At 69.2% G+C, this 461,373-nt stretch carries 418 protein-coding genes, 1 tRNA gene, 5 pseudogenes and 1 riboswitch (1 of these 425 only partly in view); of the genes and pseudogenes, 236 read left to right on the top strand and 188 right to left on the bottom strand.

The window, feature by feature from the left end:
* The 4 genes from OG205_RS15735 to OG205_RS15720 form a co-directional block, all read left to right on the top strand.
* Window positions 1-339, top strand: the 3' portion of a protein-coding gene (locus tag OG205_RS15735; protein ID WP_330276987.1) for an FxsA family protein. It extends 126 nt beyond the left edge of the window; only the last 339 of its 465 coding nucleotides appear in the window; the start codon falls outside the window, past its left edge; it ends in the stop codon at window positions 337-339.
* Window positions 336-896: a GNAT family N-acetyltransferase gene (locus OG205_RS15730; protein ID WP_330276986.1), complete on the top strand. Its 561-nt coding sequence runs from the start codon at window positions 336-338 to the stop codon at window positions 894-896. The genes OG205_RS15735 and OG205_RS15730 overlap by 4 nt, the downstream gene beginning before the upstream one ends.
* 206 nt (window positions 897-1,102) lie before the next feature.
* On the top strand, window positions 1,103-2,191 hold the full coding sequence (locus tag OG205_RS15725; protein ID WP_442916586.1) for an IS630 family transposase: 1,089 nt from the start codon (window positions 1,103-1,105) through the stop codon (window positions 2,189-2,191).
* Entirely contained in the window at window positions 2,192-3,457 is a 1,266-nt protein-coding gene (locus OG205_RS15720) for a tetratricopeptide repeat protein (protein ID WP_330276985.1), read from the top strand.
* On the opposite strand, the gene OG205_RS15715 is transcribed toward OG205_RS15720, so the two are convergent.
* Both OG205_RS15715 and OG205_RS15710 read right to left on the bottom strand, forming a co-directional pair.
* The gene (locus OG205_RS15715; RefSeq protein ID WP_330276984.1) at window positions 3,454-3,924 is read right to left on the bottom strand and encodes a hypothetical protein; all 471 of its coding nucleotides are present in this window, start codon (window positions 3,922-3,924) and stop codon (window positions 3,454-3,456) included. The two genes, OG205_RS15720 and OG205_RS15715, sit on opposite strands and share 4 nt — an antisense overlap.
* Window positions 3,925-4,036: 112 nt before the next feature.
* Window positions 4,037-4,432: an SsgA family sporulation/cell division regulator gene (locus OG205_RS15710; protein WP_330276983.1), complete on the bottom strand. Its 396-nt coding sequence runs from the start codon at window positions 4,430-4,432 to the stop codon at window positions 4,037-4,039.
* A 102-nt stretch (window positions 4,433-4,534) separates the two neighbouring features.
* On the opposite strand from OG205_RS15710, the gene OG205_RS15705 reads away from it, so the two are divergent.
* The 12 genes from OG205_RS15705 (at window position 4,535) to OG205_RS15650 (ending at window position 16,931) form a co-directional block, all read left to right on the top strand.
* The gene (locus OG205_RS15705) at window positions 4,535-5,494 is read left to right on the top strand and encodes a TIGR03885 family FMN-dependent LLM class oxidoreductase (RefSeq protein WP_330276982.1); all 960 of its coding nucleotides are present in this window, start codon (window positions 4,535-4,537) and stop codon (window positions 5,492-5,494) included.
* The gene (locus OG205_RS15700) at window positions 5,491-6,999 is read left to right on the top strand and encodes an alpha-amylase family protein (protein WP_330276981.1); all 1,509 of its coding nucleotides are present in this window, start codon (window positions 5,491-5,493) and stop codon (window positions 6,997-6,999) included. The genes OG205_RS15705 and OG205_RS15700 overlap by 4 nt, the downstream gene beginning before the upstream one ends.
* A gap of 70 nt (window positions 7,000-7,069) precedes the next feature.
* Complete coding sequence (locus OG205_RS15695) at window positions 7,070-8,080, top strand: L-erythro-3,5-diaminohexanoate dehydrogenase (protein ID WP_330276980.1); 1,011 nt, start codon at window positions 7,070-7,072, stop codon at window positions 8,078-8,080.
* Window positions 8,073-9,620, top strand: coding sequence for an amidohydrolase (locus OG205_RS15690; protein WP_330278168.1), 1,548 nt, complete (start codon window positions 8,073-8,075; stop codon window positions 9,618-9,620). Before OG205_RS15695 ends, OG205_RS15690 begins: the two co-directional genes overlap by 8 nt.
* A gap of 3 nt (window positions 9,621-9,623) precedes the next feature.
* Window positions 9,624-11,195 (top strand): lysine 5,6-aminomutase subunit alpha, encoded by a 1,572-nt coding sequence (locus tag OG205_RS15685; protein WP_330276979.1) that lies wholly within the window; start codon window positions 9,624-9,626, stop codon window positions 11,193-11,195.
* Entirely contained in the window at window positions 11,188-11,940 is a 753-nt protein-coding gene (locus tag OG205_RS15680) for an OAM dimerization domain-containing protein (protein ID WP_330276978.1), read from the top strand. The genes OG205_RS15685 and OG205_RS15680 overlap by 8 nt, the downstream gene beginning before the upstream one ends.
* A complete protein-coding gene (locus OG205_RS15675; RefSeq protein WP_191297440.1) occupies window positions 11,937-12,335 on the top strand; it encodes a hotdog fold domain-containing protein in 399 nt (132 codons plus the stop codon). Before OG205_RS15680 ends, OG205_RS15675 begins: the two co-directional genes overlap by 4 nt.
* A gap of 68 nt (window positions 12,336-12,403) precedes the next feature.
* A complete protein-coding gene (locus OG205_RS15670; RefSeq protein ID WP_330276977.1) occupies window positions 12,404-13,816 on the top strand; it encodes a DUF4331 domain-containing protein in 1,413 nt (470 codons plus the stop codon).
* 15 nt (window positions 13,817-13,831) lie between these two features.
* On the top strand, window positions 13,832-14,860 hold the full coding sequence (locus OG205_RS15665; RefSeq protein ID WP_330276976.1) for a tetratricopeptide repeat protein: 1,029 nt from the start codon (window positions 13,832-13,834) through the stop codon (window positions 14,858-14,860).
* Complete coding sequence (locus OG205_RS15660; RefSeq protein ID WP_330276975.1) at window positions 14,857-16,182, top strand: nickel/cobalt transporter; 1,326 nt, start codon at window positions 14,857-14,859, stop codon at window positions 16,180-16,182. The genes OG205_RS15665 and OG205_RS15660 overlap by 4 nt, the downstream gene beginning before the upstream one ends.
* A gap of 12 nt (window positions 16,183-16,194) precedes the next feature.
* Window positions 16,195-16,506 carry a hypothetical protein gene (locus tag OG205_RS15655; RefSeq protein ID WP_330276974.1) on the top strand — a complete coding sequence of 104 codons (312 nt, stop codon included), beginning with the start codon at window positions 16,195-16,197 and terminating at the stop codon, window positions 16,504-16,506.
* 53 nt (window positions 16,507-16,559) lie between these two features.
* The gene (locus tag OG205_RS15650; RefSeq protein WP_442916782.1) at window positions 16,560-16,931 is read left to right on the top strand and encodes a GntR family transcriptional regulator; all 372 of its coding nucleotides are present in this window, start codon (window positions 16,560-16,562) and stop codon (window positions 16,929-16,931) included.
* Here OG205_RS15650 and OG205_RS15645 read toward each other — a convergent pair.
* Window positions 16,928-17,320, bottom strand: a complete 393-nt coding sequence (locus OG205_RS15645) for a DUF6228 family protein (protein ID WP_330276972.1) — start codon at window positions 17,318-17,320, stop codon at window positions 16,928-16,930. The two genes, OG205_RS15650 and OG205_RS15645, sit on opposite strands and share 4 nt — an antisense overlap.
* A 240-nt stretch (window positions 17,321-17,560) precedes the next feature.
* Here OG205_RS15645 and OG205_RS15640 point away from each other — a divergent pair, with 240 nt between their 5' ends.
* The 4 genes from OG205_RS15640 to rho all read left to right on the top strand — a co-directional run bounded on the left by OG205_RS15640 (window position 17,561) and on the right by rho (window position 22,783).
* Complete coding sequence (locus tag OG205_RS15640; protein WP_330276971.1) at window positions 17,561-18,724, top strand: acyl-CoA dehydrogenase family protein; 1,164 nt, start codon at window positions 17,561-17,563, stop codon at window positions 18,722-18,724.
* A complete protein-coding gene (locus tag OG205_RS15635) occupies window positions 18,721-20,838 on the top strand; it encodes an acetate--CoA ligase family protein (protein ID WP_330276970.1) in 2,118 nt (705 codons plus the stop codon). Before OG205_RS15640 ends, OG205_RS15635 begins: the two co-directional genes overlap by 4 nt.
* A 107-nt stretch (window positions 20,839-20,945) precedes the next feature.
* On the top strand, window positions 20,946-21,506 hold the full coding sequence (locus OG205_RS15630) for a DUF4360 domain-containing protein (RefSeq protein WP_330276969.1): 561 nt from the start codon (window positions 20,946-20,948) through the stop codon (window positions 21,504-21,506).
* A 251-nt stretch (window positions 21,507-21,757) separates the two neighbouring features.
* Window positions 21,758-22,783: a transcription termination factor Rho gene (rho, locus tag OG205_RS15625; RefSeq protein WP_330276968.1), complete on the top strand. Its 1,026-nt coding sequence runs from the start codon at window positions 21,758-21,760 to the stop codon at window positions 22,781-22,783.
* On the opposite strand, the gene OG205_RS15620 is transcribed toward rho, so the two are convergent.
* Window positions 22,764-24,242 carry an APC family permease gene (locus tag OG205_RS15620; protein ID WP_330276967.1) on the bottom strand — a complete coding sequence of 493 codons (1,479 nt, stop codon included), beginning with the start codon at window positions 24,240-24,242 and terminating at the stop codon, window positions 22,764-22,766. The genes rho and OG205_RS15620 overlap by 20 nt on opposite strands.
* Window positions 24,243-24,323: 81 nt before the next feature.
* Here OG205_RS15620 and OG205_RS15615 point away from each other — a divergent pair, with 81 nt between their 5' ends.
* Both OG205_RS15615 and OG205_RS15610 read left to right on the top strand, forming a co-directional pair.
* On the top strand, window positions 24,324-25,463 hold the full coding sequence (locus OG205_RS15615; RefSeq protein WP_330276966.1) for a Glu/Leu/Phe/Val dehydrogenase dimerization domain-containing protein: 1,140 nt from the start codon (window positions 24,324-24,326) through the stop codon (window positions 25,461-25,463).
* 9 nt (window positions 25,464-25,472) lie between these two features.
* Entirely contained in the window at window positions 25,473-25,898 is a 426-nt protein-coding gene (locus OG205_RS15610) for an SRPBCC family protein (protein ID WP_330276965.1), read from the top strand.
* On the opposite strand, the gene OG205_RS15605 is transcribed toward OG205_RS15610, so the two are convergent.
* From OG205_RS15605 to OG205_RS15585, 5 genes are all read right to left on the bottom strand, one after another.
* On the bottom strand, window positions 25,895-26,455 hold the full coding sequence (locus OG205_RS15605) for an EF-hand domain-containing protein (RefSeq protein ID WP_330276964.1): 561 nt from the start codon (window positions 26,453-26,455) through the stop codon (window positions 25,895-25,897). The two genes, OG205_RS15610 and OG205_RS15605, sit on opposite strands and share 4 nt — an antisense overlap.
* A 17-nt stretch (window positions 26,456-26,472) precedes the next feature.
* A complete protein-coding gene (locus tag OG205_RS15600; protein ID WP_330276963.1) occupies window positions 26,473-28,869 on the bottom strand; it encodes an excinuclease ABC subunit UvrA in 2,397 nt (798 codons plus the stop codon).
* A 52-nt stretch (window positions 28,870-28,921) separates the two neighbouring features.
* Entirely contained in the window at window positions 28,922-29,638 is a 717-nt protein-coding gene (locus tag OG205_RS15595) for a GNAT family N-acetyltransferase (RefSeq protein ID WP_330276962.1), read from the bottom strand.
* A gap of 1 nt (window position 29,639) precedes the next feature.
* A complete protein-coding gene (locus tag OG205_RS15590) occupies window positions 29,640-30,194 on the bottom strand; it encodes an EF-hand domain-containing protein (RefSeq protein ID WP_330276961.1) in 555 nt (184 codons plus the stop codon).
* Between the two features lie 74 nt (window positions 30,195-30,268).
* Entirely contained in the window at window positions 30,269-32,329 is a 2,061-nt protein-coding gene (locus OG205_RS15585; protein ID WP_330276960.1) for a hypothetical protein, read from the bottom strand.
* A gap of 263 nt (window positions 32,330-32,592) precedes the next feature.
* On the opposite strand from OG205_RS15585, the gene OG205_RS15580 reads away from it, so the two are divergent.
* Window positions 32,593-33,372 carry a bestrophin-like domain gene (locus tag OG205_RS15580; RefSeq protein WP_330276959.1) on the top strand — a complete coding sequence of 260 codons (780 nt, stop codon included), beginning with the start codon at window positions 32,593-32,595 and terminating at the stop codon, window positions 33,370-33,372.
* 92 nt (window positions 33,373-33,464) lie between these two features.
* A pseudogene (locus OG205_RS15575) lies at window positions 33,465-34,297 on the top strand (helix-turn-helix domain-containing protein).
* Here OG205_RS15575 and OG205_RS15570 read toward each other — a convergent pair.
* The 4 genes from OG205_RS15570 to OG205_RS15555 form a co-directional block, all read right to left on the bottom strand.
* Complete coding sequence (locus OG205_RS15570) at window positions 34,291-34,485, bottom strand: PspC domain-containing protein (protein ID WP_093588499.1); 195 nt, start codon at window positions 34,483-34,485, stop codon at window positions 34,291-34,293. The pseudogene OG205_RS15575 and the gene OG205_RS15570 overlap by 7 nt on opposite strands.
* Before the next feature lie 166 nt (window positions 34,486-34,651).
* Window positions 34,652-34,852 carry a hypothetical protein gene (locus OG205_RS15565; RefSeq protein WP_330276958.1) on the bottom strand — a complete coding sequence of 67 codons (201 nt, stop codon included), beginning with the start codon at window positions 34,850-34,852 and terminating at the stop codon, window positions 34,652-34,654.
* Between the two features lie 49 nt (window positions 34,853-34,901).
* The gene (locus OG205_RS15560) at window positions 34,902-35,507 is read right to left on the bottom strand and encodes a TetR/AcrR family transcriptional regulator (protein ID WP_330276957.1); all 606 of its coding nucleotides are present in this window, start codon (window positions 35,505-35,507) and stop codon (window positions 34,902-34,904) included.
* A 27-nt stretch (window positions 35,508-35,534) separates the two neighbouring features.
* The gene (locus OG205_RS15555; protein ID WP_330276956.1) at window positions 35,535-36,911 is read right to left on the bottom strand and encodes a class I adenylate-forming enzyme family protein; all 1,377 of its coding nucleotides are present in this window, start codon (window positions 36,909-36,911) and stop codon (window positions 35,535-35,537) included.
* Between the two features lie 36 nt (window positions 36,912-36,947).
* On the opposite strand from OG205_RS15555, the gene lnt reads away from it, so the two are divergent.
* From lnt to OG205_RS15535, 4 genes are all read left to right on the top strand, one after another.
* Window positions 36,948-38,495, top strand: coding sequence for an apolipoprotein N-acyltransferase (gene lnt / locus OG205_RS15550; protein ID WP_330276955.1), 1,548 nt, complete (start codon window positions 36,948-36,950; stop codon window positions 38,493-38,495).
* A complete protein-coding gene (locus OG205_RS15545; RefSeq protein WP_330276954.1) occupies window positions 38,479-39,246 on the top strand; it encodes a polyprenol monophosphomannose synthase in 768 nt (255 codons plus the stop codon). Before lnt ends, OG205_RS15545 begins: the two co-directional genes overlap by 17 nt.
* Before the next feature lie 218 nt (window positions 39,247-39,464).
* On the top strand, window positions 39,465-39,752 hold the full coding sequence (locus OG205_RS15540; RefSeq protein WP_330276953.1) for a hypothetical protein: 288 nt from the start codon (window positions 39,465-39,467) through the stop codon (window positions 39,750-39,752).
* A 17-nt stretch (window positions 39,753-39,769) separates the two neighbouring features.
* Window positions 39,770-40,243, top strand: coding sequence for a TspO/MBR family protein (locus OG205_RS15535; protein ID WP_330276952.1), 474 nt, complete (start codon window positions 39,770-39,772; stop codon window positions 40,241-40,243).
* Here OG205_RS15535 and OG205_RS15530 read toward each other — a convergent pair.
* Both OG205_RS15530 and OG205_RS15525 read right to left on the bottom strand, forming a co-directional pair.
* On the bottom strand, window positions 40,240-40,515 hold the full coding sequence (locus OG205_RS15530; protein WP_330276951.1) for a hypothetical protein: 276 nt from the start codon (window positions 40,513-40,515) through the stop codon (window positions 40,240-40,242). The two genes, OG205_RS15535 and OG205_RS15530, sit on opposite strands and share 4 nt — an antisense overlap.
* 48 nt (window positions 40,516-40,563) lie before the next feature.
* Window positions 40,564-43,128, bottom strand: coding sequence for an ATP-binding protein (locus OG205_RS15525; RefSeq protein ID WP_330276950.1), 2,565 nt, complete (start codon window positions 43,126-43,128; stop codon window positions 40,564-40,566).
* A 223-nt stretch (window positions 43,129-43,351) separates the two neighbouring features.
* Here OG205_RS15525 and OG205_RS15520 point away from each other — a divergent pair.
* From OG205_RS15520 to OG205_RS15500, 5 genes are all read left to right on the top strand, one after another.
* Window positions 43,352-43,435, top strand: a tRNA-Tyr gene (locus tag OG205_RS15520).
* A 77-nt stretch (window positions 43,436-43,512) separates the two neighbouring features.
* Window positions 43,513-44,004, top strand: a complete 492-nt coding sequence (locus OG205_RS15515) for a Gmad2 immunoglobulin-like domain-containing protein (RefSeq protein ID WP_330276949.1) — start codon at window positions 43,513-43,515, stop codon at window positions 44,002-44,004.
* Between the two features lies 1 nt (window position 44,005).
* The gene (locus OG205_RS15510) at window positions 44,006-45,229 is read left to right on the top strand and encodes an MFS transporter (protein WP_330276948.1); all 1,224 of its coding nucleotides are present in this window, start codon (window positions 44,006-44,008) and stop codon (window positions 45,227-45,229) included.
* Window positions 45,230-45,389: 160 nt separating this feature from the next.
* Entirely contained in the window at window positions 45,390-50,855 is a 5,466-nt protein-coding gene (locus OG205_RS15505) for an ATP-binding protein (RefSeq protein ID WP_330276947.1), read from the top strand.
* A gap of 35 nt (window positions 50,856-50,890) precedes the next feature.
* On the top strand, window positions 50,891-51,604 hold the full coding sequence (locus OG205_RS15500) for a DUF2625 family protein (protein WP_330276946.1): 714 nt from the start codon (window positions 50,891-50,893) through the stop codon (window positions 51,602-51,604).
* Here OG205_RS15500 and OG205_RS15495 read toward each other — a convergent pair whose 3' ends face one another.
* Complete coding sequence (locus OG205_RS15495) at window positions 51,605-52,477, bottom strand: 5'-nucleotidase (RefSeq protein ID WP_330276945.1); 873 nt, start codon at window positions 52,475-52,477, stop codon at window positions 51,605-51,607.
* A gap of 51 nt (window positions 52,478-52,528) precedes the next feature.
* Between OG205_RS15495 and OG205_RS15490 the strand changes: the two genes are divergently transcribed.
* Window positions 52,529-52,843 (top strand): DMT family transporter, encoded by a 315-nt coding sequence (locus tag OG205_RS15490; RefSeq protein WP_319979992.1) that lies wholly within the window; start codon window positions 52,529-52,531, stop codon window positions 52,841-52,843.
* On the top strand, window positions 52,843-53,250 hold the full coding sequence (locus tag OG205_RS15485) for a DMT family transporter (protein ID WP_330276944.1): 408 nt from the start codon (window positions 52,843-52,845) through the stop codon (window positions 53,248-53,250). The genes OG205_RS15490 and OG205_RS15485 overlap by 1 nt, the downstream gene beginning before the upstream one ends.
* Here the strand turns inward: OG205_RS15485 and OG205_RS15480 are convergent.
* From OG205_RS15480 to OG205_RS15470, 3 genes are all read right to left on the bottom strand, one after another.
* Window positions 53,143-54,480 carry a glycosyl hydrolase family 18 protein gene (locus tag OG205_RS15480; protein WP_330276943.1) on the bottom strand — a complete coding sequence of 446 codons (1,338 nt, stop codon included), beginning with the start codon at window positions 54,478-54,480 and terminating at the stop codon, window positions 53,143-53,145. The genes OG205_RS15485 and OG205_RS15480 overlap by 108 nt on opposite strands.
* Window positions 54,481-54,591: 111 nt before the next feature.
* A complete protein-coding gene (locus OG205_RS15475; protein WP_330276942.1) occupies window positions 54,592-55,329 on the bottom strand; it encodes an SDR family NAD(P)-dependent oxidoreductase in 738 nt (245 codons plus the stop codon).
* A 7-nt stretch (window positions 55,330-55,336) separates the two neighbouring features.
* On the bottom strand, window positions 55,337-57,136 hold the full coding sequence (locus OG205_RS15470; RefSeq protein WP_330276941.1) for a serine/threonine protein kinase: 1,800 nt from the start codon (window positions 57,134-57,136) through the stop codon (window positions 55,337-55,339).
* Window positions 57,137-57,229: 93 nt separating this feature from the next.
* Here OG205_RS15470 and OG205_RS15465 point away from each other — a divergent pair, with 93 nt between their 5' ends.
* On the top strand, window positions 57,230-57,895 hold the full coding sequence (locus OG205_RS15465) for a Clp protease N-terminal domain-containing protein (protein ID WP_330276940.1): 666 nt from the start codon (window positions 57,230-57,232) through the stop codon (window positions 57,893-57,895).
* Here the strand turns inward: OG205_RS15465 and OG205_RS15460 are convergent.
* On the bottom strand, window positions 57,849-58,814 hold the full coding sequence (locus tag OG205_RS15460) for a helix-turn-helix transcriptional regulator (protein WP_330276939.1): 966 nt from the start codon (window positions 58,812-58,814) through the stop codon (window positions 57,849-57,851). The genes OG205_RS15465 and OG205_RS15460 overlap by 47 nt on opposite strands.
* Before the next feature lie 109 nt (window positions 58,815-58,923).
* Here OG205_RS15460 and OG205_RS15455 point away from each other — a divergent pair, with 109 nt between their 5' ends.
* Window positions 58,924-59,328, top strand: a complete 405-nt coding sequence (locus tag OG205_RS15455; protein ID WP_330276938.1) for a VOC family protein — start codon at window positions 58,924-58,926, stop codon at window positions 59,326-59,328.
* 30 nt (window positions 59,329-59,358) lie between these two features.
* Window positions 59,359-59,832 (top strand): hypothetical protein, encoded by a 474-nt coding sequence (locus tag OG205_RS15450; protein ID WP_330276937.1) that lies wholly within the window; start codon window positions 59,359-59,361, stop codon window positions 59,830-59,832.
* On the opposite strand, the gene OG205_RS15445 is transcribed toward OG205_RS15450, so the two are convergent.
* Window positions 59,798-61,132 carry an FAD-dependent oxidoreductase gene (locus tag OG205_RS15445; protein ID WP_330276936.1) on the bottom strand — a complete coding sequence of 445 codons (1,335 nt, stop codon included), beginning with the start codon at window positions 61,130-61,132 and terminating at the stop codon, window positions 59,798-59,800. The two genes, OG205_RS15450 and OG205_RS15445, sit on opposite strands and share 35 nt — an antisense overlap.
* Window positions 61,133-61,229: 97 nt before the next feature.
* Here OG205_RS15445 and OG205_RS15440 point away from each other — a divergent pair, with 97 nt between their 5' ends.
* Window positions 61,230-61,652: a protein-tyrosine phosphatase family protein gene (locus OG205_RS15440; RefSeq protein ID WP_442916781.1), complete on the top strand. Its 423-nt coding sequence runs from the start codon at window positions 61,230-61,232 to the stop codon at window positions 61,650-61,652.
* On the opposite strand, the gene OG205_RS15435 is transcribed toward OG205_RS15440, so the two are convergent.
* From OG205_RS15435 to OG205_RS15425, 3 genes are read right to left on the bottom strand one after another with little or no spacing between them, the layout of a single operon-like run.
* Complete coding sequence (locus OG205_RS15435; protein ID WP_330276934.1) at window positions 61,649-62,317, bottom strand: MOSC domain-containing protein; 669 nt, start codon at window positions 62,315-62,317, stop codon at window positions 61,649-61,651. The two genes, OG205_RS15440 and OG205_RS15435, sit on opposite strands and share 4 nt — an antisense overlap.
* A 10-nt stretch (window positions 62,318-62,327) precedes the next feature.
* Window positions 62,328-62,717, bottom strand: coding sequence for a MerR family transcriptional regulator (locus OG205_RS15430; RefSeq protein ID WP_319979977.1), 390 nt, complete (start codon window positions 62,715-62,717; stop codon window positions 62,328-62,330).
* A gap of 21 nt (window positions 62,718-62,738) precedes the next feature.
* A complete protein-coding gene (locus OG205_RS15425; RefSeq protein ID WP_330276933.1) occupies window positions 62,739-63,269 on the bottom strand; it encodes a hypothetical protein in 531 nt (176 codons plus the stop codon).
* A 68-nt stretch (window positions 63,270-63,337) separates the two neighbouring features.
* On the opposite strand from OG205_RS15425, the gene OG205_RS15420 reads away from it, so the two are divergent.
* On the top strand, window positions 63,338-64,372 hold the full coding sequence (locus tag OG205_RS15420; RefSeq protein WP_330278167.1) for an aldo/keto reductase: 1,035 nt from the start codon (window positions 63,338-63,340) through the stop codon (window positions 64,370-64,372).
* Between the two features lies 1 nt (window position 64,373).
* On the opposite strand, the gene OG205_RS15415 is transcribed toward OG205_RS15420, so the two are convergent.
* The 3 genes from OG205_RS15415 to OG205_RS15405 are packed head-to-tail and all read right to left on the bottom strand — an operon-like array spanning window position 64,374 to window position 67,536.
* Window positions 64,374-65,495, bottom strand: a complete 1,122-nt coding sequence (locus tag OG205_RS15415; RefSeq protein WP_330276932.1) for a hypothetical protein — start codon at window positions 65,493-65,495, stop codon at window positions 64,374-64,376.
* Window positions 65,492-67,006, bottom strand: a complete 1,515-nt coding sequence (locus OG205_RS15410) for an alkaline phosphatase D family protein (RefSeq protein ID WP_330276931.1) — start codon at window positions 67,004-67,006, stop codon at window positions 65,492-65,494. Before OG205_RS15410 ends, OG205_RS15415 begins: the two co-directional genes overlap by 4 nt.
* Window positions 67,007-67,017: 11 nt before the next feature.
* On the bottom strand, window positions 67,018-67,536 hold the full coding sequence (locus OG205_RS15405) for an FAD-dependent oxidoreductase (protein WP_330276930.1): 519 nt from the start codon (window positions 67,534-67,536) through the stop codon (window positions 67,018-67,020).
* 65 nt (window positions 67,537-67,601) lie between these two features.
* On the opposite strand from OG205_RS15405, the gene OG205_RS15400 reads away from it, so the two are divergent.
* Complete coding sequence (locus OG205_RS15400) at window positions 67,602-68,072, top strand: GbsR/MarR family transcriptional regulator (RefSeq protein ID WP_330276929.1); 471 nt, start codon at window positions 67,602-67,604, stop codon at window positions 68,070-68,072.
* Here the strand turns inward: OG205_RS15400 and OG205_RS15395 are convergent.
* Window positions 68,008-68,559 (bottom strand): TetR/AcrR family transcriptional regulator, encoded by a 552-nt coding sequence (locus OG205_RS15395; RefSeq protein WP_330276928.1) that lies wholly within the window; start codon window positions 68,557-68,559, stop codon window positions 68,008-68,010. The two genes, OG205_RS15400 and OG205_RS15395, sit on opposite strands and share 65 nt — an antisense overlap.
* A 113-nt stretch (window positions 68,560-68,672) precedes the next feature.
* Between OG205_RS15395 and OG205_RS15390 the strand changes: the two genes are divergently transcribed.
* The 4 genes from OG205_RS15390 (at window position 68,673) to OG205_RS15375 (ending at window position 72,078) form a co-directional block, all read left to right on the top strand.
* Window positions 68,673-69,617, top strand: coding sequence for an SDR family NAD(P)-dependent oxidoreductase (locus OG205_RS15390; RefSeq protein WP_330276927.1), 945 nt, complete (start codon window positions 68,673-68,675; stop codon window positions 69,615-69,617).
* On the top strand, window positions 69,614-70,558 hold the full coding sequence (locus OG205_RS15385) for an SDR family NAD(P)-dependent oxidoreductase (RefSeq protein ID WP_330276926.1): 945 nt from the start codon (window positions 69,614-69,616) through the stop codon (window positions 70,556-70,558). The genes OG205_RS15390 and OG205_RS15385 overlap by 4 nt, the downstream gene beginning before the upstream one ends.
* 94 nt (window positions 70,559-70,652) lie before the next feature.
* Window positions 70,653-71,048 carry a MerR family transcriptional regulator gene (locus OG205_RS15380; RefSeq protein WP_330276925.1) on the top strand — a complete coding sequence of 132 codons (396 nt, stop codon included), beginning with the start codon at window positions 70,653-70,655 and terminating at the stop codon, window positions 71,046-71,048.
* 106 nt (window positions 71,049-71,154) lie between these two features.
* Complete coding sequence (locus tag OG205_RS15375; RefSeq protein ID WP_330276924.1) at window positions 71,155-72,078, top strand: quinone oxidoreductase family protein; 924 nt, start codon at window positions 71,155-71,157, stop codon at window positions 72,076-72,078.
* A gap of 9 nt (window positions 72,079-72,087) precedes the next feature.
* Here OG205_RS15375 and OG205_RS15370 read toward each other — a convergent pair whose 3' ends face one another.
* Window positions 72,088-72,597, bottom strand: a complete 510-nt coding sequence (locus OG205_RS15370; protein WP_330276923.1) for a hypothetical protein — start codon at window positions 72,595-72,597, stop codon at window positions 72,088-72,090.
* A 150-nt stretch (window positions 72,598-72,747) separates the two neighbouring features.
* Here OG205_RS15370 and OG205_RS15365 point away from each other — a divergent pair, with 150 nt between their 5' ends.
* Entirely contained in the window at window positions 72,748-73,791 is a 1,044-nt protein-coding gene (locus OG205_RS15365; RefSeq protein WP_330276922.1) for a chitinase, read from the top strand.
* Here OG205_RS15365 and OG205_RS15360 read toward each other — a convergent pair.
* The 6 genes from OG205_RS15360 to adh all read right to left on the bottom strand — a co-directional run bounded on the left by OG205_RS15360 (window position 73,788) and on the right by adh (window position 79,213).
* Window positions 73,788-74,174: an SgcJ/EcaC family oxidoreductase gene (locus tag OG205_RS15360; RefSeq protein ID WP_330276921.1), complete on the bottom strand. Its 387-nt coding sequence runs from the start codon at window positions 74,172-74,174 to the stop codon at window positions 73,788-73,790. The two genes, OG205_RS15365 and OG205_RS15360, sit on opposite strands and share 4 nt — an antisense overlap.
* Window positions 74,175-74,284: 110 nt before the next feature.
* Window positions 74,285-75,556 (bottom strand): alpha/beta hydrolase family protein, encoded by a 1,272-nt coding sequence (locus OG205_RS15355; protein ID WP_330276920.1) that lies wholly within the window; start codon window positions 75,554-75,556, stop codon window positions 74,285-74,287.
* A gap of 69 nt (window positions 75,557-75,625) precedes the next feature.
* The gene (locus OG205_RS15350) at window positions 75,626-76,477 is read right to left on the bottom strand and encodes a hypothetical protein (protein WP_330276919.1); all 852 of its coding nucleotides are present in this window, start codon (window positions 76,475-76,477) and stop codon (window positions 75,626-75,628) included.
* Window positions 76,474-77,328, bottom strand: a complete 855-nt coding sequence (locus tag OG205_RS15345) for a hypothetical protein (RefSeq protein WP_330276918.1) — start codon at window positions 77,326-77,328, stop codon at window positions 76,474-76,476. The genes OG205_RS15350 and OG205_RS15345 overlap by 4 nt, the downstream gene beginning before the upstream one ends.
* A gap of 11 nt (window positions 77,329-77,339) precedes the next feature.
* Window positions 77,340-77,690, bottom strand: a complete 351-nt coding sequence (locus OG205_RS15340; RefSeq protein ID WP_330276917.1) for a DUF779 domain-containing protein — start codon at window positions 77,688-77,690, stop codon at window positions 77,340-77,342.
* On the bottom strand, window positions 77,690-79,213 hold the full coding sequence (adh, locus tag OG205_RS15335) for an aldehyde dehydrogenase (RefSeq protein WP_330276916.1): 1,524 nt from the start codon (window positions 79,211-79,213) through the stop codon (window positions 77,690-77,692). Before adh ends, OG205_RS15340 begins: the two co-directional genes overlap by 1 nt.
* 128 nt (window positions 79,214-79,341) lie before the next feature.
* Here adh and OG205_RS15330 point away from each other — a divergent pair, with 128 nt between their 5' ends.
* Genes OG205_RS15330 through OG205_RS15310 form a run of 5 tightly spaced genes read left to right on the top strand, consistent with a single transcriptional unit; the run spans window position 79,342 to window position 83,445 of the window.
* A complete protein-coding gene (locus tag OG205_RS15330) occupies window positions 79,342-80,466 on the top strand; it encodes a GAF domain-containing protein (RefSeq protein WP_330276915.1) in 1,125 nt (374 codons plus the stop codon).
* Window positions 80,467-80,491: 25 nt separating this feature from the next.
* On the top strand, window positions 80,492-81,241 hold the full coding sequence (locus tag OG205_RS15325; protein WP_330276914.1) for a hypothetical protein: 750 nt from the start codon (window positions 80,492-80,494) through the stop codon (window positions 81,239-81,241).
* Window positions 81,242-81,274: 33 nt separating this feature from the next.
* Window positions 81,275-82,132 carry a PfkB family carbohydrate kinase gene (locus OG205_RS15320; RefSeq protein WP_330276913.1) on the top strand — a complete coding sequence of 286 codons (858 nt, stop codon included), beginning with the start codon at window positions 81,275-81,277 and terminating at the stop codon, window positions 82,130-82,132.
* Between the two features lie 45 nt (window positions 82,133-82,177).
* Window positions 82,178-82,921, top strand: coding sequence for a DUF4397 domain-containing protein (locus OG205_RS15315; protein WP_330276912.1), 744 nt, complete (start codon window positions 82,178-82,180; stop codon window positions 82,919-82,921).
* A complete protein-coding gene (locus OG205_RS15310) occupies window positions 82,921-83,445 on the top strand; it encodes a class F sortase (protein WP_330276911.1) in 525 nt (174 codons plus the stop codon). Before OG205_RS15315 ends, OG205_RS15310 begins: the two co-directional genes overlap by 1 nt.
* On the opposite strand, the gene OG205_RS15305 is transcribed toward OG205_RS15310, so the two are convergent.
* The 7 genes from OG205_RS15305 to OG205_RS15275 form a co-directional block, all read right to left on the bottom strand.
* Window positions 83,417-84,055 (bottom strand): ABC transporter ATP-binding protein, encoded by a 639-nt coding sequence (locus OG205_RS15305; protein WP_330276910.1) that lies wholly within the window; start codon window positions 84,053-84,055, stop codon window positions 83,417-83,419. The genes OG205_RS15310 and OG205_RS15305 overlap by 29 nt on opposite strands.
* On the bottom strand, window positions 84,037-84,939 hold the full coding sequence (locus tag OG205_RS15300; RefSeq protein WP_330276909.1) for an ABC transporter ATP-binding protein: 903 nt from the start codon (window positions 84,937-84,939) through the stop codon (window positions 84,037-84,039). The genes OG205_RS15305 and OG205_RS15300 overlap by 19 nt, the downstream gene beginning before the upstream one ends.
* Window positions 84,933-85,817 (bottom strand): ABC transporter permease, encoded by an 885-nt coding sequence (locus tag OG205_RS15295; RefSeq protein WP_330276908.1) that lies wholly within the window; start codon window positions 85,815-85,817, stop codon window positions 84,933-84,935. The genes OG205_RS15300 and OG205_RS15295 overlap by 7 nt, the downstream gene beginning before the upstream one ends.
* Window positions 85,810-86,838, bottom strand: a complete 1,029-nt coding sequence (locus OG205_RS15290; RefSeq protein WP_330276907.1) for an ABC transporter permease — start codon at window positions 86,836-86,838, stop codon at window positions 85,810-85,812. The genes OG205_RS15295 and OG205_RS15290 overlap by 8 nt, the downstream gene beginning before the upstream one ends.
* Complete coding sequence (locus tag OG205_RS15285) at window positions 86,805-88,370, bottom strand: ABC transporter substrate-binding protein (RefSeq protein ID WP_330276906.1); 1,566 nt, start codon at window positions 88,368-88,370, stop codon at window positions 86,805-86,807. The genes OG205_RS15290 and OG205_RS15285 overlap by 34 nt, the downstream gene beginning before the upstream one ends.
* A 297-nt stretch (window positions 88,371-88,667) precedes the next feature.
* On the bottom strand, window positions 88,668-90,371 hold the full coding sequence (locus tag OG205_RS15280) for an IlvD/Edd family dehydratase (protein WP_330276905.1): 1,704 nt from the start codon (window positions 90,369-90,371) through the stop codon (window positions 88,668-88,670).
* Between the two features lie 33 nt (window positions 90,372-90,404).
* Window positions 90,405-90,800 (bottom strand): helix-turn-helix domain-containing protein, encoded by a 396-nt coding sequence (locus tag OG205_RS15275; RefSeq protein ID WP_330276904.1) that lies wholly within the window; start codon window positions 90,798-90,800, stop codon window positions 90,405-90,407.
* Window positions 90,801-90,909: 109 nt separating this feature from the next.
* Between OG205_RS15275 and OG205_RS15270 the strand changes: the two genes are divergently transcribed.
* The 8 genes from OG205_RS15270 (at window position 90,910) to OG205_RS15235 (ending at window position 98,901) form a co-directional block, all read left to right on the top strand.
* A complete protein-coding gene (locus OG205_RS15270; protein WP_330276903.1) occupies window positions 90,910-92,151 on the top strand; it encodes a hemolysin family protein in 1,242 nt (413 codons plus the stop codon).
* On the top strand, window positions 92,148-93,179 hold the full coding sequence (locus tag OG205_RS15265; protein ID WP_330276902.1) for a hemolysin family protein: 1,032 nt from the start codon (window positions 92,148-92,150) through the stop codon (window positions 93,177-93,179). The genes OG205_RS15270 and OG205_RS15265 overlap by 4 nt, the downstream gene beginning before the upstream one ends.
* Before the next feature lie 28 nt (window positions 93,180-93,207).
* A complete protein-coding gene (locus OG205_RS15260; RefSeq protein WP_330276901.1) occupies window positions 93,208-94,155 on the top strand; it encodes a sporulation protein in 948 nt (315 codons plus the stop codon).
* A gap of 87 nt (window positions 94,156-94,242) precedes the next feature.
* Window positions 94,243-94,578: a DUF6292 family protein gene (locus OG205_RS15255; protein ID WP_330276900.1), complete on the top strand. Its 336-nt coding sequence runs from the start codon at window positions 94,243-94,245 to the stop codon at window positions 94,576-94,578.
* 235 nt (window positions 94,579-94,813) lie between these two features.
* Window positions 94,814-95,986 (top strand): ROK family transcriptional regulator, encoded by a 1,173-nt coding sequence (locus OG205_RS15250; protein WP_330276899.1) that lies wholly within the window; start codon window positions 94,814-94,816, stop codon window positions 95,984-95,986.
* 220 nt (window positions 95,987-96,206) lie between these two features.
* Window positions 96,207-96,395 carry a lasso RiPP family leader peptide-containing protein gene (locus OG205_RS15245; RefSeq protein ID WP_330276898.1) on the top strand — a complete coding sequence of 63 codons (189 nt, stop codon included), beginning with the start codon at window positions 96,207-96,209 and terminating at the stop codon, window positions 96,393-96,395.
* Between the two features lie 20 nt (window positions 96,396-96,415).
* Window positions 96,416-98,188, top strand: coding sequence for an asparagine synthase-related protein (locus OG205_RS15240; protein WP_330276897.1), 1,773 nt, complete (start codon window positions 96,416-96,418; stop codon window positions 98,186-98,188).
* Window positions 98,185-98,901, top strand: a complete 717-nt coding sequence (locus OG205_RS15235) for a lasso peptide biosynthesis B2 protein (protein WP_330276896.1) — start codon at window positions 98,185-98,187, stop codon at window positions 98,899-98,901. The genes OG205_RS15240 and OG205_RS15235 overlap by 4 nt, the downstream gene beginning before the upstream one ends.
* Window positions 98,902-98,941: 40 nt before the next feature.
* On the opposite strand, the gene OG205_RS15230 is transcribed toward OG205_RS15235, so the two are convergent.
* The 3 genes from OG205_RS15230 to OG205_RS15220 form a co-directional block, all read right to left on the bottom strand.
* Window positions 98,942-99,085, bottom strand: coding sequence for a hypothetical protein (locus tag OG205_RS15230; protein ID WP_330276895.1), 144 nt, complete (start codon window positions 99,083-99,085; stop codon window positions 98,942-98,944).
* A 496-nt stretch (window positions 99,086-99,581) separates the two neighbouring features.
* Window positions 99,582-101,747 (bottom strand): MMPL family transporter, encoded by a 2,166-nt coding sequence (locus OG205_RS15225; protein WP_330276894.1) that lies wholly within the window; start codon window positions 101,745-101,747, stop codon window positions 99,582-99,584.
* A 5-nt stretch (window positions 101,748-101,752) separates the two neighbouring features.
* Entirely contained in the window at window positions 101,753-102,304 is a 552-nt protein-coding gene (locus OG205_RS15220) for a TetR/AcrR family transcriptional regulator (protein ID WP_330276893.1), read from the bottom strand.
* 85 nt (window positions 102,305-102,389) lie between these two features.
* On the opposite strand from OG205_RS15220, the gene OG205_RS15215 reads away from it, so the two are divergent.
* Together OG205_RS15215 and OG205_RS15210 are read left to right on the top strand one after the other, a co-directional pair.
* A complete protein-coding gene (locus OG205_RS15215; RefSeq protein WP_330276892.1) occupies window positions 102,390-102,935 on the top strand; it encodes a hypothetical protein in 546 nt (181 codons plus the stop codon).
* 25 nt (window positions 102,936-102,960) lie between these two features.
* Window positions 102,961-103,251, top strand: a complete 291-nt coding sequence (locus OG205_RS15210) for a DUF1905 domain-containing protein (protein WP_330276891.1) — start codon at window positions 102,961-102,963, stop codon at window positions 103,249-103,251.
* On the opposite strand, the gene OG205_RS15205 is transcribed toward OG205_RS15210, so the two are convergent.
* Window positions 103,248-104,381: an endonuclease/exonuclease/phosphatase family protein gene (locus tag OG205_RS15205; RefSeq protein ID WP_330276890.1), complete on the bottom strand. Its 1,134-nt coding sequence runs from the start codon at window positions 104,379-104,381 to the stop codon at window positions 103,248-103,250. The two genes, OG205_RS15210 and OG205_RS15205, sit on opposite strands and share 4 nt — an antisense overlap.
* A 190-nt stretch (window positions 104,382-104,571) precedes the next feature.
* On the opposite strand from OG205_RS15205, the gene OG205_RS15200 reads away from it, so the two are divergent.
* The gene (locus tag OG205_RS15200) at window positions 104,572-107,190 is read left to right on the top strand and encodes an AfsR/SARP family transcriptional regulator (RefSeq protein WP_330276889.1); all 2,619 of its coding nucleotides are present in this window, start codon (window positions 104,572-104,574) and stop codon (window positions 107,188-107,190) included.
* A gap of 10 nt (window positions 107,191-107,200) precedes the next feature.
* Here the strand turns inward: OG205_RS15200 and OG205_RS15195 are convergent, their stop codons facing one another.
* Window positions 107,201-109,165: an MDR family MFS transporter gene (locus OG205_RS15195; RefSeq protein WP_330278166.1), complete on the bottom strand. Its 1,965-nt coding sequence runs from the start codon at window positions 109,163-109,165 to the stop codon at window positions 107,201-107,203.
* 58 nt (window positions 109,166-109,223) lie between these two features.
* Between OG205_RS15195 and OG205_RS15190 the strand changes: the two genes are divergently transcribed.
* From OG205_RS15190 to OG205_RS15175, 4 genes are read left to right on the top strand one after another with little or no spacing between them, the layout of a single operon-like run.
* Window positions 109,224-109,772, top strand: a complete 549-nt coding sequence (locus tag OG205_RS15190) for a DUF6928 family protein (RefSeq protein ID WP_330276888.1) — start codon at window positions 109,224-109,226, stop codon at window positions 109,770-109,772.
* 31 nt (window positions 109,773-109,803) lie between these two features.
* The gene (locus tag OG205_RS15185) at window positions 109,804-110,136 is read left to right on the top strand and encodes a putative quinol monooxygenase (protein ID WP_319979923.1); all 333 of its coding nucleotides are present in this window, start codon (window positions 109,804-109,806) and stop codon (window positions 110,134-110,136) included.
* A gap of 52 nt (window positions 110,137-110,188) precedes the next feature.
* Window positions 110,189-110,467 carry a hypothetical protein gene (locus OG205_RS15180; RefSeq protein WP_330276887.1) on the top strand — a complete coding sequence of 93 codons (279 nt, stop codon included), beginning with the start codon at window positions 110,189-110,191 and terminating at the stop codon, window positions 110,465-110,467.
* Window positions 110,464-112,143 (top strand): GMC family oxidoreductase, encoded by a 1,680-nt coding sequence (locus tag OG205_RS15175; protein WP_330276886.1) that lies wholly within the window; start codon window positions 110,464-110,466, stop codon window positions 112,141-112,143. Before OG205_RS15180 ends, OG205_RS15175 begins: the two co-directional genes overlap by 4 nt.
* Here OG205_RS15175 and OG205_RS15170 read toward each other — a convergent pair.
* The 3 genes from OG205_RS15170 to OG205_RS15160 are packed head-to-tail and all read right to left on the bottom strand — an operon-like array spanning window position 112,093 to window position 114,074.
* Entirely contained in the window at window positions 112,093-113,178 is a 1,086-nt protein-coding gene (locus OG205_RS15170; protein ID WP_330276885.1) for an MAB_1171c family putative transporter, read from the bottom strand. The genes OG205_RS15175 and OG205_RS15170 overlap by 51 nt on opposite strands.
* The gene (locus OG205_RS15165) at window positions 113,175-113,648 is read right to left on the bottom strand and encodes a hypothetical protein (protein ID WP_330276884.1); all 474 of its coding nucleotides are present in this window, start codon (window positions 113,646-113,648) and stop codon (window positions 113,175-113,177) included. Before OG205_RS15165 ends, OG205_RS15170 begins: the two co-directional genes overlap by 4 nt.
* A gap of 3 nt (window positions 113,649-113,651) precedes the next feature.
* Entirely contained in the window at window positions 113,652-114,074 is a 423-nt protein-coding gene (locus OG205_RS15160; protein ID WP_330276883.1) for an XRE family transcriptional regulator, read from the bottom strand.
* A gap of 155 nt (window positions 114,075-114,229) precedes the next feature.
* Here OG205_RS15160 and OG205_RS15155 point away from each other — a divergent pair, with 155 nt between their 5' ends.
* Window positions 114,230-114,508 (top strand): hypothetical protein, encoded by a 279-nt coding sequence (locus tag OG205_RS15155; RefSeq protein WP_330276882.1) that lies wholly within the window; start codon window positions 114,230-114,232, stop codon window positions 114,506-114,508.
* Here the strand turns inward: OG205_RS15155 and OG205_RS15150 are convergent.
* Entirely contained in the window at window positions 114,472-114,891 is a 420-nt protein-coding gene (locus tag OG205_RS15150) for a hypothetical protein (protein ID WP_330276881.1), read from the bottom strand. The two genes, OG205_RS15155 and OG205_RS15150, sit on opposite strands and share 37 nt — an antisense overlap.
* Window positions 114,892-114,987: 96 nt before the next feature.
* Between OG205_RS15150 and OG205_RS15145 the strand changes: the two genes are divergently transcribed.
* On the top strand, window positions 114,988-115,362 hold the full coding sequence (locus OG205_RS15145) for a YciI family protein (RefSeq protein ID WP_330276880.1): 375 nt from the start codon (window positions 114,988-114,990) through the stop codon (window positions 115,360-115,362).
* Here OG205_RS15145 and OG205_RS15140 read toward each other — a convergent pair.
* The gene (locus OG205_RS15140; protein ID WP_330276879.1) at window positions 115,347-115,877 is read right to left on the bottom strand and encodes a hypothetical protein; all 531 of its coding nucleotides are present in this window, start codon (window positions 115,875-115,877) and stop codon (window positions 115,347-115,349) included. The two genes, OG205_RS15145 and OG205_RS15140, sit on opposite strands and share 16 nt — an antisense overlap.
* The gene (locus OG205_RS15135; RefSeq protein WP_330276878.1) at window positions 115,867-117,387 is read right to left on the bottom strand and encodes an FAD-dependent monooxygenase; all 1,521 of its coding nucleotides are present in this window, start codon (window positions 117,385-117,387) and stop codon (window positions 115,867-115,869) included. The genes OG205_RS15140 and OG205_RS15135 overlap by 11 nt, the downstream gene beginning before the upstream one ends.
* A 54-nt stretch (window positions 117,388-117,441) precedes the next feature.
* On the opposite strand from OG205_RS15135, the gene OG205_RS15130 reads away from it, so the two are divergent.
* The 3 genes from OG205_RS15130 to OG205_RS15120 are packed head-to-tail and all read left to right on the top strand — an operon-like array spanning window position 117,442 to window position 119,896.
* Entirely contained in the window at window positions 117,442-118,431 is a 990-nt protein-coding gene (locus OG205_RS15130) for an ABC transporter substrate-binding protein (protein ID WP_330276877.1), read from the top strand.
* On the top strand, window positions 118,428-119,150 hold the full coding sequence (locus OG205_RS15125; protein WP_330276876.1) for an ABC transporter ATP-binding protein: 723 nt from the start codon (window positions 118,428-118,430) through the stop codon (window positions 119,148-119,150). Before OG205_RS15130 ends, OG205_RS15125 begins: the two co-directional genes overlap by 4 nt.
* Window positions 119,147-119,896, top strand: coding sequence for an ABC transporter permease (locus OG205_RS15120; protein ID WP_330276875.1), 750 nt, complete (start codon window positions 119,147-119,149; stop codon window positions 119,894-119,896). Before OG205_RS15125 ends, OG205_RS15120 begins: the two co-directional genes overlap by 4 nt.
* On the opposite strand, the gene OG205_RS15115 is transcribed toward OG205_RS15120, so the two are convergent.
* On the bottom strand, window positions 119,893-120,549 hold the full coding sequence (locus OG205_RS15115; RefSeq protein ID WP_330276874.1) for a TetR/AcrR family transcriptional regulator: 657 nt from the start codon (window positions 120,547-120,549) through the stop codon (window positions 119,893-119,895). The two genes, OG205_RS15120 and OG205_RS15115, sit on opposite strands and share 4 nt — an antisense overlap.
* Window positions 120,550-120,627: 78 nt before the next feature.
* Here OG205_RS15115 and OG205_RS15110 point away from each other — a divergent pair, with 78 nt between their 5' ends.
* Complete coding sequence (locus OG205_RS15110; protein WP_330276873.1) at window positions 120,628-121,458, top strand: SDR family NAD(P)-dependent oxidoreductase; 831 nt, start codon at window positions 120,628-120,630, stop codon at window positions 121,456-121,458.
* Between the two features lie 159 nt (window positions 121,459-121,617).
* Here the strand turns inward: OG205_RS15110 and OG205_RS15105 are convergent, their stop codons facing one another.
* From OG205_RS15105 to OG205_RS15095, 3 genes are read right to left on the bottom strand one after another with little or no spacing between them, the layout of a single operon-like run.
* The gene (locus OG205_RS15105) at window positions 121,618-122,286 is read right to left on the bottom strand and encodes a CE1759 family FMN reductase (RefSeq protein WP_330276872.1); all 669 of its coding nucleotides are present in this window, start codon (window positions 122,284-122,286) and stop codon (window positions 121,618-121,620) included.
* Entirely contained in the window at window positions 122,286-122,708 is a 423-nt protein-coding gene (locus OG205_RS15100; RefSeq protein ID WP_330276871.1) for a MarR family winged helix-turn-helix transcriptional regulator, read from the bottom strand. The genes OG205_RS15105 and OG205_RS15100 overlap by 1 nt, the downstream gene beginning before the upstream one ends.
* On the bottom strand, window positions 122,705-123,862 hold the full coding sequence (locus OG205_RS15095) for an LLM class flavin-dependent oxidoreductase (RefSeq protein WP_330276870.1): 1,158 nt from the start codon (window positions 123,860-123,862) through the stop codon (window positions 122,705-122,707). The genes OG205_RS15100 and OG205_RS15095 overlap by 4 nt, the downstream gene beginning before the upstream one ends.
* A gap of 98 nt (window positions 123,863-123,960) precedes the next feature.
* Here OG205_RS15095 and OG205_RS15090 point away from each other — a divergent pair, with 98 nt between their 5' ends.
* Window positions 123,961-124,566 carry an ABC transporter ATP-binding protein gene (locus tag OG205_RS15090; RefSeq protein WP_330276869.1) on the top strand — a complete coding sequence of 202 codons (606 nt, stop codon included), beginning with the start codon at window positions 123,961-123,963 and terminating at the stop codon, window positions 124,564-124,566.
* Window positions 124,563-125,942, top strand: a complete 1,380-nt coding sequence (locus OG205_RS15085; RefSeq protein ID WP_330276868.1) for a DUF6297 family protein — start codon at window positions 124,563-124,565, stop codon at window positions 125,940-125,942. Before OG205_RS15090 ends, OG205_RS15085 begins: the two co-directional genes overlap by 4 nt.
* An 87-nt stretch (window positions 125,943-126,029) precedes the next feature.
* Here OG205_RS15085 and OG205_RS15080 read toward each other — a convergent pair whose 3' ends face one another.
* Window positions 126,030-126,689, bottom strand: coding sequence for a type 1 glutamine amidotransferase domain-containing protein (locus OG205_RS15080; RefSeq protein WP_330276867.1), 660 nt, complete (start codon window positions 126,687-126,689; stop codon window positions 126,030-126,032).
* Window positions 126,690-126,745: 56 nt separating this feature from the next.
* On the opposite strand from OG205_RS15080, the gene OG205_RS15075 reads away from it, so the two are divergent.
* Window positions 126,746-127,639 carry a LysR family transcriptional regulator gene (locus OG205_RS15075; protein ID WP_330276866.1) on the top strand — a complete coding sequence of 298 codons (894 nt, stop codon included), beginning with the start codon at window positions 126,746-126,748 and terminating at the stop codon, window positions 127,637-127,639.
* On the opposite strand, the gene lexA is transcribed toward OG205_RS15075, so the two are convergent.
* Complete coding sequence (lexA, locus tag OG205_RS15070; protein WP_330276865.1) at window positions 127,636-128,295, bottom strand: transcriptional repressor LexA; 660 nt, start codon at window positions 128,293-128,295, stop codon at window positions 127,636-127,638. The two genes, OG205_RS15075 and lexA, sit on opposite strands and share 4 nt — an antisense overlap.
* A 57-nt stretch (window positions 128,296-128,352) precedes the next feature.
* Between lexA and OG205_RS15065 the strand changes: the two genes are divergently transcribed.
* The 5 genes from OG205_RS15065 to OG205_RS15045 all read left to right on the top strand — a co-directional run bounded on the left by OG205_RS15065 (window position 128,353) and on the right by OG205_RS15045 (window position 131,745).
* Window positions 128,353-128,919 (top strand): GNAT family N-acetyltransferase, encoded by a 567-nt coding sequence (locus OG205_RS15065; protein WP_330276864.1) that lies wholly within the window; start codon window positions 128,353-128,355, stop codon window positions 128,917-128,919.
* A 91-nt stretch (window positions 128,920-129,010) separates the two neighbouring features.
* On the top strand, window positions 129,011-129,580 hold the full coding sequence (locus tag OG205_RS15060; protein ID WP_330276863.1) for an RNA polymerase sigma factor: 570 nt from the start codon (window positions 129,011-129,013) through the stop codon (window positions 129,578-129,580).
* On the top strand, window positions 129,573-130,640 hold the full coding sequence (locus tag OG205_RS15055) for a CU044_5270 family protein (RefSeq protein WP_330276862.1): 1,068 nt from the start codon (window positions 129,573-129,575) through the stop codon (window positions 130,638-130,640). The genes OG205_RS15060 and OG205_RS15055 overlap by 8 nt, the downstream gene beginning before the upstream one ends.
* A 109-nt stretch (window positions 130,641-130,749) precedes the next feature.
* Complete coding sequence (locus OG205_RS15050) at window positions 130,750-131,178, top strand: SRPBCC domain-containing protein (protein ID WP_330276861.1); 429 nt, start codon at window positions 130,750-130,752, stop codon at window positions 131,176-131,178.
* Between the two features lie 9 nt (window positions 131,179-131,187).
* Complete coding sequence (locus tag OG205_RS15045) at window positions 131,188-131,745, top strand: TetR/AcrR family transcriptional regulator (RefSeq protein ID WP_330276860.1); 558 nt, start codon at window positions 131,188-131,190, stop codon at window positions 131,743-131,745.
* On the opposite strand, the gene OG205_RS15040 is transcribed toward OG205_RS15045, so the two are convergent.
* Window positions 131,692-132,180, bottom strand: a complete 489-nt coding sequence (locus tag OG205_RS15040) for a MarR family winged helix-turn-helix transcriptional regulator (RefSeq protein ID WP_330276859.1) — start codon at window positions 132,178-132,180, stop codon at window positions 131,692-131,694. The two genes, OG205_RS15045 and OG205_RS15040, sit on opposite strands and share 54 nt — an antisense overlap.
* A gap of 53 nt (window positions 132,181-132,233) precedes the next feature.
* Here OG205_RS15040 and OG205_RS15035 point away from each other — a divergent pair, with 53 nt between their 5' ends.
* Window positions 132,234-133,040, top strand: coding sequence for a DUF4142 domain-containing protein (locus OG205_RS15035; protein WP_330276858.1), 807 nt, complete (start codon window positions 132,234-132,236; stop codon window positions 133,038-133,040).
* 15 nt (window positions 133,041-133,055) lie between these two features.
* Window positions 133,056-134,228: an FAD-dependent oxidoreductase gene (locus tag OG205_RS15030; protein ID WP_330276857.1), complete on the top strand. Its 1,173-nt coding sequence runs from the start codon at window positions 133,056-133,058 to the stop codon at window positions 134,226-134,228.
* Here the strand turns inward: OG205_RS15030 and OG205_RS15025 are convergent.
* Window positions 134,194-134,739: a TetR/AcrR family transcriptional regulator gene (locus tag OG205_RS15025; RefSeq protein WP_330276856.1), complete on the bottom strand. Its 546-nt coding sequence runs from the start codon at window positions 134,737-134,739 to the stop codon at window positions 134,194-134,196. The two genes, OG205_RS15030 and OG205_RS15025, sit on opposite strands and share 35 nt — an antisense overlap.
* A gap of 59 nt (window positions 134,740-134,798) precedes the next feature.
* Between OG205_RS15025 and OG205_RS15020 the strand changes: the two genes are divergently transcribed.
* Window positions 134,799-135,707 carry an NAD-dependent epimerase/dehydratase family protein gene (locus OG205_RS15020; protein WP_330276855.1) on the top strand — a complete coding sequence of 303 codons (909 nt, stop codon included), beginning with the start codon at window positions 134,799-134,801 and terminating at the stop codon, window positions 135,705-135,707.
* On the opposite strand, the gene OG205_RS15015 is transcribed toward OG205_RS15020, so the two are convergent.
* On the bottom strand, window positions 135,704-136,072 hold the full coding sequence (locus OG205_RS15015; protein ID WP_330276854.1) for a winged helix-turn-helix transcriptional regulator: 369 nt from the start codon (window positions 136,070-136,072) through the stop codon (window positions 135,704-135,706). The two genes, OG205_RS15020 and OG205_RS15015, sit on opposite strands and share 4 nt — an antisense overlap.
* Window positions 136,073-136,154: 82 nt before the next feature.
* On the opposite strand from OG205_RS15015, the gene OG205_RS15010 reads away from it, so the two are divergent.
* The 6 genes from OG205_RS15010 to OG205_RS14985 are packed head-to-tail and all read left to right on the top strand — an operon-like array spanning window position 136,155 to window position 140,587.
* Window positions 136,155-136,550, top strand: a complete 396-nt coding sequence (locus tag OG205_RS15010) for a nuclear transport factor 2 family protein (protein ID WP_330276853.1) — start codon at window positions 136,155-136,157, stop codon at window positions 136,548-136,550.
* Between the two features lie 51 nt (window positions 136,551-136,601).
* Window positions 136,602-137,741, top strand: a complete 1,140-nt coding sequence (locus OG205_RS15005; RefSeq protein WP_330276852.1) for an AI-2E family transporter — start codon at window positions 136,602-136,604, stop codon at window positions 137,739-137,741.
* A gap of 22 nt (window positions 137,742-137,763) precedes the next feature.
* Window positions 137,764-138,261 carry a peptide-methionine (S)-S-oxide reductase MsrA gene (gene msrA / locus OG205_RS15000; protein WP_330276851.1) on the top strand — a complete coding sequence of 166 codons (498 nt, stop codon included), beginning with the start codon at window positions 137,764-137,766 and terminating at the stop codon, window positions 138,259-138,261.
* Window positions 138,240-138,740, top strand: a complete 501-nt coding sequence (locus OG205_RS14995; protein ID WP_330276850.1) for an MOSC domain-containing protein — start codon at window positions 138,240-138,242, stop codon at window positions 138,738-138,740. Before msrA ends, OG205_RS14995 begins: the two co-directional genes overlap by 22 nt.
* A complete protein-coding gene (locus OG205_RS14990; protein ID WP_330276849.1) occupies window positions 138,737-139,456 on the top strand; it encodes a polysaccharide deacetylase family protein in 720 nt (239 codons plus the stop codon). Before OG205_RS14995 ends, OG205_RS14990 begins: the two co-directional genes overlap by 4 nt.
* A 42-nt stretch (window positions 139,457-139,498) precedes the next feature.
* Entirely contained in the window at window positions 139,499-140,587 is a 1,089-nt protein-coding gene (locus tag OG205_RS14985) for an IS630 family transposase (protein ID WP_442916586.1), read from the top strand.
* On the opposite strand, the gene OG205_RS14980 is transcribed toward OG205_RS14985, so the two are convergent.
* Window positions 140,584-141,456, bottom strand: coding sequence for an SDR family NAD(P)-dependent oxidoreductase (locus OG205_RS14980; RefSeq protein ID WP_330276848.1), 873 nt, complete (start codon window positions 141,454-141,456; stop codon window positions 140,584-140,586). The genes OG205_RS14985 and OG205_RS14980 overlap by 4 nt on opposite strands.
* Window positions 141,456-142,181: an SDR family oxidoreductase gene (locus OG205_RS14975; RefSeq protein WP_330276847.1), complete on the bottom strand. Its 726-nt coding sequence runs from the start codon at window positions 142,179-142,181 to the stop codon at window positions 141,456-141,458. The genes OG205_RS14980 and OG205_RS14975 overlap by 1 nt, the downstream gene beginning before the upstream one ends.
* Window positions 142,182-142,274: 93 nt before the next feature.
* Between OG205_RS14975 and OG205_RS14970 the strand changes: the two genes are divergently transcribed.
* Window positions 142,275-142,946 carry a TetR/AcrR family transcriptional regulator gene (locus OG205_RS14970; protein ID WP_330276846.1) on the top strand — a complete coding sequence of 224 codons (672 nt, stop codon included), beginning with the start codon at window positions 142,275-142,277 and terminating at the stop codon, window positions 142,944-142,946.
* Here the strand turns inward: OG205_RS14970 and OG205_RS14965 are convergent, their stop codons facing one another.
* From OG205_RS14965 to OG205_RS14955, 3 genes are all read right to left on the bottom strand, one after another.
* Window positions 142,947-143,696 carry an NPP1 family protein gene (locus OG205_RS14965; protein ID WP_330276845.1) on the bottom strand — a complete coding sequence of 250 codons (750 nt, stop codon included), beginning with the start codon at window positions 143,694-143,696 and terminating at the stop codon, window positions 142,947-142,949. It abuts the gene before it with no gap.
* A gap of 153 nt (window positions 143,697-143,849) precedes the next feature.
* On the bottom strand, window positions 143,850-146,075 hold the full coding sequence (gene metE, locus OG205_RS14960; protein WP_330276844.1) for a 5-methyltetrahydropteroyltriglutamate--homocysteine S-methyltransferase: 2,226 nt from the start codon (window positions 146,073-146,075) through the stop codon (window positions 143,850-143,852).
* Window positions 146,076-146,183: 108 nt separating this feature from the next.
* A riboswitch (cobalamin riboswitch) is annotated at window positions 146,184-146,402 on the bottom strand.
* Window positions 146,401-146,961 (bottom strand): TetR/AcrR family transcriptional regulator, encoded by a 561-nt coding sequence (locus tag OG205_RS14955; protein WP_330276843.1) that lies wholly within the window; start codon window positions 146,959-146,961, stop codon window positions 146,401-146,403. It overlaps the preceding riboswitch by 2 nt.
* Window positions 146,962-147,037: 76 nt before the next feature.
* Between OG205_RS14955 and OG205_RS14950 the strand changes: the two genes are divergently transcribed.
* Genes OG205_RS14950 through OG205_RS14930 form a run of 5 tightly spaced genes read left to right on the top strand, consistent with a single transcriptional unit; the run spans window position 147,038 to window position 151,685 of the window.
* Window positions 147,038-147,778 (top strand): enoyl-CoA hydratase/isomerase family protein, encoded by a 741-nt coding sequence (locus tag OG205_RS14950; protein WP_330276842.1) that lies wholly within the window; start codon window positions 147,038-147,040, stop codon window positions 147,776-147,778.
* Entirely contained in the window at window positions 147,771-149,147 is a 1,377-nt protein-coding gene (locus OG205_RS14945) for an AMP-binding protein (RefSeq protein WP_330276841.1), read from the top strand. The genes OG205_RS14950 and OG205_RS14945 overlap by 8 nt, the downstream gene beginning before the upstream one ends.
* Complete coding sequence (locus tag OG205_RS14940; protein WP_330276840.1) at window positions 149,144-149,533, top strand: acyl-CoA thioesterase; 390 nt, start codon at window positions 149,144-149,146, stop codon at window positions 149,531-149,533. Before OG205_RS14945 ends, OG205_RS14940 begins: the two co-directional genes overlap by 4 nt.
* Entirely contained in the window at window positions 149,530-151,083 is a 1,554-nt protein-coding gene (locus OG205_RS14935) for an amidohydrolase (protein ID WP_330276839.1), read from the top strand. The genes OG205_RS14940 and OG205_RS14935 overlap by 4 nt, the downstream gene beginning before the upstream one ends.
* Window positions 151,080-151,685 (top strand): hypothetical protein, encoded by a 606-nt coding sequence (locus OG205_RS14930; RefSeq protein WP_330276838.1) that lies wholly within the window; start codon window positions 151,080-151,082, stop codon window positions 151,683-151,685. Before OG205_RS14935 ends, OG205_RS14930 begins: the two co-directional genes overlap by 4 nt.
* Here OG205_RS14930 and OG205_RS14925 read toward each other — a convergent pair.
* Window positions 151,671-152,492, bottom strand: a complete 822-nt coding sequence (locus OG205_RS14925) for a siderophore-interacting protein (RefSeq protein ID WP_330276837.1) — start codon at window positions 152,490-152,492, stop codon at window positions 151,671-151,673. The two genes, OG205_RS14930 and OG205_RS14925, sit on opposite strands and share 15 nt — an antisense overlap.
* Window positions 152,493-152,568: 76 nt before the next feature.
* On the opposite strand from OG205_RS14925, the gene OG205_RS14920 reads away from it, so the two are divergent.
* Complete coding sequence (locus OG205_RS14920) at window positions 152,569-153,048, top strand: hypothetical protein (protein ID WP_330276836.1); 480 nt, start codon at window positions 152,569-152,571, stop codon at window positions 153,046-153,048.
* 92 nt (window positions 153,049-153,140) lie between these two features.
* Complete coding sequence (gene argG, locus OG205_RS14915) at window positions 153,141-154,586, top strand: argininosuccinate synthase (protein ID WP_319979878.1); 1,446 nt, start codon at window positions 153,141-153,143, stop codon at window positions 154,584-154,586.
* A 58-nt stretch (window positions 154,587-154,644) separates the two neighbouring features.
* On the opposite strand, the gene OG205_RS14910 is transcribed toward argG, so the two are convergent.
* Window positions 154,645-155,100, bottom strand: coding sequence for a hypothetical protein (locus tag OG205_RS14910; RefSeq protein ID WP_330276835.1), 456 nt, complete (start codon window positions 155,098-155,100; stop codon window positions 154,645-154,647).
* A gap of 40 nt (window positions 155,101-155,140) precedes the next feature.
* Here OG205_RS14910 and OG205_RS14905 point away from each other — a divergent pair, with 40 nt between their 5' ends.
* Window positions 155,141-155,797, top strand: a complete 657-nt coding sequence (locus OG205_RS14905) for a hypothetical protein (protein ID WP_330276834.1) — start codon at window positions 155,141-155,143, stop codon at window positions 155,795-155,797.
* Here the strand turns inward: OG205_RS14905 and OG205_RS14900 are convergent.
* Complete coding sequence (locus OG205_RS14900) at window positions 155,748-156,995, bottom strand: MFS transporter (protein ID WP_330276833.1); 1,248 nt, start codon at window positions 156,993-156,995, stop codon at window positions 155,748-155,750. The two genes, OG205_RS14905 and OG205_RS14900, sit on opposite strands and share 50 nt — an antisense overlap.
* Before the next feature lie 82 nt (window positions 156,996-157,077).
* Here OG205_RS14900 and OG205_RS14895 point away from each other — a divergent pair, with 82 nt between their 5' ends.
* A complete protein-coding gene (locus OG205_RS14895; RefSeq protein ID WP_330276832.1) occupies window positions 157,078-157,965 on the top strand; it encodes a LysR family transcriptional regulator in 888 nt (295 codons plus the stop codon).
* A gap of 4 nt (window positions 157,966-157,969) precedes the next feature.
* Here the strand turns inward: OG205_RS14895 and OG205_RS14890 are convergent, their stop codons facing one another.
* Both OG205_RS14890 and OG205_RS14885 read right to left on the bottom strand, forming a co-directional pair.
* Entirely contained in the window at window positions 157,970-159,541 is a 1,572-nt protein-coding gene (locus OG205_RS14890) for a tannase/feruloyl esterase family alpha/beta hydrolase (protein ID WP_442916822.1), read from the bottom strand.
* A gap of 55 nt (window positions 159,542-159,596) precedes the next feature.
* The gene (locus tag OG205_RS14885; RefSeq protein ID WP_330276830.1) at window positions 159,597-160,961 is read right to left on the bottom strand and encodes an MFS transporter; all 1,365 of its coding nucleotides are present in this window, start codon (window positions 160,959-160,961) and stop codon (window positions 159,597-159,599) included.
* A 144-nt stretch (window positions 160,962-161,105) separates the two neighbouring features.
* Here OG205_RS14885 and OG205_RS14880 point away from each other — a divergent pair, with 144 nt between their 5' ends.
* Entirely contained in the window at window positions 161,106-162,773 is a 1,668-nt protein-coding gene (locus OG205_RS14880) for a helix-turn-helix domain-containing protein (protein WP_330276829.1), read from the top strand.
* A 61-nt stretch (window positions 162,774-162,834) separates the two neighbouring features.
* Window positions 162,835-163,512, top strand: a complete 678-nt coding sequence (locus tag OG205_RS14875; RefSeq protein WP_330276828.1) for a response regulator transcription factor — start codon at window positions 162,835-162,837, stop codon at window positions 163,510-163,512.
* Window positions 163,513-163,518: 6 nt separating this feature from the next.
* Here OG205_RS14875 and OG205_RS14870 read toward each other — a convergent pair whose 3' ends face one another.
* The 4 genes from OG205_RS14870 to OG205_RS14855 form a co-directional block, all read right to left on the bottom strand.
* A complete protein-coding gene (locus tag OG205_RS14870; RefSeq protein WP_330276827.1) occupies window positions 163,519-164,442 on the bottom strand; it encodes a CPBP family intramembrane glutamic endopeptidase in 924 nt (307 codons plus the stop codon).
* A 134-nt stretch (window positions 164,443-164,576) separates the two neighbouring features.
* A complete protein-coding gene (locus OG205_RS14865) occupies window positions 164,577-165,848 on the bottom strand; it encodes a sensor histidine kinase (RefSeq protein WP_330276826.1) in 1,272 nt (423 codons plus the stop codon).
* Between the two features lie 201 nt (window positions 165,849-166,049).
* Window positions 166,050-167,654 carry a long-chain fatty acid--CoA ligase gene (locus tag OG205_RS14860; RefSeq protein ID WP_330276825.1) on the bottom strand — a complete coding sequence of 535 codons (1,605 nt, stop codon included), beginning with the start codon at window positions 167,652-167,654 and terminating at the stop codon, window positions 166,050-166,052.
* Window positions 167,655-167,734: 80 nt separating this feature from the next.
* Window positions 167,735-168,586 (bottom strand): LysR family transcriptional regulator, encoded by an 852-nt coding sequence (locus tag OG205_RS14855; protein ID WP_330276824.1) that lies wholly within the window; start codon window positions 168,584-168,586, stop codon window positions 167,735-167,737.
* A 68-nt stretch (window positions 168,587-168,654) separates the two neighbouring features.
* Between OG205_RS14855 and OG205_RS14850 the strand changes: the two genes are divergently transcribed.
* On the top strand, window positions 168,655-169,515 hold the full coding sequence (locus OG205_RS14850; RefSeq protein WP_330276823.1) for an EamA family transporter: 861 nt from the start codon (window positions 168,655-168,657) through the stop codon (window positions 169,513-169,515).
* Window positions 169,516-169,540: 25 nt separating this feature from the next.
* Entirely contained in the window at window positions 169,541-171,541 is a 2,001-nt protein-coding gene (locus OG205_RS14845) for a neutral/alkaline ceramidase (RefSeq protein ID WP_330276822.1), read from the top strand.
* On the opposite strand, the gene OG205_RS14840 is transcribed toward OG205_RS14845, so the two are convergent.
* Window positions 171,534-172,583 carry a saccharopine dehydrogenase NADP-binding domain-containing protein gene (locus OG205_RS14840; RefSeq protein WP_330276821.1) on the bottom strand — a complete coding sequence of 350 codons (1,050 nt, stop codon included), beginning with the start codon at window positions 172,581-172,583 and terminating at the stop codon, window positions 171,534-171,536. The genes OG205_RS14845 and OG205_RS14840 overlap by 8 nt on opposite strands.
* 88 nt (window positions 172,584-172,671) lie before the next feature.
* Between OG205_RS14840 and OG205_RS14835 the strand changes: the two genes are divergently transcribed.
* The gene (locus tag OG205_RS14835) at window positions 172,672-173,247 is read left to right on the top strand and encodes a TetR/AcrR family transcriptional regulator (RefSeq protein ID WP_330276820.1); all 576 of its coding nucleotides are present in this window, start codon (window positions 172,672-172,674) and stop codon (window positions 173,245-173,247) included.
* A gap of 61 nt (window positions 173,248-173,308) precedes the next feature.
* Window positions 173,309-174,244 carry an alpha/beta hydrolase gene (locus tag OG205_RS14830; RefSeq protein WP_330276819.1) on the top strand — a complete coding sequence of 312 codons (936 nt, stop codon included), beginning with the start codon at window positions 173,309-173,311 and terminating at the stop codon, window positions 174,242-174,244.
* Here the strand turns inward: OG205_RS14830 and OG205_RS14825 are convergent.
* From OG205_RS14825 to OG205_RS14805, 5 genes are all read right to left on the bottom strand, one after another.
* Complete coding sequence (locus OG205_RS14825; protein WP_330276818.1) at window positions 174,241-174,660, bottom strand: hypothetical protein; 420 nt, start codon at window positions 174,658-174,660, stop codon at window positions 174,241-174,243. The two genes, OG205_RS14830 and OG205_RS14825, sit on opposite strands and share 4 nt — an antisense overlap.
* Window positions 174,661-174,666: 6 nt before the next feature.
* On the bottom strand, window positions 174,667-175,518 hold the full coding sequence (locus tag OG205_RS14820; RefSeq protein WP_330276817.1) for a universal stress protein: 852 nt from the start codon (window positions 175,516-175,518) through the stop codon (window positions 174,667-174,669).
* A 77-nt stretch (window positions 175,519-175,595) separates the two neighbouring features.
* Window positions 175,596-178,898 (bottom strand): CARDB domain-containing protein, encoded by a 3,303-nt coding sequence (locus OG205_RS14815; protein WP_330276816.1) that lies wholly within the window; start codon window positions 178,896-178,898, stop codon window positions 175,596-175,598.
* Window positions 178,899-178,950: 52 nt separating this feature from the next.
* Window positions 178,951-182,712: a discoidin domain-containing protein gene (locus tag OG205_RS14810; RefSeq protein WP_330276815.1), complete on the bottom strand. Its 3,762-nt coding sequence runs from the start codon at window positions 182,710-182,712 to the stop codon at window positions 178,951-178,953.
* A 365-nt stretch (window positions 182,713-183,077) separates the two neighbouring features.
* On the bottom strand, window positions 183,078-184,334 hold the full coding sequence (locus tag OG205_RS14805; RefSeq protein WP_330276814.1) for an alpha/beta hydrolase family protein: 1,257 nt from the start codon (window positions 184,332-184,334) through the stop codon (window positions 183,078-183,080).
* 68 nt (window positions 184,335-184,402) lie between these two features.
* Between OG205_RS14805 and OG205_RS14800 the strand changes: the two genes are divergently transcribed.
* A complete protein-coding gene (locus tag OG205_RS14800; protein WP_330276813.1) occupies window positions 184,403-185,215 on the top strand; it encodes an NmrA family NAD(P)-binding protein in 813 nt (270 codons plus the stop codon).
* Here the strand turns inward: OG205_RS14800 and OG205_RS14795 are convergent.
* Window positions 185,212-188,289 carry a S8 family peptidase gene (locus OG205_RS14795; RefSeq protein WP_330276812.1) on the bottom strand — a complete coding sequence of 1,026 codons (3,078 nt, stop codon included), beginning with the start codon at window positions 188,287-188,289 and terminating at the stop codon, window positions 185,212-185,214. The genes OG205_RS14800 and OG205_RS14795 overlap by 4 nt on opposite strands.
* 106 nt (window positions 188,290-188,395) lie before the next feature.
* On the opposite strand from OG205_RS14795, the gene OG205_RS14790 reads away from it, so the two are divergent.
* Complete coding sequence (locus OG205_RS14790; RefSeq protein WP_330276811.1) at window positions 188,396-188,986, top strand: TetR/AcrR family transcriptional regulator; 591 nt, start codon at window positions 188,396-188,398, stop codon at window positions 188,984-188,986.
* Here the strand turns inward: OG205_RS14790 and OG205_RS14785 are convergent.
* Together OG205_RS14785 and OG205_RS14780 are read right to left on the bottom strand one after the other, a co-directional pair.
* Entirely contained in the window at window positions 188,976-190,217 is a 1,242-nt protein-coding gene (locus OG205_RS14785) for a cytochrome P450 (RefSeq protein ID WP_330276810.1), read from the bottom strand. The two genes, OG205_RS14790 and OG205_RS14785, sit on opposite strands and share 11 nt — an antisense overlap.
* Window positions 190,218-190,314: 97 nt before the next feature.
* The gene (locus OG205_RS14780) at window positions 190,315-190,731 is read right to left on the bottom strand and encodes a VOC family protein (RefSeq protein WP_330276809.1); all 417 of its coding nucleotides are present in this window, start codon (window positions 190,729-190,731) and stop codon (window positions 190,315-190,317) included.
* 50 nt (window positions 190,732-190,781) lie between these two features.
* Here OG205_RS14780 and OG205_RS14775 point away from each other — a divergent pair, with 50 nt between their 5' ends.
* On the top strand, window positions 190,782-191,423 hold the full coding sequence (locus OG205_RS14775) for a GntR family transcriptional regulator (RefSeq protein ID WP_330276808.1): 642 nt from the start codon (window positions 190,782-190,784) through the stop codon (window positions 191,421-191,423).
* A 19-nt stretch (window positions 191,424-191,442) separates the two neighbouring features.
* Here OG205_RS14775 and OG205_RS14770 read toward each other — a convergent pair whose 3' ends face one another.
* On the bottom strand, window positions 191,443-191,826 hold the full coding sequence (locus OG205_RS14770) for a VOC family protein (RefSeq protein WP_330276807.1): 384 nt from the start codon (window positions 191,824-191,826) through the stop codon (window positions 191,443-191,445).
* A 103-nt stretch (window positions 191,827-191,929) separates the two neighbouring features.
* Between OG205_RS14770 and OG205_RS14765 the strand changes: the two genes are divergently transcribed.
* Window positions 191,930-193,012, top strand: coding sequence for an oxygenase MpaB family protein (locus OG205_RS14765; protein ID WP_330276806.1), 1,083 nt, complete (start codon window positions 191,930-191,932; stop codon window positions 193,010-193,012).
* On the opposite strand, the gene OG205_RS14760 is transcribed toward OG205_RS14765, so the two are convergent.
* From OG205_RS14760 to OG205_RS14745, 4 genes are all read right to left on the bottom strand, one after another.
* The gene (locus OG205_RS14760) at window positions 193,009-193,614 is read right to left on the bottom strand and encodes a response regulator transcription factor (RefSeq protein ID WP_330276805.1); all 606 of its coding nucleotides are present in this window, start codon (window positions 193,612-193,614) and stop codon (window positions 193,009-193,011) included. The genes OG205_RS14765 and OG205_RS14760 overlap by 4 nt on opposite strands.
* Window positions 193,611-194,672, bottom strand: coding sequence for a sensor histidine kinase (locus OG205_RS14755; protein WP_330276804.1), 1,062 nt, complete (start codon window positions 194,670-194,672; stop codon window positions 193,611-193,613). Before OG205_RS14755 ends, OG205_RS14760 begins: the two co-directional genes overlap by 4 nt.
* Window positions 194,673-194,682: 10 nt before the next feature.
* On the bottom strand, window positions 194,683-195,387 hold the full coding sequence (locus OG205_RS14750) for a hypothetical protein (protein WP_330276803.1): 705 nt from the start codon (window positions 195,385-195,387) through the stop codon (window positions 194,683-194,685).
* A 115-nt stretch (window positions 195,388-195,502) separates the two neighbouring features.
* Window positions 195,503-195,898, bottom strand: coding sequence for an ATP-binding protein (locus OG205_RS14745; protein ID WP_330276802.1), 396 nt, complete (start codon window positions 195,896-195,898; stop codon window positions 195,503-195,505).
* 90 nt (window positions 195,899-195,988) lie between these two features.
* On the opposite strand from OG205_RS14745, the gene OG205_RS14740 reads away from it, so the two are divergent.
* From OG205_RS14740 to OG205_RS14730, 3 genes are all read left to right on the top strand, one after another.
* The gene (locus OG205_RS14740) at window positions 195,989-197,272 is read left to right on the top strand and encodes a hemolysin family protein (RefSeq protein WP_330276801.1); all 1,284 of its coding nucleotides are present in this window, start codon (window positions 195,989-195,991) and stop codon (window positions 197,270-197,272) included.
* A 193-nt stretch (window positions 197,273-197,465) separates the two neighbouring features.
* Entirely contained in the window at window positions 197,466-198,404 is a 939-nt protein-coding gene (locus OG205_RS14735) for a sigma-70 family RNA polymerase sigma factor (RefSeq protein ID WP_330276800.1), read from the top strand.
* A 163-nt stretch (window positions 198,405-198,567) separates the two neighbouring features.
* Entirely contained in the window at window positions 198,568-200,385 is a 1,818-nt protein-coding gene (locus OG205_RS14730) for a S8 family peptidase (RefSeq protein WP_330276799.1), read from the top strand.
* Here OG205_RS14730 and OG205_RS14725 read toward each other — a convergent pair.
* Window positions 200,382-200,531, bottom strand: coding sequence for a hypothetical protein (locus OG205_RS14725; protein WP_330276798.1), 150 nt, complete (start codon window positions 200,529-200,531; stop codon window positions 200,382-200,384). The genes OG205_RS14730 and OG205_RS14725 overlap by 4 nt on opposite strands.
* Window positions 200,518-200,712 (bottom strand): hypothetical protein, encoded by a 195-nt coding sequence (locus OG205_RS14720; protein ID WP_330276797.1) that lies wholly within the window; start codon window positions 200,710-200,712, stop codon window positions 200,518-200,520. Before OG205_RS14720 ends, OG205_RS14725 begins: the two co-directional genes overlap by 14 nt.
* 40 nt (window positions 200,713-200,752) lie before the next feature.
* Between OG205_RS14720 and OG205_RS14715 the strand changes: the two genes are divergently transcribed.
* Window positions 200,753-203,536 (top strand): AAA domain-containing protein, encoded by a 2,784-nt coding sequence (locus OG205_RS14715; protein ID WP_330276796.1) that lies wholly within the window; start codon window positions 200,753-200,755, stop codon window positions 203,534-203,536.
* Here the strand turns inward: OG205_RS14715 and OG205_RS14710 are convergent.
* Both OG205_RS14710 and OG205_RS14705 read right to left on the bottom strand, forming a co-directional pair.
* Window positions 203,501-205,009 carry an alpha/beta hydrolase gene (locus OG205_RS14710; RefSeq protein ID WP_330276795.1) on the bottom strand — a complete coding sequence of 503 codons (1,509 nt, stop codon included), beginning with the start codon at window positions 205,007-205,009 and terminating at the stop codon, window positions 203,501-203,503. The two genes, OG205_RS14715 and OG205_RS14710, sit on opposite strands and share 36 nt — an antisense overlap.
* A 36-nt stretch (window positions 205,010-205,045) precedes the next feature.
* Entirely contained in the window at window positions 205,046-206,539 is a 1,494-nt protein-coding gene (locus OG205_RS14705) for an alpha/beta hydrolase (RefSeq protein ID WP_330276794.1), read from the bottom strand.
* Between the two features lie 424 nt (window positions 206,540-206,963).
* Here OG205_RS14705 and OG205_RS14700 point away from each other — a divergent pair, with 424 nt between their 5' ends.
* From OG205_RS14700 to OG205_RS14670, 7 genes are all read left to right on the top strand, one after another.
* The gene (locus OG205_RS14700) at window positions 206,964-207,947 is read left to right on the top strand and encodes a ribose-phosphate diphosphokinase (RefSeq protein WP_330276793.1); all 984 of its coding nucleotides are present in this window, start codon (window positions 206,964-206,966) and stop codon (window positions 207,945-207,947) included.
* Window positions 207,948-207,989: 42 nt separating this feature from the next.
* A complete protein-coding gene (locus OG205_RS14695) occupies window positions 207,990-208,706 on the top strand; it encodes a DUF427 domain-containing protein (RefSeq protein WP_330276792.1) in 717 nt (238 codons plus the stop codon).
* 73 nt (window positions 208,707-208,779) lie between these two features.
* Entirely contained in the window at window positions 208,780-209,403 is a 624-nt protein-coding gene (locus tag OG205_RS14690) for a TetR/AcrR family transcriptional regulator (RefSeq protein ID WP_330276791.1), read from the top strand.
* A complete protein-coding gene (locus tag OG205_RS14685) occupies window positions 209,400-210,950 on the top strand; it encodes an MDR family MFS transporter (protein ID WP_330276790.1) in 1,551 nt (516 codons plus the stop codon). Before OG205_RS14690 ends, OG205_RS14685 begins: the two co-directional genes overlap by 4 nt.
* Window positions 210,951-211,264: 314 nt before the next feature.
* The gene (locus OG205_RS14680; protein WP_330276789.1) at window positions 211,265-212,476 is read left to right on the top strand and encodes a serine hydrolase domain-containing protein; all 1,212 of its coding nucleotides are present in this window, start codon (window positions 211,265-211,267) and stop codon (window positions 212,474-212,476) included.
* On the top strand, window positions 212,473-213,336 hold the full coding sequence (locus OG205_RS14675; RefSeq protein WP_330276788.1) for a sensor histidine kinase: 864 nt from the start codon (window positions 212,473-212,475) through the stop codon (window positions 213,334-213,336). The genes OG205_RS14680 and OG205_RS14675 overlap by 4 nt, the downstream gene beginning before the upstream one ends.
* Window positions 213,333-213,989: a response regulator transcription factor gene (locus tag OG205_RS14670; RefSeq protein WP_330276787.1), complete on the top strand. Its 657-nt coding sequence runs from the start codon at window positions 213,333-213,335 to the stop codon at window positions 213,987-213,989. Before OG205_RS14675 ends, OG205_RS14670 begins: the two co-directional genes overlap by 4 nt.
* Window positions 213,990-214,120: 131 nt before the next feature.
* Here OG205_RS14670 and OG205_RS14665 read toward each other — a convergent pair whose 3' ends face one another.
* Window positions 214,121-215,566, bottom strand: coding sequence for an aldehyde dehydrogenase family protein (locus OG205_RS14665; RefSeq protein ID WP_330276786.1), 1,446 nt, complete (start codon window positions 215,564-215,566; stop codon window positions 214,121-214,123).
* A 30-nt stretch (window positions 215,567-215,596) separates the two neighbouring features.
* Window positions 215,597-216,358 carry an IclR family transcriptional regulator gene (locus OG205_RS14660; protein WP_330276785.1) on the bottom strand — a complete coding sequence of 254 codons (762 nt, stop codon included), beginning with the start codon at window positions 216,356-216,358 and terminating at the stop codon, window positions 215,597-215,599.
* Between the two features lie 35 nt (window positions 216,359-216,393).
* On the opposite strand from OG205_RS14660, the gene OG205_RS14655 reads away from it, so the two are divergent.
* The 4 genes from OG205_RS14655 to OG205_RS14640 are packed head-to-tail and all read left to right on the top strand — an operon-like array spanning window position 216,394 to window position 218,508.
* On the top strand, window positions 216,394-217,119 hold the full coding sequence (locus OG205_RS14655) for an aminoglycoside phosphotransferase family protein (RefSeq protein WP_330276784.1): 726 nt from the start codon (window positions 216,394-216,396) through the stop codon (window positions 217,117-217,119).
* Between the two features lie 34 nt (window positions 217,120-217,153).
* Window positions 217,154-217,306: a hypothetical protein gene (locus tag OG205_RS14650; protein ID WP_330276783.1), complete on the top strand. Its 153-nt coding sequence runs from the start codon at window positions 217,154-217,156 to the stop codon at window positions 217,304-217,306.
* Window positions 217,307-217,322: 16 nt separating this feature from the next.
* Window positions 217,323-217,490 carry a hypothetical protein gene (locus OG205_RS14645; RefSeq protein ID WP_177320962.1) on the top strand — a complete coding sequence of 56 codons (168 nt, stop codon included), beginning with the start codon at window positions 217,323-217,325 and terminating at the stop codon, window positions 217,488-217,490.
* A gap of 22 nt (window positions 217,491-217,512) precedes the next feature.
* Window positions 217,513-218,508: a YdcF family protein gene (locus OG205_RS14640; protein WP_330276782.1), complete on the top strand. Its 996-nt coding sequence runs from the start codon at window positions 217,513-217,515 to the stop codon at window positions 218,506-218,508.
* Here OG205_RS14640 and OG205_RS14635 read toward each other — a convergent pair.
* On the bottom strand, window positions 218,505-219,011 hold the full coding sequence (locus tag OG205_RS14635) for a DUF305 domain-containing protein (protein ID WP_330276781.1): 507 nt from the start codon (window positions 219,009-219,011) through the stop codon (window positions 218,505-218,507). The two genes, OG205_RS14640 and OG205_RS14635, sit on opposite strands and share 4 nt — an antisense overlap.
* Window positions 219,012-219,063: 52 nt before the next feature.
* The gene (locus OG205_RS14630; RefSeq protein ID WP_330276780.1) at window positions 219,064-219,390 is read right to left on the bottom strand and encodes a hypothetical protein; all 327 of its coding nucleotides are present in this window, start codon (window positions 219,388-219,390) and stop codon (window positions 219,064-219,066) included.
* An 80-nt stretch (window positions 219,391-219,470) separates the two neighbouring features.
* Here OG205_RS14630 and OG205_RS14625 point away from each other — a divergent pair, with 80 nt between their 5' ends.
* A complete protein-coding gene (locus tag OG205_RS14625) occupies window positions 219,471-219,923 on the top strand; it encodes a DUF4396 domain-containing protein (RefSeq protein ID WP_330276779.1) in 453 nt (150 codons plus the stop codon).
* 41 nt (window positions 219,924-219,964) lie between these two features.
* On the opposite strand, the gene OG205_RS14620 is transcribed toward OG205_RS14625, so the two are convergent.
* Complete coding sequence (locus OG205_RS14620; RefSeq protein ID WP_330276778.1) at window positions 219,965-220,411, bottom strand: hypothetical protein; 447 nt, start codon at window positions 220,409-220,411, stop codon at window positions 219,965-219,967.
* 181 nt (window positions 220,412-220,592) lie between these two features.
* Between OG205_RS14620 and OG205_RS14615 the strand changes: the two genes are divergently transcribed.
* Genes OG205_RS14615 through OG205_RS14605 form a run of 3 tightly spaced genes read left to right on the top strand, consistent with a single transcriptional unit; the run spans window position 220,593 to window position 223,767 of the window.
* Window positions 220,593-222,851, top strand: a complete 2,259-nt coding sequence (locus OG205_RS14615) for a glycosyl hydrolase family 18 protein (RefSeq protein ID WP_330276777.1) — start codon at window positions 220,593-220,595, stop codon at window positions 222,849-222,851.
* A 39-nt stretch (window positions 222,852-222,890) separates the two neighbouring features.
* Window positions 222,891-223,334, top strand: coding sequence for a helix-turn-helix transcriptional regulator (locus tag OG205_RS14610; protein ID WP_442916821.1), 444 nt, complete (start codon window positions 222,891-222,893; stop codon window positions 223,332-223,334).
* A gap of 10 nt (window positions 223,335-223,344) precedes the next feature.
* Window positions 223,345-223,767, top strand: a complete 423-nt coding sequence (locus OG205_RS14605; protein ID WP_330276776.1) for a VOC family protein — start codon at window positions 223,345-223,347, stop codon at window positions 223,765-223,767.
* Here OG205_RS14605 and OG205_RS14600 read toward each other — a convergent pair.
* A complete protein-coding gene (locus OG205_RS14600) occupies window positions 223,754-224,506 on the bottom strand; it encodes an MBL fold metallo-hydrolase (protein WP_330276775.1) in 753 nt (250 codons plus the stop codon). The two genes, OG205_RS14605 and OG205_RS14600, sit on opposite strands and share 14 nt — an antisense overlap.
* 14 nt (window positions 224,507-224,520) lie before the next feature.
* Window positions 224,521-225,681 (bottom strand): ABC transporter substrate-binding protein, encoded by a 1,161-nt coding sequence (locus OG205_RS14595; protein ID WP_330278165.1) that lies wholly within the window; start codon window positions 225,679-225,681, stop codon window positions 224,521-224,523.
* A 227-nt stretch (window positions 225,682-225,908) separates the two neighbouring features.
* Between OG205_RS14595 and OG205_RS14590 the strand changes: the two genes are divergently transcribed.
* From OG205_RS14590 to OG205_RS14575, 4 genes are all read left to right on the top strand, one after another.
* A complete protein-coding gene (locus OG205_RS14590; RefSeq protein ID WP_330276774.1) occupies window positions 225,909-227,171 on the top strand; it encodes a sensor histidine kinase in 1,263 nt (420 codons plus the stop codon).
* A complete protein-coding gene (locus OG205_RS14585) occupies window positions 227,168-227,815 on the top strand; it encodes a response regulator transcription factor (RefSeq protein ID WP_330276773.1) in 648 nt (215 codons plus the stop codon). The genes OG205_RS14590 and OG205_RS14585 overlap by 4 nt, the downstream gene beginning before the upstream one ends.
* A gap of 57 nt (window positions 227,816-227,872) precedes the next feature.
* Window positions 227,873-229,207, top strand: coding sequence for a ferredoxin reductase family protein (locus tag OG205_RS14580; protein ID WP_330276772.1), 1,335 nt, complete (start codon window positions 227,873-227,875; stop codon window positions 229,205-229,207).
* 123 nt (window positions 229,208-229,330) lie between these two features.
* On the top strand, window positions 229,331-229,876 hold the full coding sequence (locus tag OG205_RS14575; RefSeq protein WP_330276771.1) for a hypothetical protein: 546 nt from the start codon (window positions 229,331-229,333) through the stop codon (window positions 229,874-229,876).
* 36 nt (window positions 229,877-229,912) lie between these two features.
* Here OG205_RS14575 and OG205_RS14570 read toward each other — a convergent pair whose 3' ends face one another.
* From OG205_RS14570 to OG205_RS14555, 4 genes are read right to left on the bottom strand one after another with little or no spacing between them, the layout of a single operon-like run.
* Window positions 229,913-230,479 carry a GNAT family N-acetyltransferase gene (locus OG205_RS14570; RefSeq protein WP_330276770.1) on the bottom strand — a complete coding sequence of 189 codons (567 nt, stop codon included), beginning with the start codon at window positions 230,477-230,479 and terminating at the stop codon, window positions 229,913-229,915.
* 9 nt (window positions 230,480-230,488) lie between these two features.
* Window positions 230,489-230,842: a VOC family protein gene (locus OG205_RS14565; RefSeq protein ID WP_330276769.1), complete on the bottom strand. Its 354-nt coding sequence runs from the start codon at window positions 230,840-230,842 to the stop codon at window positions 230,489-230,491.
* 9 nt (window positions 230,843-230,851) lie between these two features.
* Window positions 230,852-231,790 carry an RNA polymerase subunit sigma-70 gene (locus tag OG205_RS14560; protein ID WP_330276768.1) on the bottom strand — a complete coding sequence of 313 codons (939 nt, stop codon included), beginning with the start codon at window positions 231,788-231,790 and terminating at the stop codon, window positions 230,852-230,854.
* Complete coding sequence (locus OG205_RS14555; RefSeq protein WP_330276767.1) at window positions 231,787-233,838, bottom strand: HelD family protein; 2,052 nt, start codon at window positions 233,836-233,838, stop codon at window positions 231,787-231,789. Before OG205_RS14555 ends, OG205_RS14560 begins: the two co-directional genes overlap by 4 nt.
* A gap of 133 nt (window positions 233,839-233,971) precedes the next feature.
* Here OG205_RS14555 and OG205_RS14550 point away from each other — a divergent pair, with 133 nt between their 5' ends.
* Window positions 233,972-234,565, top strand: a complete 594-nt coding sequence (locus tag OG205_RS14550; RefSeq protein WP_330276766.1) for a maleylpyruvate isomerase family mycothiol-dependent enzyme — start codon at window positions 233,972-233,974, stop codon at window positions 234,563-234,565.
* Here the strand turns inward: OG205_RS14550 and OG205_RS14545 are convergent.
* Complete coding sequence (locus OG205_RS14545; RefSeq protein WP_330276765.1) at window positions 234,558-235,001, bottom strand: MarR family winged helix-turn-helix transcriptional regulator; 444 nt, start codon at window positions 234,999-235,001, stop codon at window positions 234,558-234,560. The genes OG205_RS14550 and OG205_RS14545 overlap by 8 nt on opposite strands.
* 55 nt (window positions 235,002-235,056) lie before the next feature.
* Between OG205_RS14545 and OG205_RS14540 the strand changes: the two genes are divergently transcribed.
* From OG205_RS14540 to OG205_RS14530, 3 genes are all read left to right on the top strand, one after another.
* Window positions 235,057-237,033, top strand: coding sequence for an MMPL family transporter (locus tag OG205_RS14540; RefSeq protein ID WP_330276764.1), 1,977 nt, complete (start codon window positions 235,057-235,059; stop codon window positions 237,031-237,033).
* 15 nt (window positions 237,034-237,048) lie between these two features.
* Entirely contained in the window at window positions 237,049-238,152 is a 1,104-nt protein-coding gene (locus OG205_RS14535) for a winged helix DNA-binding domain-containing protein (protein WP_330276763.1), read from the top strand.
* Between the two features lie 68 nt (window positions 238,153-238,220).
* Window positions 238,221-239,180 carry a zinc metalloprotease gene (locus tag OG205_RS14530; RefSeq protein WP_330276762.1) on the top strand — a complete coding sequence of 320 codons (960 nt, stop codon included), beginning with the start codon at window positions 238,221-238,223 and terminating at the stop codon, window positions 239,178-239,180.
* Here the strand turns inward: OG205_RS14530 and OG205_RS14525 are convergent.
* Complete coding sequence (locus OG205_RS14525) at window positions 239,162-240,004, bottom strand: helix-turn-helix domain-containing protein (protein WP_330276761.1); 843 nt, start codon at window positions 240,002-240,004, stop codon at window positions 239,162-239,164. The two genes, OG205_RS14530 and OG205_RS14525, sit on opposite strands and share 19 nt — an antisense overlap.
* A gap of 101 nt (window positions 240,005-240,105) precedes the next feature.
* On the opposite strand from OG205_RS14525, the gene OG205_RS14520 reads away from it, so the two are divergent.
* Window positions 240,106-240,951 carry an alpha/beta hydrolase gene (locus OG205_RS14520; protein ID WP_330276760.1) on the top strand — a complete coding sequence of 282 codons (846 nt, stop codon included), beginning with the start codon at window positions 240,106-240,108 and terminating at the stop codon, window positions 240,949-240,951.
* Here the strand turns inward: OG205_RS14520 and OG205_RS14515 are convergent.
* Window positions 240,948-242,462: a hypothetical protein gene (locus OG205_RS14515; RefSeq protein WP_330276759.1), complete on the bottom strand. Its 1,515-nt coding sequence runs from the start codon at window positions 242,460-242,462 to the stop codon at window positions 240,948-240,950. The genes OG205_RS14520 and OG205_RS14515 overlap by 4 nt on opposite strands.
* A complete protein-coding gene (locus OG205_RS14510; RefSeq protein WP_330276758.1) occupies window positions 242,459-242,644 on the bottom strand; it encodes a hypothetical protein in 186 nt (61 codons plus the stop codon). The genes OG205_RS14515 and OG205_RS14510 overlap by 4 nt, the downstream gene beginning before the upstream one ends.
* Window positions 242,645-243,072: 428 nt before the next feature.
* On the opposite strand from OG205_RS14510, the gene kdpF reads away from it, so the two are divergent.
* From kdpF to OG205_RS14440, 14 genes are all read left to right on the top strand, one after another.
* The gene (kdpF, locus tag OG205_RS14505; RefSeq protein ID WP_319979798.1) at window positions 243,073-243,171 is read left to right on the top strand and encodes a K(+)-transporting ATPase subunit F; all 99 of its coding nucleotides are present in this window, start codon (window positions 243,073-243,075) and stop codon (window positions 243,169-243,171) included.
* Window positions 243,171-244,793 (top strand): potassium-transporting ATPase subunit KdpA, encoded by a 1,623-nt coding sequence (kdpA, locus tag OG205_RS14500; protein WP_330276757.1) that lies wholly within the window; start codon window positions 243,171-243,173, stop codon window positions 244,791-244,793. Before kdpF ends, kdpA begins: the two co-directional genes overlap by 1 nt.
* 23 nt (window positions 244,794-244,816) lie before the next feature.
* The gene (gene kdpB / locus OG205_RS14495; protein WP_330278164.1) at window positions 244,817-246,781 is read left to right on the top strand and encodes a potassium-transporting ATPase subunit KdpB; all 1,965 of its coding nucleotides are present in this window, start codon (window positions 244,817-244,819) and stop codon (window positions 246,779-246,781) included.
* 4 nt (window positions 246,782-246,785) lie between these two features.
* Window positions 246,786-247,313 carry a potassium-transporting ATPase subunit C gene (locus OG205_RS14490; protein WP_330276756.1) on the top strand — a complete coding sequence of 176 codons (528 nt, stop codon included), beginning with the start codon at window positions 246,786-246,788 and terminating at the stop codon, window positions 247,311-247,313.
* Window positions 247,291-249,801 carry a sensor histidine kinase KdpD gene (locus tag OG205_RS14485; RefSeq protein ID WP_330276755.1) on the top strand — a complete coding sequence of 837 codons (2,511 nt, stop codon included), beginning with the start codon at window positions 247,291-247,293 and terminating at the stop codon, window positions 249,799-249,801. Before OG205_RS14490 ends, OG205_RS14485 begins: the two co-directional genes overlap by 23 nt.
* A complete protein-coding gene (locus OG205_RS14480; protein WP_319979794.1) occupies window positions 249,798-250,487 on the top strand; it encodes a response regulator in 690 nt (229 codons plus the stop codon). Before OG205_RS14485 ends, OG205_RS14480 begins: the two co-directional genes overlap by 4 nt.
* A 54-nt stretch (window positions 250,488-250,541) precedes the next feature.
* Window positions 250,542-251,456 carry a glycoside hydrolase family 16 protein gene (locus OG205_RS14475; protein WP_330276754.1) on the top strand — a complete coding sequence of 305 codons (915 nt, stop codon included), beginning with the start codon at window positions 250,542-250,544 and terminating at the stop codon, window positions 251,454-251,456.
* 81 nt (window positions 251,457-251,537) lie between these two features.
* Window positions 251,538-253,025 carry an amidohydrolase family protein gene (locus tag OG205_RS14470; protein WP_330276753.1) on the top strand — a complete coding sequence of 496 codons (1,488 nt, stop codon included), beginning with the start codon at window positions 251,538-251,540 and terminating at the stop codon, window positions 253,023-253,025.
* Between the two features lie 110 nt (window positions 253,026-253,135).
* Window positions 253,136-254,446 carry a diaminopimelate decarboxylase gene (gene lysA / locus OG205_RS14465; protein WP_330276752.1) on the top strand — a complete coding sequence of 437 codons (1,311 nt, stop codon included), beginning with the start codon at window positions 253,136-253,138 and terminating at the stop codon, window positions 254,444-254,446.
* Window positions 254,447-254,490: 44 nt separating this feature from the next.
* Window positions 254,491-254,616 (top strand): hypothetical protein, encoded by a 126-nt coding sequence (locus OG205_RS14460; RefSeq protein WP_330276751.1) that lies wholly within the window; start codon window positions 254,491-254,493, stop codon window positions 254,614-254,616.
* Window positions 254,617-254,650: 34 nt separating this feature from the next.
* The gene (locus OG205_RS14455) at window positions 254,651-255,886 is read left to right on the top strand and encodes an RNA-guided endonuclease InsQ/TnpB family protein (RefSeq protein WP_330276750.1); all 1,236 of its coding nucleotides are present in this window, start codon (window positions 254,651-254,653) and stop codon (window positions 255,884-255,886) included.
* 35 nt (window positions 255,887-255,921) lie between these two features.
* Window positions 255,922-256,350, top strand: a complete 429-nt coding sequence (locus OG205_RS14450) for a hypothetical protein (protein WP_330276749.1) — start codon at window positions 255,922-255,924, stop codon at window positions 256,348-256,350.
* Window positions 256,347-256,652 carry a hypothetical protein gene (locus OG205_RS14445; protein WP_330276748.1) on the top strand — a complete coding sequence of 102 codons (306 nt, stop codon included), beginning with the start codon at window positions 256,347-256,349 and terminating at the stop codon, window positions 256,650-256,652. The genes OG205_RS14450 and OG205_RS14445 overlap by 4 nt, the downstream gene beginning before the upstream one ends.
* Window positions 256,653-256,796: 144 nt before the next feature.
* Window positions 256,797-257,132 (top strand): DUF6968 family protein, encoded by a 336-nt coding sequence (locus OG205_RS14440; RefSeq protein WP_330276747.1) that lies wholly within the window; start codon window positions 256,797-256,799, stop codon window positions 257,130-257,132.
* On the opposite strand, the gene sph is transcribed toward OG205_RS14440, so the two are convergent.
* The 3 genes from sph to OG205_RS14425 all read right to left on the bottom strand — a co-directional run bounded on the left by sph (window position 257,092) and on the right by OG205_RS14425 (window position 260,266).
* Window positions 257,092-258,018 carry a sphingomyelin phosphodiesterase gene (gene sph / locus OG205_RS14435; protein WP_330276746.1) on the bottom strand — a complete coding sequence of 309 codons (927 nt, stop codon included), beginning with the start codon at window positions 258,016-258,018 and terminating at the stop codon, window positions 257,092-257,094. The genes OG205_RS14440 and sph overlap by 41 nt on opposite strands.
* A 140-nt stretch (window positions 258,019-258,158) precedes the next feature.
* On the bottom strand, window positions 258,159-259,472 hold the full coding sequence (locus OG205_RS14430) for an alpha-lytic protease prodomain-containing protein (protein WP_330276745.1): 1,314 nt from the start codon (window positions 259,470-259,472) through the stop codon (window positions 258,159-258,161).
* Between the two features lie 104 nt (window positions 259,473-259,576).
* Window positions 259,577-260,266, bottom strand: a complete 690-nt coding sequence (locus OG205_RS14425; protein ID WP_330276744.1) for a FadR/GntR family transcriptional regulator — start codon at window positions 260,264-260,266, stop codon at window positions 259,577-259,579.
* A gap of 77 nt (window positions 260,267-260,343) precedes the next feature.
* On the opposite strand from OG205_RS14425, the gene OG205_RS14420 reads away from it, so the two are divergent.
* From OG205_RS14420 to OG205_RS14405, 4 genes are read left to right on the top strand one after another with little or no spacing between them, the layout of a single operon-like run.
* Window positions 260,344-261,606, top strand: coding sequence for an ABC transporter substrate-binding protein (locus OG205_RS14420; RefSeq protein WP_319979783.1), 1,263 nt, complete (start codon window positions 260,344-260,346; stop codon window positions 261,604-261,606).
* Window positions 261,607-261,616: 10 nt separating this feature from the next.
* Window positions 261,617-262,453 carry a carbohydrate ABC transporter permease gene (locus tag OG205_RS14415; RefSeq protein WP_330276743.1) on the top strand — a complete coding sequence of 279 codons (837 nt, stop codon included), beginning with the start codon at window positions 261,617-261,619 and terminating at the stop codon, window positions 262,451-262,453.
* Window position 262,454: 1 nt separating this feature from the next.
* Window positions 262,455-263,279: a carbohydrate ABC transporter permease gene (locus OG205_RS14410; protein WP_330276742.1), complete on the top strand. Its 825-nt coding sequence runs from the start codon at window positions 262,455-262,457 to the stop codon at window positions 263,277-263,279.
* The gene (locus OG205_RS14405; RefSeq protein ID WP_330276741.1) at window positions 263,276-265,219 is read left to right on the top strand and encodes an alpha-galactosidase; all 1,944 of its coding nucleotides are present in this window, start codon (window positions 263,276-263,278) and stop codon (window positions 265,217-265,219) included. Before OG205_RS14410 ends, OG205_RS14405 begins: the two co-directional genes overlap by 4 nt.
* Here OG205_RS14405 and OG205_RS14400 read toward each other — a convergent pair.
* Complete coding sequence (locus OG205_RS14400; RefSeq protein WP_330276740.1) at window positions 265,206-265,799, bottom strand: bifunctional 4-hydroxy-2-oxoglutarate aldolase/2-dehydro-3-deoxy-phosphogluconate aldolase; 594 nt, start codon at window positions 265,797-265,799, stop codon at window positions 265,206-265,208. The two genes, OG205_RS14405 and OG205_RS14400, sit on opposite strands and share 14 nt — an antisense overlap.
* Before the next feature lie 74 nt (window positions 265,800-265,873).
* Between OG205_RS14400 and OG205_RS14395 the strand changes: the two genes are divergently transcribed.
* The 4 genes from OG205_RS14395 to OG205_RS14380 all read left to right on the top strand — a co-directional run bounded on the left by OG205_RS14395 (window position 265,874) and on the right by OG205_RS14380 (window position 270,894).
* The gene (locus tag OG205_RS14395) at window positions 265,874-267,886 is read left to right on the top strand and encodes a hypothetical protein (RefSeq protein ID WP_330276739.1); all 2,013 of its coding nucleotides are present in this window, start codon (window positions 265,874-265,876) and stop codon (window positions 267,884-267,886) included.
* Window positions 267,887-267,896: 10 nt separating this feature from the next.
* Window positions 267,897-268,577 carry an SDR family NAD(P)-dependent oxidoreductase gene (locus tag OG205_RS14390; protein WP_330276738.1) on the top strand — a complete coding sequence of 227 codons (681 nt, stop codon included), beginning with the start codon at window positions 267,897-267,899 and terminating at the stop codon, window positions 268,575-268,577.
* The gene (gene dgoD / locus OG205_RS14385; protein WP_330276737.1) at window positions 268,574-269,716 is read left to right on the top strand and encodes a galactonate dehydratase; all 1,143 of its coding nucleotides are present in this window, start codon (window positions 268,574-268,576) and stop codon (window positions 269,714-269,716) included. Before OG205_RS14390 ends, dgoD begins: the two co-directional genes overlap by 4 nt.
* 107 nt (window positions 269,717-269,823) lie before the next feature.
* On the top strand, window positions 269,824-270,894 hold the full coding sequence (locus tag OG205_RS14380; RefSeq protein ID WP_330276736.1) for an FAD-dependent oxidoreductase: 1,071 nt from the start codon (window positions 269,824-269,826) through the stop codon (window positions 270,892-270,894).
* Here OG205_RS14380 and OG205_RS14375 read toward each other — a convergent pair.
* Entirely contained in the window at window positions 270,830-272,182 is a 1,353-nt protein-coding gene (locus OG205_RS14375) for an MFS transporter (protein ID WP_330276735.1), read from the bottom strand. The genes OG205_RS14380 and OG205_RS14375 overlap by 65 nt on opposite strands.
* A gap of 48 nt (window positions 272,183-272,230) precedes the next feature.
* Here OG205_RS14375 and OG205_RS14370 point away from each other — a divergent pair, with 48 nt between their 5' ends.
* The 3 genes from OG205_RS14370 (at window position 272,231) to OG205_RS14360 (ending at window position 274,237) form a co-directional block, all read left to right on the top strand.
* Window positions 272,231-272,800 (top strand): XRE family transcriptional regulator, encoded by a 570-nt coding sequence (locus OG205_RS14370; protein ID WP_330276734.1) that lies wholly within the window; start codon window positions 272,231-272,233, stop codon window positions 272,798-272,800.
* Between the two features lie 90 nt (window positions 272,801-272,890).
* Window positions 272,891-273,670, top strand: coding sequence for a class I SAM-dependent methyltransferase (locus OG205_RS14365; RefSeq protein WP_330276733.1), 780 nt, complete (start codon window positions 272,891-272,893; stop codon window positions 273,668-273,670).
* A gap of 24 nt (window positions 273,671-273,694) precedes the next feature.
* Window positions 273,695-274,237, top strand: coding sequence for a DUF402 domain-containing protein (locus OG205_RS14360; protein ID WP_330276732.1), 543 nt, complete (start codon window positions 273,695-273,697; stop codon window positions 274,235-274,237).
* Here OG205_RS14360 and OG205_RS14355 read toward each other — a convergent pair.
* The gene (locus OG205_RS14355) at window positions 274,224-275,297 is read right to left on the bottom strand and encodes an ROK family transcriptional regulator (protein ID WP_330276731.1); all 1,074 of its coding nucleotides are present in this window, start codon (window positions 275,295-275,297) and stop codon (window positions 274,224-274,226) included. The genes OG205_RS14360 and OG205_RS14355 overlap by 14 nt on opposite strands.
* An 87-nt stretch (window positions 275,298-275,384) precedes the next feature.
* Here OG205_RS14355 and OG205_RS14350 point away from each other — a divergent pair, with 87 nt between their 5' ends.
* Complete coding sequence (locus OG205_RS14350; protein ID WP_330276730.1) at window positions 275,385-276,569, top strand: YbiU family protein; 1,185 nt, start codon at window positions 275,385-275,387, stop codon at window positions 276,567-276,569.
* Here the strand turns inward: OG205_RS14350 and OG205_RS14345 are convergent.
* Genes OG205_RS14345 through OG205_RS14320 form a run of 6 tightly spaced genes read right to left on the bottom strand, consistent with a single transcriptional unit; the run spans window position 276,555 to window position 281,998 of the window.
* Window positions 276,555-277,805 (bottom strand): sensor histidine kinase, encoded by a 1,251-nt coding sequence (locus OG205_RS14345; protein ID WP_330276729.1) that lies wholly within the window; start codon window positions 277,803-277,805, stop codon window positions 276,555-276,557. The genes OG205_RS14350 and OG205_RS14345 overlap by 15 nt on opposite strands.
* Window positions 277,802-278,494, bottom strand: a complete 693-nt coding sequence (locus OG205_RS14340; RefSeq protein WP_442916780.1) for a response regulator transcription factor — start codon at window positions 278,492-278,494, stop codon at window positions 277,802-277,804. Before OG205_RS14340 ends, OG205_RS14345 begins: the two co-directional genes overlap by 4 nt.
* Window positions 278,494-278,991 carry a hypothetical protein gene (locus OG205_RS14335; RefSeq protein WP_330276727.1) on the bottom strand — a complete coding sequence of 166 codons (498 nt, stop codon included), beginning with the start codon at window positions 278,989-278,991 and terminating at the stop codon, window positions 278,494-278,496. The genes OG205_RS14340 and OG205_RS14335 overlap by 1 nt, the downstream gene beginning before the upstream one ends.
* 12 nt (window positions 278,992-279,003) lie before the next feature.
* Complete coding sequence (locus OG205_RS14330) at window positions 279,004-280,194, bottom strand: ABC transporter permease (protein WP_330276726.1); 1,191 nt, start codon at window positions 280,192-280,194, stop codon at window positions 279,004-279,006.
* Complete coding sequence (locus OG205_RS14325) at window positions 280,191-280,871, bottom strand: ABC transporter ATP-binding protein (RefSeq protein ID WP_330276725.1); 681 nt, start codon at window positions 280,869-280,871, stop codon at window positions 280,191-280,193. The genes OG205_RS14330 and OG205_RS14325 overlap by 4 nt, the downstream gene beginning before the upstream one ends.
* Window positions 280,868-281,998 carry an efflux RND transporter periplasmic adaptor subunit gene (locus OG205_RS14320; RefSeq protein ID WP_330276724.1) on the bottom strand — a complete coding sequence of 377 codons (1,131 nt, stop codon included), beginning with the start codon at window positions 281,996-281,998 and terminating at the stop codon, window positions 280,868-280,870. The genes OG205_RS14325 and OG205_RS14320 overlap by 4 nt, the downstream gene beginning before the upstream one ends.
* A gap of 130 nt (window positions 281,999-282,128) precedes the next feature.
* Between OG205_RS14320 and OG205_RS14315 the strand changes: the two genes are divergently transcribed.
* The 4 genes from OG205_RS14315 to OG205_RS14300 all read left to right on the top strand — a co-directional run bounded on the left by OG205_RS14315 (window position 282,129) and on the right by OG205_RS14300 (window position 287,074).
* Window positions 282,129-282,977, top strand: coding sequence for a helix-turn-helix domain-containing protein (locus OG205_RS14315; RefSeq protein ID WP_330276723.1), 849 nt, complete (start codon window positions 282,129-282,131; stop codon window positions 282,975-282,977).
* Window positions 282,892-283,125 (top strand): DUF397 domain-containing protein, encoded by a 234-nt coding sequence (locus tag OG205_RS14310; protein ID WP_442916779.1) that lies wholly within the window; start codon window positions 282,892-282,894, stop codon window positions 283,123-283,125. The genes OG205_RS14315 and OG205_RS14310 overlap by 86 nt, the downstream gene beginning before the upstream one ends.
* 58 nt (window positions 283,126-283,183) lie before the next feature.
* Entirely contained in the window at window positions 283,184-284,755 is a 1,572-nt protein-coding gene (locus tag OG205_RS14305) for a hypothetical protein (protein WP_330276721.1), read from the top strand.
* A 699-nt stretch (window positions 284,756-285,454) separates the two neighbouring features.
* Window positions 285,455-287,074, top strand: coding sequence for a VWA domain-containing protein (locus OG205_RS14300; RefSeq protein WP_330276720.1), 1,620 nt, complete (start codon window positions 285,455-285,457; stop codon window positions 287,072-287,074).
* On the opposite strand, the gene OG205_RS14295 is transcribed toward OG205_RS14300, so the two are convergent.
* Genes OG205_RS14295 through OG205_RS14270 form a run of 6 tightly spaced genes read right to left on the bottom strand, consistent with a single transcriptional unit; the run spans window position 287,067 to window position 291,831 of the window.
* A complete protein-coding gene (locus tag OG205_RS14295; protein ID WP_330276719.1) occupies window positions 287,067-288,074 on the bottom strand; it encodes a gamma-glutamylcyclotransferase in 1,008 nt (335 codons plus the stop codon). The two genes, OG205_RS14300 and OG205_RS14295, sit on opposite strands and share 8 nt — an antisense overlap.
* An 18-nt stretch (window positions 288,075-288,092) precedes the next feature.
* Window positions 288,093-289,676: a Na+/H+ antiporter gene (locus OG205_RS14290; RefSeq protein ID WP_330276718.1), complete on the bottom strand. Its 1,584-nt coding sequence runs from the start codon at window positions 289,674-289,676 to the stop codon at window positions 288,093-288,095.
* Between the two features lie 19 nt (window positions 289,677-289,695).
* A complete protein-coding gene (trxA, locus tag OG205_RS14285) occupies window positions 289,696-290,004 on the bottom strand; it encodes a thioredoxin (protein WP_319979757.1) in 309 nt (102 codons plus the stop codon).
* Entirely contained in the window at window positions 289,995-290,375 is a 381-nt protein-coding gene (locus OG205_RS14280) for a MerR family transcriptional regulator (protein ID WP_093602030.1), read from the bottom strand. Before OG205_RS14280 ends, trxA begins: the two co-directional genes overlap by 10 nt.
* Before the next feature lie 45 nt (window positions 290,376-290,420).
* The gene (locus OG205_RS14275) at window positions 290,421-290,813 is read right to left on the bottom strand and encodes a hypothetical protein (protein WP_330276717.1); all 393 of its coding nucleotides are present in this window, start codon (window positions 290,811-290,813) and stop codon (window positions 290,421-290,423) included.
* 7 nt (window positions 290,814-290,820) lie between these two features.
* Window positions 290,821-291,831: a DUF6745 domain-containing protein gene (locus OG205_RS14270; protein WP_330276716.1), complete on the bottom strand. Its 1,011-nt coding sequence runs from the start codon at window positions 291,829-291,831 to the stop codon at window positions 290,821-290,823.
* Window positions 291,832-292,009: 178 nt separating this feature from the next.
* Here OG205_RS14270 and OG205_RS14265 point away from each other — a divergent pair, with 178 nt between their 5' ends.
* The 7 genes from OG205_RS14265 to OG205_RS14235 all read left to right on the top strand — a co-directional run bounded on the left by OG205_RS14265 (window position 292,010) and on the right by OG205_RS14235 (window position 297,831).
* The gene (locus tag OG205_RS14265; RefSeq protein WP_330276715.1) at window positions 292,010-292,861 is read left to right on the top strand and encodes an LLM class flavin-dependent oxidoreductase; all 852 of its coding nucleotides are present in this window, start codon (window positions 292,010-292,012) and stop codon (window positions 292,859-292,861) included.
* 12 nt (window positions 292,862-292,873) lie between these two features.
* Window positions 292,874-294,145: an LLM class flavin-dependent oxidoreductase gene (locus OG205_RS14260; protein WP_330276714.1), complete on the top strand. Its 1,272-nt coding sequence runs from the start codon at window positions 292,874-292,876 to the stop codon at window positions 294,143-294,145.
* A gap of 211 nt (window positions 294,146-294,356) precedes the next feature.
* Complete coding sequence (locus tag OG205_RS14255; protein ID WP_330276713.1) at window positions 294,357-295,232, top strand: amino acid ABC transporter permease; 876 nt, start codon at window positions 294,357-294,359, stop codon at window positions 295,230-295,232.
* Window positions 295,229-295,951 carry an amino acid ABC transporter ATP-binding protein gene (locus OG205_RS14250; RefSeq protein ID WP_330276712.1) on the top strand — a complete coding sequence of 241 codons (723 nt, stop codon included), beginning with the start codon at window positions 295,229-295,231 and terminating at the stop codon, window positions 295,949-295,951. Before OG205_RS14255 ends, OG205_RS14250 begins: the two co-directional genes overlap by 4 nt.
* Before the next feature lie 12 nt (window positions 295,952-295,963).
* Window positions 295,964-296,896, top strand: a complete 933-nt coding sequence (locus tag OG205_RS14245; protein ID WP_330276711.1) for an ABC transporter substrate-binding protein — start codon at window positions 295,964-295,966, stop codon at window positions 296,894-296,896.
* A gap of 15 nt (window positions 296,897-296,911) precedes the next feature.
* The gene (locus tag OG205_RS14240; RefSeq protein WP_330276710.1) at window positions 296,912-297,364 is read left to right on the top strand and encodes a winged helix-turn-helix domain-containing protein; all 453 of its coding nucleotides are present in this window, start codon (window positions 296,912-296,914) and stop codon (window positions 297,362-297,364) included.
* Complete coding sequence (locus OG205_RS14235; RefSeq protein ID WP_330276709.1) at window positions 297,361-297,831, top strand: GNAT family N-acetyltransferase; 471 nt, start codon at window positions 297,361-297,363, stop codon at window positions 297,829-297,831. Before OG205_RS14240 ends, OG205_RS14235 begins: the two co-directional genes overlap by 4 nt.
* Here OG205_RS14235 and OG205_RS14230 read toward each other — a convergent pair.
* From OG205_RS14230 to OG205_RS14220, 3 genes and pseudogenes are all read right to left on the bottom strand, one after another.
* A pseudogene (locus tag OG205_RS14230) lies at window positions 297,821-302,953 on the bottom strand (type I polyketide synthase); the annotation flags it as partial. The gene OG205_RS14235 and the pseudogene OG205_RS14230 overlap by 11 nt on opposite strands.
* Before the next feature lie 28 nt (window positions 302,954-302,981).
* Window positions 302,982-321,605 carry a type I polyketide synthase gene (locus tag OG205_RS14225; protein WP_330276707.1) on the bottom strand — a complete coding sequence of 6,208 codons (18,624 nt, stop codon included), beginning with the start codon at window positions 321,603-321,605 and terminating at the stop codon, window positions 302,982-302,984.
* A 321-nt stretch (window positions 321,606-321,926) separates the two neighbouring features.
* Window positions 321,927-322,265: a hypothetical protein gene (locus tag OG205_RS14220; RefSeq protein WP_330276706.1), complete on the bottom strand. Its 339-nt coding sequence runs from the start codon at window positions 322,263-322,265 to the stop codon at window positions 321,927-321,929.
* On the opposite strand from OG205_RS14220, the gene OG205_RS14215 reads away from it, so the two are divergent.
* The 4 genes and pseudogenes from OG205_RS14215 to OG205_RS46775 all read left to right on the top strand — a co-directional run.
* Window positions 322,254-323,690: a ThiF family adenylyltransferase gene (locus tag OG205_RS14215; protein ID WP_330276705.1), complete on the top strand. Its 1,437-nt coding sequence runs from the start codon at window positions 322,254-322,256 to the stop codon at window positions 323,688-323,690. The genes OG205_RS14220 and OG205_RS14215 overlap by 12 nt on opposite strands.
* Entirely contained in the window at window positions 323,687-324,658 is a 972-nt protein-coding gene (locus tag OG205_RS14210; RefSeq protein WP_330276704.1) for a 3-oxoacyl-ACP synthase III family protein, read from the top strand. Before OG205_RS14215 ends, OG205_RS14210 begins: the two co-directional genes overlap by 4 nt.
* Window positions 324,659-324,727: 69 nt before the next feature.
* Window positions 324,728-325,600 (top strand): aminoglycoside phosphotransferase family protein, encoded by an 873-nt coding sequence (locus tag OG205_RS14205; RefSeq protein ID WP_330276703.1) that lies wholly within the window; start codon window positions 324,728-324,730, stop codon window positions 325,598-325,600.
* 37 nt (window positions 325,601-325,637) lie between these two features.
* Window positions 325,638-325,769: pseudogene (locus OG205_RS46775) on the top strand (phosphotransferase); the annotation flags it as partial.
* 98 nt (window positions 325,770-325,867) lie between these two features.
* On the opposite strand, the gene OG205_RS14200 reads toward OG205_RS46775, so the two are convergent.
* The gene (locus OG205_RS14200) at window positions 325,868-326,686 is read right to left on the bottom strand and encodes a helix-turn-helix domain-containing protein (RefSeq protein ID WP_330276702.1); all 819 of its coding nucleotides are present in this window, start codon (window positions 326,684-326,686) and stop codon (window positions 325,868-325,870) included.
* A gap of 55 nt (window positions 326,687-326,741) precedes the next feature.
* Between OG205_RS14200 and OG205_RS14195 the strand changes: the two genes are divergently transcribed.
* From OG205_RS14195 to OG205_RS14150, 10 genes are all read left to right on the top strand, one after another.
* Complete coding sequence (locus OG205_RS14195) at window positions 326,742-327,494, top strand: nuclear transport factor 2 family protein (protein WP_330276701.1); 753 nt, start codon at window positions 326,742-326,744, stop codon at window positions 327,492-327,494.
* A gap of 197 nt (window positions 327,495-327,691) precedes the next feature.
* Window positions 327,692-328,342 (top strand): macro domain-containing protein, encoded by a 651-nt coding sequence (locus OG205_RS14190; protein ID WP_330276700.1) that lies wholly within the window; start codon window positions 327,692-327,694, stop codon window positions 328,340-328,342.
* On the top strand, window positions 328,339-329,133 hold the full coding sequence (locus tag OG205_RS14185; RefSeq protein ID WP_330276699.1) for a hypothetical protein: 795 nt from the start codon (window positions 328,339-328,341) through the stop codon (window positions 329,131-329,133). The genes OG205_RS14190 and OG205_RS14185 overlap by 4 nt, the downstream gene beginning before the upstream one ends.
* Window positions 329,134-329,343: 210 nt before the next feature.
* Window positions 329,344-335,838 (top strand): SDR family oxidoreductase, encoded by a 6,495-nt coding sequence (locus OG205_RS14180; RefSeq protein WP_442916820.1) that lies wholly within the window; start codon window positions 329,344-329,346, stop codon window positions 335,836-335,838.
* Window positions 335,826-339,491 (top strand): beta-ketoacyl synthase N-terminal-like domain-containing protein, encoded by a 3,666-nt coding sequence (locus OG205_RS14175; RefSeq protein WP_330276697.1) that lies wholly within the window; start codon window positions 335,826-335,828, stop codon window positions 339,489-339,491. The genes OG205_RS14180 and OG205_RS14175 overlap by 13 nt, the downstream gene beginning before the upstream one ends.
* The gene (locus OG205_RS14170; protein WP_036014077.1) at window positions 339,491-339,751 is read left to right on the top strand and encodes an acyl carrier protein; all 261 of its coding nucleotides are present in this window, start codon (window positions 339,491-339,493) and stop codon (window positions 339,749-339,751) included. The genes OG205_RS14175 and OG205_RS14170 overlap by 1 nt, the downstream gene beginning before the upstream one ends.
* Window positions 339,744-340,511, top strand: a complete 768-nt coding sequence (locus tag OG205_RS14165; protein ID WP_330276696.1) for an alpha/beta fold hydrolase — start codon at window positions 339,744-339,746, stop codon at window positions 340,509-340,511. The genes OG205_RS14170 and OG205_RS14165 overlap by 8 nt, the downstream gene beginning before the upstream one ends.
* Entirely contained in the window at window positions 340,508-341,644 is a 1,137-nt protein-coding gene (locus OG205_RS14160; protein WP_330276695.1) for a glycosyltransferase, read from the top strand. Before OG205_RS14165 ends, OG205_RS14160 begins: the two co-directional genes overlap by 4 nt.
* Window positions 341,641-343,389 (top strand): class I SAM-dependent methyltransferase, encoded by a 1,749-nt coding sequence (locus OG205_RS14155; RefSeq protein ID WP_330276694.1) that lies wholly within the window; start codon window positions 341,641-341,643, stop codon window positions 343,387-343,389. The genes OG205_RS14160 and OG205_RS14155 overlap by 4 nt, the downstream gene beginning before the upstream one ends.
* Window positions 343,386-344,162 carry a hypothetical protein gene (locus OG205_RS14150; RefSeq protein ID WP_330276693.1) on the top strand — a complete coding sequence of 259 codons (777 nt, stop codon included), beginning with the start codon at window positions 343,386-343,388 and terminating at the stop codon, window positions 344,160-344,162. The genes OG205_RS14155 and OG205_RS14150 overlap by 4 nt, the downstream gene beginning before the upstream one ends.
* Here the strand turns inward: OG205_RS14150 and OG205_RS14145 are convergent.
* The 4 genes from OG205_RS14145 to OG205_RS14130 form a co-directional block, all read right to left on the bottom strand.
* Window positions 344,140-346,380, bottom strand: coding sequence for a glycoside hydrolase family 3 N-terminal domain-containing protein (locus OG205_RS14145; RefSeq protein ID WP_330276692.1), 2,241 nt, complete (start codon window positions 346,378-346,380; stop codon window positions 344,140-344,142). The two genes, OG205_RS14150 and OG205_RS14145, sit on opposite strands and share 23 nt — an antisense overlap.
* A 225-nt stretch (window positions 346,381-346,605) precedes the next feature.
* Window positions 346,606-347,103 carry a COG4315 family predicted lipoprotein gene (locus OG205_RS14140; protein ID WP_330276691.1) on the bottom strand — a complete coding sequence of 166 codons (498 nt, stop codon included), beginning with the start codon at window positions 347,101-347,103 and terminating at the stop codon, window positions 346,606-346,608.
* 33 nt (window positions 347,104-347,136) lie between these two features.
* Complete coding sequence (locus tag OG205_RS14135; RefSeq protein ID WP_330276690.1) at window positions 347,137-347,757, bottom strand: TetR/AcrR family transcriptional regulator; 621 nt, start codon at window positions 347,755-347,757, stop codon at window positions 347,137-347,139.
* A 90-nt stretch (window positions 347,758-347,847) separates the two neighbouring features.
* Window positions 347,848-348,534 (bottom strand): D-alanyl-D-alanine carboxypeptidase family protein, encoded by a 687-nt coding sequence (locus OG205_RS14130; protein WP_330276689.1) that lies wholly within the window; start codon window positions 348,532-348,534, stop codon window positions 347,848-347,850.
* Between the two features lie 145 nt (window positions 348,535-348,679).
* On the opposite strand from OG205_RS14130, the gene OG205_RS14125 reads away from it, so the two are divergent.
* From OG205_RS14125 to OG205_RS14045, 17 genes are all read left to right on the top strand, one after another.
* Window positions 348,680-349,090: an SSI family serine proteinase inhibitor gene (locus OG205_RS14125; RefSeq protein ID WP_330276688.1), complete on the top strand. Its 411-nt coding sequence runs from the start codon at window positions 348,680-348,682 to the stop codon at window positions 349,088-349,090.
* A 133-nt stretch (window positions 349,091-349,223) separates the two neighbouring features.
* Window positions 349,224-350,321, top strand: coding sequence for a calcium:proton antiporter (locus tag OG205_RS14120; protein ID WP_330276687.1), 1,098 nt, complete (start codon window positions 349,224-349,226; stop codon window positions 350,319-350,321).
* A gap of 125 nt (window positions 350,322-350,446) precedes the next feature.
* Entirely contained in the window at window positions 350,447-351,808 is a 1,362-nt protein-coding gene (locus OG205_RS14115) for an FAD-binding oxidoreductase (RefSeq protein WP_330276686.1), read from the top strand.
* An 86-nt stretch (window positions 351,809-351,894) separates the two neighbouring features.
* Window positions 351,895-353,025 carry a lipase family protein gene (locus OG205_RS14110; RefSeq protein ID WP_330276685.1) on the top strand — a complete coding sequence of 377 codons (1,131 nt, stop codon included), beginning with the start codon at window positions 351,895-351,897 and terminating at the stop codon, window positions 353,023-353,025.
* Between the two features lie 116 nt (window positions 353,026-353,141).
* On the top strand, window positions 353,142-354,071 hold the full coding sequence (locus tag OG205_RS14105) for a D-2-hydroxyacid dehydrogenase family protein (protein WP_330276684.1): 930 nt from the start codon (window positions 353,142-353,144) through the stop codon (window positions 354,069-354,071).
* 34 nt (window positions 354,072-354,105) lie between these two features.
* Window positions 354,106-354,561 (top strand): SRPBCC family protein, encoded by a 456-nt coding sequence (locus OG205_RS14100; RefSeq protein WP_330276683.1) that lies wholly within the window; start codon window positions 354,106-354,108, stop codon window positions 354,559-354,561.
* 254 nt (window positions 354,562-354,815) lie between these two features.
* A complete protein-coding gene (locus OG205_RS14095) occupies window positions 354,816-355,904 on the top strand; it encodes a mandelate racemase/muconate lactonizing enzyme family protein (protein ID WP_330276682.1) in 1,089 nt (362 codons plus the stop codon).
* Between the two features lie 46 nt (window positions 355,905-355,950).
* Entirely contained in the window at window positions 355,951-357,909 is a 1,959-nt protein-coding gene (locus OG205_RS14090) for an alpha-galactosidase D (protein ID WP_330276681.1), read from the top strand.
* 26 nt (window positions 357,910-357,935) lie between these two features.
* Window positions 357,936-358,889, top strand: a complete 954-nt coding sequence (locus OG205_RS14085) for a carbohydrate ABC transporter permease (protein WP_330276680.1) — start codon at window positions 357,936-357,938, stop codon at window positions 358,887-358,889.
* Window positions 358,890-358,898: 9 nt separating this feature from the next.
* Window positions 358,899-359,780: a carbohydrate ABC transporter permease gene (locus OG205_RS14080; RefSeq protein ID WP_330276679.1), complete on the top strand. Its 882-nt coding sequence runs from the start codon at window positions 358,899-358,901 to the stop codon at window positions 359,778-359,780.
* Window positions 359,777-361,936 (top strand): glycosyl hydrolase family 95 catalytic domain-containing protein, encoded by a 2,160-nt coding sequence (locus OG205_RS14075; protein WP_330276678.1) that lies wholly within the window; start codon window positions 359,777-359,779, stop codon window positions 361,934-361,936. The genes OG205_RS14080 and OG205_RS14075 overlap by 4 nt, the downstream gene beginning before the upstream one ends.
* Entirely contained in the window at window positions 361,930-362,835 is a 906-nt protein-coding gene (locus OG205_RS14070) for an acetylxylan esterase (RefSeq protein ID WP_330276677.1), read from the top strand. Before OG205_RS14075 ends, OG205_RS14070 begins: the two co-directional genes overlap by 7 nt.
* The gene (locus OG205_RS14065; RefSeq protein WP_330276676.1) at window positions 362,832-364,175 is read left to right on the top strand and encodes an ABC transporter substrate-binding protein; all 1,344 of its coding nucleotides are present in this window, start codon (window positions 362,832-362,834) and stop codon (window positions 364,173-364,175) included. The genes OG205_RS14070 and OG205_RS14065 overlap by 4 nt, the downstream gene beginning before the upstream one ends.
* Before the next feature lie 20 nt (window positions 364,176-364,195).
* Window positions 364,196-364,846, top strand: a complete 651-nt coding sequence (locus OG205_RS14060; protein ID WP_330276675.1) for a GntR family transcriptional regulator — start codon at window positions 364,196-364,198, stop codon at window positions 364,844-364,846.
* A 277-nt stretch (window positions 364,847-365,123) separates the two neighbouring features.
* Window positions 365,124-366,251: an MFS transporter gene (locus OG205_RS14055; protein WP_330276674.1), complete on the top strand. Its 1,128-nt coding sequence runs from the start codon at window positions 365,124-365,126 to the stop codon at window positions 366,249-366,251.
* Window positions 366,251-366,670 carry a Dabb family protein gene (locus tag OG205_RS14050; RefSeq protein ID WP_330276673.1) on the top strand — a complete coding sequence of 140 codons (420 nt, stop codon included), beginning with the start codon at window positions 366,251-366,253 and terminating at the stop codon, window positions 366,668-366,670. Before OG205_RS14055 ends, OG205_RS14050 begins: the two co-directional genes overlap by 1 nt.
* On the top strand, window positions 366,670-367,050 hold the full coding sequence (locus tag OG205_RS14045) for an ester cyclase (RefSeq protein ID WP_330276672.1): 381 nt from the start codon (window positions 366,670-366,672) through the stop codon (window positions 367,048-367,050). The genes OG205_RS14050 and OG205_RS14045 overlap by 1 nt, the downstream gene beginning before the upstream one ends.
* Here the strand turns inward: OG205_RS14045 and OG205_RS14040 are convergent.
* Window positions 367,031-369,661, bottom strand: a complete 2,631-nt coding sequence (locus OG205_RS14040) for a helix-turn-helix transcriptional regulator (protein WP_330276671.1) — start codon at window positions 369,659-369,661, stop codon at window positions 367,031-367,033. The genes OG205_RS14045 and OG205_RS14040 overlap by 20 nt on opposite strands.
* A gap of 147 nt (window positions 369,662-369,808) precedes the next feature.
* On the opposite strand from OG205_RS14040, the gene OG205_RS14035 reads away from it, so the two are divergent.
* Both OG205_RS14035 and OG205_RS14030 read left to right on the top strand, forming a co-directional pair.
* On the top strand, window positions 369,809-371,659 hold the full coding sequence (locus tag OG205_RS14035) for a protein-arginine deiminase family protein (protein ID WP_330276670.1): 1,851 nt from the start codon (window positions 369,809-369,811) through the stop codon (window positions 371,657-371,659).
* A gap of 82 nt (window positions 371,660-371,741) precedes the next feature.
* Window positions 371,742-372,149, top strand: coding sequence for a DUF6292 family protein (locus OG205_RS14030; protein ID WP_330276669.1), 408 nt, complete (start codon window positions 371,742-371,744; stop codon window positions 372,147-372,149).
* A 9-nt stretch (window positions 372,150-372,158) separates the two neighbouring features.
* Here OG205_RS14030 and OG205_RS14025 read toward each other — a convergent pair whose 3' ends face one another.
* Genes OG205_RS14025 through OG205_RS14015 form a run of 3 tightly spaced genes read right to left on the bottom strand, consistent with a single transcriptional unit; the run spans window position 372,159 to window position 376,039 of the window.
* Window positions 372,159-372,284: a hypothetical protein gene (locus tag OG205_RS14025; RefSeq protein ID WP_319979702.1), complete on the bottom strand. Its 126-nt coding sequence runs from the start codon at window positions 372,282-372,284 to the stop codon at window positions 372,159-372,161.
* A gap of 42 nt (window positions 372,285-372,326) precedes the next feature.
* Window positions 372,327-374,141 (bottom strand): ricin-type beta-trefoil lectin domain protein, encoded by a 1,815-nt coding sequence (locus OG205_RS14020; RefSeq protein WP_330276668.1) that lies wholly within the window; start codon window positions 374,139-374,141, stop codon window positions 372,327-372,329.
* Window positions 374,142-374,182: 41 nt separating this feature from the next.
* Entirely contained in the window at window positions 374,183-376,039 is a 1,857-nt protein-coding gene (locus OG205_RS14015) for a discoidin domain-containing protein (protein WP_330276667.1), read from the bottom strand.
* 99 nt (window positions 376,040-376,138) lie between these two features.
* On the opposite strand from OG205_RS14015, the gene OG205_RS14010 reads away from it, so the two are divergent.
* Window positions 376,139-377,146: a LacI family DNA-binding transcriptional regulator gene (locus OG205_RS14010; protein ID WP_330276666.1), complete on the top strand. Its 1,008-nt coding sequence runs from the start codon at window positions 376,139-376,141 to the stop codon at window positions 377,144-377,146.
* Here the strand turns inward: OG205_RS14010 and OG205_RS14005 are convergent.
* The 7 genes from OG205_RS14005 to OG205_RS13975 form a co-directional block, all read right to left on the bottom strand.
* A complete protein-coding gene (locus tag OG205_RS14005; RefSeq protein WP_330276665.1) occupies window positions 377,143-377,583 on the bottom strand; it encodes a hypothetical protein in 441 nt (146 codons plus the stop codon). The genes OG205_RS14010 and OG205_RS14005 overlap by 4 nt on opposite strands.
* Before the next feature lie 41 nt (window positions 377,584-377,624).
* Complete coding sequence (locus OG205_RS14000) at window positions 377,625-379,925, bottom strand: glycoside hydrolase family 95 protein (protein ID WP_330276664.1); 2,301 nt, start codon at window positions 379,923-379,925, stop codon at window positions 377,625-377,627.
* Window positions 379,926-379,949: 24 nt separating this feature from the next.
* The gene (locus OG205_RS13995) at window positions 379,950-382,079 is read right to left on the bottom strand and encodes a hypothetical protein (RefSeq protein ID WP_330276663.1); all 2,130 of its coding nucleotides are present in this window, start codon (window positions 382,077-382,079) and stop codon (window positions 379,950-379,952) included.
* 208 nt (window positions 382,080-382,287) lie between these two features.
* A complete protein-coding gene (locus OG205_RS13990; protein WP_330276662.1) occupies window positions 382,288-384,975 on the bottom strand; it encodes an AfsR/SARP family transcriptional regulator in 2,688 nt (895 codons plus the stop codon).
* A 50-nt stretch (window positions 384,976-385,025) separates the two neighbouring features.
* Window positions 385,026-385,457 (bottom strand): hypothetical protein, encoded by a 432-nt coding sequence (locus OG205_RS13985; protein ID WP_330276661.1) that lies wholly within the window; start codon window positions 385,455-385,457, stop codon window positions 385,026-385,028.
* A 95-nt stretch (window positions 385,458-385,552) separates the two neighbouring features.
* Window positions 385,553-386,038: a universal stress protein gene (locus OG205_RS13980; protein ID WP_330276660.1), complete on the bottom strand. Its 486-nt coding sequence runs from the start codon at window positions 386,036-386,038 to the stop codon at window positions 385,553-385,555.
* A gap of 13 nt (window positions 386,039-386,051) precedes the next feature.
* Window positions 386,052-387,575 (bottom strand): MDR family MFS transporter, encoded by a 1,524-nt coding sequence (locus OG205_RS13975; protein ID WP_330278163.1) that lies wholly within the window; start codon window positions 387,573-387,575, stop codon window positions 386,052-386,054.
* Window positions 387,576-387,678: 103 nt separating this feature from the next.
* Here OG205_RS13975 and OG205_RS13970 point away from each other — a divergent pair, with 103 nt between their 5' ends.
* On the top strand, window positions 387,679-388,260 hold the full coding sequence (locus OG205_RS13970; RefSeq protein WP_330276659.1) for a TetR/AcrR family transcriptional regulator: 582 nt from the start codon (window positions 387,679-387,681) through the stop codon (window positions 388,258-388,260).
* 3 nt (window positions 388,261-388,263) lie between these two features.
* On the opposite strand, the gene OG205_RS13965 is transcribed toward OG205_RS13970, so the two are convergent.
* Entirely contained in the window at window positions 388,264-388,854 is a 591-nt protein-coding gene (locus OG205_RS13965) for a short chain dehydrogenase (protein ID WP_330276658.1), read from the bottom strand.
* A 69-nt stretch (window positions 388,855-388,923) separates the two neighbouring features.
* On the opposite strand from OG205_RS13965, the pseudogene OG205_RS13960 reads away from it, so the two are divergent.
* Window positions 388,924-389,703: pseudogene (locus OG205_RS13960) on the top strand (LysR family transcriptional regulator); the annotation flags it as partial.
* Here OG205_RS13960 and OG205_RS13955 read toward each other — a convergent pair.
* Window positions 389,684-391,339 carry a PucR family transcriptional regulator gene (locus OG205_RS13955; RefSeq protein WP_330276657.1) on the bottom strand — a complete coding sequence of 552 codons (1,656 nt, stop codon included), beginning with the start codon at window positions 391,337-391,339 and terminating at the stop codon, window positions 389,684-389,686. The pseudogene OG205_RS13960 and the gene OG205_RS13955 sit on opposite strands and share 20 nt — an antisense overlap.
* 454 nt (window positions 391,340-391,793) lie before the next feature.
* Between OG205_RS13955 and OG205_RS13950 the strand changes: the two genes are divergently transcribed.
* A complete protein-coding gene (locus OG205_RS13950; RefSeq protein ID WP_330276656.1) occupies window positions 391,794-392,432 on the top strand; it encodes an AAA family ATPase in 639 nt (212 codons plus the stop codon).
* Between the two features lie 125 nt (window positions 392,433-392,557).
* On the opposite strand, the gene OG205_RS13945 is transcribed toward OG205_RS13950, so the two are convergent.
* The 6 genes from OG205_RS13945 to OG205_RS13920 form a co-directional block, all read right to left on the bottom strand.
* Complete coding sequence (locus OG205_RS13945) at window positions 392,558-392,872, bottom strand: winged helix-turn-helix domain-containing protein (protein ID WP_330276655.1); 315 nt, start codon at window positions 392,870-392,872, stop codon at window positions 392,558-392,560.
* Entirely contained in the window at window positions 392,859-393,344 is a 486-nt protein-coding gene (locus OG205_RS13940; RefSeq protein ID WP_330276654.1) for a hypothetical protein, read from the bottom strand. Before OG205_RS13940 ends, OG205_RS13945 begins: the two co-directional genes overlap by 14 nt.
* A complete protein-coding gene (locus tag OG205_RS13935; protein WP_330276653.1) occupies window positions 393,341-393,799 on the bottom strand; it encodes a hypothetical protein in 459 nt (152 codons plus the stop codon). The genes OG205_RS13940 and OG205_RS13935 overlap by 4 nt, the downstream gene beginning before the upstream one ends.
* Window positions 393,800-394,128: 329 nt before the next feature.
* Entirely contained in the window at window positions 394,129-394,965 is an 837-nt protein-coding gene (locus OG205_RS13930; RefSeq protein WP_330276652.1) for an SDR family oxidoreductase, read from the bottom strand.
* Window positions 394,966-395,001: 36 nt separating this feature from the next.
* Window positions 395,002-395,463 (bottom strand): cupin domain-containing protein, encoded by a 462-nt coding sequence (locus OG205_RS13925; RefSeq protein WP_330276651.1) that lies wholly within the window; start codon window positions 395,461-395,463, stop codon window positions 395,002-395,004.
* 11 nt (window positions 395,464-395,474) lie between these two features.
* Window positions 395,475-396,365 carry an alpha/beta hydrolase gene (locus OG205_RS13920; protein WP_330276650.1) on the bottom strand — a complete coding sequence of 297 codons (891 nt, stop codon included), beginning with the start codon at window positions 396,363-396,365 and terminating at the stop codon, window positions 395,475-395,477.
* Window positions 396,366-396,579: 214 nt separating this feature from the next.
* Here OG205_RS13920 and OG205_RS13915 point away from each other — a divergent pair, with 214 nt between their 5' ends.
* Both OG205_RS13915 and OG205_RS13910 read left to right on the top strand, forming a co-directional pair.
* Window positions 396,580-397,173, top strand: coding sequence for a TetR/AcrR family transcriptional regulator (locus OG205_RS13915; RefSeq protein WP_330276649.1), 594 nt, complete (start codon window positions 396,580-396,582; stop codon window positions 397,171-397,173).
* A gap of 240 nt (window positions 397,174-397,413) precedes the next feature.
* Window positions 397,414-398,427 (top strand): TolB family protein, encoded by a 1,014-nt coding sequence (locus OG205_RS13910; RefSeq protein ID WP_330276648.1) that lies wholly within the window; start codon window positions 397,414-397,416, stop codon window positions 398,425-398,427.
* Between the two features lie 323 nt (window positions 398,428-398,750).
* On the opposite strand, the gene OG205_RS13905 is transcribed toward OG205_RS13910, so the two are convergent.
* The 6 genes from OG205_RS13905 to OG205_RS13880 form a co-directional block, all read right to left on the bottom strand.
* Window positions 398,751-399,197, bottom strand: a complete 447-nt coding sequence (locus OG205_RS13905) for a hypothetical protein (RefSeq protein ID WP_330276647.1) — start codon at window positions 399,195-399,197, stop codon at window positions 398,751-398,753.
* Window positions 399,194-399,694 carry a hypothetical protein gene (locus OG205_RS13900; RefSeq protein ID WP_330276646.1) on the bottom strand — a complete coding sequence of 167 codons (501 nt, stop codon included), beginning with the start codon at window positions 399,692-399,694 and terminating at the stop codon, window positions 399,194-399,196. Before OG205_RS13900 ends, OG205_RS13905 begins: the two co-directional genes overlap by 4 nt.
* Window positions 399,687-400,187 (bottom strand): WXG100-like domain-containing protein, encoded by a 501-nt coding sequence (locus OG205_RS13895; protein ID WP_330276645.1) that lies wholly within the window; start codon window positions 400,185-400,187, stop codon window positions 399,687-399,689. Before OG205_RS13895 ends, OG205_RS13900 begins: the two co-directional genes overlap by 8 nt.
* Window positions 400,184-400,507, bottom strand: a complete 324-nt coding sequence (locus tag OG205_RS13890; RefSeq protein WP_330276644.1) for a WXG100 family type VII secretion target — start codon at window positions 400,505-400,507, stop codon at window positions 400,184-400,186. The genes OG205_RS13895 and OG205_RS13890 overlap by 4 nt, the downstream gene beginning before the upstream one ends.
* A gap of 12 nt (window positions 400,508-400,519) precedes the next feature.
* Entirely contained in the window at window positions 400,520-401,353 is an 834-nt protein-coding gene (locus tag OG205_RS13885) for a hypothetical protein (protein WP_330276643.1), read from the bottom strand.
* A 364-nt stretch (window positions 401,354-401,717) separates the two neighbouring features.
* Window positions 401,718-402,497, bottom strand: a complete 780-nt coding sequence (locus OG205_RS13880; RefSeq protein ID WP_330276642.1) for an NAD(P)H-dependent oxidoreductase — start codon at window positions 402,495-402,497, stop codon at window positions 401,718-401,720.
* A 138-nt stretch (window positions 402,498-402,635) separates the two neighbouring features.
* On the opposite strand from OG205_RS13880, the gene OG205_RS13875 reads away from it, so the two are divergent.
* The 4 genes from OG205_RS13875 to OG205_RS13860 all read left to right on the top strand — a co-directional run bounded on the left by OG205_RS13875 (window position 402,636) and on the right by OG205_RS13860 (window position 407,813).
* The gene (locus tag OG205_RS13875; RefSeq protein WP_330276641.1) at window positions 402,636-403,544 is read left to right on the top strand and encodes a helix-turn-helix transcriptional regulator; all 909 of its coding nucleotides are present in this window, start codon (window positions 402,636-402,638) and stop codon (window positions 403,542-403,544) included.
* 84 nt (window positions 403,545-403,628) lie between these two features.
* A complete protein-coding gene (locus tag OG205_RS13870) occupies window positions 403,629-404,342 on the top strand; it encodes a class I SAM-dependent methyltransferase (RefSeq protein WP_330276640.1) in 714 nt (237 codons plus the stop codon).
* Between the two features lie 376 nt (window positions 404,343-404,718).
* Window positions 404,719-404,856 (top strand): hypothetical protein, encoded by a 138-nt coding sequence (locus OG205_RS13865; protein ID WP_330276639.1) that lies wholly within the window; start codon window positions 404,719-404,721, stop codon window positions 404,854-404,856.
* Window positions 404,857-405,272: 416 nt separating this feature from the next.
* On the top strand, window positions 405,273-407,813 hold the full coding sequence (locus OG205_RS13860; protein ID WP_330276638.1) for a hypothetical protein: 2,541 nt from the start codon (window positions 405,273-405,275) through the stop codon (window positions 407,811-407,813).
* Window positions 407,814-407,904: 91 nt separating this feature from the next.
* Here OG205_RS13860 and OG205_RS13855 read toward each other — a convergent pair whose 3' ends face one another.
* Window positions 407,905-408,816, bottom strand: a complete 912-nt coding sequence (locus OG205_RS13855) for a DMT family transporter (protein WP_330276637.1) — start codon at window positions 408,814-408,816, stop codon at window positions 407,905-407,907.
* A 69-nt stretch (window positions 408,817-408,885) separates the two neighbouring features.
* Between OG205_RS13855 and OG205_RS13850 the strand changes: the two genes are divergently transcribed.
* Window positions 408,886-409,470 carry a TetR/AcrR family transcriptional regulator gene (locus OG205_RS13850; RefSeq protein ID WP_330278162.1) on the top strand — a complete coding sequence of 195 codons (585 nt, stop codon included), beginning with the start codon at window positions 408,886-408,888 and terminating at the stop codon, window positions 409,468-409,470.
* A gap of 74 nt (window positions 409,471-409,544) precedes the next feature.
* Here OG205_RS13850 and menC read toward each other — a convergent pair whose 3' ends face one another.
* The 11 genes and pseudogenes from menC to OG205_RS13795 all read right to left on the bottom strand — a co-directional run bounded on the left by menC (window position 409,545) and on the right by OG205_RS13795 (window position 424,045).
* Complete coding sequence (gene menC / locus OG205_RS13845; protein WP_330276636.1) at window positions 409,545-410,648, bottom strand: o-succinylbenzoate synthase; 1,104 nt, start codon at window positions 410,646-410,648, stop codon at window positions 409,545-409,547.
* Window positions 410,645-411,454 carry a GNAT family N-acetyltransferase gene (locus OG205_RS13840; protein WP_330276635.1) on the bottom strand — a complete coding sequence of 270 codons (810 nt, stop codon included), beginning with the start codon at window positions 411,452-411,454 and terminating at the stop codon, window positions 410,645-410,647. Before OG205_RS13840 ends, menC begins: the two co-directional genes overlap by 4 nt.
* Window positions 411,451-412,515, bottom strand: a complete 1,065-nt coding sequence (locus OG205_RS13835) for a M20 family metallopeptidase (RefSeq protein WP_330276634.1) — start codon at window positions 412,513-412,515, stop codon at window positions 411,451-411,453. The genes OG205_RS13840 and OG205_RS13835 overlap by 4 nt, the downstream gene beginning before the upstream one ends.
* The gene (locus tag OG205_RS13830; protein WP_330276633.1) at window positions 412,512-415,736 is read right to left on the bottom strand and encodes a serine hydrolase; all 3,225 of its coding nucleotides are present in this window, start codon (window positions 415,734-415,736) and stop codon (window positions 412,512-412,514) included. Before OG205_RS13830 ends, OG205_RS13835 begins: the two co-directional genes overlap by 4 nt.
* Window positions 415,733-416,764, bottom strand: coding sequence for a dipeptidase (locus tag OG205_RS13825; protein WP_330276632.1), 1,032 nt, complete (start codon window positions 416,762-416,764; stop codon window positions 415,733-415,735). Before OG205_RS13825 ends, OG205_RS13830 begins: the two co-directional genes overlap by 4 nt.
* A gap of 26 nt (window positions 416,765-416,790) precedes the next feature.
* Window positions 416,791-417,468, bottom strand: a pseudogene (locus OG205_RS13820) (ABC transporter ATP-binding protein); the annotation flags it as partial.
* Window positions 417,465-419,294, bottom strand: coding sequence for a dipeptide/oligopeptide/nickel ABC transporter permease/ATP-binding protein (locus tag OG205_RS13815; protein WP_330276631.1), 1,830 nt, complete (start codon window positions 419,292-419,294; stop codon window positions 417,465-417,467). The pseudogene OG205_RS13820 and the gene OG205_RS13815, both read right to left, overlap by 4 nt.
* Window positions 419,294-420,247 carry an ABC transporter permease gene (locus OG205_RS13810; RefSeq protein ID WP_330276630.1) on the bottom strand — a complete coding sequence of 318 codons (954 nt, stop codon included), beginning with the start codon at window positions 420,245-420,247 and terminating at the stop codon, window positions 419,294-419,296. The genes OG205_RS13815 and OG205_RS13810 overlap by 1 nt, the downstream gene beginning before the upstream one ends.
* On the bottom strand, window positions 420,244-421,812 hold the full coding sequence (locus tag OG205_RS13805; protein ID WP_330276629.1) for an ABC transporter substrate-binding protein: 1,569 nt from the start codon (window positions 421,810-421,812) through the stop codon (window positions 420,244-420,246). The genes OG205_RS13810 and OG205_RS13805 overlap by 4 nt, the downstream gene beginning before the upstream one ends.
* Window positions 421,809-422,672, bottom strand: coding sequence for a serine hydrolase (locus OG205_RS13800; protein ID WP_330276628.1), 864 nt, complete (start codon window positions 422,670-422,672; stop codon window positions 421,809-421,811). Before OG205_RS13800 ends, OG205_RS13805 begins: the two co-directional genes overlap by 4 nt.
* Window positions 422,669-424,045, bottom strand: coding sequence for a serine hydrolase domain-containing protein (locus OG205_RS13795; protein ID WP_330276627.1), 1,377 nt, complete (start codon window positions 424,043-424,045; stop codon window positions 422,669-422,671). The genes OG205_RS13800 and OG205_RS13795 overlap by 4 nt, the downstream gene beginning before the upstream one ends.
* Window positions 424,046-424,281: 236 nt before the next feature.
* Here OG205_RS13795 and OG205_RS13790 point away from each other — a divergent pair, with 236 nt between their 5' ends.
* Complete coding sequence (locus tag OG205_RS13790; RefSeq protein ID WP_330276626.1) at window positions 424,282-425,013, top strand: ABC transporter ATP-binding protein; 732 nt, start codon at window positions 424,282-424,284, stop codon at window positions 425,011-425,013.
* 2 nt (window positions 425,014-425,015) lie between these two features.
* Window positions 425,016-427,505: an ABC transporter permease gene (locus OG205_RS13785; RefSeq protein ID WP_330276625.1), complete on the top strand. Its 2,490-nt coding sequence runs from the start codon at window positions 425,016-425,018 to the stop codon at window positions 427,503-427,505.
* A gap of 46 nt (window positions 427,506-427,551) precedes the next feature.
* On the opposite strand, the gene OG205_RS13780 is transcribed toward OG205_RS13785, so the two are convergent.
* Together OG205_RS13780 and OG205_RS13775 are read right to left on the bottom strand one after the other, a co-directional pair.
* Entirely contained in the window at window positions 427,552-428,868 is a 1,317-nt protein-coding gene (locus OG205_RS13780; RefSeq protein ID WP_330276624.1) for a cytochrome P450, read from the bottom strand.
* Between the two features lie 132 nt (window positions 428,869-429,000).
* Entirely contained in the window at window positions 429,001-430,188 is a 1,188-nt protein-coding gene (locus OG205_RS13775) for a GNAT family N-acetyltransferase (protein ID WP_330276623.1), read from the bottom strand.
* A gap of 61 nt (window positions 430,189-430,249) precedes the next feature.
* On the opposite strand from OG205_RS13775, the gene OG205_RS13770 reads away from it, so the two are divergent.
* Entirely contained in the window at window positions 430,250-430,984 is a 735-nt protein-coding gene (locus OG205_RS13770) for a class I SAM-dependent methyltransferase (RefSeq protein WP_330276622.1), read from the top strand.
* On the opposite strand, the gene OG205_RS13765 is transcribed toward OG205_RS13770, so the two are convergent.
* From OG205_RS13765 to OG205_RS13750, 4 genes are read right to left on the bottom strand one after another with little or no spacing between them, the layout of a single operon-like run.
* Window positions 430,985-431,734 carry a DUF899 family protein gene (locus OG205_RS13765; RefSeq protein WP_330276621.1) on the bottom strand — a complete coding sequence of 250 codons (750 nt, stop codon included), beginning with the start codon at window positions 431,732-431,734 and terminating at the stop codon, window positions 430,985-430,987. It abuts the gene before it with no gap.
* 52 nt (window positions 431,735-431,786) lie between these two features.
* Entirely contained in the window at window positions 431,787-432,635 is an 849-nt protein-coding gene (locus OG205_RS13760; protein WP_330276620.1) for a hypothetical protein, read from the bottom strand.
* 43 nt (window positions 432,636-432,678) lie between these two features.
* A complete protein-coding gene (locus OG205_RS13755) occupies window positions 432,679-434,250 on the bottom strand; it encodes an ABC-F family ATP-binding cassette domain-containing protein (RefSeq protein ID WP_330276619.1) in 1,572 nt (523 codons plus the stop codon).
* The gene (locus tag OG205_RS13750; protein WP_330276618.1) at window positions 434,243-435,853 is read right to left on the bottom strand and encodes an ABC-F family ATP-binding cassette domain-containing protein; all 1,611 of its coding nucleotides are present in this window, start codon (window positions 435,851-435,853) and stop codon (window positions 434,243-434,245) included. The genes OG205_RS13755 and OG205_RS13750 overlap by 8 nt, the downstream gene beginning before the upstream one ends.
* Before the next feature lie 228 nt (window positions 435,854-436,081).
* Between OG205_RS13750 and OG205_RS13745 the strand changes: the two genes are divergently transcribed.
* The 5 genes from OG205_RS13745 to OG205_RS13725 are packed head-to-tail and all read left to right on the top strand — an operon-like array spanning window position 436,082 to window position 441,376.
* The gene (locus tag OG205_RS13745; protein WP_330276617.1) at window positions 436,082-437,008 is read left to right on the top strand and encodes a patatin-like phospholipase family protein; all 927 of its coding nucleotides are present in this window, start codon (window positions 436,082-436,084) and stop codon (window positions 437,006-437,008) included.
* A 58-nt stretch (window positions 437,009-437,066) separates the two neighbouring features.
* Window positions 437,067-437,642 carry a TetR/AcrR family transcriptional regulator gene (locus OG205_RS13740; RefSeq protein WP_330276616.1) on the top strand — a complete coding sequence of 192 codons (576 nt, stop codon included), beginning with the start codon at window positions 437,067-437,069 and terminating at the stop codon, window positions 437,640-437,642.
* On the top strand, window positions 437,639-439,036 hold the full coding sequence (locus OG205_RS13735; protein ID WP_330276615.1) for an amidase: 1,398 nt from the start codon (window positions 437,639-437,641) through the stop codon (window positions 439,034-439,036). The genes OG205_RS13740 and OG205_RS13735 overlap by 4 nt, the downstream gene beginning before the upstream one ends.
* Entirely contained in the window at window positions 439,033-439,899 is an 867-nt protein-coding gene (locus OG205_RS13730; RefSeq protein ID WP_330276614.1) for an alpha/beta fold hydrolase, read from the top strand. The genes OG205_RS13735 and OG205_RS13730 overlap by 4 nt, the downstream gene beginning before the upstream one ends.
* A gap of 4 nt (window positions 439,900-439,903) precedes the next feature.
* On the top strand, window positions 439,904-441,376 hold the full coding sequence (locus OG205_RS13725; RefSeq protein WP_330276613.1) for an amidase: 1,473 nt from the start codon (window positions 439,904-439,906) through the stop codon (window positions 441,374-441,376).
* On the opposite strand, the gene OG205_RS13720 is transcribed toward OG205_RS13725, so the two are convergent.
* Window positions 441,366-442,319, bottom strand: a complete 954-nt coding sequence (locus tag OG205_RS13720) for an alpha/beta fold hydrolase (RefSeq protein WP_330276612.1) — start codon at window positions 442,317-442,319, stop codon at window positions 441,366-441,368. The genes OG205_RS13725 and OG205_RS13720 overlap by 11 nt on opposite strands.
* Window positions 442,320-442,386: 67 nt before the next feature.
* Between OG205_RS13720 and OG205_RS13715 the strand changes: the two genes are divergently transcribed.
* Window positions 442,387-442,974 (top strand): XRE family transcriptional regulator, encoded by a 588-nt coding sequence (locus tag OG205_RS13715; RefSeq protein ID WP_319979653.1) that lies wholly within the window; start codon window positions 442,387-442,389, stop codon window positions 442,972-442,974.
* Here OG205_RS13715 and OG205_RS13710 read toward each other — a convergent pair.
* On the bottom strand, window positions 442,961-444,178 hold the full coding sequence (locus tag OG205_RS13710; RefSeq protein ID WP_330276611.1) for an MFS transporter: 1,218 nt from the start codon (window positions 444,176-444,178) through the stop codon (window positions 442,961-442,963). The two genes, OG205_RS13715 and OG205_RS13710, sit on opposite strands and share 14 nt — an antisense overlap.
* 121 nt (window positions 444,179-444,299) lie before the next feature.
* Between OG205_RS13710 and OG205_RS13705 the strand changes: the two genes are divergently transcribed.
* Entirely contained in the window at window positions 444,300-444,953 is a 654-nt protein-coding gene (locus tag OG205_RS13705) for a winged helix-turn-helix transcriptional regulator (protein WP_330276610.1), read from the top strand.
* Here OG205_RS13705 and OG205_RS13700 read toward each other — a convergent pair.
* Entirely contained in the window at window positions 444,931-445,077 is a 147-nt protein-coding gene (locus OG205_RS13700) for a hypothetical protein (protein WP_330276609.1), read from the bottom strand. The two genes, OG205_RS13705 and OG205_RS13700, sit on opposite strands and share 23 nt — an antisense overlap.
* 288 nt (window positions 445,078-445,365) lie before the next feature.
* Here OG205_RS13700 and OG205_RS13695 point away from each other — a divergent pair, with 288 nt between their 5' ends.
* From OG205_RS13695 to OG205_RS13670, 6 genes are read left to right on the top strand one after another with little or no spacing between them, the layout of a single operon-like run.
* Entirely contained in the window at window positions 445,366-446,349 is a 984-nt protein-coding gene (locus tag OG205_RS13695) for a HAMP domain-containing sensor histidine kinase (RefSeq protein ID WP_330276608.1), read from the top strand.
* Complete coding sequence (locus tag OG205_RS13690) at window positions 446,346-446,993, top strand: response regulator transcription factor (protein WP_330276607.1); 648 nt, start codon at window positions 446,346-446,348, stop codon at window positions 446,991-446,993. The genes OG205_RS13695 and OG205_RS13690 overlap by 4 nt, the downstream gene beginning before the upstream one ends.
* Before the next feature lie 8 nt (window positions 446,994-447,001).
* Window positions 447,002-447,475, top strand: a complete 474-nt coding sequence (locus OG205_RS13685; RefSeq protein ID WP_330276606.1) for a cation:proton antiporter regulatory subunit — start codon at window positions 447,002-447,004, stop codon at window positions 447,473-447,475.
* A 4-nt stretch (window positions 447,476-447,479) separates the two neighbouring features.
* Entirely contained in the window at window positions 447,480-448,655 is a 1,176-nt protein-coding gene (locus OG205_RS13680; protein WP_330276605.1) for a cation:proton antiporter, read from the top strand.
* Window positions 448,652-448,954 carry a hypothetical protein gene (locus OG205_RS13675; protein ID WP_330276604.1) on the top strand — a complete coding sequence of 101 codons (303 nt, stop codon included), beginning with the start codon at window positions 448,652-448,654 and terminating at the stop codon, window positions 448,952-448,954. Before OG205_RS13680 ends, OG205_RS13675 begins: the two co-directional genes overlap by 4 nt.
* A gap of 16 nt (window positions 448,955-448,970) precedes the next feature.
* Complete coding sequence (locus tag OG205_RS13670) at window positions 448,971-449,135, top strand: hypothetical protein (protein ID WP_330276603.1); 165 nt, start codon at window positions 448,971-448,973, stop codon at window positions 449,133-449,135.
* Here the strand turns inward: OG205_RS13670 and OG205_RS13665 are convergent.
* Genes OG205_RS13665 through OG205_RS13655 form a run of 3 tightly spaced genes read right to left on the bottom strand, consistent with a single transcriptional unit; the run spans window position 449,117 to window position 453,204 of the window.
* Window positions 449,117-450,502 carry a carboxyl transferase domain-containing protein gene (locus tag OG205_RS13665; protein ID WP_330276602.1) on the bottom strand — a complete coding sequence of 462 codons (1,386 nt, stop codon included), beginning with the start codon at window positions 450,500-450,502 and terminating at the stop codon, window positions 449,117-449,119. The genes OG205_RS13670 and OG205_RS13665 overlap by 19 nt on opposite strands.
* On the bottom strand, window positions 450,486-451,892 hold the full coding sequence (locus OG205_RS13660; protein WP_330276601.1) for an acyl-CoA synthetase: 1,407 nt from the start codon (window positions 451,890-451,892) through the stop codon (window positions 450,486-450,488). The genes OG205_RS13665 and OG205_RS13660 overlap by 17 nt, the downstream gene beginning before the upstream one ends.
* 4 nt (window positions 451,893-451,896) lie before the next feature.
* Complete coding sequence (locus tag OG205_RS13655; protein WP_330276600.1) at window positions 451,897-453,204, bottom strand: SLC13 family permease; 1,308 nt, start codon at window positions 453,202-453,204, stop codon at window positions 451,897-451,899.
* A gap of 145 nt (window positions 453,205-453,349) precedes the next feature.
* Between OG205_RS13655 and OG205_RS13650 the strand changes: the two genes are divergently transcribed.
* Window positions 453,350-454,051 (top strand): FadR/GntR family transcriptional regulator, encoded by a 702-nt coding sequence (locus OG205_RS13650; RefSeq protein ID WP_330276599.1) that lies wholly within the window; start codon window positions 453,350-453,352, stop codon window positions 454,049-454,051.
* Here the strand turns inward: OG205_RS13650 and OG205_RS13645 are convergent.
* Entirely contained in the window at window positions 454,029-457,013 is a 2,985-nt protein-coding gene (locus tag OG205_RS13645; RefSeq protein WP_330276598.1) for a TIM-barrel domain-containing protein, read from the bottom strand. The genes OG205_RS13650 and OG205_RS13645 overlap by 23 nt on opposite strands.
* A 96-nt stretch (window positions 457,014-457,109) precedes the next feature.
* A complete protein-coding gene (locus OG205_RS13640) occupies window positions 457,110-457,715 on the bottom strand; it encodes a dihydrofolate reductase family protein (RefSeq protein ID WP_330276597.1) in 606 nt (201 codons plus the stop codon).
* Window positions 457,716-457,789: 74 nt separating this feature from the next.
* On the opposite strand from OG205_RS13640, the gene OG205_RS13635 reads away from it, so the two are divergent.
* Window positions 457,790-458,653: a LysR family transcriptional regulator gene (locus OG205_RS13635; protein WP_330276596.1), complete on the top strand. Its 864-nt coding sequence runs from the start codon at window positions 457,790-457,792 to the stop codon at window positions 458,651-458,653.
* On the opposite strand, the gene OG205_RS13630 is transcribed toward OG205_RS13635, so the two are convergent.
* Window positions 458,643-459,131 (bottom strand): DUF1062 domain-containing protein, encoded by a 489-nt coding sequence (locus OG205_RS13630; protein ID WP_330276595.1) that lies wholly within the window; start codon window positions 459,129-459,131, stop codon window positions 458,643-458,645. The genes OG205_RS13635 and OG205_RS13630 overlap by 11 nt on opposite strands.
* A 190-nt stretch (window positions 459,132-459,321) precedes the next feature.
* Window positions 459,322-461,253 carry an FAD-dependent oxidoreductase gene (locus OG205_RS13625; RefSeq protein WP_330276594.1) on the bottom strand — a complete coding sequence of 644 codons (1,932 nt, stop codon included), beginning with the start codon at window positions 461,251-461,253 and terminating at the stop codon, window positions 459,322-459,324.
* Window positions 461,254-461,373: the final 120 nt, after the last annotated feature.

The raw sequence follows: 461,373 nt of genomic DNA, 5'->3' as shown, positions 1-461,373 counted from the left end.
TCGCTGGTGCGCCGTCAGGGCGCGCAGACGATGGCCGCGTTCCGCGAGTCGGTGTTCCAGCGCCAGCAGCCGCACCAGGAGATGGCGGACGGCGTGCTGATCGCGGCAGCCGGCGCGTTGATCATGGTGCCGGGCTTCATCAGCGACGTGGCCGCGTTGTTCCTGCTCTTCCCGCCCACGCGCAAGCTCGTGAGCCGGCGGATCGCGCGCCAGGCGGAGGCGGCGGCGCTCAAGTTCGAGCACGAACGCCGCTTCGGCGCAGGCCAGGTCGTCGAGGGTGAAGTGATCGACGTCGAAGCCGAGCCCGTCGTCATCACCGAACGGCGCGAGCTCAGGTGATCCGCGCGTACCGGCCCTCTGACCTGGACGCGCTGTACGACATCTGCCTCGACACCGGCAACGGTGGCCAGGGCGCGCGCCATCTGTTCGACGACGCACGCCTGATGGGTCACGCCTACGTCGGCCCGTACGTGGCGTTCGAGCCCGACCTGGTGTTCGTGGCGGAGGACGACGAAGGGGTCTGCGGGTACGCGCTCGCGGCGTCCGACACGGAGGCCTTCGAGGACCGCTGCGACCGCGACTGGTGGCCTGACCTGCGCGTCCGCTATCCGCTGACACCGAACGCGAACCGGATCGTGCAGCAGATCCATCACCCGGCCCGCGCCGACCTGATGATGATCCGGGACTATCCGGCGCACATGCACGCGAACCTGCTGCCCCGCGCGAAGGGCAAGGGGTTCGGTGGCACGCTCGTTCGCAGCGTGCTCGAACGTCTGGAGAAGGGCGTCCATGTGCACGTGCGGCACCACAACACACACGCGATCGGCTTCTGGGAGCACATCGGCTTCCGGGTGGTCGACTCCGCGGACAAGCTCGTCCTGGGGCTGCGTCTCTAGTGGTGTGGCTCGGAACGTTGCCGGGGGAATTCGCGGTCAGACGGGTGCATCGTGGTGTCGCCCCCACGTCCTCGTACTGGTTGTACGGGGGGCGTGGGGGCGGCGCCGCGAGGTGCCCTGCTGAGCGTGCATTACCTCGCCAACGTTCCGAGACGCGCCACTAGTGTCCTGAGTCGTTAATTCGGCATCAGCACTAGATTGTGTCGGTGCCGAACCCGAAACTGGTGCCGCTGACCCTGTCCGATGACGAACGCCGAGTCCTGGAGAGCTGGACGCGTCGGCGGACAACTGCGCAGGCGTTGGCGTTGCGAGCCCGGATCGTGCTGGCATGTGCCGAGACTGGTGAGTCGAACACCGTTGTGGCGCAACAGTTGAGCCTGGGCCGTCAGACGGTGGCGACCTGGCGGGCACGGTTCCTGCGCGACCGGCTGGACGGGTTGTCGGACGAGCCTCGCCCAGGCCGGCCGCGCACGATCACCGACGATCAGGTCGAGCAGATCGTGGTCACGACACTGGAGACCAAGCCGGTCGGCGCGACGCACTGGTCGACCCGGTCACTGGCCACGCAGGTCGGGATGTCGCAGTCGGCGGTCTCGCGGATCTGGCGGGCGTTCGGCCTCAAGCCGCACAAGGTCGACACCTTCAAGATCAGCAAGGATCCGTTGTTCGTGGACAAGGTCCGCGATGTCGTCGGCCTCTATCTCGACCCGCCCGCGAAAGCCGTGGTGTTGTGCGTGGACGAGAAGACCGGAATTCAGGCACTGGACCGCTCGGCGCCGGTGTTGCCGATGCTGCCCGGCGTGCCCGAGCGACAGAGTTTCGACTACATCCGGCACGGCACCACGAGCCTGTTCGCAGCGCTGGAGATCGCCACCGGACAGGTGATCAGCGCGGTGAAACGCCGTCACCGGCACCAGGAGTTCCTGGCGTTTCTGCGCACTATCGACAAGAACGTGCCCACCGGCCTGGATGTCCACGTCATCCTCGACAACCTCAGTACCCACAAGACACCCGCGGTGAAGACGTGGCTGCTCAAGCACCCACGCTTCCACTTGCACTTCACCCCGACCAGCTCAAGCTGGCTCAACCTGGTCGAACGCTTCTTCGCCGAGATCACCGTCAAGCTTCTTCGCCGGGGCGTCCACCGCTCGGTCACCGCACTGGAGAAAGACATCCGCGGCTGGATCGAGCAGTGGAACACCAACCCCAAGCCCTACGTCTGGACCCGCACAGCAGACCAGATCCTCGAGTCCCTAGCCGCCTACTGTCAGAGAATTAACGACTCAGGACACTAGATGATGGACGGCGTCGAGGACGTGACGACGACCGAGCAACTCGCGGTTCTGCTGCGTGCGCTGCGCCGAAGACACGCGAGGTCGCAGAACGACAAGGAGCTCACGGTCCGCGAGATCGCGGCGAAGTCGGGCTATGCCGTGGGCAGGGTGTCCGAGTACCTCAGCGGCGTCACCCTCCCGCCGACGGACCGGTTCGACGTGCTGATCGGGATCCTGGGTGCGACCGCGAAGGAACAGGCCGCGCTCGCCACCGCCCGCGACCGCGTCGAGGAGACCCGCCGAAGGCCCAGGACCACGGCGCCCATGCAACTCCCGCCGGACGTGCACGGCTTCGTCGGCAGGGAGGACGTGCTGGCGGCGATCAACGGGCAGATCGTCGTGGTGTCGGGACCGGCGGGCATCGGCAAGACCGTGCTCGCCGTCCGATGGGCGCACCGGGTGGCCGACCGGTTCCCCGACGGTGTGCTGTACCTCGATCTTCAGGACGCGGAACGGCCGGCGGCGGCACTCCTGCGCGGCCTGGACGTGAACGTGCCCGACGAACCGGACGAACTCGTCTCGTCGCTGCGCACCACTCTGGCGCGGCGGCGTGTGCTGGTGGTGCTGGACAACGCCCGTGACGCCGCCCAGGTCGTGCCACTGCTACCGGGCGCGGGCAGGTCCGCGGTCATCGTGACGAGCAGAGACGCCATGAACGATCTGGTCGTGAAGTATGGCGCGCAACGGTTCGTACTCGACGTCTTGCCGTTGGACGACGTCCTGCAACTGTTGAAGAACCTCACCGAAGCGCCTGAAGACCTGCTGCGCGCCTTCCGCACGATGTGGCCACACAACGCCCACGTCGAGCACGACTGCGTGGAGGTGTTCGAAGCCCTCCTGGCAGCAGCGGAACGGGAGGGCGACCACGCGATCCAGGTCCAGGCTCTAGCTCAACTGGGCGCGGCCCACAACCACGCCCTGCGCTTCGTCAAAGCCCTTGACCTGCTGGAACGGGCGCGAGACCAGTACGCGGAGGTCGAGGACCACGCGGGCCGCGGTGCCGTGATGGCGAGCCTGGGCATCAGCTACGCGGGACTGGGCCGCCACGACGAAGCACTCGCGATCACCTACAAGGCTCTGGCGCTGCACCGTTCGATCGAGGAGAGAACCGCACTGCGCCGGACCTTGCTCCAACTCGGCAACCTGCACCTCCGCCAAGGACGAACGGCCGAGGCCGCCCCGTTCCTCCAGGAGGCACGGGACGTCCTCGGCCGGGAAACGTCCTAGAGGACCAGCATGCCCAGCAGGACGACCTCGTCGGACCACGCCGACGGGTGCGGCGCCGCGGTCACCTTGATCGTCGATCCGGCCCGGTTGACCGGGAAGGCGTGAATGCTGCCGCCGGCGAGGACGTCGGCGGAGCCCACCAGCACGTCGTCGACGAACACGAACACCGTGCCCTGGTGCTTGTTGCTGACGTTGTCGTGCACGTTCACGTGCACCGAGCTGATGTACGCCGAGGGCGTCCTGACGATGACGTTGCTGCCGGAACCGCCGCAGTGACCGCCGCCGAAGCAGATGTTCGTGGAGTTCGTCCACGGCTGGCTCGGGCTCGTGGACGTGCTCCACGGAATGCTGGGCGCGTAGAACTCGGCCGAGGCCGCCGACGCCGTGCCGGACAGGCCGAGAACCAGCGCGAGCGCCCCGAACAGCGCCACGAGTGCCGGGAACCCCCGGCGGAGGGTGGTCCGCATCCATCTCCCCTTACGTTCCGCGGTCCCGGCGACTTCCGGAACCGGGCGGAACCCTGCCCGAGCAGGTGGGGTGAAACGGCTGTTCCGGAACGTCGCGGAACGCGCCGGAACGTCAGCCGAGCAGGTCCTTCATCAGCAGTTCGAAGTCGAGGACCTCACGACCGGCCGGCACCGCCGCGTAGGTGGAGTCCAGGAACCGCTGCAACTCGGTCGCCGACAGCTGGAACACCGCGTGCGAGTCCTCGGTGAGCAGCTCCAGGAACAGCACGTCCCCGTCACCCGGCCGCAGCCGCACGTCCCCGAGTCCGGCGGGAGACAGGATCCCGTCCGCGAGCAGTTCGCGTCCGACGAGCCAGACCGACTCCTGGTCGCGCGCGTGAAAACGCATGGTCACGGCGTGCGGATCGTCTGAGCGGTAGTGGAGGTCGACGTTCATCGGCTCGACCGAGCCGTCCGGCCGAACGAACTCAACGACGGTCGCCGTGCCGACCCGGGTCTCGTTGAACATCGCCGTTCCTCCTCCGCGGTGAGGGTGCTGCACTCAACACGGACCCCGTTCGGGATCGGTTCAAAGCTTTTCCAGAACTTCTTCTGTGGGTACCTGAGGCGCATGACGGTCTACGGCATACACGCCTCACACGAGCAGATACATCCCGCCGACCTCCTCACCGCCGTGCGCAGGGCGGAGGAGGCGGGGTTCGGCGCGGCGATGAGCTCGGACCACTTCTCGCCCTGGAGCGCGCGCCAGGGGCAGTCCGGGTTCGCCTGGTCCTGGCTCGGTGCGGCACTGCAGGCCACCGACCTCCCGTTCGGCGTGGTCACGGCCCCGGGACAGCGTTACCACCCGGCGATCACCGCCCAGGCGATCGGCACCCTCGCCGCGATGAACCCCGGCCGGTTCTGGGCGGCGCTCGGCACCGGCGAGGCCAGCAACGAGCACATCACCGGCGACGGATGGCCCCGCAAGGACGTCCGCACGGCCCGGCTGCGCGAGTGCGTCGACGTGATCCGTGCGCTGCTCTCGGGCGAGGAGGTCAGCCACGACGGCCTGGTCACGGTCGACCGCGCGAAGCTGTGGACGTTGCCGGACGAGGTGCCCCTGCTGATCGGCGCCGCCGTGAGCACGGAGACGGCCCGCTGGTGTGCCGAGTGGGCGGACGGGCTGATCACCGTCAACGCCTCCCCGGAGCGGCTGCGCGAGGTCGCGGACGCCTACCGGGACGCCGGCGGCAGGGGCAAGCTCCACCTGCAGGTGCATCTGAGCTGGGCCGATGACGACGACACGGCTCTCGCGATCGCGCACGAACAGTGGCGCAGCAACGTGTTCCGCCCACCCGTGTGCTGGGACCTCGAACTGGCCGAGCACTTCGACGTGGTCGCCGAGCACGTCACGCCGGAGCAGGTCGCCGAGGTCGTCAACGTGTCCGCGGACCTGAAGTGGCACGCCGAACAGCTGCGGACGTACGCGGACCTCGGCTTTGAAGAGATCTACCTGCACCACGTCGGCCAGGACCTGATCCCGTTCGTCGACGCGTTCGGCGAGCACGTGTTACCGGAGGTGACCGCGTGATCCGCACGTCCGACGTCTGGTGGAAGAACGCCGTTCTGTACTGCCTGGACGTGGAGACGTTCTCCAGCGACGGCTTCCGCGGCGCCACCGAACGCATCGACCACCTCCACGCCTTGGGCGTCACGTGTGTGTGGCTGATGCCGTTCTACCCGACCCCTGAACGAGACGACGGCTACGACATCACCGACTTCTACGGCGTCGACCCACGGCTGGGTTCGCTGGGCGACTTCGTGGAGTTCGTACGCGCCGCACGGGACCGTGGCATGCGCGTGATCGCCGACCTCGTCGTGAACCACACGTCCGACGAGCACCCGTGGTTCCACGACCCGTCGAAACGCGACTGGTACGTCTGGGCCGACGAGCCCCAGAGCGACGGACCGCAGGGAATCACGTTCCCCGACAAGGAGAACAGCCTCTGGGAGTACTCGGAGGAGGTCGGCAGGTACTACCTGCACCGCTTCTACAAGCACCAGCCCGACCTCAACGTCTCCAACCCCGAGGTGCGCGACGAGATCGCCCGCATCATGGGCTTCTGGATGGAACTGGGCCTGAGCGGCTTCCGCGTGGACGCCGTCCCGTTCCTGCTGGAGCACAACGACCCGCTCGACGCCGTCTCGCTGCCCGATCCGCACGACTACCTGACCGACCTGCGGGCGTTCCTCAACCGCCGCAACGGCGAGGCCGTCCTGCTGGGCGAGGTCAACCTGCCGTACAAGGACACGATGGCCTTCTACGGCCAGGGCGTCGGCGACGAGCTGACGATGTGCTTCGACTTCGTCGGCATGCAGGCGATGTACCTGGCACTGGCACGGCAGTCGACCGGCCCGATGACCAAGGCCCTGCAGGAACGTCCACAACCGCCGCGCGACGGCCACTGGGCGACGTTCGTCCGCAACCACGACGAACTGACCCTGGACAAGCTGCCGATGGACGAACGCCAGGAGGTCTTCGACGCCTTCGGTCCTGACCCGAAGATGCAGCTCTACGGCCGCGGTCTGCGCCGGCGGCTGCCCGGCATGCTCGACGGCGACCAGCGCCGCATCCGCATGGTCTACAGCCTGCTCTTCACGCTGCCGGGGACGCCGGTGCTGTTCTACGGCGAGGAGATCGGGCTGGAGGAGGACCTGTCGCTCGAGGGCAGGCTGGCGGTGCGCGTGCCGATGGACTGGGAGGCCGCGGGGGAGCAGCGCCACGACCCCGACTCGTTGCTGACGTGGATGCGGCTCCTGATCGAGCGCTATCGGGAGTGCCCGGAGCTGGCGTGGGGCGAGGTGAAGGTGCTCGACGTCGGTGATCCGACCGTGTTCGCGCACCGCGCGGACTGCGACGGCGGCTCGGTGATCGCCGTGCACAACTTCACGGACCAGGAGGTCACCGTGCGGGTTCCGGCCGAAGGGGTGCTCACGGACCTGTTCACCGGCGGTTCCGTGAAGCCCGCGAAGATCGGCGCCAAGGTCGACCTCGCACCGTACGACTGCCGTTGGTTCCGCCTGGTTACCGAGTGATGCTTGCGTAATCTTTACGCTTCACGTGAAGATATCTTCGAGACAGCGTCGTCGACCGAAGGATTTTCGCGTGAGCGCGTACGGACTGCACCGCGTCCTCGAACCTGCCGGTGTCCTGCCGCAGCAGGCGTGGCGGCTCGACGCGGAACCCGTGCCCGCCCCCGACGAGGTGATCGTCGCGGTCGAGCGGCTCAACCTGGACGCGGCGTCGTTCCGGCAGCTCAGGGAGCAGCATGGCAGCGGTGCGGCGGTCAAGCAGGCCGTGCTCGACATCGTCGGCGAGCGCGGCAAGATGCAGAACCCCGTCACCGGCTCGGGCGGCATGCTGCTCGGCACCGTCCTCGAGGTGGGGCCGGAGTCGCCGCTCGGGCTCAAGGCCGGCGACCGGATCGCGACGCTGGTCAGCCTCACGCTCACGCCGCTGCGGATCAACGACGGCCTGCAGGACTGGGACGGCGAGGACGAGCAGGTGCCGTGCCGGGGGACCGCGGTGCTGTTCGGGCGGTCCATCGCGGCCGTGCTGCCGGACGACATGCCTGCTGAGCTGGCGCTGTCTGTGCTCGACGTGTGCGGTGCACCGGCACTGACCGACCGTGTGGTGCGCAAGCATCCTGGTGGGTCGGTGCTGGTGCTCGGCGGTGGCGGCAAGTCCGGGTCGCTCTCTCTTGCGGCCGCGCGTCAGGCCGGTGCGTCGCGCCTCGTCGCGTTGGTGCCGACCGAACGTGAGGCCGCGCAGGTGCGTGAGTCGGGCCTCGCGGACGAGGTCGTGATCGCGGACGCACGCAACCCTGTGGCCGTGGCGGAGGCCGTGGGCAAGAAGGTCGACGTCACGGTCGTGTGTGTGGACGTGCCGGGGTGCGAGCACGGCGCCATCCTCGCGACCGCGGACGGCGGGACGGTGATCTTCTTCTCGATGGCGACCTCGTTCAGTGCCGCCGCTTTGGGAGCGGAGGGTCTGGCCGCGGACGTGGAGATGATCGTCGGCAACGGATATGTGCCTGGTCACGCCCAGTTCGCGTTGGACCTGGTCCGGACGCGGGCGGGTGTGCGGGCCCTGTTCGAGCAACGGCAGACTGCGTGACGTGAGTACGCAACTTTTGGTCGGCGGCCGCATCTACGCACCGGATGCGACGGCGATGGCCGTCACGGACGGTGTCGTCGTGTGGATCGGACAGGACTCGGTCGGGCGTGCGCTGCACCCGGACGCCGAGGTCATCGAGCTCGACGGCGCCTTCGTCGCGCCCGCGTTCGTCGACGCGCACGTGCACGCCACGTCCGCCGGCCTGCTCCTGACCGGCCTCGACCTGACGAAGACGTCCTCTGTGGACGAACTGCTGGAGAAGGTGCGCGCCGCCGAGGGCCCCCTCGTGTGGGGTCACGGGTGGGACGAGACGCGCTGGCAGGAGAACCGCCCGCCGACGCGTGCCGAGATCGACGAGGCCGCCCAGGACAAGACGGTGTACCTGTCGCGCATCGACGTGCACTCGGCGTTGGTCTCCTCGGACCTGATCACCGACGAAGCCCGCACCGCCGATGGCTTCTCCGCGGACGGCCCTCTCTCGCGTGCCGCGCACCACCTTGTGCGAGGCACGGCGAAGGCCGCCATCACGCCCGAACAGCGCGCCGCCGCACAACTGACGTTCCTGCGTCACGCGGCGTCGAAAGGCATCGCGTCCGTGCACGAGTGCGCCGGACCGGACATCTCCGGCGAGGACGACCTGCGCGAACTGCTCGCCCACACCGAGGGCCCCGAGGTGGTGGCCTACTGGGGTGCCCACGACCTGCCTTCCGTTCCCGTGCGCGGACTCGCCGGCGATCACTTCGTCGACGGCGCGATCGGCTCCCGCACCGCCGCGTTGACGGAGCCCTACACCGACGCCGCCACGTCGGGAGCCCTCTACCTGGACGGACCGCAGATCGCCGATCACCTGGTCAAGTGCACCGAACTGGGGGTGCAGGCGGGGTTCCACGTCATTGGCGACGCGGGCATGGCCGCCGTGATTGAAGGTTTCGAGATCGCGGAGAAGGCACTCGGCACCCCCGAACTCGCCTCCGCCCGACACCGCCTCGAACACGTCGAGATGGTCTCGAAGGAGCAGGCGGAGAAACTCGCCGGGTGGGGCGTTGTCGCCTCCGTCCAGCCGCTGTTCGACGCCGAATGGGGCGGTCCGACTGGGATGTACGTCCAGCGACTCGGCGCCGAGCGCGGTGTGGGGCTGAATCCCTTTTCACGTCTGGCGGCGGCGGGTGTCGCGCTTGCGTTCGGCTCGGACACCCCGGTGACCGCCATCGACCCGTGGGCTGCGGTGAAAGCTGCCGTCCACCACAGGACCGAAGGCCACGGCGTCTCCCCGCGTGCCGCCTTCACCGCCCACACCCGTGGCGGCTGGCGTGCGGCGGGCGTGAACGACGGCCTGACCGGCACGCTTCAGCCCGGCGCGCCCGCGACGTACGCGGTGTGGGAGACCGGTGACCTCGTCGTCGCCGGCTCGGACGCACGGGTGCAGCGCTGGTCGACCGACCCGCGTTCCGGCGTGCCCGGACTGCCCGATCTCACCGGTCCCGCGCCCGTCTGCGTGCGGACCGTTCTCAACGGCCGGACGATTTACGAGAGGAAGTGACTCATGGCGTTGCTCGACCTCGATCCCAAGGTCGTCGCCACCGCGCGCAAGCTCGCGGCGCGGGCGGCCGAACCGGTGGTGTCCCTCGCGAAGGCGCACACCACCGTCGCCGTCGAGCGCGCCACACTTCGCCTGGCAGGCATCACCGGTGCGGACTCCACGCACCGCGCCGGTGACGTCCCGTGGGTCAACCGCGTGATCGACACGGTCCGCGAGCAGTGCGGGCTGGAGCACGGCGTGGTGCTGCCCGCGTTCCACGCGCTGCGTGAACACAACCTCGGCACCCTCACCGAACTCGCCGAGGCCACCGCCGCGGGCCAGATCCAGTTCAAGATCCCCACCGGCAAGGACCTGACGGCAGCGCGCAAGGCGTCCACGTCCGCGGTGTCCAAGGGGCTCAAGGCGGTCGACCGCAACCGGGCCCAGCGCGACAAGCTGATCACCAAGTGGGGTGATCCCGCGCAACGGCCGTGGATCTACCTGATCGTCGCGACCGGTGACATCGACGAGGACGTCATCCAGGCTCAGAACGCGGCCCGCGCGGGCGCCGACATCATCGCGGTGATCCGTTCGACCGGTCAGTCGCTCCTCGACTACGTGCCGGAAGGCGCCACGCACCACGGGTTCGCGGGCACGTACGCCACGCAGGAGAACTTCCGGATCATGCGCGCGGCGCTCGACGACGTGTCGAAGGAGGTCGGCCGGTACGTGCGGCTGACCAACTACGCGTCCGGTCTGTGCATGCCGGAGATCGCTGTCCTGGCAGGACTTCAGCGCCTGGACATGATGCTGAACGACTCGATGTACGGCATCCTGTTCCGCGACATCAACCCGATCCGCACGTTCGTCGACCAGCGCTTCTCGCGTCAGGTGCACGCGCGCGCCGGCATCATCATCAACACCGGCGAGGACAACTACCTCACCACCGCGGACGCCGTCGACGCCGCGCACACCGTCACGGTCTCCCAGCTCCTCAACGAGCACTTCGCCCACGAGGCGGGACTGCCCGACCACCTGCTGGGCCTCGGCCACGCGTTCGAGATCAACCCGAAGGTGCCCGACTCGTTCCGGCTCGAACTCGCGCACGCGTTGCTGGCCCGCGAACTGTTCCCGGACGCGCCGTTGAAGTGGATGCCGCCGACCAAGCACATGACCGGCGATGTCTTCGACGGCTATCTGCTGGACGGGTTCTTCAACCTCGCGGGTGTCCTGACAGGACAGTCCATTCTGCTCGTCGGCATGATGACCGAGGCCGTCGTGACACCGTTCCTGTCGGACCGCGACCTTGCTCTGAAGAACGTCCGGTACGTGCTGAACGCGGCGGGCAGCCTGGCAGAGGACTTCCGGCCCTCCCCGGACGGCCTGATCGTCAAGCGCGCGCACCAGGTGCTCGGCGAGGCCGTCGATCTCCTCGAACGCATCGTCGACGACGGCCTGCTCAACGCCATCGCGGACGGCACGTTCGGCCTGATGAAGCGTCCTGCGGACAAGGGCAAGGGCGCGGACGGCGTGGTCGAGAAGGCGCCTGAGTACTTCAACCCGGCTTCGGAGATGCTGGAGGCCCACGATGTCTGACGCCAAGAGGTACGTGCGGCCGTACGGTGACACCACCGGTGACGGCATGATCCAGACGTCGTTCACGCTGCCGATTCCCTTCGGCCCCAGGGCGGACGGCGCGGCGCTGCAGCTCGCGAACAAGATGGGCATGGACCCCGCGATGGTGGTCCACTCGAACCCCATCGGCGCCGACTTCACGTTCTTCGTCGTCTACGGCTCGGTGAAGCACCTGGTGGACCTGGACGACGTCAAGGTCGTCGAGCGCGAGTACCCGTTGCTCAGCCCTTCCGAAGTCAACTCGGCTTTGAAGAAGGTGTTGCGGCGCAAGCTGGTCGTCGTCGGCGGGTGCATCGGCACCGACGCGCACACGGTCGGCATCGACGCGATCCTCAACATCAAGGGCTTCGCGGGCGAGAAGGGCTTGGAGTACTACCGGGAGCTGAAGGTCGTGAACCTCGGCGCCCAGGTCTCCGTGCCCGAACTGGTGCGGTCCGCGCGCACCGAGAAGGCCGACGCGGTGCTGATCTCCCAGGTCGTGACCCAGCGGGACGCGCACATCCTGAACACGCAGGAGATGTCGGCGGCGTTCCGCGAGGCGATGGGGGACCGGCGGCCGCTGCTGGTGGCCGGCGGTCCGCGGTTCGACCCGTTGATGGCGGGCGAACTGGGGGTTGATCGAGTGTTCTCCCGGGGTACCACGCCGGGCGAGGTCGCGAGCTATCTGGTGCACGCGATGCAGGAGAAAAAGGGGGTCGCCGCGTGAGCGGAGCTTTGGTCGAGGGATTTTCGGTGACGCACCGCCGGTACGTCCCGCACTCGCACGCGCACTACGGCGGCAATCTCGTCGACGGCGCGTACGGACTCGGCATGTTCGGTGACGTCGCCACCGAGTTGCTCATCCACACGGACTCCGACGAGGGATTGTTCGCGGGGTACAGCTCCGTCGAGTTCGCGGCGCCGATCCAGGCCGGCGACGTCGTCGAGGCCTCGGCGACGTTGGTGCGCATCGGGAAGCGGTCGCGTGAGATCGAGTTCGAGGCACGTGTGGTGTGCCGTTCGGCGCCCGAACGCGGACCTTCGGCAGCAGACGTACTGGCTGAGCCGATCGTCGTAACGCGGGCCCGCGGCACGGTCGTCGCGCCGAAAGCCGCCGAATAACTCCAAAAATTAGTCCGAACCGGATGGCGTCCTGCTCCGAATCCCCGCCGTGGGAAGGGAGCAGGACAATGCCAAGTAGCAACAGACAGCGATTACGCCGGGGTGCGATCGCCGCGGCGGTGGTCGCGGTGGCGGCGGCGATACCGGCGGCGCAGGCCTCCAGTCACCGCGAGGCACCACTGATCGCGGCGGACCCGGCTGTCGACAACACCGACGTGTACGCCTTCACGAGCCCCGACAAGCCCGACACGGTCACGCTCATCGCGAACTGGTTCGGGTTGCAGGAACCCAACGGCGGGCCCAACTTCTACCCGTGGGCCACCGACGCCCGGTACGACATCAACGTCGACGCGGACGGCGACGCGGTGCCGGACAAGACGTTCCGGATCACGTTCAGCACGGACGACCGGCGGGGCAAGGCGAACACCTTCCTCTACAACAACGGGCCGGTCACGTCGATCAACGACGACAACCTGTTGTTCCGCCAGAACTACTCCATGGAACTCGTCGAGCAGGGTAAGACGACCCAGCTCGTGAAGGACGGCCGTGCGGCGCCGTCGAACACCGGACCGGCGTCGTTCCCGAACTTCGGCGCGATCAGGGACCAGGCCACGGCGAAGATCCCCGGTGGCGGCCAGGTCTACATCGGACCGTCCGAGGACTCGTTCTTCCTGGACCTGCGGGTGTTCGACCTCCTGTACGGCGGAAACCTGAAGGAGGTCAACCAGGACACCCTGATGGGCTACAACGTCAACACCATCGCCATCCAGGTGCCCAAGACCATGCTCGCGCTGAAGGGCGACCCGAAGCGCAACCCGGTGATCGGCGTGTGGAGCGACACCGAGCGCCGCACGTTGAAGCTCGACCCCGGCAGGGCAACTCCGCAGGGCAACTTCGTGCAGGTGTCGAGGCTCGGCAACCCGCTGGTCAACGAGGTGGTGTCGTCCGCGCCGTTGAAGGACGCGTTCAACGGGCTCGAACCCGTCGGTGACGCGAAGGTCCAGGCGTTGCTGGACCGGGTGAACGACCCGGAGCTGGCCCGGCTGATCCAGGCGATCTACGGCATCCCCGCGCCGAAGACGCCGCGCGCCGACCTGGTGGAGATCTTCCTGACCGGCATCACCACGAAGGCGGGCGGCCCGATCAAGGCCGATCTCAACTCCCAGCTGAACAACGCCGACGTGAACCCGAAGAGGTTCCAGCCGTCGGAGATGTTGCGGCTCAACATGTCCACGCCGGTGACGCGCGACCCCAACCGGCTCGGCGTGCTCGGCGGGGACCTGCAGGGGTTCCCGAACGGGCGCAGGCTCACCGACGACGTCGTGGACATCGAGATCCAGGCGGTGGTCGGCGCGGCGCTGACCGGCAAGCTCGTGCCGGCGCTCGCGAAGGGTGACCGGGTGAACGGCAACGACGTTCGCTTCGGAGATCGGTTCCCGTACGTCGGACTGCCCAGCAACCAGGCGGTCAACTCCCGCTGAACGAGGGTGCCTCCCATGTGGAAAACACTTCCGCTGCTGGCTGCCCTTTTAGCTGTCGCCGCCTGCGCTCCCCCGCAGGCGGCGGCACCCGCCGCCACGCAGACCTCTTCTTTGCAGCGCAACGCCGAGTCGTTGCAGGCCAAGCTCCGCCGAACTCCGCAGGACGCCGCTGCCTGGGCCCAGCTCGGGGCCACGCACGTGGAGCTCGCCCGCGTCACCTTCGACCCCCAGCACTATCCCCGTGCCGAGAAGGCGCTGACCGAGTCGTTGCGGCTCAAGCCGGACGGCAACGGCGAGGCGTTCATCGGGCGTGGTGCGCTCGCCAACGCTCAGCACGACTTCGCTGCCGCTCGTGACTGGGGTCAGCGCGCTGTGTCGGCGTTGCCGGACTCTGCTGCCGCGCAGGGCGTGCTGGTCGACGCTTTGACCCAGCTCGGTGACTCTGAGGGTGAATCCGTTGCGCTGCAACGGATGCTGGACCTCCGGCCAGGGGTCGCGTCGTTCACTCGCGCGGCCTACCACTTCGAGTTGCGCGGCCGTCTGGACGAGGCGCGCGGGGCTCTGGAACGGGCGCTGGAGTCGGCTTCGTCGCCGGACGAGGTCGCGTTCTGCCGGCTCCACCTGGACAAGCTGGACGGGCGGACCGATGAGTCCGTCCAGGCCACGCGTGAGCTGGCGTCGAAGGTGCCATCGCCGGAACACCTGGTGAGGTACGGCGAGGCCTTGGACAAGGCGGGCAAGCCTGCCGAGGCTCGGGCGCAGTACGACCTCGCGCTGCAGCAGCTACGCGCGTTGGGTGGTGACGACCTGACGGCGGCTTTGATCTCCGCTGATCACGGCGACCCCGCCGAGGCGTTGCGGTTCGCGGAGAAGGAGTGGGCGAAGCGGCAGAGTGTCTTCACGGCTGATGCTCTCGCCTGGGCTCTGCACGTGAACAAGCGGTCCGCGGAAGCGCTGCCGTACTCGGACAGAGCCGTCGCTCTGGGCTGGCGAGACCCTTCCGTGCTGCGGCACCGTGAGGCGATTCTGGGGAGCCTGCGATGAGAGTGTTCCTGTTGGTGCTGTTCGGAATGCTGCTGATGGGCGGCGTGGCGCAGGCCCACCCGCTGAGCAACCTCAGCGTGAACCACTACGACGGGCTGCGGGTGTTCGCGGACCGGATCGAGCTGCGGTCCGTTGTGGACAGTGCGGAGATCCCCACGCTGCAGGACCGGGAGTTCGTCGACGCCCGCAAGCGCTGCACGGAACGCGCGAAGTCGTTGAACGCGATGGCCGACGAGCAGGAACTGCGGTTCGAGGTGCGCGACGCCGACGTCGTGCGCCCGCCCGGTGAGGCCGGTCTGCCCACGATGCGCCTGACCTGCGAGTACGCCGCGCCGCTGCCGGTGCGCGGGGAGGTCGAGGTGACGTTCAGCGACTCCTACCTCAAGGACAAGCCCGGCTGGCGCGAGATCACCGTCGTCGGCGTCGACATCGCTGTGTCCGGCGCGCCGGCCGAGACGATCAGCAACGAACTGCGCACGTACCCGGACGACCTGCTCTCGTCGCCGCTGGACGTGCGGGCGGTGCGGTTCCTCGCACAACCAGGCGAGGGGTCAGTCGTAACCCCACCTGGTGTTCTGGGTGAAGCCACGAAGGCGGCTGTCGGAGTGGTGGGTGATCTCACCCCGGTGGTCGGGATCGGTGCGGTCCTGCTGTCTCTGGTGCTGGGCGCGTCCCATGCGGCGCTGCCCGGTCACGGCAAGACCGTGATGGCCGCCTATCTGGCGGGTTCGAGGGGAACCCGCCGCGACGCACTCCTCGTCGGCGCCACCGTCACCATCACCCACACAGCGGGTGTCCTGGTGCTGGGGCTGCTGATCAGTGCGTCCAGCGCGATCGCGGGCGAGTCGGTGTTGCGCTGGCTCGGCGTCGCGAGCGGTCTGCTGGTCGCGGTGATCGGAGGGGTGCTGCTCCGCTCGGCGGTGCTGTCCCGTGGACGTGAGCGTGCCCAAGAAAGGCATGAACGCGGTCACGGGCATGGACATGGGCACGGACACGGCCATGGTCATGGGCGCCGCCGGGCGGGGCTCGTCGGAATGGGGGTGGCGGGAGGGTTGGTGCCGTCCCCCTCGGCCCTGGTGGTGCTGCTGGGCGCCATCGCGCTCGGCCGCACCTGGTTCGGAGTCGTCCTGGTGCTCGCCTACGGCCTGGGCATGGCGGCGATGCTCACCGCCGCCGGGCTGCTGCTGGTCTCGTTGCGGGACCGCCTCGGGCCGCGTCTGGCCCGCTTCCGCGGGTTCGCGGACTTCACGCCGCTGGGCACCGCGGCGCTGGTGATGCTCGTCGGAGTCGGTCTGGCCACGCGTGCGCTGGCCGGTCAGTAAAGGAGAAGGATCATGAAGAAGCTCATCGTGCTGGCCGCCCTGGCCCTGGGCCTGGCCGCGTGCGGCACCGAAGGCGCCCCCACCGCGCAGTTCGACGACGAACGGCAGTCCGACATCTCCTGCATGAAGCACCAGGAGCAGACGCCGGGGGAGGAGTACTTCGACGAAGGTAATTGGGACACCGTCGTCTCGTTATCCCTGCTGCGTTACTACACGTCGAACGGCGCAAAACCGTACTGCGACGGCAAAACCGCCACCGACGCCGACCAGGGCTGGCGCAAGCTCTACGTGCAGATGGGAGCCGAGAAGAACAATCTGCGCTGAATCGACCGCAACCTCCGCCGCTTTCTCCCGTTGGTCAATACAGAAGTAGCTACATGCGGGGAGGATGGGGCGCAGTGAAGATCGACCACCAGGGGGAGACACCTCCCTATGAGCAGGTGCGCGTGCACTACGCGCACGCCATCTCGAACCGAGAACTGCCGGTGGGCGCGAAGCTGCCAACGGTGCGTGCCCTGGCGAAAGACCTGGGCCTGGCCGTGAACACGGTGGCACGCGCCTACCGTGAGCTGGAGGAGGCCGGCCTCGTGGAGACGCGGGGCCGTGCCGGCACCGTGGTCAGCGCGAACGGTGACAGCAACCGCGAACGCGTTCGTGCGGCGGCGGCCCAGTACGCGGCGATGTCCGCGGAGCTGGGCCTCTCGCGGCAGGAGGCCCTGGAGATCGTCGGTGCTGCCCTGCGGACCTAGGCCGGCAGGAGCGCGCGGATCTCGGCTGCCACGTTCCTCACGTCGTCGAGGGAGTCCAGCCAGATGTCGACCGACGCGGTCGAGTGTCCGTGATGGCCGTCCGTCTCCCGGAGGGCCCATTGCAGCCGGACCGCTCCGTCATCGCTCACCTCTGCCGTCACGACCAGTTCCGGCAGTGCCGACACCGGCTGGCTGCCTCCGGCCGTGGTGAGCGATTCCAGGAAGTCCGGCAGTTCGGGCCGCACGTCCGTGCACTCGATCAGCGCCACGACGCGGGAGCTGCGCAACTCGATGGTGGCCGCGACGCTGGAAAGGCCTTCCTCGTACACGCAGTCGAAGAAGCGGACTCGAGAGTCCCCGTAGTCCTTGCAGGTGATGGTTACCTCCACGGGAACACCCTGGCACGGGCGACGTCATCGGTTCCCGTAGGTGGTGGTTTGCTCCAAGCAGGTGATCAGCACCTCGGCAGGGCCACCGTAGGTCGGTCTCGCCGTCGCGGAGGGGCCGTTCTCCGTTCCCCATATGCCCTGGTAGTCACCCGTTCGCGACCCTGCTGACCCGTCTCGACAGAGCTAGGCTGCCCGATGGATCGAGAATAACTGATTCGTCAGTCAACTTAGGGGTGCGAGATGGGGCGGACCGTCCGCGACGGCCTGCGGCTCACGGCCGAACAGGAGCAGTTCGTAGAACTGGCCAGGGAGTTCGCGGCCAAGGAGATCCGTCCACGCGGGCGTGCCGTCGACGAGGCGGACACCGAGTCACCGCTCGACGTGTGGCAGAAGGCGTCCGCGCTCGGGCTGACCTCGTTCATGCTCCCCGAGAAGTTCGGCGGCGGTGGCGCCGACCTGCTGACCCAGGTGCTGATCCAGCAGGAGCTGTGCCACGGCGACATCGGCATCGGCAACCTGATCACGTCCAACGGCTTCTTCAGCGCGCCGATCGAGCACCTCGGCACCCCCGAGCAGCAGGAGCGGTTCCTCGCTCCACTCGGCTCCGCGGAGCCACCGCTCACCGCCGTCGCCGTGACCGAGCCCGGCAGCGGGTCGGACGCGGCGAGCATCCAGACTTCGGCGCGGCGCGAGGGTGACGAGTACGTCCTCAAAGGACAGAAGACCTGGATCTCCAACGCCCCCTACGCCGAGATGTTCGTGATCTTCGCGACGGTCGATCCGTCGCTGAGGTCGCGTGGTGTCACGGCTTTCGTCGTGCCGCGCGACACGCCGGGGCTGACGGTCGGGCCGCCGTTCCAGAAGATGGGGCAGCGCGCGATCGTCAACGCCGAGGTGTTCCTCAGTGACGTGCGCGTGCCCGCGGAGAACCGGCTCGGCGAGGAGGGGCAGGCGTTCGCCGGCCTGATGCGGACGTTCGACGCGTCACGCATCCTCATCGGCGCGGCCACTACGGGACTCGCCCGTGCCGCACTGGACTTCGCTTCCGCCTACGCCGTTGACCGCGAGCAGTTCGGGGTGCCGATCATCCGGCACCAGGCGGTGGCGTTCCGGCTCGCGGACATGGCCACGCGCGTCGACACCTCGCACCTGCTGACCGTGCGTGCGGCTGCCCTGTACGACGATGGCCACGCGGTGGCGCAGGAGTCGGCGATGGCGAAACTGGTCGGGTCGGAGAACGCCATGTGGTGCACGCATGCGGCCGTGCAAACGTTGGGGGGCTACGGATACTCCCGTGAGTACCCCGTCGAGCGCTGGATGCGCGACGCCAAGCTGGAAGAGATCGAAGAAGGCACCTCGGACATCCAGCGCCTGATCATCTCCCGCGGCCTCGGTGAGAGATGATCTTCTCCGATCCCGCGTCCGTCGCCGTGGTAGGTGCGAGCGACGACCCCTCCAAGTGGGGTCACTGGCTCGCCCGAGGCGCCCTCGTAGGCCACGACCGCCGCGCCGTGCACCTCGTGAACCGCGGTGGCGGCGCCGTTCTGGGGCAGCCCACCGTCCGCTCGCTCTCCGAACTGGCCGAGGCCCCCGAACTGGTCGTCCTCGCCGTACCCGCGGCCCATGTGCCGGCGGTGGTGGACGAGGCTTTGGCGGTCGGCGTACGCGGTTTCGTCGGCATCACCTCGGGAATCGACGATCGCGTCATCCGCCGGATCCGGGACGCGGGCGCGCGGCTGCTCGGCCCGAACTGCCTTGGAGTGTTCGACGCGGCAACGTCTTTGCACCTCGCCTGGGGCCGATTCCAGGCAGGCTCGCTCGGCGTGGTGTCGCAGAGCGGGCAGGTCGGGCTGGAGATCGCCGGGCTCGCGGCGTCGTCGGACATCGGGATCTCGAGGTTCGTCTCGGTCGGCAACCAGGCGGACGTGACGGCGACGGAAGCGTTGCTGGACCTGGTCTCCCACGACCTGACCACCGTCGTGGGGCTCTATCTGGAGAGCTTCGGCTCGGGGATCGTGGCGGCGATGTCGGAACTGCGCGCGGCCGGCAAGCCCGTGGTGCTGCTGACCGTCGGATCCTCCGTCGCCGCGCAGGAAGCCGCCCGCACGCACACAGGTGCTCTGACGTCCTCTTTGGACGTCGTGGACGCGGCCTGTCGCCTCGCGGGAGCGGTCCGGGTGGCGACGCCGGCGGCTCTGGTCGACCTGGCGGCGGTGCTGACGTCTGGGTTGCCCCGCGGGGGCAGGGTCGGGGTCATCTCCGACTCGGGCGGGCAGGGTGCGATCGCGGCGGATCTCGCGGCGGCGGCAGGGCTGACGGTGCCGACGTTGTCCGCGGTCGACGGGCTGCCGCTGGGGGCCTCGAAACGCAACCCGATCGACCTCGCCGGGGCGGGGGAGCAGGACCTCGCGAACTACTCCCGCGCGGTCGAGGTGCTGGTGCGCGGAGGCGAAGTCGACACTGTCGTGTTGTCCGGCTACTTCGGCAGCTACGGAGAGGACACGCCCTCCCTGGAGTCTCCCGAGGTGGCCGTCGCTGTCCAGATCTGTTCACTGGCAAGGGAAACCGGCGTTCCCGTGGTCGTGCACAGCATGCGCGAGGACTCCGCCGCGGTACGCACGTTGCGAGCAGGCGGCGTGCCCGTGCAGCACACGATCGAGCGCGCGGTGGCCGCACTCGGTGACGCGGCACGGCTCGGGGCCCTTGATCAACGGTCCACTCGCACATCGGACGGCCTGGAACTGTCGGTGCAGGCTGGAAGAATTGAATTTGGGGGACCCCCTGGAGGGGACGCCTGCGTGAGCCTGTCCGAAGCCCAGTCGGCCTCGACCGCGCCTTCTGCCTCAGGCCACCCAGGAGCTGCGGTCGCCCCCTTCACGCCGGGCTACCTGGCGGCTCGCGACCTGCTCGGCTTCGTCCGGTTCCCCAGGGCACACGCCGTCACATCTGCGGCCGAAGTGAGGGCGACACCCCTCAACGGCCCGTTCGCTCTCAAGGTCGACTGGCTGGCCCACAAGAGCGAACACGGCGCCGTGAAGATCAACCTCACCGACCCCGCGCCGGCGTTCGACGAGATGCGAGCGCGGCTAGGTCCGGGCCAGTACGTCCTCGAAGAGATGGACACGCGCGAGCACACCGTCGAACTGATCATCGGCGCGAAGCGGGACCACTCGTTCGGCCCGGTGATCCTCGTCGGCGCGGGTGGCATCCACGCGGAGTTGTTCAGGGACACCGCGATCGAACTCGCGCCCGTGACTCCCGCCACCGCGCGGGACATGCTGGCACGCCTCGTCTCCGCCCCGCTCCTGGCCGGCGCGCGTGGCGCGCCGCCGGTCGACGTGGCCTCGTTGTCCGAGGTGATCGCGAAGATCTCCGAGACGCTCGTGGCCAGACCGGACCTCGCCGAGATCGAGCTCAACCCCGTGCGCGTGGGGCCCGACGGCGTGCTGGCCGTCGACGCGCTGATCATCCCGTCGGGGGAGCCGTTGGACGACAAAGGCGGACAACGCGTGGCATGAGCCCACCTCGCCTCGACGGGGATGACGCGCAGGTACGTGAGCCTCTGCGCCGTTCGCCGGATTGCGGGCCTCGATAGGTTCTTCCGCAGTGACGTGAGGAGGCCTCGATGCTGGTCGTGCTGGCACTGCTGGCAGCGCTCGTGCCACCGCCCGGCCCGGTGACGATCGACGTGGTCAGCGTCGGCGGGTCCGGGTGCCCGGCCGGCACGACGAACGTCGCCATGTCCCAGGACAACGAGGCGTTCACGGTCACGTACAGCGACTTCCTGGTGCAGGGCAACGGCAACGAGGCCAAGAGCAGCTGCACGATCGCTCTCAGGATCAACCACACGGCCGGGTACACCTACGGCATCGCGGCGACGGACTACCGCGGCTTCGCGCACCTCACGGACAAGGCGAAGGGCGTCGTGCGCAACGACTACTGGTTCCCAGGGTTTCCGACGCGGCACACCAGCCACACCTATCAGGCGCCGATGAGTGACAACTGGCAGGTCACCGACACGCCGAGCGGGGTCGCGCACGGGCCGTGCAAGGATCGCAAGCCGTTGACCGTCGAGACCGAACTGAAGCTCACCGGCAAGGGGAGCGGCAGTTTCATGACCATGGACTCGACCGACTCGAGTGTGAGCACGACGTTCCGGCTCTCGTGGAAGAAGTGCGCGGAATAACAAGCGGACGGTTGACGTTCTCTGCTACAGTCCGTTTGTACCCGGCGGTGCGCAGGTAAGCGCACGTAAGTTCCGATCAGCTGCTGGACGATCACAACGCCGCAGCCAACACCCCCGGCTTCTCACGCCGGTGGACCCACACATCAGATGCAGTCGGATCGACGGCATCTGCAGCGCTCTCCTCCCGTCGCACCCTGTGCGCGGAGTCGATGAAGCGCGTCTCGAACAACCCTCCTGAAAGGACAGACCCGATGCACATCGGTGTACTCGACGTACGTAACCACAAGGCGTTTCTCGTTGACGGGCCGCAGGTTCCGCAGAGTCTCGTGCGGCAGCACGACCTGCGGCGCGGCGACCAGATCAGCGGTGAAGCCGAGAACGACAAGCTCATCAGCGTTGACACGGTCAACGGGCGCAAGCCGCACAAGCGGCCACGGTTCGAGGACCTCACGCCGCTCTATCCCAACGAGCGGCTGCGGTTGGAGCACGATCCCAACGAGCTCACCAGTCGCACGATCGACCTGGTCATGCCGGTCGGCAAGGGGCAGCGTGCGCTGATCGTCGCGCCGCCCAAGGCCGGCAAGACCATTGTGTTGCAACAGATCGCGGCGGCGATCGCCAAGAACTACCCGGACGTCCACCTGATCGTGGCGCTCGTCGGCGAACGGCCGGAAGAGGTCACCGACATGCGCAAGACGATTCCCGGTGAGATGTTCACCTCGACCTTCGACGAGCACCCCAACGAGCACATTCGTGTTGCCGAGCTCGCGGTCGAGCGGGCCAAGCGGCTCGTCGAGGACGGGCAGGACGTCGTGATCCTGCTCGACTCGTTGACGCGGCTTGGGCGTGCCTACAACCTCGCGCAGCCCAACGGTGGCCGCATTCTCAGCGGTGGCATCGACGCCAGGGCGCTGACGCCGCCGAAGCAGTTCCTCGGTGCTGCTCGCAACATCGAGGACGGTGGCAGTCTCACGATCTTCGCCACCTCGCTCGTCGAGACCGGGTCGCTGGCCGACACGGCGATCTTCGAGGAGCTCAAGAGCACCGGCAACGCCGAGCTGAAGCTCGACCGCAAGGCCGCGCAGAAGCGGATCTACCCCGCGGTGGATCTTCACCAGTCCAGCACCCGCAAGGCGGACCTGCTGGTCGGGCCGCAGGAGCTCGCCATCACGGACACGATGCGCCGCGCCATGTCCGAACGCGACATCGACGTGCTGCTCGAAGGGTTGCGCAAGACCCAGAGCAACGCGGAGTTCCTCATGCAGATGTCGAGGTGACGTCGCGAGCACGGGTCGGGGAACCCAGTGCGTAGAACAAGAAGCCGAGGCCGATCACGATCAGCAGCGGAACCACCTGCGACAGCGTGTACTGCGTCCGTTCGCCCGCGAACGCCGTGGGCAGGTCCGGCGGCCAGATCAGCACCACGACGGTGAACCCGACCAGGCCGGTCGTCAGAATCGTTGTCAGCACGGCGAAAGGCGCGCGGAACGGGCGTTCAACGTCCGGCATCCGGCGGCGCAGCACCAGCATCGACGGGAACGTCAGCAGGTAGCTGATGAACGTCGTCGAGATCACCAGCGCCAGCCCGGCGGTGAAGTACTTCTCGGAGTCGCCGCCGGACAAGTTCAGTGCCGTCACCAGGACTACGGACGCCAGCAGTCCGGACAGGACGTTCACTCGCAACGGAGTGCCGTGACGCGGGGACAATCGGCCCAGATAGGCGGGCCCGGCGCCGTCCGCACACGCCACGGCCTGTGCCCGATGCGCGCCGATCGCCCACGAGACACCGGAAGTCAGCACGCCGATGATCAAGCCGGCCGCGCACACGCTTCCCAGTACCGCACCCGCGCCGGTCAAGGTGACGGTTCCGTCGGAGGAAACCGATCCGCCGTAGACGGTCAGCACCTGTTTGGCGGCGTCGATGAACCCGCCCAGGCCCTGGATCCGCGAGGCCGGCACCACCAGCAGAATCCCGAGAATCGGCCCTCCGTAGAGAAGAAACGCCGCGATGCCCGCGCGCAGGATCGCGAACGGTACGGTGCGCTGCGGGTCGGTCATCTCCTCGGTGGCGGTCGACGGGAGTTCGAAGCCGACGTAGTTGAAGATCAGCACCGGCACCAGCGCGACGAAACCCGTCCAGGTCGGCACGAAATCGCCTTCGGACAACGGTTGTACGCCGTTCTTCAGCGCGTAGACGACGACCGAGACCATGAAGAACCCCAGCAGCACGATCCGCGCGAACGCACCCGCGATGGGTACCCACTTGCCGATCCGCAACGACGCCGCGACGGCGAGAACGCCGGTCCAGATGAACGCCAGACCCGCGATGTGCTTGCCCGCCATGCCCAGCGGCAGGAAGAACGTCTCGAACGTCGTCACGGCGATGATCGCCAGCGTGCCGCCCATCCACAGCGGGTTGGACAGCCAGTAGAGGACCTGGTTCACCCCGGCCGCGAGCCGTCCGAACGCGAGCTTGGTCCACACGTAGGGACCTCCCTCGACGGGGAACGCCGTGCCTAGCTCGGTGGTCAGGAACCCGTACGGCAGGAAGAACACCACCGCCAGGATCACCATCCAGACGAGCCCCTGAGGGCCGTGCGCGGCGACGCTGCCGATCGTGTCCAGGCCGACGAGGGTGCAGAGCAGGTAGAACGTCACGTCGACGCGGCGCAGCGACTTGCGCAGGTGGGTGCGTTCGCCCAGCCAGTTTCCGCTGAGAGGCTGTACCTCGCTCACGGGCCCTCCAAGTGGTTGACTGATTCGTCAGTCAGTTATTCGGACCGCCGGTCACACGCTCGAGTCAAGGGGACGCGTTCGATGAGTTATCTCCAGGTCACGTGGATCGACCCGGCGACGGGAGCGCGTGGCTACCTCGTCATCGACCGGCTGGTGCGCGGGGTCAGCAGCGGGGGTCTGCGCATGCGTGCCGGTTGCACGCTCGACGAGGTCCGCGGCCTGGCGGAGGGGATGACCGCCAAGGAGGCCCTCAACTACGACCCCGGCGCGCGTTACGTTCCGCTCGGCGGCGCGAAGGGCGGCATCGACTTCGACCCCTACGACCCACGGGCGCAAGAGGTCCTCACGTCGTACCTGTACGCCATGTCGCCCTACATCGAACGCTTCTGGACGATGGGGGAGGACCTCGGGCTGCGGCAACAGGCCATCGACGTGGCGATCGAGAAGATCGGCCTCCAGTCGTCCATCCAGGCGGTCTACCCGCTGCTGGACGACGAGCAGAAGGCCAGGGAACGCCTCGCGAACGCCTTCGCGGTCACCGTCGACGGCGTCAGCCTGGATGAACTGGTCGGCGGCTACGGCGTCGCCGAGGCCGCGCTCGCGGGGATCGAGCATCTCCACCTGAGCAACCCCACCGCGTTCGTGCAGGGCTTCGGCTCGATGGGCGGCGCCACGGCCCGCTACCTCGCCAAGGCCGGCGTCAAGATCGTCGGGCTCGCGGACGTCCACGGTGTCATAGCAAACCCTGATGGGCTCGATGTGGAAACCCTTTTGCTGTCCCGGGATTCCCACGGCGCCATCGACCGGACGACACTGCGCTCCGAAGATCGAGAACTCGACCGCGACAGCTGGCTCGGCGTCGAGGCGGACGTCCTGGTCCCGGCCGCCACCAGCTACGCGATCGACAAGGACAACGCGCACCAGGTCAACGCCAAGCTGATCGTCGAAGCCGCCAACATGCCGGTGACGGCAGAGGCCGAGGCGAAGATCGACGCGTTGGTCATCCCGGACGTCGTCGCGAACTCCGCCACGAACTCCTGGTGGTGGTGGACCCTGTTCGGCGACATCGACGCCACGGCCGAGTCGGCGTTCGCGAAGATCGGCACGACCATGCGCCGGCTCGTCGCCAAGATCGTCGACAAGCCCTCACCGCGAGCGGCCGCGGCAGAACTCGCGGCTACCGCGGTGAAGGAGATCGAACAACGGTTCCGGCAGTCGTAGACTCGGCCGATGCCTGGCCTGCAGCACGCCATCACGATCGCGGCCCCGCCGGAACGCGTCTGGGAGGTGCTCATCGACGTCGAGCGCTGGCCGGAACGGATCTCGACAGTCGACTCCGTGGAACGCCTCGACGACGGTCCGTTCACCGTCGGCTCCAGCGCCCGCCTCAGGCAACCGAAGCTGCCGGAGGCGGTGTGGACGGTGACCGAACTGACCCGCGGGATGTCCTACACCTGGGAGTCGAAGCAGCCCGGCGCTCTCAGCGTCGCCTCGCACGTCGTCGAACCGCACCCGGACGGGACCCGGCTCACTCTCGCCGTGAGCGTGTCCGGGCCGCTGTCCGGGCCCGGCTGGCTGTTCACCAAGCGGCTGGCCAGGCGATACGTCGAGACCGAGGCCGCCTCGATCAAGAGCGTCGCCGAGACCCAGGACTAGTCGTCGAGCGGGCCGAGCAGCCACGCTCCCGGCCCGTCCAGGTCCTCCGAGAAGTAGTACGCCCGGATCGCCGCCAGCAGGTCCTCCGTGCCGATCAGCCCGTCGCCGTCGTGATCGAGCCGCGCGTGCACGGCCCGTGCGGCGTCCTCGGGCAGGTCGATCCACGCCGTGGTCCACCGCATGTACTCGTCCACGCCGAGCTGGCCGTCGCCGTCATGATCGGCGACGGCCATCAGCGCGTCGAGGTACGGCACGTAGATGTCGTCGAACGCCTCCGGCCGCTCCAGCAGCCCCTTCGCGAACGCGGCCTTGTACTCGTCCACGCTGATGCGGCCGTCGTCGTTGGTGTCCGTCATGGCGGAGAGGTGGTCCCACACACCCAGCAGGTGCTCCTGGAACCGCCTCGCCCGCCGGTCGTCCGGGCTCAGGCCGAACGCGGCGGTCGTCCGTGACGCCGCCAGTTCGAAGTCCGCTCGGTTGACGTACCCGTCCTGGTCACTGTCGTAGGTCTCGAACCTGCGACTGAGCTTGCGGTCCAGGAACGTGGTGATGTGCATGCCCCCTTGGTACCCGGTCAACGCTTCTTGCGACGCGCCGGGGCACCAACGTAATCAGCCAGGTGCTCGCCGGTCAGCGTGGAGCGGTCGGCCACGAGGTCGGCGGGCGTGCCCTCGAACACGATCTTGCCGCCGTCGTGGCCCGCACCGGGGCCGAGGTCGATGATCCAGTCGGCGTGCGCCATCACGGCCTGGTGGTGCTCGATCACGATCACCGACTTGCCGGATTCCACGAGCCGGTCCAGCAGCCCGAGGAGCTGTTCGACGTCGGCGAGGTGCAGGCCGGTCGTGGGCTCGTCCAGGACGTAGAGGCCGCCCTTGTCGGCCATGTGCGTGGCCAGCTTCAGGCGCTGGCGCTCGCCGCCGGACAGGGTCGTCAGGGGCTGGCCCAGCGACAGGTAGCCGAGACCGACGTCGTTGAGCCGCTCCAGAATCGCGTGCGCGGCAGGCGTGCGGGCCTCACCGGCGCCGAAGAACTCCACGGCCTCGGCGACGGGCATCGCGAGCACCTCGGAGATGTCGCGGCCGCCGAACTTGAACTCCAGCACGGCCTGGTCGAACCGCTTGCCCTCGCAGACGTCGCAGGGGGACTCGATCGTCGCCATGATGCCGAGGTCGGTGAACACGACGCCGGCGCCGTTGCAGTTCGGGCAGGCGCCCTCGGAGTTCGCGCTGAACAGGGCGGGCTTCACGCCGTTGGCCTTGGCGAACGCCTTGCGGATCGGTTCCAGCAGACCGGTGTAGGTCGCGGGGTTCGAGCGCCGGGAGCCCTTGATCGGGGTCTGGTCGACCACGATCGCACCGGAGTCGCGCGGCAGCGACTTGTGGATCAACGAGCTCTTGCCGGAGCCCGCCACGCCGGTGACCACCGTCAGCACCCCGAGGGGGACGTCGACGTCGACGTCACGCAGGTTGTTCGTGGACGCGCCGCGGATCTCCAGCACGCCGGTCTTCTTCCGCACCTCAGGCTTCAGCGACGCGCGGTCGTCGAGGTGGCGGCCCGTCACGGTGTCGCTCTTGCGCAACCCCTCCAGCGACCCCTCGAAGCAGATCGTGCCGCCGCCCCGCCCGGCGCCGGGACCGAGGTCGACGATGTGGTCTGCGATCGCGATCGTCTCGGGCTTGTGCTCCACGACGAGAACGGTGTTTCCCTTGTCCCGCAGGCGGAGCAGCAGGTTGTTCATCCGCTCGATGTCGTGCGGGTGCAGCCCGATCGTCGGCTCGTCGAACACGTACGTCACGTCGGTCAGCGCGGACCCGAGGTGCCGGATCATCTTGACGCGCTGCGCCTCACCGCCGGACAACGTGCCCGCGGGCCGGTTCAGCGACAGGTAGCCGAGGCCGATCTCCACGAACGAGTCCAGCGCGTGCGCGAGCTTGTCCACCAGCGGCGCGACGGACTTGTCCTTCACACCGCGGATCCAGTCCGCCAGGTCCGTGATCTGCATGTCGCACAGGTCCGCGATCGAGACGCCCTTGATCTTCGACGACCGGGCCGCCTCCGTCAGCCGGGTGCCGCCGCAGTCCGGGCAGGTGCCGAACGTCGCCGCGCGGTCCACGAACGCGCGGATGTGCGGCTGCAGCGCCTCGCGGTCCTTGGACAGCATGGACTTCTGCAGCTTCGGGATCAGGCCCTCGTAGGTCAGGTTGATGCCGTTGACCTTGATCTTGATCGGGTCCCGGTAGAGGAAGTCGTGCAGTTCCTTCTTGGTGTACTTGCGGATCGGCTTGGCCGGGTCGATGAAACCGGACTGCGCGAACGTCTGCACGGTCCACTGGTTGTCGACGTTGTAGCCGGGCACCTTGATCGCGCCCTCGAGGATCGACTTCGACTCGTCGTAGACCTCGGTCAGGTCGATGTCGGAGATCTGCCCGCGGCCCTCGCAGCGCGGGCACATGCCGCCGGTGATGGAGAACTCGCGGCGCTCCTTGACCTTCTGGCCACCCTTCTCGATCGTCACGGCGCCCGCGCCGGAGATCGAGGCGACGTTGAACGAGAACGCCTGCGGGCCGCCGATGTGCGGTGCGCCGAGACGGCTGAACAGGATGCGCAGCATCGCGTTCACGTCGGTCGCGGTGCCGACGGTCGAGCGCGGGTCGGCGCCCATCCGCTGCTGGTCGACCAGGATCGCCGTGGTGATGCCCTCCAGCAGGTACACCTCGGGGCGCGGCAGCGTCGGCATGAAGCCCTGGATGAACGCGCTGTAGGTCTCGTTGATCAGCCGCTGCGACTCCGCGGCGATGGTGCCGAACACCAGCGAGCTCTTGCCGGACCCGGAGACACCGGTGAAGACCGTCAACCGGCGCTTCGGGATCTCGACGTCGACGTCGCGCAGGTTGTTGACCCGCGCGCCCTGCACGCGGATCAGGTCGTGGGTGTCGGCATCATGCGCCGTCGGAGCTGTCCTGGTCATGGCGCAAAACTAACTCGCGCACCTCAGCTCTGCCTTCTTGATTCCTGATTGGTTAGACACGAATCCGGTAGTGGTACGTGCACACCTCGCGGAACCCCGTCCGTTCGTACAGCCGGAACGCCTTGGTGTTCGCCTTCTCCATCTGCAGGTACAGGTGGTTCGCCTCGCGCGCGGCTGCCCATGAGGCCAGTGCGGCCAGCACGGACCGTGCGGCGCCCTGACCACGTGCGTGCGGGAGTGTCGCCATGCCGAACACCCCGGCCCACCCCTCCTCGGCCACCGCGCGTCCCACGGCCACCACCTGGCCGTCCACCTCGGCGTACGCGTACGCGCTGGGGTGCTCGACGCGGCTGAGCAGGTCGCGTTCCGCGCTGACGTCCCGCTTGGTCACCTTCTGCCACGCCGCCAGCCACTGGTCGGTGGGTCTGGGCGTCACCTCGCCGGCGTCGGCATCGGCGTGGCGCAGCACCTCGGCGGTCGAGGCGATCTGCAGGGACATGTCATGACCCCGCGCATAACCCCTGTCCTCCAGTCGCAGGTCGAGGTCGTCCGCGCACACGCCCGGCGTGATCTGGAACCGCACCCCGGACCCGTGTTCGGCGCAGAACTCCTCGGCCATCTCGACCCTGTCCTCGCGGTCGTGCGGCAGCACCGCGCTGACCCACCAGGCGTCGTCGGGGGAGTGCCGCAGCCACCAGCCGCCCGCCTCTTCGACGTGTTCGGCGGGCTGGGCCCTGGCCGCGTACTCCTGCAGCGTCTTTAAGAGCACGTCAGTCCAACGACCCGAGCAGCCAGTTGCCGGCCTCGGCGGGATCCTCGGAGAAGTAGAACTCCCGGATCGCCGCCAGCAAGGCCTGAGTGGACAGCAGTCCGTCCTCGTCGGACAGCAGGTCGTGAATTCCGCGTGCGTTCGCCTCCGAGAGGTTCATCAACGCGCCGGTCCACGTCACGTGCTCTTCCAGAGTCAGTTTGCCGTCGTCGTCCTCGTCCGCTATCGCCATCAGCGCGTCGAGGAACGGCACATAACCCTCGTCGAACGACTCCAGCGTCTCCAGCAACCCGTTCGCGAACGCCTTCTTGTACTCCTCGACGCTGATCCGCCCGTCGCGGTCCTGGTCGGTGACCGCCGAGAGCTGCTCCCACAGCCCGATCAGCATGTCGTGGAACCGCACGGCTTTCGGATCGTCGTGACCTAAGCCGAATGCCTTCGTGGTGCGCTCGCCCGCCTGTGCGAAGTCCTCCCGCTCGATGAACCCGTCGCCGTCGGAGTCGTACGTCCGGAACCGGCGGGCCAGCTTGCGTTCCAGGAAGGCGGTGATCTCCATATTGCCCTTCTACCGCATTCCGCTCCGAAGTAAAACGCCTCTGTTAGTGCCGTGAATGCGAATTCTGCCGGTTTTCAACGGCGCCCCAACCCGGAGAACGCACTCGCGACGACCACCATGCCGATCATCCCGATTACCGCCGCGATGCCACCGACCGCCGGTTTCGACACCTGTTCGACATGCGCGACCGGGCGCGGAGGTGCTGGTTCGTCAGGTGCCGACACGCGAGGCTCGAGAGCGGGCGGCAGCGGGGCGCTCAGGGACTCGATCCGCACGACCGCGCTTTCGCTGATGGCCCCGGCGGCACCGGCGCCGGACACGGTCAGCCGCGAGTTGATCGGGGCGGTGGCCAGACAGGTGTAGGTGACGCGCTCGCGCGGTTGAAGCACCGGGAACTCCCGCTGGCACGCGGCGGGCTCGCCCTCCACGCGGACGTCGGCGATCGGCAGGTCCGACGGGTTGCCGACCGTGACGGTGACCGTGACGTCCTCGCCGTCGAGCGCACGGTCCTTCGACCAGGCCGCGCTGATCGTCAGCCGTGGGTAGACCACCTTGACCTGCACGGACGCCGACGCCTCGACCTTGCCGCCGATCTTGTCCGCCGCCGTGACGGTGGAGGTCAGCGCGCCGCTCTCGTCGCCGGCGGGAGCTGTGCAGTCCACCGTGGACGTCGCGCCGGGGTCGAGCTGTCCCTGCATGGGGTCACAACCCCGGGTCGCGCGGGCGGCGAGGCCGAAGAGCGGTGTGTCGCCGGTGTTCGTGACCGTCGTCGTGAACTTGACGGCCTGGCCGGGGAGCGAGGTCATCTCGTCTGACGTGGTGGTCGCTTTCAGCGCGGGGTGCAGCACGTCGACCGTTGTCGCCTTCTGCGTCGCGAGTGGATCGCCCGCCAGGCTGGTGCCGCTCACCGCGATCGTCGCGGGGTAGTCGTCGTCGGCCGCTGTGGACGAGCAGGTGCGTGTTTCGGTGGCGCGTGCGGCGATCGTGCCGATCTGCTGGCCGCACACGGTCACGTCGGCGGCGGGCGCGTCACCGACGTTGGTGATCGTCGCGGTCTGGGCGACGGTGTCCTCGGGATGCGCGGCGGGCGTCTCCGGGGCGACCGTCAGCGTGAGTTCCGGCAGTGGGAACGACCACGCGATGCTCTGGACGAGGAACGCGTCGTCCGCCCTCTTGAAGCTGAGTTCGGCGCTCTTGGTGCCGGGCTTGAGGGCGTCCTCGCTGATGGTCACCGTGCGCGCGTCGACGCTCATGTTGTTGGGGTACGCAGCACCCTGTGCGGACGACACGAACGCGTTGCGGTCGCCGATCGACGCGCCGTTGACCAGCATCTGGTCGCCGTCCGTGGCCCAGTCGCCCTCGTACGCGGTGATGCCCAGACGGATGACCCCACCTGCGGGGTGCGTCGGCGCGATCGGCGTGCTCAGCACGGGCTTCCTGGTGGGGAGGCGGACGTGTCCGCCGTGCACCGCGATGTGGCGCTTCGCGGGTACCGTCGCCGTGGCGTTCGCGAACTTCCACACGACCGTGAGCGACCATCCGCCGAAGCAGTCGAACCCTTGCGGCGCCCAGACGTTGCCGACCGTCACGGTGCCACTCGTCAGCGCGCGGGTGACGTCGGCTTCGGCGCTGTAGAAGGCGTTGTCGGTGTGGGAGAGCTCGTCCGGCGCGTCGATGACGAACTTGTCGGGGGCGACTTTGGTGCCGTTGAAGGTGACCGGGTCGCTTGGCGTTCCTGGCGGGTCGAGTGCGTCGCGGCAGGTCGCACTGCCTGCCCAGCCGAGCTTGGCGTACGCGATGGTCGCGCCGGCCGGGATGCTGAGTTCGGCGCTGGACGAGTTGACGGTCGCCGGGTCGGCGTCGACGTCGGTCCACGACATGCGGTGGCCGTTGTTCAGCGCGGAAGGCCCGTGCCCCTTGCGGTTCAGGGCGTCCACACAGGACTGCGGCGGGTACTTCGGATGGGGTCCGGCCTGCTCGGGCGTCGGGCAGGTGAGGACGGAGTTGCCGACGACCGTGACGTCTCCGTACACCGCCTCGTCGAACTGGGTGCGCCACACCTCGGCCGCGGCGACCGGCCCCGGCGTGAGCAGTGGGATCAGCAGCACGACGGCGATGAGGATCGGTACACGCATGCCACGCCTTCCGGTCGGGTCGGGGCACAGGTTGGCACGCTTCCCGGTGGTTGTCACCGCCCGTTGATCACGCCGTCCTCACTCTCCGTCGCGGTTGGCGGGGTGCGGTTCTCCTTTTCGTGTCAAAGGGTTGCGGTCTCGCGCTCCGATGTGGACTTGCTGTGTGCTTGATCAACGCCTCGTTGCTCTTGACGGGCGCACAACAGTGCCGGGAAGCGTGGTGTTGGTGGTCAAACGGTGTCCGCTGTGGGGAGATGGACCCCATGTGGACCGCGCTAGTCATCGTTCTCGCGTCGGTGGTCGTGACCGCCATCGCCTGCATCCTGTTCGGGCGCTCCCGTGCCCACGAGCAGGCCGACGACCGGGACGCCGACTCGCGTGGCTTCCTGGGCGCGGTGATCAGCGGCCTGTTCATCGTCGCGCTGGCGTTCTACGTGGTGATCGTCTGGGAGGAGAGCGGCGCCGCCGAGGACAACGCCTCCCGTGAGGCAGCCGCCGTGGCCGACGTCTACTGGCAGACCGCCGTCATGCCGCAACCGCAACGCGACCACATCCGCTCGCTGCTCACCGAGTACCCGAAACTGGTGGCGGACAAGGAATGGCCGCGACTGGCCGTCGGCGAGTCCGACGACACGACGACCGAGACGCTGAACTCGCTGCACTCCGAGATCCTGTCGCTGCCCGCGACGCCGGACCAGGTGAAGAGCGCGCGGGAACGGTCACTGGAACGGATGCGGGAGATCACCGACCTGCGGCGCGACCGGATCGACTCGGCCGGCGGGCTCGACAACACCGGTGTGCTGATGTTGATCGGCACGATCGCCGGAGCCGTGGGGATGATCGTGTTCCCGTTGTTGATCGGCTTCACGGCACGGAGGCGGCACGTGCTGCAGATGAGCCTGACGGCTGCGGTGCTGGCGTTCGTGTGCGTGTTGTGCGTGGGGATGACGCAGCCGTTCAACGGGGTGTTGCGGGTGGAGCCGGAGTCGTTCACGGGCCTGTCGGAGGAACTGGCCGGGATACCGGTGGAGGAGAACCGCTGAAAGTCTTAGAACCCTTCTACGTCTGCTTCTTTCAGGTCAATTTGGGCCCGAAATGATGGAGTGCGGAGGAGTGGCGAGGCTAATTTCGTCGCATGCCAAAGAGAGTGTCCACAGTGCTGGGACGGGAGTTCGGCGAATGCCTGCGTGAGGCGATCGCCCGAACCGGGATGCTGGAGAGCGAGTTGGCGCGGCGGCTCAAGTGGGAACACGCCAAGCTCTCGGATCTGATCAACGGCAAGTCCGGAGTGTCCCTCGACGACTTCACCTACCTGCTGGGCATGTGCCAGACCGCGCCGGATGAGTTCAAGTATCTGAAGGAGCTCTACCTGGAATCCAGGGAGAGAGGCTGGCTGCAGCTCTACGACTCGCCGGTGCCACCACGCTTTCGAGCGCTCAACCGCCACCAGAAGATCGCCAAGACAGTGGTGACGTGGAGCTCGATGTTCCTGCCAGGCCTGACGCAGGTGGAGTCGTACACCCGCGTTCTGGCCGAAGACTCACCCTTCGTGGAAGCGAGGGACGTGGAGGCTCTGGTCGCCGCTCGGATGGAGCGGCGAGACTCGGAAGCATCGATGTGCTGGCGGAGCAACTCCACGAGATCCTGCGCCTATTGATCCGTCCGTACATCAGCCTTCGCGTTGTGCCGGCTGGAAGAGCTTTGACCGGCGACTTCACGATGTTGTCGTTCGCGAAGTACGAGCCGATGGCCTATGTCGAAGGCTTGAACTCGGCGCTCTTCCTCGATGACAAGTCGTCGATCTCGCTCTATTCGAAGGTGTTGACGAAGCTGGACCGCGTCGCACTGAGCGAAGAAGCCTCGCGTCGAATGATCGATCGCGTCCTGACGCGCGGCTTCGACCCGAACGACCCGCCGTTCGCCGGAACTCCGGCGAACGGCGGCAGCGTTCCTGCGGTCGATCAGTAACCGCGGTCGGGCATGATCACCCAAAGCACGATGTAGACGACGAACTGCGGTCCCGGCAGAAGGCAGGACAGCAGGAACAGAAGGCGCACGGTGCCCGCCTTCATTCCCCAGCGCTGGGCGAGCCCCGCGCAGACACCCGCGATCATCCGGTTGGTCCTGGGCCTGCTCAAAGCAACTGTCGTGGTCATATACCCAGGATGCCCACTTTCGTCCATCTGTTGCATCGGGGATGAACCCTGATTTCACCCGGATGAGCTACATCACGTAACTCCAGGGCTGTGACCTGCGACAGCACGGTTGTCCCGAACGTTGGGGGAGCCGAAACGCGCGTTGACTTCCTGATCGACACGGTGTTCATCGCGGTCTACGCGCCGCCGTCGCCGTGCGGAGCCTGACGGTGGTGTCGCTCGTCTCGGCGGTGGCGATGGGCGCGAGCGTGTGGTTCGTGATGCGACGGCTGGTGCTGACGTCGTGGCCGCAGAAGACGTGGCGCAGTGCGCGGCCGGAGACCGTGCCGGTCCCGAAGGGGTTGCTGTTCCTGGGTTTTACGCGCACGCCAGTGGCACTGCTGCTCGTGCTGTGCGCGGGTGACGAGCGGGCAGAGCTATCCGACGGACGCCGTGGAGAGCTGGTCGACGAACCTCAGACACGTGGTGCGCATCGCGTCGACCGTCATGGCCCTCGATCCCGCGAGCACCTGAAGCGCGAGGCCGTCGAGCATGCTGACCATCATGTTCGCGAGTTCGAGCGGGTCGCCGGACGTGTGGATGTCGCCGGAGGCCTGGCCGTCGCGGAAGATGCTCGCCACGATGTCGCGCCACTCGCCGTAGAAGCGCTCGTTGAGCTCCTGCAGTTCGGGGCTGCGGATCGCCTCGACCCAGAGCTCCGCCCAGACCTTCCACGCCTCGACGGTCTCGGCCCCCTCGGGGAGGTACGACTCGACCACCATGCGCAGGCGCGACAACGGGGGCTCGTCGGACTCGAGGATCCAGCGGCGCCGGCGGACCGAGAGCTCGAAGCAGTGTTCGAAGGCCGCGTCGGTGAGTTCGCGCTTGGTCTCGAAGTAGTAGTGGACCGTGCCACCCGACACGCCGGCGTCCTTGGCCACGTCGGACACCCGGAGGTGGCGGAAGCCCTCTGCCGCGATCACCTTGCAGGTGGACGCGAGGATCTGCGCCTTGCGTTCTGCTTCCACGCTTGGACGGGGCATCCGTCACCTCCTGATTTAGCCCGAACCTTACCGAAACTGGGAACGAAGCTTGCGCTTGTCGACCTTTCCCACCTTGGTCAGGGGCAGTCGAGGCACAATCGTGACCCCTCTGGGCTGGTAAAGCTCACCCAGTTCGGCAACGACCGAATCGCGAATTCTGTCGACATCGACATCCGGTCCTTCGGTGACCAGGAAAAGATGCACGACCTCGCCCAGTGCCTCGTCCGGCCGGGCGACCGCCGCCGCCTGCCGGATACCGGGAAGCGTGACGAGAAAGTCGTCAAGCAGGCGTGAGTAGACGTTGTCGGACGTTCTACCAGTGACGATGACGTCCTTGCTGCGGTCGTTGAGGTAGAGGTAACCGTCCGAATCGAAATAACCCATGTCGCCGGTGTTGAACCAGCCATCGGCCGTTTCGCTCAACGGTGGTTCATTCCAATAGCCCTCCATCACGAACGGTCCGCGCACCCACACGTCACCGTCGCGGGTCTCGACCTCCATGACGGGATTGGCCTTGCCGACCGTGCGCAACGTGTCCGGCCGCGAGAGGTCGACGGACGTCGCGGGCATCATCGTGATCGCCATGGCCTCCGTCATGCCGTAGCCCTGGTTGACGACCGGGCCCCACTTCTCGATCGCCTGACGCAGCCGCTTCGGGGCGACCGGGGACCCGCCGAGGATGACGACGCCGAACTGCGGGCCGGGGCAGTCCGGGTGGTCGAGCACCTCGTACATCATCGGCGGCACGAACATCGTCGCGTTGATCTCCTCGTCGCGGGCGAGGCGCACGAACGTGTCCGCGTCGAACGTCGACGGGCCCAGCACCAGCTTCGACCCCGTCATCAGGGCGAGCCGCGCCGCGCCGGAGCCGCTGCCGTGGGTGATGAGCGTGTTGCAGAGCAGGTTCATGGGCGGTGTCTGCGCGGACGCCGCCCAGCGGTCGTCGGAGCGGTGGACGGCGAGCTTGGGCAGGCCGGTCGTGCCGCCGGTGTACATGACGGTGGTGAAGTCGGACGCCGGAACGCGTTCGACGGGGTCGCCAGGGAGGTCGGCGAGGTGCCAGCCGTCGAGCCGGGTGCTGAAGGCGGGGTCGACCACCACCCCGGACACGTCGGCTCGCTCGATCAACGCCCTGAGTTCGCTCGGGCCTGGCTCCGGCGGCACGTAGACGAGCCGGCCGCCGAGCAGATGGACGGCCACGGCCAGCAGGACCGCCTCCGGCGTGTTGCCGACGTACGCGGCCACGCCGTCACCGGGACCGATGCCGCGCTGGGCGAGACCGTCGGCGAGACGGAACAGCAGGTCACGGGCTTGCGCGCGGGTGAGTCTGGTGTCGCCGCCGATCACGGACTCACGGTCGTCGTCTGTGGACAGCCGCTCCAACACAAGATCGACGTAGCTCATACGTCCTGTGTACTCCGGGGCTCGTACTCTGATCGGGTGGTCGCACCCCCCATCGCGCCGGAATCGCCGGAATTGCCCGCGCGCAGGCGAAAAGTGAGCACTCCGGTGCTGTCGCGCGTCGCACTCGCCGTCGCCGGCGGCGTGCTGGTCTACCTGAGCTTTCCGCCGCGTCCGCTGTGGTTCCTGGCGCCGGTCGGGTTCGCGTTGCTCGCGCATGTGATCTACGACAGGCGTGCGCGGGCCGGGTTCGGGTACGGGCTGCTGTTCGGGCTCGGGTTCATGGTGCCGCTGCTGCGGTGGACCGGTGAGTTCGTCGGGCTGATCGCGTGGCTGCCGCTGGCGCTCGCGTGCGCGCTGATGATGTCGATCGGCACGGCCGCGATGGCGTTCGCGTCGCGCGTGCCGGGCTGGCCGTTGTGGGCGGCGTGCCTGTGGGTGGCGGACGAGGCGCTGCGCGGCGTGTTCCCGTTCGGTGGCTTCACCTGGGGAAAGATCGCCTTCGGACAGCCGGAGGGCTGGTTCCTGCCGCTCGCGTCGCTCGGCGGGGCGCCGCTGGTGACGTTCGCGGTGGCGCTGACCGGGTTCGGGCTGTTCTGGCTCGTGAAGAACTGGAAGCTCGGCCTGCCGCTGGTCGTGGTGCCGCTGGCGGTGGGCCTGGTGGTACCGGTGGGGGTGGACGCGTCCGCGGGGACGGTCACCGTCGCCGCGATCCAGGGCAACGTGCCGCGCGCCGGGCTCGACTTCAACTCGCAGCGCCGGGCCGTGCTCGACAACCACGTGAAGAAGACGATGGAACTCGCCGCCGACGTGGCCGCGGGCAAGGTCAAGCAGCCGGACGTGGTGATCTGGCCGGAGAACTCCTCCGACATCGACCCCTTCCGCAACACCGACGCCGCCGCGCTCATCGACAGGGCGGCGAAGACGATCAAGGCGCCGATCGCGGTGGGCGCCGTGGTGGTCGACAAGAGCGACGGGCTGCCGCGCAACCAGGTGGTGCTGTGGGACCCAGAGAAGGGGGCCACGGACACCTACACCAAGCGCAAGCTGCAGCCGTTCGGCGAGACGATGCCGATGCGCTCGTTCTTCCGGCTGTTCGCGTCCGAGGTCGATCGCGCGGGTGTCTTCCAGCCCGGCACGGACCCGGAAGGTTTCGTCATGGGACCGGCGAAGGTCGCGATTGACACATGTTACGAAGTGGCGTTCGACTCAGTTGTCCGCGACTCCGTGACGGCCGGCGCGACGATCATCGCGATCCCGACGAACAACGCCACGTTCGGGTACACGGAGATGACCTACCAGCAGCTTTCCATGTCCAGACTGCGTGCGGTGGAGCACGGCCGGGCCGTGGTCGTGGCGGCCACCTCAGGGGTCAGCGGGATCGTCGAACCTGACGGTTCCGTCACTCAGAAGACTGGGCTTTTCGAGCCGGGTGCCCTGGTCGCGACACTGCCGCTGCGGTCACAGACTACGCTGGCGACTTGGCTAGGAGCCTGGCCCGAGTGGGTGATTGCCGCTGCGGGCCTTGTGGCGTTGGCGCTGGGCTTCACCCGACGACGGAAGGACTCGAATGGCGCGGCAGCCTGACCAGGAACTCGGGCAGGTGCTGGTGGTGATCCCGACGTACAACGAGCGGGACAACATCGGAAAGATCGTCAAGCGACTGCACACGGCACTGCCCGACGTGCACGTGCTGGTGGTCGACGACGGCAGCCCCGATGGCACCGGCCAGCTCGCCGACGAGATGGCGGCCGCGGACGACCGGGTCCACGTGATGCACCGCACCGAGAAGGCCGGTCTGGGCGCCGCGTACGTCGCGGGCTTCCAGTGGGCGCTGGAGCGGGACTACGGCGTCATCTGCGAGATGGACGCCGACGGCTCGCACGCACCGGAGCAGCTGCACCGGCTGCTCGACGCGCTGCCGAAGGCCGACCTGGTCCTGGGCTCGCGCTGGGTGCCGGGCGGCGAGGTCGTGAACTGGCCTGCGCAGCGCAAGTTCCTGTCGCTGGGCGGCTCGCTGTACTCGCGGCTCGCGCTGGGCGCGAACATCCGCGACATGACGGGTGGCTACCGGGCGTTCCGCGCGGACACCCTGCGCAAGCTGAACCTCGCCTCGGTCGCGTCGGCCGGCTACTGCTTCCAGATCGACCTGCTGTGGCGGACGCTGGAGCTGGGCTTCCGGGTCCGCGAGGTGCCGATCACGTTCCTGGAACGCGAGTTCGGCGAGTCGAAGATGAGCGGCAACATCGTGCGCGAGGCGCTGATCCGCGTGACGAAGTGGGGCCTGCGCCGCCGCGGGAACCAGGTCAAGAGCCTGTTCACCGGCAAGAAGAAGTAGACCGCCCTGCCACTTCGGACCGTTCTTCGCGGACGGTCCGAAGTGGCGCCGGTCATCTCCGGAGCTTTCCGTCCGACGGGCACACGTGTCGCAGCGGATCGTGGCACCGCCTGCACGCTGAATCGGGCGATCGGAATGGCTTGTAGGTGTGCGGAACTGGCCAAATGGTGGTCGAAGGAGATCTGCGACCGGCTGTTGCGCGCATTACCGTTGTTCCCATGGGCCTCGCCGACCGGATGATCCGCCTGCTCTGGGCGGTCGGCGGCGAGGACGTGGCGGCGCGAATCCTGCGTGCGCACTGGCGCCTGCTGCCGGCCGACGACCCGCTGGGCCGTGCGTTGCGGTCGCGGCTGGTGGAGGCCTTGCGGGCCGAGCTGCCGGGGCACGACGCGCAGATCCGCGAGGCCGTCCTGGTCGACGAGCTCACCCTGCTCAACGCCGCCGAGCGGGTGCGGCCGAGCAGGGCGGCGGTGCTCGGGATCGTTCGTGCTTTGGCCGGCTCGTGAACGGGTATCACCGTGGCATGACGCTGGTATCCGAACGCCATCCGGTTCGCGCTCTCGGGCTCTTCGCGGGGGCCGTGCTGGTGACCGCCGTGGTGGGGTCGCTGTTCTCCGTGTCGGCCGGATCGACGTACATGGATCTGGAGCAGCCTTCCTGGGCGCCGCCCTCATGGCTGTTCGGTCCTGTGTGGACGACGCTGTACGTGATGATCGCGGTCGCGGGCTGGCTTGCGTGGCGCGCGGGAGCGACCCGGAACGAGTTGGCGTTGTTCGGCGTGCAGCTGGTGCTGAACGCGGCCTGGACGCCGTTGTTCTTCGGGCTCGGGTGGTTCTGGGTGGCGTTCGCCGAGATCCTGGTGCTGTGGCTGGCGATCGTCGCGCTGATCGTGGCGTTCTGGCGGCGGAGCAGGGCCGCCGGGGTGCTCCTGGTGCCCTACCTGGCGTGGGTGAGCTTCGCGGCGGCCCTGAACGTGTCGATCGCGGTCCTGAACTAGCTGACGGGGACGTACTCCCGCAGCACCTCCATGCCCATCATCGCGGGCGCGCCGGACGGCTCCGGGCCGAGCACGCGGGCCAGGATCGGGCCGAGCACCTCGCGGAAGAAGCGGTCGGCGTGGTCCTTCGACTCCCACACGGCGATGACCCGGAACTCGCCCTCGGCCCGGCAGGCGTAGCGGGCGCGCAGGCCGTCGGGGGTGGCCGCGCCCATCACCTGGTCGAGCTGGTCGAGGGACTGGATGGGCGGGGTCGCGATGGTGAGCCACATGGGGTCCTCCTCGGTCGGTGTGCTCCCAAGGTAGGAAGTTCGCGCTGGTCAGCCATCCGCCGAAGTACTCGGTGCGGTACTCATCCACGCCGCGATCTGGCTGCGGGTGCTGAAGCCGAGCTTGGTGAGGATGTGCTGGACGTGGTTCTGGGCGGTCCGTTCGGAGATCACCAGCCGGCGCGCGATCTGCCGGTTCGTCATGCCCTCGGTGACCAGTGACGCGACCTCGTGCTCGCGGCCGCTCAGTTCGGTCGTGGTGAACGCGGTCATGCCCAGCGTGCGGATCGCACGGTCGGCGGCGCGGTGCACGGCGTCGGCGTCACGGCCTGCCGCGCGCAACGCGGCCGCGAGGTGCCAGCGGGCCTCGGCGGCGAACGCGGGCGCGCCGGCGCGGGAGGCCTCGTCGACGGCGGCGGTGAGGTCGGTGATGGCCTGCTCGTGGTCGCCGAGTGCCAGGTGGCCGCGTCCCAGGGCGAGGGTGACCGGGCCCATGTACGCGACGCCGTTGCCGGCCGCGTGCTCGCCGCGGAACTCCGCGAGGCGGGGCAGGATCAGCCGCAGGTCCTCGGTCAGACCCAGGCCTGACGTCACCAGGACGGCGTCGACCAGGCCGGGCAGCACGAAGAACGCGGGCAGGTCCCACTCGGCGATCGGGCCGGAACGGCGGTAGAAGTCCAGGGCCTCGTCGCGGAAACCCGCACGCAGCAACAGGAACGCCCGCGTGAGCTTCGACATCAGCCGGAACCGGGGCGGCGGGTCGTGGAAGTGGCGGGCCAGCGCGAGGCCGTCCTCGGTGACGCCGAGATGACAGGAAAGCCCGCACTGCAAAGCGAAGTAGGCGCCCGACGCCGGTTCGCGCTCGATCACCCGCATCCGGTCGTAGGCCCTGCGGCCGACTTCCTGGGCCTCGGCGAAACGGCCCTGTGCCTGGGCGAGACACGCCGTCACGACGTCCAGGTGCCACAACGGGACCTGGCCACCGACCCGTTCGCAGGCCAGCTTCAAAGCCGGGAGTTCTTCTTGTGCCGCAGCGAGTTCACCGCTCTCGACCAACGCGTGGATGCGCCACAACGAGCCCCACATCGCACCGCGTGGGCTGTGCGTGCGGTGGGCGAGGTCGATCATCTCGGTCGCCAGGTCGAGGCGTTCGGCACGTCCTGCCGGGCCGGGACACGCCTCCTGCCTGGCGTGCAACGCCTCGGCGAGCGCACGATCGTCGCCGCGGGCCAGCCTCAGCGCCTCCCGGCTGAGCTCGTCGAGCCGGTGCTGCTCGCCGCGGTAGAACGCGAGGTGGCTGCGCTGGGCCAGCAGGCGGGCGCGGGTGGCCGGGCGGACGTCCTGGCGGAGGGCGTTGTCGCACAACGGGGTCGCGACCGCGTTGACGCCCGCGCCGGGTGCGGCTTCGAGGACCAGGGCGGCCTCCGCGATCTGCTCGGGCGACGAGGCCAGCTCGGCGGCGCGCTGCGCGGCCTGGACGCACCCCGCGAGGTCCCCGGCGAAGTAGGCGGCTCTGCCCAGCGCCACCTGGATCTCGTGGCTGTCGTCCAGTTCGGCGGCGGCACGGTAGAGGCGGACGCCTTCCTCGTAGGCGAGCCGGACCACCGCGTCCTGCGCCGCACGGATCGTCCACGTGCGGGCCTCTTCTGTTTCGCCGCAGGCGTTCCAGTGCCGGGCCACGTCGGCGTAGCGCGTGCTGCTCGTCATCGCCTCGGCGATCCGGCGGTGCAGCGCGCGGCGTTCGGCGGGGGTGAGCGCGGCCTCGACGGCGTCGCGGGTCAGCGCGTGCACGAACCGGTGCCCGGTCGCGTCGATCAGCGTCGTGGCCTCGTCCAGTGCGCTGATCGGCAGGCCGGAGGCCCTGGCGGCCAGGTCGAGGTCGAAGTCGCGGCCGATCAGCGCGGCCGTCTTGACCAGCTCGCGGGCGTCGGGACAGAGCCGGCTCAGGCGAGCGGTGACGATGTCGCGGACGCTGCGCGGTGGCTGGTCCGCGCGCCACGTGCCGTCGCCGACCGCGCGGGCGATCTCCGTGACGAACAACGGGTTCCCGCTGGTCAGCTCCGTGATCGTGGCCGCGTGCTCGGTCCCGACCAGCTCCGCGACCTCGTCGGGGGACAGCCCGTGCAGGTCGATCCGGTCGGCCGAGCGCATCAGGTCCGCGACCGCGGGGCACGGGTCGCGGAAGGTCGCGAACAGCAGCACGTTCCGCAGTTGCGTGGCGAGATGAGCGAGCACGAGCAGTGACGCCTCATCGGCCCAGTGGACGTCCTCGACGACGATCACCAGCCCGTCGCGGTCCAGCACGGCCGCGATCGCGTCGAAGACCCGGAACCTGTCCTGCGGCACCTCGGCGTCGTGCGCGAGCACGAGATCAGGATCCGCGCCGGCCGCCTTCAGGACCTGCCGCCACGGCCAGAACGCCGGCGCACCGGCGGTTTCGACGCAGTGCCCCCACACGACCTCCCGGCCGATCGCGAGCGCGTGCCCGGCCAGTTCCTGGGCCAGCCGGGTCTTGCCGATGCCCGGCTCGCCGGCGCACAGCACCAACCGCCCGGTCTCCGCCGCCAGCCACGACCGCGCCGCGGCAAGCTCACGACCACGCCCCACAACCCTCACGCCTGGATATCGCTCGGGTGCGGAACCGCGTTTCCTCTCAACAAATGGCTGGCGGCGTCGCGGACAGTCCGGCAAGGTGGTCCGCATGCGCCGCTATCGCAGCTATCCGCCCAGCTCAGGCTCTCCGTCGTGATGCCGTAAGGCCTCGCCGACGTCGAGAGCCGCCCGCCCGTGCGAACGGGTCAGGGCGGCTTTTTCGTGCGCGGAAAACGCGCACCACATTGGTGGAGATGGGGCTGTGGAGCCCCGCCCGTCTGTAAAACGGGAGCCTCGCGCAGAGTCGGTTCGACTCCGACCTCCACCACCAGCCGTTGCGCCACCGGGGTGAACCCCGGCAACGACCCCCGCTCCGCTCACGACCTACTAGCGGAGGAAGGGGACACCATGTCCATCGAAGTTCAGCAACCTCGCCCGCTCGGCCTCGTCGGGAGCCGCGTCCACATCGCCGGCACCGCGGGCGGGGCGTTCGAGGCCCAGTTCGGCTACCGGATCCACGAAGGGCACGACGAGGTCGTCGGCGGGTTCACCGCGGGGGACGGGGTCGGCGGCCACGGCCAGTTCCAGGTACAGGTCGACGTGTCGGGGGCGTCGTTCGCGCTCGACCGGCTCTTCGTCGAGGTGTTCTGGGTGTCGCCGCAGGACGGCGCCGAGCTCGACAAGGTCATCGTGCCGGTGGTGTACGGGCCGCGGATCGTGCCCGGTTACCGGGTGTACCAGGAGTACAAGATCAAGGCCGGTGACACGCTGTGGTCGATCGCCACGCAGTTCTACGGCTCCGGCAACACCTACACGCGGCTGGTGCGGGCCAACCCGCACGTCATCACGGACCCCAACGTGATCACCCCGGGGAGCGTGATCCGGATTCCGCAGTCCTGATGTGACTCTCTGGGACGATCGGGAGTTCAGGAAGTTCTGGCTCGCCAGGCTGGTCTCGACGGCCGGGTCCGCGGTGTCGGGCGTCGCGTTGCCCGTCCTCATGTACTCGCTCACCGGCAGCGCCGCGTACACGGGAGCGCTCGCGGCGCTGACCGCGGCGCCGTACCTCGCGTTCGGGCTCGTCGCGGGCGCGTTCGTCGACCGCACGCACCGGCGCACGGTCATGGTCGTCACCGACCTGGTCAGCGCCGGGCTGCTCGCCAGCGTGCCGGTGGCGTCGGCTTTGCACGCGTTGACGCCGCTGCACCTCCTGCTGGTCGCGGCAGGGGTCGCGAGCGTCGGTGTCTGGTTCGACGCCGCCACCTTCGGCGCCGTGCCCGCGCTCGTCGGCAGCGAGAACCTCGTCCGCGCCAACAGCGCCATCTGGAGCACCGCCACCGCCGTGCACGTCGCGGCGCCGTCGGTCGTGGGAGTGCTGTTCGCGATCCACGGGCCGGCCGGGACGATGGCGCTCGACGCGGTGAGCTTCGCCGTGTCCGCGGCGCTGCTCCGCACGATCCTGCGACCGCTGCACCTGACCCGGCCTCCGCGCACCTCCCTCAAAGCGGACGTCCGGGAAGGACTCGACTTCCTGTGGAGGGAACCCACAGTCCGGCTCTTCCTCGCCTTGGGTCTCGGTCAGGCGGTCGCGGGCGGCGCCGTGTCCGGGCTTCTCGTGGTCTACGCCTTCCGGGTGTTCGAGGTGCCGCAGAACGACGTGCGGATCGGCGTGCTGTTCAGCGCGCTGGCCGCCGGGTCGTTCGTCGCCACGGTCCTCATGCCCGCGATCAGCGACACCTGCGAACCCCGCCGCACCACCACTATCGGACTGACCGCCGGGGTGGGGGTGATGGGGTTGCTAGTGGGGGTGCAGCTGTGGTGGCTCGCCGTGCTGAGCACCGCGCTGTGGGGTCTGACCTCGACGATCGTGATCGTCAACGGCATCACGGTGCGCCAGCTGATCTCCCCTGATCATCTTCAGGGGAGAGTCAACCTGGTGGGGCGCATGATGACGTTCGGGGTGGGGCAGCCCGTCGGGGCGCTGGCCGGGGGAGTCCTGGCCGACGCGCTGTCGGTGCGCTCCGCCCTGGTGATCACGGCGTTACCGCTCGTGTTCGCCGCGGGGCTCGCGTGGTCCCGGGTGAACGCCGAGCGTGGTGGTGAGTTGGGACACGGGCTCAAGTGAAGCTGAACCGAGGACCTGGTGCCTTGTTGGTTTCATACAAAGCACGCTGCTCAACTCGCTTCGATCTAGCGGTTTTCCTACCGGGTAGTAGACGAGAGTGTGTACATCGATTGGGCGGCGTTTGCCGCTGAGGTCGTAATGTCCGCGAGGAGCCAAGTCGTTGTTCAGTCGTGTAGCGATCGTCAACCGCGGGGAAGCCGCTATGCGGCTGATCCACGCCGTCCGTGAGCTCGCCGCCGAGTCAGGGGAACGGATCGAGACCGTCGCCCTGTACACCGATGTCGACAAGTCCGCGCCCTTCGTCAGGGAAGCGGACCTCGCCTACAACCTCGGCCTGGCGGCTGACCGTCCGTACCTCAATCTCGAGGTCCTGGAGAGGGCACTCGTCGAGACGAAGGCCGACGCCGCGTGGGTCGGCTGGGGCTTCGTCGCCGAGATCCCCGAGTTCGCCGAACTGTGCGAGAAGGTCGGCGTCACGTTCGTCGGCCCGTCCGCCGAGGCCATGCGCAAGCTCGGCGACAAGATCGGCTCGAAGCTGATCGCCGAGGAGGTCGGTGTCCCGGTCGCGCCGTGGTCGCGCGGTGCGGTCACGGACCTGGAGCACGCCCTCAAGGTGGCCGAGGAGGTCACCTACCCGTTGATGCTCAAGGCGACCGCCGGTGGTGGTGGCCGGGGCATCCGCAAGATCACCTCCCCCGCGGAGATGGAAGAGAACTTCGAGCGCACCAGCCTGGAGGCCGCGCGCGCGTTCGGCTCCGGCGTGATGTTCCTGGAGCGCCTGGTCACCGGCGCCCGGCACGTCGAGGTGCAGGTCATCGCCGACGGCCAGGGCACGGCGTGGGCGCTCGGCGTCCGCGACTGCTCGGTGCAGCGGCGCAACCAGAAGATCATCGAGGAGTCCGCGTCCTGCGTGCTGGAGCAGCACCAGGTCGACGAGCTCAAGACCTCGGCCGAGCGGCTCGCGAACGCCGTGGGCTACCGCGGCGCGTGCACCGTCGAGTTCCTCTACCACCCCGGTGAGAAGCTCTTCGCGTTCCTCGAGGTCAACACCCGCCTGCAGGTCGAGCACCCGATCACCGAGATCACCACCAGCTTCGACCTGGTCAAGGCGCAGCTGCACGTGGCGGGTGGCGGCAAGCTCGAAGGCGACAAGCCGGTCGAGCTCGGCCACGCCGTCGAGGCCCGCCTGAACGCCGAGGACCCGGACCGCGACTTCGCGCCGTGCCCCGGCACGATCGTTCGGCTGGAGCTGCCGGCCGGCCCCGGCATCCGCGTCGACACCGGCGTGGCCGAGGGCTCGCAGATCCCCGCCGACTTCGACTCGATGATCGCGAAGATCATCGCGTACGGCCGCACCCGTGACGAGGCGCTGGGCAAGCTGCGCCGCGCCATGGCCGAGACGACCGTCATCATCGAGGGCGGCACGACCAACAAGAGCTTCGTGCTCGACCTGCTGGACGAGCCCGCCGTGATCGACGGCTCTGCCGACACCTCGTGGATCGACCGCGTCCGCGCCGAGGGCGGCCTGATCTCGCACCGCCACTCCGCCATCGCGCTCGCCGCGGCCGGCATCGAGGTGTACGAGGACGAGGAGCAGATCAACCGCTCCGAGCTGCTGGCGTCCTCGCGTGGCGGCCAGCCGCGCACGAACCACGAGGGCGCGGTCAAGCTGGAGTTCGTCCTGCGCGGCCAGCCCTACCTCGTCAACGTCGCCCGCATCGGTGCCGCGAAGTACCGCGTCGGTGTGTCCGCCGTGGACTCCGAGACCGTGCTGACCGGTGACGTCGACGTCGAGCGGTTCGACCATCACGTCGGCCAGATCACCGTGAACGGCGAGCGGTTCCGCGTCGTCACCGGCACGCACGGCGTGGTCCACCAGGTGGAGGTCGACGGGGTCACCCACCGCGTCACCCGCGACGAGGGCGGCGTCCTGCGCTCGCCGATGCCCGCGCTCGTCGTCGCCACGCCGCTCGCGGTCGGTGCCGAGGTCGAGGCCGGCGCCCCGGTGCTCGTGCTCGAGGCGATGAAGATGGAGACGGTGCTGCGCGCGCCGTTCCGCGCACGCCTCAAGGAGCTCAACGTCGTCGTCGGCACCCAGGTGCCCGCCGGTGGCGCGCTGCTCAAGCTGGAGGAGATCGAGGACGAGGCCGGCGCTGTCGAGGAGCAGAAGTCCGAGTCGGCTGTCGAGCTGGAACTGCCCGCGCCGCGCACGGACGTCCGGCCGGAGGAGCTCGTCGCCCGTGGCCTCGACGACCTGCGCAACCTGCTGCTGGGCTTCGACACCACCGCCGCCGACACCGAGCGGGTGCTGACGGACTACATGGGCGCGCGGCACGACCTGCTGGAACGGCCGCTCGTGCAGGAGGCCCAGCTGCTCGGCATCTTCGCCGACCTCTGCGACCTCTCGCGCAACCGTCCCGCCGGTGAGGAGACCAAGCCGGAGAACCACATCCATTCTCCGCGCGAGCACCTCCACACGTACCTGAAGACTCTGGACGCCGACCGTGCGGCGCTGCCGGAGGGCTTCCGCGCCCGCCTGCAGAACGTGATGGGCCACTACGGCATCACCGAGCTCGACCGCACGCCGGAGCTGGAGCGGGCCGTCTTCCGGATCTTCGTGGCGTCGCGCCGGGGCGTGTTCGACGCGGCCGTCGCGACGACCCTGCTGCGCCAGTGGGTGCAGGAGGCGCCGCCGGTCGAGTCCGAGCAGGTCCAGATCGGCCTGGTGCTGGAGCACATCGTCGCCGCGACGCAGGTCCGCTACCCGGCGGTGGCCGACCTGGCCCGCAGCGTCGTGTTCACCTGGTTCGCGCAGCCGCTGGTGCGCCGCAACCGCGCCCGCGTGCACAGCGAGGTCCGCAAGCACCTGATCCACCTCGACGCGCAGCCACAGGCGGCGGACCGCGAGGAGCGGATCGTGGCGATGGTGGCGTCGGCCGAACCGCTGGTGCGCCTGCTCGGCCAGCGCATCGGCAAGCCCGGCGCGGACAACACCCCGTTGCTGGAGGTGCTGGCCCGCCGCTACTACACGAAGAAGGCGCTGGAGAACCCGCGCGTGAACGGGGCGTTCTTCATCGCGGAGAACGAGCCGGAGCAGACGCGGCTCATCTCGACCGCGGTGGAGTTCCCGTCGCTCACCGACGCCGTCGGCGACGTCGTCAAGCACGGCACCGGCAGCGCGGTCGTCGCGGACCTCTACGTCAACTGGGTCGACGGCCCGTCCGACCAGGACGAGATGGCCGCCGGTCTGGGCGCCGCACTGGCCGCGCACCAGCTTCCGCCGACGATCACCCGCATCACCACCACGGTCGCGGGCCGTCGCGGCGAGTCGATGCACCACCACTTCACGTTCCGCCCGTCGTCCAACGGGTTCGCGGAGGAGAGGCTGGTGCGCGGGCTGCACCCGCGCATCGCCGAACGCATGCAGCTCGAACGGCTGCGCGAGTTCGACCTCACCCGGCTGTCCTCTGTGGACGAGGACGTCTACCTGTTCCGCGCCGTGGCCAAGGCGAACAAGTCCGACGAGCGGCTCGTGGCGCTCGGCCAGGTCCGCGACCTGACGCCGTTGCGCGACGACGAGGGCCGGATCGTGGCCCTGCCCGCCGCCGAGGACGTGCTCGCCACGTGCCTGGACGGCATCCGCAGGGCCCGCGCGCAGTCCGGTGGCCGCACCCGGCTGGCCACCAACCGCGTGGTGCTCTACGCGTGGCCGCCCACCGAGCTCGGGTCGAAGGACCTGGACGCGATCGGTCAGCGCGTGCTGCCGACGACCGCGGGCCTGGACCTGGAAGAGGTCCTGTTCCTGGCGCGCCGCAGGGATCCGGTGTCCGGTGACATCACCGACATCGGCGTGCGGATCGCGAACGACGCCGGTTCCGGCGTGCGGTTCTCGTTCGTGCAGCCGCCGACCGCCCCGATCCAGCCGCTCGACGACTACCGCCAGAACGTCCTGCGCGCCCAGTCGCGCGGCACGATCTACCCGTACGAGCTGGTCGACATGCTCGTCGGCGACGGCGGGTCCTTCGTGGAGCACGACCTGGTCGAGGGCGCACTCGTGCCCGTCGACCGCCCGCGCGGTGGCAACAAGGCCGGCATCGTCGTCGGTGTGGTGACCACGCCGACCCCGGCGTACCCCGAGGGCATGAAGCGCGTCGTGCTGCTGGGCGACCCGACCAAGTCCCTGGGCGCGCTGGCCGAGCCCGAGTGCTCGCGGGTCATCCACGCCATCGACCTGGCCGAGGAGCTCTCCGTTCCGCTGGAGTGGTTCTCGCTCTCGTCCGGCGCGAAGATCTCGATGAACTCCGGTGTCGAGAACATGGACTGGGTGGCCGCGGCTCTCAAGCGGATCGTCGAGTTCACGCAGGACGGTGGCGAGATCAACGTCGTCGTCAACGGCATCAACGTCGGCGCCCAGCCGTACTGGAACGCCGAGGCCACGATGCTCATGCACACCAAGGGCATCCTGGTCATGACCCCGGACTCGGCGATGGTGCTGACCGGCAAGCAGGCGCTCGACTTCTCCGGTGGCGTCTCGGCCGAGGACAACTACGGCATCGGCGGCTACGACCGCGTCATGGGCCCGAACGGCCAGGCGCAGTACTGGGCCCCGAACCTGCGGGCGGCGTTCGACGTGCTGCTGGGCCACTACGAGCACAGCTACATCGCGCCGGGCGAGTCCGGACCGCGCCGGGTGTCCACTTCGGACCCTGTCGGTCGTGACGTCTCGTCGTATCCGCACGTGGTGGGGGACAGCCCGTTCAACACGGTCGGCGAGATCTTCTCGATCGAGTCGAACCCGGACCGCAAGAAGCCGTTCGACATCCGCACCGTCATGCGCGCGCTTTCGGACCAGGACCACGACGTGCTGGAGCGCTGGGCGGGCATGGCCGACGCCGACACCGCCGTCGTCCAGGACGTGCACCTCGGCGGCATCCCGGTGACGCTGCTCGGCGTCGAGTCGCGCGGTGTGTCCCGCACCGGCTTCCCGCCCACCGACGGCCCGGACACCTACACCGCAGGCACGTTGTTCCCGAAGTCGTCGAAGAAGGCGGCCCGCGCGATCAACGCGGCCTCGGGCAACCGCCCGCTGGTCGTGCTGGCGAACCTGTCCGGCTTCGACGGCTCGCCGGAGTCGATGCGGGAACTGCAGCTGGAGTACGGCGCCGAGATCGGCCGCGCGATCGTCAACTTCCGCGGCCCGATCGTCTTCACGGTGATCTCGCGGTACCACGGCGGCGCGTTCGTGGTCTTCTCCAAGGCCCTGAACCCGTCCATGACGGTGCTCGCCGTCGAGGGCTCCTTCGCCTCGGTCATCGGCGGCGCGCCCGCCGCGGCCGTGGTGTTCGCCCGCGAGGTCGACGGCCGCACGGCCAACGACCCGCGCGTGAAGAAGCTGGAGTCCGCGGTGGCCGAGGCGTCCGGCGCCGAGCGCGCGGCGTTGACCGGCGAGCTGGTGACGACGAGGCAGTCGGTGCGGACCGAGAAGCTGAACGAGATGGCCGCCGAGTTCGACCGGGTGCACAGCGTGCAGCGCGCGGTCGAGGTCGGGGCGGTCGACGCGATCATCTCGGCCGCGCAGTTGCGGCCGGCGATCATCAAGGCGATCGAGGACGGTCTGGCGAAGTAGCAGGCTCTATGATCAGGCCCGGTCATCCGCTTCGGATGACCGGGCTTTTCCTTTGGGGGAACGTGCGGGACATCGCCGAACTGACCGATGTGGACGATCCGGGGTGGCCGGCCGTGCTGGAGGCCGTCGCCGCCGGCCCGACCGAATGTGTCGTGTTGCCGCCCGATCCGGGGGTGTGCCGGGCAACTTTGTCGCAGCTGCAGGTGACCGCGCGGTCGTTGCTGGGAGCGGTCGTGCTCAACAGCGGCGGGATGTTGCTGCACCACGGCTGGCTGCGGGTGTACGGCGGGTCCGGTGATTCGATCGCGGGTCTGGCCGAGGTGAACGGTTTTCCCTCCGAGGCCGATCCCTCGTGGGCACCACCGGCAGGGCTGGTCGTCGCGCACGACGTGCTGGGTGGCGAGTTCGCGTTGAACGGCATGGATCCCGCGCGGTCCGGCCGGCCGGGTGAGCCGGGGCAGATCGTCTACTTCGCGCCGGACACCCTGGAGTGGGAGACCTTCGACGGCGGTTACAGCCACTGGCTGATGTGGATGCTGGGCGGCGGGCTGGCGGAGTACTACTCGACCGTGTTCTGGCCGTCCTGGCAGACGGAGGTGGCGTCGCTCGGCCTGCGGGAGGGGATCACGATGTACCCGCCGCTGTGGTCGGCCGAGGGAGCGTCGGACATCGCGGGCACCAGCCGCAAGTCTGTGCCGATGCCCGAGCTCGTGGCCTTCCACGTCGACACGGCCAGGCAACTCGGCTGATCACTCGTTCGTCACGCCGAACGGGACGTGCACGCACGGCACCGTCTGGATCAGGTGCCCGCGCTGGTCGTCGAAGAAGATGTGCGGCTTGAGCACGTCCAGGATCGGCGCCTTCTTCAACCCTCCCAGGAAGAACGCGTCGTTCACCGTCAGTCCCCATGCCTTGAGGCTGTTGATCGCACGCTCGTGTGCCGGGGCGGATCGCGCGGTCACCACCGAGACCCGGATGCGGTCCTCAGCCTGGCGCTGGATGCGGTTCACGCCCGCGAGGAAGTTCCTCAGCGGACCGGGATCCAGTGGCGTGACGACATTCGTGGCCTCGTGCTGCTGGAACTCGTCGAGGCCGCCACTTTGGTAGATCCGCTCGGACGCGTCGTCGGCGAGCACGCCGTCGAAGTCGAACGCGATGCGCAGCGCCGGATCGTCGTCGTCCTGGAACGACGACTTGAGCACCTGGCCGGCCGGCATTCCCGCCAGCGTCGCCTTGCGGACGTCCTTTTCGTTGGCGGACAAGAACAACGACATGTTGAGTGCGGGCATGTACTCGTGCGGCGCGCGGCCCTCGGTGAAGATCGCGCGGGTGATCGTGAGGCCGTGGTGTGCGGCGGAGCGGAGGATGCGCAGGCCCGTGTCGGGGGAGTTGCGCGACAGCACGATCACCTCGACCAGCGGTGCCAGCGCGTTGAGTCGCAGCAGGCGGCGGATGAACGGGAACGCGACGCCCGCCGCGAACGGTTCGGTGAGGTGGGCTTCCTGGTAGGCGCGGTAGGCCTGTTCGCCCTCGGTCGAGAAGACGGCGTCGGACGCGGTCAGGTCGAACAGAGCGCTCGACGCGACGCCTACGACCAGCAGGTTTTCCAGGCTGGGAGCCACATCTCGAGATCGTAGCCGCCCGGTTCGCGCTTTTCTGGTACGGTCGTACTAATGTACTGGGTGGTGCTGATCGCGTCGGGAGTGCTGGAGGCCGTGTGGGCCACGGCGCTCTCGGCGTCGAAGGGTTTCCGCCGGCCGTGGCCGGTGGTGGTGTTCGCCGTGTCGATGACGCTGAGCGTCGTCGGGCTCGCGTGGGCGATGCGCGGGATCCCGGTCGGCACGGCGTACGCGGTGTGGGTCGGCGTGGGGGCCGTGCTCACGGTGCTCGTCGCGGTGCTGCGCGGTGAGGAGAAGCTCGGGGTGGCCAGGGCGTTGCTGCTCGTCGCGTTGATCGGCTGCGTCGCGGGCCTGAAGGTGGTGAGCTGATGTACTGGGCCGTGTTGCTGGGAAGCGCCGTGCTCGAAGCGGTGTGGGCGACGGCGTTGTCCCAGGGGGCCTACGTGCTCTTCCTGGTCGCCGCGACGCTGAGCATGGTCGGGCTTTCCTTCGGCATGAAGCGGATTCCGGTCGGGACCGCCTACGCCGTGTGGGTCGGCATCGGTGCGGCCCTGACGGTGACGTGGGCGATGATCACCGGCGAGGAGACGGTCTCCGTGTGGAAGATCGTGTTCCTCACCGGGATCATCGCCTGCGTCATCGGGCTGAAGTTCCTGAAGTCAGGAGCCTCAGGCGTTGATGGTCCACCGCTGGTTGGCGGTGGCGGCGCAGTCCCAGAGCTGAAGCCTGGTGCCGTCGGCGGAGCTGTTGCCGGTGGCGTCGAGACACCTTCCTGACGCCGTGTTGCGCAGCTGGCCGTTGGACTCGGAGGTCCACTGCTGGTTGCCGCCGCCCGTGCAGTCCCACAACCTGGTCACCGAGCCGTTCGCGGTGCCGGACGCGTCGAGGCACTTGCCCAAGGCGCGCAACGTGTTTCCGTTGCGAGTCCACTGCTGGGCGTTGGTGCCGTTGCACGCGTAGAGCTGCACCGCGGTGCCGTTGGCCGAGTTCGCCGCGGCCACGTCGACGCACTTACCGCCGAAACCGGTGATGGTGCCGCCGGTCGGAGGCTGGGGGTTGCCGTTGCCGGCGGTCTCCCAGATGGCGTTGAGCAGGCTGGTGGCACCGGTCGTGTCCTGGGAGAGCTCCCAGTTCATGATGCCGCCCGCGTTCGACAACGCCCACGTCGTCTTGCGCTTGATCGTCGGGATGCCGTTGTACTGGTTGCCGTTGTAGCTGTCGCGGTTGGCGTTGGCCGGGTCCTGCGCGACGAGGTCGCGGTAGGAGATGTAGGTCGGCCGGCTGTAGAACGGCACACCGAGAACGGCCTTGCTCGCAGGCAGTCCGCGGTTCTTCCAGAAGTTGACGGAAGCGATCGACCAGTCGTAGTTCGCGTGCGGGCTGCCACCGTCGTAGGCCATGATGTTGAGCCAGTCGACGATGCCGAACACCGCGGGCTGCACGCCGTTCGCCGTGCCGCCCTCACTCACGACCGCGGCCGTGAGCAGCTTGCCGCGGCTGTGCAACTGGTCGCCGAGCTGACGCATCAGCAGGGTGTAGTTGTCGCCCTCCGCGCCCGGATCCGGGTACTCCCAGTCGATGTCGACACCGTCGAGGTTGTACTGGCTGACCAGGTTGATCAGTGCGTTGACGAACGTCGTGCGACCGTTCGCGCTGGCAGCCAGGATCTCGAAGTTGTCGTCGTTGCCGTCGTTCCAGCCACCGACCGCGATCGAGACCTTGACGCCGTTCTGGTGGCCGAGGCTCACCAGCTGCTGCAGCTTGCCGGGGTCCGGCAGGCCCTGGAGCGTGCCGTTGGAGTTCGGCAGCACGAACGAGTAGTTGATGTGCGTGAGCTTGCTGTACTGGATCGAGCTGACGTTGCCGGCCCACGACGGCATGTAGCCGACGCTCTTGAACCCGGCGGGGTAGGCGGCCTGCGCGGCAGGCGCCATGACTGTCAATGTCGCCGCGGCGGCGGCCAGCGCGAGGCCGGCGGCACCGAGGCGTGAACGGAATGAACGCATTGCAGGGGAGGCCTTCCACTTCGTCGAGCGCCCACCGCGACGTTAGTGGTCTAGACCGGTTGCTGGAAGATCAACTCGGTACCGGAACTGGTTCCGGTCGGTTTCGGCGAATCATCGGAGGTATGAGGCGCCGTTGACGTCGATGATCGTGCCGCTGGCCCACAGCGCGTTCTCCGTGGTCAGCCACGCGACGGCGGCGGCGACCTCGTCGGGCTCGGCGACGCGGCCGAACGGGCTCTGCGCCCGGATCTGCTCACCCTCGGGACTGGCGAGGAGGTCGGTGACCATGTCGGTCCGCACGAACCCCGGTGCGACGCCCGCGACCGCGATGCCCCGCGGCGCCAGGGACTGGGCGAGCGACTGGGTCATCGCGTGCAGACCGGCCTTCGCCGCGCCGTACGCGGGGGCGTCGGGCTCACCCCGGTAGGCACCCCGCGAACCGACGTTGATGATGCGGCCGCCCGTGCTCATGTGCCGGACCGCGTGCCAGGCGAGGTCGGCGGGGCCGTACAGGTTGAGTTCGATCGTGCGGCGCCAGGCGTCCTGCCACTCCTCGAAGCTCGTGGTGGCGATGGGGTGGTGGAAGTAGGTCCCCGCGTTGTTGACCAGGACGTCGAGACCACCGAGTTGCTCGGCGGCCTCGCTGACGACCTGCTCGGCCTGGTTCGCACCGAGGTCGCCCTGGACGGTGACGTGGCCGTCGCCGGGCAGGTTCGCCGCCACGGCCTTGGCCTCGTCCGCGCCGGAGCGGTAGTGGACGGCGACCTGGTGGCCGCCCGTCGCGAGGGCGTGGGCGATGGCGGCGCCGATGCCGCGGGAGGCTCCGGTGACGAGTGCGCGTCGAGTCATGCCGCCATCATCCCTGGCTGTTGATCAGCCACTTGCCGTTCTGCTGCACGAAGGTGAAGGTGGGCGTCTCGGTCATGGCGACGTTCTCACCCTGCATGTACTGCAACGTCACGGTCACGGCGTTGTCGCCCTGCGGCACGAAGTTCGACAGCCGCACCGAGGTGTAGTCGCGCCAGAACACCTGGTAGCCGTCGTAGGTCAGCCCTCGTCCGGCCTTGAAGCTGTCGGTGAGCAGGGTCCAGCCGGTCTGCAGGTCGCCCGGGATGAGCGCGTAGTAGGCGGTGATCGCCTCCTGGGCGTTCTTCGGCCCCGCGGGTGCCTCCGGCTGACCCTGGCTCGGCGTGCCGGCCGGAGGGTTCGTCTGGGAGTTCTCCGGTGGCGTGGTCTGGCTGTTCGCCGGTTCCTGCGGCTGGGTCTGACCCGACGTCGGCTGGTTCGACGGGGTGCTCGCGCCGGTCTGGCCGCTGCTCGGCGGCTGGGCGTTGTTCTGGTTGCCGTTGCCCTTGGGCCACAGCAGGAACGAGCCCACGCCCACGGCCAGCACGAGAAGGACGATCGCGATGGGGACCAGCGGGAACTTGCGGCGGTTCTCGTCGGGTTCCGCGGGGGGCGCGGGGGGAGGGCTGACGGGAAGCACCGGCGTGGGTGGCTGCGCCACGGTCTCGCGGACCGGCGGCGGGGTCACGATCGGGGCTGCCTCCGGCGCCTTCTCCTCGGCGGGAGCAGGTGCCTCCGTCTTCACCTCGGCGACCGGTGTCGTCACCTCAGGTTCCGGCGTCGCTACGGGCTCGGGGGCCGCTTCCGGCTCGGGTTCGGGCTCTGCCTTGGGCGGAGCCGTCAGACCGGCGGCCTCCACGGCAGCGGCTCCCGCGACCAGGCCCGCCGCAGCGGCCGCGGCCTCTTGCTTCGCCTTCTCCTCCGGCTGGGCCTCGGCCGGGAGTTTGACCGTCGCCGGGATGACCACGGTCGCCTGGGAGGCCTGCGGCGTCTCGTTCACGACGGCGGCCAGCAGGTGGACGGCCTCCTGCATGCTCGGACGGCGCTCGGGGTCGTTCGCGAGCAACCGGAACAGCACGGGGGACAGCAGGGGGCCCGCGTTGGCGGGCGGCATGATCGAGCCGCCGGCTACGCGGTGCAGCATCACGAGGTTGTTGTCCGCCGTGCCGAACGGCGGGCCGCCCTCGACGGCGTTGTAGAGCGTGGCGCCGAGCGAGAAGACGTCGGAGGGGAGACCGGCGTCCTCGCCGCGGGCGACCTCGGGGGAGAAGAAGGCGGGGGTGCCGACGGTGCCGGTCGCGGTGGCGGTGCCGTCGTCGTCGGTGGCCCTGGAGATGCCGAAGTCGGTGATCTTGACTTCCTGGTCGCCGATCAGGACGTTGCCGGGCTTCACGTCGCGGTGCTGGATGCCGTGGCGGTGCGCGGCGGCCAGTGCGGCGGCGGTGTAGCACCCGATGCGGGCCACCTCACGGGGTGGCAGCGTGCCCTGCTCCGTGATCACGGCCGCGAGACTGCGGGAGGGGAGGTACTCCATGATCAGCCACGGCCGGCCGTCCTCCTCCACCACGTCGTAGACGCGGATGGCGTTCGGATGCTCCAGGCGCGCGGCGAGGCGGGCCTCGCGCATGGCCCTGGCCTTCGCACGGTCCACCCTGGCGTCGTCGAGGCCGTCCAGCGCGAGCAGTTCCTTGGCGGCGACCACGCGGTGAAGCTGCTCGTCGTAGGCCTGCCAGACGACTCCCATCGCGCCCTGGCCGACCTTCTGCTTCAACTGGTAGCGGCTTCCGATGAGCCTGCTGCTGTCCTCCACGCGGGTGCTCCCGTCCCCTCTGATCACTCACAAGTGTGACGGTTGCCGCGTTGGTGGTTGACTGTAACCCCATCTGGGGGTAGATATGGGGTTATGCCAAAAATCAACGTGTACCTGCCCGACGAGCTCGCCGACTCCGTGAAGGACATGAACATTCCCGTCTCGGCGATCTGTCAGCGGGCGCTCGAAGGCTCGGTCAAGCGGATCGCCGCGATCCGGGCGCTCGACATCAGGGGTCTCCAACGGGACAAACCCCCGCAGTTCACCGACCGCGCGTGGAAGGCCGTCCAGATCGCCGCAGAGGTCTCCCAGGGCACCAAGCTCGGTACCTCGCACCTGCTGGCCGGCATCATCGGGGAGGGCGAGAACCTGGCGATGGACGTCCTGCGTGCGCTCGACGTCGAACCGAAGGGCCTGCCCTCCTCCACCCCCGCGGCCATGGGCAAGAAGCCAGGGTTCGCCGACGACGGGGCGGCCGCGCTGGAGCTCGCGGTCATCGAGTCCATCGCCCTGGGCCACAACTACGTGGGCTGCGAGCACCTGCTGCTCGGCATCGTCGCCGAACCGAACGGCGCGGGCGGCGAGGAGTTGCGCGAGCTGGGCATCGAGATCAAGGGCGCGCGCCGCGCGGTCCAGACGGCGCTCGCGGGCATCGTCCACCTCAAGAAGCAGCAGCAGGCCACCCCGGACGCGGCGAAGATCCTGGAGATGATCATGGCCCGGCTGGCCCGGCTGGAGCAGCACGCCGGTATCGGCTGACCAGTTCGGCGCCGATGCGGGCCAGGTGCTCCTCGACCTCGGGCGACTCGACGGTGATCAGGCCGCCCCAGCCGGCGACGTTGCGGGCGATGTCGAGCGGCCGTGGCGCCGTCAGTTCGACCAACGTGAACTCGCCCCGGTCCTCGGCGACCGTGCAGTGGCGTCCGTGCTGGTGCTGGAAGACCTTCAGGAACCGCGTGGGCACGAGCACCGACGCCGACGTCTCCGAACGCCGCTCCTCCATGGCCGTGACGACCTCGCCCCAGGCTCCGGCCAGCTCGAAGTCGGCGGGCCGGGAGGACAGGACGTCGGTGGGGATCAGACCTGTGATGCGGTCGAGCCGGAACGTGCGCCGGCCCTCGTCGGTGCCGGCGATGAAGTACCAGGTGCCGTCCTTGTCGACGAGTCCCCACGGGTCGACCAGGCGTTCTTTCGGTGCTTCACCGCGTTTCTGGTAGCTCAGCCGCACCCGCATCTGCTTGACGACGGCCTGCTGCAGCGCGGTGACCAGGCCCGGCCTGTCCTTGACGTCCTCGCCCCACCCGGCGGTGTCGACGATCGTCGACTCGGCGGCGGCCTCCGCCTCTGCCCGGAACGTCTGCGGCAGCGCGCGGACCAGCTTCCGCAACGCCGACTTGATCTGCGGGGCGACGGACGCGGCCGGTCCGGCGACCAGGAACAACGCCTGGGCCTCCGCCGAGGTCAGGCCGCTCAGATCGGTGCGGGCCCCGCCGATCAGCGACCAGCCCCCGCCTCTGCCCGGTTGGGGGTACACGGGTACCCCCGCCGCGGAGAGGGCTTCGAGGTCGCGCCGGGCGGTGGCGTTCGAGACTTCGAGCTCCGCGGCCAGTTCGGCGGCGGTCACCCGGCCGCGAGCCTGCATCAGCAACAACGTGGCGACTAGACGGTCTGCGCGCATGTCTCCAGATTCCCGCTAAAAGTGCTCACTCGATGAGCACTTTACGGCGGAAGCTTGGCTCTACACAGACCGAAGCGAAGTTCCACTGGAGGCAGTTGTGTTGCGAGGAATGTCGACCGTGTCCTACTACGCCGACGACCTGACCGAGGCCCGTGTCTGGTACGCGCAGTTCCTCGGGGTCGACGCCTACTTCGAGCGGAGCACCCCGGACGGCATGCTCGCGTACGTCGAGTTCCGGATCGGCGACTACCAGGCCGAACTCGGACTCGTGAACCGCCGGTTCGAGGTGACGCCGTCCGACGGCCCGGCGGGGCAGATCCTCTACTGGGCGGTCGACGACCTGGACGCGACGTTCGCGCGGCTGCAGGAGCTGGGGGCCAAGATCCACGACGAACCTCAGGTGCGCGGCCCGGGCTTCGTGACGGCGTCGGTGGTCGACCCGTTCGGCAACATCCTCGGGATCATGACGAACACGCACTACATGGCCATCGCGGAGCAGAACCGCCGCGACTGAGTGCCGCCGACCGCCGCATATCCTGCTGCAATGACGACGCGCCTCGCCATCACGGGACATCGCGGACTCTCCGCCGAACTGGAGGCGCGGATCGACGAGATGATCCGCGCCTCGGTGGCGGAGCACGGCGACGTGGCCGGGGTGTCGTGCCTCGCGGACGGTGCGGACGCGGTGTTCGCGCAGGCCGTGCTGGACGTGGGCGGCGCGCTCGTCGCCGTGCTGCCGGCCTCGAAGTACCGCGAGACGTTGCCCGAGGACTACCGGCCCGTCTACGACGCGTTGCTCGCGCGGGCGGCCAAGGTAGTCCAACTGGAGTACGTCACGCCGGATCCGCACGCCTACATGGAGGCGGGCAAGCGGATGGTCGACGAGTCCGACTCGCTGCTCGCCGTGTGGGACGGGCTCCCAGGACGTGGACCCGGCGGGACGGCCGACGTGGTGGCCTACGCGCGGTCACGGGGCGTGCCGGTCACGGTTCTGTGGCCCGAGGGCGCCGTCCGCTGAACGCTTTTCCCAGCAGCACCCGGAAGAGCACGGCCGGCCGGAACAGCGTGGCCGGGTGAGCGACCAGGTGCGAGACGCGGATGAACGTGCGGTAGACCTGCCGGTTTCCCGGAGCGGCCTCGAACGCGCGATCGGTGTACCAGCGCAGCAGCCGGGTGCTCAGCGGGAGTTTCCGGGCGCTCCAGCGGAGATCGGTGGTCGTCGCGGACCTCCACGGGATCTTGGCGGTCCTGGCGACCGCGCGCTGGAAGACGAGCGGTTCGTGGGCGAGGTCGTGTTCCTGCAGCAGTGTGCGCAGATCCAGGCAGTACAGGGCGGCGAGCGTCAGGCCGTGGCCGTGCATGGGGTTGAGCGAGACCACGGAGTCGCCGAGCGCGAGCAGGCCGCGCGGCCAGTCCGGGACCAGGTGAAAGCGGTTCCACCGGCTGCGCAGGTTGCCTGCCTGGTAGATCTTCGAGGCCGGGGTGGCCGTTTTGATGATCTCGGCGATGTCCTGGCAGTGCAGGGTCGTGGCGTAGTCGAGGAAACCGTCGTCGTCGGTCGGTGCGGAGTCGCCGTCCGCGCCGAACAACGTCACGAACCACTGATCACCATCCACTGTGGACACCGAACCGCCGCGTCGCGCGCCGGGGGCGTGGGTGACCTCGAAGGCGGTCTTCCAGTCGAGCTTCAGGTCGCGGTTCACCTCGTAGAGACGCGAGGTGAAGCTGACGTGGCCGTTGACGATCATCGGTGCCGGGCAGTGCACGCCGAGTTCCGCGAGCCACGACACGAGCTTGCCGTCACGCCCGGAGGCTTCGACCACGAGATCGGCGTAGTCGGTGAACGGCCTGTCGCCGCGCCGGCCGTGCACCCCGGTGACCGTGCCCCGGTCGTGCAGCAGGCCGTCGACCGTCACACCGTCCACAAGGGACACGTTCGGGAGGCTCAGCACCCGGCGGCGGACGATCTGTTCGATCAGCACCCGCGTCATCGAGAGCACGCTGAGGCCCAGGTAGTCGCGCGGTGCCCAGCCGGACGGGGTGCGGATCAGGAAGTCGCTGCCGAGGTCCGCGCGGACCGCGCCCGCGTCCTCCAGCTCCGCACCGAGTCTCGGGAACAGCGTTTCCAGCGCGTCCGCCCCGCGCGCCAGCAGCGCGTGCGGGTGGCTGGCCTGCGGGGTGCCCGCGCGGTGCCCCGTGTCGGGGGTGATCGGGTCCCGTTCGACCAGCACGACGTCGCCGTACGACTCGGACAACACCCTCGCCGCCAGCAGTCCCGCGAAGCCGGCACCGATGACGAGGGCGCGGTCGGAGTACATGGCGGCCATGCTGGCAGAACGATCCGCCAGGCGGATCCTCCGAGAGTCCTGTGTTCGGTCTCAGTACTGTTGGTCGCCTAGCATCCGCTTGGTACTCATGGGGGAACGTTTCTTGAAGACGATTGAGCTACCCGACGGCGCCGTGATCAGAGGGCGTGGCCTGCGCGACGGAAAGATCGTGGAGCCGCACCCGGGATACGGCGTGTACCTGCAACCGCGCCCGGTCGACGTGCCGTGGCCGCACGACTGGATCGACTGGCCGGACTTCCGCCTTCCGCGTGACCACGACGCCGCGATCAGGGTGATCCGCTCGCTGCACGCGCGGGCGCTGTCCGGCGAACTGGTCGAGGTGGCGTGCAGCGGCGGCATCGGCCGGACCGGCACGGTGATCTCGTGCCTGGCCGTCCTGGCGGGCGTCCCGGCGGCCGAGGCCGTGGCGTGGACGCGCGCGAACTACCACAAGCGTGCCGTCGAAACGCCGTGGCAGAAGCGCTGGGTCAGGAACTTCCCGCCCAACTAGGAATCGAGCTCGACCACCGACCGCTTGTGCACCAGCTCGACGACCTCCGGCGGCACCGAGTCGCCGGCCGCGAGCAACCTGGGCAGCAACGCGGCCTCCGTGGTCACGGCGCGGAAGAACAACTCGACCGTCACGTCGTGGTCGGGCCGGTGCACGACGGTGATCTCGTCGCCCGGCCCGACCAGGCCTTCCTCCAGCACACGGAAGTAGGCGCCGGGCCGGGCGACCTGTGTGAACCGCTTGACCCAGCCGCGCAGGCCGAGGAACTCGGCGAACGTGCGGCACGGGATGCGCGGGCCGGTGACCTCGAGCAGTGCCGTGCCGATCCGCCAGTGCTCGCCGACCAGCGCGGTCGTGTGGTCGATGCCCTGCGTGGTCAGGTTCTCGCCGAACTGGCCTGCGTGGAACTCGGCGCCCAGCTCCGACTGCCACCAGTCGAGGTCCTCGCGGGCGTAGCCGTACACGGCCTGGTACTCGCCGCCGTGCGCGGACCAGTCGGCGATCGAGTCACCCGCGACGCCACTGCCCGCCGAGCCCTTGGCGCCGGGCGGACTGATCCGCAGCGGTCCGTCCGCCGGGCGCTTGTCGATGCCGGTGGCACCGACGCGGGCGTAGTCGGCCGGAGCCGTCTTCTGGGCGACGTTCAGCGAGAGCACGACAGGCATGGGGCCGAGACTATTGGCCGACCGCCCTGGCGGCGATCGAATTGACGTAGTCCTGGTAGATGCCCACCTTGCGCGTGATCAGGTCCATGCACTCCTGCAGTTGCACCATCTGCTGGGCCACGCGTTCCTGGTGCTCCTTCAGGATGTCCAGGCGCTGCAGCTCGTTGCCGTCGCCCTGGCGGACCAGGTCGGTGTAGCGGCGGATCTCCGGCACCGGCATCCCCGACATGCGCAGCATGATGCACATCTTCAGCCAGTCGATGTCCTGCTGCGTGTACACCCGGCGGCCACCCGGTCCTCTGTGGACCTGGTGCGCGAGGATGCCTTCCTTCTCGTAGAACCGCAGCGCGTGCACGCTCAGCCCGGTGCGTTCGGCCACCTGTCCGATGCTCAGCCCCATGGTCCGAGCATAGGTGCCGGGCTACCCGGCCGAACGCACCTCGACCCGCTCGCGCAGCTGCTGGTAGCGCTCGCGCAGATCGCTGGACTCCTCCCATTCCGCGAGGCTCTCCGGCGTGGGCGTCTTGGATCCGGGCTCGTACGCCATCTGGACCTCGGTCCCGTGCCAGGCGCGGGTGGCGCCCGCGACGTCGGCCGCGGTGCCCGTGTCGAGGTAGGCGAGAAGAGCGAGCTGGACGCGGCGCCGGCCGAACGCCGTGATGGCGGGCTTGACGAGCTCCCGGCTGAAGCCGGAGTCCGGTTCGAGGACGGCGGCCCGCATCAGCGGTTCGAACCACTCGTCGGGAGCCGCCTCGGAGGCCGCCACCGCCTTGCCGACGGCACGCCGGGCCCGATGGCGCCACGAGGGCTTGACGTCGGGCTGGTCCGCAGCCGGAATTTCGGCCCCTACCAGCGGCAACAGGTCTCGCAGCACGGCTTCGCAGGCGGTCGAACTGGGGGTCGTGCGACCGGGCAGGGGCTTGAACGCCTGTCGATCGCTCTCGGATGTCATGATCCCGAGAGTAACAACGTGCTTCTTGACCTAGAGACGGCTCTAGTTCGTAGGTTCTCGCCATGAACATGCGCTATCGCGTTCTCGGGGGAACCGGCATCGAGGTCAGCCACCACTGCCTCGGTGCCATGATGTTCGGATCCGTGGCCAACAACGACCACGAAGAGGGCGTGCGGATCATCCACCGCGCCCTCGACGCGGGCATCAACTTCGTCGACACCGCCGACATGTACTCGGCGGGAGAGTCCGAGGAGATCGTCGGAAAGGCCTTGAAGGACCGGCGCGACGACGTCGTCCTGGCCACGAAGGTGCACTTCCCGCTGGGGGAGGGCCGCAACCGCAGCGGCAACTCGCGGCGTCACGTCCTCAACGCCGTCGAGGACAGTCTGCGGCGGCTCGACACCGACTGGATCGACCTGTACCAGGTGCACCGGCCGGACTACCGCACCGACATCGACGAGACGCTGTCGGTGCTGACGGACCTGGTGAGGGACGGGAAGATCCGGGCGTTCGGGTGCTCGACGTACCCGGCGGAGGAGATCGTCGAGGCCCACCACGTGGCGATGAACCGGGGCTACCTGCGGTTCAGGACCGAGCAGCCGCCGTACTCGCTGCTGGCGCGCGGGGTCGAGCGGTCGGTGCTGCCGACGGCGCAACGGCTCGGCATGGGTGTGCTGGTGTGGAGCCCGCTGGCCAGCGGTTTCCTGTCGGGCAAGCACCGCAGGGGCGCGTCGGCCGAGGCGTTCCGGGCGACGCTGACCCCCGAACGGTTCGACGAGTCGCTGCCGGGCAACGCGGCGAAGTTCGAGGCCGTGGAGCAGTTCGCGAAGCTCGCCGACGAGATGGGGGTCTCGCTGCCCGCGCTGGCGGTCGCGTTCGTGACGACGCATCCCGGCGTGACCTCGGCGATCACCGGGCCGCGCACGATGGAGCAGCTGGAGTCGTTGCTGGAGGGGGCCTCGCTGGTGCTGACCGACGACGTCCTGGACCGGATCGACGAGATCGTGCCGCCCGGTGTCGACACCTACGACGTGCACGGCTTCTGGAAGCCCGCGGCGCTGCTGGACGTCCACCAGCGCCGCAGGCCGTCGGATCAGCGGTAGGTCACCACTGCTGGGTGGTCAAGCCGGTGCCCAGGTAGATCTGGTCGAACCCGTTGCCGTCGTTGTCGTCGGTGTAGACGACGGTGACGCGGCCCCACGGGTCGACGCCCACGGCGGGTTCGTCCTGCCTGCCGGTGGCGTTCGAGACCGTGAGCTGCCGTTCGGGACGGCCCGTGGTGGTGCCGTCGGGGTTGTAGAGGCTGGTGTGGACGTCCTGCGCCTCCGTCGTGGTCACCGCGACGCCGAGCTGGTCGTCGATGCCGATCTGCGGGTCGGTGCCGGTGGTCTGCGCGACGGCGCCACGTGACGTTCCGGCCGCCGTGAACGACTGGGTGCGGACTCCGGACTGCTCCCAGGCGATGGCGAAGTCGCCGTTGAAGTTGGCCGCCACGGCGGGGCGTTTCCCCTGCCCCGTCGTGGTCTGCGCCTGCTTCACGCCACCGGCCGCGGTGACGATCTTGCGGGCGACGTTCGCGTCGGCCTCCCAGGCGATGATCGCGTTGCCCGCCGCACTCATCGCGACCTGGGGCTTCGCGTGGGTACCGCCGGCGTTGTTGACCTGGGCCTCGTAGGTCTTGGAGCTCAGGGACGCGAACACGCTCACCCGCACGGTGGGCGCGGCGGTGCCCTGCTGGTCCTCCCACGTGACCGCGAAGCCACCGGAGTCCGGATCCGCCGCCACGCTGGGGAAGTACTGCTGGCCGTCGGCGCTGGCGTTGGCCGTGCCGGAGCCCGACACGGTCCCGGACGCGCTGACCGAGCGGACCGCGATGTTGTAGTAGCCGTTGCCGTCCGGGTCCTCCGACCAGACGACGACCGCGCTGCCGTCCTCGTGCAGCGAGACGTCCGGCTGCCAGTGCCGCCAGTTGCCGGTGCCGCCGGTGGAGAGCTTCTTCTCGTAGACCGCCGCTCCCTCCTTGAAGAGGCGGATCCAGACGTCGGAGTGGATCGGGTCGGTGGGTTCGGTGGTGTCCCGGTCGTCCTCCCACACGACGGCCGTGTAGCCGTTGCGGGTGGCGCTCACGGACGCGTTGTCCTGGTCACCGGTCGAGTCGCTGTTGACCGTGGACCACGTCATCGGGGCCGGTGCCAGCAGGAGGCTCGCGATCAGCAGTGTCTTCACGGTGCCTGCAATCCGGGGTTGGTGGCCTCGACGACGTAGCTGCCGACGGTCTTGACCGGGTAGTCGCGCACGCTGACCTTGTCGACGGCCCGGTAGTCGACCCGCATCTCCGTCGGCGTGGTCTGCGTTTTCACGTAGCCGCGCAGGTTCTTGAAGTACTTCACGTGCGGGTTCAGCGTCGGGTTGAGGCTGTTGTCGGCCGCGTTGCCGTCACCACCGGACGTGATCGACGTCGTGACGAGCTCGGTGCCGATGATCCGGTTCTGGGTTCCGTAGTTCTGCATGATGTTCGCGCCCCAGCTGCGGTGCACGTCGCCGGTGAGCACGACCGTGCCCTTGTTGCCGTTGGTGTCCCACGCGTTCTGGATGCGCGTGCGGTTGGCGGTGTAGCCGTCCCACGCGTCCATGCTCTTGGAACCGTCCGCCGCGGCGAGCCGTTGCGCGAAGAACACCTGCTGGCCCAGGAAGTCCCAGGTGCCGAGCTTCTGCCTGAGGCCGTCGATCAGCCACGTCTCCTGCGACGTGCCGGTGAGGGTGCGGGCGGGATCGTCGGCGGCGGGGCAGACCTTCGTGCCGTCGCCGCACGCCTGGTCGTTGCGGTACTGGCGGGTGTCAAGCATGTGGAACGTGGCGAGGCTGCCCCAGCGGACCCTGCGGTGCAACAACATGTTCGCGGCGGTCGGCGCCTGGGCGGATCGCAGCGGCATGTGTTCGTAGTACGCCTTGTACGCGGCGGCGCGGCGAGCCGTGAAGTCACCGGCGGGACTGCTGTCGTTGCGGACGAGGTTGGCGTAGTTGTTCTCGACCTCGTGGTCGTCCCACACGACCAGCCACGGTGCGGTGGCGTGCGCGGCCTGCAGGTCCGGGTCGGCCTTGTACTGGGCGTGGCGGACCCGGTAGTTCGCGAGCGTGCTGATCTCGGTGGCGGGGGCGAACTTGCGGATCTTCGTGGTGGTGGCGGCGCCTTCGTAGATGTAGTCGCCGAGGTGCAGGATCAGGTCGGGCTGTTCCTCGGCCATCCGGCGGTAGCCCGTGAAGTAGCCCTCCTCGTAGTGCGCGCACGAGGCGAAGAGCATGGTCAGTGCGGGCGAGGTGCCGACGGCCGGTGCGGTGAGGGCGCGGCCGGTGGGGGAGATGTGACCGCTGGTGCGGAAGCGGTACCAGTACTCACGTCCCGGCTCCAGGCCGGTGAGGGTGACGTGCACGGCGTGAGCGCTTGCCTGGGTGGTGGTGAACGTGCCGGTGCGGACGATGGCGGTGAAGCGTTCGTCGGTGGCGACCTGCCATTCGACGGCGGTGTTGGTGTTCGGCATGCCGCCGAGACCGTCGGCGTTCAGCGGGCTGGGGGCGAGGCGGGTCCAGATCACGAACCCGTCGGCCGCCGGTTCGCCGGACGCGACTCCGAGGGTGAACGGGTAGCCGATCGCGTTGGCCAGTGCGGGAAGTAGAACCCCGGCGCTCGCTCCCGCGAGGCCGCCCACGATGAAGGTACGTCTCCGTAACGTGGTCATGACCCGCAGGCTTACCGAACGCGGGTAAAGGTCCGCCTAACGGCGTGTGGCTTCAGAGTGGTTTCCCACCAAGCAAAAGCGGCGATGTCGTCGTTGTGGATGTCGAACGCGTCGGCGAGCAGTTCGGCGGCGCTGAGCGGGAGGCCGGTGTCGCGGACGGCGCGGTAGAGCAGGGCCACGTGGTCGCGGGACCAGGTTTCGAGGCACAGGCCGGGTAATCGCTCCGCCTCGCAGCACGGCTGGGCGCACACGACGATGTCGAACCACTCGTCGTCGTGGTCGTTGAACGCGACCGTGACGCCGAACCGGTCGGGGTGCAGCGCGGTGACCTTGCTGTGGCGGGTCTCGTAGTGCAGCGGATGGGGCAGCGCGGCGAGCCGTTTCGCGGCGTGGCGGTCCGGGCCGGTGAGCACGATCGGTTCGTGGTGGGTGCCGTGGTCGAGCACGACCACGTCCCACGTGCTGCGGGCGAGTCTGAGTGCGGTGGCGAGACCGGAGACCCCGGCCCCGACGACGAGTGCTGTGGCCATGACCAGCCCCTTCCCCTAGGATTGAGGCTAGCGAACGTTCAGAAATTTCTGAAGACAGGACGACTGTGACGGGCGAGACAGAGCGCAGGGATGCCGCCGAGCAGTTGGCGCTCGCGCTGGTCGGTGCCGGGATGCAGCGGATGGGAGCGCGGACCCTCGCCGCGTTCATGTTCACCGAGAAGGACTCGCTGACCGCGGGCGATCTCGCCGAGGAACTGGGCGTGAGCGCGGGGTCGGTGTCCGGCGCGGTCAGGATGGTCGCGCAGATGGGCCTGATCGAGCGGATCTACGTCGCGGGCAGCCGGCGCGAGCACTTCCGGATGCTGGACAACGCCTGGACGACGCTCTACTCGCGCCAGCACTCCGTGGTCGACGACGTGCTGCGTGCCGTGGAGAAGGGCGTCGAGGCGGTCGGGCCCGGTCGTGCGCACGACCGGCTGGAGTACATGCGGGACTTCTACACGTTCCTGATCAACGAGGCGCCGGTGCTGGTGGAGCGGTTCGAGCGGCAGCGTCGTGGAGAACCCCGTTCATGATCAGGTCCAGCATCCGCTTCGCCTGAGCCGGGTCGCCGTTCTGCGCGACGCCGATCAGCAGCGCCATCAGGTCCATCGGTTCGGTCTGCGCGCCGAGGGGTGCGAGCAGGCTCGACACGGCCTCGGTCATCTTCGCGCGACTGTGTTCGAACGGGTTGAGGCCCAGGGCGATCACGGCCTGCAGCGCGTCCTTGAGGTCGCGTTTCGTCGCGGCGTAGGCGATGAAGCGGTCCATCCACTCCCGTAGCGCGGCTTCGGGTTCGTGGGTCTCGAGCAGTTCGGGCGCGGCGTCGCAGAGCTTCTCCAACTCGGTGCGGTAGACCGCCTCGATCAACGCTTCGCGGGTGGGGAAGTGGCGGTACAGCGTGCCGATCCCGACGCCCGCCTTCTTCGCGATGGCACCGAGCGTCGCGTCCTTCTCGTGGGTGAACGCGTCGAGCGCCACCTCGATCAGCAGCCCCCGGTTCCGGACCGCGTCTGCACGCACTTCATCACTCCTATGGGGTACGTCACTTGCTAAACGGAGGTTCCTCCGCTTACGGTGGAACCCGAACCGGAGGAACCTCCGTTTCAGTGTACGACACAGGTTGGGGAAACAGGATGAGTGAGCGCATCACCACCCCGTTCGGGTTCGGGAGCACCGCTCTCGAGGTCGTCGAGGGCGTCGACCTCTCCGGCCGCCGCGCCGTGGTCACCGGTGGGGCGTCGGGCATCGGCGTCGAGACCGTGCGGGCTCTCGCCGCCGCGGGCGCCGAGGTCACCATCGCGGCGCGCGACGTCGAGGCCGGCCGGAAGGTCGCCGCCGAGGTGTCCGCTTCCACCGGCAACAAAACCGTTCTGGTCGCTCCGCTGGAGCTGACCTCGCAGGAGTCGGTCAAAGCCTTCGCCGCGGCGTGGGACGGCCCGCTGCACCTGCTGATCAACAACGCGGGTGTCATGGCCTCGCCGCTCACCCGCACGCCGGAGGGCTGGGAGCTCCAGTTCGCCACGAACCACTTCGGCCACTTCACGCTGACGCTGGGCCTGTTCGACGCACTGCGCGCCGAGGGCGCCCGCGTGGTCAACGTCAGCTCGGCGGGCCACCTGACGAGCCCGGTGGTGTTCGAGGACATCCACTTCGAGCGCCGCGAGTACGACCGCTGGAAGGCGTACGGCCAGTCCAAGACCGCGAACGTGCTGTTCGGCGTCGAGGCGGGCAAGCGCTGGGCCTCCGACGGCATCACGATGAACGCCCTGATGCCGGGCGGCATCCTGACGGCGCTGCAGCGCCACATCTCGCAGGAGGAACTGCAGGCGCGGATCAAGCTGCGCGGCGGCGACAACCCGTTGCGGCTCAAGACGCCGGAGCAGGGCGCGGCCACCACGTTGGTGCTCGCCGTGTCCCCCTTGGTGGAGGGCTGTTCGGGCCTCTACTTCGAAGACTGCGACGAGGCTCTCCCCAACGCCGAGGGCATGACCAACGGTGTCGCCGCCTACGCGGCCGACCCCGAGGCCGCCGCCCAGCTGTGGAAGGTCTCCGAGGAAACGTTGAAGGTGCAGGCATGATCACCACAGGATTCGGATTCGACACGACGGCCCAGGAAGTCGCGGCCGTCGCCGACCTCGCCGGCCGCCGCGCCGTCGTCACCGGCGGTGCCTCGGGCATCGGCGTGGAAACGGTGCGCGCCCTCGCCACGGCCGGCGCCGAGGTCACCATCGCGGCCAGGGACATCGACGCGGGCCAGCGCGTGGCCACGTCGCTCTGCAGGTCGACAGGCAACAAGCGGATCTCCGTGGCCCGCCTCGACCTCTCCTCGCAGGAGTCGGTGAAGGCGTTCGCCCGCAACTGGGACGGCCCGCTGCACCTGCTGATCAACAACGCGGGCGTCATGGCCACCCCGTTCACCCGCACCCCGGAGGGCTGGGAACTCCAGTTCGCCACGAACCACTTCGGCCACTTCGCCCTCACCCTGGGGCTGTTCAACTCGCTGCGGGCCGAAGGCGCCCGAGTGGTGAACGTCAGCTCGTCCGCGCACCTCATGAGCGAGGTCGTGTTCGACGACATCCACTACGCCCACCGCGAGTACGAACGCTGGCAGGCCTACGGCCAGTCCAAGACCGCGAACATCCTGTTCGGCGTGGAGGCAGGCGCCCGCTGGGCTTCCGAGGGCATCACGATGAACGCCCTCATGCCCGGCAGCATCGCCACGAACCTCCAGCGCCACCTCACGCCGGAGGAACTGCAGGAGCGCATCCGCCAAAGCGGCGCCGCGGCCACCCGCCGCATGAAGACCCCGGAACAGGGCGCCGCGACCACGCTCGTCGTGGCCACCACGCCGCTGCTGGACGGCATCTCGGGCAGGTACTTCGAGGACTGCGACGAGGCCGCGCCGGTCTCGGGCGGCAGCCACATGCGTGGCGTCGCACCGTACGCGCAGGACCCGGAGGCGGCGGCCCAGCTGTGGAAGGTCTCCGAGGAGACCCTCTGGTCGCTGAAGGCGGCCTGAGCCTCCGGCGAGCCGAGGCGGACCGCCGACGGTGGCGGTGTCCACGACTCGCCGACGGCCTGAACCTGGAGCACGCCGGGAGTAGGTTTCAGACATGCGGATCGGCGAGCTGTCCAGGCGCACGGGCGTGAGTCCGCGCTCACTGCGGTACTACGAAGAGCAAGGACTGCTGTCCAGTTCGCGCTCCGACGCGGGGCAGCGGCACTATTCCGACGCCGAGGTCAACCGCGTGGCGCTCATCCGGCAACTGTTCGACGCGGGTATGTCCAGCCGGGTGATCGCGACTGTGCTGCCGTGCGTGGATCTTCCCGGTGACCTGGGCGTCGCCGAGGAGACGTACACGGCGATGATGCGCGAGCGCGACCGGATCGACGCGGACATCGCGCAGTTGATCGAGGAACGGGACGCGCTCGATGCGCTGATGCAGATCAACAGTCGCCACCGGGCGGAGTTGTCCAGGACCTCGGACCAGGTGGCGCAGCCGGCCTGATGGTGTGACCCGCGCCTCAGCTGCTTGCCCTTCACATCCATGTCAGGGGTGAGGGTGGTGACAGGGCCCGGAATCACCGGGCCGGTCACCTGGAAGGCGGCAGAAAATGGGACAGGCATGGGGTTTCGGCAAGCACGGCGGGCCCGAGGTGCAGGAGTTCTTCGATCGTCCCGATCCTGTCCCCGGTCGCGGTGAAGTGCTGATCAGGGTCGACGTCGCCGGCGTGAACCCCCTCGACCACCTCGTGCGCTCGGGTCAGGTCCCCGGGCTCGACGGCGGGCGTCCGTTTCCCCGCGTGCTGGGCATGGAAGCAGCGGGAACCGTCCTCGCCCTGGGTGGGGACGTCGACGGGCTCGAGGTGGGTGACGCGGTCTTCGGCTTCGCGCTCACCGGTGGCGGCACCTACGCCGAGACGACGGTGCTGTCCGCGCCGAACACCGCGCGCATCCCGGCCGGTCTGTCCGCGATCGTGGCGGCAACGCTGCCGGTGGCCGGGACGACCGCGGTGGACGCACTCGACCAGCTCGGCCTCCCGGCCGGTGCCACGGTCCTGGTCAACGGCGTCGGCGGCGGGGTCGGTCTCGCCGTCGCCCGGCTGGCGATCAGCCGCGAGCTGCGGGTGATCGGTACCGGGAGCACCGCCAAGCGCGAGCAGGCCGAAGCCGTCGGGGTGCGGTTCATCGACTACGCCGCCGAGGACGTCGTCGCCGCGCCGCGCGAGCTGGTTCCGGACGGCTTCGACGGGATCGTCGACCTGGTCGGGGGCGCTTCGCTGCGGACGGTCGCGCCGCTGGCCAGGGATCCCCGCAACGTCATCGCCGTGGGGGATGCGTCGGTGGCCGATCTCGGTGGACGTTTCGTCGAACGTCGCCTCGACCGCGAGAACCTGGAACGGTCAGCCCGGCTGGCCCTCGACGGAGTCCTCGCACCCGTGATCACCGCGGTCCACTCACTCTCCGACGCCCCGGCTGCCCTCGCCACCGTCGAGAACGGTCACACCTCGGGCAAGGTCGTCATCAAAGTTGCATGAGAGCGAGAGCTAGCGGGACGGCTCACCCGAGGACGGCTCGTCGACCAGACGGAAGAGGTCGCGCGTCGGGTGCACGTCGACCGGGAAGCTCGTCCCGACCTCGACGATCTTCTCGCCGTGGACGAGGTGGCTCGTGGTGAACGGCGCCCGGCCCGGCACGGTGACCAGCATCCCGACCCTGGTGCAGCGGTCCTCGCCGCACCACACGCGTTCGGCGGACGTGACCTGACCCAGGACGCGCACGCCGGCCGTGTCCAGGTCGCGCCACACGCGCCGGTCCCGAGCGGTGCCGACGACGGCCACGATCGTGACGACCACGGTGACGGCGGTCAGGACGAGGCCGGTCACGACGACGGCGGGCTTGTCGTCGTCAGGGACGTAACCGCCCCAGACGGCAACCAGGGCCAGGGGACCGGCAAGCATGACGGCGAGCCCCAGTGCGGTCCAGAACGGCTGCTGGAAGAAGGCCGGCGGGCGACTCACCGGGCCTTCGGCCTCAGGTGCTCCGACGTTCGTCACAGGCGGAACATAGCCGAGCAGCCGAACCTCGAGGTTTCGAACGACGGTCCTGGTCCGTTGCCGGGCGCCCAGGATCCTCCTGAGTAGAGGTCTGGACCATTTCGTGCTTCAATGACAGCGGGTCGCCGCCTGTAAGCGAAAGGTGAGCGAATGTCTGCCCGCTTGTTGCTGAGGGCACTGACCGCCCTGCTTCTGCTCATGAGCACCGTGCTCGTCCCGTCCGCTGCCCAGGCGGCCGACACCTGCGCGCTCAAGCCCCGTCCGGCAGGCAAGGTCCTGCACGGGTACTGGGAGAACTGGGACGGCGCGTCGAACGGGGTGCACCCGCCGTTCGGCTGGACGCCGATCACCGACAGCCGCATCAAGCAGCACGGCTACAACGTGATCAACGCGGCGTTCCCCGTGATCCGCTCCGACGGCACGGTGCTGTGGGAGGACGGCATGGACGCCGGGGTGAAGGTCGCCACGCCCGCCGAGATGTGCGCGGCGAAGGCGGCCGGGTCCACGATCCTGCTGTCGATCGGCGGCGCGGCGGCGGGCATCGATCTGAGCTCGGCCGCCGTGGCCAACCGGTTCGTCGCGACGGTGGTGCCGATTCTGAAGAAGTACAACTTCGACGGGATCGACATCGACATCGAGACGGGGCTGGTCGGCAGCGGCAACATCAACTCGTTGTCGGCCTCGCAGGCCAACCTGATCCGCATCATCGACGGCGTGCTGGCGGCGATGCCCGCCGGGTTCGGGCTCACCATGGCGCCGGAGACCGCGTACGTGACGGGCGGCAGCGTCGTGTACGGGTCGATCTGGGGCGCGTACCTGCCGATCATCAAGAAGTACGCGGACAACGGCCGCCTGTGGTGGCTGAACATGCAGTACTACAACGGTTCCATGTACGGCTGTGCCGGTGACAGCTACTCGGCCGGGACCGTGCAGGGGTTCGTGGCGCAGACGCAGTGCCTGAACAAGGGACTGGTCGTGCAGGGCACCACGATCAAGGTGCCCTACGACAAGCAGGTTCCCGGCCTGCCCGCGCAGCCCGGTGCCGGCGGCGGCTACATGAACCCCACGCTGGTGGGGCAGGCGTGGAACAGCTTCGGCGGCCAGCTCAAGGGCCTCATGACCTGGTCGATCAACTGGGACGGCTCGAAGAACTGGACCTTCGGCGACAAGGTGAAGTCGCTGCAGGGCCGCTAAAGCACGATGGTGTTCTGCCCGGCGGCGATCTTCCACGTGCCGTCCTCTTTGGACAGGACGTAGAGCGGTGAGCCCTCGTTCTGGTCGGGGATCACTGTGCCGTCGGGCTTCACCGGGCGCTGGCGGATCTTGACCGCCGCCACGTCCGGGCGGATGAACACGACGTGCGCCACCTCGTACGTGGCGGTCGACTCCTTCGTCGCGCCGGGCAGGACCTGGCGGGTGAAGGAGGCGATCTCGTCGCGGCCGGTGAGGCGTTTGCCGTGTGCGGTCGTCCAGATCGCGTCGGCGCGGAAGAGGCCGATGAACTCCTCCGCGAGCTCGTTCTGCTGCGAGTGCTGGACTGTGGCGACGAGCTCTTCGATTTCCGCGATGTCGGTCATGGTGAAGATCGTCGTACCTCGACTAATGTAGAGGTCAAGCGCGAGACTAGGGCCCGGCCGTGCGCAGCGTGATGGAGGCGGTGCGCACGGCCGGGCCCTTCTTCAGCGGGTCACTTGCGGGGCGCGACCCGGGACTCGTAGGACTTCGGCTTGTACCAGGGGTTGTAGAAGCACCCCGTGCCGTACTTCTTGTCGTGGCTGGAGCAGGCCGCCGCGACCAGGAAGGCGTTGGAGCGGACGCCCCACTTCTCCCAGGCCTCCAGCGACTGCATGGCCGCGGCGTACTCGGAGTCGCTGAACGCGCTGTGCGTGGCCTCGGTCGTGAAGGTCTGCACGAGGTTGTACCAGCGCCCTGCCTTCGTCACGACGTCCCGGTAGGCCGACTCGTGCTCCACGAACGCGGTCGGATCGCCGATCGCGTGCACGGACAGCACCGGGATGTCGATCTTGCCGGTGAGGTCGCTGTCGTAGGCGAGCTCAGCACGGGCCGCGGGGTCTGCGGCGAAGCGTTCGACGCCCGCGTTCAGCGCCTTGTCGTCGTGCGAACCCTTGTACACCACGCCAGCGTTGCTCCAAGGATTCCGGTCGCCCAGCCGGAGATGCACGATGTCGCGGAACGTGAACGTCGCGAAGTTCAGGTGCGAGTTCAGCGTCTCCTCGGGGATCTTCGTGACCGCGAGGATGTCGTCGAGCTTCTGCTGCTGCTCGGGCGTGCGGCTCCCGGCCACGCCGAGGCATTCCTCGATCCGGCCGCGCAGCCCGGCGGTCGTCATCGTGGAGCCGGGACGCAGGCCCTGCCACAGCGGGTACTGCGCCTCGGACGGCCGCGGGTGGTTGCCGCAGTAGTACTGGTAGACCACGCGCAGGTCGACGCGGTAGTCGTATCCGCGCGAACCACCGGCCATGACACCGCTCGTGAGCAGCGCCGCGTCATAACCCTTGTACAGCTCGATGGTCTTTGCCGCGACGTTGCCGCCCCACGACTGCCCGTGGATGTACACCTTGTGCGGCTTGAGCATCGCGCTGACCATCTTGCGCAGGTTGTCGGTGTCCTCGGCCGCCATCCGCGTCCCGTAGCCGCCGCGCCGGTACGAGGTGCCCGCCCACGCGTAGCCCTCCTTGACCATCACGGACCAGCGGTTCAGGTCGTCACGCGTGCGCTCCGGCGTGGGCTCGCCCAGGTCGGGACCGCCGTGCGAGTGCACGACCAGCGTCTTGTTCCACTTCTTCGGCACGGCGATCGTGTAGTACGCGCCGTTGGGGTCCCGGCCCTCGTAGCAGGTGGTGCCGGCGGGGACGTTCTCCGGGCACGGCGCGGTCGGAGGCAGGTGCACCGGCGACGTGAGACTCGCGGTGAGTGCGAATGCCAGCAGGACGTTCATGGCGGGAATCGTGAGTCCAGCTCGGCAAGTGGTCCAGCTCACTCACCCAAACTTGGGATTTCCCTGACGTTACGAGCGAGTCACGCGGCGGAAGCGAGCGCTGTTCAGCACGTGCCGCGCCCACGCGTGGTCGGCCGGGTCGTCGTGCACGCACGTCACGACGAGCATCTCGCCGAACCGCGCGACGTGGCCGTGGAACTCGTGCCGCGTCACGCCCTCCGAAGTGGTCGTGAGCCACAACGCGTGCCGTAGCTCGACGCCGTCGCGCACGAGGAACTGCTGGTCCTCAGGCACGGTAGGCGCGCCCTCCAGCGCGAGGTCCAGGAACTTCTCGGCCGACGTTCCGATGGCCCTGCGGACGTCCACGAACACCGCGCGGCCGGGACCGGCGAAGCGCAGGCCCTCTTCGAGCACGTGCGGGGTGAGGCCCGCGGTCCGTTCGATGCTCCACTGGCCGGGCAGCTTCTGCCGGATCGAGACCGGCAGCTCGACCAGGTAGCCGCTGAGCACCTGGTCGCGGTCCCAGGTCGTGCCGAGCAACGGGTGCTGGACGTATTCGGGCAGGTCATCGGGCTCGCGGACCTCGGCGACCACCTCGGCGCCGCGCAGGCCGTCCCACGGCTTGACGTCGTGCGCGAACGTGCCGGTCAGCTTCAGCGAGGCGTAACCGGGGCCGTCCCACGAGTCGGCCGCGTGCAGGGCGTCGCCGAGGTCGACGCGCATCCAGGCGCCGAACCACAGTTCGAGGTCGCCGGTCAGCTCGACGGGCAGTACGGCACGGACGAACGCGTCGTCGTCGGCCAGCAGCACGTTGCCACCGGCCAGGAGCTTCGGGTTCCGCACTCCGGCCGGCAGGCCGAGGTCCAGGTCGATGGCGCCGGAGTCGTCGGTCTCGGTGCCGCAGCACGCGCAGGCCGTCACCCGATGTACCGGACGCTGTTGAGCACGTGCTGCGCCCACGCCTTGTCTGCCGGATACCGGTACACGCAACGCACGGAGATCATCGTGCCGGGACGGACGACGTGCCCGTGGAATACCTGCTCCTCGTGGCCGTCGATCACCTCGCTGAGCCAGAACGCGTGACGCAACTCGGGGCCGTCGTGCGACACGGAGTGCTCGGCGCTCGCGGGGTAGCCGTCGAGGACCGCGCCCAGGAAGTCGCTCACGCTGCCGCCGGTGAGGTCGGCGTAGACGTCGAGCGCCACCCGGCGGTCCGGGCTCGTGAACCTGACCGTGCGGCCGTCGACCACGCAGCGCATGCCGTCGGTGCGTTCGATGGTCCAGACCTCGCCGAGCGTCTCGCGGACGGGGATCGGCAACGGGTGCCGGATGCGGCACAGCACCTCGTCGCGGTCCCATTCCCGCTCCAGCACCGGGTGCGAGGTGAAGTACGGCAGCTCGTCGATGTTGAGCACCGCGGCCTCGACCGGGACACCGAGCAGGTCCCACGGCTTGATCACGTTCGCGAACGTGCCGGAGATCCGCAGGTTCGCGTACTGGTCGTCGTTGTCCCACACGGCGTGCGCGTACATCGCGTCGACTTTGCTGATCTGCGTCCACGCGCCGAACACGAGCTCGGTTCCGCCGGTCAGCCGAACCGGGAGCAGGCAACGGATGTAGGAGTCGCCGTCCGGTCCGACGAGCAGCCCGCCCGTGGGGGCACCGAGTTGCTCGCCGGGCACCCCGAGCAGTTGCTCCGGACGGTTGAGCCTGTAGTCGATGCGGTCCGTAGAGGTGATCTCGGCTCCGCAGCATCCGCATTGGACGGTCATGCGGCCACATGCTAGAGCTCGTCGTCCGCCAGCAGTCGAGAGCGCACCAGAAAACGTATTCCAAGCGGTGCCTCCAACGAGAAACCGCTCCCACGACCGGGCACGACGTCGATCGTCAGGTGCGTGTGGCTCCAGTACTCGAACTGCGCCGCGGACATCCACACAGGAATGACGAACTCGTCGACCGCCAGGTCTCCGAGGTGCACGTCGGACCCACCCGTGCGGAACTCCCCGGCCAGGTAGCACATCGGGGCAGAGCCGTCGCAGCAGCCGCCGGACTGGTGGAACATCAGGTCGCCGTGCTCGGCCCTGAGGCCGCGGAGAACGTCCGCGGCCTCAGGGGTCAGTGCGACGCGGGGCATCAGAAGAAGCCCAGGGCGTTCGGGGAGTAGCTGACGAGCAGGTTCTTGGTCTGCTGGTAGTGGTCGAGCATCATCTTGTGGTTCTCGCGGCCGATGCCGGACTGCTTGTAGCCGCCGAACGCCGCGTGCGCCGGGTAGGCGTGGTAGTTGTTCACCCACACGCGGCCCGCCTGGATGTCACGGCCTGCGCGGTAGGCGACGGAACCGTCGCGGGACCAGACGCCGGCGCCCAGGCCGTAGAGGGTGTCGTTGGCGGTCTTCATGGCGTCGTCGTAGTCGGAGAACTGGGTGACCGAGACGACCGGGCCGAAGATCTCCTCCTGGAAGATCCGCATCTTGTTGTCGCCCTCGAAGATCGTCGGCGTCACGTAGTAGCCGCCGGACAGTTCGCCACCGAGGTCGGCGCGCTCGCCGCCGGTGAGGACGCGAGCGCCTTCCTGCTTGCCGATGTCGATGTAGGACAGGATCTTCTCGAGCTGGTCGTTGGACGCCTGCGCGCCGATCATCGTCTCGGTGTCGAGCGGGTGGCCCTGCTTGATCGCGCGGGTCCGTTCCACGGCGTCGCCCATGAAGCCGTCGTAGATGTCGCTCTGGATCAACGCCCGCGACGGGCACGTGCAGACCTCGCCCTGGTTCAGCGCGAACATCGTGAAGCCTTCGAGTGCCTTGTCGTAGAAGGCATCCCGCTGCGAGGCGACGTCGGAGAAGAACACGTTCGGCGACTTGCCGCCGAGCTCCAGCGTGACGGGGATGATGTTCTCGCTGGCGTACTGCATGATCAACCGGCCGGTGGTCGTCTCGCCGGTGAACGCCACCTTGGCCACGCGGCGCGAGGACGCGAGCGGCTTGCCCGCCTCGACGCCGAACCCGTTGACGATGTTCAGCACGCCCGGCGGGATGAGGTCGGCGATCAGTTCCATCAGGACGTGGATCGACGCCGGCGTCTGCTCGGCCGGCTTGAGCACGATCGCGTTGCCCGCGGCCAGGGCGGGCGCGAGCTTCCAGACCGCCATCAGGATCGGGAAGTTCCACGGGATGATCTGCGCGACCACGCCGAGTGGTTCGTGCAGGTGGTAGGCGACCAGGTCCTCGTCGATCTGCGAGATGCCGCCCTCCTGGGCACGCAGCGCGCCCGCGAAGTAGCGGAAGTGGTCGACGGCGAGCGGCAGGTCGGCGGCGAGCGTCTCGCGGACCGCCTTGCCGTTGTCCCACGTCTCCGCGACCGCGAGCATCTCCAGGTTGGCCTCGATGCGGTCGGCGATCTTGTTGAGCACGTTGGCGCGCTCCGCGACCGACGTCCTGCCCCACGCGCGGGAGGCGCCGTGGGCCGCGTCCAGCGCGCGTTCGACGTCCTCGGCGGTGCCGCGGGCGATCTCGGTGAAGTCCTCCCCGGTGACCGGGGTGGGGTTGGCGAAGTACTGGCCCCTGGCGGGCGGCACGTACTCGCCTCCGATGAAGTGGTCGTACCGGTCGCGATAGGTGATCACGCTGTCCGGTTGTCCTGGAGCCGCGTACTTCGACATGGGGCCTGCCTTCCGCGTCGTTGCGAACAGGCGGCGAACGTAGAACCGGCAACGTTTCACCCACGTTGCATCCGATCGGAGCAACGGCAGGCTTGCCGGTACGGCGGTACGAGCTGCATCCTGGACCAATGGACCCAGTCGAGCTGGGTGCCGCGCGTCCGGTGATCTTCGAGTCGTGGCGGCGCTCCCTTGCCGCGCGCGTCGACCCGGACAGGCACGAGGCGCCGGTCGTCTACGCGCCGGACGAGGTCGCCGACCTGCGTGGCGCGCATCCGCTCGCGGCGACGGTCCCGCTGCTCACGCACACGCTGTCGATGGACGACACGATCATGATCGTCACCGACACCCGCGGCCACATCCTGTGGTGCGAGGGCGACAACGGGGTCCGTCACAAGGCCGAACGCGTCCGCCTCACCGAGGGGTCGCGCTGGAGCGAGGACGTCATCGGCACGAACGCGATGGGCACGGCGCTGGCGACCGGCAGATCCGTCACCGTGCATTCCCGCGAACACCTCGTGCGCACCTATCACGGCTGGACGTGCGCGGCGAGCCCGATCCACGACCCCCACACCGGGCTGCTGCTGGGGGTGGTGGACGTCAGCGGGCCGCTGAAGACCATGCACCCGGCCGTCGCGCAGCTCGTGTCCGCGGCCGCCCGGCTGGCCGAGCACCACCTGGGGCAGTTCGCGCCGCGGCAGCACGTGCTCACGCTGAACTTCCTGGGCGGGCTGCACGCCGATCTCGACGGACGGCCGCTGGGGCTGACGCTGCGCAACGCGGAGGTGCTGACGGCGCTCGCGCTGCACCCCAAGGGACTCACGGCCGAGCAACTCGCGTTGTTGCTCTATGGTGAACGTGGGAACCCGACCACGGTCCGCGCGGAGCTGCATCGGCTGCGTGCGCAGCTCGGTGATGTCCTGTTGACGAGGCCATATCGGCTCGATGCGGTGGTGCGCGGCGACTTCCTCGACGTGCGGACGGCGTTGCGATCAGGCGACGCGGGCAAGGCCACCCGGCACTACAGCGGTGATCTGCTACCCCGTTCGGACGCTCCGGTGGTCCGCGAGGAACGCGTCGATCTCGCCGCCGCGGTGCGCAAGGGCGTGCTGGAGCGGGGAGATCTCGACGCGCTGCTGTCGTTCGCGGACAGCGGGGAGGACGCCGAGGTGCTCGAACGCCTGAACCTGCTGCTCCCAGCCACCGATCCTCGTCACGCTCTCGTCTCCTCGCGCCTGCGAAGGGCGCTGGAATAGGCTTTCCCGCAAGGGGAGGGCAAAAGTGAAGCAGTGCATCAACTGCATGACCCGGTTGCCGCGCAAGGAGGTCACCGAGGTCGCGTGGTGCGCTTTGTGCGCGCCGTGCCTGCAGGTTGTGTCCGACCAGATGAAAGTGGTGCACGACCGGCCAGGTGGTGCGCCCGTGCAGATCCAGCAGTGCGGCTGGTGCGGTGTCGCGCGCTCGTGCGGTGTCGGCTGGCGCACGAGGTGCCTGGTGTGCCTGGACGACAGGTCGGTGCCGGATCCGGCGGTGCAGAAGATCGCGCACCGGCTGGAGCTCGACGGCACCTGGCGGGAGAACTCGGAGTTCATCGCCGCGACGACCGTGAAGGTCCGCCTGGCCAAGTACTTCCGGCCCGGCTGGACCGTGCTCGCGACGGACGTGCACGGGTTGCCGTGGACCGGATTCCGCTGGCTCACGAAGTCGCACGGCACGTGGGGCCGCGACGACGAGAGCGGGGAAGTGCGGCAGCTCAAGCGATTGCGCGGCGAGGAGACCCTGCTCTACCTGATGCGGTACGGGAAGGTGCTCAAGTTCGGGCGCGGGACCGCCGACCGGGTGGGCGCGCACGTCGCGCAGGGCGCGGTGCCGGTCCTCGTGCTGTCCGCGCCGAGCCAGCAGGTCGTCGTCGCCAGGGACCGGCTCAAGCGTGCGCACCGCAGCGAGATGGTGTCGCAGCGGACGCCGGTGGACCTGTTCGCGGTGCTGCCGGACGGTGACGACGTCACCGATCAGTTCCCGCGGAGCTGACATCAACCGATCCGCGGCGGGTAACCCATCGCCGTGGACGAGATCGTGGTGGTCGGACAGGTGGCGCGGGACCTGGTGCTCGTCGTGGACGAGGTGCCGGGTCCCGGCGGCACGGCGCCCGTGCGGGAACGCCGGGAGATGCTCGGCGGCAAGGGCGCGAACATCGCGGTCGGTCTCGCGCAGCTGGGCGCGCCCGTCGCGCTCGTGGGCGTGGTCGGGGACGACGACGTCGGCGCACGCCTGATCGCGCGGGCGGGGGCGGACGGGATCGCCACCGATGCCGTGGTCAGGCGGCCTGGGTGTCGCACGGCGCTGTTCGTGGACGTGGTGGCGGACGGCTGGCGGTACCTGGAGGACGTTCCGGACGAGGTGCTGCTGCGCGAGGAGGATCTGCCCGTCGACCTCATCGCCCGTGCCGCGACCGCGGTGGTGCAGCTTCAGCAACCGCCTGAGGTCGCGCTCAAGGCCGCACGGGCGGCATCCGGGCGGGTGGTGCTCGACGGCGCGCCCGAACGGCTGCGAGACGAACTGCTGGCGTGCGCCGACGTGGTGCGCGCCGATCACCGCGAAGCCGAGCTGCTGACCGGCCGGAAGATCACGAGCGCCGACGACGCCGTGCGCGCGGCCCGCGAGCTGATGCCGAAGGAGCTCGTGGCGTTCGCCGTGGACGGTGTGGGCAATGTGTTCGTGTGGGACGGGGGAGAACTGGTGTTACCCCTGGGGGACGCCGACGTGGTCGACACGACCGGTGGCGGGGACGCGTTCGTGGCGGGTCTGACGTTCGCTCTCACGCGTGGAGACGGCCCGGCGGACGCGGCGAGGCTCGCCGTCGACGCCTCCGGGGCCACCGTGACGCACCCCGGCGGCCGGCCGAAGCTCACCGCACCCTGATCAGGCGCGTTATCGTTGACACGTCCAGTGAGGGGAGGGGTCCGCGTGCGAGTGCTCGCTGTTGTGCTGTTGCTGCTGCTCTCGGCCACGCCCGCGCATGCCGCGACAGGCACGTACGTGCGCCTCGGGCACTTCTCGATGGACCAGGCGCGGGTCGACGCCACGCTCGACGGCGTCAAGCTCGGCACCCTCGACTACGCCGAGCTCTACGAGTACCGCCGGGTCGAGGCGGGGGAGCACGTCGTCGAGTTCCGCACGGCCGGGGCCGATCCCGGGAGCCCGGTGCTGCGGTCGGTGCTCGTGCAGGCAGGCGCAGGGAAGGCGTACACGGTCATCGACATCGCGTCCTCGATGAAGGTCCTCGAGGACGACGTCAGCCTGCCGCCGAACGGGCAGGCGCGGCTGCGGGTGATCAACGCCGGTGACGCCGAGATGGACCTGCTGCGCGGCAGCGTGTTCGTGCACCGCAACGTGCAGGCGAACTCCACGACCGGCTACGTCGTGATGCTGCCCGGCAAAGACGGGTTGCAGGTGCTGCCGCGCGGGAAGGACTCCACGACGCTGGAGGCCACGCTCGAACCCGGCGGCGTCTACTCGATGCTGGTCAGCGCCCGGCGGATCGAGCTGCGCACCGACGCCAAGGGCGCCGAGGTCGTGCCCGGTGGCGGGCAGGAGACCGGGTTCGGCGGCATGGCCGGCGGCTGGGACTGGCTCACGGCGCTCGTGATCGCGCTCATCGTGGGCGTCGCGATGTACTCGGTGCGCGGCCGGCTGTTCCGGTTCGGCTGATGGCCAAGGGCAAGCTCCTGATGGGAGCGGCCGTGCTGGTCACGCTGATCTACGTGGTCAAGGGGCCCGGCGCGGACGAGGTGCCGGAACCGGTGACGGTGCTGATCCCGTCGATCGGGGTCGACACGTCGCTGGAGGCGTTGAAGATCGACTCCGCCGGGGTGCTGGAGCCGCCGACGCGTGCGGACAAGGCCGGGTGGTACGCCAAGGGCGTCGCGCCGGGGGACGCCGGTCCGGCGGTGATCGCGGGGCACGTCGACTCGAAGACAGGGCCCGGTGTGTTCTTTCGGCTGCCCGAGCTGCAGCCCGGCGCCGAGGTGCTGGTCGAACGCGAGGACGGCAGCAAGCTCACGTTCGTCGTGAGCAGCACTCACACGACGGAGAAGACTGCGTTCCCGACGGACGCCGTGTACGGGCCGACGCCGTTGTCGGAGTTGCGGCTGGTGACGTGCGGGGGCGAGTTCGACCGGGTCGCGGGCAGCTACCGCAACAACGTCATAGTGGACGCGGTGCTGAAAGTCTGACGGTCTCGTCGGCCCACCTCGTCAGCAGCGTGGTGTCGTGCGAGATCGCGAGAACACCCGCGTTCGATTCACGTTGGTAGGCGCGGATCACGCCGACCAGCGCGGCCGTCGTGGAGGCGTCCAGCATCGTCGTCATCTCGTCGCAGATCAGGTAGCGCGGGTTCAGCGCGAGCGCGCGGGCCAGGCAGGCGCGTTGCAACTGGCCGTCGCTGACCTCGTGCGGGCGGCGGCCCAGCAGGTCGTCGGTGAGCATCACCAGCGAGGCCAGTTCGTCGACCCGGTCCTGGTTCTTCAACGGCTCCGCGATCGCCTGACGGAGGGTGAACCGCGGGTCGACGGACAGCCTGGGCTGCTGGAACAGCACGCCGATCTTCGTGCGCTGGACGGCCTGGAACCGGAACCCGGTGACGGTCTCGCCGTCGATCTCCACGGTGCCGGCGAACGGCTTGTGCAGCAACGCGAGCACACGGGCCAAAGTGGACTTCCCGGACCCGCTCGGTCCGGCCAGGCCGACGGTCTGTCCTGGCTGGACGGTGAGGCTGACGTCGGTGATCACCGGGTCGCGGTAGCCGGCGGTGATGCCGTTCGCGGTCAGCACGGGCGGTGGCACGCGACGGCGTGCGGGTCGTCGGTGAGCACGGGGCGGTCCTCGCAGATCGCGGTGGCCTGCTCGCAGCGCGGGGCGAACGCGCACCCCGCGGGCAGGTCGGTGAGCAGGGGCGGCTGGCCGGGAATCGGCAGGAAGTCCCGTTCCGGCAGGGCGTTGGCGAGTCCGCGGCTGTACGGGTGCTTCGCGTTGTCGAGCACCTCGTGGGCCGGGCCGACCTCCACGATCCGTCCCGCGTACATCACCGCGATCCGGTCGGCGATCTTGTGCGCCGCGGCGAGGTCGTGCGTGATCAGCAGGACGGCGTGGCCGTCGTCGACGAGCCTGCGGAACTCGTCCAGCAGCCCGTCCACGAGGTCGCGGTCGAGGCCGGTCGTCGGTTCGTCGGCGATCAGCAGCCACGGGTCGCCTACCAGCGCCAGCGCGTTCGCGACGCGCTGCGCCATGCCGCCGGACAGCTCGTGCGGGTAGCGGTCGAGGTGCTCGGGGAGCAGCCCCGCACGGTCGGCGGCCTGAAGAGCGTCGCCGCCCAGGACCCGTGCGGCCTCTTCGAGCTGGGAACGCGCGGTGCGAACCGGCGTCAGGTGGCTCGCCGGGCTCTGCGGGATGAGGCCGATCTGCCGGCCGCGGATCGTGGTCGCCAGCTCGTGGTCGGTCGCCGCGAGCAGATCCACGTCGCCGAGCCGCGCGCTGCCGCTGGTCTCCGCGTTGCCGGGCAGGAACCCGAGCAACGCCGACGCCAGCACCGTCTTGCCGCAGCCGCTCTCGCCGACCAGCGCCACGCACTCGCCGGGCCGGATGAGCAGCGACACGTCGTTCACAGCCTCCACGGTCGCGCCCTTGAGCGCGAACCGCACCGACACCCGGTCGATCTCCAGGTTCACCACGTCAACTCCGTGCGCCGCTTGGGGTTCAGCCGATCCCGCCACACACCGCTCACCCCGGACACCGCCAGCGTCGTGATGATCAGCAGCAGTCCGGGTGCCAGCGACATCCACCAGCCGCCGATCAGCAACGAGCGCTGGGCGTCGTTGATCATGTTGCCGATGCTGGCCGCGTGGGGCGGCAGACCGAGGCCCAGGAACGACAACGCCGTCTCGTGCCACACGGCGTGCGGCACCATCAGCGTGGTCGCGAGCAGGACCTGCGGGGCGACGTTCGGCAGCAGATGACGGGTCATCACCTGAAGTCTCGACGCGCCACCGACGATCGCCGCGTCGATGAACGGCCGGGTCCGCAGCGACAGCACCTCCGACCGCACGATCCGGGCGGCGGTGAGCCAGTGCGTCAGCGCGATCGAGATGATCACCGCGGACAGGCTCGGCCGCAGGATCGCGACGATCACGATGCCCAGCAACAGATGCGGCACCGACGCGATGGCGTCGACCACGCGCATCATGATCCGGTCGAACCAGCCGCCGATCGACCCCGCCAGCGCGCCGACCGCCGTGCCGACCAGCGCCGAGATCAGGGCGGCGACCACGCCGACGGTGAGGGACACCCTCAGCGCGTAAACGCAGCGCAGCAACACATCGCGCCCCAGCTCGTCGGTGCCGAACAGGTGCCCGGCCGACGGTGGCTGGTTCGCGATCGCGAGGTCGACGTACTGCTCGTTGAGCTCCACGAACAGCGGCACGACCAGAACGGTCAGCGCGACGACCCCGAGGATGATCGCGGAGGGCAGCAGCCGCCACTTCGGTGAGCGTGGCGGGCTCGCGGCGGTGAGGCGGCTGCGCGGGGCAGGACGCCAGAGCAGGTCAGCCATCGAGCGCCACCCTCGGGTCGGCCAGCGCGTACAGGACGTCGGCCAGCAGGTTGCCCACCAGCACCACACCCGTCGCCATCACGGTCAGCGCGCCCAGCAACGCGAAGTCGACGTTCAGCGCCGCCTCCACCGTCGCCCGCGCGATGCCCGGCCACGAGAACACCGTCTCCACCAGCAACGCCCCGGTGATCAGCTCGGGCAGTCGTGCGCCGAGGAGGGTCAGGAACGGCAGCAGCGAGGTGCGCAACGCGTGCCCCGACACCACCAGGTGGTCGGGCAGCCCACGAGCCCGCGCGCCGATCACGTGGTCCTGCGTGAACGACTCGAGGAGGTTCTGCCGCACGAACAACACGAACCACGGCGCCTGCGAGATCGCCAGCACCGCCACCGGCAGCACCATGTGGACAGCGACCCCGCCGACGGACGGCGGTTCGGAGCCCGTGGTCACGCCACCACCGGGAAGCCACCGCAGCTGCAAAGCGAACACGTACAGCACCGCCAGGCCGAGCCAGAAGACCGGCGCCGCCTCGAGCGCGTAGCAGCTGCCCGTGATCGAACGGTCGAGCCACGAGCCCTGCCGCCACGCCGCGAGCGTGCCCAGCAGCAGTCCGAGCACCAGGGCCAGCGTGAAGCCGACCGACACGAGCAGGACCGTCCACCCGAGACGGTCGCCGATCACCGCCGACACGGGTTGCTGCAACGACAGCGAGTCGCCGAGGTCGCCCGCCAGAGCGTGCCGCAGCCACGCCCAGTACTGGGTGACGACGGGTTCGTCCACGCCCCAGTTCTCGCGCAGCTGCGCGACGCGTTCCGGGGAGGCGCCGATGATCCGGACGCCGAAGTAGCGTTCGACCGGGTCGAACGGGCTGGCCTTGGCCAGCACGAACAGCGCGAAGCTGACCACGAGCAGCACCGGGACCGCGAAGGCCAGGCGCCGCAACGCGAACAGGCCGATCGACCTGGCGGTACCGCGAGTGCCGGCCCGGATCACGACTTCGGTGTCCAGCGCTCGAGGTTCCACCACACCGCGTGCACGAGGCCGTGGTCGTGCGGCTCGACCTGGGTCTCCTGGCCGTTCCACTTGTCGCGCAGCACGTAGGTGTGGTCGAGGAACACCAGGAACGCCCAGGCGGGATCGGCCGTGTAAGCCGTCTGGAACTCGTCGTAGGCCTTCTTGCGCGCGGCCGGGTCGAGGCTGCGGCGCGCCGTGTCGAGCGCGGCGTCCACGGTGGAGTTCTTGTACAGCGTCATGTTGACGTAGCCCGACTGCCCCGCGTAACGGGAGTGCAGCAACGTGTACGCGGCCGTGTCCGGGTCGTACGGGTCGCCGCCGCCCCACACCGCCGCCGCTTCCTTCTGGCGTTGCAGCATGATCTCGAACGTCGTGGCCTCGACGGGCGCGTCGATGCCGAGCTTCGCGATGTCGGAGGCCGTGGCGAGCGCCAGTTCCTTGCGCAGCACGTCCGGCGCGGGGTAGAGCACCGGCAGTTTCGCCGGTTGGCCGTCCTTCGCGCGCTTGCCGTCCGCGCCCTTGCGCCACCCGGCCTCGTCCAGCAGCTTCTCGGCCTCGGCGACGTTGTAGCCGAACGCGGAACTGTCGTTGTACCAGTCCTTCAGGTACGGCGAGATCGGTGTGCTGGCGGGCTTGCCGGAGCCCGCCAGCACGGCGTCGATCATGGCCTGGCGGTTGATGCCGAGGTTGATCGCGCGCCGGACCTGCGGCGACGAGGTGAGCGGCAGTTCGGACGGGATGCCCAGACCGCGGTAGTCGGCGGACGGGTTCTGCACGATCTTGTAGCCGGACCGGTCGCGGTAGGTCTGGGCGAGCTTGGGCGGCAGCACCGTCCCGTCGAACTCGCCGGCGGCCATGCGGGTCGCGCGGGCGTTGTCGTCCGGCACGAAGACGACGGTCACGGACTTGATCGCGGGCGCGCCGCCCCAGTACTTCTCGTTGGCCTTCAACACCATCCGGTCGCCCTTGCGCCACGACTCGACCGTGTACGGGCCGGTGCCGACCGGGGCGGTGTTGAACGGCGCGCTGTTGATGTCCGTGCCCGTGAGCTTCGCGGCGGGCACGATGCCGAGTGCGAGTTGCTGCGCGAACGGGGCGTACGGGTAGGAGAGCTTGAACTCGACGGTGCCCGCGTCGACCGCGTTCACCTCGGTCAGCGCGTCGAACCGGGAGGCGATCGTGGAGTTCACCTTCTTGTCCAGCACGGACCTGTAGGTGAACGCGACGTCGTCGGCGGACACCGGCGTGCCGTCCGAGAACGTGATGTCCTTGCGCAGCTTGGCCGTCCACGTCAGGCCGTCCGCCGACGCGGTCGGCAGTTCCGCGGCCAGCGCCGGTTTCAGCGCCAGCGAGGCATCCCGGGTCACGAGCCCGTCGAAGATCTTCGCGGCGCCGTCCGGGGCGTAGCCGAGCACGGGGTTGAGGTTCTCCGGCTCGCTGCCCGCGCCGATGACGATCGACGTGGCCTGCCCGGTCGTCGCGCCGTCGGGAGATGAACACCCCGCCACCAGAACGAGGGCCACCAGAACAGCTCGCCGCATGCAGATCCTCCCCAGAAGTCCGTGTTGCCGGGAGCAGCTAACAGCAAAGGACTTGCAATAGGCAAGATCTTGCATCTGTGCGCTCAAGCCGGACTCATGCCAGCATCGAGTCATGACCAACGGAGTGCATACCCACGAGCACAGTCACGGCGACACGACTCACACGCATCCGCATGGGGAACACGCGCACGATCACGTCGAGCATGAGCACACCCACACGCACGACGGAGAAACGCACTCACACGCGCACGTGCATGACGCGGGTCACGTCGAGGAACACTCGCACGCGCACTGAGCTCAGTGTGATTCGCGGGTGACGTCGCTACCGCTGGAGCCGACCAGGAAGTCCAGGTCGGCTCCGGTGTCGGCGCCCAGGACGTGGTCGATGTAGAGCCGTTCCCAGCCGCGCTTCGGAGCCGCGAAAGCCGACGTGGTCGCGACGTTCGGCGTGCGGGACAGGAAGTCCGGCGCCTCCACGTCGATGCTGCGGTTCTCCACGTCCAGCACGATGATGTCGCCCGTGCGGACCAGTCCGAGTGGTCCGCCCGCCGCGGCCTCTGGCGCCACGTGCAGGACGACGGTGCCGTACGCGGTGCCGCTCATGCGTCCGTCGCAGATCCGGACCATGTCGCGCACGCCCTGTTCCAGCAGCTTCTTCGGCAACGGCATGTTCGACACCTCGGGCATCCCCGGATAGCCACGCGGGCCACAGCCCCGCAGCACCAGCACGGAGTCCGCGTCCACGTCGAGATCCGGATCGTCGATGCGGGCGTGGAAGTCCTCGATGCTGTCGAACACCACGGCCCTGCCCCGGTGCTGCAGCAGATGCGCCGACGCGGCCGCCGGTTTGATCAAACATCCTGATGGCGCCAAATTGCCGCGCAGGACCGCGATCCCGCCCTCGGCGATGATCGGCTCCTGGCGACTCCTGATCACCTCCGGCTCCCAGATCGGCGCGTCGTCCAGGTAGTCGACCAGCGGGTTGCCGGTGACGGACAAGGCCAACGGATCGAGCAGGTCGCGGACTTCCCGCAGCACGGCCAGAAGCCCGCCCGCACGGTGGAAGTCCTCCATCAGGAACCGGCCCGCAGGCTGGAGGTCGACCAGCAATGGCACGCCGGAGCCGATGCGGTCGAAGTCGTCCAGCGTCAGGTCGACGCCGAGCCGTCCGGCGATGGCGAGCAGGTGCACCACGGCGTTGGTCGAGCCGCCGATCGCGGCCAGCGCCACGATCGCGTTGTGGAAGTTCGCCTTGGTCAGGAACGTGCTGGGCCGCCGGTCCTTCTCGATCATCTCCACGATCAGCCGTCCGGTGCCGTGTGAGGCCTCGAGCAGCCTGCTGTCCGGCGCCGGGGTGCCCGCCACGCCGGGGACGGTGGTGCCCAGGGCCTCCGCGACCAACGCCATCGTCGACGCCGTGCCCATGGTGTTGCAGTGACCGCGGCTGCGGATCATCGACGACTCGGAGCGGGCGAACGCCTCCTGCGACAACGTGCCGGCGCGCACCTCCTCCGACAGCCGCCAGACGTCCGTGCCGCAGCCCAGGGGAGTGCCGCGGAACGTGCCGGTCAGCATCGGCCCGCCGGGCACCACGACCGCAGGGATGTCGACGGACGCGGCGGCCATCAGCAGCGCCGGGATCGTCTTGTCGCACCCGCCGAGCAGCACCACGCCGTCGACGGGGTTGGCGCGCAGCATCTCCTCCGTCGCCATCGCGGCCATGTTGCGCCACAGCATCGCGGTGGGGCGGACGTTGGTCTCGCCCAGCGACACCACGGGCAGGTTCAGCGGGATGCCGCCGGCCTCGTACACGCCGTTGGAGACAGATTGCGCGACCTCGTTCAGGTGCGCGTTGCACGGCGTCAGATCAGACGCGCTGTTGGCGATCGCGATCTGGGGCCGGGAGAAGGCGTCGTCCGGGACGCCGCGGCGCATCCAGGCGCGGTGGATGTAGGCGTTGCGGTCCTGACCTGCGTACCAGTGCTCGCTGCGTAGTCCCACTGTGCGCCTCCCGTGCCGTCTCTCCGACCTTAGCTACATCGGGAGGTCTGGCGGGAGTTGCAGCGCGATGGTGATCAGCGAGTGGACGCGGTTCGCGATCACCGACAGCAGGCCGTGCATCGCGGGTGACGCGGCGTCGGCGGCTTCCTGGAGGGTGCGCAGGTCCGTGTCGATCTGCCCGAGGACGGCCGCGGTGTCGGCGGGGGCGGCGGTGAACGCGCGGGCTATGTCCTCCAGGGGAAGACCGTGGACCTCCAGGCGTTGTACGAGGTGGATGCGCTCCACGTCGTCGCCGCGGTAGAGGCGGTAGTTGCTCGCGGTGCGCTGGGCGGGGCTGATCAGGCCCAGCGTCGTGTAGTAGTCGACGGTGCGGATGCTCACGCCGGCGCGGGCGGCGAGTTCGCCGATCTTCAGCAGTGCCTCGGCCACAGCGGTCACCTCCCCGTCACCCGAAACCATACAGTGCTACGTGCTACTGTTGGAACATGCCTGATGAAGCCGGTGTAGACGGCTGTAGTACTGGGCCGGGTGCGTCTTGTTGATCGCATCCGGCTTGCTCGCCATCGTGGTCCTGACCGTGGCCACGGGGTATTTCGTGGCTCAGGAGTTCGCGTACATGGCGGTCGATCGCGGCCGCCTGCAGCAGATGGCCGAGAGCGGCTCGAAGGCCGCCGAGCGTGCCTACCGCGTGACCCAGAAGCTCTCCTTCATGCTGTCCGGCGCCCAGTTCGGCATCACGGTGACGGCGTTGCTCGTCGGGTACGTGGCCGAGCCGCTGCTCGGCACCGGGCTCGGCGTGCCGGGCGCGATGGTGATCGCGCTGGCCTTCGCCACCTTCGTGCAGATGGTGCTCGGTGAGCTGCTGCCGAAGAACCTCGCGATCGCGCGACCCGAACAGCTCGCGCTGGCGCTGAGCTCGTCGACCCTGGTGTACCTGAAGATCGCGGGCCCCGTGATCCGGTTGTTCGACGCGGCCGCGAACCGGCTGCTGCGCGCGATCGGCATCGAGCCCGTCGAGGAACTGCCGCAGGGTGCGACGCCGGAGGACTTCCGGCAGATCGTCGAGGAGGCGGGGGAACAGGGGCACCTCGACGCCGAGTTGACCCGGCTGCTGGAGCACGGCATCGGCTTCCGCGAACTGGTCGCGGAGCAGGCCATGACGCCGCGCGTCAACGTCCACACGGTGCGGTTCGACGAGCCTGCGAGTCGCGTGGTCTCGTTGCTGGACACCGGGAACTCGCGTTTCCCCGTGACCGGTGACGACCTCGACGACCTGCGCGGTGTCGTGGGCCTGGCCGAGGTGCTGACCCTGCCGCCCGAGGAACGCTCGGCCGTCGCGATCGGGAAGATCGCCTCGCCCGCGCTGGTCGTCCCGGCGACGCTGCCGTTGCCCGCGGTGCTGGAAAGGCTGCGCACCGAACGCCGTCAGCTCGCCTGCGTGGTCGACGAGTTCGGCGGGTTCGCCGGCGTCATCTCCCTGGAGGACCTGGCGGAGGAGCTCGTCGGTGAGATCCACGACGAGGACGACCGGGTGGCCGAGATGATCGAGAAGGTCGGCGACGACTGGCGCGTGCCCGGCCGCATGAGGCTGGACGAGGTCGAGGACGTCACCGGCGTGGAACTTCCTGCCGACGACTCGTACGACACGGTGTCCGGTCTGGTGCTGCACCAGCTGGGCCGCGTGGCCGAGGCCGGCGACGAGATCGAGATGAACGGAGTGCGCCTGGTGGTCACCACGGTGGCGCGCAACGTGCCCGACTCGGTGGTGTTGTCCCGATGAGCATCGTCATCTCCCTTGTGCTGCTTGCTTTGAACGGCTTCTTCGTGGCCGCCGAGTTCGCGTTGATCGCGTCCAAGCGGCACCGCCTGGAGCAGGCCGCCGAGACGTCCAGGGCTGCCCGCGCCGCCGTGGCGGGCGTTCGTGAGCTGTCGCTGATGCTCGCGGGCGCGCAGCTCGGCATCACGCTGTGCACGCTGGGTCTGGGCGCGCTGGCCAAACCGGCCGTCGCGGACCTGCTGGAACCCGCACTGCGGCTGACCGGCCTGCCGGAGGCGTTCGCATACGGCATCGCGTTCGCGATCAGCCTGGTGCTGGTGGTGTTCCTGCACATGGTCGTCGGCGAGATGGCGCCGAAGTCGTGGGCCATCGCGCACCCCGAACGGTCCGCGCTGATCCTGGCGCTGCCGTTCCGCGCGTTCGCCCGCTCGGTCCGCTGGCTCCTCAGCGGACTGAACGCGGTGTCGAACGGCCTGCTGCGCCTGCTGAAGGTCGAGCCGCAGGACGAGCTGGCGCAGGCGCACCGGCCGGACGACCTGCGGATGCTGCTGCGCCAGTCCGCCGAGCACGGCCTGATTCCCGAGGCCCAGCAACGGTTGCTGACCAGGATGCTGCAGGTCCAGCGCACCACCGTGAGCGAGGTGATGGTGCCGGTCGCGGAGACGTCGACGGTCACCGAGCACACCACCGCGCGGGAGATCGAGCAGCGCAGCCTCCGGTGTGGACGGTCGCGCTTCCCGGTCACCGGCCTGGACGGCCGGTACGTCGGACTCGTGCACATCCGCGAGGCCATGCGTGCCACGGCCCGCGGCGAGGACCCGACGGCGCGCGAGCTGATGGGCCCGGTGCTGACGCTGCCGGCGTCGATGCCGGTGGCCCAGGCCGTGACCGCGATGCGTGCCGAACGCTCGCAGCTCGCATTGGTCGGCGAAGGCGAAATTCTCGGCATCGCCGCATTGGAAGACCTCCTCGAAGAGCTGATCGGTGACTTCGAGGACGAAACCGACACCCGTCCGGTCAGCATCCGCTGACCGGAGTTTCCTAGAGAGGGAAACACAAATGTTCAAGCGGATGCTCAGCGCCTTCGGCGTCGGTGGCCCGTCGGTCGACACCGTGCTGGACTCGCCGCACGCCACGCCCGGCCAGGTCGTCACCGGGCAGGTGCGCATCCAGGGTGGCAGCGCGGACGCCGAGATCGGCCAGGTCGTGCTGTCGCTCGTCACCCGCGTCGAGGTCGAGCGCGGTGACCACGAGTACGGCGGCGTGTCCGAGTTCCTGCGGGTAGTCGTGCAGCAGGGCGTGCGGGTCGGGGCCGGCCAGCTGGTCGCGATCCCGTTCCAGCTGCCGATCCCGTGGGAGACCCCGATCACCGCGGTCGGCGGCGGCCAGCTGCCCGGCATGACCGTGGGCGTGCGGACCGAGCTCGTGATCGCGGGCGCGCCGGACAAGGGCGACCTCGACCCCGTGCTGGTCCACCCGCTGCCGTCGCAGGACGCGGTGCTCAACGCGTTCGGGCAGCTCGGCTTCTCGTTCCGCAGCGCGGACGTCGAGGCCGGGCGCCTGCACGGCGTGCCGCAGGAGCTCGGTTTCTACCAGGAGATCGAGTTCTTCCCGCCCGCCCAGTTCGCCGGCGCCGTCCAGCAGGTCGAGCTGACGTTCGTGGCGAACCCGCACGAGCTGTTCGTGATCCTGGAGGCCGACAAGCGCGGCGGGATGTTCTCCTCGGGCGGTGACGCGTTCGGGCACTTCCACCTGTCGCACCAGGAGGCCGAGGTCGCCGACTGGGCCTCGTCCATCAACGGCTGGCTGTCCCAGGTCGCGCAGCGCGGCGGCGGCATGCACGGCTACGGCCAGCACGGTGGCCACCACGGCGGTCACCACGGTCGCGGCGGGATGGGCATGGGCACGGTCGTCGCGGCCGGTGCCGCGGGTCTCGTCGGCGGCATGGTGGTCGGCGAGATGATGGACGACGCGTTCGAGGACTTCGGCGACTTCGGCGGCGAGTAGGTGTTTGCACTCCGTCCACCGGGGTAACCGCGCCGTGCGTCAAGCAGTCGGCGTTGCTACCCCGGTGAGACGGAGAGCGGTGACGGCTTGAAAGCGCTCGATTACGCACTGAGAGTCACGCGGGAACTCGGCTTGAGCGGTGAGTCCTCGTGCATCGACCGGCAGAAACCGCTGCGGGTGTACATCGCGGTGGACGGCCGGTTGCCCGGCCGCCCCGATCACGACGTCGCCCTGCTGTGGACCGAACGTCACGGGTGGGCCATCGCCGTCGAGGACGGCGCCGAGCTGACCGTGGTCGCGCACCTCGGCGGTGCGGTCGAACCCCCGCCACGCACCGTCGCCCGCTGGGTAGAGCGGCTGTTGGATCAGAGCAGCTCGGCGGACACCACGAGCCCGGCGTCGCAGGCCGGACAGGTCGCCTGACGGACGCCACGTATCTGGAGCCACCTGCAGCAAGAGCGATGAGTGATCGCGAAAGTGGCCACTAATTGGCCATTTTGCAGTGCTATTTCGAGTAATAACCGAGAAGTCGTAGGGTTTCCACGTTGGGTGGCATGAAGGCGTCATTGCTCCATGAAGTCGACATTTCATTCAGATTGAAGATCCGATGCTAGTCTGAGGCGCTTCGACAATCGATTTCCTCAGAAGGACGCCGCCCATGCGCCATGCACGCGAGCTGCTCGACCAGGCAGGAACGGGGCGCGGGGGAAGTCAGAAGAAAGTCATGATCGAGGTCATGGTCAAACCTGGTACGCAGGCCCAGTTATCCAGGCGTGCGGGCTACTCTCCGGGGCTGGTGTCCGACGCGATCAAGGAACTGGCCCGTGACGGCGTTGTGGACCGGTCGCGCGGTGACAAGGTCCGGCTCGCCTCGATGAGAGGTGTCGCAGTGGGGATCGACATCGGGTTCAACCACACGTCGGTGGTGGCACGTCCTCTCGAACGGTCTGTCGGTGAGGCTGCGACTCGGCGTGGAGAGCCCGGAATCAACGTCGGACTCGCCGATCTGCGGTCCGATCTGCTCCGGATGGTTCAGGAGGTGGTCGAGGAGACCGGCCAAGCCATGACCGACGTCGTGTCCGCGGGGGTCGCTGTGCCACGCATGATCGACTCGCGCACCGGCCGGTTCACTCTGCCGGTGCTGCCGCCGTGGGAGGCGGACGACGATCCGGCGCAGATGCTTTCCGGCGAACTTAGGGTGCCGGTCGCCATCGACAACGACGCGAACCTCGGCGTGGTGGCGGAGCAGATTTACGGCTCCGACGATCCCGTCGAGCACATCGTGTACGTGAAGGCGTCCACTGGGGTGGGCGTTGGAATCATGCTGGGGCCGAACCTGGTCCGCGGACAGCGTGGCATGGCGGGCGAGATCGGCCACCTGATCGTGGAACGCGGTGGCCGGATGTGCCTGTGCGGTGGGCGAGGGTGCCTCGACACCGTCATCGGCTCGGCAGCGCTGATCGCCAAGGTGGAGGAGTCGCACCGGGGTACCGACCGGGAGAACCCGGTGACGCTGGCCGAGCTGGTCGCGAAGGCGAGTCGCGACGACGCCGTGTGCCGCCGTGTGCTGAACGACGCGGGTCGCGTCCTCGGGTTCGCGCTCGCGCAACTGTGCAACCTCATCAACCCGCACCGCATCGTCATAGGCGGTGAGCTCTCCTCGGCGGGTGACATCGTGTTGGAGCCGTGTGGCAGCGAGTTGCGTCGCCACGCTCTCTACGCCGCGACCTGCAGCTCGTCTGATTTCGAGCTGGGGCTGAGCGCGTTGAGTCCCTTCGCGGAGGCACATGGAGCGCTGGTGCTAGGCCTCCGGACCTGGTCTTCAAAATGAAGTCGTTTCATGGAGTTCTGTCGAGGAATCGTTCAGAAAGTTTTTCTCTCGCTTTGTAACGATTCCCCCGAGAGAGTGTATATCGAAAGTGTGAATGGGGTATTCGAGTGTCGCGGCACGCCGCCCCTAGAGTGGCTCGATTTCGATGGTCTAGGCTGCGTGCCTGTCGCGCACCGTTTCCGGGGCGACACTCTCCGCTGTCCTGCGACCATGAGGCAACATGATGCGCTTCTTCTCGTTTGTACGCCTGCTCTCTACCGCGACCCCCGAAAAAGTGGTCGCGCCATTTCCCGCAGCGGTCGACAGTTATGAGCCGCCACTTGTCGTCGTGCCCGGTGGTGTACGGCGGATCACGCTGGGCAGTTCGCCGAGTGGCAACGCCGACGCCAATTCCCAGTACTACTGGTGACCTCACAACCTCGCTGACCCATGCGGCTCACTGCTGAACGACCTCGCCTCGTCGGCACCTTCCCATGCGACTCGGAGAGCCTGGTCCTCTCCGGTGCCTGGCATCCGGGCGAACTGCGTTCGGTCGAGTGCGAAGACGGCGAGCTGGTGTTGATCGGGCAATGCCCGGTCGACGACGACCAGGCACGCCGCGTTCTGACCGCGTCGATTCGTGCCGATGACTTCACCGCGCTGACGCGATGGCGGGGAAGCTATCTGGCGATCGTCCAGACCCGCGCAAAGGTTGTTGTGCTCGGCGACCTCGCCGGCCAGTACCCGCTTTACTACCACCATGACGGCCGTCGGCTGGTGTTCGGCACCGAACTGCTCGCGACCGCGGGGGCGGCGCGACTGCGGCACGAGCCGGATGCCGAGGTCGTGCTGGCGGAGATATTCTGCGGGAACATTCCAGGGCTGACGGCGTGCCGGACACCGGTCGCGGGCCTGCGCGTGCTCGAACCCGGTCGCGCCTTGTGCGTCACTGCAACGGGGAAGCTGCACACCTGGACCTACGAACACCTCGTCGCGGACGAAGACCAGACCATGGACGACTGCGCGTCGCGGCTGGCCTCGGACCTCGAGGACGCGGTCGCCTGGAGGATGCGAGCACATTCGCGGGTGAGCGCGGACTTCAGCGGGGGTCTCGACTCGACGACCATCGCCTTCCTCGCCGTACGGCATCACGAGGGCCGGATGCCGGTCTTCGTCTACAACCATCCCGACGCGGACGCGGGCGATCTTCCGCACGCGGTGCGCAACGCTGGGCTTAGCCCGTTGCTGGATCTCGAAGTCGTCCGCGGCGGCGACGACTCGCTGGCGTACCAGGACCTCGCTGCGGTGGCGCCGACCGACTTACCTGATTTCGCGGTGGCCGTGCACGGGCGCAACCAGCTCAGGCTGCGGCAGGCCGCTGCATCGGGCAGTTTCCTGCACCTGGGCGGGGAGGGTGCTGACGCGTTGCTCGTGGCACCGCCCGCGTATCTCGGTGAACTGGCGGCTGGACGTCGGCTCCGGCAGTTGATGGCCGATGCCCGAGCTTGGAGTGTCGTTCGGGACGAGTCGCAGACCGCGATCGTCCGGCGAGCCGTGCATCTTGCCAGAACGTCGATGGACACGGCACTGCAGACTTACGCGACGCAGCTCGCCCGCTCGAGTGCGCATCATCCGAAGTGGATTGATGCGATCTCGTGGTGGCCCGGTCCAGGATTGGAGACGAACTGGCTCACACCGAGTGCCCGGACGAAGTTGGTCGACCTGTTGCGGCAGTATGCCGACGCGGTTCGTGGCGACAACCGGCGCGAGGTCGGGAGCCTCTTGGCGGCGCATGACCTGCGGCGGTCGGCAGAAGTGCAGCACAGGCTGGGCCAGCTCGCCCGCGAGCACGGCATCTGGACGCAGGCGCCGTTTCTGGACAACAACTTGGTCCGTGCATGCATGCGCATGCCCGTCCGGCTGCGGGCACGAGGGACGACGTTGAAACCGTTGTTGCGTGCGGCGATGCGGGAACGAGTGCCCGCCGAGGCGATCGAGCGCGGGTCAAAGGGGAACTACGGCACCGAGGACTACCTGGGGGTGCGGCGGGCGGCGCGCGATCTTCTTCCGCGCTTGTCGACTTCACCGCTGGTGGAACTCGGCCTGGTCGACCCGGACGCGGTGATCTCTTCGTTGCGCTTGGCCATGATGGGGCAGGCCATGCCCTTCTCCGCGCTCAACCGGCTGATCGCCTACGACGTGTGGCTGAGGCAGGTGCGATGAGCAGCCGGATCCAGGTCCCAGCGCACCTGCACTCGGTGGACGGGCAGAGCGGTGCGACGTACGTGCTCGACGTTCGTTCGGGGCAGTGGCTGGTGCTCAACTCCCCGGCCGCACGGTTGTGGCGCGTCGTGGTGGAGACGGGCGACGTCGATCAGGGCATCGACGTGCTCGCTGCCGGCTACGCCTCGTCCGTGGTGGAGCGGTTCCGCGCGGACGCACACGAGACGGTCCGCGACATGTTTGTCAAGCGCCTGCTGATCACCGGTGCGCCCGCTGCTCCGCGAGGTGCCACCAGTGGCCGACCTTCAGGCGCCGTGCGGGTGACGACGCCGCCGCGTGCACGAACGGCAGTGCTGGGGCTCTGCAGCCTCCTGCTCGCGTTGGTGTTGCTGCGTCTGCCTTTTCGGCACACCGTGCGGTTCGTGAACATCCTGACGGGCAAGTGGTGCACGCGGCCGGTCAAGCGCTCAGAGGCGCTGGACGTTGTCGCCGCGGTGGAAGCCGCCGCTGACCACTATCCCGGTCGAGCCGCTTGTCTGGAACGTTCGCTGGGAGCCGTGATCGCTGCGGCGATCCAGCGACGCCGGTTGCAGTGGGTGCTCGGTGTCGCCGAGGACCCGAGCCGGTTTCACGCCTGGGTCGAGGTCGAGGGCAAGATCGTCACCCGGTCCGCTGAGTCACAACCTGCTTTCCTGCGGGTGTTCTCCGTCTGAGAGACGGGACGCCAGGAGAGGGCTTGGCGTCCCGCTCTGTTTACCTGACCAGCGTGTCGAGCAGGAGGCGACCGTCCAGCACGAGCACGATCACCACGACGACGATCACTGACAGGACTCGTCGTGCGGCCCGCACGACATCAGGCCACGTACAACACGCAGTGAACTTCACACGCAGTTCCATGTGGTCTCTCCTTAGGGTTGCCACCACTCTGCAACGGGTGAGGCGTGGTGGCGAACCCGACGGTGATCATGGAAGCCGGTGCTGTCGTTCAGAATGGACGCGTGCCTTCAGACCCGTTGAACGTCAACATGAATCGCCAGGGGTACCGGTTTCCGGTCCGCTGATTCAGTCCGAACCGATCTGGCTGTCCGGTCGCCGGGACAGGCGGGTGATCGCTGAGGTGGACACGGCAGTGGACACGACGAGCGGATCAGCCGGCTTCACGGGATCAAAACGATCGATTCGAACTCGGCGCCGCAGACGCCGGCTGGGCTTGATTCCGTTCTGAACCGTGGTCTCGCTCCCACGGACCCCGGTCGCATCGCGGGGCCACTGCGCGAAACTTTTCGAAACCCAGGCAGAAGTTAGCTCGAACGGAGCAACGTGGTCGCCTGCAAACAGATCCGTCGTGTCCGCGATCAGATCGCGGACACGACGGACCGATGAGCGGAATCGGTCAGACGGAGACCGTCTCCTGCTTCTTCTTCTCGGCCGGCAGCTCGTCGAGCGCGGTGCCCTCGACGTCGAGCTCCGGCAGCCAGCGCAGGAACTTCGGCAGCCACCAGGCGCGCTCACCGAGCAGCGCGAGCGCCGCGGGCACGAGCACCATGCGGACCACGAACGCGTCCACGAAGATGCCGACGGCCAGGGCGAACGCGATCGACTTCACGGTCGCCTCGCCGGCGGGCACGAAGCCCGCGAACACCGAGAACATGATCAGCGCGGCGGCCACGACGACCGGGGCTGCCTGGCGGAAGCCCGTGGTGATGGCCTCCAGCGGCTTGGCGCCGCGGTGGTGCGCCTCGTGCATCCGGGACACCAGGAAGATCTGGTAGTCCATGGCGAGTCCGAACAGGATGCCGATCACCAGGATCGGGGTGAGGCTGATCAGCGGGCCGGTGCTCTCGAGGTTGACCGCACTGGACAGCCAGCCCCACTGGAACACCGCGACCGTGGCGCCGAGCGACGCGCCGATGGTCAGCAGGAAGCCGAGCACACCGACCAGCGGCACCAGCAGCGAGCGGAACACCAGGACCAGCAGCACGAGCGCGAGGCCCACGACGACGGCCAGGTAGATCGGCAGCGCCTTGTCCAAGGAGGTAGCCACGTCGACGCTCACCGCGGTGGCGCCGGTGACGTAGGCCTTGCCGCCCTCCACATCGGACAGTTCGGCGCGCAGGTCGGCGACGAGCTTCTCGGTCTCGGTGCTGTCCGGGCCGGACTTCGGGATCACGGTGACCAGCGCGGCGTTGCCGTCCTGGCTCGGCTGCGCCGGCGTCACGAGAGCGACGTCGGAGAGCTTGGCGAGCGGCTCGGACGCCTTGGTGGCCGTCGCGGCGGCACCCTGGCCCTCGAACAGGACGATGATCGGGCCGTTGAAGCCCTCGCCGAAGCCCTTCGCGAGGATCTGGTCGGCACGCTCCTGCGTGGAACCGGCCGGCGGCTTCTGGATCAGCGTGGTGTCCATGGACGCCACCGGGATCGCGACGATGCCGAGCACCACGACCGACAGCAGCAGTGCGACGACGCGGTTGCGGGTGATCGCGCTGGCCCAACCGCGGATGACACCGCGGTCCTTGGGCTCGACGGGGTTCTCGACGGTGGCGGAGCGTTCCTTGCGGGTCAGCACGCGGCGGCCGAGCAGGCTCAGCACTGCGGGCACCAGCGTGATGGCGATCAGGACCGACACGACGATCGTGGCGGCGGCCGAGACACCCATCTGCGTGAGGAACGGGATGCCCGCGATCGCGAGGCCCACCAGCGCGATCACCACGGTCAGACCGGCGGTGACGACGGCGGAACCGGCGGTGCCGACCGCGGTCGCGACGGCGTGCCCGACGTCGGAGCCCCGTCGCAGTTCCTGGCGGTAGCGGTTGATGATGAACAACGAGTAGTCGATGCCGACCGCGAGACCCAGCATCGAGGCGAGGATCGGCGTGGTCGACTGCAGGTCCATGAACCCGGTGGTGATCGTGATGCCGAGCGTGCCGATGCCGACGCCGATACCGGCGCTGAGCAGGTTCATGCCCGCGGTCACGAGCGAGCCGTAGGTCAGCGCGAGCACGACCAGCGCCAGCACCACACCGATGGCCTCGGTCGGGCCGCCGACGTGCGGCGTCTCCTGCATCGCGGTGCCGGTGACCTCGACGGTCAGCCCCGCCGCGCGCGCCTTGTCGACGGCCTTGGTCAGCTCGGCGCGCTGCTCGTCGGTGACCTCACCGGGCTTCACGTCGTAGGTGACGGTGCTGTAGCCGACGTTGACGTCGCGGTTGACGCTCGGCGCCGCCGGGTCGAGCGGGTTCGTCGCCGACCGCACGCCCTTGAGCGCGGTCTCGTCGGCCACCAGGTCGGTGATCGCCTTGACGTGCTGCGGCAGCTTCTGGCCGTCCGGGGCCTGCACGACGACCTTGGCCGACGCGGTCTCACCGGAGCCGAACTTCTCCTGGATGCGCTCCAGGGCGGTGGTCGACTCCTGGCCGGGGATGGACATCGAGTTGGACGTCTCACCGCCGAGCGTGAACGCGCCGACGCCGGAGCCGATCAGCACGAGCAGCCAGATCAGGACGACCGGAAGGCGGTGCCGGTACGCACCGAACCCCAGTTTGTAGAGCAGTTTCGCCATGATGGTCAGGCCTCCTGGTGCCCGAGTGCGTCGAAGCAGGTAGCGAGGATCAAGGGACGCCATGTCGTCTTGTCACCCTGTTGGTTGGCCAGCAGGGTGAGCACGGCCATGGAGCTCAGCGCGCCGACGATGCGGATCGCGCGGGGCAGTTCTTTCTCGGGGTCGATGACGAACATCTCGTTGAGGAGCAGCTCGTCCTGCGCCTGCTGCGGGTCCTCACCCGGCGCCGTCATCGTCCGGAACAGCAGCGAGACCAGTCCTGGCCGGTCCAGCGCGTGGTCGGTCAGCAGTTCCAGCGACCGGCGATCCCGCTCAGGCCCGGCGGGCAGCGGCGAGACCTGGTCAAGTACGTGCATCGTGAGCACACGGCTCTGCTCCCACGCCGCTTCGAAGAGAGCGTCCTTGCTCGGGAAGTGGTGCAGCAGGCCGGCCTTGGACAGGCCGACAGCGTCCGCGAGCGACTTCAACGAGGTCTGCTCGAAGCCGTGGCGCGCGAAGAGCGCGGCGGCGGCGTCGAGGATCCTCTCGTCGACTCCGACCTTGGGCTGTCGTGGCATGCGACCGACTTTACGACGTTTACCGACCGGTTCGGTAGGTTTACCGACCGAAATGGTCGGTGGCGTTCGTCACCACAATGGGTGAGTGATCGAGTGTCGAGCTGTCGTCGAGGTGACCGGTGGTGACACCGTCGCGCTGTCCGCGCGGATGAGTCGTGAGGAGTTCGACGCCGCGCTCGTCGCTATCGCCGACTACGGGGCGGACGACGACGCGGTGTTCGGTCCCGAGCTGCTGCGCGCCCTGCTGGACGAGGAAATGATCATCATGGCGGGCGGGGTGCGGGTGTCGGACACCGCGACCGGCGTGCGGATCGAGCCGGGCTGCTGCGTCGGCCTGGAGAACTGGCGGGACTGGGCCGATCTGCTCGACGGCAAGGAGCCGTGGCTCGGGCACTCTCGCCCTCCCGGGGTGGAGTTCGCCCAGGACGTGGTGAGGCTGTGGCCGCAGGACGAGCACAGGTACGGGCCTGCGTGCGAGATCCCGGCCGCGGATCTGCGGGAGCACCTGGAGGGCGTGCGGCAGGACCTGATCGGGTTCCTGGGGCTGGTGCGGGAGTGGGCGCCTTACGAACTGGGCGAGCCGCTCGCGGCGGCGTTCGACGAGCACTTCCACATCAGCGCGCCGCTGTGAAGTCCGCTGCTGTGAGAATGGCGCGATGTTCGTCTTCGACGCGGAGCTCTGGATCTGGGACGCCCGCCGCACGGAAACCTGGACCTTCGTGACGCTGCCGGAGGACGTCTCGGACCAGATCCGCGACGTCGCCACCCCCGGCCCCGGCTTCGGCGCCGTGAAGGTCCGGGCCGGGGTGGGAGCCAGCAACTGGTCGACGTCGGTGTTCCCGGACAAGCAGTCCGGCTGTTACGTGCTGCCGATCAAGGCGGCGGTGCGCAAGAAGAACGACGTCGGGCCGGGCGACGTCATCGAGGTGACCGTCGAACTGGTCTAGGCGCTCCAGTCGATGTCGGCGTAGATCGCGGCGTGGTCGCTGGCCGCGTGCACCTCGTTCGTCATGGTTTCGTAGACGTCCCAACGGTTCTTGGTCCGCGGGCCGCGCCACACGCCCTTGCGGAAGACGCCGCCGCCGGTGGCCTTCGCGAACAGTTCCGGGGTGAGCAGGACGTAGTCGATCTTGCCCTTCTCGTTGACGCCGCGATAGGTGCCGAGCCGGTGGTCCCAGTCGAAGTTCTCGTGCTCGCTGATGTCCCGCAGGCCCGTGCGCTGGAACAACGGTCGCAACGCCTCGCTGTCCGCGGTGTCGTTGAGGTCGCCGACGACGGCGATGTGCTCGTGGCCCTCGTCGCGCAACCGGTTCACGATGCGGGCGATGCGCACTGCCTGGCGGAAGCGGCGGCGGGCGCCGAGAGGGTCGCCGGGGGTGCTGTAGCCCTTGGACTTCAGGTGGTTCACGAGCACGACGACCTCGGGGCCGGACGGCGTGCGGACGTGGTATTCGGCGCAGTCGCGGGAGAAGATCGTGCCCGAGCTGTCCCGCGCGTACACGTGCGTGCGGATGGTGATGACCTGATGTTCTTCTCGCGTCAGCAATCCGACGTTGATGCCGCGTTCGTCGTTGCCGTCGATGAGGTGGACCTCCTCGTACGGGGTCCAGCCGACGTGCTTGAGCATGCTGGCGGAGAACATGTGCAGCAGTTCGCGCGACTCGGCCTCGACCACGCCGAGGACGTCCGCGCCGACGTCGCGCATCACCTGTGCGGTGTGCCGCGTGGCGAGTTCGCTGATGGGTTCGGTGGTGAGCTCCACCCAGCCGACCCAGGACTCGCGTCCGCTTGCCACGACCGAGGTTTCGCCGGTGCGGTGGCGCGCGAGGAAACGGCCGCGGATGCGCCGCAGGATCGCGTACTTGCTCCGGTCGCTCCTGAGCAACTCCAGCGTCGTCAGGTGTTCCTTGAGCTCTTCCTTGACTTCCGGCGTGTAGGTCTCGGCGGCGATGAGTTCGTTGAACCGGGCGTGGGCGGCCAGAGTCGGGGCCGCGTGTTTGGTGGCGTTGCGGCCCATCACTTTGGGACGTTCGAACATGTTCTCCACGTTGAACGACCCGATCCGCGTGGTGCTCACGACTTCAGGGTCGCATGTGGAGGAACGTGTTCGCCCTGGTCCGCTCGGGTGATCTTTCGCTGCGCCGATGGTGGAGGGCCCCGGTGGCTGGGCTGCCGGATGTGGTGGGGCCCTCCGCGAGAACGACCTTGCCCGTTTGGTCGAGGACGAACCTAGGATGAACCTTGAATCCACTGCCTGAGGGGTGATCTTGGAGTTCGGGCTGCTCGGCGCCGTCGAGGTGCGCGACCGGGGTGAGCCGGTCGAGATCGGCCACGTCCGGCAACGGTCGGTGCTGGTCGCGCTGCTGATGGAGGAGGGACGGCCGGTTCCGGTCGACCGGCTGCTCGACCGCGTCTGGGGCGAGCGGGCGCCGCTGCGGGCGCGCGAGACGCTCTACGGCTACGTGTCAAAGCTCCGCAAGCTCCTCGAACTGGACATCGAGCGCTCACCGGCCGGATATCACCTCACGGTCGATCCGGCGCAGGTCGACCTGTTCCGCTTCCGGGCCTTCGTGCGCGACCGCGACTTCGACGCGGCACTCGGGCTGTGGCGAGGGCAGGCGCTCGACGGGCTCGAGTCGCCGTGGTTCGACGCGTTGCGCGAGAGCCTGCACGCCGAACGCGTCGCCGCCGAGCTGGATCGCAACGACGTGGCGCTCGCGGCCGGTCGGCACGCCGCGCTGCTGCCCTCGTTGCGGCAGCTGGCCGGCGAACGCCAGCTCGACGAACGCCTTGCCGCGCAACTGATGCTGGCGCTGCACCGGTCGGGCAACGACGCGGAGGCGTTGCGGCACTACGAGATCGTGCGCCACCGGCTCGCCGACGAGCTCGGCGCCGATCCGAGCAAACCGTTGCAGGACATGCATCAGCGGATTCTCAACGGCAGTGTGGAGGAACGCGCTGCCGGACCTAGGCAGCTGCCCGCGCCGCACCCGTGGTTCACCGGCCGCACCGGCGAACTGGCCGCGCTGGGCTCGGCGGGCACCGTCGTGATCACCGCGATCGGCGGGACGGGCGGCATCGGCAAGACGGCGCTGGCGTTGCACTGGGCGCACCGGCACCTCGCCGAGTTCCCGGACGGCCAGCTCTACGTGAACCTGCGCGGCTTCGACCCGTCCGCCGGGCCGACGCCGCCGGAGACGGTGCTGCGCGAGTTCCTGGAGGCGCTGGGGGAGGAGACGATCCCGGCGGGCCTGGACGCACGGGCCGCGCGCTACCGCGGCGTGGTCGCGGGCCGGCGGATGCTGGTGCTGCTCGACAACGCCCGCTCCACCGAGCAGGTCGTGCCGCTGCTGCCGGGTCCGGACGCGACGGTGCTGGTCACGAGCCGCCTCAAGCTGGCAGGACTGGTGGCCGCACACGGCGCACGCTCGGTGTCGTTGGACGTGCTGAACCCGGCCGACGCCCGCGAGTTCCTCGTCGCCAGGCTGGGCGCCGAGCGGGTGGCGGCCGAACCCGAGGTGGTCGCGGATCTGGTGAGCTGGTGCGGAGGACTGCCGCTGGCGTTGTCGATCGTCGCCGCGCGGGCCGCGATGGAACCGGACTTCCCGCTGGCCGCGTTCGCGGGGGAACTGCGCGAGCAGCCGCTCGACGCGCTGGACGCGGGCGAGATCGGCACGAACCTGCGGACGGTGTTCTCGTGGTCCGTGGCGGCGCTGTCGGAGGAGGCGGCGCGTGCGTTCGGACTGCTCGGCACCGTCGGCACGGCGGACGTGAGCCTCGCGGCGGCCGCGGCGTTGCTGGACCGCACGGTCGCGCGGACGCGGATGGTGTTGCGGGAGCTGGAGAACGCGCACCTCGTGCACCAGCACGTGCCGGGCCGGTACCGGATGCACGACCTGGTCGGCCTGTACGCGGCCGACCTTCCCGCCGACGCCGGCACGCGGCTGGCCGACTTCTACGCCGCCACCGCACGCGCCGCCGCGCTCGCTCAGGAGCCGCACAAACCTTTGCCAGAGCACGAAAGCAGCCACACGCTCGCGTTCGAGAGCAACGCCGCCGTGATGGCGTGGTTCGACGCCGAGCACGCCTGCCTGGTCACCGAGCAACGGCAAGCCCTGCAACGCGGCGCTTTCGACGTGGCCTGGATGATCGGCCGCACGCTGAACAACTACCACCTGAGGCGCGGGCGCACGTTCGACGACGTGGAGGCCTGGCTGGCGGCGCTGCGGGCAGCCGAGGCCATGGGGGACGAGACCAAGCAGGCGACCGCGCACATGTGCCTCGGTGCGGACTACGTCGAGCTGGGCCAGTCCGCGTTGGGACACCAGCACTTCGAACGCAGCCTGAAGTTGTTCGCGCGCAACGACGACCCCGTGGCGCACGGGGCCGCGCACCGGTCGATCGCGTGGGCGGCCGAGTTCGAGGGCGACCTGGAGAAGGCGCTGGAACACTCGGTGCTCGGGCTGGAGAAGTTCCGCGTCGCCGGGTCGGAGGTCCGCGAGGCCGAGGCGCTGAACGAGGTCGGCTGGCGGTACGCGTGCCTGGGCCGCTACGCCGAAGCCCGGACGTTCTGCGAGGAGGCCATGCTGCTCAACACCAAGCTCGGTCACGTGGAGGGGATCGCCGCGACGCTGGACAGCCTGGCGCACATCGCCCGCCACGACGACCGTCACGCCGACGCGATCACGCACTACGGCGAGGCGCTGGCGCTGTACCGGGAACTGGACAACTCCGCCGAGCTGGCCACGGTGCTGGAGCACCTCGGTGACGTGCACGCCGAGGCCGGCGAGGACGTGCGGGCGCGAGAGCATCGGGAACGCGCTCTGGAGCTCTACCGGGAGCAGGGCCGCGACGCGGAGGCCGCGGCCCTGGAGGCAAGGATCTAGAAGCCAGGACCTAGACGCGGCTCATCTGCCGGCCGCTCTCGATCAGCTCGTCGGTGAACGAGTCGAGCGCCTGGGCGAAGTCGCGCTGGTCAGGCTCGTGCCAGTCCTGCAACTGGTCGAGCAGCCAGCGCCGCCACGCCCGCACGAGCTGCGTGAACACGTCCACGCCCTGGTCGGTGAACCGGTAGCCGTCGTCACCGAACGCCAGGTGCCCGGACCGCACGAGCGCCTGCGCGGTCGGTTCGAAGATGCCGCCGGGCACCTTCGTCATCTCGGCGATCTCGTCGAGCGTGGCGACGCCGTCGTCCGTCGACGCCCGGTACACGCGGCCGAGCAGCCAGGCCTGTTCCAGCGGCAGGTCGACGCCGGACCGCCGGAGCACGGCCAGGCCGGGGTCCTCGTCGGACTTCGAGACGACGGTCGAGACGAGCTTGCGCAGTTCGTCGTAGGAGTTCGACGGCGGCGCGGCGAAGCTCTCGCCCACACCGCTGTTGCCCGCCGCGGCGGCGCGGGACGTGTCGCGCAGTTGGACCTGCGGCAGGAAGAACGCCACCGCGAGTGCGACCAGACCGATCGGCGCCGCGATCAGGAACATCATCTGCACCGTCTCGGCGTACCCGGCGACGATCGGGGCCCTGATCGCGTCCGGCAACGCGTGGACCGCCGCCGGGCTGGCGATGGCGCGCGGGTCGACGCCCTGCGGGACCACCAGGTGCTTGGGCAGCTGGTTGGCGTAGATCGTGCCGAAGATCGCGACGCCGAACGAGCTGCCCATCGTGCGCAGGAAGCTGATTCCGGACGTGGCGACGCCGAGGTCGGTGTAGTTCGTGGTGCTCTGCACGACGATCACCGGCACCTGCATCACCAGGCCGATGCCCGCGCCCAGCACCATCATGAACGCGCCCATCTCCCAGTAGCTCGTGTTCGCGTCCAGGAGGGACAGCAGGAACAGGCCGATGGTGAGCCCGACCGAACCGATGATCGGGAAGATCCGGTACTGGCCGGTGCGGCTGATCGTGTTGCCGGTGAGCAGGGCCGTCGACATCAGACCGACGATCAGCGGCAGCATCCACAGCCCGGACGCCGTGGCCGACTCGCCGCGCACGTACTGCAGGTAGATCGGCAGGTACGTGATGCCGCCGAGCATCGCGAACCCGACGACGAAGCTCAGGATGCCCGACACCGTGAACACCCTGCTGCGGAACAACCTCATCGGCAGCATCGGCTCGGCCGCGCGTTGTTCCACGAGCACGAACGCGACCAGCAGCACGATCGATCCGGCCGCCATCCACAGGATCGTCGGCGACGTCCACGCGTACTCGGTGCCGCCCCAGCTCGTGACCAGCGTCAACCCGGTGGCGGCGAGGGCGATCAGCGCGATGCCGGCGTAGTCGATCTTCGGGCGGCCCGCCGCCTTGATCGTGGGCAGCGCGGCGATCGCCACCAGCACCACCGCGATGCCGAGCGGGATGTTCACGTAGAACGCCCAGCGCCAGCTCAGGTGGTCGACGAACAGCCCGCCGAGCAACGGCCCTGCCACGGTCGCGATGCCGAACACCGCGCCCGCGAAGCCCTGGAACTTGCCGCGTTCCTTGAGCGGCACGACGTCCGCGATGATCGCCGTCGAGGTGACCATCAACCCGCCGGCGCCCAGGCCCTGGACCGCGCGGAACGCGATGAGCATGCCCATCGACTCCGACCAGCCCGCGAAGAACGAGCCGATCAGGAACAGCGCGACGCTGACGACGAACGTCTTCTTGCGCCCGTAGAGGTCGCCGAACTTGCCGATCAGCACGGTCATGATCGTCTCGGCGAGCAGGTACGACGTCACCACCCACGACAGGTGCGCGCCGCCGCCCAGGTCCGCCACCATCGTGGGCAGCGCGGTGGACACGATGGTCTGGTCGAGAGCGGCCAGCAGCATGGCGAGGAGGACGGCCGCGACGACCAGGTTCCGCCTGCGAGTGTCGATCATCTCGGGCACGCAGGGGATGATCGCGCAGGTTGGACGACCTCGCAGGGGGAGGAACACGATGGGGGCCAAGGCCGCTCTGGTGGCGTTCGGCGACGTGCCGGCGGCGTTGCGCGGCGGTGGTGTGCCGGACCGTCCGGCGGCGGAGGCCGTGGTCCGGGCGTTGCGGCCGGGCTGCGCGGTCGAGCCGGTCGGGGACAGCGAACTGGTGGACGAGATCTACCCCGGTGACGGGTTCACGTACGTCGCGGTGTTCCCGGATGCCACGATCGTGTGCGATCAGGAGCTGGCGACCGTGCCCGTGCCCGAGCACGTCCTGGAGTTCGCAGGAGATCGTCCGCTGAAGGTGTTCGCCCGGCACTCCGGTTGGCTGGCGTTCGCCGAATGGGCCGCGGACGGCACGCTGCTCCGGTCGCACCATGCCGAGTCGCACGACCAGTACGAACTCGCGGACTCGGTGGCGTTGGGGATGTTCGGCTTCACGGCGGAGAGTCCGCCGGACGACGTGGTGCTGCACGGTTTCCGCGTGACGCGTTCGGACCAGCCTGAACGGGAGGCCGCTCGCAGTGCCGTGGCGGCCGAGATGGTCCCGATCACCGAGCCGTCCTAGGCTCGGGAGCGATCACCAGAAGGAGGCCGTCTTGATCTTCATCACCGCCAAGTTCCGCGTCCTGCCCGAGCACGCCGAGGCCTGGCCCGAGATCAGCAGGAGCTTCACCGAGGCCACCCGCGCCGAGCCCGGCTGCCTGTGGTTCGACTGGTCGCGCAGCCTCGACGACCCGACCGAGTACGTGCTGGTCGAGGCGTTCCGGGACGGCGACGCGGGCGGCGCGCACGTGCAGTCCGAGCACTTCCGCAACGCCCAGAAGGAACTGCCGCCGCACCTCGCCGAGACGCCGCGGATCGTCAGCCAGTCGGTGGAGCAGGACGACTGGTCGCTGCTCGGGGAGATGGAGGTTGCGCCACGCGGGTGAGCCTTGCCCGGATCGTTTGGTGCAGAGGGTTCGTCCGCCCAGGATGGGCGCCATGGACGCCTTCCTGGAGTTGTCCGCCGAGCTGACCGGATTCTCGGCGGACGAGCTGAGGTCGACCGGACTGGTCGAGCAGTACCGCGCGCTGGCCGACGGCGCGCCGGAGAACGAGATCATCCAGCTCTGGTACACCGGGGTCTGGCGCGGGGTGATCCCGAGCGAGCGCGCCTACGCCGAAGGCCTGGCGTGGAAGGCGGTCGGGGTCGCCGCGCCGGGGACCCGCGCGGCCGGGTTCGGCAGCTGGGAGCAGAGACCCAGAAGCAGCGCCCGGTGAGGGCCGTGGTCGTCGGCGCGGGGTTCGCCGGCTCGCTCGTCGCCAAAGTGCTGGGGGACAACGGGTTCCGCGTGCTCGTGCTGGAGGCCGGTGCCGAACCGAACGACGACGCCGTGCACCGGTTCCGCCGAGCTCTCGTCAAGTCGCCGCTCGCGCCGTACCGGACGACCGCCGCCGCGCCGTCCAGTCGCTACCTGATCAACACCGGGCCGCACGCCTACTCGAGCCCGTACCTGCGGATGAACGGCGGCACGGGCACCGCCTGGACCGGGATCACACCCCGGATGCGCCCCGACGACTTCCGCACCGCCGATCTGGGCCGTGGCCGCGACTGGCCGTTGACCTACACCGACCTGGAACCCTTCTACCGCGCGGCGGAGTGGGAGATCGGGATCGCGGCCGACGCCGACGAGCAGCGGCAGCACCTTCCCGTCGCCGACGGCTACCGCTATCCCATGCACGCCTTGCCTCGCACGTATCTCGACCACGCCATCGCGTCCGTTGTGGACGGTGAGTGGATCGACGGACGCGAACTGCTCGTCGTCGGCACCCCGCAGGCGCGCAACGGGATCCCGATCCAGGGGTATCGCCCGGACGGGCATCAGTGCACCGGCTACGCGAGCTGTGTGCCGATCTGCCCGGAGAACGCCAAGTACACCCCGCACCGGACGCAGAAGCAGTGGTCCGCCGACGTCGAACTGCGCACGAGATGCGTGGTGAACCGGGTGCACGCCGACGAGTCCGGGCGCATCACCAAGGTCGGCTACCAACGCTACGAGGACGACACGTCCGGCAGGCACACGCGGCACGAGGAAGAAGCGGACGTGGTCGTCCTCGCCGCGCACGCCATCGAGAACGCCAAGCTGCTGCTCATGTCCGGGCTCGCGAACAGCAGCGACCAGGTCGGCCGCAACCTGATGGACCACCCCGCGCTGCTGACGTGGGCGCTGATGCCGCAGGCGGTCGGCCCGTTCCGCGGACCAGGCTCGACGACGGGCATCGAGGCGTTCCGCAGTGGCCCGCAACGTCGGGTGAGAGCACCGTTCCGCATCGAGATCGGCAACTGGGGCTGGGGCTGGGCGGCCGGGAGCCCTGACTCCGACACGGCCGAGTTCGTCGCGGCAGGACTCAGGGGCAAGGCGCTGCGAGAAGCGGTGGCGGATCGGGTCGGCCGCCAGTTCGCGTTGCAGATCGAGGTCGAGCAGGAGGCGGATCCGGCGAACCGCGTCACGCTGGCCGACGACCTCGACGCGCTGGGCAACCCGCGCCCGTCGATCCACTATGGACTCTCGGACTACGTGAAGGACGGCCTGCTGGCCGCGAAACGGGTCTCCGGCCGGATCTTCGAGCTGCTCGGCGCCGACGACCACACCTCGTACAAGCCGGACGACGAACGGTACTTCGAGCACGACGGCGAACCGATGCGCTGGTGGGGTGCCGGTCATGGCGGCGGCACGCACGTCATGGGCGCCTCGCCGCGCGACTCCGTGGTCGACCAGTGGCAACGCTGCTGGGACCACCCGAACCTGTACGCGGTGGGGTGCGGCAGCATGCCGTCGCTCGGCACGTCCAACCCGTCGCTGACGATGGCCGCGCTGGCCCTGCGCACAGCGGGCCATCTCGTGTCACGCCGCGTCGAGCTGGGCCAGGCGGCGCACCTCGCGCACGACCGGTGACCGGGTGAAAGCCGAGGACACGGCGCCCAGCCAGGCGGTTTCGGCCTCCACGCTGGGCGCCTCAGAGGCGTGCCCGGAAGGCTGCTGCGGCCAGCTTCGACCGGCGTCGCGCATCACCATCGCGGCCGCGAGTTCGGCGGCGGCGCGCGTCGGGCCGTCGACAGGGGAGTGCAGCCAGTCCTGGACCTGCGGCGGAACGTGCGTGCGCAACGCCAGCAGCCCGTCGCGGATCTCGATCAACCGCCGGTAGAGCGTGAACTCCAGGTCGTGCCGCGCGGGCAGTTCGATCTGCGGCTGCGCGGCGACCAGGGCCTTCCACAACGGCGTCACCGCACGGATTCCGCGCCACGTCCGCACCGTCCTGGCAGCGCCGTCCCACGCGGTGAGCAGCGCGCCGACCACCCACAGCGTCATCGCCACCAGGCCGATGTTCCGCGACACCGGCAGGAACTCCGCCACGCCGAACCCGGTGACCGCGAACGTGAACGACGGCAGCCCGGAGAACAGACCCCAGCCGATCGTCGCCGCCGCGGCCACCACGATCACGTGCAGCCCGGTCCGGAACGTGCCGGCGGGGCGCGTCGAAGCGTTGCGCGCCAACGACACCATGAAGACGGCGAGACAGCCGATCGGATAGCCGGTCAGCGCCAGTTGGTAGAGCAGGACGCTCGGCCGCCACTGGAACACCGTCAGCTCCTGCACGCCGTAGAGCGGCGCGAAGTCCAGGCAGGCCAAGGCCATGACCGCCCAGCACAGCACGAGCGGCCACCAGGGCGTGCGAGGTTCGGGGGAGCGGGTGCTGCGGGCCAGCTTCATCAACTCGTGCACGGCGAGCATCTGCAGCATGTTCGTGACGAGCCGGCAAGCCATCTCGTACTCGGCGCCGATCAGCGCGACCGTCGGCTCCGCCGAGATGGTGAGGCTCAGCGCCATGCTGAGGAAGAACGCGACCAGGTGCCGTGGCCTGCGGCGGGCGGTGGTGAGCCGGGTCAGGCCGATCGCCGCCAGCAGCGCCGCGGTGAGGTAGCTGATCACGACCCGAACGCCGATCGCAGCGGGTCGGCGCCGCCCGCGAGCCGCCGCACGATCAGCGACGCCACCAGCTCGGCCTCCTGCTCGTGTTCCCACAGGTAGGTCGTGCGGCCGAGCACCCGCCGAACGAGCTCGACCGGCAGGTTCGGCGTGAGGTTCGCGGCGACCTTGTCCGAGAGCTCCTGGCCCTCCGCGTGCCCGCACAGCAGGTGACCCAGTTCGTGCAACAGGATGTGCTGCTGGTGCAACGGCGACGTGTTCCGCGTGTAGAACACGTAGTCCGCCCGATCGGTCGCCGCCAGCACCCCGCACGGCGCCCCCGGCCTGGCCTGCAGCGGGATCAGCTCGATCGGCCGCCCCCGCTGCTCGGCGATCCTGCCGAACAGCGCGTGCACGTCGAACGGATCAGGTAAGTCCACAGTGGACGCGATCAGCTCGCAACGCCGCCACAGCGCGTTTCTCCTGCCCAGCACCGCCTAGTCCCCCTTGCCGCGCTGCGCCTCTCGACGTCCGATGGCCTCCACGATGTCGGCGACCGTGCCGAGCCCCTCCTCCGACAACGTCACCGCCCGCAGCGCCAGGTCCCGCACCGCGCTGTTGCGCAGCGCTCCCAGCAACTCCAGCTCCGCGGCGATGATCCTGCCCTGTTCATCGTCGAAGAAGTAGGCCGCCGGCACCTGGAAGAAGCCCGCGAGCGCCTCCAGATGACGCTTCGTCGGGTTGTCCCGGCGCCCGGTCCGCAGTTGCCACAGGTACGCGGCCGAGAACGTCTCCCCGGTGGTCTCCCGGCAGGCCCGCGCCACCTCCTCGTGGCTGTGCTGTTCCCCGTTCGGCCTGCGCACCACCTGGAACAGGCGGTCGATGCGGTCGGCGAGCGTGGTCGCCTGTGCCTCGGTCATCATCGCCTTCCGTGTGCTCAGATGAACGCCCTTGAGATTCTCATTCATCTTGGATTGACACGCTCCGCCCGTGCAACTTACGGTCGTTCACGTTAGCTGAGATGAATGACCGAGGGGAGCCGGTCACTCGTCGCCGACCAGAGGGGGAGCTGGACATGACGAAGGTGGTCCCGGGAGCCGGACTCGCCGCAGGTGCGCTGACCGTCGCGGCCAACCCGCCGGTGACAGCTGAGGTGAACGAGTCGCAGGCGTTCACGGGCTGGTCCTACGAGCACACGCCCGAGGAGGCCGTGCGTGAAGCGCTGGACATGGCACGGCGGCGGGCGATGATCGCCGGGTTCGACAGCGACGAGTGCGTGCTGCTGTTCGTGAACGCGACCAGGCTCGGGCCGGGCTGCTACGCGGGGGACGCGGGCCTGCGCTGCGCGCGCTGAACCAGCAGGATCGCGGCGGCGACCGCGAGGACGACGACCCCGTTGCCGAACGCCCAGAGCACGGCGTGGTGGTGCACGACGTCGCGGGAGACGGCCGGGTCGCGGAACACCGGGTTGACCTGCGTGATCAGCAGGATCTTCATCGCGACCGAGACCGCGAGACAGCCCAGCGCGGGCCGCGGCGCACGCGTGACGACGGCCAGGACCACACCGAGCGGTCCCCACGGCAGGTAGTAGTAGAGCGGGCTGCCTGCCGCGAACACGCCCACGAGCGAGCCGGGCCGCGGGTCCGCCAGCAGCTGCGGATTCCACACGATCTGCTCGTAGAGGTTGCCGAACAACCACATGCTGAGCAGGGGCACGACCAGCCGCGAAAATCTCACCTGGCCATCATGGCGAAAATGTCGAAAGCTCCGTGACGTCGATCGACGCAGGGGTGGCGGCCGGAACAGACCGCCAGTCGACAACGAGGAGAGAACATGCGGTTCATGCTCATGCACCGGGTCCACGAGGACGACCCCACTTCATGGGAGCCGAACCCCGAGCTGATCGAGCGGATGAACACGTTCATCGGGAAGCTCAACGCGGACGGGGTCATGCTCGGCGCGGAGGGCGTGCTGAAGCCGGGCGCGGTGGTGCGCAGGCGTGGCGCGGCGATCAAGTCGACCGACGGCCCGTTCGCCGAGGCCAAGGAGGTCGTCGGCGGGTTCCTGCTGGTCAACGCGAAGGACCTCGCCGAGGCCACGGCCATCGCCGAGGAGTACATCACGTGCTTCGCGGGCGTCGAGGAGATGTCGATCGAGGTCCGGCGGGTCACCGAGTTCGAGGACATCGAGCCCTACCTGACCAAGTAGCTCAGCTCGACGACGAACCACTCGCCGTCCAGCTGACACGGTCCGCCTGGGTGGAGCCGCACGTCCTCGCTGTCCAACGCCACGAGAACGTGCGGCCCCTCCAGGTCCAGAGCCGTGTCCGAGACCGTGCGCACGGTGACGTCGTCGGGCTGGACGTCCAACGGTTCCGGCAGGTTCTCGCCCAGGTCCTTCAGCTCGACCAGCCGGTTGCGGTAGAAGGTCGTGCCGATGTTCGTGAGCCGGTGCACTGGCGACACGGGCCGGTACACGAAACCGCCGCGGTGCTCGGAGATGAACCGCGGCTCGCTGCCGTCGAGCCAGTCCATCCGGCCCTCCGAGCCGTCGATGCTGAGCACGACGTACGGGTTGTGGTGCAGGTGCCACGGGTGGGTCTCGCCCGGTTCGAGCGTCACCTCCCACACCCTGATCACCGGATCGTCGTGCAGCACGCGCCGGCCGATGTCGACGAGCACGATCTCCTCACCGGACGGCGAGATCACGACGTCACCCCGCAAGGCGCACCTCCTGCAGATAGCGGTCCTGGACCGACTGCCACGACGTGGCGGTCCACGGTTCGATGTGGGCGATGTGTCCGTCCGGACGTAGAAGGACCACGACGTCACCGAAGCGTTCCCGCACCGTGTCGCCCGGATCGAAGTAGGAACGGGAACGCAGGTCCGAGTGCGGAGCGTCCCACCGGCTCACGACGACCTGTCTGAGCCCGGCAGGCCCGTCAGCCGGGATGAACGGCCGTCGGCGCGCGTCGGTGAGGTGCAGCGCGACGAACGAGTCGCGGCACAGCTCGTGCAGGTGGACCGGACCGCGCAGGCCGAAGACCCGCAGGTCCGGGGCTCGGTCGCCGACGCGCAACGGCCCGGTGCGCGTCATCGACCAGTCCGCGCCCAGCCGCACACCGAGCAACGTCCGCGTCATCGCGTCCTGCCACCCCGCGACGGAGTCCGAGCGCCGGTCCATCACGGCACGGGCCGCCTCCGCCAGCGCACCCGAACCGTGCACGGCCACCGGTTTCTGCTCGGCCTCGTAGCCGTCGAGCAGGGCCTCCGCAGCCCATCCGCGCAGCACCCACGCCAGCCGCCACGGCAGGTTGGACGCGTCGAGCACGCCGGTGTTCAGGCCCAGCGCCCACATCGGCGTGATCAGGTGCGCCGCGTCGCCCAGCAGGAACACGCGGCCGTCCCGCCACGACGACGCGACGCGGTGGTGCACGGTGTAGACGTTGCTGCCCAGCACCTCCAGCGAGTCGACGTCGCCGATGAAGTGCCGCGCCTTGTCCCGCAGCTCGTCCGGCCCAGGCTCGTCGCGGCCGGGCGCCAGCGGGAACACGAACCGCCAGCAGTGCGGCTGCCGCACGAGGACCATCCACTCCTCGCGGTCGCCGAAGTAGGCCAGGTACGGGTAGTCGCGCGGGTGGGCGATGTCGAGGTCGCACACCAGGTCGACCAGCATGTACCGCTGCTCCAGGGTGTGCCCGGTGACCTCGACGCCGAGCCGTTCCCGCACGGTCGAGCGCCCGCCGTCGCAGCCCAGCACGTACGCGGCCTCGAAGCTCACGACTCCATCCGAAGTGGACAGTCGCAGCGTCACGCCGTCGTCGTGCTGCGTGAAGTCCACCAGCCGGTGTCCCATCCGCACGGTGCCGGGCGCCAGCACCGACGCGAGCACCGGCTCCAGTTCGTGCTGCGGAACGTTGACGACGAACGGGAACCGCGTCTCGCCGGCCAGTGCCGAGGTGAGCACGCTCCCGGTCGACTTCCCGGTCGCCCGGTCCACCTCGCCGATCTCGTCGAGCCGCAGCGACGCCTCCAGCACCGGTCCCAGCGCGTCGTACCGGTCCAGCACCTCCAGCGTGCGCGTCAGGATCGTGCCCGCTCTCGTCTCCGCCGACAACTCGTTCCCGGCCTCGAAGACGACGACCGGCACACCATGCGCGACCAGCCCCAACGCGGTGATCAACCCGATCGGACCCGCGCCGATCACGGCCACCGGACTATCGGACGTGTTCATCGGTCCTCCCCGACCTCTATGTTCGACCATGAGGGAGCCTTCGGGGGAGGGAACATGAGGAAAGCGTTTTCAGTCGTACTCGCCGTTCTGCTGGCCGTCACGGCCTGCGCGGCGCCGGCCGGGCAGAAAGCTCTGCAGAAGGTCGACTACCTGACGTCGTTCGGCACGTTCGGCCGGGACGCGTACGTCTACGTGGCGAAGGAGAAGGGGTTCTTCGAGGAGGCGGGCCTGGACGTCACGATCACGCCGGGCACCGGCAGCGTCGACGTGCTGAAGCTGGTCTCGGCCGGGCGCGCCGACTTCGGCATCGCCGACTTCACCGCCACCGCGATCACCACGGCGAAGGAGAAGCTGCCGGTCACCGTGCTGGCGGCGATCCAGCAACGGTCGCTGGCCGCGATCGTCGCGCTGGAGGGCAACGGGATCTCGACACCCGCCGACCTGGTCGGCAAGAAGATCGGTGACCAGCCCGGGTCGACGAACCAGGTGATGTTCCCGGTCTACGCGAAGGCGGCGGGCATCGATCCGGCGAAGGTCCAGTTCGTGCCGTCCGCTCCGCCCGCGTTGCCGCAGTTGCTGGCCGCCGGGCAGGTCGACGGGATCGGGCAGTTCGTCGTCGGCAAGCCGCTGATCGAGGCCGCGGCGAAGGGGAGGAAGGCGGTCGTGCTGCCCTACGGCGACCTGGTTCCCGATCTCTACGGCAACGCGCTGGTGTCGTCGAAGGACGTCGTGCAGAACAAGCCGGAGCTGGCGCGCACCTTCATGACGGCGCTGCTCAAGGGCCTCGAGTACTCGATCGAGCACCCGGCAGAGGTCGGCCCGATCCTCAAGAAGTACCAGCCGACCCAGGACTCGGACGTGGCCAGTGCCGAGGTCGGGCTGATGGCGACGTACGTCAAGCCCCTGAACTACAGCGGTCGCGTGGGCGGGGTGACCGAGGCGAGGGTTGAGAAGATCGTCAGCACCCTCGTGGAGGCCGGTGCGATTCCGGCGGGATCGTTGGCGCCCGACGACTTCGTGTCCTTCGGGAGTTCGCCCAAGTGATCAGCCTGACCGGGGTCTCGCACTCCTTCGGCGGTGTGCACGCGCTCGACGGCATCGACCTGGAGGTGGGCGAGCACGAGTTCGTCGCGGTGATCGGGCGGTCGGGCTGCGGCAAGTCGACGTTGCTGCGGCTCGTCGCCGGGCTGCTCACGGCTGCGCGAGGCCGGATCCTGATGGCCGGTTCGCCGGTCACCAGGCCGCGCAGGGACGTCTCGGTGATGTTCCAGCGGCCGGCGTTGCTGCCGTGGCGGACGGTGCTGGCCAACGTCCTGCTGCCGACCGAGATCTTCGGCCTGGGTGATCAGCGGGACCGCGCGTACGAACTGCTGGAACTGGCCGGGCTCGGCGGGTTCGAGAAACGGCTGCCGCACGAACTGTCCGGCGGCATGCAGCAGCGGGTGTCGCTGTGCCGGTCGCTGATCCAGAGCCCGCGGGTGATGCTGATGGACGAGCCGTTCTCCGCACTGGACGCGATCACCCGCACCGAGCTTTCCGAGGAGCTGCAACGGGTTCAGCTCGCCCGGCCGCGCGCCGTCGTGTTCGTGACGCACTCCATCGACGAGGCCGTGCTGCTCGCCGACCGGATCGTGGTGCTCAGCCCGCGGCCGGGCCGGATCCACCGGATCGTCGACGTGGGTCTGCCGAGGCCGCGTGCGCTCGGCCAGGTCGAACTGGACGAGGTGAGCCGCGAGTTGCGCGGGCTCCTGGTGACCGCGTGAAGGCCGCGCTGCCGGTGCTCGGACTGCTGGCGATCATCGGGCTGTGGTGGCTCGCGACGATCGTGTTCGGGATCGAGCCGCTCCTCGTGCCGTCACCGGCCGACGTCGTGGCGTCGTTCCTGGAACTGCCCGGCTACCTGCTCGAACAGGCGCTGATCACGTTGTGGGAGGCCGTGTCCGGCTTCGGACTGTCCATCGTGATCGGTGTGCCGCTAGCGCTGCTGATCGTCGGGTCGAGCGTGCTGGAGCGGATGTTCTACCCGCTGCTGGTCGCGCTCAACGCCGTGCCGAAGGTCGCCATCGCGCCGATCGTGGTGGTGTGGTTCGGGTTCGGCATCTCCTCGAAGGTGCTCATGGTCGTGCTGGTGTGCATCTTCCCGATCGTCATCTCGACGGCGTCCGGCATGAGGTCGACGCCGAGTGAGCTGGTCGAGCTGTTCCGGTCGCTCGACGCCACCCGCACGCACGAGTTCTTCAAGCTGCGCCTGTGGCACGCGTTGCCGCAGATCTTCGTCGGCCTGAAGGTGTCGATCACTTTGGCGGTCATCGGGGCGGTGATCGGTGAGTTCGTGGGCGCCGACGCCGGACTGGGTTACGTGATCACCGTGTCCGGCGGCAGCGCCGACACCTCGCTGGCGTTCGCGGCGATGGCGCTGCTCGCGATCATCAGCGTCGCGCTCTTCTACGGCCTGACCTGGGCCGAGCGCAAGCTGGTGCCCTGGTCCGAGGAACACCGGGTGCTCTAGCGGGCCAGGCGGTCCAGCAGTTCGCCGAGCAGTGCCCGTTCGCCCGGCGTGAGGTCGGCCGGATCGTCGGCGACCAGGGCGCGCAGGGTGAGCGCGGTGCTGGCGCGGGTCGCGGCGCCGTCGGTCGTGGGAGCGTGCAGCACGCCGGCCAGCGCGGCCTCGCGAACGCGTTCGGACAGCAGGAAGTCCGGTTCCGGCTGCGAGATCAGGGTCAGCGTGACGCCGACGTTCGCGGCGAGCACCTGTTCGGCGGCGTCGTCCGCGGGCACCTTCAGCAGGCCGATCGTCGCGGCCTCGGTGAACCTGTCCCGCAACGCGGCGTGCGCGGGAGCGGTGACGGCACAAGGCTTTCCCGGTTCGGCGCGGCCGTAGAGCAGCCCGTAGAACGACGGGTGCTCCAGCCCGAACCGCACGTGCTTGTCCCAGCCCTCGCGCAGGTCTCCGAGGGGATCGCCGGAGCTCTCGACCGCCGTGTACTGGGTGAAGCCGTGGTTCACCACGGCGTCGATCAGGCCCTGCTTGCTGCCGAAGTGGTGGTACAGCGTCGGGGCCTGCACCCCGGCGCGTTCGCACACCGCTCTCGTGGACACCGTGCCGCCGCTCTCCAGCAACTCCGCCGCGGCGAGCAGGAGCCGATCCCGTGCGTTCTGCATGCTTGCTATAGTAGCGCATGTAGCGCTACATTGGCCGCTATATCGATACATGAAGCGCTATAGCGGTAGGAGAAGTCCATGAGGACCTGGTTCATCACTGGCGGGACGCCCGGAGGGTTCGGCCTGGTCTATGCCGAGGCTGCGCTGGAACAGGGCGATCAGGTGGTGCTGACCGCGCGTCGGCCGTCTGAACTGCGGGAATGGGCTGAGGAATATGGTGACCGCGTGCTGGTTCTCCAGCTCGACGTCACCGACGCCGCGCAGGTGCGGGCGGCGGTCAAGACCGCGGAGGAGCGGTTCGGCGGGATCGACGTGCTCGTCAACAACGCGGGTCGCGGCTGGTTCGGCTCGGTCGAGGGGTCCCCTGACGAGACGGTCCGCCGCACGTTCGACCTCAACCTGTTCGCCGTGGTCGAGGTGATTCGCGCGGTCCTGCCAGGTATGCGGTCGCGCGGCGACGGCTGGATCGTGAACATGTCGTCGGTGGCGGGCCTCGTCGGCGCGCCGGGGTTCGGCTACTACTCGGCGGCGAAGTTCGCTCTCGAAGGGCTGTCGGAGACACTGCGTGAGGAGGTTGAGCCGTTCGGGGTGCGCGTGCTCCTCGTGGAGCCGGGAGGGTTCCGCACCAAGGCCTATGCCAGCTTCCAGGCCGAGCCCGTCGACGAGACCGTCGACGCCTACCTGCCGCTGGTCGAGGGCGTCAAGGCGGCGTTCGTGGATCAGAACGGCAAGCAGGCGGGTGACCCCGTGCGCGGAGTGCGGGCCGTGATCAGTGCGATGAACGCACCCGTTCCGCCACGGCGGATCGTGCTCGGCAATTTCGGGTACGACACTGTTGTCGCCATGCACGAGAACGCGCTGGTGGAGCTGCGCGAGAACGAGAAGCTCTCGCGCAGCGCGGACTTCTAGTGGTGTGGCCCAGAAGGTTGCCGGGCGAATTCGCGGTCAGACGGGTGCATCGCGGCGCCGCCCCCACGTCCTCGTGCTGGATGTACGTGGGCGTGGGGGCGGTGCCGCGAGGTGCCCTGCTGAGCGTGAATTACCCAGCCAACTTTCTGGGTCGCGCCACTAGTTCGACCCGCCACCGGCGGCGAGGCGCATCAGGTCCGAGTCGAGGTCGATCGTCAGCTCCGTGCCGCCCGCACTGCCGTACTCGTGCTGGTAGCTGCCCCACGACTCGTCGCGCACGGTCTTCTCGAAGCCGGAGGTCATGAGTGCCACCAGTTCGAGGGCCGCGCGGTCGATGCGCTTGTTGAGGCCGTTGTCCTGCCAGTCCTCGGTCGAGGCGAACAGCGCCGTCGGCACCACGACCGTGCGCAGGTAGGCGAACAGTCCGCGCATCTGGTCGTCGACGACGAGCGCGTGCCGGGCGGTACCGGCGGTCGCGGCGAGCACGACGGGCTTCGCGATCAGCAGGTCGTTGTCGAGGATCTGGAAGAACGACGTGAACAGCCCGCTCGCGCCCGCCTTGTAGACGGGGGTGCTCGCGACGATGCCGTCGGCGTGCTGCAGGGTCGCGATGGCGGTCTGCAGCTTCGGCCCGATGTGGTTGGACACCAGGGCGTTCGCGATCTCGGAGGCGAGCTCGCGCAGTTCGATCACCGTCGTGCCGACGGTCTGCGCGCGCTTGCCGGCGAGCGTCGTGACCCGTCCGGCGACGCGGTCGGCGAGCAGCCGCGTGGACGACGGGTCGCTCGTGCCGGCGGACACCACCACCAGCTGGAAGTTCTGGCCCATTACTCCTCGCTCTGGCTGAGCTTGCCGGTGATCACGGCGAGCTGTTCGAGTTCTTCCGGCGTCAGCACGTTCAGTGCGCGCGTGACGCTGCGTGCGTGCGGGCTGCCGATCTGCTTCTGGGTCTCCCGGCCCGCGGGGGTGAGCGACAGGCGCACACCCCTGCGGTCGCCGGGGTCGGGGCAGCGGTCGACGTAGCCGCGTTCGACCAGGCGGTCGACCATGCGGGACAGGGCGGGCTGGCTCAGCAGCACGTGGCGGTTCAGCTCACTCATCCTGAGTGGACTGTCGTACTTGGACAGCTGGTACAGCACGTCGTACTCCCGCATGGTCAGGTCGCCCCAGATGTCCTCCGCGTTGAACTGCTTCATCAACACGGAGTACGCCTTCATCAGGGACTCCCACGCCTCGTTGGCTCTGGTCACTGAGAGTCCTGGTACGGCGAGCCACCCGTGACGTTGTCACCCCGGTTGGCGTTCGGCTTGGGCTGGCGGACCGGACCGTCGCCGTACTTGTCCTCGACGCGCCCGGCGTGCGTCGGCGGCTTGGCGGTCTCGGGGTCCTGCCGCGCCTCCATCTCCTTGCGCAGCACCGGAACCACCTCCTCGCCCAGCAGGTCGAGCTGGTTGAGCACCATCTTGAGCGGCAGGCCGGCGTGGTCCATCAGGAACATCTGGCGCTGGTAGTCGCCGAAGTGCTCGCGGAACGTCAGCGTCTTGTCGATGACCTCCTGCGGGCTGCCGACCGACAGCGGCGTCTGGTCCATGAAGTCCTCCATCCGCGGGCCGTGGCCGTAGACGGGAGCCTCGTTGAAGTACGGGCGGAACTCCTTGAGCGCGTCCTGCGACCGCTTCGCGATGTACGCCTGACCGCCCAGGCCGACGATGGCCTGCTTCTCCGTGCCGTGGCCGTAGTGCGCGTACCGCTGGCGGTAGAACTTGATCAGCCGCATGTAGTGCTCTTTCGGCCAGAAGATGTTGTTCGCGAAGAACCCGTCACCGTAGAACGCGGCCTGCTCGGCGATCTCCGGCGTGCGGATCGACCCGTGCCACACGAACGGCGGCAGGTCGTCCAGCGGCCGCGGCGTGGAGGTGAAGCCCTGCAACGGGGTGCGGAACTTCCCTTCCCAGTCCACGACGTCCTCGCGCCACAACCGGTGCAGCAGGTTGTAGTTCTCGAGCGCCATCGGCAGGCTCTGCCGGATGTCGGCGCCGAACCACGGGTAGACCGGCGCGGTGTTGCCGCGGCCCAGCATCAGGTCCATGCGACCCTTCGACAGGTGCTGCAGCATCGCGTACTCCTCGGCGATGCGCACCGGGTCGTTCGTGGTGATGAGCGTCGTCGCGGTGCTGACGATCAGCTTCTCGGTCTTCGCCGCGATGTGGCTGAGCAGCACGGCCGGCGCGGACGAGAAGAACGGCGGGTTGTGGTGCTCGCCGATCGCGAACACGTCGAGCCCGACCTCTTCGGCCTTCTCCGCGATCTGCACGATCGCGTCGATGCGCTCGGCCTCGCTGGGGGTATCGCCGCTCACCGGGTCCCTGGTGATGTCGCTCACCGAGAAGATTCCGAACTGCACGGCACCCGCCTCCTTCTGATCTGTACTGCCTCGTGACTAATGCGTTTGCATCTACTCTAACGCGTGGGGGCCCGATCCATTCCCATTACCCTGATCACATGTCACTGGGCGTGGGGGACGCCTGCTTCAGTTACGGCGGAGTCCCCGTTTTCGCAGGTCTGTCCCTTGTCGTTGCTCCCGGTGAGGCCGTCGCCGTCGTGGGGCCGAACGGCTCGGGCAAGTCGACGTTGCTGAAGTGCCTGGTCGGAGCGGAGGTGCTGGACTCGGGCAGCGTGCTGTTCGAGGGAGATCCGGTGGACGAGTCGTCGGGCGCGTTCCGTGCCGCCGTCGCGTCACTGCTGGACGACGCCGACTACTTCCCGGACGTGTCCGTCGTGGAGCACCTGCGGCTGCTGGCGTGGCTGCACGCGTCCACCGCGGACGTCTCGGCGGTGCTGGCAGAGGTCGGGCTGACGTCGGCGGCCGACCAGCTGCCGCCGACGTTGTCCTCGGGACAACGGCACCGGCTGGGGCTGGCGTCGTGCTTCGTGCGCCCGCGCTCGGTGCTCGTGCTGGACGAACCGGAACAGCGCCTCGACACGGCCGGCCGCGCCTGGCTGCGCTCCCGTTTGCTGGCGGAGAAGGCGGCCGGGGTCGCTGTGGTGTTCGCGTCGCACGATCAGGAGCTGGTGGAGGCGGTGGCGTGCCGGACCGTCACGCTGTGACCGCCGCTGCCGTCCGGCGCCGGTCGCGGACTCCTGAACCGTGGAGGTTTCTGGTCGCCCGGCTCTACTCGCGGATTGTTCTGTTGTCGATCACCGGGGCGGTCGGCTACGGCTGGGCGTACGCCGGGCTGACGAAGGCACCTCAGGCGGGGAGCGCCTGGACCGCGCTCTGGCTGTCGGTGCTGGGCGCTACCGTGCTGATGAAGGTGTCGCTGGCGTTCGGGCCGGTCTTCGTCGGTGCGGACCGGATGTTCTGGGTGCTGAGCTCGCCGGTGCCGCGTGGGACCTTGGTGCGGCCTCGGCTCTTCGGGCTGCTCGGTGCCGGTGCCGCGGTGGGTGCGGTGTGGCCCGCTGTCGTGTTCGGGATCGTGGGGGCTGTTGCGCCGCCGCCGGTCGCCGGAGTTCTCGGGGCTGCCTGTGGGCTGGTCGTGGTGGCCGGGGCCGTGGTGCTGCAACGGGCTCGGGTGCGGCCGCAGGGGTGGTTGAGCGGGCTGGCCGGGCTCGCGGTGGTGGCGCTGCTGGCGCCTGCCGGGTGGTTCGGGGTGCCGGTGCCTTGGACGGGTTCGGAGCCGAGTGCCGCCGGCGAGCCGGCCTCGTTCGGCAGCGGCGTGATGTGGACTGCCTGGGTCGTGGCGATCGGTCTGGCGCTGGTGGCCGTGGCCTCCGTACGGCACCTGCGGCGGTCCGACCTCGCGGATGGGGCGGCCCTGGCCGGTGTGACGCGGGTGTCGGTGAGCTGGTTCGACCTCGCCCTTCTCGGCGCGGTCCTCGCCGAACGCCGTGCACGCACCCTTGGCCGCGTGAAGTCGTCCCGGCTGGGCGGGAGCGAGCCTCGCAGAGCAGGAGGGCCGCGCTCCCACGTCGCCGCTCTCGCCTGGACCGACGCGCTTCGCTTGCGCCGCAGCCCCAACGCCGTCCTGGTCTGGGTCGCGCTGCTCCCGGTGCCGGCTCTCGTGGCACTGGGAGGCGAGCCCGACGTCGCGCCCGCTGTCCACCTCGTCGCCGCGTTCCTGGCCACCGACCGGCTCGCCGCCGGCTTGAAGTTCGTGTGCCGTTCCCCGGCGATGCGCCGGGCCCTGGGGCTCCCGGATCGGGAATTGCGGCTGGCGCACCTCGTGTTCCCCGCGGCGGGTGCCGTGCTGTGGTGCGCCATCACCACGGCCTTCACTCCACACGTGTCCGTGGTGAACGGGATCGTCTCGGTGGTGGGCGCGGTGGCGGTCGTGCATCGGATCGCCACGCGGCCGCCGATCGACTACGGTGCCGCGATCGTCAGCTTCGGGATGTACGGGCCGACACCGGCCGGTCTGATCGTCCAGCTGAGTCGTGGACCGGCCCTGCTGACAGCCCTCGCCGTGCTGCAGACGTTGTTGTAGGGCCGACTGGGACAACGCCCCGACCGAGCTGCCCGTCACCAGGGAGGACGAACCCGTTCTTCTGCAACGGATCGCGGCTGCCCTGCGCTAGCCGAGCAACGCCGCCACGCGTTCCGCGGTGGCCACACTGGACTGCGGGTTCTGGCCCGTCACGAGCTTGCCGTCCACGATCACCGTGCTCGACCACGGCGCACCCGGCGCCAGCCGCGCGCCGAGTTCGGCCAGCCTGCCCGCGACCGAGTAGGGGACGTTCAGGCCGCCCTGGAGTTCCTCCTCGTCGCTGAACACCGCGATCTCCTTGCCCGCGAACACGAACGTGCCGTCCGTGCGGACCGCGCTGAGCAGCCCGGCCGGTCCGTGGCACAGCGCCGCGACGAGCTTGCCGCCGTCGTGGAACTCCGCCAGCAGCGTGCCCAAAGACGCGTCGAACGCCAGGTCCGCCATCGGCCCGTGCCCGCCGGGCAGGTAGATCGCGTCGAAGTCGGCCGCGTTCATCGACGCCAGCACGGCCGGAGCGCGCAGGTCCTCCAGCGCCGCGACGGCGTCGTCGAACTTGCCGTCGAGGCTCGCCTTGTCCACGGTCGGCACGACGCCGCCCGGTGTGGCCAGCGTGACCTCGACGCCGGCCTCCCGCAGCACGCGCACGGACTCCACGACCTCCTCGGCCCAGTACCCCGTGGGGTGGCTCGACCCGTCCGCCAGCGTCAGCGAGTCGGCGCCGGTCACGACCATCAGTAGCTTCTTCATGTGTCCCAGGACATCACAGATCAGCAGAACGCGACGGCTGAGCCATAAGATGGCTTATGGCTGCGAGGTTGACGTACCTGGATCTGCTGGCGACGTTCCTGGAGATCTACCGGGGCGGCTCGCTGACCAGCGCGGCCACCAGGCGGGGGCTCACCCAGCCGGCGGTGAGCGGGCAGCTCGCCAAGCTGGAGAAGGAGCTCGGCGCGCCGCTGTTCGTGCGGGGCAGCCGCGGGGTCACACCCACACCCCGAGCCGACGACCTGGCCCGGCGCGTCGGCACCCACCTCGACCAGCTCACCGCCGCCCTCGACCCCGCACCAGCCCTCGAAGGCACGGTGCGGCTCGGTGGAGCGGCCGAGTTCATGACGACCCGGGGCATGCCCGCGCTCACCCCGCTGACCCGGCGCGGCCTGCGGCTGGAGATCACGCTCGGCCTGGCGAACGACCTCCTCACCGGGGTGAAGGCCGGGCAGCTCGACCTCGTGCTGTCCTCGGTCCGTCCCGGCGCGGGACTCACCGCGACGCCGTTGACCGACGAGGAGTTCCTGCTGGTCGGACCACCTTTGCTGGCCAGGACCGTGGACCAGCGGCTGCTCGCGCGGGACCCGGCGCGCGCCCTCGAACACCTGCCGCTCGTCGCCTACTCCGGCGAACTGCCGATCATCCGGCGGTACTGGCGCAGCGAGTTCGGCGTACGACCGAAGAACGCCACCGCCGTCACCGTGCCGGACCTGCGTGCCGTGCTGGCCGCCGTGATCGCCGGTGCGGGCGTGTCGGCCCTACCGCGCTACCTCGCCGAACCCGCGCTCGCCGCCGGATCCGTCGAACAGCTGCACCACCCGGAGGTACCCCCGCTCAACACCCTCTACGTGGTCACGCGCGGCACGACGACCCCGGCCACCGACGCGGTCGTGGAGCACCTGATGTCACGCGACTGGGGCGCCCTTTAGACGCTGCGGAGAACCGAGACCACGATGCCGAGGATCACGGCCTTGTCGCCGTCGATGACGGGGTAGGCCTCGTTGCGCGGTTCGAGGAACACGTGGCCGTTGCGGCGCTGGTACACCTTCACCGTCGCCTCCTCCTCGATCATCGCGGCGACGATCTGCCCGCTGTAGGCCTCGTGCGTCTGCCGCACCACGACGGTGTCACCGTCGCAGATCGAGGCGTCGATCATCGAGTCACCGCGCACGCGCAGCGCGAACATGTTGCTGCCCCGGCCGACGAGCCCGCGCGGCAGGTGCAGCACCTCGTCCACGTGCTCGATGGCGGAGATCGGCGTACCGGCGGCGATGTCACCGACGACGGGCACGGAGATCGAGTCCTCCGAGATCATTCCCGGCGCCAGCGGCGCGCCGCTCAGGAAGACCCGCACGTCCATCGGACGCGTCACGGAGCCGCCGCGCTTGAGGAAACCCTTGTCCTCCAACGAGGAGAGGTGCCTGGACACGCTGGAGGACGACTTCAGGCCGACCGCCTCGCCGAGCTCGCGGGTGCTGGGGGAGTAGCCGTGCTCGACGACCCAGTCGCGAATGGCGACCAGGATCCTCTGCTGGCGCTCCGGCAGCTCCGTCGTGTCGAGCTCAAGATCGTCGTAGGCGGTCATCGGCCAGATACTAGTAATGGGGTTGCGGACACGATCGGGTGGCCGTTCGATCATGTGATGACCTCTGTCTGGGTAGGAGAACTCGTTCGGCTGCGCGGCGTCGAACCGGAGGACTGGGAGAGCTTCCAGCGGTTCGACGAGAACACCGGAGACATGCGCAGGGCGGACCGCGTCCACCCGCCGCGATCCGGAGCCCGGCAGAGGGAGTGGACGCAGAAGACCGCGCTCGAGAAACCCGAGAACGACACGATGATGCTCGGGATCGAGTCGCTGGCCGAGACCGCGCTCGTCGGGATGATGGCGACCGACGCGGTCGACTACCGCGCGGGCCGGTTCACGTACGGGATCTCGATCGGCACCGAGCACAAAGGACGCGGCTACGCGACGGAAGCCGTGCGGCTGCTGCTGAACTTCATGTTCGGCGAGCGGCGGTTCCACAAGTGCGAGGCGAGTGTCTGGGCGTTCAACGACGCCTCGATCTCGTTGCACCGCAAGCTCGGCTTCACCGAGGAGGGCAGGCTGCGCGACCACGAGTTCTTCGCCGGCCGCCACCACGACGTGGTGCTGTTCGGGATGACGGCCGCCGAGTTCGCGGCCCGGCACCCTTACCCGAGCGAGATCTGATCGGCTCCTCCACGATGTGGCGGTGAGCACACGTCGGGAACGCTCCTGGGGCCTGCGACCAGGTAGGTCTGTGCGAACCCAGGTGGCGCCCGTGGCGCTGACACCAGAAGTGGCGCCGGCCGTGCTGGACGAGGCCGCGCTGCTGGAGCTGTACGAGTCGACGGCCGAGCGGTTGCACCGCTACGTGGCCAGGCGGGTCGGCGCCGACACCGCGCAGGACGTGGTGTCCGAGGCGTTCCTGGTGCTGTGGGACCAGCGCGCCGGGCAGACCTACGAGGCCGACGCGATCCGTGCCTGGCTCTACGGCGTGGCGACGAACCTGCTGCGCGGCCACGTCCGTGCCGAGGAACGCAAGCTGCGGGCGTGGAGCAAGGAGTACGCGGCCCGCACCGACGAGGCGGACATCGGCGACAGGGTGAGCGCCGCGGCGGACGCCGACGTGCTCGCCGGCCCGCTCACCGCCTGGCTCGCCGAACTGCGCGTCGAGGAACGCGAGGTGCTGCTGCTGCACGCGTGGGCGGAGTTCACACCCACCGAGATCGCCTTGGCACTCGACGTCCCGGTAGCCACCGTGCGCACCCGTCTGCACCGTGGCCGCGCACGGCTGCGCACCCGTCTCGCCGCGACCGACCACGACTTCACCGAGGACAGCCATGTCTGAGCCCACCAAGCCCGAGACCCTCGACCGACTGCTCGACGCCGCTCTGTCGCGTGCCGGCGACGAGCCCGTCCAGTTCGACGTGGCGGCAGGCAAGAACGCTTTGGCCGCCGCCCTGAAGTCACGCGCTGAAGTGGCCGAGCCGATCGCGGTCGGCGCGGAGCACCCGCCGCGCCGCCGCGTTCGCTGGCTCGCCGCCGCGGCCGCCGTGGTCGTGCTGACCGGTGGTGGCCTGGCCGCGTCGACCGTCGACCTCACCGGCGTCGGCAGCAACTCCGCGACCGCCGCCGAGGAGCTGATCAAGGCCGCGGACCTCGCCTCCCGCGTCGCCGAACGCCCGCTCGCGCCTGGCCAGTTCCGGTACGTGCGCAGCCGCTACGAGGGCATCACCGTCGAGTACGGCTCCACGAAGGCCTGGACCACCGAGTCGGGTAGCGAGCAGTGGATCCCCGCCGATCGCCGGGACGAGTGGAAGATCAGGTTCTCGATCAGCTCGGTCGAGTGGCTGGAGGACCACGAGGGCGAGGGCAAGCCGGATCCGGGGCCGTTCAAGGACGGCTCCGAGTTCACCGGGAAGTGCGGCAAGTACTCCTACTACGCCGCGGACCAGCCGGACCGGTGCACCAACGGCACGTTCTCCAACCCCACGCCGGAGTTCATCGCGGCACTGCCGAAAGACCCGGCGGAGATGCTGGCCAGGCTCAAGGACGACGGTCACGCCGGTGACTCGGGCGCGCTCATGTCGGCTGGTGAGGCGCTGAACTCTGGCCAGTACCCGGCCGAGGTGCGCGCGACCGTCTTCCGCGCGCTCGCCCTGCTGCCCGGCCTGGTCGTGACGGACAAGAAGGCGAACCTCGACGGCAAGGAGGGCGTCGCGCTCGGCATGAAGTACTTCGACGACTTCACCGAGATCATCATCGACCCGGAGAACGGTGACTACATCGGTCGCCGGGCGACCGTCGCCGAGGACCAGCCGGAGGAGAAGGGCGGCCTGGAGAAGGGCACCGTCCGCAGTTCCTCCGCGGTGACCACCAAGATCGTGGACTCGCTGGGCGCCAAGTAGCTTCTCCCGCCGTTCGGGGCGCGGGAGAGACATGCAACCCTGGGGTTGCGCATCCTCGGGGGGATGTGCAACTCTGGGGTTGCACTTATTGGCGGAGTTGGGAGTTGTCGTGAGCGTGGACCGGATCGAACGCGAGACCGTGATCGAGGCACCGCTGGCGCGGGTCTGGCAGCTGGTGACCGAACCGGGGTTCTGGGTGGCCTCGCAGCCGTCCGGCACCGCGGTCGAGGGCGAGACGACCCTCTGCAAGAACGAGCAGTACGGCGACTTCCCCGTGCGGGTCGAGACCGTGACGCCGCAGAGCTACGTGTCCTACCGCTGGGCCAGCGCCTTCCAGGGGAAGGAACTGGGCGCGGACAACACGACCCTGGTCGAGTTCACCCTCACGCCCGAGGGCGCGGCGACCAGGCTGAAGGTCGTGGAGAGCGGGTTCTCGCAGCTCGCGGGCTCGGAGGAGCTGCGCGCGAAGGCGCTCCGCGACAACACGGGCGGCTGGCCCGAGGTGCTCGACGCGTTCGCGAAGAAGGCCGAAAGCTAAGTTGAGCGCGTGCCCAAATCAGCCGACCGAGGCCGCCGCACCCGTGAACAACTGATCGACGCCGCCGCTGGGCTGGTCGGCGAGGTCGGCTGGGGTGCGGTGACCACGCGGCTGGTCGCGGAACGGGCGGGCGTCAACGCCGCGCTCGTGCACTACCACTTCTCGTCGGTGCAGGAACTGCTGTCGACGGCCGCGCTGCAGTTCGCGGAGAAGGCTCTGGCCGAGTCTGCGGTGGCGCTGCGATCGGTGTCGCCGGCCGAGGGCGTCGAACGGATCTTCGCGGACCTGACGCGCTTCACCGGCACGGATCCCGAGTCGTTGCTGCTGGCCGAGGCGTTCCTGGCCGCGCACCGGCTGCCCGGACTGCGGGCAGGGCTGTCGGCGCTGGTCGCGGAGTTCCGGACGCGGGTCGCCGAGTGGTTGCGGGAGTCGGGCGTGCGGGACGCCGACGCGGTGGCGTTGTTGCTGGGTGCGGCCATCGACGGGTTGGTGCTGCACCGCGCGCTGGACTCGTCAGTCGACTTCCGCGTGGTCGCGGGCCCGTTCCGGCGCCTCGTCGCGGGCTGACCAGCGGGGCTCGCCACCGGCCTCGGCGAACGCGGTCAGCGCCTCGACCAGGCCGTGCCGCAGGTGCTCTGGCATGCGCGCGACGATTCTGCTGATCTCGGCACGACGGCGGGCCATCATCTCGGTCACGACCCGGCTGCCCTCCTCGCTCGCCACGACCACGACCTCGCGTCTCGTCGCGGGGTTCGGTGCGCGGTCGACCATGCCGGACGTGATCAGGCGGTCGATCATGCGCTTGGCCGTGGACGGGTTGACCTCCAGGAGGTCGGCGAGCGCGGTGAGGCTCATCGGCCCGCGGCTGTCGAGCAGGACGACCATCCTGAGCTGCGGCAGCGTGAGCGTCTCCTCGACGGCCGCGAGCGACCGCGCCGACACGGCTACCAGCAGGCGGGACGCGGTGAGGACCGCGTCGGTCAGGTCATCGGCATCGCTCACCCGCCTAGTTCTACAGGGCTCGCGTTCGGTAACGAAACGATAAACTTTGCACTGTGCAACGGTCGGTGGGTCGTGGTCTGTCCGTACCTCTCGGCATGCGGATACTCCTCGTCGCTTTGCTGGCGTTGTTGGTGGGAGCGCAGCCCGCGTTCGCGCAGCAGGATCTGGGACCTGACTACGTGCAGACCCAATTCGGGCCGATGGGTCCGGCCGGGCGCGACCTGCTGCAGAAGGTCGCGCTCGCGGGGTTGTGGGAAGGACCCGCCGGGCGGATGGGGCTCGACAAGTCGTCCAACCCGAAGGTGCAGGAGGCCGGCCGGCACCTGATCGAGGGGCACGCCGACCTGGACCGGCGCACGGTCGAGCTCGCCCGCGCGTTCGGTGTGCAGCTGCCCACGCGGCCCAACGAGTCGCAGCAGGGCTGGCTCGACGAGATGACGGCCGCGCCCGCGCGCACTCCTGAGTTCGACCGCGTGTTCGCGAACCGGCTGCGGGCGGCTCACGGCGTGGTCTACAAGTTCCTGGCCACCGTGCGCACCGGCACGCGCAACACGGCGATCCGTGACTACGCCAAGGTCTGCATGGACACCGTGCTCGATCACATGACGGTGCTCGAGGCCACCGGGATGGTCGACTTCAACGACACCGAGGCGATCCCGCTGGCACTGGTCGCGCAGCCGTCCTCGATCGCGCCTCCCGCGCCTTCTCTGGCGCCGCGGCCGGTCACGCAGAACTCCCTGCAGCAACAACAGGACGACGACATCCCCGACGGCGCGCTCGGGCTGGGTGTGCTGGCGCTGGTCGTGGCCGGTCTCTGGTTCTGGACGAGCGGGCGGAGCAGTCGGAGGCCACACCCGTAGTGCTAGATTGGGCATATGCCCAAGTCGAATGCCCAACAGCGCGCGTTGATCGTCGGAGCGGGGATCGCCGGGCTCACCTCCGCGTGGTGGCTGGAGCGCGCGGGGTGGGAAGTCCTGGTGGTGGAGAAGGCGCCGTCGTTCCGCGTGGGCGGCTACATGATCGATTTCTTCGGGCCGGGTCACGAGGTGGCGCGGCGGATGGGGCTGCTGTCGGCGTTGGAGCGGCGGCGGGCGCCGATCTCGTCGGTGACCAGCGTGGACGCGACCGGTCGCCGGCGCAGTGAGATCTCCACGGCTGCTTACGAGGCGGTCGCGGACGGAGTGATCAGCCTGTTGCGCGGTGATCTGGCCTCGGTGATCCGTGACGACGTGCGGGCTTCGATTCGGTACGGCACCACGGTTTCCGCCGTCGGCGACGGGCGAGTGACGTTCTCGGACGGTTCTTCCGGTGAGTTCGACCTGGTCGTGGGTGCGGACGGCGTGCACTCACGGGTCCGGGAACTGGTGTTCGGGCCTTCGTTCGTGCGCTACCTGGGGCATCACACGGCGGCGTTCTCGTTCCGGGATCCCGAGCTGAGCGCCCGGATCGGCTACCGCTACCAGATGCTGACCGTGCCGCACCGGATGATCGGCTGCTACGCCGTGCGGGACGGTTCGATGGCCGCGCTGATGCTCTACCGCTCCTCGTCACCGGAGTTGCCCGCTGATCCGGTGGAGGAGTTGCGGTCGCGGTTCGGTGACCTCGGCTGGGTCACGCCCTCGCTGCTTTCCGTTGTGCCGGAGGACGTCTACTACGACGAAGCGTCCCAAGTGGACATGCCGGTGTGGCATCGCGGCAAGGTCGTGCTCGTCGGTGACGCGTGCGGGGCCGTCTCCCTGTTCGCCGGCCACGGGGCGTCGCTCGCGATGACCGGCGCCTGCGTGCTGGCGGAGGAGTTGTCTTCCGGCTTCGATGGCGCTTTCGGCCGCTATCAGGCGCGGATGAAGCCCGCGGTGGAGCACACCCAGGCGTTCGGGCGGCGGTTCATCGGCTGGATGGCGCCCGCGTCGGCGTGGCGGATCACGTTGCGGGACATGGCTTTCCGGCTGTCTGGTCTGCCCGTCGTGCGGAACCTGATCCGCGGCTCGGTCATGCCGGACGTCGACGGGGTGCTCACACCCGCAGCACCCGCAGGCACAGCCGCCTGAGCACCTCGCGCAGCTCGTCGTCGGTCAGGTGGGGGAACGCCGCGATCACCGGGCCGACGTCGCTCGTGAGGAACCACGCGGCCCTCTGGTCGTCGGTCGGCTCGTCACCGAACAGCAGCTGCATGGCCTTCTCGGCCAGCCGCGCCAGCTCGGCGTTGATCCTCTCGTTGCGCCGCACGCTCGGGTCGGTCTGGCCGAGCGGCGACAACGCCCTGTTCGCGACGACCTGATCCACGAACCCCGCGACCACGTGCTCGGCGCGCGCCCGTTTGCCCCTGATCTTCGCGGTCTCGTCCAGCATCGTCTCGAAGAACGCGATGCTGTTGTCCAGCAACGCTTCCAGGATCGCCGACTTCGTGCGGAAGTAGTAGTAGACGTTCGCCTTCGTCACGTCCATCTCGTCCGCGATCGTCTGCAACGACGTCGCGTCGTACCCGTGGGCGGCGAACAGCTTGCGTGCGGTGACGAGGATCGTCGCACGGGTGCGTTCGGCTTGCGCTGCACGAGTCATGCGGGCGATGGTACAGTCCGTTTCATTAGCCGATTGGCTAATGAAACAGGAGGTAAGTCGTGACTGTCCTGGTGACCGGTGGCACGGGGTTCGTGGCCGGCTGGACCATCGCCGCGTTGCTGGAACGCGGCTACGACGTGCGGACGACCACCCGTGGTCGCCGCCCGGCGGTGCACGGCCGCTACGAGGTCGTGCAGGCCGACCTGACGTCGGACGCCGGTTGGGCCGAGGCGATGAAGGACGTGCGGTACGTGCTGCACGTCGCGTCACCCATGTCCGGCAGCGCCGACCTGGTCGGCCCCGCGCGCGACGGAACGTTGCGGGTGCTGCGGTTCGCGGTGGAAGCGGGCGTGGAGCGGGTCGTGATGACGTCGTCCTGCGCGGCGGCGACGCCACCGGAAGGCTCGACCGGGTCGTTCGACGAGACCGTGTGGACGGACCCGTCGGGCGTGGGGATCGACGAGTACCGGCGCTCCAAGCTGCTGGCCGAGCAGGCGGCGTGGGAGTTCATGCGCGACAAGGACACCTCGCTCGTGACGGTCCTGCCCGGTGCGGTCTTCGGCCCGGTCCAGTCGCGCGACAACTGGGGTTCGGTGCGGGTGATCGAACGCATCATGGGCGGCATGCCGGGCGTGCCGCGCGTCGGCCTCAACATCGTCGACGTCCGCGACGTGGCCGACCTGCACCTCAGGGCCATGACCGCGCCGGACGCGGCGGGGGAGAGGTTCATCGCGGTCAGTGAGTTCATGTGGATGGCCGACGTGGCGCGTTCGCTGGACGCGCCGTCCCGTGAACTGCCCAACTTCGTGGTGCGCGCGGCCGCCTTGGTGGCCAAGGACATGCGGCCTCTCGTGCCGATGCTCGGCCGCAGCTATTCCTATTCGCACGCCAAGGCGTCGTCGATGCTCGGCTGGGCACCTCGCCCGGCGCGTGACACCGTCGTGGAGTGCGCGGCGTCACTGCGCTAACGAGCGTCATAGGCCTCGCGGTTGGTGAGCACTTCGGCGATGTGCTCCTCGGCCCACCGACACAAAGCGAGCAACGGCGCGTGCAGTGTGAACCCGAGCTCCGTCAGTTCGTACTCGACGCGTGGTGGCACCTCGGCGTGCACGTGCCGCGTGACGAGCCCATCGCGTTCGAGGTCTCGCAGGGTCTCGGTGAGCACCTTGCCGCTGATGCCGTCGAGCCGCGTCCTCAGGTCGCCGAACCGCATGCGTCCGTTGCCCAGCGCCGACACCGCCATCGCCGTCCACTTGTTCGCGATGCGTGCCAGGCTCGAGCGCGACGGACAGGTGGCCAGGAGGACGTTCCAGTCCGGCATGGTCTGTGACATGGCGCACATCCGTCCATTAGTTACGTTGAGGTAATTGGTTACCTTTGGTGAGCATAGGTCAACCGCAACGAAAGGAAGACCCATGACCACCCCGCTCGCCGTCGCAACCACCTACTTCGAGGCCCTCGAGTCCGGTGACTTCGCCACCGTCGCCGCCCAGTTCGCCGACGACGTCGTGTGGCACCAGCCCGGTGACAACCGCTTCTCGGGCACGCACCGCGGTGGCGAGGCCGTCGGAGCCATGATCGGCGGCATGATGTCCGTGTCCGAGGGCACGTTCTCGTTGAAGCGCAACGCCCCGCTGATGGTGAACGGCGACACGGTGGCCGCGACCGTGCGCTGGACGGCCAAGCGATCCGGTGCGGAGATGGACGGCGTCGGCGTCGACCTGATGCGCGTGGCCGGCGGCAAGGTCGTCGAGGTGTGGCTGTTCACGGCCGACCCGGCGGAGGAGGACGCGTTCTGGGGCCAGGGGTGATTTCGGCGCGTCCCGCCACCCGTTCGGGCTAGATCACGACAGACTGTGGGCGTGGAACGGGATCGCAGGTGGACGGACAAGGGTGAGGCCATCGGGCACGGCGTGAGCTGGCTCGCGCGGTGGAGTCTGCGGACGGCACTGGCCGCGCTCGGCTTCTGGATGGTGTTCTGGCTGATCGGGACGCTCTGGGTGGTCGTCATGCCTGTGCTGCTCGGGCTGCTGATCACGACGGTGCTGTGGCCGCCGGCGCGCTGGATGATGTCGAAGGGGCTGAACTCGGCGCTGGCGGCGACGATCGTGCTGATCGTCGGGCTCGGTGTGCTGGGCGGGGTCATCGCGGCCATCTCGTCGTCGATCGCGTCCGGTGTGCCGGAGATCGCGCAGAGTGCGCAGAAGGCCGTCACGCAGCTGCAGGACTGGGCGAGCGGGCCGCCGTTCAACCTGCGCGACACGGACCTCGACCGGCTCATCTCGCAGGGCGTCGAGCAGATCAAGTCCAGCATCGGGTCGATCGCGGGCGGGCTGCTGACCGGGGCGGGCGCGGTGACGTCCGGCGTCGTGACCGGGCTGGTGGCGCTGCTGCTGGCGTTCTTCTTCGTCAAGGACGGCATGCGGTTCACGCCGTGGGTGCGCGGCGTGATCGGCGAGCGCGCCGGCGGCCACGTGACGACGGTGCTGGAGCGGGTCTGGGTGACGCTCGGCAGCTTCATCCGCAGCCAGGCGATCGTGTCGCTGATCGACGCCATCTTCATCGGGGCGGGCCTGCTCATCCTCGGCGTGCCGCTGGCGATCCCGCTGGCCGCGCTGACGTTCCTCGGCGGCTTCATCCCGATCATCGGCGCGTTCATCGCCGGAGCGCTGGCCGTGCTGGTCGCTTTGGTGAGCAACGGCCTGACCACGGCCATCATCATGCTGATCATCGTCATCGTGGTGCAGCAGGTCGAGGGCAACGTGCTGCAGCCCATCCTGCAGTCGCGCAGCCTGCGCCTGCACGCGGCGGTCGTGCTGCTGGTCGTCACGGCGGGTACGTCGCTGTACGGCATCGCGGGCGCGTTCTTCTCCGTCCCGGTCGCCGCCGCGGTGGCCGTCGTGATGCGCTACCTGAGCGAAGTGATCGAGGCTCGCTCCGTAATGGTTACGTCACAACCTGACGGGGATGAACCAGGCAAGACCGAACGTTCTCCTGAGTGAACCCGAGAAGAGGAGTGACACTGTGACGGAGAAGGCTGTTCTCGCGGGCGGCTGTTTCTGGGGCATGCAGGACCTGTTCCGCCGCCACCCCGGCGTCGTCTCCACGCGCGTCGGCTACACCGGTGACCCCAGCACGCCGAACGCCACCTACCGCCGCCACGGCAACCACGCCGAGGCCATCGAGATCACGTTCGACCCCTCGCTGCTGAGCTACCGGCAGATCCTGGAGTTCTTCTTCCAGATCCACGACCCGTCGACTCGCAACCGCCAGGGCAACGACATCGGCGCCGGCTACCGCTCGGCGATCTTCTACACCGACGACAGCCAGAAGCAGGTCGCGGAGGAGACGATCGCCGCGGTCGACGCCTCCGGCAAGTGGCCGGGCAAGGTCGTCACCGAGGTCACCCAGGAGTCGGACTTCTGGCTGGCCGAGCCCGAGCACCAGGACTACCTGGAGCGCTACCCGAACGGCTACACGTGCCACTACGTGCGGCCGGAGTGGCAGCTCGGCGAGCGTTGATCGAGATCGTCGCGCTGCACGTCTCACCCGTGCACGCTTTCGAGGGCCGTCCGCTGGACGGCCCTCGTCCCGATCCCGGGCCTGTTTCGCGCTCTCGCGTGGAGGTCCGGGCCCGGCTGGGCATCGTTGGTGACAGGTACTTCAACCACCCAGCGCACCGCAACGCCTCCGTCACGTTCATCGCGGCCGAGTCGCTCGACCCGTGGCCGGTGGACCCGCTGGTGGCGCGCCGGAACGTCGTCGTGCGCGGGTTCGACGTGGACTCGTTGCCGCGTGGTGCGGTGTTCAGCCTGGACAGCGGGGACGGGCCGGTGCGGTTCGAGGTGCATCGGCCGGCGAACCCCTGCGCCTGGATGGACCAGGTCATCGCTCCGGGCGCGTTCAGGGCGCTGCGGGGGAAGGGCGGGATCCGGTGCGTGCCGTTGGACGACGGGGTGCTGCGGACCGGGAAATCCACCGTGGTCATAGTGAGCCCATGAAGTGGTTGCGCCGCAAGCCGACGATCATCACGGCGGTCGGCCTCACCTTGGTGCTCGTCGTCGCCGCGGCGCTGTGGAACGTCGCCAGCGCCCGGACGTTCCAGTTCTTCGGTGACCTGGTCGACCGCGTCGAGACCAACGAGAAGCTCGTGGCCCTGACCTTCGACGACGGCCCCGATCCGGCCGGCGCCCAGCAGGTCCTGGACCTGCTGAAGGCGGAGGACGTGCCGGCGACGTTCTTCCTGATGGGACGCGACCTGGAGAAGCACCCGGAGCTCGGCAGGCAGATCGCGGACGCGAAGCACGAGATCGGCAACCACACCTTCCACCACCAACGAATGATCGGCGTCCTGCCGAGCACGGTGGCGAAGGAGATCGAGGACACCGACGCGCAGATCCGCAGGACCGGGTACAGCGGCGAGATCCACTTCCGCCCGCCCAACGGCAAGAAGCTCTTCGCCCTGCCGCACTACCTGAAGGAACACGACCGCACGACGGTCATGTGGGACGTGGAACCGGACTCCGCAGGCACGCCCACCGCGCACCAGATCGCCGAGCAGACGCTCAAGGAGACCAAGCCGGGCTCGATCATCCTGCTCCACCCCATGTACGCGAGCCGCGAGCAGACCCGGCAGGCGCTCAGGCCCGTCATCACCGGGCTGAAGGAGCGCGGTTACCGGTTCCTCACCGTGTCCGCGCTCCTCAACAGCCGCTAGTGTCCTGAGTCGTTAATTCGGCATCAGCACTAGATTGTGTCGGTGCCGAACCCGAAACTGGTGCCGCTGACCCTGTCCGATGACGAACGTCGAGTCCTGGAGAGCTGGACGCGTCGGCGGACAACTGCGCAGGCGTTGGCGTTGCGAGCCCGGATCGTGCTGGCATGTGCCGAGACTGGTGAGTCGAACACCGTTGTGGCGCAACAGTTGAGCCTGGGCCGTCAGACGGTGGCGACCTGGCGGGCACGGTTCCTGCGCGACCGGCTGGACGGGTTGTCGGACGAGCCTCGCCCAGGCCGGCCGCGCACGATCACCGACGATCAGGTCGAGCAGATCGTGGTCACGACACTGGAGACCAAGCCGGTCGGCGCGACGCACTGGTCGACCCGGTCACTGGCCACGCAGGTCGGGATGTCGCAGTCGGCGGTCTCGCGGATCTGGCGGGCGTTCGGCCTCAAGCCGCACAAGGTCGACACCTTCAAGATCAGCAAGGATCCGTTGTTCGTGGACAAGGTCCGCGATGTCGTCGGCCTCTATCTCGACCCGCCCGCGAAAGCCGTGGTGTTGTGCGTGGACGAGAAGACCGGAATTCAGGCACTGGACCGCTCGGCGCCGGTGTTGCCGATGCTGCCCGGCGTGCCCGAGCGACAGAGTTTCGACTACATCCGGCACGGCACCACGAGCCTGTTCGCAGCGCTGGAGATCGCCACCGGACAGGTGATCAGCGCGGTGAAACGCCGTCACCGGCACCAGGAGTTCCTGGCGTTTCTGCGCACTATCGACAAGAACGTGCCCACCGGCCTGGATGTCCACGTCATCCTCGACAACCTCAGTACCCACAAGACACCCGCGGTGAAGACGTGGCTGCTCAAGCACCCACGCTTCCACTTGCACTTCACCCCGACCAGCTCAAGCTGGCTCAACCTGGTCGAACGCTTCTTCGCCGAGATCACCGTCAAGCTTCTTCGCCGGGGCGTCCACCGCTCGGTCACCGCACTGGAGAAAGACATCCGCGGCTGGATCGAGCAGTGGAACACCAACCCCAAGCCCTACGTCTGGACCCGCACAGCAGACCAGATCCTCGAGTCCCTAGCCGCCTACTGTCAGAGAATTAACGACTCAGGACACTAGATGAGATCGGCCAGTTCCACCCGGCGCAGGAACTCGCCGCGCACCCGGTCCGCCACCGCGTTCACGACCTCGGCACCGTCGGCGGACGGGTCGATGTGCACCCGGAACGGCGGCTTCGACGCCCCGACCACGTCCACGATCGCCTCGGCCACGGCGCCGACGTCCGCCCACGACGGCTCCAGTTCTGCGAGACGGCCGCCCACCTGGTCCATCAGACCGGGGTAGAACTCCTCGTACTCCGCGGCACGCGAGGTGTCGGCGGGGGTGCCGCTGTGCGCGAAGTGGTTGGTGCCGTGGGTGAAGGCGCCCGGCACGACGATCGTGGTCTCGATGCCGAACCGCAGCAGTTCGGCGCGGTAGGAGACGGCGACCGCGTCCATCGCCGCCTTGGCCGCGAAGTACGGGGCCAGGTACGGGGGAGTGCCGCCGCGCGTCGAGCTGGAGCCCACCCACACGACGTGGCCGGAGTGCTGACCGCGCAGGTGCGGCAGGGCGGCGCGGTTCACGCGCTGGGTGCCCAGGACGTTGACGTCGTAGAGGGCCGCGTATTGCTCCGGCGTGAAGGCCTCGGCCGGGCCGGTGACCATGTGGCCGGCGTTGTGCACGACGACGTCCAGATGCCCCTGGTCCGCGATGATCGACGCGATCGCGGCGTCCGCGGACTCCTGTGACTGCACGTCGAGCTCGACGGCGTGCACGTCGGCCTTGTTCTCGGCCCCGAACGCCCGAAGCTCCGTCACAGCAGCCGAGTTGCGGCCCGAGGTCTCCCGCATGCCCGCGTAGACGGTGTGTCCGGCGAGGGCCAGCCTGCGGACCGCCAGTGCGCCGAAACCGCTGGACGCTCCCGTGACGACGATGACCTTGCCCATCAGATGATGCCTCCGTTCGCACGAATGGTCTGGCCGTTGATCCAGCGGGCCGGGCCCGCCAGGAAGGAGATGACCTCCGCGATGTCGCCGGTCGAGCCGAGTCGCTCCAGCGGCGGCTGCTTCGCGAGGGTGTCGATGGTCGCCTGGTCCTTGCCGTCGAGGAACAGGTCCGTGGCGGTGGGGCCGGGGGCGACGGTGTTCACGGTGATGTCGCGGCCGCGCAGCTCACGGGCCAGGATCAGGGTCAGCGCCTCGACGCCGCCCTTCGACATGGCGTAGGCGCCGTACTGGGGGAAGCGCAGGCCCACCACGGACGACGAGACGTTGATGATCGCGCCGCCGTCGCGCAGGCGGCGTGCGGCCTGCTGGGACACGATGAACGTGCCGCGGGCGTTGGTGCGCATGATGCGGTCGAACGTGTCGAGGTCCATGTCCGCGACGGTGCCGAGCGGCATGATGCCCGCCGAGTTCACGACGACGTCCACGCCGCCGAAGGTCTCCCCGGCCAGTTCGAACGCGGCGGTGACGGCTTCCTCGTCGCCGACGTCGGCCTGCACGGCGACGGCCTGACCCCCGTCGGACTTGATCTTCTCCACGGCCTCGTCGGCCGCGGCCTTGTTACCGGCGTACACGATGACGACGGCGGTTCCGTCGGCGGCGAGACGCTCGGCGGCTGCCCGCCCGATGCCCCTCGATCCGCCGGTGACGATCGCAACGCGAGTCATAGCAACACTCCTAGCTGGTGTTTCCGTCGTTACCTAAAGCAACGTAGCACTGATATCGAATCAGCGCTACCACTGATGTGTTATCGTCGTTACATGGACACGAGAGAGCGTCTGGTGAAGGCCGCGGCCGACCTGCTCATCGAGGGCGGCAAGGAAGCGGTGTCCACGCGCGCGGTCGCCTCGGCGGCCGGGGTGCAGGCGCCGACGCTGTACCGGCTGTTCGGCGACAAGGACGGGCTGCTCGACGCCGTGGCGGCGTTCGGCTTCTCCGACTACCTCGCGACCAAGCACGCGATGGGCGCCAGCGACAACCCCGTCGACGACCTGCGTCGGGGCTGGGAACTGCACATCGGCTTCGGCCTGGCGCGGCCCGCGTTCTACCTGCTGATGTACGGCGAGCCGCGCAAGCGGGCGGCGCGGCTGGAGGCGGACGCGATGCTCCGCGAGATCATCAGCCGCATCGCGTCGGCGGGCCGGTTGACGGTCCCCGTCGAGCAGGCGGCGCAGTTCGTGCACGCGGCGGGCATGGGCGTGGTGCTGGCGTTGATCGCGACGCCGGAGGAGGACCGCGACCTGGAGATCATCACGTTCTCACGGGAGCAGGTGATCAGGGCGATCACGACGGACGCCGCGCCGGACGAGCCGACGGACATCCCGAGCCGGGCGATCGCGCTGAGGGTGGCACTGGAGGAGGACCCGCCCCTGATGCTGTCTCCAGCGGAACGGGCCCTCCTGGCCGAGTGGCTCAACCGTGTTGCGAAATGACTAGGCGTTCGGGTCGAACGCGATCCCGGAGGGCTTGGCCTGACCGAGGTTGTAGTTGAACGCGCTGTCCTTGATCGCCAGGGAAGCGCTGCCGAAGTTCGCGTTCACGAGCTTGTCGCGCACGCCGGCGGGGAAGCGGTCCCAGCTGACCAGAGCGGGGTACTGGTAGACCCCGTAGTGGTTCTCCGCCTGCTCGCCCGAACCCGCGAGCCGGAAGCAGTGCGTGCTGGCGCCGTCCTTGTGGTAGATGATCTTCGGGTGGGTGCCTTCCCACTGCACGTTGGCACGCGGGTGGGTCTTGTACTTGCCGTGCTCCGAGGTCGAGACGAACTGGGCCACGTCGTTCTGCACCCAGACGATCACGTGCTCGATGTCGTGGCGGTGGCCGCAGCAGTCGATCAGCGGCACGGCCTGGTCCTTCTCGAAGTACAGGTCGTACAGGTAGGCGCACCAGCCGTTGTTGCACTTGGAACGGCTGTAGGAGTTGGTGTTGTCCAGGTCGGACCTGTCGTGGCAACTGCCGTTCAGCGCGCCGGAGTTCTTCAGGCCGGGCGCGATGTCACCGGTCGGCGAGATCGCCGGGGTGGGGTAACAGCCGTCGCCGTCGTAGTCGAACGCCGGCTGCCACTTGCCGTCGGCCGCCTCGTAGTTGGCGGGGATGGCCCGGGGCGGGTCAGCGAGCGCGATGCCGGGGAACAGTGCCGTGATCAGCAGTGCGCCGGCGAGCGCGGTCAGGAGCTTTTTCCTCAACAGAGGCCTCCGGGGTGCAGGGGAGCGAGGCTTGCGAGGCCGAAGGTGGTACATGAACCACGTTCACGTCTAGGTACTTCGCCAAATCTTTGCCATACCGGGAAATTAACAACCCCGGAACGGAATCGATCACGTCCCGGGGTCGCGCTCTCATCAGTGCAGCTCTGACCTCATGCGACGGGTCGCCGCGACCAGGTTTCGCAACGCCGGCTCCACCTCGGCGTAACCGCGCGTTTTGAGCCCGCAGTCGGGGTTGATCCACAAACGTTCACCCGGCACCGCGCGCACCGCTTCGGTGATCAGCGAGACGATGTCGTCCTCGCTCGGCACCAGCGGTGAGTGGATGTCGTAGACGCCGGGGCCGATGCCCCGCGGGAACTCCAGGCCCTCCAGGATCTCCATCTTGGACCGCGCGGCCTCGATGGTCGTGACGTCGGCGTCGAGGTCGGAGATCGCGCCGATCACCTCGCCGAACTCCGAGTAGCACAGGTGGGTGTGGATCTGGGTGCCCGGCGTCGCACCCGCGGTGGCGAGCCGGAACGCGCCCACCGACCACTCCAGGTAGGCCGGTTGGTCCTTCCGGCGCAACGGGAGCAGCTCGCGCAACGCCGGTTCGTCGACCTGCACCACCCGGATCCCGGCGGCCTCCAGGTCGCGGATCTCGTCGCGCAACGCCAGCGCCACCTGGTTCACCGTGTCGGCCAGCGGCTGGTCGTCGCGGACGAACGACCACGCGAGGATCGTCACCGGACCGGTCAGCATTCCCTTGACCGGCTTGGACGTCAGCGACTGCGCGTAGGTGCTCCACGGCACCGTCATCGCCTTCGGGCGCGAGACGTCGCCGTGGATGATCGGCGGCCGCACGCACCGCGACCCGTACGACTGCACCCACGCGAACTGCGTGCTGGCGAAGCCTTCCAGGTGCTCGGCGAAGTACTGGACCATGTCGTTGCGCTCGGGTTCGCCGTGCACCAGCACGTCCAGGCCGATGTCCTCCTGCAGATCGATCACGCGACCGATCTCGTCCCGCATCCGCTGCCCGTACTCGTCCTCGGTGATCTCACCGCTGCGCACGGCCGCGCGCGCCTTGCGGATGTCACCTGTCTGCGGGAACGAGCCGATCGTCGTGGTCGCGAGCGGCGGCAACCCGAGCCGTGCCTGCTGGGCGGCGGCACGGTCCTCGTACGGCGCGCGGAGGCTGTGCTCCGGCCGCAACGACGCGATGCGCGCCCGGACGTGGTCGTCGCGGCGCGGGCTGGGCACCTGGCGCTTCGCCTCGTCCGCCCACGCACCGTCGGCCCCGTCGCGCAAAGCCTTGCCCAGCACCACGATCTCGCGCACCTTCTGCCGCGCGAACGCGAGCCGCGCCTGCACGTCCGGCTCCAGGTCCTCGGCCTCCAGGTCGTACGGCACGTGCAGCAGCGTGGAGGACGACGACACGACGACCTCGCTCGCGAAACCCAGCAGCGTCGCGGCCTTCGCCAGCGCGGCGTGCAGGTCGGTGCGCCACACGTTGCGGCCGTCGACCAGGCCGGCCACCAGGATCTTGTCGCGCAACGCGGGGATCGCGACCGACGTGTCCGGCGCGCTCACGAGGTCGATGCCGATCGCCTCGACCTGCGAGGAGGCCAGGATCGGCAGCGCCTCGCCCAGGTCACCGTAGTAGCCGGTGACCAGCAGCTTCGGCCTGCCGGGCAGCCCGCTGAGCGTCCGGTACGTGCGGCGCAACGCGTTCAGTTCGGCCGGTGTGCGGTCGGCGGCGAACGCCGGTTCGTCGATCTGCACCCACTCCACGCCCTCGACGCGCAGGCGGCCGAGCAGTTCGACGTACGCCTCCAGCAGGCGGTCGAGCAGCGTCAGCGGTTCGAAACCGGGGACCGTGCTCTTGGCCAGCAACAGGTACGTGACCGGGCCGAGCAGTACCGGCCGGGTCGTGATGCCGAGTTCGAGCGCCTCGCGGTACTCGGCGATCGGCTTGTCGCCGGCCAGCCGGAACTCGGTGTCCGGGCCCAGTTCCGGCACCAGGTAGTGGTAGTTCGTGTCGAACCACTTCGTGAGTTCCAGGGCCGCGGCGCCGTCCCGGCCGCGTGCCGCCGCGAAGTAGGTGTCCAGTTCGGACAGTCCGAGGTCGCGGAACCGCTGCGGGATCGCGTCGAACAGCAACGACGTGTCGAGCACCTGGTCGTAGAACGAGAACGTGTTCGACGGCACGGAGTCCAGTTCGGACAGTTCGGCCCAGGTCTGGGCCCGCAGGTTCCTGGCGGTCTCCCGCAGTGCGGCTTCGTCGATCTTCCCGGCCCAGTACTGCTCGACCGCGCGCTTCAGCTCGCGCTTCGGTCCGATCCGGGGGTAGCCGAAAACAGTGCTGCCAATGGTCACAGGCTCTCTCCTCGCGAGCGTGCGGAAGCACCGGAGACACGCGAGCAGGGCGGCACGGAGCCGTGCCCGTCAGCCCGCCCGAGAGGCTCCGGAGCACCGCGCACCGGGTCGGCGCGCGGACCGGCGGCAGGTCTTCGGACTCGTGGGCGCCGTTCTCGAACCCTGGGGTTCGCTCCTACCGGCCGTCGCTTCCCAGATCTGGCAGACCCAGTGCTTCTGACGGCTTTCGTTCCCACTCACCGCTGCGGGGCAGTCCCGGACTCGCACCGGGTTCCCTTTTGCTCCACCCGGAACGAGCCCAGGTGAACCGCTGGCAGGACCGACACTAGCGGGCGGCGCCGAGCATGCCCAGCGCCATGGCGGCGTATTGAATGGTGAGATCACTCAAGTTGACCGGCCCGGCAGGGGAGTACCACCGGGAGACGCCGCTGCACATCTCCAGCAACGCCAGCCGGGCGACACTCGGATCGGCCACCTTGAGCTTGCGCGCCTTCACGCCGTCGTCGATCGCGTCCTGCCAGAAGCGTTCGTAGCGGTCGCGCAACGCCACGATCTCCTCGCGGCGCTCGCCGGTCAGCGCACGCATCTCGCCGTCCACCACCGCTGTCTCGCGCGGCTTCTCGGCGTGCGCCCGCACGTGCATCTTGACCAGCGAGACGAGACGGTCGGTCTCGTCCCCGGTGATCTGCTCGGCCTTGCCGATCAACTCGGTGAGGCTCGTGCGCATGATCTCGACCAGCAGGTCTTCCTTGGTGCCCATGTAGTGGTAGAGCGTCGCCGACGAGAGCCCCGCGGCCTGCGCGAGGTCGCGGATGCCGGTGCCGTGGAAGCCGCGTTCGGCGAACAACCGCACGGCGGCCTCGCGGACCCGTTCCTCCGTCGTCATCTGCTGCCTCCCTTGACCGCCTGGACGCCGTCACTCTAGCGTCAGGCCCGATCGATCGATCGATCGAAGGGGAGAGATGACCGTCGACTACTCCTGTGCCGAGGGCATCGCGCAGGTGCACCTGAACCGTCCGGAACGGCTCAACGCCGTCGTCCCGGCGCTGGTCGAGGACCTGCTGGCCGCGTTCGCGCGGGCACGGGAGGACCAGGCGCGGGTGATCGTGCTGGCCGGGCGCGGCAAGGCGTTCTGCGCCGGCCACGACCTGAAGGAGCCGGTCCCGGTCGAGACCGAGGAGCAGACGCGGGCACGGCTGGAGCGCATCCAGGACGTGACCCGCGCGATCCGCGACTTCCCCGGCATCGTGATCGCCGCGGTCCACGGCTACGCGCTGGGCGCGGGCGCGGAGTTCGCGCTGGGGTGCGACCTGGTGGTGGCGCAGACCAGCGCGGAGTTCGGGTTTCCCGAGGTCGGCGTGGGGCTCAGCGTGACGGGCGGGATCTCCAGCCTGTTGCCGAAGCTCGTCGGCCTGGCGCGCGCCAAGGAGATGCTCCTGCTCGGCGAACGGATCCACGCTCCCCGCGCGCACCAGCTGGGGCTGATCAACTCCTACGTCCTGAACCACGAGAAGCACGCGATGAAGCTCGCGCGCCGCATCGCCGACCAGCCACCGGTCGCCGCCGGGCTCGCGAAAAAGGCGATCGACCTGGGCCTGGACTCGACGCTGGAGCAGGCGATGGCGACCGAGGTCGACCACGCGATCGTCACGAGCCTGTCCGGCGAGGGGGACGAGCCACGGGAGGAGTTCGGCCGTGGCTGACCTCGTCTTCGCGCTGCGGACGGCCGTCACGCGGTGGCCGGACAAGACCGCGTGGACGTTCGATCCGGGTGGCTCGTTCACGTTCGCCCAGATCGACGCGCTGTCCGACGGGTACGCGCAGGCGTTGCGGGGCAAGGGGATCCGCGCGGGTGACCGGGTCGGGATCATGCTGCGGAACGTGCCGGAGTTCCCGCTGGTGTGGTTCGCGCTGATCAAGCTCGGTGCCACGGCCGTGCCGCTCAACGTCAGGTACCGCTCGGTCGACGCCGATCACGTGCTGCGGACCGCCGAGGTGGTCGCCGTGGTCAGCACCGAGGAGTTCCGGCCACTGCTCGCCGATCACGTGGTGCACTACGTCGAGAAGTTGGAGCCCGTCGACGGGTTCGTGCAGGCCGAGGTGTCCGCGCCGGTCGGCCTGCAGTTCACCTCGGGCACGACGGGAAAGCCGAAGGCGTGCGTGCTGTCACACTCCTACTGGCTGACGCTCGGCGGCAGCCTGGTCGAGCACTTCCCGCACCTGAACTCCGACGACGTGATGCTGACGGCGCAACCGTTTCACTACATCGATCCACAGTGGAACGTCGTCGCGGCACTGCTCTCCGGCGCGCGTCTGGTTGTGCTGGACGGCTTTCACCCGTCCACGTTCTGGGCGAAGGTCCGCGAGCACGGCGTCACCTACTTCTACTGCCTCGGCGCGATGCCGGCGTTGCTGCTGCGCATGCCGCCCGACCCGTTGGACCGAAAGCATTCCGTGCGAGTCGTGCAGGCCTCGGCGATCCCGCCCGCCCTGCACGCCGAACTGGAAGAGCGGTGGGGCGTCGGCTGGTTCGAGGCGTTCGGCATGACCGAGACCGGCGCCGACCTCCGCATCACCGCCGAGGACCACGACCGGTTCGTCGGCACGGGCTGTCTCGGCCTGCCCGCGCCGCACCGCGAGGCCAAGATCGTGGACGGCGAACTGTGGTTGCGCGGTCCCGGCATGATGGACGGCTACCTGGGCCTGCCCTCGCCGTTCGCGGACGGCTGGTTCCGGACCGGCGACCTGGCGCGGATCGAGGACGGCCGCGTCTACCACCTCGGCCGCAGCAAGGACATGATCCGGCGCAGCGGCGAGAACGTGGCCGCGCACGAGGTCGAGGAAGTGCTGATGTCACACCCCTCTGTGCGGCTCGCGGCCGTGATCGGTGTTCCGGACGACATTCGCGGTGAGGAGGTGAAAGCGTTCGTCGTCGGGAAAGTCACTGATCAGGAGCTCGCCGAGTTCTGCGCGGAAAGACTGGCGTCGTTCAAGGTTCCGCGTTTCTGGGAGTTCCGCGAGGATCTACCGCGCACCCCGTCCGAACGCGTCGCCAAGGAGCTGCTGCGGTGAGCTTTCACTGGGAGAGCCCGGTCTTCTTCGATGAGCTGGACCTGAACGGCACCTTGCACAACTCGCGGTTCGCACTGCACGTCGAACGAGCCCAGTCCGCGCTGTTCGAGTCGATGGGTCTCGGCTGGTCGTCCTACGCCGACCGCGATCCCGACCTGAACTACGTGGTCAAGGAACTGCACATCGAGTTCAACGCGGCCTTCACCGCGCCCGGCGTGCTCCCGGTCGAGATCACCGCCGACCGCATCGGCACCACCAGCGCCCGCTACGGCTTTCGTTGCGGCCGTTACGCCTCCGGCTACCGGGTGATCGTCAAGGTCGGCCAGGACGGCCGTCCCGCGCCGTGGAGCGACTGGTACCGCATGGCTTTCGAAGGGCTCTCATGATCAGGGCGGACCTGCTGCTGACGAACGCCGAGTTCGTGACGCTGGACGGCCCGGCGTCCGCGCTCGCCGTGCTGGGCGACCGGATCGTGGCACTGGAGGAGGTCCCGGCCCGCGAGGTCGTCGACCTTCAGGGTGCGACTGTCACGCCGGGCTTCCACGACGCCCACAACCACATGGCGTGGTTCGGCCTCACTCTGTCCGAAGTGGACTGCCGGGTCACGAGCCTCGACGCGCTCTACGCCGCCGTCGAGGCCGCACCGGACGGCGAGTGGGTCGTCGGCCACGGCTACGACCAGAACAAGTGCGGCGGCCACCCGACCCGCGACGGCCTGGACCGCGTCGCGCGCGGCCGCAAGGTGTGGATCAAGCACACCTCCGGCCACATGTGCGTGGTGAACACGCCCGTGCTGGAAGCGCTGGGGATCTCGGAGAGCGCGGTCGAGGTCTCCGGCGGCCTCGTCGTCACGGAGAACGGCCGCCCGACGGGCTTGTTGCAGGAACAGGCCCAGCAGTTGGTCAATCCGCTGGTGCTGCCCTATCCGGTGGACACCCTGGTCGACGCGATCGACCGCGCCGGCCGCGTGTACCTGAGCGAGGGCATCACGAGCTGTGTCGAGGCGGGCATCGGCGGAGGCTGGATCGGCAAGTCCCCGGTCGAGCTGGAGGCCTACCACCGCGCCCGCGACCAGGGAAAGCTGCACGTCCGCGTCGAACTCATGATCGCCGCCGACGCCCTGCACCCCGTCACCGAACTGGGCCTGGGCCTCGATCTCGGCGTCCGCACCGGCTTCGGCGACGACTGGCTGCGCATCGGCCCGACCAAGATCTTCTCCGACGGCTCGCTGATCGGCCACACCGCCGCGATGTGCCACGACTTCGCCGACACCCCGGGCAACCACGGCTACCTGCAAGACTCCTCGGACGCGTTGAGGGAGCGGATCATCGCCGCCCACCGAGGCGGTTGGCGGGTCGCCACGCACGCGATCGGCGGCGCGGCCATCGACCTGGTCCTGGACGCCTACGAAGAAGCGCACCGCCTCGACCCGCGCCCAGACGTCCGCCACCGCGTCGAACACTTCGGCGTGGCCCGCCCCGACCAGGTCGGGCGCGCGGTCGCGTTGGGCGTGATCGCCGTGCCCCAGGGCCGTTTCGTCAACGAGATCGGCGACGGCATGCTGAAAGCGCTCGGCCCTGATCGTGCTGCCTGGGCCTACCGCCAACGCTCGTTGCTCGACGCGGGCATGATCGTCCCCGGCAGCTCGGACCGCCCGGTGGTGAACGGCGCCCCGTTGCTCGGCATGCACGACATGGTCGAGCAGGTGACGTCGTCCGGAACGCCGTTCAGCCCGGCCGAGGCGGTGACGGGCCTGGAAGCGTTGCGCGCCTACACCTACGGCTCCGCCTACGCCTGCAAACAGGAACACCTCAAAGGCACGCTGTCCGTGGGCAAGCTCGCGGACCTCGTCGTGCTCTCGGACAACCCGGTCACCGCTGACCGGATCAAGGACATCCAGGTGCTGCGCACGATGGTGGGAGGACAGTTCCGGTGAGGCTCGTCGCCGCTTCTTCGCTGACGCCAGAGGAACTCGCGCACGTCGAGCAGATCTACTTCGACGGCTTCGAGCCACACCTGCGCGCGCCGTTCGACAACTTGCTCGCCGACACCGCCCTGGTCCTGACGGACGACAGGCCGCTCGGCCTCGCTGTCCTGCGCACCCTCGGCGACACCGGCTGGGTCTACCTGCGCTACTTCACCGTGGGGGAGAAGGGCCGCGGCCTAGGCGAACACCTGTGGACTCACCTGCGCGTCGCCATGACCGCCGCGGGCCACACCCGGATCATCTACGACGTCGAGGACCCGGCCCAGCACGGCATCGACCCGGCGGAGGAACGCGTCCGCCACCGCCGCATCGCGTTCTACCGCCGCCTCGGCGCCGTGCTGCTGCCCGTCAACGGCTACCTGCCGCCGCAGGGCAGCGCCGGCTACCCGATGCTGCTGATGGCCGCGGACCACGTCGCCCAGACCCCGGCCGCCGCCGACGACCTGGCCCGCATCACGGTCGCCGTGTACGAGCACCGGTACGGCATCGCGGCGTCCGATCCGGTGGTGACGCGGACGTTGCGGCTGAGCGGCGTCTCACATGCGGGCTGAGCCGGCCTTCCAGTACCCGCTGAACATGATCGCCTTGCGGTCCACCCCGCGGTCCTTGGTCAGGTGCCGCCGCACCCCGGTCGCGAGCGCCGACTCCCCGCACGCCCACGCGTAGTCCACAGCGGACAGCACCTTGCCCTGGATCGCCTTCAGCACGGCGGAACCGGGTTCGGCGTCACCGCGGAACACCCACTCCGCCTCGAGGTCGATCCGGTACGACTCGTCCGGTACCTCGACGAACACGTGCACCGGCCGCGTCTCGACCTCCAGGATCGCCGCGAGGGCGGGCAACGCGGTCTCGTCGGCAGCCAGCAGCACCGTGCCTTCCGTCGGCGGCAGGTAGGCCGAACCGCCCGCGCGGAACCCGGCTTTGTCGCCCGCGATCGCGCGGCGGGCCCAGCGCGTGCCGGGGCCCGCGTCGCCGTGCACCACGAAGTCGACGTCGATCTCGGCGACGTCGGGCCGGTGCGCGCGGACCGTGTACCAGCGCAGGTCCGGCCGCGTGTCCTCGGGCATCGCGCGCAGCGACGAGCGGACGTTGATCCGGTCGTCGGCCGGCATGACGAGCTCGCGGCCGGTCGCCATCAGCAGGCCGAAGTACTCGTCCGGGCCGGTCACCTCGAACGAGGCGAGCTCCGGCGCGTGGAAGGTGATCCGGCGCATGTGTTCGCTGAGCTCGGTCACCGCCGTGACGGTCAGGACGAACTGGTCGAAGACCTCGCGGCGGTTCGCGGGGGCCATCAGCAGCTCGGCGGCCTTGGTGGCGGCCTTGAGCGTGAACCTGTCGAAGGCGGAGTAGCGCGACATGCCAGCAACGTACACCTTTGGTTAGGCTTACCTAAACCCTCAGGCGAAATCAGGGCTGGTACCGCAGACTGCGAACATGTTCCCGAGGACCGCGCAACAGCAATGGTGGTTCGAAGAGCCTGCCAGCAAGAACCGGAGTCAGGCGCTCGGCCTGCGGCTTGCCGTCGCTTACCGCCAACGTGACGCCGAGGCCGTCGCGCGAATGCTGCCCGACGACGAGGGTGAGATCTGGCTGGTCATGGGTGCGCTGGAGAACGGCCTGCTCGGGCTCAATCAGCTGTACCCGCCCGGCCTGCCGGACGAGGTGTGGGAACGTGTCACGCCGATCATCGACGCCTCCGCTCCCAAGGGTGTCGCTCCGCGCGCACGTGCGTTGCTCGCGGCGATGACGGACGCCATGTACAACGCCACTCTCGGCGAGGTCAACGAACGCAAGGAGCAGGATCCGTACGTGGGCGCGCACCTGTACGCGGCCATCACGGCGATGCGCTCCATGGAGCACGAGGGCAGCATCCAACGTATGCAGGCCAAGGCCGACGAGCTCGACCCGGCCTGATTCACGCCCCTGAACTGGGGCGATAGGGCTGAGGTGTAGCTAACAGACACCCCAACGTGCATGCCCATACATCGTCGTGCATAATTCTCAACGTGTCCAAGGTGCTCACTTCACTTCCCGCCGGCGAACGCGTCGGCATCGCCTTCTCCGGTGGTCTCGACACCTCCGTCGCGGTCGCGTGGATGCGTGAGAAGGGCGCTGTGCCCTGCACGTACACCGCGGACATCGGGCAGTACGACGAGCCCGAGATCGAGACGGTCCCGGGTCGCGCCGGCACGTACGGCGCCGAGATCGCGCGTCTCGTCGACTGCCGCGCGGCGCTGGTCGAGGAAGGTCTCGCGGCGCTCGCCTGCGGCGCGTTCCACATCCGCTCCGGTGGCCGTGCCTACTTCAACACGACCCCGCTCGGGCGGGCCGTCACGGGCACCATGCTCGTGCGCGCCATGCTCGACGACGACGTGCAGATCTGGGGCGACGGCTCCACCTACAAGGGCAACGACATCGAGCGGTTCTACCGCTACGGCCTGCTCGCGAACCCTTCGCTGCGGATCTACAAGCCGTGGCTCGACGCCGCGTTCGTGAACGAGCTCGGCGGCCGCAAGGAGATGTCCGAGTGGCTCCTCGAGCGTGACCTGCCCTACCGTTCGTCCGTCGAGAAGGCGTACTCGACCGACGCGAACATCTGGGGCGCGACGCACGAGGCCAAGTCGCTCGAGCTGCTCAACGAGGGCATCGAGATCGTCGAGCCGATCATGGGCGTCAAGTTCTGGGACCCGTCGGTCGAGATCGCGACCGAGGACGTCACCATCGGCTTCGACCAGGGCCGCCCGGTCACGATCAACGGCAAGGAGTTCCACGACGCCGTCGACCTCGTGCTGGAGGCGAACGCCATCGGCGGCCGCCACGGTCTCGGCATGTCCGACCAGATCGAGAACCGCATCATCGAGGCCAAGAGCCGCGGCATCTACGAGGCGCCCGGCATGGCGTTGCTCTACATCGCCTACGACCGCCTCGTGAACGCGATCCACAACGAGGACACCGTCGCGGCGTACCACAACGAGGGCCGCAAGCTCGGCCGTCTGCTGTACGAGGGCCGCTGGCTCGACCCGCAGTCGCTGATGGTGCGCGAGTCGCTGCAGCGCTGGGTCGGTTCCGCGATCACCGGCGAGGTCACGCTGCGGCTGCGCAGGGGCGACGACTACTCGATCCTCGACACGTCCGGCCCGGCGTTCAGCTACCACCCGGACAAGCTGTCGATGGAACGCACCGAGGACTCGGCGTTCGGCCCGGTCGACCGCATCGGCCAGCTGACCATGCGCAACCTCGACATCGCTGACTCGCGCGCCAAGCTGGAGCTCTTCGCGGGCCTCGGCATGGTCGGCACCCGGCAGTCGGCGCTCATCCCGGCACTGCCCGAGCCGACGCAGCTGATCGGCGACGTGCCGGACGGCGGCGCGGAGGCCATCGCCTCGCGCGGTGAGGTCTCGGCGGCCGACGAACTGCTCGACGCGGCGGCCATGGAGTTCGGCACGGACTGACACGGACCAACACGAGAACACGGGGCCGGTGGGGATCACCCCGCCGGCCCCGTTCTCGTCAGGTCTGGGGCCACATCGAGTAGATGACGTTCTCCTCGTCGGCGCACACGACCTGGGGCAGGATGCCTTCGGCGACCTGGTTGCACGACATCGATCCGACCTTGATCGGGGGCAGTCCCGTCTTCGGCTCCAGGCGTTCTGCGTAGTAGTCGAACAGCACCGCGCCGGCCTGGTCGCAGTTCAGCCTGCCCTTCGGGGTCTCCATCACGACGGCCAGCATCGGCTTGCTGAGGGCTCCGAGGAACACCCGGTCGCAGTACTGCGAGGGCAGGCTCTCGTACTGCTCGGGCGGCACGCCGTTGAGGGCGGTGACGCCACTGGACGTGGTGGTGGCGCTCGACGTCTGCGACTCGGTCGGCGGCGGAGCCGTCTCCTGCCGGCCGGACCCGGTGACCTCAGAGGTGCAGCCCGCCGCGAGGACGGCGAGGAGCACAGGTGTGATCAAGAACCTCATGCCTGCGGGGTCGGCGCCGGCCTCACTATCGTTACGGCTCGTGTCGATCGAGGATGAACGGGCTCGGCCCGCCGTGCTGCTCAACCCGCTGGAAGGCGACCCGACGGACGCCGACAGCCACATCGGTGGCCCCGTGTTGTGGCCGATCGACGAGCCGTGGCCGCACTGCGACGGCGCCACACACGATCCCGCCAGCGGCGGCGAACCGTTCGTCGGCGCCGTGCAGCTCTACCGGCGCGACTTCCCGGAACTGCCGTTCCCGGACGGCACCGATCTCCTGCAGGTCTTCCTCTGCACGCTGCACCACGACCTTCCGGACGTCTACGGCCCGGACGTGCGGCTCGTGTGGCGTGACTCCACGACGGTGTTCGAGCTGATCGAGGAGGAGCCAGAACCGTCCGTGCAGGAAGAGCTCTACGTTCCGACGGTCAACGTGCTCGAACCGATCCGCTTCACCGAGCACGAGACGAAGACGTCCGGTGGCACGAAGATCGGTGGCTGGACCGCGTGGTGGCAGTCCGGCCCGTTCGAGTTCGAATGCCCGGAGTGCGGTGCGGCGCAACGCCAGACGCTCTCGCTCGCCACCCACGAGCCGTCCGGTGACGACGTGGAGTGGGAGTTCGGCCGCGAGGGGAACCTGAACATCCTCACGTGCGAGAAGGACGTCCGGCACCCGATCCGGCTGCACGTCGACTGAGCGCCGCCACCCCGGCCAGCAGCACGAGCAGGACCCCGGCGAACCACGCCATCACCGCGGTGGGCGCGAGGTAGCGGGTGGCGAGCCCGATCGACAGCGACGGCACGCTCAACCCGAGGTAGGCGATGAAGAACAGCGTCGCCAGCGCCTCGCCGCGCTTCTCCGGCGCCGCCATCGCGGACACCGCACCGATCGACGCCTTGAACTGCACGCCCGCCCCGATTCCGGCGAGCGCGCCGCCGACCAGGAACAACGGGAAGCTCGTCGCGTACATCCCGGCCACGACCAGCGGCACGCCGATCGCCTGCCCGCCCAGCCCCACCGCACGCCGGACGGACGGGGAAAGGCCGCCGGTCACGGTCTGGGCGAGCGCCGCTCCACCGAACACGAGGAAGACCACGAGCCCGGCCAGCAGACGGGACGGGTGGTGAAGCTGGCCCGCCACGAAGCCCGGCGAGACGGACGTGAACACGCCGAACACCGCGAACGCCGAGAAGGCTCCGGCTGCCGCCGCGAAGTAGCCCGTGCGGTCGCCGTGGTCGGCGCTGATCCGTTGTGGACGGTACGAGACCCGCTTGCGGACCACGGTTTCCGGCGTGAGGGCGACGGCGGCGATGCTCACCACGAGCAGCACGGCCAGCACGACGTACGGGGTGCTCAGCGGTGACGGCGCGTACTGCGCGAGGGCGCCCGCGACCAGTGCGCCGACACCGAGGCCGCCGATGTTCGCCGCGGTCGACACGATCTCGAAGCGACGCGGCGACGCACCGGGGCGGTGCCGGGAGTGCAGGTCGTAGAGGTACGCGGTGGCGGTCGCGGCGATCATGCCGACGCCCAGGCCGTTGACCACCCGCGCGACGATCAGGACCGGCAGCGACGTGCTGGTCAGGAAGAGCAGAGCGGAGACGATCTCGAGGCTCAGCGCGGGGATGAGGATCGCCTTGCGGCCGGCCCAGTCCGAGACGTGGCCCGCGAGCACCAGGCTGATCACCACGCCGACCGCGAAGGCCGCGAACACGACGGTGATCGCGAACGTCGAGAAGCCCTCGCGCGCGACGTAGAGCGGGAACAGCGGCGCGGGGACGGTCGAGTAGGCCATCGCGATCAGGAACGTGCCGGCGACGGCCCAGAAACCCCTGCCGTGGCGTGAGCTGGAGGCAGGTCGTTCGGCGACCGGTGAATCGAGGACCAAGGACATGCCTCCACCCTGCGTGCCTCGATGCATCACGTCCAACGAAAGTTGAAGCTGGCGATCATCACTTTCTGAGATACTCGCTGGTGTGGACCTTCGGCAGCTCGAATACTTCGTCGCGGTCGCGGAAGAGGGCAGCTTTACGCGTGCCGCCGCCCGCGTGCACGTCGTGCAGTCCGCCGTCTCGGCCGCGATCAAGACACTCGAACGCGAGCTCGGCGCCGTCCTGCTCGACCGCAACTCCAAGCGCGTCCTGCTGACCGACGCGGGGGAGGCGCTGCTGCCGAAGGCCCAGGCCGTGCTGGACGCCGCCACCGAGGCCAGGGACGCCGTCGCGCAGGTCCAGGGCGGACTGACCGGCACGGTCCGGCTCGGCACGCTGACCTCGGTGAACCTGATCAACCTGCCCGCGCTGCTCGGCGAGTTCCACCGGCGCCATCCCGGGGTGCTGGTGCGCACGAACGCGTCGACGACGGGGTCGCTGGGGCTCGTCGAGCAGCTGCTGGACCACCGGCTCGACCTCTCCTTCGTGTCGCTGCCCGGCGACGTGCCGGCCGGGCTCGTCCTCGACGAGCTGTCCCACTCGGTGATGGACCTGGTCGTGCCCCTGGACCACCCGCTGGCAGGCAGGGACGAGGTCTCCATCGGAGACCTCGCCGGACTGGACTTCATCGACTCACCGCTGGGCTACGGCAACCGGGCCGTGGCCGACCGGGCGTTCGCCGCCGGCGCCGTGCCGCGCCGGGTGACGGTGGAGATGTCGGACATCTACACCGGCGTCGACTTCGTCCGGCACGGCCTCGGCGTCGTGCTGCTGCCCGACTACGTCATCGGCACCGCGGCAGGCGTCAAGACCCTGACCGTGACCGGCGCGGACCTGCGCTGGCCGCTGGGACTCGCCTGGCCGGCCGGGCGCAGGCCCAGCGCCGCGACCAGGGCGTTGATCGCGGTGGTGCACGAGTTCTTCACCCGCTGAACGGTCACCGGACGCAGGCGAAGCTCGACGCTCGATCCGGATCTCCGCCGCGATACCGGGGCCAGCCCGGGTACTCGCACAACGGACGGGTGCGGTCGTGAGTCACGTCGGCCACGACCGGGTTCCTCGGCGACTGTCCTTTCTGGACCCAGCGTTCTAGTGCGGTGAGCGAGTCCCACCCGGCTGCGAACGCGGGCGTGCCGAAGTTCGCGTGGTTCGCCCCTGGCACGAGGTAGTAGCGCGAGAACTTCTCAGTGGTGTCAGGACCCAGGAGGTCACGCACGCGCTGGTAGTAGTCGTTCGTCGAGCGGTGGGACACCAACTCGTCCGCGGAGCCGTGCAGCAGGAGCAGTTTGCCGCCGGAGCGCGCGAACGGGCGCAGGTCCACGTTGTTGCGGTCCTGGATCGTGGAGAGCTCACTGATCCGGCTGAGCCACTTGCCGGGACGCGACGGATCCAGGTCGAGTGAGTTGAAGCCGGGGTCGCGGGTCAGGAAGTACTTCACCCACTGGTCCCAGTACTGCATGCCGTAGCCGCTGGTCACCGGCATGGGGTTCGCGGGCGCGGTCGTGCCGAACCCGAGGAACGGCGTTCGCATGTCCGCTCCCGAGAGGAACGGGAAACCGGGGTACTGGGTCTCGCCGCTGGCGACCCGGTACGGCCACCGGAACGCCGTGGACATGGCGGTCACGGCCCCGATCTGCGGATCGGACAGGCAGGCCGGCCCGGTGTCGGCGCCGTCAGGGCAGCGCAGGACGCGAGGGTCGAACTGGCAGCGCGGGTTCGACACGACCCGGTCCAGCACGCCGTCCGCGCCGTCGCAGGCGTTGATCACGCTGTCGTACAACAACGTCTGCTTCGCGGGGCCGGGGAACGCGCCGGGACGGGACAGGACCTGCGTCAGATGTCCCAGGTACAGGCCCTCGGCGAGGTTGTTCCACGCGGGAAAGCCGGAGATCACGCCGTCGAACGCCCGCGGCCAGCGCTGAGCGACGATGAGTGCCTCGCGGCCACCCGTCGAGCCGCCCGCGAAGTACGTCTCGGCGGGGTTCTTCCCGGCGGCGCGCCGGATCAGGAACAGGCTCGCGTCGTGCGTCTTCTTCAGCGCGTCACCGGCGGCGAAGTTCCGCACCGCCTCGTCGTTCACGCCGAACGAGCCGTCCAGCGACGGAACCGCCGCCGGACCCTGCTGGTGGCCGGAGTCGCTCGCGAACGTCGCGTACCGCCGGGCCAAGGGTGCCAAGGCGTCCGGGGCGGCGAACGGCACGTTCCCCGTCAGCGCGGGAATCGTCCCGTTGTAGCCGCCGCCACCGAACATCAACGCCTTGCCGTTCCAGCCGTGCGGCAGGGCGACGCGCGTCTTGATGGCGGGCGCTGACCGGTCGACGGGGTACAGGTCGGCGTCGACCTGGCAGTACTCGATCGTCTGTCCACTCACGACACTGGAGGTGACGGCGGCCGCGGTGACGCGACCGCCGGTGGTCGGCAGGCTGATGACCGAGGCGGGGATCTTCACCTGGAACAGGTCTGCGCACGCGGTCGTCGCGCCGGCCGGTGCGGTGCCGAGGAAAGCCATTCCTGGCAACAGAAGCGCGGTCGAAAGCAGGGCGAGCTTCACGCCGGACTCCTTCTCAGCGGTAGAGGTGCGTGCCGGGAACGGCGAGCGGGTCCTCGCGGACCTCGGCGGGGTTCGTCTCGGGGAGGAACCACGCGCTGACGAACGTGATCAGCCCCATGGCCGTGATGTAGGCGGCGACCGGGATCGTGCTGCCGGTCTGGGCGATGAGCGCGGTCATCAGGAACGGCGTGCCACCGCTGATGATGATCGCGGAGAGCTGGTAGGACAGTGACGCGCCGGAGTAGCGGACGTTGGGCGCGAACAGCTCACCGAGGAAGCTCGCGATCGGGCCGTACGTGAGGCTCTGGAAGATGAATCCCACCACCACGGCGACGAAGATCAGCGGCAGCGACGCGGTGTTGACGAGCCCGAAGTACGGGAAGCCCCACAGCGCGACGCCCAGGCCGCCGATGAGGATCAGCGGACGGCGCCCGATCCGGTCCGAGACGTGCCCGGCCCAGGGCAGGACCGCGAGCATCGCCACGGAACTGAGCAGCACGACCGTCAGCAACGGAACGCGGTCGAGCTTGAGGGACGTGGTGCCGTAGTTCAGCAGTCCGGCGATGCTGACGTAGAAGAGGCTGTTGGTGGCCGAGAGGATCCCGCAGGCGAGCAGGATCGTGCCCCACCTGCTCCGGATGACCTGCGCCAGCGGGGCGCGGACTACAGCGCGTTCCGGCCGGGAGACCTCCTTCTGCAGGTCGCGGAACTCCGGTGTGTCCTCCACTTTGGACTGGATGTACATGACCACCGCGAACATCAGGACGCTGAGCAGGAACGGGATCCGCCAGCCCCAGCTGAGGAACGCGTCGTTCGGCATCAGGCCGCTGGCCGCCAGGAAGATCAGGTTCGAGATGATCACGGCGACGGGAACGCTGGTCTGCCCGAAGGTTCCAGCGAACCCGCGCCGTTTCGGACTCGCCGACTCAGTGAGCAGCAGCATGATGCCGCCCCACTGGCCGCCTGCCGCGAGTCCTTGGAGGAAGCGCAACGTCACCAACAGGATCGGTGCCAGTGCGCCCACGGCCGACGCGCTGGGCAGACAGCCGATCAGGAACGTCGCGGCGCCCATCAGCGCGAGACAGGCGACGACGACCGGCTTGCGCCCGTACTTGTCCCCGAAGTGCCCGGCGAGCACCCCGCCGATCGGGCGTGCCACGAAACCGGCCCAGAACGTGCTGAACGCGAGCAGCGTCCCGGTCAGTGCCGAGGACTCCGGGAAGAACACCTTGGGGAACACCAGCGCGGCCGCGGTGCCGTAGAGGAAGAAGTCGTACCACTCGATCGAACTGCCGATCAGCCCCGCGGTCAGCAGCTTGCGGAAGCCTCGGCGCCGGGTCGCGGACTGTTCTTCGGGCTGGGCCAGAGGGGTTGCCATGCATGCCGCCTTCGTCGATGAACCGGCAGGTGATGACGGCCAATGCTAGGGCGGCGACACCCGGTGGCTGAGGTCTGGATCACACACCCCTGACCTTCGTCCGGTGGGACTTTCCACCACCGGCGGCTGGGTGACAATGGCGTCGTGACCATCGACCCGAGTGAGTCGCACGAACTCGTGCGCCGTCAGCGCGAACTGGCGTCGTTGTACGCGACGGCGAAGTCGCTCACGGCCCTCGGCGAGCTCGACGCCGTGCTGCAGTCGATCGTCCGCCACGCCCACGACCTGATGGGCACGGACTTCACGTACCTGTCGCTGGTAGCGGACGGCAGGCTGTCGGCCAAGGCCGCGGAGGGAACGATCTCCGCCGTGTTCCTGAGCGCCACGATCCCGGCCGGTGTCGGCCTCGGCGGCAAGGTGCTGGCCACCCGGCGCCCGCAGTGGGTGCGCAACTACGCCGCCTCGACCCTCATCGACCACGACGCCGGCTTCGACGTGCTGGTCGGCACGGAGGACCTGGTCGCTCTTCTCGGTGTGCCACTGGTGATCCGGGACGAGGTGGTGGGCGCGCTGTTCGCCGCGTACCGCTCCGAGCGGTCGTTCCACGCGGGCGAGATCGCGTTGCTGAGCGCGTTCGCCGACCACGCCGCCGTGGCGCTGGACAACGCCCGTCTCTACGAGAAGAGCCGGAAAGCGTTGCAGGACCTGCAGGAGCACATGACCGTCGTCGAACGGGCGCAGGCCATCCACGAGACCCTGACGGGCGTGGTGCTGGAGGGCGGCACGCCGGACGACGTCGCGCAGGTCCTCGCCGGTCAGCTCGGCGGGAGCGTGGTCGTGCTCGACAGGGCCGCCGGACATCACTCCGGCCGCGTCACGACCTCGGTCGACGCCGAGGGGGTCGCGCACAGCGTGGCCCCGATCAGGGCGGGTGACAGCTACCTCGGCGCGCTGTCGTGGAGCCGCGAAGCGTTGCAGGGACACGGTGTCTCGGACGACATGGACCTGCGCACGCTCGAACGGGCCACGCACATCCTCGGCCTGTTGATCCTCAAGGAACGCGCCGTCGCCGACGCGAGCGAACGGCTCAGCGGCGAACTGCTGACCGAGCTGATGGTCGGCGGCCCCGGGATCAGCCCCTCCCAGCGCTCGCGCGCCCAGGCCCGTCACATCAACGCCGACCGGCTGAACCTGGTCCTCGTCGCGGACTCGCCGGAGTCCTCCGCCGACCTCGTGCGCCACCTGCACGACATCGCCAGGGACCGTTCCGGGCTGGCGGGCGAACACCTCGGCCGGGCGACGCTGATCGTGCCGAGCGCGGACGACGACCGCACCGTCGAGGAGGTCCACCGACGGCTGCGGCGCGCGTCAGGCGCTCCCGTCGTCGTCGTGGGGGAGCGGGCGGTCAACCACGACTGGTCGCGCGCGTTCTCCCTGGCCGGCCGGTGCGGCGCGGTCATGCGGGCGCTGGGGCACACCGACCGCGGCGCCACGACCGGCCGGTACTCCCTCTACGCGTTGATCTTCGACGTGGACCGGGCCGGCGAGCTCGACCGCTTCCTCGCCGAGTCCGTGGGCCCCCTCGCCGACTACGACGCGCGACGCGGAACCGATCTCGTCGGAACCCTCTGCGCCTACTACGACCACCGTGCGAACGTCGCGGCGACCGCGCGCGCGTTGCACGTGCACGTCAACACGCTCCTTAAACGACTGGACCGGGTCAGCGACGTCCTCGGTGCCGACTGGCGCACCGAGAACGACCTGGAACTGCAGCTGGGACTGCAGCTCCACCGGTTGAGGTCGGCGGTCTGACCGCACCCGGTGAGGTGATCAGTAGGGTGGGCGCCCCCGTGCGACTCCCGGAGGAGATCACATGATCCGCGTGCTCATCGCCGACGACCAGCCGCTGGTGCGGGCCGGTCTTGCGGCGCTGCTCGCCGCCGAGCCCGGCATCGAGGTGGCCGGTGTGGCCGCGGACGGCGCCGAGGCGCTCGCGATGGCGCTCGACCTCGTGCCGGACGTGGCCTGCCTCGACATCCGGATGCCCGGCCGCAGCGGCATCGAGGTCGCGCGGGAGCTGTGCGCACCGGACGCGGACCCGCAGGTGCCGGTGCTCGTGCTCACGACCTTCGACCTCGACGACTACGTGTTCGGGGCGCTGGAGGCGGGCGTGTCGGGGTTCCTGCTCAAGGACTCCGAACCGGACGACATCATCCACGCGGTGCGGCAGGTGGCCGCCGGCCTGGGCACGATCGACCAGACGCTGACCCGCCGCATCCTGCGCGAGTTCGTGCACCGCCGCCGGCTGCAGCCGGTGACCGGGCGGCGGGCCGAGGACTTGCTCACGCCCCGCGAGCACGAGATCCTGCTGCTGCTCGCCCAGGGCATGTCCAACGACGACATCGCCCGCAGTCTGGTCGTGGAGGTGTCGACGGTGAAGTCGCACCTGGCCCGGATCCTGCCCAAGCTGGGGGTGACCTCCCGGCTGCAGGCCGTCGTCTGGGCCTACCAGAACCACGTCGTCACCGTCCCCGGTCCTGCGACGCCCTGACCGGGTTCAGCCGGCCGGTGGGCGGTAGCCGAGCCGTCCGCGGGTGCCGAGCAGGACCAGGACCGCGACGACGACGGAGCCGGTCGCCATGGCCTGCATCGCCCGGTCGCCGTCGATCGCCGGGAACATCTCCAACCACATGATCGAGGCGAAGTTGTTCACGCTGACGTGCAGCAGCATCGCCAGCGGGAGGCTCTCCCCGGTGCTGTTGAACATCCACGTCATGACCACGTTGAACGCGAGGCAGAACACCACGAACGCGACCAGGCGGGTCCAGTCCGCGTCCGGCCAGCCGCCCCACTCGGTCAGGAACAGCGGCAGGTGCCACGAGGCCCAGATCGGGCCGAGGATCATCGTTCCGGCCAGCGGCCCGAACCGGCGCTGCATCCGGGGCAGCGCGAAGTCCCGCCAGCCCGGTTCCTCCGCGAGCCCCGTGGTGACCATCTGCAGCAGGAGAGCCGGGACGTAGGCGGCCACCGCCATCATCGAGGGCGCCACGATCCGCCCGCCCGAGATCGCCAGCCCCGTCAGCAGCATCGCGACCGGCACCCCCAGCAGCGCGACCGCGTACCAGTGCCACCGGACCCGCCAGCGCCACATCCGGCCCGCCCAGCGCCGCAGCCCGGCCCGCCCGTCCGCGATCGCGGTGACCACGAGGGCCGAGACGATCGGGCCGAGGTAGGCGCCGGGCAGGACTCCGGTGAACTGGCTGGTCCCGAGCACCTCCGGGAACCGGTAGTCCCACCAGCCGAGTCCGTTGCCGGACAGGATGTAGGGGGTCCAGGCCAGCCAGCTCAGCAGGTTGGCGAGCACGAAGAAGCTCAGCAGCGGATGCCGGCGCACCGGTCCGAGCAGTCCGCCGGAACCGCGTGGATCCGCTGTCCGGGTGTCGGGTGCGGCCGGCGACGGGGTGTGGTCCGAGATCGTCATGCCGCAATCCTTCGGGCGTGGCGGGCCGGTGCCGAGATGCGAAGGATCGAAGCCGTGCGATGCCATCGAAAGGTGTAACGGACTTGCTCGCGCACGTCGGTTCAGGTGCAACGAACTTGCTTGCGCAGGTCGGTTCAGGCGCGACGGGCACCCGCGTCACGGGGCTTCGCGGGCCCGTCCACCGCGCCGACCGTCTCCCCGAGCGGCAGCCTCAGCCGCACCTCCCACCCGCCCTCCGAGGTGGGGCCGTAGTCCAGTTCGGCCCCGACCAGTTGGGCCCGTTCCGCCATGCCGACCAGACCGAAACCGCTGCCGGGACCGGGATCCGGGCCGCGGGGCACGCCGTTGCGCACGCTGATCGCGAGCCATCCCCCGCCGGGCTCGCCGACCTCGACGGCGCAGGGCGCACCCGGTGCGTGCACCGCCGCGTTCGCCAGCGACTCCTGCACCATCCGGTAGGCGACGAGCTGGGTCAGCGGACCGGCCTCGACCTGGTGTGCGGGCAGCACGAGGCTGATCTCGGCGCCCGCCGCGCGGCGGGCCCGCACGAGCGCGGACACCGCGTCGAGGGTCTCCACCGGGCGGTCCGCGTCGGTGTCCTCGCGCAGCAGTCCGACGAGTCGTCGCAGGTCGGTCAGCACGGCACGGCTCTGCTGGCGTATCTGACCCACGGAGTGCTTGGCCGTGGCGGGGTCGGTGTCGATCTGACGAGCGACCGCCGCGGCCATCATCGCGATACCGGACAGGTGGTGGGCGGCGATGTCGTGCAGTTCCCGTGACATCGCCGTGCGCTGCCGCGAGATCGTCGCCTGCAACAGCGCTTCCTGTTCCCGGCGCAGGGCTTCCAGCTCCAGCCGTCGTGCCTCGTGCGCGTCCCGCCGTGCCGAGACCACCGAGCCGGCCAGCAGCGGCAGCCCGATCACCAGCAACGCCTGCGGCACCGCGCCGATGAGGGCCGCGACCGTGCCGGTGGCACCGCGGGCGCCCGCGGTGACGAACTGTCCTGTGGCCAGCAGCACCCCCGCGACGAGCAGCGGTCCCCGCAACGGTCGTACGGCGCGGGCGGCGACGGCGAGGAACACCGCGACCATGACGGCGACGGCGGTGAGCGTGAACGCGGGCCCCGGCGACATCGGGACCAGCACGAGCGCCATCCCCGCCACCCCGGGCACCACCACCTCCGGCGCGCGACCGGTCCACGTGACCGCGGCGGCCTGCGCCAGCAGGACTACCGCGACCGTCCACCACGCGGCGTCCCCGAGTGCGGGCACCGGGCCCAGGCCGGAGCCGGGGCCTGCCGCGGCCGGGAGCACCAGCAGCATGCAGATCGCCACCGCACCGCTGCTGAGTGCGGCCCACGGGTGAAGCGGCCGGAACCGGCCCGGTGACTGCGGGAGAGGGGACATGTCGGCCTCCGCGGATCCGACCGGCACGATCCGCGCTCCCAGGCCCGTGCTGGAGAGCCGTCGTCGGTGCCCGGTGACCGGCTCATCATCGGCCACGGCGAGGCGCGGACCGCGGTCGGCGGCCAGGTTTGCATCGAAAGCACGAGCTGGCCGGCTCCCCACTTTTCGCCGATGTGCCGGCGTCCGGGAGACGCGCACCCGCTAGGCGATGCGCAACGACTCCCGCAGCGCGCTCTTCGACAGCTTGCCGGTGCCCGTCTTGGGCAGCGCCGCCACGAAGACGACCTCGTCGGGCAGCCACCACTTGGCGACCGTGGGAGTGATGTGCCGCAGCAGTTCGTCGCCGGTGGTGGCGCTGCCGTCGCGCAGGACGACGTAGGCGACCGGGCGTTCGCCCCACCTCGGGTCCGGGCGGGCGACCACGGCGACCTCGACCACGTCGGAGTGCGAGGTGAGGGCGCTCTCCAGCTCGACGGACGAGATCCACTCGCCACCGGACTTGATCAGGTCCTTCATCCGGTCCACGAGCCGCACGTAGCCGTCGGCGTCGATCGTGGCGAGGTCACCGGTCCGCAGCCAGCCGTCGCTCGTGAAGCTTTCCGGTGTGTCCACCTGGAAGTAGCCGCCCGCGACCCACGGGCCCGCCACCTGAAGCTCGCCGATGGCCTTGCCGTCGCGCGGCAGTTCCTCGCTCGTCTCGACGTCGGCGATCCGCAGGTTCACGAGCGGCAGCGGCTGGCCCTGCGCGGCCCGCACCGCCACCTGCTCGGCGGCGTCCCGGTGCTGGGTGCGGGTGCCGCCGATCGTCCCGACCGGACTGATCTCCGTCATGCCCCAGGAGTGCGTGATGGGCACGCCGATCGCGGCGCGGTAGGTCTCGGACAGCGCCGGGGCGATCACCGAGCCGCCGCCGAGCAGGAACCGCGTGGCGCTCAGCTCGTGGTAGCCCAGCTGGGGAACCAGGCTCGTCCACACCGTCGGCACGGCGCCGGCGACGGTGACCCGTTCGGTCTCCATCAGGCGCAGCAGATGGGTCGGCTCCGAGGACGGCCCTGGGAGGACCAGCGAGGCGCCCGTCATCATCGCGCCGTAGGGCAGACCCCAGGCGTTGGCGTGGAACATGGGCACGATCGGCATCACGACATCGCTCTCGCACAGGCCGATGAAACCGGCGGCGAGTGTGCCGAGGCAGTGCAGGATCGTCGAGCGGTGGCTGTACAGCACGCCTTTGGGCGGCCCGGTCGTGCCGGACGTGTAGCAGAGTCCTGAGGCCAGGTTCTCGTCCGCGAGCGTGAACGAGTCCTCGAACGAGCCCGCGAACGGCTCGGCTCCCGCGACCAGTTCGTCGTAGTGCACGACGCGGGGATCGGCCGGGATCGGCGCTTTGCTGTCGTCAGGCAGTACGACCCAGTGCCGGACCGTCCGCATTCGGGCGGCACTGGGCCATATTCGGGAGAGCAGGGCACGATCGACGAACACCACGTCGTCCTGGGCGTGGTTGACGATGTACTCCAGATGCTCCGCCGAAAGCCGGATGTTGATGGAGTGCAGCACCCGCTTGGTGATCGGCACCGCGAGGTAGAGCTCCAGGTGACGCCGTGTGTTGGTCGCGAACGTGGCGACGCGGGCGCCGGCCGGGACGCCGAGCGAGTCGAGCGCGGTGGCGAGGCGCCGGGTCTGCTCGGCCACCTCGGCGTAGGTGACCCGCTCCCCGGCCGTCACGACCTGCTTGTGTGCGTACAGCCGCTCGGCTCGCTCCAGAACGTGCGCGATGGTGAGCGGCCGGGGTTGCATCAGCCCGTCCATGGAAGATCACCCTAAGTGAGCTCCTGGACGGGCAAGAGGGCAGAATCTTCCACTCATTCTCTTGTGTCGGCGGCGATTCCTCACACCGCGCGGTAGGCGTCGCACGCCAGCGTGATCAGGTCGGTGAGGTGCTGCGGAGGCTGGTCCTTCCACCACGCGAGCCACACCGCGATCGGCGGCGCGTCCACCACGGCCCGATAGGCCACGCCGGGACGCGGGTTCAGGCTCGCGGTGGCCTCCGACGTCATGCCGACGGCCTGACCGGCGGCGATCAGCGTCAGCCACTCGTCGACGCTGTGGGTGTTGCGGACGACGGCGGGCGCCTTGCCCGGTTGCCACAGGTCCAGAGTGGTCGTTCCGGTCCGGTCGTCCACCGCGATCCCGTAGCGGGCGAGGTCGGCCAGCTTCAGCGAACGCTTGCGCGCCAACGGATTGTCCGTCGCGACGACGCCGTAGCGCCGTTCGGTGCCGAGCAACGCCGTCTCGAACCGCGAGTCCTCGACGGCTTTGCGCACGACCGCGACGTCGGCGGTGCCCTCGGTGAGACCGGCGGTCAGCGAGTTCGACTGGACGAACACCAGCGGCAATCCGGGATGCCTTGAGGCCCAGGACTTCTGCACGCGCCGGGTGTGCTTGCCCAGTGCCGACCAGGCGTAGCCGATCCGCAGTTCGGTCAGCGAGTGCGACGCGATCCGGTGCAGGTGCGCGACCTCGTCCAGCACCCTGCGCGCCCCGTCGAGCACCTGCGTGCCCACGGCCGTGAGTGCGACGTGCCGTGTGGAGCGTTGCAGCAGGCGCACACCGAGCGAGGCCTCCAGTGCGGCGACCGATCGGGACACCGACGCCTGGGTCAGGTCGAGTTCCCTTGCCGCGTCGGTGAACGTGCCCGAGTCGACCACCGCCACGAACGCCCGCAGATGCCGCAGATCCATGCGTCCAGCGTATAGGTGACGCGGCCGATGCATTTCCCGTATCAAAGCCGGGGCCGCAGGCTGGTGGCATGAAGAGCATCGGTGGATTCGCGACGATGACCGCGAGCGCGGCCAGCAACCAGATCGGTGCCGCCGTGGGCGCCCACGCGTTCGCCGCCATCGGCCCGGCCGGTGTCGTGGCGGTGCGCCAGTTCGTGGCCGCCGCGGTGCTGCTCCCGATGGCCCGGCCGAACCTCCGAAGATTCACCTGGGCGCAGTGGTGGCCGACGATCGCGCTCGGCCTCGTGTTCGCCACCATGAACCTCAGCCTCTACATGGCGATCGACCGCATCGGCCTCGGCCTCGCCGTCACGCTGGAGGTGCTCGGACCGCTCGGCATCGCGCTGGCCGGGTCGCGGACCCGCCGGGACTTCCTGTTCGTGCTGATCGCGGCCGTCGGCGTGTACGTGCTGGTCCTGCCCGGCCCGAGCAGCGACTACCTCGGCGTCGGGCTCGGCCTGCTCGCGGCGGGCTGCTGGGCCGCGTACATCCTGCTCAACCGCCTGGTCGGGGCCAGGCTGCCCGGCCTGCAGGCGCCCGCCGTCGCGACCGCCATGTCGGCGACGCTCTACGTTCCGGTCGCGGTGCTGCTCGTCCTGCACGGGAAGCTGACCGGGACGGCGATCCTCTACGCGGTCGGCGCGGGCGTGTTCTGCAGCGTCGTGCCCTACGCCGTCGACGTGATCGCGCTGCGCAAGGTGCCCGCACGCCTGTTCGGACTGGCGATGAGCGTGCACCCGGTGCTGGCGGCACTGGCGGGGCTCGTGGTGCTGGGGGAGACGCTCGAACTCCACCATTGGGCTGGAATCTTGCTCGTGGTCACCGCCAACGCACTGGCCGTGACTTGCTCGAAGTGGTCTGGATCACCTACCGTCAAACCCGAAATGTGAATCCAATTCACTTAGCGGGGTGTTCATGCGGACGAAAGTCTTGACGGTGGTCGCCGCACTCGTCGGTGCGGCGCTGGTCAGCGGCCCGTTCGCGTGGGCGGAACCCGAGCCGTACCTGGTGGGCCGCGGCATCTCCGACGTCACCGGCCCGGCCGCCGAGAACGGCATGATGGGCTACTCGAAGTTCGACCAGAAGACGACGGGCATCCATCAGCGGCTGCGGTCGCGGGCCTACGTCGTGGTCGACCGCGCCACGAACAAGCGCGTCGCGTACGTCAACGCCGACCTCGCGATGATCTTCCGCGCGGTCCAGGAGGGCGTCCTCGCGAAGCTCCAGGCCAAGTACGGCACCACCTACACCCGCGAGAACCTGCTGCTGTCCGCCACGCACACGCACAGCGGTCCCGGCGGCCAGTCGCACAACCTCGCCTACAACCTGTCGATCCTCGGCATGCAGCCGCAGGCGCTCGCGGCCGTGGTCGACGGCATCACCGAGTCGGTCGTCGAGGCGCACGAGGACGTGAAGCCCGGCTCGATCAGCCTCGGCATCGGCGAGCTCACCACCGCGTCGGTCAACCGGTCGCGCGTCGCGTTCGACCGCAACCCAGACAAGGGCGCCTTCCCGGCCGGCATCGACCCGCAGATGACCGTGCTGAAGTTCAGGCAGGGCGCGAACAACGTCGGCGCGATCAGCTGGTTCGCCACGCACAACACGTCGATCACCAACGCCAACACGCTGATCAGCCCCGACAACAAGGGGTACGCGGCGTACCAGTGGGAGCACGACGACGAAGGCGTGCGGTACCTGGACAACACCGCTGCCTTCGTGGCGGCGTTCCCGAACACCAACGCGGGCGACATGTCGCCGAACCTCAACCTGAAGCCCGGTTCCGGTCCCACCGAGAACGAGTGGGAGAACGCCCGCATCATCGGCGAGCGCCAGAACCGCAAGGCGCAGGAGATCTACAACGGACCGCAGACCTCGGTCTCCGGCGGCGTCGACTCGCGCATGCGGTTCGTGGACATGTCGGCCGTGCAGGTCGATGGTCGCTATACGGCTGATGGCAAGGCGGGTACGACGTGTTCCGGTGTCGTCGGTGCGTCGACGATCGCGGGCAGTGTCGAGGACGGCCCGGCGATCCCCGGTTTCTCCGAGGGCATGCAGTCGCCGTGGAAGAAGCTGTTCGAGCCGTTGCAGATGGAGGTCCCGCAGTGGCTGCGGGACTGCCAGTTCCCCAAGGCCTCCCTGGTGCCGACGGGTCTGATCGGTGCGACGCCGAACATCGTGCCGCTGCAGATCGTCCGAATCGGACAGTTGCACCTCGTCGCTGTGCCCGGCGAGGTCACGATCACCGCGGGCCTGCGCATCCGCAAGGCCGTCGCCGCCGAGCTCTCGGTGCCCGTGCAGAACGTGCTGATCCAGGGCTACGCCAACGACTACAGCCAGTACGTCACCACGCCGGAGGAGTACGACTCGCAGCAGTACGAGGGCGGCTCCACCCTGTTCGGCCGCAACACCACTCCCGCCTACCAGCAGGAGTTCGGCAAGCTCGCCGCCTCGATGAAGGCCGGTTCCGCCCTGCCTGCCGGTCCGAACCCCGGCAAGCCGCCGTTCACCGAGATCAACCTGCAGACCGGTGTTGTGCTCGACGACAAGCCGTTGGACAAGAAGTACGGCGACGTGTTGATCGCGCCCAAGGCGTCCTACGGCCGCGGCGAGACCGTGACGTCCGTGTTCGTCACCGGCCACCCGAAGAACAACCTGCACCGCAACGGGACTTTCCTCGAAGTGCAGCGGCAGGTGAACGGCCAGTGGACCCGCGTCGCCGACGACGGGGACTGGTCCACTCGCTACAAGTGGGAACGCGTCGGCATCGCCAACTCCAACGCCACGATCACCTGGCAGATCCCGGCGGACACCCCCGCAGGCACCTACCGGATCGTGCACAACGGCGACGAGAAGTCCGGCTGGACCGGCAAGATCTCCGGCTTCACCGGCGCCACGGCGGGCTTCACCGTCAGCTGATGATCTCGCCACCCGCGGCGGTGACGAGATCAGGGCCGAAGGCGGCCGCGGGCGTGTACGCGCCGGGCTTGCCTTCGCCCCTGGCGAGCCGTGCCGCGACCTCCGCGGACACGCCCGCCGTGAAGTCCATGGCGTCGTCCGCCCGCAGCCACCCTTCACGGGTGGTGCCGTCGGGCCACGTGACCACCGCGTGGCCCCAGGAGTGCATGCGGGGCCTCGGCGCGGCTTTGCCCCTGACCCCGGCCAGTTGACGGATGGCGAAGCGGCGCAACGGTTCCAGCCCGAGCAGTCGTCCCGCGAACGGGAGTACGGCACGGGCCACGGGTGAGCTCGGCATCATCGCGGTGGCGGCCGAGACCTCCGGTGCGGCGCTCGCACGTTGAGCGGCCAGCAGTTCGGCGGACGGCGCCTCGGAGACCGCGGCGTGCTCGCCGTCGGGCAGGAGCAGCCGCTGCGCTCGTGCGCCGATGCGTGACCTGGTCAGCTCGCCATCGCGGTAGCGGCGTCCGCCTGTCGTCAGCACGTCGAGGATCGAGGCGGCCAGAGCGGCGCCCAGCAGGCCGTCCTCCACGGCCACCGAGGCGACCGCGTCGACCCGCACCCCGGCCGGGACCGGGCGGCCCTCGCACAGCGCCGCCACGACGGCTTCCGTTGCCAGAACGCCGAAACCCGCGCCGGTGACGAGAGTGCTGCCCGCCGCCGCGGCCTCGTCGTGCAAGGCGAGCAGCCGGGGGACGGCGGTCAGGTCGGCCGCCTGGTCGAGGTAGTGCCCGCCGGGCAGACAGGCGCGGGCGATGGCGGCGGCCGACTCGGCGTAGTTGCCGATGGTGTTGACGACGACAGCCGGTCGCTCCTCCTTGATGGCCGCCGCGATGCGGTCGGCCGTGTCCGCGATGACGACCCGCAGACCGGTCTTCGCGGCCATCTCACGCAGTCGTTCGCTCTCCCTGCCCACCAGCACCACGCTTTCGCCCCGGTCGAGCAGGCGAGTGGTGACGGCGCGGCCGACGCGTCCGGTGGCGCCCAGAACCCAGATGCTCATGACGACTCCCGCAAGTGATGTCTCAGTGTGCCATCACCGAGGCTAGCACGGTGACGGCACACTGAGACATCACTTGCTAGGGTGTGCTGTGGCCAGGTGGGATCCCGGAACCGAAGATCGTCTCAGGCAGGCGGCGCTCGACCTGTTCGCCGAGCACGGGTACGACGACGTGACCGTCACGCAGATCGCCGAACGCGCGGGCATCACGCGCCGCTCGTACTTCCGCTACTTCCCGGACAAGCGCGAGGTGCTCTTCGCCGGCGCGGAGCAGCTGCCTCTCGCGATCGCCGAGGCGGTGCTCGCCTCGGCGGAGAAGTCCGCGCCGGCCATCGCGCTCGACGCCGCCCGCCAGGTCGGTGCCCTGCTCGTGGGACGCGTGGACCGGACAGCCGAGCGTCGTGCCGTGATCGCGTCGAGTCCCGAGTTGCAGGAGCGCGAACGCACCAAGGCCGCCGCGATCACGACCGCCCTCTGCGACGCACTTGTGGAGCGCGGAGCGGCGGTCGACGAGGCGAGGCTCGTGGCGCGCCTCGTCGCGGTCTGCTTCCAGGAGGCGCTGGAACGCTGGATCGACACGGGTGAGGCCTTCGAGTCCTGCCTCGACCTGGTCGCCGCGTCGGTTCGCTCGGCGGCGGAAGTATTCCCGCCTCAGGTGAGTTCGTGATTACGTTGTGCACGATTTAATCGCGCAATAGCTTTATGGCAACCGACCCGAAGGAGCAGCCATGAAGCGCCCAGTCCTCGAGCCCGCCGCCGCCGAGTTCGCCGCCGCCACCGCCCAGCCGCCGTTCCTGTTCGAGATCGCCCCCGAAGAGGGCCGCAAGGCCGTCGACGAGGTGCAGTCGGGCGCGGTCGCCAAGCCCGAGGTCGACGAGCAGTGGGTCGAACTCGACGGCTTCAAGGTCCGCGTGATCAAGCCCGCCGGTCTGGAGGGCCCGCTCCCCGTCGTCCTCTACATCCACGGCGCGGGCTGGGTGTTCGGCAACGCCCACACCCACGACCGTCTGGTCCGCGAACTCGCCGTCGGTACCGGCGCGGCCGTCGTCTTCCCCGACTACTCGCTCTCGCCCGAGGCCCGCTACCCGGTGGCGATCAACCAGAACTACGCCACCGCGCAGTGGATCCAGTCCGAAGGTGCCTCGTACGGTCTCGACACCTCGCGCGTCGCGGTCGCCGGTGACTCGGTCGGCGGCAACATGGCGGCGGCGCTGACGTTGCAGGCCAAGGAACGCGGCGACGTGGCCCTGAAGGCCCAGGTGCTGTTCTACCCGGTGACCGACGCGTCGTTCGACACCGACTCGTACCTGCAGTTCGCCGAGGGCTACTTCCTGCGCCGTGACGGCATGCAGTGGTTCTGGGACCAGTACACGACGAACCCGCTGGAGCGCGCCGAGATCACCGCGTCCCCGTTGCGCGCCACCAGGGACCAGCTCGCGGGCCTGCCCCAGGCACTCGTGATCACCGCCGAGGCCGACGTGCTGCGCGACGAGGGCGAGGCCTACGCCGACAAGCTGCGCGAGGCCGGCGTGCCCGTCACCGCCGTCCGGTACGCGGGCGTGATCCACGACTTCGTGATGTTGAACGCGTTGCGCGGCACGCACGCGGCCGAGGGTGCGATCACCCAGGCCATCGCGTTCCTGCGCAAGGTTTTGGAGAGCTAACCCCGTTTGGTGCTGCTGACGTGGAACGGCGTGCCCTGCTGGCACGTGGTCATCGCACCGGGATCGGCCTTCCCGCTCACCTCCACCACGGCGCCGGCCACCGCGATCGCGGGGTCGGCGCCGAGCAGCAGGTACTGCTCACCAGGTGCGGTGAGGATCGTGCAGCCGGACTCGACACCGGCCGACACGGTGCCCCTGACCGTCTTCACGCTCGGGTCGAGGGCTCGCGAGGGTGTGGGCAGCGTGGGTGGCAGTGGAGCCGACGACGGGGGCAGCGGCGCCGGGATGCTCGGCGTGGTGGTGGCCGTGGTGACCGAGTCGCTGGTGGGTGTGCTCGAACCGGGAACCTGCGCCGGCGGCACTTGGCCGCACGACGCGATCATCAGACAGAGCAACACGGCCGCTAACCCGCGCATCTCGCGTCACCTCCGATGGACCACGGCGACCGGGCACGGCGCGTGGTGGAGCACAGCGTGGCTCACTGAACCCAGAATTGCACGCGTTACCGCTCCACGGCCGTGACTGCCGACGGCGATGAGAGACGCGCCATCGGCCGCCTGGAGCAACGCGCGTGCCGGTGCGTCGAACGCGACCTCCCGTGCCACGTGCACCTCGGGGTGACGAGCCGCGTGCGGGGCGAGCTGTTCGTCCAGCACCTTGGAGAGGTCGGCGCGGACGTGGTCGAAGTCCTGCTCGGGCAGCTCTGCCCAGCCGACGTCGTTCCACGCGTAGATGGCGAGCAGGTCGCGGCCGTGGCGGGCGGCGTGCTCGAAGGCGAACGCGATCGCGTCCGTGGAGGTGTCGGAGCCGTCGACGCCGACGACCACGCGGCCGTCGACGGGGCCGGACCGCGTCACGATCACGGGGCGTCCGCCGGTCGACACGAGTTCGACGGCGGTGGAACCCAGGAACATCTCCGCGATGCCGGTGCGACCGGACGAGCCGAGCACGAGCAGGTCGCCGGGTTCGGCGGCGAGAACGTCGACCGGACGGCCGATGCGCACGTGCGTGGCTACCTGGAGGTCGGGCCAGCCCTCCTTGAGCTCGGCCGCGAGCTCGGCGAGATGGTCTTCAGCCGCGCGAGACATCGTCTCCTCGGTGACGAACTCCGGCACCGGGATGGACATCGGCGTGAACACGGGCTCCGGCAGGGGAGCGCGCACGGCGTGCACGACCTGCAAGGCAGCGCCACAAAGGGAAGCTTCTTCGGCACCGAAGAGCACCGCGCGCCTGGCCAGGTCGGAACCGTCGAACCCCACAACGACCGTAGACATGAAAAACCACCTCCGACCGGGGCATACCCGGCCGGAGGTGGTTCTAAAGGTGATCTAGATCTAGCAGCGTGTCGCTACTAGTTGATGACGAACTGCGAACCCGGCTCGATGGTGATGTCACCGTCCCGCGAGTTGGTGATCGTCACGTTCGTCAGCTTCGCCGAACCGCGCGCCTGGGCCATCGCGAGGATGCCCGAGCCGTTGTTCGACTTGTCGATGCGGACGTTGGTGATCTGCACGTCCGGCATGCCGCTGCCGCCGCCCTTGAACTGGATTCCGTCGTACGTGGAGTCCAGGATCTCGGTGTCGCGGATGACGACGCCGGGGATCGGCAGGTTCTGCGAGAACAGCGTGATGGCGCCGAACTCCTGCGCCTCACCCCAGAACGCGCCGCCCGTGCGGTGCAGGGCGTTGTTGGCGAGCGTCGTCGTCCCGCCGAACGGCAGCGGGTCGTGGTCGGTCGCCAGCATGATGCCCGGGTAGTTCGCCGTGTCGGAGATGATGTTGTTCTCCGCGCGGTTGTTCGAACCACCGTAGATCGCGATTCCGTTGGCACGCCACGGGAGTGCGATCGTGTTGTTGAGGAACGCGTTGCCGCTGCCGACATCCACGTTCTGGTCCTTCACGTACTTCGACGCCCACACCGCCAGCGCGTCGTCACCCGTGGTGCGGAACGACGAGTTGAACACCGTGGAGTTGCGCGTGCCGTTGGCGAAGTTGATGCCGTCGGCGTAGGTGTTGCGGATGCGCATACCGGTGAACTGCAGGCCGTCACCGGGGTTCCAGCGGTCGGGCAGGTTGGTGTAGTCGCGGCCGACCCAGGCACCGACGTTGGCGTGCTCGATCCACACGTTGGTGATCTTGGTGTTCTTGCCGAACCGGCCGGTCAGGCCGACGCCGCCCTCCGCGTTGCCGTCACCGCCGCGGATCCGGCCGGAGCCGAAGATCGCGAAGTCGGACAACTGCGTGTTGTCGTCGATGTCGAACCCGAAGTTGCCCTCGTGCGGGTGGTTGATCGTGCCGGCGTCCTGCGGCTGTGTGAGCGAGAACAGCTGCGAGTGCCACATGCCGGCGCCGCGGACGGTGACGTTGCGAATGCCGACCTGGTTGTACTGACCGGAGTTGAACAGCGTCAGGATCTTCTTCTCCTGGCGGAACCTGCCCTCCGGGATCCAGACGCAGGGGATCTCCCCGTTCTGGTCGGCCGTCACGGCGCGCTGCAACGCGTCCGCGTCGTCCGTCTGGTCGTTCGCGGTGGCACCGTACTGCGTGATCGAGACGCAGTCCGCGGGCTTCTGCGCGGCCGGCGCGACCTGCTCCAGGTCGATCAGGTCGATGACGTAGAACTGGGCGTTGTCACCGGAGTCGCGCTGGAGCTTGAACTTCGTGCCCGCCGGGTAGGAGCTCGCGAGCAGCTGCGAGGTCTCGTCGAACAGCCTGCGGGCGTCGCCACCCGGACGGTTCGTGAGGCCCTCGGGGTCGTCCGTCGTGCCGTAGAGCCAGCTGTGCCGCGACGACAGGGTCAGCTTCTGCACGAACTGGTCGTTCGCGTACAGGCTGATCGTCGCCTCCTGGCCACCGCCCGCGGCGGCGTCCGGGATCGAGTTGCGCACGACGATCGAGTTCGTGCTGACCGTCGAGGTGACCTCCACGAACTGCCCCTGCGCGTCCAGCCGCACCGACTTGCGGCCAGAGGACTCGGAGCCGAAGTTGGTGTGTCCGAACGTGCGCTCCGCGTCGGCCTGCACCAGCGTGCCCTGATAGCGGCCCGCCTCCGCCTCGTACGAGGTGAACGGCGTCGAGGCGCCGCGTCCGACCACAATGGACTGGGCCGCGGTGTTGTTGGTCTCGTTGGTCTCCGCGACCACGTTGGTCGCGTCCGCCGTCGCGGTGGCCGTGGCGCCGCCGTTGGTGGCGGTCCAGGTGCCGATGTTGACCGTGACGGTCTGACCGGCGTTGATCGCACCGGTGTTGGCGTTCAACGTGCTGCCGCCGACGGCCACGCGGGTCACCGAAGCGCCCGCCGCCGACGTGCCGCGGTTGTTGACCTGCACGGCGAACGTCACCTGCTGGCCCGCGGCCGGAGACGACGGGTTCGGCGTGACGCCGGTGATCTGCAGGTCCGGTCCCGGTGCCTGGCCGACGACCAGGGGAGAGCCGGAGGTGAAGGTGTTGTTGCCCTCGTTGGTCTCCGCGACCTGGTTGGCCGGGTCCACCGTGGCCGCGGCCGCGTAGGACCCGGCACCCCGCCGGCCCGCGTCGACGCTGACGCTGGCCGTGGCTCCAGGAGCGAGCGCGCCGACCTGCGCGGTGCCCGCGACGGTGCCGCCGAGCGTGACGTTCAGCGTGGTCGCGCCGGACGCCACGGTGCCGCCGTTGCGCACGGTGGCGGTGAGCCTGATCGCGTCGGCCTCGCTCGGGCTGGCCGGCGTCCACGTCAGGTTCGTGACTGTCAGGTCAGGAGCCGGAGCGGAGGCGCCGAACACCTGGAACTCGGCGACCTGGCCGCCGGGCGCGCCGGTGTTCGAGTAGAAGTGCAGCCGCACGTCCGACGCCCGGCCGGAGACCGGGATGGTGACGGTGTTGCCGGTGGCCGGGTCGAACCGGTAGTCGGCGCGGGCCTTCAGGGTGCCGAACGCGGAAGCGCTTGCCTCACGGCCCAGCACCTCGAAGTTCTGCGTGCGCGCACCCCAGTCACCGCCGGGGTTGAGCTTGACGACGACCGACGTGACGTCGGCGTTCGAGCCCAGCTTCACGGTCAGGTTGCCGGGCAGGCCGCTGGACTCCCAGTACGTGCCGGTGTTGCCGTCGACGGCGTTGCCCGGCACGAAGTTGTGCACGTGCCCGGACTCCTCGACCGGCTTGCCGGCGGCCAGGTTGTCGCCAGGGGGCGGCGGGTCGACCGGTCCGGACTCGCCGTGCACCTCGAACTCGCTGAGCTGCGCGGCGGGCCAGCCGCTGTTCGCGGTGACCGTCACGCGGACGTACCGCGTGCTGGTCGCCGTGAAGTCCAGCGTCACCGTGTTGTTCGAGCCGGGAGCGAACACCCGCGCACCGGATCCGACGATGTCGCTGAACTGCGAGCCGTTGGAACTTCCCTGCACAGCAAGCGTTTGCGAGCGCTGCTCCCAGTTCGAGGGCAGGCGCAGCACGACCTTGCTGACGCTCTTCGCGGCACCCAGGTCGGCCTGGAGCCACTGCGGGAACGAGTTGTTCGTGCTCTCCCAGTAGCTGCCCTGGTTGCCGTCGCCGGTGTTTCCGGGGCCGTACGGGCCGTTGCTGCTGGACGCGGTCAGGTTCGCGGACAGCCTGACGACCGCTGCTCCTGCCGTGGGTGTCAATCCGAACAGTGCGAGGGCGCTGACAAGGGCAGCACTCACCGCACGCCTCAATAGCGTGTTTTTCATTGAATTGTCCTTCGCGGCAGGGATATCAGTTGTTGATATTGATCTTGAAGGTGGACGTGGTGTTCTTGATGTCCTGGAAGTTGTTGCTGAACCTGAGGCCGTTGAACGTGACCTCACCGACCGGCGGACCCTGTCCGGTCTCCGGCATCTCGTTGGCCCACAACCCGAACCCGGACTTGGCGTCGAACGCGTCGCCGCTCTTGCGCGCACCCGAGATGCTCACGTTGGACAGCACCGTGTCCTGGAAGATGTTCTCGGCCGCACCGTTGTACTTGGTCTGGAACATGATTCCGCTGTACGTCGGATCGATGATCTCGACGTCGCTCACCCGGATCCCCGTGTACTTCTTGGAAGCGGAGAACATCCAGATCGCGCCGAACGTCTGCGCGCCCCAGAAGTGGCCGCCGGAGCGCACCAGGGTGAGGCCGCTGAACGTCGTCGGCTCGGGCCCGAAGTCCTCCATCGGGTAACCGAAGTCGAGCGAGCTGATCGTCACGGCGGAGTAGGTGAGCGTGTCCGCGACGTAGATGTTGCGGAACGTGTTGAGCTTGCCGCCGTAGACCGCGAGACCGGCCGCACGCCACGGGGTCGTCACCGAGAGGTTCTCGAAGACGTTGTTCTGCTGGCCGCTGCCACCGCCGTCGGTGGCGGCGAACAACGCGAACGCGTCGTCACCGGTCGAGCGGGCCTCGATGTTCGCGATCCGGTTGCCCGCCGAACCGTTGGTCAGGTTGAGGCCGTCGGCGTACATGTCGCGGATGCGGCTGTCCTTGATGACGTTGTTGTCGACGTTGTTGCCCCAGAACAGGCACATCATGTGCTCGACCCAGATGTTCTCGATGGTCATGTTCTGGACACCGGCGAAGTCGAACACCTTGCCCGGCCCGTTGATGCGCGCGGTGTAGTTGCCGAACACCGCGAACCCGCTGAACGTCGACCCGCTCGCGGACGACTGCGCGCTGAAGCCGATGTCGGTGTTCTCCTGCGCGAGCGGAGCCTGGAACCGGGTGAACCAGGGGCCGGCGCCGACGACTCGGATCGCCTTGCCGTAGACGGTGAACTTCTGCGCCGTCTGGTAGGTGCCCGCGGGCAGGTAGACGCCGATCAGGGTGCCGGTCGTGTCCATCCGGACGCGGTCGAGCGCGTTCTGCACGTCCTGGTGGGTGAACCCGGCGGGCACGGCATAGCGCGCCGCGTCAGGGTTTCCGGCAGCCGTCACCTGTTCGAAGTTCACGAAGTCGATCGCGTAGTTCGTGGTGTTGGCCGCGTCCTTCTGCAGCTTGATCTTCGTGCCCGCCGGGAACGTCGAGTTGAGCATCACGTTCGCCTCGTCGTAGATGTGGCGCGGCCCGCCCGCTCCCGGCGAGTTGCCGGGCTCGGCCTCGTTGCCGTACTGCCACATGTACTTCGACGTCAGGTCGATGGCCTTGTGGAACTGGCCGTTGACGTAGACGTTGAGGTTCGAGGTGATGCCGCCGCCACCGGAGCTGTCCGGGATCGAGAATCGGGTGACGAGGGTGTTGGTCGGACCGGCCGTGGTGAACTCGACGGACTGGCCGTTGCCGTTGAGCGTGACGGCACGACGGCCGGACGCCTCACCGGCGAGGTCGCCGATCGTCCTGTTCGGACTGAGGACCTGCGCGCCGCCGCCGACGGTGGCGTCCTCGGCCTCGACGTGCTGCCACGGAACGCTCGCGCCGCGGCCGATGAACAGCGACTGCTCGCTGGTGTTGTTGCCCTGCTTGGCAGGGATCTCGTTGCCGTCGCCTGCGATCACCGTGCGGACGGTGTACCGGCCGTCGGCGGCGGGCCACGTGCCGAGGCTGACCGCGGCGGTGGTCGCACCGGCGTTGATCGTGCCGTTGTGGCTGCCGGTCAGCGTGCGGACGGTCTGGCCGCTGCTGTTCAGGATCGTGACCGTGATGCCGTGTGCTCCGGCCGCGGACGCGATGGTGCCCTGGTTCTTGATCGCGACGGAGAACGTGGTGCTCTGGCCGTTGCTCGGATTGCTCGGCGACCAGCTCGGCACCGCGACCAGGTCCGAGCTCGGGACCGGGGTCACGACCAGCGGGTCCGGGTGCACGCGGGCGTTGTTGGTCTCGTTCTGCTCCGCCACCTTCTTGGTCTCGTCGACCTTGGCGGTGTACTCGTAGCTGCCCGACGGGCGGGCGGCGATCGTCGTGCCGACGTTCGCCTGCGCACCGGCCGCGAGGGCGCCGACCTGGGCCGTGCCGACGCTGGTGGTGCCGAGGAAGAACGTCACGTCGGTGGCGATGGACGCCGCGGTTCCGGCGTTGCGGACGGTCGCGTTCAGCGTGACCTGGTCGGTCTCGACGGGGCTCGCCGGCGTGAACGACGTCGCGGTGACGGTGAGATCGGGATTCGGGGCAGGGGTGCCGAACACCTGGATCTCCGCCACCTGGGCGCCGGGCGCACCGGTGTTGGACGTGACGCGCAGCTGGAGGTCTGCGACCCTGGCGGCCGCGTTGATCGTGACGGCGTTGCCGGTCGCCGGGTCGAAGCGGTAGTCGCGGCCGGCGACGAGGCTGGTGAAGCCGGTGGCGTTCTGCTCGCGGCCGAGGACCTCGACGTTCTGCGTGCGGGCGCCCCAGGCCGAGTCGGGGTTGAGCTTGACCGCGACCGAGCCGACGTCCGCGTTCGATCCCAGTTGGACGGTCAGCGTGCCGGGGAACCCGTTGGACTCCCAGTAGGTGGCCAGGTTCGAGTCGTTGGCGTTGGCGGCGACGAAGTTGTGCACGTTGTTGTTCGCCGTGACGGGCTTGCCCTGCGCCAGGTTCGTTCCGGTGGCGCCTTCGCGCGTCACGGTGTTGCTGGCGGGGGACTGGTTGCCGGCCGCGTCCTTCGCGATCACGTGGTAGGTCACGCGCAGGCCGTCGGGCTGGCTGTCGGTGTGGTTCGTGCCGGTGACCGTGGTGCGCAGGCTGCCGTTGGCGTAGACGTCGTAGCCGGTGACGCCGACGTTGTCCGTGCTCGCGTTCCAGGTCAGCCGGATCTGCCCGGCCTGCGGCTGGGTGAGGGCGAGGTTCGACGGTGCCGCCGGAGCCTGCGTGTCACCGCTCGTCGGGCCCTGGACCTCGAACTCGCTGAGCTGGGCCGCCGGCCAGCCGGTGTTCCCGGTGATTCGCAGCCGCACGTACCGCGTGGTGGCCGCGGTGAAGTCGATGGTGACGGTGTTGGCCGAGGCGGGGGTGAAGTCGTATCCCCTGGACGCCACGAGATCGGTGAAGTTGCCGCCGTCCGTGCTGCCCTGGATCGCGAGGGTCTGGGTGCGGGCGCCCCAGCCGTCCGCCGGGAGCTTCAGCACGACCCGGTCGGCCTTCAGCGCGGCGCCGAGATCGGCCTGGATCCACTGCGGGAACGCGTTGTTCGCGCTCTCCCAGTACGTCCCCTGGTTGCCGTCGCCGGCGTTGCCCGGTCCGTAGCTCTGGTTCGTGCTGCTCGCGCTGTAGGTGGCCTGCAGCTGGGTGCTGACCGCCGCCTCGTGGACTTCGAGCTTGGCCGTGGTCTTGGTGGCGCGCACGTGCTTGACCAGCGTCGGGTCGACCTGGAACGTCACTTTGCCGTTCTTGAAGTCGTGCGGTCGTTCCGCGACCAGCGTCGACCAGCCTCTGCCGTCGAGGCTCGTCTGCACGGCGAAGGTTTCGGTGCTGTTCCTGGAGGACGTGAGGGTGACCTGGTCGATGCGGGTCTGCTTGGCGAGGTCCAGGCTGACCGGCGTGGCCTGCGCGGCGGGGGAGATCGTCAGGGTGGCCGCGGCGGTGATCACTGCGATTAGCGGGGCTAGCAGGGAGCGAGCGCGTGTCGTCGATGACATGGCGTGCTTGGCCCTTCTCGGTGGGGACGCGAGGGGGTGTGGCGCGCCTCACCGTAGAAGTGTCCAGCAGATTACCGCAATATCTCGACGTGATTGCGCAAATTTGCGACATAGCGCTCTGAACAGGAAAGACGGGTGCTCGTTCCAGTATCCGACCGGTGTCTCAGCGTGCGCAAGGGCGATCACCAGCGGCAGGATGAACAGCGGTGCGGGAGTTTTGGGTCCGAACCTGCCCGAAAAATTGATTTGATCGCGATGTGCCGGCTTGCGGTGACTTGCTCACAGCTTGCCGATCTTGCGTAAGGTTTGCGCAAGTTTCAGAGCTTCGCGAACAACCTTCTGGTTCGGTTCAGCAGATCCAGCCTGTGCTCACGCTGCCGGAGCGAGTGCCCCTCGCCGGGATAGACGACGAGTTCCGAGTGCTTCACCGCACGGTGCAGGAGCTCTGCTTGCTCCACCGGCACGTTGGTGTCCTCAGCGCCGTGCACGATCAACATCTCCGTGCGGATCCGATCCGCGTAGGTGAGAGGGCTGTGCTCCGCGCTGTCGCCCAGTGCTGCCTCGAACGCGCCCCACTCGCCGGTGGCGATCAACTTCGGCCAGTCGGAGATGCCCGCGCCGACCAGTGCCGCCTTGAACCGGTCGGTCCTGGTCGTGGCCCAGGCGGCCATGAACCCGCCGTGGCTCCAGCCCGCGATGCCGAGCCGGTCGGGGTCCGCGATTTTCTGCGCGACGAGGAGATCGATGCCGGTCTCGATGTCGTACCACTCCTCCTGGCCGACCTTCTTCGCCACGGCCGCCGCGAACTCGTGGCCGTGCCCCTGCCCGCCCCTGGGGTTGGGCAGGAAGGTCGCGATCCCCTGGTGCGCGAACCACTGCGCCGACGGCACCCAGTGCAGTTGCAGGTCGTCGGTCCAGCGGTCGTAGGGACCGCCGTGGACGATCGTGACGAGAGGAAACGGCCCGTCCCGCCTGGTCCTGCCAACCGGGAGGATGAGAAGGCCGTCGAGTTCCAGGCCGTCCCGGGCTGGATGGTGGAGGCGTTCCTGGACGCCCCAGGGGATGCCGTCGAGGTCTCGGTACCGGGGTGGCAGGTGCGACCCCGTGACACGGGCGAGGAAGGCGCCGTCGAGGCGGCGGAACTCGGTGTCGAGGCCGGTCGCGACGACCATGATCGGCGCGTCGCCGTCGTCCTGCACGAGATCGATCGGGCAGGCGCGCATGCCTTCGGTGAGGTTGCGGTGCCGCTGGTCGAAGACGGCGTTGCCGCCCTGCAGGTGCGGCGGCGTCAGCGCCAGGTAGCAGACCTCGTCGCCCCACCACACCGGCGAACCGGCGTCCGCGGGTGTCGCACCCAGGTCCGTGACGGTGCCGTTGGTCTCCACGACGTGCAGCGCGGGGTTGAGCAGGCCGGGGTCGATCTTCGGCGACGACCACGTGATGACCGCGAGCCGGCCGTCCGGGTGCCGCGCGACCTCGGCGACGTGGCGGCCGGGGATGCTCACCCCGGTGGGCACGTCCTTGGCAGGCGGCGGGCTGTGGCCGGCAGCGATCTCGTCAGTCAGTTCCCGCACGGTCTCCAACCTACGCGACGAGGCGTGGGCTTGATCTCCAGATAACTGGAGGTTTTACGGTCGAGCCCATGACGATTCTCGTGACGGGTGCGACCGGGAACGCCGGACGCCAGGTGGTGAACGAGCTGCTCGCGCTGGGACAACAGGTCCGTGCTGTCACCAGGGACGCGGACAGGGCGCGGTTTCCGGCGGGAGTCGAGGTCGTGAAAGGAGACCTGACCCGGCCGGAGACGATTCCGTTCGACGGTGTCACCGGGGTCCACCTGCTGACGAACGCGGGCGCGAACTACGCCGAACTGCTCACCGGGCCGGACCTGGTGGAACGGGCCGAGAAGGCCGGCGTCCGCAGGATCACGGTGCTGTGGAGCGGGTACCGGAGCCCGCTGGAGGAGGCGGTCACCGCCAGTTCGCTGGAATGGACCGTGTTGCGGCCGGTGGACTTCATGTCGAACTCGCTGGTCTGGGCCGAGCCGGTGCGCCGTGAGGGGGTGGTGCGCGAGCCGTTCGCGTACGCGCGGAGTGCGCTCGTGCACGAAGGCGACATCGGCGCGGTGGCGGCCGCCGTGCTCGCGAGGGGTGGGCACGGCGGCCGCACGTACACGTTGACGGGGCCGGAGTCGTTGTCCGTGCCGGAGCAGGTGGCGGTGATCGGCGCGGCGATCGGGCGGGAGATCAGGTACGTCGAGCAGTCGGAGGAGGAGGCGCGGCGGGAGATGCTCGGGGCGGGGCGGCCCGCCGAGGTCGTCGACTTCCTGATCGAGTGGAAGCGCGACATGCCTGCCGAGGGGTACACGGTGGTCAGCGGCGTCGAGGACGTGCTGGGAAGGCCCGCGCGCTCGTTCGCCCTGTGGGCTCGCGAGCACGCGGGCGCGTTCCGTTAGCGGAGCAGGTACGCGTCGACGATGGTCTGCTCGACGGTCTGGCCGCTGCCGGACGCCTTGGCGCGCAAGGAGACCGACTTGGCGTCCTTCGGGTGTGCCAGCAGGACGCGGCCGGACGTGATCTGCTGGCGCTTCCACGTGGTGCCGCCGTCGTAGGAGACCTCGACGGACGTCACGCGCACCGAACCCACCTGCGACTGGGTCGAGATCGGCACCGAGAGCATCTGACCGGCGCGGCCGTAGCCGTTGTCGTCCAGCTGCGGGGTGAAGCGGACGACCGACAGAGGTAGCGCGGTCTGCTTCGCCGTGGTGTCGCTGCGGAACGTCCACACGCCGGACACCTTGGAGCTCAGTGCGGTGTCGCGAACGGCGGAGGTTTCCACGCGGTAGTTCGCGGCGCCCGGCTGGACGTCCAGCATCGCCCAGCCCGCCTCGGCGGTCTCGATCGCCTTGACGTTGTCGCGGTACACGGTCGTCTTGGCCTCGGTCACGGGGCCGTAGCCCTCGTTGCCCGCGTTGTCGCCGTAGAGCGGGATCGTGACGCGGACGAAGTCACCGGTGCGGAACGAGTGCGGGACGCCCCGCGTCTCGGGCAGCGCCGGGCCGAACACCGCGCGGTTGAACGGTTCCACGTAGGAGCAGCCCGCGCGGTAGTGCCGCAGCGGGGTGACGAGCGCGCCGATGTTCCCGGTCTCGTCGAACAGGTTGAACCTGCGCGACCAGTCGCCGCCTTCGCCGCCGTAGTACTCGGTGCGCGGGCCGGAGGTGAAGTTGTCCAGCGAGCCGTAGGTCCAGTCGGCGCGGCCCTCGGGTGAGGAGGTGTGGCCGATCGAGGCGCTCTGGCCCGGCTTGAGCGCGGGCATGTCGACCTTGACCGTCGCGAGGTCCTTCTTGGCGATCGTCTTGGTCAGGCCGTTGGGAGCGTGTCCCTTCTGGTACCAGGCGAGTCCGTAGAAGTCCGTGCCCGCGTTCCAGAACGTGGCGATCTTGCCGGTGACCTCGTTCGAGTCCGGGCCGAGGCTCGCGACGCCGAGGTGCTCGATGGAACCACCGACCGAGAAGTTGCCGATGGTGTAGGCGGTGCCGTTGACGACCCGCTCGAAACCGGTCTGCAGCAACGAGAGCTGCGCGGTGACGGGCAGCGTCACCTTGACCGGCTTGGCCTGGCGGGCGTCGAGGTTGATCGTCGTGGCGCCGGAGACGGTCAGGTTCGGGTAGTTGATGACGTCGTGGGTCCAGGCGCCGGTGGACGACAACACGCTGCCGGACAGGACGTAGCGGCCCTTGGCGACGCGCGCGACGCCGGTCGTGCTGTTCGGCCAGACGCGGGCGCCGGTGTCGACGTTGATCAGGAACGCGAAGGTCGACGCCGTCGTGACGCCGGACCGTTCGACGCCGGTGATCGTGACGTCGTAGCTCTCCACCTCCAGGTCGGCGACGACCGCGGTGCGCACGCCGCTCGCGACGATCGCGCCACCGAACACGCCACCCGCGGGCTGCTTGGCGATGTCCGCGGTGACCGTGGCCGTCGCGGTGCCGCCCGCCGGAACCGTGAGCTTGGCGGGGGAGACGCTGAACAGGGTGCCGTCGGTGTCCGCGGCGAGGTCGAGCGTGACCGGCTCGGAGCCCGCGTTGGAGTAGGTGATCTCCTTGGTCAGCACGGGTTCGCCGGTGTGCGGCCACTGGTGCGTGCCGAAGCTGATGCTGGTCGGGTTCGACGTCACGTTCTGCTTGATCAGCTTGGCGACGTCGACGCGGCCGGAGCCCTGTTCGAACGGGGTCAGCTTCGCGGTGGGCGTGGTGCTGCCGGTGAGCCGGGCCTTCAGCGCGGTGCCGCCCAGTTCCGGGTGCTGCTGGCGCAGCAGTGCCGCCGCGCCCGCGACGTGCGGGGTGGCCATCGAGGTGCCGTCGAGCGAGGTGTAGCCGTCGGCGACCGGGGCGCCGATCCTGCCGTCGGAGTGCAGGGCGGCGACGATGCCGACGCCGGGCGCGGTGAGGTCGGGCTTCAGGGTTCCGGCCTGCGTCGGGCCGCGGCTCGAGAACTCCGCGATCTCGTTCTGGTCGTCGACGGCGCCGACGGTCAGTGCCGCGTCGGCGGTGCCGGGCGAGCCGACCGTGCGCGCGTTGGGGCCGCTGTTGCCGGCGGCGATCACGAACAGCGTGCCCTTGTCGGCGCTGAGGCGGTTCACGGCCTCTTCGAGGGGTTCGATCTCGGGGGTGTCGTAGCCGCCGAGGCTCATGTTGACGACCTGGGCGCCCTGCTCGACCGCCCACTCCATGCCGGCGATGATCCCGCTGTCCTGGCCGGAACCGTTGTCGCCCAGGACCTTCACGTCGAGGATGCTCGCGTCCGGCGCCACGCCGTGGTACTTGCCGCCGCTCTTCGCACCGGTGCCCGCGATGATCGACGCGACGTGCGTGCCGTGGCCGTAGTGGTCGCCGTTGTCCGCGGAGCCCGAGAAGTTGCGCTCGCCGATCTCGCGGTCGGCCAGGTCCGGGTGGGTGTTGTCGACGCCCGTGTCGAGGACGGCGACCGTGGTGCCCTTGCCGGTGAGTCCCGCCGCGTAGGCCGCGGGGGCGTTGATCTGGGCGACGCTGCGGTCGAGGTTCGCCTTGCGCTTGGCGTCGAGCCAGATCTTCTTCGCCCCGGACGTGGACAGGGCGCCGGCGAGCGGAGTCCTGGCCGCGTCGAACGCCACGCCGTTGATGCTGCGCAGATGGAGGCCGGACTGCGCGCTCAGGGTGCCCTCGGGGTAGGTGACGATCACCGGCAGTGCGCCGCCGTACGTGGCGAGTTCGGTGATGTCGAAGAGTCGCTCGTCGAGGCGGCCGTCCGCGATCATCGGAATGGCGTCGTGCGGCACCACGTACTCGTGGCCCTGCGTTGTGTAGGTGGAGAACAGGACGCGTTCGCGGCCGGGCGCCGGTCTGATCGCCCGTTGCCCGGTGAGCACCTGGTCCCCGGTGATCAGCGTGACGGTCGGTGCCGCTGTCGCGGCACGTGGGGGAGAGGCATGGGCCTGGCCCGCGGTGAGCAGTGCCCCGGCCAGTACGACGACTCCGAGTAGGCGCACCCGGTCCTCCGAAGGTCTTGTGAGAGCGTTCTCACGGACCGTAGTGAGGTGCTCACCCGGGTGACAAGGTCTACACCAATTTCCGGGACGCTTTAATCTTTGCGCCATGACGGGCCTGCGTGAACGCAAGAAGGCGGCGACCAGGGAAGCGCTGGGTGACGCCGCCTGGAGCCTGTGCGTGGAGCACGGCCTCGACCGGGTCACGGTGGAGCAGATCGCGCGGGCCGCCGGGGTGTCGCTGCGGACGTTCTTCAATTACTTCTCCTCGAAGGAAGAAGCGGTCGTCGCCGGCGACACGGCGACGGCACTCGCGCTGGTGGAGGAGTTCGCCGCACGGCCAGCGGACGAACCGGTGCTGGTCGCGTTGCGCGAGGCGCTGCGGTCGATCTATCCGCGCTACGTCGACCTCGACCGGCTTCGCCAGTTGCGTCAGCTCCGGCAGCACCCCGCACTGCTGCCGCACTTCTTCGCCGCCTACTCCGCCCGTGAACAGGCGTTGACGGCGGCGATCGCGGTGCGCTGCGGGGTGGACCCCCAGGCAGACCCCTATCCGGCGGTGACGGCGTCGACGATCCTCGCGTCGATGCGCGCGGTCGTGCAGTGGTGGCTCGACACACCCCAGGCCACGGACAGGTTCGAGGTCACCGAGCTGGTCGGTCAGATGATCGACCAGCTCGGCGCCGGGTTCACCAGGTGACCGGGAGCGAGTGCACGCCGTAGATCGACATGTCGGTCCGCAACGGCACCTCGTCGGCAGGCACGGCGAGCTTCAAGGTCGGGAACCTCTTCAGCAGCTCCGTGAAGCCGACCGTCATCTCCACACGCGCCAGCTGCTGGCCGAGGCACTGGTGGATGCCGTGCCCGAACGCCACGTGGTGGCCGCGCGGCCGGTCGACCAGCAGTGCGTGCGGGTCGTCGTACTGGCTGTCGTCCCGGTTGACCGCCGGCACCGACACCACGACGGTCTCGCCGGCGCGGATGGTGGCGCCGCCGATCTCGACGTCCTCCTTGGCGTGCCGGGAGACGCCCATGCTGATGATCGACAGGTAGCGCAGCAGCTCCTCGACCGCGTTCTCGGTCAGCTCGGGCTCGTCACGCAGCTTCGCGAACTGGCCGGGGTGCTCCAGCAGCGCGAACGTGCCGAGCGCCAGCATGTTCGCCGTCGTCTCGTGGCCCGCGATGAGCAGCAGGTTCGCGATGCCGGTGAGCTCGTTGTCGGTGAGGTCGGTGTCGCGGACCAGCCCGGACAGCAGGTCGTCGCCGGGGCTCTGCCGCTTCGCCAGGACGAGCCCGTGCATGAACTTCCGCAGCTCGACCGTGTTCTTGATCTGCTCGTCGATCGTCGTGTTCAGGCTGAGCAGCTTGGCCGTGCGGCGCTGGAACTCGTCGCGGTCGCCGTAGTCGACGCCCAGCAGTTCGCAGATCACGAGCGACGGCACCGGCAGTGCGAAGTCGTGCACGAGATCGGCGGGCGGCCCCTTCTCGATCATCGCGTCGAGGCTGTCCGTGACGATCTCGTGGATGCGCGGCGTGAGGTCCCGCATCCTGCGCACGGTGAACTGGCCGGTCAGCAGCCTGCGGAAGCGGGTGTGCTCGGGGGCGTCCATGAAGATGAACGACCCGGCCTGGCGCTCGGGCGGGAACAGCTCCGCGTGCAGTTCCGGCGAGATCAGGGCCCTCGCCCGCGGGCTGTTGATCCGGTCGGAGCTCATCTGCGGCGCGGCGAGCACCGCCCGTGCCTCGTCGTGCCCGGTGACGAGCCAGACGGTGTCGCCGTTGTGCTCGATCTTGTGGATCCGCCCGTGCCCGCTCAGCTCGGTCAGCCCCTTCGACGGGTCGAACGGGCACCCGTCGCGGTTGGTGAGTTCGGCGGGCAACTGCGGGCGGATGAGCTGTTGAGCGCTGCGCTGCCGCTCGGCCGTGGTCATGGCCTCTCCCTGTCTGACCCGGTGTGACCGGGTCGTGGCTCGGCGTCATGACCACGCTACCGAAACTTGCGCGTTGTGCAAGATTTTTTGGAGTTCTTTAGACGGCGAACACCTGCGCGTCGTCCGCGAACGCCTTGAACTCGAGCGCGTTGCCCGCCGGGTCCAGCAGGAACATCGTCCACTGCTCGCCGGGCTCGCCCTTGAACCGCACGTACGGCTCGATGACGAACTTCGTGCCGGCGTCGGCGAGCCTAGCCGCGAGCGTCTGGAACGCGTCGACGGTCAGGACCAGCCCGAAGTGGGGGACCGGCACGTCGTGGCCGTCGACCGGGTTGCTGACGCGCTCGGTCCTCGGCGCCAGGTGGGTGACGAACTGGTGGCCGTGCAGGTTCCAGTCGACCCAGGTGTCGGAGCTGCGGCCCTGCTCGAGGCCGAGCGTCTCGCCGTAGAAGCGGCGGGCGGCGGCGAGGTCGTCGACGGGCATGGCGAGGTGGAAACGCGGGATGTTCGGCATGTCCAGATGTTAACATTCCGACAAGATGTCTCCTTGTTAACATTGCTCACATGACAGTGGGTCCGGCACGACGCCGAGGTCTGGGCAGCGAGGTCGCGGACATGATCCGCGAGGCCATCTTCGACGGCGGCTACCCGCCGGGCAGCGCCCTGCGCGAGGTGGAGTTGTCCGAGGCACTGCGGGTGAGCCGCGGCCCGGTCCGCGACGCGCTGCGCTCGCTGGAACGGGAGGGCCTCGTGCGCGCCGAGTGGCACCGGGGCGCCACGGTGGCCGAGCTGTCCCTTCAGGACGTCGCCGAACTGGACAGCCTGCGCGGCGCCCTGGAGGTGCTGGCCGTCCAGCGCGTGGTGGCCACGGGCGCCTCACTGGAGGAGATCGCCGCGGCGGCCGTGGAGATGGAGCGCGCCTCGACGCCGCACGAGATGGTGCGGTGCGACATCGCGTTCCACGACGCCGTGTACGCCGCCGCCGGCCACTCGCGACTGACCCAGGCCTGGGAGGCGATCCGGTCGCAGGTGCACCTGTTCCTGATCACGCGGGTGCGGCTGAGCACCGACGGGTACCTGGAGCAGATCCGGGAGGAGCACCAGGACCTGGTGGCGGCGCTGCGGCTGGGGAACGTGGAAGGGGCGCTGAAGTTGTTCGCGGAGCACCGCAGGCACGCGTTCGACGTGCTCACCTCAGGTCCCTGACCGCGCGACTGGGCCCTGTTCAGGCGACGCAGAACTCGTTTCCCTCCGGGTCGTGCATGACGACGTGATCAAGGACGCCGTCGTCCGAGTCCTCGCGCACCGCCGTGGCTCCGGCAGCGACCAGTTCGATGACCTTCGCGCGGATGAGCCGCTCACGCTCCGCCGCGTCCCACGGAGGTTCGCCCGCGACGCGGATGTCGACGTGCATCCGGTTCTTGGCGGTCTTCGGCTCCGGCACCAGGAGAAAGCCGATGGCCGGTCCCCTGCCGTCCGGATCGATGATCGACGCACCCTCGGGGAAGTCGTAGCCGGGCTCGTCCACGTACCCGAGCGCCAACGCCCAGAACGCCGCGAGCCGCCAGGGATCGACGGCGTCGCAGCCCAGTGTCCAATGAGTAGCCACGGCCGGGACGGTACCCAGACATGCGCACGAACGCGTGGATTCACTGGGCCGAAGAGGTGATCGGAACGATCAAACGGCCGAACGGGCCCATACGCTCGCCGATGTGGATCTGCAAGCGCTGAAGTACGAGGGCGACCCGCTCGCCGACGCCGTGATCGCGCACCTGGTCGAGAGCGGCAGCCTGAACGAGGTCAACCGGGTCCTCGCGGAGTTCCGCGGCAACGACGAGCCGATCCCGGAGCACTTGCCGCCCGTGGTCCGCGACTACCTCGCCGCCACCGACGACCCGCCGGAGTGGATGGACGAGGAACGCGTCGCCCGCGCGCACGACTTCTTCATCGACGACGGCGTGCACGTGGCGTCGGTGCTGTCGTTCGGCGCGATGGTCAACTGCTACGCGCAACCCCGGCCGTCGAAGGTCCTCACGCTCACCCACCGGCTCAACCAGCCGCACCGCAGGCTGTCGGAGACGTCGCAGTTCGTGCTGAACATGATGGAGCCCAACGCTTTCGGCACGGGTGGCTCGTTCGTGCCGACGATCCAGAAGACCCGTCTCATCCACGCGGCGGTCCGCTACTTCGTCGGCCGCTCACCGGAGTGGGACCACGCGGCAGACGGCGTTCCGGTGTGCCAGCAGGACCTGCTCGGCGCGTTGCTGATCTTCTCCGTGCAGGTGATCGACGGCATGCGCCGCATCGGCGTCTCGGTCACCGACACGGAGGCCGAGGACTACTACCACGTCTGGCGCGTCGCGGGCGCGGTGCTCGGCATCCGCCCGGACGCGATGCCGGAAACGGTGAAGGAAGCGGAAGAACTCAGCAACACCATGGTCCGGGCGTCCTACGCGCCGTCGGACGAAGGCATCGAACTGACCAGGAACCTCGTGGAGCTGTACGAGAAGTTCGTGCCCGGCAGGGCGTTCGACGGCGTGGTCGCGGCGATGGTGCGCCAGGTCGTCGACGCCGAGGTCGCGGACTGGCTGGAGGTGCCGCACTCGAAGGGCTGGACGCGGACGGTCAACGCCGGCGCCAGGGTCATGCGCGTGTTCGAACGGGGCGAGGACCGCAGCCGGGTCGCTCGGGCCGTGCTGGACAAGGCGGGAGACCTGTTGCTGGGCGCGAGCGTCCGCACCCTCACCGACGGTCAGCCGACCACCCTCACCGTGCCTGCCTGCCTCAAGACCTAAAGCCAGCCGTGCTCATGGGCGAGCTGAAACGCCTCGGCGCGGCTCCCCACCCCGAGCTTCGCGACCGAGGCCGACAGGTGGTTGCGGACGGTCCCGGCGGACAACGACGTGCGCGCCGCGATCTCGGCGACCGGGGTGCCGAACTCGCTGAGCCGCAACACTTCCAGCTCGCGCTGCGTCAGCGGGCACGGGGGAGCGGCGAGCGCGTCGGCGGCCAGTGCGGGATCGACCCAGCGCGAACCGGCGTGCACGCGGCGGATCACGTCCGCGAGCGTGCCGCCGGGCGATCCCTTGGGCAGAAAGCCTTTCGCGCCCGCGTGCAGCGCCTGCTGCAGGTGCGGCGGACGGCCACGGCCGGTCAGGATCACGACAGCGCACGACGGCAGCACGCGCGCCAGTTCCTCGGTGACCTCCAGGCCGTCCAGCTCGGGCATCTGCAGGTCCACCACGGCCACGTCCGGGCGGTGCGCCCGCGCGGCCTCGACGGCGGCCCGGCCGTCCCCCGCGCGGGCCACCACCTCCAGGTCCGGCTCCAGGTCGAGGAGCGCCGCGAGGGCGTCGCGGATCAGCTCCTCGTCGTCGGCCAGCAGCACTCTGATCACGCGGGCACCACGACCTGCAGCGTGAACACGTCGCCCGACTTCTCCACCGACACCTGACCGCCCACGGCCGCAAGTCGTTCGCGCAGACCGCGAAGCCCGTTGCCCTCGCTCGAAGGCTTCTCGGTGCCGTCGTTCGTGACGGTCATCCGCACCTCCTCCTCGGCGACAGCGACGTCGATCATGCACCACGTCGCGTGGCTGTGCCGCAGCACGTTGGTGCAGGCCTCCCGCAACGCCAGCGCGAGTTGCGTCGCGTGTTCGCCCTCCACCGGAACGTCCGAGACGGTGCAGCGAATACCTGCTTCCTGCAACACGTTCCGCACAGCCTCAAGCTGTTCGGGCAGGTTCACCGCGCGATAGCCGTGCACGGCGTCACGCACCTCTTCCAACGCCGAGGACGCCAGCCGTTGCGCCTCGAACGCCTCCGCCGCCGACCGCTCCGGGTCACTGGAGGCGAGCCGTCCGGCCAGTTCGGACTTCAGCGCGATCACCGTCAGCCGATGTCCCAGCAGGTCGTGCACGTCGCGGGCGAACCGCAGCCGTTCCTCGCTCACCGCCAGCTCCGCCTGCGCCTCACGCCCTGCCCGTGCCTGCCCCAGCAGTCCGGCGAACCACATCGGCAGCCCGGCCATCGCGATGATCGTCAGCCCGACCGAGACCGCGATCATCTGGTACGTCGTCTGGTCGCGGGTGACGAAGAACCCGACCAGGCCCGCGGAGACCACCGCGCAGATGGCCGCCAGCCACCGCCACGGACCTGTCAGCAGCAATGGCGCGAACCCGGCCGCCGCACCGCCGATCCACGCCCACGTCGACAGCTCGTCCGGCCCGACGGGCGCCACCAGCGGAATCGTCACCAGGGTCGCGACCACGAGCACCCACAGCGGCCCGCCCCGCAACGTCACCGCGTACGCCACGGCCAGCACCAGCAGGCCCAGCACGCCGAGCCAGCGGGTCGCGGACGGCTCGCGCAGCACCGAGATCAGCGGCACCACGAGCGACCCCATCCACAGCAGATGGAGAGTGCCGCGCAACGCGGTGTGCGGAAGGTCGTTCATCGCCATCAGCCTAGAACCACGCGATCAGGATCGTGACGGCGATGACCAGGTCGAACACACCGCAGAACTCCGACCACCAGCGCGGCACGACAGCGTTGCGCACGTGGTGCACGAGATCCCAGACGGCGTGCGCGCCCCACCCGAACGCGATCAGCAGCACTCCGGCCGACGGCGAGCTCATGATCACCGCCACGGCCAGCGCCGCGTACAGGCTGAACACCGCGAGCTGCACCCGAGGCGCGCGCCGTCCCCAGAAGAGATACGCCGCCTGGCACAGCAGCAGGGTCCACACGGGAGGCACCACGTGCGCCTGCCAGAAGTCGAACGAGACCGCCAGCGCGATCACCGCGGGCCAGTGGTCGCCCAGCGTCCGGATCACCGGGTTCGTGCTGGGCGTTCCGTGCTCGTGCCGTCCCAGGACCAGCACAACAGCCATCGCGGGCAGCATCAGCAGGTGCCCGCCCATCTCGACCGCGTCGCCGTCCAGCAGCCCGAACCAGTACGGCACCAGCAGCACGAGATACGGCACGAACATCGCCGCGCACATCTCGGCGATCCGGCCGTGACCGCGGTAGCGCATCCACAGCGCCATCGGCACGGACATCGACGCCGCCATCCACAGGGCGGCCAGGTCGGCCCGTTCCGGTGTCCACAGGGGCCCGAGCAGGGCCATCCCTGCCAGCATCGCCACGAGCATCTCTGCTCCGTGACGCATCAGCGGTCTGACCGCCGGAGAAACCGTAAACGTCATGCATCGAGAGTCGAAGAAACCCGACGCAAGTCCCATCCGTGCGGTGTCATGACTTGTCTGTGCGAAACGCACGGACAAGCTATGTGTTCACCTCGGCCCAGATGGTCTTCCCGCCGGCGAACTCGAGCGTGCCCCAGCAACGGGAGAGCTGGGCGATCAGGATCAGTCCACGGCCTCGGGTGTCACCGAGCCGTGAGGTGCCCAGGTTCGGAAGCTCGGCCGGTGTGTGGTCGTCGACCTCCACCCGGACGAAGTCGGTATGTCGCTGCACTCGTACAGCGCGTGGTCCTTCGGCGTGTTCGTACGCATTGCTGGCCAGCTCCGTGCACACGAGGAGAACGTCGAGGCTGATGTCCTCCGGTAGATCTCCCAACAGACTGCAGACCCAGGCGCGCATCGCGGCGAGGTCCGGCTCGTCCTCCGGCAGGGTGTGCAAGGTCCTCGCGGAGGCGCTCAGCACCTCTGGGGTGTCCATCTCATCCCACCTCGTTCGGCTGAAGCCCTCCTGGCTGCTCAAGACGGCCGTCAGGGTGCGAAATACCACCACGCGTGCTACCCCAAACGCGTGGATGGCTATGGCTTCAACCTCGGGCTGGTCGCGGTGCTGGTGTTGCTCAACGCGGCTTTCGCGGGCAGCGAGATGGCTTTCGTGTCGCTGCGCGAAGGTCAACTGCGCTCGCTGGAACGCGACGGGCATCGCCGGCTGGTCCGGCTGGCACGCGATCCGAACAGGTATTTCGCGACCGTGCAGATCGGCATCACGTTGTCGGGATTCCTGGCGTCGGCCACGGCGGCGGTCTCGCTCGCGGCACCGATCGTGCCGCTGCTGAGCTTCCTCGGAGCAGCCGCGAACGGTGTCGCGATCGCGCTCGTGACCGTGGTGCTGACGTTCGTCACACTGGTCTTCGGGGAACTGGCGCCCAAGCGCCTCGCGATGCAGTACGCCGTTCGCTGGTCGAAGATCGTCGCCAGGACGCTCGACCTGCTCTCGACCATCTCCCGGCCGGCGGTGTGGCTGCTCAGCAGGTCGACCGACCTCGTGGTGAGGGTCTTCGGCGGTGACCCGAACGCCGACGAGGCGCCGATGTCGCAGGAGGAGCTGCGCGATCTCGTTGAGGTGCAACATCATCTGAACCCCGAGCAGCGCACGATCATGACCGGCGCGCTGGAGATCCACGAACGGCGGCTGCGCGAGGTCCTGGTGCCCCGGATGCAGGTGACGATCCTCGAATCAGGTTTGGGCACGGCCACCGCGAGGGAAGTCCTCGCTAGGTCCGGACATTCCCGGGCGCCGGTGACCAAGGACGGTCACCTGGACGACGTGGTCGGCGTGGTGCACCTGCGAGATCTGCTCGATGACACCGTGTCCCTCGCGGACGTGGCACGAGCGCCGATGGTGCTGCCGGACTCGGTGCGCGTCGCCGACGCGTTGCGGCGCATGAAGGCGGAGCACGAGCAACTGGCACTGGTGGTGGACGAGCACGGCGCCGTCGACGGCATCGTGACGCTGGAGGACCTGCTTGAAGAGATCGTCGGCGAGATCTACGACGAGACCGACTCGGACGTGGTCGCGGTGCGCACCGAGGCGGACGGCTCGATCGAGCTGCCCGGCACGTTCCCGGTGCACGACCTGGTGGACGTCGGCGTCGAACTGCGCGACGCGCCTGCCGGCCAGTACGCGACGGTCGCCGGGCTGGTGCTGCTGATCCTCGGCCGCATCCCGGAGGAACCCGGAGACGTGGTGGAGGTCTCCGGCTGGAAGATCGAGGTCCTGGCCGTGGAACACCATGCGATCACGCAGGTGAGGCTGAGGTCACAGGCCGAACCGCGGAATGAAGTGGACCTCTGAACCGTTACACCTCTGTGCAGCGGTGCATATGGCCGCTGCTCCGCAGACGGCGGCGTGTTCGCCGGGTAGCCGATCATCCGGCCACCGCTTCGCGCCGAATCGCCTGCGGCGGTTGACCCGAAGAGGCAACCGGATGACCGGCGCGAACACGCGCTGGCTGCCACACCTGCCGACGGAAACGGGGGGATTTGTCATGCCTGCAGATCTGAAGAACCGCGCGTCCGGGCAGCAGGACGCGGACCTGGTGGGCCAGTACCTGCGCGAGGTCGGACGCACACCGCTGCTCACCGCCTCCGAAGAGGTCGACCTGTCTCGGCGCATCGAAGCCGGTGTCTACGCCGCTCACCTGCTCCAGAACGGCGACACGACGCGCGAGCCGCGGCTGCTGCGCCGGATCGTCGCCGAGGGCGAGCGCGCCAAGGACCACATGATCCGCGCGAACCTGCGCCTGGTCGTGTCGGTCGCGAAGAAGCACTCGTTCCGCGGACTGCCGTTCGGGGACGTGATCCAGGAGGGCAACCTCGGCCTGATCCGCGCCGTCGAGAAGTTCGACTACGCCAAGGGCTACAAGTTCTCCACCTACGCCATGTGGTGGATCCGCCAGGCGATCGAACGCGGTCTGGCAGAGCAGACCCGCACCGTCCGCCTGCCGGTGCACGTGGTGGAAGAGGTCAACAAGCTCAAGAAGATCGGGCAGAAGCTGTCCACGGCCCTGGGCCGCGAGGCGACGATCGAGGAGATCGCCGCCGAGGCCAAGTGCTCGCCCACCCGCGTGCAGGACATGCGCGACGCGGCCCGCACCTGCGTGTCGCTGGAGACGCCGGTCGGCGACGAGGGCGACTCGGTGCTGGGCGACCTGATCCAGGACACCGACGGCGTGTCGGCCCCGGATCTCCTGGAACAGCAGGAGTTCACCGAGGGCGTGCGCTCCCTGCTGAACGTCCTGCCCGAGCGGCAGGGCCGGATCATGCGCCTGCGCTTCGGCCTGGAGGACGGGCGTGCCCGCACCCTTCAGGAGGTCGCGGAGGAGCTCGGCCTGACCCGTGAGCGCATCCGCCAGCTCGAGAAGCAGTCGCTCGCCCAGCTCAAGCAGTCGGGCGACCGGGACGATCTTTTCGCGCTCGCGGGCTGACAACCGTACGAAAGTCGCTTGTACTTCTCCTTGTCGCAACTAAAGACTCATCACGTCCGATAACGGACTGAAGCTGTTTCGCAACCGCGTGTGAACGCATCTGTAGGGCCGTCGAGGGCCGGCCCAGCGTTCGCACGCGGTTCCCTGCGAATGAGGAGCAGTGATGAGACAACACACCCTGCGCACGTTCGGTGTGGCGGCGATCGCCGTCGCTGGAACCGTGTTAGCGCTCCCACAGGCTGCCGCCGCGCAGCCCGAGGGACCGATTGTCGCGGAGAGCGCGCCGAACGCGGTCCCGGACAGCTACATCGTGGTGCTCAAGGACAACACCATGGCGCGGTCGGAGGTCAGCGGTCGCGTCGACGGCCTGGCGACCCGTTACGGTGCCAAGATCGGCTTCACCTACAAGGCTGCGTTCAAGGGCTTCTCGGCCACGCTGTCGAAGCAGCAGGCCAAGCGCTTGGCCGCTGACCCGGCCGTGTCCTACGTGGAGCAGGACCGCACCGTGCAGGTCCTGACCGACCAGCTCAACCCGCCGTCGTGGGGTCTTGACCGCGTCGACCAGGCGAGCCTGCCGCTGGACAGCAAGTACAGCTACAGCACGGGCGCGTCGAACGTGACGGCGTACGTGATCGACACCGGCATCAACTACAACCACGCCGACTTCGGTGGCCGCGCGTCGTTCGGCTTCGACGCGTTCACCGACGGCCAGAACGGCAAGGACTGCCAGGGCCACGGCACGCACGTGTCCGGCACCGTCGGCGGCGCGACCTACGGCGTGGCGAAGGAAGTCAAGCTCAAGGCCGTCCGCGTGCTCAACTGCGCCGGTGGCGGCTCCGTCGCCACCGAGGCGGCGGGCGTCGACTGGGTCACCGCGAACGCCGTCCTTCCGGCCGTCGCGAACATGAGCCTCTACACCGGCACGGCGAACGAGCCGAGCCGTGTGCTCGACGACGCCGTGCGCGCGTCGATCGGCCGCGGCGTCTCGTACGTAGTGGCGGCGGGCAACTTCAACGACGACTCCTGCAAGTACTCGCCGCAGCGCGTCACCGAGACCATCAACGTCATGGCGGCGGCCCGCACCGACGCCCGTGCTTCGTTCTCGTCCTTCGGCACGTGCAGCGACCTGTTCGCACCCGGCCAGGACATCATCTCCGCCTCCTACAACAACAACACCGGCTCCGCCACGATGAGCGGCACGTCGATGGCGTCCCCGCACGTCGCGGGCGCGGCGGCGCTGTACCTGGCGAACAACCCCTCGAAGACCCCGGCCGAGGTGCACGCGGCGATCCTCGCCCAGGCCACTCCTGGCAAGGTCACCAACCCCGGTTCCGGTTCGGCGAACCTGTTGCTGCGCACCAACACCGGCGGCGTTCCCGGCGTCTCCGTGACCAACCCGGGCAACCAGACCACGGCCCTGAACGGCACGGCGAACCTGCAGCTGTCCGCGTCGGGCGGCACCGCGCCGTACACGTGGTCGGCCACCGGTCTGCCGACCGGGCTGTCGATCGGTTCCTCGAACGGTCTCGTCACGGGCACGGCCACGGTTGCCGGCACGTACAACGTGACCGTCACGGCCACCGCGTCCGCGGGCGGTTCGGGCAGCACGTCGTTCAGCTGGACGGTCGGCACGGCCACCTGTGCCAAGCAGACCAACGGCACGGACGTCGCCATCCCGGACAACACGACCGTGAACAGCACGATCGTGTTCAGCGGCTGCACCGGCACGGCGTCGGCGACCAGCCAGGTCGAGGTGCACATCAAGCACACCTACAAGGGTGACCTGATCGTCGACCTGGTCGCGCCGGACGGTTCGGTCTACAACCTGCACAACCGTGCGGGTGGCAGCGCCGACAACATCGACCAGACCTACACGACGAACCTGTCGTCGGAGACGCGCAACGGCACCTGGACTCTCCGGGTCCGTGACGCGGCCACCGCTGACGTCGGCACCCTCGACACGTGGAGCCTGACGCTCTAAAGGTTCTTGAGCGTTTCGGTGAAGTAGTGCAACGTGAGCTCCGCGTCCCGCGACCGTTCGTGCGGGGCGCGGAGCGACACGGCGAAGTCCGCGATGTCGTTGACGGCCCAGCGCAGTGAGTAGAAGGCGCTGTCACCGCCGATCAACCAGAGATCGCGTCCCGCCCGGCACGTCGATCGCCGCCACCGGGCATCCCGCCGGTGGTGCGCAGCCGTGCAGCGCGGCCAGTGGCTTGGTCGTCAGGTCGGACACCGAGGTGAACCACCGGAACCGAGCGAGTCCGGCCCGCAGGTCGTGATCGGGCAGTCCAGCCGGAAGATCCTCCACGGTCCACGAAGCTAATGCCTCGAATGGCACGATGTCGTGCGTGAACGTCTCTGCGGTCTTGCGCACCCTTGCCCGGCTCAGTGCCGCTGAGCAGCCGCAGAAGCTCCAGCTCGACCTCACCAAGTCCGCCGGTCTGCTGTGGCTCGGCGACCACGAGCCGTCGTGGCGGGCGATCACGCTCGTCCAGGAGGGTCCGCATTGGACGCCGGTCTCGTGGACCGCGCCCAAACAGGCCCGCAACGAGGTCACGCACCTCGCCGCGTACGACGCGTTGCACCAGGAAGACCGGCTGCTGCGGCTGGGCTGGGCGTTCCTCGCCGGACCCGCGCAGATCGGCGGGCAACGGCGCCGGGTCTGCCTGCCGCTGGTGTCGCGGCCGGTCCGCCTGCACCACGGGATCGGGCTCGGCTACGCCTTTCACGTCGCCGGTGACGCCGGGGTGTTCCCGCTGATCGACGACTGGGCGAAGACCGCCGAACGGGAGGCCGCGCTCGCGCCGTCCGAGGAGTGGATCACCGAGACGCTGCGGCAGGCCGGGTTCGAGAACGTGCCGATCGTGCACGACGACCCGAAGCGGTTCATCTCCGGCAACGAACTCGTCGTGGCGATGGGGGCCGGGCTGCACGCGGGCGAACCTGTCGTGAAGACCGAGCACGGCACGGCGCTGTTCGACTGGTCGGGCAAGAAGGGCCTTGACGGCACGGCGTTCGCGGCGCTGTACGGGGCCGCCACCGAGCCGGACGTGCACGACGAGCCGATCAGTTCGGCGTTGCCGCTCAGCCATAGTCAGATGCGCGCGGTCGAGCACGCCCGCCGCGCGCGGATCACGGTCGTGGGCGGGCCTCCTGGCGCTGGCAAGACACACACCCTCGCCGCGTTGGCACTCGATGCCGTGGCGGCGGGCAAGTCCGTGCTTCTCGCGAGCCGCACCCGCAACGCCGCCGATGTGCTCGGTGCCGCGCTGCGCAAGGCGGGCGGGCCGGTGCCGGTGCTGTTCGGTGACTCCGAACTGCGGCAGGAGATGGCGCGCGAACTGAGCGACGGGCTGTCCGCGACGAGCGATCCCGGCCGGCTCGGCGAGCTCGACCAGGTCCGGCGCGTTGCCGCCGCAGCGGTTCAGCGCGTCGAACGCACGGCGGATGGCTCGCTCACGGACGAAAAGCTTGCGGCAGAAGGCAAGAAGCATCAGGCGTTGATGCCGGCGCACCGAGCGGTGGCACCGAAGGTGTTCGACGCGGGCGTGGACTTCGCCGCACTGCGCGGCCTTCTCCGGCCGCGCACGGGGTTCCTCGGTGGGCTGCGCACCGGGTGGGCGCTGAAGAAGGCACGCAATCTGGCCGGTGCCGACGAGGTCTCGGTCGAGGACCTGGCCGCGGCGATCGAGGCGGCCGAGCAGACCGCAGCCTCCATCCGGATCGGGACGAGCGGCGGCACGGCGTTCGGTGAGCTGCGGCCGTTGCTGGCCGAGCAGGACGTCGCGAGCCGGACCGCCACCGCCGCCTGGCTCAAGGAGTACTCGGTCAGCCGCAGGGGAGCGGGCGCACGCCGTGCGGTGGCGGCGCTGGCCAAGGCTCTGCGGTCAGGACGGGCCGCGCGCAGGCGTGGACTCGCCGAGATCGACAGCGCGGATCTGGTGGCGGCACTGCCCTTGTGGGTCGGCACGCTGTCCGATGTGGAGGACATCCTCCCGCCGGTGCCCGGCATGTTCGACCTGGTGATCATCGACGAGGCGAGCCACGTCGACCAGCCACTGGCCGCGCCCGCGTTGCTGCGCGGCCGGTCCGCGGTGATCGGCGGCGATCCCCGGCAGCTGCGGCACGTGTCGTTCGTCAGCGACCAGGCCGTGCAGGCTGCGGTCGACGCGGAGGGCACGCAGGACCTGCGTGACCGCCTGGACGTGCCGAAGGTGAGCCTGTTCGACGCGGGCGCCGCGACCGCGGGCGTGCACTGGCTGGACGAGCACCACCGCTGCGCGCCGCACCTGATCGGGTTCGCCGCGGCCAAGTTCTACGACGGCAAGATCGCGCTGCTCACCACGCACCCGTCGATCGCCGACGTCGACTGCATCGACACCGAGCACGTCTCCGGCGAACGCACCACGAAGGGCGCGAACCAGGCCGAGGTGGACGCCGTGCTCGCCCACGTCCGCAAACGGGTGGCCGCCGGTGTGCGCTCGATCGGCGTCGTGACCCCGTTCCGCGCCCAGGCCGACGCCCTGGAGGAGGCTCTGCTCAGCGAGCTGACGCTGGACGAGATCACCACCGGTGGCGTCCGGGCGGGCACCGTCCACGGCGTGCAGGGCAGCGAGTTCGACGAGGTCGTGATCAGTCTCGCGGCCGATGAGAAGCCGGGCGCGTGGCGGTTCGTGAACGACCGCAACCTGCTGGCCGTCCTCACCACCCGCGCTCGCCGTCAGGTGCACGTGATCACGTCGGCGGCCGAACCGCCCGGCCTGATCGGCGAGTACCTGCGGCACGCGGACGTCGCGCCGACGGAGACCGCCGGGACCGAACCCGAGGACGCCTGGACCGCGAGCCTCGCGGCCGAACTGCGGACCGCCGGACTGACCGTGCGCACCGGCTACCCGGTGGGGCAGTGGCGCGTGGATCTCGTGGTGGGGGAGAAGGACGACGCCGTCGCGGTGGAGACGCGCCCGCACCCGGAAGGGGTGCGGGCGCATCTGGCCCGCTGGCGTGCGCTCACCCACGCGGGGTGGCGCGTGCACGACGCGTTCGGCAGCCGGTTCGGTGACGACCCGGCCCGCGCCGCTGTCGAGCTGGCCCAGGAGCTACCTGCGGCTGGGCTTGAACAACGGCTCCGCTGACGCGACCGACGGCAGGAACGGGTTCGGGTTCGCCGGGCACACCGTGCCGACCGGCGGCAACGTGCCCGCCAGCAGGTACGCGTTCGTGTGGTCGGTGGCGCACTTGCTCACTCCGTACGCCGTGTGGCCCCAACCCGCGTACGCCAGCAAACGGCTGCCGGCGAGCTGACGGTTGGCCGCCTGCGCGCCACGGAAGTCCGTGACACCGTCGAAGTAGTTGCCCACCACGAGAACCGGCGCGTTGGTGCGGGTGCGCCACGGGCCGGTGTAGCGGTCGGGGTTGGTCGGCCAGTTCGCGCACGCCGCGTTGCCCCACCACCAGGCAGGGCCGAACTCCGAACCCGCCTCGGCGTACCTACCGGTCGACCGGTAGGAGTTGAAGTCGCGCGGGAACTCGATGTCCGCGCACACGTTGCCGTTGTAGGCGTCGAACCCGTTGGCGTAGTCCGGTTCCGCCGTGACAGAAGAGACGGAGGTGGCCGGGAGGCCGGCTGCCGCGTCGGACAGCTGGTCGAACAGCGCGGCGGCGTCCGGCCAGTCGCTCGGCGAGTACATCGCGCCGAGCGCGGAGTTGATCACCGCGTCGTAGGTGAAGACCTCACCGCCCAGCTCGATCGGCTTGGCGCGCACCGACTTCAGCAACGCGTCCCAGCGCTTCTCCGACTGGGGCCCGAAGACGCACTGGGCCTCGTCGCAGGTGCGCAGGAACTCGCGGAACTCCTCCTTGGTCGCGATCCGGTCCGACTTGATCTGCTGCCCGCTCGACCACAGCGCCGGGTTCAGCACGCCGTCGATGACGAGCGCGCGGATGTTGTTCGGGAACAGGTTCGCGTAGGTCGCGCCGAGGAACGAGCCGTACGAGAAGCCCAGGTAGCTGATCTTGCTGTCACCGACGGCGCGGCGCAGCAGGTCCATGTCCCGCGCCACGTCGGCGGTGCTCATGTGCCGTGCGATTCGCTGGTCGTCGAGGCACTCCGGCCCGAGCGAGCGGTAGCGGTCGAAGTACGGCCGTTCCTGCGCCGCCTGGTACGGGAAGCCGGGAATTCCCTCGAAGAACTTGCCGAGGTCCTCCTCGCTGGAGAAGCAGTGCAGCGGATCGGACTTGCCGATGCCGCGCGGGTCGAACCCGACGATGTCGAACCGGCCCTGCAGGTTCGCCGACAGCCTGTTCCCGGCGCCGAGCGCGAAGTCCACGCCCGAACCGCCGGGCCCGCCGGGGTTGAGGAACAGTGACCCGATCCGGCGCGCCTTGTCCGTCGCGGGCTTGCGCGCCAGCGCCACCGAGGTGGTGGCGCCGCGCGGGTTGTCGTAGTCCAGCGGCACCTTCACGGAGGCGCACTCGAAGCCGGGGCGCTCGGGTCCGCAGGCCGCCCAGTCGATCTTCGGGACCTGCGCGCCACCACCCGAGGCCTGTACGGCGGGCGTGCCGGTGATCATGAGCGCGGCCGCGGCGGCCAGCACGGTGAATCGCATCGACAAGCTCCCCTCTTGTCCGCAGAAGCGCTCTTCCTACCTTCTCGCGACCGGCCCCGTCGACCGCCGAAAGTCGTGACCGGCCAGTTGGGACGCCTTGTCGAGGAACGGGTTCGGGTTCGCCGGGCACACCGTCCCCGCCGCGGGCAACGCTCCGCTGAGCAGGTACGAGTGGATGTGGTCGATGGCGCACTGGCTGCGCCGGTACGCGATGTGCCCCCAGCCCGCGTACTCCAGCAGCCGGCTGTTGGGCAGCTGCTTCGCCACGGCCCGTGCGCCCCGGAAGTCCGTGGAGCCGTCGAACCGGTTGCCCACCACCAGAACCGGCGCGGACGTGCGGGCCCGCCACGGCCCGGTGTAGCGGTCCTCGTTCACGGGCCAGTTCGCGCACGCGCTGGTGCTCCACCACCAGTAGGGGCCGAACTCCGACCCGGCCTCCGCGTAACGGGAGACCGCCCGGTACTCGCCGAACGTGCGCGGGAACTCGGTGTCCGCGCACATCGTGCCCAGGTTGGCGTCGAAGAAGTTGTCGTAGACCGGGGCCGACGCCGCCGACAGGCCTGTAGCCGCGTCGGAGAGCTGATCCAGCACCGCGGCGACGTCCGTCCAGCTCTCCGAGGCGAACCCGGCGAACAACGCCCACTGGATCACTGCGTCGTAGGTCCACACCTCGGTGCCGAGCGTGATCGGCTTGGCGCGCACCGAGTCCAGCAGCGCCAGCCACCGTTGCTTCGAGTTCGGTCCGAACGCGCACGAGGCCTCGTCGCAGAGCCGGAAGAACTCGTCGAGCACCTCCCGGGTGGCGATCCGATCGGACTCGATCTGCCGCCCGCTCGACCAGAGTTCGGGGTTCAGCACGCCGTCGATCGCGAGGGCGCGGACGTTGTCCGGGAACATGTTCGCGTAGGTCGTGCCGATGTACGAGCCGTACGAGGTGCCGAAATAGGTGAGCTTGCGGTCGCCCAGCGCGCGCCGCAGCAGGTCGAGGTCACGCACGACGTCGGCGGTGCTCATGTGCCGTGCGATCGGCTGGTCGCACTTGGCCGCGAGCGAGCGGTAGCGGTCGAAGAACGGCCGTTCCTGCGCCCGCTGGTACGGGAAGATCGGGCCTGCGGCCAGGAACTCCGCCCGCTCCTCGTCGGACGCGAAGCAGCGCAGCGGGTTTGATCGGCCGATGCCGCGCGGGTCGAAGCCGACGACGTCGAACCGGCCCTGCACCCCGGCCGACATCTTCTCGCCCCACGCCCACACGTAGTCGATCCCCGACGCGCCGGGCCCGCCGGGGTTGAAGAGCAACGAGCCGATGCGTCCTGCCCGGTCGGTGGCGGGTTTGCGGGTCAGTGCCACCGTCGTGGTCGCGCCGCGTGGGTCGTCGTGGTCGAGCGGCACGGTGACCGTGGCGCACTCGAAGCCGGGGCGTGCCGGCTCGCACGGGCTCCAGGCGACCGGCGCAGTGGCGGGCGCGGCCTGAGCCGGTGGGGCGAGGACGACCACGAGCGCCACCACGGCGCCGAGCACGGTGAGACGCATGGAGCGTTCATAGCCGCGCTCAGTCGGCCCGTCGATGCTTTTGGCGAACTCCCAGATGGTCGGCGATCTGGTCGTGGATGGGCGTACCCATCACGATCGGGTTCGCGGGGGGAGCCTGGGTTGTTGGTCCGGGTGCTTCCTGGGTCTCCGGCATGGGGGGAGCGTAGGCATGGTCATTGACACCTCAAGGACGCTGATCAAGAAATCACCAGGGTCATACCCCAAGAGGTGAATCCGGTTCCCCCGATCTATACCGAGCGTGGGACAGGGCAGCTGCTACGTGACTACCTGTGGGTGGTACCGATCGAGTGAATCGATATTCCTCTGCAACGTGGAATCTCATCGGCCGGACACGGAGTTTGCGTGATCTCGCGGAGATGCTGAACGATCGGGTTCAAGGTCGGGCGAGCGTGGAGCGTGGGCGATGGTCAGCGGTAAGCCGGGCATCGCCAAGCGGCAGCTCATCCTGCTCACCGGCAGGGCGCACCCGGAACTGGCCGAGGCCGTGGCCAAGCACCTCGGTGTCGCCATCACCCCGCAGGCCGCCTACGACTTCGCCAACGGCGAGATCTTCGTGCGCTTCGAGGAGTCGGTGCGCGGCGCGGACGCGTTCGTCATGCAGAGCCACAGCGCGCCCGTCAACGACTCGCTGATGGAGCAGCTGCTGATGGTGGACGCGCTGAAACGCGCCTCGGCCAAGCGCATCACCGCCGTCGTGCCGTCGTATCCGTACGCGCGCCAGGACCGCAAGTACGCCGGACGTGAGCCTGTGTCGGCGCGGCTGGTCGCGGACATGTTCAAGACCGCGGGCGCCGACCGGATCGTGACGGTCGACCTGCACACCGCGCAGGCCCAGGGCTTCTTCGACGGCCCGGTCGACCACCTGCACGCGATGTGGCTGCTCTGCGAGCGCGTCCGCGGCCGCTACCAGGGCGAGGACCTCACGATCGTCTCCCCGGACGCCGGCCGCACCAGGCTCGCCGAGAAGTGGGCGGACCTGCTCGGCGGCTGCCCGATCGCGTTCATCCACAAGACGCGCGACCCTTTGCGCCCCAACGAGATCACGTCCAACCGCGTCGTCGGCGACGTCGAGGGCCGCACCTGCGTCGTGGTCGACGACATGATCGACACGGCGATGACGAGCACGACGGCGGCACGCCAGTTGCTGGAACAGGGCGCGAAGGACGTCGTCCTCGTGGCCACGCACGGCGTGCTGTCCGGTGAGGCCCACGACCGGCTCATCGCGAGCAAGGCCCGCGAGGTGATCCTCACCGACACGCTGCCGATCCCGGACGAGAAGCGGTTCCCCGGCCTGACCGTGCTGAGCATCGCGCCGCTGCTGGCGCGGGCGATCGGCGAGGTCTTCGAGGACGGCTCGGTGACGTCGCTGTTCGACGGCAACGCCTGACTTCCGGGAAGCTCGCGCCGCCGTCCCGTGTTGCTATGGGGCATGGGCGACTTGCGAGTGGAGACCTCGGCGAAGCGGGTCCGTGCGTACTTCGGTGGCGAACTGGTCGTGGACGCGACCTCGCCGCGCCTGGTCTGGGAGGTCCCGTACTACCCGGCCTACTACCTGCCGCTGTCCTCGGTGCGCGTCGAGCTGAGGCCGACGGGGGAGACCAGGGGCGACGGCGTGGTCCACGACGTGGTCACGCGGTCCGGCACGGCCGAGGGCGCCGCGCTGACCTATCCGGACTCGGCGGAACTGCGGGACCTGGTCCGGTTCGAGTTCGCGGCCATGGACGAGTGGCTGGAAGAGGACGAGCCGATCTACGTCCACCCGCGTGACCCGTACAAGCGGGTCGACGTCCTGAGCAGCTCACGGCACGTGCGGGTCGCGCTGGACGGGGTGACGCTGGCGGCCTCGTCGCAGCCGCGGATCCTGTTCGAGACGAGCCTTCCACCGCGCTACTACCTGCCGTTGAGCGACGTTCGATTCGATCTGCTCAGGCCGTCGGAAACGCGGACGCAGTGCCCGTACAAAGGGACCGCCGCGTACTGGTCGGTCGAGGTGAACGGCGTGACCCACGAGGACCTCGTCTGGATCTACCGGGAGCCGCTGCCGGAGAGTCAGAAGGTCGCCGGAATGGCGTGCTTCTACAGCGAGAAGGTCGACCTCTTCGTCGACGGCGAGCTCCAGGAGAAGCCGAAGAGTCCCTGGTCATAGCTACTCTCGGCGAGACTCAGTTCACACACTGCAAACTTGCAGTGACTGCAAAACAATCCGTACCCTTGCCCTCGTGAACCAGCCGGGGGAGAGCTTGCGCGACCGCAAGAAGCGCCGCACGCGTGCCGCGCTCGAGCGGGCGACCGTGCGTCTCGCCGCCGAGCGGGGCTACGACCACGTCACCGTGGAGGAGATCGCCGCCGAGGCCGACGTCTCGGTGCGCACGTTCTTCAACTACTTCGCGAGCAAGGACGAGGCCCTCATCGGCGCGGACCCCGAGGCGGGCCCGCGCATCGCCGAACGCATCCTGGCCTTTCCCGGCGAGGTCTCGCCGTTCGACGCGTACCGGCGCTCGATCCTCGCGGAGATCACCGACGAGCTGAACAACGCACGCGACCTGTGGCTGCTGCGCAAGGAAGTCCTGATGCAGCGGCCGGACCTGCTGGTCCGCGCGTTCGCCAACAGCGCCGAGTCCGAGCAACTGCTCGCGAACGCCGTGGGACAGCGGGCGGGGCTGCCCGAGTCCCACGTGTACCCGCGGCTGCTGGTCGCCGCCGGGAGCGCCGCTTTCCGTTGCGCCGTAACGCGATGGGCCCTGGACGACAGCGTCGCCCTGGGTGAGTTGGTCGGCGAGGCGCTCGCCCTGTTCGGCACCGGGCTGGCTCACGTACCGCATCATCACGAAGGGGGATCATGAGCATCGAGGCAGAACCAACACCGGTCCACAGCAAACGCGAAGTCGTCCAGGCCATGTGGGGCCTGATGCTCGGCATGTTCGTGGCCATCCTCGCCGGCACCGTCGTCTCGAACGCGTTGCCGCGCATCGTCTCCGAGCTCGAAGGCTCGCAGTCGATCTTCGCGTGGATCGTGACGACCGAACTGCTCGCGATGACCGCGACCGTGCCGTTGTGGGGCAAGCTCGCCGACCTGTACAGCCGCAAGCTGCTGATCCAGGCGTCGCTGAGCCTGTTCGTCGTCGGCTCGCTGATCGCGGGCTTCTCGCAGAACATCGAGATGCTCATCATCAGCCGCGTCGTGCAGGGCCTGGGCGCCGGTGGCGTCACGGCACTCGCGACGATCGTGATGGCCGCGATGATCCCGCCGCGTGAGCTCGGCAAGTACTCCGGCATGTTCGGCGCGGTGTTCGGCGTCGGCACCGTCGCGGGCCCGCTCATCGGCGGCGTCCTGGTCGACACCTCGTGGCTCGGCTGGCGCTGGTGCTTCTTCATCGGCATTCCGTTCACCCTCGCCGCGATCTACATGCTCCAGCGCACCCTGCACCTGCCGGTCGTGCGCAAGACCGAGACGAAGATCGACTACCTGGGCGCGTTCCTGATCGTCTCCGGCGTCTCGACCCTGCTGATCTGGTCGTCGCTCGCCGGCCAGAAGTTCGAGTGGGCGTCGGGCTGGACCGCCGGCCTGGTGTCGCTGGGCGTGCTGCTGCTCGTGGCCGCCGTCCGCGTCGAGGCCACCGCGCACGACCCGATCGTGCCGCTGTCGATCTTCCGCAACCGCACCGTCTCCCTGGCGACCATCGCCAGTGCGCTGGTCGGCATCGCGATGTTCGGCGGCACGGTGTTCCTGTCGCAGTACTTCCAGCTCTCGCTCGGCAAGACGCCGACCCAGGCCGGACTGCTCGGCCTGCCGCTGATCTTCGGCCTGCTCGTCTCGTCCACCGTCGCCGGCCAGCTCATCACGAAGTTCGGCAAGTGGAAGGCGTTCCTGGTCGCCGGCGGCGTGTTCATGGTCGGCGGCATGCTGCTGCTGTCCACCATCACCGCGCAGACGACCGTGTTCATGGTGTCCGTGCACATGTTCGTGCTCGGCGTCGGCGTGGGCCTGATGATGCAGAACCTGGTCCTGGCCGCGCAGAACGACGTGCCGGCTCGCGATCTCGGTGCCACCACGTCCACCCTGACGTTCTTCCGCTCACTGGGCGGCGCGATCGGCGTCTCAGCACTGGGCGCCGTGCTCGCGAGCAAGGTCTCGTCCCTGGCCGCCGAGAAGTTCGGCGCGATGGGCGGCACCGGCGGCGAGAACAAGGTGCCGGACATCTCGGTGCTGCCGCCCGAGATCAAGGCCGTGATCGCCGACATCTACGCGACGGCGACCGCGGAGATCTTCCTGGTGGGCGCGCCGTTCGCGGTGCTCGCGCTGCTCGCGGTGGTGTTCATCAAGGAGAAGCCGCTCAAGGAGACGAGCGGTGACGACCGGCTGGCCGCGGAGATGGCCGCGGGTCACTGAATCTCTTGCTCACGGCTGTGGCCCTCGACGTTCGTGGTCGGGGGCCACAGCCGTGTTTCAGCAGGCGCGGACGGCGTCCGGTGTCCACCGCTCGTCGCCGTCGGAGGCGTAGCCGTCCCAGGGGTCGTCCTCGCCCGTTTGTCGCACGTTCCGGACTGGCGGCAGGTGAACTCGTTCGGGAACTCGCCGCCTTGGAGGACGCGGAGTGACGCGACCGGCGTTCCGGTCCAACAGGTGACCCCTGACTTTCGTCGGGGGTCCGCCCTGCCTTTCAGGTCGGGTCTCCACGCACGTTGATCCATACGTTCTCTCCCATGAACATCTGGGGTGCGGCGCTCACGCTGCTCGTTTCCACCTACATGGGCGAGGCCTCCTATCCGGGCGTCGCCGTCGCGATCACCAAGGGGGACCAGGTGGTCGCGGTCCAGGGCTTCGGGCACGACTCCACCGGGGCCCCGATCACCGAGAACACGAAGATGGCGATCGCCTCGGTCAGCAAGTCGTTCACGGCGCTGGCGGTGCGGCAGCTCGCGGACGCCGGCAAGATCGACCTCGACCGGCCGGTGTTCGACTCTCGCGTCACGCCGCGTCAGCTGCTCGCCCACAAGTCGGGGATCAGCGACCGGACGTTGCCGGAGAAGAGCCTGAAACAGCCCGGCAGTCCGGCCGAGGCGGTGGAACGGGCGCGGGAGGCACTGCGGCAAGCCGTGCCGGACAACGAGTTCCGCTACACCAACACCAACTACCACCTGGCCGCGCGGCTGGTCGAGGTGGCGTCGGGCGAGAACTTCAACGCATACCTGAAGAAACACGTCTTCGAGCCCTTGGACATGAAGGACACCGTCGCGATCGACGTGACACCACGCGATCTGCCGCCGGACTACCGCAAGGGCCACGGCTACGCGTACGGGTTCTCGGTTCCGCTGACCGAGCCGGACCGGTTCGTCACAGGATCGGACGGCGTGATCACCACGGCCGCCGACATGGCGAAGTGGCTGGCCGCGCAGCAGAAGCTCGCACCGCAGGACGGCATGGGCTGGGAGGCCGACCAGCAGGGACGGTTGCGGCACAGCGGGATCTGGTTCACCGGCACGGCCGGGCAGCTGCTGACGGCGTCCGGGTACGGCATCGCGGTCATGGCCAACAGCGGGATCACGCTCGGCAACGAGGGCACGTACGGGCTGGAGAACGGGATCGCCGACGTCGTCGAAGGCAGGACGCCGCCGGAGCCGGAGTCGTACCGGCTGCTGACCGATCTGGTGCTGGCCGCGCTCACGCTGTTGTCGGTCGGGCTGGGGATTCGAGCGCTGAGGAGGCCCCGGAGGTTCCACAAGGCGTGGCAGGTGCTCAGGTTCGTGCCGCTGGGCATCCTGCTGGCGTTGCCCACGCTGCTCGGGCTGCTGTACGGCGGCGGGCGCGACATCACGTTCTTCCAACTGGCGCACTATTCGCTGCCTCTTGTGGTGTGGTTGGGCGTGTCCAGCGTGATGAACCTGAGTGTTGCGGTCGCGAGGTGGCGGCGATGAGGACGGCAGCGCTCGCGGGGTGTGTGGCGGCGGCGGTCGCGGTGTCGTTCGCGATGCAGACCAGCGTTCCACCGTGGACGGTCGCGGTGTGGGGGCCGTTGTTCGTGATCTCGTTCCTGCTCGGGCGCCGCACCGAGTCCGCCTGGACGGCGCTGGTGCTGCTGGGGGCGGTCGCCGGCGGGCTGATGGCGCTGGCGGTGGTGGGGCTGTCGGTCGCGTTGCCGTGGTTCCTCGGGCGGGTCGCCCACCAGCAGGCCGCGCTGGCCGCCGCCACCGTCGAGGCCGCTCACCTGCGCGAACGCACGCGGATCGCGCACGAGGTCCACGACCGGCTCGGGCATGAGCTGAGTCTGCTGGCGTTGCGGGCGGGTGCACTGGAGATGACGTTGCCCGCCGCGCACCAGGCCGCCGCCGCGCAGCTCCGGGAGACGGCGGCCGACGCCACGGAACGGTTGTCGGAACTGGTGTTCCTGCTGCGCGACGGTGAGCCGCCGGTGGACCACGACCTCCAGGATCTCGTCGACCGTGCCACCAAGGCCGGGATGCACGTCGAGTTCACGACAGACGGCCCGATTCCGTCCACAGTGGAACAGACCGTCCGAAGAGTAGTACAGGAGGCGCTGACGAACGCCGCCAAGCACGCGCCGAAGTCGTTGCTGCGGCTGAGCATCACCACCAGCGAAGCCACGACCGTGATCGAGGCGGGCAACGACGCCGGACGACGGCGCGGCGCGGGCAGCCGGTTGGGGCTGGTCGCGCTGCGCGAACGGGTGCGGCTCGCCGGGGGTAGCCTGCGCGTCAGTCGTGGCGGCGGCCGGTTCGAACTGGTCGCCGTGCTACCGCACTCGGGGGACTCGTGATTCGCGTACTGCTCGCCGACGACGAGACGATGGTGCGCGCGGGCGTGCGCGCCATCCTCGGCTCCGACCCCGAACTGGACGTCGTCGCGGAGGCATCGGATGGACGCGAGGCGATCGACCTCGCGTTGAAGCACCGGCCCGACGTCGTGCTGCTGGACATCCGGATGCCGCGCCTCGACGGACTGGAGGCGGCGACGGAGCTGGCACGGCTGGGGTTCGGCGTCGCGATGCTCACGACGTTCAACGACGACGGCTACCTGGAACGGGCGCTGGACGGCGGCGCGCGCGGATTCCTGCTGAAGTCAGGCGATCCGCGCGAACTGATCGCGGGCGTGCACGCGCTCGCGTCCGGCGGCGCCTACCTGGCGCCGAAGGTGGCGGCCAGGATGATCAGCCGGTTCCGCGGCGGCCGGATCGGGCAGGCGCGCTCTCGGATCGAGACGCTGACCGTGCGGGAACGTGACGTGCTGGCGTTGCTCGGCCAGGGCCTGTCGAACGCGCAGATCGCCCGCCGCCTCGACCTGGTCGAGGGCACGGTGAAGGGGCACGTGAGCGCGATCCTGAGCCGCCTGGGCGCGGAGAACCGCGTCCAGGCGGCGATCGTCGCCCACGAAGCAGGACTAGGGCCTGTGTCGAGGTCTGGTCCGCGATAGCCGGGCCCGAGGCGGCCCCTGGCGGCACGGCCGAACGACCCACGTACAACACCGGTACGCGGGCCATTCGGCCGCACCACCAGGAACCACCTCAAGCGCGACTCTCATCGACCCAGACCTCGACACAGGCCCTAGAACGGAAAGTGGCCGTGCTCGCGGGCGACGGTGACCCAGCGGGTCGCGGAGAACGCCTCGATGCCCCACCGGCCGCCGAACCTGCCGTAGCCGCTGGACTTCACGCCACCGAACGGCGCCTGCGGCTCGTCGTCCACCGTCTGGTTGCCGACGTGCACGATGCCGGTGCGGATCCGTTGCGCGAGAGCGAGACCGCGCCGCGAGTCCTCGGTCAGGATGCCCGCGGTGAGACCGTGCTCGGTGTCGTTCGCGATGGCCACGGCCTCGTCGTCGTCTTCGACGGGAACGACGACGACCGCCGGGCCGAAGATCTCCTCCTGGAAGACGCGCATGGACGGAGTCACGCCGTCGAGCACGGTCGCGCCCCCGTTGCCACCGGCGCGCACGGTGGCGCCGGCCTCGACCGCCTCGGCCACCAGCGCGGCGACACGGGAAGCGGACCGCGGGTTGATCACCGGGCCGATCACCGTGCCGGGGTCGGCGGGATCGCCGTGGGGCAGCGAGCCGACCTTGGTGGCGAGCTTCGCGGTGAACTCCTCGGCGACCGACCGGTGCACCAGGATGCGGTCGACCGACATGCAGATCTGGCCGGCGTTGTGGAACGCGCCGAACGTCGCCGCGTCGACCGCGTGGTCGAGATCGGCGTCGTCGAGCACCAGCAACGAGTTCTTGCCGCCGAGCTCCAGCACGGCGGGCTTGAGGTGTTGCGCGGCAAGGGTTCCGACGATCCGGCCGACCTCGGTCGAACCGGTGAAGTTCACGGCGCGCACACGGGAGTCGGTGATCAACGCCTCGGCGACCGCGGCGGCGTCGGCGGGAGCGTTCGTCACGACGTTGAGCACGCCCGCCGGCAACCCGGCCTCGCGCAGCACGTCGGCGATGAACAGCCCGGCCGCGATCGGCGCGTCCTCACTGGGCTTGAGCACCACGGTGTTCCCGGCTGCGAGCGGCGCCGCGACGGCCCGCGCGCTCAGGATGACCGGCGCGTTCCACGGCGCGAACGCCGCGACCACGCCGAGCGGTTCGCGCATCGCCAGCGACAGCTGGCCGGGCACCTCGGTCGTCAGCACCTCGCCGATGGGCTGGGTGACGGCCGCGGCCGCCTCGCGCAGGATGTTGGCCGCCAGCATGACGTTGAACCCGGCCCACCCGCCGACACCGCCGACCTCGGCGGCCATGATCGCGACGACCTCGGCCGTCCTGGTCTCCAGTTCGTCCGCGGCCCGCAGCAGGATCCCGCGCTTCACCGACGGTGTCGTCGCCGACCACTCCGGGAAGGCCACCTGAGCAGCGTCGACGGCCCGCGTGACGTCCGCGGGACCGGCAGCCGCCACAACGGCGTACACCTCGCCGGTGAAGGGGTTGAGGTCGTCGGTGGTGCGGCCGTCCAGCGCGGGAACGCTGTCGCCGCCGATGAGGAGCTCACGCTTGTCGCTTGCCACGGTTGACGATTCAACCGTCAGACAGGCTGATCATCCAAGTCCTGCTTCCGGTGGGTGGAAACTGGGCTCCAGCATCCGGCCGATGCCCCGTGCCGCCACCTGCAACGCCGCCACCAGTCGCGCCCGCACGTTGCGCAGGTCCGGCACCACGATCCCGAGCGCCGCGACGACGTGCCCCTCCACCTCGACCGGCACCGCCACGCTGCACGCCCCGAGCGTCATCTCCTCGAACGTCTGCGCGTACCCGTCGCGCCGGATCCGGTGCAGCTGCGCCCGCATCCGGCCGGGCTCCGTGACCGTGAACGCCGTGATCCGCGTCAGCCCGTGCGTGAGCACCTCTTCCTGAATGTCCGCGGGCGCGTGCGCGAGCAACACCTTCCCGACCCCCGTGGAGTGCAACGGCAACCGGCTGCCGGTCGAGCTCACGATCGGCACCGACGCGTGCCCCGACACCCGATCGAGGTACAGCACCTCGGCGCCCTCCCGCACGGCCAGGTGCACCACCGCCCGCGTCGCCGCGTGGATGTCGTGCAGGAACGGCTCCGCGACCCGGCTCAGCTCCACCTCGCCGGCCGCGAGCAACCCGAGCCGCCAGATCCGCCGCCCGATCACGTACTCGCCCGAGTCCAGCCGCCGCACCGCGCCCCACTCCGAGAGCTCGGCCAGCAGCCGGTGCGTGGTGCTGATCGGCAACCCGCAGCGCCGCGCGATGCTGCTCAGGGTCTGCCGCCGATGCCGGCCGTCGAACGTGCCGAGCAGCGACAGCAGCTTGGAGGAGACGGTGGCGGCCACCTGAGGATTCTGCACGCTCCGGTAGAACTGGGCACGTGACGTACCTCGGTGAAGGCTGGGACACCACCGCGTTCCTGGTCGGCGGGCGCTGGGTGGAACGACGGCCGCACCGTCCCGAGATCGAGCCGCAGCTCGTGCGCGAGACGGTGGTGATGCCGTGGCTCGCACCCGTGCTGCCGCTGCCCGTCCCGGTGCCGGAGATCGTGTCCGAGGACCCGCTGGTGGTGCGGCACGAGCTGGTGCGGGGCGAGGAGCTGACCCGGTTCGACGCGGCTCAGGGGCGGCAGCTGGGGGAGTTCCTGCTGGCGCTGCACGCGGTGCCCGTGGCGGAGGCGGAACGACGAGGGGTCGGCCCGATGCCGTTGCCCGTCGACCGCTTCCGGGCCGAGGTGCGGGTGCCCGGCGGCGACGAGCTGCTGGCCGGGATCGACGGCCTGCCCGCCGACACGCTGGTGCACGGCGACCTCGGCACCGAACACGTGCTCGGCGGCGACGGCGTGCTGACCGGCGTGATCGACTTCGGTGACCTGCACATCGGTGACGCGGCGATCGATCTCGCGTGGGCGCTGCACTCCACGTCCCCCGAGTTCGCCCAGGCCTTCGCCGAGACCTACGGGGTCACGCCGGAACTGCGTGAGCGGGCGTTGTTCTGGCACCGGCTCGGGCCTTGGCACGAGGTTCTGCGCGGCAACGACACCGGCGACGTCGAGATGACGAAGATTGGGCTGGCTGGAGTACTCGAACGGCTGATAACCGGGTAACCGGAGGCAGACAGCCACGATCGAGGAGGACGACATGCCTTGGGTTCGCCGCCACCGCCGCAGCGCCCCGTACAGCTTCTTCCGCAGCACCACGGTCCGCAGCCACTACCGCAGGCCGCAGGGTGCGATGTGGATTCCGATCGTCGTCGCGATCGCCGTGATCGTGCTGCTCATCGCCTTGTTCTGAGGGTAGTGTCGAGGGCATGGGACAGTTGGGCGAGTTGTTCCCGGGCCCCAAGGTCCGCCGCGAGGCGACGGACGCGGGCACCGGTGAGGACTACGAGGAGACCGGACCTCTCGATCTGACGGCGGGCGCGGTGCGCTTGAGGCCGCGCCCGAAGCCGGTTCCGGCGCCCGAGAGCGACGAGTGATCACCGGTACTACCCTTGGCCGGTGCTAGCCGGCCTGCTCTTCCTCATCCCCGCTCTTTTCTTCGTCATCGGGATGGTGCGTGACCGCCGCAGGCTGAGCAACGCCGTGTGGCTCGGCATCTCGCTCCTGATGCTGCTGCTGTTGCTGGCGGAGGCCGGGCGGGACAACCCGGTGCTGAGCCTGCCGCTGCTGCTCGCGTTCATGCTGGCCGTGCTCGGCCTGCTGCTGCTCCCACTGGCGTTGCTGGCCAACGGCCTGGTGATGGTCCGCCGCGAGGGCAGGTCGCTGGGTAACCTGCTGTCGCTGCTCGCGGGCCTCGCCCTGCTCGGCGAGATGATCTACTTCTTCTGGGGCATCGCCCAGCCCAACGACTGGATCCGCGGCACCGCCATCGGCCTGTTCCTGATGTCGGGGTACATCGCGTTCTTGTTCGTGAGCCTCCTGCTGTACTCGGTGGTCTACGGCCGCACGGGTCGCCGCCACGGGTTCGACGGCATCGTGGTGCTCGGCGCCGGCCTGATCGGGTCCCGCGTGCCGAAGCTGCTGGCGAACCGGCTCGACCGCGCGATGCGGCTCTACCACCGCGACCGCGAGGCCGGCCGGTCACCCGTGCTCGTCGTGTCGGGCGGGCGGGGCTCGGACGAGGACGTCTCCGAGGCCTTCGCCATGCGGGAGTACCTCCTCGAACGCGGCGTGCCCGACGCCGACATCGTGATGGAGGACCAGGCGACCACGACCGAGGAGAACCTGCGCTACAGCAAGGCTTTGCTCGCCGAACGAGGACTCAACGGCCGGGTCGTCGCGGTCACGAACAACTACCACGTGTTCCGCACCGCCGTGCTCTCCCGCAAGCAGGGCCTGCGGCTGCAGGTCATCGGCGCGCCCACGGCCTGGTACTTCGTGCCGAGCGCGTTCCTGCGGGAGTTCGTGGCGCTCCTGGTCCGCAACCCCGTCGTGCACGGCCTGGCGTGCGCCGTGCTGATGGCTGGCGGGCTCGCGCTGACCCAGATCGGTTAGCCCAGGAGTTCCTTCATCTCGGTGATCTCCTGCTGCTGACCGTCGACGATGGCCTGCGCGAGCTTCTTCGCGCCCTCGTCCTTGCCCTGGGCCAGTTCGGTCCTCGCCATCTCGACGGCACCTTCGTGGTGCTTGATCATCATGTCGAGCCACAGCCGGTCGAACTCGGCGCCGCTGGACTTCTCCAGCTTCGCCATGTCGTCGTGGCTCATCATTCCGGCCGTGTCGTGGCCTGTGTGGTCCTGCTTGGCCGCATCCCACTGCTGGAGCCACTCGTTCATCTGAGCGATCTCCGGGTCCTGCGCCTTCTCGATGCGAGAGGCGAGGGAGCGGACCTTGTCGTTGCCGCTGCGCGACGGCACGAGTTTCGCCATCTCCAGTGCCTGCTCGTGGTGGGGGACCATGCCTTGCGCGAACGTGACGTCGGCAGCCGTGTTCGCGGGACCGCCGCAGGCGCTCAAAATGAGCATGCCGACGACAGCCCCGATGAGGGACTTCTTCAAGGTTTTCTTCTTCTCTCTGCGTTTGTGGACAGTGCTGAAAGGACTGATGAACTCAGTTCCGCAGCACACAGAGAGTCGTGAGGAGCTGTCTTCCGCCCGGTGGCGGACGTTGCGGGGTGCTCAGCGGCGGTTCGGCGGGAGGGGCCGCGAGCCGGGGGAGCGCCGTCCGGACCAGGAACCAGCCCAGCAGCACGACGGCCACGGCGACCAGCACCGCGAGGCACAGGTGCAGCAGGTCGTGCTCGTGCGGCTGTTCCTGCTGGTGGGACATCGTGTGCTCGGCGTGCGGAGTCTCCGCCGCTGCGACATGGTGCATACCGACGACCGAGAACACGAGCGCGCACAGCAACACCCACTGGGTGAGCCGGCGCCTCGTCATGTGACACACCCTACGGGGGTATGGCTTGATACGGATACCCCCTAGGGGTACCGTTCGGCGCGACGCTGAAGGAGGAGGAGATGGACCACGCTCCCGCGAGTCTGACCAGGCAGGCGATCTCCGCGACGCTGCACTGCCTCACCGGCTGCGCGATCGGCGAGGTGTTCGGCATGGTCATCGGCACGGCGCTGGGCTGGGGCAACCTCGCCACGGTCGTGCTGGCCGTGGTGCTCGCGTTCGTGTTCGGCTACTCGCTGACGATCCGCCCGGTGCTGCGCTCGGGCCTCACGTTCAAGGCGGCGCTCGGGGTGGCGTTGGCCGCGGACACCGTGTCGATCGCGGTCATGGAGATCGTCGACAACGCGGTGATGCTGCTCGTGCCCGGCGCGATGAACGCCGGCCTCGCGAACTGGGTGTTCTGGGCCGCGCTGGTGTTCTCGCTGGCCGTCGCGTTCGTGGTGACGGTGCCGGTGAACCGCTGGATGATCTCGCGCGGCAAGGGCCACGCGGTCGTCCACCAGCACCACCACTGACGGAAGAAGGCCGGGGCGGGATGCCCCGGCCTTCCTCTTGGTCAGGCGCGGCTGAACGCCATCACCCAGTTCGTCTCCCAGGTCTCGCCACCGTCGTAGGAGAACTGCTGCTGCCAGACCGGCTCGGTGCCCACGGTCCAGTCGAACCGCACCTTCACCGCGTGCCCGCCGACCACGTCGTCGCCGAAGAACACCCCGTGCCCGTCGTCGAACCGACCCTCCAGAGGCGGGTCGAGGTGCCCGGGAGCGCGGGTGGAGGCCCACCAGATGCGCCAGACGTCGTCGGCAGGGTCGTACTGGCGCAGGGTCATGCCCTCCCAGTCGTCCGCGAAGACGCTGTCGATGATCGCCGCGCCGCCCAGAAGCGGTCGGGCTTCGGCCTCCGTCTCGAACTCGACCCACTCGGTCCCGCGGCCGAGGATGTCGGCGATCTTGCGGTTGGCCACCCGCCACCGGCCGTGCAGGAAGTTGAAATCGTTCTCACTCATGGAAAGGACGCTAAACCGATTCACTGACACCTTTTGTCAGTGATCGAGTATTGACGCAAAGGTCTGGACCATTTTACGGTTCCTGCCAGTGGCCGCCGCCCTAGCCAGGAGGTCCTTTCCCTTGCGACTGCTCGCCAGAGTGGTCCCGGTGCTAGCTCTGCTAGCCGGGACCGTGATAGCCGTGACCAACGCGCCCACCGCAGCCGCAGCCCACGAGGACTGCCGGCCGGACGGGCTGTACAAGACGCCGGGTGTCGAATCGCCGTACTGCACGGTCTACGACACCGCCGGCCGCGAGAACCTGGGGGACAAGTCCAGACGTGTCATCGGGTACTTCACCAGCTGGCGGACCGGCAAGAACGGCCAGCCCGGGTACCTCGCGAAGGACATCCCCTGGAACAAGGTCACGCACCTGAACTACGCGTTCGCGCACATCGACGCCCAGAACAAGATCTCGGTCGGCGCGAACGACGCGAACAACTCGTCCATCGGCATGGAGTGGCCGGGCGTCGCCGGCTCCGAGATGGACCCGTCGCTGCCCTACAAGGGGCACTTCAACCAGCTCACGAAGTTCAAGAAGCAGTACCCGAACGTCAAGACGCTGATCTCGGTCGGCGGCTGGGCGGAGACCGGCGGCTTCTTCAACGCCGACGGCACCCGCAACGCGTCGGGCGGCTTCTACAAACTCGGCCAGAACCAGGCCGCGATCGACACGTTCGCGGACAGCACCGTCGCCTTCCTGCGTCAGTACGGTTTCAACGGCGCTGACATCGACTACGAGTACGCGACGTCGAACAACCACGCCGGCAACCCGGACGACTTCTGGATCTCCAACGCCAACCGCGGCACGCTGTGGGCCGGCTACGAGAAGATCATGAAGACGTTGCGCGAGAAGCTCGACCGCGCCGGTGCAGCCGACGGCAAGCACTACCTGCTGACCGCCGCCGTGCCCGCCTCCGGCTGGCTGCTCCGCGGCCAGGAGGCTTACCAGGTCACCAAGTACCTCGACTACCTCAACGTCATGAGCTACGACCTGCACGGCTCGTGGAACCAGTTCGTCGGCCCGAACGCCGCTCTCTACGACGACGGCAAGGACGGCGAGCTCTCGGCCGGTGGCGTGTACACGGCACCGCAGTACGAGGGCATGGGGTACCTGAACACCGACTGGTCGTACCACTACTACCGCGGCGCCATGCAGGCCGGACGCATCAACATCGGAGTGCCGTTCTACTCGCGCGGCTGGCAGGGCGTCACCGGTGGCACGAACGGGTTGTGGGGCAAGGCTCCGCTGCCGAACCAGTCGCAATGTCCGCCCGGCACCGGTTCGTCGGTCGGCTCGACCACGCCGTGCGGCAACGGCGCGGCCGGCATCGACAACATCTGGCACGACGTCACCGCGGGTGGCGCCGAGGTGCCGTCCGGTGTGAACCCGTTGTGGCACACCAAGAACCTGGAAGCCAAGATCACCGGTTCGTACTCCTCGCAGTACGGCCTGGACCCGGTCAACGACCCGACCGACCGCCTCACCGGCACGTACGCGCCGTACTACGACTCGACGCTGAAGTCGCCGTGGCTGTGGAACAACGACAAGAAGGTGTTCCTCTCCACCGAGACCGAGCAGTCGATCGCGGAGAAGGCCAAGTACGTCAAGGACAAGGGCCTCGGCGGCATCATGATCTGGGAGCTCGCCGGCGACTACCGGTTCGACTCCGCGAAGAACGAGTACTTCATGGGTGACACGCTGCTGTCGACCATCAACACCGGCCTGAACGGCGCCGCTCCTTACGGTGCCCAGAAGGCTGCGACGCAGCAGACGCAGTCCCTGGCCGTCGACGTGGACATCTACGGCTACGCGTTGGGCGACAACAACTACCCGATCACGCCGAAGATCAAGTTCACGAACCGCTCGACCGTCACCATCCCCGGTGGCACGAAGATCGCGTTCGACTACGGCACCAGCGCGCCGGGCAGCATGGCCGACCAGTCCGGCTTCGGGCTGAAGATCGTGTCGAAGGGACACAGCGGGTCCAACGTCGGCGGCCTGAAGGGCGACTTCCAGAAGGCGGAACTCACCCTGCCGTCGTGGCAGTCGCTCGCGCCGGGCGCGTCGATCGAGCTGACCGTCAGCTACCAGCTGCCGATCTCGACGCCGTCGAACTTCGTGTTCACGTTCGGCGGCCAGTCGTACGCGATCACCGCGGACTACCCGCGCATCGGTGGCGGCAACCCGCCGACCTCCACGACGACGACCACCACGACGACGACCACGTCGAACCCGCCGGCCTGCTCGCTGCCCGCGTGGGAGAGCGGCAAGGTCTACAACGGCGGCAACGACGTGTCGCACAAGGGCCGCAAGTGGCGGGCCCAGTGGTGGACGCAGAACGAGGAGCCCGGAACCACGGGTGAGTGGGGCGTCTGGCGTGACCAGGGCGCCTGTTAATCAGTTCTAGTCAGGAAACTGTCAGGCGCGGGGCTTAGGCTGTTCATCGTGACCGCCCAAGACCCGCGCCTGCAGGAACTCCTCCTGCTCCGCAAGGTCCGCGACCGGATCGACCGCGAGTACCGGCAACCGCTGGACGTCGCGGCGCTGGCCCGCGGCGTGCACCTGTCCGCGGGGCATCTGTCGCGAGCGTTCCGCGCGGCGTTCGGCGAGTCGCCCTACAGCTACCTGATGACCCGCCGCATCGAGCGGGCCATGGCGTTGCTGCGCCGGGGCGACATGTCCGTCACCGACGTCTGCTTCGAGGTCGGCTGCACCTCGCTCGGCACGTTCAGCACCCGCTTCTCCGAACTGGTGGGCATGTCTCCGAGCCAGTACAGGAAGGTCGCCGGTGAGGACGGCCAGGGCATCCCGAACTGCCTGGCCAAGGCCGTGATGCGGCCGATCAGGAATCGAGAAGCGGCGACCGGTCCGTCCGATTAGGTTGACCGGCATGTCAGTCATCATCGCCGCGGCCTTCCTGCCCGCAGACGACCCCGAGAAGTCGCTCGGCTTCTTCCGCGACGCGCTCGGTTTCGAGGTCCGTCAGGACGTCGGCCAGGGCACCATGCGCTGGATCACCGTCGGCCCACCCGGCCAGCCCGACACCGGCATCGTGCTGCACCCGCCCGCCGCAGACCCCGGCGTGAGCGATGAGGAACGCCGCACGATCGCCGTTCTCATGGCGAAGGGCGTCTACACGGCACTTTCGCTCGCCACCAAGGACCTGCAGGGCACGTTCGACCGTGCGCGCGCATGGGTCGAGAAGTCAGGTGCGGGCGAGGTGCTGCAGGAGCCCGAGGACCAGCCGTGGGGCGTGCGGGACTGCGCGTTCCGCGACCCGGCCGGCAACCTGGTCCGCGTCAACCAACTGTGAACGTGGTGCCCGGCGCGGCGTGGTCGACCTGCCCCGCGTACCGGGCCGAGGCACGGGCGACCGCTTCCTGAGGGCTCAGGAAGCGGCCCACGTGCGTGACGACCAACCGTCCCGCGCCCGCCTGGGACGCCGTCTCACCTGCGTCTTCTGGCGTGTGGTGGGCCATGTCCGGCGTCTTCTCGGTGCTCTCGGCCTCGCACAGCAGCACGTCGGTGCCGCGAGCCAGTTCGACCAGGCTCTGGCACGCCGCGGTGTCGCCGGAGTAGGTCAGCGAGCGGCCCTCCGCCTCGATGCGCACGCCGAACGCGGGGATGCCGTGCTCGACCGCCGCCGTGGTCAGCCGCAGCGAGCCGACGGTCGCCTGGTGGCCGTCGTGCAGTTCGGTGATCGCGAACGCGTCCTCGATCGGGCTGCGCACCGGCCCGTTGGTGAGGAACCCTGCGAGGCGGTCGGCGATGCCGGGCGGGCCGTACAGCGGGACCGGTGGGCGTGAGACGTCCGCGAACAGCAGGGCGTAGTAGGCGGTGAGCAGGTCCGCGCTGTGGTCGGCGTGCAGGTGCGAGATCCAGATCGCGTCCAGGTCCTCCAGCCGCGTGTGCCGCTGCAACGGGCCGAGCGTGCCGGTGCCGGCGTCCATCCACACGCGAGTGTCGCCGTGTGACACCAGATAGCCCGAACACGGGTTGTCCGTGCTCGGGTACGGCGTCGCGCACCCGAGCACGGTCAGGCTGAGGTCCATCGGTCAACCGTAGATCAACGGGCCCGCGTTCCCTTGAGCTTCACCAGTTCCGACTCGAACAGGTTCTGCTCGACCTTCAGCGTGCCGGGCACGGCCGCGTCCGGTCTGCTCATGTACGACTGCGTCGTGGAAGGCCGTCCCACCAACGAGAACCGCAGCTCGCCGGTGAGTCCCAAGGTGTCGATGGCGTTGGTCTCGTGGAACGCACGCAGCACGCCGTCGCGCGTGAGGTCCTTCTTCTCGCACGCCTTCTCCAGCACCGCCGCGTACGCCATCGCGACCGTGTAGCCGTGCACGGTGTTGAGCGAACCCAGCTCGCCCGGCCACCGCTGCTCATAGGCGTCGCGCAGTTCCCGGACGCCCCGTGCCTCGCCGCTCCACGGCGCGACCGGTGCCGTGAGCAGGACCTGCTTGGCGAACACCGCCGCCACCGGTGACTGCATGATCGCCGGGTCGTAGCTGACCGCGCTCGACAGGATCGGCACGGTCCAGCCGAGCTGTGCGGAGATACCCACCGCCGCGGCGGTCTGCGGCGGTGTCAGGCTGAGCACCAGGACCTTGGCGTCGGCGGCCTTCAGCGCGGCGATCTGGGTGGTGAGGTTCGCCGTCGTCTCGGTGACCGCCTGCTCCGAGATCTTCATGTCCCAGTTCTCCGCGACGAACCGGCTGCCCTCCAGCGCGTTGTCGCCGAAGCTGCCTCTGAGGTGCAGGTGACCGATCATGTCGCCGGCGTTCAGCGCGCCCTTGCGCTTGTAGTGGTCGAGGCCGTTGATGATGTCGAGGTCGTAGGTGGTGCCGACGATCATCATGTGCGGGTTGCCCAGCAGGGACGCCGCCCACGAGCCGGGCACGGTGAGCGCCCGCGTCTGCATCAGGTCGGGCTCGATGGCCGCGGTCATCGGCTGACCGGTCACGTCGATGAATCCCAGCACCTGCGGTTCGAGCTCGAAATAGCCGTCCAGCGCCTTCTGAACGTCGTAGGCGTGGTCCTTCTGCTTCAGTTCGACACGCCGCCCGCACACGCCGCCGCGTTTGTTGACCTGGTCCAGATAAAGTTCATATCCGCGAATCCGGAGAACCGAGGTCCCTTTGAAAGGACCGGTCATGTCGGTCAGAACGCCGAGTGAGATTGCCTCGTCGGTGACACCGGGGCCTGTCCTGACAGGCCGATTCATCTGGTCATTCCCTGTGCAGCCGGTGAGCGCCGCCAGCAGGAGGGCAGTGGACAAGAATAGATGATGAATAGACATTCCTGGCCTTGTCGCAGAAGAAAATGAATCGGCGGTGGGGCGCAGTATTGGGTAACGGGCCGGGAGTCGTCCAATTTTGTGGCCCGGAACACCCCGGTGGGGTGAACTGCTTCGACTACCGATGCAAAACGCGTGCCGGGTACCTTGATCGGGTGGAAGAGCCCGTGTGGAACGAGTGGCGGCGGCCAGGCCCGACGCCCGCGCAACGGCGGCGCGACATCGGCATCGCCGTGATCGTGCTGCTGTGCGCCGTCGAGGTCACCACGCTGGTCAACAGCATGGGCGCCTACGTCTTCCGGGATCCGCCCGGTCTGCTCGCGCAGCTCGCCTGGGTGCTCGCGTTGTCGGTGCCGCTGGTCGTGCGCCGCCGCTACCCGCTGGCCGTCATGCTCGTGGTGTCAGCGCTGTTCATCGCCGCGCAGGTGAACCGCGCCGGCGACACCCTGGTGCCCTCCGCGATCCTGTTCCTCGCGATCTACACCGTCGGCGCGTGGGAGCAGAACCGCCGTTTCGCGCGCTGGTCCCGCATCGGCGTGATCGGCGCGATGTTCCTGTGGCTCGGGTTCAACCTCGTGCGGTCCCTGCTCGGCCCCAAGGGCGACTTCAAGGACGCCGCCGGGCCGATGGACCCGGTGCTCGCCTCCGTCCTCTACGGACTGGAGTTCAACATCTTCTTCTTCATGCTCGCCTACGTGGTGGGGGAGATGGCCTGGTCGGGAGCCAGGCGACGGGCCCAGCTGGAGTTCCAGGCGGAGGAACTGCGCCGCTCGCAGGAGCAGAACACCCGCGGCGCCATCGCGGCCGAACGCATGCGCATCGCGCGCGACCTGCACGACGTCGTGGCGCACCACGTGTCCGTGATGGGCATCCAGGCAGGTGCCGCACGTCGTGTCCTCGACTCCGATCCCGTCCTTGCCCGCGACGCCCTGCAGACCGTCGAGCAGACCGCCCGCACCGCGATCAGCGAACTGCGCGGCCTGCTGGGCGTGCTGCGGGCGGATGCCGAGACCGACCTGAAGGCCGCGCCAGGCCTGGACGATCTGCCGGAACTGTTCGACAGCGCCCGCGCGGCCGGCCTCGATGTCTCGCACGGCGTGTACGGCTCACCTCGCGACGTGCCACCCGGTGTCGCGTTGTCGGCGTATCGCGTCGTGCAGGAAGCACTCACGAACGTGGTGAAGCACGCCGACGCACAGCACGTCGACGTACGGATGCGGTTCCTGGACAGCGCTCTGGAACTGGAGATCGCCGACGACGGCCGTGGCCGTGCCGTGTCCACGAACGCGGGATTCGGGCTCGTCGGTATGCGCGAACGTCTTGCCGTGCACGGCGGTTCGCTGGAAGTAGGACCACGGCGTGACGCGGGCTATCTGGTCCGTGCGTCGCTGCCGACCGTGTTGGAGGAGAAGGCGTGAGTTTGCGAGTCGTGCTGGCCGACGACCAGGACCTGGTCCGTGCCGGATTCCGGGTCATCCTCGGCACCGAGCCCGGCATCGAGGTCGTGGGCGAGGCGGGCGACGGCGCCCAGGCCGTGGAACTCGTCGCCTCGCTGCGCCCCGACGTGGTGCTGATGGACGTCCAGATGCCGCGCATGGACGGCCTCGAAGCCACCCGCCACATCCTTTCCGCAGGTCACGGCACCCGAGTCGTCATCCTGACCACGTTCGACCGCGAGGACTACCTCTTCGAGGCGCTGCAGGCGGGCGCGAGCGGGTTCCTGCTGAAGAACGCTTCGCCGGAAGACCTCGTGGAGTCCGTGCGGGTCGTCGCGCGTGGGGACGCGTTGCTCTCGCCCGAGGTGACACGACGCGTGATCGCTCGCTTCAGCACTGCCCCGAGGGAACGCGCGCGGCCGCCGGAGCTCACCGACCGCGAGTTCGAGGTGCTGGTGGAACTGGCCAAGGGCGCGTCCAACGCGGAGATCGCCGCGACGTTGTTCCTGGGGGAGACCACCGTGAAGACGCACGTCTCCCGTGTTCTGACCAAGCTTGGTCTGCGCGACCGCACGCACGCCGTGGTGTTCGCCTACGAGAGAGGGATCGTCACGCCTGGCGGCTAGAGCTGTCTGGAACTCATACTGTCCCGGCTTCACATAGCCGTGAGAGGTGGCCCCCAGGTGACGACGAGCTCGCGCATCCGCCGCAGTGGCTTGGCTCCGGTCCTCCAGGCGCGGCTGGCGCTGTGGACGTTCGTCGTCGTGAACGTGGCGATCGTCGAGTTCCTGTTCCTGACCGCGGGCACGGGCAAGAACGAGGTTCTCACCGTCGCCAAGTTCTTCGGCCTGCACGCCGCGCTGATCATGATGTTCCAGTTGCTGCTGGTCGCCCGGCTGCCGTGGCTGGACCGGCGCATCGGCATGGACCGATTGACGGTGTGGCACCGGTGGGTCGGCTTCACGCTGCTGTGGACGGTGCTCACGCACGCCACGATCGTCGTCCTCGGGTACGCGACCCTGGACGACGCGCCGATGACGAAGACGTTCCTCGCTCTGGCGGGCGTTCCCGCTTCGTTGCTGGGGATGCTCGCCGCCACGATCATCGTGGTGATCGGGGTCGTCTCGACGCGCGCGATCCGGCGGCGGCTGCAGTACGAGACCTGGCACGGCCTGCACCTGCTGCTGTACGTGGCGCTGGGGCTCGCGTTCGTGCACCAGTTGCTGGAGACCACGACGTTCAAGTCGTCGGTCTTCGCGATGGTCTACTGGTGGGCGCTGTGGCTGTTCGCCTTCGGTTCGCTGGTCGCCGGGCGGATCGTGACGCCGCTGATCCTCAACTCCCGCCACCAGTTCCGAGTCGCGGCCGTGGTGCCGGAGTCGCGCGACGCGGTGTCGGTGTACGTGACCGGACAAGGCCTCGACCGGCTGGCCGCCAAGTCCGGCCAGTTCTGCATCTGGCGGTTCCCCGGACACCGCCACTGGTGGCTGGCGAACCCGTTCTCGCTGTCGGCCGAGCCCGATGGCCGCACGCTGCGACTGACCGCCAAGGCCGTCGGCAAGGGCAGCGCGGGCCTGCGCGACCTGAGGCCGGGGACGCGCGTGTTCGTCGAAGGCCCGTACGGGGCGTTCACCTCACTGCACCGAACCCGGCCGGGCGTGCTGCTGATCGCGGGCGGCGTGGGCGTCACCCCCATCAGGGCTCTGCTGCAGGAGCACGTCCCCGGCGACTTCGTCGTGCTCTACCGGGTGCGCGACGAGCGCGAAGCCGTGCTGCTGAACGAGTTGCGCCAACTCGTCGCCGCTCGCCGTGGCCGGCTGCACCTGCTCACCGGCCGGACCGGCCAGGGCGCCCGGCCGTTCGAACCGGGTGCACTGCAGCAACTGGTACCCGACGTCGTGGCTCGCGACGTGTACGTCTGCGGTCCGCCCGCGATGACCGCGGCCGTGCTGAGCGGACTCCGGGCGCTGAACGTGCCGAACGCCCAAGTCCACGCCGAGAAGTTCGGCCTGGCCTGACGATCCGCTCACGTTCTGACCTCGCGTACGCAATCTGACGTATGCGAGATCAGAACGTGAGCGGATGATGCGCCCCCTCCTGGTGACGAGCATGGATCTCGACACCACGAGAGAGGGAGAGCAATGGCTACCACCCGCAAGCTCAGCGGCCGCGCCCGCAAGGCCGTGCTGCTCGTGCACGTCCTGTCGGCGGCGGCGTGGCTCGGCATCGACCTCGCACTGGGGATCCTCGTCGTGATCGCACTGTCCACTGAGGACGCCGGCACCGCGGGCGTCGCGATCCAGGCGGTCGACCTCTTCGCGATCTGGCCGATGTTCGGCGCCAGCGTCGTCTGCATGATCTCCGGCGTAGTGCTCGGCGTCGGCAGCAAGTACGGCCTGTTCAGGTACTGGTGGGTCGCGATCAAGCTCGTGCTGAACGTCGGCATGTCCTTGCTCATCGCGTTCGCCCTGCGTCCCGGCGTCGCCGAGGCCGCGCGGATCGGCGAACGGATGCTGGCGGGCGACCCGGCCGCGGTGATCCCGAGCGGCATCCTGCACCCGGTCGTCGTCGCGCCGACGCTGCTGCTGTTCGCCTACGTCCTGTCCGTGTTCAAGCCGTGGGGCAGGATCCGCAAGTCAGCCCAGCCAGTCAAGGGCCAGCGCCGCGACCTCGTCGGTGCTGTCTAGCTGAAGGAAGTCCGGATGACGATCTCGCGAACCGCATCAGAGGTCCACCCTCATCACGAACCGCCGCTTCGTCGGGTGCGTCACCTGGACGAACCCGGCCTCCTCGAACACCTGCCGCGCACCGACGTGCATCTCGCCCCACGTGACGTTCTGCCCAGGCGCGGCGATCATCGGATAAGCCTCGACGGCCCGAGCCCCGTGCTCGCGCGCATGCTCCACGGTCGCCGCCGCCAGCTCGTAGGTGAGCCCCTGCCTGCGGAACCCCTTGCGCACCACGAAACACGTCACGGCCCACACGCCGTCGTCGTCCTTGTCCTCGGCGCGCCCCTTCCACGGAATGGGCATGCCGAGCAGCTTCGCGTAGTCACACCGCGGCTCGACCGCCACCCACCCGGCGGGCTGATCGTCCACATAGGCCACCAGGCCGCTGCCCCGCGCGGACTGCTCCTCGTGCGCGGCGACGCGCTCGTCGAGCGTCGAGTCGCGCCACATCCAGCCCTTCACCTTGTACCGCTGGCAGTGGCACTTGCCGGGCTCGGAGCCGTCGAAGATCGCCTCGACGTCCTCCCACGGCACCTCGTCCGACGGCACGATCCGGATCATGGGCCCAGACTAGAGCTCCTGGGTCAGGTTGACCGGGTTTCCGTCCGGGTCGAACACGTGCGCCACACGTTGCCCCCAAGGCATGTCGTTCGGGGGACCCAGCACGCGGCCGCCCGCGCCCTCGACCAGCGGCAGCAGTGCGTCGACGTCGGCCACGCCGATGCTCAGCGCGATGCGCGGCGGCGCGGACAGGTCGGCGGGCTCGGAGACGAGCCCGAGTTCCGAGTCGCCGATCTTCAGCGTCCGGTAGAACACCGGACCGTCCGGCGGGTACGAATGCACCTCGCACGCACCGAGAACCTGCTCGTAGAACGCCTGTACCCGGTCCAGGTCCGGTGTCACGATGATGGGCTGGATGGCCATGAAATCCTCCTAGTCGTCCACAGGGATACGGGACGACGGCCCGGAACTCATCGGTGAACCGAACAAAGGCAGCAACTCCTCCACGTTCAGGAACGTCGTGGACCCGGTGACCAGCCCACCCCGAACGTCGAGGAACACCAGCCCGAACGGCCGGTCCATCCCCGGCCGCATCTGCCAGTACGCGGGCGACCCGTTGGCCCGCACCGGCACCAGCCACGCGCCGGCACACGCAGCCCCGGGATCGCTCAACGCCACCGAGATCGGCCCACGCCCGCGCAGCCACCAGCTGAACGGCGGCATAGACATCGTCGCGTCCTCGTGCAGCAAAGCCACCAAAGTCTTCACGTCATGCCGCTCGAACGCCTCGCAGTACCGGCTCAGCAGCGACTTCTGCACGGGATCGGAAGGAGCGAACGGCTCACCGGCATCGACGACCGGCAACGTCGCCCGCGCCCGTTGCAATGCGCTGTTCGCCGCCGCCACCGAGATGTCCAGCAGCGAGGCGACCTCGGAAGCCTGCCACGCCAGCACATCACGCAGGATCAGCACGGCGCGCTGACGCGGCGGCAGGTGCTGCAACGCGGCCACGAACGCCAGCCGGACGGTCTCGCGGCGAATCGCCTGGTCCTCCGGCAGCACCAGCGCGTCCGGCACGGGCTGCACGAACACCCTCTCCGACATAGGTGCGCCGATGTCCCCGCCCGCTGGTCCGAGGCCGATGGACAGGGCGCGCCGCTGGGCGCTGCGCTGCATGTCGATGCAGATGTTCGTGGCGATGCGGTAGAGCCAGGTGCGCAGCGACGCGCGCGAGGAGTCGTAGCTGTCGTACGCCTTCCATGCGCGCACGAGTGTTTCCTGCGCGGCGTCCTCGGCCTCGAAGCCGGAGCCGAGCATGCGGTAGCAGTAGCCGGTCAGCTCGACCCGGAACGGCTCCAGCGTCTCGATCACGCGGAGGACCCTACGCGGATCCGCGCCAGTTCGTGCGGTACCGGGCCGGGGTGGACGATCCCCAACCGGCGGGTGGCCCGCGTCATGGCGACGTAGAGATCGTTGTGCCCCAACGGGGCGGCGAGGATCGTGGCCGGGTCGACGATCAGCACGGAGTCGAACTCCAGTCCTTTGGCCTGGACGGGTGTCAGCACGACGACCGGATCGGTGATCGCGGATGGTGTGGCGAGGTGCAGAGCCGCTTCGAGCGACGCGAGGTGGGGGAGCGGGGTGATGATCGCCAACTGGCCGTCGGTGTGCCTGGTGGCGATGCCGGCGACGACATGGGGCAGTTCCGCGAGCGTGGTGTGCCGGCGCCAGGGTGATTCACCGGCGGTGCGGGCGGATCGTGGCGGCAGCAGCCCCAGGTGGTGCGCGGCGAACAGGTCGGCGGTGGCATCCATGATCTCCGCGGGAGTCCGGTAGTTGACGGTGAGCTGCGCCAGCCGCCAGCGATCGTCCACATGAGGCCTCAGCGCGTGATCCCAGGACGAGACACCGGCCGGATCGCTGGTCTGGGCGAGGTCGCCCACGACGGTCATCGACCTGCTGGGGCACCGCCGCATCACCATCCGCCAGGCCATCGCGGACAGTTCCTGCGCCTCGTCGACGACGACGTGCCCGAACGTCACTCCGGTCCCCTCGCCGACCAGCGCGGCCGCCTCGTCCAGCAGCGGGACGTCCTCCGCACTCCAGTGTCCGTTCGTGTCGCCGAACAGGTCGGTCACCACCTGCCGTGCGGTCAGTGGCGGCCACAGTTCGTCCAGCACGCGGCGCACCGAGGCGTCGGCCGACAACGCGCCGCCCAGCCGGGCTGCGTCGACCTCGTCGAGCAGTCGCCTGGGGCCGTCGGGATCCTCGTCGTGGCCGAGCACCACACCGGCGGCGGCGAGCGCGGCCAGTTCGGCCGTGCTGAGCCGGCCGTCGGCGTCCCCGCCGTCGAGGGCCTCGCCGTCGTCGGTGAACACCACGTTCTCCATCTGGTCGATCAGGCGCTGGGAGAGCAGGCCGATGATCCGCCGCTCGAACACCAGCCGGGCCTGGTTGTGCGGCAACCCGCTGCGGAAGGCCAGTTTCAGGGCGCGGCGGCACTCGGCCGGATCCAGTCGCACCACCTGTTGCTCGAACTCCACCTCGACCGGCTCGTCGGGAACGCGCACCCGTGCCCGCACCGCGGCGGCGATCAGGAGGGCCTGGTCGGCGCTTCCCTTGGCCGCGGCGATCTCGGGCGGGTCTGTGCGGCTGACGTGGACGTCCGGCCGGAGCAGGGCGATGGTCGCGGTCACCACGGCGTGCTCGCCGAGGCCTGGCAGCACCTGCCCGACGTACTCCAGGAAGACCTCGCTGGGACCGACGATCAGCACACCCCGTGTGCGCAGGTGCGGCCGCGTGTAGAGCAGGTAGGCCAGCCGGTGCAGCGCGACCGCCGTCTTGCCCGTCCCCGGACCACCCTGCACGACCAGCACCCCGGCGTGCCCGTCGCGGACGACGTGGTCCTGCTCGGCCTGCAGCGTGGTCACGATGTCGCGCATCCGCCCGGTGCGCTCCGCCGTCAGCGCCGTCAGCGCCGCCAGCAACGCGGCCTCACCGACCAGGGCGCCCTGCTCGGGGGAGTCCGGATCGAGCAGGTCGTCGTCCAGTGCGAGGACCGTCCGGCCCCTGGTCGTGATGCGCCGTCGCCGTCGCACGCCCTGTGGGGTGGCTATGGTCGCGGTGTAGAACGGCTGGGCGGCCGGTGCGCGCCAGTCGAGGAGCAACGGCTCGTCGTCCTCGAACATTCCCAGCCGCCCGATGTGGACGCGCCGCCCGTCCCGCAGGTCCAGCCGCCCGAAGCACAGTCCGTCCTCGGCGGCGTCCAGGCGAGCCAGCTCCGCCCGCCACACCGCCGCCGCCTCCCCGGACGAGGACCGCCGGGCCTGCTCGCGCAGGACGTCCAGCCTGGCGTGCAGAGCGGTCACGTGCTCCTGCTCCGCGGCGAGTTCCCGATCGGTCTCGTTGCTGGCCGGCACCCAGAACTCCCCGCGGTTCGATGATTGGTGACGACGATGGTGCGCGGCGGATCCGCGAAGAAACAGTCTTGTCTTCGCCGGCGCGTTCAGCCGACACCGATGAGTTCTCGCCCGCCGGCTCGTACATCAGGACATGACGGAAGACATCCGCGCCGCGGTGGCGGCGGAACGACGTGATCAGGCCGCACTTCTGAGCGGCCTCACCGAGGAACAGTGGAACGCGCCCAGCCTGTGCGAGGGCTGGACGGTGAAGCACGTCGTCGCGCACACGACACTGCCGTTCCGCTCCTCGGGCAAGCGAGTGATCCTGGAGATCCTGAAGTCGGCCGGCCGCTTCAACCACGCGTCCGACCGCATGGCCCGCAAGGACGCCGAAGCGTGCACGAGCGGTGAACTGCTCGCCGTGCTGAAGAGCAACATCGACCACCCGTGGACGCCACCTGGCAGCGGTCCCGCGGGCGCGCTCTCGCACGACGTCATCCACGGCCTCGACATCACGACCGCGCTGGGCATCGACCGCGAAGTCCCGCACGAACGGTTGAAGATCGTCCTGGACGGCATGAAACCGAGCAACGTCAAGTACTTCGGCGCGGACCTCGACGGCAAACGCCTCGAGGCCACCGACATGGACTGGACGTTCGGTGGGGGAAAGCCGGTCAGAGGACTGGCCCAGGACCTGTTGCTGCTGGTCTGCGGGCGCACGCTGCCGCCGGGAAGGCTCAGCTGACCGCCTTGCGCACGCGGGTCGTCGCCTCGGTCGTCGCCACCAGGAAACGGGCGACGACCTGACGGTCCGCGTCGCTCATCTCGTCCCAGACCGCCGCGTACTCGCGGGCCAGCGGCTGGAAGAACGCCGCCGCCAGCGCCGTCGCCCGGTCGAGCACCTGGAGTTCGACCCGGCGACGGTCGTCCGGGTCGCGCTCGCGCGTCACATGACCGGCCTTCTCCAGCCGGTCCAGCACGGACGTCGTGGCCGACGCGCTCAGGTTCAGTGCCTTGGCCAGCGTGCCGGGTGTCAGGGGAGCCGTCATGATGAGGTGCAGCGCCGTCATGTCTGTCGGGTGCAGGGCGTGCGCGGCGCTGAAGATCTCCAGGAATCGGTTCGACTCCATCACCAAAGCGCGCAGCATCATGCCCAGGTCGTAGTCACTTGCGTCGCTCACGGACACAGCTTACTGTTTCGGCCATCGAAACGTTCGACGATCGAAGGAATGCGTGATGCGAGTCCTCGCCGGGGTACTGCTCGTCGTCTGGTTGGCCCTGGGCGGCTTCACCGGGCCGTACGCGGGCAAGCTGTCGGAGGTCGCGGAGAACGACAGCAGTGCGTTCCTGCCCAACTCCGCCGAGTCCACCCAGGTCGCCGAGCTGCAGAAGAAGTTCCAGCGCGAGACCGCGATCCCGGCGATCGTCGTGATCGAACGGTCCGGCGGACTGACCGAAGAGGACAAGCGCTACCTCGGCGACCAGGTCAAGGGATTCCAGGCGTCCCCCGTCATCCCCTCGCCCACGGACAACCAGGCCGCGCAGGTCGTCGTGCTGCTCGATCCGGCGAAGGACGTCAAGGACTCGGTCTTCGAGCTCCGAGACGGCACGCGGAGCGCTCCGCAAGGGCTGACGGTGCTGGTCACGGGCCCGGCCGCGCAGGTAGCGGACCTCGTCGAGGCGTTCGGCGGGATCGACGGGCTGCTGCTGATCGTCGCGGGCGCCGTGGTCGCGCTGATCCTGCTGGTGGTCTACCGAAGTCCGTTGCTGCCGCTCGTCGTGCTGGTGTCGGCGGTGTTCGCACTCGGCCTGGCCAGCTTCGTCGTGTACCTGCTCGCGAAGAACGACGTGCTGGCGTTGAACGGCCAAAGCCAGGGCATTCTCTCGATCCTGGTCTTCGGCGCCGCGACGGACTACGCGTTGCTGCTGGTGTCGAGGTTCCGCGAGCAACTGCGTGACACGCAGGACAAGTACGAGTCCATCCGCACGGCCTGGCGCGGCACGATCGAACCCATCGCGGCCTCGGCCGGCACGGTCATCCTGGGCGTGCTGTGCCTGCTGTTCAGCGACCTCGACTCGAACAAGGGCCTCGGCCCGGTCGCCGCCATCGGCATCGGCGCCGCGCTGCTGACCACGATGACGTTCCTGCCCGCGACGCTGGCACTGCTCGGACGTGGCGCTTTCTGGCCGTTCGCACCGAAGTTCGGCTCGAAGCACCCCGAGACGAGCGGACTCTGGGGCCGCGTCGCCAACCTGGTGCGCCGCAAGCCTCGCGCGATCTGGATCGTCACGTCGCTCGTGCTGCTCGCGGGCGCCGCGTTCCTGCCGCAGCTCAAGGCGTCCGGTACCGCGCAGTCCGACGTGTTCCTGACGCCGGTCGAATCCGTTGCGGGACAAGAGGTGCTGTCACGGCACTTCCCCGGTGGCACCGGCTCGCCGACCGTGATCATCACCGCCGAGAGCAGCACCGCCGAGGTCGTGCAGAAGTCCAAGGTGGACGGTGTCGCGGACGTGCGGCCCTCCGGAACCGCCGACGGGCTCGTGCGCATCGAGGCCACGCTGAAGGACGCGCCGGACTCCGACGCCGCGGTCGAGACCGTGCAACGGCTTCGTGCGGCCGTGGACGGCATCGACGGGACGAAGGTGGGCGGGCCTACGGCGACGTTGCTCGACACCAGGACGACGTCCGAGCACGACCGGGCGCTGATCATCCCGATCGTGCTGCTCGTGATCTTCCTGATCCTGGCCCTGCTGCTGCGGTCGTTGCTGGCGCCGTTGCTGCTGATCTCGACCGTCGTGCTGTCGTTCGCGGCCACGATGGGCGTGTCGGCGCTGGTGTTCAACCACGTCTTCGACTTCCCCGGCGCCGATCCCGTGGTGCCGTTGTTCGGGTTCGTGTTCCTCGTGGCGCTGGGCATCGACTACAACATCTTCCTGATGACCCGCGTCCGCGAGGAGACTCAGCAGCTCGGCACGGTCGAGGGCACGCTCAGAGGTCTCAGCCTGACCGGTGGCGTGATCACGTCGGCGGGTGTGGTGCTGGCGGCCACGTTCGCGGCGCTGGCCGTGCTGCCGATCCTGTTCCTGACGCAGATCGCGTTCATCGTGGCGTTCGGCGTCCTGCTGGACACGTTGCTGGTGCGGTCGTTGCTCGTGCCGGCGCTGTCGGTCGACATCGGCGGGCGAATCTGGTGGCCGTCGAAGCTGCGGTGAGTCAGGATTCCCGGCATGACCTTCACGGCACGTCAGCTCAACCGCGCCACGCTCGACCGGCAGATGCTGCTGCGGCGCGAACCGGTTGACCTGCTGACGGCCGTGGACCGGGTCGTGGCGATCCAGGCGCAGGAACCCGCGTCGCCGTACATCGCGCTGTGGAACCGGATCGAGGGCTTCGACCCCGCCGATCTGGACGAGGCGTTCACGAGCGGGGTGGTCCGCAAGGCATCGCTCATGCGGATCACCCTGCACGCCGTCACGGCCGCGGACCACGAGGTGTTCCACCATGCGATGCTGCCCGCCCTGAGGGCATCTCGGCTGTACGACAAGCGGTTCAAGTCCATGGACGTGACGATCGAACAGGCCGACGCGCTGCTGGAGCACCTGCTGGAGTTCGCGGCGACGCCCCGGCAGAAGGCGGAGATCGAGGAACTGCTGCACTCGCACGTCGGCGACGTCGGTGAGCCCGGCGTCTGGTGGGCGCTGCGGACCTACGGCGGTCTCGTGCACGCGCCGACGGGCGGGCCGTGGTCGTTCGGGCTGCGGCCGTCCTATCTGGCCGTGGCGGCCGAGCCCCGCGAACGGATGGCGGCCGTCGCGGAGATGCTGCGCCGCTACCTCACCGGGTTCGGGCCCGCGACCGTCCTCGACATGAACCAGTTCAGCATGCTGCCGCGCACCACGATCCGGGAAGCGCTGGCGTTGCTGGACCTGGCGAAGCACGGCGACCACTACGACATTCCGAATCGGACAATCCCGGACGAAGACACCCCGGCACCGCCACGGCTGATGGCCATGTGGGACAGCACGTTGCTCGCCTACGCCGACCGGAGCCGGATCATTCCGAACGAATATCGCAAGCTCGTCATTCGTAACAACGGTGACACGCTGCCGACACTTCTCGTCGACGGCCACGTGGCCGGAGTGTGGCGTCCCACCGAGGACGGAGGCGTTGAAGCGACCGCGTTCCACGCCCTTGACGAGGAACAATGGGCCGGACTGGCAGAAGAGGCCGCGGCACTGCGCAAGCTCCTCGGTGATCGCGAACCGCAGGTGTACAAACGTTACACACGGTGGTGGAGCGGCCTTCCGGCCCACGACGTTCGTACTGTGTGAATACGTCAAGATCCACAAAGGACCGTCCGTGAGTCACTATTCCTCCACCCTGCATGGAGGAAAGCTCAATGTCTCTCACCAGAAAGCGCGTGCTGCCGGCGTTCGCCGCCGCAATGCTCGCGGCCGGCGCGATCACCCTGCTCGGCGGCACCCCCGCCGCGACCGCCGTCGGCTCGACCGAGTGCGTCGACACGCACGCTGACGAGCACTCGGCTGCGCGTGGCAGGCCCGGTAGCACCGGCCACGACCGCAACGAGATCTCCGACGCCCAGGCCGCCCAGATGAACGCGGACCTGCGTGCGAAGATCGCCAAGAACAACACGCTCGGCGAGTTCAGCGCGCTGGCGGGCGGCACGATCAACGTGGTGTTCCACGTCGTGACCACCTCGGCGGGCAAGGGCGCGATCACCGACGCCACCCTCACCAAGCAGCTCAAGGTCCTCAACGACGGCTTCGCGGGCGTGGAGTCGGGCGCGGCGGCGAAGACGGGCTTCAAGTTCGTGCTGCAGCAGACCAAGCGCTACACGAACAACACGTGGTTCAACGGCGGCGCGGACAACGCCACGACCGAGCGTCAGATGAAGACCCAGACCCGCGTCGGCACGGCCGCGACGCTCAACATCTGGTTCGCCGACATCGACGGCTTCGGTTTCGCGACGTTCCCGAGCTGGTACAAGGGCGACCCGAAGATGGACGGCGTCGTCGTCGACTACGCCACCGTCCCCGGCGGTTCCGAGGTCAACTTCAACCTCGGCAAGACCGTGACGCACGAGGTCGGCCACTGGATGGGCCTCTGGCACACCTTCCAGGGCGGCTGCACCGCGACCAACGACGAGGTCGCGGACACCCCGGCGCAGACCAGCTCCACCTCGGGCTGCCCGGAAGGCCGCGACTCCTGCTCGCGGACGGGCCTGGACCCGATCCACAACTACATGGACTACTCCTTCGACGACTGCTACAACCAGTTCACCCCTGGTCAGAACACCCGCATGCAGAGCGCCTGGACGGCCTACCGCGCCGGCAAGTGATCTGACGGGAGGGCTTGCGCCGACAGCAAAAGGAAGCGCAGGCCCTCCCGTGACGCGTCGTTCGCCGCCGTGTAGGCGACGAGCAGTTGATCCGGATGAGTGTCCACAGTGAACTGCTGCACGTCGAGGGTCAGCGTGCCCGCCACCGGGTGGTGGTAGGTCTTCACGAGCTGACGTGGCCCGCGCACCTGATGCGTCGCCCACCACGTGCGGAAGTCCAGGTCCTTCACGCTCAGTTCGCCGACGAGGGACGCGAGCGCGCGATCGTGCGGGGTGCGGCCCGCCTCCATCCGAAGCACCGCAACACATTCCTGCGCCGAACGTTCCCAGTCGCCGTACAGAGCGCGGAACGCCGGGTCGAGGAACGTCAGCCGGATCAGGTTGCGTTCCGGCGCGGGCAGTGCGCCGAAGTCCGTCAGAAGCGCGGACGCCGCGCTGTTCCAGGCGAGAACGTCCATGCGGCGGTGCAGGACCATCGCCGGGATGTCCGGCATGCCGTCCAGCAACTGCTGCAACCGCCCGGCGACCTCGGGAGCGGCGTCCTGCCTGGCCGGGGCGACATCGGCGAGCGTGAACAGGTAGTCGCGTTCGTCCGCGGCCAGCTGGAGCGCGTCGGCCAGTGCGTCGAGGACGGTGCGGGACACCCGGTTGGTGCGGCCCTGTTCCAGCCGGACGACGTAGTCGACGCTCACGTGCGCGAGCTGGGCCAGTTCCTCGCGGCGCAGCCCCGGGACGCGGCGGGTCCTGCCGTCGTCGGGGAAGCCCGCGCGTCGCGGGTCGGCCGCGGCACGGCGGGTGCGGAGGAAGTCGCCCAGGTCGGTCATGCCTCCAGTGTCCGTGTTTCCGGGGACGTGTGCCTGGTACTGGTGTGCATAGGCTGGGTCGTCCCTGGTTGCGCCGGTCTCGCGGGACGACCGTGGTGGACATGGACAACGTGACCTTCCCCAGCAACGGACTCGAGATCGCCGGCCACCTCCACCGGCCGGAAGGCGCTCCGCGTGGAGCGATCGTCGTCGGGCACCCCGGCACCGGCGTCAAGGAGCAGACGGCGGGACTGTACGCGCAGCAGCTCGCTGAGCAGGGCTTTCTGGCGTTGGCGTTCGACGCCGCCTACCAGGGCGAGAGCGCGGGAGAGCCGCGCGGCCTGGAGGACCCGTTCCAACGGGTCGAGGACATCCGTGCCGCCGCGAAGTTCCTCAGCGAGGAGGACGAACGCGTGGGCGTGCTCGGCATCTGCGCGTCCGGTGGGTACGGGGTGGCGGCCGCCGGGACCGACCACCGGATCAAGGCGATCGCCACCGTCAGCCTGGCCGACATCGCCCGCCAGTTCCGGTTCGGCGCCGACGGCACCCAGGATCCCGCCGTGCTGCAGGGAATGCTGGACCAGGTGCGGGACGGCGGCTTCACGCTGTTCCCGGAGACCGCCGAGCAGGCCCGCGCCGGTGGCCCGCACTCGTACGAGGGCTGGGAGTACTACTGCACGCCACGCGGCGAGCACCCGCGCTCGGCGAAGACGGTGACGTGGAGCAGCGTCGGCCGGATCGCCGCCTTCGACGCGTTGCGCGCCGTCGACCTGATCGCGCCGCGGCCGTTGCTGCTGGTGGCCGGGCGCGAGGCGGTCACGTCGTGGATGAGCGTGGAGGCGTACCAGAAAGCGGGCGGCCCCAAGGAGTTCCACTGGGTCGACGGCGCGACGCACGTCGACCTGTACGACAGGTACGTGCCCCAGGTCGTCGAGCGGGTGACCGAGTTCTTCGCGAAGACCCTCTAGATCCGGGCGGCGACCGACCGGGCCCGGTCCAGTTCGCGCCGGTAGCGGCCGGGGTTGTGCGCGACGAGTTCCTCGTACATCGCAAGGGATTCGGTGATCGCCGCCCCGGCCTCCGCACGTTCGGAACGCAGGACGCGGATCAGCGCGTGGTCTGAGAGGGCGTCGGCCAGCAGGTAGCCGTACTCGTACGGGTCGCCGGCGTGCTGGTCCCGGTAGTGGGTGACCGCCCGCATTGACGCCTCCAGCGCGGTGTCGAGCTCACCCGCGTGCGCCGAGGCCAGCGCGAAGGTGTTGCGCGCCATGGCCTTGCCGTCCGCCGTCTGGTTCAGCTCGACGCTCTTCGCGGCCGCCTCCGCGGCTTCGGCGTACGAGCGGCGCGTGATCAGGAGGCTCGCCCGGTTGTTCCACGCACGCGCGAGCGTCTGGCGGCCGAGCTCGCGGTCGTCGTGCTTGGTCGCGAGGGAGATGGCCTCGTCGCTGGCGGCCAGCGACTCGTCGAGCCTGCCGGCGTCGTGCAGCCTGCTGCCCAGACTGACGAGCGCGACCGAGAGCCGCAGCTCCGCCCTCATGACCATGGCACGGCGTTCGGTCGCCGCGAGCAACTCGCGGTAGCGGTCGGCCGACTCCTGGGCGGCCTCCACCGCCTCGGCGAAAAAACCCAGGTCGAGCAGGCGGTTGGCGTGGTTGTGGAGTCCTCCGGCGAGGTCGTCGAGCGACTGCCGGTCGCCCTCGTCCTCCGCGTGCTCCCGCAGAACGGCCACGGCCTCGTCTGCGGACACGCGTGCCTCCTCGAACCGGCCCAGGCGCACCTGCAGGAGGCCGAGCTCCTCGAAAGCGCCGTGGCCGTTGATGTTCCGTCCCGGACCGCGGTGCCGCCAGAACGCCGCGTTGAGCGCGGTCAACTCCGCCGCCTGCTCGTAGTCGCCGATCGCCGCGAGGCGATGCGCGTACTCCAGCCATGCGTGCGCGAGGTCGTAGCCCGGCAGCCGGTGCGGCACCAGTTCCTGGCCGTCCAGCTCGGCGACTGCCTGACGGGCGTTCTCGGCGGATTCGATGTGCCTGCCGAGCCTGCCGAGGAGGTTGGTGACCCAGTACCTCGCCGTGTTGGCGATCCCCGTGCTGCTGTGGCCCGGCACGGCCAGACGCAGCGCCAGCGGCAGTTCCTCCTGGGTGACCTCCAGCGCCTCCTCATACCGCTCCTGCCGCATGAGGTTGTCGCGCATCAACGTCAGGACGCACCGCAGCTTCTCGGCGTCACCGGCCTCCCGGCGGAACTCCAGCACCTCGTGGTGCGTCCGCAACGCGAAGTCGTCCCAGCCGCACTCCTCGAACCACTCCGCCAGCTCCACCAGGGCTTCCGTCAACGCGTCCGGACTCGGCCAGTCCTCGCGAGGCTTGCTCCGCAACTCCTCGACGACAGGCCAGACGTACCCCAGCATCTTCAAGGGATCCGGATGGCCGCTCCTGGCAGGGCGGTGCCACGTCTCGCCGCGGCTCACAGGGTTGATCACGCGCGAGTGGATATCACGTCCCGGTGGTCGATCAGCAGCCTCGCCCGCGCCACCGACACCGCGAAGCCGACGTCCAGGAACACCGAGAAGTCCCAGTGCCGCACGAGCTCGTCGCGGTGCAGGAAGATGCCGTCCACCAGCAGGAGCGCGGACGGCGACGCGACCTCGGCCGGTGCGTCCACGTACCCGTCGGTCTCCAGGTCGTGGTTCGCCCGCCGGCGACGTCCGCCCGCGCTGCCAGCGAATCGCGCGCGGGTGGTGGAAGTCGTCCACGGACGCGCGCACCACCTCACGGCCTCTGGAACGCAGCACCTGAGCCAGGTCGTCGCAGCGTCATGGCATTGACGTTCTCACACATCGTGACCGCCACAGGCCCTATCGGATGAGACCCAGGTCTCCCCGGCCTCAAGAACGCGTAAAAGCCGGGCCTCACCCCGTAAGGACGCTGTCAGGCACCCCCTGATCAGGCATTTCGTGATGCACGCTTCCGGGCGTCATCAAGAATCCTTGTCGTTGAAGGGAGCGGCGTCATGGCCGACCTGGCCTACGCGTTGCTGCTGATCGGGAGTTTCGTCGTGCTGGGCCTGACGGTGCGTGGACTGGAGAAGTTGTGAGCACGGGACTTGTCGCGAACGCCGTTGCCGGCGTGATCGCGCTCGCGCTGATCGTCTACCTGTTCATCGCACTCGTCAGGCCGGAGAAGTTCTGATGTCACCTCTCGTGGCCGGCCTCCTGCAGGTCGGCACCCTCGTCGCGGCCCTCGCGGTCGTGTACCGGCCCCTCGGCGACCACATGGCCCGCGTGTTCACCGCGAAGAGCCACTTAAGAGCCGAGAAGGCCATCTACCGGTTCGCACGGATCAACCCGGACATCGAACAGAAGTGGAGCACCTACGCGTACGGCGTGCTGGGCTTCTCGTTCGTCGGCATCGTGTTCCTGTACGTGATCCAGCGGATCCAATCGGTCCTGCCGTGGAACTTCGACCGCGGCAACGTGCCGGAGGGCATGGCGTTCAACACGGCGATCAGCTTCGTGGCCAACACGAACTGGCAGTCGTACGTGCCGGAAGCCGTCATGGGCCACACGGTCCAGATGATCGGTCTGACCGTGCAGAACTTCGTGTCGGCGGCCGTCGGTCTGGCCGTCGCCATCGCCCTGGTCCGCGGCTTCGTCCGGCACCAGACCGACCGGCTCGGCAACTTCTGGGTCGACCTCGTCCGGGGCACCATCAGGATCCTGCTGCCGATCGCGTTCATCGGCGCGATCGTGCTGATCGCGTTCGGCGTCACGATGAGCCTCAAGTCCGGTGTGGACGTTGACGGCCAGACCGTGGCGAACGCGCCCGTCGCGAGCCAGGAGGTCATCAAGGAGCTCGGCACCAACGGCGGCGGCGTCCTCAACGCCAACTCGGCGCACCCGTTCGAGAACCCGAACGAGTGGACCAACCTGATCGAGATCTTCCTGATCCTCGCCATCCCGGTCGCGCTCACCCGCACGTTCGGTCAGCTGGTGGGCAACAAGAAGCAGGGCTACGTCCTGCTCAGCGTCATGGGCGTCATCTGGACGGCCATGCTCGGGGTGATCTGGGCCGCCGAGGCGAACGGCCTGCGGCCCCTGGAGGGCAAGGAACTCCGGTTCGGCATCCCCGGCAGCGCGATCTTCGCCGACGCCACCACCGGCACGTCGACCGGCGCGATCAACTCGCTGCACGACAGCTACACCGGGCTCGGCGGCGGCGCGACGTTGCTGAACATGCTGTTCGGCGAGATGACGCCGGGCGGTGTCGGCACCGGGCTCTACAGCATTCTGGTGATGGCGATCATCGCGATGTTCCTGGCGGGCCTGATGGTCGGCCGCACACCCGAGTACCTGGGCAAGAAGCTGGGGCGCAAGGAGGTCACGGCCGCCGCGGTGTCCATCCTCGCGATGCCGACCGTGCTGCTGATCGGCGCGGGCATCGCCGCGATCCTGCCGAGTACGCAGGCCGCGCTGAACAACCCGGGAGAGCACGGGCTGTCGGAGATCCTCTACGCCTACGCGTCGGCGTCGAACAACAACGGGTCGGCTTTTGCCGGTATCACGGTGACGAACGACTGGTTCCAGTCGTCGCTCGGCCTGTGCATGCTGTTCGGCCGGTTCATCCCGATCGTCGCGGTGCTGGCGCTCGCCGGATCCCTCGCGGCGCAGAAGAAGGTGCCGGTGACGGCGGGCACGCTGCCCACCACCGGCCCGTTGTTCGCGACGTTGCTGACCGGCTCGATCGTCCTGGTCGCCGCGCTGACGTTCGTTCCCGCTCTCGCCCTCGGTCCCATCGCGGAGGCACTGCTGTGACCACCACCCTTCAGAAACCGGCTGTGGCACAGGAGAAGACACCTGCCAAGCCGAGCATCGCCGCGGCGATCCCGGAGGCGTTGCGCAAGCTCCACCCGCGCCACCAGCTGCGCAGTCCCGTCATGTTCGTGGTCTGGGTGGGCTCGCTGCTGGTCACCGTGTTCGCGGCGACCGACCCGAGCGTGTTCACCGTCGCGGTGGCGCTGTGGCTGTGGTTCACCGTGCTGTTCGCGAACCTCGCCGAGGCCGTCGCGGAAGGGCGCGGCAAGGCGCAGGCCGACTCGTTGCGCAGGACCAAGAAGGACGCCGTCGCCCGGATGCTCAACGGCGATGTCGTAGCCGGTACCGAGCTCAAGATCGGCGACCTGGTGGTCGTGGAGGCCGGTGAGGTCATCCCCGGCGACGGTGACGTGGTCGAGGGCATCGCGACCGTCGACGAGTCGGCGATCACCGGCGAGTCCGCGCCCGTCATCCGTGAGTCCGGTGGTGACCGGTGCGCGGTCACGGGCGGCACGACCGTGCTGTCGGACCGGATCGTCGTCAGGATCACGACGAAGCCAGGTGAGTCCTTTGTGGACCGCATGATCGCGTTGGTCGAGGGCGCGGAACGGCAGAAGACGCCGAACGAGATCGCGCTGACGATCCTGCTGTCCACGCTGACGATCATCTTCGTGCTCGCGGTGGTCGCGTTGCAGCCGTTCGCGATCTACTCAGGCGGCGAGCAGTCGGTGGTCGTGCTGACCGCGTTGCTGGTCTGCCTGATCCCGACGACGATCGGCGCGCTGCTGTCCGCGATCGGCATCGCGGGCATGGACCGGCTGGTGCAGCGCAACGTGCTCGCGACCTCGGGCAAGGCGGTCGAGGCAGCGGGCGACATCGACACGTTGCTGCTCGACAAGACCGGCACGATCACCTGGGGCAACCGGCGCGCGACCGAGTTCATCCCGGTCGGCCCGACCTCCCACGAGACGCTCGTGGCGGCCGCACGGCTGGCGAGCCTGGCCGACGACACCCCCGAAGGTCGCAGCATCCTCGAACTCGCGGGCGGCCAACCCGCCAGTGAGCACGAGAAGACCGGCGAGTTCGCGCCGTTCACCGCGCAGACCCGCATGTCCGGCATCGACCTCGGCGACCGCAGCATCCGCAAGGGCGCCGCGTCCGCGTTCGAGCTGACCGACACGGCCCGCGAGATCGTGGACGAGATCAGCGGCCAGGGCGGCACTCCGCTCGTCGTGGCGGAGAACGGCCAGGTGCTCGGCGTCATCAGGCTGTCCGACGTCGTGAAGCCCGGCATGAAGGAACGCTTCGCCGAGCTGCGCGCGATGGGCATCCGCACGGTCATGGTCACCGGCGACAACCCGTTGACCGCCAAGGCCATCGCGGGCGAGGCCGGTGTGGACGACTTCCTCGCCGAGGCCAAGCCCGAGGACAAGATGGCCCTGATCCGCAAGGAACAGGAGGGCGGCCGCCTGGTCGCGATGACCGGTGACGGCACGAACGACGCGCCCGCACTGGCCCAGGCCGACGTCGGTGTCGCGATGAACACCGGCACATCGGCCGCGAAGGAGGCCGGCAACATGGTCGACCTCGACTCGGACCCGACCAAGCTCATCGAGATCGTGGAGATCGGCAAGCAGTTGCTGATCACGCGTGGTGCGCTGACGACGTTCTCCGTGGCGAACGACCTGGCGAAGTACTTCGCGATCCTGCCCGCCATGTTCGCGGCGATCTACCCGGCGCTGGACAGGCTCAACATCATGCACCTGGCCACGCCCCAGTCCGCGATCCTGTCGGCGGTGATCTTCAACGCGCTGATCATCGTGGCGCTGATCCCGCTGGCACTGAAGGGCGTGCGCTACCGACCGTCCAGCGCGTCGGCGCTGTTGCGGCGCAACCTGCTGATCTACGGCCTGGGCGGCGTCGTGACGCCGTTCGCCGGGATCTGGCTGATCGACCTGCTCGTGCGACTCATCCCCGGGATCGGCTGAACCAATGGACAACTTTCTGAAGCAGTCGTGGGCGGGTCTGCGGATCCTGCTCGCACTCACGGTGCTCCTCGGGGTGCTCTACCCGCTGTCGGTGTGGGGTGTGTCGCGGCTCCCCGGCCTGCACGCCAACGCCGAGGCCACGGACACGACGCTGGTCGCCGTTGCCCGCGAAGGTGACCAGTACTTCGTCCCGAGGCCGTCGGCCGCGACGCTGCCCGCGTCCGGTGGTTCGAACAAGGGCGAGCTGAACGAGGACTACACCAAGGTCGTCGCCGAGCGCAGGACTGAGATCGCGCAACGCGAAGGCGTGCCCGAGAGCCAGGTTCCGCAGGACGCCGTGACGGCGTCGGCTTCCGGCCTCGACCCGCACATCAGCCCGGAGTACGCCGCGTTGCAGGTGCCCCGTGTGGCGCGCGCGGCCGGGCTGCCGGTGGAGAAGGTGCGTGAGCTGGTCGCTGCCAACACTCACGGCACCTTCGCCACCACCGTCAACGTGACTGCGCTGAACCGTGCCATCGACAGCGCCAGTTGACGGTCGCCGGGGTGAGCTGAGGATCTACCTCGGCGCCGCTCCCGGCGTCGGCAAGACCTTCGCCATGCTCGGCGAGGCCCACCGGCGCCGGGAGCGCGGCACGGAGGTGGTCGTCGGACTCGTGGAGACCCACGGCCGCGACAAGACCGCCTCCTTGCTCAAGGATCTGGAGGTGTTGCCGCGCAAGGTGATCCGGCACCGCGACCTCGAAGTCGAGGAGATGGACGTCGACGCGATCCTGGCGCGCGGGCCCGAGGTCGCGGTGATCGACGAGCTCGCGCACACCAACGCGCCGGGCTCGCGCAACGAGAAGCGGTGGCAGGACGTCGAGGAACTGCTCGAGGCGGGCATCGACGTGCTGTCCACGGTCAACGTCCAGCACCTGGAGTCGCTGAACGACGTCGTGGAACGGATCACCGGTGTGCGGCAACGGGAAACGGTGCCGGACGAGGTGGTCCGCCGCGCCGAGCAGGTCGAGCTGATCGACCTCACGCCCGAGGCGTTGCGCAGGCGTTTGGCGCACGGCAACGTCTATCCGGCGCACCGGATCGATGCCGCGCTGGGCAACTACTTCCGGCTGGGTAACCTGACGGCGTTGCGCGAACTGGCGTTGCTGTGGGTGGCGGACCAGGTCGACGTCGCGTTGCAGCGGTACCGCAGTGAGAAGGAGATCACCGACACCTGGGAGACCAGGGAACGGGTCGTCGCCGCTATCACCGGCGGCCCGGAGAGCGAGACGCTGATCCGCCGGGCACGCAGGATCGCGGTGCGGGCGGGCGCGGAACTCCTCGTGGTGCACGTGATGCGCGGCGACGGGCTGTCCGGCGTGACGCCCGAGCACATCGCCCGCTCCCGCAAGATCACCGAGGACGTCGGCGCGACCTTCCACTCCGTGGTCGGCGACGACGTGCCGACGGCGTTGCTGGAGTTCGCCCGCGGGGTCAACGCGACCCAACTCGTGCTCGGGACTTCGCGCAGGTCACGGGTCGCGCGTGCGTTCGACGAGGGCATCGGCGCGGCCGTGGTGCAGGAGTCCGGCGCGATCGACGTGCACATGGTCACGCACGACGAGTCGCGGCGCGGTCTCCGCTGGAAGGTGGAGACCGACCCGTTGTCGTTGAAACGGCGTCTGGTCGGCTGGGGGCTGTCGCTGGTGTCGCCGGCCGCCGTGACGGGGCTGGGCATGCTGTGGCGCGACGAGCTGGACTTCTCGACCGATCTGGTGGCGTTCCTGCTGGTCACGTGCGTGGTCGCGATCGCGGGCGGGTTGGGTCCCGCGTTGTTCTGCGCGGTCCTCGGCGCCGGGCTGCTGAACTTCTTCTTCACCGAGCCCTACTACAGCCTGGCCGTGCGGTCGCCGGAGAACGTGATCACGCTGGCCGCCATGGTGATCGTCGCGACGGTGGTGGCGTTGACCGTCGACCGGGCGGCACGGCTGGGGGAGCAGGGCGCACGGGCCCGGACCGAGGCCGCACTGCTGGCCTCCTACTCCCGCACCGTGCTCACGTCGCCCTATCCGCTGGCTCGACTGCTGGAGAAGATCCGGGTCAACTTCGGTCTGGAGTCGGTGGCGCTGCTCGAACGCCGTGGCGGCGGCTGGGAACGTGTCGCGTGCGTGGGACCGCGGCCGTGCGACGAACCGGATGACGCCGACGCGGACGTGATGGTGACGTCCGACATCCACCTCGCACTCCGCGGCCGGATGTTGCCCGCGAGCGACCAGCGCGTGCTGGAGGCGGCCGCCGGGCAGGCGTTGATGGCGTTGCGGCAGCAGCGAATGGTCGACGAGACGCGAGACGCGCACCGCAAAGTCGAGACGTCGGAACTGCGCACGGCACTGCTGTCGGCGGTGGGCCACGACCTCCGCACACCGCTGACATCGATCAAGGCCGCGATCGGCAGCCTGCGCGACACCTCGCTGCCACTGTCCGAACAGGATGTCATCGAGTTGATGGCGACTGTGGAGGAGTCCGCGGACCGGTTGACCGGCCTGGTGGACAACCTGCTGGACTCGTCACGGCTCGCGACCGGTTCGGTCGAGCCGGTGCTGCGGCCGGTCGGCTACTACGAGGTCGTGGCCAGGGCCCTCACCGGCATCGGGGGAGAGGTGTCGGTCGTCGTCGACGAACACCTGCCGCCGGTGCTCGCGGACCTCGGGCTGCTGGAGCGAGTGGTCGCGAACGTCGTGGACAACGCGGTGCGGCATGGCGGATCCGAGGTGGCTGTCCGGGCCAGCGCGCACGGTTCCTCCGTCGAGTTGCGGATCGTCGACCACGGCCCCGGCCTGCCGAAGAAGGCGGGGCACAAGGTGTTCGCGCCGTTCCAACGCCTTGGCGACCGCTCAGCCACACCGGGCGTCGGGCTCGGCCTGAGCGTCGCGAAGGGCTTCACCGCGGCCATGGGCGGCGAGATCAGTGCCGAGGACACCCCGGGCGGCGGCCTGACCGTGGTCATTTCCCTGCCCGCCTACGAGGAGGCTTCCGGATGACGTCAGTGCTGGTAGTGGACGACGAACCGCAGATCGTGCGGGCGTTGAGGATCAACCTCAGCGCAAGGGGATACGACGTGATGACGGCCTACGACGGCAAATCCGCGCTGGGCGTGGCCGTCGAGGGGAAGCCGGACGTGGTCGTGCTCGACCTCGGTCTGCCCGACATCGACGGCGTGGACGTGATCGCCGGTCTGCGCGGCTGGTCCACGATCCCGATCATCGTGCTGTCCGCGCGCACCGACTCGTCGGCCAAGGTCGAGGCCCTGGACGCGGGCGCCGACGACTACGTCACCAAGCCGTTCGGCATGGACGAACTGCTGGCCCGGTTGCGGGCGGCCGTGCGCCGCAACCTCGCACGGGAGGCGGGCGATCCGGTGGTCGAGACGTCGTCGTTCGTCGTGGACCTGGCGGTGAAGAAGGTCCGCCGCGACGGCCGCGAGGTGCACCTGACGCCGACCGAGTGGGGCCTGGTGGAGATCCTGGCGCGCAACCCCGGCCGGCTCGTGTCGCAGAAACAGCTGCTGCAGGAGGTGTGGGGGCCGATGCACGTCAACGAGTCCCAGTACCTGCGCGTCTACTTCGCCCAGTTGCGGCGCAAGCTGGAGGACGACCCGGCCCATCCGCGTCACCTGATCACCGAGCCCGGAATGGGATACCGGTTCGAGGTTGACGGGCGAGCGTGAGAGCGCTTCCATGGAAGTCCGCTGCCGTGCGATCGTGACAGAGAGGTCATCATCGTGGCTCGAAAACTCGCGCGCGCCCTGCTGGGACTGATACTGGTCCTCCCACTCTCCGGCATCGCGCAGGCAGCGGTTCCACCGACCCCGACAGGCTGGTCTCTTGCCTGGTCGGACGACTTCACCGGCGCGAACAACACCGCGCCGAACGGCACCAACTGGATCGTCGACACCGGGCACGGCTATCCCGGTGGCCCCGGCAACTGGGGCACCGGCGAGATCCAGCGCTACACGAACGACCGCTCGAACCTGGCTCTCGACGGCGGCGGGAACCTGCGCATCACCCCGTTGCGCGCTTCCAACGGCGAATGGACTTCGGGGCGCATCGAGACCCGTCGCGCGAACTTCAAGGCACCTGCGGGCGGCATCCTGCGCATCGAGGGCCGCATCCAGATGCCGAACGTCACGGATGCGGCCGCGTTGGGTTACTGGCCGGCGTTCTGGGCGCTGGGCTCGCCGTACCGCGGCAACTACTGGAACTGGCCGAGCATCGGTGAGTTCGACGTCATGGAGAACGTCAACGGCATCAACAGCGTCTGGGGCGTGCTGCACTGCGGCGTCAACCCCGGCGGCCCGTGCAACGAGACGAACGGCCTCGGCGCGTCCCGTGCCTGCCCCGGCAGCACCTGCCAGTCCGCGTTCCACACCTACCGCTTCGAGTGGGACCGCTCGGTCAGCCCGAACCAGCTGCGCTGGTACGTCGACGGCCAGCAGTTCCACATCGTGCGGCAGAACCAGATGGACGCCACGTCGTGGAACAACATGACCTCGCACCAGGGCTATTTCATCCTGCTGAACGTGGCGATGGGCGGCGCGTTCCCGGACGGCGTGGCGGGACGGGCGACGCCGACCGCGCAGACCACGCCGGGCAGGCCGATGCTGGTCGACTACGTGGCGGTGTGGACCCGACCGTAAAACCTATGGCCAGCCCTACTGCCCCACCTCCCCGAAGTCGCTAGCTTGGACGGCAGGGGACTTCGGGGGGAAGGTGGAGCGGTGGGGGATCTGGCGCGCCGGGACGTGCTGTCCTGGCTGGGGAAAGGCGCACTCGGAGCGGTCGCGCTGGGCGCCGTGGGGCAACCCGCGATGGCGGCGACCGGCGTGACCGTGCTGCGCGGGGCGACGCTCATCGACGGGACGGGCCGCGCGCCCGTCCGGGACGCGACCATCGTGCTGGCCGGCGACCGGATTCTGGCCGCCGGCAGGCACCGTGACGTCCCGCGCGGCGTGCGGGTGATCGACGTGACCGGGAAGTACGTGATCCCTGGCCTGTGGGACATGCACACCCATGCGACGTTCCTGGAGAACACCGTCGCACCGCTGCACGTCGTTCAAGGCGTCACGGGCATCCGCGAGATGTGGGGCCAGCCCGAAACGCACGACACCCGCCGCCGCATCGAGTCCGGCGAGATCCTCGGCCCGCGCATGGTGATCGCCAGCGCGATCGTCGACGGCCCCGGTTCCATCTGGCCCGGCGCGGACATCGTCCGCACCCCGCAGGAGGCCCGTGCCGCCGTGCGCAGGGCCAAGGACGGGGGAGCGGACTTCGTCAAGGTCTACTCGTTCCTGTCCTCGGAGTGCTACGCCGCCATCGCCGCGGAAGCCCGCAGGCTCAGAATCCCGTTCGCAGGCCATGTTCCGGCCCGCGTGCCGGTGCAGGACGCGCTCGCGCAGCACACCCACGAACACATGTACAACCTGTTCACGTCCACTTCGGACAACGCCGACGCCCTCTACGCCGAGCTTCGTTCCAGGCCCGACGACCCGGCCGACCCGAACTGGTGGGGCCGTCACGGAGGCCGGATCGAACGGGCCGCCGTCGCCACCCACTCGCCGGCGCGCGCCCGCAAGCTGTTCGCGGCCATGGTCGAGCGGGGCACCTGGCAGTCGCCGACGCTCTTCGTCGAACGGAACATGTCCCGCTCACCCGAGACCATCGCGAACGACCCGGTGGCCCTCGAACGGATGCGCTACGTCCCGGTGGCGTTGCGCGCGCAGTGGCAGACGATCATGGCCGGCCGTCCGGCGCGCACGCCTGAGCAGGTGGCGGAACTGCTGAAGTTCGGTGACGCCCGCATGCGCCTGCTGCGGGAGATGTACGAGGCAGGGGTCGGTGTCGTCGCGGGCACGGACGCGGGGTTCGCCTACGTCTTCCCGGGCTTCTCCCTGCACGACGAACTCGCGCTCCTGGTGCGGGCCGGACTCACAGCGGGCCAAGCGCTCCGGTCAGCCACCAGCGAGGCCGCGCGCTGCCTCGGCCTGGAGCACGAGACGGGCACGGTCACGCCCGGCAAGCAGGCGGACCTGGTCGTGCTGGACGCGGACCCGTTGCGGGACATCACGAACGTCAGCCGCGTGCACGCCGTGGTCAGCCGAGGCCGTTACCTCGGCCCGGCCGACCGCGCGCGGATTCTCCAGGAGATCGAGGTCGCCGCCCAGGAACCGGTCGAGGTGCCGGCGACGATGGGGTGCTGCGTGCACTGATGTGGCCCCCGCCACGGTGATCGTCAGGATCGCGTCAAGGCGGCGGCCACCCGTGTCAGGGTCTCGTCCGGGATCTGGGCACGGACCGCCGCCAGGCGTGTGCTGAACGCATGACACTCGCCGAGTTGTTGCCCAGCATCGGATGCGCCACCGAACCGGTGCTGGAAGACGGTCTCTGGCCGGACGGCACGCACCTCGCCGGCCAGGACCTGGTCATCGGTGGACTCCCGGCCACGCAGCTGGCAGCCAGGTTCGGCACCCCGTGCCAGGTCCTGGACGAACGGACGGTCCGCGGCAGGGCACAGGCCTTCCGTGCCGCCCTGCCGCAGGCGGAGGTCGTGTTCGCGGGCAAGTCGTTGCCCTGCCCCGAGGTCTACCGGTGGATGGCGCAGGAAGGCCTGTCCCTGGACGTGTCCTCGGCCGGGGAACTCGCGCTGGCCAAGGCGGCGGGCTTCCCGGCGCAGCGGATCATCATGCACGGCAACGTGAAGACCGCCGAGGACCTGAAAGCCGCGCTGGAGTACGGAGTCTCGCGGATCGTCGTCGACTCCCTCGACGAGATCGCCCAGCTGGGTGCGTTGGCGACGCACGGCCAAGAGGTCATGATCCGGGTGACGCCTGGCGTCGACGCCCACACGCACGCCAAGATCGCGACCGGCGTCGAGGACCAGAAGTTCGGCTTCTCGCTGGCGTCCGGCGCTGCCCTGGAGGCGATCCTGCGGGTGGTCGAGCAGCCGTCGTTGAAGCTCGTGGGCCTGCACTGCCACATCGGTTCGCAGGTCAGGCACGTCGCGAGTTACGAGGAGACCGTGCGGCGGATGGTCGGCCTGATCGCGTCCTGCGGCACCAGGATCGAGCAGCTCGACCTCGGCGGCGGCTTCTGCGCGCCGTACCTGCAGGGTGATGAGGACTTCGACCTCGCGGGGTTCGCGCACCGGATCACCGGCGCCCTCAACTACGAGTGCGCGCTTCACCGCGTGCCACCGCCGCGCGTGCTCATCGAGCCCGGACGGTCGATCGTCGCGAACGCCGGCGTGACCCTGTACCGGGTGTGCGCGGTCAAGGCCTCGGCGCGGACGTTCGTGGCCGTCGACGGCGGCATGAGCGACAACCCGCGCCCTGCCCTGTACGGCGCCAAGTACGCGGTCCGCCTGGTCGGTCGCGGCGGCAAACCCAAGCCGGTGACGGTCGTCGGCAGGCACTGCGAAGCAGGCGACGTGCTGGCCGAGGACGTGCCGCTTCCGGAGGACGTGCACGCGGGCGACCTGCTCGCCGTCCCCGCCACGGGCGCCTACCACCACGCGCTGGCCTCGAACTACAACCAGGTGTGCCGGCCGCCGATCATCGCCGTCAACGACGGAGTCGCGCGACCGATCGTGCGCAGGGAGACCGAGGAGGACCTCCTGCGCCGATACCTTTGATCAAACCGCCGCCGAGTCGAACGTCTGTTCCCTAGAGTGGCGCGATGCACTCGTACGCCTACGTCGCCGACTCCCGGCTGGACGAGACGCGACGCGCCCTGGGACTGCAGACCTCCGGCGGCAGGGCGCCGAACCCGCGTTTCTTCACCGCCAGTACGAACACCGGCTAGGTCCTCCATGAAACCAACGGTTTATGGTGGTGTGGTGCAGTTGCGGTACAACTTCCGTGTCTATCCGACGCCGGGTCAGCGGGATGCGTTGGCGCGGGCGTTCGGGTGTGCGCGGGTGGTGTTCAATGACGCACTGCACGCACGTCGGACGGCCCACGCGTACGGCGAGCCGTACCCCTCGGACGGGGAGTTGTCCAAGCGGGTCATCACTCTGGCCAAGGCGGCGCCGGAGCGGGCGTGGCTGGGTGAGGTGTCGGCGGTGGTGTTGCAGCAGGCGTTGGCGGATCTGAACACCGCGTACCGCAACTTCTTCGCCTCGGTCACGGGCACACGTAAGGGCCGCAAGGTCGCCCGGCCTCGGTTCCGGTCCCGCAAGGACAATCGGCAGACGATCCGGTTCACCCGCAACTCCCGGTTCGCGGTGCTGGGCAACGGGCGGCTGCGGTTGCCGAAGATCGGTGACCTTGACGTGCGGTGGTCGCGTGAGCTGCCCGCCGAGCCGTCGTCGGTGACGATCGTGAGGGACGCGGCAGGCCGGTACTTCGCCTCGTTCGTCGTGACGACCGAACAGGACGAGACGGTGCCGGCGACCGGGTGCGGGGTCGGCATCGATCTGGGTCTGACGCATTTCGCGGTGCTCTCGGACGGGACGAAGGTGGCGGCGCCGAGGTTCCTGCGTCAGGCGGCGCGCAGGCTGGCGCGGTTGCAGAAGTCGCTGAGCCGCAAGGTCAAGGGCTCGAACAACCGTAGGAAGGCCGTCGTGAAGGTCGCCCGAGCGCACGCGAAGGTGGCCGACACGCGGCGGGACTGGCAGCACAAGCTGTCCACGGCGATCGTCCGCGACAACCAAGCGGTCTACGTCGAGGACCTGTGCGTGACCGGTCTGGGCCGCACCAGACTCGCGAAGTCCGTCCACGACGCCGGATGGGCCGGGTTCACCGGCATGCTGGAGTACAAGGCGGACCGGTACGGGCGTGTCTTCGCCCGTACCGACCGGTGGCTGCCGACCTCGCAGACCTGCTCGGAGTGTGGACGGATAGACGGACCGAAACCGCTGTCCATACGCTCATGGACATGCCCGTGCGGTGCCGTCCACGACCGGGACATCAACGCCGCAAAGAACGTGCTCGCCGCCGGACAGGCGGAGAGCCTAAACGACCGTGGAGCGCAGGTAAGACCAGCACGTGTGCTGGCACCGCGCCGTGAAACGGTAACCCGCCCGGACGTTGCGCGATCCACGCGCGGCGTGGAGGGAATCTCCGTCCATTAGGGCGGAGAGGATGTCAACAGATCTGGTGGCACCGCATGAGCCAGGAGAACGGCACCGCCGAAGCACTGGACGTGTTGCGGCACCGCGACCCCGCGTGGATGCCGAACCTGGTCGCGCGGATCGCCACCAGGATGCCGACCCGCGAGCCAGGCCGGCACGACCTGCTGAGGATTGTGCTGGAGTTCTGCGGCGAGGACCCGCCGGCCTCCGACGGGTTCCTGCTGGCGTTCATGGACTTCGGGGGCCGCCCGCGCTGGCGTGCGGCGTTCGACGCGCTGATCCCGCGCATGCTGGAGGTCGTCGGCGCCGGCTCGATCTTCGCGAACACCTGGCAGTGGCCGCAGTTCCTGCACGAGCGGGCAGATCGACGGGTGCTCCTCGACCGTTGCCTCGCCCGACTCCAGCAAGGTGGCAGCGCCAAGGAGATGGAGGGTTCCTCGCGCTGCACAAGATCCCCGACGTGACGCTGGACGAGACCGCCGAGCACGCGCGGGACTACGTCGCGGTGCTGCCCGACTCGCGGTCGGTGGTGGCCACCCTCGCGCAGGACCGGCTGAAGGCGCTGGACGAGGCCGGGAAGCTTGACGTCGACCTGCTCGCCGACGCGAGCCGATGGGTGTTCGGCCGCACCGAGAAGAAGCTCGTCCGCGCCCAGCTCACCTGGCGCGGCAAGCACGCGAAGTCCACTCCGGACGAGGTTGTGCTGACCGTCGCGGAACTGTTCGCGCACGAGTCGGACGACGTGCGCGGCAGGCGGCCAAGCTGATCGCCAAACACCGGTCGAAGATCAGCGCAGGCGACTCAAGCCGGGCGGCACCATCGACGGCCTCGCGGAGGTGGCGGCCCGCAAGGGCTCCAGCAAGTCCGTCGTCCAGGCGAAGCGGCTGGTGAGCGCGCTAGGCTGAGTCGCATGGACTTGGGAGTCGTCGTCGCGGAACGGCAGATCGAGGGCAAGGCACCGGACGGATCGTCCTTCGAGTTGGTGATCCGGTTCGGTGTCCCGCGCCCGGACCCGTTGAGCGACAACGGCGACTGGGAGTGTCCACATCAGATCGGCGACGACGAGGTCGCTGCCGCGTACGGCGTCGACTCGTTGCAGGCCCTGTTGCTCAGCGTCTACGCCGTGCGGATCAAGCTGGCCGAGTCGGGCGCCACCCTGGACTGGCTGGGCATGCCCGAGCTCGGCCTGACGGTCGCGCCGCCGCTCAACCAGCGAACACGGGGTAGTGGTCGGACAGGTCGTTGAAGGTGTACTTGCGCCCCCACGACCAGATCGACCACTCAGGACTCTTCACCCGCCGGGTCTCGTTGCGCAGCAACGGCCCCTGGACCGTCAGCACGTAGTCGAGGTGCTCGGACGCGTACTCGGGTCCGTACTGGTCGCGGCAGACGCTGTTGTCCGCGCAGTCCCACGAGAACGGATGCCCAACCACGTCAGGCGTCCGCGCACCCAGCTCTGCGACCATCTGCGGGAACTCGGCGCTCGCCTTGATGACGTTCATGTCGCCGGCCACGTACACGGGTTCGGCCGTGGGGACGTTCCGCGCGGCCAGGAACGCCTTGATCTCGGCCCGCTGCTTCGCCCGGTAGCCGCCCGGCGCGCTGGTGCAGGTCGAGTCCTCGGCCTGCATGTGCGTTCCGATGACGTGCAGCGGCCCGGACGGCGCCTCGATCCGCACGTACGCGAACCCCTTGTTGGAGAACCAGTCCGCGCCGCAGCCGTCCCGGTAGACGTGCTGGACCCGCGTGGTGATCGGCCACCGGCTCAGCACCGCGACCCCGCCGTCCTCCGGCGTCGAGTCGCTGTACCTGCCGCTCGTCACGTCCCACCCGGCCCGGCTGCGGCCCAGCACCGGCGTCTGGTGCGGGTAGGTGTCGCGCAGGTTCGCCAGCAGCCGGTCCGAGGCGGCGTTGTCGAAGGCCTCGTTGAGCACGACGACGTCCTGGCCGTTCAGCACCCCGGTGCTGTCGATCAGGTCGGCGCGGGCGACCTGTCCCCAGTTCGGGTAGAGGTTCCGCGACAGCATGAAGACGTTGTAGGTGGCGATCTTCGGGGCGACGGGGGCCGCGACCGCCGGGGTGGCGACCGAGATCGTCAGCGCGACGGCGGCGGCGAGCGTGATCAGGCGCATGAGGCCCGATGGTGACGGACGTGAAAGTCTTTCACAACCGCTGGGGGGTGACCCGATGGTGTCGTATCGATTAAGGGCTCTCAACGGAACAGACCAGAAGCCCCCCGGCGGCGGCAGCCGTCGGGGGGCGGGTGTTGCCGTCAGAGCCGCTGCCAGAGGGCAGGGGTGTTCGGCGGCTCCCATCCGGGGACGGACGTGTGTGGCTGGATGATGCGGTAGGACGCGCCGCTGTAGGTGACCTCGGCGCCGTCGCTGTAGCTGGTGTACGGGGCCCACGAGCCGCCACCGCCGGGAGGCGTGGTCGTGGTCGTGCTGGTCGGTGGGGTGGTCGTGGTCGGGCCGGCGGACGTCATCAGGCGCAGGTTGTAGGCCTGCAGGATCTCGGTCACCGGCTGGAAGTAGATGGTGCCGCCGCTCTGGCAGTTGCCGGATCCGCCGGAGGTGACGCCCTGGGCCTGGTCGCCGGTCAGCCACGAGCCGCCGGAGTCGCCGGGCTCGGCGCAGGCGTTGGTGCGGGTCAGGCCGGTGATGGTGCCCTCGGGGTAGGTGACGGAGGCGTTCTTCTGCTGGATGGTGCCGCAGCGCCAGCCGGTGGTGGAGCCGGAGCGGCAGACCGAAGAGCCGACCGGAGCCTCCTGGGAGCCCGCGACCGGCACGGTGCCGGGGTAGCGGTTGACCAGGGCGCGCGGGGTGTTGCCCGCGTCGGTGCGGACCCAGGCGTAGTCGTTGCCGGGGAAGCTGCTGCCCTGGATGGTGCCGCCGGGGTTGGAGGTGCGGCCGCCCGCGGCTCCGCAGTGGCCCGCGGTGACGAAGCCGCCCTCGACGGCGAAGCCGATGGAGCAGCGGCCGCCGCCGGGGAGGCCGTAGGCGTTGCCACCGACGACGTCGATCAGAGGCTTGGGGTTCTCGGTGCTGGGTTCGAAGGCGACGATGTCGCCGCGCAGGCCCGCCTCGGCCGTCCACGCCTTGGCCTGCTCCTCGCCGCCGGCGCGGGCGAGCACGACGATCTTGTTGGCGCGCACGTCGACGTACCAGCCGGGGACGGCGTCGGGTGCGGTGGTGGCCTTGGCGTCCAGCTTGATCTTCGCGCTGTCCAGAGTGGACGCACTGTGCTTCGCCGTGGTGACGACGGCGCCGCGCGAGCGCACCGCACTCGCCAGCGCCGGGTCGGTGACCGCGACTGTGAGGGTGTGGCCGGTGCTGTCCAGCCAGGACCCGGCGTACGCCGAGCCGAGGCGCGACTTCAGCGCGGCGTCGGTCTGGCCCGCGACCTTCTCGGCGTCGAGGCGCTCACGCGCCTGCTCCGAGGAGATGTCGAGGTCTCGGGCCATCGCGACCAGCAGGGCAGGGTCAGCCGTGTCGGCCGCGGTGGCGCTGGTCGTCAGCGCCACCGCGATGGTCAGCCCGGCCGCTGTGACCGCCGCTGTGGCGGCGGCGATGAGCTTGCGGTTCATGTCCGCTCCTTGCACGCAGGGTGATTGCGCGCAAACCGTAAGCGGGGATCACGCCAAGTGGTACATACCAATTGGCCATAAGGTGGAGCGACACGACCCCGTGCTCAACGCAGGCGGTCCAGGTCCGCGCCCGACTTGTCGACCAGCGCCCGCATGGCCTCGTAGGCGGCCTCGGGGTCACGGGCCGAGATCGCGTCCAGCACGGCCCGGTGCGACGGCACGGGATCGTCGTCCACGCTCCCGTGCACCAGCTTGTCCCGCTCGGCCAGTCCGATCGCGATGATCCGCTCGACCTGGGTGAGGAACGCGTTGTGGGTGGCCGCCATCAGCAGCCGGTGGAACTCGAGGTCCGCCCGGACGGTCGCGGCGAGGTCGCGCGCGGACGCCATCCGGTCCACGGCTCCACCCAGGGCCTCGATGTCGGCGGCCGAGGCGCGTTCGGCGGCCAGGCGGGCGGCGGCGGGTTCGACGATCACTCGCATCTCGGTGAGGTCGTCGAACAGGCTGTGGTCGGTGTTGGTGGCCTGGGTCTGCCAGCGCATCACGTCGGTGTCGAGCAGGTTCCACGACGAGCGCGGCTGCACGAACGTGCCGCGCTTCTGCCTGGCGTCGATCATGCCCTTGGCGGACAGCACCTTCAGAGCCTCGCGCAGCGCGGTCAGCGACACGTCGAGCTCTTCGCGCAGTGCCGGCAGGTCGAGGGTGTCGCCCTCGCCGATCTCGCCGGCCAGGATCCGGCCCGCCAGCGCCTCGACGGTCTGGCCGTGCACGCCACGAAGCCGCTTCTCGCTCATGAGGTCAGAGCATACGGCACATCATAAATTATGAATTATTCTTGACATGATCATGACCTGCGCGCAATCTGTCCGCCATGGACAGGCGTCACTTCCTCCGCGTCACCGCTGCCGCGGGAGCCGGGTTGCTGGTCAGCGGCACGGCTTCCTGCGCCACCTCGGCGTCCTCAGGCCCGGTCACCCAGGCCGCGGGCACGGCCACGATCCAGTCGAACCTCTCGGCGCCTGCTGCCAAAGCGGCGATCGACGCACTGGTGAAGGCGTTCAACGACAAGAAGGGCGCGCAGGCCTCGGTCAACACCGTGGCCTCCGAGACCTTCCGGACCCAGCTCCCGAGCTACCTCACCTCGGCCAACCCGCCCGACCTCTTCACCTGGTACCCCGGCGCGCTGCTCAAGGGGTACGAGGAAAAAGGGCTGCTGCTCGACATCAGCGATGTCTGGCAGACCATGGGCGACTACCCCCAGTCGTTCAAGACGTTGAGCGGCAAGGTGTTCGTGCCGACGACGTACTACTGGTGGGGCTTCTTCTACCGCAAGTCCAACTTCGCGAAGTGGGGCGTCACCCCGCCGAAGACCTGGACCGAGTTCGTCGACCTGTGCAAGACGTTGCAGGGCAAGGGTGTGATCCCGCTCGGCATGGGCGCGGGATCGGACTCGCCGTGGACCGCGTCGAGCTGGTTCGACTACTTCAACATCCGCGTCAACGGAGCCGGGTTCCACCGCGAACTCCTCGCCGGCAAGCAGAAGTTCGACGACCCCAAGGTGAAGGCCATCTTCACGCCGTGGCGCGAAGTCCTGCCCTACACCGACCCCAACGGCACCGCGATCGGCTTCCAGGAGGCCACGACCGCGATGCTGCAGGGCCGCACGGGCATGCTGCTCACCGGCGCGTTCTTCGCCGACGCCGCACCGAAGGACGCGATCGACGACATCGACTTCTTCCGGTTCCCGATCATCGACCCGACCGTGCCGCTGGCGGAGGAGGGCCCGACCGACGGCTTCTTCGCGAGCGCCAAGTCACCGCACGTCAAGGAACTGAAGGAGTTCCTGACGTATGCGGCGACGGCGGAGGGCCAGGAGGCCTACATCAAGGCCTCGTCCGGCACGGTCCTGCCGACGCACCCGAACGCCAAGGACTCCGGCACGCCCCTCGTCACCAAGGGCCGCCAGCACCTCAAGGAGGCCGCGGAGATCACCCAGTTCTTCAACCGCGACTCCAGCGACGCCCTGCAGCCCACCGCGGACGCCGCGCTGATCAAGTTCCTCCAGCAGCCCGACCAGCTGGACACGATCCTGACGACGTGGCAGAAGGCCGCCGAGCAGGTGTGGTCGTCCTGACATGACCAGCATGACCAGAAGCTTCACCAGGGTCCCTCCGATCCTGCTGTTGTTCGTGCTCATCCCGTTGCTCGTGGAGGGGTTCTGGGTCTTCTGGCCCGCGCTGCAGGGGTTCTGGCTCGCGCTGACGAACTGGGACGGCGTCTCGCCGCCCCGGTTCGTCGGGCTCGACAACTACGCCAGGATGATCGACGACCCGGTCTTCCACACCGCCGTCACCAACACCGCGATCTGGCTCGTGCTCTTCGGCGGGCTGTCCGCGGTCGGCGGCCTCGGCATGGCCGTGCTGCTGCAGAAGGAACGCCGCGGCGTCGGCGTCTACCGGGCCGCGCTGTTCGTGCCGGTGGTGTTCTCGCTGGTCGCCACCTCGCTGATCTGGCAGGTGCTCTACCAGCCCGGCGGGATCTTCGACAGCAGCCCGCTGGCCGACCCGGACACGGCGCTCTACGCGGTGCTGGTTCCCGCGCTGTGGCGGCAGGTCGGGTACGTCATGGTGCTGTACCTGGCGGGCCTCAAGGGCATCGACCCCGGACTGTACGAAGCGGCCACTTTGGACGGTGCGACGGCCTGGCAGAGGTTCCGGCACATCACCTGGCCCCAGCTCGGTTCGGTCAACTCGGTGGTGCTGTCGGTGATCGTGATCGACTCGCTGCGGTCGTTCGACGTGGTCTGGTCGATGACCCGAGGCGGTCCCTACCACTCGTCCGAACTGCTCAGCACCTACATGTACTCGACCGCGTTCCAGTCGCTCAAGCTCGGCTACGCATCGGCGCTGGCCGTCGTCATCTTCGTGCTGGCGTTCGGCGTGATCGTGACCTACCTCGTCCGCGCGTTCCGGGAGAACTGAGATGTCGAGCAGCACCTCTTCTGGCCGCGTCTTCCACGCCGTGGCGGGCACGATCTCCGTGCTCTGGCTGCTGCCGATCGTCGCCGTGCTCGTCACGGCGGTCCGAAGCTTCGACGACATCGCCGCCAACGGCCTCGCGTCCGTACCTCAGTCGTTCACGTTCGCCGGGTTCGCCGACGCCTGGACCAACGGCGGCGCGGGCGCCATGTGGAACAGTGTTCTCGTCACGGTGCCGACGGTGTTCCTCTCGCTCGCGCTGAGCGCCGCGGCGGCGTACGCGTTGAGCCGCTTCGAGATTCCCGGCCGGCGCTCGATCATCCTGCTGATGCTCGCGGGCAACCTGCTGCCTCCGCAGATCCTGCTCGTGCCGGTGTCGAAGCTGACCGAGGTGCTCGGCATCTACGACACGCTCTTCGCGCTGATCGTGGTGCAGGTCGGCTTCGGGCTCGGCTTCTACACGTTCGTGCTGCAGGGCTTCATGCGCGCCATGCCGAACGAGGTGCAGGAGGCCGCCACCATCGACGGCGCCGGTCCCGTGCAGATCTTCTGGCGGATCGTGCTGCCGATGACCAGGCCCGCACTGGCCGCGCTGGCAGCCCTGGCGTTCACCTGGATCTTCAACGACCTGCTGTGGGCGATCACCGTGCTGCGGTCCTCGGCCGTGATGCCGGTGACTCCCGCGCTGCTCGCGTTGCAGGGCCAGTACGTCTCCAACTGGAACGTGATCGCGGCCGGGTCGGTGATCGCGGCGATCCCGACCGTGGCGGTGTTCCTGCGGTTCCAGCGGCACTTCATCTCCGGACTCGCTGTAGGAGCAGTCAAATGACCTGGACCCTCCGGATGGCCACCACCTCCTACACGGTGGCCGTCGAACCGGGCGGCCGCTGGGCTGAGCTCGTGGCCTGGGGACCGCACGGCGTCGAGACCGGCCCGTCGCCCTTGCGGAACCTCGGCGACATCCACTTCATCACCGAGGCCGACGCGGCGCCGATCGAGTACGCGCCGCGCGGCGAGCGCCCGTTCACCGGCGCGGACCTCGAACTGGACGGCGACTCGTGGCTGACGTTCGACAGCGCCTCCGAGGAGGACGGCGTGCTGCGCCTGACCTTCGCCGACGAGGTGGCCGGCCTGTGCGTGGTGCTCTGCTACCGGCCCGAACCCGGCGTCGACGTCTTGGCCCGCTGGGTCGAGGTGACCAACACCCGAGACGAGACGTCTCGTCTCGTCAGGATCGGATCGGCGGGCGTGTGTCTGCCCGTCCGGGAGCCCCGGCTGTCCTTCCTGCACGGTGAGTGGGCTCGCGAGTTCCAGCTGGACCATGTCTCCCTGCCCGCGGGCGGGTTCCGAATCGGCAGCTCCTACGGCGTCCCCGGGCACAATTACGCGCCCTGGTTGTCCGTGGACGACACGTGGGGCGTGTCGCTGGCGTGGTCCGGTTCCTGGGAGATCACGGCCGAGGTCGAGCCGTCCGGACTCACGCGCGTGCGTGCCGGAATGCTCGGCCCGGTCGTGGTCGAACCGGGGGAGACCTTCGTGACGCCAGAGTTGGCGCTCGCGTACTCGACGGACGGCCTGGCCCGCGTCTGGCACGCCTACGACCGGCTGCGTTCCAGGCCTGCTCGCAAGCCCGTGCTCTACAACTCCTGGGAGGCGACGGGTTTCGAGGTCGACCTGCCGAAGCAGCTCGACCTGGCCCGCATCGCCGCCGACCTGGGCGTCGAGCTGTTCGTGGTGGACGACGGCTGGTTCACCGGCCGCCACGACGACACCGGCGGACTCGGCGACTGGTACCCGGAGTCGCCCGACTTCGGCGCGTTCGTCGAGGACGTGCGGGGGATGGGCCTGGAGTTCGGCCTGTGGGTCGAACCGGAGTCGGTGAGCCCGAAGTCGCAGCTCTACGCCGAGCACCCGGACTGGGTCTACCGCGCCGAGGGCCGCGAGCCCACGCTGATCCGCAACCAGATGCTGCTCAACCTGGGCCTGCCCGACGTCCACGAGTTCGTCGTCTCTACTTTGGACAGACTGCTGGCCGACTACCGGATCAGCTACCTGAAGTGGGACATGAACCGCCCCGCCACCGAACGCCCTCTCGACCAGGACAACGCCCACGTCCGCAACTACTGGCGCGTGCTCGACCACCTGCGCGAGAAGCACCCGCACGTGCTCGTCGAAGGCTGCGCGGGCGGCGGCGGCCGGACGGACCTCGCGACCACCGGCAAGGTGGACGTGGTGTGGCCCAGTGACAACACGGCCCCGCTCGACCGGTTGAAGATCCAGCACGGCTTTCTGCACATGCACGCCCCGCACCTGATGTCCTCGTGGGTGACGGACGCCCCGGGCTTCTTCGACGCGCGTCCGCGTTCGCTGAAGTTCCGGTTCGTGCTGGCCATGGCCGGTGTGCTCGGCATCGGCGCGGATCTGCGGCAGTGGTCGGCAGACGAACGCGAGGAGGCCGCGGCGCTGGTCACCCTCTACAAGGACGTCCGCGACGTCGTGCACAACGGCGAAGCGCACCTGCTGAACGACGCGGTCCAGTACTCGGCTGAGGACCGGATCGTCGTGCTGGCCTGGAACACGGGCTCGCTGACCGGTGTGCCGATGGTGCCCGGCCAGTTCTCGCGGGTGAAGCTGAAGGGTCTGACCGGCGAGTCCTATGTGGACGAGGACGGCCAGGTCTACTCGGCGGCGCACCTGACCCACGTCGGGCTGCCGTTCGCCTGGTCGCAGGCGAACGACGCCGACGTGGTCGTGCTCAAGCCGCTCTGATCAGCGCCTTGATCTCCTCGATCGGCGTGCGGGCGAGGGCCGACCCGACCCCGCACGCCACCGCCCCGGCCTCCAGCCACGCCGGAACATCGGCCGGCGCAACGCCACCGGTGGGCACGAGCGGCGCGTAGGGCAGCACAGCGAGCACATCCCGCACCCACTGAGGAGTGGGCGCGGGGAACACCTTCACCGCGTCCGCCCCGGCCTCCAACGCCTGCACGACCTCGGAAACCGACCCAGCACCCGGCAGTACGGCAGCGCCGTACCGATGCCCGGCCTGGATCACCGCCACGTTCAGGTTGGGCGCCACCAGGAACTGCGCCCCAGCGCGCACTGCGGCCACGGCGGAAGTCTCGTCCAGCACGGAACCGGCACCGATGACGGCCAACGGGTAGTTCGCGCGGAGCTGCCGGATCGCCTCCAGCGCACCGGGGTTCGTCAACGGCAGCTCGAGGGACGTGAGACCCGCGTCCAGCAACGGAACGGCGGCCTCGACGGCGGTGGCGGCGGACGCGGTGCGCACGATCGCGATGATGCCCTGCCGCACGACTGCCTGGGTGATCTCGTAGCGGTAGCTCACGCCCGCCAGCCTACTACACATAAATTAGGAATTATTCTTGACACCTGTATCAGGCGCGGGGGAGGCTCACGGGCATGTCGGTTCGCAGAGTCGCGTTGGCCATCGCCCTGATGTCCCTGGTGGCGGCACCCGCTTACGCAGGTGACGACCAGGGAGCGCCCACCTACTACGACAGTGGTGTCGCCAAGACCCCGTACATGGGCTGGAACACGTACTACGGCCTCGGCGCGCCGACCGAGAAGGACGTGCGCGGTGTCGCCGACTTCCTGGTGAGCAGCGGGATGCGCGACGCCGGGTACAAGATCGTGTGGATCGACGGCGGCTGGACCGCGCCGACCCCGCGTGACGCCAAGGGCAATCTGGTCGAGGACCCGGCGAAGTTCCCCGGCGGTCTCCCGAAGCTGGTCAAGGACCTGCACGCCCAGGGCCTCAAGGCGGGCATCTACACCGACGCGGGCCCGTCCGACGGCAAGAACTGCGCGGTCGGCAGCGGCGGCGGCTACTACGAGAAGGACGCGAAGCGGTTCGCTGACTGGAAGTTCGACGCAGTGAAGGTCGACTTCCTGTGCGGCATCTTCGCGAACCTCAAGCCCGCGCAAGCGTTCGCGGACTTCAGCAAGGCCCTCGCCAAAGCGAGCCGGCCGATGATCCTCAACATCTGCAACCCGGTCACCGGCGAGTGGGGCGTCCCGCACGAGCCGGACCAGACCGCAGACATCTCCTACACGTTCGGCCCGCTGCAGGGCGACTCGTGGCGCACCAGCACCGACATCGCGTTCGGCACGCCGTACGAGGGCATCTGGCGCGACGTGCTGCGCAACATGGACCGCAACGCCGCGCACCCCGAGTCGAACGGCCCCGGCCACTACAACGACCCGGACTACCTGATCCCGATGCGCAAGACGCAGCAGGGCACCTACGAGCTCAACGAGGAGGAGTCGACCTCGCAGTTCGTGATGTGGGCGCAGATGTCCTCACCGTTGATCGTCGGCTCGGACCCGCGCACGCTGCCGCCGTCGATGGTGAACACGCTCAAGAACCCCGAGATTCTCGCGGTCAACCAGGACCCGCTCGCCATCCAGGGCGTCCGGGTCGCCTCGACGGGTGACACCGACGTCTACAGCAAGGTGTTGTCCCGCAAGGGCGAACGCTCGGTCGTGCTGCTCAACCGCCGCGACGTCCCCACCGAGATGACGGTGAACATCGCCCAGACCGGTCTCAAGGGCAATGTCTCGGTGCGTGACCTGCGGGCTCGTGCCGACCGTGGCACGACGACCGACAAATACACGGTGACGGTTCCTCCGCACGGCACCGCGATGCTCAAGCTGCGCGGAACGGACCTCGTGCCCGGTGAGGCAGTGGGCTCCGACGCCACCGCCTCACCCGCGATCGCACGGGTCGGTAACGAAGCGCTGGTGTTCAGCCGCGGCACGGGCGGCGAGCTGAAGATGCTCCGCGACGGCAAGTGGTCGAGCCTGGGCAAGGCGATCCAGGGCCAGCCCGGCGTCCGCACCGTCGGCACTGACGTCGAGGTCACGGTTCGCGGCAACGACAACCGGGCCTGGCAGCGCACCCTCCACAACGGACGCTGGGGATCGTGGAAGTCCCTGGGCGGCAAGCTCACCGACGCGCCAAGCGTCTCGCAGGACGGCACGATCGTGGCAAGGGGCCAAGACGGCAAGGTCTGGCTCTACAGGGGCACCTGGACCTCGCTCGGCGCACCCGGTGACGCCCCGATCTACGGCAGGCCCAGCGTCGCGGGAGGCCAGGTCGCCGTCCGCACCGCGGCCGACAACGTCTGGGTTCGCCCGGTCTCCGGCGGCCAGTGGACGTCACTCGGAGGCGTGATCTCCGGCAGCCCGACCCTGGTCGAGCACCAGGACCGGATCTACCTGTTCGCGCGGGCCGGCGACTACACGCTCTGGCAGATCAACTCTTCCGCCGGCGTCTGGGGCGGCTGGTTCAACCGCCAGGAGTTCCCGAGCAACTCGCTAGTCGGCGCCGTCGGTGCTACTGCTGGTCCGGACGGCTCCGCGTGGACTGTGGTGCGCGGGCCGGACAACAGGGTCTACCGGCAGAAGCTCTAGGAGAACGTGCATGAAGTGCGCGGTGGTGTCGGGTGCGGGTGCCGGAATCGGTGCCGCGACGGCGAAGCACCTGACGGACAACGGTTACCGGGTCGTCGGGATCGACCTGCGCGGTGATGTGGCCGTGCGGGGAGATGTCAGCGATCCGGAGACCTGGCAGCGGGCGGTCGAGCTGTGTGACGGCGGCGTGGACGCGTTGGTGAGCAACGCTTACACGGTCGCGGTCAAGCCGCTCGACGCGACGACGCCGGCCGAGTGGGAACGCCAGCTCGCCGTCAATCTCGGCGGCACGTTCCACGGCGTCCAGGCCTGCCTGCCGTCGTTGCGCGAACGCAAGGGGTCGGTCGTGCTCGTGTCGTCGGTGCACGCGCACTTCGGCATCCCCGGCCACGGCGCGTACGCGGCCACCAAGGGCGGGCTGGTCGCACTGACCCGCCAGCTCGCCGTCGAGTACGCGCCGGACGTCCGGTTCAACGCGGTGCTCCCCGGTCCCGTGCTGACAGCGGCCTGGGACCAGGTCGCCCCCGAGGATCGGGAACGCAGTGCCCGAGCCACTCCTGCCGGACGCCTCGGCGACCCGGCAGAGGTGGCCTCGGTGATCGGTTTCCTCCTGTCTCCGGCGGCGTCGTTCGTGACGGGCGCGGAGCTTCTGGTCGACGGCGGCTGGTCCGCGGCGAAGGATTCTTCATGAAGGTGACGGCGGTCGAGACGTTCCTGGTCGAGCCCCGCTGGCTGTTCCTCAAGGTGAGCACAGACGAGGGGGTGAGCGGCTGGGGCGAGCCGGTCGTGGAGGGCAGGGCGGAGACGGTCCGCGCCGCCGTCCACGAACTGTCCGAGCTGGTCATCGGCCAGGACCCGCTGCGCGTCGAGGACCTGTGGCAGGTCCTGCGCCGCGGCGGCTTCTACCGCGGCGGCCCGGTGCTGTCGTCCGCTCTCTCCGGCTACGACCACGCTTTCTGGGACATCGCGGGCAAGGCGCGCGGGCTACCGGTCCACGAACTGCTCGGCGGCCCGGTGCGCGACCGGGTGCGGGCCTACTCCTGGGTGGGCGGCGACCGGCCGGACGACATCTTCGAAGCGGTGTCGCGGCAGGTCGCGGCGGGCTTCAGCGCCGTGAAGATGAACGCCACCGCGGAAATGCGCCCGATCGCCTCGCCCGCCGAAGCCGAAGCCGTGCTGAAGCGCGCCCGTGAAGCGCGTGAAGCCCTTGGCCCACAGGGAGATCTCGCGATCGACTTCCACGGCCGCGTCTCGCCCGCGATGGCGCGCAGGCTCGTGCGGATGCTCGAAGAGGTGCAGCCGATGTTCGTCGAGGAACCGGTGCTGCCCGAACTGCCGGCCGAGGTGCTGGCGTCGGTGGTGCAGGCGTCGACGGTGCCGATCGCGACGGGGGAGCGGTTGTTCTCGCGCTGGGAGTTCAAGCCCGTCCTCGACGCCGGTGTCGCGGTCGTGCAGCCCGACCCGTCGCACGCGGGCGGCATCTCGGAGTTGCGTCGGATCGGGGCGCTGGCCGAGATCTACGGGGCGTCGATCGCGCCGCACTGTCCACTCGGGCCGATCTCACTCGCGGCGTCGTTGCAGGTCGCGTTCACCACGCCGAACTTCCTGATCCAGGAACAGAGCGCGGGCATGCACTACAACGGCTCCGACCCGTCGTACCTGGTGGACATGGCGCCGGTGCGGGTCGTGGACGGCTGGATCGCCCGGCCGACCGGGCCTGGCCTGGGGGTCGAGGTCGACGAGACCGCGGTGCGCAGGGCGGCCGAGACCGGGCACGCGTGGCGGTCGCCGATCTGGCGGCACGACGACGGCTCCTTCGCCGAGTGGTGACAGGGCCTGCCAGCGGCTGCCAGTGACGTGTGCGTCCGCTGTCAGCGCGCCGGGTGAACCTGGTCGTGCCGTCAGGGAGGCGGCACGATCTCCAGGGGAGCCCATCAATGCACGTCACGATCATCGGTGCCGGTCTCGGCGGTCTCACGCTCGCCCGTGTGCTGCACGTCAATGGCATCCCGTCCACCGTCTACGAGGCCGAGGAGTCGCCGGCGGCGCGCACGCAGGGCGGCATGCTCGACATCCACGACTACAACGGCCAGATCGCCGTCGAGGCGGCCGGGCTGATGGACGAGTTCCAGAGCCTGGTCCTGCCGGGCCGCCAGGCCATCCGCGTGCTGGAGTCCGACGGCACGGTCCTGCACGAGCAGGGCGACGACGGCACGGGCGGCCGTCCCGAGGTGCAGCGCGCCGACCTGCGGCAGATGCTGCTCGACTCGCTCCCGGAAGGCACGGTCCGGTGGGGCTGCAAGGTGACTGGCGTCCACGGCAGGACGGTGACGTTCGCGGACGGCAGCACCGTCGACGCCGACGTGCTGGTCGGCGCTGATGGTGCGTGGTCGCGGGTGCGGGCGTTGGTCTCCGACGCCAAGCCCGAGTACACCGGTGTCTCGTTCGTCGAGACTTACCTGCACGACGCCGACGTCCGGCACCCGGAGGTGGCGAAGGCGGTCGGCGGCGGTTCGATGTTCGTTCCCGCCCAGGGCAAGGGGATCTTCGCGCACAGGGAGAGCGGCGCCACGCTGCACGCCTACGTGGAGTTCACCCGGCCGCTGGAGTGGTTCGCCGACCTCGGCCGGATCCCCGCGGAGTTCGAGGGCTGGGCGCCCGAACTCACCGCGCTGATCACCGAGTCCGACACCGAACCGGTGTTCCGCCCGCACTACGCGCTGCCGTCAGAGCACCGCTGGGAACGAGTGCCGCGCGTGACCCTGGTCGGCGACGCCGCGCACCTCCTGCCGCCCAACGGCGAGGGCGCCAACCTCGCCATGCTCGACGGCGCCGAACTCGCTCAGGCACTGGCCAGGCACGACGACGTCGAGACCGCGCTGGCCGAGTACGAGCAGGCGATGTTCGTGCGCACCGCCGAAACCGCCGCCGACTCCGAGGAGATCATGCAGAGCCTGTTCGGCGACGAGCCCCCGCAGAAGCTGGTCGACCTGCTCCTCGACGCCTGAGCACGTAGGTGAACAGGACCGCCATGACGGCCACCCCGGTCCACATGGCGGTCCGCCAGCCCTCCACGAAGGACTCTCCGGTGTCCACGGCGCCGGCGACCATCGCGCCGAGCGAGGCGACGCCGAGCGCCGTGCCGAACTCGCGCGTGACGTCGTTGAGCGCCGACGCCACGCCCTGTCGCCCTTGCGGCAGCGCACTGGTGATCGCCTCGGTGGCGGGCGGCATCGACAGCACCATGCCCGCGCCCATCGCGACCATGCCGGGCAGCACGGTGAGGTACCCGGCGTCCACGAACACCGCCATGAGCACCAGACCCAGGCCGCCCAACACGATTCCTGTCGCCATCGTCGCGCGGGCGCCGACCCGTTCGGCCAGCCGCGGCGCGAGACCGGACGCGACCATCATCAGCCCGGCCATCGGCAGCAACGCCACCGTCGACACCAGTCCCGACCAGCCGAGAACGGTCTGGAAGAACGGGTACAGCACGATCGACACACCGGCCTGCACCCCGAACACCACCAGCAGCACCACGGACCCGGTGGCCAACCGGCGCTCCCGGAACAGCCGGACGTCCAGCAACGGCGCGGGATGCCGGAGTTCCCACGCCACGAACGCGATCGCCGCACCGGCCCCGGCGAGCAGGCTGAGCACGTCGCGCTCGTGCAGGAAGTGGATCAGTCCGGCCACCGCGACCACGGAGGTGAGTGAGCCGACGACGTCGAACGGCCGAGCCTCACGTGAGTCCGGCACCGCTGTGAGCGCCATGACGAGCGCGACGACCACGAGCACCACCGGCAGCACGAACAGGAACCGCCAGTCCGCCACGTCGACGAGCAGCGCCGACAGGAACATGCCCAGCAACCCGCCACCACCCGCGACGCCCGTCCACACACCGATCGCCCGGCTGCGTTCGGTGGCCGGGAACGTCGAGGTGATCACGGCGAGCGTGACGGGCATGATCGTCGCCGCCCCGATCCCGGCGAGCACCCGCGCAGCCAGCAGGACCTCCGTGGACGTGGCCACCCCGGCGATCACGTTCGCCGCGCCGAACACGACCAGCCCGGCGATCAGCACCGGCTTGCGCCCCCACCGGTCACCGACCGCGCCGAGTGGCAGCAGCAACGCGGACAGCGTCAGCACGTAGATGTTGATGATCCACAACACCGTGCCCTGCGACGCGCCGAACTCGGCGGCGAGGTGGGGCTGGGCGACGTTGAGACCGGTCACCGACGAGATCACGGCCATCAACGCGACGCACACCGCGACCAGGGTTTTCGTTCGATTCATGGCCGCGACGCTAAGCAGTGTTTGCTGGAGAAGCATACGATCGTGCGCATGACGCAAGAAGATGGCGATCTGGACGGCCTCGTGCGCAAGCGGATCCGCGCCCTGCGGGTGGCACAGGGCTGGTCGCTGGACGAACTCGCGACCCGCGCCAGGCTCAGTCCGTCGTCGCTCAGCCGCATCGAGAACGGCCAGCGCCGCCTCGCCCTCGACCAACTCGTCACGCTCGCCCGCGCCCTCGACACGACGCTGGACCAGCTGGTCGAGACCGACACCGACGACGTGATCGTCAGCCCGATGCTCGACGGCGCGCACGGCAACATGCGCTGGCCGATCAAGGCCGAGCCGGGCATGACCGTCATGCGCCAGCGGATGACCACCCCGCCGCCCGACAACCCCGCCTCGCTGCGCGCGCACTCCGGCCGCGAATGGCTGGTGGTGCTGTCGGGCACGGCGGTGTTGCTGCTGGGCAACCGGAGGTTCCGGGTGGAGACGAACCAGGCGGCCGAGTTCCCGACGATGCTGCCGCACGCGATCGGCACGGCGGGTGGTCCGTGCGAGATCCTCGGGATCTTCGACCGGGAGGCGCGGCGCGGCCACAACGCCGACAAGAAGGCGTGATCTTGCGCGGCCGGCACCGGTTCGACCGACCTTCTTGCGTCTTGCGCAAGCCACCGTGCATCTAGCGCACGGGCGGCTTAGCTTGGCCACATGAGCGACGAACGACATGGCCACGGCGCCGGCCACGCCCACGGGCAAGGACATGGGCACGGCCACGGCCACGGGCACGGCCACGGCCACGGTGACGATCAGGCCGAGGTCCTGGACCTCGACGCCGAACTCCTCGCCGGCCACACCGCCGACATCATCGACTGGCTGCCCACCTCGAACCCCCGCCACGTCGTGGACCTGGGCAGCGGCACCGGCGCGGGAACGTTCGCCCTGCTCGCGCGCTACCCCGAGGCCCACATCACCGCGGTCGACTCCTCGTTGGACCACCTCCAACGACTGCGCCAGAAGGCCGGCGAACGAGGTCTGGCCGACCGAGTCCACACCGTCCTGGCCGACCTCGACGCGGACTGGCCCGACCTCGGCGCCCCGGACCTGATCTGGGCCTCGGGCTCGCTGCACCACATGGCCGACCCCGGCCACACCCTGCGCCAGCTGCACAAGACCCTCGCCCCAGGCGGTCTGCTCGCCGTCGTCGAAATGGCCGGCATGCCGCAGTTCTTCCCCGAACAGGCCCCAGACGGCCACGACGAACGCCTGCCCCACCGAGGCGCGAACTGGGGCCCGAAACTGGCCGAAGCGGGGTTGACCGTCGAGGGTGAACGCACGATCACCGTCCACATCGAACGGTCACCCGCGGTGGAGCGCTACGCGTACATCGTTCTGCGCAGGCAGCTCGGCCCCGAGGCAGCCGACGAGGCATTGCGCCGCGACGACCTCTCCCTGCGCACCGAACGCACTGTCTGGGCGGCGCGAAAATGACTCGTCCAGGGGTAGAACCGATCTGTGGAACGCATCGAGGTGTGGCGCGGCGAGCTTGGTCCGCTTCCCGGCGTGCGCGACGGTGACGCCCTCGCCTACGAGTTCCAGATGCCCGACCGGTTCGAGCCGTGGCCGGGTGGCACGTTGCTGGAGCGGGTGTTCGTGCTGCTGGACCTCGGGGTGAGCATGTCGGTTCCCTGCTGGCGACGGGGAGTGCACACCGATCGGTCCGCCGAGGGGCCCACGACCTGGTACGTCGACCTGGTGACGGTCGAGCGACGGCCGGGGGAGGTGACGATCCACGACCTGTACGCCGACGTCATCGTGCCGGTTGACGGACGGCACCAGCGGCTGCTCGACCTCGACGAGTACGCCGACGCGATCGAGGCAGGAGCGCTGTCCGTCGCGGACGCCGTCGACGGGCTGAGACGCTGGCAGCGCTTCCTCGACCGGCACCTGCACGCGACCAGGGAGCCGCTGGGCCACTGGACCGACTTCCCGCCACGGCGGCTGGAGGCGCTCGCGGCGCTGCCGACCCCGCTCGGGCCGGTGGTCACGGCCCCTTAGCGACCCCGACGAGCGCCGTCCGCAGCAGGTCGAGAGCGGCCGCCCGCGCACCGGTCAGCGACGGAGACGCGACGGATGCCGCGACCACGTCGACCTGACGCGGCAACCGCGCGCACTCGTCCTTGATCGCGTCGAGCAACGACGGCCCCCAAGAGCCGCCGATCACGACAACTTCCGGATCGGCCAGCGTCACCAACGCCATGACGACACCCCCGATCGCCCGCGCCAGCACGACGGGATCCGCTTCCCGCAGCCGTGCCACGTCGATCGCGGTCGTCCCCGGCCGGCGCAACCCGAGCTCGCCGAACACCTCGATGAACGACGTCGCGCCGGACGGCCCGGCCGTGATCAGGTGCGAGATCTCACCGGCCAGTCCCGAGTGCCCGCGCCGCACCTCGCCGTCGGAGACGACCGCACAACCCAGGCCCTCGCCCAAGAACAGGTAGGCGAAGTCCGCGACCCCCAGTGCGGCGTGTTCGGCCTGCGCCGCCCAGTTCACGTCGTTGTCCACCACGACCGGTCCGTGCAGCAACGGCCCCAGCACCGCGACGGGATCCAGTTCTCCCACCAGGAACGGCGAGTCGGGCAGCTGCACGAGCCTGCCGGTGCGCCGGTCCACGGGATCGGCCGCGCTCACCGTGCAGAGCCGGACGTTGTGCGCCGCAACGGTTTCCGCCGCGACCGACGGCAGTACGGTGGCCACTTCGGCCGGGTCGGCGATCGGGTGGTGGGTGCGGCCGACGACGTCTCCGTAGGCGTCGACGCACTCGGCCGTCACGCCGTCCGGCGAGATCGTCATGACCAGCGCGACGCCGATGTCCTCGGCCAGGCTGTAGAACGAACCGACCCGGCCCTTGCCGCGCCCGCCCGGCGTGCGTTCGCCGGTGTCCGCGACCAGGCCCTGGTCCACGAGACGGCGGACGCTCTCGCTCACCGTCGGCTTCGACAGCCCGGTCTCCACCGCCAGTTCCGCCCGCGTGAGCTTGCGGGCGGACATCAACGACCGCAGCACGTGCTCGTCCGAGATCGAGCGCAGCAACTCCTGGGACGGCCTGGTCACGGGCAGCACTCTAGTTAGGGGTCTTGCCTACAACGGCTCGACACGCCTATGGTTCTAAGTTAGGAGGCCTTACTGGAAGGAGTCGTTGTGCTGCCGAACTGGGAGACAACCCCCGCTGACCTGCCGAAAGCCATCCGGGAGGTGAAGAAGGCGATCAGGGCGAACATCGAGGCATCCGGCCGCAGCGTCGAGGAGGTGTTCGCGGTCGTCGAACAGCAGATCCGGCGTGAGGTCGACGACGTCAAAGCCGGTCAGGCATGGCCGGTGATCGACTACGCCGACATCGAGGCCGGCACCGCGTCACCTGACCTCGTGAAACGCCGAGGCTGCCTGGTCGTGCGGAACCACTTCGACCGCGAGCAGGCGCTGGCCTGGGACAAGTCCATTGTGGACTACGTCGAGGGCAACGACTTCTTCGAGAACTACCGCGGCCCCGGCGACGACTTCTTCGGCAGCGTCGGCTCGAAGCCCGAGATCTACCCGATCTACTGGTCCGAAGCGCAGACCCAAGCCAGGCAGCACCAGCGGATGGCGACGGTCCAGCAGTTCCTGAACGGCCTGTGGCACCACGAAGGCTGGTTCGACCCGGCGAAGGACGTCGGCTACCCGGACCGCATCCGCCGCCGCCCGCCCGGCGCCAACTCGAACGGCCTGGGCACCCACCTCGACCCCGGCACGCTCGACCTGTGGATGACGCGCGAGTACCAGCAGGCGTTCCGGCACCTGTTCAACGGCACGCCCGAGCAGTACGACCCGTGGGACGCCGCCCACCGCACCACCGGCCCGCAGTACCCAGGAACGACGATGTGCTCGGTGTTCCGCACCTTCCAGGGCTGGACCGCGCTGTCGGACATGACCCACGACCAGGGCGTCCTGCACACCGTCCCGATCCCCGGCGCCATGGCGTACCTGATGCTGCGCCCGCTGCTCGACGACGTCCCGGACGACGACATGTGCGGCGTCACGGTCAACCAGGTCTTCCCGGTCGACCCGAAGTACCACGAGCTCCTGATCGAAGCCCTGAGCGGTATCCCGGACGTCCGGGCGGGCGACTCCGTCTGGTGGCACTGCGACATGATCCACAGCGTCGCGCCCGTCACCGATCAACAGGGCTGGGGCAACGTCATGTACATCCCGGCCGCGCCCTCATGCCCCCGGAACGACCGCTACGCCGAGGAGATCCAGCACGCCCACGCAACGGGTTCCAGCCCGAGCGACTTCCCGGAAGAGCACTACGAACGCACCTGGCCGAACCGCTCACGCCCCGAGTAGCACCCGGAACACCGCGCCCTCACCGGGCGCGGTGTCCAGCTCGATCCGCCACCCGTGTGCCGCGACCAGCGCCGCCACGATCGCCAGCCCCAGCCCGCTTCCACCGGGCCCGCGCGCGGGATCCACGCGGTAGAACCGTTCGAACACCCGCGAAGCCTGCTCCGCGGACATCCCAGGCCCGTGATCAGCCACTTCGATCGCCTCGGCGGTGAGCCGGACCTCGATCGGCGACCCCGCCGGCGTGTGGATCAGCGCGTTGTCCAGCAGGTTCGTCAGCACCTGCCGCACCCGCGCCTCGTCCGCCTCGACCGGCACCGGCCCTGCCGGCAACTCCAACGAGACGAGACGTCTCGTCTCGCGGTCCCGAGCCTCGACCACGGCGTCGGCCACCAGCACGACCAGGTCCACAGTGGACAGGGCCAGTGGCTGCTCCGAGTCCAGCCGCGCCAACTGCAGCAGATCCTCGACCAGCAACCCCATCCGTGAGGCCTGGTCCTCGATCCGCTTCAACACCTCGGAGGCGTCCGAAGCCGCACCCTGCCGGTAAAGCTCGGCGTACCCCCGAATCGACGTCAACGGCGTCCGCAACTCGTGCGACGCATCCGCGACGAACTGCCGCATCCGGCTCTCCGAACTCACCCGCACCGCGAACGCCTGCTCGATCTGCCCCAGCATCGTGTTCAACGCGGAGGCCAGCCGCCCGACCTCCGAACCGGGCCGCCGCACCGGAACCCGACGCGACAGATCACCGGCCGCGATCTCCCCGGCGACCTGCTCGACCTCCTCCAACGCCCGCGTCGACGCCCTGACCAGCGCATACCCGGCCATCCCGACGAGGATCAACGCGCCGAGGCTGATCAGCAGGAACGCCAGCCGCAGATCGTCGACCGCCCGATCCACCTCCGACTGGTCGGTCACCACGACCAGCTCGGCACCGTCGAGCTGCCGCATCACCAGCCGATGCGAGCCCACCGTGACGTGCTCGCCGGGCGTCAACGTCCCGTACGCCGGCAGCCCTTCGAAGGACGTCCCGGACAGCACCCCGTCCGCGTCGCGCAGGATCATGTTGTCCCGCATCGGAAACGGCCGCGGCGCCGACGCCACCCGATCCAGCCGCGCGTCGAGCTGGCCGAGCAGATAGCGCTCCATCACCTGCGACCCGATCAGCCACGTGCCGAACAGGCCCGCGGCCACCAGGGCGACGAGCACGACCACCAGCCGCACGCGCAACGTCATCTGCGGATCATGTACCCCAGGCCGCGAACCGTGTGAATCAGCCGAGGCTCGGAGGCGTCCACTTTGCGCCGCAGGTACGAGATGTACGACTCGACCACCCCGACGTCGCCGTCGAAGTCGTGCGACCACACCTGATCCAGGATCTGCGCCTTCGACAGCACCCGCCCGCTGTTGCGCATCAGGTAGTGCAGCAACCGGAACTCGGTCGGCGACAGCTCCACGACCCTCGCGCCGCGCCGCACGATATGACTCTCCACGTCCAACGACAGATCACCGCAGGTCAACTGCTCGCTCTCGCCACCGGGCCTGGTCCGGCGCAGTACAGCCGTCACCCGCGCGATGACCTCCTCCAGACTGAACGGCTTGGTGATGTACCCGTCGCCGCCGATCGTCAGGCCGGTGATGCGGTCGTCCGTGCTGTCCCGCGCGGTCAGGTACAGCACCGGCACCCGCACGCCACCGGAACGCAGCCGTCGTACCACCTCGAACCCGTCCCGGTCGGGCAGCATCACGTCGAGCAGCACCAGGTCGGGAACATCGGTTCGTGCGGCGGTCAACGCCTCGGAGCCGGTCGCCGCGCTCGACACGGTGAACCCCGCGAACCGCAGGCTCGCGCACAGCAGTTCGCGGATGCTGGGTTCGTCCTCGACGACGAGCAACCGGCCCCGTTCCACGCGTGAATCCTGCATCACCCGGTGGTCGGCCGCTGGGTGATGGTCTGCCCGCTCACGGTGCCGTCCGAACCCGCCTGGCCCTGCACGACGACCTGCTGACCGGCCTTGAGATCAGCGAGCTTGCCCTCCGACGTGACCTCCACCTTCGTGGTGTCCGAAGTGGACACCTTCACGATCTGCCCGTTCTGCGTCTTCACGTAGACGGTCGTGCCCTCGACGTGGTCGATGGTGCCAGCGGTGCCGCGCCCGCCGAACTGGCCGCCGCCCTGCCGGTTCGTGCCGGACGGGGGAGCACCACCGTTGCCACCGGGGAACTGCCGCCCGGCGGCGTTCTGCCGAGTCGGCGTCTCGCTGGCACCGAAGGACTTCTGCACGAACACCCCGCCGACGAACGCCACGATGGCGAGCACCGCGACCCCGAGGATCACCGTCGTCTTGCCGAAGCCGGTCTTGCGCTCCTTCAGCTCGGCCGAGATGTCGTTCTCGAGCGGCTGATCGAGTGGGTTGGTCACGTCGAAAACTCCTTATTCATGCCTGAGGGCTTCGATGGGGCGGAGCTTCGCCGCCCGGGAAGCCGGGTAACTGCCGAAGAAGAGGCCGATCAACGCCGACACCGCGGACGCGAGCAGCACCGACGACGGCACGAGCACGGGCTGGATGCCCGCGATGGTGAACTGGCTGCCGATCATCCCCGCCGCCACGCCCAGCGCCCCGCCGAACAGGCTCAGCAGCGTCGCCTCGATCAGGAACTGCCCGAGGATCGAGGACCGTGGCGCGCCAACGGCTTTGCGGATGCCGATCTCGCGGATCCGTTCGGTGACGGTGACCAGCATGATGTTCGTGATGCCGATTCCGCCCACCAGCAACGAGATCGCGGCCACCGACGCCAGCAGCACGGTGAACGTCTCCGTCGTCGCGGTCCGCGCGGTCAGCAGCTGGTCCTGGCTCAGGATCCGGTAGTCGGCGGTCTCGGTGACCTTGTGCCGGCCGTTGAGGATCGTCGTCACCTGGGCCTGCGCGTTCGGCAGCGCGTCCGCCGACTGCGCCTGCACCACGATCTGCGTGAGGCTTCCGTAGCCGGTCAGCGCGTTCTGCGTGGTCGACAACGGCGCCACGGCCATGTCGTCGGCGTCCTGCAGCCCGCTGGAACCCTTGGCCGCCAGCACGCCCACGACCGTGAACGGAATGTTGTTGACCAGCATGGACTTCCCGACAGGATCAGTACCGGGGAACAGCTCGGTGGCCACCGTCGCACCGATCACGACGACCTTGCGCGCCTGCTGGACGTCGTTGTCGGAGAACAGGTTCCCTTGCGCGACCGAGCTGTTCGTGGTGTCGAAGTAACGCGGGTCGGAGCCGATGAACTGCCCGATGTCGTGCGTCGTGTCCCCGTAACCCGCGGTCGCCTGCGCACTCACCACGGGCGACGCGTACTTGACGTCGGGGGAGTCCTGCCCCACCAACGCCGCCGCATCCGCCGTGGTCAGCGGCTTGGCCGTGCTGCCGGGCTGGGCGCGCTGCGGGCTGATCGTCAGGATGTTCGTGCCGAGCCCGGCGATGCTCTGCTGCACCGCGCTCGACGCGCCGTTGCCGACCGCGATCAGCAGGATCACCGACGCGACACCGATCAGGATGCCCAGCGTGGTGAGCCCCGACCGCATCTTGTTCGCGGTCAGGCCCCTCACCGCGAACGCGGCGATCTCGAAGATCCTCACACCAGCACCCCCGCGACCTTCCCGTCGACCACGCGGACCGTGCGCATGGCGTGCGACGCGACCTCGTCCTCGTGCGTGATCAGCACGACGGTGCGCCCGCTCGCGTTGAGCCGGTCGAGGATGCCGAGCACCTCCCGGCTCGACTCGGTGTCGAGGTTGCCGGTCGGCTCGTCGGCCAGCACGATCGCGGGCGACGTCACCAGCGCACGGGCGATCGCGACACGTTGTTGCTGGCCACCGGAAAGCTCGTTGGGCCGGTGATGCGTGCGGTCTTTCAGACCAACGAGATCGAGCGCGGCGAGCGCCCGTTCACGGCGTTGGGCACGTCGAACTCCCGCGTACACCAGCGGGAGCTCGACGTTCGCGAGTGCCGTGGTCCGCGGCACCAGGTTGAACGACTGGAAGACGAACCCGATCTTCCTGTTGCGCAGCAACGAAAGCTGTTCCTCGTCGAACTCGCCCGTGTCGATGCCGTCCAGCAGGTACTGGCCGGAGGTCGCGATGTCGAGGCAGCCGAGGATGTTGAGCAGCGTCGACTTGCCGGAACCCGACGCACCCATGATCGCGATGTACTCGCCCTTCTGGACGGTGAGGTCGAGACCCCGCAACGCATGCACGGCTGTGTCGCCGCCGCCGTACGTCTTGCGGAGGTCGCGGACCTCGATGACCGGGCTCATCGACCGGTCCCGGTGAGCCCGCCGCCGTTGCGCTGCCCGCCACCCGTGCCGGGGAACTGCCCGGTGCCGGGCTGCTGCTGACGGTTGGTGCTGTTCGACGTGCTCACCTGCGGCAGCACGACCTCCTCGCCGGCGGTCAGCCCGGACTTGATCTCCACGTACTGGTCGCCGCGCACCCCGACCTCGACCGTCTTGCGCGTCTCGGCGCCGTTCTCCATCACCTGCACCGAACTCGCGCCGCTGACGGTCTGCACGGCCGCCGCGGGCACGGCGAGAACACCTTGCGCGGACGCGACGGTGATCTCGACGCTCGCCGACTGACCAGGCTTGAGCTCGGCCGGCGGCTGCGTCAACGCGAGGCTCACGCCGTACTGCACAACGTTGTTCGCGGTCGTGGGCGTGAGGTCGACGGTGGTGACCTTGGCCTGCACCGGCGTCCCCGCCATCGCGTTGACCGTCACGGTCGCCGCCTGGTCAGCCTTGAGCTTGCTGACGTCGGACTCGGAGACGTTCGCCTTCACCACGAGGTTCTTCAGGTCGGTGACGACCACGAACCCGGACGCCGTCGTGGTGGTTGTTGTGCTGGAGGTGGAAGAGCTGCTGGAAGTGCTGCCACTGCCGACCTTCTGCCCAACGGCCCCGGTCACCGACGTGATCGTGCCGTCACCGGGAGCCGTCAGCACTGTCGCGGCAAGGTTGTCCTTGGCCTGCTGAAGCGCGAGCTGCGTCTGCCGGTACGCGGTGAGCAGCGCGTTCGTGCCCGTGCCCTTCTCCAGGGCCGCGTTCAGGTTGCCCTGCGCGATGTCCACCTGCAGCTGCGCCTGCGTCGGATCGAGCTTTGCGAGCTGCTGCCCCTTGGTCACCGCGTCGCCGACCTTGACGTTGACCTCGGTGACCGTGCCGCTCGCCCCGAACGACGCGGCGGCGCTGAACGAGCTCTGCACCGTCCCCGAAGCCGTCACCACCTCGCTGACATCGCGGTTCGCGGCGGCGGCCGTGCGAGCGGTCGTGGTGGACTGGGCATTGCCGGAGGAACCGAAGAACACCAGGTAGCCGGCCACACCGGCCCCGAGGAGCACCACCACCAGCAGTCCGTTGATCAACAAGGATCTGCGACGTCGAGTCATGGCTCGGGATCGTCGTCCGGCAAGCTGTGTCAGGGCTGCGAGTTTCCTGGCAACGAGCTGAAGATCAGCCCGACCGTTTTCACCCGAATGAGCCCCTTGTTGCTTTTCGAGCAAGCCCTACGTTCAAGCCATGGCCACAAGTACTCCATCTACCGCATACAGCCGGGACCTGGGCGACGAACTGCGCAAGCTCAGGGAGACCTGCATCAACCTGACGGGCGCAGCATTCGCCGTCCGGCTCGGCTGGGATCCCAGCAAAGTCTCGACCTTGGAGAACGGCAAGTACCGTCCGAGCGAGATCGACCTGCTGCAGTACCTCTCGATGCTCGGCAAGGACATCGACTTCTTCGAGGACTTCAAGCGCCGCTACCGCTGCGCCTTCGAGGAGTACATCGTCCAGGTGCCGGACAACCTGCGGACACTTGCGATGGCCGAGGCGACCGCCACGACGATCACGAGCTACGACGTGCAGGCAGTGCCGGGTCTCATTCAGACCCCGGAGTACGCCGACGGGATCTACCGCCTCACCGGTTTCGTCCCGGAAGAGCGAATCCCCACAGTGGTCCAGTTCCGGATCGATCGGCAGGCGATCCTGAAGCGGCACGATCGGCCGGCTTGCTTGTTCTACATCCATGAACATGCCCTGCAGATGCAGGTCGGCAGCCAACAGATCATGGAAGACCAGTACGCGGCGCTGCTGTTCAACGCGAACAGGATCCGCATCGTGCCTGCCGGTGTCTCGGTCGCGTGGACCAGTTGCGTGCTGTGGGAATACGAAAAGGCGATGCCCATCGCCTTCACGTCGACCGACCTGGCGAAGGTGTTCGTGCAGGATCCGGGCGTCATCGCGCGCACCCGGTTGCTGTTCGACCGTTTGGCTGAAGTCGCCTTGGATGAGGAACAATCGCGGAGCAAGCTGGCGGAGTACGTCGGCCGACCGCGAGAGGACTTCAATGGCCCAGGAACGCGCATGGCGTAAGAGCAGCTACAGCGGAGGTACCGAGGACGACAACTGCGTCGAGGTGTCTCTGTCCGGTGACGCGCTCGTCCGGGACTCGAAGAGCCCCTCCGGAGGCGTCCTGACCTTCAGCTTCACCGCTTGGGAAAATTTCCTCGAATCTCGTTGAACCGCTGCCCGTCTCAGCACGTGTTCCCGCCGACGAACGGGAACGAGGGGGATGGGCCATGGCTGACGAGAAGACGGTGTTGATCGGCCGCTGCGGCCCGACGGTGATGCTGCCGAAGCAGGGCAGCAAGATCGTTCCGCTGCGCAGGTCCACCCCGCTGCGGGTGGACGTGGCGGGCGGCGGCCCGGTCGGCCTCGCCTTCGCGTGCACCATCAAGTCGCTGCTGGGCGACCAGGTGTCGGTCCGCATCCACGACCGCCGCTGGATGCGCCAGGGCGACCGCGTCGTGTGGCGCGGCCAGTCCGAGGGCAACAACCGGCGCGAGCAGGTCGTGACGCTGCAGAGCAACGTCTGGGCCGCCCTGCCGTCCGCCGTGCAACAGCGCCTCTTCACACCCGGCAAGTTCTCCGAGATGTGGCCGCTCGGCCCGGACTCGCCGGCGTCCAAGGGCCGTCCGCGCAACATCAAGATCCGCTGGATCGAGGACTGCCTCCTCGACATGGCGCAGGACGTCTACGGCATCGAGGTGGTCCCCGCCGCCTACACCCCGCCCACGAAGTTCGACGGCCTGCACGTCCTGGCCATCGCGGACGGCGCCCGTTCCGCCACCCGCGACGCGTTCTCGTCCCAGTTCGGCACCCCGAGCCGCGAACTGTTCTCAGTGGACGGTTCGCCACTCGACGAGCGCGTCCTCGGCATCCGCGTCACCGCCAAGGCCCCCGACGAGCACACCGTCCCGCTCACCGTGGCGCAGAACAGGTTCCTCTTCAACTCGCTCGGCGGCGGCTTCATCAACATGCGCCTGACCGCCGAGGAGGCGTCCGAGATCGTCGCGCTGGGCGAGAGCGGCCCGGTCTCGTGCATCGGCAAGTTCGGCTGCGCCATGCGCCCTGCTCCTGGTGGCCGCTTCGTCTGCGACCGCCACCGCGCGGTCTTCAAGCCGTCCGTCGACAAGCTTTCCTACCTGTGGCCCCGAATCCTCGATGGCCTGCGCTTCTTCGGCGTGGGCGTGGCGGACGTGGTCGGCATCAACTCGTTCACGCTCGGCATGCAGCAGATGTCGAAGTTCACCGCCCAGCTGGCACCCGACACGTTCGGCTTCCTGCTCGGCGACGCCGCCAACTCCCTGCACTTCTGGCCGGGCCGAGGCCTCAACACGGGTCTGAAGAGCGCCCTCTCACTGGCCGTGAACCTCCAGAAGCGCTGGCGCGGCAAGTCTTTCCGCGCCGCCGACTTCGCCCAGCACGAGGGCATCATGCAGCAACTCCAGTACCGCGAGAAGTCCCGAGCCTGGACCACCATGCTCATGCCGGACTCCGAAGGCACCCCGCGCGGCATCGAGGACCGAATCCGCGAGGGCCTCCAGGGCCCCTACGACCGCGCCGCCCTCGTGAAGACGCTGTTCGAGCGCGTCCTCGACATCAAGAAGCGCATGGGCGACCGCATGGGCTCGCTGGCCACCGACGAGTGGTACTACGGCCGCGTCAACGCCCTCGACACCCGCACGCTGAAGGTCATGGTGGAGTCGGGCGCGTGGATCACCCGCGAGATCGGCGGCGAGGAGGTCGAGATCCCGTCAGCCGAGGTCAAGGCTCCCGAACCCGCCCGGCGCCTTTCTCTTGTTTCGTAGATGGCGTTCGATGCCATTTAGTTGACAATTCCTGGTCAATTATAATTGCGTCGCGTGGCGCGAAAGTTCCCGCTACCGCCAGACGGACGAGCCTGATACTTTGTCACCTCCTCGTGATCGTGTGCAGGGGACAATCTCATGAATCTCGTCTGGATTTTCATTCTGGTCGTCGCGGTAATTCTGGTAGTTGGAGGTGTGAGATACCGGCGTGCGCGCTGGCACAAGTTGAGGCGCACGCAGGCACCGCCGACGCCGGTTCTTGAGGAGGCCCCTCGCGCAGAGCCTCAGGCCAAGCCCGCGATGGATCCTGATCCGGAACCCAGGCCGGAGCCGCAGCCCAAGAGGAGCCGGTCGTGGGACGACCGGCCCGAGCCGGAGCGGCCGTCGCTGGATCGACCCGACCCGGACTCGATCCCGGCCGACCCGCTCTGGAGGGGGCGGCGGTCCGAACGGCGACCGGTGTTGAACCGGCATGAGCCGGAGTTGAACTGGTATGAGGTGCAGCGACTGGGCGATGCGTACCGGCCCACGACCGTCTGTCCTCCTCAGGCCGAGGCCCCGGCCACTGCGCGCCGTGAGGCACGTGAGGCGAGCCCTGACAACGATCGGCACGAGTTTCGCCAGCAAGTGTCCAGCAGGCTTCGAGTGGAGCTGGGCTCCCCAGACGCGACGCCGGCCACGACCAGAGCAGAGAGCCGCGTGGTCGGGGTCGTCGGCAAGGTCGGCAACTGGCCCTCGATGGACCTCCCGCTCGCCGACAAGCAGCACCCACTACCCCGCAGCGGCCTGTTCGTGCGCCGCAACAACGCGTTCGGCACCAAGGCAACACTGGGCATCAAGGACCTGATCGAGCAGGGCGTCCTGATCGACCAGACGCAGATCAGGTTCGACGACTTCGTCGCCTCGAACTCGTCCGGCATTCCCACGCCCTCCGTCGGTAACGCCATCGCGGTGAGCTACGGTGCGTGTCCCGCCGAGGAGAACTTCCGCGCGAACGAAAACACGACTCACTTCGTGGAAGTCGCGTTGCGATCCGCGAAGACGGCCGAGGGTAATACGTCCAGGCAGGCGATGCCGGTGAACTTCGTGTTCGTCGTCGACACGAGCTCGTCCATGGCAGGCGAGAAACTTGCAACGGTGAAGACGGCGATTCGCGAGCTGTATGCGCAACTTCGGGATACGGACATCCTGGGCATCGTGTCGTTCGACACGAACGTCAGAACGCTTCTCAAGGCCACACCGAAGAAAGACCTTTCGGAGGCGCAACTCGCCACGGTCGTGGCGGATCTGAGGGCGAAGGGCGCCACCGACATCAACATGGGCGTGCAGTACGGCATCGACGAGATCGCCAGGTACGCGCACGTCCAGACGGACATCGTCAACTGCCTCTACCTGTTCTCCGACGGTGATCCGACGTCGGGTGTGCGTGACTGGATCACCATTCGCCGCAACATCGCGGAGAAGACGCGCGGCGAGCTGACGTTGTCGTGCTTTGGGTTCGGCACGGACGCGCGCATGCGTGAGCTGGAAGCGCTGGCGGGCATCACGGGTGGGTCCTGCGCCCTGGTCAACGACGCGGAAGACCTCCGGCTCAACCTCGCGGAGGATCTGGCGAGGCGCGAGCACCTCGCCGCGATCAACATCCAGCTGCAGATCAAGCTGGACGCCACCGTGACCGCCTGGCACCTCTACGGCCACGACCTGATCACCGACGCGCCGACGCGGGCCCGTGTCGAACGGGACGTCGCCGTCGCCAAACACCGGGCGCGCGACGAGTACGGCGTCGAGTCGCTGCCCGACCTGATCACCGACGACGACGGCATCCGCATCTTCGCTCCGGACCTGGCCTACGACGAGACGTACTGGGTCGTCCTGGAGGTGCAGGCGCCCGCGGACTGGACAGGATTCGGCACGGCGACCGTCCAGTACGTCGACGCGCTGGCAAGGGACAACCGCCGGCACGTCCTGCAACTGGGCGTCGATACGTCGATCGCCCCCGAGACCGTGTTCGCGCACGCGGTCGGGCTGTGGACGAGCGAGATCACCTTCTACGCACTCGACGACCTCTACCAGAACGACAGGGAGACGGCGAGCAGCCGTCTGGAGGGGCACGTGAACACGTTGCTGCAGGCCCACTCCCGGGCACCGTCCGCGCAGTTCGGCGACGACCGGGTGACGTTCATGAAGCTGATCAGCCTGACCAAGAACCTCGGCCTGCTCCGGGCGTGGAGTGACAGCGGGAACCAGGCGTTCACCGAGTACGCGCTGAACAGGTTCGGACAGACCAGATCCGGGTTCGCGCGCAACAGGTTCAGCTAGCCAGGTACACCCAGGCGTCCGCACCCGAACCGAGCCGCACGAGCGCTCGCCGGTAGTCGTCGACCTCGTAGATGTCGGCCGCGGCGAGCTCCGCGGTCGTCACTTCGAGCATGGTCCCGGCAGTCGTGTCCGCCAGGTCTCCCGTGTGCCGGACGATCGGGTGCCTGTCCGTCCCACTGACCTCGATCACGGCGGGATCGGTGATCGTCACCCAGTCCTGCCGGTATCCGGGCAACACGTCCTCCTTGCCGACCAGCGTCCGCCCGAAGTGCTCGATCTGCACCGACGGCGTCTGCAACGTCCCGTACGAGAACAGGTTCACCACCGCCTCGGCCGGACCACCGATCTGCCGCAATGCGGGGTTGGCAACGTCGGAGTTGCCCACCACGACGGAGGCCCGCCCAGCCGGCCCGACCTCCTCCAGGTACCGGCGGCTAGCAGCGTGATACCGCTGGTCAAAGGCCCGCTCGGCCTTCTCCGGTCCGCCCAGCAACTCCGCGTCACGACGAGTCCCACGTTCCCGCGCCACTTCAAATGGCGTGTCCACGAAGATGACCTCGTCCCACTCCAACTCCCGCTGCAGAAAGCTCCCGTCCACCACCAGCACGAGGTCCGCAGTAGCAACCACGGGCGGCTCGTCGACAACCACGTCCGAGCGCAGATCGATGATCCGCTCTCGATACCGAAGATCCCCGCCCGGCCCGAGCGGCTCCAGCACCAGCCGCCGGAACGACGCGAAGTCGTAGGCATCCAGGTAGTACCCGTCAGCCGAGTCCCGCCCCAGCCGATGCCGAACAGCACGAGGGTTGTGGAACCCATCCATCGACAGGTGCGCCGCCGAACGCCCACGAGCGGCAACGGCAGCCGTCAGCTCCCGAGCCAAAGTCGTCTTGCCCGACGCCGTGATCCCGTCCACCGCCACCCGCACCGGATGCCCGAGCCGCAGCGAACACAGGTGATCGGCGATCCGGCCCAGCACGCGCTCCCGTGGAGTGATCATGCGACCAACCCTACAAACTCAGTCCTCGTCGACCTCGCGCCGAGACAGCCGCACTTCCTCCACGTCGAGCTTCCGCTGGATCGTGCGCAACACGATGTCGTCGATCGCGGCCTCATCGCGCAGCCGCACCACGGTCGCCCGCTTGTGCGCGATCAGTTCCAGCCGCAGCGTCGCGTACTCGACCTCCGACTGAGCTACCTCCTCGTCACCGGCCTCGCGAGCCCGCACGACCTCCAGGTGGTGTTCGTACTCGGCCAGCACCCGCTTGTAGACGACGTCGGAGACCCCGACCTTGTCCGCCAGTCGCGGCAGCGCTTCGTACGCCTCCTCGGACGCCGTCGACTGGGCGAGTCGCAGCTCCTCGTCCAGCGCCGTGTCCTCGGGCAGCTGCGAGAAACGGATGATCGAGGGCAGCAGCACCGCCTGCACGATCAGCGTCAGCACGACGACGCCGGAGGTGATGAGGATGATCTCGTCGCGGAACGGGAACGGCCCGCCACCCACCACCGTCTCGGGCACGGCCAGGGCGGCGGCCAGCGACACCGCGCCGCGGAACCCGGCGGCCGACGACACCAGCCTTTGCCGGGCTCCCACGCGCCGCAACCGTTGCTGGGGGCGGCGATCCAAAGCACGGATCACGTACGGAGTCGTGTAGCTCCACAACAACCGCGTGCCGGCCACGGTCAGTGAGACCAGCCCGATGGCGGCGAACGTCGCGAGGGTCTCCGAGCCGTCCAACGAGCGGATGGCACTGTGCGCCTGGAGTCCGATCAGGACGAACAGGGCACCGTTCAGCACGAACGTCGCGATGCCCCAGAACGCGTAGCTCACCTGGCGCGTGTCGGCACGCACGATCCGGGGGCCGACCCGCGCGAGCGCCAGGCCGCACGTCACCACGGCGATCACGCCAGAGCCGTGCACCGTCTCGGCGGCCAGGAACGCCGCGAACGGCGTCAGGATGCTGACCACGCTCTCGTGCAACGGGCTGTCGAGCCGCTTGCGCACCTGCACCGCGAGCCACGCCACCAGCAACCCGGCCACCGCGCCGCCCGCGTACGACAGCAGCAACTGCAGGCCGACGCGTCCGGTGCTGAACTCCTGTTCCCCGATGGTGATCGAGATCGCGATCGCGTAGATCACGAGAGCCGTGCCGTCGTTGATCAACGACTCCGCGCGCAGGATCGTCGTGGTGCGGCGCGGCATGCCCCGCGCGATGGCCGAGACGGCGGTCGCGTCGGTGGGGGCCAAAGCGGCTCCGAGCACCCACGCGGGACCCCAGTCGAGGCCGAGCGCGTGGGCGACGGCGGCGACCGCCGCGGCGGTCGCGAGGACGAGCAGCGTGCTGAGCAGCACGATCGGGCGCAGGTTGCTGCGGATCTCCCGCAACGACGTGTTGAGGCTCTCCCAGTACAGCAACGCCGGCAGGAAGATCAGCAGCATCGCCTCCGGCGGCAGGCTGACCTCTTCCAGGGCGGGCACGAAGCCGAGCACGGCACCGCAGACGACCAGCAGGACCGGGGCGGCCACGCGCAACCGTCCCGACACGACACTGCTCGCCAGGATGCACACGCCCAGCACCACTACGAGTTCGAGACCGAGCATGCGCTAAAAGATAGGCGGCTCAGGCGCTGAGCGCGTCATCCAATTCAGCCAGCAGGCGGCCCTTGGGGCGCGCTCCCACGATCTGACGGATCGGCACGCCGTCGCGGAACAGCAGCATCGTGGGCAGCGACATGACCTGGTAGTCGCGGGCGGTGGCGGTGTTCTCGTCGGCGTTGATCTTGAGCACGGTCAGGTCGTCGCGCTCGCGGTCGATCTCGTCCAGCACGGGGGAGAGCATGTGGCACGGCCCGCACCACTGCGCCCAGAACTCCACGAGAACGGTGCCGGTCCGGGTCTTGTCGGCGAACGTGGCGTCGGTCAGCTGCACTGGATCTCCTCGGGTACGAGACACGGGTCCTGGAAGGCGAGTCTGGCCAGCAGGAACTCCCGGACGGTGCCCAGCCGGTCCAGGCAGGCGTCCACCTCGGCGAGCTTGCGTCGGTACACCTCCCGCGAGTCCGGGCACGAGTCACCGGACTCGTGCCCCGCGCGCAGGCAGGCGACGAACGGCCGGGTGTCCTCCAGGGACAGTCCGACCGCCTGCAGCGACTGGATCTCGCGAACCAGCCGCAGGTCGTGCTCGCCGTACTCGCGGTAGCCGTTGGGCGTGCGCTGCGCTTCGAGAAGCCCCTCGGACTCGTAGAAGCGCAGCGCACGGGTGGTGGTGCCGGCTCGCTTGGCCAGTTCGCCGATCCTCATGAAGGGAACGCTAAACCTTGACGCGCACGTCAAGGCAACCCTTTCTCAGTCCGCGACCAGGCCGGCCGCCGACCACTGCCGGCGGATCAGCCACTGGCCCGCGGCGATGCCGGTGCCGCCGTGCTCGGGGTGCAGGAGGTAGACAGGAGCGGTGTTCTCGACGACGGCCAGGTCCCGGCCCGTGGACCAGCGGCAGGTGCCGGGGTCCGCGACGAGGACGTGCGGGTTGCCGCCGTTCAGGCCGGCGATGAGGTGGACGCCCTCGGGAGGCACGTCGCGGTCCGGGACGTCGTCCGGCGGCGAGTCGAGCATCGCGAACGGGATGACGATCAGGTCGCCCTGGGCCTGCAGGCCGTCGACGACGGGGATGGTGGACTGTCGCTCGAGGTGGTCGAGCGCGTCGACGCTGGTGCGGCCGACGAGTTCTGCGAGATTCATGTGTGTTTTAGGTGCGTCGTAGGAGTTGGGCGTACTGGTCGGCCCGCAACCCGTAGGTCGTGGCCGCGGCGTCGAGCGGGTCGCGCTGCCAGCGGTGCGTCCGCAGGCCGTAGCGGCGCCGGGTGCCGTCGCGCTCGACCGAGCCGTTGACCACGAGCAGCAGGTTGACCTGGCCCCACAGGTCGTAGAGGCGCAGGTCGTGGCCGGGGTTACCGGGGTCGGGCGCGGTGGCGATCAACGGCGTCGTGGCCTGTTCGACGTAGGTCTCCCAGCCGAGACGTTCGGCGGCGGCGAAACGCAGCTCCAGACGGCGTTCGGTCATGATCCGGACGACGTCCGGCTCTTCGATCACCCACCTCGGCACGGTGGTTCCGTGCCACACGTAGGCGTGCGTGCCGTCGGCGAACGCAATGGCAGGGCCTTTGTCGTTGTGCAGCAACGAGTTCGCGTCCACGTGCACCGCCGTAGGGCGATCGGACATCACGCAGACTTCCTCGCGCGGCCACCACCACCCGGTCGACCGGGTGAGAGTCACCCAGACGTCGAGCAGCTCCAGGTCAGGCGCGTGAACGCCCGCCTGCCAGTCGGCCTCGTGCTGGCCTGCCCAGCCGATGCCGAGCGAGCCCGGCATCGTGGAGTTGATCGCGGGAATCAGGCCGTCGCGGACGATTCGGCGCAGGTCAGCGGCCAGGCGGCTCGGGGCTCCCTGCCAGTCACCGCGTTGCCGCAGACACTGGCGCAGGTCCGAGACCAGCGCGGCGATCTGCGCCTCGACGGTCTGCCAGTTGTCGTGGTAGCGGAAGATCTCCTTGGCGGGCAACACAGTCGCCGCCCAGGCGGGGGAACGCACCCAGGCGAACTCCGGTGGTGGCCTGCCGGTGGCCGCGTACAGCAGTGCCACGGCCTCTTCGGCCGCCGGACGATCAGCGGGTGCGGTGCTCAGCGCGTGGGCGAGCCAGTCTTCGCGGAGCGGGGAACGATCGGAGGAGCGGGCCTCAAGCCCGCTCGGTGCGCTCACAGCGCGAGGGCGCGCACGCCCTTTCGAGTCGTCATGCGGAAGATCGTGACACCAACCCGCCGCGAACCGCAACCCCGAAAAATATTCCCGCTTCGGCCGGGAGTCCCACCCAGTGGCCGCCCCGGCACGAGCCCCTTCCGCGCGCACAGAATGCGGGTAAACGACGAGAGGGGGACCGGTGGGCTCACGACTGCACCTGGCCGCTGCGCTCCACGCGACCGGCGAAGAGGCTTTCACCGCAAGGCATTGGGCCGGACTCGTGCGCGAGGCCGAGCACGGCACGCTCGACTTCGTCACGTTCGGCGACTCGCTCGGCGGGCAGCCGGGACTGGACGCGGTGCTCACCGCCGCGCGCATCGCACCACTGACCACGCACGTCGGCCTCGTGCCGACGGCGGTGGTGACGCACACCGAGCCGTTCCACCTGTCGAAGGCGATCGCGACGCTCGACTACGTGAGCGGGGGACGGGCGGGCGTTCAGCTGGCCGTCGCTCACGATCCCGCTGACGCCAAGCACTTCGGGCGTCGTTCGGTCGGTGCCGAGCCCGAGTTGTGGGAGGAGGCCGCGGACTACGCGGAGGTCCTGCGCCGGTTGTGGGACAGCTGGGAGGACGACGCGGAGATCCGCGACGAGGCCACCGGGCGGTTCATCGACCGCGAGAAGCTGCACTACATCGACTTCGAGGGCCGGTGGTTCAAGGTGCGCGGGCCGTCGATCACGCCGCGTCCGCCGCAGGGGCACCCGCTGATCGCGGCCGCGCAACCGTTGGGGGACATCGTGTTCTCCGACGAAGTCTCGGCTACCGACAGGCTCGTGTTCCGAGATGTCGACATGTCCACCCCGATCGACCAGCTGATCGCCTGGCACTCCGAGGGATTCGCCGGCTTCCGCCTGCACGGCGATCTTCAGCAGATCACCCGTGAGCTCGTGCCCGAACTGCGGCGGCGCGGCCTGTTCCGCACCGAGTACGAGCACAGGACGTTGCGCGGCCACCTCGGCCTCGCCCGGCCCGCCAACCAGTTCGCCTAGAAGGAGCGCGAGATGACCAAGCAGATCCACCTCGCCGCGCACTTCCCCGGCGTGAACAACACGACCGTCTGGAGCGATCCGCAGGCGGGCAGCCACATCGAGTTCGAGTCGTTCGTCCACTTGGCACAGACGGCCGAACGGGCGAAGTTCGACTTCTTCTTCCTCGCCGAAGGGCTGCGGCTGCGCGAGCAGGGCGGCGAGATCTACGACCTGGACGTCGTCGGCCGGCCCGACACGTTCACCGTGCTCGCCGCGCTGGCCGCCGTCACCGAGAAGCTCGGGCTCGCCGGCACGATCAACTCCACGTTCAACGAACCCTACGAGGTGGCCCGGCAGTTCGCCTCGCTCGACCACCTGTCGGACGGGCGCGCCGCCTGGAACGTCGTGACCTCGTGGGACGCGTTCACTGGCGAGAACTTCCGGCGCGGTGGTTTTCTCGCCCAGGAAGACCGGTACACCCGCGCGGAGTCGTTCCTGCGCACGGCGTGGAAGTTGTTCGACACCGGGGTGGGCCGGTTCGAGCACACCGACGAGCACTTCGACATCAGCGGCACCTTCGGTGTTCCTCGCTCGCCGCAGGGCCGTCCGGTGATCCTGCAGGCAGGCGACTCCGAGGAAGGCCGCGAGTTCGCCGCTGCCACCGCCGACGCGATCTTCTCGCGGCACGGCACGTTAGAGGCGGGCCAGAAGTTCTACAGCGACGTGAAAGGCAGGCTGGCCAAGTACGGCCGCACGCACGACCAGCTCGTGGTGTTGCCCGCGGCCACGTTCATCCTCGGCGACACCGACGCGGACGCCCAGGAGAAGGCCGCGGTCGTGCGGCGCCGGCAGGTCAGCGGCGCGACCGCGATCCGGTTCCTGGAGCAGGTGTGGAACCGGGACCTGAGCCGCTACGACCCGGACGGTCCTCTGCCCGACGTCGAGCCGTTGACCGGCGAGAACACCATCGCGAAGGGCCGGGCGAGCGTGCGGATGTTCAAGGACCCGGCCGCGACCGTGCAGGAGTGGCGCGACAAGGCCGCGGCCAAGAACCTGTCGATCCGCGACCTCGTGATCGACGTGAGCGCCCGGCAGACGTTCATCGGCTCGGCGGACAGCGTCGCCACGCAGATCAACGACCTGGTGCAGCAGGACGCGGCCGACGGGTTCATCCTCGTGCCGCACGTGACGCCGGGCGGGCTCGACGAGTTCGCGGACACCGTCGTGCCGTTGCTGCAGGAGCGCGGCGTTTTCCGCGCTGACTACACAGGTCCGACGTTGAGGGATCATCTCGGTATCCGATAGTTGTTCAGCACGTGGACGTCCTTGCCCGGCCGGTTCATCGAAACCTAACGTGAGCGTCGTTGAGTGAGTGCTCTCCTCAAGAGCGCAGGGAAGGGAGGACAGGATGAACGGCGCCGCCGCGTTGATCCTGTCCTCCCGCTGTCGCATCGACTGTTGTACGAGCTGACTCCGCCCGCTCGTCTCACGTTCCCCGCCGCAGCAAGGACTTGCCATGACCTCTTCCGGCACGCTGACGCTTGTGTCCACAAAGGACGATGATCTTTCCGCTTTACCGGTCGTGCCGGCGCGCCACCCGTGGCGCTGGGTCGGGGTGGCGTTCGTGCTGGTGCTCGCCGCGCAGTTCGTGCACGGCCTGGTCACGAACCCCGCCTGGGACTGGCCGACGTTCGCGCGGTACTTCACCGCCCAGTCGATCCTGACCGCCGTCGGCACCACCATCGTGCTGACCGTGCTCGGCACCGTGCTGGGCTTCGCGCTCGGCATCGTGGTCGCGGTGCTGCGGCTCTCGAAGAGCCCGTTCCTCTCGGCGGTGGGCTGGACCTACATCTGGGCGTTCCGGTCGATCCCGCTCATCGTGCAGCTGCTGTTCTGGTTCAACATCTCCTATCTGTACCAACGGCTTTCGCTCGGCGTCCCGTTCGGGCCGGAGTTCGTCAGCTTCGAGACCATCTCGCTGATCAGCCCGATGGGCGCGGCCGTGCTCGGTCTGGCGTTGCACCAGGCGGCTTACGCGGCGGAGATCGTCCGGTCCGGCGTGATCTCCGTCGACCGCGGGCAGCTGGAGGCGGCGGCCGCGCTCGGCATCCCGAGGTTCCGGCAGTTCCGCAGAATCGTGCTGCCCCAGGCGATGCGGTCGATCCTGCCCAACGCAGCCAACGAGGTGATCAGCCTGTTCAAGGGCACGTCGGTCGTCTCGGTGATGGCGATCGGTGAGCTCTTCTACCAGGTGCAGGTCATCTACGGCCGCAACGCGCGGGTCGTGGCGCTGCTGATGGTCGCGACCGTCTGGTACATCATCCTGACCACTCTGCTCTCGATCGGCCAGCACTACGTCGAGCGCTACTTCGCGCGAGGAGACCGCCGGTGATCGAGGTTCTGGGCGTGCACAAGAGCTTCGGTTCGCTGGAAGTGCTGCGCGGAGTGTCGCTGAACGTCGCGGCCGGTGAGGTCGTGGTGGTGCTCGGGCCGTCCGGCTCCGGCAAGTCGACGTTGCTGCGCACGATCAACCACCTGGAGAAGGTCGACCGCGGGTTCATCACCATCGACGGCGCCCTGATCGGTTATCAGCGGCGCGGCGGGAAGCTCCACGAGCTCAAGGAACGCGAGATCCTCAAGCAGCGCAAGGACATCGGGTTCGTCTTCCAGAACTTCAACCTGTTCCCGCACCTCACCGCGTTGGAGAACATCGCGGAGGTGGCCGACCCGGTGCAGGCGCGGCACTTCCTGGAACGGGTCGGGCTGGTGGACAAGGCGGACGCGTATCCCCGGCAGCTCTCCGGCGGTCAGCAGCAACGCGTCGCGATCGCGCGAGCCCTGGCCACGCGACCGAAGGTCGTGCTGTTCGACGAACCGACGTCGGCGCTGGACCCGGAACTGGTCGGCGAGGTGCTCGACGTGCTGCGCGACCTCGCCCGTTCCGGCACCACGATGGTCGTGGTCACGCACGAGATCGGCTTCGCCCGCGAGGTGGCCGACCGGATCGTGTTCATGGACGACGGCGTGATCGTCGAAGAGGGAACACCGGACGAGGTGCTCGATCACCCGGTCCACGAGCGCACCCGCGCTTTCCTGTCCAAGGTTCTGTAGAAGGAGTTCGTTGTGCGCAAAGTACTTCTCGCCGCGTTGGTGTTCGGTCTGGCTGCCTGCGGCACCGCCGGCGGTGAAGAGCCCACCGAGGTCGCGGGTCTGAGCGTGAACCTCGGTCCGGACCAGAAGCGGATCACCGCAGCCAAGGACGACAAGATCGCGTCGAAGGTGCCGGAGAAGTTCAGAACCAAGGGGGAGCTGACGATCGGCGGATCCGCCGGCACAGCACCACCACTGCGGTTCTACGCCACCGACGACAAGACCGTGATCGGCGTCGAGACCGATATCGCGTCGCTGGTCGCCGACGTGCTGGGGCTCAAGCCCAAGCTCGAGGTGTCGTCGTGGGAGAACCTGTTCGTCGGCCTGGACAGCGGCGCCTACGACCTGGGCCTGTCGAACATCACCGTGACCGAGGCGCGCAAGGAGAAGTACGACTTCGCCACCTACCGGCTCGACACGCTGGCGTTCGAGGCGAAGAAGGGCGGCACCTGGAAGGTGAAGGAGCCCAGGGACGTGGCGGGCAAGGTGATCGCCGTGACGTCGGGCACGAACCAGGAGAAGATCCTGGTCGACTGGAGCACGCAGAACGTCGCGGCGGGCCTGAAAGCCACTGACATCAAGTACTTCCAGAACTCGTCGGACTACTACCTCGCGCTGCAGTCCGGTCGCATCGACGCCTACCTGGGGCCGAACCCGACCTCCGCCTACCACGCGGCGACGTCCGGGCAGACCGAGGTGATCGGCAACTTCTCCGGTGGCGCCACCGTTCAGGGCAAGATCGCCGTGACCACGAAGAAGGACAGCGGGCTCGTGACCCCGGTCCAGGAGGCGCTGAACCAGTTGATCGCCAACGGCAAGTACGCCGAGGTGCTGAAGCGCTGGGGCCTGTCCGACGAGGCCGTGCCGACGTCCGAGGTCAACCCGCAGGGTCTGCCGAAGAGCTGATCAGGGAGGTGCGTCATGAGGTTCAGCATCACCATCGACACCGACGACGAGGACACCGCGCTGCGGCTGCTCGGCGCGTTGAACGACGTAGGCCTGATGCCCGCGGCCCAGGCGGCTGTCGAAGCAGTGGACGTCCGGATCCTGCCCGACACGCGGCAGGTGTTCGTGCACGACGCACTCGTCGAGACGACGCGGCTGGAGTTCGAGCTGCTGCTGCACCTGTGCGAGCACACCGACCGGGTGCATCGCCGCCGTGACCTGCTGGCGACGGTCTGGGGCGTCAACGACGACTACAGCGGCGCCCGCACGGTCGACGTGCACGTGCGGCGGATCCGGCAGAAACTCGGTGACGCGTCGGACGTGATCCAGACCGTGCGCGGCGTCGGGTACCTGGTCGCGTCGAGCAGCCGGGTCCGGGTGGAGCGCTCGCCGAACGTCGTGCGGCTGGCGGACCGGCGCGCCGGATGACCGACGAGGTCCACTGGACTCGTCCGGACGCTCCCGAGGTCGCCGGGATGATGGCGGAGCTGTTGCACGAGTACGTGAGCAGGTACGGGCAGGCGGCTCGGGAGCGGATGGAACGGTTCCCGGACTCCACGCTGACGCCGCCTGATGGTGGGCTGATGGTGTTGCTGAGGAACGGAACCGCCGTGGCAGGCGGCGCGTTTCGGCGGTACGACGAGCAGACCGCGGAGCTCAAGCGGATCTGGACCCACTCGTCGTACCGCCGCCAGGGTCTGGCACGGAGAGTGCTGGACGTCCTGCGAGACGAGACGTCTCGTCTCGGCTACCGGCGCCTCTACCTGACCACCGGTCCTCGCCAGCCCGAGGCGCGCGCTCTGTACCTGGCGGCGGGCTTCACGCCGTTGTTCGACGTGACGGTCCCGCCGGCCGGGCCGCTGCCGTTCGAGAAGGCTCTGCTCGTCAGGACGTGACGGGGTGGAAGGCCTTGAGCCAGTCCTCCATCACCTCGGCGGTGAGGTGGGCGTCCTCCTTCACCATCGCCATGTGATCGGTGGCCACGAGCCGAATGTCGTCCGCGGGCACCGAGACGTCCTGGTTCGTGGTCACCAGATCCGTGCCCCTGACCTCGTTCGCGCACCGGACCAGCAGTTTCGGCACCGTCGTGTGGACGCCGGTGTCGATGATGCGCGGGAACCAGTGCGCCATCGCGGACAGCCGTGCGCTGTTCATGTTGACCGCCGGGGAGTCCATCGTGTTGAAGTAGTTGCTGGTGACGGACTCGAAGTCCATGCCCTCGCGGTTGTCGTAGTTGAGGCTCAGCGTGTCGAGCATGATCACGCCGTCCGGTTTGATGCCCCACGTCTCCTCGATGACACCCGCCGCGAGGTAGGCGAGAGTGCCGCCGGAGGAGTGGCCGACGAGCACGAACGGGTCGCCGTCACTCGCGTGCAGCACCGCCTCGGCCACCCATCGGTTGACCGCGGCGGCGTCCTTCGGCAGTGGTTCCCCAGCACCGAACCCGACCAGCGGGAGCGCGCTGACCTGCCGTTTTCCTCGCAGGTGAGCCGCGAGCCGCGCGTACATGTGCACGCCTGCCGTCGCGCCGGGTGCGCTGATGCAGATGAGCTTGGGCAGCTTCGGCCCGTCCGCGAGCGTGACGGCCTCGGGCAGGTCGTCGAGTTCGGCGGGGGAGGAGAACATCGGGCGCAGGTTCGCGACGCCCTTGAGCATCTGCAGGCCGGCGGCGACGTTGTTGTTGCTAACCGCCTCCATGAAGAGCCCGAACACCGTGTCCTCGGCTGCCACCTCGACGCCGTTGCTCGTGCTTCCTCCACTGTGGAGGGTGCCGAGCTCGGTGACGAGGTGCTGGGCCAGGTTCGCCGGCGTCTTGTGGTCGAAGACGACACTTCCGGCGAGCTTGAGGCTGAGGAGTTCGTTGAGCTGGTTGCGCAGTTCGACGGCGATGAGGCTGTCGAAGCCGAGTTCGAGGAAGTCCTTCTGCGGGTCGACGGCGCTCGGGTCGGGGTGGCCTAGGAGCGCCGCGCTGGTGCCGGTGACGAGGTCGCGGACCATCTCCTCGCGTTCCGCCTGTGGGGCGTTGCGGAGTCGGTCCAGCACCGTGACGGCGGCCTTCTCCTGCGGTTGTTCGCTGTTGCCTCCCAGGAGTTTGGAGACCGGGCCTCGCTGGGCGGCGACGTGGATCGGGACCAGCAGGGGTTTGCGGTGCGCGAGTGCGGCGTCGAACAGCGCGAGGCCCTGCTCGACGGCCAGCGGCGGCATGCCCGACCGTTGCATCCGGTCCATCGCGGCCTGGCTGAGCCCGGCCGTCATGCCGGAGTCCTGCGCCCACGGTCCCCAGGCGAGGCTGATGGTGTTCTCGGTGTTCTGGGCGAGGGCGTCGAGGTAGGAGTTGGCGGCGGCGTAGTTGCCCTGCCCCGCCGCACCCATCACGCCGGAGACCGAGCTGTAGAGGACGAGCGGGACGTCCGTGGCGTTGCGCAGGTGCCAGGCCGCGTCGACCTTGGGCGTGAGGACGTTCGTGACGCTCTCCGGCGTGAGCGCGTCGATCAGCGCGTCCTCCAGCACGCCCGCCGTGTGAATGATGGCCTGCAACGGTTTCTGTGCGGCACTGAGGAGACTGGTGACGTCGTCGGCCTTCGAGACGTCGGCCGCCGCGATCGTGACCGTCGCGCCTTGTGCTTCGAGCTCCTGGCGCAGTTCGGCGGCCTTGGGCGACTCCTCGCCGCGACGGCTGGCGAGGAGCAGATGTTTGACCTTGTGACTGGTGACGAGGTGTTTCGCCAGCTCGGCGCCGAGCCCGCCGGTGCCGCCGGTGATCAGGACGGTCTTGTCCTGGTCCCACTCGTGCACGTCTTCGGTCTTCTGAGCTTCTTGAAGCCTCGGCACGGTCGTCTGTCCATTGCGGACCTTCACGTGCGGCTCGTCCCACGCCACCAGCTTGGGCAGCAACGCGCCGGACACGTCCAGCCCGTCGGTGTCGAACAGCAGGAACCTGCCGGGGTTCTCCATCTGCGCGCTGCGCACGAGCCCTGCCGTGGCGGCCGCGGTGACGTCGTTCTCTCCGCTGACGAACACGATGTGCGCGCTGTAGTCGTTGGCCTCTTGGAGGATCGCGAGAACGCGTTGCGTCTGTGCGTGGGTAGTTGCTGGTGTTCCGTCACCGCTGACCGCCACGATGAACACGTCAGGCTTGGTGCTCTTTGCGGCTTCGGCGAGGGTCTCCCCGTACCCGGTGACGGTCTGCCCGGCGCTGTAGAGCACGTGCGCGAGGTCGAACTCGTCCCCGCCGATGATCGCCCACCGGGCCGCCGCGATGGGACTCGCGGTGACCGTGGCGTCGACCCAGTGCAACTCGTGCAGCGCGGGCTGTGATTTGGCCGGTCCGCTCGGTGCGGTGCCGCCCTTGGGCCAGAACCGCTGCGTGTCGAACGGGTAGGTGGGCAGCGCGATCTTGTTGCCGCGCGGGAAGAACTTCCGCCAGTGGACGTTCGCGCCGCTGACGTAGAGCTTGGCGAGCGCGGTGAGGACCGCCGCCGGTTCGGGCTTGTCCTTGCGCAGCGTCGGAATGCAGCCGTCGACGAGTGCGCTGAGCACGCCGGTCGGGCCGATCTCGACGAACGTGGCCTCGCCGATCTTCTGGATGTTCTCGGTGAAGCGGACCGTGTCGCGGACGTGGCTGACCCAGTAGTCGACGGTCGTGACGTCGCCGCTGGTGTGGATGGGGATGCGCGGCTTGGTGAGCGTGATGTGTTCGATGGCGTTGCGGAAGTCGTCGAGCATCGGCTCCATCAGCGGGGAGTGGAACGCGTGGCTGACCCTGAGCTGCTTGTGCTCCCAGTTCTGCGCGATCACCTCCGCCTTTTCACCGGCGATGACGATGTCGTTGGGGCCGTTGATGGCGGCGATGTCGACCTGTGCCGTGAGGTGCTTCCTGACTTCCGCTTCCGTCGCCTTGACGGCGAACATCGCGCCGTTCTGCGGGAGGGCCTGCATCAGGCGTGCGCGCTCTTGGACCAGTGTGGCGGCGTCTTCGAGGCTGAGGACGCCCGCGACGTGTGCTGCCGCGATCTCGCCGATGGAATGGCCGGCGACGTGGTCGGGCTTGAAGCCGTAGCTCTCCAGGAGGCGGTACAGCGCTACCTGCAGGGCGAACAGGGCCGGCTGGGTGGTGCCGGTCTGGTTGAGCGCTTCCTCGTTCGTGCCCCACATGGCGTCGTCGAGATCGACGTCGAGGTGCTGGGCGACGTTGTCGAACGCGGTGCGGAAGGTGTCGGAGGTTTCGTAGAGGTCCTTGCCCATGCCGAGGCGTTGGGCGCCTTGGCCGCTGAAGAGGGCGGCCACCGGTTTGCGCTGGGTCTGGCCGCTCGCGAGGGTGATGCCGTTCAGGAGGACGGCGCGGTGCTCGAAGCCGGTGCTGCGGGTGGTGAGGAGGGAGTGGCCGAGGTCTGCGGGCTCCGCACCGTTCTTGATGAGGGCACGGACTTGCGTGGCCCGCGCTTCCAGGGCGCTCGCCGACTTCGCCGACACGACCAGCGGTGCCTCGTCTGCCGGCGTGGAGGTCGCGCCGAAGCCGAACGGGCACCCCGCGCCTTGTCCGCTGTCGGCCGCCGCGGCCTGCCCGCCGTTCGGAATCGATCCCGATTGGCCGGCCCCGTGGGGGGAACCGCCCCCCATCCCAATCATCTCAGGCAGGTCTGACAATTCCTGAGCGCTCGGGGCTTCCTCGATGATCACGTGTGCGTTCGTCCCCGACACGCCGAACGACGAGATCCCCGCCCGCCGCGGCTGCTCCCCGCGCGGCCACGGCTCGGCCTCCGTCAGCAGCGCGATGTTGCCCGCCGCCCAGTCCACGTGCGACGACGGCGCGCTCACGTGCAGCGTCCGGGGGAGCGTCTCGCGCCGCAACGCCATCACCATCTTGATCACGCCCGCCACCCCCGCGGCCGCCTGCGTGTGCCCGATGTTCGACTTCACCGCGCCCAGTCGCAGCGGCTCGGCCCGTTCGGCGCCGTAGGTCGCGAGCAGCGCCTGCGCCTCGATCGGGTCGCCCAGCACGGTCCCGGTGCCGTGCGCCTCGACCGCGCCCACCTCGTCGGCCGCCAGCCCCGCCGAAGCCAGCGCCGCCTGGATCACCCGGCGTTGCGAGGGACCGTTCGGTGCGGAGAGGCCGTTCGACGCGCCATCCTGGTTGACGGCGCTGCCCACCACCACGGCGAGCACGGGGTGTCCATTGCGCTGTGCGTCCGAGAGCCTCTCCACCAACAACACGCCAACACCCTCGGACCAACCGGTCCCGTCGGCGTCATCGGAGAAGGCCTTGCAACGCCCGGAAACCGCGAGGCCGCCCTGACGCGTGAAGCCGGCGAAGTTCGACGCCGTCGCCATGACCGTGACGCCACCCGCGACCGCGAGCGAGCACTCGCCGTTGCGCAGCGCAGCAGCAGCGAGGTGCAACCCGACGAGAGAAGAAGAACACGCCGTGTCGATGGTGACGGCAGGACCCTCGAAGCCGAACGTGTACGAGATACGGCCCGAGATGACGCTTGCGGCCGTGCCCATTCCGGCGTGGCCCTCGACGTCCTCCTCCGAGGCGATCAGCACGTGTCCGTAGTCCTGGCCGTTCGTGCCGACGAACACGCCCGTCTCGCTGCCACGCAGCGATGCCGGGTCGATGCCCGCACGTTCGATGGCCTCCCACGTCGTCTGCAGCAGCAGCCGTTGCTGAGGGTCCATCGCGAGAGCCTCTCGCGGTGAGATGCCGAAGAAGCCGGGATCGAACTCGGCCGCGTCGTAGAGGAATCCGCCCTGCAACGTCGCGGAGTCCCCGCCCGCCAGCGTTCCCAGGTCCCAGCCGCGATCGGTCGGGAACCCGGTGATCGCGTCACGGCCCTCCGAGACCAGGTCCCACAGGTCCTCGGCGGAGCGCACGTCGCCGGGGAAGCGGCAGGCGATGCCGACGATCGCGATCGGTTCGTGGCGCCCGGACTCGACCTCCTCCAGACGTTGACGCGTCTCGTGCAGGTCAGCCGTGACCCACTTCAGGTACTCAACGAGCTTCTCTTCGTTCGGCATCGCCGGAAACCTTCCGTCGTGAAGTGGGTCAGCGCTCGGTGCGTCGGCCGAGCTCGTTGTCGATGAACGCGAACACGTCGTCCGCGGAGGCCTCGGTGAGGCGTTCGCGCGCGGCTTCCTTCTTGGCCGTACTGCCGTACTGGGCGAGCAGCTTGCGCAGCCGCGCCGCGACACCCGGCGTTCCGGCGGCGAGCGCGATCTCCACCTGGTCGAGCTCGGTGGTGAGCGCGGGCCGTTCCTCCTGCGCGCCTACCAGCGATCCGTGCAGGTGCGCGGCCAGTTCGGCGGGCGTCGGGTAGTCGAAGACGAGCGTCGCCGCGAGCTTGAGCCCGGTGGCGGCCGCGATGCTGTTGCGCAGCTCCACGGCGGTCAGCGAGTCGAAGCCGAGATCGCGGAACTGCTTGTCGTTGTCGATCGCCACGGGCGTCGCGTGCCCGAGGACGCCGGCCGCGTGCCCGCGCACCAGGTCGAGGACGTGTGGGAGCTGATCCTCCGCGGGCAGCGCCGCCAGCGTCGCGCCGTAGTCCACAGTGGACGCGCCGCCCGCCGTTCGCTTGCCACCACGAACCAGCCCGCGCAACACCGCCGCGACGGGCCCGTCCGAACGTCCGGTGCTGATCCACGCCGGCACCAGGAACGCCTCGTCGCGCGACGTGGCGTCGTCGAACAGCCGCATGCCCTCCTCGACGCTCAACGGCGGCATCCCGCCCCGCCCCATGCGATCCATGGCGCCGTCCTGCAGATGCGCCGTCATGCCACTCGACTGCGCCCACGGCCCCCACGCCAACGACGTCGCCGGCAGTCCCTGCGCACGTCGATGGACGGCGAGTGCGTCGAGGAACGCGTTCGCGGCCGCGTAGTTGCCCTGTCCCGGCGCACCCACGATGCCCGACACCGACGAATACAGCACGAATGCCTTGAGCTTCTGCTTCTTCGTTGCCTCGTGGAGGTTCCACGCGCCGTTGACCTTGGGCTTGAGGACGGTGGCGAGCCGCTCCGGCGTCAGCGACCCGATGATGCCGTCATCGAGCACACCCGCCGTGTGGATGACGGCCGTGAGGTTGACTCCCTTCACCACCTTCCGGACCGCCTTGAGGTCGGCGGTGTCGCAGGCCGCGATCGTGACGTCCGCACCATGCGCCGTCAGTTCCGCCTGCAACGCAACGGCTTCCGGCGCGTCCGGTCCACGCCGCGAAACGAGCAGCAGTCGCTTGGCCCGCCGTTCCGCGACGAGGTGACGCGCCAGCTCCGCACCCAGCCCACCCGTTCCGCCGGTGATCAGCACCGTGCCTTCCGGATCCCACTGCGCCGTCTCGACGGTGTCGGCGACGCGGGCAAGCCGAGCAACGAGGACCTGCCCGTTCCTGACTCGTGCCTGCGTCTCGCCCACGTCCAGCAACCCGATCGGCAGAGGCGCGGAGTCGTCCGTGTCGACCAGCAGGAACCGTCCGGGGTTCTCCGACTGCGCCGACCTGACGAGCCCCCACACCGTCGACGCCGCCAGGTCGTCGCCGCGCTTGACGAACACGACCCGCTCGTCCTGCTGAACCGTGTGAAGTGCCTGCACAGCAAGCGAATGAGCCTCGTTGACGTAATCTTCGCCGCCGCTGATCTCGACGATCGCCGCCTCAGCCTCGGTGAACCGCGGCGCGGGCACCCACTCCAGCCGGAACAGCGAGTCCTGCTGCTGTTGCCTCGTGAGCTTTGAACCGAGGACCACCGTCCGCGCCGAGAAGACCGGCGCCCCTTGCCCGTCAACGGCATCGATCGCGCCACCCAGATGCCGGACCCTCAGCGTCGACGCGCCGATCGCGTGCAGCGACAGACTCCGCCACTCCAGCGGCACGTCCTCGCCGAGCATCGCCTTCTGGATGAGCTCGGGATGCACGCCGTACTGGTTGGCGTCGTCGGATTCCAGCGACACCTCGGCGAACGTCGCGTCCCCGAGCTGCCAGGTGTTCTGCCCGATCTCGACCGCGCCCTTCGGTGGCCACTCACTGACCCGGAAGTCACTCGCGTACTCACCTTCTTTGAGCACGCCATTCGCCAACTGCACCCACCCGTCACCCAGTCGTGTGTGGACGGTGAGCTGCCGCTTTCCTTTCTGTGGCGCGGAAACCGACACCTGCAACACGCCCGCCGTCAACAGCCCGCTGACGACCAGCTCCTCGACGAGCCCGCACCCGACCTGGTCGGCCGCCCGGAACGCGATCTCCGCAAAGGCCGCCTCAGGATGGTCTTCCGTGAGCCTGTTGGTGAAGACCACGGCATCTGACCCGGCGAGCGTCATCGCGGCGCCGAGCACCGGGTGGTCCACCGGCCCAAGTCCGACCGCGGCAACGTCACCAGCGTTCTTGCGCGGCGTAGGCCAGTACCGTTCGTGTTGGAACGGGTAGGTAGGCAGCTTGATCTTGTTGCTTTGAGGGAAGAACGGCGCCCAGTCGACGTCCACCCCTTGCACGAACAGCCTCGCGAGCGCCGTCGTCCACGCCGTGACCTCGTCCTTGTCCTTGCGCAGCGCCGGAATCGCACCGTCGACCAGCGCGCTCAGCACCCCGTCCGGCCCGATCTCCAGGAACGTGGCGTCGCCGATGTGCGCAACGTTGTCCGCGAACCTCACCGCGTCCCGCACATGCCGAACCCAGTGCTCGGCCGTCGTGACGTCGCCGGTCGCCTGCACCGGGATCTTCGGCTCCTGGAACCGGATGTGCTTGATGGCCTCGCGGAAGTCGTCGAGCATCGGCTCCATGAGCGGCGAGTGGAACGCGTGGCTGACCTTGAGCTGCTTGTGCTCCCAGTTCTCGGCGATCTTCCGCGCTCGCGCCTCGTCGCCCGCGACGACCACGGCGTTCTCCCCGTTGACCGCCGCGATGGACACGGCGTCGTTGAGGTGCTTGATGACGTCGCTCTCGCTCGCCCTGACCGCGAACATCGCACCGTTGGCCGGCAACGCCTGCATCAGGCTCGCGCGTGCTTGGACGAGCTTCGCCGCGTCTTCGAGACTGAACACACCAGCGACGTGCGCCGCCGCGATCTCGCCGACCGAATGCCCGGTGACCACGTCGGCCTTGATGCCGAAGCTCTCGGCGAGCCGGTAAAGCGCGACCTCGATCGCGAACAGCGCGGGCTGCGTCCTCGCCGTGCTGTTCAGTTCGGCTTCGTCCGCACCCCAGACGATGTCGCGGATGCCGAGGCGCCGGTCGACCTCGTCGAACGCCGTTTTGAAAGCGCCGAACCGCTCGTACAGCTCCCGGCCCATGCCGAGCCGCTGCGAACCCTGCCCGGAAAAGAGCACGGCGAGCTTCTTCCTGCTTGCCTGTCCGGTGGCGATTTCCGCGCCGTCGAGCAGCACCGCCCGGTGGTCGAAGCGCGACCGGCCGAGCAACGAGAACCCGACGTCTTGCGCGCTCGCCCCGGTCCGCTCGCTGAACTCTGTGATCCGCTCGATCTGAGCGCGCAGCGAATCGGAGGACTTCGCCGAAACGACGACGGGGGCCCCCTTGGGGGGACGCGAAGTCCCCACTCCAATCGTCGCACGCGAGACAGACGATTCCTCGCCCCCAAGATCGACAACTGGCGGGTTGTCCACAGCCGCAGAGTTGTCCACAGATTCCAGCGCGCCCCTCTGACCAGCGCTTGCGGGCGGTACGCTGGAAATTGGGGGGATCCCCGCGGCCGGCGCTTCCAAGATCACGTGCGCGTTCGTGCCGCTGATGCCGAACGACGACACGCCCGCCCGCCAAGGCCGGTCCACCGCGGGCCACGCGGTCGCCGAGGTCAGCAGCGACACCGACCCCGCCGACCAGTCCACGTGCGACGACGGCGAGGTGACGTGCAGCGTGCGCGGCAGGACGCCGTGCCGCATCGCCATCACCATCTTGATCACCGACGCGACGCCCGACGCGGCCTGCGAATGGCCGATGTTCGACTTCAGCGAACCCAGCAGCAGCGGTTCGGAGCGGTCCTGGCCGTAGGTCGCGAGCAGTGCCTGCGCCTCGATCGGGTCACCCAAGGCCGTGCCGGTGCCGTGCGCTTCCACGGCGTCCACATCGGACGTCGACAACCCAGCAGCAGCGAGCGCCGCACGGATCACACGTTGCTGCGACGGGCCGTTGGGCGCGGTCAGGCCGTTGGACGCGCCGTCCGAGTTCACTGCGGAACCGCGCACGACCGCAAGCACCTCGTGGCCTTGAGCGAGTGCATCGGACAGACGCTCGACCACGAGCACACCGACGCCCTCGGCCCATGCGGTGCCGTCGGCGGAATCGGAGAACGCCTTGCAACGTCCGTCACGTGCGAGGCCGCCCTGCTGACTGAACTCCATAAACGTGCCCGGAGACACCAACGTCTGCACGCCGCCGGCGAGCGCCAGAGTGCACTCGCCGTTCCGTAGCGCGGACACGGCCATGTGCAGTGCCACCAACGACGACGAGCACGCCGTGTCGACCGTGATCGACGGTCCTTCCAGACCGAGTACGTAAGAGAGGCGGCCGGACACGATGCTCGGGGACGTTCCGGTGCTGGAGAAGCCCTCACGGGCCTGTTCGGAGTTGATCACGAGCTGGCCGTACTCGAGGCCGCCGGCACCGAGAAAGACGCCGGTGCGCGAGCCGCGCAGGGACAGCGGGTCGAGGCCGCCGTGTTCGAGGGCCTCCCAGGCGGTTTCGAGGATGAGGCGCTGGTTCGGGTCCATCGCGACGGCCTCGCGTGGCGAGATGCCGAAGAACGCCGGGTCGAAGTCCGCGATGCCGTTCAGGAAGCCGCCGTGCCCGGTCACCGACTGTCCGGCGCCGTCGCCGACCACGCCCGTGTCCCAGCCGCGGTCCGCCGGGAAGCCGCTGATCGCGTCCCGCCCGGCCGCCACCAGGTCCCAGAGTTGGTCGGGACTCATGACGTCGCCGGGGAACCGGCAGCCGATGCCCACGATCGCGATCGGCTCGTCGCTGACGGCGCCCGTGAACGACTCGGCCTCGGTCGTGCCGCCGAACAGTTCGACGGCCAGGTGGTCGGCGAGCGCCTGCGGGGTCGGGTAGTCGAAGACGAGCGTCGCCGGGAGCGTGAGGCCGGTCGCCGCGTCGAGGCGGTTGCGCAGTTCCACGGAGGTCAGCGAGTCGAACCCGAGTTGGCTGAACTCCAAACCGGCGTCGATCGTCGCCGCGGATCCGTGGCCGAGAACGGCGGCGGCTTCGGCCAGCACCAGGTCCACGAGGCGGTCCCGGCTGATCTGCACGTCAGAGCGGTTTGTCGCGGTGCGGCGTCCGCCGCGCACGAGGTCACGCAGCAGCGGTGGCACCATGCCGTTCGTGGTGCCGCTGATGACCCGCGCGGGCACGACCTGCGCCGCGTCGACCGTGACCGCCGCGTCGAACAGGGCCAGGCCGAGTTCGAGCGAGAGCGGCGGCATCGAGGACTTCTCCAGCCGTTCGAACGCCGCCGCGTCCATCTGCCCGGTCATGCCGACCTCGGACGTCCACGCGCCCCACGCCAGCGACACCGCGTGCAGCCCCAGCGAACGCCGGTACTGGGCCAGCGCGTCGAGGAACGCGTTGCCCGCCGCGTAGTTGCCCTGACCCGCGGTGCCGAGAACGCCGGACACCGACGAGTACAGGACGAACCGCGCCTCCGGGACGAGCGAGTGCAGGTTCCAGGCGGCATCCACCTTGGGCCGCAACACCTTCGCCAGCCGCTCGGGCGTCATCGACGCGATCACACCGTCGTCCAGCACGCCCGCCGTGTGCACGACTGTGGTCACGTCGTGTCCGTTGAGGACGGCGGCCAACGCGTCGTGGTCGGCCACGTCGCAAGCGGCGATCGTGACGATGGCGCCGTGCGCGATCAGCTCCGCCTGCAGTTCCAACGCGCCGGGGGAGTCGGGTCCGCGCCGGCTCAGGAGCATCAGGCTCCGCGCTCCGGACGCGACGAGGTGCCGCGCCAGCTCCGCACCCAGGCCACCGGTACCACCGGTGATCAGCACGGTGCCGGACCAGTCGACGGGCCGCGCCTCGTGCTCGCCCAGGCGCGCCAGCCGTCCGGCGTAGGCGACGCCGTCCCGGACGACGAGCTGCTGCTCCTCGCTCATCAGCATGCCGGGTTCGACGGTGCTCGACTCGTCGAGGTCGATCAGCAGGAAACGTCCGGGGTCCTCGGCTTGCGCGGCCCGCACGAGGCCCCACACCGCTGCCGCACCAAGATCGCGGACCGGCTCCTGCGCGCCCCGCGTGACGAACACCGTGCGCTCGTCGGCGTTTTGCAGAACCTCCAACGCCTCGATGGTCGCCCGGTGTGCGGCTTCGGCGTCGACGCCGCCCTGGATTTCGACGATCCGGGCGTTGATCTCGGACGCTTCGCCGAGCCGCGCCGGCACCCAGTTCACCTGGAACAACGCCTCACGCACCCGCTGGTCCTGCGGGACCTCAGGCACGTGCACGGTTAACGCGCGCACGGACAACACCGGGTTGCCCTCGGCATCGGCGGCCACGACCCCGACGGAGTCGCCGTTGCGGGTGAGCTGGACCTTCAGCCGCTCTGGGCCGATGGCGTGTAGCGACACGTCCCGCCACTCGAACGGCACGCCCTCACCGAGCAGTTCGCTCGTTCCTTCGAGGGCCTGCGCCAACAACAACGGGTGCACACCGAACGTCGCGGCGTCGTCCACACCTTCGGGCAGCTCGACTTCGACGCCGTCGCCGCTGAACGCCGCGTGGTAGGGCTCGGTGGTGAGCGTGCCGGTGGCGTGCTCGACCCAGGTGTCGCCGTGCTGGGCGTGCACGCTCACCGTGCGCTTGCCGTCCTGCGGCGGACCGACGCGCACCTGCACGGCGACGGCGTCACGTTCCGGCAGATGCAACGGCACGGCCGTAGTGAGGTGTTCGACGCGATCGCAGCCGACGAGGTCGCCCGCGCGGATCGCGAAGTCCAGGAACCCGGTCGCCGGGAACGTCTCGCCGAGCCACGGATGCGTCGCCTTCGCGAGCCGTCCGCTGAGCACCAGCTCGTCGGCGCCCGCGACGGTGACCGCCGCGCCGAGAAGCGGGTGTCCGCCCGATGCGAGGCCATAGGCCGTGAGGTCGCCTGTACGGCCGCCGACGGATGCCTTCGGCCAGAACCGCTCGCGCTCGAAGGCGTACGTCGGGATGTTGATTTGTACACCTCGAATCAACATCTGAGTCAAGTCAACATTGATTCCGTCAACATGTACTTGACTGAGTGCAGTCATCAAGGTGTGCAGTTCAGTCCTGTCGCGCCTCGACGTCGGCACGCCGTTGACGAGCGCGGACAGGACGCTGTCCGGTCCGACCTCGATGAACCGCGTGACGCCCTTGTTCCTGAGCGTCTGGACGTTGTCGTGGAACCGGACGGTGTCGCGGACGTGGTTCACCCAGTAGTCGACGGTGTCGACCTGTCCGGATGTTGACATTCCTACAACCGGCGCGTGGAACGTGAGCCCGCTGATCGCCTCGCGGAAGTCGTCGAGCATCGGCTCCATCAACGGCGAGTGGAACGCGTGACTGACGCGGAGTCGCTTGTGCTTCCAGTTGGCCGCGATGGCTCCGGCTTCTTGTTCGTCGCCGGCGATGACGACGGAGTTGAGTGCGTTGACCGCAGCGATGGAGACGTTCGCGGTGAGGTGCGGCGTGACCTCGGCCTCGGTGGCTTGGACGGCGATCATCGCGCCGGTCTGTGGGAGGGCCTGCATGAGGCGGGAGCGTGCTTGGACGAGTTTGCTGGCGTCTTCGAGGCTCAGGACGCCGGCGACGTGCGCGGCCGCGATCTCGCCGATGGAGTGGCCCGCGACGTGGGCGGGCTTGATCCGGAACTCCTCCAGCAGCCGGAACAACGCCACCTCGAACGCGAACAGCGCGGGCTGCGCGTTGGCGGTCTGGTCGAGCGCGTCGGCGTCGATGCCCCAGATGAGGTCGCGCAGGCCCGGTTCGAAGTGGGAGAGGACGGCGTCGAACGTGTCCGCGAAGGTGCTGAACCGCTCGTACAGCCCCTTGCCCATGCCGAGGCGCTGCGAGCCCTGCCCGGAGAAGACCACCGCGAGCGTGTGCTCGCCGGCGACGCCGTTCGCGACTTCCTCGCCGTCGATCAGGACCGCGCGGTGAGCGAACCGCGACCGCTTCGACAGGGTGTGGGCGACGTCGAGCGGGTTCGCGCCGGCGGCGAGGACGGCCTTGATCCGCTCGACCTGAGCGCGCAGCGAGCCCGCCGACTTCGCCGACACGAGCAACGGCACCGCGGCCGTCGCGCCTGGCGTGCCTGCGAGGTCCGCCGGCGACGCCCCGCCGTTCGGGATCGATTCGGATTGGCCGGCCCCCTGGGGGGAACTACCCCCCATCCCAATCATCTCAGGAAGGTCTGACAGTTCTGGGGCACTCGGAGCTTCCAAGATCACGTGCGCGTTCGTGCCGCTGATGCCGAACGACGAGACGCCCGCGCGGCGTGGGCGGTCCACCGTCGGCCAGGCGGTGGTGGAGGTCAGGAGTTCGACGGCGCCCGTGGACCAGTTGATGTGGGACGACGGCGAGGTGACGTGCAGAGTGCGGGGGAGTTGGCCGTGGTGCATTGCCAGCACCATCTTGATGACGCCCGCCGCGCCCGCTGCCGCCTGCGTGTGGCCCAGGTTGGACTTCACCGAGCCGAGCAGCAGCGGTTCTGCGCGGTTCTGGCCGTAGGTGGCCAACAGCGCGTGTGCCTCGATCGGGTCGCCCAGGACGGTGCCGGTGCCGTGGGCCTCGACGGCGTCCACATCGGACACCGACAGGCCGCCCGAGGCGAGGGCCGCGCGGATCACGCGTTGCTGGGAGGGGCCGTTCGGGGCGGTGAGGCCGTTGGAGGCGCCGTCGGAGTTGAACGCGGAACCGCGCACCAGGGCGAGCACCGGGTGGCCGGCGGCGACAGCGTCAGAGTGGCGCTCCACCACCAGGACGGCTGCGCCTTCGGACCAGACCGTGCCGTCCGCGGAGTCGGAGAACGCCTTGCACAGGCCGTCCTGGGCTAGTCCGCCCTGGCGGGAGAAACCGGAGAACGAGGTGGGCGTTGCCATGACCGTGACGCCGCCGGCCAGGGCCAGGGAGCATTCACCGCCACGCAGCGACTGGGCGGCGAGGTGCAGCGCTACCAGGGCTGAGGAGCAGGCGGTGTCGACGGTGACGGCGGGTCCTTCGAGGCCCAGCGCGTAGGAGATGCGGCCGGAGATCACCGACGCGGCCAGGCCGGTGCCCGCGTGGCCTTCGAGGTCTTCGTTGGAGGCCATCACTACGTGTTGATAGTCCTGGCCGTTGGTGCCCACGAAGACGCCGGTCCGTGAAGCTCGCAGCAAAGCGGGGTCGATGCCTGCGCGTTCGAAGGCCTCCCAGGAGGTTTCGAGCAGGAGGCGTTGCTGCGGGTCCATCGCGAGGGCTTCGCGGGGGGAGATGCCGAAGAACGACGCGTCGAAGTCCGCGGCACCGTTCAGGAAGCCGCCGCGGATGGGTTCGGTCGTGTCCCAGCCGCGGTCCGCCGGGAAGGACGTGATCACGTCCTCGCCCGCCATCAGCACGCGCCACAGGTCGTCCGGCGAGTCGATGCCGCCGGGGAAGTGGCAGGCCATGCCGACGATCGCGATGTCGTCGGTGTCTGCGAGACGAACGTGCTCCTCGGCGACGACGGAGGTGTCGCCGAGGAGTTCGTCCAGCAGGAACTCCGCGAGCGCCAGCGGTGTCGGGTAGTCGAACACCAGGCTGGCGGGCAGCGCGAGTCCCGTGATCGAGGAGAGGTGGTTGCGCAGGTCGACAGCGGTCAGCGAGTCGAAACCGATGTCGCGGAACGCCTTGTCGGACGCGACCGCCTCCTTGCCCGCGTGCCCGAGCACCACCGCCGCACGCATGCGGACGAGGTCGAGCACCGGGGTGACGCGTTCGCCGGTGGGCAGGGAACGCAGTGAACGCCGGAACTCCGCGGCGGCCGAGTCGCTCTCGGCGCGGGCGGCGGCGAGTTCGTCCAGCGCCTCGCGGGCACCGGGCAGTTCCGACATCACCGGTGTCGGTCGCAGGCTCAGCAACGCCATGAGCAGCTGCGGAGCGCGCAGGTCCGCGACGACCGCCGTGGCCGTGCCGTGTGCGACGAGGTGGCGCAGCGCGGTGATCGCGAGCTCCGGGTCCAGCGACGCCGCGCCGACCTGCTTGATGTGCTCGGCGACGCGGTCGTCGCCCGCCATGCCGTCGCCGGCCCAGGCGCCCCAGGCGATCGACGTCGCGGCGCGCCCCGCCTGGTGGCGTTGCTGGGCGATCGCGTCGAGCACGGAGTTCGCGGCGGCGTAGTTGCCCTGGCCCATGTTGCCGACCGAGCCCGCGACCGAGGAGAACAGGACGAACGCGTCGAGGTCCATGTCGCGCGTCAGTTCGTCGAGCACGAACGCCGAGTTCACCTTCGACTCGAACACCTTCGTGAACGCGTCGGGCGTCAGGCTGTCGAACATCATGTCGTCGAGCACGCCGGCCGCGTGCACGACGGCCTTGACGTCCGGCGTCAGCAGTTCGGCGACGGCGTCCCGGTCGGAGACATCACATGCCACCACAACGGTTTCCGCTCCGAACGCGGTGATCTCGGCCTGGAGATCGGTCGCGCCGGGGGAGTCGGGGCCGCGCCTGCTGACCAGGACGATCTTCGCGGCTCCGCGCTGGGCGAAGTCACGGGCCAGATGAGCGCCGAGAGCACCGGTACCACCGGTGATCACCACGGTTCCGGACGGCGTCCACTCGACCCCGTTCGCTTGCGCGCCAACGACAACACGCCTACCGAACACCCCAGCGGAACGGACCGCTGTTTGGTCCTCGTCGCTGGACAGCACGCACGTGAACCGGTGCGCGACGCGGTCGTCGATGTCGTCCGGCAGGTCGATCAGACCGCCCCAGCGCTGCGGGTACTCCAGCGACGCTACGCGTCCGAGGCCCCACACGCCGGTCTGCCAGGGTTGCGTGAGCAGGTCGTGGCGTCCGGTCGACACCGCGCTGCGGGTGATGACCCACAACGGCGCGTTGATGTCCACGTCGCCCAACGCCTGGATGAGCGCGGTCGTGCCGACGACCGGGGCCAGTTCGTCGAGATCGTCCAGCGCCAGCAACGAGATCACGCCCGTGTAGCGCTTTTGGTTGAACTCGACCAGCTGCCCGGTCAGGTACTCGCGGTCGGCCCACGCCACTTCGAGCACAGTGACGTCGTTGCCGAGGGAGGCCAACAACGTGCGCACCCAGGCGTCCTCGGACAGCGACATCGGCACCGCTACGAACCACGAGCCTTGCGCCGGTTTGAGGCCGGTGATGGGCGTCCACGACTCCTCGTGCAACCAGGAGTCCACAGTGGACTTCGTGGATCGCTTCTGCCGCCACGCGGACAGGCCCGGCAGCACGCCGGCCCAGGTGTCCGGGTCCATGTCGAGCGTCGTGGCGAGCTGGGTGGCGTCCTGCTGCTCGACGGCGGCCCAGAACTCGGCGTCGATCGGGTCATGGCCGGTGGTCGGTGCCTGGGCGATCTCCGGCCAGTAGCGCTCGTGCTGGAACGGGTAGGTGGGCAGGTCGATCGTGCGGCCGTCGAGCTGCCAGTCGACCTTGACGCCGATGACGTGCAGGCGGGCGAGCGCGGTCAGCCACGCGTCGGACTCGGTCCGGTCGCGGCGCTGGGCGGGGATGGCGCCGGTGAGGCCGCTCAGGACGCCGTCGGGGCCGATCTCCAGGAACGCGTTGGCGCCCTTGGCTTTCAGGGCTTCGACGTTGTCGTGGAAACGGACTGCGTAGCGGACGTGCCGCACCCAGTACTCGGGGTCGGTGACGTCCGCCTGCGCTTGGATCGGGATCTGCGGTTGGTGGAAGGTGAGTGTGCTGATGGCCCCGCGGAAGTCGTCTAGCATCGGTTCCATCAGCGGGCTGTGGAACGCGTGGCTGACCTTGAGGCGAGTGGTCTTGCGGCCCTTGAACTTGTCGGTGATCCGTTGCGTTTCGTGGTCGTCGCCCGCGATGACGATGGAGTTCTCCGCGTTGACGGCGGCGATGGAGACGTTCGCGGTGAGGTGCGGGGTGATCTCGGCTTCGGTGGCCTGGATCGCGATCATCGCGCCGGTCTGCGGGAGGGCCTGCATGAGGCGGGCGCGTGCTGCTACGAGTTTGGCGGCGTCTTCGAGGGTGAGGACGCCGGCGACGTGTGCGGCGGCGATCTCGCCCACTGAGTGGCCCGCCAGGAACTTCGGGGTGATGCCGGTGCTTTCGGCGAGGCGGTAGAGGGCGACTTCGAAGGCGAACAGGGCGGGCTGCGTGTTGCCGGTCTGGTTGAGCGCGTCGGGGTCGTCGCCCCACATGACCGGTGTGACGTCGAGGTGCTGGGCGATTTCGTCGAGCGCGGCTTTGAAGACCGGCTGGGTTTCGTACAGCTCTTTGCCCATGCCGAGGCGTTGGGCGCCTTGGCCGCTGAACAGGATTGCCAGCGTTTGGGGGGTGGCGACGCCTTCTGCCAGTGTCGCGCCGTCTCGCAGCACGGCGCGATGGTCGAACGTCACGCGGTGGTGCAGCAGGGAGTAGGCGACGTCTTGAGGGTTCGCGCCGCTCTTTGCGAGGGCGTTGATCTGGTCGATCTGGGCTTGGAGGGCTTCAGGCGACTTCGCCGACACGAGCAACGGCGGTGCGCCGAGGGGGCTCGTCGAAGCCGTCGCGCTCTTCGGGATCGATTCGGATTGACCGGCCCCCTGGGGGGAACTACCCCCCATCCCAATCATCTCAGGCAGGTCTGACAATTCCTGAGCGGTCGGGGCCGCTTCGATGATCACGTGGGCGTTGGTGCCGGACAGGCCGAACGACGAGATGCCGGCGCGATGAGGGCGGTCCACCGCAGGCCACGGGGTGTTCTCGGTCAGCAGTGACACGTTGCCCGCCGACCAGTCCACGTGCGTGGTCGGCGACGTCAGGTGCAGGGTGCGCGGGAGCAGGCCGTTGCGCAGCGACAGCACGAGCTTGATCACGCCCGCGACACCGGCGGCGGCCTGGGCGTGGGCGATGTTCGACTTGATGGAACCCAGCAGGAGCGGTGCCGTGCGGTTCTGGCCGTACGTTGCCAGCAGGGCCTGGGCTTCGATCGGGTCGCCCAGGACGGTGCCGGTGCCGTGAGCCTCCACGGCGTCCACGTCCGAAGTGGACAGACCGGAGTTGGCGAGGGCCTGGCGGATCACGCGTTGCTGCGCGGGGCCGTTCGGTGCGGTCAGACCGTTCGAGGCGCCGTCCTGGTTGATGGCGGAGCCGCGCACGACGGCCAGGATCTGGTGGCCTGCGCGCAGAGCGTCGGACTGGCGTTCGATCACCAGCACGCCGACGCCTTCCGCCCAGCCCGTGCCGTTGGCGTCCTCGGAGAACGAGCGGCAGCGCGCGTCGCTGGCCAGGCCGCCCTGGGCGTTGAAGCCGGCGAAGCTCATCGGGGTCGACATCACGGTCACGCCGCCGACCAGGGCCATCGTCGTCTCGCCGGAGCGGATCGAGTTCGCGGCCAGGTGCAGGGCGACCAGTGAGGCCGAGCAGGCGGTGTCGACGGTGAGGGCTGGGCCTTCGAGGCCGAAGGTGTAGGAGAGGCGGCCGGAGATCACCGCGGACGACAGGCCCGTTGACGCGTGGCCCTCGACCTCGTCGCGGGAGCGCAGGATCAGGTTGGTGTAGTCCTGGCCGTTCGTGCCGATGTAGACGCCGGTCTTCGTACCGCGCAACGACGTCGCGTCGATGCCGGCTCGTTCGACGGCCTCCCAGGCGACTTCGAGGAGCTGGCGTTGCTGCGGGTCCATGGCGAGGGCTTCGCGCGGGGAGATGCCGAAGAAGCCCGCGTCGAACTGCGTCGCGCCGTGCAGGAAGCCGCCTTCGACGGTGCCGCCCATCGCCTCGGCCTCCCAGCCGCGGTCGTGGGGGAACGTCGTGACGCCGTCGCCGCCGGTGACGAGCAACTGCCAGAGGTCTTCCGGCGAGTTCACGTCGCCGGGCAGGCGGCAGGCCATGCCGACGATCACGATCGGGTCCTCGAGATCGGCCTGGCCCTGGGCGACGACGTCGTCGGAGAGTCCCTCTCCGGTCAGTTCGGCGAGAAGGTGTTCGGCCACGGTCTGCGGGGTCGGGTAGTCGAAGATCAGCGTCGCCGGGAGCGAAAGGCCGGTGGCCAGGGCGAGGGCGTTGCGCAGTTCGATGGCGGTCAGCGAGTCGAAGCCGAGCGCGCGGAACTCCCTGTCCTCCGCGATCCCGTCGGCGTGGATGACCTTCGCGGCCTCCTCGCGGACCACCTCGACCACGAACGGCAGCCGGTCGGCAGAGGGCAGGCCGGTGAGCTTCAACGCCAGGCCGCCGCTGCGGGCGTTCGAGGCGGTGCGTCGTCCGGGGCGGGCGCGCTCGGGGACGAACGGCGCGAGGAACGCCTCGTCGGTCCTGATGGCGGCGTCGAACAGAGCCGGATCCCACGTGTCCATCGCGAGCGCCAGGCCCGGCTGGCCGAGACCGCGGCGGTGGGCGGCGAGGGCTTCGAGGTAACTGTTCGCGGAGGCGTGGGCACCCTTGCCGACCGCACCGACGACCTCGGCGATCGACGTCAGCACGACGAACGGAACGTCACCGCACAGCGTGTGCAGCAGCCACGCCGTGTCGGCCTTGGCCTGGAAGACGGTGTCGAGCCGGTCCGGAGTCAGGGCACCGACGACGCCGTCGTCCTGGAGGTCGGCCGCGTGCACGATCGCGGCCAGGTCGTCCACAGTGGACAAGAGTTCGGAAAGCGCGTCCCAGTCGGTGACCGTGACGACCCTGCGCACCCCGGGGAGGGCTCCGACGTGTTGCTCGATCTCGGGGACGTCACCCGTGACTACGACAGTGCCGTCCCACGAGGGGTCGGCGGAGTGGCCGGAGGCGCGGCTGAACCGGCCGACGCGCACCTCGCCGTCGCGGACGACGGCCTGGGTTTCGCCGAGGTCGAAGAGCGACGCGAGGCCGTCCGGGAGGGAGTCCTCGACGTCGAGCAGCAGGAATCTGCCGGGGTGCTCGACCTGCGCCGACCGCACCAGGCCCCACACGGCCGCGCCCGCCAGATCGTCCCCGGACAGGGCACCTCGCGTGACGAACACCAGCCGGGAGTTGGTCAGGAGCGACTCCTGGATGAGCAGCAGCGCCTGCCAGGAATCGGTGACCGGCACGAGGACGGTATCCGGTGTGGATTCGCCCGCCAGCGAGTCCACGACCGGAACACCGAGTCCGAGGAGGTCCTCACCGAGCACGGCCCAGTCGTTCGCGCCGTGGATCTCGATCGGGACCCAGTCGAGCCGGTACAGCTCGGTGCGTTGCGTCGCCGCCAACTCGCGGAACGAGATGGCGGCGTCCAGGACCGCGTCCCCGTTGGCGTCGGCGGCGGTGAGCTGAACCCGTCCGTCCTTTTCGGACAGGCGGACGCGGAGGAGTTCGGCGCCGGTGGCGTGCAACGTGACCGAACGCCAGTCCGCGGCTTCGCCTTCGACGCCCAGGAAGGACGCGGCGTTCAGGGCGGCGTCCAGCAGAGCCGGGTGGATGCCGAAACCGGTGGCGTCGCTGGACAACGCGACCTCGGCGAAGATCTCGTCCTTCCGCTGCCAGACCGCGCGGAGGCTCTCGTCGTGGGAGCTGTCGACGACCTGCGCGCCCTTCGGCGGCCACACGGTGATGTTCTCGGGCTGAGTGCCGGTGCCGAGCCTGCCTTCGGCGTGCTCGACCCAGTCTTGCTGGTCGGCGCGGGAGTGCAGGGTGAAACGGCCGTCGGTACCGACGTGGAGCTGAACCTGCACGGAACCGTTTCCTGTCAACCGCAACGGCTCGATCGTGGTGAGTTCTTCTACACCACCGTGGTCGGTGAGGTCTGCCGCTTTCAGTGCCAGCTCGACGAAACCGGCGGTCGGGAAGGCCGGCCACTGCGAACCGGAGAGCGTGCCGGTGAGGATCAGCTCGCCCGACCCGGCGACGGTCATGGCCGCGCCGAGCAGCGGGTGCCCGGCAGGGGAGAGGCCGAGTCCGGTGGCGTCGCCCGCGCTCACCGAGACCGACGGCCAGTACGGCGCGTGCTCGAAGGCGTAGGTGGGCAGGTCGACGCGTCTGCCGCCGGGGTAGCAGGGCAGCCAGTCGACTCGCGTGCCGCTGACGTGCAGGCGGGCCAAGGCGGTTTCGAACGCCCCGACCTCGTCGCGGTCCTTGCGGATCGTCGGTATGGCGCCTTCGACCAGTGCGGCGAGGACGCCGTCCGGGCCGACTTCCAGGAACGTCTTGCCTTGCAGGGCTTGGACGTTGTCGTGGAAGCGGACGGTGTTGCGGACGTGTTGCACCCAGTACTCGGGATTGGTGACGTCGGCACCGTGGACGGGGATCTGCGGCTCGTGGAAGGTGAGGGTGCTGATGGCTTCTCGGAAGTCCGCGAGCATCGGTTCCATCAACGGGCTGTGGAACGCGTGCGAGACGCGGAGCTGCTTGTGCTTCCAGCGCTGGGCGAGTTCGAGGGTCGGGTCTTCGTCGCCGGCGATGACGACGGAGGCGGGGCCGTTGACGGCGGCGATGGTGACGGTGCCGGTGAGGTGCGGCGTGACGTCGGCTTCGGAGGCTTGGACGGCGACCATCGCGCCGGTCTGGGGGAGGGCCTGCATGAGGCGGGCGCGTTCGGTGACGAGGGTCCTGGCGTCGTCGAGGCTGAGGACGCCGGCGACGTGTGCGGCGGCGATCTCGCCGATGGAGTGGCCGGCGAGGTGGGCCGGTGCGACGCCGAAGTGTTCCAGGAGGCGGTACAGCGCCACTTCGAACGCGAACAGTGCCGGTTGGGCGTTGCCGGTCTGGTTGAGCAGGTCTTCGTCGTCGCCCCAGATGATCTGCCTGAGTTCGGGGGTGGTGCAGGTGTCGAAGGCTTGTTCGAACACGGGGTAGCGGGCGTGGAGTTGCTTGCCCATGCCGAGGCGTTGGGCGCCTTGGCCGGTGAAGAGCATCGCGAGCTCGGTGCGCTTGGCCTGGCCGGTGATCTCGGTGTCGGCCAGGAGGACGGCGCGGTGTTCGAAGAGCGTGCGGGTGGTGATGAGGGAGTGGCCGATGTCGCGCGGGTCGCCGGGGTGGGTGCGGATGCGGTCGATCTGGGCGCGCAGGGAGGCTTCGGACTTGGCGGACACGATGAGCGGCACCGGGCCCGCCGCACTCTTCGGGATCGATTCGGATTGACCGGCCCCCTGGGGGGAACCACCCCCCATCCCAATCATCTCAGGCAGGTCTGACAATTCCTGAGCGCTCGGGGCGGCCTCGATGATCACGTGCGCGTTGGTGCCCGACACGCCGAACGACGACACAGCGGCACGCCGCGCGCGATCAGACTCCGGCCACGAACGGGCCGTGGTCACCAGGGAGACGTCACCAGCTGACCAGTCGACGTGTGTGGAGGGGCGGGACACGTGCAGAGTCGCGGGCACGACGCCGTGCTGCATCGCCTGCACCATCTTGATGATGCCCGCGACACCGGCTGCGGCCTGGGTGTGGCCGATGTTCGACTTCACGGAGCCGAGCAGCAAAGGCGAAGGACGGTCCGCGCCGTACACGGCAAGCAGGCTACGGGCCTCGATCGGATCGCCCAGAGCGGTGCCGGTGCCGTGCGCCTCTACAACGTCCACATCGGACGGAGCCAGGCCGGCGCGGTCGAGGGCGGCGCGGATGACTCGTTGCTGGGCGCGGCCGTTCGGGGCGGTGAATCCGTTGGAGGCGCCGTCGGAGTTGACGGCCGAACCGCGCACCACAGCCAGAACGGGGTAGCCCAAAGCCTGAGCGTCCGACAAACGAGCCAGTGCGAGCATGCCGACGCCCTCGGACCAGCCGGTGCCGTCCGCGTCGTCGGAGAACGCCTTGCAGCGGCCGTCGCGGGCCAGGCCGCCCTGGCGGGAGAACTCGACGAGTGAGCCGGGGGTGCACATGACGTTCACGCCGCCGGCCAGGGCGAGCGTGCACTCGCCGCCGCGCAGGGCGTTCACAGCCAGGTGCAGGGAGACCAGCGACGAGGAGCAGGCCGTGTCGACGGTCAGGGTCGGGCCCTCGAAGCCGAACGCGTAGGAGATCCGGCCTGATTCTGCGGAGGCGGCGATGCCGGTGCCGACGTCGCCGGTCGCGTCGTCCAGGCCGCGGATCAGGAGGTGTTCGTAGTCCTGGCCGTTGGTGCCGACGTACACGCCTGTGCGGGAGCCGCGGAGAGTGGACGGGTCCAGGCCGGCTCGTTCCAATGCCTCCCAAGACACTTCGAGCAGCAGACGTTGTTGCGGGTCCATGGTCACCGCCTCGCGCGGTGAGATGCCGAAGAACGCCGGGTCGAAGTCGGCCAGGCCGTGCAGGAAACCGCCCTGGACCGACACGCTGTTGCCGCGGGCGTCTACTCCGCTGCCGAGCAACGAGTCCACGTCCCAGCCGCGGTCGGCGGGAAAGCCCGTGATCGCGTCCCTGCCGGTGGACACCAGGTCCCAGAGTTGTTCCGGGGACGTGATTCCGGCGGGGAATCGGCAGGCCATGCCGATGATCGCCACCGGCTCGCCGGCCGCGGCCACCAGTTGCCGGTTGGCGCGGCGCAGGCGGTCGGCCTCCTTCACGGCCGCACGCAGCGCCTCGACAACCTTCTCACTGGAGTTGCTCATGCTCTGCGCTCCGTCAGTCCGAATCCCGCGGTGCTCCCCGTTGGCACATTCGAACAGCCGAACCAGTAGTGGATTCCACAGCTTCTGCCAGATGAGAACGTTTCCACGGCGGGGCTTGGGAACGTGACCACGCAGCGTGATCCACGCTGGGGCGTTCGGACGCCTGCGACGTGTCGTGGTGCCCCGAAAGTGGGTTCACCCATTAGTGGCACTTGATTTCTCAATCAAGATCAACTGTGGTTAAGGTGCGCGCGATCAAGGTTGTTCTCATTGTTCGAGGTGGCGCGTCAGATGTATCAGCAGTGGCACGTGAGTGCGTTCTTAGCTTCCGCCGACACGGTCGTCAGCAATGAGATAGTCGAAACGGTCCGCGAGTTGCGGGCGAGGGTGCTCTTTGATCGTGGACGCCGACCGGCGTTTCGCGGTGAGGACGGCCGGCACGTCGACGATCAGGACCTCGACTACGGCGCCTGGCACTTCGTCGCACGCAAAGAGCCAGGTGGGCCGCCTCTCGGCTACATCAGGCTGTCGACACCGGCGACCGGCGAGCTGTTCCAGTCCCGGGCATTTCTCGGCGATGCCGGATTCGAACGAATTCTCCGCGAGGCCGGCGTCACGCCCGGAGAAACGTTTGAGCACAGTCGACTCGTGGTCGAACATCGGGCGCGGAAACTGGGACTCGGCGCCTATTTGAACGCCGTCGCGATCGGCGCCGCACACGCTCTGGGTGCGAAAGCGATGATCGGCACGTCCGGGACGAAGGACGGCCAGCACCTGTTCCACGAACGATTCGGCTTCCGGTGTGTCGAGGGGACGCGCCGACACGTCGAGCACTACACCGAGGACGTCGTGATCATGTTCCACGACGTCGAAGCCGGTGCCGGCGAATACCACGAACTCGTCACGAGGATGCGTGGAGAGTTCCCCGAGCTGGCGGCGGTCGAGCACGCTCCCGCCGTCGCGCTCAGTCACCGGCGGCCGCACGAGCTCCACGGCAACGCGGACACCACGGCCTGGCAACCGGTCCTCCTCACCCCAACGGTCGCGGCCGATCGGGAAGCACTGCAACGACTTCTGGACTCCGGCCGGGTCCGCGAGGTCCACGACACGATCGACGCGCAGATCGACGAGCTCGTCCGCAGCCGCGAACCCTGGCTGCCTCCGCACGAGGACCTCACCCGGCGCAAGCACGAGCAACTCGGCGGACTCACCGACTGGGAGTACGGCACCTGGGTCTTCTACCCGTGGTCCCAGCGGCTCGTGCACGTGCTGCCCCGCGAGGAGTTCCGGCTGGTCCGCACCGACCGCAACCGCGGCAAGATCGAACGCCCGCAGCAGAGGTCGTTGCTGGGACGCAGGATCGGCGTGATCGGCCTGTCGGTCGGCAACAGCGCCGCCGTCACGTTCGCCCTCGAGGGCATCGGCGGCAGGTTCAAGCTCGCCGACTTCGACGAGTTCGGTCTGTCCAACCTGAACCGGCTGCGCGCGGGTGTGCACCACCTCGGCGTGAACAAGGCAGTCATCTCGGCGCGGCAGATGTTCGAGATCGACCCCTACCTCGACATCGAGATCTTCACCGACGGGCTCACCAGGCAGAACCTCGACGAGTTCACCGACGGCCTGGACCTGGTCGTCGAGGAGTGCGACACCCCGTACGCGAAGATCGCCGCCAGGGAGGCGGCCCGTCGGCGCGGCATCCCCGTCGTCATGGACTGCAACGACCGAGGCATGCTCGACGTCGAGCGGTTCGACCAGGAACCGAATCGGCCGCTGCTGCACGGCCTGATCGGCGACGTCACCGCCGACGAGCTCGAAACCCTGTCGAAACAACAAAAGGTCGACCTGATCCTCGCCATGGTCGACGCCGAACGCATCAGCCCCGAGCTGCGCGCGTCGTTCGGCGAACTCGGCAGGACGCTCAGCAGCTGGCCGCAGCTCGCGTCCGGCGTGGCGCTCGGCGGCGCGCTCACCGCCGAGGCCGCCCGCCGGATCCTGCTCGGCGCCGAGTGCGTGTCCGGCCGGTTCTACGTCGACTTCGCCGACCTGATCACGCCCGCCACCAACACCGCCAGGAGCTCCGTGTGATCCCGGTGGCGTTGAAGGGAACCGGTGTCCACCTGCCCGAACGGATCGTCACCAACGACGACCTCGCGCGCATGGTCGACACGTCCGACGAGTGGATCACCAGCCGGACCGGGATTCGCGAACGACGCTGGCTCGCACCGGATCGCGCCGTCTCGGACATGTGCGTCGCCGCGGCCAGGGACGCGCTCGCGAGTTCCGAGACGACCGTCCACGACGTCGACGTGATCATCGTCGCCACCTACACGTGGGACCAGCCGCTGCCGTCCACGGCGCTGATCGTCAAGGACGCACTCGGGGCGCACCGGGCGTTGACGCTCGACGTCACGCAGGCCGCGTGCGCGAACGGCGTGCAGGCGTTGCTGCTCGCGGCACACCTGCTGCAGTCCTCGGCCGCCCGCACGGTGCTCGTGATCGCGGCCGACTGCGCCAGCCGCGTCACGGACCCGCAGGAACGCACGAGCCGCATCTTCTTCGGTGACGCGGCCGCGGCGGCGGTGCTGCACCGCGGTGACGGCGACAGCGGCCTGCTGTCCTGGGACTTCGGCTCCGAACTGTCCTACGACGTGCAGATCAAGGCCGGCGGTTCACGGCTGCCCACGAGCGAGTCGACCGTCGAGCGACGAGAGCACTTCGTCACCATGAACGGCCGGGCGGTCTGGGACACCGCGACGAGGTGGCTGCCCGACAGCATCCTCACCGCGGCGGCGAAGGCGGAGGTGCCGATCGAACGGATCGACCACTTCTTCCTGCACCAGGCCAACCTGAACATCATCAACGCCGCGCTCGACAAGCTCGCCGTCCCCGCCGCGAAGGCACCGGTCACGCTCGACCGGCTCGGCAACACCGGGTCGGCAGGGGTGTTCACCGCACTGCACTCGCGGTTCGGGGAGCTGCGCAAGGGCGACGTGTTCGTCATGTCCGCGATCGGTGCCGGGTTCCAGTGGGGAACCCTCTGCTTCCGGCACTAAAACGAGTTGCTCCTACCGGCGGCCCGGTGTTGCATGCGAAGGGCACCGGGCCTCTGGGGGAGTTGATCGATGCTCGACGGCGTGATCGTCACCGACGTGTCCCTTGTGGACGAACTGGTCCGCACGCAGTTCCCGCGCTGGCACGGCCTGCCGATTCGCGAGGTCGCGCACGGCGGCACCAGCAACGCCCTGTACCGGCTGGGCGACGAGCTGGCGGTGAGGCTGCCGCGCCGCGAGTGGGCCAAGGACGGGGCGGGCCAGGAAGCCGTCGTCGTTCCACTGGTCGCGCCGCACGTGCCGGTCGCGGTGCCGGAACCGGTCGCGCTGGGCGAACCGGCGGCGAACTACCCGTACCAGTGGTCGGTGGTGCGCTGGCTCGACGGCGAGACCGCTCCGATCGAGGACGTCGGCGAGGACACGCCGTTCCGGCTGGCCGAACTGATCCGCGCGCTGCACGAGATCGACGCGACCGGACGGCCGTGGACCACCGGCCGAGGCCGGGCGACCGGGTCTGACCACGACGACCCCGTCCGCACCTGCATCGCCCAGGTCGGCGGCGACCCCAGGCTCGTCACCATCTGGGAGGACGCGCTGAACGCCCCGAGCTGGGACCGGCCCGGCCGCTGGCTGCACGCCGACCTGCACGTGGGCAACCTGCTCTTCCGCGACGGCGAGCTGACCGGCGTGATCGACTGGGGCGCGGCCGGCGTCGGTGATCCGGCGGCGGACCTCATGACGGCCTGGCTCTACCTGGACGAACGCGGCCGCAAGCAGTTCCGGCGCGAGCTCGCCGAGTTCGACGACGCCGCCTGGACGCGCGCGAAGGGCTGGGCGTTGCACCTCGCTGTGCTCGCGCTTCCTTACTACCGCGACACCAACAAGTTCCTCGCCGACATAGCCAGCTGGACGCTCGACCAGCTCTGCCCGGGCTGGGACGACTGATGCGGATCGACGTGTCCCTCGTGGACGGACTGACTGACTGATCCTGCTGTTCACCGGCGGCGAGCTGACCGGCGTGATCGACTGGGGCTGTGCCGCCGCCGGTGATCCGGCGGGCGACCTCATGACCGCGTGGCTGTTCCTCGACGAACGCGGCCGCGAGCAGTTCCGGCGTGAGCTCGCGGGTTCGACGACGCCACCTGGGTGCGTGCGCGAGGCTGGGCGATGGAACTCTCGATGCTCGCCCTCGCCCGCCACGCTCTCGGCCGGCTACTCGCGGAACGCGCCGGGTGACATGCCTGTCTCGCGGGCGAAGAACTTCGTGAAGTTGGTGGCCTCGCTGAACCCGAGCCGGTGCCCGATCGCCGCCGACGACAGGTCGGTGTGCACGAGCAGCCGTTTGGCCTCCAGCGTCACGCGGGCGTCGATCAACGCCTTCGCGGACAGGCCCGTCGCGGCCAGGCAGATGCGGTTCAGGCTGCGCGTCGAGTAGCCGACGCGGGCCGCGTACTCGGCGGCGTTGCGGGTGGCGGCGAAGGAGCGTTCGAGTTCCTGCTGGAAGCGTTCGAAACGGGCGTCGGCGTGGCCGGGAGCGGCGCCGGGCAGGCGGGCGACGCGCAGCAGCAACGCGCCCAGCAGCTGGCGGAGCAGGTCCACCGGTTCGTTGGTCAGCAGGTTGCGGCGGTACTCCTGCCTCAGGTCCTGCACGGCGCGGGTGAAGACCGCCAGTTCCGCCTTGGGGACCAGGTGCCGGACCGGTCCGAACGGGCTGAGCACCGGCGGCGGGAACGCAGGGGTGAAAAGCACCATGAACGCCTCCGCCGCGCCGGTCGGCAGGCGGAGCACCCGGCCGGGGCTGACGTGCAGGAGCGTGCCGGGTGAGCACGGGTGGTCCACGAAATCGACCATGGTGGTGCCGGTGCCCGCGGTGAACAGGAACAGCTGGTGGAAGTCGGTGCGGTGCACCTTCGTCAGCGTGTCCTCGCTGAGCCTGCGGCGGAGCACGCCGAGGTCGAGCGCTTCCAGGCCCAGCTGCCCGCGGTCGGGGTTGCTGAAGCCGAACTGCGCGACCTGTCCACTTCTGACCATGGTGAGGCGTGATCCTACCTCGTGCCGGTCAGACAGCTGGGACATCGTTGCGGCCATGGACAACAAGGAACTCGTGCTCAAGGCCGCAGGCGAACTGTTCGGCGACAAGGACCCGTCCGCTGTGGACCGTTGGGTCGCGCCGGACTACCGCCAGCACAGCTCGCTCATCGCGGACGGACCCGAGGCGTTGCGCGGGCTCGTCGCGAGCCTGCCGGAAGGTTTCCGCTACGAACCGGCGCGCGTGATCGCGGACGGCGATCTCGTTGCCCTGCACGGTGTCTACCACGGGTTCGGGCCGGAACCGCTCGTCGCGTTCGACCTGTTCCGGGTGCGGGATGGCAAGCTCGTCGAGCACTGGGACGCGCTCACGCCCGTGGTCGAGAACACCGCGAGTGGACGGTCCCAGACGGACGGTGCCGCCCGTCCCGCCGCCGAAGGCACCGAACGCAGTCGCGAGCTGGTCCAGGAGTTCGCGCAGCGGATCCTGCAGGACGCCGACTACTCGGTGCTGACCGACTACATCTCCACCGAGACCTACCTGCAGCACAACCCGGAGGCCGCGGACGGGCTCGACGGGTTCGGGGCGGCCGCGGCGAAGTGGGCGGGGGAAGGCCGCAACCTCGTCTACAAGACGGTGCACCAGGTCGTGGCCGAAGGCGATCTCGTTCTGCTGCAGTCGGAAGGCGAGTTCGGCGAACCGGTCGCGTACTGGGACCTGTTCCGCGTCCAGGGCGGCAAGATCGTCGAGCACTGGGACGTCATCGCGCCGATCCCGGCCGACCTTCCGCACGGCAACGGGCTGTTCTGACGTGCTCACGGCCCTGCCCGACTACCGGCACGCGGTCGCACTGGACGAGCCCTTCCGCCCGCTCAGTGCGCCCGCGCCCGTCGGCGAACTCGAACTCCTGACGAGTCTCGCCCTGCGAATGCTCGGCGACGACCCGTGGGTCGGCCGGTTCCGGCTGCCACGCGAGGCGGGGGGACCGGCGCCGCATGCTCCGGGCGGTGCTCACCGTCCGCGAACCCGCGCCGCTGGACCCCGAACTCGTCGCCGTGCTCGACGCGCTGCTCGGCGGCGAACGTCGGCAGCGACCGCTCGCGAACGCCCTGACGCTGCCCGCGCCGCTCGCGGTCTGGCGGGGCGACATCACCCGGCTCCGGACCGACGCGATCGTCAACGCCGCCAACGACGCCCTGCTCGGCTGCTTCCAGCCGATGCACGCCTGCGTCGACAACGCGATCCACCACGCCGCCGGGCCGCGGCTGCGGGCCGACTGCCGGCGGATCATGACGCTGCAGGGAACGCCGGAGCCGACCGGAACCGCGAAGATCACCCGCGGCTACCACCTGCCCGCGCCGTTCGTGCTGCACACGGTCGGCCCGATCGTGCGCGGGAACCTGTTGCCCGCCCACGGAACCGCGCTCGCCGACTCCTACCGGGCGTGCCTCGACCTCGCCGCCGAGGTACCGGGAATCCGCACGGTCGCGTTCAGCGGCATCAGCACCGGGATCTTCGGGTTTCCGAAAAGGCCGGCCGCACGCATCGCGATCGGCACCGTCCGGGACTGGCTCACCACGCACCCCGGCCGGTTCGACCGCGTCGTGTTCGTGGCGTTCGGCGGCGAGGACGAGACTGTCTACCGGGAGTTGCTGTGACGCTGGAACGCTGGCTGGACGAGGCCGATCGCGTGCTCATCGCGGCGGGCGCGGGACTGTCCGCGGCGGCGGGCTACGACTACTCGGACACCGAACGGTTCGCCGAACTGTTCCCGGTGCTGCACCAGAAGGGCCTGTGGGCGCGGTACCAGCTGATCGGCCTGCCGCTACCGCCCAGGTTGCTGTGGGGTTACTGGTCCGTGCACGTCGACGACATCCGGTTCGGGGAGGAGCCGAACCCCGTGTACACGAGGGTGCGGGACCTGGTCGGCACCCGTGGCCACTTCGTCCTGACGTCCAATGTGGACGGGTTGTTCGCGCGCAACGGTTTCGCGGAGGACCGGGTGTGGACGCCGCAGGGCGACTACGGCCGCTACCAGTGCGAGACGCCGTGCACACGGGAAACGTGGCCCAGTAGGCCGATCGTGGAAGCCGCATTGGCCACCTACGACGCCTTGACAGGGGAGACCGAGACGGTGCCGGCGTGCCCGCGCTGCGGGGGAGAGGTGTTCCTGAACGTGCACAAGGGGCCCGAGTACGTGCCCGACCACTACGCGCCCGCGGGGACACGGCTGCGGGAGTGGCTGGGCGACGGCGTGCTCGTGATCGAGATCGGCGCCGGGTTCAGCACGCCCACGGTCATTCGCCGGCCGGTGGAATCGCTGGTCCGCAGCCTGCCAAGCGCTCGGTTGGTGCGAATCAACACCGTGCACGCCGAGGTGCCTGCTGATCTTGGTGAACGGGCAGTGTCTGTGCGGGCGGACATCACCGAGGTGCTGGGTCTGCCATAGCACATCGGGCTATCCGCGAACTGGAGTAAGACCCCCCGCCATCCGGGGCCATTCGTCAGGTTACGTATGTGAGAAAGTTTCATCACCCTCTCGACGGCGCATCGGGTTTGTGCGTACGGTGAGCGCGTTGTCACCGTACCGGTCAGTAGTAACCCTAGCTGAATTCCTTTCTCCCCACCCCTGCAGGGTGAGGAAGTGAGCACAGTGAACATGCTGTCGGATCGAGAACGGGTGCTGTGTCTGAGTCCGTTCAGCACCCCCAACCCGGCCCTCGTGGTCGCGGCCGAACGAGCCGGTGGGCTCGGCGTGCTCGACCTCGGGCCGAACGCCGCCGCCGACCTCGCCCGCGTGGTCGCGCGTCATCCGCGTGCGTTCGGGGTGAGACTGCACGGACCGTTGACGGTCCCGCTGCCCGAAGCCGTGGACACCGTCGTAGTCGATCTCGCCCGTGCTGCTCCAACCCTCGCTGAACTGGGTGAACGCCGTGTTCTCGCGGTGATCACCTCGGTGGCGGAAGCCGCTGCGGCGATCGAGTTCGGGGCCACCGGCTTGATCGCGAAGGGTGCCGAGTCAGGCGGCCGAGTGGGTGGTTCGCCCGCGTTCGTGCTGCTCCAGCAGGTGCTCGCGCTGACCGATCTGCCGGTCTGGGTGGCGGGTTCGATCGGGCCTGACACGGCTGCCGCGGCGATCGCGGGCGGTGCGCGCGGAGTGGTGCTGGAAGGCCAGCTCACACTCGTCGCGGAGGCTCGAAAACATATTTCCGGCGAAATTGTCAACGCCGTCCGCATGATGGATGGCGCCGACACCGTCGTGAACCGCGGGTTACGCGTTCATGTTCGTCAAAACACGCTCGAAATTGGTCAAGAAGGTTCCTTGGCTGATTTCTACCGTACCTCGTTTGGGACCGTTGGAGGCGTGGTCAGCGCGATTGCGCGGGGCATTCGGGACAATCTCACCCTGGCGGGTGAGCACCGCCCGATCCGGCCGGGTGGACCGTTCTGCGACCGCGTCCCCGGCCTGCGCTACCCGATCGCGCAGGGGCCGATGACCCGCGTCAGCGACCAGCCCGCGTTCGCCGCGGCCGTCGCCGAGGGCGGTGCGCTGCCGTTCCTCGCGCTCGCGTTGATGGAAGGCCCGGCCGTTCGCACGCTGCTCGAGCACACCGCGGAGAAGCTCGGCGACCGGCCGTGGGGCGTCGGACTGCTCGGCTTCGCACCGCCCGAACTGCGGGCGCGGCAGATGGAGGCCGTGCTGGCCGTCCGGCCGAAGTACGCGATCGTCGCCGGTGGCACGCCCACGCAGGCACGGGAACTGGAGGACGCCGGCATCGAGGCGTTCCTGCACGTGCCGTCGCCCGCGCTGCTGCGCCGGTTCCTCGACGAGGGCGCGCGCAAGTTCGTCTTCGAGGGCTCCGAGTGCGGCGGGCACACCGGTCCCCGCACCAGCTTCACCCTGTGGCAGCAGCAGATCGACGTGCTGCGCGGACGTGAGAAGGACGTTGTCGCACTGTTCGCGGGCGGCGTTCACGACGCCCGGTCGGCCGCGATGATCTCCGCCATGACCGCGTCGATCGCGGCACGCGGCGCTGCCATTGGTGTTCTCGTCGGCACCGCCTACCTGTTCACCGAGGAAGCCGTGTCGCACGGCGCGATCCGCCCGGTGTTCCAGCAGGTCGCGCTGGAGTGCGAGGACACCGCGCTGCTGGAGACCTCACCCGGCCACGCCGTCCGGTGTGCCCAGACGTCCTATGTGGACACGTTCGAGCAGGCGCGGGCCGAGCTCACCGGACTGTCGAAGCAGGAGAGCTGGGAGAGGCTCGAACAGCTCAACCTGGGACGACTCCGGCTCGCCAGCCGCGGTCTCGTCCGCGACGACGGTGTCCTCAAAGAGGTCGGTGACGACGAACAGCGCCGCGAAGGCATGTTCATGATCGGCCAGGTCGCGACCCTGCGGTCCGAACGCACCACGATCGCCCGGCTGCACGAGGACATCGTCTCCGGCGTGCTGCCCGAGACCACCGAGCACGAGACCGCCGCGGAACCGCTGGACGTCGCCATCGTCGGCATGGCCGCGATCATGCCGGGTGCCCGTGACGTCGCCGAGTTCTGGGCGAACGTCCTGGCGGGCACCGACTCCATCACCGAGATCCCGCCGGACCGCTGGTCGCCCGAACGCTACGGAAGCCCGTTCCGCTGGGGCGGTTTCCTCCCGCGCACGGCCTTCGACCCGCTCGCGTACGGGATCCCGCCCGCGTCGCTGACCTCGATCGAACCGGCCCAGCTGCTGGCGCTCGAGGTGTCGGCGAAGGCGCTGGCCGACGCCGGGTACCAGACCAGGGTGTTCGACCGCGAACGCACGTCGGTGATCTTCGGTGCCGAAGCCGGCGCCGACCTCGCGAACGCCTACACGGTCCGCACCGCGTTGCCCGCCTTGGGAATCAACGGCCTGGACGACCACCTGCCGAAGCTGACCGAGGACTCGTTCCCCGGCGTGCTCGGCAACGTGATCGCGGGCCGCGTCGCGAACCGGCTCGACCTCGGCGGCGCGAACTACACGGTCGACGCCGCCTGCGCGTCCAGCCTCGCCGCGCTCGACGTGGCCTGCAAGGAACTCGTCGGCGGCACCAGCGACATGGTCCTGTGCGGCGCGGTCGACCTGCACAACAGCGCGCACGACTACCAGATGTTCGCCTCGGTGAAAGCCCTGTCCGCCAAGGGCCGCTGCGCCACGTTCGACTCGGCTGCGGACGGCATCGCACTCGGTGAGGGCGTGGCCGCCGTCGTCCTGAAGCGGCTGGCCGACGCCGAACGCGACGGCGACCGCGTCTACGCGGTGATCAAGGGCATCGGCGCGTCGAGCGACGGCCGGTCGCTGGGCCTGACCGCGCCACGTCCGGAAGGCCAGCAGCGAGCCCTGAGCCGCGCCTACGCGTCGGCCGGGCTGCCGGTCACCGACGTCGGACTGGTCGAGGCGCACGGCACCGGAACCGTGGTGGGAGACCGCACCGAACTGGCCTCGCTGACCCGGATGTTCTCCGGCGTCGAACCCGGCACCTGCACGATCGGCTCGGTCAAGTCGCAGATCGGCCACACCAAGTGCGCGGCGGGCCTGGCCGGTGTGATCAAGGCGGCGCTGTCCGTCCACACCGGACTACGACCTGGCACGTTGCACGTCAAGCAGCCCAACGCCTTCTGGGACGCCGAGACCTCACCGTTCGCGTTCGGCCACCGCACGTGGGCGAGCAAGAACCGGGTCGCGGGTGTGAGCGCGTTCGGGTTCGGCGGCACGAACTTCCACACCGTCATCGCGGGCTACACCGGCGCCGACGAACCCCGCCACGGCCTGAAGGCCTGGCCGGCCGAGCTGTTCTTGATCCGCGGCGACGATCAGGCCGCCGCCCAACGGGAAGCCGCTCGCCTCGCCGCGCTGGTCGACGTGCGCACTCCGCTGCGTTCGCTCGCCGCGGCATGTGATGAAGGAACCGTCCAGGCGGCGTTCGTGGTCAGCGATCACGAGAGCCTGCAGAAGGCGCTCAAGGACGTCGAGGCCTGGCGCGAGTCCGACGTGGTGTCGCTGAGGTCGGGAGAACGGCCACAAATAGCGTTCCTCTACCCAGGTCAGGGCAGTCAACGGCCGGGCATGCTGCTCGACCTGGTCACGGCCTTCCCACGACTGCAGGACTTCCTCGACGCGCGCTACGAGCGGGTGATGTACCCAGCGGCCGCGCTGACCGCCGAGGACGTGTCCCGGCAGCGGGCGGAGATCACCGACACCCGCAACGCCCAGCCCACGCTCGGCATCGCCGGGCTGATGGTCACGTCGCTGCTGGATTCCGTCGGCGTGCGGCCGGATCTGGCCGGTGGCCACAGTTACGGCGAACTGGTCGCGTTGTCGGCGGCCGGCGCGTTCGGGGCGGCTGAACTGCTGGAACTCAGTGCGGCCAGGGCCCAGGCGATGCTGGACGCGGTCGGCGACGACCCCGGCACGATGGCCGCCGTGACCGCCGCGGTGGCCGAGGTCGAGGCCCTGCTGCCGTCCGATGTCGTGGTGGCGAACCACAACGCGCCCGACCAGGTCGTGATCTCGGGTCCGACCGAGGCCGTGCACAACGCCGTCGAGGTGCTGAAGAGCGCCGGGCTGACCGTGAAGAACATCCCGGTCGCCGCCGCGTTCCACAGCCCGCTGATGGCCGGGGCCCGCGACCGGTTCGCGGCCCGTCTCGCAGCCACCTCTCTTGGCTCGATGCGGTTCCCGGTGTGGTCGAACGTGTCTGCGGCTCCGCATACCGACGTGCGCGACGGATTGTCCGCGCAGCTCGCGGGCCGCGTGCGGTTCGTGGACCAGATCGAGTCGATGTACGCGGCGGGCGCGCGGATCTTCGTCGAGGCAGGCCCCGGCGGCGTGCTGACGTCGCTGGTCGGCAAGACCCTCGGCGACCGGCCGCACCAGGCGTTGCGCTGCGACGACCACGTGACCTTCCTGCGCACGCTGGCAGCACTCGCGGTCGCCGGTGTCGAGGTGGACACCGCACCGCTGTTCGAGGACAGGGCCGAACCCGCCACGGTCGTGCCGCCACGGCCGGGCTGGTACGTGGATGGAGGACTCGTGCGGGACGCGAACGGCGACGCACTGCCCGGTGGGCTTCGGCCCGCGACCGAGTTCCCGACTCTCCGAGTCGGCTCAGGGCTGGGGCGCGACGAGATCATCGAGAAGTTCCTGGACGGGATGCGGGACGCGGTGAGCGCGCAGCGGGACGTGCTGCTGAGCTACCTCGGCACCGAACCCGCCGCGGTGCCCGCGCCCAGGCAGGTGATCGACCAGCCGGTGGTCGTCGTGCCGCAACCGCAGGCAGCACAGCGGGAAGACGTCGCGACGGTGGTGCTGCGGACGATCAGCGCCCGCACCGGCTACCCGGTCGAGATGCTGCAGCCGGGCCTGGACCTGGAGGCCGACCTGTCGATCGACTCCATCAAGCGGACGGAGATCGTCGGCGAGCTGGTGGCGGAGCTGGGCGCGGTGGGCTCGGTGGACGAGCTCGCGCAGCTCAAGACCATCGACGGCATCGTCGGCTGGTTCGGCTCCGCGGCCCCGGTCATCACTGCGGCGAAGGACGTCCGGACAGTCGTGCTGCAGACGATCAGCACGCGCACGGGCTACCCGGTCGAGATGTTGCAGCCGGGTCTGGACCTGGAAGCGGACCTGTCGATCGACTCCATCAAGCGCGCCGAGATCGTGGGCGAACTGGCCCAGGAGCTGGGCGCGACGGGCGGCGTCGAGGAACTGGCCCAGCTGAAGACGATCGACGGGATCGTCGCGTGGTTCGGCGACACCCCGGCACTCCCCGCTCCGGCGCCCGTGCTCGCGCTGCCGGCGTCAGCGGGCAGGCTCGTCCGGCTCGTGCCGCAGGTGGTGCCTGCTGAGCCAGCCGAGCCCGCTGACCTCGGCGGCAGGACCGTGCTGATCATCGACGACAACGGGATCGGGCTCGAACTCGCCGACCTGCTCGAACGCCACACCGCCCGCCCGCGCATCGAACCGGCGTTCCCGGACGACCTGACCGGCATCGACGTCGTGATCCGGCTGCAGGCTCGGCTGCCGGAGGCGTTCAGCGAGGTCAAGCAGTGCGTGACGAACGGGGTCGCGCTCGTCGTGGTGACCACGGGCGGCGGCACGTTCGGCTTCGACCACACGCCCGACGAGCTGCCCGCGGACATCGGCCTGCACGGCCTGATCCGCACGGCCGCGCTCGAGTACCCGGACCTCGTCGTGCGCTCGGTCGACGTCAACCCCAAGGAAAGCCACCGCGACATCGCCACCGCGCTGCTCGCCGAGATCGGGCCCGGTCCGGCGGTCGTCGGTTACCAGGCCGGTAGGCGGCAGGTCATCGAGGCGATCCCGGGAGACCTCGAAGCGGGAACCCTCGACCTCGACGCCGACAGCGTGGTGCTGTTGACCGGTGGCGCCCGCGGCATCACCGCGCTCGCCGCGATCGAACTCGCCGAGCGGACCGGCTGCCACGTCGAACTGATCGGCCGCACGCCGATCGCCGCGGAGGACCACCGGCTGAGCCACGCCACGACCGAGCCCGAGCTCGTGAAGGCGCTGTTCGAGCTGGGCGAGAAGGACAACGTGCCGGCCAGGGCGCGCAAGGTGCTCGCCGAACGCGAAGTCCGTCAGACCATGGAACGGTTGCGCGCCAGGGCATCGAGTGTTCGGTACCACGAGTGCGACGTCACCGACGCCGAGGCCGTGGGCAAGGTGATCGACGACGTCAAGGCGAGGTTCGGCCGGATCGACGGGGTCATTCACGGCGCCGGGGTGCTGGACGACAAGCTGATCGAGGCCAAGACGCAGGAGTCGTTCGACCGCGTCTGGGCCACGAAGGTCAACGGTGCCAAGGCGTTCGGCGACGGGTTCCTCGTGCTGTTCGGCAGTGTCAGCGGTGTCTTCGGCAACCGCGGCCAGGCCGACTACTCGGCCGCGAACGACGCGTTGGACCGCATGGCGAGGTTCTGGGGTGCTCAGCGCAGGGTCGTCGCCGTCGACTGGGGTCCCTGGGCCGGTGCCGGGATGGCGGTCGGGCTCGCCGACGAGTACGCACGGCGCGGCATCCCGCTGATCGAGCCGAAGCAGGGCGTCGACGCGCTGCTGAACGAGATCGCGAACGGTCAGGACGTGCAGGTGGTCTACCGATGGGAGGCATAGCGATCGTCGGGATCGGCGCCGTCTTCCCCGGTGCCCCCGACGCGGCGACGTTCTGGCGCAACATCGTCAGCGGCGTCGACGCCATCGGCCAGATCCCGCCCGGCCGCTGGGACCCGGCCACCTACTACGACCAGGACAGCAGGACCAGCGACCGGTTCTACTGCCGCAAGGGCGGGTTCGTCGACGACCTCGCCGAGTTCGACCCGACCAGGTTCGGCATCATGCCGTCCACTGTGGACGGCGCGGAGCCCGACCAGTTGCTCGCCCTCGCCACGGCAGCCGAGGCCATCGCGGACGCGGGCGGTGAGTCGATGCTTCCCTCCCGGGACCGCGTCGGCGTGGTCGTGGGACGCGGCGGGTATCTCACGCCCGGCTGTGCGCGGCTCGACCAACGGGTCCGGCTCGCCGACGAGGTCGTGTCGGTCGTGAAAGACCTCTTCCCGAACCTCGCCGGCACCGAGCTGAACACCGTGCGCCAGGCCATTCGCGACCGCCTCGGGCCGGAGCAGCCGGAGGCGTCGATCGGCCTCGTGCCGAACCTGGCGGCGTCGCGCATCGCCAACCGGTTCGACCTCAAGGGCACCGCCTACACCGTGGACGCGGCCTGCGCGTCCGGGCTGGTCGCCGTCGAGCACGCCGTCCGCGAACTCCAGGAGGGTCGCGCGGACGCCATGCTCGCCGGCGCCGTCCACGTCTGCCACCACCCGACGCTGTGGAGCGTGTTCACACAGCTCAGGGCGCTGAGCCCGACTGAGCGCATCCGGCCGTTCGACGCGAGCGCGGACGGCACGCTGCTGTCCGAGGGCGTCGGTATGGTCGTGCTGAAGCGGCTGGAGGACGTCGGCGATGAGCGCGTCTACGCGGTGATCCGCGGCATCGGCACCGCGAGCGACGGCCGCGCGACCAGCATGATGACGCCCAACCCCGACGGCCAGATCCTTGCCGTGCAACGGGCGTGGGCCAACGCGGACCTCGATCCCCAGAAGAACCCGCCAGGACTGATCGAGGCGCACGGCACCGCCACGCCCGCGGGTGACGCCGCCGAACTGCGGACGATGATCGCCGCTTTCGGAGGCCAGGGCGACGAGATCGGCATCGGCACGGTCAAGTCGATGATCGGCCACGCGATGCCCGCCGCCGGCATGGCCGGGCTGATCAAGGCCGCGCTCGCCCTGCACCACAACACGCTTCCGCCGACCCTGCACGTCGAGAACCCGCACAGCAGCTTGACCGGCACCAGGTTCACGCCCGTGACGACCGCTCGCGAGTGGACCGGACGGCACCGCGCGGTCGTCAACGCGTTCGGGTTCGGCGGGATCAACGCCCACGCGGTCCTCGACGGCCACACCATCGCCAAGCCGCGCAAGCCGGTGATGACCTTCGCCGCCGACACCGCGGAGGAACTGGCGAAAGCGCTGGGAGAACGCCGCACGTCCAGCGCCGACAGGGCGTTCCGGCTCGCCATCGGCAACCCGGACGACCGCAAGCTCAAGCTGGCCGAACGCGTTCTCGCCCAGGGCAAGGCGTGGCCCGGCCGGCACGACATCTGGTTCTCCCCGCAGCCGCTGCTGACCGGCACCGACCAGGTCGCGTTCGTGTTCCCCGGCTTCGAGCGCGAGTTCAGCGGAGAGGTCGTCGACCACGCCGTCGGACTGCTGCAGGACGGCCGCCGCGAAGCCCGCGAACTCATGGCACTCGGCATCACACCGGGAGCGCTCGCCGGGCACAGCATGGGCGAGTGGACGGCGATGGTCGTCGGCGGCATCTACCCGACGATCGACGAGTTCGTCTCGGCACTCGGGCCCGGTGCGGTCGCGGTCGTCGACATCGCCTACGCCGCACTGGGTTGTTCGGCCGACACCGCCGAGCAGTACCTGGTCGAGGGCGTGACGGTCAGCCACGACAACTGCCCGCACCAGTCGGTGATCTGCGGCCCGATCGACCGCCTCGAAGAGGTCCTGGTCACGCTCAAGGCCAACGGCGTGATGGCGCAGCTGATGCCGTTCCGCACCGGCTTCCACACCCCGGCGCTCGCCCCGTACCTGGGACGGGCCAAGGAGATGCTCGACGCGCTGCCGGTCCGCGCGTCGGACATCCCGGTGTGGTCGGCGAACTCCCTCGAACCGATGGGCGCCGGCGAGGTCCGCGAACTGGTCCTGCGGCACCTGGTCGAGCCCGTCAGGTTCCGGCCGCTGCTGGAACGGCTGCACGGCGCGGGATTCCGCGCTTTCGTCCAAATCGGACAGGGCAGCCTGCCGGGGTTCATCGGGGACACGTTGAACGACCGGCCGCACATCGCCGTGAACGCCGACATCGCGCCGGAAGCCCTGTGGGCGTTCGGACTCAAGCGCGGCACGGCCCACAAGGTCAAGCTCAAGCTCGGCACGCCGAAGATCAGGCTGGACGCGCTCGGCACCGAACCGGTGCTGGTGGCCGACGACAGTCCGATGTCCGCGGCGGTCAACAAACTCCTGGCCCACACCAACGCGGTCGCGCGTGAGGTCGTCGGCGCGCTCAGGCCCAACGAGGCCGGGTTCACCCGCGAGTTCTCGCTGCGGACCATGCCGGAACTGGTCGACCACTCGGTGTTCCCGCAGGCACCCGGCTGGCCCGATCTCTCGGACGGGTTCCCGATCGTGCCCGCGACCGGCCTGCTGGAGGTGTTCGCGGACGCCGCGCGCCGCCTCACCGGCGGCACCGTGCACGGGTTCGCGCAGGTCAAGGCCAAGCGCTGGCTCACGGCCCTGCCCGCGACAACGGTGAAGATCTCCGCCCGTGCGGAAGGCCAGGACCGGGTCGTCGTGAAGGTCGGCGACTACGCCGAGGGCATCGTGCTGATGGCACGGCAGGCCGTCCAGTCCGAAAGCAAGGAGCTGCAGGGCGTTCGCGAGGCGCCGGTCTCTGCTGAGGAGCTGTACCGGGACAACTGGATGTTCCACGGACCGGCGTTCGCGGGCGTCACGAAGATCGACTGCCTGGCGGACAACGGAATCGCGGGCGTGCTGACGCCGTTGCCCGCGCCGGGAGCGTTGCTGGACAGCGCCGGGCAGCTGATCGGTCACTGGATGCAGGTCTGCCGCACCGAGGACCAGACCGTGCTGCCGACCGGGATCGAACAGGTGACGTTCCACGGGCCGGTGCCGACAGCGGACGTCCAGTGCACCGCGTGGATCCGCGAGGTCACCGAGCAGGTGATGATCGCGGACGCCGAGCTGACCGTGAACGGCGCGCTGTGGTGCCGGATCACCGGCTGGACCACCCGCCGCTTCACCACGGACGACCGGATCTGGCAGGTCAAGCTCAAGCCCGGCACCGAGATGCTGTCCACACAGGACGGCGAATGGCTGCGGGTGACCGAGAACTGGTCCGACAGCGCGACCCGTGACCTGATCATGCGCCGCTACCTGAACTCGACCGAACGACTGCACTACGGCGACCTGGACGTGCCTGCCCAGCGCGACTGGCTGCTGCGCGTGATCGCGGCGAAGGACGCCGTGCGCGCGTGGCTGTGGGATCGCGGGGCCGGACCCGTCTATCCGGCGGAACTGACCATGAACGCCGATGGCCGGGTGCGCGGCGCGTTCGCCGTGCCACGGATCGAAGTCATTTCAGAACAAGGGCGAGCCGCGGCCCGCGTGCGAACGGAGATGTGATGGACGAGGTGCTGCAGCAGGTCGCCAAGCTGATCACCGAGGTGGTCGGGCCGGACTTCCTGCTGGGCGTGGAGATCACCCGCGACACCACGTTCAGCGACGACCTGGGCCTGGAGTCGATCGAGTTCGTCGCCCTCGCGGACAAGCTCAACGCCCACTACGGCGTGGATCTCGTGGCCTTCCTGGCGGACATGGACATCGACGAGATCATGGCGATGTCCGTCGGCCGCCTCGTCGACCACATCACGGCGCGTGTCTGAGGTTCACGCCCGAGGGTTGCGCTTTCACGTGCAGCGGCTTGGGCCTACTGACGCGCCGACCGTGGTGTTCGTGCACGGCCTGGTGATGGACAACCTGTCCAGCTTCTACTACACGCTCGCCGCGCCGCTGGCCCAGGCCAGGTTCGGCACGGTGCTGTTCGACCTGCGCGGGCACGGCCTGTCCGAGCGGCCGCCTTCCGGTTACACACCAGAGGAGAGCGCGCTGGACCTGGTCGCCGTGCTGGACGAGATCGGCGTGACCGAGCCGGTCTTCCTGATCGGCAACAGCTACGGCGGTGTCGTGGCGATGCACGCGGCCGTCCAAGCGCCCGAACGGGTCGGTGGCGTCGTGCTGGTCGAGTCGGCGGTCGGGGGAGTGGTCGGCGACGCGTGGTTCGAGGACATCACGAACACGCTGACGGTCGCCGCGCTGGGCCTGGAGTTCGACCGGACGCAGGACCAGTTGATGGCCCTCGGCCAGCGCAAGATCGCGAAGCTCGCCGTGAACGCCAACGCGTTGCTCAACGGCACGACGCTGATCGACGACCTCGGCTCCGGAGCGAAGCTCGACCTCACGCAGGTCCAGTGCCCGGTGCTCGGGGTGTACGGGGCCGAGTCCGAACTGATCGGGGCCGCCGCCGAGTTGCAGGAGCGGATCCCGTCGTGCCGCCTGCACGTCGTGACCGGGCTGGGGCACACGGTCCTGCGCGAAGCCACCGCCGAACTGCTCGACGTGCTGCTGGACTGGTTGCCGTCATGAGCCGGTTCCTGTTCGTGGTGCCGCCGCTGACCGGCCACGTCAACCCGACCGCCTCCGTGGGCGGCGAGCTGCTGGCGCGCGGGCACGACGTCGCGTGGGTCGGGCATCCCGGCACGCTGACACCACTCCTGCCGGACAACGCGCGGATCTTCCCCGCGATCGACGACCTCCTGGAAGCCGACATCCGCGCGAAACGGGAGCGCTGGCTCGCGTTGCGCGGGATGGCGGTGCTCAAGTTCTTCTGGGAGGAGTTCCTGATCCCGCTCGGGCACGCGATGGTGCCGGGGGTCGACGCGGCGGTCCGGGCCTTCCGGCCGGGCGTGATCGTCGCCGACCAGCAGGCGCTGGCGGGGCCGTTGGTGGCGCGCAACGCCGGAGTGCCGTGGGCGACGTCCGCCAGCACCTCCGCCGAGCTCGTCAATCCACTGAGGACGATGCCGAAGGTCGACGCCTGGGTGCGCGATCTCCTGCACGACTTCGCCGACGGGGACATCAGGTTCTCCGAGCTGCTCGTGCTCGTCTACAGCTCCAAGGCGCTGGTGGCGGGGGAGTTCGGCGACGAGGTGGCGTTCGTGGGGCCCGCGCTGAGCCATCGCGTGGAACGCGTGGACTTCCCGTGGGAGTGGCTGGTGCGCGGGTCGGAGCCGCGCAGCGTGCTGGTCTCCCTGGGAACCTTGAACGGACCCGCCGGCGAACGTTTCCTCGGCCAGGTCCTGGAAGCCGTCGCCGGTCTCGCCGTCCGGGTCGTGATGGTCGCCGAACCGCGACCCGCGCCGCCCAACGTCCTGATGCTGCCGTCCGTGCCGCAGCTCGCGCTGATGCCGCACCTGGACGCGGTCGTCACGCACGGCGGCCACAACACGGTCTGCGAGGCGCTGGCGCACGGGCTGCCGCTGGTCGTGGCACCGATCCGGGACGACCAGCCGACCGTCGCCGCCCAGGTCGTGCAGGCCGGCGCCGGAGTACGACTGACCTACTCGCGGGCGCGCGCAGCAGACATCCGCAGCGCACTGGAGTCCGTGCTGGACGAGCCGGAGTACGCGGCCGCCGCCGGGCTGGTGCGCGAATCGTTCTTGGCGGCAGGCGGCGCAGCGGCCGCAGCCGACCGACTGGAAAAGGTGGTGGCCGGGTGATTCTCACCGTGCTGGTGGTGCTGGTCGTCCTCTTGGACGTGCTGCGCCTGCGGTCCCGCGCGTCCAAGCTGCGAGTGCTCGCTCCGGGCGCGAGCGAGCACTCGCTTCTCACCGCCACCGGGGTCCATCCGGAGGGCTCGTGGGAGACCGCCGCGGACCTCGTCGATCTCGTACCGCGCGACCTGCCGACGGTGGCCGCGCTGGACCTGCTCGGCGCGTTCGATCCCGGCAAGTACCGCGACGACCAGTGGGCGCGCGGCATCAGCGCGTCGCAGGCCGTTCTGGTGCGGGAGAAGTACGCCGAGGAGGTCGACCCCGACGACCCGACGGAGTTCGTGGCGTACGTGCGGCGGGTCAAGGACCACGTGCACGCGGTGGTCGACATCGCGGTCGCGCCGGGGCTGAAGGCCGGTCCGTACGACCTCGGGTACCGCGCGGCGATGTTGCGGCGTCTCGGGAAGCGGCCGTCGCTGTGGATCGCGGGCTCCGTCATCGGGTACGCGACCGTCGCCGCCGCCCTGATCACGAACTGGCAGTGGGGACTCGTCGCGCTGGCCGCGTACTGGGCGCACCCGATCCTGGTGTTCGCCGGAACGCCGCTGCGGCCACGCGACCTGTGGGTGCCGCGCGTCCTGCGCACGCCCTACCTGTGGTTCAAGACTTCTGGTGGCAAGAAGTCCACAGCCGAGAAGCGCCAGGCCGAGACCCTCGAGGCCGCCGGGCCCTGGTACGAGCAGAACCGCGACCGGAACTTCCACGAGGCGCCGCGCGACAACTGCCCGTCGTGCGGGAGCACGGACCTGCGCCGCTGGGTCACCGCGGCGGATCTGGTGCAGCGCAAGCCCGGCACGTTCACGATGGACCGGTGTGTCCGATGTGGACACGTCTGGCAGAACCCGCGGCTGACCGAGGAGGGCCTCGGCTTCTACTACCGCGACTTCTACGACGGCCTCGGCGAGGCGTCGGCGGAAGCGGTGTTCTCCGGCAAGACCGACCCCTACTACGGCCGGGCACGGATGGTCGAGCCGTTCATCAAGCCCGAACGCTGGCTGGACGTCGGTTCCGGGCACGCCCACTTCTGCCTGGGAGCCAAGGAGGTCCTCCCGGCCACGACGTTCGACGGGCTCGACCAGGGCGCGGCCATCGAGGAGGCGGCCAGGCTCGGCCGGATCGAGAACTCCTACCGGGGCAGCTTCAAGGACTTCGCGGGCGAGCTCAAGGGCCGCTACGACGTGATCAGCATGCACCACTACCTGGAGCACGTGCGCGATCCGTGGGAGGAGCTCGACATCGCGGCGGACGTGCTGCCCAACGGCGGCTACCTGCTGATCGAGCTGCCGGATCCGGAATGGCGGCTCGGCCGGTTGTTCGGCCAGTACTGGATGCCGTGGTTCCAGCCGCAGCACCAGCACATGATGCCGATCGGCAACCTGGAGCACGCCCTGGCCGACCGCGGACTGACCACGGTGGCCACTGAACGCAAGCAGGCCCACCTCTGCAACGACTTCACGCTCGCGCTGCTGCTGTGGCTGGGCGACAAGGCACCGCGCACGCCGGCGCCGTGGCGTCCGGAGAAGGTCAGGCTCCGCCGGACCCGCAGCTTCCTGGTGTGGTCGCTGGGAATCCCCGCGTTCTTCGTCGCGCTGGCGCTGGACCAGACGGTGAACCGGTTCCTCGCCGCTCGTACCGGCAACGGCAACGCCTACCGGCTGCTTGCCCAGAAGGAATCGGCAGAGCGGTCATGACCGTGGACATCGCGGATCGGCCTGAGCTCGCGCCGGAGCTCAGGCTGGTGCCGCACGCGTTCCGGCGCACGTTCGGACGGCCCGCCGAAGGCGTCTGGTACGCGCCGGGCGTGCTGAACCTGCTCGGTGGTGCGATCAAGGTGCCCGCCAAGTGGGGTGCGATCGTGGCGGGAGATCGGCGCGACGACGGCCTGCTCGAACTCGTGTCGGTGAACCGGCCGACCGAACGCGCGCTGCTGCCGTCCGACGACGTCCCGGAGTGGGCGGCGGGCGTGCGGGCGTGGGGCGGAGCCGCGTTGATGTGCAGCGTCGACCTGCCGCGGGGGAGTGGACTGTCCGCGAGCGAGGCGCTCAGAACGGCCGTCGAGCTGGCGCTCAAGGAGCTCGCGGGCGAGCGGTTCGAAGAGTCGCGGACCGAGGCGCTCGACCTGCCGGGCCAGCGGCTGCTCGTCGTCGACACCCGAGTCCGGCGACCGGAACCGCAGGTGGAGCGGCCGTACACGCGGCAGGCAGAAGATCTCGGTGTGGCTTTGACGGCGTACCACCACGCTCAGGACCCGGATCCCGAGCAGGACGCGGTCGTCGAGGCCGCGCTGGCCGCCGGCGCGCGAGGTGCCAGCATGCTGGTGGACCCGCCGGGCAGGCCCGCTGTCGCACTCGTCGACGCGGACCTGGTCCCGGCGGTGAAGAAGGCGATCACGAAGGCGGTGGAGATCGCTCCCCGCTACCTCACGATCGTCCCGGGTCCCTTCAAGGCAGCGGCTTTACGGTGAACTCCGCCCGGCGGAGGTCCTTCGAGTTCGGCCCCACCAGGAGGACGAACTCACCCGGCTCCACGACGCGCAGCCCGGCCGCGTCGACGATCGTGCAGGCGGAGACCGGGAGCTCCAGTTCGACCTTCGCGGTCTCGCCGGGCTGCAGGTCGACCTGCTTGAACGTCTTGAGCTCCTTGTCCGCCCAGCTCACCGACGTGACGGCGTCGCTCACGTAGACCTGCACGGTCTCGCGGGAGGGCCGTGAGCCGGTGTTGGACAGCGTGATCGACGCCCTGACCGTCTCGTCCGGGCGCAGCACCGCCGTCTCCACGTGCAGGTCGCCGTACTCGACCGTCGTGTACGACAGGCCCTCGCCGAACGCGAACGCCGGCTCCTGCGTCAGGTCGGCGTAGCGCGTGCCGTGCTGGCCGCGGATCTGGTTGTAGTACGTCGGCTGCTGACCGGCGTGCGCCGCGAACGAGATCGGCAGACGGCCGCTCGGCTCGACCAGCCCGTGCAGCACCTCGGCGATCGCCCGGCCGCCCTGCATGCCGGGGTTGGCCACCCACAGCAGCGCGGCGGCGTTGCGCGCCGACGCGGGCAGCACCAGCGGCTTCGACGCGAGCAGCACCACGACCAGCGGCTTGCCGGTCTCGGCCAGCGCGTCCAGCAGGGCGATCTGGCCGCCGATGAGGTCGAGCGTGGCGGTGGACCGGCCCTCGCCGACCAGTTCGATCACGTCACCGACGACGGCGACCACGTAGTCGGCGTCCTCGGCTGCCGCCACGGCCTCGGCGATCAGGTTCGCGTCCGGCGCGCAGGCCTTCACGACCGGCGGGCGCGGCTGGCCGTCGGGGAACGTGTCGCCCTCGGGGTCCGGCTCCAGTGTGAGGATGTCGGCGCCACGGGCGTACGTGATCTCCTGCGACGAGAGCTCGCGCAGCCCGTCCAGGACCGTCGTGATCATCTCGCGCGGGTGGCCGTTGGGCAGCCAGTCGGCCTGACCGGACGAGCCCGCCCAGTCGCCGAGCTGGGTCTGGGCGTCGTCGGCGAGGGGGCCGACGACGGCGATCTTGCCCTTGGGCTTGCTGAACGGCAGCACGCCGTCGTTGCGCAGCAGCACCAGCGAACGGCGCGCGACCTGCAGGTTCAGCGCCACGTGGTCGTCGTGGTTGATCATCACACGCTGGCGTTCCGCGTCGGGCCTGCGCGGGTTCTCGAACAGGCCGAGGTCGAACTTCAGCGTCAGGATCCGGGTGACCGCGCGGTCGAGGTCGGACTCGGCCAGCAGCCCCGACTCGACGCCCTGCAGCGCGCCGTCGAAGAACTGCGGGGTGGTCATGATCATGTCGTTGCCGGCCTTCACGGCGGCCGCGGCGGCGTGCGCGTAGTCGGGCTGCAGCTTCTGCTCCCAGACCATGCGGCCGACGTTGTCCCAGTCGGTGATGAGCGTGCCCTTGTAGCCCCACTCGCCGCGCAGGACCTCGTCCAGCAGCCACGAGTTGACGGTGATCGGCACACCGTCGGTGGACTGGTAGCCGAGCATGAACGTCGCGCAGCCGGCGCGGGCGACCTTCTCGAACGGCGGCAGGAACCACGACCGCAGCTTGCGCCGCGACAGGTCCGCCTCGCTCGCGTCCCGGCCGCCCTGGGTCTCCGAGTAGCCCGCGAAGTGCTTGGCGGTCGCGAGGATCGCCGTCTCGTCGGCGAGGCCGTCGCCCTGGTAGCCGCGGACCATGGCGGCCGCGAGCTCGCCGATCAGCACCGGGTCCTCGCCGAACGTCTCGTCGACGCGGCCCCAGCGCAGGTCCCGCGAGATGCACAGGACCGGCGAGAACGTCCAGTGCACGCCGGTCGCGGCGGCCTCGACGGCGGTGACGCGGGCGACCTGCTCGACCAGGTCCGGGTCCCAGCTCGCGGCCATGCCGAGCTGGGTCGGGAAGATCGTGGCGCCCTCGTAGAACGAGTGGCCGTGGATGCAGTCCTCGGCGATGAGCAACGGGACACGCAGCCGTGTCTGCGTGGTGAGGTCTTGCGCGCGCAGCACTCGTTCGGGCGAGGTGTGCAGGATCGAGCCGACGTGCTTGCGCAGCACGTGGTCGTCCAGGTCCTCCCTCGAGTCCAGCTGCATCATCTGGCCGACCTTCTCGGCCAGCGTCATGCGGCCCAGCAGGTCCGCCACCCGCTCCGCGGTGGGCAGCGTGGCGTCGAGGTAGGGCACGTCGTCGCGATCCATGTGGTCTCCGAGAGGGCTCGTGCGGCGGCAGCGTCTGTGGGAGCGCTCTCACAGTTGATACCTGAAACCGGTTCCGCGCGAAACCGGTTTCGGGATTTCCGGTACAAACGAATCGTTTGAGTAACACGAACGCGACAAACCGGCTACTCCGAAGAGCAGCCGGTTCCAGTGTGTGGCCTAGACGTCACGCCGCGCTGTCGCGCCCGGACGCCGAAAATTCGGGTGCTAGCGAGAGGCCTTCGTCCCGGCGGGTGAGATGGCGAACCAGCGGTCGTCCACGCCGTGCCCGGTCGTGTCGCCCGCGCCTTCGTCGTCGACGTAGCGGTACACCGGCTTGCCGGCGAGCGTGACCTGCTCCAGGCCGTCCGGACGCTTCGTCGTGCCGAGCAGCGCCTGGTCGAGGCCCGGCGCCTCGATCTTGCCGCCCGCGGCCAGAAGTGGCACCCAGACGAGCGTGCACTCGGGTTCGAGGCAGGTCGACTTCGACGGGCCGTCCTGGGTGCTGAAGTAGAGGGTGTTGTGCTCACGGTCGGCGACGACCGTGCCGACCGCGGGCGACTCCTCGACCCGCAGTTTCGCGATGTCACCCGGCAGCACCTGGGCGGGCCCCGCGACCGGACCGGCAGCGGCCTCCAGTTCGGCCAGCGAGGCGGTCTCCTCTTCCGGCGGTGCGGAACAGGCCCCGAGGCACACCAACAGCGCGAGAACGGCGAATCGGCTCACACGGGTGGTTACGGACAGAGGTGCCCCACCGGTTCAGTGCGACCGCAGGATGGCCGCCAGCATCAGCTCGCGGATCTCCGCGGCGATCTCGTTGATCGCGAGCGGCGGCCGGTGCGCCTGCCACTCCCGCAGCAGCCCCGTGATCGCCCCCACCAGCGCGATCGCCGTGAGCCGGTACGACCGCCGCGGCGCCACGCCCGTGGCCGCCGCACGCAGCGCCTCGGACTCGATGAACTCCGCCCACGTGTTCACCCAGCGCACGTGCTGCTGCTCGATCTCCGCGTTCACGCCCACGGCCTCGACGTAGTTGAGGCGCGGCGCACGGGGATCGGCCGTGACGCTGTGCACGAACACGTCCAGCAGCGTCGTGATCCGGACGGCGACGTCGGTGCTCTCCAGTTCACTGAGCGCGGTGCGGACCTGGGCGAACGCCGTGGCGTTGATCAGGTCGTGCAGGTCGCGCAGCAGGTCCTCCTTCGAGGCGAACTCCTCGTAGAAGTTGCGCGTGGAGACACCGGCCTCGGTGCACAGCCCGGAGATCTTGGTGGCCGCGAAGCCCGCACTGGTGAAGAGCTGGAGGCCTGCCTGCAACAGCTTCGCCCGGCGCTCCGCCTTGCGCTGCTCGGGTGAAATGCCGCCGTAGGCACGGGCCACCGGGGGTGCTCCAATCTGGTAACTGGGCTTGTCAGATTACGTCGGCGCAACCTCCCGCGCACCCCAGGCGTCTAGACCTTTGCGCGGGGGTCAGCTGCCCGTCGCGCTGGGGATCAGGGCGGGGCAACCCCCGGTGGGGTAGCCGGCGTTGTACTCGAAATGCCACTGCTCGTTTTCGTAACGACGGCACCAGCCGAGGCTGCTGCCGTTGTTCTCGACCCATTTCGCGGATTCGATCGGCTGAATGTCGACGGCGAATCCGATCACGTGCATCGAACGGTCCGGCGGGTTCAGCACGTACTTCGACGCGAGTTCTTCGGTGCCGAACTTCTTCACCGCCTCGTCGAATTCGGCCTGCTGCTGCTGGCGGCTGCGCTTGCCGTCGTTCAGGCAGAGCTTGACGCCCTGCTCAGAGGCCTTGGCGCGCAGCGCAAGCCACGCCTTCAGCACCTCGGGCCGCAGGCCCCGCGGCTCCTCGTCGAAGTAGCGCGCGTCGATCGAGCAGTTCGGCCCGTCCGGCGGTCCCGGAACTTCCTCGACAATCGCGAGCGGCTTTCCCGGATGACGGTCGAACACGAGCGTCAATCTGCCCAGGTAACCCAGCGCACCGCCGGCGGAAACCACGAGTGTGACGATCAGGAGCACGCCGAACACGACGCGTCTGGAGGTCTTGGACATGATTCGAATAATACGTCCGCGCGCAACCGCGTCTGTCAGCAACCCGTAACAGTCCGTCGGCAGCTGCGTCTCGGTGAACGTGTCGAGCGCCACATCCATTCGGCCCAATCACGCTTTCGGCGGAGCGCGCAAATGTGATCGGTGAACAGTTGCTGGCCCCTTTCGCTGCGATGAAACATGGTGGCAACATCTGCGTCGGCCGAGAACCGGCCCGTTTTAATGAGGTCTCAGGAGGACCGTTTTCATGTTCGGCCGCATTTTTGCGATCGTCGCTCTGTTCGCGTCACTTTTCGTCTTCACCGGCACCGCGCAGGCCGCCCCAGCCGCACAGTCCCCGTCTTCTTCCCGGGGTGGTACCGCGCTGCTCTTGTCCGCCCAGTACTCGGAGTTCGACGGCGGCGCCTTCAAGGCGACCGTCCTGACCTGCGAACGAGGTGACCGGCACCCGCGCAGGGCCCTCGCCTGCGCGACGCTGGCCTCCGCAGGCGCCGACCTGCAGACCATGCAGGCGGATGACAGGGCGTGCACGTTCCACTACGCGCCCGTCGAGGTCTCGATGTTCGGTTTCTGGCGCGGTGAGCCTGTGAACGAGGTCCACACCTACCCGAACTCGTGCGTCATGCTGGCGCACACCGGTGCCCTCTTCGATTTCTAGGGATCGAACACGGCATCGAAATAAAAATGTGGAGCGGGGCGCGGCAGGGGCGCCCCGCTCCACATTTTGTTGCCGCCGGAATGAGGGCTGCGCCGAATGGCGGACGGCCCGGCCGGTATGCGAGGGTTGGATCATGGCCGCCGCCCCGCGCTTCCCACTGCTGCACTGGACGACCGTCACCCCCGTGCTCGCCTTGCTCCTGCTCGCCCTGACCTGGGGCCGTGACCTCGGGGGCGTGCTCGTCGCTCTCGTCGCCCTGGTGCTCGCCGCGACCGTGCTCGCCGCCGTGCACCACGCCGAGGTCGTCGCACTGAGGGTGGGGGAGCCGTTCGGTTCACTGGTCCTCGCGGTCGCGGTGACGATCATCGAGGTGGCCCTGATCGTCACGCTGATGGTGTCCGGCGGCCCCGAGGCGTCGTCGCTGGCACGCGACACGGTGTTCGCCGCGGTCATGATCACCACGAACGGCATCATCGGCATCGCGTTGCTGCTCGGGGCGATGAAGCACCACACGATCCTGTTCAACGCCGAAGGCAGCGGCGGCGCGCTCGCCACGGTGATGACGCTCGCCACGCTCACGCTGGTGCTGCCGACGTTCACCACGACCACGCCCGGCCCCGAGTTCTCCGGCCCGCAGCTCGCGTTCGCCGCGATCGCCTCCCTCGGTCTGTACGCGATGTTCGTCTTCACCCAGACCGTCCGGCACCGCGACTTCTTCCTCCCCGTCGACGAGGACGGCGTCATCGAGGCCGACGAACACGCCGAGGCGCCGTCCGGCAAGGCCGCGCTGCTCTCGCTCGGCTTCCTGCTCGTCGCGCTGATCGCCGTGGTCGGCCTCGCGAAGATCGAGTCGCCCGCGATCGAGGCCGGCGTGCGCGCCGCCGGGTTCCCGCAGTCGTTCGTCGGCGTCGTCATCGCCCTGCTGGTGCTGCTGCCCGAGACGATCGCCGCCGCACGCGCCGCGTTGCGCGACCGGATCCAGACCAGCATCAACCTCGGTTACGGCTCGGCGATCGCGAGCATCGGCCTCACGATCCCGACCATCGCGCTGGCGACCATCTGGCTCGACGGGCCGTTGATGCTCGGCCTCGGGTCGACGCAGATGATCCTGCTGCTGCTCACGGTTCTGGTCAGCGTCCTGACCGTGGTGCCGGGCCGTGCGACCCGTCTGCAGGGTGGCGTGCACCTGGTTCTGCTCGCGGCGTTCCTGTTCCTGGCTGTGAACCCTTAGCGCCACGGCGCTATGCCGGGATTCGAACCGGTCGCTTGATCCGTTGTGTGCCTGTTTGTCCGGCTCCTACGGTTCGTGGAATGTTGCGTCGCAGGGCACTTCTGCAAACGGCCGCTTTAGGAGCTGTGTCGGCACTGATCGGCAAGTCCACAATGGACGTCCAGCTGATCAGGCCCGGCGACGCCGCCTACAGAGACGCCAAGCTCGGTTACTTCACGCAGTACGACGCTCAACGCCCCAGCGCGATCGCCCGAGTCGCGTCACCGGCGGATGTCCAGCGGTGCATCGAGATCGCACGCGCTGAGCGCACCCGGATCACCGCCCGCTGCGGCGGCCACAGCTATCCCGGCTACTCCACGGCGGATGGTGCTCTCGTCGTCGACGTGCGCGGCCTGAACCGGATCGACGTCCGCGCCGACGGCACGGTCGAGGTCGGCGCGGGCGTGTTGCTGATGGACCTGTACGTCGCGCTGGCGAACGCCGGCCGGATGATGCCGGCCGGCACGTGCGCGACCGTCGGCATCTCCGGGCTGACGCTGGGCGGCGGCATCGGCGTGACCGCCCGGCAGTTCGGCCTCACCAGCGACCGGCTGGTCAGCACGCGGATCGTGACGCCCGACGGCGTGCACCGCACGGTCTCGGCGGCGGAACACCCCGACCTGTTCTGGGCGTTGCGCGGCGGCGGTGGTGGCAACTTCGGCATCGTCACGTCGTTCGTGTTCCGCACCGAACCGGCGCGCAACCTGACGACCTTCACCCTCGCGTTCCCCTCGGCGTCGTTGGCCTCGCTGCTCAGCGTGTGGCCGGACTGGCAGGGCAAGGCGCCGGACGCGCTCACCTCGACCGTGGGCGTGGGCAGCGGCTCGACCCCGTACGTCGAGGTCGGCGGCTGTTTCGCCGGCACGCCGGTGAACCTGAAGCCGTTGCTGGACGACCTGGTCCGTCGCGTCGGCTCGCCGCCGACCTCACGGCGTGAGCAGGAGCAGAGCTTCCTCGTCGCGATGGAACGGTTCGCGTGGTGCAGGGTCAACGACGGCTCGTGCCGCCCGAGTTGGAACGGTGGCGGCGGCTCGCAGTCGCGTGGCAGTTACGTCGCGACGTCGCGGATGCTGACGAAGCCGATCACCGACCCGCAGAAGCTCGCCGACATCTTCAAGAACACCCCGAACTCGTACAACATGATCGACGCCCTAGGGGGCGCGGTCGGCCGTGGTCCGGCTTCCGCCTTCCCACACCGGAGTGCGTTGGCCAGCATCCAGGTCGAACTGACCCTGGCCGCGGGGGAGGCGAACGCGCGGCGTGCGATGGGGGTCGCGCGCGATGAACTCGGCAGGATGTTCGGCGCCACCGGGTACGTCAACTACCTCGACCCGCAGATGCCGGACTGGGCGAACGCGTACTACGGCTCGTCGCTGACCCGGCTTCGTGAGGTGGCGCGGAAGTACGACCCTGATCGGGTCTTTTCCTTCGCTCAAGGCCTCGTGTGAATCCATAAAGCCGAACGGACTATTGTCCTGTTGCGGCGTTCGGCCCTACATTGCGGTAACGCCGGTTACCACAAAGGGGTCCAACGATGCAGCTCCGTGCCGTGCTCGCCGCCGTTCTTCTGTTGTTCACCCTGGTCACGCCCGCAATGGCGGCCGCGCCCGGGGATCTGGTCAGCAGCCGGGAGGTGGCGTGGCACCCGGAACCGCTCAGGCTCCTGCCCGCGCCGGTGAAGGCGTACGACATCCGGTACAACTCCACGTCCGCGACGGGCGACGGCACGGTCGTGTCCGGCATGGTGCTGGTGTCGCCGCTGCCGTGGAACAACGGTCCGCGGCCGATCGTGGCGTACGCGATGGGCACGCAGGGCATGGGCGACCAGTGCGCGCCGTCGCGGCAGTTGCAGAACGGCACCGAGGTCGAGATCGCGTTCCTCGCGCAGGCGATGTTCAACGGCTGGGCGGTCGCGGTGACCGACTACGAAGGCCTTGGCACGCCAGGGGATCACACCTACGCGGTGGCGCGTTCGGAGGGACGGGCGCTGCTCGACGTGGCCCGTGCCGCGAGTGGGATCCCCGGTCTGTCGGCTGACGCGCCGGTCGGCGTTTTCGGTTACTCGCAGGGTGGTCAGGCCGCGTCGGCCGCCGCCGAGCAGTGGAAGTCCTACGCGCCTTCGCTGAACGTCGTGGGTGTCGCGGCCGGCGGGGTGCCGGCCGACCTCAACGCGGTCGCGAAGTTCAACGACGGCAATGTCGGTTCGGGCCTGGTGTTCGCGGCGGCTGCGGGGTACGCCGCGGCCTATCCCGAACTGCCGTTGTCGTCGTTGCTCAACGCCCGTGGCACGCAGGTCATCAACAAGATCCGCGAGTCGTGCGTGGCCGAGATCGCTTTGGTGGCACCGCTCACGCGCCTCAACTCGCTGACGACGACGCCGGACGTCATCCAGAACCCGTTGTGGCAGAAGCGGTTGAAGGAGAACACGCTCGGCTCGGTCAAGCCGGTCGCGCCCGTGTACCTCTACCACGGCACGCTGGACGAGCTGATCCCGTTCGCCGTCGGGCAGAAGCTGCGCTCGCAGTGGTGCTCGCTCGGCGCCGACGTGCAGTGGACGCCGTTGCCGTTGCTCGGCCACGTGACCGCCGTCAGCGCGTGGGGTTCGAACGCCCTGCTGTGGCTGGGTGACCGCTTCGCCGGCAAGCCGACCCGCCCGAACTGCTAGAGGGGAGCCGGAAACCGGCGCCGGAAGGTGAATCCCTCCGGCGCCGGCCCGTTCTGCTTCACCAGGGCGAGCTTCGCGAGAGGGCTCCCCTGCGCCTGCTCTGACATGATCGGCCCATGAGGTGTGTGGTGCTCGACGACTACCAGGGTGTGGCGCTCGCGAACGCGGACTGGTCCGGCCTCGACGTGACGGTGCTGCGTGATCACCTGCCGGATCCGGCAGCGGAACTGGCCGACGCCGAGTGCGTCGTGATCATGCGCGAGCGGACCCCGTTCACCGCGTCGTTGTTCGCTCAGCTCCCGAAGTTGAAGCTGCTGATCACCAGCGGCATGCGCAACGCGTCGATCGACCTGGACGCCGCTCGCGAGCACGGCGTCACGGTCTGCGGCACCGGCAGCGCCAAGACCCCGCCGACCGAACTGACCTGGGCGTTGCTCCTCGGCCTCGCCCGCCACCTGGTCGTCGAGAACGCTGCCTTCCACGACGGCGGCCCGTGGCAGAGCACCGTCGGCGCGGACCTTTCCGGGCGCACCCTGGGCCTGCTCGGCTTCGGCCACCTGGGCAAGGCCGTCGCGCGCGTCGGCAAGGCGTTCGGCATGGACGTCGTGGCGTGGAGCCCCAATCTCACCGCCGAACGCGTCGAACCCGAGGGTGTCCGGCTCGCCGGAAGCCTGCACGATCTGCTGGCGCAGAGCGACTTCGCGTCCATCCACCTGGTGCTGAGCGACCGCACCCGCGGGCTGGTCGACGCGGACGCGCTGGCGTGCCTGAAGCCCACGGCGTTCCTGGTCAACACCTCGCGCTCCGCCATCGTGGACCCCGTGGCGTTGCTGGAGGTGCTGCGGGAGAGGCGCATCGCCGGTGCTGGGCTCGACGTGTTCGAGGTCGAGCCGTTGCCGTTGACCGACGAGCTGCGGACGCTGCCGAACGTGCTCGCGACCCCGCACCTCGGGTACGTCACCGAGGCGAACTACCGCACGTACTTCACCGAGGCCGTCGAGAACATCCACGCGTTCCGCGCGGGTGAACCGATCAGGAAGCTGTAGCGGCCGGTTACCTACTGGTAGTAAGTTCTGCTTCATGACGCCGGACGCTTCCGCGCACATCGACGTCGCTGCCTCGCCGCAGCGAGTGTTCGACCTGGTCAGCGACCTCCGCCGACTCAGCGCGTGCGCCGAGGAGTACTCCGGTGGCAAGTGGCTGAACGCCGCAGGTCCGCGCGTTGGTGCCCGGTTCCGCGGCATCAACAAGCGCGGCTGGCGGATGTGGCCGACGACCTCCACGGTGACCGACTGCTCCGCGACCAGGTTCGCGTTCGAGGTGAAGTCGCTGGGGATGGCGGTGTCGCGCTGGCAGTACGACATCGAGGAGACCGGCGACGGCTGCCGGGTCACCGAGTCGACGTGGGACCGCAGGCCCGGCTGGTACGTGCCGATCACGCAGCTGGCGACCGGGGTCAAAGACCGCGCTGTCACCAACCAGCGCAACATCGAGGCGACGTTGCAGCGCCTGAAGCGGACCGCCGAGTCTGCTTGATCGTTCCTGTCCGTTCATCGGCAACCGGACAAAAACGCTCACATCTTCACTCACACTCCAACATGCCTCAACAGCACTGATCAGGGCGTTGAGCTGCAGACATCGGAGGACCGGAACGAGATCCGGTCGCGTCTGACCGTTGAAAACGCTCTCATCAGCGTGGGAACGTGGCCGAACGACCGTTGACACCGTCGTAACGCCAGCGTTCAATCCCCGTCAAATATCCTATAGGATCAGAGATCCGAGGAGTTGGCGTGGCAAAGGTCCGACGAGCCGAGGCGTTCCAGGTCGACGTTCCGGTGGAGACTCTGCGCACCGACGCGGTCCAGCAGTTCATCAAGCAGGAGACCGTCTTCGTCGAGGTCGAGACCGACGACGGGCTCACCGGTCTCGGGTACGCCTACACGATCGGCACGGGCGGTAGCTCGGTCCTCGCTCTCCTGAAGGACCACCTGCTGCCTCGCCTCGAAGGCGTCGACGCTCGCCGGATCGAGCACGTCTGGCACGACCTGTTCGCCTACACGCGGTCCACGACGGTCGGGGCGATCACCTCGCTGGCGCTGGCCGCCGTGGACACCGCGTTGTGGGATCTGCGCTGCCTGCGAGCTCAAGAACCGTTGTGGCGCATGGCAGGCGGGTTCCGCCAGGAGGTCCCGCTGTACGACACCGAGGGCGGCTGGCTGCACCTGAGCACCGAGGACCTCGTCGCGGGCGCCAAGGAGACGGCCGCGCAGGGCTGGCAGGGCATCAAGATGAAGGTCGGCAAGCCTGATCTCACCGAGGACGTCGAACGCCTCGAAGCCGTCCGGGCGGCGGTCGGCGAGCGGTTCGCGATCATGGTCGACGCCAACCAGTCCATGACCAGTGCCGAAGCCATCCGCAGGGCCGACGCGTTCCGGAACGTCAACCTGACCTGGCTCGAGGAACCACTGCCGGCGGACGACGTGAGCGGGCACGAGAGGCTCGCCCGGAGCACGAGCATCCCGATCGCGGTAGGGGAGTCGATGTACTCCGTGGCGCAGTTCCGCGAGTACCTCGAACGCGGTGCCGCCTCGATCATCCAGGTAGATGCGGCACGGATCGGTGGCATCACGCCGTTCCTCAAGGTCGCGCACCTCGCGGAGGCCTTCAACGCCGATGTCTGCCCGCACTTCCTGATGGAGCTGCACGTCAGCCTCGCGGCCGCGTTGCCGAACGGGAAGTTCGTCGAGCACATCCCGCAGTTGCGCGGGATCACCAAGAGCGAGATGACCGTCCGCAATGGACATGCGCTCGCCCCTGACACGCCAGGTCTTGGGATCGACTGGGACCGCGACGCGATGGACGACCTTCGAGCCACATGAGTAGTCGCAGCCTGAAGTCACCGCCGGAAATCACAAAGGAGTGGTCTTGAGAGCGTTAGGTGTCGTTGCCGGCCTGCTCGCGTCGTTGGTCGCGGTCCCCGCGGCCCAGGCCCAAGCACCCCAGGTGCAACAGCAGACCGCAGCCAAAGCCGAGAAGCCGTACATGGGCTGGAGCAGCTGGACGTTGCAGGCGACCAACTATCCCGGCGTGAACCCGGACGGGCCGGCCAGCTGGCTCAACGAGAAGAACGTGCTGGCCCAGGCGGACGTGCTGGCGGCGAAGTTCAAGAAGGCCGGCTACGACCACGTGAACGTCGACGCGGGCTGGCTCGGCTCGTTCGACGAGTACGGGCGGCCGGTGGTGGACGCGAAGAAGTTCCCGCGCGGCTTCAAGTGGCTGGGTGACTACATCCACGGCAAGGGCATGAAGTTCGGTTCGTACCTCGCGGTCGGCCTGGACCTTAAGGCGTACAACGACGGCAAGACGCCGATCTACAACGCGCCCGGCTGCACCACCAAGGACATCGTCTACCCGGACCTGCGCAAGACCAACGGGTGGGACATGGCCTACAAGATGGACTTCGCGAACCCGTGCTCGCAGAAGTACATCGACTCGATCGCACAGGTGCTCGCGGGCTGGGGCGTCGACTTCCTCAAGCTCGACGGCGTCGGCCCCGGCAGCTTCCGCGGCGGTGAGCGCTACGACAACACGACCGACGTGAAGGCGTGGAACTCCGCGCTCAAGAGCACCGGCCGCCCGATCGAGTTCCTCATCTCGTGGGCGCTGAGCCACCGCCACGCCGACGTGTGGAAGGCCAACACCAACGGCTGGCGCGTCGACACCGACGTCGAGTGCTACTGCGACACGCTCGTCACCTGGAACCAGTCGGTGAAGCAGCGGTGGAACGACGTCGTGCAGTGGATCGACGACGCCGGCCCCGGCCACTGGAACAACCTCGACAGCGTCGCCGTCGGCAACGGCCAGATGGACGGCCTGACCGAGGCCGAGCGGCAGAGCTACATGACGCTGTGGTCGATCTCGTCCTCGCCGCTCTACATCGGCGACGACCTGACCAAGATCGACGACTACGGCTACAAGCTGCTGACCAACAACGAGGTCATCGCGATCAACCAGGCCGGCGTTCCCGCCAGGCCCGTGGACCAGTCCTCCGACCAGCAGGTCTGGTACGCCCGCAACCGCGACGGAAGCTACACCGTGGCGCTGTTCAACCTCGGTTCGAAGCCGGCGAACGTGACGGCCGACTTCGGGCAGCTCGGCATCCAGGGCAACGCGAAGGTCCGCGACGTGTGGGCCAAGAAGGACGTCGGCCAGAAGTCCGGCTCCATCACGGAAGAACTGCCGGTGCACGGCTCGAAGCTGTTCACCATCACCCCGCGCGGTTCGGTCGCTCCCGGCGTCGTGCAGGGCACCGCGGCCACCCCGAACAGCGTTTCGCTGAAGTGGTACGGAAAGTCCGGCGTCCGTTACGACGTCTACGCGGGCAACAAGAAGGTCGCCACCACCACCGACACCAAGGCGACCGTCACCGGTCTCACCCCGGCGACCTCCTACGAGTTCACCGTCGTGCAGAACGGCGCCCGCTCCAAGCCCGTCAGCTACGTGACGCCGCAGGAAAGCGTGACGTACGAGGCGGAAAAGGGCAGTCCCGGCGGCGGCGCGACCGTCTACGGCTGCGCGTGCTCGGGCGGCAGCAAGGTCGGCTACCTCGGCGGCAGCGGCATCCTCACGATGCCGACGGTCACCGCGCCGCGTGAGGGCACGTACCTCGTCGAACTGGCCTACATCTCCGCCGACGCCAGCAGGACCGGCGTCGTCACGGTGAACGGCACCAGCTTCAAGCTGCCGGTCGCCGGGTCGAACGACGACGACTGGAACACGCCGCAGAAGGTCACCGTGCCCATCTACCTGTTGAAGGGCAACAACACGATCCGGATCGGCAACCCGGACGACTCCGTGTTCGACGTCGACAGCATCCGCATCTAGAACCAGGAGGTGCCGTGGTGACAACCATGCAGGACTCAAGCGCCCAGGTCGTGCGTGGCCTCGCCACCACGGCGCCTCCGCCCACACGAAAGCGACGGTCAGGCCCTGCCTCGCGCCGCAACGACACGTGGGTGGCGTGGCTGCTCGTCGCGCCCGCCCTGCTCGGGTTCGGCGTGTTCTTCGCCTACCCGATGCTGCGCGGCGTCTACCTGAGCTTCACCGAGTTCCACATCCTCAGCCCACCGGTGTGGACGGGCCTCGAGAACATCCAGGAACTCGTCAACGACGGCCGGTTCTGGCACTCTCTCGGCGTCACGGCGTACTTCGTCGTGCTGTCCGTGGTGCTGGGCGTCGGCGTCTCGCTGATCACCGCCGTCGTGTTGCACCGCCTGGGGGTCAACACGACGGTCCGCGGGCTGATGATCCTGCCGTTCCTCATCTCCGGCGTGGTCACGGCGCTGGTGTGGACGTGGATGCTCGACCCGCAGCTCGGCATCGTGAACCAGCTGATCACCTGGGTCACCGGCGAGCCGATCATGTTCTTCGGATCGGACAGCTGGGCGGTGCCGTCGCTGGCCGCGCTGAACGTGTGGAAGTCCATGGGCTACAACGCGGTTCTCCTCTTCGCGGGGCTGCAGACGATCCCCGCGTCGATCTACGAGGCCGGCCGGATCGACGGCGCGTCGGAGTGGCAGATGTTCCGCTCGCTGACCCTGCCGCTGCTGCGGCCGATCCTGGTGATGGTCGTGATCCTCAACGTGATCGGCTCGACCCAGGTCTTCGACATCGTCCAGGTCAGCACCAAGGGCGGCCCGGCGGACGCGTCGCTGGTGCTGCAGATGTACATCTACGACAAGGCTTTCGGCCAGTTCGACTTCGGCTACGCCGCGACCATGTCGCTCGCCCTGTTCCTGATGCTCGTCACGGTGACCTTCACGCAGATGCGGATGGCCCGTGCCGGCGAGTCCGACACCAACTGAGGAGGCCAGGTGTTCCTCTCGATGAAGCTCGGCAGGGGCGTCGCCTGGGGCTACCTGGTCGTCGTGCTGCTGATCACGATCTTCCCGTTCTACTGGATCGTGCGGACCGCGCTGTCCAACAACTTCGCGATGTCGACGGATCCGTCGTCGTTGCTGCCGGTGGACTTCACGTGGGGCCCGTTCAAGCGTGCACTCGGCCTCGCGACGCCCGCCGAGGCCGCCGCGGAGGGCGGTTCGGGGGCCAGCATCGACCTGGCGCTCGCGTTGTGGAACTCCATTGTGTACGCGGGACTTCTGACGCTGTTCACGGTCGTGTTCTCGGCTCTGGCGGCCTTCGCGTTCTCCCGGCTGCACTGGAAGGGCCGCGAGCTCGTCTTCGGCGTCCTGCTCACCGCGCTGATGGTGCCGTCGGTGTTCACGCTGCTGCCGAACTTCGTGCTGATGAAGGATCTGGGGCTGCTCAACAGCTTCGGCGGCATGATCCTTCCCGGCGCGTTCTTCTCCGCGTTCAACATCTTCTTCCTGCGGCAGTTCATGCTCGGGCTCTCCAACGAGGTCGAGGAGGCCGCGATCATCGACGGCGCCGGGCCGTTGCGGGTGTGCTTCCGAATAGTGCTGCCGATGAGCGTCGCGCCGATGGCGACCTTGACGCTGCTGACGTTCATCACCACCTGGAACGACTACTTCTGGCCGTTGCTCGTCACCAACGACGAGTCGGTCCGCCCGCTCACCCTCGCGCTCGCGGTGTTCAAGCAGTCCTCACCGCAGGCGTCGCTGGACTGGGCAGGCCTGATGGCGGCGACGCTGGTCGCGGCGCTGCCGATGTTGCTGCTGTTCGTGGTCTTCGGGCGGCGGCTGGTCAACTCCATCGGCTTCACGGGGATCAAGTGAGACTGCACTGGCCGTCGGCTGCGGCGGAATGGACCGAGGCACTGCCCGTGGGCAACGGCCGCCTCGGCGCGATGGTGTTCGGCGGGGCCGGTCGGTCCCGCGTGCAGGTCAACGACGCGACCGTGTGGTCGGGCACCGCTGACGGGCCTTCTCTTGCCCTGGCGGAGGTGCTGGCCTCGGGAGCCGGTCCGGAACGACTCGCGCAGGTGCGTGAGGCGATCTTCGGCGGTGACCTGGAGCGGGCCACCGAGCTGCTGATGTCGTTCGAAGGCCCGTACAGCCAGACGTTCCTGCCGTACGTGGACCTGTGGATCACGCTGCCCGAAGGTGAGTCGCACGGCCGGACGCTGGACCTGAGCACGGGTGTGGTCACCGAGCGGATGACCATCGGCGGCTCGGACGTCGTGCGGCGCGTGTGGACCTCGGAAACCGCGCTGTGCGTGGAGATCACCGGCGCGGTGCCCACCGAGGTCGAGATCTCGACGCCGTTGCAGGAGGTTTCGCGCGACGGACTCGACCTCGTGATCGAGATCCCCGTCGACTCGGCACCGAGGCACGAACCTCAGGTCGAGGCTCCCGTCTACGGCTCGGGGGAACGGGGCACGGTGACGGTCAAGGTGACCGAGGGCGAACGCTGGCTGCTCACGCTCACCAGTTCCACCACGGCCGAGTCGCGGTGGACCGGACGGCGCCACGGCAACCACATGACCCTGATGGACGCGTGCGAGGTGCGGTTCGGCGACCTGCCCGAGGTCGTCGACGTGCCGGACCTGTTGTCCGGCAAGGACGAGCAGCTCGTCGCGTCCGTGTTGTTCGCGTACGGCCGCTACCTGCTGGTCTCGTCGTCACGGCCCGGCGCGCCGCCCGCGAACCTGCAGGGCGTCTGGAACGGCGACCTGCGTCCGGCCTGGTCCTCGAACTACACGATCAACATCAACACCCAGATGAACTACTGGGCGGCCGAGGTCACCGGGCTCGCCGAGTGCCACGAGCCGTTGCTGGAGCTGCTGGAGAAGCTCGCGGTGACCGGCGGCGAGGTGGCGCGGGAACTGTACGGGGCACGCGGCTGGGTCGCGCACCACAACACCGACCCCTGGGGCTGGGCGCTACCGGTCGGCATGGGCAAGGGCGCGGTGTCGTGGGCGATCTGGCAGATGGGTGGCGCGTGGCTGGTCCAACATGCCTGGGACCACTACGACTTCGCCCGCACCTGGTCCACTTTGGAGCGTGCGTGGCCGTTGCTGCGCGGTTGTGCCGAGTTCTTCCTCGACTGGCTGGTCGAAGGGCCCGACGGTCACCTCGACACGTGTCCGTCGACGTCGCCGGAGAACTGGTTCCTCGTCGACGGCGAGCCGCAGGCGCTGACCTGGTCCGTGACGATGGACGTGATGCTGGTCCGCGCCGTGTTCGAACGGACCTTGGCGCTGGCACTGGCGTCGGGTCGCGCCGATCCGCTGATCGCGGAGATCGCGGCCGCGCTGCCCCGGCTGCGGCCCGTCCCGGTGCTGGACGACGGCCGGCTGGGGGAGTGGGCCTACGACCTGCCGGAGGAGGACCCGGGGCATCGGCACATGTCGCACATGGTGTCGGTCTACCCGCTCGGCCAGATCGTCGCCGGCACGGAGCTGGGCGACGCCGCCGCCGAGGTGCTGGACCGGCGCGGCAACGGCGCGATGGGGTGGTCGTGGGCCTGGAAGATGGCGCTGCGGGCCCGGCTGGGCGACGGCGAGACCGTGCGGTCGCTGCTGTCCGAGGCCTCGCAGCCCTTCACCGGCGACCGTCATCGCGACGCCCCGGTCGACGGCTCGGAGTGGGGCGGCCTGCTGCCCAACCTGTTCAGCACACACCCGCCGTTCCAGATCGACGGCAACTACGGCTTCACCGCTGGACTCGCGGAAGTCGTGCTGCAGAGCCACACCGGCGTGATCGACGTCCTGCCCGCGCTGCCTTCCGGCTGGTCGCGGGGCTCGGCGCGCGGACTTCGTTGCCGCGGCGGGCTTTCCGTCGACGTCACGTGGCACGACGGCGATGTGACCGTGCGGGTGCGGCGGGTGTCCGGTGACGCCTCGGAGTTCGTGCCGGTAAGCATCGGTGGCGAGGTCACCGAGGTCGTCGTGAGTGACGTCGTGGAAGTACGCGGGAGGATTTCGTGCTGACCGATCTCGGTGTGGACGCGTTGTGGGAGTACCGCAGCTCTTACGTGCGGCCGGACGACTTCGACTCGTTCTGGGACTCGACGCTGGCCGAGGCCAGGTCGATCGATCTTTCCGTCGAGGTGGTGCCTGTGGACACACCGCTCAAGACGCTCGACGTCTACGACGTGTCGTTCGCCGGTTTCGGCGGCGACCGGATCCACGCGTGGCTGCGCACTCCGAAGGGACAGTCCGGACTTCCCGCCGTCGTTCAGTACCACGGCTACGGCGGCAACCGGGGCAGCGCGATCGAGAACCTGACCTGGGCCAGCGCCGGGTTCGCGCACCTGCAGATCGAGGTGCGGGACCAGCGGGGCGGTAGCGGCTTTCTGACCAGGGGCATCGCGGACCGCTCCACCTACTTCTACCGGCGGGTCTTCACGGATGCGGTGCGCGCGGTCGATGCCGTGCGCGCCTTGGGTTCCTCCGACGTCGCCGTGATCGGCAACAGCCAGGGCGGCGGCATCGCGCTGGCCGTCGCCGGTCTCGTGCCCGACCTGGCCGCGGTCCACTCGCAGGCGCCGTTCCTCTGCGACTTCCGCAGGGCGCTGAACGTCTGCGGCCGCCCGCCCTACACCGAGCTCACCAAGTACATCGCCGACAACCGGCGTTCCGACGTCTTCCCCGCACTGTCCTATTTCGACGGTGTGGGGTTCGCCGCCCGTGCCACGGCCCCCGCGTGGTTCTCGGTCGGCCTGATGGACGACATCGTGCCCCCGTCCACCGTGTTCGGCGCCTACCACGCCTACGCCGGACCCAGGGAGATGGCCGTCTGGGAGCACAGCGCCCACGAGGCGGGCGGCTCCGACGACCTCGACATCGCACTCGACGCCTTCCGAACCCGTCTCTTGGAGAAGCAATGAAAATCGCCGCCGCTGCCCTGGTAGCAGCAACAGCCCTGGTGGTCGCGGGTTGCGGGAGTTCCGACACGGGCTCCGGCAACGCCGTGAACTGGTGGACCTGGGACGACAAGCAGGCAGTCGCCTACGGCGAGTGCGAGAAGGCGTTCGAGGCCGCCAACCCCGGCACCGACGTGAAGATCACCCGCTACAACGTGGACGACTACTTCACCAAGCTCACCGCGGGTTTCGTGGCGGGCACCGCGCCGGACGCGTTCCAGAACTCGGTGCAGTTCCTGCAGGCCTACGCCTCGCAGCACCAGCTGATGCCGCTGGACGACCTCATCACGAAGTCCTCGGTGGACATGAAGAAGTTCTCGGTCGGCGTCGACACGTGGAAGTTCACCGACGGCAAGCAGTACGGGCTGCCGCTGGACTGGGCCGCCTCCGGTCTCTACTACAACGCCGACATGCTGGCCAAGGCCGGCGTGGCGGAGGCCGACGTGCAGAAGCTGTCCTGGAACCCGGACGACGGCGGCACGTTCGACAAGGTCGTCGCCCGTCTCACGATCGACAAGAACGGCAGGCACGGCGACGAGGCCGGCTTCGACAAGACGCAGATCGCCACCTACGGCATCGGCGCGATGGCGGGCCGCAGCTTCATCGGCGAGACCAGCTGGGCGCCGTTCGTCAACACGCTCGGCTGGCGGCTGGGCGACAAGGACCAGTGGCCCAGCAAGTTCAACTACACCGACCCGCGCTTCACCAAGACCATGAAGTGGGTCCTGTCGCTGACCGACCGCGGCTTCTCCCCGAAGCTCGGCACCTTCACCACCGGCAACCAGTCCACGATCTCCGACGTCGACCTGATCGGCTCCGGCAAGGTCGCGATGACCATGGGCGGCTCGTGGTCGGCGCCGTCGTTCGGCAAGATCCCCGGCGTGAAGGTCGGCATCGCCCCGACCGTGCTCGGCCCGGACGGCAAGCGTTCCGTGCTGTCCAACTCGAACGGCAACAACATCTGGGCCGGCACCAAGAACCCGGACCTGACCTGGAAGTGGGTCAGCTACATGGGCAGCGAGGAGTGCCAGACCAAGGCGGGCGCCACCGGCACGTTCTTCCCGTCGATCCCCGCGTCCATGGACAACACGGTGACGACCATGAAGACGCAGGGCGTCGACCTCACCGTGTTCAACCAGTACGTGAAGGACGGCGTGCTGTACCCGTCCAGCGCCTACGCCAACGGTTCGGCGGTCCAGTCCGCCGAACAGCCCCTCTTCGAGGCCTACTTCGCAGGCCAGCGCTCCGACGACGTGTTCGCCGAGATGGAACGCGTCTCGCAGGAGATACTGGCCAAGAACTGACGGGAGTCTCAGGAGTGGTGTTGCGGATACCGACCAGGCGCGTGCTCGCGGATGACGTCTACGAGCAGCTCCGCGCGCTGATCATGAGCGACGGCATCGCGCCCGGCGCCCGCGTGAACATAGACGAACTCGCGCGTCAGCTCGACGTGTCCCCCACCCCCGTCCGGGAAGCCCTGGCACGCCTCGAATCCGAAGAACTGGTCAGCAGGCTCCCGTTGCGCGGCTACAGCGTGACGGACCTGCTGAACCGCAAGCAGGTGGACGACCTCTACGCCCTGCGCCTGCTGCTGGAGCCGCCTTCCGCGGCTCTGGCGGCAGGCCGCATGACGGCCGAGTTCGCCGTTTTGATCGAGGAGGAGCTGGCGACCTGCCCGTCGGCTCCCGCCGATGACGCCTACGACGACTACAAGAACCTGACCGCGCACGATCAGCGGCTGCACGAGCTGATCCTGCGGATCGCGGGCAACGAGGCCGTCCTGCAGTCGTTCGCCAAGACCCACTGCCACCTGCACCTGTTCCGGCTGAACTTCCAGCAGCCGTTCGGGGTGCAGACGATCACCGAGCACCGGGCGATCGTGGACGCGCTGGTCGCTCGGGACGAGGAGCGGGCCAGTGCGGCGATGACCGCGCACCTGGAGGTAGCACGGGCCCGGCTGCTGGACCGGATGTAGGCGGCCTGCCGGCCAGGGCCTGTATCGCAGTCGACTGCCACTGCGCTTCATGACAGCTGGGTCGGTGCTGGTGGAGGTGTGCGCCGGCGTGGTGGGTCGCTGAGGTCTGAAGGGCGAGGTGGTGGCCGGGGTGTTCGGGATTGTCGAGGGCCCAGTTGGCGAGGGTGCCGGTCCAGCACCATTGGTACTCGTCCCACTCCGCGATGGCTACGCAACCCGGCGATCTACGTAACGCCTACCGACGCGAACGACCCCACCCCGGGGCGAGTCTTGTGGCGTGACAACACGAACTGCGCCAACGCGAACGGCCCGGGCGGTGGTCCTGGCCTCCGCCACACTCACGATCATGGCCGCGGCGATCATCGCCCCGAGCCTGCCCGCGATGGGCGAGGTGTACGGCGACGGCGTCCTGGTCAGGCTCGCCCTCACCATCACCTCGCTGGCCATCGCGGTGAGCGCGCCGCTGGCGGGCCTGGTCGCCGACCGCACGGGCCGCAAGCCGCTGCTCACGGCCAGCCTCGTCCTCTACGCCGTGGCCGGCACTGCCGGGTACTTCGTGACCAGCCTGCCCGTCCTCCTGGGCACCAGAACGCTGCTGGGCCTCGCGGTCGGCGGCGTCATGACCGCGGTCAGCGCCCTGATCACCGACTGGTTCGAAGGCGCTGAACGCGGCCGGTTCCTGGGCTTCCAGCAGGCCGCCGCCAGCCTGGGCGGGGTCGTGTTCCTGCCACTGGCGGGACTGCTGGCGGGCGTCGACTGGCGGTTGCCGTTCTGGCTCTACAGCGTCGCCGCACTGATAGCCATGGCCGCGGCGGCGGGGCTCACCAACGAACGGCCCGCGCCACCCCAGGCGGCCGGTGGCCAGGCATTTCCCCGGCAGGCCATCGGGATCTACCTGCTGGCCCTCGTCGCGACCCTCGTGTTCTACATGGCGCCGACGCAGCTCCCGTTCCTGCTGCGAGACCTGAACGCGACCCCCGCGGTCATCGGGTTCGTGATCGCGGGCAGCACGCTCACCAGCGTCGTGGGAGCACTCGTGTTCCCGAAGCTCAAGACCGGGAAGATCACCGCGATCAGCGTCGTGCTGCTCGGTGTCGGCTGGCTGGTCATCGGCTACGCGAACGGGGTCGCGCTGGTCACCGCAGGCCTGTTGATCGGCGGGTTCGGGGTCGGGCTGGTCGTGCCGAACCTCAACACGGGTCTCGCGAACCTCGCCCGGCCCGAGCAACGCGGCCGGGTCCTGAGCGGACTCGTCGCGGGGATCTTCCTGGGGCAGTTCCTGTCACCGCTCGTCATCGCACCCCTCGTCGGTGCCACGAGCATCGCGGCCGCGTTCACCTGGACCGGGGTCGTCACCACCATCGCAGGGGCGGTCCTCGCCCTGGCACACAAGGAGAAGAACTGATGATCTACCACGGCAACCGCTTCACCCTGCGCAAGGACGCCTCGCCCGAGCAGATCGAGGAGGCGCTGGAGAGCCTGCGCAACCAGGGACGCGTGATCCCGTCCGTCAAGTCCTTCGTGGTCGGCCGAGATTTCGGCGGCGAGTACGAGTGGGGCGCCACCTTCGTCATCGAGGACCTCGACGGCTACTGGGAGTACCTGATCCACCCGGCGCACCGCAACACCGACCGGGTCGGGTTGCCGCTGGTGGACAAGTTCTCCTCGTTCGACATCACCGACGACGAGGACCCCGAGATGGGCGCGAAGATCGCGGCCCTGCACCAGAAGCGGTACGACAGCGACCCCGAGCTCACGCAGCTCGTGTCCGACCTCGGCGAGTACACGGGCAGCGCTGCCCCCGGCCAGCACGGAGACAAGTGATGAGCGAACTTATTCAGGGCTGGCTCGACTTCTGGAACGGCGAGCTCGACCTCGCCGAGAAGATCGTCCACGAGGACTTCGTCTGGCACGTCGCGCCGCTGACCGGTGGACCGTCGCAGGACCACAGCGGACGCGAAGGGCTCGTCGAGTGGGTGCGCGGCTCCCACCAGAACATGCCCGGCCTCAAGTTCACGGTCGAGGTGGGGCCGATCTCGCAGGAGCCGTTCCACGTCGTGCGCTGGCTCGCCGAGGCCGGTGCGGTGTCGTTCCACGGCACGGACATCCTCCGCGTCGTGGACGGCAGAATCGCCGAGTACTGGCTCAACGCGGACGGCCTCTGGGCCGCTCAGCAGCTCGGGATCATGCCGAAGCTGAGCTGAACACGTCCTTCAGCTGACGGCGTGAGTTGATGCCCACCTTGCGGAAGACGTTCCGCAGGTGGGCATCGACCGTGCGAGGGCTCAGGAACAGGCGGGCGGCGACCTCCTTGGACGTCGCCCCGGTCGCCACCAGCCGGGCGATGTGCGTCTCCTGCATGGTCAGCTCGTCGGTGGCCTGGGCGGAACGGCTGCGGGCGACCTCGCCGGTGGCCTTCAGCTCCAGCGCGGCGCGAGCGGCGAAGGCCTCCATTCCGATGGAGGACAACAGATCGTGTGCGGCGCGCAGTTGCGTGCGGGCGTCGACGCGGCGGCCGGCGCGACGCAACCACTCGCCGTACACCAGGTGGGCCCGCGCAAGATGGGGCCGGGCTGCGCTGGACTCCAGCTGCTGCACCGCCGCGACGTACGACTCCTCCTCACCCGTGGCGAGTGCCCGTGAGTAGGCCGCGATGCCTTGTGCCCACGCGGTTTCGCACGGCGAGGTCCGAGAAACCAGGTCCTCCAACGCTTCCGAGGCAAGTGAGGACTCACCGCAGCGCACCGCCGCCTCGATCAGCTCGGGCAGCGCCGTCCCGGCGAGGTAGAGATCGCCCGGCGCGACCGCCTCACGGGCAGCCGCCAGCGCCACCGGATAGTCGCCGAGACCGTTGTGCAGCACGGCGGACGCCCAGTGCGTGTTCGCGATCAGGCACCCGGCCCGCCGCTCGGCCTCCCGCAGCGAGTGCTCGATCTCGGCCAGCACCTCCGGCTTCTGCCCGCGAAACGCGGCCAGGTGCAACCGCGCATACCGCAGCGGAGGCATCCCGACGGCATCGGCGACGGCCTCTTCCTCCGCGATGGCCGACATCGCCGTGCCGAACTCACCGGTGATCACCGCGCCGACGGCCTGCTGGGCGAGCCCGAGCCGCAGCACGAACGGCGACCCCGCCTGCTGGCCGGTCTTCAGCAGCCACCCGGTCACCGCCGAGTGCACCTCGGTGTCCCACAGCTCACCGGCGAGCATGGTCGCCAGCGCGGGATGCCGCGTCCACGCCAGATCGTCGCCGGAGAACACCCGGCGCAGCAGGGGAACCGCGGCCCGGTGTCCCTCGTCCGCGAGGAGTACCAAGGCTTCCAACGCATCCGAGCCGCGCTCGAGCCCGCGAGCCTCGCGCACCACGGCGTCCATCACGCCGGTGGGACGGCCGAACGCGAGCGCGATCTCCAACGCGTCCAGCACGCCGTCGCGGGCATCGGCCCCGGTCATCCGGCGAGCCGCGCTCAGCACGAACGACGGCCCGTCGTTCTCCCTGTCGCGCACGAACGCGATCCGGCCGCGCAGCAGATCCGCCCGCCCGTCATCGGCGGAGAACGTCGTGAGCAGTTCGGCCGCGACGTCGACCGCACCCGCGTCGAGCTTGGCCTGCGCCGCGGCCAAAGTGCGTTCGGCCCGCAATCCGGGCTCCACGGACAACGCTGCCGCACGCTCCAGAAACGCCGCTGCGGCAGCCACTCCGCCGCGAGCGCGAGCACGGTCTGCGGAGCGTTCCAACTCGGCGGCCAGCGAGTCGTCGGGCCCGGTGCCGGCCTGCGCGCGATGCCACACCCGCCGGTCCGGATCGCTCGACGGATCGGTGACGGACGCCAGCGCGAGGTGCACCGCCTGGCGCTGGGACGGCGCGGCGGCGAGGTAGACGGCCGATCGGGCGAGCGGATGGCAGAACCGCACCCGCGTGGAGATGCTGACCAGCCCGGACGCCTCGGCCTCCACCCCGGCGGAGGCCACGTCGATGCCCAGCTCGGCGGCAGCGGCCCACAGCAGGCCCGGCTCACCGGTCGGATCGGCGCCGGCCACGGTCAGCAGCAGCTGGGCGTCGGCGGGCAACCGCGCGGCCCGGTCCTGGAAGCTGCGTTCGATCCGGCTCGGCACCGACGCCACGTCCGGCAGCCCGAACCCACCGGCCTTGGGCAGCTCCAGCAGCGCCAACGGGTTGCCACGCGCTTCGGCGAGGAGTCGTTCCCGCACCTTGTCGTCCACGACCGCGACCGATCCGGATGTCAGCAGCGCGCGGGCCTCGGCGTCGGCCAGTCCGCGCAGTTCCAGGCCGGGCAGTTCGTCGAGCCGAGACCGCGACCACGGCCGTCGCGCGGCGAGCACGAGGACCACCGGTTCGGAGGCCAGCCGCCGCCCGAGGAACGCGAGGACCTGCGCGGACGCCTCGTCCAGCCAGTGGGCGTCGTCCAGCAGACACAGCACCGGTTCCCCGCCCGCGAGCAGGTCCAGCGTGGCCATGCCGATCCGCAGCACGTCGGGTTTCCCGCCGGCCAGTCCGAACGCGACGTCGAGCGCCTCCCGATGATGTCCGGTCAGCGAGTCCAGCAACGGCAGGCACAGCTGGTGCAGCGCCGCGAACGGCAGCTCGGTCTCGAACTCCGACCCGGACACCTCCAGCACCCGGAACCCGGCGGCCGACTCCCGAAGGTGGCCGAGCAACGTGCTCTTCCCGAGTCCCGCCTCACCACGCAGGACCAACGCGCCACCACGCCCTTCGCGAGCGGCGGTGAGCATCCCGGACAGGCAACGGATCTCGTCGTCCCGTCCCAGGAGCGAGGTCGATGTGAGCGCGTCCATGAAACGAACCGTATGCGAGAGCCGAGGGCACGCGTCACCCGTTCGGCCCACAACCTGAGGGGGAGGCGTAATCGCCTGTAGTCGGATGCGTCCGTATTGGGGGTTTCTCTAGCGTGGAGAACACATGATCACGAGGGGGAACTTGTGATGAAACGCGTTGTGGCGGCCACCGGTGTGGCCGCGCTGGCGAGTGTGATCTTCACGGGGGTGCCGGCCACGGCGGCGCCCGGTGCGACGATCCTGGCCGACACCAACAGAAACGGCACGGTCGACTGGGCGGACCAGGCGGGCAAGGGGAAGTGGGCGTCGAACAGGGGCGCGATCTTCCTGCCGAACCTGGACGACGACGGCCGGCGTTGCAAGGTCACCGAGGAGGACCTGAAGGACCGCGCCATCGCGGTCGACGAGCGGCTCGCGGCCTGCAACGACGCCCAGGACGACGTGCTCAACGGCGCGCAGGACGCCCAGGACTTCGCTCCGTTGCGGACGATGCCGAGCAACGTCGGCAAGGACGGCACGGTGTCGCTCGGCGCGGGGGAGGGCAGGTACGCCCGCCTGTGGGTCGAACGCGACGGCACCTGGACGTCACTGGGCGAGAGCGGCACGCTCACCGCCGCAGAGCTGCGCAAGGGCGCGAAGCTGGGACTGGAGGGCCGGGACGTCATCAGGGACAAGGCCGTCTGGAACGGCACGGTCACCGTCACGCTGAAGGCCGGCGGCACGGACTCGGTGCGGCTGCGCGTGGCGCCGCTGATCCTGCAGAACGACCTGAAGGCACCGAGCAGGATCGTCACCTCGAAGCCGATCAGCCCGGAGTACAGCGCGGGCTACGACGAGTTCGCCGCCGGCCTGCGCGCCGCGATGAAGGCGGCGAACCTGCCGGACGACGCGCTGGCCGCGATCCCCAACGACGACCGGTGGTTCCAGGACATCTTCGAACCCACCACGGCCGCCATGCCGGGACCGGGCGGAAAGCCGCAGGTCATGCGCGTGCTGTTGCGCAGCGCCAACTACCGGCCCGCCATGGAGCTGGAGGGCAGGCCGTACCCGCCTGCCCTGCGTCCCGCCGGACGGGTCGTGTTCAGCGCGTTGCGCGGCCCGGACGTCGGCGTCGTGCAGCAGTTCACCGACCAGCGCGGCCCGGCCGTCGACGACAGCCTCAACTCCACCGGCAACTACGAGAGCCTGCCGCCCTATCGCGGCCACGAGCTCGGCAGGCCGTTGTACGGCAGCACGGCCGAACGCATGCCCGACCCGTCGTTCAGCACGCTGATCGGCTCGCAGTACGCGGAACCGGTCGTCATCGACACGGCGTGGCTCGCGGTCGGCCACTCCGACGAGACGGTGCACGTGATCCCGGCCCGCAACCCGCGCGGCTGGACGCTGATGGTCGCCGATCCGAGGCTCGCGCTCGACGTGCTGCGCAAGGCCACAAAGGACGGTCACGGCACGGCGGTGCTGTTCGACGGCACCAGCGAGAAGGAGAAGCCGACGATCGACCAGGCGCTCGCCGACCCGAAGTTCCTGGAGCAGAACGAGACGGCGGCCCGGCACATCGACTCCCAGCTCGCCGTGCTGACCAGGGAGACCGGGCTCTCCGGCCGCGACCTCGTCCGGGTTCCGGTGCTGTTCCAGCAGTTCAGCTGGCAGGAGGTCGACGACCTCACCGCGTCCGGGCGGGTCACGCAGGCGCAGGTGGGCGTCCTGCGCGACCGGATGCGGTCCGGTCAGGCGCCGAGCACGGTGTTCGTCGCGCACTCGGCGGGCATTCCCAACGGCATCTCGCTGGGCGGCGGTGTCTTCGGCGCACCTGATCCGCACGGGCCGAGGGTCGGCGGCGTCGACCTGTTCAAGAGCAGGACCGAACAGGTGCTCGCGAGCACGCCCGTCGAGGTGAAGTGGGTGGAGGACTGGGACTTCCTGCACTGGGGAGGCGGCGAGGTGCACTGCGGGACCAACGCGTTCCGCGAGCCGACCAAGGCGGCCTGGTGGCGCTGACCGTCACGGGTGTGGTGTACGCCATGCGGGTGGGCCTGATCCGACCGGTTTCGGTGACACCCCGCAGGGGTATCCGCGCCACATGACCATGGAGTCCGAGATCGACTTCGACATCGACTTCGACGATTCGGTGGCCCGCGAGGTGCGGAGCTACGTCAGCGAGATCGTCACAGGCCTCGGACTGCGCGGCGACAGCTCGTGCATCGACGCGGAGCCGCTGGCCGGTGCCTACGTGGCGCTGGACGGGCGTCTGCCGGACTTCCCCGGCCACTACGTCGCCCTGGTCTGGAACGAGCTGAACGGATGGTCGGTCGCCGTCGAGGACCGGCTCGGGGACCTCGTGGACGTCGCGCGGCTGGGCGGCGACCCGCGGCCCGCACCCGCCGAGGTGGTCCGCTGGGTCAACGGGCTGGTGCACAGGGAGCAGAAGCAGGCGAACCGCGACTTCGCCGCCTTCGTGCCGGCGCAGCGCGGTTGCCTGCTGTCCTGACCCGGCTCGTCAGTCCGGCGGTTCGCTCGGGTCGTCGGTCTTCTCCTGCGGCACCTCGGGTTCCTCGACGTCGAGATCGTCGAGGCTGGGCGTGCCGGGGGAGTGGGGAGCTTCGGGATTCAGCGGATCGGTCATGCCGCCCGGTTACCCGAGCGGCATGACCTCAAGCGTCCTCGCCTACGCGGGTACGGTCCAGCGCTGATTCGCGCCACCCGTGCAGGACCAGATCTGCAGCTTCGCGCCGTCCGCCGTGTTGTTGCCTATGACGTCGAGGCACTTGTTGCTGCCGGCGTTCACCAGCGTTCCGTTGGAAGCGGTCCAACGCTGGTTCGGTCCGGCGAAGCAGTCCCACAACTGGACCGCCGCCCCGTCCGCGGTGCCGTTGCCGGTCACGTCCAGGCACTTGCCCAGGCCGCGCACGGTGCCGTCGGTGCCCAGGGTCCACGTCTGGTTCGGGCCGCCGAAGCAGGACCACAGCTGTGGCAGGGTGCCGTTCGTGGTCGAACCGTTGGTGACGTCGAGACACTTGCCGCCCAGGCCCGTGATGGCACCGGTGCGGCCGCCGGGCTGGCCGGGGTCGAGCGTGCCGGGCCACGTGAACGTCGCCATCGCGCCGGCCGGCAGGGTGTAGCCGAACGTCTGGCCCGCGTAGGAGACGCGGAAGTTCTGCTGGCCGCCCGAGTTCAGCGCGACGAGCACGATCTGACCGTTCGGGTTGCGGAACGCGACGTTCTGCACGCCGCCCTCGCCGAAGCCGGTCGAGTCGATGCGGACCGCGCCGGGCTGCACGAACTTCGACAGGTGACCGAGAACGTAGTACTCGGCGTTGTACGTGACGTTGCCGCCACTGGTCGTGACCACACCGGTGCAGTTTGTGCAACTGCCGATCACCGGGCCGTTGTTCTGGTCCAGCGCCATGTTCCAGATCGCGACGGACCGCGCGTGGTTGCGCGTGGCGCCGATCGCCAGGTTGATGCCCTGCCAGCGCAACGTGTCGCGGAACGTCGCCGCGTCGTCACCGGACTTCGTGCCGGAGCACTCGGTGAAGAAGATGTCCTTGCCGGGCTGGTTGTTCTTCACGACGGACTGGCCGCTCGGGTTGCCGCCGTAGCAGTGCCAGGCGGAGCCGATCACGTTGGCGCCCGCGCCGTTGTTCACGGTCTGCGGGTAGGTCGTGTCGTCCCAGTTGTGGTCGTAGCCCAGCAGACGCGCCTGTTCGCCGGCCGCGCGCAGCTTCGGCACCAGCGTGTTGATGACGTTGACCTGCTGCTGCGCCGACATCCTCATGCCGGGGTAGCCCGGCGGTTCGAAGTTCGGCTCGTTCTGCACGGACAGGTAGTCGATCGGGATGCCCGCGGCCTTGTACGCCTGCGCGAACTTGACCAGGTAGTCCGCGTAGACGCCGATGCGGCTGTCGTTGAGCTGGCCCTGGATGAGGCTGTTGTTGTTCTTCATCCACGCCGGGGCGCTCCACGGCGTCGCCATCACGGCGACCTGCGGGTTGAGCTGCTTGGCCTGCTGCAGCAGCGGCAGGATGTAGGCGTTGTCGTGCGCGGTGGAGAATCGCGACAGCGTCGGATCCGCCGCGCCGTCGTTGTAGGTGTAGAAGTTCCGCGAGAAGTCGGACGCGCCGATCGGCTGGCGAATGAAGCTCATGCCGATGCCGCTGCTCTTGTTGAACAGGTTGTTCATGATCTCGTTGCGGCGCGGCGAGTTGAAGATGTTCCACGCCGCCGCGTCCGTGAACGACGCGCCGAAGCCCACCATCGACTGGTAGGTCGAGTTCGGGTTCACGGTGATCGTCGACCCGGTGCCACCCGAGCCGAACGTCACGTCCGCCTGTTTGGTCAGGGCGTTCGCCTTGTCACCGGTGGTCAGCCACACGCTCGCGTTGGTCGCCGCGGTGGCGGAGGGGGAGACCAGGGTGCTCCCCGCCGTGACCACGGCTGCCGCGATCGCCATGCCGTGCCAGCGTTTTGTCGTCTTTGACATTAAGCGCTCCTTGCAGGGTTTGGGCGCCCGACAGCGGTTGTTCAGTTGTACAAACGGAAATCGGCGATGCTCCACCAGTTGCTCGTGGCCCCGGTGGACGTGATGCGGACGTAACGCGCGCTCGTGCGGCGGACGTCGATGTTGGTCAGCTGGCCGACACCCGCGCCGGAGGCGACCTTGCGCCAGGACGTGCCGTTGTCGCTGACCGAGAGCTCCCAGTTCCGGGCGTGGTCGCCGAGGTTGCCGCCGGAGTCGACCGCGACGCGGCGGAAGTCCTTGCGGCGTCCCAGATCCACCTGCAGGTACTGGCCGGGAGCCTGGGCCCCGCCGTTGGACCAGCGCGTCGACGCGTCGTCGTCGATCGCGAGCGCGCCGTCAGGAGACGCGGTGGCGCCGGTCAGCGGCACGAGGTCGAGCTTGCTCCTGTGCTGGGTGGTCCAGGTGAACGTCGCCAGCGCGCCACCGGGCAGGGTGTACTCGAAGGTGCGGTCACCAAGGTTGACGGCGAACGTGCGCGGGTCGTCGTTCTCGTTGTGCACCACCAGAGCCGTGGAGCCGTCCGGGTTGCGGAACGCGGCGTCCATGATCTGGCCGTTCCAGCCGGTCGTGCCGAACGACGTGCTGGCGATCCTGCGCGCGCCGGGCTTCACGAACTTCGAGAGGTGGCCGATCGTGTAGTACTCGGCATCGGTGACCACGGAACCGTCCGGCTGCACGGTGACGAGGCCGGTGCACGTGCCGCAGCCGCCGTTGTGCGGGCCGCCGGTGCTGTCCAGCGCGATGTTCCAGTTGACCGCGCTGCGGGCCCAGTTGCGGGTGGTGCCGAGGACGACGTTGCGGGCGTGCCAGCGCAGGGTGTCGCTGAAGACCTTGGCGGGCGGGTCGGTGGCGCCCTTGGAGCCCGAGCACTCGGTGAACCAGATCCCCTTGTCCGGGAAGGCGTCGCGCAACGCGGTCTGCGCGCTCGGGTCGCCGTAGTAGCAGTGGTAGGCCGTGCCCGCGAGCCACTTCGCGGCCTTGCTGTTCAGGATCTGGTACGGGTAGTCGGCTTCCGCCGTGCCGTCGTTGGGGTGCGTGGCCCAGTTGTGGTCGTAGCCCAGGATCCTGGTGCGTGGGCTGGCGAACTTGAGCTTGGGGCCGAGCGCCTCGATCACCTTGATCTGCGCCGCGACGGGCATGTCCGTGCCGGGGTAGGCGTCCGGCTTGCGGTTCTGCGGCTCGTTCTGCACGGACAGGAAGTCGACCGGCACCCCGGCCCTCGCGTACGCCTGCACGAACTTCACGAGGTAACGCGCATAGGCGTCGTAGATCTTCGGGTCGTCCTTGAGCTTTCCGCCGACGAGCGAGTCGTTGTCCTTCATCCACGCAGGCGGGCTCCACGGCGTGGCCATGATCTTCAGGCGCGGGTTGAGGCGCTTCGCCTCGCGCAGCAACGGAAGGATCTTCGCCTCGTCGTGCCGGATGCTGAAGTTCCTGAGTGGGAAGTCGGTCTGCCCGGCCGGTACGTCGTCGTAGGTGTAGTGCTCCTTCGCCGCCGTGAAGTCGGACGAGCCGACGGGCTGGCGCAGGAAGCTGACCCCGATGCCGGTCCTCGGATCGAACAGCTTGCGCATGGTGTCGGCGCGGGCGGCGGGGGCCAGGCCCGCGAGCAGCTCTGCGGAGGAGTCCGTGATCGAGGCGCCGAAGCCGTCGACCTCCTGGTAGCGGCGGCCGGGGTCGACCACGATCGTCGGGTGCGTCGACTCGCTGGTGCCGAACGTGACGCGCGGGCGTTCGTGCATCAGCTCCGCGCGGTCCGGCGTGGTCACCCACACCCGGACCTGGGGCGCGCTGGACGCTTCGGCGGTGGGCACGGCGGTCAGGCCGAACACCAGGGCGACGATCGCGGTACGTCTCATGTAACACCCATTCATCACTGTGAAACATCAGCTTTCAGGATGAAACACCCGGCCGTGTCGAGGGTCAATGGTCTGGATGATTTCCGGTACATTGACCAGGTGGAACGCAAGATCGAGAACGTGAAACAGCGCGCGAGCCTGCGGGACATCGCGGCGGAGACCGGTGTCTCGATCGCGACCGTCTCCCGCGTGCTCAACGATCATGTGAACGTCGCTCAGCGCACCCGTGACCTGGTCCTGCAGGCCGTCGAACGGCGCAATCGGGACGTTGTGGCGTCGAGGACGCGCACGGTCTACGTCCGCTGCCCGTACGTCCTCACCGACTACTTCGGGCTGATCGTCTCCTCGATCGCGGAGACGCTGAAACTGCACGGCCTGCGCGTGCTGCTGGACGCGGGGGAGTCAGGTCAGCACAGCGCCGCGTTGCGCGGCCTGCCCGGCCAGGCCGACGTCGACGCCGCGATCCTCATCCTGCCGCCGGAGGACGGTGAGGAGTTGGTCGCGCTGTCCCAGGCGGGTTACCCGTTCGTCGTGGTCGACCCGCGCATCCTGCCGCTACCGGACATCGCCTCCGTGTCGGCCGCGCACTTCGCGGGAGCGCGTGCCGTGGCCGACCACCTCATCGCACTCGGGCATCGCGACATCGCCGTGATCGCCGGGCCGGAGGAGTGGCTCGCGGGCGACGCGCGCCTGGCAGGCCACCGCGCGTCCCTCGCCAAGGCGGGTGTGCTGCTCACGCCGGATCGCTTGCGACACGTGGAACCCACGACCGCGCACGGCAAGCTGGCGGCGGCGGAGTTGCTCTCGCTGGAACCCCGTCCCACCGCGATCGTCTGCTTCAACGACAAGGTCGCCGTCGGCACGTTGCAGGCAGCGCGGGAACGGGGCCTGCGCGTGCCGGAGGACCTGTCGGTGGCCGGGTTCGACGACATCGACCTGGCGGAGGCGACCACCCCGCGGCTGACCACCGTGCGGCAACCGTTGCAGGAGATGGGAAGCATCGCCGTGACACAGCTGATGCGGATGTTGGACGGGCATCAGCCGGAAGCGTTGCACATAGAGCTGGCGACCACGCTGGTGGTCAGGGACTCCACGGCGGCCTTTTAGCGAACGACGGCCCAGGTGCGTACGACAGGGTCGACGAGTACTTCCAGGTGCTGTTCGCCGTAGTACCGATGGCGACGGTGGCTCACCTCGAAACCACCGTCCGGCAACGGAATCCACAGCGTCAGCGAGTGGCTGACGGACTCGCCGTCGTCGTGCTCCGTGCTGTCGAGCACCTCGGCGGTCACCGTGATCCCCCTGGCGCGCAACGAGGCGGTCTCCTTGGCGGACTCGCCCGCCGACGCCCAGAGCGCCAGCAGGATGAACACGACGACGAGCATGCCCAGCTCCCACAGCACGACGACCCACCACGGCTCGTCGAAGAAGAAGGGCACGGCCATGACGCCCGCCATCGCGGCGAGCGCGGTCCCGGCGAGCACGCGTTGCGCGAGGGCGGAACGAGGGCTGGTCAGGGTGACTTCTGACGGGTTCGTGGTCACCGGCCGATCGTAGAGCGCTGGTGACCACGAACCGGCCGGAATCACGGGCGAAGCGTCACCGACTGCCCCTTGCGCAGGTTGATCCGCTTCTGCCACTTGCCGAAGCGGACCTCGGTCTCCGTGCCGCCGACGCTGCGGACGGTCACACTGGCGACCTTGCCGTCCTTCCACACCAGGTCGACCGAGAAGCCGCCGCGGGCACCGATTCCGGTGACCGAGCCGGTCTTCCACGCCGATGGCAGCGCGGGCAGCAGTTCGATCACGCCCGGCCTCGCGTACAGCAGCATCTCCAGCATGGCCGCGGGAGCGCCGAGGTTCGCGTCGATCTGGAAGATCGAACGGTCGCCGAAGCTGTACATGTCGAAGAAGTTCGGCGCCGTGCCGTTCGCATGGTCGATCGACGGCCGGATCACCTTCTGCACCAGCTCGTACGCCCTGTCGGCGTCCTTCAGTCGCGCCCAGCACGCCGCCCGCCACGCGAGGCCCCAGCCGAAGCTCTCCATGCCGCGGGTGATCAGGTGCTGCTTCACGCCCTCGATCAGCGCGGCGGGGGAGTCGTCGCGGTTGATGCGGTCACCGGGGAAGAAACCGACGAGCGGCGACAGGTGCCGGTGCGTGGTCTCGCCGAGGTCGTCCGGCGACATCCACTCCTGCAGCATTCCGGTCTTCGGGCTCACCACCGGCAGGTACAACCGGTCGCGCAGCCCCGACATCCTGCGGCCGTACGCCTGGTCGCGGCGCAGCACGTCGGTCGCGATCCGGTACTTGCCGAACAGGTTGTGCACCAGTTCCTGGTTGTAGGTGTTGCCGCGGGTGTCCTGCGGACCGTGCTCCGGCGACCAGTCGTGGTCGTCCACCAGGCCCTGCGGGGTCTCGACCAGGCGTGCTTCCCAGAACTCGCAGGCGCCCTTGAGCAACGGGTAGATCTTGGCCAGGTAGTCGCGGTCGAGCGTGTACTCGTAGTGCTCGAACAGCGACATGCACAGCCACGCGTTGCCGCCGGGGTGCCACCACCAGCCGCTGCCGCCGTAGATGTTGGTGGAGAAGGCGACCGCCCACCCCGCCACGCGGTTGTTGGTGTTGCGGAACCGGTTGCGCTCGTCCTGGTACACCGACTGCGTGGTGTTCGTCCACGCCGGCAGCTGCGCCACGCAGTAGTTCGCGAGCGCGTCGAACGTGTCCGACAACGCGGCCCGGTCGGCGAGCCAGTAGTTCATCTGGATGTTGATGTCGGTGTGGTAGTCGCTGTACCAGTCGGGATTGTTGTTCGACAGCCACAGGCCCTGCAGGTTGATCGGCAGGTTGTCGCGCGACCCCGTGATGGCGAGGTAGCGGCCGAACTGGAGGTAGCTCGCCTCGAGCTCCGGGTCGGACGTGGTCCCGGAAGCCCTTGCCTGCAACCGGGTCCACGTGTCCATCGCGCGCTGGGCGTCGGTGGAACGGCCGAGGTCGACCTTCTGCCGGTCGTACTTCTTGCGGTAGTCGGCGACGTGCGTGCGCAGCAGGGCGTCGGCCTTGGCGCGCACGCCGGCCTTCCGCAGCGCGAGTTTCGCCGGTTCCGCCAGCGGGTCCATGAAGCCGGCGGACGCGTCCGGGACGTAGTTCGTGCCGCCGGAGAACACGATCACCAGGTCGGAACAGCCGGCGAACGACAGGTTCGCACCGTCCACCTTGACCGTCCCATCAGGACTGAACGCCGTCACGACACCGCTGTACGCCAGCTTGTTCGGGAACGAGCCGGTGAAGACGGCCGCGGTGTGCGGCGCGTCGCCCACGGTCGGCTCGCCGTGCGCGCCGGTGAGCGTGATCGTGCCGGACTGGTTCGGGCCGACGAGCCGGACGACCACCACGTCGTCCGGGTGGCTCGAGAAGATCTCGCGCCGGTACTGCTTGCCGCCGTGCGTGTACTTCGTGGTGACGAGGCCGTTGCTCAGGTCGAGTTCGCGGCGGTAGCCGGTGGCGCCCGCATGGCCCGGCATCTCGACGTACAGCTTGGCGAGCAGCGAGAACGTGCCGAAGCGGGAGTCGTACGGGAGCTGGCCGTCGCCCTCCAGGGTGTCGTTGAGCTCGCCGGTCCACAGCGTGACGTCGGTCAGGTACAGGAAGTCCTTCTCGACGCCACCGCCGACGAGGGCGCCGAGGCGGCCGTTGCCGATCGGCAGGCCCTGCTCGATGATCTTCGCCTCGTCGGCGGGAGCGGGGTACCAGAGCGTCGTCGGGTTGGGGGCGAGTGGGTTGCCCGCCGGCCGGTAGGGCTCGGCGTGGGCGCTGAACGTGGGCAGGACGACGGCGCCCAGCCCCAGCGCGCCGGTGGCTTTGAGGAAGTTGCGGCGTGAGGTCATCGTTGACTCCGTTGGGAGGGCTGATCAGCGGGCGTCGAGGGCGGACACGTGCACGGCGTTGTCCGGACCGCGCACGGCGACCCAGGTCGATCCGTTCGCACCGGGCGCTCCGCCGACCGCGCCGGTCAGCGCGTTGCTCACGAACTGGTCGCGCTTGGTCCACCAGGTGCCCGCGCCGTCGACGAGGTCCTGCTGCCACAGCGTGTAGTCGCTGCCGCGGACGAAGACGTTGACGCGGTCACCGTTGGCCACCGCCGTCGGGCTGCCGCTGATCACGCCGCCCAGCGAGGTCCACGCGGACCAGCCGTTCGCGGTGCGCCTGCGATACCAGGCGGAGTCGTCCTGCAGCCGGACCGTGACGAACGTGCCGGCCGCGACCGTCGCGGCGGAGGGCCTGCCGTAGATCTGCTGGTTGCCAGGGGATCCGACCGAGCTCCAGGTGCTGTTCGTCCTGTCGCGAGTCCACACGCGACCGTCGGCGCCGCGACCGAACAGGCTCCAGTCGTCCGGTCCGGTGAACGCCACCGACACGGAGTCGGTCAGCGTGCCGCCGAGCGAGGTCCAGTTGCCCCACTTGCCGTTGGCGAAAGTCCGTTGGTAGGCCACGTTGTCGGTGCCGCGGACGAAGAGGTCGACGCGGCCGTTGGGGCTCGCGAACGCCGACGGCTGGCCGAGGATCTGGCCGTTGCGCGGGCCACCGAGCACGACCCAGTTGCGCCACTCGCCGTTGACCATCGAGCGCTGTGTGAGGCGTCCTGCCTTGTCGCGCGCGAACGTGGCGAGGTTCTTGTCGTCCCAGCGGATCAGGGCCGGGCTGGCCGAGGTCTCGCCACCGACGTCGGTGCCGGGGACAGCGGTCTCACCGCGCAGCTTGAGGAACGCCGTGCCGTGCGCGGGAACCGTGACGGTGTAGGTGCCGGTCGCCGTGCCGCGGTCGGCGCGGGCGCGCAGGTCGCGGATGGAGACACTGCCCTTGAGGCCGGTGTCGGCGAGGTTGACCGTGAACTCGGCGGGCTGGTCGTTGCGGTTGAGCACCGCGACGGCCCGCTCACCCTTGCCGGACAACACCTTGCTGTACACGTCGACGTTGTTCGCACCGGCGACGCGCACGCCCTGGATGGCCAGCGGGTCCTGGTCGACCGCGATGATCTCGGGGTTCTTCAGCGTCTCGATCATCGACGGCGGCAGCGTGCGCGGGTCCGACCCGATGATCAGCGGGGAGGCCATCACCGACCACATGACGAGCTGTGAGGCCGACTCCTCCTCGTTGAGCTCGTACGTGCCCTGTTCCGTCTTGCGCATGGGGATCAGGTAGTCCGGGTCGTTGTAGTGACCGGGCCCCTGCGCGCCGGGCCGGTAGAGGTTGCGGTCCATGTTGCGCAGCACGTCGCGCCAGATGCCCTCGTACGGCGTGCCGAACGCGACGTCCGTGCTGGTGCGCCAAGAGTCGCCGACGCGCGGCCCGTACGTGTAGGCCACGTAAGCGGTCTGGTCCCAGCGGTGCGGCACGCCCCACTCGTCGGTGACCGGGTTGCAGAGGTTCAGGATCATCCTCCGCCCGGCCTTCTGCACCGCCGCGGAGAACTGCGTGAAGGCGACGGCCGGGTCCATGTTCTGCGCGATGCCGCACAGGAAGTCGATCTTGATGGCGTCGAACTTCCACCCGGCGAACTGCTTCGCGTCCGCCTCGTAGTACCCGCCGCCACTGCCGGCGGCGCAGTTCTTGCCGTCCCACGCCCCGGCGTCGGTGTAGATGCCCGCCTTCAAACCCTTGGCGTGCAACGTGTCCACCAGCTTGGTGAACCCGGACGGGAACCGCGCGGGATCGGGCACGAGCGCGCCCTTGCCGTCGCGCGGCGGGCTCGCGTTCCACCCGCCGTCGATCCACACGATGTTGTAGCCGGCCTTCGCGAGGCCGCTGCTGACGAGGTGGTCAGCCACCCCGAGCACCTTCTCCTCCGACGCCGCGCCCACGGCGAAGTAGGAGTTCCACCCCATGTACGGAGTGCGTGCGATGCCCGAGTCGTAGTAGGTGGGCGCGCCTTGGTCGGCACCCGCGTGTTCGACCGGGGTGGACGGTGCGGCGGCGGCAACCGCCGCGGGCGCCAGCAGCGCCAAGGCGATGGTGGCCACGGACAGCAGGGTTCTCGGCATACCCGTACCTCTCGTCGTCGAGTGGCCAAAGCATGCTTCGGCCACTCGATCGCGTCAAGAATAAATACTAAATTAAGTTTAGAAATCCCAGCGCCCGCACGTACCGTACAGTGCTCCGACCTATGACAACGAGACAAGTTGATCGCGCGCCGACAGCGCGCTCAACTTGCTGGTAGAGGCTCTTCGGGTCAAGTCGCCGTTCGCGATGTCATCCGAGGTGTTCGAGCAGCTCGCGCATCCGGTCGGCATCCGCGGTCCGGTCCAGCCGCAGGTACAGCTCCCTGGCCTCGGTCCAGGCCGCGTGCGCCTGCTTTCGCTCACCGAGAGCCGCGTGCGGGCGTCCGAGGTGCTCGAACACGTCCGCGACGACCTCGGCGTGGTACCCGAGCTCGCGCAGCATGGTGATCGACTGCCGGTGCCGGGCGATCGCCTCTCGATGCCGTCCGGTGAAGTGGTCGACGTACCCCAGGCTGTCCACCGTGGTCGCGATGCCGAGCGGGTAGTCGTTGGCGCGGTGGATCTCGAGCGCTTCCTCGCAGTGCGAGCGGGCCATGTCGTAGTCACCGGTGCGGGCGGCGTGCCACCCCACCAGGTTCAGCGCCTCGCCCACGAGATTCTCGTCGTGGTCCCGCGCGATGGTGAGCGCCTGCCGTGCGTGGTCCAGGGCCCGGTGCTCGTCACCCCGGCGTTCCCACATCCACGCCAGGTCGAAGTGCGCGTTCATCTGCGTGACGAGGCCGTGTTCCTGGGCCTGGGCCAGGGCTCGGTGCAGGGTGTCGGCGGCCTCGTCGAACTGGTCCAGCCTGACGTGGGCACGGCCGAGGCGGAGGTGTGCGCGCACCCGGTTCCGCACGTCCGGCAGGTGCCGGGAGGATTCGGCCGCCAACCGCCACATCTCCAGGTCCTCCTGGTAGGTGCCTCGGCGGTGGACGTAGATCCGCTGGGTCCACGCGATCTGCCAGACGACCTCGTGCCGTCGCCCTGCCGCGGCCTGGCGCAGGAGAGCCTGGAGACAGGCGTACTCCGAGTCCAGCCAGGCCACCGCGGCGGCGGAGTCGGGCAACTCGGCGGGCGACGCTCCCGCGGCGGGTGGTCCGAGCTCGACCCTGGTCTGGTGCGGGTCCACCAGACAGGCGGCGGTGCGGGCGGTGTGCAGGTAGAAGTCGGTCACCCGCAGCGCCGCGGTCTCGTCGTGGACCGCGGTCGTGGCCGCGTAGGCACGGATGAGGTCGTGCATGGCGTACCGGCCGCGGGAGTCCTGGAACAGCAACGACGCCAACTGGAGGTCCCGCAGCACGCGGGTGGTCGCGGCCGGTGTCAGTCCGGCGAGACTGGCCGCGGCAGGCAGTCCGATGTCCGGGCCCGGTGCGATCGCGAGCAGGCCGAAGACCCGTTGCTGCTCCTCGGACAACGCCCGGTGCGAGGAGACCATGACGGCGGGCAGGCTGGCCAGCGGGTCGTCGTCGTCCAACGCGTCCACGCCGGACTCGCGCAGTTCCGCCGCCAGGCCGGTCAGCGACAGGCCGGGGTTCGTGAGCGCCCGTCCGGCCAGCAACCCCAGTGCCAGCGGGAAGCCCCGGCACCAGTCCAGCAGCGCGGTCACCGCGTCCGGTTCGGCGGTGACGCGTGCCGCGCCGAGGCGGTGCTCCAGCAGGGTTCTCGACTCGACCTCGCCCAGCACCGCCAGGTCCAGGTGGTCCGCGCCGTGCCGGGCGATCAACGTGCTCAGCACCCGGCGGCTCGTCACCAGCACCGTGCACGCGTGACCGCCCGGCAGCAGTGGCACGACCTGGTCGGCGGTCGCCGCGTTGTCCAGCAGCACCAGCATCCTGCGGTCCACGACGAGACTGCGGAACAGCGCCGCCCGCGCGTGCGGCTCGGCCGGGATCTGGTCCGCGTCGACGCCCAGCGCGTCGAGGAACCCGCGCAGCACCGCCGCCGGGTCCAGCGGGGCGTTGTCCGGGGTGAAGCCGAGCAGGTCGACGAACAGCTGGCCGTCCGGGAAGCGATCGGCCCGTTCGTGCGCCCAGTGCAGGGCGAGCCAGGTCTTGCCGATGCCGCCGGCGCCCGCGATCGCCGAGATCACCACCGTGCCGGTCGACTCGGCCACCGCCGCGTCGAGCCGGTCGAGCTCCGCACGCCGTCCCACGAACGGCGTCGGCGTGCCGGGCAACTGACGCGGCACGGACCTGGAGGCCTCGGGTGCTCCGGCGAGCAGCTGGGTGTGCAGATCCTGAAGCGCCGCACCGGGATCCGCGCCGAGCTCGGCGACCAGTCGTTCGCGCACGAGCCGGTAGTGCTCCAGCGCGTCCGCAGTGCGCCCTGCCTGGTGCAGTGCCATCAGGTACTGGCCCGCCACCCGTTCGTCGAGGGGGTGCTCGGCGGCCAGCGCCGCCAGTTCCGCGACGAGCTGGGCGCCGTGTCCCAGCCGCAGCCGCGCGTCCACGTGGTCGTGCAGCACCGCGAGCCGCTCCTGCGCCAGCCGGTCGCGTTCCTCCGCGGCCCACTCACCTGACAAACCCGCCAGCGGCTCGCCGCGCCACAGTTCCAGCGCCTCGGCGAACAACCGGGCCGCCTCGGTGGGGGACTCGGTCCGTCCGGCGGTGCACAGCTCCCGTGACCGGTGCAGGTCGACCGGTCCGGTCAGCACGTACCCGCCCGCCCGGTGCGCGATGCCCACCTCGCCGCCCGCCAGCGCCTGCCGCAGCCGGGAGAGGTAGCTGTGCAACGTCTCCCGGCCACGCCGGGGCACACCGTCTCCCCAGACGCGATCGAGCAGCCGGTCCACCGGGACCACCAGCCCGGCGTCCACGGCCAGTGCGGCCAGCAGGCACCGTTGTCTGGGCGGTCCCAGGTCCGTCTCTCCCGCGGACACCTCGCCCAGCAGACGCAACACGCTGATCAGCCTCCCCCTCCCGGAGAGTACTGATCAGCGTGATCTCCTGCTCAGCGCAGGTCGTACCTCATGAACACCCTGGAGGGAAACGGCTTGCCTGCTCCGTCGCGCAGCTCCAGCAGCACGCGGTCGGCACCACCGGTGATCTTCGCCTCCAGCGGGATGTTGATGGGATGGTCCTTGTCGCACTGGGGGCTGGTGCTTCCGACATCGAGCACCACCTCCTTGTCACCCGGCTGCTTGTCGATGGTCCAGGCGTAGAGCGTGCGGCAGCCGACGAAATGCCCGGTGCCGATGACGCTCGCCGACTGGTTGTAGAAGATGACCTTGCCGGTCACGTAGGTCGCGCCGAACTTGAGATGGCTCATCTCGATGTCGGCGTAGGGGTAGTCGGCGGCCGACGCGGCGGGTGCCGCGCCGAACACCACGCCCGCGGTGGCGGCGAGCGCGGTGACCCCGGCGGCCAGTCTGGTCCTGAGCATGTCGTGCGACTCCTTGAGCTGTGGTTCAGAGCTACAGCTCGAAGCGTCGCGTCACGACCATGTGGAATCTTTGCAGGAGATCTGCAATGCCCAGGTCAGGGCACCACGAGCACCGGCCAGTGCCCCAGCTTGATCAGCCGTGTCGCCACCGACCCGGCGAACCGGTGCCCCGCCTGCTGCGACGCCCCGACGATCACCATGTCGGCCTGGCACTGGTCCGCCGAGTCGCGCAGCACCGTGCACGGGTCGCCGAACGCCTTGACGAACGTCACCGGCACGTCGAGCTCCTCGGCGAACGACCGGACCTGGTCGCTCAGCTCGGCGTGCAGCCTGACCGTCGCCTCGTGCTCGAAGACCGAGGCGACGGCGGGACTCAGTGCCGCCAGGGACGAGTGGCACGCCACGAACGTGACGACCAGCCGTGCTCCCTGGCGGCGGGCCAGGCCGAACGCGGACGCCGTCGCGCGCATCGCGGTGTCGGAGCCGTCGATGCCGACCAGGATGGTCCGGGACGACGGCAGGGGAACGGGACCGTAGGAGTCCACTGTGGACTCGAAGACGTTGTTCAGGCCGGCGCTCATGGTTCCCCCTCGGTTATCGCGCGACCGCTGAGTCTGCTTCCTTCTTCTCGAGATCGATCGTCGTGCGCAACGTGATCGGCTTGAGCAGCAGTGCCGCGATGATGCCGATCACGCCGACCGCGGCGGAGATCAGGAAGATGTGCGCCGTCGCGTCGCCGTAGACGGTGTGCACGATCGTCTGAACCTCGGGCGGCAGGGCCTGCAGGTTCAACGCGCTGGTGCTGCCGGTCGACTGGCCAGCCGGCACGTGCAGCGCGGCGGAGAGGTCGGCCGTGACGCGGTTGGCGAGGACGGCGCCGAGCACCGAGACGCCGATCGTGCCGCCCAGCGAGCGGAAGAACGTGACGGACGCGCTCGCGGCGCCCAGTTCGCTCAGCGGGACGCTGTTCTGCACTGCCAGCACGAGGTTCTGCATCGTCATGCCGACGCCGATGCCCACGACTGCCATCGCGACGCCGACGATCCACAACGCGGTGGCGTGGTCGACGAAGCCCAGGCCGAGGAAGCCCAGCACCAGGGTGATCGTGCCCGACACGATGTACGGCTTGATCCGGCCGGTGCGGCTGATCATGCGGCCGGAGATCGTGGACGACAGCAGCACACCCGCCATCAGCGGAATGGTCAGCAGGCCCGCCTCGGTCGGCGAGTAGCCGCGGCCGATCTGGAAGTACTGGCCGAGGAACACCGCGCCGCCGAACATCGCCATGCCCACCGAGAGGCTCGCGATGATCGCCAGCGCCGGGGTGCGCTGGACCACGATGTGCAGTGGCACAACGGGTTGCTCGACGCGCAGTTCGACCGCGATGGCGGCGCCGAGCAGCACCAGACCGGCGCCGACCATCGCCCCGGTCTGCCACGACAGCCAGTCGAACGAGTTGCCGACGAACGAGACCCAGATCAGCAGCACGCTCACGCCGGCCGCGATCAGCGTCGCGCCGAGGTAGTCGATCTTCACGTTCTCGCGGCGCACGGTCTCCAGCTTCAGCGTCGCCTGCAGCACGACGAACGCCAGCGCGGCGATCGGCACGGCGACCCAGAAGCACCAGCGCCAGCCGAGCCACGACACGTCGACGATCAGACCGCCGAGCAGCGGGCCACCGACCGTCGCGACGGCCATGACCGCGCCGAGGTAGCCGTTGTAGCGGCCGCGTTCGCGCGGCGGGATGATCGCGGCGATCACGACCTGCACCAGCGCCTGCAGGCCGCCGACGCCGATGCCCTGGAACGCGCGGGCGGCGATGAGCTGGCCGGTGTCCTGCGCGAAGCCCGCGAGCAGCGAACCGACCACGAAGATCACGATCGCGGCCTGGACCAGGGTCTTCTTGTTGAACAGGTCGGCGAGCCTGCCCCAGAGCGGGGTGGTGGCCGTCGCCGTGAGCAGGGTGGCCGTGACCACCCAGGTGTAACTCGTCTGCGTGCCGTTCAGCGAGCCGATGATCCGCGGCAGTGCGGTGGACACCACCGTGGAGCTGACCATGGCCACGAACAGCGCGAGCAGCAGTCCGGACAGCGACTCCAGCACCTGCCGGTGCCCCATCGCCTGAGTCTCGATCTTCACATCCCGCCCCTTCGTCACCGCAATTCTTGCGCGTCGTGCAAATTTGCGCAATGAGCAACTTGCACCCGCTAGGCTGAACGCCATGGAGACCCTCACCACTCGGCGTGAGCACAAGAAGGCGGAGACCAGACGGTCGCTGGCCGGGGCGGCGTTGCGGCTGGCGATGGAGCACGGTCTCGACGGCGTGACGGTCGAGGACATCGCGGACGCGGCGGGGGTCTCGCGCAGGACGTTCTCCAACTACTTCGCCAGCAAGGAAGAGGCCGTTCTCGACTCCGACCGCGAACGGTTCGGGGCGCTGGTCTCGCTGGTCGAGGCCAGGCCGGAGCACGAGGAGGCCTGGCAGGCCCTGCGCGCGTCGACCGCGGAGCTCTACCGCGACCGGCCGCTCCCGGACGTCGAGTGGATGGCCCAGCTGCGGCTGCTGCGCCGGCATCCGTCACTGATCGCACGTCAAGCAGGCGACCAGGTCGCGCTCGAGCGCGACCTGACCGCCGTTCTGGTCCTGCGCGGGCCGGACGAGGAGATCGCCCGGCTGATGGCGGCGACGTTCCTCGCCACCATCCGCACCGGCATCGCGCTGTGGCTGGAGGGCGCGGGAAAGCAGCGACTGCCCGACCTGGTGGACCGGCTGCTCGGTCGCGTCCGCGTTCAGAGCGCATAGAGTTCAGGGCACGTAGACCTGCCCGGTCTGCCGTCCCTCGATCGAGCGGACGTACGCCTGCGCCACGTCGGCCAGCGGCACGGGCTCCATACCGGGGAAGTAGTCGCCGTACGCGTCCAGCGCCTCGGTGAAGACGGTCGGGCTGACGGCGTTGATGCGCTGCGGCGCGATCTCGATCGCGGCGGCCCGCACGAACGACTCCACCGCGCCGTTGACCAGCGAGGCCGCGGCACCAGTGACAATCGGTTCGCGCGCCAGCACGCCGGTGATCAGCGTGAACGACTCGGTGACGTGTGCGAGGCCCTCGCGGACCAGCGCGACCTGGGACAGGACCTTGCCGGTCAGCCCGGCCTGGTAGTCCTCCATCGTCAGCTCACCGAACGGCTTGAACGGCACGTGCCCGGCGGCCGACGCGACGGCGTCCACCTGCCCCACGGTCTGGTAGAGATCGGCCACCTGGGCCGGGTCGGTCACGTCGTACTGCAGGTCGCCTCCGGTGCGCGAGACGGTCACGACGTCGTGCTTGCGTTCGACGAGCACCTCGTGCACCGCGGTGCCCAGCCTGCCGGTCGCTCCAACGAGCAGAATCCTCATGCCCTCGACGCTAGGGCCGCTCCGAGCGCGAGTGAAATGCCGTTCGTGCAGCACTTATGATCGGCGGTCATGAATGTCGAGCTGCGTCACCTGCGAGCGCTCGCCGCGATCGGCGACCATCGTTCGATCACCGCGGCCGCGCAGCAGCTGCACGTCACGCAGCCTGCTCTCTCGCGCACGCTCGACCAGCTGGAACGGCGTCTGGGCGTGCGTCTGGTGGAACGCACGACCCGTCACGTCGCTCTGACCGAACCAGGCCGGCGGCTGTGGGAGCACAGTCACCGCATCCTCGCCTCGCTGGACTCGGCGCTGGCCGAAGCCGTGCGGCCCCAGCCTCTCCGGCTCACCTTCGCCTGGGCCGCGCTCGGCGAGTACACCATCCCGTTCCTGCGGGAGTGGCGCGCCGAGCACCCGGACGTGCTCGTGCACATCCGCCGCTCCGACGACCCGGAGGCGGCACTGCGGCGTGGCGAGGCGGACGTGGCCGTCCTGCGCACCGAACCGGCCGGCGCGGACATCGACCACGTGGCGTTGCTCGACGAACCCCGCGTCGCGGCCGTCGCGGACGACCACCCGCTCGCGGCACGCGACGCCCTGCTGCTCGCCGACCTGGCGGGCGAGTGCGTCGCGGTGTGCGAGACGGCGGCGACGACCGGCGCGGACCTCTGGCCATCCGGGGCACGCCCGCAGACCGTGGACGTGCCCGGCGTCGTCGAGTGGCTCACGTCGATCGCGACCGGCGCGACGGTCGGGGTCACGGCGGCCGGCAGCAGCCACCACAACCCGCACCCCGGCGTCACCTACCTGCCGCTGGCCGACGCCGAGCCGATCACCGTGCGCCTGGCGTGGCCGTCACCGGCGGCGCATCCGTCGACCGAGGAGTTCGTCGCACTGGCGCGGCGCCGTCTGGCCGCCACAGCCGCAGCTGCAGCATCGCCGCGAACCGCGCGTCCGGATCGCTGAGGTCGATCTCCCCGACCTCCGACAACCGCCGCAACCGGTAGCGGAACGTGTTGGGGTGCACGAAAACGGCGGCCGAAGCGGCGGCGACGTCACCGAAGGCGTCGAGCCACGCGCCGAGCGTCTCCACGAGGTTGCCGCTGTGCTTGCGGTCGTAGGCGATCAACCGCGCGACGGGCCCGGTCAGCGTGTCCCCGCGTTCGGCGATGAGGTCCGACAGCTCCAGCAGCAACCCCTCACTGTGCACATCGGACACTCGCGCCACCGGAAGCGCGGCCCGCCCGGCCCGCAACACCCGCAGCACGAGATCGGCACCGGCCCGCGACCGCGACAGCGTCAGGCCGTCGGACACCTCGCCGACGCCCACCAGCACCTGGTGCCCGATGCGGTTGCGGAAGTCCGTGGCGATCCGCAGCGCCCGGTCCTCCGACTCGGCGGGCAGGATCGCGTAGGCGACGTCGCCGATCAACGCGGCCGCGGCGCGCGGGTGCACGGCCGTCAGGTGCATCGCGAGCGCGTCGGCGACCTGCTGCCGTTCGGCCAGCAACCGGGCGTGCGCGGCCGGGTCGTCGCCGTGCGAGTGGGCCAGCGCCAGCGCCAGCACCACGCACGCCTGGTCGGCCAGCCCGAGCCGGCGCACCGCCTCCGCAGCCCCCTGACCTCCTTCGACGGCGGTCGAGACCAGGTCCGCGCGCAACCGGCGTTCGACGTCGGCACCCGCGCGCTGGCGCATCATGTGCAGCGCCACGAGCTTGGCCGCGTCGCCGAACGCGGCGGACCTGTCCGGGGACAACGGTCCGCGCACGGCGGCCCAGATCGAGCCGAGGAACTCGTCGCCCGCGCGCACCGCCACGGCGAGACGGGGCAGGCACAGCGAGCCGTCGTCGGCGAGCAGCCCCTCGATGTAGACGGCCTGGTCACTGCGGTAGAGCCGCTGGAACACCCCGCGCTCCTCCAGCATCCGCGTGTAGCGAGCCGGGACCTTCCTGCCCAGGATCGTCTCGACGCGCGACGGGTCGGCCTCGTCCTGACGCCCCGAGAACGCGAGCACGCGCGAGCTGCGGTCCTCTATCGTCACCGGGGCGCTGATCAGCGACGCCACCGCGTTGGCCAGGGCGAACAGGTCCCCGGCCGGCACGCCGCCGAGCGTCTCGGACGGGTCGACCTCGCCCTCGGCCAGCAGCGACCGCAGCATCGCGGCGAGCTGCGTCCACGACGCGCCCGGGGCCAGTCCGAGCAGGACGACGCCGGACCGGTCGACGGCTCGGGCGATCTCGTCCGTGACGACGACCGGGCCGCGCACGACGAGCGCCGCGGCCCCGTCCAGCAGTCCGAGGATCTCCGCCGGGTCCCGCACGCCGACGCCCAGCACGAGTGCGGACGGCGGCAGCGCCTGGTCGTCGTCGGGGTCGTGGATCACCACCCCGCCCACGTCGGTGGCACGGCTCGGATCACCACGCACGAGGTCGATCAGCGTGGTGCCGAGGTCGTCCAGCACGCGGGCGAGGCCTGTTCGCGGACTCATGTCCACCACCCTGCCAACCGTCTACAGAGGAAGCCATTGAGTGTTCAACGATTGGAGTCTACTGGCGCACCAGCGTGTTCAGGCTGGTCAGGTGCCATTCAGTGGCTCCGGGTGCCCGAGCGTTCGCGGAGATTGGGAGCAGTGTGGGAGCACGGGCGATGAACACATTCGCGATGCCCAGGTGGTCGCTCGCCGACATCCTGACGGGATCGAGGATGATGGAGACCGCATCAGTGCTCGCGACGGAGTTCGTCCGGCGGCCTCTGAACCCGTGTGCCGACCGGCTGGCAACTGCGTACCTGCGGGAGCCTGTGCTCCGGACTACGAATGATCGAAGGAACTTCCGCCTATGCTCGCCCGCCGCGCGTACATCCCCGAAGAGTCGCTGCCTCGCGGCTCCCGGAGACCGTGGCCGCTCGATGTTCCGTGCGTTGCTCAGTTGGCCGACGAGGGGATGACGTTCGAGCGGCCGGTGACCTTCCTGGTCGGCGAGAACGGCTCCGGCAAATCCACGCTGGTCGAGGCCTTCGCCGAGGCCTGGGGGCTGGACGCGCAGGGCGGGCGGGCCGGGCGGAAGTACGTCAACGACCGGCCGAAGTCAGAGCTGGGCGAAATGGTGCAGTTCGACACCACCGCCCTCGGCGCCCGGCACCGCGTCGGCCCGCGGACGAAGCGCAAGGGCTACTTCCTCCGTGCCGAGACCGCGTTCGGGTTCATGAACGCGGTCAGCGGCATGAACGGCTATTGGGACGAGGACACGAGCGAGATGAGCCACGGCGAGGGCTTCCTCACCGTGTTCGCCGCGATGTTCCGCGAGCCCGGCTTCTACCTGATGGACGAGCCAGAAGCAGCGTTGTCGTTCCAGTCCTGCCTGCGTTTGATGCACCTGATGTACGAGCTGGGTAAGTCGGGCGCGCAGATCATCTGTGCGACCCACTCGCCGATCCTGGCGTCCACACCGGACGCCGACATCATCGAGGTGGGGGAGCACGGCTTCCAGCGGTCGAAGTGGGAGGACTTGGCGCTGGTCGACCACTGGCGCCGGTACATGGCCACGCCAGAGGCTTACCTGCGCCACGTCATTGAGGAGTAGCGGTGCATGAGGACCTCGCCACTTCGCGCCCGGATCCTCGGTGAGGCGATCAACGGGGATGGGTGTGCCGATCCTCGATCGGTCTGCCGCTCGCCGACCGGTAGAAACCGTGCACTGAACGGGTGTTAGCCGGGAGAGCGCTGTGCGCCGTGCACGCGGGCTTTCTCCGCGATGGCCTGCAGTGCCGAGATGTGCTCGCTCAGGGCCGCGCGGCCGGAGTCGGTGAGGTTGAGCCAGGTTCGCGGCCGCTTGTTGACGTAGCCCTTGCGGACCTCGACGTACTCGCTCCTGGACAGCGTCGTGACCTGTTTGGACAGTGCGGAGTCGGAGAGCCTCACGGAGTCGCGGACGAATCCGAACTCGGCCCACTCCGCCGCGGTGAGCAGGGAGACGATGGCCAGTCTCGTCGGGTCCAGCAGGAGCTGGTCAATCTCGGCCACCACTCACCTCGTCCTGCCTGCGCAGCAACCACAGCTGGAATCTGGGACCGAGGAACATGATGTAGAGCCCGGCCAGCGCACCATAGTAGATGCCGCCGTGCGGCACGTGCAGCCACGCGATCAACAGCGCCCCGACGATCCCGATCGCGAGAACGGGTGCCACGCGCAGCAACCGCCACCTGAGGCCCACGGACAGGCTGCGGTTCGACACGGCGACGGGGCGTCCGAAGAGGGCGCCGCCGGTCCGCGTGCGCAGGCCGAGCGACAACGCGAGGCAGACGAGCAGGAACGGCCAGATCAGCCAGCCGCTCACGGCGGGGAAGAGGTCGATCACCACGCAAAACGCGAAGAGGGCCAGGCCGCTGACGATCCACAGCAATCGGGAGCCGATCGCCGAGCTGATCACCTGGTCCTTGCCCCGGCGAACCGAGTGCAGTGCTGCTGTGGCTTCTTCCGGTGTTGGTTCGGTCATCGTTCCTCCGTCTGTTCCTGGTGCTGGTTCAGGGTGCGCAAGATCAGCCACTGGTCAAACCACGCGCCCGCCGTGGTCAGGACCAGGAGCGCCATCCCCATCACGAGGTGCGCGTAGCTGTGCAGAGGTGCCGTCTCGTTCAGGACCCTCGTCAGGACCAGTTGGAGCCCCAGGCGGACGGCGAACAGCAACACGGCCAGCATGCGCGCCTGTCGCGAGCGCCACACCGAACGGATGAACTCGCGGCGGCGCGAGAGCACCGTGAACCAGAGGGCGATGTGCGCCACGGCGAGCACCAGGGGCAGGGTCGCGACGACAGGGTGGGCCGAGCTGAACTGCTGGCTGATGTCGAAGCTCGCCACGAGCGAACCGGCGAGGACGAAGTACCACACCGGCAGGCCCTCCGCCTGCGTCCGGGTCGGAGTCCGTGCTGGTCGCAACGCTGTGCGGGTCATCTCATCCTCCTTAGGAAAGTACTTGCCTGAGAGGAAAGCTACTGCACACTTTCCTCTCAGGCAAGTGGTGCTGGAGGGGTGGGGGAGGCTCGGCTCGGCCGCTGAGGGAGGAACGACCGCGAGATGATCGGCGACGGCGAGAGGCAGGAGATGACGTTGTTGGAACCGTTGCTGCCGCGCCACACCTGCTAGGTGCGCCCGCCGAGGGCGGGCGTGCCGACCACGCTGCTGATGGGCTGGACCGCCTTGGCGGGTGAACTCCGCCAGACCGCGTCGATCACCAGGGGTGACGAGCCTGCACCCTGGCCGGGAGTACCACCCCTGCCTTGCTACCTGGATTCGCCGAGCTCTGCGATGAAGTCCGCCACTGAACGCGGTTCCCTGCCCAGGATGCTTCGCAGCACGAGTGAGTTGCCGCCGTGGAAGCCATGTCCGTCGTACTGGGCGAACATCGTGGCCAGTCCTTCCGGCCCGCCCGCGGCAGCGTCCACAGAGGACGGAAGGTCGGCGGCGACGAGTTCGCGGCCGGCCGCCTTGGTCATGAGCTGGGCGATCTCCGGCCGGTCGATCATGCCTCCCGCGGCCAGCTCGAACGTGCCGAACGACAGCAGGTCGCTGACGAAGGCGATCGCCGCGGCCTGTGCGACATCGCGGTAGTCGACGTAGGCGAACAGCGAGTGCATCGACCACGGCAGCACCACTTCACCTGATTCGAGCGCCTGCCGGTAGGTGCCGGCCAGCGCCTGCACGTACATCGCGGGCTGCAGCACGGTGAAATCGAGGTTCGAGGAGTACAGCGCGTGCTCGACCGGGCGGGTGGTGGCGTGGTTGAGCAGCTGCAGCGAGGGGTGGTAGACGCCGTTGTAGACGATCTTCGACACCTCTGCCCGCTTCGCCGCCTCGACCACGTTCAGTCCCAGCTCGGTTTCGCGGGGGTGGAAGGCGGGGGTGATGACGAAGACGCCGTCGACTCCCTTGAGGGCCTTGTCGAGGCTGGCTGGATCGTCGAGGTCGGCCTGGACGATCTCCTGGGCGCCATTGGCGATGGGGACGTCCGCCTTACCGGGATCGTGGACCATCGCGCGCACTTCCAAGCCACGCTCCACGAGCGCGGGTACCACCAGTCTCGCGTACTGCCCGGTGGCGCCGGTCGCAAGAATCTTCACTGTCAGCTCCTTTGTGGACTCCTGGGCGCAGATCGATCATCTGGGCGGACCGATGACCACGTTTCCGTAGCGTTCCGCGACCTCCGGGTTCGGCTTCACCTGAAAGCCCTCGGGCCGGGGTTCTCTCGTGTCCCGCCCGGTCTCCCGGAACATGCCCTCGATGCCCGCCGGAGTGTTGATGACCAGCAGGTCGGCCTCGTCGGAGGTGATGCGGTAGCCGTGAGCCACGTTGCGCGGCAGGAAGACCACTCCGCCCTCGTTCAGCTCGTACTCCTGGTCGTCGTGCCAGACGAGGGCGGTGCCCTTCACGAGCATGAAGATCTCGTCCTCGTACAGGTGTTTGTGGTACGGCGGCGCCTCACCCTTCTGGACGTGGAACCGGCCCATCATCAGCTGTCCGTCGGTGGCCTTGCCGTCCAGCAACATCGTCAGCGTGCCGCCGTCCAGCCACTCGAGTACCTGCTGTTGTTCAGGCTGCGCAAGGTAAAGCATGCTCATGATGTCTCTCCTCAGGCCCAGGCGTGGGTGATGAAGTCGGCGGCGCGGTCGAGCGCGATCGCGCCCTCGTCGAGCATCGCGGCGAAGCCCTGGAAGACGTGAGGAACACCGGGGTAGACCTGCAGGGTGACCGCGACGCCGTTCTCGGCCGCGCGGGCGGCGAGCCTGGTGGCGTCGTCCAGCAGGATCTCGTTGCCGCCTGCCTGGATGAGCAGCGGCGGGAACCCGGTCAGGTCGGCGAACACCGGACTGGCCAGCGGCGAGTGCGCATCGGCGCCCGCGAGGTACTCGGCCGCGCGGATCTTCAGACCCGCCGCGGTGAGAGCGGGGTCGACGGCCGCCTTCCCGGTCAGCGACCGTCCGCTGAAGGTGAGGTCCGTGAACGGCGAGAACACGGTCACCGAGGCGGGCAGAGGAAGCCCCGCGTCACGAGCCGCGAGGACGGTCGCCACCGCGAGCCCGCCACCGGCGGACTCGCCGACCACACTGATGTCCCCTGAGGACTTGCCACCCTCGATCAGCGCCCGGTAGACGGCGAGAGTGTCGTCGATGGCGGAGGGAAAGGGGTGCTCGGGAGCGAGGCGGTAGTCGACGGACAGCGCGTGGTACCCGGTGCGGCCGGCGATGTCGGCGGCGAGCCCGGCCCCGTCGGCGGCGGATCCGATGGTGTAAGCGCCGCCGTGCAGGTAGAACACCGTCTTGTCGGTCTTCGCACCGGGAGGGCGGATGTCGAGGACCGGTACGCCCGACATCGTGGACGGTTCGATCGCCACGTCGTCGGGAAGCGGGTGCGCGGCCACCATGTCGGAGAAGACCTTGCGCTGCAACGCCAGATCGCCACCGATGTCGAACTCGCTGGAGCGCAGTACCGCGTCGAGCGTTGCGCGTTGTTCCTGGGACATGTCGTTCCTCGCTTCGACTTTCTCTTGATGTGAAAAGAGATCAGCTGCCGGGAGCTGGACCGCGACCCCGCCGACCCCGCCACTCACTCCGTTGATCAGCGCGCTGCCTTCATTCATTTGCTCCTAAATGAACCGGTCCGCATATCCGGACGATATCGTCCGGATATGGCAGTGTCAAAGGCGCGATGCCGTACACCTGCGATGATGTGACGTCATGAGGGAGGAGCAGAAGCAATCGGACGTGCCCGCCAAGCGCCGGGAACTACGCCGGGACGCGTCGGACAACCGCGATCGGGTGCTGTCGGCAGCCGCTGTCGCCGTGCGACGGGAGGGCACCGCCGTCCCGATGGCGACCATCGCGGCGGACGCGGGAGTCGGCGTCGGTACTGTCTACCGCCACTACCCCTCGCGCGAGGCGCTCCTCAACGCCCTGACCCACCGGTCGTTGAGGCTTGTGGTCGGCGCAGCCGAGCGGGCCGCATCCCTCGACGGCCCAGGCATCGAGTGCGTCAGGTCGTTCCTGCACCAGAGCATCGAACACGGAACAGAACTCGTCCTGCCGCTGCACGGCGGCCCAGCGCTGCCGGACGAGGAGGCCCTCGCCCTGCGCGCGGACATCCGCCGCACGCTGACGTCCATCCTGAAACGCGGCGAACGCGACGGCACGATCCGCTCAGACGCGACACCGGCCGACATCGTCATCTTCGGCGCCATGATCACCCAACAACTTCCCCACATCGCGAACTGGAAGACCACCGCACTCCGCCAGGTCGTCCTCTACCTCGACGGCCTCAGCCCGCGGTCTTGACCCGCACTTCGGCCTCGGCGAAGGAGAAGCCAACCAGACGCGGAGCCGGAAGTTGCACCGGCGATCGTCAGGGTGCATCCCCGCCGCTGCTCCGAGGCATCGTCACGAACGCCAGAGACGTGTGGGCGGTTAAGGCTGCACACTTGTCGAACGAGGTATCTCCACGTGGTGACGTCAACAGCGCGGCGAGGTTGTCCAGTTCGCATGAACTCAGTTGTTCAACGAGTGGAGGTTGAAGGCGTGTTCTCAGCGGAACAAGAGGGCCGTGCGGAGAACGGCGCGCCAGGAAAGGCCGACCAGCAGCCGGCGATCACCATCGGTGGCATCAAGTTGCCGGCGGACCTCCCCTTGGGGCGTGAGCTCCTTCCCGGTCAGCGAGCCGATCTCCGGGTGCTCGACGTTGCCACGGGGGAGTCCGCGCTCGTTCTGAGCAGCACCGATCGGCTGATCGAAGCCCCGCAGTTCCATCCGGACGGTCGGCATCTGGTGGTCAACGGGGACGGGGTGCTGCTGCGGGTCGATCTGCTGGGGGACCGCGAGCCGACGGTGGTACCGGCGGCTGGGCTCCCTCCGGTCAACAACGATCACGTCGTCACACCGGACGGCCTGTGGCACGTCGCGTCCGCTGTGGACGGTCATCTCTACCGGATGCCGTGGAACGGTGGCGAGGCCGTGCGCGTGACGGTCGACAAGGAACCGGAGCGGTGTTTCCGACACTTCCTGCACGGCATCTCGCCGGACGGCCGCCGCCTCACCTACGTCGGGGTGGAGATGGCGGACGGCGACGAGTGGGGGCGTCGTGCCGTGTGGACTCTCGATCTCGGCACGGGAGCCGAGGTGCAGGTCGGTGATGGCTACTCGCCCGCAGACGGACCGGAGTTCTCGCCTGACGGGAAGGCGTTGTACTTCAACTCCGAGTTCCGGTCGACGATCGAAGGCCACGCCCAGTTGTTCCGGCGGGACGAGGTGTCCGGCGCGGTGGACCAACTGACCGGCGACGATCGGGTCAACTGGTTCCCGCATCCGTCGCCCGACGGCGCCCACGTCGCGTACCTGAGCTATCCGGCCGGAACCGTCGGGCACCCGGCCGACCTGCCCGTCGAGCTTCGACTGCTGACGTTGCCGCGGTCGGCTCCGCGGACCCTCGTCGCTCTGCGGGGAGGGCAGGGCACGATCAACGTCAACAGCTGGTCCCCGGACTCCCGCCGCATCGCCTACGTCGAGTATCCGATCAGCGTGCAGAAGGTCCCGTGACGCATCGGCGCCGGCATCGCGTGAGTGCTCAACACCTTGCAGGGACTGCGGAAGCGATTCTGCAGACCGGTGCGGTGCATGGAGACGTAACGCTGCGTACCGCGTCCTTGCCCTCCGCGGCCGTGGTGCCGCAGCAACTTCCCGCTGCGCCGGGCGTGTTCACTGGACGGGCTGAGGAACTTGAGGCCCTGGACCGCATCTTGACCGCCGCCGGCCCGCATCTCCCTGGAACTGCCACGCCGGAAGCCGCTGATCTCGCAACGTGACACGGGCCCGCCACCCACGCGGTGACGGGCCCGTCTTCGTGCACCGGGAAGTGCTGTCTAGACCGGTTCGAGCAGTGCGGAGATCCGGGCGACCCGGCCGTTCGCGCCGAACTCGAAGTGCAGGTAGCGGTTGTTGACCTCGTACCGGTCGAAGCTCGGACCGCTGCGTTCCGGGCTGCCCAGGAACGCCGTGACCTCGTCGCGGGTGGCGGTGGCGGAGAGCCCCTGCACCAGCTCACCGGGACGCGGGTACTCGCCGTAGGTCTCGTCCTCGGAATCCGGCTGGGTCCGCACCATCACCGAGGCCAGGACGTCGTCTTCGAAGAGCAGTTCCGTACCGGCCTCCTTGAAGACGAAGTACGTGGACTTCTCGCCGTCGAAGTCGTACTCGCTGACCTCCATCTGGGGGCCGACCAGGACGATCGCGTCGAGGATGCGGCTGTCGCCCTGGCGGTGGCCCAGCACGTCCAGCAGCACGGTGATCTCACCGGAGACCGTGGTCATATGCCCTTCTTTCGGTTCTCGGCTTTGATCTTGTCCAAGGCCGCGTCGACGTCCTTGGCCGAGTAGCCGTGAGCGAGGAGGTTCTTGCGGGTCGTAGCGTAGTCCCTGTTCGCGGCCTTGCTGAGGTCCGCCGCGTCGTCCTCGATCTGCTTCTTCGTGTTCTTGCCGCGGAAGGTGTCGCTCTTGGCGTGGACGTCTTTCGGGACCTCGATCGCGTTCGCCTTGTTGTGCAGGGCGTCGGCCTCTTGCTTCGTCAGCTTGCGGCCGAGCCGCTTCTCCTCGGCGCGTTTGAGCGCGGCCGACGACGGGATGTGGTCGTGCTCCAGGTTGTCGCCGACCTTCTCCCGCTTCTTGAGGTTGGCGTACGAGTCGACGTCGAGCGGCTGGACGTTGTTGCCGGCCGGGCGCTTCGCCGGGCGCAGCTTCGTGCCGATGGGGTTGAAGACCCCGGCGTTGGTGATGGTCTTGTTCGCCTTGGGCTTCTTGACCTTAGGCACTGAGCACCTGGCTGATGGCGAGATCGATCGCCTGGTCGAGCAGGATCGAGGTGATCTCCTTGAAGATGGGGATCTCCAGCAACGAGAGACCGAACGTCGGCACCGCGGTGGCGATGGCCTGGGCGATCTGGACTGCGAGCATGACCAGCTGCACGACGACGGCGATCTTGAGCGCGACCACGACGCCCGCGCAGACGTAGAGGCCGGCACCGATCAGCGACGAGGCGGTGGCACCGTCCTCGAGGTTCGTCTTCGGTGACTCGCCGTCGGTCCAGAACGCCTTGAAGCCGTCGATGGCCGCGCCGCTGTTCCCGCTCAGCACCTGCTGGGCGTGACCATCGGCGGTGGCCGCGGCGGGACCGAGCCGGTCGGCGAAGCCGGACCAGAGACCGCCGAGGTCGAAGAGCTTGCCCTCGTCGCTCTCCGGCCAGTTGAAGCCCAGGGTGTTGAGCAGCCCGGACAGCTCCGGGGGCAGCATCATGCCGGTGGTCATGCCTGCTCTCCCAACATCTGCTGGAACGTGCCCTGGTTGGCGGTCTCGACGGCCGAGTAGTCGTCGGCCATGCCCTGCAGGTTGTGGCCGATCTCCGTGAGACCGTCGGCGTTGTCCTCGAACGACTCGAACGCGGCCTCGGAGACGATCTGGTAGATCGTGCCCAGCGCTGAGCCGAGCTCGTCGCCGCCGAACGCGCCGGTCAGCGCTTCGACCTGGCTGCGGAACGCGGCGACCTCACCTGTCAGGGAATCGCCGGTCCCCAGGATCTCCTTCGCGGATCCGCCGATCATCTCGGCGGACACTTCCATCCCGGACATCGTTGTCACTCCCTAGTCGACGGTGCGCATGATCGAGGTGAGGCTCGTCGTGTAGGCACGCAGGTGCTGCATGCTCTGCTCGCGGACCTTTTCTGCTTGTTCACTGACTGCCTGCAACGCGGCGACGTCCAGCGCGGGCCTGTCCACCGCGGCGGACCGGCGTTCCCACTCGTCGATCGCGGTGTTGACCGCCTGGATCACCGCCTGTGTCAACTGCGCGGGCGGGTACTGCAACGCGACGACCGTCAGCGACAGGGCATCGACCTGGCCGCTGGTGACGGCGGCGTTGATCTCGTTGGCGTCGTCACTGCCCTCACCGACGACCATCGGCGCCGGATCCGCCGACAGCGCCGCCTGTGTGGAGGCCACCACGTCCATCGCGTCCTGGAACACGTGGTCGACGTACTGGGGCGTGCTGTCACCGCTGATACCGGTCTTCGCCATCGACGCGTCGAGCAGGCTCTGGATCCGGCGCAACGTCTCGCCACCCTGCCGGGTGAAGTCCGCAAGCTGCTGACCCAGCGCGGCGAGGTCGGGGCCTGGATCACCGGCGCCGGGCGTGTCGATCAACGACTGCTCCAGGGCGGCGTTGATGGCCTCTCTCATCGGCTTCGACACGGCACCGGGCGGCTGCGTGAGCAGGTCCGGATGGATGTCGAGCCAGATGATCCGGCGGTCCCGCACCACGACACTCACGCCCGGTGCCGTGGCGACCGAGTCCTCGAGCTCGTACGGCTCTGGTGCCGGCGGCGTGTACCCCGCTCTCGCCAACGCCAGCCGATGGTGCTGCTCAGCGAGCTGGGCCTCGTAATTTGGGCTTCCGTCCGCCTTGTCGCCCTCTGTCATGAAATACCTCCCTGTTTCGGAGAGTAGCAACATGATCACAAGGCATGACTCGAAAGGCTTAATCCTGTCCGTCGAACGGACCAATTGATACGGAGAGTCGATATATCCGTAGTTGATTAATCCGAACGAGGGGTGGGCGTCGAGATGTAGAAGTGCCCAAGATGACGGAAATGCCGACGCTGTGCGGCCGCGCGAGTTGTGCGCTCGGCCGCGGGCGAACGAATGCCTCGCCCAGGCGGATCGCGGCGATGGACGACGTCTGAGCGAGCAGCTCGTTCACGAGAAACGGCGGCAGATGGACAATGCGGGCATTGGCAGCGAACCTGTTCTTCCAGCTCGTCGTTCCTCGTTGCGTGGCCGGCGGTCAGCCGCGCACGTGTAGCCCGAAACCCTTGCGGCCCGCGGGCTCCAGTCCCTCCTTCAGGTGCAGCGAGGGGATCTCGTAGTCACCGAAGTTCTGCCGCCGGAATGCGATCGGCTCGGTCGACTCCAGGGTGAGCAGGCGCTGCTCCCAGGCTTTGGCGACGTCCGCGAAGTCCTCGCTGGTCATCCGGTCGACGCCGTACAGCACGAACGGCGGCAGTGCCTCGATGCCGGGGTAGTAGAGGATGCCGTGCTGGATCGGGAACAGCAGATCGTCGATGGGGCCGTTGATCCCGCGAGCGGCGTAATGCGACTCCGGACCACCGGCGGTCACCGACAGCAGAGCCTTCCTGCCCGCGAGGGTGCCCTCGCCGAAGCGCTCGCCGTACTTGGTGTCGCTGTGCTCGCCGACGCCGTACGCGAAGTGGTAGGTGAACACCCGGTCGACCCAGCCTTTCAGGATCGCGGGCATCGTGTACCACCACAGCGGGAACTGGAAGATGATCGTGTCGGCCCACAGCAGCTTCTGCTGCTCGGCGAGGACGTCCGGGGTGAGTGATCCTGCGTCGAACGCCCGGCCGGAGTCCAGAGCAACCTTCAGCGGGCTTGAGGCATCGGGGCCGTAGTCCGCGGCGTCCACGACCGCCTTCCAGTTCATCGCGTGCAGATCGCTCACCCGTACCTCGTGCCCGGCGGTCTCCAATGTGGACACCGCGAGATCCTTGAGCGAGCCGTTGAGCGACTTCGGCTCCGGGTGGGCGTAGACGATCAGCGTCTTCATGGGAACTCCTTCGGATCGGGTGCCTTCGATCCTGGGCGCCGCGGCGCCTGGCGTTCAGGGGCGCTTCTTCCATCGGACGGGACTTCCTGGTACCGGCAGGACCACCTTCACGGGCACCACCGAGGCCATACTGGGGATATGGACGATCTTGCGGGCTTCCTGCGGACCCGGCGTTCGCGGGTCGACCCGGCGGCCGTCGGCATTCCCACCGACAGGCACCGCCGCGTCGAAGGGCTGCGCCGCGAAGAGGTCGCACATCTGTCCGGAGTCAGCGTCGACTACTACGTGCGCTTGGAGCAGGGCCGCGCGACCCAGCCCTCCGAACAGGTCCTCGACGCGCTCGCCCGTGTCCTCGGCCTCGACGAGACCGAACGCGGGCACCTCCATCGGCTCGCCCGGCAGCGGCGCCGCCGAGCGAAGGCGCCGGGCGGGCGGGTCCGGCCGGAGCTGCTGCGCGTCCTCGACCTGGTCACCGACGCACCCGCGCTGATCATGGATCACCGCTTGGACGTGCTCGCCGGGAACCGCCTCGCCGGACTCCTCTACGGCCGGCCGATACCTGGCCTGAACACCGCCAGGCACATCTTCCTCGAGGAGGCCGAGCGCGGCCTTTACTCGGACTGGGAGAACTGCACCCTCGACGTGGTCGGACACCTGCGCCTGGCCGCCGGCAAGTATCCAGAGGACCCCCGCCTGGCCTCGCTCATCGGCGAGCTGGCGATGGGCAGCGAGCGCTTCCGGCGCCTCTGGGCCCGCGCGGACGTGCGCGCCAGAGCACATGGACGCAAGGCGTATCGGCACCCGTTGGTCGGACTGCTGGAACTGCACCAGGAGAACTTCGCGCTACCGGACGAGTCAGGTGTGGAGCTGCTGGTGCTGTCCGCGGCCCCCGGCAGCCCCGCCGAGGACGGGCTGCACCTGCTCGCGAGCCTGGGCACGCACAGCGGTGACGCTCACTCCACAATGGACGATGGGAAGATTTCACACGGCCTCGGACCTGTCGATCGCTCTGCGACACCTGTGGACCCGACTGAAGATCGGTCATGAACTCGCCGAGCCCGTCAGTCAACTCAGCGCCCTCACCGCCCAGGCTTCCCGAGTACTCGTGGGCAAGCCGCGCGGTTCGGGTTGGTGGGGCGCAGCCGGGGCGCCTTCGCCGGCCGGGAGAATGGGACGGTGCTGCTATCCCAACTCGACCGCTTCAACCGGAAACATCCGTGGAGTCACAACGACTACTACGGTCCCTGGGCCGCCCGACAGGTGGCTGCTGCCAGGGCCGGCCACGTTCTTGATGTCGGGTGCGGGACGGGCAACCTCATCGCCCGACTCCGCAGCCGCGCTACCACCGTTACTGGGCTCGAACCCGACGCCGCGACCGCGAACGTGGCGGCTGAACGCTTCGCGGACGACCCCGCCGTCTCCATCATTCGTGCCGACTTCGCCGGGCGCGACCCGAAGCGGTGCTGGGACGCCATCACCCTTGTCGCCGTCCTGCACCACCTCCCGCTGGTATCCAGCTTGCGGGAACTGCGAGATTGTCTCGCCCCAGGCGGCCGGCTGGTCATCGTCGGCTGTTACCGCGACGACAGGACCGTCAAACTGCTCGCCGACCTGCCTGCCATCCTCGCCAACCCGGTCATGGGAATGATCAAGCACCCGACCCGCGCTGAGAAGCTGCCGCCGCACATGACGGCGCCCACCGCCGCTGCGAAGGAGACTCTGGACGACATCCGGGCCGCGGCCGCGCAGGAGTTGCCGGGCGCCCGGATCCAGCGCCGCCTGTTTTGGCGCTACACCCTGGTTTATGACGTTCCATCCGGACCTGACGCCGATTCCACACGCTAGGTTCGGCGACGCCGTCGAGGCTGGTGTGGATGTCGTCGTGCTGAAGCGCGGCCACGCGACTGACAGGAAGCCCGAACAGCAGAACCAGTGACCCCGCGGCACGGACCTCGGTGGGCAGGGTCTCTTCGTGGAGGCAGCGGCGCAGCTGCGTCCAACGCTCGTCCTCGGTGATCGGTTGCAGACTCACGCCATGGGGCTTCTTCGGGATGTCGACTTGTCCCGCGAGATCGTGTTTTCCCGCCCAGTAAAGGAATTCACGCGCAGCATAGGCCAGAAAGTTGAGAGTGGCGCGGATACGGGTGCGTGGCCAGTTGCCCGCGCCGGCGGTGAACGGGCGGGTTCGGGCGCGTTGGCGGGCGCGGCGAAGCAGCGTCCAGTGCACGTAGGTGCGCACCAGGTGCCTCCGCTCGGGCGGGTGGTCGTGCAGAAGGTTGTCCAGCCAGGGCACGAGGCGCTCAAGGTAGTCGGCGCGGTCGACCAGGACGCCGGTGTGGATCAGGGGCTGCTGCCGTAATCGGTGCAGGGCCAGGGTTTGCGGGCAGGTGTCGAGGAGTTCATGGCTGATCGGCTCATCTGCGGTGGCGATCAGCCGCAGGAGCGTGGTGGCGGGTTGACCGGGGTAGAGCCACTGCAGAACCCTTCAGGCGAGTCGGCTTCGTGCAGGGCCTGGGCGAACGAGGTCAACGGCGCGGGAATGTCGCCGTGGCCGTCCGCGAGCAGGTCATGTGTCCGGTCGTGGACTTGGCAGCGTTGGCAGAGCCCGGCGCCGTTCTCGTCGCGGCCGACCAAGACCCGAACCGTGCCGCAGTGCGCGCAGGTGCCGGGGTGGTGGTGGCGGTTCGGCCGAGCACGCCGCAGTAACGTGATCGCCACTTTCTGCGACCCATGAACGTGACCACGGCAAGTGACAGGCGGGGTGCGCTGAGGCCTGTGGAGCGTGCCCTGATTGAGCACGTCGAACGCGGAGAGATCCTCGACCTGGCTCGCGACCAGCCTGTTGATGAGACCACCATGCGCGCATGGGGTGAGTCCCGCACTATCCGGTCGTGGGTGGTGCGCGACATCGTGCGAGGACGTTTGGCTGCTGATCCCGACCCGCACGGACTGCGCCTCCGCGGGGTACGTATCGCTGGCCGCGTGGACCTGGAGAACATCACAAGCACAGTCGCGATCGAGCTGGACAACTGCCTGCTCGAGGAAGGGCTCAACGCCCGCGACGCCCGCATCCCCGTACTGGTCTTGTCCGCGTGCCGACTCGAGCACCCCAGTGAGCCTCCTCTGGACGCCCATCGACTCATCGCCACCGTGCTTTTCACCAACACGTCGACCATCACTGGGCACAGCAATCAAGGCGCCATAACTCTGGTTGGTGCGCGCATCGGCCAGCTGGCATGCGATGGCGCGACATTGCGCAACGACTCCGGTCCCGCCCTCCACGCCGACGGCCTGCAGGTCGACCAGAGCATGTTTCTGTGTGGCGGGTTCACCGCCATCGGTACCGGGGACATCGGGGCGGTCCGCCTGCTTGGCGCGCACATCGGTGAACTGGATTGCGATGGCGCGACGCTGCGCAACGACTCCGGCCCCGCCCTCCACGCCTACGGCCTGCAGGTCGACCGGGGGATGTTTCTGCGCGGCGGGTTCACCGCCACCGGTACCGGGGACATCGGGGCGGTCCGCCTGCTCGGCGCGCGCATCGGCCAGCTGGAATGCGATGGCGCGACATTGCGCAACGACTCCGGCCCCGCCCTCATCGCCGACGGCCTGCAGGTCGACCGGGGGATGTTTCTGCGCGGCGGGTTCACCGCCACCGGCACGGGGGACACTGGGGCGGTCCGCCTGCTCGGCGCGCGCATCGGCCAGCTGGAATGCGATGGCGCGACACTGCGCAACGACTCCGGCCCCGCCCTCACCGCCGACCGCCTGCAGGTCGACCAGAGCATGTTCCTGCGCGGCGGGTTCAACGCCACCGGCGCGGGCGAGGCCGGGGCGATCCAACTGCTTGGCGCGCACATCGGTGAACTGGACTGCATTGGCGCGACATTGCGCAACGACTCCGGGCCCGCCCTCCACGCCGACGGCCTGCTGGTCGACCAGAGCATGTTTCTGTGCGGCGGGTTCACCGCCACCGGCACCGGGGACATCGGGGCGGTCCGCCTGATCGGCGCCCACATCGGCAGCGTCCTGGATTGCGATGGCGCGACATTGTGCAACGACTCCGGGCCCGCCCTCGACGCCGACCGCCTGCAGGTCGACCAGAGCATGTTTCTGCGCGGGGGTTTCACCGCCACCGGTACCGGGGACATCGGGGCGGTCCGCCTGATCGGCGCGCACATCGGCCAGCTGAATTGCGTTGGTGCGACACTGCGCAACGACTCCGGCCCCGCCCTCCACGCAGACGGCCTGCAGGTCGACCAGAGGATGTTTCTGCGCGGGGGTTTCACCGCTACCGGTACCGGGGACATCGGGGCGGTCTGTCTGCTCGGCGCGCACATCGGTGAACTGGACTGCACTGGCGCGACATTGTGCAACGACTCCGGTCCCGCCCTCCACGCCGATGGCCTGCAGATCGACCGGGGGATGTTTCTGCGCGGGGGGTTCACCGCCACCGGTACCGGGAGTTTCGGGGCGGTCTGTCTGCTTGGCGCGCACATCGGCAGCGTCCTGGATTGCGATGGCGCGACATTGCGCAACGACTCCGGCCCCGCCCTCCACGCCTACGGCCTGCAGGTCGACCAAAGCGTCTATCTCAGTGACGGGTTCGCGGCAATCGGCGGTGGCGACAGCGTCGCTGTCAACCTCACTGGTCTTCGGGTTGGAAGCACTCTGGTGTTTGATCCAGAACGCCTGGAGCACACCACCGACTCGCGGGCACGGCTCGCCGTGGATGGACTCGTCTACAGCGGGTTACCCGAGGGCATCTCTGCTGATTCCTGGCTGGAACTGCTGCGTGAGGGCACCCCGTCCTATGCGGCTCAGCCCTATCAGCAGTTAGCCGCCGCGCACCGGGCCGCCGGACACGACAGCCACGCGCGACGCGTCCTGATGGCACAACGCCAGGATCAGATCGGCCGCCGAGCGCTCACCGGTCGCGCAGAGCGCACCTGGGTCCGTTTCACCGGTCTCACACTGGGCTATGGCTACCAACCCTGGCGGGCTCTCATCGGCCTGCTCGTCGTCGTGGTCGCCGCTGTGGTTCTCGCAGTCGTCCTTGGCGGCCACGGCGGCCTCACGCAGCTGCGAACGCCGCCCCCATCCACGGCACTCGAGTGCACCGTAGTGGAACGCATCGGAGTCGGCCTCGACCTGGGTATTCCTCTGATCACCACGGGCGCCCGCGCACGCTGCGAGGCCACCAACACCACAACTGGTCAGATCCTCACCTCCACCAGCTGGGCACTGCGACTCCTGGCCTGGGCCTTCGCCACCCTCTTCATCGCCGGCTTCACCAGCGCTGTCCGCAAGACCTGACAAACCAACGCCCGTCACCGCCGCAGCGATCGCGGGCGCACTCACGAACACGCGTCAAACGAATACGTAGCCGGGCTCCGAGTGAGTGAGATCAACGTGTCATGGTCCCGGAGCGAGTGGCCGACGCGTGCGCGGTGGCCGATGACCTGTCGCCGCGCTGGACGATGACGACCGCCGCGAGACCGGCGGCAAGACCGAGAGCCGTCTGAACGCCGAAGGGCTCGCCGAACATCAGGGCGCCCCACAAAGCCGTGACAGGCGCCATGAGGAACATCAGCGTGTTCACCTCGGTGACTCCGGAGCGCCGCAAGATGATCCAGTACAGCCCGTACCCGCCGAAGGTGGAGAAGACCACGAGCCAGGTGATCGTGCCCCAGAAGGCGAGTTCGGCCGGCGGCGTCGCGGCACCGGTGCCCACGGCGAGTGCGGTGAAGACGACGGCGCTGGTGAGGCAGTGCGTGGTCATCGCCACCGCGGGCGCCACCTGCGTGCGGGACCGGCTTTCGAGGAACGTGGCCGCGACCAGCGACAGCATGCCGACGAACGGGATGAGGTAGGCCCACCAGGCCACTCCGGTGCTCGCCGCGGCGTCGGCTGCCGTGACTATGCCGACGCCACCCACGCCCAGGCACAGGCCGAGCCACTGTCGGCGCGAGACGTACTGGTGCAGGAGCGGTCCGGCCAGCGCGCCGGCGACGAGGGGCTGAACCCCGTCGATCAGGGCCGTGGTGCCGCTGGAGACCCCCAACTGGATCGCGTGGTAGACGGTCAGCAGATATCCGCTCTGCGACAGGACTCCGATCAGCGCCTGCCTGCCCACGTCTCGCGCCGCCACATCCCGCCACGACCTCCTGGCTGCGGCAACGACGATCAGGACGACGGCGAGCGGCAGGAACCGCCACATCAGGATCGTGACGGCGGACGCGCTTCCCGCACCGAGCTTGGCTCCGATGAATCCGGAACTCCAGCAGAGCACGAAGGCGGCCGAGAGCAGGAAGTTCACCCGTTACACCTCCTATACAGATCGGTATACCTCCCGACTATACAGATCGGTATACTTCATGGCGTGGAGATGCTGCGACGGATCACGATGACACCGGCCTCAAGGCGTGCGCTGGAGGCCGCGGGACGGCTCTTCTACCAGCGCGGGATCCACGCCGTCGGAGTCGACCTGATCGCCGCCGAGGCCGGGGTGACGAAGAAGACCCTCTACGACCGGTTCGGTTCCAAGGAACAGATCGTCGTGGAGTACCTGGCGGACCGCGACGAGCGCTGGCGCGCCTTCCTGGCCGAGCGCATGCGGGCCGCGGGGCCGGAGCCGACGGCACGAGTCCTGGCCGTCTTCGACGCCTCACGCGCCTGGGCGCGGGAACACAGCCCCAAGGGGTGCGGCATGGTCAACGCCCACGCGGAGATCAGCGACGCCTCCCACCCCGCGTACCCGATCATCGTCGGTCAGAAGGAGTGGATGCTCGCCCTGTTCACCGATCTGGCCGGGGACATCGCCCCGGCCCAGGCGGACGGGCTGGGCCGGACGCTCATGCTGCTGCACGAGGGAGCGCTCGTCACCAACGGCCTGAACACCTTCCCCGACCCCATCGGTCTCGCACGCGACCAGGCAGAGGTTCTCCTTGCCGCAGCCACCGACGCGGACTGAAAGGCAGCGTGAGCCCAGACCTGCGAACCCGCACTGACCTGCAGGAGTTGCATTCCCGCAGGTCAGTGCGGCGTTTATGCCACAGGAATCCACTCCGTCTTCACCGTCACCGCGTCCAGCACGTCGGGCAACGGCGTCACACCCAGCCCCGGCCCGGTCGGAACGGGCAGGTGGCCGTCCTGCAGCACGAACGGCTCGGTGACGTCCAGCTGGTAGTAGCGGCCGGACGCCGAAGTGTCGCCCGGCAGCGTGCAGCCGGGCAGGGCCGCCAGCGCCACGTTCGCGGCCCTGCCGATGCCGGTCTCGAGCATCCCGCCGACCCACACCGCGACGTTGTTCGCCGCGCAGACGTCGTGGATGCGCCGCGCCTCCAGGTATCCGCCGACCCTGCCGGGCTTGATGTTGACGATCTGGCAGGCGCCGAGCCTGATCGCGTCGGCCGCCGACGACGCCGAGGTGATCGACTCGTCCAGGCAGATCGGTGTCCTGACCACCTTCGCGAGCTCGGCGTGGGCGAGCAGCTCCTCCTCGGCCAGCGGCTGTTCGATCAGCAGCAGGTCGAACGGGTCGAGCTTCGCGAGGTGCCGGGCGTCGCCCAGCGTGTACGCGGTGTTCGCGTCGACCTGCAGCAACATGTCGTCACCGAACCGTTCGCGCACGGCCCGCACGGGTTCGACGTCCCAGCCGGGCTCGATCTTCAGCTTGATCCGCTCGTAGCCCTCGTCGAGGTAGCCGCCGACCGCGTCGAGCAGCTCGGGGATCGAGTTCATGATCCCGACCGACACCCCGCACGGCACACGGTCGCGGACAGCGCCGAGCTCACGGCCGAACGACACCCCACGAGCGCGCAGCTCGGCGTCCAGAACGGCCATCTCCAACGCCGCCTTGGCCATCCGATGACCGTGGAACCTCGCCAGCCGGGGTGCGACGGAGATGCCGTCGATCGGCCCGGTCAGCGCCGGGATGAAGAACCGCCGCAGCACGTCCGCGCAGCCCTCCACGTACTCCGGTGAGTACACCGGATCGACCAGCGCACCGCACTCGCCCCAGCCCTCGCCCTCGTCCGTGACCGCGCGCAGCAGCAGCAACTGCCGCACGGTCTGCGTGCCGAACGAGGTGCGGAACGGCGACTTCAGCGGCATCTCGACCCAGCGGATCTCCACCCCGGTCAGCTTCACGACTCAGTGCTCCTCTCGACGACGTACCAGCCGGACCTGTCGAACCCGGTTATGTGCGCACCGCTCGCGAGCAGCCCGCCGAGCACCTCCCGCACGGCGTGGCGCCACTCGTCGGCCACGGCGGGGTTCGTGGCCCGCAGCGACTCGACGTCCGGCGGCACCGCGACCAGGACCGTGCCGCCGGAACACACTCCCGGCACCGGCCGGCCGTCCTCGGAGATCCCGAGCCCGACCACCCCCGTCGCGCTGACGGTCCGCGGCCTGCCCTCGCACGCGGCCACGGCCGCGGGGGAGGAGATGCGCCAGCTGACCAGCAGCCGGTCGGTCTCGCCGCCGCCGTTGATGTCGTCGTGCATGTGGCCGTAGAAGTCGGGCAGGTACTCGGTCGCGTCGGCGGCGAGCTTGCCCAGGTTGAAGTAGGCGTTGCGGCGCACCAGCGGGTCGAACGTCCAGCTGACCTCGGTGAGTCCTCGTTCGAGCGCCCACGTCCGTTGGTCGAGCTTGAGCGCGTAGCCGACGTTGCGCCCGCGCATGCCCGCCGCCACCCCGGCGATGTGGCTGTGCAGCGCACCGGCGGCGGGCGGCGAGCAGAACCCGATGCAGGCACCCACGAGGGCGTCGCCGTCGAACGCGCCCGCGACGTAGCTGCCCGCCTTCGTCATCGCCCGCAGCAGCTCTGCGGTGACCGGGGGAGTGCCGCCGTCGCCGGTCGGCCGCCAGATCGACTCGTACAACCGTTGTGTGGCCAGGAGTTCCGCGTGGTCCGTGAGCTGACGGACCACCACGTTCTGCTTCACCATCGTCATGTCAGCTCCTTGACCAGCGCCGCGAGCAGCTGGGTGCGCGGAACGAGCTCCGACACCAGCACGTGCTCGCTCTCGGCGTGCGCGCCACCGCCGACGGCTCCGAGCCCGTCGAGCGTCGGAATGCCCACGCCCGCGGTGAAGTTGCCGTCCGACGCGCCACCGACCGCGGCCTGCGTGATCCCGGGGAGGAGCCCGGAGGCCAGTTCGAACAGCGCGGAGGACGCGGACAACTCCAGCGGCGGGCGGTTCGGGCCGCCGGCCACCTCGACCTTCGCGCCGTCGAGCACCGGCCGCAGCGCCTTCATGTCCTCGTCCACCCGGCGCTGTTCCTCCAGGTTCCGCACGCGCACGTCCACCATGAACTTCCCTTGCGCGGGAACGGTGTTCGTCGTCGTGCCGGAGGAGAGCACGGTCGGCACGACGGTGGTCCCGGCGGCGGGGTCGGCCAGGTGCGAGACCGCCAGAATCTGGTGCGCGGCCTCGATCGTGGCGTTCACCCCGCGTTCGGGTTCGAGCCCGGCGTGCGAGGCGCGTCCGTGCAAGGTCACCTCGTACATCGACGTGCCCTTGCGCTCGGTCTTCAGCGCGCCGCCGTCAGCGGAGCCCTCGCAGACCAGGACGGTCGCGTGTCCGACGGCCTCGGTCTCGATCAGCCCGCGTGACGTCGGCGAGCCGATCTCCTCGTCGCCGGTGATGAGAACCGTGACGCCGTCGGGAGAACCGAGCGCCGCGACGGCGTGGAAGATCATCGCGACGCCGGTCTTCATGTCGAAGCAGCCGGGCCCGCGCAGCACACCGTCCTGCACGCTGAACGGAATCCGCTCCAGCGTCCCGATCGGCCACACCGTGTCGTGGTGGCCGAGCAGCAACACCTTGCGCGGTCCCGATCCCAGCCGCCACCGCAGGTGCGTGCGGCCCTCGAGCACGATCCGTTCGGGCTGCGAGCCGAGCAGCGCGGCACCCACCGCGGCGGTGACCTCGGCACTGCGGGCGACCGCCGCCAGGTCGGTGGACGGCGACTCGCAGGACACGAGCCGTTCGATGTCGTCGATCAGGTTCATCGGGAGACCTTCGGCGTGGCGCGGACACCCATGTGCACGTACTGCTCCCCGGTCGGCAGCGCGTAGAAGACCAGCGAGGACCAGCTCTTGGAATCCGGCCACAGGTAGAGGAAACGCCCGTCGCCGGCCGGGACGAGATCGACCGCGGGCGGCTTGGGGAACATGGCGGCCATCGGACCGGTGGGCGTCACGTCCAGCTGCAGCCCGTGCTCGCCCTCGACGATGTCGAGCCTCATCGAGGCCCGCTCGTACGTGCCGAGGTACAGCGCGTTGTCCACAGTGGCCGGTTCGGCCGCGGGCTGCCGCGGCATCGGCATGTCGATGCCCGCCAGTTCGGCGAAGATCTCCTTGTACAGCTCCAGATACACCTCACGGGCCGTGTCGCCGTTGGTCAGCAACGTGACCGCGAGGTCGTGCTCCGGCAGGATGCGCAGGAACGCGGACTGTCCGATGGTGTTGCCGTCGTGGCCGATCAGCCGTTGCCCGTCCCAGCCGAACCGGATCCAGCCGACGCCCCACGAGTCGCCCAGCGCCTCGGGATCGGGCACGTCGGTCTGCTTCTCGGTCATCACGGCCGCGGACGCCTCGGACAGCACCCGCGTGCCGTCCTCGGCCAGGCCGCCGTTGAGGTGCATCCGCGCGAACTTCAGCACGTCCTCCGCGCACGCGAAGATCGTTCCGGCCGGGCCGAGCGAGCGCGGCAGCATCCACACCGGCACCGTCTCGAGCTTCTCGTCCTTGGTGACGTGGCCGACCGCGGCGCGGTGCAGCAGCGCCTCCTCCGGCAACGTGCCCGCGCGCGTGAGTCCGAGTGGCTCGTAGAGCCGCTCGCGCATCGCCACGTCCCACGTCTTGCCGGTGAGCTTCTCGATCACCCGGCCGGCCAGGACGAAACCGGCGTTGCTGTAGGAGAAGGTCGCGCCGAGCGGGTGGTTCTGGGCGGCGTCGGCGAGCAGTTCGGTGTAGAGCTCCAGGCAGTTGTCGCCGCGGCCGGTGTCGGTGAAGTTGTCGCCGTCGATGCCACTGGTGTGCGTGAGGAGGTGCCGCATGGTCACCTTCTTCTCGACCACCGGGTCGGACAGCTTCAGCTCGGGCAGCACGTCGACGATCGGGGCGTCGAGGTCGAGCAGTCCCTCGTCGACGAGCTGCATGACGACCGTCGTCGTCCAGACCTTGCCCATCGAGCCGATCTGGAAGATCGTGTCGTCGGTGACCTCGACGCCGGTCGTCAGGTTCAGCACGCCGTGGTGCGCCTGGACGGTCTCGCCCTTGTACAGGATGCCGAGCGCCGCTCCTGGCAGGTCGTGCTTCTTGGAGAGTGCGGAAAGCCTGCGCTGCCAGTGCTTCGCGTCGAGCGGCTTGCGGTTCTCCGCGTGCTCGCGCACCCAGTCGATCACGCGGCGGTTGAAGTCCGCGCGGTGCGACGGCTTGCCGTTCAGGATGAACAGGTGCGACTCGTCGGGGTACAGCACCAGCTCGGTCGGCACGCCGTTCTGGCGCAGCGCGGTGAACCACTGCTCGGCCTGGCCCACCGGGCACCTGTCGTCGGCGGCGCCGTGGTAGATCAGGGTGGGCGTGCGGACGTCGCCGACGTGGGTCAGCGGGGAGAGCTCCGCGAGGTGCCCGCCCTGACCGCCCAGTTCGAGCTCGGTCACGTAGTGGCCCGCGTCGGACGTGCCGCCCATGCTGGTCAGGTCGCTGACCACACCGCCGGCCACGGCCGCGGCGAACCTGGTGTCACGGCTGGTCAGGAAGCAGGTCATGTAGCCGCCGTAGCTGTAGCCGGTGACGGCGAGCTTCGCCGGATCGGCGAGTCCTTCGGTCACCAGCTGGTCGAGCGGCTCCAGGAAGTCCTTGGCGTCGGACTTGCCCCACGCGCCGAGTGCGGCTCGGTAGAAGGCTTCGCCGTAGCCGTCGCTGCCGCGCGGGTTGAGCAGCAGCACCGCCCAGCCCTGCTGTGCCAGCACCTGGTGGTAGAGGTGGACCGGGTCGGCCGCACCGTTCCACGCGTTGTGCGGGCCGCCGTGGATGTCGAGCAGCAGCGGCGCCGGGCCCGTGGTCTCCGGGTCGCGGACCAGCCAGCCGTGCACGACGGTGCCGTCCGAGATCGTGAACTCGCGTTCCTCGCGGACGAACGGCGTGATCTCGTTGTGTCCGGTGTGGACGGTGGTCTCACCGGTGGTCAGGTCGATGGTGGCGATCTCGCCGTAAGAGGTCGGCGTGCCCAGGACGATGGCGGCGACGTCACCGGCGACGGAAAGCCCTGCCACGACCTGGGAATCCCCGCCCAGGACCAGGCGCGGCGCGTCACCGCCTTCCAGATCGACGGCGTAGAGCTGGGTGCAGCCGCGGTCACGGGCGCAGAACAGCACCGTGTTCCCGTGCTGCACCGGCAGGCCGCCGGGATAGCCCGACATGCCGGGCATGAGGTTGCGGTCCAGGGACGCGGACAGGTTGTGCACCTCGCCGTCCAGCGGCAGGTGCAGGAGGTCGAGGTGGCCGGTGTCCGTGGTGGTGCGTCCGATGACGAGCAGCCCGGCCTCGGTCCACGTGACCGTTCCGGCCTGCCCGTCGGCCAGTCCGACGACCCGCGGTTCGGTCTGGCCGTCGACCTCGACCACGTGCACCGCCGACCGGAACGTCAGGTCGGAGTCCTCGTCGAGCGAGGCCGTGAAGGCGAGCTTCGTGCCGTCCGGGGACCACGAGGGCACGCCGGCGTGCCAGTCGCCGCTGGTCAGCTGGCGGACCTCGCGGGTCTCCAGGTCGAGCACGTGCAGGTGGGCGCGGATGCTGCGCAGGTAGCCGGACCCGTCGGCCTTGTGGAACAGGCGGCTCGTGACGATCGGCGCGGAGGCGTCCGCGATGTCGACGGGCGCGGAGAACGCCAGCTTCGTGCCGTCCTCGCTCCACACCGGTGCGCCGGCGCCGAGGGGGAGGGTCGTCAGCTGTTCGGGTTCGCCGTCCAGCAGCCAGATCTGCGGCGGGCCGTCCTGGGCGCGCAGGAACGCGATCCTGCCGTCCGGTGACCACACCGGTGACGTGTCGGACTTCCCCCTGGTGAGCTGCTTCGACTTGCCGTCCGACACCCGCCAGAGCGCGCGTTCGTCGCGGTCGTTCTCGCGGTCGGTGGTGCGCAGGACGTAGACGATCTCGGTTCCGTCGGGCGAGATCGCGGGCTGCTCCGGCAGTGCGTGGCCGTACAGGTCCTCGACGGTGGTCATGATGCGGATCCCCTCAGTTCGGAACGGAACAGGTCGAGCACGTTCTGACCCAGGACGCGGACGATGTCGTCCTCGGGCCATCCCCTCTTCTGCAGTGCCTCGGTCACCAGCGGCAGTCCTGCCGGTCCCTCCAGGCCCGGCAGGAAGCGGTCGGTCGGGACGCCCTCGATGAACTGGGCCTCGCAGCACGGCGGCGTGACGTCCTGCAGGACCTCCTTGACGAAGTCCGGGCCGAGGCCGACGTGCCGGACGCCCATGACGCCCGCGATGTGCTCGATGTGGTCGACCAGGCGGTCGATCGTGAAGTCGGACTCGTGCAGGAACGGCGCGAAGAAGTTGACGCACACCACGCCGCCGTTGGCCGCGATGCCGCGCAGTTGCTCATCGGTGAGGTTGCGGTGGTGGTCGCGCAACGCCCGTGCCGACGAGTGCGTCGCCATCACCGGCCGGGTCGAGAGCTCCAGCACGTGGTCGACGCCCGCCGCGCTCAGGTGGCTGACGTCGAAGATCATGCCGAGACGTTCCATCTCGGCGTGCGCGGCGACGCCCGCCCTGGTCAGCCTGCTGCCGGTGGCGTCCTCGCCGCTGCCGTCGGCCAGCGCGGTGCGGCCGAAGTGCGCGAGGGACGCGATCCGCACGCCCAGCCGGTACAGCGTCTCCAGCAGTTCGACGTCCTCGCCGACGCCCGGCGCGCTCTCCAGCGCGAGCACGAGCGCGATGCGGTTGTCGGCGAGGGCGTCGTCGATCTCGGTGCCGGTGACGCAGAGCCTGGTCTCCTGGCTCGCCTCGGCGACGCGGTGGGCGACCTCGATCATCCGCAACGTCTGCCGCAGCGCGCCTTCCGGCCGGAACACGTCGTCGATGAACACCGGCAGGACCTGCAGGTTCACCCCGCCCGCCTGCAGTTGCGGCAGCCACCGTTCGCGGAAGTGCGGCACCCACCGCTCGACCGGGCGGTGGACGAGCGCGTCCAGGAGGTCGTTGTGGGTGTCCGCGACGACGCTGCGCCCGTGCAGATCGTCGATCATGAAGCCTCCAGCCTCGTGTCACGCCTGGGCGCGGCCACGAGCAGCTCGCGCGTGTACTCGTGCTGGGGGTCGGCGAGCACCTGCGCGGCCGGCCCCTCCTCCACGATCTTGCCCGCTTGCATCACCGCGACGCGGTCGCTCACGTACCGCACGACGGCGAGGTTGTGCGAGATGAACAACATGGTCAGGCCGAACTGCCGTTGCAGGTCGCGGACCAGGTTCAGGACGGCGCCCTGCACGGACACGTCCAGCGCGGACGTGATCTCGTCGGCGATGATCACCTTCGGCTTCCCGGCCAGAGCCCTGGCGAGCGCGACTCGCTGCCGCTGCCCGCCGGAGAGCCTCGCCGGCAGCGCGGAGGCCCGGCCGGGGTCGAGGTTCACCAGTTCGAGCAGCCTCGCGACCTCTGCCTTGCGGTCGGTGCCGCGTGGCATGGCCTCGGCGATCGTGTTGCCGATGCTCATCCTCGGGTCGAGCGACGAGTACGGGTCCTGGAAGACCATCTGGACCTTGCCGTCCGCGTGCACCTGTCCCTCGGTGGGCTTGATCAGGCGTACCGCGGTGGCGGCGAGGGTGGACTTGCCGGAGCCCGACTCGCCGACCAGGCCCACGACCTGGCCCGACGGCACGGTGAGGCTGACGTCGTCGACCGCCGTGTGGTGGCCGAAGCGGACGGTGACGTTGCTGAAGACGAGGTCGGTCATCGCGCACCTGCCAGTTCGGTCTCGGACTTCCAGCACGCGACCCGGTGCCCGTCGCCGAAGGCCTCGAGCTCGGGTTCCTCGGTCCGGCACTGGTCGTCGGCGAGCGGGCAGCGCGGTGCGAACGGGCACCCCTGGCCGATCTCGCCGGGCTCCGGTGGCCGGCCGGGGATGACGGCGAGCGGCGCGTCCCGGTCCGTGTCGAGGTCGGGCACCGCCTTGAGCAGCGCCGTCGTGTACGGGTGCCGCGCCGCCGTGAACAGCTCGGCCGTCGGCAGCTCCTCGACGATCCGGCCCGCGTACATCACGAGCACGCGATCGCAGGTCTGCGCCACCACCGTGATGTCGTGGCTGATCAGCAACACCGCGGCACCGCGCTCCTGCCTGATCCTGGCGAGCAGCTTGAGGACCTCGCGCTGCACCGTGACGTCGAGCGCGGTGGTGGGTTCGTCGGCGATCACCAGCTGGGGTTCGCCCATCAGACCCATCGCGATCATCGCCCGCTGCCGCATCCCTCCGGAGAACTCGTGCGGGTACTGCTTCGCCCGGCGTTCCGGCTCCGGGATCCGCACCGCTTCCAGCCGACCGATCGCCTTGCGCAGCGCGGCTTTGCGGCTGAGTCCCTGGTGCACCTCGGACACCTCGGCGACCTGTCCGCCGATGCGCCTGGTCGGGTTGAACGACGTCATCGGGTCCTGGAACACCATCGCCAGCCGCGTGCCCAGCTCACGGTCCGGGGTCTGGTCGAGGGGCTTTCCGTTGAACCGCAACGTGTCGGCGGTGACCGTGCCGGGATGTTCGACGAGCCGCGACACGGCCAGCGCCGTGAGGCTCTTGCCGGAACCGGACTCGCCGACCACGCCGATCATCTCTCCGTTGTGGACGGTGAACGACACGCCCCGCACCGGCGTGATCCCGCCGGGGAAGGTGACGTGCAGGTTCCGGACGGTCAGCAGCCCGCTCTCGTCGGTGCCGCCGGTGGACTCCGGCGCGCGGACCGCGGTGCCGCGCGGCTGCCGCTCCCGGTGGCCCGCCGCGGCGGCCTCGCCGAACAGGTTGAACGCCAGACCCGCGAGCACCACGGCGATCGCGGGCCCCAACGCGGGCGCGGGGGAGATGTAGATGCGGCTGAGGCCTTCGCCGAGCAACCGGCCCCAGTCGTAGGAGGGCGCCTGCACGCCGATGCCGAGGAACGACAGCCCGGCGAACGCGGTCAGCGCCGACCCCGCCACGAGGGTGGCGTTGATGACGAGCGGCTCGGCGATGTTGGGAAGGACGTGCCGGGTCAGCAGCCGGAACCGGCCCACCCCGCACACCCGTGCCGCCTTGATGAAGTCGCGCCCGCTCACCGACGCCGTCAGCGTCTGGGTGAGCCGCGCGAACGACGGCGTGATCGCGAACGCGATCGCGAGCACCGCGCCGATCGTCCCGGTGCCGAAGATGACGGCGAAGAACAGTGCCAGCAACAACCCCGGGAACGCCACGGCGATGTTGACCGCCGACGTGACGATCCTGCCGGCCCACCGCGGCAGCACCGAGGGCGCCGATCCGAGGATCAGGCCGGTGACCACGCCGATCAGCGTCGCGAGCAGCGCCAGCCCGATGGTCAGCCTGGTGGCCACCAGCACCCGGTAGAAGATGTCGCGGCCGAGCTGGTCGGTGCCGAGGAGGTGCTCGGCGGACGGGCCCTGCTGGATGGAGTCGGTGTCGATGGCACCCGCGCGGTCGCCCCACAGCAGCGGGGCGAAGATCGCCAGGGCGAGGAGGACCGTGAGGAGGACGGCGGAGGCCGCACCCACGGGGGACCGGAGGACAGCCAGGCGGCGCATCACGCCTCCCTGATCGTCGAACGCGGATCGAGCAGTGCCAGCGCCACGTCGACGACCAGGTTCACCAGCAGCACCCCTGCCCCGTACACCAGCACGATTCCCTGCACGGCCGGGTAGTCCTTCTGCTGGATCGAGCCGACGATGGTCGAGCCCAGTCCCGGCCACGCGAACACGTTCTCCACCAGCACGGTTCCCGCCACCAGGGCGGCGAGCATCATGCCGCCCAGGGTCAGGGTCGCGGTGACGGCGTTGGGCAGCGCGTGCCGCACGTACACCAGGCGTGACGGCAGGCGTTTGGCGCGGGCTGTTCGCACGAAGTCGTTGCCCAGCACGGAGAGCAGCTCCACCCGCACGATCCTGGCGAGCACCGCGGCCGGGCCGATGGCCAGGGCGAGCACCGGCAGCACCCACGAACCCGCGGCGTCGTTGCCCGCCACGGGGAAGAGGCCCAGCTGCACGGCGAAGAGGCTCACGAGGCCCACCGCGAGCAGGAACTCCGGGATCGCCGCGAGCACCACGCTGGTCGAGGTGAACGCCAGCTCGCCGCCACGCCGGCGGTCGCCCCTGGTCAGGATCGCCATGACGACGCCGACCGGCACCGCCACGACGACCACGACCAGGAACGCGAGCACGGCCAGTTGCACGGTCGCGGGCAGGCGGTCGCCGATCAGCGACGCGACCGGCGTGCCGCTGATCAGCGAGGTGCCGAACTCGCCCCGGAACAGCCCTTCCAGGTAGTGCCAGTACTGCACGGGCAACGGGTCGTCGAGACCCAGCGCGGCACGGCGGGAGGCCACGAGGTCCGGTGGCGCGGACAGGCCCAGGGACTCGCGGACCGGGTCGCCGGGGATCAGGTGGATCATCAGGAACGCCGCCGTCACCAGCACCCACAGCGAGGTCAGGAAGCGCAGGGCCCGCCGCCGCGCGAACGGTGCCCAGCCGGCAGCGGTCATGAGGCAAGCATCCGGATCGAGGTCGGGTCGATGCTGTCGCTGATCGTGAACTTCGCGCCCTTGACGAAGGTGGGCACGACGGCGTCGAAGTACGGCACCAGGCCGGCGTCGCGGACCAGGGCGGCCTCGGCCTTGTCCCAGTGCTCGCAGCCGGCCGTGCCGGCGAGGGACGCGGCCTTCTGCGACTCCTCGGCGAACTCGGCGTTGGCGACGTGGGCGAAGTTCACGCCCTCCGGCGGCACCGGGCCGGACGCGAACGACACCAGCTGGCTCGGCAGCGACAACGTCAGCGGCACCATCGCCGCGTCCCACGCGCCGGTGCCGAACAGCGCCTGGTTGATGCCGGCGGCGTCGACGGGCTGAATCTCCACCTTCACCCCGACTCCCTGCCACGCCTGCTGGATCAGCTCGGCGGTCGCGGTCAGCGTCGGACCGAGGACGGTCGGCTGGAGCAGCTTGACCGACAACGGCTTGCCGTCCTTCGCCCGCGTGCCGTCCGGCCCGGCCCGCCATCCCGCCGTGTCGAGCGCGCTGGAGGCGGCCGCCTTGTCGAACGCGGGCAGGTTGGGCGTCACGTTGTCACCGGTGCAGGGACGGGGCTCGACGGTCACGAAGCCCTTCGACGGCCTGCCCTTGCCGGTGGTCAGCACCTTGCCGACCTGCGCGAGGTCGAGCGCCTGCAGAAGCGCCCTGCGCACGGAGGGATCCCGACCGAGATGCCCGTCCGCCTGGTTGAACGACAGCGTGCCCAGCGGGGTGGCGGTGTCGACGTGGTCGAGTTTCTGGGCGAGCAGGCGTTCCTGATCAGGGCCCGCCACGGTCGCGGTGGTGAGCTGGCCGGACAGCAGCAGGTTCACGGCGGTCGTCTCGTTCGCGATCACCCGGATGACGACCTTGTCCGGCAGGCCCTGCTGGTCCTTCTGCCAGTCGCCGGGTCCCCACGCGAAGTCCTTGCGCCGCACCAGGGTGTAGTGGTCGTTCGGCACGATCTCGGAGACCGTGAACATGCCGGTGCCCTGTTCGCCCTTGGCGAGCAACGTGCGGTCGCTCATGCCCTTGGCGCACACGATCGGCAGCGTGCCGACGTTGGTCAGCAGGAACGCGTCCGGTGCGCCGCTGGTGACGGTGACGGTGCGGGTCGCCTCGTCCGCCGTGGCCGTGGTGCCGGGAACGACCTGGAGCCCGGCGAGCGCGGACTTGTTCTTCGGGTCGCCGACGAACGTGATGTTCGCGGCGACGTCGGCGGCGGTCAGCGGCGCTCCGTCGGCGCACGTGATGCCTTGGCGCAGTGTGAAGGTCGCGGTCGTGGTGGTGGCGTCCCACTTCTCGGCGAGGCCGGCGACGATCTCACCGTTCGAGGTGCGTTCGATCAGCCTGCCGTAGAGGAACCGGCCGACCTGCCGCGCCACCGACAGGACCGTCAGGGCGGGATCGAGCGAACCCGGATCCGCGGCGACCGACATGGTGAAGGTCTTGCCCTCGGCCAGGTTCTGGCTTCCGGACGTGGCCGTCGTCCCGCACGCGGCGAGGACGAGGACTCCGAGCAGGGCTACCGCGCGCTTCATGACGTCCTCCGGAGCTGGTCGACGGCGAGGCGTCCGGCGCGGCCGATCACCGCGTCGGCGGCGGGGTCGCGCAGGTCGAGGGACTGGGAACGGGTGAACACCGCGACGGCGTAGCTGTGGCCGTCCGGGTAGGTGACGACGCCGGCCTCGTTGCGGACGCTGGGCAGCGTGCCGGTCTTGGCGGCGACCTGGACGTCGGCGGGGAAGCCCGACGAGAGCCGGTGCGGCCAGATCTGCTGCGCCATGATCGTCCGGACCCGTTGGCACGCCTCGGGTTCCGCGACGCGGTCGGTCCAGATGGCGTCGAGCAACGTCGTGATCTCCCTCGGTGTCGAGGAAGTGGTGCGGTCGGGATCCACGATGGACAGCTTCGAGACGAGCTCCCAGGACGGGCCCGCGAGCACCTCCTCGACGTCGTTCGTGCCCAGGTCCGCGGCCACCGAGGCGAAGAGGTCCTCGCAGCAGCCCAGAATCCGGGTGCGCTCCAGCCCCGCCTTGTCCAGCACGGCGTCGACCGCGGCCTGGCCGACGCGGTGGAAGACGACGTCCGTCGCGGCGTTGTCGCTCATCGTCATCATGAACAACGCCAGGTCGCGCCAGCTCATCTCGACGTCGTCGGCACACCCCGCGGTGCCGATCCCGCCGATGCGGTAGCGGGACGTGACGCGCGTCCGTTCGGTCTCGTCGAGCCGTCCCGCCGCCACCTCGGCGGCGTAGGCGACGGCGACCGGGATCTTGAACACCGACGCCAGCACGACCTGGTCGTCCGCGCGGTGACAGAACTCCCGGCCGTCCACCCCGATCTCGCGGGCGTGGACGAACCCCTCCACGCCGGCCTCCGCGAACACCTCAGCGATCACGGCGCGACCCGTCGGTCCGCGCGGCCGGTGTGCAGGAACAGCGCCCGCCCGTTGCCATCGTCACCGACGAACGCGTGCGGCATGTGGATGCCGTGCACCGGTTCCGCCGCAACGAGTGTGTCGTCGCGCCATGGCACCAGCTCGGTCTTGCCGGCGGACTCCGGGCTGAGCTCGGCCATGATCCCCTTCGGGATGACCTCCATCCAGATCCGTCCGTCCGCGTCCTGGGTGATCACGCGCTCGCTGACCGCCGACACGTACACGCCGGTGAACCGGTCGCCGTCGACGCGCGCGGGCTCCGCGGCGGGCTCGGGCATGGCCGGAAGTTCGACGCCGGTGAGCTCGCGCAGCACGTGCCGGAAGATCGCCTGGTAGAGGTCGATGGTCTTGCCGCCGTTGGTCAGCAACGCGACGCCGACGCCGTGCTCGGGAACCAGGCGCAGGAAGGCGTTCTGCCCGATCGTGCCGCCGTCGTGGCCGATGACCGTCGCTTGTGGATAGTGGAACAACTCCCAGCCCAGACCCCACGCGTCGCCCATCAGCGCGAGGTCGGGCACCTGCACCTGAACCTTCTGCATGGCCTCGACCCCGGCGGGCGACAACACGGAGGCACCGGCGTTCATGTGCATCCGCGCGAACTTCAGCAGGTCACTGGCGCTCATGGCGAGCATGGAACCGGCCGGGGCGTTCGACCGCACCAGCGCCCAGACCGGCGCCACCTGCGGCCCGGACTCCTCGTCGGGCGTGAGGTGCCCGACGGCGGCGCGGTGCATGATCGCCTCGTAGGCGTCCGCGGCGGCGTGGGTCAGGCCGAGCGGGGCGAACAGGTGCTCGCGCAGGCAGTCGTCGTACGGCTTGCCGCGCATGACCTCCACGATCCGGCCGAGCACGCAGTAGGCGGCGTTGTTGTAGCTGAACATCTCGCCGGGCGCGAAGAGCTGGGGCGTGTCGTGCAACGTGGCGACGTACTTCTCCACGCAGTCGTCACCGCGGCCGGTGTCGGTGAAGAGGTCGCCCTCGAAGCCCGAGGTGTGGTTCAGCAGCTGCCGCACCGTGATCCGCGCGGCGGCGTCCTCGTCGGCGACGCGGAACTCGGGCAGGTAGTCCCGCACCGGCGCGTCGAGGTCCAGCAGGTCCTCGTCGACGAGCTGCATCGCGAGCGTCGCCGTCCAGACCTTGGTGATCGACCCGATCTGGAACAGCGAGTCGGTCGTCGTCTCGACGCCGGTGTTCTTGTTGAGCACGCCCGCCGCGGCCTCGGCCACGTCGTCGCCGACGGTGACGGCCACCGCGGCCCCCGGCACGTCGTGCTCGGCGGCCAGTCGCGGCAGGTTCTCCTGCAGCCACTCGTTGATCTCGTTGAGCTTGGACATCCGCGCCCCATCCCACGTCGACGTGACTCCGGTCACCGGCAACGCTAGGTTTCGCGCCCTTGCGGTCACCTCGTCGCGGCCGACGAATCTGACCTCCCCGGTTCGTTCGCGCGGACGAACCCGCCTGGAGGTAGAGCCTGCTCCACCTGAGCCCGGGCAGCCTGCGTGATCGTTCCGCACGGCCCGCGAAATTACGTTCATGGCCAGAAGAACGTTGCGAGCCAAGGAGAAACGTGATGAGTGCAGACGCGCTGTCGCTGCAGGCGGTGCGGAAGGTGTACGGCTCCGGGGGCGGCGCCGTCACCGCGCTGGACGAGGTGACCGTCGGTATCCGGCGGGGCACGTTCACCGCCGTGATGGGACCGTCCGGCTCGGGCAAGAGCACCTTCCTGCACTGCGCGTCGGGCATGGACCGGCCGACGTCCGGCCGCGTGCTGCTCGGCGACACCGACCTCGGCGGCCTGAAGGAGGCGGCGCTGACGAAGGTGCGGCGCGACCGGATCGGGTTCGTCTTCCAGGCCTACAACCTGCTGCCGTCGCTGACCGTCGAGCAGAACATCACCCTGCCGCTGCGCCTGGCAGGGCGTGCGGCGGACCGGGCGTGGCTGAACGAGGTCGTCGGCAGGGTCGGTCTGGACGGGCGGCTGGACCGGCTTCCGTCCGAGCTGTCCGGCGGTCAGCAGCAACGCGTCGCGATCGCCCGCGCACTGGTGGCCAGGCCCGAGGTCGTGCTGGCCGACGAACCGACCGGGGCGCTGGACTCCCGGACCGCGCACCAGGTCCTGAGCCTGCTTCGGTCCATTGTGGACGAGATGGGACAGACGGTGCTGATGGTCACGCACGACCCGGTGGCCGCTTCGGCCGCGCACAGCGTGCTCTTCCTGGCGGACGGAAGGCTGGCCGGCGAACTCGTCGGGCCGACGCCCGAGAAGGTCGCCGAGCGCATGACGCACCTCGGGGAGTGGTGAGCGTGCTGAGTCTCGCTTGGCAGACCGTCAAGGCCCGCACCAGCGGGTTCATCGGGGCGTTCGTCGCGATCCTGTGCGGCACCGCGCTCGTCGCGGCCTGCGGGATCCTGATGGAGTCCGGTTTCCGCGGCGGCGTGCCGACCCAGCGCTACGCGGCCGCCGACGTGGTCGTGACCGGCGACCGGATCGTGCGGCCGGACGGCGGTGACGTGCTGGCGTTCGAGCACGCCGCCGAGCAGCCGTCCATCCCGGCCGCGCTGGCCGCCAAGATCGCGGCGGTACCGGGTGCGAGGGCCGTCCCCGAGCAGACTTTCCCCGCTGTCGTGGTGGGCCAGGACGGGCAGCCCCTCGCGAGCAAGCCGTCCTTCGGCCACAACTGGGACTCCGCCGTGCTGGCGCCCTTCACGCTGAAGGAGGGCACCGCGCCGCAGGCGAACGAGGTGGTCCTGGACTCGGGCCTGGCGGCCGAGGCGGGAGCCGGTGTGGGCGCGCAGGTGCGGATCATGACCCGCTCGGTCCCCGAGACCTACCGGGTGGCGGGCATCGCCGACGCCGCCGGCCGGGCACGCCAGGCGTCGTTGTTCTTCAGCGAGACCAAAGCGGCCGAGCTCGCCGGACGTCCTGACCGCGTGAGTGCCATCGGCGTGCTGGGAGCCGACGCGGGGCGAATCGAGAGCGTGCTCGCGAACGACCACGTCACGGTGTCCTCGGGCGCCGACCGCAGCGCGGCCGAGTTCGAGGACGTCAGCCAGACCAAGTCGCTCCTCGCGATCCTCGCCGGGTCGTTCGGCGGGTACGCGGTCCTGGTCGCGATCTTCGTGGTGGCCAGCACCCTCGCGCTGACCGTCGAGCAACGCCGCCGCGAGTTCGCCCTGCTGCGGGCCGTGGGCGCGACGCCGCGGCAGATCCGCAGGCTGATCGGCGTCGAGACCACGGTCGTCTCGGTGATCGCCGGCGTGCTGGGCAGCCTGCTCGGCATCCTGGTCGGCCATGGCCTGCGCGACGCGTTCGCGCGGATCGGGGTCGTGCCGGACGACTTCGCGCTGTCGATCAGCCCGATTCCGCTGGTCGCGGCCCTGGTGATCGGTGTGGCGGCGGCTCGGGTCGCGGCCTGGAGCGCGTCGCGCAGGCCGTCGTCGATCAACCCCGTCGAGGCGCTGGGCGAGGCCGCGGTGCAGAAGCGGGACGTCGGCGGGGTCCGGCTGGCCATCGGCTGGGTGCTGATCGCGATCGGGCTGGGCGCGACGACCGTGCCGTTGTTCCTCGGCGGCCAGCTCGGCGCGGCGATGTCGGTGATGGCGGCCCTCGTGCTGATCATCGGTCTCTCGCTCACCGGTCCTCGCGTGATCGGGGCGGCGGTCCGGGTCATCGCGCCCGTGCTGGCCAGGTCGGCCGGGGTGAGCGGGTACCTGGCGTCGGCGAACGTGCTGAGGAACTCGCGGCGGCTCGCGGCCGCGGTGACGCCGTTGATGCTGGCCATCGGGTTCGCGGTGGTCAACTTCTACAGCCAGACGACCCTCACCGCCGCCGTGCAGCAGCAGACCGAACAGTCGATCACCGCCGACCACGTGATCACCAGCATCACCGGCGTGCCCGCGGAGGTCGCCGAGGCGGCCAAGCAGGTCCCCGGCGTCACGGCCACGTCGCTGGTGCGCACTCAGGTGATCACCGCCAGCAAGACGGGGGACAGCGTCGAGGTGCAGAGCCGTCCTGCCAACGGCCTCGACTCCACCGCGAGCGGCATGGTCGACCTCGACGTCGTCTCCGGCAGCCTCGACGACCTCCGGACGGGCACCGTGGCGCTGAGCGCCTCGCACGCCTCCTGGGAGGACAAGAAGGTCGGGGACGAGGTGGAGTTCTGGTACGCGGACGGTCAGCGGGCGAAGCTGAAGGTGGTCGCGACGTACCGGCACGACCTCGCGTTCGGCGACTACGTGCTGTCCGCCGCGGACGCCCGCGCCCACACCAACGCCGGCATGGACAGCGCCGTGCTCGTGAAGGCCGCGGACACCACCGCTCTCGACGCCCTGGCCGGCCGCTATCCGGGCCTGCAGGTGACCGAACGGGTGGCGGCGCAGGACCGCAGCCAGGAACGGACCCAGTTCCTGCTCAACCTCGTCGCGGTCGGCGTCATCCTCGGCTACGTCGCGATCTCCGTGTCGAACACGCTGGTGATGTCCACAGCCGCACGACGTCGCGAGTTCGCCCTGCTGCGCCTGGTCGGCACCGGACGCCGCCAGATCGTGCGGATGATGCGGACCGAGGCGCTGCTCACGGTCGGACTGGCCGCGGTGCTGGGGTCGCTGGTAGCGGCGGTGCCGTTGGGCGTGCTGTCGATCGGCCTGATCGGCAACCCGCTGCCCGCCGGTCCGATCGGGGTCTACCTGGGCGCGCTGGCCGGGGCCGCGCTGCTCGGCCTCGTGTCGATCGCGGTGTCCACGCGGTTGTCGTTGCGGGCGAAACCCATCGACGCCATCGGCAGTCGCGAGTGAGGAACGAGAAGGGCCACCCGGACGAACCGGGTGGCCCTTCTCGGCGTCAGAGGACCTGCTGGATCGGGCTGGGCTGCGCGCCGAGGTGGACCGGCAGCGAGTGCAGCCCGTAGACGATCGAGAGCTTGCGGAACGACAGCGCGCCCGGCTCGGCCGCGAGGCGCATCTCCGGGAACCGGCGGACGAGCGCCGGGTAGGCGATCCGCAGTTCCATCTTCGCGAGTTCGGCGCCGATGCAGCGGTGCGCGCCGTAGCCGAACGCGAGGTGCTGGCTCGCGGGACGGTCCGCCATGATCGCGTCCGGGGTGGCGTAGACGCTCGGGTCGCGGTTGGCCTGCGACAGCGAGCACGCCACGATGTCGCCCGCCTTGATCTTCGTCCCGGCGATCTCGATGTCGTGGCGGGCGATCCGCAGGAACGCCACGGACACGACGCTGAGGTGCCGCAGCAGCTCGTCGACCAGCCCGTTCACCGTCTTGTCGTCGCCGAGTGCGGCATCGCGCAGGGCGGGGTCGCGCAGCATCGCGAGGGTGCCGAGCGAGATCATGCTCGCCGTCGTCTCGAACCCGCCGGTGAGCAGCCCGTCCGCGAGACCCGCGAGTTCGTCGTCGCCGAGGTCGTCGCCGTGCTTGCGGACGAGCTCACCGAGCAGCCCGTCGGTCGGGGCCAGGCGCTGGGCGCGCACCAGCTCCCGGAAGTAGACGATCGACTCGGACACAGCGGACAACGACGTGGTGGCCGCTCCGCCGAGGTCGAACCGCGAGACGCTGCGCCGCTGGAACTCCTCCCGCTCACTCGCGGGCACGCCCAGCAGCTCGCAGATCGTGAGCGCGGGCACCGTCATCGCGAAGTGCTCGACGAGGTCGACGGGTCCGTCCTTCATGGACATCAGGTCGAGCTGGTCCGCGACGATCTGCTCGATCCGCGGCACGAGCCGGGAGAGCCGTCGCATGGTGAACTCCGGCGTCAGCACCTTGCGCAGCCGCGTGTGCTCCGGCGGGTCGCTGAACCCGAGCCCGCCCGGCGCCTCGTCCGAGAAGAGTCCGAGCTCCCGCAGGTGGCCGAAGTCGTTGCTGAACGCCTCCGAGTCGACGAGCACCTGCTTGGACGCCTCGTAGCCGGTCACCAGCCACACCGTCACCGGCAGCGGCAGGCGCGTGATCGGGCCGTGGGACTGCATCCGCGCCAGCTCCGGCACCGGGTCCAACCCGTTGCGCCGCAGCGGGGCGAGCACGCGCGAGGGCACGAACCAGGACGACTCGAGGTCGAACCCGGTTTTGCTGAGGTGTGCGAGGAACCGCTTCCCCATCCACTCGGTCACGCGCGACCGGACGTCGGTCGCTGACTGCAGAACTTCCCACATGACGCGGCTGCCCTTCGGCGGAAAGGGGGTTACGAGCTGATGATGTCCGTCGGAACGGACAATAACGACGCAGCCGCTCGCGTGCGTCATACCTGGGCCTAACGCGCCGTCATACTTTGGTCCAGACGTTGGTCAGAACCAGTGCAGGCAGTGCGGAGGGCGTTCGGAACGGAACAGAGCGTCAGCTTTCGCGGCCGATTCGTGTGCTTTGACGTGCCCTGCCCGGATGAGCGTGCTCGGCGTGGTTCCGCCCAGGCAGAGCGAACCCAGATCGCGAATGTCCAGTTCCAGGTCCGGATCGCGGGTCGTCTCCACGCATTCGGCCATTCCGTTCTCGACGGTCAGCAGGTAGCGGTGGCGTTCCTGGAGGAACGGGTCGTCGACGTCGAGCACGATCTCGCCGTCCGTGAACCAGCCGCGCGTGGTCAGCGCCCGCGGCACGTCCAGCAGCCGTACCCATAGCCAGTCCATCACGCCGCTGACCTGGCCCGCGTTGAAGTCCTCGAGCATCCAGTGCAGCGGGTGGCCGGTCGGGACGTGCTTGAACACCACCTCGGTGACCAGGTCGTGGTCGAGCGCGAACCGGGCCAGCGCCGCGAACACGGCGTCGTCGGAGGTGATGATCTCGTCGATCGTCAGCGTGCCGTTGTTCAGCGCGTAGGTGGCGTACCCGTCCGGTCGGTCGCCATCGCGGTGAACGGCGACGTAGCGCGGTGCCCGTGTCATCGGCGGCATGCCCGCGCCCAGGGCCCACCAGCGGTGCGGCCTTCCCAGCGCGCCGGGCTGGGTGCGGCGGTAGCGGTCGTAGACCTGTTCCATGACGCCGGTGGCTTCGGATCGCGGGAGGACCTCGATCGAGTCCGTGCGCACCTGCGTCCTGAACGCGCCTTGGCTGCGCTGGACCGTCATGCGGCGCGTGTAGGTCGCCGGGCCGTAGCCGAACCTGCCGTAGATCCCGCCCTCGCTGGCCAGCAGCACGGACAGGAAATCGCCGCGTTCTCGCAGCTCAGCGAGCTGGAACCGCATCATCTCGGTGAGAACGCCCTGGCGGCGGTGCGTGGGCAGCACGCCGACCCCGGTGATCCCGGCCGCCGGGACGACGACGTCGCCGGGCAGCGTGAGTTCGAACGAGTACGCGGTGGCCGTTCCGACGGCCTTCCCGTCCTCCGTCTCGGCGAGCAGGCTCCTGTCCATCTCGAGAGCGGACCACCACAGGCCGCCGCCGTCCGGGTCCGGGGTCTCGGGGAAACGCCCGAACGCGGTGTGGACGGTGCCGAGGAAGACGTCGAGGTCCTGGGCTGTCGTGGAACGGATCTGCACGCCACAGTGGACCGGTGGAAAGCCGCCGAGCACAAACGAGTTTTCTGGCAGTGTCGACAGGGTGACGAGCGCTGAGGACTTCGACCGCTGGTACGCCGACCGGGCCGCGTCGCCACTGGCCGACGAGCTGGTGCGGCGGGTGCTTGCCCTTCCACCGGGCCTGGAGTCGACGAGCCTGCTGAGCGGGGCGGGCCTCGACGAGGTCGTGACCGCTCTCGGTGTGGGCGAGGGCCATGTGCTGCTGGACCTGGCGTGCGGCCGGGGCGGCTACGGGCTGGAGATCGCGCGCCGCACCGGATGCCGGTTGGTCGGCGTGGACTTCTCCTCCGTGGCGATCGAGCAGGCCAGGCAGCGCAGCGGCGGTGGCGACTTCCGGGTGGGAACGCTGACCGCCACGGGCCTCAACGCGTCCTCGGTGGACGCCGTGCTCATCGTCGACGCCCTGCAGTTCGCGGAGTCCAAGCCGGACGCGCTGCGGGAATGCCTGCGGGTGCTCCGGCCCGGCGGACGGCTGGTCGTCACCTGCTGGCAGGCGGTCGATCCCGACGACGAGCGGATCACGCGCCGGACCCGCGAGGTGGACCTGGCCAGGCAGATCCCCGAGGCGGGGTTCGCCGGCGCCGAGATCGCGGACAGGCCCGAGTGGAGGGTGACCGAGAGGCGGATGTGGGAGGAGGCGCTCACCGTCAAGGCATCCGACTCCGCGATGGTGTCGATGCAAAAGGAGGCGCGGCACATTCTGTCGAACTTCGACAGAAGGCGCCGCCTCCTCGCCACCGCGGTCAAACCGCGCTGATCAGTGGCAGTGGCCCTGCCGCCCCAGGGTCGTCACCGGCGTCGAACCAGGACGAGTCCACTGCGGAACCGGCCTGCTGTCCTCACCCCAGCTGGAGTGCCCGTCCGCGTTCGTGCGCCAGAACCAGCCGGCCTGCCGCGCCTCGGGCCAGCCCTCCGGGTGCTGCTCCCACGCCTCGCCTCGGCCGTGCACGGTCATGTCGAGCAGCCCCAGCGACCCGTTGACCCGCTCGGTGCCGCGTCCCGTCGTGGAGTACGTGAGGAACGTGCGGTCGCCGTCGCGCAGGTAGCCGGTCAGGTAGCCCATCTCACCGCCGATGGGCTCGTCCACCCCGCGCACCGAGTACCACGGCTGCTTGTAGCCCATGAACTCCACGAACGCGGCCACCTCGTCCCACGCGCCCGTGGTCACCATCGCGAACGAGACCCCGCGTGCGTTGAGGTAGGCGGCGTCGTCGAAGTGCCACGGGATGTGCGTGCAGCCCTCGCACTGCCCCTGGTGCGGCGCGCCGTCCCACCACATGTGCTTGTAGACCACGAGCTCGTCGCGGCCTTGGAACAGCTCCACGAACGGCACGGGTCCGTCGGCGCCGACCACCTCGACCTCGCCGTCGAACTCGACCATCGGCAGCCTCCGGCGTTCGGCCGCGATCGCGTCGCCCTCGCGGGTGTGGGCCTTCTCGCGGAGCAGGAGCTCGTCTCGGGCCTTCTGCCAGGTGGCGAGGTCGGTGACGGGCGGGCGTCCGGTCATGATCAGTCCTCCGTGGTGGTTGTGCGGGTGTCCTTGCACAACCACGTCGAAGCTATTTCCGCAGTCTCGACATCTCCTGCCGCGCGGCGCCGCTGTCCACCCCAAGTTCTCTGGGGCGGCACGGCAACGGATCGTGGCGGAGGTAGGGCTCCCACTGCCCGCCGGTCCTCGGCAGGTACGGGGGCTTGTCGTTCGCCAGCCAGAGCCACAGCTCGGCCGAGACCGGCACGGTCGTCCCCGGCACGGGCCAGGCCTCGCCCGTCTGCGGATGCCGGGGCACCATCAGGAGGTCGGCCCGGGCGGTCAGGCCCGGCCCCGCCAGTGCCAGGGTCCTGGGAGGTGGTCCTGGCGGTCTCCACGCGTCGAGATCGCGCTGGAACAGGTCGGCGACCGGCCCGTCCGCGGCGAGCACGGGCGACTCCCGTGCGGCGAGCAGCACGCGGGCGAGCGCGACCCCGGCCGCGATCGACACGCGCCTCGGCCACCACAGCTCACCCTCGGTCAGTGGCGCGCTGTCCCAGTCGAACGCCTCCCAGGGCCGCACCGGATCCGGCTCGCCGGCAGCTCGCACGGCACCGGGTGCGAACCGCACCACCTGCCACCGCGAACAGTCGTCCACCCGTGTCGCGACCGGCTGCCCGCACGCGCAGACGAGGTTCGGGTCGGTGCCGTTCACCCCGCAACACCAGCCATCGGGGCGTCCGTCCAGCCAGGACAGGCCTCGCGCGTCGCCGGGGCCCACGAGGAAGTCGCCCTGGGCGGCGTAGGTGCCCGGTGGGAGGAGCGATGGAGTGAAGCTGGTGCTGTACGCCCAGTCGTAGTGCTCGTGGTCGGGCCGGTCGACCTGCGTCAGCGGAACGGTCGGCGCGGCACCGCACGCCACGCACTCGAACACCACCATCGGAAACCCCCGGAACCATCATCCGGGGGTCGTCCACCGAGTTTCACAGCCCGATTTCGGCTCCCTGCCAACGGTTGCGCAGCCAGCGGTCGTGGCTCGCGAGCACGATCGCGCCCGGACCCGGCCCCAGCGCGTCCTCCAGCTCGTCGCACAACGTCGGCGACAGGTGGTTGGTCGGCTCGTCGAGCAGCAGCAGGTGTGGCGGATCCGCGACGAGCAGCGCGAGTGCGAGGCGGCGTCGCTGGCCCACCGACAACGTGCCGACGGGCTTGCCGAGGTCCCACTTGTGCAGCAGCCCCAACGACTCCAGCGGTATCTGCTCGACCCGTTCGGCGCCGAGCGCGCGGCCGTAGGTGCCTCGTGCGGTGAGGCGCGGGTTGGCGAACGTCGTGTCCTGGTCGAGCAGTCCGACCCGGACGTCGGGATGCCGCCGCACGCCCTGGACGTCCAGCTTTCCCGCCAGCACGAGCAGCAGCGTCGACTTGCCCGCGCCGTTGCGGCCGGTCACGAGCAGCCGGTCGCCGTCGCGCACGTCGAGGAAGTCGAGCGTGAGCCGTCCTGGAACCCGGATCTCCCGCAGTGACACCAGTTCCTCTGCCTGTGACGCCACCGCGCCGGGTTCGAACCGCAGCGGGCGCGGGGGAGCGGGCACGGCGTCGCGTTCGAGGTCCTCGAGGCGCCGGGTGGCGTTGCGGACGCGGCGGGAGATCTGGCTCTGCACGCGGTTCGCGCGCACGCCGTAGCCCATCTTGTCGCTGTCGCGCATGGTCCGGTTCGGCGCGATGCGCCCGGCGATCAGGCCGAGCGAGTCGCGCACCGCGGCCATTTCCTCCTGTTCCTCGGCATAGCGGCGTTCCCAGCGCTCGCGGTCGGCACGTTTCTGGCGCAGGTACTCGGTGTAGGTGCCGCCGAACCGGACGGGCCCGTCCACCGCCGGGTCGAGGTCCATCAGGTCCGTGCACACCGCGTCGAGGAACGCCCTGTCGTGGCTCGCCAGCACCACGATGCCGGGAAGTGACCGCAGTTGCTCCTCCAGGAACGCGGCCGCTTCGTCGTCGAGGTGGTTCGTCGGCTCGTCCAGCAGCAACGCGGTCGGCCGCCGGATCACCAGCGCTGCAAGGTCGAGGCGCCGCCTTTGCCCGCCGGACAACGATCCGAGCGTGCGGTCGCGGCCCACGTCACCGAGCCCGAGTCCGGTGAGGACGATGTCGGCCCGCCGGTCCGCGTCCCAGGCTTCGTGCCGCTGCGCCAGTTCCAGCCGTTCCGCGTACTCCGCCTCGACGTCCTCGCTGCCGAGCAGTGCACCCAGCCGCTCCAGTTCGGCCAGGTCCTCGCGTGCCTCGGCCAGCGCGTGGTCCAGGACCTCGGCGACCGTGGCGGAGTCCGGGAACGGCATCTCCTGGTGCAGGAAGCCCAGGTCCGGCGGCCGTTGCACGACACCGCCGTCGGGCTGGTCGACGCCGGCGAGCAGCCGCAGCAACGTCGACTTGCCCGCGCCGTTCTCGCCGATCAGCCCGATGCGCCTGCCGGGTGCCGCGGTCAGCGACACCCCGTCGAGCACACGCCGGCCACCGAACCCGCGCACCAGTTCGGTCGCGACCAGCGCGTCAGCCATGAGCGGCCTCCACCAGCCTGCCGCCGTCCAGGCGCAGCCAGCGGTCGATCTTCACCTCGCTCAGGAACCGCTCGTCGTGGCTGACGACGACGAACGCGCCCCGATACGCGTTCAGCGCGCTCTCCAGCTGCCCGGCGCTGACCAGGTCGAGGTTGTTGGTCGGTTCGTCGAGCAACAGCAGTTGCGGCGCGGGCTCGGCGAACAGGACGCACGCCAACGTCGCCCGCAGCCGTTCACCGCCCGACAGCACCCCGACCGGCAGGTGCGCGCGGGGACCGCGGAACAGGAAGCGCGCCAACAGGTTCATCCGGTCCGCCGGCGGCATGGCGGGGGCGAACGCGGCCAGGTTCTCCGCCACCGTGCGGGAGTCGTCGAGCAGGTCCAGCCGCTGTGACAGGTAGGCGACCCGGCCGTCGGCCCGTTTCACCTCGCCGCTGTCCGGCGCGAGCGAACCGTGGACCACCCGCAGCAGCGTCGACTTGCCTGCCCCGTTCGGTGCGGCCAGCGCGATCCGCTCCGGCCCCCGGATCGCGAAGTCCAGGCCGGAGAACAGGTCCCGCACCCGGACGTCCGAGCCGAGGAAGAGCGTGCGCCCGGCGGGCACCGCGGTCTGCGGCAGCTCCAGGCTGATCTTCTGCTCCTCCTTCAACGCCCGCTCGGCGTTGTCGAGCTTCGAGCGCGCGGCCCCGAGACGCGCCGCGTGCGTGCCGTCCGCCTTGGCCGCCGACACCTCCGCGTTGCGCTTCATGTTGCCGGCGAAGATCTTCGGCAGTCCCGCGTTGCCGAGGTTGCGCTGCGCGTTGGACGCACGGCGCGCGGACCGTTCGCGGGCCTGCTGCATCTCCCGCTTCTCGCGCTTGACCTCCTGCTCGGCGCTGCGGATGTTCTTCTCGGCGACCTCGCGCTCTGCGGTGACCGCCTCCTCGTAGGCGCTGAAGTTGCCGCCGTAGAAGCGGATCTCGCCGCCGTCGAGCTCGGCGATCCGGTCCATCCGGTCGAGCAACGCCCGGTCGTGGCTCACCACGAGCAGACACCCGCGCCAGTCGTCCAGCACGTCGTAGAGCCGGTGCCGGGCGTCCAGATCGAGGTTGTTGGTCGGTTCGTCGAGCAGCAGCACGTCCGGCTGCTTCAGCAACTGCGCGGCGAGCCCGAGCGAGATGACCTGGCCGCCGCTCAGCGTGCCGAGCACCCGGTCGAGCGCCAGGTCGCCGAGCCCGAGCCGGTCGAGCTGCGCGCGCGTGCGTTCCTCCAGGTCCCAGTCGGTGCCGATGGTGGTGAAGTGCTCCTCGGCGACGTCACCGGACTCGACGGCCGCGATGGCGCGCAGCACGTCCGCGACACCGAGCACCTCGGCCACGGTCAGCCCTGCGGTGAGCGGCAGGTCCTGCGGGAGGTAGCCGAGGACGCCCTCGACGGACACGGTTCCCTCGGATTGCGCCAAAGCGCCCGCCACGATCTTGAGCAGCGTCGACTTCCCGGCGCCGTTGGGGGCGACGAGACCGGTGCGCCCGCCGGGCACGGAGACGGACAGGCCGTCGAAAACAGGGGTGTCGTCCGGCCAGGAGAACGACAGAGACGACACGACGATGAATGCGTCGGACATGGTTGTGAGACCTCAAGAATGTGCCGCGCGCGGCACGACCGCGCGTGTGGGAAAAGGGGACGACTGAACGGCCATCGGTCGTCGATGGCCTGTCACATCCAGGGCTCACCCTGAGATGTCGTCTTCACCCACCAGCACGTCGAGCTCCTCATCAAGGGCGGTTGATCTCACTTTCCACGGTAGCAGCCGTTCGCAAGTGGAGCGTGGAACCGTGCTTCACTCGGTTGTGTGACAGACGTTCTCCAGTTGCTGCGTGAGCGCAGGCAACGGCAAAGCACTCCCGGTCAGCGCGCCGACGACGCGCGGCTGGTGCTCCTGGTCGAAGGGGGAAGCTCGCGCGGCGTCTACTCGAGCGGGATGACGGTCGCGATCGAACGTCTTGGGCTGCTGCCGCTGTTCGACGCCGTCTACGGCAGCTCGGCGGGGTCGCTGAACGCCGCCTGGTTGCTCTGCGGCCGGGCGGACCGGAGCAAGCACGCGTGGTGGGACCCGGCCGTCATGCGCACGACGATCAACCCGCGCCGCGCGTTCAGCCGCCGTCCCGTCGTGGACACCCGGCACCTCGTCCACACCATCTACACCGAAGTGCATCCCATGGGGTTCCAGGAGATCCTCGACAACCCCGTCGAGTTCCACCCGATGGCCACGGACGGCCTCACCGGCGACGCGGCCGACCTGCACGAGCACGTTCGCGACCAGCTGAGCCTGCAGACCGCGCTGCGGGCGTCGGCGGCGATGCCTTTCCTCGCGGGAGACCCGGTGATGATCGACGGCCGTCCGTACGTCGACGCCGGGCTGAGCGAGACGATCCCCGTCGGCACCGCGATCGCGCAGGGGGCGACGCACGTCGTCGCGCTGCGCACCCGGCGCGAGGACGAGTCCCTGGGGACGCCGCCGTCCCGCAGTGAACGCTTCGTGCTGTCGCGCTGGTTCGCCCGGCACGCACCGGGAGTCGTGGCGAACTGGTTGCGCCGTGAGGAGATCAGGGCCCAGGACGAGGAGTTGCTCGCCACCCACCCGGCCTGCCTGCAGATCCGCCCGCCGCTGGGCAGCGCGGTGATCGGCCGGACCGAGCGACGCCCGCGCGTCATGCAGGACGCCCTCGACGTCGGAGTGGAAGCCGCGATGAGGCACTTGGGCAACGGCCACTTGTGACGCAGAGCCGGGCGGCCTACGGTATCGCTACAACTTGTTGCGAATTGGAGGGCTGCCGGTGGCGGGGCGTCCACGTGATCCCGATCTCGAACAGCGGTTGCTGGCGACGGCGTGGTCGCTGCTGACCTCGAACGGCTACGACGCGCTGACGTTGACGCAGGTCGCGGCGCAGTCCAGGGCGCACAGGACCGACGTCTACCGGCGCTGGCGCAGCAAGGTGCGGCTGGTGGCGGACGTGCTCGACGCCTACCTGCCGCCCGTGCCGGACCCCGACACCGGCACGCTGCACGGTGACCTCAGGGCGTTCGCGGAGGACCTGGCCGGGGCCTGGAACGAGCCGTGGAACGACGGCCTGGTCGGCTTCCTGGCGGACCTGCGCGGGGACGCCGAGGCCGAGCGGACGTTCCGTGCGCTGGTCGTGCGCCGATCGCAGCCGTTGGTCGACGCGATCGCACGGGCGGTGCGGCGCGGTGAGATCGCCGAGGTGCCGGAGCTGCCGTTCGTCGGCAACCTGCTCGAAGGCCCGCTTATGCACCGGCGGATGTTCGGCGGCGAGCCGATGACGCCCGAGGAACTCGACGTGGTGACGTGGTCGGTGCACCGCCTGCTCACCGGAACCTCGGTGAAGCCATGAGCCTGCACGAACTCACGGCGGCACAACAGCTCAAGGCACTGCGTGCCAAGGAGATCAGCTCCCGCGAACTGACCGGGCACTACCTGGAGCGCATCGAACGGCACGCCGACCTCGGCGCGTTCGTGACCATCAACGAGATAGCGCTCGACGACGCCGCACGCGCGGATGAACGGCTGGCCAGGGGAGACCAGGCGGCACTGCTCGGACTGCCGTTGGGCATCAAGGACCTCGCGGCGACGGCCGGTCTCCGCACGACGTTCGGATCGGCGGCGCTGGCCGAGTTCGTGCCGCAGGAGGACTCCTGGACGGTCGGGCTGCTGCGGCAGGCGGGCGCGGTCTTGCTGGGCAAGACGAACACTTCGGAGTTCGGCGCGAGCTGCTACACCGAGAACGACGTCACCCCGAAGCCGGCCGTGACCCCTTACGCCTCAACGCGTTACTCGAGCGGTTCCAGCGGCGGCGCGGCCACGGCGGTCGCGGCGGGACTGCTGCCCGTGGCGCACGCCAGCGACGGTGCGGGGTCGATCCGCACGCCCGCGGCGACCTGTCACCTCGTCGGGATGAAGCCGAGCCGCGGCCTGGTGAGCCCGGCACCCGCCGCCTCGTTCCTCCTCGCCAGTACCGAGGGACCGATGGCGCGCACCGTCGAGGACGCCGCACTGCTGCTGGACGTCATGGCCTCACCGGCGCCCGGCGACCTGTACGGGTGGCGCCACGAGGGCAGCTTCACCTCGACGTTGACGCTCCGCCGCCCGCTCAGGATCGCCATGTGGACGGATACCGGCACAGGCGAGGACGCCGACCCGCAGGCAGAACTGGCCGTCCGACGCACCGCGGAGGTCCTCACCGGACTCGGCCACGACGTCCGCGAGATCCCACTGCCCGCCCGCTGGGACGGGCCGGTGAGCCGCGCGATCCTGGCCTGGTTCGCCTACCAGGTGAACGCCGTGACCCAGATGCTGGTGCCGCTTGATCGAACCCGTCTGCTGCGGCCGTACTCACGCCACCTGCTCGCCGTCAACGAGACCTTGTCCGCCAACGACATCGTCATGGCACAGGCCGTGCTCGCCCGCTACGCCAGCACGTTCCTGGCCGCGGTCGACGACTACGACGTCGTGCTGACGCCCACGACGAACGGCCCGCCGGTCCCGATCGGCTACTACGAGGGCGACGAGGCCGACCTGATGCTGAAGTGGTCCTGCCACACGCCGTGGGCCAATCTCGCCGGAGTGCCCGCGATCTCGCTCCCGTCGCATGTGGACGCCGACGGACTGCCGCACGGCGTGCACCTCGTGGGCCGCAACCGCCGTGACTCCGAACTGCTCGCCCTCGCCGCACAGCTGGAAAGCGCGGCACTGTGGGACGAACTCCACCCGCCGAGCTGGCACGAGTGAAAGGCCCCGCGATGCTGGAGAAGATCGTCACTCTGCCGGACGGACGGGCGATCCGTGCCGTCACGGCGGGACAGGGCCCAGGGCCGTTGATCGTCTTCGAGGCCGGCATGAGCGCGCCCGGCTCGTCGTGGATCCACACCCAGCGCGAGGTGAGCGCCCGCTGCCGCACGCTCTCCTACGACCGCGCGGGCTACGGCGGCAGCGACGTCGACCCGCACGACCGCACGCTCGACCGGATCGTGGACGACCTGACCGCGTTGCTCGACGCGCTGGGCGAGACCGAACCGGTGGTGCTCGTCGGGCACAGCTGGGGCGGCCCGATCATCCGGGTGTTCGCCGACCGGTACCCGCGGCGCGTGGCCGGGATGGTGTTCGTGGACGCGACCCTCGCCGAGGTCATGTCCACTCGGAACGCCAAGGTCGCGGCGAGGTTCTTCAGCGCGATGGCGGTCGTGGCGCGCCTGGGCGGCAAGGGACTGATCAAACGGCAGGCGTTCCGCAACGGTGTCTCACCGGAGATCTCCGCGGCCGACGTGGAGATCATGACGCGCGACTACGCGACCGCGCGGGCGATGAAGGCGGGCAGCCGGGAGGCGGCCCAGATCATGTCGGCCCTGCCGGTCCTGCGCCGGGTGCAGGCGACGGGCACGCCGGACGTGCCGACGGTCTGTCTGCAGGCGGGGCTGGTCGAGCGGGGGATGGCCAAGTGGCGCCCGGTGTTCAACCAGCACGCGGCCGACCTGATGGACGCCGCGCCGCGCGGCAGGATGATCGTCGTCGCGGAGGCGGGGCACCTCATCCCGCAGGAATCTCCCGCGGTCGTGCGCGAAACCATCTTCGGCGTGGCCGAACAGCTACCTTGAGCGCGTGGACTTCGACGAGTACCGGAAGTACGACGCGACCGGGCTGGCCCGGCTCGTCGCGGACAGGCAGGTCTCCGAGGCCGAACTCCTCGCGGTGGCACGGGAGCGCGCCGCCGAGGTGAACCCGCGGCTCAACGCGATCGTGCGGGACGTCCCCGCCGCACCCTCGGACGACCTCACCGGCCCGTTCGCCGGGGTGCCGTTCCTGATCAAGGACCTCGGCCAGGACCACGCGGGCCTGCCCACGTCGAACGGATCGCTCTCGCTGAAGGCGCTCAAGGTCGCCCAGCACTCGACGGTCGTCCAACGCTGGATCGACGCCGGCCTGGTGATCTTCGGCAAGACCAACCTGCCGGAGTTCGGCGCGAAGGCGATCAGCGAGTCGACGGTCTGGGGTCCCGCGCGCAATCCGTGGGATCTGGAAAGGACTCCCGGCGGGTCGTCGGGTGGCTCGGCCGCCGCGGTCGCCGCCGGGATCGTGCCGTGCGCGGGCGCGAACGACGGCGGCGGCTCGACCCGCATCCCGGCGGCGTGCTGCGGGCTCGTCGGGCTGAAGCCGGGACGCGGGCTCACGCCGTTCGGCCCGGAGACCGCCGAGATGATGCACGGCGCGGCGGTGCAGGGCGTGGTGTCGAGGACGGTCCGCGACACGGCCGCGATGCTCGACGTCATCTGCGGCGGTGAGCTCGCCGGGCCGTACTCGCCCGCGCTGCCGTCAGAATCGTTCGCCTCCTGCGTCGGCCAGGCGCCGGGCAGGCTGCGGATCGGCGTCCGGGTGCCGTCGGCGATCAACCCGGACCCGCACCCCGAGGCGTACGCGGCCGTCGCGTCAGCCGTCCAGGTGCTCACCGAGCTGGGCCATCACGTCGAGGAACTGCCGCAGGCGCCGTTCGACGACGCCGCGCTCGCGAAGGACTTCCTGCTGACGTGGTTCGTGAACCTCGCCTGGAAGGTCGCCGACGCGAAACGCCTGACCGGGGCGCCGGACAGCGCGTTCGAACGCGACACGCTGCTCATGGCCGCGCTGGGACGGGCCACGAGCAGCGTCGACTACGTGGACGCCGTGCAGCGGCGGCACGAGCACACCCGCCGCCTGAGCACGTACTTCGAGTCCTACGACCTCCTGCTGACGCCCACCCTGGCGACCCCGCCGCCCGAGGTCGGCCAGTTCGACCTGCCGGTGTCGTTGCAACGGGCAACCGACGTGCTGCTCAAGACGCGCACCGCCCGGTTCCTGCGGCACACGAAGATCGTCGACGACATGATCTCCGACAATCTCGGCTGGGTGCCCTACACGCAGCTCGCGAACATCACCGGCCGGCCGGCGCTGTCGTTGCCGCTGCACTGGACGGCGGACGGGTTGCCGCTCGGCGTCCAGTTCGTCGCGCCGCTCGCGGGGGAGTCGATGCTGATCAAGCTCGCGGCGCAGCTGGAAGAGGCGCTGCCGTGGGCCGACCGCTTCCCGGTCATGAGCTGAGGAACCGCAGCAGCTCCGCGGTGACGAACTGAGGATTCTCCTCGACCAGCCAGTGGCCGGCGTGCGGAACGTCCAGCGCCTGCACGATGTTCGTCATCCGCGGTGCCGCCGTGCCCGCGATCGCCTGCGCCTGGCCTTCCGCGGCCAGGACCAGGGTCGGGGCCTGGGCCGGCCGGGCGGCTTCGGTGTCGCGGACGTCCTGGTCCAGCGAGCGATACAGCTCGAAGCCGTTGGACAACGTCTTGCCGTAGGTCCGCGCGTACTCGTCGATCTCGTCGTCCGCGAACGGGGATTTCGTCGACGTGCCACCGAAAGCACTGCCCTGGTAAGCGACCTGCGGGTAGAAGAGCTCGAGGTAGTCGCGGACGTCGTTCTGGACGATCGCCTCGGGCACCTGCCGCTGCGAGTGGAACGCGATGTGCCAGCTCAGGCTCCGGTAGGTGCGCGCGTCGATCGCCGGGCCCGGCAGCGGCAGGTCGAGGTAGCCGAGACGGGCGGTGTCCTCGGGGAACTGGCTGGCGTACTGGAACGCGACGGCGGCGCCGAGGTCGTGGCCGACGATGGAGGCGTTCTCGAGACCGAGCTTGTCGGTCAGCGCGTGGACGTACCGCGCGAGCGTCGCCTTGTCGTAGCCCTTCGGCGTGCCGGTGCTGTCGCCGAGACCGGGCAGGTCGAGCGCGTAGACGGTGTGGCGTTCGGCGAGCGCGGGCATGATCGGCCACCAGCCGTACCAGGTCTGGGGCCAGCCGTGGATCAGCACGACCGGGCTGCCGCCGCCACCGGTGACGTAGTGCATCCGCACGCCCTCGACGTCGGCGAACTCGTGCCGGAACGTCTTCTGGAAGGCCGGGTCGTTCTGGGTGACCTGAGCGTGCGGCTGGATCTCCGGAGGCGCCGAACACGCCGTGATCAGGAGCAAAAATGCGAGCAGGAGCCGTTTCATGAGCCCAGCCTGGGCTGATCTTGCCGGATTTGGCACGAAAACTTGCCAGGGTGGCAAGATGGCGGCCGTGAACCGCGAAACCGAAGACGTTCTCGACGGGGTGGGCGCACGGCTGCGGACGCTGCGCCGGCACCGCGGCATCACCCTCGCCGACCTCGCGACGACCACCGGCATCTCGGAGAGCACCCTGTCGCGGCTGGAGAGCGGGCAGCGCCGGGCGACCCTGGAACTGCTGCTACCGCTGTCGCGCACCTACGACGTGCCGCTGGACGACCTCGTCGGCGCGCCGCGCACCGGTGATCCGCGCATCCACCTCAAGCCGATCCACAAGTACGGCATGACGTTCGTGCCGTTGTCGAGGCGGCCGGGCGGGGTGCAGTCGTTCAAGATGCTCATCCCGGCCGTCCCGGAACCCCTCGACCCCACCTTGCAGACGCACGACGGGTTCGAGTGGCTCTACGTCCTGAACGGACGGTTGCGGCTGGTGCTCGACGACCTCGACCTGACGTTGCCGCCGGGGGAGGCCGCCGAGTTCGACACCTCGAAGCCGCACTGGCTGGGCAGCGCGGACGGCGGCGCGGTCGAACTGCTCATCCTGTTCGACCCCCAGGGGGTGCGCACGCACGTCCACGCCGACAAGATCACTTCCGGTTGAGGCGCACCATCGCGACCACACTGACCAGCGTCACGATCGCGACGACGACCCCGTAGCCGACCGCCATGGGCGCCGCGCCGACGACACCGATGAGCAGTCCCGCGATGATCGCCGAGCTGCCCATCGCGAGGTAGCCGACGAAGAAGATCGCGGTGAACAGACCGGCCCGCTCGTGCGGCGCGACCTCGGGCACGAGCCCGCGGGTGGTGCCGGCGAACGAGGCGCCGATCCCGGCCCCACCCACGATCGCGGCCGCCCAGAGCAGGGGCAGCGAGACGGCGCCGATGCTGCCGATGAACAGGACGGCGCCGGCGACCATCGCGATCGTGCCGCCGAGCCGCAGCCTCGGAGCCTTCACCCCGCTGCTGAACGCGGAGGCCACGGTGGACGCTCCGAGAGCGACGAAAGCCAGTAGCGAACCGACGATCGGGCTCTTCACGGCGAACACCGCGACCAGCAGCGCGGGCACGAGTCCCATGAACGCCGTCATCGTCATGAACCCGCCGACGATGCCCGGAACCGAGGTCCAGTAGAGCCTGCGCACCTGCACGGGCAGTGAAATGCGGGGATTGAGCGAGGCGATCGCGCCCGGCTTGCGCGTCGCGGTCTCCGGCGTGAAGACCGCGAAGATCGTCCCGGCCGCCATCACCACGGCGAGCACGAACCACACGTCGAACGCGGCGTTCGAGGAGAACTCGGCCAGAACGCCCGCGAAGAGCGCGCCGATCGCGAGCCCGCCGAGCGGCGCCATGCTGGTCATCTGGGCGCCGAGCTTCTTGAACCGCTCCGGCGCGAGCTCGACGACGGCCGCACTGAGCGCGCTGGACGCGGCGCCGGTCGCGACACCCTGCACGACCCGTGCGGCGATGACCCAGCCGATGCTCGGCGCGACCAGGAACATCAGCATCGCGACGAGGTCGATGCCCAGCGCGGCGATCATCAGCGGCCGCCGTCCGATGTGGTCCGACAGCGACCCGATCACCAGGATCGCGACGAGCAGCGAGAACGCGTAGACGCCGAACGCGAGGGTCAGCACCCACGGCGCGAACCCCCATTGGTGCTGGTAGGCCGGCAGCAACGGGGTCGGCGCCCCGGCCGCCACCAGGATCGCGACCATCGCGGCCGAGATGCCCGCGAAGCCCACGCCGCGTGACAGGAACGGCCGGCGCGAGGCCGTGTCTGTGCGATCAAGCAGTGCGGTCACCTGAAGTCCTTCGAGTTCGGGGAGTGGTGCGGACGACAGTAAACGCGTTCGCTTGCTTTTTGCAAGTGCGCTTTGAATCACGCAGTTGGCTACGATGATGCAAGCTTGCTACGGTGAGTGCGTGAAGCGACGTGATTTCGGCCAGTACTGCGGCCTCGCCCGCGCGCTGGAACTGGTGGGCGAGCGGTGGGCGCTGCTGATCGTGCGCAACCTGATCGTCCGGCCGCGTCGCTACTCGGAGCTGCAGACGGGTCTGTCGGGCATCCCGACGAACGTGCTGGCCACGCGCCTCAAGGAGCTGGAACAGGCGGGCATCGTGGAGCGTCAGGTCGCTCCGGCACCCGCGCGCGGCGTCGTCTACGCGCTCACCGAGGTCGGCAGGTCGCTGGAGCCCGCGCTGCTGTCCCTGGCGCGCTGGGGCGCGACCCAGCTCGGTGACCCGCAGCCGGGCGACGTCGTCACGCCCGAAGGCGCGGTGCTGAGCCTCCGCACCGCGTTCCAGCCCGCGAAGGCGGCCGGTCTGACGGCGTCCTGGGAGATCCACGTCCGCGATGCCGTGGTGCACGCGGTCATCACCGACGGCGAGCTCGTCACCGGCCTCGGCCCGGCGCCGGTCGAACCTGACCTGGTCATGGTCCCCCAGCTGGCCGACGACCAGCTGGCGGCCTACCGGGTGATCATCGCCGTGATGCGGGACGGTCTGGTGGAGCTGCGGGGCGACAGCAAGCTCCTCGACACGTTCCTGCGGGTGTTCACCGTTCCGCTGGCGGCCTGAGCGCGACCGAGCCCGCCAGGATCAGCCCGGCGGCGACGAGCAACGCGTGCGGCACGAACAGGCCTGCCGCGACGAGCGCGAGTGCGACGAGGTGGAGCGGCCAGGTCTTCTGGCGAGTGGTCATCGGGCGCCTCCCAGCTGGGGGTTGAGGGCGTCGGGTTCCACGATGCGTCAGCGACCTGGGTCCTGGCGATCCGTCACGGCACTCAACCTGGCGGTGGCCTGCGCGGATGGCCGGCGTCGGCGTGGGTGTCGCCACCCGCCGCGTGCGGCCCGCGTCACTTCACCGGCGTGACCATCCCCACCTCCGCCCCACCTCCACCTCTCCGACCGGCGCGCCTGCCCGAGTCCCGCGAACATGGGTGTTGCCACGGATGGACACGTGGCGCCCTCGCCAGTCAGCCTCGCAGGCGTGGCGGGAAGTGATCACGGAGAGGCGGCGCGCGTGTCGTTGTTCGGGCGGATCTTCCTGCTCAACGCCCTGGTCCTGATGACGGCGGCCGCCCTGCTGGTGTTCGGTCCCGCCACGGTGTCGACGCCGGCGCCGTTGCGCGAGGTGGTGGTGCTGGCGGCGGGGCTGGTCGTGATGCTGATCGCGAACGCCGTGCTGATCCGGGTGGGGCTCGCGCCGCTGGGCAGGCTCACCCGCGCGATGACCACGATCGACCTGCTCAAGCCTGGTCCGCGGCTGCAGGCGACGGGGCACGGCGAGATCGCCGAGCTGATCACCACGTTCAACAGCATGATCGACCGGCTGGAGGCCGAGCGCGGGTACAGCTCGGCGATCGCCCTGTCCGCGCAGGAGTCGGAGCGGCGGCGGGTGGCGCAGGAGCTGCACGACGAGGTCGGGCAGTCGCTGACGGCGGTGCTGCTCAGCCTCAAGCGGGTCGCGGACCAGTCGCCGCGGGAGACCCGCGAGGAGTTGCTGCAGGTGCAGGAGACCACGCGCAGCACGCTCGACGAGATCCGCCGCATCGCCCGCCGGTTGCGACCGGGCGTGCTGGAGGAACTGGGGCTGGTCAGCGCGCTCAAGGCCCTCACCCGGGAGATCGGCGATCCGGCGGGACTCACGATCCGGCGGTCGTTCGACAAGAACCTGCCTGTGCTGGACGCCGAGACCGAGCTGGTCGTCTACCGCGTCGCGCAGGAAGGCCTCACCAACACCGTGCGCCACGCGGACGCCCAGGAGATCGAACTGAGCCTGACCGCCCGTCCGTCCGAGGTGGAGTTGCGGCTGCGCGACGACGGCCGGGGGATCGGCAGCAGTCAGGAAGGAGCCGGTATCCGGGGCATGCGGGAACGCGCGTTGCTGGTCGGCGCCGATCTCACGGTCGGACCGACGATGCGGGGCACCGAGGTCAGGCTGGTCGTCAAGGCGAAGGGGGAGAGCGAATGACCGTGCGCATCCTGCTCGCGGACGACCACGCGCTCGTCCGCCGCGGCGTCCGGCTGATCCTGGACAACGAACCGGACCTCGAGGTCGTCGGCGAGGCGGGCGACGGCGCCGAGGCGATCGCCGTGGCCCGCAGGGAACAGCCGGACCTCGCGATCCTCGACATCGCCATGCCGCGGCTGACCGGGTTGCAGGCCGCGCGCGAACTGTCCCGGCTGCTGCCGGACCTGCGGATCCTGATCCTCACGATGTACGACAACGAGCAGTACTTCTTCGAGGCGCTCAAGGCGGGCGCGTCGGGATACGTGCTCAAGTCCGTCGCCGACCGCGACCTGGTGGAGGCGTGCCGTTCCGCGATGCGCGGCGAGCCGTTCCTCTACCCCGGCGCGGTGAACTCGCTGATCCGCAACTACCTGGACCGCGCCAAGGAGGGCAACGGCTTCCCGGCCAAGGCGATCACCGATCGCGAGGAGGAGATCCTCAAACTGGTCGCGGAGGGCCACTCCTCCAAGGAGATCGCGGACATGCTCGTGATCAGCGTCAAGACCGTCGAGCGGCACCGGGCCAACCTGCTGCAGAAACTCGGGCTCAAGGACCGCCTCGAACTCACCCGGTACGCGATCCGCGCCGGGCTCATCGAACCCTAGGAACTCGAGTGAACGTCGAAGTGACGCCCCTGCCCGGCATAGGGGTCAGGCAGGACTTCTCCATCCGCTCCGGCCGCCGGATCGGCGTGATCTCCTACCGCGACGGCAAGTTCGAGCTCATCATGTCCAAACAGGACGACCCGGACACGACCGCCGCCTCGATCCCATTGACGCCGGAGGAGGCGGGCACGCTCGCCGGTCTGCTCGGGGCGCCGCAGCTCGTCTCGAAGCTCGCCAGGCAGCACGCGGACATCACCGGGATCACGACCCGTCAGCTGCCGGTCACGGCGTTCGCCGCCCGCACGCTCGGCGACACCGCGCTGCGCACCCGCACCGGTGCGTCGATCGTGGCCGTGGTGCGGGCGGGCAACGCGCATCCGTCGCCGGGCCCCGACTTCCTGTTCGAGAACGGCGATCTCGCGGTCGTCGTCGGCACCGCGGACGGTCTCGACACCGCCGCGGACATCCTGACGGGCGGCTGAGCCAGTGCACGACACCACGATCGCCCTGATCCAACTGGGTGCGGTCTTCTTCGGACTGGGCCTGCTCGGCCGCGTCGCCTGGAGATTCGGCATCTCGCCGATCCCGCTCTACCTCGTCGGCGGTCTCGCGTTCGGCTCCGGCGGGCTGATCCCGTTGCACGGCATCGAGGAGTTCACCCATCTCGCCAGCGAGATCGGCGTGGTGCTGCTGCTGTTGTTGCTGGGCCTGGAGTACTCGGCCTCCGAGCTGACCACCGGCCTGAAGAAGTCGTGGATGGCGGGCCTCCTCGACATCCTGCTCAACGCCGCCCCCGGCGCGATCGTGGCGCTGATGCTCGGCTGGGGCCCGGTCGGGGCGCTCGCGATGGCGGGCGTCACCTACATCTCGTCGTCCGGCATCATCGCCAAGGTCCTCGGCGACCTCGGCCGGCTCGGCAACCGCGAGACACCGGTGATCCTCTCGGTGCTGGTGTTCGAGGACCTGGCGATGGCCGTCTACCTGCCGGTGCTCACCGCCGTGCTCGCGGGCGTCAGTTTCCTCGGCGGCCTCACCTCGGTCGGCATCTCGCTGCTCGCGATCACCGTGGTCCTGGTGGTGGCGCTGAAGTACGGCCGCGTCATCTCGGCCATTGTGGACAGTCCGGACCACGAGGTGTTCCTGCTCAAGCTCCTCGGTTCCGCGCTGCTCGTCGCCGGCATCGCCTCGGAACTGCAGGTGTCCGCCGCGGTCGGCGCGTTCCTGCTGGGCATCGCGATCTCCGGCTCCACCGCCGAGAACGCCACGCGCCTGCTGGAACCGTTGCGCGACCTGTTCGCGGCGATGTTCTTCGTCGTCTTCGGCCTCAACACCGACCCGCGCACGATCCCGCCCGTGCTCGGCATGGCGGTGCTGCTGGCGGTGATCACCACCGTGACGAAGGTCGCGACGGGCTGGTGGGCGGCTCGCCGGCAGGGCATCGGACTGATGGGGCGCGCCCGCACGGGTGCCGCTCTGGTGGCGCGCGGCGAGTTCTCGATCGTCATCGCCGGTCTGGCCGTCGCGTCCGGCCACGTGAGCGACCAGCTCGCCGCGCTCGCCACCGCGTACGTGCTGCTGATGGCGATCATCGGCCCGATCGCGGCGCGCTACGTGGAACCGGTCGGCGAGTTCTTCCTCCGCAGGCGGGCAGCGGCTCAGTGAGGTGGCCGGCGCTCCTGCTGGCCCTGCTGCTGGCGTTCGTCGGCACGAGCACGCGTGAGGTTTCGTCCGACCAGACGGGATCGGGGCTGAACGCTCCGGTCTCGGCCGTCCACGTGCAGACGACGGCGTCCCCGGACGCCTGCTGGGCGCTGCTCGGGGCGGCGACCGACCCGTGCCCGCCGCGGGCCCGGTCGCAGGTGATCGTTGCTCGCGCTCAGAACTTCGAGGCGACGACCTCGGGTCAGTGGTCGAGCCGGGCACCGCCTTGTGCGGTTGTTCTCGGCTCTCCGTACCCCTGACTCCTGAGGATCTCGCATGTCTTACGTCGTGTTGGTGTTGTTGCTCGCGTCCGTGCTCATCGGTGTCGGTGCGCTGGGCGCGATGGTGCGGAAGAAGGAGCCGTTCTACGGCGTGGTCGGACTCGTGACGATCTGCGTCCCGAGTTCGCTTCTGGCGTTCCTCTACCTGGCTGTGGCCTGATCAACGGACTGGTCGAGCTGGGCGATCCCCTGCGCCACGCCCAGCTCGACCAGGTCCTGCGGCCGCAACCGCAGCTGGTCCGCCGTCCGCCGGGCCTGCGCCGGGTCCCGCTTCAGGATCGCGGTGGCCAGCTCGGGTGAGATCACCGCGAAGTAGCTGTCCGGTGTCACCCACATCCGGTCCGGTGCGGCGAACGCCAGCGCACCACCGGAGCCGCCCTCGCCGATCACCAGCGTCGTCACCGGCACCCGCGCCGCCGCGACCGCGGTGAACATGTCGGCGATCGCCGCGCCCACCCCGGCCTTCTCGGCGCCGGCGTCGTTGGCCGCACCCGGTGTGTCGACGAGCGTCAGCACCGGAATGCCGAGCCGGTCCGCCAGCCGCACCAGGCGTGCCGCCGTGCGAAACCCGGCAGGCCTTGTCGCCGTGCCGCACTGCGCCGCGTACGCGATGGTCTGCCCGTCGCGATGCCCGAACCCGCACAGCACCCCGGGATCGACGCCACCGCCGCGGTCGCCGTTGATGGGCTCGTGCCAGTCGAAGTAGGTGGCGAGGTAGGCCTTGGCACGCGGACGTCCCAGCGTCCGAGCGCGCACCACCGCGTCCCAGCCGGTCTTCGGCAACGTGGCCTGGCCCAGCGCTGCCGGCACCGGCGCGGGCCCGCTGGGGGAGGTGGTGAGCATCCGCAGCCAGCGCTCCAGCCGGCCGGGCAGCTCCTCGGGCGGCATGAGCTGGTCGACCAGGCCTGCCGCGAACTGCTGCGTCACCGAGTATCCCGGCGGCCGCACCCGCGACCCGGCGAACCCGACCTGCGCGCCCCGCAGCCCCAGCACGACGTCCGCGCCCGCCCCGAGCGTGGCCCAGCCGCCCCCGGTGGTGGGATCGCGCAGCACCGCGACGTGCGGCAGCCCGGCCTCGCGGGTCAGCGTGATCTGGCGGGCGATCCTGGGCAGCTGCATCAACGCGAGCGTGCCCTCCTGCATGCGGCTGCCGCCGGTCGCGACCAGCGAGACCACCGGGAGGCGGAGCTCGCGGGCGTGCGTGAAGGCCTGCTCGATGCGGGCACCGGTGCGGGTGCCCAGCGAGCCGCCGAGGAAGCCGAACTCGAACGCCACCAGCACGGCCGTGACGCCACCGATCTCGGCGACCCCGCAGACGACGGACTCGCGCTCGCCGGTGGCGGCTTCCGTCCGGGAGAGCTGGTCGCCGTAGCCGGGCCACCGGAGCGGCCCGTCCGCCTGACCGCCGTCACCAGGCCACCAGCGCTGATCCTCCACTCCGGACAGTCCGAGGTCGTCCGGCAGCTCGGCGAACGAAGTCGCCACTCGGCCGATCACCGCACGGGCCGGCTCACGTCCGCAGAGCACGTTTCATCACCTTGCCCATGTCGTTGCGCGGCAACGACTCCACGAACCGCACCACGCGAGGCCGTTTGTGCGGCGTGAGCAGCCGCGCCACGTGGTCGGCGAGCTCGTCCGGCGACGCCACGACCTCGGCGGACACGACCCAGGCGACGATCCGCTCGCCCAGGTCGTCGTCGGGCTCGCCGGTGACCGCGACCTCCTTCACCCCGGGGTGTTCCAGCAGGGCGTTCTCGATCTCGCCCGCGCCGATCTTGTAGCCGCCGCTCTTGATGATGTCCGTGGCCTTGCGGCCGACGATGCGGAAGTAGCCGTCCTCGTCGCGCGTGCCGACGTCGCCGGTGCGGAACCATCCGTCGGCGAACGCCTCGGTGGTCGCGTCTGGCCGGTTCAGGTACTCGGTGAACAGGTTCGGGCCGCGCACCTGGATCTCGCCGATCGCACCGACGTCGTCCAGCGTCAGGCCGGCCTCGTCGACCAGCCGCACCTCGACGCCCGGCAACGGCACTCCGACCGCGCCGGGCCTGCGGTCGCCGTCCGCGCGGACGCTGGTGTTCATCAGCGTCTCGGTCATGCCGTACCGCTCGACCACCCGCTGCCCGGTCGCGACGGCGATCCGCTCGTGGTCGCGCACCGGCAGCGCCGCCGAACCCGACACCAGCAGCCGTGCTCCGCTCAACGCGTTGGCCAGCTTCAGATCGCCGCCGACCTCTTCGGCGATGCGGTGGTACATCGTCGGAACGCCGAACATCATCGTGCCGTCGCCGTCCAGCGCCCGCACCACGCCGTCGGTGGAGAACTTGCCGAGGTGGTGCAGGGTGCCACCGCGGCGCAACGGGCCCAGCACGCCGAGGATCAGCCCGTGCACGTGGAACAACGGCAACGCGTGCACCAGCACGTCGTCCGGCGACCACTCCCACGCCTCCGCCACCGCGTCCAAAGTGGACACGATGGCCCGGCGTGGCAGCACGACACCCTTGGGCGAGCCGGTGGTGCCCGAGGTGTAGACGATCAACGCCGGAGCGTCGTCGCCGGGCTCGGCGAACGGTGCGAACGAACCACTGTCGAGCGTGACGTCCCGGCGCGGCACCGAGTCCAGTCCGGCGGGAAGCCGCGTGCCGGGAGCCGCCAGCACCTGGGCGGGCGCGCTGTCCGCCACGATGTGGGCGAGTTCGCGTTCGCCGACCTTCGGGTTGAGCGGCACGGCGGGCACCCCGGCGAGCAGGGCCGCGACCACCGCGACGCACGTCTCGATGGTCGGGGTCGCCCAGATCGCCACCCGAGGCAGGCCGGACAGCTGTTGTGCCAACGGTCCTGCGCAGGCAGCAAGCTCGGTGTGGGTGAGGGTGCGGTCGCCGAAGCGGAGGGCGACGCGGTCTGACTGCAAGGCGAACATGGACTCACCAGATTCCCGGGACGACGAGGGCGAGCCAGACCAGCGGCGGCGCTGCCGCGACCATGATCCCGCCGTAGACCATCAACTGCTTGAAGAACTTGTCGCGGTCGACGTCCTGCGCGCCCGCGAGCACCAGAGCGCCGTTGGTGGAGAACGGACTCACGTCGACCACGGTCGCCGACACCGCCAGCGCCGCGATCAGGCCGATAGCACTGACCTCGCCCTGCAACAGGAACGGCACGGCCAGCGGGATCAGCGCGCCCATGATGCCGACCGACGACGCGAACGCGGACACGATCGCGCCGATGTAGCAGATGAGCAGGGCCGCGAGCAGGGGAGCGCCGACGCTCGCGACGGAGTCGCCCGCCCACTTGATCGTGCCCATCGTCTGCAGGACGGCGACGTAGGTGAGGATGCCGCAGATCAGCAGCACGGTCGGCCACGTGATCTGGGTGATCGCCTCCTTCGAGGTCTCCGGCCACACCACGCTGAGCAGCACGGCGACCGTGATCGCGGCGAGGCCGACGTCGAGGTCGAACACCAGCGCGGCCACGACGAGCGCGGCCAGTCCGAGCAGGGTGGCGATGCGGGGCGCGGTCAGGGTGACGCGCTCGTCGGTCTCGTCGTCGTTGCCGTCGCCGACCCCGCCGCCGAGGCTGTCGTCGCCACCGCCGGTGCGAGCCGGCGCGGGCGCGTCCAGCGGCTGCCGTGCCAGTTTCATCCCGCCCAGCACCACGAACACCACGACGGCGATCAGCAGGTTCACCACGAGGCTGGCCAGGAACAGCACGATCTCGTTGCCCGGCAGGCCCTCCTTGGCCACGATGCCGTTGACGATCGTGCCGTAGATGCTGATGGGGGAGAACCCGCCGGCTTGCGCGCCGTGCACCACCATCACGCCCATCAGCAACGGGCTGATCCGGTACTTGGCCGCGAACCCCATCGCGATCGGCGCCACGATCGCGACCGCCGCCGGGCTCACCGCGCCGATCGCCGTCAGCACGCCGGTGATCGCGAACATCACCCACGGCATCAACGCGATCCGCCCGCCGACCAGCCGGATCGCCATGTGCACCAGCCAGTCCGTGGTGCCGTTGGCGCGGGCGATGGCGAACAGGAACGTCACCCCGACCAGCACGACGAACAACGAGCCGGGGAAGCCTTTGAAGATGTCGTCGGTCTTCATGTCCGCGACCAGCGTGCCGACCCCGAAGGCCGCGGCGAAGGCGAGCGCACCCATGTTGATCGACCTGGTCGTGGCGATGACGAACACCACGACCAGCACGAGTATCGAGATCAGTTCGGCGGACATGCAGGGCTCCCGTCGTTGGGGCTGTCCGAGTGGATGGCCAGAGCTGGCTCAGTGGCCGAGTGGTTCAGCCACTTTCCGCCCACTGTCCAGCAGCTGTCAAGAGGTGGCCTAGTGGATGAGCCACTTGACCGGTTATCCTGGGCCGATGTCCGAGGCACTGCGGCCCATGGTCAAATCCCGCCTGTACGAGCAGGTGCTCGAACGCCTGCGCGCGCACGTGGTCGAGGCCGGGCTGAGCGCGGGGGACAGGCTGCCCGCCGAACGCGACCTCGCCGCGAGCCTCGGCGTGAGCCGCGCGTCGGTCAAGCAGGCGATCGTGGTCCTGGAGGTCCAGGGCCTGGTCGAGGCACGGCACGGCGGTGGCACGTACCTGGTGCGCGACACCCTCGACGTCGAACCGGTCGAGCAACTCGTCGAACGCCGCAAGCGCCTGCCCGAGGTGCTGGAGGCCCGCGAGGCGCTGGAGACCAAGCTCGCCGAACTCGCCGCCGAACGCCGCACGGACGCCGAACTGGAGACCATCAGCGCGGCACTGGACTTCATGCGCGACGAGATCGCCGACGGCGACAACGGAGTGGAAGGGGATCGCCGCTTCCACGCCGCCGTCACCGCCGCCGCCCACAGCTCGTTGCTCGCCGAGTTCATGAAGACCATCGCCGAGCAGATCACCGAGAGCCGCACCGAGTCGCTGCGCCAGCCGGGGCGCCCCTCCCGGTCACTGGCGCAGCACACGGCGATCTACGAGGCCATCGCCGCGGGGGACGCGAAGAAGGCCGCCGCGGCGATGCGCAAGCACGTGCGCACCGTCGCGAAGGTCAGGCTGCTCACCTGGGTGCCCGAAGACTGACCACCGCCGGCGAGTTGCGCGCCTGCACGACGTGGCTGGACCCGTCCGCCTTGTGCACGACGAACTTCCAGTCCCGCTTGGACACCTTGCCGGACAGCACCACGATCGTGTCGCCGTGCTGGATGATCCGCGTGCGCCCGCCGTCCTCGTAGAGCGTGAACTCGCCCTTCGCTCCGGCCGTGACGTGCACGGTCAGCGCGTCGGCCGGGTTCTTGGCGTCGTTGGACACGTTGTTCGCGCGCTCGACCAGCATGCCGCCTGCGCGCATGAACACCGGCATGGTGTCCCAGCCCGCGCTGACCGTGGCCCAGGTGTTGCCCTGGTAGACCTTGCCGGTGAAGTAGTCGGTCCACTGGCCGGGCGGGAACCAGACCCGCGTCTCGCCGACGTCACCGGGCGTGGTGATCGGCGCGACCAGCAGGTCCGGCCCGAGCAGGAACTGGCTGTCCACAGTGGAGTATGCCTCCGGACTGCCTGGGTACTCCAGCCACGTCGGTCGCTGGAGCGGCACGCCGGTCCGGTTCGCCTGCTCCGCCAACGAGTAGATGTACGGCACGAGCCGTTCGCGCAGGTTCAGGAACTTCGTCGCCGACGCCTGCGCGGCGGGTCCGTACTGCCACGGCAACCGGTCGCTGTGATTGCTGTGCAGCCGCGTGATCGGCTGGAACGCGCCCAGCTGCACCCACCGCGCGTACATGTCGTCCGGCATCTTGGTGGTGTAGCGGACCTGGCCGTTGTCCAGGTACGTCTCCGAGCCGCGCAGGCCGGTGGTGTCGTTGTGCCCGCCGATGTCGTGGCTGATGTTCGACATCCCGGTCGACACGCCCTCGGCCGAGGTGTAGCCGATGGTCGCCTTCAGGGTGCCCCACGTCGACGAGGTGTCGCCGGTGAAGTGCAGGGTGTTGCGCTTCTCCGCCCACGGCCCCGTCGGCAACGGCCCTGAGCCGCTGTATCCGCCCGCCTGCAGCGATCCGAACCCGCGCGAGAACGCGAACGAGCCCATCTTCGCGTACTGCTCGTTGATCCACGAGTCCGCGGTCACCCCGCGCAGCGACGACCCCGAGCCGTCACAACACCAGTCGAGCCACCAGAAGTCCGTCGGCATCTTCCTGTGCAGTTCGACGTACGCCCGCAGCTGGTCGGGGTCTGCCCAGTCGAACACGTAGCAGTTCGTGCAGGAACCCTTGGCCAGCTTGCCCTTCGCGGTGGCCTGGGCCTGCGCGAAGTCCGGGTCGTCGCCCTGGATGCTCGGGTGGATGTTGAGCGTGCTGTGCAGGCCCTCGCCGTGCGCCCAGTCGAGGAAGCCCTGCGGGTCGGGGAACTTGGCCTGGTCCATGCGCCAGCCGTTCCACAGGTTGTGCCCCTTGAAGTCCGTGTCGACCACCAGGACGTCCAGCGGGACACCGTGCTGCCGGAACGCGGGCAGGATCCGGTCGCGGAAGTCGGCGGCGGTCCGGTCGATGTACTCGGAGTACCAGACGCCGTATGCCCAGCGCGGCAACAACTTCGGCCCACCGGTCAGCGTCGTGAGATCGCCGAGCGCGGCCTTGAAGTTCTGGCCGTAGCCGAACACGTAACCGTCCTGGTACGGCTGCGCGCCCCTGTCCGCACGCGGAGTTCCGTTGCGCAGAGCGGAAGGCGTGTCGTCCAGCAGGTACCAGCCGTCGCGGTACGTCAGGCCGGGAGTCAGCTGCGGATCACCGCTGTTGCCGGTGTACCCGTCGAGCGAACGCCGGTAGCCGCCGAGCGCCAGGTGCTGGACCGAGTTGTTGATCCCGATGGTGTCCAGGTTGACGTGGCACCCCGCGGCCGGACAGGTGACCGTGAGGTCGGAAGTGCCCGCGGGCAGGGACACCTGTGCCGTCGTCGTGCCCCACGTGCCCCAGTTCGCCGTGACGGGCAACGTGATCGGCTGCCCGTTGAGCAGTACCGTCCTGGCCTCGTGCTTGCCGTCGCCGCCGACACCGTTGGCATAGCGCAGCACCACCGGATACGTGCCCGCCGCCGGCACGCTGGTGACGCGCTGGCTCAGCCGCGTGCCGCCGACGAGTTCGGCGACGAACCCGGTGCCCGCGAACCCCGCGTGCTCGACCGCGATCTTGGCCGAGCCGCTCAGCACGCCGTTCTCAGCCTCGCAGGTCGTGCCGAACCGGCAGTCGTCGACGGCCCTGACGCTCGGATATGCCTGATCAGGAGCGAGTAGAGCAAGGCTGTCAACGTTGACGTTGCCCGAGTCGGCGGCACCTCGCGTGAGGGAGATGCGGTGCTCACCCGCGGACAGGTCGACATCGGTGGAGACCTGCTGCCAGGTGTCCCAGTTCGCGGTCGCCGGCAGGGTGATCTGACGGGGAGCCTGCCCGTCGACGCCGAGCCGGAGCGTGCGGTTCTCGTGCTTGCCGTCGCCGCCCTGCCCGTTCGCGTACTTCACGACGACCCGGTGCCGGCCCGCGGCCGAAGCGCGCACGGTCGCCGTGATCCCGTTGTTGGTGTACGAGAACCCGGCGATGAAGCCGGCGCCGGTGCTACCGGCATGATCCGCCGCCACCAGCACGCCCTCGCGTTGCTGGTCCTCGGTCTCGCACAGCTGCCCGGTCGCACAGACCACCCGCCGCCACGGGGACGCGGTCGTGCCGCCCGACTTGATCTCGAAGTTGTCCGCGCGGAACGGCCCGGAGTCCACGCGGTAGCGCACGGTCATGGCCGAGGTGGTGATGGTCAGCCACCCGTCCTGCACGCGGGACGTGTAGGACGTGCGGGGGATCGTGCGGTTTACAACGTTGTAAGTGGCCTGGTTCTCAAAGGCGCCGTTCCCGGCGAACTCGGACCGGATCAGGGTGGGGGAGAGGATCTGGAACCTGGCCTGCCCGGAGATGACCGTGCCGTTGGGCTGGGCGGTCGCGGGGACGGGGAGGGCCAGGCTCAGCAGGGCTAGCAGAGGGACGATCGTCGTGCGTTTCCGCATTCGTGCTCCTCGTCTGACGCCGTCGGCTTCCGAGGTGTTCAGGTACCTGAACCTTCCTCACCTTGGCCTGACGATGTGGAGCGATCAAGACTCCAATCAGCGCACGACCCGATACGTCACATGCGTGAACGCGGAGCCCGCGCGGGAGTCGACCTGCTCCAGGTTCAGTCCGGGAACGCCGTCGAACAGCCGTGTGCCTGCCCCGAGCGTGATCGGCACGATCCGCAGCCGCAGCTCGTCGACCAGGCCCGCGGTCAGGTACTGGTTGACGGTGGAGGCGCCGCCGTGGATGGAGATGTTGCCGTCCCCTGCCACCTCGCGGGCGAGCTTGAACGCCGCCGCGATGCCCTCGGTCACGAAGTGGAACGTCGTGCCGCCCTCCATCGGCTGCGGCTCGCGCGGGTGATGGGTCAGCACGAAGACCGGCGCGTGGTACGGGGGATTGTCGCCCCACCAACCGTTCCACGGGCGGTCCCACGAACCGCGGACCGGGCCGAACATGTTGCGCCCCATGATGAACGCCTTCGTCTCGGCGAGACGGTCCATCTGCCACTTCTGCTCGGCGGGGTCCTCGAACCACGCGTGGAGCTCGCTGCCCCAGCCGTCGCCGCCGTCGTCACCGAACGGACGGTCCTCGGTCTGGCCGTGCCCGGCCGAGTAGCCGTCGAGGGAGATCGAGAGATCACACGTCACCTTGGTCATGAACCCAGCCTGGACCGGCTGATCCATGACGTCCAATGCCAAAAGCACGCCGTTCTCATTGATAGCCTTGATGAATGCTCAGCCTGGTGCACCTCAAGGTGCTGGCGGCGGTGGCCCGGTGCGGCTCGGTGACCGAGGCCGCCAAACAGCTGCACTACTCCCAGCCGTCGGTGAGCCATCACCTGTCGAGACTGGAGGCGGCCACGGGCGTGCAGCTCGTGCAACGGGTCGGCCGCGGGATCCGCCTGACACCGGAAGGGCAGCTGCTGGCCGCTCGCGCGGCCGAGATCGTGGGCCGTGTCGACGCCGCCACCACCGAACTCGCCGCCCAGGCCGGTCTGCGGGCGGGACGGGTCAGGCTCGCCGCCAACGCGTCCGCCGCCGCCACGATCGTCCCGAGGGTGGCCACAGCCCTGGCGGAAAAGCATCCGGGACTGGAGCTGAGCCTGTTCGAACGGCACCCGGTCGAGGCGTTGCAGATGCTGCGGCACGGCGAGATCGACATCGCCGTGGTGTTCCGGCACGCCGGCACCCCGGTCGAGGAGGGCTTCCGGTTCGTCCACCTCGGCGACGACCCGATCCACCTGATCAGCAGGCAGCCGGACGACAGCCTCGCGAACCACCGGAGCTCCCCGTGGATCGGCGGGTGCGACGCGTGCCAGGAGGAGCTGGAGACGTTGTGCCGCAGCGAGGACTTCGCACCCCGCGTCTCCTCGCACAGCGACGACATGGTGGTCGTGCAGGCTCTCGTCGCGGCCGGAGCGGGTGTCGCGATCCTGCCGGGGCTGGGCCTGAGGGCTCATCGACGGCCGGACGTCCACGCCACCGAGCTCAAGGGCTTCCACCGCGAGATCCACGCGGCCACGTACGGCGACCCGCCCGATCCTCCGGGCGTGGCCGCCGTACTGGCCGCGCTGACGGGAACCGTCAGCGCTTGAGCGTGAAGGTGAAGTCGCCGGAGACCTTGCCGGTCAACCGGATCGCCGACACGACCTTCCCGTCGACGATCAACCGTTCGACCTCGGCCCGCGACAGACCGCACGCGTCCGCGATCAGCCGCACCGGCCTGACCGGGATCCGTGCCGTGAACCGCACCGCCACGTCGATCACCTCCTGGTCGAGGTGATCGGACCCGCCGGTGTCGAGCCGCCAGGCGCCGTCCCAGTCGAGCGAGACCCGGTTGCGGTGCTGCAGAACGGGATCCTGCAGCAGTTCGGGGACGAGCGCCGGATCGTTGGCGTGCAGCCGATCGAGCAGCGCCGGCCGGACGGTGCGGACGTGAGCCCGCTCGAAGATCGTGAGCTTGGCCGTGTCCCCGCACCCCGTGCAGAGGACGAGGAGCCAGGCGTCGAGGACCTTGTGGTTGGCGTTGACGCGGAACTTGCCGCTCGCCCGGAAGCGGTCGGCGGCACACACGTGGCAACGACGACGGACAAGCGGAAGACAGGTGGGCACGACGGCCCAGGTGATGAGCACAGCAGTACACCGATCGGTGAGAAGACCGCAGCAAGAGGAGCGCGGCGCTCAAGAACGCGTCGCGCAACGAAAACCAAGTGCTTGGGGAGGTCTCACACGGTGTACAACGGCACGTCCCAGCCTCGACGACTCAGTCAGGCAGGAAGGTAGCGTCCCTTGCCGGTACCGCTCCATTCAATTTCGGCAGGGTCACGGCGCCGAGCACGCTCTCCAGTTGCTCCCACCTCGTCACGAGGTCCGAGAGCATCAGCATCATCACGTCGGGGAAGGCGTACAGGAAGCTCTGATAGCGATAGTGGTCCAGGTAGAACACCACGACGTCGTCGGTCAGCGCCGTCACCGACGTGGTGCGGGCGTTGAAGAACATGTCGTAGTGACCGAGCAACGCGCCACGGCCGAGCACCGCGCGTTCGTAGATGCCGCCGAAGTCGATCTCGATCTGTCCGGCCGCGACCAGGAACACGCCGTGCGCCTCGTCGTCCTCGTGGAAGAGCACATCCCCTGCGGTGTAGGGGATCTCGTCGAACATCGACGCGAGCGTCTCCAGTTCGGAGTCCGCGAGCGCCGCGAACAACCTCACGCCGTGGGGATCGACGCTGCACCGCAGGCACGCCACCCGTTCGGCGAGTTCGGACGAGGTGATGTGGTTCATCCGCATCCGCACGAACCGCAGCATCCGGTCGGTGTTGCGCGACTGGGCGCGGGACTTGCCGGCGCTGGGCGGGGTGTAGAGGTCCGCGTCGCCGCTGATCCGCGCGGCCTCGCGGCGGCCGGACTCGTAGGCGCTGTGCACACAGCCCCAGTGGTAGGGATTCGTGCCCTCGCCGGCGAAGAACAGCCGGTCGCCGACCGGTTCGGCGAGCGTCGCGATGTCCTTGGACGACGAGCCGACACCGATGCAGGTGTACGAACCCAGCGCGTACGGATCTGACGACCACGTGGTGCGCGAGACGTGGTCGGGAGCAGGAGCGTCCGCACCGAAGAGGTCCTGGACGACCTCGGTCGCGTAGGCCGAGACCTCTTCTGAGGACCAGGTCTCCATCTCACGGCCGAGCGAGGCGCCGAGCAGCATCACCAGGATCGGCTTGCCGTGCGACTTCCACATGCTGATGACGACCGTGGGGTAGCGGTCCGTGTCCCGGCACAGGTAACCGAAGACGTACTGGTCCGTGGGCCAGAACGGTGCGGAGTAGTGCAGTGCGATCTTGTTCAGCGTGCCGAAGCCGAGCCGGGCGATGGCGGACTGCTTGGCCTCGGGCAACGGTGGCCAGAACTCCACGGCACCGGCCTTCAACACCCCCAGCGGCAACGTCACGAGCACCTTGTCCGCCTCGAACATGCCCTGGTCCGTGAACACCCGCCCTTCCTCGACATGCGTGACCACGTGTCCCAGCCGGACGTCCAGCCCGTCGGCCAGAGCGTCCACAACGGACTGATAGCCCTGGTGCAGCGTGCTGTCGCCGTAGCCGTAGACGAGATAGCCGTCTTCCCAGTGCTTCAACGAGAGCTTGTCGGGATCCTCCGCCGCGTCCTCGCGCAGGATCACGTTCAGGTGGTACCGCACGGCCTGTTCGTCCTCGGGGGACAGCCGGCGTTCGGCGAGGATCTTCCGCATCGCCTCGCCCAGCGGGACGTCCGGATGATCTCCCTTGCGCGCCACCGCGGCACGGTGTTCGAGCTCGTGCAGCACCTCGTCGGCCAGTTCGAGGGTCCGGCTCTTGTAGCGGTGGTTCACCGCGCGCCGGTCCGCCCCGAACAGGTCGAGGCTGTCGAACCCGCCGGTGTAGGCGCTGTCCCCGCCCACGTAGCTGTACGGGAGCCCCAGGTCCTCGACCAGTTCGGTGATCGGGTTGCCGTCCGTGCCGTGGATCCAGTGCGCGCCCAGGTCGACCCCGTGCTCGTCGGTCCAGATCCGGCCGCCGACCCGGTCCCGCGCCTCCAGCACGGTGACCGGATGGCCCAGGTCCCGCAACGCGCGCGCCGCGGCCAGGCCGGACACTCCCGCACCCACCACCAGGACGCTCGATCTCGCGTCCTCACCACCAACAGATACCGAGGGCATCGCTCGATTGTCGGGCGGCCATGCGTGGACGGACATTCCCGGATCGTGTGGTCGTACTGGGCCGTACGGGTTGTCCGCGTGGCACCCGAATCTCGTCGTCAAGACGCTCACCTGCGCCGC

The sequence above is a fragment of the Lentzea sp. NBC_00516 genome (genome assembly GCF_036346835.1).
Taxonomy (GTDB): Bacteria; Actinomycetota; Actinomycetes; order Mycobacteriales; family Pseudonocardiaceae; genus Lentzea; species Lentzea sokolovensis.
The sequence above is the reverse complement of the archived record's forward strand: the minus strand, read 5'-3'. Positions and strand labels throughout refer to the sequence as shown.

Coding starts and splice junctions, on each gene's coding strand:
- OG205_RS13985 (WP_330276661.1), bottom strand. CDS start 385,457: ATGCTCAGGACCAGACTGGCCGCCGGGGTCACCGCGCTCGCCGCCACC.
- dgoD (WP_330276737.1), top strand. CDS start 268,574: ATGAAGGTGACGGCGGTCGAGACGTTCCTGGTCGAGCCCCGCTGGCTG.
- OG205_RS14730 (WP_330276799.1), top strand. CDS start 198,568: ATGAGACAACACACCCTGCGCACGTTCGGTGTGGCGGCGATCGCCGTC.
- OG205_RS14025 (WP_319979702.1), bottom strand. CDS start 372,284: ATGACCGATCCGCTGAATCCCGAAGCTCCCCACTCCCCCGGCACGCCC.
- OG205_RS14145 (WP_330276692.1), bottom strand. CDS start 346,380: ATGGATCGCGACGACGTGCCCTACCTCGACGCCACGCTGCCCACCGCG.
- OG205_RS15245 (WP_330276898.1), top strand. CDS start 96,207: ATGATGCGCTTCTTCTCGTTTGTACGCCTGCTCTCTACCGCGACCCCC.
- OG205_RS14625 (WP_330276779.1), top strand. CDS start 219,471: ATGGACCACGCTCCCGCGAGTCTGACCAGGCAGGCGATCTCCGCGACG.
- OG205_RS15555 (WP_330276956.1), bottom strand. CDS start 36,911: ATGAGCTACGTCGATCTTGTGTTGGAGCGGCTGTCCACAGACGACGAC.
- OG205_RS14315 (WP_330276723.1), top strand. CDS start 282,129: ATGGCCACAAGTACTCCATCTACCGCATACAGCCGGGACCTGGGCGAC.
- OG205_RS13835 (WP_330276634.1), bottom strand. CDS start 412,515: ATGAACCTGATCGACGACATCGAACGGCTCGTGTCCTGCGAGTCGCCG.
- OG205_RS15015 (WP_330276854.1), bottom strand. CDS start 136,072: ATGTCACAGACCATGCCGGACTGGAACGTCCTCCTGGCCACCTGTCCG.
- OG205_RS14860 (WP_330276825.1), bottom strand. CDS start 167,654: ATGGACGGGCTGATGCAACCCCGGCCGCTCACCATCGCGCACGTTCTG.
- OG205_RS14100 (WP_330276683.1), top strand. CDS start 354,106: ATGACGCCGGACGCTTCCGCGCACATCGACGTCGCTGCCTCGCCGCAG.
- OG205_RS13890 (WP_330276644.1), bottom strand. CDS start 400,507: ATGTCCGGGATGGAAGTGTCCGCCGAGATGATCGGCGGATCCGCGAAG.
- OG205_RS14050 (WP_330276673.1), top strand. CDS start 366,251: ATGATCTACCACGGCAACCGCTTCACCCTGCGCAAGGACGCCTCGCCC.
- OG205_RS15720 (WP_330276985.1), top strand. CDS start 2,192: ATGATGGACGGCGTCGAGGACGTGACGACGACCGAGCAACTCGCGGTT.
- OG205_RS15080 (WP_330276867.1), bottom strand. CDS start 126,689: ATGAAGAAGCTACTGATGGTCGTGACCGGCGCCGACTCGCTGACGCTG.
- OG205_RS15090 (WP_330276869.1), top strand. CDS start 123,961: ATGTCACTGGGCGTGGGGGACGCCTGCTTCAGTTACGGCGGAGTCCCC.
- OG205_RS15030 (WP_330276857.1), top strand. CDS start 133,056: ATGCCCAAGTCGAATGCCCAACAGCGCGCGTTGATCGTCGGAGCGGGG.
- OG205_RS14875 (WP_330276828.1), top strand. CDS start 162,835: ATGATCCGCGTGCTCATCGCCGACGACCAGCCGCTGGTGCGGGCCGGT.
- OG205_RS13720 (WP_330276612.1), bottom strand. CDS start 442,319: ATGAAACGGCTCCTGCTCGCATTTTTGCTCCTGATCACGGCGTGTTCG.
- OG205_RS13640 (WP_330276597.1), bottom strand. CDS start 457,715: ATGACCAAGGTGACGTGTGATCTCTCGATCTCCCTCGACGGCTACTCG.
- OG205_RS15115 (WP_330276874.1), bottom strand. CDS start 120,549: ATGCAGAACGCACGGGATCGGCTCCTGCTCGCCGCGGCGGAGTTGCTG.
- OG205_RS14040 (WP_330276671.1), bottom strand. CDS start 369,661: ATGGACGCGCTCACATCGACCTCGCTCCTGGGACGGGACGACGAGATC.
- sph (WP_330276746.1), bottom strand. CDS start 258,018: ATGCGCCTGATCACGCTCGCCGCCGCCGTCGCGCTGACGATCTCGGTC.
- OG205_RS15655 (WP_330276974.1), top strand. CDS start 16,195: ATGAAGAAGCTCATCGTGCTGGCCGCCCTGGCCCTGGGCCTGGCCGCG.
- OG205_RS14575 (WP_330276771.1), top strand. CDS start 229,331: ATGGCTACCACCCGCAAGCTCAGCGGCCGCGCCCGCAAGGCCGTGCTG.
- OG205_RS14430 (WP_330276745.1), bottom strand. CDS start 259,472: ATGAACCGCAAGCTCATCGCCGCCGCCACAGCGGCGGTCACAGCGGCC.
- OG205_RS14675 (WP_330276788.1), top strand. CDS start 212,473: ATGAGGACGGCAGCGCTCGCGGGGTGTGTGGCGGCGGCGGTCGCGGTG.
- OG205_RS14380 (WP_330276736.1), top strand. CDS start 269,824: ATGCACGTCACGATCATCGGTGCCGGTCTCGGCGGTCTCACGCTCGCC.
- OG205_RS14980 (WP_330276848.1), bottom strand. CDS start 141,456: ATGGGCAAGGTCATCGTCGTCACGGGAGCGTCCAGCGGTTTCGGCGCA.
- OG205_RS14550 (WP_330276766.1), top strand. CDS start 233,972: ATGACGGAAGACATCCGCGCCGCGGTGGCGGCGGAACGACGTGATCAG.
- OG205_RS15710 (WP_330276983.1), bottom strand. CDS start 4,432: ATGTTCAACGAGACCCGGGTCGGCACGGCGACCGTCGTTGAGTTCGTT.
- OG205_RS13915 (WP_330276649.1), top strand. CDS start 396,580: ATGAGGGAGGAGCAGAAGCAATCGGACGTGCCCGCCAAGCGCCGGGAA.
- OG205_RS13755 (WP_330276619.1), bottom strand. CDS start 434,250: ATGGCTGACGCGCTGGTCGCGACCGAACTGGTGCGCGGGTTCGGTGGC.
- OG205_RS15390 (WP_330276927.1), top strand. CDS start 68,673: ATGAGTGAGCGCATCACCACCCCGTTCGGGTTCGGGAGCACCGCTCTC.
- OG205_RS14160 (WP_330276695.1), top strand. CDS start 340,508: ATGAGCCGGTTCCTGTTCGTGGTGCCGCCGCTGACCGGCCACGTCAAC.
- OG205_RS14280 (WP_093602030.1), bottom strand. CDS start 290,375: ATGAGGATCGGCGAACTGGCCAAGCGAGCCGGCACCACCACCCGTGCG.
- OG205_RS14620 (WP_330276778.1), bottom strand. CDS start 220,411: ATGAGTGAGAACGATTTCAACTTCCTGCACGGCCGGTGGCGGGTGGCC.
- OG205_RS15440 (WP_442916781.1), top strand. CDS start 61,230: ATGGGGGAACGTTTCTTGAAGACGATTGAGCTACCCGACGGCGCCGTG.
- OG205_RS13980 (WP_330276660.1), bottom strand. CDS start 386,038: ATGAGCGCCGGCCTGAACAACGTCTTCGAGTCCACAGTGGACTCCTAC.
- OG205_RS15650 (WP_442916782.1), top strand. CDS start 16,560: ATGCGGGGAGGATGGGGCGCAGTGAAGATCGACCACCAGGGGGAGACA.
- OG205_RS13625 (WP_330276594.1), bottom strand. CDS start 461,253: ATGCCCTCGGTATCTGTTGGTGGTGAGGACGCGAGATCGAGCGTCCTG.
- OG205_RS14125 (WP_330276688.1), top strand. CDS start 348,680: ATGTTCGGCCGCATTTTTGCGATCGTCGCTCTGTTCGCGTCACTTTTC.
- OG205_RS13940 (WP_330276654.1), bottom strand. CDS start 393,344: ATGACCGAACCAACACCGGAAGAAGCCACAGCAGCACTGCACTCGGTT.
- OG205_RS15450 (WP_330276937.1), top strand. CDS start 59,359: ATGACGACGCGCCTCGCCATCACGGGACATCGCGGACTCTCCGCCGAA.
- OG205_RS15665 (WP_330276976.1), top strand. CDS start 13,832: ATGTGGAAAACACTTCCGCTGCTGGCTGCCCTTTTAGCTGTCGCCGCC.
- OG205_RS15545 (WP_330276954.1), top strand. CDS start 38,479: ATGGCGCGGCAGCCTGACCAGGAACTCGGGCAGGTGCTGGTGGTGATC.
- OG205_RS15190 (WP_330276888.1), top strand. CDS start 109,224: ATGGGGGCCAAGGCCGCTCTGGTGGCGTTCGGCGACGTGCCGGCGGCG.
- OG205_RS14700 (WP_330276793.1), top strand. CDS start 206,964: ATGGTCAGCGGTAAGCCGGGCATCGCCAAGCGGCAGCTCATCCTGCTC.
- OG205_RS13815 (WP_330276631.1), bottom strand. CDS start 419,294: ATGCGCCGCCTGGCTGTCCTCCGGTCCCCCGTGGGTGCGGCCTCCGCC.
- OG205_RS14020 (WP_330276668.1), bottom strand. CDS start 374,141: ATGTCAAAGACGACAAAACGCTGGCACGGCATGGCGATCGCGGCAGCC.
- OG205_RS14480 (WP_319979794.1), top strand. CDS start 249,798: ATGACGTCAGTGCTGGTAGTGGACGACGAACCGCAGATCGTGCGGGCG.
- OG205_RS14820 (WP_330276817.1), bottom strand. CDS start 175,518: ATGTCTACGGTCGTTGTGGGGTTCGACGGTTCCGACCTGGCCAGGCGC.
- OG205_RS15685 (WP_330276979.1), top strand. CDS start 9,624: ATGGCGTTGCTCGACCTCGATCCCAAGGTCGTCGCCACCGCGCGCAAG.
- adh (WP_330276916.1), bottom strand. CDS start 79,213: ATGTCGAAGTACGCGGCTCCAGGACAACCGGACAGCGTGATCACCTAT.
- OG205_RS13735 (WP_330276615.1), top strand. CDS start 437,639: ATGAGCCTGCACGAACTCACGGCGGCACAACAGCTCAAGGCACTGCGT.
- OG205_RS14530 (WP_330276762.1), top strand. CDS start 238,221: ATGTCTCTCACCAGAAAGCGCGTGCTGCCGGCGTTCGCCGCCGCAATG.
- OG205_RS15010 (WP_330276853.1), top strand. CDS start 136,155: ATGACCACCCCGCTCGCCGTCGCAACCACCTACTTCGAGGCCCTCGAG.
- OG205_RS14920 (WP_330276836.1), top strand. CDS start 152,569: ATGTTCCCGAGGACCGCGCAACAGCAATGGTGGTTCGAAGAGCCTGCC.
- OG205_RS15560 (WP_330276957.1), bottom strand. CDS start 35,507: ATGCCCCGTCCAAGCGTGGAAGCAGAACGCAAGGCGCAGATCCTCGCG.
- OG205_RS14110 (WP_330276685.1), top strand. CDS start 351,895: ATGCAGCTCCGTGCCGTGCTCGCCGCCGTTCTTCTGTTGTTCACCCTG.
- OG205_RS14260 (WP_330276714.1), top strand. CDS start 292,874: ATGACCAAGCAGATCCACCTCGCCGCGCACTTCCCCGGCGTGAACAAC.
- OG205_RS15235 (WP_330276896.1), top strand. CDS start 98,185: ATGAGCAGCCGGATCCAGGTCCCAGCGCACCTGCACTCGGTGGACGGG.
- OG205_RS14970 (WP_330276846.1), top strand. CDS start 142,275: ATGGACACGAGAGAGCGTCTGGTGAAGGCCGCGGCCGACCTGCTCATC.
- OG205_RS14600 (WP_330276775.1), bottom strand. CDS start 224,506: ATGGACCTCAGCCTGACCGTGCTCGGGTGCGCGACGCCGTACCCGAGC.
- OG205_RS15385 (WP_330276926.1), top strand. CDS start 69,614: ATGATCACCACAGGATTCGGATTCGACACGACGGCCCAGGAAGTCGCG.
- OG205_RS14840 (WP_330276821.1), bottom strand. CDS start 172,583: ATGAGCATCTGGGTTCTGGGCGCCACCGGACGCGTCGGCCGCGCCGTC.
- OG205_RS15230 (WP_330276895.1), bottom strand. CDS start 99,085: ATGGAACTGCGTGTGAAGTTCACTGCGTGTTGTACGTGGCCTGATGTC.
- OG205_RS15535 (WP_330276952.1), top strand. CDS start 39,770: ATGACGCTGGTATCCGAACGCCATCCGGTTCGCGCTCTCGGGCTCTTC.
- OG205_RS14745 (WP_330276802.1), bottom strand. CDS start 195,898: ATGGACACCCCAGAGGTGCTGAGCGCCTCCGCGAGGACCTTGCACACC.
- OG205_RS14105 (WP_330276684.1), top strand. CDS start 353,142: ATGAGGTGTGTGGTGCTCGACGACTACCAGGGTGTGGCGCTCGCGAAC.
- OG205_RS15405 (WP_330276930.1), bottom strand. CDS start 67,536: ATGGCCACAGCACTCGTCGTCGGGGCCGGGGTCTCCGGTCTCGCCACC.
- OG205_RS13830 (WP_330276633.1), bottom strand. CDS start 415,736: ATGACCACCGTCGAGGACCTGTACGGCCACGCACTGCCGGAGCAGCCC.
- OG205_RS14870 (WP_330276827.1), bottom strand. CDS start 164,442: ATGACGATCTCGGACCACACCCCGTCGCCGGCCGCACCCGACACCCGG.
- OG205_RS14460 (WP_330276751.1), top strand. CDS start 254,491: ATGCACTCGTACGCCTACGTCGCCGACTCCCGGCTGGACGAGACGCGA.
- OG205_RS14425 (WP_330276744.1), bottom strand. CDS start 260,266: ATGAGCGAGAAGCGGCTTCGTGGCGTGCACGGCCAGACCGTCGAGGCG.
- OG205_RS14790 (WP_330276811.1), top strand. CDS start 188,396: ATGACGGGCCTGCGTGAACGCAAGAAGGCGGCGACCAGGGAAGCGCTG.
- OG205_RS15345 (WP_330276918.1), bottom strand. CDS start 77,328: ATGACCGTCCAATGCGGATGCTGCGGAGCCGAGATCACCTCTACGGAC.
- OG205_RS14205 (WP_330276703.1), top strand. CDS start 324,728: ATGCTCGACGGCGTGATCGTCACCGACGTGTCCCTTGTGGACGAACTG.
- OG205_RS14780 (WP_330276809.1), bottom strand. CDS start 190,731: ATGCCGAACATCCCGCGTTTCCACCTCGCCATGCCCGTCGACGACCTC.
- OG205_RS14405 (WP_330276741.1), top strand. CDS start 263,276: ATGACCTGGACCCTCCGGATGGCCACCACCTCCTACACGGTGGCCGTC.
- OG205_RS13780 (WP_330276624.1), bottom strand. CDS start 428,868: ATGTGGGAAGTTCTGCAGTCAGCGACCGACGTCCGGTCGCGCGTGACC.
- OG205_RS14240 (WP_330276710.1), top strand. CDS start 296,912: ATGAGGTTCAGCATCACCATCGACACCGACGACGAGGACACCGCGCTG.
- OG205_RS14305 (WP_330276721.1), top strand. CDS start 283,184: ATGGCTGACGAGAAGACGGTGTTGATCGGCCGCTGCGGCCCGACGGTG.
- OG205_RS15670 (WP_330276977.1), top strand. CDS start 12,404: ATGCCAAGTAGCAACAGACAGCGATTACGCCGGGGTGCGATCGCCGCG.
- OG205_RS15160 (WP_330276883.1), bottom strand. CDS start 114,074: ATGACCGAGGCACAGGCGACCACGCTCGCCGACCGCATCGACCGCCTG.
- OG205_RS13645 (WP_330276598.1), bottom strand. CDS start 457,013: ATGCGGAAACGCACGACGATCGTCCCTCTGCTAGCCCTGCTGAGCCTG.
- OG205_RS13905 (WP_330276647.1), bottom strand. CDS start 399,197: ATGACCACGGTCTCCGGTGAGATCACCGTGCTGCTGGACGTGCTGGGC.
- OG205_RS15225 (WP_330276894.1), bottom strand. CDS start 101,747: ATGGCGAAACTGCTCTACAAACTGGGGTTCGGTGCGTACCGGCACCGC.
- OG205_RS14680 (WP_330276789.1), top strand. CDS start 211,265: ATGAACATCTGGGGTGCGGCGCTCACGCTGCTCGTTTCCACCTACATG.
- OG205_RS15105 (WP_330276872.1), bottom strand. CDS start 122,286: ATGGGCCAGAACTTCCAGCTGGTGGTGGTGTCCGCCGGCACGAGCGAC.
- OG205_RS15485 (WP_330276944.1), top strand. CDS start 52,843: ATGTACTGGGCCGTGTTGCTGGGAAGCGCCGTGCTCGAAGCGGTGTGG.
- OG205_RS15465 (WP_330276940.1), top strand. CDS start 57,230: ATGCCAAAAATCAACGTGTACCTGCCCGACGAGCTCGCCGACTCCGTG.
- OG205_RS13920 (WP_330276650.1), bottom strand. CDS start 396,365: ATGTCCCAGGAACAACGCGCAACGCTCGACGCGGTACTGCGCTCCAGC.
- OG205_RS13935 (WP_330276653.1), bottom strand. CDS start 393,799: ATGACCCGCACAGCGTTGCGACCAGCACGGACTCCGACCCGGACGCAG.
- OG205_RS14705 (WP_330276794.1), bottom strand. CDS start 206,539: ATGCGTCTCACCGTGCTCGGCGCCGTGGTGGCGCTCGTGGTCGTCCTC.
- OG205_RS15075 (WP_330276866.1), top strand. CDS start 126,746: ATGGCTGCGAGGTTGACGTACCTGGATCTGCTGGCGACGTTCCTGGAG.
- OG205_RS14320 (WP_330276724.1), bottom strand. CDS start 281,998: ATGACTCGACGTCGCAGATCCTTGTTGATCAACGGACTGCTGGTGGTG.
- OG205_RS14830 (WP_330276819.1), top strand. CDS start 173,309: ATGAAGCGCCCAGTCCTCGAGCCCGCCGCCGCCGAGTTCGCCGCCGCC.
- OG205_RS14085 (WP_330276680.1), top strand. CDS start 357,936: ATGCAGGACTCAAGCGCCCAGGTCGTGCGTGGCCTCGCCACCACGGCG.
- OG205_RS14195 (WP_330276701.1), top strand. CDS start 326,742: ATGGACAACAAGGAACTCGTGCTCAAGGCCGCAGGCGAACTGTTCGGC.
- OG205_RS14845 (WP_330276822.1), top strand. CDS start 169,541: ATGCGGACGAAAGTCTTGACGGTGGTCGCCGCACTCGTCGGTGCGGCG.
- OG205_RS13700 (WP_330276609.1), bottom strand. CDS start 445,077: ATGACCACTCGCCAGAAGACCTGGCCGCTCCACCTCGTCGCACTCGCG.
- OG205_RS14865 (WP_330276826.1), bottom strand. CDS start 165,848: ATGTCCCCTCTCCCGCAGTCACCGGGCCGGTTCCGGCCGCTTCACCCG.
- OG205_RS14490 (WP_330276756.1), top strand. CDS start 246,786: ATGGACAACTTTCTGAAGCAGTCGTGGGCGGGTCTGCGGATCCTGCTC.
- OG205_RS15430 (WP_319979977.1), bottom strand. CDS start 62,717: ATGGGGCTGAGCATCGGACAGGTGGCCGAACGCACCGGGCTGAGCGTG.
- OG205_RS15135 (WP_330276878.1), bottom strand. CDS start 117,387: ATGAACACGTCCGATAGTCCGGTGGCCGTGATCGGCGCGGGTCCGATC.
- OG205_RS15705 (WP_330276982.1), top strand. CDS start 4,535: ATGACGGTCTACGGCATACACGCCTCACACGAGCAGATACATCCCGCC.
- OG205_RS14785 (WP_330276810.1), bottom strand. CDS start 190,217: ATGACCACGGCCGAGCGGCAGCGCAGCGCTCAACAGCTCATCCGCCCG.
- OG205_RS13950 (WP_330276656.1), top strand. CDS start 391,794: ATGACGTTCGAGCGGCCGGTGACCTTCCTGGTCGGCGAGAACGGCTCC.
- OG205_RS15590 (WP_330276961.1), bottom strand. CDS start 30,194: ATGGAGATCACCGCCTTCCTGGAACGCAAGCTGGCCCGCCGGTTCCGG.
- OG205_RS15630 (WP_330276969.1), top strand. CDS start 20,946: ATGCTGGTCGTGCTGGCACTGCTGGCAGCGCTCGTGCCACCGCCCGGC.
- OG205_RS14955 (WP_330276843.1), bottom strand. CDS start 146,961: ATGACGACGGAGGAACGGGTCCGCGAGGCCGCCGTGCGGTTGTTCGCC.
- OG205_RS15240 (WP_330276897.1), top strand. CDS start 96,416: ATGCGGCTCACTGCTGAACGACCTCGCCTCGTCGGCACCTTCCCATGC.
- OG205_RS14885 (WP_330276830.1), bottom strand. CDS start 160,961: ATGGCAACCCCTCTGGCCCAGCCCGAAGAACAGTCCGCGACCCGGCGC.
- OG205_RS15640 (WP_330276971.1), top strand. CDS start 17,561: ATGGGGCGGACCGTCCGCGACGGCCTGCGGCTCACGGCCGAACAGGAG.
- OG205_RS14170 (WP_036014077.1), top strand. CDS start 339,491: ATGGACGAGGTGCTGCAGCAGGTCGCCAAGCTGATCACCGAGGTGGTC.
- OG205_RS13875 (WP_330276641.1), top strand. CDS start 402,636: ATGGACGATCTTGCGGGCTTCCTGCGGACCCGGCGTTCGCGGGTCGAC.
- OG205_RS14935 (WP_330276839.1), top strand. CDS start 149,530: ATGATCAGGGCGGACCTGCTGCTGACGAACGCCGAGTTCGTGACGCTG.
- OG205_RS14120 (WP_330276687.1), top strand. CDS start 349,224: ATGGCCGCCGCCCCGCGCTTCCCACTGCTGCACTGGACGACCGTCACC.
- OG205_RS14065 (WP_330276676.1), top strand. CDS start 362,832: ATGAAAATCGCCGCCGCTGCCCTGGTAGCAGCAACAGCCCTGGTGGTC.
- OG205_RS15445 (WP_330276936.1), bottom strand. CDS start 61,132: ATGTACTCCGACCGCGCCCTCGTCATCGGTGCCGGCTTCGCGGGACTG.
- OG205_RS15515 (WP_330276949.1), top strand. CDS start 43,513: ATGTCCATCGAAGTTCAGCAACCTCGCCCGCTCGGCCTCGTCGGGAGC.
- OG205_RS15615 (WP_330276966.1), top strand. CDS start 24,324: ATGAGTTATCTCCAGGTCACGTGGATCGACCCGGCGACGGGAGCGCGT.
- OG205_RS14925 (WP_330276837.1), bottom strand. CDS start 152,492: ATGTCGCGCTACTCCGCCTTCGACAGGTTCACGCTCAAGGCCGCCACC.
- OG205_RS14045 (WP_330276672.1), top strand. CDS start 366,670: ATGAGCGAACTTATTCAGGGCTGGCTCGACTTCTGGAACGGCGAGCTC.
- OG205_RS13790 (WP_330276626.1), top strand. CDS start 424,282: ATGAGTGCAGACGCGCTGTCGCTGCAGGCGGTGCGGAAGGTGTACGGC.
- OG205_RS13925 (WP_330276651.1), bottom strand. CDS start 395,463: ATGAGCATGCTTTACCTTGCGCAGCCTGAACAACAGCAGGTACTCGAG.
- OG205_RS14410 (WP_330276742.1), top strand. CDS start 262,455: ATGTCGAGCAGCACCTCTTCTGGCCGCGTCTTCCACGCCGTGGCGGGC.
- OG205_RS14900 (WP_330276833.1), bottom strand. CDS start 156,995: ATGTCCTTGGTCCTCGATTCACCGGTCGCCGAACGACCTGCCTCCAGC.
- OG205_RS14030 (WP_330276669.1), top strand. CDS start 371,742: ATGACCATGGAGTCCGAGATCGACTTCGACATCGACTTCGACGATTCG.
- OG205_RS13970 (WP_330276659.1), top strand. CDS start 387,679: ATGGAGACCCTCACCACTCGGCGTGAGCACAAGAAGGCGGAGACCAGA.
- OG205_RS15540 (WP_330276953.1), top strand. CDS start 39,465: ATGGGCCTCGCCGACCGGATGATCCGCCTGCTCTGGGCGGTCGGCGGC.
- OG205_RS15500 (WP_330276946.1), top strand. CDS start 50,891: ATGACCGGGCTTTTCCTTTGGGGGAACGTGCGGGACATCGCCGAACTG.
- OG205_RS15480 (WP_330276943.1), bottom strand. CDS start 54,480: ATGCGTTCATTCCGTTCACGCCTCGGTGCCGCCGGCCTCGCGCTGGCC.
- OG205_RS13895 (WP_330276645.1), bottom strand. CDS start 400,187: ATGACCACCGGCATGATGCTGCCCCCGGAGCTGTCCGGGCTGCTCAAC.
- OG205_RS15055 (WP_330276862.1), top strand. CDS start 129,573: ATGTCTGAGCCCACCAAGCCCGAGACCCTCGACCGACTGCTCGACGCC.
- OG205_RS15425 (WP_330276933.1), bottom strand. CDS start 63,269: ATGACATCCGAGAGCGATCGACAGGCGTTCAAGCCCCTGCCCGGTCGC.
- OG205_RS14570 (WP_330276770.1), bottom strand. CDS start 230,479: ATGATCCGGATCGTGCCGTCGGACGAGGTGCCGTGGGAGGACGTCGAG.
- OG205_RS14345 (WP_330276729.1), bottom strand. CDS start 277,805: ATGACGTTGCGCGTGCGGCTGGTGGTCGTGCTCGTCGCCCTGGTGGCC.
- OG205_RS14325 (WP_330276725.1), bottom strand. CDS start 280,871: ATGAGCCCGGTCATCGAGGTCCGCGACCTCCGCAAGACGTACGGCGGC.
- OG205_RS14650 (WP_330276783.1), top strand. CDS start 217,154: ATGCCTTGGGTTCGCCGCCACCGCCGCAGCGCCCCGTACAGCTTCTTC.
- OG205_RS14850 (WP_330276823.1), top strand. CDS start 168,655: ATGAAGAGCATCGGTGGATTCGCGACGATGACCGCGAGCGCGGCCAGC.
- OG205_RS15195 (WP_330278166.1), bottom strand. CDS start 109,165: ATGATCGACACTCGCAGGCGGAACCTGGTCGTCGCGGCCGTCCTCCTC.
- OG205_RS14595 (WP_330278165.1), bottom strand. CDS start 225,681: ATGAATCGGCCTGTCAGGACAGGCCCCGGTGTCACCGACGAGGCAATC.
- OG205_RS14150 (WP_330276693.1), top strand. CDS start 343,386: ATGACCGTGGACATCGCGGATCGGCCTGAGCTCGCGCCGGAGCTCAGG.
- OG205_RS14855 (WP_330276824.1), bottom strand. CDS start 168,586: ATGGATCTGCGGCATCTGCGGGCGTTCGTGGCGGTGGTCGACTCGGGC.
- OG205_RS13670 (WP_330276603.1), top strand. CDS start 448,971: ATGTCTTACGTCGTGTTGGTGTTGTTGCTCGCGTCCGTGCTCATCGGT.
- OG205_RS14950 (WP_330276842.1), top strand. CDS start 147,038: ATGACCGTCGACTACTCCTGTGCCGAGGGCATCGCGCAGGTGCACCTG.
- OG205_RS14565 (WP_330276769.1), bottom strand. CDS start 230,842: ATGGCCATCCAGCCCATCATCGTGACACCGGACCTGGACCGGGTACAG.
- OG205_RS14015 (WP_330276667.1), bottom strand. CDS start 376,039: ATGAGACGTACCGCGATCGTCGCCCTGGTGTTCGGCCTGACCGCCGTG.
- OG205_RS15460 (WP_330276939.1), bottom strand. CDS start 58,814: ATGCGCGCAGACCGTCTAGTCGCCACGTTGTTGCTGATGCAGGCTCGC.
- OG205_RS14695 (WP_330276792.1), top strand. CDS start 207,990: ATGGGCGACTTGCGAGTGGAGACCTCGGCGAAGCGGGTCCGTGCGTAC.
- OG205_RS15660 (WP_330276975.1), top strand. CDS start 14,857: ATGAGAGTGTTCCTGTTGGTGCTGTTCGGAATGCTGCTGATGGGCGGC.
- OG205_RS14710 (WP_330276795.1), bottom strand. CDS start 205,009: ATGCGATTCACCGTGCTGGCCGCCGCGGCCGCGCTCATGATCACCGGC.
- OG205_RS14755 (WP_330276804.1), bottom strand. CDS start 194,672: ATGAACGACCTTCCGCACACCGCGTTGCGCGGCACTCTCCATCTGCTG.
- OG205_RS14290 (WP_330276718.1), bottom strand. CDS start 289,676: ATGCTCGGTCTCGAACTCGTAGTGGTGCTGGGCGTGTGCATCCTGGCG.
- OG205_RS15580 (WP_330276959.1), top strand. CDS start 32,593: ATGTGGACCGCGCTAGTCATCGTTCTCGCGTCGGTGGTCGTGACCGCC.
- OG205_RS13765 (WP_330276621.1), bottom strand. CDS start 431,734: ATGACCGGACGCCCGCCCGTCACCGACCTCGCCACCTGGCAGAAGGCC.
- OG205_RS14645 (WP_177320962.1), top strand. CDS start 217,323: ATGGGACAGTTGGGCGAGTTGTTCCCGGGCCCCAAGGTCCGCCGCGAG.
- OG205_RS13955 (WP_330276657.1), bottom strand. CDS start 391,339: ATGAGTCCGCGAACAGGCCTCGCCCGCGTGCTGGACGACCTCGGCACC.
- OG205_RS14440 (WP_330276747.1), top strand. CDS start 256,797: ATGGACTTGGGAGTCGTCGTCGCGGAACGGCAGATCGAGGGCAAGGCA.
- OG205_RS13635 (WP_330276596.1), top strand. CDS start 457,790: ATGCTCAGCCTGGTGCACCTCAAGGTGCTGGCGGCGGTGGCCCGGTGC.
- OG205_RS15210 (WP_330276891.1), top strand. CDS start 102,961: ATGTTCGTCTTCGACGCGGAGCTCTGGATCTGGGACGCCCGCCGCACG.
- OG205_RS15530 (WP_330276951.1), bottom strand. CDS start 40,515: ATGTGGCTCACCATCGCGACCCCGCCCATCCAGTCCCTCGACCAGCTC.
- OG205_RS15130 (WP_330276877.1), top strand. CDS start 117,442: ATGAGGAAAGCGTTTTCAGTCGTACTCGCCGTTCTGCTGGCCGTCACG.
- OG205_RS13795 (WP_330276627.1), bottom strand. CDS start 424,045: ATGTCCAAGCTCAACGAGATCAACGAGTGGCTGCAGGAGAACCTGCCG.
- OG205_RS13650 (WP_330276599.1), top strand. CDS start 453,350: ATGTCCGAGGCACTGCGGCCCATGGTCAAATCCCGCCTGTACGAGCAG.
- OG205_RS14235 (WP_330276709.1), top strand. CDS start 297,361: ATGACCGACGAGGTCCACTGGACTCGTCCGGACGCTCCCGAGGTCGCC.
- OG205_RS15680 (WP_330276978.1), top strand. CDS start 11,188: ATGTCTGACGCCAAGAGGTACGTGCGGCCGTACGGTGACACCACCGGT.
- OG205_RS13975 (WP_330278163.1), bottom strand. CDS start 387,575: ATGGGGCACCGGCAGGTGCTGGAGTCGCTGTCCGGACTGCTGCTCGCG.
- OG205_RS15585 (WP_330276960.1), bottom strand. CDS start 32,329: ATGCGTGTACCGATCCTCATCGCCGTCGTGCTGCTGATCCCACTGCTC.
- OG205_RS14035 (WP_330276670.1), top strand. CDS start 369,809: ATGAAACGCGTTGTGGCGGCCACCGGTGTGGCCGCGCTGGCGAGTGTG.
- OG205_RS14220 (WP_330276706.1), bottom strand. CDS start 322,265: ATGTTCGACCACGAGTCGACTGTGCTCAAACGTTTCTCCGGGCGTGAC.
- OG205_RS14415 (WP_330276743.1), top strand. CDS start 261,617: ATGACCAGAAGCTTCACCAGGGTCCCTCCGATCCTGCTGTTGTTCGTG.
- OG205_RS13805 (WP_330276629.1), bottom strand. CDS start 421,812: ATGAAGCGCGCGGTAGCCCTGCTCGGAGTCCTCGTCCTCGCCGCGTGC.
- OG205_RS14450 (WP_330276749.1), top strand. CDS start 255,922: ATGAGCCAGGAGAACGGCACCGCCGAAGCACTGGACGTGTTGCGGCAC.
- OG205_RS14370 (WP_330276734.1), top strand. CDS start 272,231: ATGACGCAAGAAGATGGCGATCTGGACGGCCTCGTGCGCAAGCGGATC.
- OG205_RS15610 (WP_330276965.1), top strand. CDS start 25,473: ATGCCTGGCCTGCAGCACGCCATCACGATCGCGGCCCCGCCGGAACGC.
- OG205_RS14375 (WP_330276735.1), bottom strand. CDS start 272,182: ATGAATCGAACGAAAACCCTGGTCGCGGTGTGCGTCGCGTTGATGGCC.
- OG205_RS14255 (WP_330276713.1), top strand. CDS start 294,357: ATGACCTCTTCCGGCACGCTGACGCTTGTGTCCACAAAGGACGATGAT.
- lysA (WP_330276752.1), top strand. CDS start 253,136: ATGACACTCGCCGAGTTGTTGCCCAGCATCGGATGCGCCACCGAACCG.
- OG205_RS14420 (WP_319979783.1), top strand. CDS start 260,344: ATGGACAGGCGTCACTTCCTCCGCGTCACCGCTGCCGCGGGAGCCGGG.
- OG205_RS14630 (WP_330276780.1), bottom strand. CDS start 219,390: ATGACGAGGCGCCGGCTCACCCAGTGGGTGTTGCTGTGCGCGCTCGTG.
- OG205_RS14685 (WP_330276790.1), top strand. CDS start 209,400: ATGAGCATCGAGGCAGAACCAACACCGGTCCACAGCAAACGCGAAGTC.
- OG205_RS15340 (WP_330276917.1), bottom strand. CDS start 77,690: ATGCCCCGCGTCGCACTGACCCCTGAGGCCGCGGACGTTCTCCGCGGC.
- OG205_RS14975 (WP_330276847.1), bottom strand. CDS start 142,181: ATGACTCGCGTTGCGATCGTCACCGGCGGATCGAGGGGCATCGGGCGG.
- OG205_RS15600 (WP_330276963.1), bottom strand. CDS start 28,869: ATGACCAGGACAGCTCCGACGGCGCATGATGCCGACACCCACGACCTG.
- OG205_RS14535 (WP_330276763.1), top strand. CDS start 237,049: ATGACCTTCACGGCACGTCAGCTCAACCGCGCCACGCTCGACCGGCAG.
- OG205_RS13850 (WP_330278162.1), top strand. CDS start 408,886: ATGCTGCGACGGATCACGATGACACCGGCCTCAAGGCGTGCGCTGGAG.
- OG205_RS14800 (WP_330276813.1), top strand. CDS start 184,403: ATGACGATTCTCGTGACGGGTGCGACCGGGAACGCCGGACGCCAGGTG.
- OG205_RS14775 (WP_330276808.1), top strand. CDS start 190,782: ATGACAGTGGGTCCGGCACGACGCCGAGGTCTGGGCAGCGAGGTCGCG.
- OG205_RS14225 (WP_330276707.1), bottom strand. CDS start 321,605: ATGAGCAACTCCAGTGAGAAGGTTGTCGAGGCGCTGCGTGCGGCCGTG.
- OG205_RS15635 (WP_330276970.1), top strand. CDS start 18,721: ATGATCTTCTCCGATCCCGCGTCCGTCGCCGTGGTAGGTGCGAGCGAC.
- OG205_RS14825 (WP_330276818.1), bottom strand. CDS start 174,660: ATGCGCGGGTTAGCGGCCGTGTTGCTCTGTCTGATGATCGCGTCGTGC.
- OG205_RS15365 (WP_330276922.1), top strand. CDS start 72,748: ATGTCTGCCCGCTTGTTGCTGAGGGCACTGACCGCCCTGCTTCTGCTC.
- OG205_RS15570 (WP_093588499.1), bottom strand. CDS start 34,485: ATGACCACGACAGTTGCTTTGAGCAGGCCCAGGACCAACCGGATGATC.
- OG205_RS15360 (WP_330276921.1), bottom strand. CDS start 74,174: ATGACCGACATCGCGGAAATCGAAGAGCTCGTCGCCACAGTCCAGCAC.
- OG205_RS15265 (WP_330276902.1), top strand. CDS start 92,148: ATGAGCATCGTCATCTCCCTTGTGCTGCTTGCTTTGAACGGCTTCTTC.
- OG205_RS15285 (WP_330276906.1), bottom strand. CDS start 88,370: ATGCGGCGAGCTGTTCTGGTGGCCCTCGTTCTGGTGGCGGGGTGTTCA.
- OG205_RS15330 (WP_330276915.1), top strand. CDS start 79,342: ATGGACCCAGTCGAGCTGGGTGCCGCGCGTCCGGTGATCTTCGAGTCG.
- OG205_RS15065 (WP_330276864.1), top strand. CDS start 128,353: ATGACCTCTGTCTGGGTAGGAGAACTCGTTCGGCTGCGCGGCGTCGAA.
- OG205_RS13760 (WP_330276620.1), bottom strand. CDS start 432,635: ATGGTGGTGTTCGAGTGCGTGGCGTGCGGTGCCGCGCCGACCGTTCCG.
- OG205_RS15355 (WP_330276920.1), bottom strand. CDS start 75,556: ATGAACGTCCTGCTGGCATTCGCACTCACCGCGAGTCTCACGTCGCCG.
- OG205_RS14365 (WP_330276733.1), top strand. CDS start 272,891: ATGAGCGACGAACGACATGGCCACGGCGCCGGCCACGCCCACGGGCAA.
- OG205_RS13995 (WP_330276663.1), bottom strand. CDS start 382,079: ATGCCGAGAACCCTGCTGTCCGTGGCCACCATCGCCTTGGCGCTGCTG.
- OG205_RS14295 (WP_330276719.1), bottom strand. CDS start 288,074: ATGATCACTCCACGGGAGCGCGTGCTGGGCCGGATCGCCGATCACCTG.
- OG205_RS15605 (WP_330276964.1), bottom strand. CDS start 26,455: ATGCACATCACCACGTTCCTGGACCGCAAGCTCAGTCGCAGGTTCGAG.
- OG205_RS14180 (WP_442916820.1), top strand. CDS start 329,344: ATGCTGTCGGATCGAGAACGGGTGCTGTGTCTGAGTCCGTTCAGCACC.
- OG205_RS15435 (WP_330276934.1), bottom strand. CDS start 62,317: ATGCCTGTCGTGCTCTCGCTGAACGTCGCCCAGAAGACGGCTCCGGCC.
- OG205_RS13840 (WP_330276635.1), bottom strand. CDS start 411,454: ATGACGATGGTGAAGCAGAACGTGGTGGTCCGTCAGCTCACGGACCAC.
- OG205_RS15475 (WP_330276942.1), bottom strand. CDS start 55,329: ATGACTCGACGCGCACTCGTCACCGGAGCCTCCCGCGGCATCGGCGCC.
- OG205_RS13655 (WP_330276600.1), bottom strand. CDS start 453,204: ATGTCCGCCGAACTGATCTCGATACTCGTGCTGGTCGTGGTGTTCGTC.
- OG205_RS14175 (WP_330276697.1), top strand. CDS start 335,826: ATGGGAGGCATAGCGATCGTCGGGATCGGCGCCGTCTTCCCCGGTGCC.
- OG205_RS14275 (WP_330276717.1), bottom strand. CDS start 290,813: ATGAATCTCGCAGAACTCGTCGGCCGCACCAGCGTCGACGCGCTCGAC.
- OG205_RS13885 (WP_330276643.1), bottom strand. CDS start 401,353: ATGACAGAGGGCGACAAGGCGGACGGAAGCCCAAATTACGAGGCCCAG.
- OG205_RS13825 (WP_330276632.1), bottom strand. CDS start 416,764: ATGATCGACGATCTGCACGGGCGCAGCGTCGTCGCGGACACCCACAAC.
- OG205_RS15180 (WP_330276887.1), top strand. CDS start 110,189: ATGGACGCCTTCCTGGAGTTGTCCGCCGAGCTGACCGGATTCTCGGCG.
- OG205_RS13880 (WP_330276642.1), bottom strand. CDS start 402,497: ATGAAGACGCTGATCGTCTACGCCCACCCGGAGCCGAAGTCGCTCAAC.
- OG205_RS13965 (WP_330276658.1), bottom strand. CDS start 388,854: ATGAGGATTCTGCTCGTTGGAGCGACCGGCAGGCTGGGCACCGCGGTG.
- OG205_RS15155 (WP_330276882.1), top strand. CDS start 114,230: ATGACGAAGGTGGTCCCGGGAGCCGGACTCGCCGCAGGTGCGCTGACC.
- OG205_RS14910 (WP_330276835.1), bottom strand. CDS start 155,100: ATGAGGTTCTTGATCACACCTGTGCTCCTCGCCGTCCTCGCGGCGGGC.
- OG205_RS15715 (WP_330276984.1), bottom strand. CDS start 3,924: ATGCGGACCACCCTCCGCCGGGGGTTCCCGGCACTCGTGGCGCTGTTC.
- OG205_RS14200 (WP_330276702.1), bottom strand. CDS start 326,686: ATGGTCAGAAGTGGACAGGTCGCGCAGTTCGGCTTCAGCAACCCCGAC.
- OG205_RS14340 (WP_442916780.1), bottom strand. CDS start 278,494: ATGCAGGATTCACGCGTGGAACGGGGCCGGTTGCTCGTCGTCGAGGAC.
- OG205_RS14540 (WP_330276764.1), top strand. CDS start 235,057: ATGCGAGTCCTCGCCGGGGTACTGCTCGTCGTCTGGTTGGCCCTGGGC.
- OG205_RS15295 (WP_330276908.1), bottom strand. CDS start 85,817: ATGGCTGACCTGCTCTGGCGTCCTGCCCCGCGCAGCCGCCTCACCGCC.
- OG205_RS15490 (WP_319979992.1), top strand. CDS start 52,529: ATGTACTGGGTGGTGCTGATCGCGTCGGGAGTGCTGGAGGCCGTGTGG.
- OG205_RS13750 (WP_330276618.1), bottom strand. CDS start 435,853: ATGTCCGACGCATTCATCGTCGTGTCGTCTCTGTCGTTCTCCTGGCCG.
- OG205_RS14890 (WP_442916822.1), bottom strand. CDS start 159,541: ATGGCTTTCCTCGGCACCGCACCGGCCGGCGCGACGACCGCGTGCGCA.
- OG205_RS14000 (WP_330276664.1), bottom strand. CDS start 379,925: ATGACCTCACGCCGCAACTTCCTCAAAGCCACCGGCGCGCTGGGGCTG.
- OG205_RS15110 (WP_330276873.1), top strand. CDS start 120,628: ATGAGGACCTGGTTCATCACTGGCGGGACGCCCGGAGGGTTCGGCCTG.
- OG205_RS15220 (WP_330276893.1), bottom strand. CDS start 102,304: ATGCCACGACAGCCCAAGGTCGGAGTCGACGAGAGGATCCTCGACGCC.
- OG205_RS14395 (WP_330276739.1), top strand. CDS start 265,874: ATGTCGGTTCGCAGAGTCGCGTTGGCCATCGCCCTGATGTCCCTGGTG.
- lexA (WP_330276865.1), bottom strand. CDS start 128,295: ATGACCGCCTACGACGATCTTGAGCTCGACACGACGGAGCTGCCGGAG.
- OG205_RS13690 (WP_330276607.1), top strand. CDS start 446,346: ATGACCGTGCGCATCCTGCTCGCGGACGACCACGCGCTCGTCCGCCGC.
- OG205_RS15455 (WP_330276938.1), top strand. CDS start 58,924: ATGTCGACCGTGTCCTACTACGCCGACGACCTGACCGAGGCCCGTGTC.
- OG205_RS15375 (WP_330276924.1), top strand. CDS start 71,155: ATGGGACAGGCATGGGGTTTCGGCAAGCACGGCGGGCCCGAGGTGCAG.
- OG205_RS15410 (WP_330276931.1), bottom strand. CDS start 67,006: ATGACCACGTTACGGAGACGTACCTTCATCGTGGGCGGCCTCGCGGGA.
- OG205_RS14750 (WP_330276803.1), bottom strand. CDS start 195,387: ATGCGTCACGGAGCAGAGATGCTCGTGGCGATGCTGGCAGGGATGGCC.
- OG205_RS15025 (WP_330276856.1), bottom strand. CDS start 134,739: ATGACTCGTGCAGCGCAAGCCGAACGCACCCGTGCGACGATCCTCGTC.
- OG205_RS14390 (WP_330276738.1), top strand. CDS start 267,897: ATGAAGTGCGCGGTGGTGTCGGGTGCGGGTGCCGGAATCGGTGCCGCG.
- OG205_RS15145 (WP_330276880.1), top strand. CDS start 114,988: ATGCGGTTCATGCTCATGCACCGGGTCCACGAGGACGACCCCACTTCA.
- OG205_RS15260 (WP_330276901.1), top strand. CDS start 93,208: ATGTTCAAGCGGATGCTCAGCGCCTTCGGCGTCGGTGGCCCGTCGGTC.
- OG205_RS14990 (WP_330276849.1), top strand. CDS start 138,737: ATGAAGTGGTTGCGCCGCAAGCCGACGATCATCACGGCGGTCGGCCTC.
- rho (WP_330276968.1), top strand. CDS start 21,758: ATGCACATCGGTGTACTCGACGTACGTAACCACAAGGCGTTTCTCGTT.
- OG205_RS14525 (WP_330276761.1), bottom strand. CDS start 240,004: ATGACCGACCTGGGCGACTTCCTCCGCACCCGCCGTGCCGCGGCCGAC.
- OG205_RS15250 (WP_330276899.1), top strand. CDS start 94,814: ATGCGCCATGCACGCGAGCTGCTCGACCAGGCAGGAACGGGGCGCGGG.
- OG205_RS14310 (WP_442916779.1), top strand. CDS start 282,892: ATGAGGAACAATCGCGGAGCAAGCTGGCGGAGTACGTCGGCCGACCGC.
- OG205_RS15310 (WP_330276911.1), top strand. CDS start 82,921: ATGGCCAAGGGCAAGCTCCTGATGGGAGCGGCCGTGCTGGTCACGCTG.
- OG205_RS14735 (WP_330276800.1), top strand. CDS start 197,466: ATGCCTGCAGATCTGAAGAACCGCGCGTCCGGGCAGCAGGACGCGGAC.
- OG205_RS14130 (WP_330276689.1), bottom strand. CDS start 348,534: ATGGATGTGGCGCTCGACACGTTCACCGAGACGCAGCTGCCGACGGAC.
- OG205_RS14605 (WP_330276776.1), top strand. CDS start 223,345: ATGTCAGTCATCATCGCCGCGGCCTTCCTGCCCGCAGACGACCCCGAG.
- kdpA (WP_330276757.1), top strand. CDS start 243,171: ATGTCACCTCTCGTGGCCGGCCTCCTGCAGGTCGGCACCCTCGTCGCG.
- OG205_RS15420 (WP_330278167.1), top strand. CDS start 63,338: ATGCGCTATCGCGTTCTCGGGGGAACCGGCATCGAGGTCAGCCACCAC.
- OG205_RS13660 (WP_330276601.1), bottom strand. CDS start 451,892: ATGTTCGCCTTGCAGTCAGACCGCGTCGCCCTCCGCTTCGGCGACCGC.
- OG205_RS15380 (WP_330276925.1), top strand. CDS start 70,653: ATGCGGATCGGCGAGCTGTCCAGGCGCACGGGCGTGAGTCCGCGCTCA.
- OG205_RS14520 (WP_330276760.1), top strand. CDS start 240,106: ATGGACAACGTGACCTTCCCCAGCAACGGACTCGAGATCGCCGGCCAC.
- OG205_RS13810 (WP_330276630.1), bottom strand. CDS start 420,247: ATGACCGCTGCCGGCTGGGCACCGTTCGCGCGGCGGCGGGCCCTGCGC.